At 62.0% G+C, this 461373-nt stretch carries 416 protein-coding genes, 6 tRNA genes and 1 pseudogene (1 of these 423 only partly in view); 218 read left to right on the top strand and 205 right to left on the bottom strand.

The window, feature by feature from the left end:
* Positions 1 to 310 carry the start of an ArgE/DapE family deacylase gene (locus RAS12_RS29015; RefSeq protein ID WP_306943877.1) on the bottom strand. Its footprint begins 1013 nt before the window's first position, so 310 of the gene's 1323 nt are visible here — the first part of the coding sequence; the start codon lies at positions 308 to 310; its stop codon lies off the left edge, out of view.
* Between the two features lie 230 nt (positions 311 to 540).
* Between RAS12_RS29015 and RAS12_RS29010 the strand changes: the two genes are divergently transcribed.
* The 4 genes from RAS12_RS29010 to RAS12_RS28995 all read left to right on the top strand — a co-directional run bounded on the left by RAS12_RS29010 (position 541) and on the right by RAS12_RS28995 (position 5202).
* Entirely contained in the window at positions 541 to 1314 is a 774-nt protein-coding gene (locus tag RAS12_RS29010) for an IclR family transcriptional regulator (RefSeq protein ID WP_306943876.1), read from the top strand.
* A 175-nt stretch (positions 1315 to 1489) separates the two neighbouring features.
* Entirely contained in the window at positions 1490 to 3097 is a 1608-nt protein-coding gene (locus RAS12_RS29005) for an ABC transporter substrate-binding protein (RefSeq protein ID WP_306943873.1), read from the top strand.
* Positions 3098 to 3350: 253 nt separating this feature from the next.
* Positions 3351 to 4658, top strand: coding sequence for a dicarboxylate/amino acid:cation symporter (locus tag RAS12_RS29000; protein ID WP_306943871.1), 1308 nt, complete (start codon positions 3351 to 3353; stop codon positions 4656 to 4658).
* Between the two features lie 169 nt (positions 4659 to 4827).
* Positions 4828 to 5202: a hypothetical protein gene (locus tag RAS12_RS28995; protein ID WP_306943869.1), complete on the top strand. Its 375-nt coding sequence runs from the start codon at positions 4828 to 4830 to the stop codon at positions 5200 to 5202.
* A gap of 38 nt (positions 5203 to 5240) precedes the next feature.
* On the opposite strand, the gene RAS12_RS28990 is transcribed toward RAS12_RS28995, so the two are convergent.
* The 8 genes from RAS12_RS28990 to phnG form a co-directional block, all read right to left on the bottom strand.
* On the bottom strand, positions 5241 to 5675 hold the full coding sequence (locus RAS12_RS28990; protein WP_306943868.1) for a hypothetical protein: 435 nt from the start codon (positions 5673 to 5675) through the stop codon (positions 5241 to 5243).
* A 157-nt stretch (positions 5676 to 5832) separates the two neighbouring features.
* A complete protein-coding gene (locus RAS12_RS28985; protein WP_306943866.1) occupies positions 5833 to 7032 on the bottom strand; it encodes an alpha-D-ribose 1-methylphosphonate 5-triphosphate diphosphatase in 1200 nt (399 codons plus the stop codon).
* Positions 7033 to 7034: 2 nt separating this feature from the next.
* A complete protein-coding gene (gene phnL / locus RAS12_RS28980) occupies positions 7035 to 7754 on the bottom strand; it encodes a phosphonate C-P lyase system protein PhnL (RefSeq protein WP_306943864.1) in 720 nt (239 codons plus the stop codon).
* A 2-nt stretch (positions 7755 to 7756) separates the two neighbouring features.
* Positions 7757 to 8533: a phosphonate C-P lyase system protein PhnK gene (gene phnK, locus RAS12_RS28975; RefSeq protein ID WP_306951677.1), complete on the bottom strand. Its 777-nt coding sequence runs from the start codon at positions 8531 to 8533 to the stop codon at positions 7757 to 7759.
* Between the two features lie 8 nt (positions 8534 to 8541).
* A complete protein-coding gene (locus tag RAS12_RS28970; RefSeq protein WP_306943862.1) occupies positions 8542 to 9423 on the bottom strand; it encodes an alpha-D-ribose 1-methylphosphonate 5-phosphate C-P-lyase PhnJ in 882 nt (293 codons plus the stop codon).
* On the bottom strand, positions 9420 to 10535 hold the full coding sequence (locus RAS12_RS28965; protein ID WP_306943859.1) for a carbon-phosphorus lyase complex subunit: 1116 nt from the start codon (positions 10533 to 10535) through the stop codon (positions 9420 to 9422). Before RAS12_RS28965 ends, RAS12_RS28970 begins: the two co-directional genes overlap by 4 nt.
* Before the next feature lies 1 nt (position 10536).
* Positions 10537 to 11154, bottom strand: coding sequence for a phosphonate C-P lyase system protein PhnH (phnH, locus tag RAS12_RS28960; protein WP_306943857.1), 618 nt, complete (start codon positions 11152 to 11154; stop codon positions 10537 to 10539).
* Between the two features lies 1 nt (position 11155).
* Positions 11156 to 11626: a phosphonate C-P lyase system protein PhnG gene (gene phnG, locus RAS12_RS28955; protein ID WP_306943855.1), complete on the bottom strand. Its 471-nt coding sequence runs from the start codon at positions 11624 to 11626 to the stop codon at positions 11156 to 11158.
* A 184-nt stretch (positions 11627 to 11810) separates the two neighbouring features.
* On the opposite strand from phnG, the gene phnF reads away from it, so the two are divergent.
* From phnF to phnN, 4 genes are all read left to right on the top strand, one after another.
* The gene (gene phnF / locus RAS12_RS28950; protein WP_306943854.1) at positions 11811 to 12533 is read left to right on the top strand and encodes a phosphonate metabolism transcriptional regulator PhnF; all 723 of its coding nucleotides are present in this window, start codon (positions 11811 to 11813) and stop codon (positions 12531 to 12533) included.
* A 117-nt stretch (positions 12534 to 12650) separates the two neighbouring features.
* Positions 12651 to 13844: an alpha-D-ribose 1-methylphosphonate 5-triphosphate diphosphatase gene (locus RAS12_RS28945; RefSeq protein WP_306943852.1), complete on the top strand. Its 1194-nt coding sequence runs from the start codon at positions 12651 to 12653 to the stop codon at positions 13842 to 13844.
* A gap of 2 nt (positions 13845 to 13846) precedes the next feature.
* Complete coding sequence (locus tag RAS12_RS28940) at positions 13847 to 14590, top strand: DUF1045 domain-containing protein (RefSeq protein WP_306943850.1); 744 nt, start codon at positions 13847 to 13849, stop codon at positions 14588 to 14590.
* Entirely contained in the window at positions 14587 to 15177 is a 591-nt protein-coding gene (phnN, locus tag RAS12_RS28935; protein ID WP_306943848.1) for a phosphonate metabolism protein/1,5-bisphosphokinase (PRPP-forming) PhnN, read from the top strand. Before RAS12_RS28940 ends, phnN begins: the two co-directional genes overlap by 4 nt.
* Before the next feature lie 49 nt (positions 15178 to 15226).
* Here the strand turns inward: phnN and RAS12_RS28930 are convergent, their stop codons facing one another.
* On the bottom strand, positions 15227 to 16204 hold the full coding sequence (locus RAS12_RS28930) for a LysR family transcriptional regulator (protein WP_306943846.1): 978 nt from the start codon (positions 16202 to 16204) through the stop codon (positions 15227 to 15229).
* A 107-nt stretch (positions 16205 to 16311) separates the two neighbouring features.
* Here RAS12_RS28930 and RAS12_RS28925 point away from each other — a divergent pair, with 107 nt between their 5' ends.
* The 3 genes from RAS12_RS28925 to RAS12_RS28915 are packed head-to-tail and all read left to right on the top strand — an operon-like array spanning position 16312 to position 19694.
* Positions 16312 to 18147 (top strand): gamma-glutamyltransferase family protein, encoded by a 1836-nt coding sequence (locus RAS12_RS28925; protein ID WP_306943844.1) that lies wholly within the window; start codon positions 16312 to 16314, stop codon positions 18145 to 18147.
* A 57-nt stretch (positions 18148 to 18204) separates the two neighbouring features.
* Positions 18205 to 19179, top strand: a complete 975-nt coding sequence (locus RAS12_RS28920) for a Bug family tripartite tricarboxylate transporter substrate binding protein (protein ID WP_306943843.1) — start codon at positions 18205 to 18207, stop codon at positions 19177 to 19179.
* Positions 19176 to 19694 (top strand): GAF domain-containing protein, encoded by a 519-nt coding sequence (locus RAS12_RS28915; RefSeq protein ID WP_306943841.1) that lies wholly within the window; start codon positions 19176 to 19178, stop codon positions 19692 to 19694. Before RAS12_RS28920 ends, RAS12_RS28915 begins: the two co-directional genes overlap by 4 nt.
* Positions 19695 to 19778: 84 nt before the next feature.
* Here the strand turns inward: RAS12_RS28915 and phnE are convergent, their stop codons facing one another.
* From phnE to phnC, 3 genes are all read right to left on the bottom strand, one after another.
* Positions 19779 to 20573 carry a phosphonate ABC transporter, permease protein PhnE gene (phnE, locus tag RAS12_RS28910; protein WP_306943839.1) on the bottom strand — a complete coding sequence of 265 codons (795 nt, stop codon included), beginning with the start codon at positions 20571 to 20573 and terminating at the stop codon, positions 19779 to 19781.
* A 79-nt stretch (positions 20574 to 20652) separates the two neighbouring features.
* Positions 20653 to 21636: a phosphonate ABC transporter substrate-binding protein gene (gene phnD, locus RAS12_RS28905; protein ID WP_306943838.1), complete on the bottom strand. Its 984-nt coding sequence runs from the start codon at positions 21634 to 21636 to the stop codon at positions 20653 to 20655.
* A gap of 42 nt (positions 21637 to 21678) precedes the next feature.
* Positions 21679 to 22521 (bottom strand): phosphonate ABC transporter ATP-binding protein, encoded by an 843-nt coding sequence (gene phnC, locus RAS12_RS28900; protein WP_306943836.1) that lies wholly within the window; start codon positions 22519 to 22521, stop codon positions 21679 to 21681.
* 196 nt (positions 22522 to 22717) lie between these two features.
* Between phnC and RAS12_RS28895 the strand changes: the two genes are divergently transcribed.
* The 3 genes from RAS12_RS28895 (at position 22718) to RAS12_RS28885 (ending at position 24412) form a co-directional block, all read left to right on the top strand.
* Positions 22718 to 23149, top strand: a complete 432-nt coding sequence (locus RAS12_RS28895; RefSeq protein WP_306943834.1) for a GFA family protein — start codon at positions 22718 to 22720, stop codon at positions 23147 to 23149.
* A gap of 545 nt (positions 23150 to 23694) precedes the next feature.
* A complete protein-coding gene (gene infA / locus RAS12_RS28890) occupies positions 23695 to 23958 on the top strand; it encodes a translation initiation factor IF-1 (protein ID WP_306943833.1) in 264 nt (87 codons plus the stop codon).
* Between the two features lie 166 nt (positions 23959 to 24124).
* Positions 24125 to 24412: a hypothetical protein gene (locus tag RAS12_RS28885; protein WP_306943831.1), complete on the top strand. Its 288-nt coding sequence runs from the start codon at positions 24125 to 24127 to the stop codon at positions 24410 to 24412.
* 31 nt (positions 24413 to 24443) lie between these two features.
* Here RAS12_RS28885 and RAS12_RS28880 read toward each other — a convergent pair whose 3' ends face one another.
* From RAS12_RS28880 to mog, 3 genes are all read right to left on the bottom strand, one after another.
* Positions 24444 to 25292 (bottom strand): peptidoglycan DD-metalloendopeptidase family protein, encoded by an 849-nt coding sequence (locus tag RAS12_RS28880; RefSeq protein WP_503366825.1) that lies wholly within the window; start codon positions 25290 to 25292, stop codon positions 24444 to 24446.
* Between the two features lie 26 nt (positions 25293 to 25318).
* A complete protein-coding gene (locus RAS12_RS28875) occupies positions 25319 to 25657 on the bottom strand; it encodes a hypothetical protein (RefSeq protein ID WP_306943829.1) in 339 nt (112 codons plus the stop codon).
* A 64-nt stretch (positions 25658 to 25721) separates the two neighbouring features.
* Positions 25722 to 26354: a molybdopterin adenylyltransferase gene (mog, locus tag RAS12_RS28870; RefSeq protein WP_306943827.1), complete on the bottom strand. Its 633-nt coding sequence runs from the start codon at positions 26352 to 26354 to the stop codon at positions 25722 to 25724.
* A gap of 300 nt (positions 26355 to 26654) precedes the next feature.
* On the opposite strand from mog, the gene RAS12_RS28865 reads away from it, so the two are divergent.
* From RAS12_RS28865 to RAS12_RS28850, 4 genes are all read left to right on the top strand, one after another.
* Positions 26655 to 27779: a D-alanyl-lipoteichoic acid biosynthesis protein DltD gene (locus RAS12_RS28865; RefSeq protein WP_306943826.1), complete on the top strand. Its 1125-nt coding sequence runs from the start codon at positions 26655 to 26657 to the stop codon at positions 27777 to 27779.
* Positions 27776 to 27901, top strand: a complete 126-nt coding sequence (locus RAS12_RS28860) for a hypothetical protein (protein WP_262422096.1) — start codon at positions 27776 to 27778, stop codon at positions 27899 to 27901. The genes RAS12_RS28865 and RAS12_RS28860 overlap by 4 nt, the downstream gene beginning before the upstream one ends.
* 99 nt (positions 27902 to 28000) lie before the next feature.
* A complete protein-coding gene (locus RAS12_RS28855) occupies positions 28001 to 29476 on the top strand; it encodes an inorganic phosphate transporter (RefSeq protein WP_306943822.1) in 1476 nt (491 codons plus the stop codon).
* Positions 29477 to 29573: 97 nt separating this feature from the next.
* Positions 29574 to 30224 (top strand): DsbA family protein, encoded by a 651-nt coding sequence (locus RAS12_RS28850; RefSeq protein ID WP_306943821.1) that lies wholly within the window; start codon positions 29574 to 29576, stop codon positions 30222 to 30224.
* A gap of 22 nt (positions 30225 to 30246) precedes the next feature.
* Here the strand turns inward: RAS12_RS28850 and RAS12_RS28845 are convergent, their stop codons facing one another.
* The 5 genes from RAS12_RS28845 to RAS12_RS28825 all read right to left on the bottom strand — a co-directional run bounded on the left by RAS12_RS28845 (position 30247) and on the right by RAS12_RS28825 (position 33298).
* Positions 30247 to 30861 (bottom strand): glutathione S-transferase family protein, encoded by a 615-nt coding sequence (locus tag RAS12_RS28845; RefSeq protein ID WP_306943819.1) that lies wholly within the window; start codon positions 30859 to 30861, stop codon positions 30247 to 30249.
* A gap of 42 nt (positions 30862 to 30903) precedes the next feature.
* Positions 30904 to 31251 carry an AzlD domain-containing protein gene (locus RAS12_RS28840; protein WP_306943818.1) on the bottom strand — a complete coding sequence of 116 codons (348 nt, stop codon included), beginning with the start codon at positions 31249 to 31251 and terminating at the stop codon, positions 30904 to 30906.
* A complete protein-coding gene (locus RAS12_RS28835) occupies positions 31248 to 31940 on the bottom strand; it encodes an AzlC family ABC transporter permease (RefSeq protein ID WP_306943815.1) in 693 nt (230 codons plus the stop codon). Before RAS12_RS28835 ends, RAS12_RS28840 begins: the two co-directional genes overlap by 4 nt.
* A 96-nt stretch (positions 31941 to 32036) precedes the next feature.
* The gene (locus RAS12_RS28830; RefSeq protein ID WP_306943813.1) at positions 32037 to 32354 is read right to left on the bottom strand and encodes a chaperone modulator CbpM; all 318 of its coding nucleotides are present in this window, start codon (positions 32352 to 32354) and stop codon (positions 32037 to 32039) included.
* Between the two features lie 2 nt (positions 32355 to 32356).
* Positions 32357 to 33298, bottom strand: coding sequence for a DnaJ C-terminal domain-containing protein (locus tag RAS12_RS28825; RefSeq protein ID WP_306951674.1), 942 nt, complete (start codon positions 33296 to 33298; stop codon positions 32357 to 32359).
* Between the two features lie 214 nt (positions 33299 to 33512).
* On the opposite strand from RAS12_RS28825, the gene RAS12_RS28820 reads away from it, so the two are divergent.
* The 6 genes from RAS12_RS28820 (at position 33513) to fabI (ending at position 40351) form a co-directional block, all read left to right on the top strand.
* Positions 33513 to 33842: a DHCW motif cupin fold protein gene (locus RAS12_RS28820; RefSeq protein WP_306943812.1), complete on the top strand. Its 330-nt coding sequence runs from the start codon at positions 33513 to 33515 to the stop codon at positions 33840 to 33842.
* Between the two features lie 116 nt (positions 33843 to 33958).
* Positions 33959 to 34594, top strand: a complete 636-nt coding sequence (gene yfcF / locus RAS12_RS28815) for a glutathione transferase (RefSeq protein ID WP_306943810.1) — start codon at positions 33959 to 33961, stop codon at positions 34592 to 34594.
* Between the two features lie 239 nt (positions 34595 to 34833).
* Positions 34834 to 37428, top strand: coding sequence for a DUF3141 domain-containing protein (locus RAS12_RS28810; protein ID WP_306943808.1), 2595 nt, complete (start codon positions 34834 to 34836; stop codon positions 37426 to 37428).
* Complete coding sequence (locus tag RAS12_RS28805; protein WP_306943807.1) at positions 37425 to 38369, top strand: phosphate acetyltransferase; 945 nt, start codon at positions 37425 to 37427, stop codon at positions 38367 to 38369. Before RAS12_RS28810 ends, RAS12_RS28805 begins: the two co-directional genes overlap by 4 nt.
* Positions 38370 to 38396: 27 nt before the next feature.
* Positions 38397 to 39581, top strand: a complete 1185-nt coding sequence (locus RAS12_RS28800) for an acetate/propionate family kinase (RefSeq protein WP_306943805.1) — start codon at positions 38397 to 38399, stop codon at positions 39579 to 39581.
* Positions 39578 to 40351 (top strand): enoyl-ACP reductase FabI, encoded by a 774-nt coding sequence (gene fabI, locus RAS12_RS28795; protein WP_306943804.1) that lies wholly within the window; start codon positions 39578 to 39580, stop codon positions 40349 to 40351. Before RAS12_RS28800 ends, fabI begins: the two co-directional genes overlap by 4 nt.
* A gap of 2 nt (positions 40352 to 40353) precedes the next feature.
* Here fabI and RAS12_RS28790 read toward each other — a convergent pair whose 3' ends face one another.
* The 4 genes from RAS12_RS28790 to tkt all read right to left on the bottom strand — a co-directional run bounded on the left by RAS12_RS28790 (position 40354) and on the right by tkt (position 46627).
* Positions 40354 to 42042 carry a SulP family inorganic anion transporter gene (locus RAS12_RS28790; RefSeq protein WP_306943801.1) on the bottom strand — a complete coding sequence of 563 codons (1689 nt, stop codon included), beginning with the start codon at positions 42040 to 42042 and terminating at the stop codon, positions 40354 to 40356.
* A gap of 231 nt (positions 42043 to 42273) precedes the next feature.
* Positions 42274 to 43470 carry a phosphoglycerate kinase gene (locus RAS12_RS28785; RefSeq protein WP_306943800.1) on the bottom strand — a complete coding sequence of 399 codons (1197 nt, stop codon included), beginning with the start codon at positions 43468 to 43470 and terminating at the stop codon, positions 42274 to 42276.
* 94 nt (positions 43471 to 43564) lie between these two features.
* The gene (gap, locus tag RAS12_RS28780) at positions 43565 to 44575 is read right to left on the bottom strand and encodes a type I glyceraldehyde-3-phosphate dehydrogenase (RefSeq protein ID WP_006222740.1); all 1011 of its coding nucleotides are present in this window, start codon (positions 44573 to 44575) and stop codon (positions 43565 to 43567) included.
* A gap of 15 nt (positions 44576 to 44590) precedes the next feature.
* Positions 44591 to 46627 (bottom strand): transketolase, encoded by a 2037-nt coding sequence (tkt, locus tag RAS12_RS28775; RefSeq protein WP_306943798.1) that lies wholly within the window; start codon positions 46625 to 46627, stop codon positions 44591 to 44593.
* A gap of 270 nt (positions 46628 to 46897) precedes the next feature.
* On the opposite strand from tkt, the gene RAS12_RS28770 reads away from it, so the two are divergent.
* Positions 46898 to 47278: a hypothetical protein gene (locus tag RAS12_RS28770; protein WP_306943797.1), complete on the top strand. Its 381-nt coding sequence runs from the start codon at positions 46898 to 46900 to the stop codon at positions 47276 to 47278.
* Between the two features lie 41 nt (positions 47279 to 47319).
* A complete protein-coding gene (locus RAS12_RS28765) occupies positions 47320 to 48051 on the top strand; it encodes a 16S rRNA (uracil(1498)-N(3))-methyltransferase (RefSeq protein ID WP_306943795.1) in 732 nt (243 codons plus the stop codon).
* Between the two features lie 64 nt (positions 48052 to 48115).
* Here the strand turns inward: RAS12_RS28765 and RAS12_RS28760 are convergent, their stop codons facing one another.
* From RAS12_RS28760 to RAS12_RS28745, 4 genes are all read right to left on the bottom strand, one after another.
* The gene (locus RAS12_RS28760) at positions 48116 to 48583 is read right to left on the bottom strand and encodes a barstar family protein (RefSeq protein ID WP_306943794.1); all 468 of its coding nucleotides are present in this window, start codon (positions 48581 to 48583) and stop codon (positions 48116 to 48118) included.
* Positions 48580 to 49809, bottom strand: a complete 1230-nt coding sequence (locus RAS12_RS28755; RefSeq protein WP_306943792.1) for a patatin-like phospholipase family protein — start codon at positions 49807 to 49809, stop codon at positions 48580 to 48582. Before RAS12_RS28755 ends, RAS12_RS28760 begins: the two co-directional genes overlap by 4 nt.
* Entirely contained in the window at positions 49790 to 52078 is a 2289-nt protein-coding gene (locus RAS12_RS28750; protein WP_306943790.1) for an NADP-dependent malic enzyme, read from the bottom strand. The genes RAS12_RS28755 and RAS12_RS28750 overlap by 20 nt, the downstream gene beginning before the upstream one ends.
* Positions 52079 to 52211: 133 nt before the next feature.
* Positions 52212 to 53099 carry an FAD-binding protein gene (locus tag RAS12_RS28745; RefSeq protein WP_306943789.1) on the bottom strand — a complete coding sequence of 296 codons (888 nt, stop codon included), beginning with the start codon at positions 53097 to 53099 and terminating at the stop codon, positions 52212 to 52214.
* Between the two features lie 44 nt (positions 53100 to 53143).
* On the opposite strand from RAS12_RS28745, the gene RAS12_RS28740 reads away from it, so the two are divergent.
* The gene (locus RAS12_RS28740; protein ID WP_306943787.1) at positions 53144 to 54304 is read left to right on the top strand and encodes a pyridoxal phosphate-dependent aminotransferase; all 1161 of its coding nucleotides are present in this window, start codon (positions 53144 to 53146) and stop codon (positions 54302 to 54304) included.
* Between the two features lie 59 nt (positions 54305 to 54363).
* On the opposite strand, the gene RAS12_RS28735 is transcribed toward RAS12_RS28740, so the two are convergent.
* Positions 54364 to 55182, bottom strand: coding sequence for a lytic transglycosylase domain-containing protein (locus tag RAS12_RS28735; protein ID WP_306943786.1), 819 nt, complete (start codon positions 55180 to 55182; stop codon positions 54364 to 54366).
* Between the two features lie 82 nt (positions 55183 to 55264).
* Here RAS12_RS28735 and ubiD point away from each other — a divergent pair, with 82 nt between their 5' ends.
* Positions 55265 to 56809, top strand: coding sequence for a 4-hydroxy-3-polyprenylbenzoate decarboxylase (gene ubiD / locus RAS12_RS28730; protein WP_306943784.1), 1545 nt, complete (start codon positions 55265 to 55267; stop codon positions 56807 to 56809).
* 87 nt (positions 56810 to 56896) lie between these two features.
* Here the strand turns inward: ubiD and RAS12_RS28725 are convergent, their stop codons facing one another.
* The 4 genes from RAS12_RS28725 to RAS12_RS28710 all read right to left on the bottom strand — a co-directional run bounded on the left by RAS12_RS28725 (position 56897) and on the right by RAS12_RS28710 (position 58874).
* Complete coding sequence (locus RAS12_RS28725) at positions 56897 to 57259, bottom strand: hypothetical protein (RefSeq protein ID WP_306943782.1); 363 nt, start codon at positions 57257 to 57259, stop codon at positions 56897 to 56899.
* Positions 57260 to 57262: 3 nt separating this feature from the next.
* A complete protein-coding gene (locus RAS12_RS28720) occupies positions 57263 to 57679 on the bottom strand; it encodes a phage holin family protein (RefSeq protein ID WP_306943781.1) in 417 nt (138 codons plus the stop codon).
* Between the two features lie 68 nt (positions 57680 to 57747).
* A complete protein-coding gene (locus RAS12_RS28715; protein WP_306943779.1) occupies positions 57748 to 58065 on the bottom strand; it encodes an ElaB/YgaM/YqjD family protein in 318 nt (105 codons plus the stop codon).
* 83 nt (positions 58066 to 58148) lie between these two features.
* Positions 58149 to 58874: a hypothetical protein gene (locus tag RAS12_RS28710; protein WP_306951672.1), complete on the bottom strand. Its 726-nt coding sequence runs from the start codon at positions 58872 to 58874 to the stop codon at positions 58149 to 58151.
* 305 nt (positions 58875 to 59179) lie between these two features.
* Here RAS12_RS28710 and cysG point away from each other — a divergent pair, with 305 nt between their 5' ends.
* Positions 59180 to 60595: a siroheme synthase CysG gene (gene cysG / locus RAS12_RS28705; RefSeq protein ID WP_306943778.1), complete on the top strand. Its 1416-nt coding sequence runs from the start codon at positions 59180 to 59182 to the stop codon at positions 60593 to 60595.
* A 111-nt stretch (positions 60596 to 60706) separates the two neighbouring features.
* Here cysG and upp read toward each other — a convergent pair whose 3' ends face one another.
* The 3 genes from upp to RAS12_RS28690 all read right to left on the bottom strand — a co-directional run bounded on the left by upp (position 60707) and on the right by RAS12_RS28690 (position 64169).
* Positions 60707 to 61345 carry a uracil phosphoribosyltransferase gene (gene upp / locus RAS12_RS28700; protein ID WP_306943776.1) on the bottom strand — a complete coding sequence of 213 codons (639 nt, stop codon included), beginning with the start codon at positions 61343 to 61345 and terminating at the stop codon, positions 60707 to 60709.
* Positions 61346 to 61474: 129 nt separating this feature from the next.
* Positions 61475 to 62923: a D-alanyl-D-alanine carboxypeptidase/D-alanyl-D-alanine endopeptidase gene (dacB, locus tag RAS12_RS28695; RefSeq protein ID WP_306943774.1), complete on the bottom strand. Its 1449-nt coding sequence runs from the start codon at positions 62921 to 62923 to the stop codon at positions 61475 to 61477.
* A gap of 91 nt (positions 62924 to 63014) precedes the next feature.
* Positions 63015 to 64169, bottom strand: coding sequence for an ABC transporter substrate-binding protein (locus RAS12_RS28690; RefSeq protein WP_306943772.1), 1155 nt, complete (start codon positions 64167 to 64169; stop codon positions 63015 to 63017).
* A 247-nt stretch (positions 64170 to 64416) separates the two neighbouring features.
* Here RAS12_RS28690 and queA point away from each other — a divergent pair, with 247 nt between their 5' ends.
* The 9 genes from queA to RAS12_RS28645 all read left to right on the top strand — a co-directional run bounded on the left by queA (position 64417) and on the right by RAS12_RS28645 (position 72712).
* The gene (gene queA, locus RAS12_RS28685; RefSeq protein ID WP_306943770.1) at positions 64417 to 65475 is read left to right on the top strand and encodes a tRNA preQ1(34) S-adenosylmethionine ribosyltransferase-isomerase QueA; all 1059 of its coding nucleotides are present in this window, start codon (positions 64417 to 64419) and stop codon (positions 65473 to 65475) included.
* Positions 65472 to 66608, top strand: a complete 1137-nt coding sequence (gene tgt / locus RAS12_RS28680; protein WP_306943767.1) for a tRNA guanosine(34) transglycosylase Tgt — start codon at positions 65472 to 65474, stop codon at positions 66606 to 66608. The genes queA and tgt overlap by 4 nt, the downstream gene beginning before the upstream one ends.
* Before the next feature lie 398 nt (positions 66609 to 67006).
* On the top strand, positions 67007 to 67351 hold the full coding sequence (yajC, locus tag RAS12_RS28675; protein WP_006221220.1) for a preprotein translocase subunit YajC: 345 nt from the start codon (positions 67007 to 67009) through the stop codon (positions 67349 to 67351).
* Positions 67352 to 67461: 110 nt separating this feature from the next.
* Positions 67462 to 69342 (top strand): protein translocase subunit SecD, encoded by a 1881-nt coding sequence (secD, locus tag RAS12_RS28670; RefSeq protein WP_306943754.1) that lies wholly within the window; start codon positions 67462 to 67464, stop codon positions 69340 to 69342.
* Positions 69343 to 69396: 54 nt separating this feature from the next.
* Positions 69397 to 70332, top strand: coding sequence for a protein translocase subunit SecF (gene secF, locus RAS12_RS28665; RefSeq protein ID WP_306943753.1), 936 nt, complete (start codon positions 69397 to 69399; stop codon positions 70330 to 70332).
* A 188-nt stretch (positions 70333 to 70520) separates the two neighbouring features.
* Entirely contained in the window at positions 70521 to 70889 is a 369-nt protein-coding gene (locus RAS12_RS28660; RefSeq protein ID WP_306951670.1) for a type II toxin-antitoxin system RelE/ParE family toxin, read from the top strand.
* Positions 70886 to 71200, top strand: coding sequence for a helix-turn-helix domain-containing protein (locus RAS12_RS28655; RefSeq protein ID WP_306943752.1), 315 nt, complete (start codon positions 70886 to 70888; stop codon positions 71198 to 71200). Before RAS12_RS28660 ends, RAS12_RS28655 begins: the two co-directional genes overlap by 4 nt.
* Before the next feature lie 76 nt (positions 71201 to 71276).
* The gene (locus RAS12_RS28650; protein ID WP_306943750.1) at positions 71277 to 71954 is read left to right on the top strand and encodes a VOC family protein; all 678 of its coding nucleotides are present in this window, start codon (positions 71277 to 71279) and stop codon (positions 71952 to 71954) included.
* A gap of 47 nt (positions 71955 to 72001) precedes the next feature.
* Positions 72002 to 72712 (top strand): alanyl-tRNA editing protein, encoded by a 711-nt coding sequence (locus RAS12_RS28645; RefSeq protein ID WP_306943748.1) that lies wholly within the window; start codon positions 72002 to 72004, stop codon positions 72710 to 72712.
* Positions 72713 to 72792: 80 nt separating this feature from the next.
* Here RAS12_RS28645 and RAS12_RS28640 read toward each other — a convergent pair whose 3' ends face one another.
* Entirely contained in the window at positions 72793 to 73560 is a 768-nt protein-coding gene (locus tag RAS12_RS28640) for a phosphatase PAP2 family protein (RefSeq protein ID WP_306943746.1), read from the bottom strand.
* Between the two features lie 169 nt (positions 73561 to 73729).
* Between RAS12_RS28640 and miaB the strand changes: the two genes are divergently transcribed.
* From miaB to lnt, 5 genes are all read left to right on the top strand, one after another.
* Positions 73730 to 75166 carry a tRNA (N6-isopentenyl adenosine(37)-C2)-methylthiotransferase MiaB gene (gene miaB / locus RAS12_RS28635; RefSeq protein WP_306943744.1) on the top strand — a complete coding sequence of 479 codons (1437 nt, stop codon included), beginning with the start codon at positions 73730 to 73732 and terminating at the stop codon, positions 75164 to 75166.
* Positions 75163 to 76188 (top strand): PhoH family protein, encoded by a 1026-nt coding sequence (locus tag RAS12_RS28630; RefSeq protein ID WP_306943742.1) that lies wholly within the window; start codon positions 75163 to 75165, stop codon positions 76186 to 76188. The genes miaB and RAS12_RS28630 overlap by 4 nt, the downstream gene beginning before the upstream one ends.
* Positions 76178 to 76651: an rRNA maturation RNase YbeY gene (ybeY, locus tag RAS12_RS28625; protein WP_306943741.1), complete on the top strand. Its 474-nt coding sequence runs from the start codon at positions 76178 to 76180 to the stop codon at positions 76649 to 76651. Before RAS12_RS28630 ends, ybeY begins: the two co-directional genes overlap by 11 nt.
* A 151-nt stretch (positions 76652 to 76802) precedes the next feature.
* Complete coding sequence (locus tag RAS12_RS28620) at positions 76803 to 77693, top strand: CorC family transporter (protein ID WP_306943740.1); 891 nt, start codon at positions 76803 to 76805, stop codon at positions 77691 to 77693.
* Positions 77690 to 79318, top strand: coding sequence for an apolipoprotein N-acyltransferase (lnt, locus tag RAS12_RS28615; RefSeq protein WP_306943738.1), 1629 nt, complete (start codon positions 77690 to 77692; stop codon positions 79316 to 79318). The genes RAS12_RS28620 and lnt overlap by 4 nt, the downstream gene beginning before the upstream one ends.
* Before the next feature lie 7 nt (positions 79319 to 79325).
* Here the strand turns inward: lnt and RAS12_RS28610 are convergent, their stop codons facing one another.
* Positions 79326 to 80381 carry an aldo/keto reductase gene (locus RAS12_RS28610; protein ID WP_306943736.1) on the bottom strand — a complete coding sequence of 352 codons (1056 nt, stop codon included), beginning with the start codon at positions 80379 to 80381 and terminating at the stop codon, positions 79326 to 79328.
* A 372-nt stretch (positions 80382 to 80753) separates the two neighbouring features.
* On the opposite strand from RAS12_RS28610, the gene RAS12_RS28605 reads away from it, so the two are divergent.
* The 9 genes from RAS12_RS28605 to RAS12_RS28565 all read left to right on the top strand — a co-directional run bounded on the left by RAS12_RS28605 (position 80754) and on the right by RAS12_RS28565 (position 85442).
* A tRNA-Ala gene (locus RAS12_RS28605) sits at positions 80754 to 80829 on the top strand.
* A gap of 54 nt (positions 80830 to 80883) precedes the next feature.
* A tRNA-Glu gene (locus RAS12_RS28600) sits at positions 80884 to 80959 on the top strand.
* Between the two features lie 87 nt (positions 80960 to 81046).
* Positions 81047 to 81123: transfer RNA gene (locus RAS12_RS28595), tRNA-Asp, on the top strand.
* A gap of 106 nt (positions 81124 to 81229) precedes the next feature.
* A tRNA-Ala gene (locus RAS12_RS28590) sits at positions 81230 to 81305 on the top strand.
* A gap of 43 nt (positions 81306 to 81348) precedes the next feature.
* Positions 81349 to 81424, top strand: a tRNA-Glu gene (locus tag RAS12_RS28585).
* Between the two features lie 70 nt (positions 81425 to 81494).
* Positions 81495 to 81571 (top strand) — tRNA-Asp (locus RAS12_RS28580).
* 225 nt (positions 81572 to 81796) lie between these two features.
* Complete coding sequence (locus tag RAS12_RS28575) at positions 81797 to 83311, top strand: helix-turn-helix transcriptional regulator (protein ID WP_306943734.1); 1515 nt, start codon at positions 81797 to 81799, stop codon at positions 83309 to 83311.
* A gap of 254 nt (positions 83312 to 83565) precedes the next feature.
* The gene (gene bioB / locus RAS12_RS28570) at positions 83566 to 84582 is read left to right on the top strand and encodes a biotin synthase BioB (protein ID WP_306943732.1); all 1017 of its coding nucleotides are present in this window, start codon (positions 83566 to 83568) and stop codon (positions 84580 to 84582) included.
* Positions 84579 to 85442 carry an EamA family transporter gene (locus tag RAS12_RS28565; protein ID WP_306951669.1) on the top strand — a complete coding sequence of 288 codons (864 nt, stop codon included), beginning with the start codon at positions 84579 to 84581 and terminating at the stop codon, positions 85440 to 85442. The genes bioB and RAS12_RS28565 overlap by 4 nt, the downstream gene beginning before the upstream one ends.
* A 5-nt stretch (positions 85443 to 85447) precedes the next feature.
* Here the strand turns inward: RAS12_RS28565 and RAS12_RS28560 are convergent, their stop codons facing one another.
* Both RAS12_RS28560 and RAS12_RS28555 read right to left on the bottom strand, forming a co-directional pair.
* Complete coding sequence (locus RAS12_RS28560) at positions 85448 to 86896, bottom strand: MFS transporter (protein ID WP_306943731.1); 1449 nt, start codon at positions 86894 to 86896, stop codon at positions 85448 to 85450.
* 85 nt (positions 86897 to 86981) lie between these two features.
* On the bottom strand, positions 86982 to 87485 hold the full coding sequence (locus RAS12_RS28555) for a peroxiredoxin (RefSeq protein WP_306943730.1): 504 nt from the start codon (positions 87483 to 87485) through the stop codon (positions 86982 to 86984).
* Between the two features lie 239 nt (positions 87486 to 87724).
* On the opposite strand from RAS12_RS28555, the gene RAS12_RS28550 reads away from it, so the two are divergent.
* Positions 87725 to 88150: a hypothetical protein gene (locus tag RAS12_RS28550; protein WP_306943728.1), complete on the top strand. Its 426-nt coding sequence runs from the start codon at positions 87725 to 87727 to the stop codon at positions 88148 to 88150.
* 75 nt (positions 88151 to 88225) lie between these two features.
* Here RAS12_RS28550 and RAS12_RS28545 read toward each other — a convergent pair whose 3' ends face one another.
* Both RAS12_RS28545 and RAS12_RS28540 read right to left on the bottom strand, forming a co-directional pair.
* A complete protein-coding gene (locus RAS12_RS28545; protein ID WP_306943726.1) occupies positions 88226 to 89104 on the bottom strand; it encodes a dienelactone hydrolase family protein in 879 nt (292 codons plus the stop codon).
* Positions 89105 to 89168: 64 nt separating this feature from the next.
* Positions 89169 to 92744, bottom strand: a complete 3576-nt coding sequence (locus tag RAS12_RS28540; RefSeq protein WP_306943723.1) for a DUF748 domain-containing protein — start codon at positions 92742 to 92744, stop codon at positions 89169 to 89171.
* 137 nt (positions 92745 to 92881) lie between these two features.
* On the opposite strand from RAS12_RS28540, the gene moaC reads away from it, so the two are divergent.
* Genes moaC through RAS12_RS28515 form a run of 5 tightly spaced genes read left to right on the top strand, consistent with a single transcriptional unit; the run spans position 92882 to position 95816 of the window.
* Positions 92882 to 93370 (top strand): cyclic pyranopterin monophosphate synthase MoaC, encoded by a 489-nt coding sequence (moaC, locus tag RAS12_RS28535; protein ID WP_306943722.1) that lies wholly within the window; start codon positions 92882 to 92884, stop codon positions 93368 to 93370.
* A complete protein-coding gene (locus tag RAS12_RS28530; RefSeq protein ID WP_306943721.1) occupies positions 93351 to 93602 on the top strand; it encodes a MoaD/ThiS family protein in 252 nt (83 codons plus the stop codon). Before moaC ends, RAS12_RS28530 begins: the two co-directional genes overlap by 20 nt.
* 5 nt (positions 93603 to 93607) lie before the next feature.
* Complete coding sequence (locus RAS12_RS28525) at positions 93608 to 94090, top strand: molybdenum cofactor biosynthesis protein MoaE (protein WP_306943719.1); 483 nt, start codon at positions 93608 to 93610, stop codon at positions 94088 to 94090.
* Positions 94087 to 94608: a molybdenum cofactor biosynthesis protein B gene (gene moaB, locus RAS12_RS28520; protein ID WP_306943718.1), complete on the top strand. Its 522-nt coding sequence runs from the start codon at positions 94087 to 94089 to the stop codon at positions 94606 to 94608. Before RAS12_RS28525 ends, moaB begins: the two co-directional genes overlap by 4 nt.
* A gap of 2 nt (positions 94609 to 94610) precedes the next feature.
* A complete protein-coding gene (locus tag RAS12_RS28515) occupies positions 94611 to 95816 on the top strand; it encodes a molybdopterin molybdotransferase MoeA (protein ID WP_306943716.1) in 1206 nt (401 codons plus the stop codon).
* Here RAS12_RS28515 and mobA read toward each other — a convergent pair.
* From mobA to RAS12_RS28500, 3 genes are all read right to left on the bottom strand, one after another.
* A complete protein-coding gene (gene mobA / locus RAS12_RS28510; RefSeq protein ID WP_306943714.1) occupies positions 95801 to 96409 on the bottom strand; it encodes a molybdenum cofactor guanylyltransferase MobA in 609 nt (202 codons plus the stop codon). The two genes, RAS12_RS28515 and mobA, sit on opposite strands and share 16 nt — an antisense overlap.
* On the bottom strand, positions 96402 to 97505 hold the full coding sequence (gene moaA / locus RAS12_RS28505) for a GTP 3',8-cyclase MoaA (RefSeq protein ID WP_306943712.1): 1104 nt from the start codon (positions 97503 to 97505) through the stop codon (positions 96402 to 96404). Before moaA ends, mobA begins: the two co-directional genes overlap by 8 nt.
* Positions 97506 to 97572: 67 nt before the next feature.
* Positions 97573 to 98652: a substrate-binding domain-containing protein gene (locus RAS12_RS28500; RefSeq protein ID WP_306943710.1), complete on the bottom strand. Its 1080-nt coding sequence runs from the start codon at positions 98650 to 98652 to the stop codon at positions 97573 to 97575.
* 159 nt (positions 98653 to 98811) lie between these two features.
* Here RAS12_RS28500 and RAS12_RS28495 point away from each other — a divergent pair, with 159 nt between their 5' ends.
* The 7 genes from RAS12_RS28495 (at position 98812) to RAS12_RS28465 (ending at position 108058) form a co-directional block, all read left to right on the top strand.
* Positions 98812 to 99369 (top strand): formate dehydrogenase subunit gamma, encoded by a 558-nt coding sequence (locus RAS12_RS28495; protein WP_306943708.1) that lies wholly within the window; start codon positions 98812 to 98814, stop codon positions 99367 to 99369.
* Positions 99366 to 100946 carry a formate dehydrogenase beta subunit gene (locus RAS12_RS28490; RefSeq protein WP_306943706.1) on the top strand — a complete coding sequence of 527 codons (1581 nt, stop codon included), beginning with the start codon at positions 99366 to 99368 and terminating at the stop codon, positions 100944 to 100946. The genes RAS12_RS28495 and RAS12_RS28490 overlap by 4 nt, the downstream gene beginning before the upstream one ends.
* Positions 100947 to 100959: 13 nt before the next feature.
* A complete protein-coding gene (gene fdhF, locus RAS12_RS28485; RefSeq protein ID WP_306943704.1) occupies positions 100960 to 103836 on the top strand; it encodes a formate dehydrogenase subunit alpha in 2877 nt (958 codons plus the stop codon).
* Positions 103837 to 103865: 29 nt separating this feature from the next.
* Positions 103866 to 104687, top strand: a complete 822-nt coding sequence (gene fdhD / locus RAS12_RS28480; RefSeq protein ID WP_306943702.1) for a formate dehydrogenase accessory sulfurtransferase FdhD — start codon at positions 103866 to 103868, stop codon at positions 104685 to 104687.
* A 13-nt stretch (positions 104688 to 104700) separates the two neighbouring features.
* A complete protein-coding gene (locus tag RAS12_RS28475; protein WP_306943700.1) occupies positions 104701 to 104955 on the top strand; it encodes a formate dehydrogenase subunit delta in 255 nt (84 codons plus the stop codon).
* A gap of 166 nt (positions 104956 to 105121) precedes the next feature.
* A complete protein-coding gene (locus RAS12_RS28470) occupies positions 105122 to 106789 on the top strand; it encodes an OFA family MFS transporter (RefSeq protein WP_306943697.1) in 1668 nt (555 codons plus the stop codon).
* A gap of 150 nt (positions 106790 to 106939) precedes the next feature.
* Positions 106940 to 108058 carry a methyltransferase gene (locus tag RAS12_RS28465; protein WP_306943694.1) on the top strand — a complete coding sequence of 373 codons (1119 nt, stop codon included), beginning with the start codon at positions 106940 to 106942 and terminating at the stop codon, positions 108056 to 108058.
* Between the two features lie 91 nt (positions 108059 to 108149).
* Here the strand turns inward: RAS12_RS28465 and RAS12_RS28460 are convergent, their stop codons facing one another.
* Genes RAS12_RS28460 through RAS12_RS28450 form a run of 3 tightly spaced genes read right to left on the bottom strand, consistent with a single transcriptional unit; the run spans position 108150 to position 109969 of the window.
* Positions 108150 to 108839 carry a DUF1345 domain-containing protein gene (locus RAS12_RS28460; RefSeq protein WP_306943692.1) on the bottom strand — a complete coding sequence of 230 codons (690 nt, stop codon included), beginning with the start codon at positions 108837 to 108839 and terminating at the stop codon, positions 108150 to 108152.
* A 33-nt stretch (positions 108840 to 108872) separates the two neighbouring features.
* Positions 108873 to 109397, bottom strand: coding sequence for a chromate transporter (locus RAS12_RS28455; RefSeq protein WP_306943691.1), 525 nt, complete (start codon positions 109395 to 109397; stop codon positions 108873 to 108875).
* A complete protein-coding gene (locus RAS12_RS28450) occupies positions 109394 to 109969 on the bottom strand; it encodes a chromate transporter (protein WP_306943689.1) in 576 nt (191 codons plus the stop codon). Before RAS12_RS28450 ends, RAS12_RS28455 begins: the two co-directional genes overlap by 4 nt.
* A 138-nt stretch (positions 109970 to 110107) precedes the next feature.
* Here RAS12_RS28450 and RAS12_RS28445 point away from each other — a divergent pair, with 138 nt between their 5' ends.
* From RAS12_RS28445 to RAS12_RS28430, 4 genes are all read left to right on the top strand, one after another.
* The gene (locus tag RAS12_RS28445; RefSeq protein ID WP_306943687.1) at positions 110108 to 111040 is read left to right on the top strand and encodes a LysR family transcriptional regulator; all 933 of its coding nucleotides are present in this window, start codon (positions 110108 to 110110) and stop codon (positions 111038 to 111040) included.
* A gap of 47 nt (positions 111041 to 111087) precedes the next feature.
* Entirely contained in the window at positions 111088 to 111891 is an 804-nt protein-coding gene (gene murI / locus RAS12_RS28440; protein WP_306943685.1) for a glutamate racemase, read from the top strand.
* A 105-nt stretch (positions 111892 to 111996) separates the two neighbouring features.
* Entirely contained in the window at positions 111997 to 112422 is a 426-nt protein-coding gene (locus tag RAS12_RS28435; protein ID WP_306943684.1) for a universal stress protein, read from the top strand.
* 16 nt (positions 112423 to 112438) lie between these two features.
* Complete coding sequence (locus RAS12_RS28430; protein WP_306943682.1) at positions 112439 to 112867, top strand: universal stress protein; 429 nt, start codon at positions 112439 to 112441, stop codon at positions 112865 to 112867.
* A 27-nt stretch (positions 112868 to 112894) separates the two neighbouring features.
* Here RAS12_RS28430 and RAS12_RS28425 read toward each other — a convergent pair whose 3' ends face one another.
* The 3 genes from RAS12_RS28425 to RAS12_RS28415 are packed head-to-tail and all read right to left on the bottom strand — an operon-like array spanning position 112895 to position 115295.
* Positions 112895 to 114289 (bottom strand): sensor histidine kinase, encoded by a 1395-nt coding sequence (locus RAS12_RS28425; RefSeq protein ID WP_306943679.1) that lies wholly within the window; start codon positions 114287 to 114289, stop codon positions 112895 to 112897.
* Positions 114286 to 114948, bottom strand: coding sequence for a response regulator transcription factor (locus RAS12_RS28420; RefSeq protein ID WP_306943677.1), 663 nt, complete (start codon positions 114946 to 114948; stop codon positions 114286 to 114288). Before RAS12_RS28420 ends, RAS12_RS28425 begins: the two co-directional genes overlap by 4 nt.
* A complete protein-coding gene (locus tag RAS12_RS28415; protein ID WP_306943675.1) occupies positions 114948 to 115295 on the bottom strand; it encodes a PepSY domain-containing protein in 348 nt (115 codons plus the stop codon). The genes RAS12_RS28420 and RAS12_RS28415 overlap by 1 nt, the downstream gene beginning before the upstream one ends.
* Before the next feature lie 192 nt (positions 115296 to 115487).
* Between RAS12_RS28415 and RAS12_RS28410 the strand changes: the two genes are divergently transcribed.
* The 6 genes from RAS12_RS28410 to RAS12_RS28385 all read left to right on the top strand — a co-directional run bounded on the left by RAS12_RS28410 (position 115488) and on the right by RAS12_RS28385 (position 121746).
* Complete coding sequence (locus RAS12_RS28410; protein ID WP_306943673.1) at positions 115488 to 115805, top strand: PepSY domain-containing protein; 318 nt, start codon at positions 115488 to 115490, stop codon at positions 115803 to 115805.
* Positions 115806 to 115871: 66 nt separating this feature from the next.
* Positions 115872 to 117188, top strand: a complete 1317-nt coding sequence (locus tag RAS12_RS28405) for a PQQ-dependent sugar dehydrogenase (RefSeq protein WP_306943672.1) — start codon at positions 115872 to 115874, stop codon at positions 117186 to 117188.
* 161 nt (positions 117189 to 117349) lie between these two features.
* Positions 117350 to 117802: an azurin gene (gene azu, locus RAS12_RS28400; protein WP_306943670.1), complete on the top strand. Its 453-nt coding sequence runs from the start codon at positions 117350 to 117352 to the stop codon at positions 117800 to 117802.
* Positions 117803 to 117999: 197 nt separating this feature from the next.
* Positions 118000 to 118704 (top strand): SDR family oxidoreductase, encoded by a 705-nt coding sequence (locus RAS12_RS28395; RefSeq protein WP_306943668.1) that lies wholly within the window; start codon positions 118000 to 118002, stop codon positions 118702 to 118704.
* Positions 118705 to 118804: 100 nt separating this feature from the next.
* The gene (locus RAS12_RS28390; protein ID WP_306943666.1) at positions 118805 to 120370 is read left to right on the top strand and encodes a DUF1800 domain-containing protein; all 1566 of its coding nucleotides are present in this window, start codon (positions 118805 to 118807) and stop codon (positions 120368 to 120370) included.
* Positions 120367 to 121746, top strand: coding sequence for a DUF1501 domain-containing protein (locus RAS12_RS28385; RefSeq protein ID WP_306943664.1), 1380 nt, complete (start codon positions 120367 to 120369; stop codon positions 121744 to 121746). The genes RAS12_RS28390 and RAS12_RS28385 overlap by 4 nt, the downstream gene beginning before the upstream one ends.
* 45 nt (positions 121747 to 121791) lie before the next feature.
* Here the strand turns inward: RAS12_RS28385 and RAS12_RS28380 are convergent, their stop codons facing one another.
* Both RAS12_RS28380 and RAS12_RS28375 read right to left on the bottom strand, forming a co-directional pair.
* On the bottom strand, positions 121792 to 122763 hold the full coding sequence (locus tag RAS12_RS28380; protein WP_306943662.1) for a Bug family tripartite tricarboxylate transporter substrate binding protein: 972 nt from the start codon (positions 122761 to 122763) through the stop codon (positions 121792 to 121794).
* Between the two features lie 144 nt (positions 122764 to 122907).
* On the bottom strand, positions 122908 to 124056 hold the full coding sequence (locus RAS12_RS28375) for a 4-oxalomesaconate tautomerase (protein ID WP_306943660.1): 1149 nt from the start codon (positions 124054 to 124056) through the stop codon (positions 122908 to 122910).
* Between the two features lie 61 nt (positions 124057 to 124117).
* Here RAS12_RS28375 and RAS12_RS28370 point away from each other — a divergent pair, with 61 nt between their 5' ends.
* From RAS12_RS28370 to RAS12_RS28350, 5 genes are all read left to right on the top strand, one after another.
* Entirely contained in the window at positions 124118 to 125056 is a 939-nt protein-coding gene (locus RAS12_RS28370; RefSeq protein WP_306943658.1) for a LysR family transcriptional regulator, read from the top strand.
* The gene (locus tag RAS12_RS28365; protein ID WP_306943655.1) at positions 125053 to 125517 is read left to right on the top strand and encodes a GNAT family N-acetyltransferase; all 465 of its coding nucleotides are present in this window, start codon (positions 125053 to 125055) and stop codon (positions 125515 to 125517) included. The genes RAS12_RS28370 and RAS12_RS28365 overlap by 4 nt, the downstream gene beginning before the upstream one ends.
* 95 nt (positions 125518 to 125612) lie before the next feature.
* A complete protein-coding gene (locus RAS12_RS28360) occupies positions 125613 to 125981 on the top strand; it encodes a COG4315 family predicted lipoprotein (protein ID WP_306943654.1) in 369 nt (122 codons plus the stop codon).
* A 31-nt stretch (positions 125982 to 126012) separates the two neighbouring features.
* A complete protein-coding gene (locus RAS12_RS28355; protein ID WP_306943652.1) occupies positions 126013 to 126525 on the top strand; it encodes an RNA polymerase sigma factor in 513 nt (170 codons plus the stop codon).
* A gap of 1 nt (position 126526) precedes the next feature.
* The gene (locus RAS12_RS28350; protein WP_306943651.1) at positions 126527 to 127342 is read left to right on the top strand and encodes an anti-sigma factor family protein; all 816 of its coding nucleotides are present in this window, start codon (positions 126527 to 126529) and stop codon (positions 127340 to 127342) included.
* A gap of 39 nt (positions 127343 to 127381) precedes the next feature.
* Here the strand turns inward: RAS12_RS28350 and RAS12_RS28345 are convergent, their stop codons facing one another.
* Genes RAS12_RS28345 through atzF form a run of 3 tightly spaced genes read right to left on the bottom strand, consistent with a single transcriptional unit; the run spans position 127382 to position 133610 of the window.
* A complete protein-coding gene (locus RAS12_RS28345; RefSeq protein WP_306943650.1) occupies positions 127382 to 128113 on the bottom strand; it encodes a GntR family transcriptional regulator in 732 nt (243 codons plus the stop codon).
* Complete coding sequence (uca, locus tag RAS12_RS28340) at positions 128113 to 131748, bottom strand: urea carboxylase (RefSeq protein ID WP_306943648.1); 3636 nt, start codon at positions 131746 to 131748, stop codon at positions 128113 to 128115. Before uca ends, RAS12_RS28345 begins: the two co-directional genes overlap by 1 nt.
* Before the next feature lie 26 nt (positions 131749 to 131774).
* Complete coding sequence (atzF, locus tag RAS12_RS28335; RefSeq protein ID WP_306943647.1) at positions 131775 to 133610, bottom strand: allophanate hydrolase; 1836 nt, start codon at positions 133608 to 133610, stop codon at positions 131775 to 131777.
* A 374-nt stretch (positions 133611 to 133984) separates the two neighbouring features.
* Between atzF and urtA the strand changes: the two genes are divergently transcribed.
* The 10 genes from urtA (at position 133985) to RAS12_RS28285 (ending at position 145168) form a co-directional block, all read left to right on the top strand.
* On the top strand, positions 133985 to 135238 hold the full coding sequence (urtA, locus tag RAS12_RS28330; RefSeq protein ID WP_306943646.1) for an urea ABC transporter substrate-binding protein: 1254 nt from the start codon (positions 133985 to 133987) through the stop codon (positions 135236 to 135238).
* A gap of 12 nt (positions 135239 to 135250) precedes the next feature.
* Positions 135251 to 136882, top strand: coding sequence for an urea ABC transporter permease subunit UrtB (urtB, locus tag RAS12_RS28325; protein WP_306943645.1), 1632 nt, complete (start codon positions 135251 to 135253; stop codon positions 136880 to 136882).
* Positions 136879 to 138006, top strand: coding sequence for an urea ABC transporter permease subunit UrtC (gene urtC / locus RAS12_RS28320; protein ID WP_306943643.1), 1128 nt, complete (start codon positions 136879 to 136881; stop codon positions 138004 to 138006). Before urtB ends, urtC begins: the two co-directional genes overlap by 4 nt.
* Complete coding sequence (gene urtD, locus RAS12_RS28315; RefSeq protein ID WP_306943641.1) at positions 138003 to 138842, top strand: urea ABC transporter ATP-binding protein UrtD; 840 nt, start codon at positions 138003 to 138005, stop codon at positions 138840 to 138842. Before urtC ends, urtD begins: the two co-directional genes overlap by 4 nt.
* 1 nt (position 138843) lies before the next feature.
* Positions 138844 to 139542 carry an urea ABC transporter ATP-binding subunit UrtE gene (gene urtE / locus RAS12_RS28310; protein WP_280019432.1) on the top strand — a complete coding sequence of 233 codons (699 nt, stop codon included), beginning with the start codon at positions 138844 to 138846 and terminating at the stop codon, positions 139540 to 139542.
* Positions 139543 to 139631: 89 nt separating this feature from the next.
* Complete coding sequence (locus tag RAS12_RS28305; RefSeq protein ID WP_306943638.1) at positions 139632 to 140039, top strand: DUF2946 domain-containing protein; 408 nt, start codon at positions 139632 to 139634, stop codon at positions 140037 to 140039.
* A 184-nt stretch (positions 140040 to 140223) separates the two neighbouring features.
* Complete coding sequence (locus RAS12_RS28300) at positions 140224 to 142425, top strand: TonB-dependent receptor (protein ID WP_306943636.1); 2202 nt, start codon at positions 140224 to 140226, stop codon at positions 142423 to 142425.
* Positions 142426 to 142445: 20 nt separating this feature from the next.
* A complete protein-coding gene (locus RAS12_RS28295; RefSeq protein WP_306943634.1) occupies positions 142446 to 143978 on the top strand; it encodes a PepSY domain-containing protein in 1533 nt (510 codons plus the stop codon).
* Positions 143979 to 144043: 65 nt separating this feature from the next.
* On the top strand, positions 144044 to 144472 hold the full coding sequence (arsC, locus tag RAS12_RS28290) for an arsenate reductase (glutaredoxin) (RefSeq protein WP_306943632.1): 429 nt from the start codon (positions 144044 to 144046) through the stop codon (positions 144470 to 144472).
* Positions 144473 to 144562: 90 nt separating this feature from the next.
* A complete protein-coding gene (locus RAS12_RS28285; RefSeq protein ID WP_306943630.1) occupies positions 144563 to 145168 on the top strand; it encodes a phosphatase PAP2 family protein in 606 nt (201 codons plus the stop codon).
* Positions 145169 to 145181: 13 nt separating this feature from the next.
* On the opposite strand, the gene RAS12_RS28280 is transcribed toward RAS12_RS28285, so the two are convergent.
* Both RAS12_RS28280 and RAS12_RS28275 read right to left on the bottom strand, forming a co-directional pair.
* Positions 145182 to 146174: a DUF3829 domain-containing protein gene (locus tag RAS12_RS28280; protein ID WP_306943629.1), complete on the bottom strand. Its 993-nt coding sequence runs from the start codon at positions 146172 to 146174 to the stop codon at positions 145182 to 145184.
* A 137-nt stretch (positions 146175 to 146311) separates the two neighbouring features.
* The gene (locus RAS12_RS28275; RefSeq protein WP_306943628.1) at positions 146312 to 146842 is read right to left on the bottom strand and encodes a methylated-DNA--[protein]-cysteine S-methyltransferase; all 531 of its coding nucleotides are present in this window, start codon (positions 146840 to 146842) and stop codon (positions 146312 to 146314) included.
* Positions 146843 to 146986: 144 nt separating this feature from the next.
* Between RAS12_RS28275 and RAS12_RS28270 the strand changes: the two genes are divergently transcribed.
* Entirely contained in the window at positions 146987 to 148432 is a 1446-nt protein-coding gene (locus RAS12_RS28270) for an AlkA N-terminal domain-containing protein (protein ID WP_306943627.1), read from the top strand.
* A gap of 43 nt (positions 148433 to 148475) precedes the next feature.
* Here RAS12_RS28270 and RAS12_RS28265 read toward each other — a convergent pair whose 3' ends face one another.
* From RAS12_RS28265 to RAS12_RS28230, 8 genes are all read right to left on the bottom strand, one after another.
* Positions 148476 to 148958, bottom strand: a complete 483-nt coding sequence (locus tag RAS12_RS28265) for a YajQ family cyclic di-GMP-binding protein (RefSeq protein ID WP_306943626.1) — start codon at positions 148956 to 148958, stop codon at positions 148476 to 148478.
* Positions 148959 to 149037: 79 nt separating this feature from the next.
* Positions 149038 to 149826, bottom strand: coding sequence for a heme ABC transporter ATP-binding protein (locus tag RAS12_RS28260; protein ID WP_306943624.1), 789 nt, complete (start codon positions 149824 to 149826; stop codon positions 149038 to 149040).
* The gene (locus tag RAS12_RS28255; RefSeq protein WP_371321322.1) at positions 149823 to 150785 is read right to left on the bottom strand and encodes a FecCD family ABC transporter permease; all 963 of its coding nucleotides are present in this window, start codon (positions 150783 to 150785) and stop codon (positions 149823 to 149825) included. The genes RAS12_RS28260 and RAS12_RS28255 overlap by 4 nt, the downstream gene beginning before the upstream one ends.
* Before the next feature lie 19 nt (positions 150786 to 150804).
* On the bottom strand, positions 150805 to 151638 hold the full coding sequence (locus RAS12_RS28250) for a heme/hemin ABC transporter substrate-binding protein (RefSeq protein WP_306943622.1): 834 nt from the start codon (positions 151636 to 151638) through the stop codon (positions 150805 to 150807).
* A gap of 18 nt (positions 151639 to 151656) precedes the next feature.
* Positions 151657 to 152703 carry a hemin-degrading factor gene (locus tag RAS12_RS28245; RefSeq protein ID WP_306943621.1) on the bottom strand — a complete coding sequence of 349 codons (1047 nt, stop codon included), beginning with the start codon at positions 152701 to 152703 and terminating at the stop codon, positions 151657 to 151659.
* Positions 152704 to 152782: 79 nt separating this feature from the next.
* Positions 152783 to 155350, bottom strand: coding sequence for a TonB-dependent receptor (locus RAS12_RS28240; RefSeq protein ID WP_371321228.1), 2568 nt, complete (start codon positions 155348 to 155350; stop codon positions 152783 to 152785).
* A 176-nt stretch (positions 155351 to 155526) separates the two neighbouring features.
* Positions 155527 to 156540: a FecR domain-containing protein gene (locus tag RAS12_RS28235; protein WP_306943620.1), complete on the bottom strand. Its 1014-nt coding sequence runs from the start codon at positions 156538 to 156540 to the stop codon at positions 155527 to 155529.
* Positions 156519 to 157028: a sigma-70 family RNA polymerase sigma factor gene (locus tag RAS12_RS28230; protein WP_306943618.1), complete on the bottom strand. Its 510-nt coding sequence runs from the start codon at positions 157026 to 157028 to the stop codon at positions 156519 to 156521. The genes RAS12_RS28235 and RAS12_RS28230 overlap by 22 nt, the downstream gene beginning before the upstream one ends.
* Before the next feature lie 134 nt (positions 157029 to 157162).
* On the opposite strand from RAS12_RS28230, the gene RAS12_RS28225 reads away from it, so the two are divergent.
* The 4 genes from RAS12_RS28225 (at position 157163) to RAS12_RS28210 (ending at position 159886) form a co-directional block, all read left to right on the top strand.
* Positions 157163 to 157630, top strand: coding sequence for a CopD family protein (locus tag RAS12_RS28225; RefSeq protein WP_306943616.1), 468 nt, complete (start codon positions 157163 to 157165; stop codon positions 157628 to 157630).
* A gap of 145 nt (positions 157631 to 157775) precedes the next feature.
* A complete protein-coding gene (locus RAS12_RS28220; RefSeq protein WP_306943615.1) occupies positions 157776 to 158636 on the top strand; it encodes a hypothetical protein in 861 nt (286 codons plus the stop codon).
* 71 nt (positions 158637 to 158707) lie between these two features.
* Positions 158708 to 159397: a helix-turn-helix transcriptional regulator gene (locus RAS12_RS28215; RefSeq protein ID WP_306943614.1), complete on the top strand. Its 690-nt coding sequence runs from the start codon at positions 158708 to 158710 to the stop codon at positions 159395 to 159397.
* A 69-nt stretch (positions 159398 to 159466) separates the two neighbouring features.
* Positions 159467 to 159886 (top strand): VOC family protein, encoded by a 420-nt coding sequence (locus RAS12_RS28210; RefSeq protein ID WP_306943612.1) that lies wholly within the window; start codon positions 159467 to 159469, stop codon positions 159884 to 159886.
* Positions 159887 to 159939: 53 nt separating this feature from the next.
* Here the strand turns inward: RAS12_RS28210 and RAS12_RS28205 are convergent, their stop codons facing one another.
* Entirely contained in the window at positions 159940 to 161349 is a 1410-nt protein-coding gene (locus RAS12_RS28205) for an amino acid permease (RefSeq protein WP_306943611.1), read from the bottom strand.
* Between the two features lie 86 nt (positions 161350 to 161435).
* Positions 161436 to 162686: a kynureninase gene (kynU, locus tag RAS12_RS28200; protein ID WP_306943610.1), complete on the bottom strand. Its 1251-nt coding sequence runs from the start codon at positions 162684 to 162686 to the stop codon at positions 161436 to 161438.
* Positions 162687 to 162824: 138 nt separating this feature from the next.
* Between kynU and RAS12_RS28195 the strand changes: the two genes are divergently transcribed.
* Positions 162825 to 163298: an Lrp/AsnC family transcriptional regulator gene (locus RAS12_RS28195; protein ID WP_306943608.1), complete on the top strand. Its 474-nt coding sequence runs from the start codon at positions 162825 to 162827 to the stop codon at positions 163296 to 163298.
* A 16-nt stretch (positions 163299 to 163314) separates the two neighbouring features.
* Here RAS12_RS28195 and trhA read toward each other — a convergent pair whose 3' ends face one another.
* Together trhA and RAS12_RS28185 are read right to left on the bottom strand one after the other, a co-directional pair.
* On the bottom strand, positions 163315 to 163944 hold the full coding sequence (trhA, locus tag RAS12_RS28190; protein WP_306943607.1) for a PAQR family membrane homeostasis protein TrhA: 630 nt from the start codon (positions 163942 to 163944) through the stop codon (positions 163315 to 163317).
* Positions 163945 to 164033: 89 nt separating this feature from the next.
* On the bottom strand, positions 164034 to 165122 hold the full coding sequence (locus tag RAS12_RS28185) for a P1 family peptidase (RefSeq protein ID WP_306951665.1): 1089 nt from the start codon (positions 165120 to 165122) through the stop codon (positions 164034 to 164036).
* A 193-nt stretch (positions 165123 to 165315) separates the two neighbouring features.
* Here RAS12_RS28185 and RAS12_RS28180 point away from each other — a divergent pair, with 193 nt between their 5' ends.
* The 3 genes from RAS12_RS28180 (at position 165316) to RAS12_RS28170 (ending at position 167627) form a co-directional block, all read left to right on the top strand.
* Positions 165316 to 166098, top strand: a complete 783-nt coding sequence (locus RAS12_RS28180; protein WP_306943604.1) for an amino acid ABC transporter substrate-binding protein — start codon at positions 165316 to 165318, stop codon at positions 166096 to 166098.
* A 105-nt stretch (positions 166099 to 166203) separates the two neighbouring features.
* Positions 166204 to 166863, top strand: coding sequence for an amino acid ABC transporter permease (locus RAS12_RS28175; RefSeq protein WP_306951663.1), 660 nt, complete (start codon positions 166204 to 166206; stop codon positions 166861 to 166863).
* Complete coding sequence (locus RAS12_RS28170; protein ID WP_306943601.1) at positions 166860 to 167627, top strand: amino acid ABC transporter ATP-binding protein; 768 nt, start codon at positions 166860 to 166862, stop codon at positions 167625 to 167627. Before RAS12_RS28175 ends, RAS12_RS28170 begins: the two co-directional genes overlap by 4 nt.
* A gap of 25 nt (positions 167628 to 167652) precedes the next feature.
* Here RAS12_RS28170 and RAS12_RS28165 read toward each other — a convergent pair whose 3' ends face one another.
* Positions 167653 to 168336, bottom strand: coding sequence for a peptidoglycan DD-metalloendopeptidase family protein (locus RAS12_RS28165; protein ID WP_306951661.1), 684 nt, complete (start codon positions 168334 to 168336; stop codon positions 167653 to 167655).
* A gap of 273 nt (positions 168337 to 168609) precedes the next feature.
* Here RAS12_RS28165 and RAS12_RS28160 point away from each other — a divergent pair, with 273 nt between their 5' ends.
* The 13 genes from RAS12_RS28160 to RAS12_RS28100 all read left to right on the top strand — a co-directional run bounded on the left by RAS12_RS28160 (position 168610) and on the right by RAS12_RS28100 (position 180448).
* The gene (locus RAS12_RS28160; RefSeq protein ID WP_306943600.1) at positions 168610 to 169902 is read left to right on the top strand and encodes an MASE1 domain-containing protein; all 1293 of its coding nucleotides are present in this window, start codon (positions 168610 to 168612) and stop codon (positions 169900 to 169902) included.
* Positions 169895 to 171442, top strand: coding sequence for an acyl-CoA-binding protein (locus RAS12_RS28155; RefSeq protein ID WP_306943598.1), 1548 nt, complete (start codon positions 169895 to 169897; stop codon positions 171440 to 171442). The genes RAS12_RS28160 and RAS12_RS28155 overlap by 8 nt, the downstream gene beginning before the upstream one ends.
* Before the next feature lie 26 nt (positions 171443 to 171468).
* Positions 171469 to 171906: a DUF2946 family protein gene (locus tag RAS12_RS28150; RefSeq protein ID WP_306943597.1), complete on the top strand. Its 438-nt coding sequence runs from the start codon at positions 171469 to 171471 to the stop codon at positions 171904 to 171906.
* Between the two features lie 61 nt (positions 171907 to 171967).
* Positions 171968 to 172591, top strand: coding sequence for an SCO family protein (locus tag RAS12_RS28145; RefSeq protein WP_306943595.1), 624 nt, complete (start codon positions 171968 to 171970; stop codon positions 172589 to 172591).
* A gap of 28 nt (positions 172592 to 172619) precedes the next feature.
* Positions 172620 to 173117, top strand: coding sequence for a copper chaperone PCu(A)C (locus tag RAS12_RS28140; protein WP_306943594.1), 498 nt, complete (start codon positions 172620 to 172622; stop codon positions 173115 to 173117).
* Positions 173118 to 173388: 271 nt separating this feature from the next.
* Positions 173389 to 173748, top strand: coding sequence for a DUF4148 domain-containing protein (locus tag RAS12_RS28135; protein ID WP_306943592.1), 360 nt, complete (start codon positions 173389 to 173391; stop codon positions 173746 to 173748).
* A gap of 245 nt (positions 173749 to 173993) precedes the next feature.
* Positions 173994 to 175196: an ATP-binding protein gene (locus tag RAS12_RS28130; RefSeq protein WP_306943591.1), complete on the top strand. Its 1203-nt coding sequence runs from the start codon at positions 173994 to 173996 to the stop codon at positions 175194 to 175196.
* Between the two features lie 5 nt (positions 175197 to 175201).
* The gene (locus RAS12_RS28125; RefSeq protein WP_006221322.1) at positions 175202 to 175753 is read left to right on the top strand and encodes a response regulator transcription factor; all 552 of its coding nucleotides are present in this window, start codon (positions 175202 to 175204) and stop codon (positions 175751 to 175753) included.
* A 258-nt stretch (positions 175754 to 176011) separates the two neighbouring features.
* Positions 176012 to 176920, top strand: a complete 909-nt coding sequence (gene cyoA / locus RAS12_RS28120) for a ubiquinol oxidase subunit II (RefSeq protein ID WP_306943584.1) — start codon at positions 176012 to 176014, stop codon at positions 176918 to 176920.
* A gap of 2 nt (positions 176921 to 176922) precedes the next feature.
* Positions 176923 to 178899, top strand: coding sequence for a cytochrome o ubiquinol oxidase subunit I (cyoB, locus tag RAS12_RS28115; protein WP_306943582.1), 1977 nt, complete (start codon positions 176923 to 176925; stop codon positions 178897 to 178899).
* A 3-nt stretch (positions 178900 to 178902) separates the two neighbouring features.
* Entirely contained in the window at positions 178903 to 179517 is a 615-nt protein-coding gene (gene cyoC, locus RAS12_RS28110; protein ID WP_006222595.1) for a cytochrome o ubiquinol oxidase subunit III, read from the top strand.
* Positions 179517 to 179867 (top strand): cytochrome o ubiquinol oxidase subunit IV, encoded by a 351-nt coding sequence (gene cyoD, locus RAS12_RS28105; protein ID WP_054422653.1) that lies wholly within the window; start codon positions 179517 to 179519, stop codon positions 179865 to 179867. Before cyoC (RAS12_RS28110) ends, cyoD (RAS12_RS28105) begins: the two co-directional genes overlap by 1 nt.
* Before the next feature lie 146 nt (positions 179868 to 180013).
* On the top strand, positions 180014 to 180448 hold the full coding sequence (locus RAS12_RS28100) for a DUF3995 domain-containing protein (RefSeq protein ID WP_306943575.1): 435 nt from the start codon (positions 180014 to 180016) through the stop codon (positions 180446 to 180448).
* Between the two features lie 60 nt (positions 180449 to 180508).
* Here RAS12_RS28100 and RAS12_RS28095 read toward each other — a convergent pair whose 3' ends face one another.
* Positions 180509 to 184003 (bottom strand): ankyrin repeat domain-containing protein, encoded by a 3495-nt coding sequence (locus RAS12_RS28095; RefSeq protein WP_306943574.1) that lies wholly within the window; start codon positions 184001 to 184003, stop codon positions 180509 to 180511.
* A gap of 124 nt (positions 184004 to 184127) precedes the next feature.
* Positions 184128 to 186629, bottom strand: coding sequence for an ankyrin repeat domain-containing protein (locus RAS12_RS28090; RefSeq protein WP_306943573.1), 2502 nt, complete (start codon positions 186627 to 186629; stop codon positions 184128 to 184130).
* Between the two features lie 213 nt (positions 186630 to 186842).
* Between RAS12_RS28090 and RAS12_RS28085 the strand changes: the two genes are divergently transcribed.
* Entirely contained in the window at positions 186843 to 187472 is a 630-nt protein-coding gene (locus RAS12_RS28085) for a nitrogen fixation protein NifQ (protein WP_306943572.1), read from the top strand.
* A gap of 7 nt (positions 187473 to 187479) precedes the next feature.
* Here RAS12_RS28085 and RAS12_RS28080 read toward each other — a convergent pair whose 3' ends face one another.
* Positions 187480 to 189531: a TonB-dependent receptor domain-containing protein gene (locus RAS12_RS28080; protein ID WP_306951660.1), complete on the bottom strand. Its 2052-nt coding sequence runs from the start codon at positions 189529 to 189531 to the stop codon at positions 187480 to 187482.
* A 221-nt stretch (positions 189532 to 189752) separates the two neighbouring features.
* On the opposite strand from RAS12_RS28080, the gene RAS12_RS28075 reads away from it, so the two are divergent.
* Positions 189753 to 189968, top strand: coding sequence for a SlyX family protein (locus RAS12_RS28075; RefSeq protein ID WP_306943571.1), 216 nt, complete (start codon positions 189753 to 189755; stop codon positions 189966 to 189968).
* Here the strand turns inward: RAS12_RS28075 and RAS12_RS28070 are convergent.
* Positions 189965 to 190783, bottom strand: coding sequence for a class I SAM-dependent methyltransferase (locus RAS12_RS28070; RefSeq protein WP_306943570.1), 819 nt, complete (start codon positions 190781 to 190783; stop codon positions 189965 to 189967). The two genes, RAS12_RS28075 and RAS12_RS28070, sit on opposite strands and share 4 nt — an antisense overlap.
* Before the next feature lie 221 nt (positions 190784 to 191004).
* Here RAS12_RS28070 and RAS12_RS28065 point away from each other — a divergent pair, with 221 nt between their 5' ends.
* From RAS12_RS28065 to RAS12_RS28055, 3 genes are all read left to right on the top strand, one after another.
* Positions 191005 to 191361, top strand: coding sequence for a DUF4148 domain-containing protein (locus RAS12_RS28065; RefSeq protein ID WP_306943569.1), 357 nt, complete (start codon positions 191005 to 191007; stop codon positions 191359 to 191361).
* A gap of 339 nt (positions 191362 to 191700) precedes the next feature.
* Positions 191701 to 191940: a DUF4148 domain-containing protein gene (locus tag RAS12_RS28060; protein ID WP_371321227.1), complete on the top strand. Its 240-nt coding sequence runs from the start codon at positions 191701 to 191703 to the stop codon at positions 191938 to 191940.
* Positions 191941 to 192102: 162 nt separating this feature from the next.
* A complete protein-coding gene (locus tag RAS12_RS28055) occupies positions 192103 to 192483 on the top strand; it encodes a hypothetical protein (RefSeq protein WP_306943568.1) in 381 nt (126 codons plus the stop codon).
* A 164-nt stretch (positions 192484 to 192647) separates the two neighbouring features.
* Here RAS12_RS28055 and RAS12_RS28050 read toward each other — a convergent pair whose 3' ends face one another.
* Positions 192648 to 194948: an NADP-dependent malic enzyme gene (locus tag RAS12_RS28050; RefSeq protein WP_306943566.1), complete on the bottom strand. Its 2301-nt coding sequence runs from the start codon at positions 194946 to 194948 to the stop codon at positions 192648 to 192650.
* Positions 194949 to 195054: 106 nt separating this feature from the next.
* Here RAS12_RS28050 and RAS12_RS28045 point away from each other — a divergent pair, with 106 nt between their 5' ends.
* The 4 genes from RAS12_RS28045 (at position 195055) to RAS12_RS28030 (ending at position 198093) form a co-directional block, all read left to right on the top strand.
* The gene (locus RAS12_RS28045) at positions 195055 to 196023 is read left to right on the top strand and encodes a LysR substrate-binding domain-containing protein (protein WP_306943564.1); all 969 of its coding nucleotides are present in this window, start codon (positions 195055 to 195057) and stop codon (positions 196021 to 196023) included.
* Between the two features lie 99 nt (positions 196024 to 196122).
* Complete coding sequence (locus tag RAS12_RS28040; protein ID WP_306943563.1) at positions 196123 to 196671, top strand: hypothetical protein; 549 nt, start codon at positions 196123 to 196125, stop codon at positions 196669 to 196671.
* On the top strand, positions 196671 to 197162 hold the full coding sequence (locus tag RAS12_RS28035) for a hypothetical protein (protein WP_306951659.1): 492 nt from the start codon (positions 196671 to 196673) through the stop codon (positions 197160 to 197162). The genes RAS12_RS28040 and RAS12_RS28035 overlap by 1 nt, the downstream gene beginning before the upstream one ends.
* 115 nt (positions 197163 to 197277) lie before the next feature.
* Complete coding sequence (locus tag RAS12_RS28030; protein WP_306943562.1) at positions 197278 to 198093, top strand: AraC family transcriptional regulator; 816 nt, start codon at positions 197278 to 197280, stop codon at positions 198091 to 198093.
* On the opposite strand, the gene RAS12_RS28025 is transcribed toward RAS12_RS28030, so the two are convergent.
* The 6 genes from RAS12_RS28025 to RAS12_RS28000 form a co-directional block, all read right to left on the bottom strand.
* Positions 198077 to 199273 (bottom strand): VWA domain-containing protein, encoded by a 1197-nt coding sequence (locus RAS12_RS28025; protein WP_306951657.1) that lies wholly within the window; start codon positions 199271 to 199273, stop codon positions 198077 to 198079. The two genes, RAS12_RS28030 and RAS12_RS28025, sit on opposite strands and share 17 nt — an antisense overlap.
* Before the next feature lie 27 nt (positions 199274 to 199300).
* A complete protein-coding gene (locus RAS12_RS28020) occupies positions 199301 to 201661 on the bottom strand; it encodes a DUF5682 family protein (protein ID WP_306943560.1) in 2361 nt (786 codons plus the stop codon).
* A gap of 5 nt (positions 201662 to 201666) precedes the next feature.
* Positions 201667 to 202749: an ATP-binding protein gene (locus RAS12_RS28015; protein ID WP_306943558.1), complete on the bottom strand. Its 1083-nt coding sequence runs from the start codon at positions 202747 to 202749 to the stop codon at positions 201667 to 201669.
* Positions 202750 to 202810: 61 nt separating this feature from the next.
* A complete protein-coding gene (locus RAS12_RS28010) occupies positions 202811 to 204601 on the bottom strand; it encodes a DUF5691 domain-containing protein (protein WP_306943556.1) in 1791 nt (596 codons plus the stop codon).
* Complete coding sequence (locus RAS12_RS28005) at positions 204598 to 206043, bottom strand: SWIM zinc finger family protein (protein WP_306943554.1); 1446 nt, start codon at positions 206041 to 206043, stop codon at positions 204598 to 204600. Before RAS12_RS28005 ends, RAS12_RS28010 begins: the two co-directional genes overlap by 4 nt.
* Positions 206044 to 206195: 152 nt before the next feature.
* On the bottom strand, positions 206196 to 206546 hold the full coding sequence (locus RAS12_RS28000; protein WP_306943552.1) for a hypothetical protein: 351 nt from the start codon (positions 206544 to 206546) through the stop codon (positions 206196 to 206198).
* Between the two features lie 233 nt (positions 206547 to 206779).
* On the opposite strand from RAS12_RS28000, the gene RAS12_RS27995 reads away from it, so the two are divergent.
* Positions 206780 to 207682, top strand: coding sequence for a DMT family transporter (locus tag RAS12_RS27995; protein ID WP_306943550.1), 903 nt, complete (start codon positions 206780 to 206782; stop codon positions 207680 to 207682).
* On the opposite strand, the gene RAS12_RS27990 is transcribed toward RAS12_RS27995, so the two are convergent.
* Positions 207679 to 208155, bottom strand: a complete 477-nt coding sequence (locus RAS12_RS27990; RefSeq protein ID WP_306951656.1) for a MarR family winged helix-turn-helix transcriptional regulator — start codon at positions 208153 to 208155, stop codon at positions 207679 to 207681. The genes RAS12_RS27995 and RAS12_RS27990 overlap by 4 nt on opposite strands.
* Positions 208156 to 208289: 134 nt before the next feature.
* On the opposite strand from RAS12_RS27990, the gene RAS12_RS27985 reads away from it, so the two are divergent.
* The gene (locus tag RAS12_RS27985; RefSeq protein ID WP_306943549.1) at positions 208290 to 209693 is read left to right on the top strand and encodes an MATE family efflux transporter; all 1404 of its coding nucleotides are present in this window, start codon (positions 208290 to 208292) and stop codon (positions 209691 to 209693) included.
* Here the strand turns inward: RAS12_RS27985 and RAS12_RS27980 are convergent.
* Entirely contained in the window at positions 209614 to 210576 is a 963-nt protein-coding gene (locus RAS12_RS27980) for a LysR family transcriptional regulator (protein WP_306943547.1), read from the bottom strand. The genes RAS12_RS27985 and RAS12_RS27980 overlap by 80 nt on opposite strands.
* A gap of 129 nt (positions 210577 to 210705) precedes the next feature.
* On the opposite strand from RAS12_RS27980, the gene RAS12_RS27975 reads away from it, so the two are divergent.
* On the top strand, positions 210706 to 211479 hold the full coding sequence (locus tag RAS12_RS27975) for a sulfite exporter TauE/SafE family protein (RefSeq protein WP_306943544.1): 774 nt from the start codon (positions 210706 to 210708) through the stop codon (positions 211477 to 211479).
* A 12-nt stretch (positions 211480 to 211491) separates the two neighbouring features.
* On the opposite strand, the gene RAS12_RS27970 is transcribed toward RAS12_RS27975, so the two are convergent.
* The 3 genes from RAS12_RS27970 to RAS12_RS27960 all read right to left on the bottom strand — a co-directional run bounded on the left by RAS12_RS27970 (position 211492) and on the right by RAS12_RS27960 (position 213778).
* Complete coding sequence (locus tag RAS12_RS27970) at positions 211492 to 212322, bottom strand: SDR family NAD(P)-dependent oxidoreductase (protein ID WP_306943542.1); 831 nt, start codon at positions 212320 to 212322, stop codon at positions 211492 to 211494.
* A 201-nt stretch (positions 212323 to 212523) separates the two neighbouring features.
* Positions 212524 to 212673, bottom strand: a complete 150-nt coding sequence (locus RAS12_RS27965; RefSeq protein WP_306943540.1) for a hypothetical protein — start codon at positions 212671 to 212673, stop codon at positions 212524 to 212526.
* Between the two features lie 217 nt (positions 212674 to 212890).
* A complete protein-coding gene (locus tag RAS12_RS27960; RefSeq protein WP_306943539.1) occupies positions 212891 to 213778 on the bottom strand; it encodes a LysR family transcriptional regulator in 888 nt (295 codons plus the stop codon).
* Positions 213779 to 213890: 112 nt separating this feature from the next.
* Here RAS12_RS27960 and RAS12_RS27955 point away from each other — a divergent pair, with 112 nt between their 5' ends.
* Entirely contained in the window at positions 213891 to 214790 is a 900-nt protein-coding gene (locus tag RAS12_RS27955; protein WP_306943537.1) for an alpha/beta fold hydrolase, read from the top strand.
* A gap of 155 nt (positions 214791 to 214945) precedes the next feature.
* Positions 214946 to 215278, top strand: coding sequence for a hypothetical protein (locus tag RAS12_RS27950; RefSeq protein ID WP_306943535.1), 333 nt, complete (start codon positions 214946 to 214948; stop codon positions 215276 to 215278).
* 6 nt (positions 215279 to 215284) lie between these two features.
* Here RAS12_RS27950 and RAS12_RS27945 read toward each other — a convergent pair whose 3' ends face one another.
* From RAS12_RS27945 to RAS12_RS27930, 4 genes are all read right to left on the bottom strand, one after another.
* Entirely contained in the window at positions 215285 to 215695 is a 411-nt protein-coding gene (locus tag RAS12_RS27945) for a PIN-like domain-containing protein (protein WP_306943533.1), read from the bottom strand.
* Positions 215692 to 216402 (bottom strand): DUF433 domain-containing protein, encoded by a 711-nt coding sequence (locus RAS12_RS27940; RefSeq protein WP_306943530.1) that lies wholly within the window; start codon positions 216400 to 216402, stop codon positions 215692 to 215694. The genes RAS12_RS27945 and RAS12_RS27940 overlap by 4 nt, the downstream gene beginning before the upstream one ends.
* 70 nt (positions 216403 to 216472) lie before the next feature.
* Complete coding sequence (locus RAS12_RS27935; protein ID WP_306943529.1) at positions 216473 to 217024, bottom strand: GNAT family N-acetyltransferase; 552 nt, start codon at positions 217022 to 217024, stop codon at positions 216473 to 216475.
* Positions 217025 to 217032: 8 nt separating this feature from the next.
* Entirely contained in the window at positions 217033 to 217602 is a 570-nt protein-coding gene (locus RAS12_RS27930) for a helix-turn-helix domain-containing protein (protein ID WP_306943527.1), read from the bottom strand.
* Positions 217603 to 217701: 99 nt separating this feature from the next.
* Here RAS12_RS27930 and RAS12_RS27925 point away from each other — a divergent pair, with 99 nt between their 5' ends.
* The 8 genes from RAS12_RS27925 to RAS12_RS27890 all read left to right on the top strand — a co-directional run bounded on the left by RAS12_RS27925 (position 217702) and on the right by RAS12_RS27890 (position 224384).
* Entirely contained in the window at positions 217702 to 219222 is a 1521-nt protein-coding gene (locus RAS12_RS27925; protein WP_371321226.1) for a phospholipase D family protein, read from the top strand.
* An 81-nt stretch (positions 219223 to 219303) separates the two neighbouring features.
* The gene (locus RAS12_RS27920; RefSeq protein ID WP_306943523.1) at positions 219304 to 220014 is read left to right on the top strand and encodes a 2OG-Fe(II) oxygenase; all 711 of its coding nucleotides are present in this window, start codon (positions 219304 to 219306) and stop codon (positions 220012 to 220014) included.
* 2 nt (positions 220015 to 220016) lie between these two features.
* Positions 220017 to 220673 carry a DNA oxidative demethylase AlkB gene (gene alkB, locus RAS12_RS27915; protein WP_306943522.1) on the top strand — a complete coding sequence of 219 codons (657 nt, stop codon included), beginning with the start codon at positions 220017 to 220019 and terminating at the stop codon, positions 220671 to 220673.
* A gap of 173 nt (positions 220674 to 220846) precedes the next feature.
* Positions 220847 to 221845, top strand: coding sequence for a formylglycine-generating enzyme family protein (locus RAS12_RS27910; RefSeq protein WP_306943520.1), 999 nt, complete (start codon positions 220847 to 220849; stop codon positions 221843 to 221845).
* 54 nt (positions 221846 to 221899) lie between these two features.
* Complete coding sequence (locus RAS12_RS27905) at positions 221900 to 222286, top strand: VOC family protein (protein ID WP_306943519.1); 387 nt, start codon at positions 221900 to 221902, stop codon at positions 222284 to 222286.
* 32 nt (positions 222287 to 222318) lie between these two features.
* On the top strand, positions 222319 to 223128 hold the full coding sequence (locus RAS12_RS27900; RefSeq protein WP_306943517.1) for an AraC family transcriptional regulator: 810 nt from the start codon (positions 222319 to 222321) through the stop codon (positions 223126 to 223128).
* Between the two features lie 95 nt (positions 223129 to 223223).
* Positions 223224 to 223592, top strand: coding sequence for a cupin domain-containing protein (locus RAS12_RS27895; RefSeq protein WP_306943515.1), 369 nt, complete (start codon positions 223224 to 223226; stop codon positions 223590 to 223592).
* Positions 223593 to 223637: 45 nt separating this feature from the next.
* Positions 223638 to 224384, top strand: coding sequence for an SDR family oxidoreductase (locus tag RAS12_RS27890; protein WP_306943513.1), 747 nt, complete (start codon positions 223638 to 223640; stop codon positions 224382 to 224384).
* A gap of 38 nt (positions 224385 to 224422) precedes the next feature.
* Here RAS12_RS27890 and RAS12_RS27885 read toward each other — a convergent pair whose 3' ends face one another.
* Together RAS12_RS27885 and rtcR are read right to left on the bottom strand one after the other, a co-directional pair.
* Positions 224423 to 224941 (bottom strand): MgtC/SapB family protein, encoded by a 519-nt coding sequence (locus tag RAS12_RS27885; protein WP_306943511.1) that lies wholly within the window; start codon positions 224939 to 224941, stop codon positions 224423 to 224425.
* 57 nt (positions 224942 to 224998) lie between these two features.
* Positions 224999 to 226612 (bottom strand): RNA repair transcriptional activator RtcR, encoded by a 1614-nt coding sequence (rtcR, locus tag RAS12_RS27880; protein WP_306943510.1) that lies wholly within the window; start codon positions 226610 to 226612, stop codon positions 224999 to 225001.
* A 214-nt stretch (positions 226613 to 226826) separates the two neighbouring features.
* Here rtcR and RAS12_RS27875 point away from each other — a divergent pair, with 214 nt between their 5' ends.
* From RAS12_RS27875 to RAS12_RS27865, 3 genes are all read left to right on the top strand, one after another.
* On the top strand, positions 226827 to 228044 hold the full coding sequence (locus RAS12_RS27875) for an RtcB family protein (protein ID WP_306943508.1): 1218 nt from the start codon (positions 226827 to 226829) through the stop codon (positions 228042 to 228044).
* 60 nt (positions 228045 to 228104) lie between these two features.
* On the top strand, positions 228105 to 229142 hold the full coding sequence (rtcA, locus tag RAS12_RS27870; RefSeq protein ID WP_306943507.1) for an RNA 3'-terminal phosphate cyclase: 1038 nt from the start codon (positions 228105 to 228107) through the stop codon (positions 229140 to 229142).
* 93 nt (positions 229143 to 229235) lie between these two features.
* A complete protein-coding gene (locus tag RAS12_RS27865; protein WP_306943506.1) occupies positions 229236 to 230018 on the top strand; it encodes an SDR family oxidoreductase in 783 nt (260 codons plus the stop codon).
* A gap of 26 nt (positions 230019 to 230044) precedes the next feature.
* Here the strand turns inward: RAS12_RS27865 and RAS12_RS27860 are convergent, their stop codons facing one another.
* Positions 230045 to 230734 (bottom strand): HAD family hydrolase, encoded by a 690-nt coding sequence (locus RAS12_RS27860; protein WP_306943505.1) that lies wholly within the window; start codon positions 230732 to 230734, stop codon positions 230045 to 230047.
* Between the two features lie 312 nt (positions 230735 to 231046).
* On the opposite strand from RAS12_RS27860, the gene RAS12_RS27855 reads away from it, so the two are divergent.
* Positions 231047 to 231553, top strand: coding sequence for a 2OG-Fe(II) oxygenase (locus RAS12_RS27855; RefSeq protein ID WP_306943503.1), 507 nt, complete (start codon positions 231047 to 231049; stop codon positions 231551 to 231553).
* Between the two features lie 10 nt (positions 231554 to 231563).
* On the opposite strand, the gene RAS12_RS27850 is transcribed toward RAS12_RS27855, so the two are convergent.
* Both RAS12_RS27850 and RAS12_RS27845 read right to left on the bottom strand, forming a co-directional pair.
* The gene (locus RAS12_RS27850) at positions 231564 to 232448 is read right to left on the bottom strand and encodes an alpha/beta fold hydrolase (protein WP_306943502.1); all 885 of its coding nucleotides are present in this window, start codon (positions 232446 to 232448) and stop codon (positions 231564 to 231566) included.
* Positions 232449 to 232479: 31 nt separating this feature from the next.
* Positions 232480 to 233535, bottom strand: coding sequence for a sugar phosphate isomerase/epimerase family protein (locus RAS12_RS27845; RefSeq protein ID WP_306943501.1), 1056 nt, complete (start codon positions 233533 to 233535; stop codon positions 232480 to 232482).
* Positions 233536 to 233645: 110 nt separating this feature from the next.
* On the opposite strand from RAS12_RS27845, the gene RAS12_RS27840 reads away from it, so the two are divergent.
* The gene (locus tag RAS12_RS27840; RefSeq protein WP_306943499.1) at positions 233646 to 234242 is read left to right on the top strand and encodes a TetR/AcrR family transcriptional regulator; all 597 of its coding nucleotides are present in this window, start codon (positions 233646 to 233648) and stop codon (positions 234240 to 234242) included.
* Positions 234243 to 234252: 10 nt separating this feature from the next.
* Here the strand turns inward: RAS12_RS27840 and RAS12_RS27835 are convergent, their stop codons facing one another.
* Entirely contained in the window at positions 234253 to 235230 is a 978-nt protein-coding gene (locus RAS12_RS27835) for a Bug family tripartite tricarboxylate transporter substrate binding protein (RefSeq protein ID WP_306943498.1), read from the bottom strand.
* 87 nt (positions 235231 to 235317) lie between these two features.
* Here RAS12_RS27835 and acnA point away from each other — a divergent pair, with 87 nt between their 5' ends.
* Genes acnA through RAS12_RS27820 form a run of 3 tightly spaced genes read left to right on the top strand, consistent with a single transcriptional unit; the run spans position 235318 to position 240018 of the window.
* The gene (gene acnA / locus RAS12_RS27830; protein WP_306951654.1) at positions 235318 to 237984 is read left to right on the top strand and encodes an aconitate hydratase AcnA; all 2667 of its coding nucleotides are present in this window, start codon (positions 235318 to 235320) and stop codon (positions 237982 to 237984) included.
* A gap of 22 nt (positions 237985 to 238006) precedes the next feature.
* Entirely contained in the window at positions 238007 to 238912 is a 906-nt protein-coding gene (locus RAS12_RS27825; RefSeq protein WP_306943496.1) for a GntR family transcriptional regulator, read from the top strand.
* A gap of 50 nt (positions 238913 to 238962) precedes the next feature.
* Positions 238963 to 240018 (top strand): lactonase family protein, encoded by a 1056-nt coding sequence (locus RAS12_RS27820; RefSeq protein WP_306943495.1) that lies wholly within the window; start codon positions 238963 to 238965, stop codon positions 240016 to 240018.
* Positions 240019 to 240042: 24 nt separating this feature from the next.
* Here RAS12_RS27820 and RAS12_RS27815 read toward each other — a convergent pair whose 3' ends face one another.
* From RAS12_RS27815 to RAS12_RS27790, 6 genes are all read right to left on the bottom strand, one after another.
* Positions 240043 to 242517, bottom strand: coding sequence for a TonB-dependent receptor (locus RAS12_RS27815; RefSeq protein ID WP_306943492.1), 2475 nt, complete (start codon positions 242515 to 242517; stop codon positions 240043 to 240045).
* 97 nt (positions 242518 to 242614) lie between these two features.
* The gene (locus RAS12_RS27810) at positions 242615 to 243586 is read right to left on the bottom strand and encodes a FecR domain-containing protein (protein WP_306943490.1); all 972 of its coding nucleotides are present in this window, start codon (positions 243584 to 243586) and stop codon (positions 242615 to 242617) included.
* A complete protein-coding gene (locus RAS12_RS27805) occupies positions 243583 to 244104 on the bottom strand; it encodes a sigma-70 family RNA polymerase sigma factor (protein WP_306943488.1) in 522 nt (173 codons plus the stop codon). Before RAS12_RS27805 ends, RAS12_RS27810 begins: the two co-directional genes overlap by 4 nt.
* Before the next feature lie 164 nt (positions 244105 to 244268).
* The gene (locus RAS12_RS27800; RefSeq protein ID WP_306943486.1) at positions 244269 to 246728 is read right to left on the bottom strand and encodes a TonB-dependent siderophore receptor; all 2460 of its coding nucleotides are present in this window, start codon (positions 246726 to 246728) and stop codon (positions 244269 to 244271) included.
* Between the two features lie 141 nt (positions 246729 to 246869).
* Positions 246870 to 247874, bottom strand: a complete 1005-nt coding sequence (locus RAS12_RS27795) for a FecR domain-containing protein (RefSeq protein WP_306943484.1) — start codon at positions 247872 to 247874, stop codon at positions 246870 to 246872.
* 11 nt (positions 247875 to 247885) lie between these two features.
* Positions 247886 to 248395, bottom strand: a complete 510-nt coding sequence (locus RAS12_RS27790; protein WP_306943483.1) for a sigma-70 family RNA polymerase sigma factor — start codon at positions 248393 to 248395, stop codon at positions 247886 to 247888.
* Positions 248396 to 248571: 176 nt separating this feature from the next.
* Here RAS12_RS27790 and RAS12_RS27785 point away from each other — a divergent pair, with 176 nt between their 5' ends.
* Positions 248572 to 248988, top strand: a complete 417-nt coding sequence (locus tag RAS12_RS27785) for an ankyrin repeat domain-containing protein (RefSeq protein WP_306943482.1) — start codon at positions 248572 to 248574, stop codon at positions 248986 to 248988.
* Positions 248989 to 249019: 31 nt separating this feature from the next.
* On the opposite strand, the gene RAS12_RS27780 is transcribed toward RAS12_RS27785, so the two are convergent.
* The gene (locus tag RAS12_RS27780; RefSeq protein ID WP_306943480.1) at positions 249020 to 249811 is read right to left on the bottom strand and encodes a LysR family transcriptional regulator; all 792 of its coding nucleotides are present in this window, start codon (positions 249809 to 249811) and stop codon (positions 249020 to 249022) included.
* A 103-nt stretch (positions 249812 to 249914) separates the two neighbouring features.
* Here RAS12_RS27780 and RAS12_RS27775 point away from each other — a divergent pair, with 103 nt between their 5' ends.
* Positions 249915 to 250649, top strand: a complete 735-nt coding sequence (locus tag RAS12_RS27775) for an SDR family oxidoreductase (protein ID WP_306943478.1) — start codon at positions 249915 to 249917, stop codon at positions 250647 to 250649.
* 66 nt (positions 250650 to 250715) lie between these two features.
* Here the strand turns inward: RAS12_RS27775 and fhuE are convergent, their stop codons facing one another.
* From fhuE to RAS12_RS27755, 4 genes are all read right to left on the bottom strand, one after another.
* Positions 250716 to 253067: a ferric-rhodotorulic acid/ferric-coprogen receptor FhuE gene (fhuE, locus tag RAS12_RS27770; RefSeq protein ID WP_306943476.1), complete on the bottom strand. Its 2352-nt coding sequence runs from the start codon at positions 253065 to 253067 to the stop codon at positions 250716 to 250718.
* Positions 253068 to 253290: 223 nt separating this feature from the next.
* A complete protein-coding gene (locus RAS12_RS27765) occupies positions 253291 to 254295 on the bottom strand; it encodes a FecR family protein (RefSeq protein ID WP_306943474.1) in 1005 nt (334 codons plus the stop codon).
* Positions 254292 to 254795, bottom strand: a complete 504-nt coding sequence (locus tag RAS12_RS27760; protein WP_306943472.1) for an RNA polymerase sigma factor — start codon at positions 254793 to 254795, stop codon at positions 254292 to 254294. Before RAS12_RS27760 ends, RAS12_RS27765 begins: the two co-directional genes overlap by 4 nt.
* A gap of 104 nt (positions 254796 to 254899) precedes the next feature.
* Positions 254900 to 255142 carry a hypothetical protein gene (locus RAS12_RS27755; protein WP_306943470.1) on the bottom strand — a complete coding sequence of 81 codons (243 nt, stop codon included), beginning with the start codon at positions 255140 to 255142 and terminating at the stop codon, positions 254900 to 254902.
* Positions 255143 to 255408: 266 nt separating this feature from the next.
* Between RAS12_RS27755 and RAS12_RS27750 the strand changes: the two genes are divergently transcribed.
* Complete coding sequence (locus tag RAS12_RS27750) at positions 255409 to 257496, top strand: PTS sugar transporter subunit IIC/EAL domain-containing protein (RefSeq protein ID WP_306943469.1); 2088 nt, start codon at positions 255409 to 255411, stop codon at positions 257494 to 257496.
* A 9-nt stretch (positions 257497 to 257505) separates the two neighbouring features.
* On the opposite strand, the gene RAS12_RS27745 is transcribed toward RAS12_RS27750, so the two are convergent.
* Entirely contained in the window at positions 257506 to 258408 is a 903-nt protein-coding gene (locus RAS12_RS27745) for a prohibitin family protein (protein WP_371321225.1), read from the bottom strand.
* Positions 258409 to 258654: 246 nt separating this feature from the next.
* Entirely contained in the window at positions 258655 to 259302 is a 648-nt protein-coding gene (locus RAS12_RS27740; protein ID WP_306943467.1) for a DMP19 family protein, read from the bottom strand.
* A 200-nt stretch (positions 259303 to 259502) separates the two neighbouring features.
* Between RAS12_RS27740 and RAS12_RS27735 the strand changes: the two genes are divergently transcribed.
* Positions 259503 to 260567 carry a M4 family metallopeptidase gene (locus RAS12_RS27735; protein WP_306943465.1) on the top strand — a complete coding sequence of 355 codons (1065 nt, stop codon included), beginning with the start codon at positions 259503 to 259505 and terminating at the stop codon, positions 260565 to 260567.
* The gene (locus tag RAS12_RS27730; RefSeq protein WP_306943464.1) at positions 260564 to 260890 is read left to right on the top strand and encodes a protealysin inhibitor emfourin; all 327 of its coding nucleotides are present in this window, start codon (positions 260564 to 260566) and stop codon (positions 260888 to 260890) included. Before RAS12_RS27735 ends, RAS12_RS27730 begins: the two co-directional genes overlap by 4 nt.
* Positions 260891 to 260929: 39 nt before the next feature.
* Here the strand turns inward: RAS12_RS27730 and RAS12_RS27725 are convergent, their stop codons facing one another.
* The gene (locus tag RAS12_RS27725) at positions 260930 to 262162 is read right to left on the bottom strand and encodes an MFS transporter (protein ID WP_306943462.1); all 1233 of its coding nucleotides are present in this window, start codon (positions 262160 to 262162) and stop codon (positions 260930 to 260932) included.
* 147 nt (positions 262163 to 262309) lie between these two features.
* Here RAS12_RS27725 and RAS12_RS27720 point away from each other — a divergent pair, with 147 nt between their 5' ends.
* Positions 262310 to 263113 (top strand): AraC family transcriptional regulator, encoded by an 804-nt coding sequence (locus RAS12_RS27720; protein ID WP_306943461.1) that lies wholly within the window; start codon positions 262310 to 262312, stop codon positions 263111 to 263113.
* Here RAS12_RS27720 and RAS12_RS27715 read toward each other — a convergent pair.
* Both RAS12_RS27715 and RAS12_RS27710 read right to left on the bottom strand, forming a co-directional pair.
* Positions 263110 to 264237, bottom strand: a complete 1128-nt coding sequence (locus tag RAS12_RS27715; protein WP_306943459.1) for a porin — start codon at positions 264235 to 264237, stop codon at positions 263110 to 263112. The genes RAS12_RS27720 and RAS12_RS27715 overlap by 4 nt on opposite strands.
* A 36-nt stretch (positions 264238 to 264273) precedes the next feature.
* Positions 264274 to 264651, bottom strand: a complete 378-nt coding sequence (locus tag RAS12_RS27710; protein WP_306943457.1) for a DUF4148 domain-containing protein — start codon at positions 264649 to 264651, stop codon at positions 264274 to 264276.
* Positions 264652 to 264886: 235 nt separating this feature from the next.
* On the opposite strand from RAS12_RS27710, the gene RAS12_RS27705 reads away from it, so the two are divergent.
* The 3 genes from RAS12_RS27705 to RAS12_RS27695 are packed head-to-tail and all read left to right on the top strand — an operon-like array spanning position 264887 to position 268960.
* Entirely contained in the window at positions 264887 to 266422 is a 1536-nt protein-coding gene (locus tag RAS12_RS27705) for an MFS transporter (RefSeq protein ID WP_306943455.1), read from the top strand.
* Positions 266423 to 266435: 13 nt separating this feature from the next.
* Positions 266436 to 267491 (top strand): HlyD family secretion protein, encoded by a 1056-nt coding sequence (locus tag RAS12_RS27700; RefSeq protein WP_306943453.1) that lies wholly within the window; start codon positions 266436 to 266438, stop codon positions 267489 to 267491.
* On the top strand, positions 267488 to 268960 hold the full coding sequence (locus RAS12_RS27695) for an efflux transporter outer membrane subunit (protein WP_306943451.1): 1473 nt from the start codon (positions 267488 to 267490) through the stop codon (positions 268958 to 268960). The genes RAS12_RS27700 and RAS12_RS27695 overlap by 4 nt, the downstream gene beginning before the upstream one ends.
* On the opposite strand, the gene RAS12_RS27690 is transcribed toward RAS12_RS27695, so the two are convergent.
* The 5 genes from RAS12_RS27690 to RAS12_RS27670 all read right to left on the bottom strand — a co-directional run bounded on the left by RAS12_RS27690 (position 268932) and on the right by RAS12_RS27670 (position 274894).
* Entirely contained in the window at positions 268932 to 271343 is a 2412-nt protein-coding gene (locus tag RAS12_RS27690) for a TonB-dependent siderophore receptor (protein WP_306943450.1), read from the bottom strand. The two genes, RAS12_RS27695 and RAS12_RS27690, sit on opposite strands and share 29 nt — an antisense overlap.
* Before the next feature lie 59 nt (positions 271344 to 271402).
* The gene (locus RAS12_RS27685; protein ID WP_306943448.1) at positions 271403 to 272392 is read right to left on the bottom strand and encodes a FecR family protein; all 990 of its coding nucleotides are present in this window, start codon (positions 272390 to 272392) and stop codon (positions 271403 to 271405) included.
* Positions 272385 to 272867 (bottom strand): sigma-70 family RNA polymerase sigma factor, encoded by a 483-nt coding sequence (locus RAS12_RS27680; RefSeq protein WP_306943447.1) that lies wholly within the window; start codon positions 272865 to 272867, stop codon positions 272385 to 272387. Before RAS12_RS27680 ends, RAS12_RS27685 begins: the two co-directional genes overlap by 8 nt.
* Positions 272868 to 272968: 101 nt before the next feature.
* Entirely contained in the window at positions 272969 to 273745 is a 777-nt protein-coding gene (gene tam, locus RAS12_RS27675) for a trans-aconitate 2-methyltransferase (protein WP_306943446.1), read from the bottom strand.
* Between the two features lie 162 nt (positions 273746 to 273907).
* Positions 273908 to 274894, bottom strand: coding sequence for a TerC family protein (locus tag RAS12_RS27670; RefSeq protein WP_306943444.1), 987 nt, complete (start codon positions 274892 to 274894; stop codon positions 273908 to 273910).
* A gap of 106 nt (positions 274895 to 275000) precedes the next feature.
* On the opposite strand from RAS12_RS27670, the gene RAS12_RS27665 reads away from it, so the two are divergent.
* From RAS12_RS27665 to RAS12_RS27655, 3 genes are all read left to right on the top strand, one after another.
* The gene (locus RAS12_RS27665; protein ID WP_306943443.1) at positions 275001 to 275894 is read left to right on the top strand and encodes a LysR family transcriptional regulator; all 894 of its coding nucleotides are present in this window, start codon (positions 275001 to 275003) and stop codon (positions 275892 to 275894) included.
* An 84-nt stretch (positions 275895 to 275978) separates the two neighbouring features.
* Complete coding sequence (locus RAS12_RS27660; protein WP_306943441.1) at positions 275979 to 276380, top strand: hypothetical protein; 402 nt, start codon at positions 275979 to 275981, stop codon at positions 276378 to 276380.
* 51 nt (positions 276381 to 276431) lie between these two features.
* Positions 276432 to 277052: a hypothetical protein gene (locus tag RAS12_RS27655; RefSeq protein WP_306943440.1), complete on the top strand. Its 621-nt coding sequence runs from the start codon at positions 276432 to 276434 to the stop codon at positions 277050 to 277052.
* Here the strand turns inward: RAS12_RS27655 and RAS12_RS27650 are convergent, their stop codons facing one another.
* Positions 277053 to 277454, bottom strand: a complete 402-nt coding sequence (locus tag RAS12_RS27650; RefSeq protein ID WP_306943438.1) for a hypothetical protein — start codon at positions 277452 to 277454, stop codon at positions 277053 to 277055. It abuts the gene before it with no gap.
* Positions 277455 to 277621: 167 nt separating this feature from the next.
* On the opposite strand from RAS12_RS27650, the gene RAS12_RS27645 reads away from it, so the two are divergent.
* Positions 277622 to 278911: an XAC2610-related protein gene (locus RAS12_RS27645; protein WP_306943436.1), complete on the top strand. Its 1290-nt coding sequence runs from the start codon at positions 277622 to 277624 to the stop codon at positions 278909 to 278911.
* An 18-nt stretch (positions 278912 to 278929) separates the two neighbouring features.
* Here the strand turns inward: RAS12_RS27645 and RAS12_RS27640 are convergent, their stop codons facing one another.
* The 3 genes from RAS12_RS27640 to RAS12_RS27630 form a co-directional block, all read right to left on the bottom strand.
* Complete coding sequence (locus tag RAS12_RS27640) at positions 278930 to 281299, bottom strand: TonB-dependent siderophore receptor (RefSeq protein ID WP_306943434.1); 2370 nt, start codon at positions 281297 to 281299, stop codon at positions 278930 to 278932.
* 188 nt (positions 281300 to 281487) lie between these two features.
* Positions 281488 to 282471 (bottom strand): FecR family protein, encoded by a 984-nt coding sequence (locus tag RAS12_RS27635; protein ID WP_306943433.1) that lies wholly within the window; start codon positions 282469 to 282471, stop codon positions 281488 to 281490.
* Positions 282458 to 282964 (bottom strand): RNA polymerase sigma factor, encoded by a 507-nt coding sequence (locus RAS12_RS27630; protein WP_306951651.1) that lies wholly within the window; start codon positions 282962 to 282964, stop codon positions 282458 to 282460. Before RAS12_RS27630 ends, RAS12_RS27635 begins: the two co-directional genes overlap by 14 nt.
* A 132-nt stretch (positions 282965 to 283096) precedes the next feature.
* Here RAS12_RS27630 and RAS12_RS27625 point away from each other — a divergent pair, with 132 nt between their 5' ends.
* Both RAS12_RS27625 and RAS12_RS27620 read left to right on the top strand, forming a co-directional pair.
* Positions 283097 to 283684: a YdcF family protein gene (locus RAS12_RS27625; RefSeq protein WP_306943431.1), complete on the top strand. Its 588-nt coding sequence runs from the start codon at positions 283097 to 283099 to the stop codon at positions 283682 to 283684.
* Between the two features lie 57 nt (positions 283685 to 283741).
* A complete protein-coding gene (locus tag RAS12_RS27620) occupies positions 283742 to 284785 on the top strand; it encodes a histone deacetylase family protein (RefSeq protein ID WP_306943429.1) in 1044 nt (347 codons plus the stop codon).
* Between the two features lie 24 nt (positions 284786 to 284809).
* On the opposite strand, the gene RAS12_RS27615 is transcribed toward RAS12_RS27620, so the two are convergent.
* Positions 284810 to 286144: an MFS transporter gene (locus RAS12_RS27615; protein ID WP_306943427.1), complete on the bottom strand. Its 1335-nt coding sequence runs from the start codon at positions 286142 to 286144 to the stop codon at positions 284810 to 284812.
* Between the two features lie 223 nt (positions 286145 to 286367).
* On the opposite strand from RAS12_RS27615, the gene cyoA (RAS12_RS27610) reads away from it, so the two are divergent.
* The 6 genes from cyoA (RAS12_RS27610) to RAS12_RS27585 all read left to right on the top strand — a co-directional run bounded on the left by cyoA (RAS12_RS27610) (position 286368) and on the right by RAS12_RS27585 (position 292629).
* Positions 286368 to 287411 carry a ubiquinol oxidase subunit II gene (gene cyoA / locus RAS12_RS27610; RefSeq protein WP_306943426.1) on the top strand — a complete coding sequence of 348 codons (1044 nt, stop codon included), beginning with the start codon at positions 286368 to 286370 and terminating at the stop codon, positions 287409 to 287411.
* Between the two features lie 80 nt (positions 287412 to 287491).
* Positions 287492 to 289495 carry a cytochrome o ubiquinol oxidase subunit I gene (gene cyoB, locus RAS12_RS27605; protein ID WP_306943424.1) on the top strand — a complete coding sequence of 668 codons (2004 nt, stop codon included), beginning with the start codon at positions 287492 to 287494 and terminating at the stop codon, positions 289493 to 289495.
* On the top strand, positions 289488 to 290129 hold the full coding sequence (cyoC, locus tag RAS12_RS27600) for a cytochrome o ubiquinol oxidase subunit III (protein ID WP_306943422.1): 642 nt from the start codon (positions 289488 to 289490) through the stop codon (positions 290127 to 290129). Before cyoB (RAS12_RS27605) ends, cyoC (RAS12_RS27600) begins: the two co-directional genes overlap by 8 nt.
* Positions 290126 to 290539, top strand: coding sequence for a cytochrome o ubiquinol oxidase subunit IV (cyoD, locus tag RAS12_RS27595; protein WP_306943421.1), 414 nt, complete (start codon positions 290126 to 290128; stop codon positions 290537 to 290539). Before cyoC (RAS12_RS27600) ends, cyoD (RAS12_RS27595) begins: the two co-directional genes overlap by 4 nt.
* Entirely contained in the window at positions 290539 to 291318 is a 780-nt protein-coding gene (locus tag RAS12_RS27590; protein WP_306943420.1) for an SURF1 family protein, read from the top strand. The genes cyoD (RAS12_RS27595) and RAS12_RS27590 overlap by 1 nt, the downstream gene beginning before the upstream one ends.
* 204 nt (positions 291319 to 291522) lie before the next feature.
* Positions 291523 to 292629: a porin gene (locus RAS12_RS27585; RefSeq protein WP_306943419.1), complete on the top strand. Its 1107-nt coding sequence runs from the start codon at positions 291523 to 291525 to the stop codon at positions 292627 to 292629.
* Positions 292630 to 292693: 64 nt separating this feature from the next.
* On the opposite strand, the gene RAS12_RS27580 is transcribed toward RAS12_RS27585, so the two are convergent.
* Positions 292694 to 293365: an ankyrin repeat domain-containing protein gene (locus RAS12_RS27580; RefSeq protein ID WP_306943417.1), complete on the bottom strand. Its 672-nt coding sequence runs from the start codon at positions 293363 to 293365 to the stop codon at positions 292694 to 292696.
* Between the two features lie 155 nt (positions 293366 to 293520).
* On the opposite strand from RAS12_RS27580, the gene RAS12_RS27575 reads away from it, so the two are divergent.
* Entirely contained in the window at positions 293521 to 294849 is a 1329-nt protein-coding gene (locus RAS12_RS27575; protein ID WP_306951649.1) for a ParB/Srx family N-terminal domain-containing protein, read from the top strand.
* 57 nt (positions 294850 to 294906) lie between these two features.
* On the opposite strand, the gene RAS12_RS27570 is transcribed toward RAS12_RS27575, so the two are convergent.
* Complete coding sequence (locus RAS12_RS27570) at positions 294907 to 295512, bottom strand: glutathione S-transferase family protein (RefSeq protein WP_306943415.1); 606 nt, start codon at positions 295510 to 295512, stop codon at positions 294907 to 294909.
* 117 nt (positions 295513 to 295629) lie between these two features.
* Between RAS12_RS27570 and RAS12_RS27565 the strand changes: the two genes are divergently transcribed.
* Positions 295630 to 296616 (top strand): helix-turn-helix transcriptional regulator, encoded by a 987-nt coding sequence (locus RAS12_RS27565; protein ID WP_306943413.1) that lies wholly within the window; start codon positions 295630 to 295632, stop codon positions 296614 to 296616.
* Positions 296617 to 296629: 13 nt separating this feature from the next.
* On the opposite strand, the gene RAS12_RS27560 is transcribed toward RAS12_RS27565, so the two are convergent.
* Positions 296630 to 297001 (bottom strand): hypothetical protein, encoded by a 372-nt coding sequence (locus RAS12_RS27560; protein ID WP_306943411.1) that lies wholly within the window; start codon positions 296999 to 297001, stop codon positions 296630 to 296632.
* 229 nt (positions 297002 to 297230) lie between these two features.
* Between RAS12_RS27560 and gvpU the strand changes: the two genes are divergently transcribed.
* A complete protein-coding gene (gvpU, locus tag RAS12_RS27555) occupies positions 297231 to 297677 on the top strand; it encodes a gas vesicle accessory protein GvpU (RefSeq protein ID WP_306943409.1) in 447 nt (148 codons plus the stop codon).
* Between the two features lie 44 nt (positions 297678 to 297721).
* Here gvpU and RAS12_RS27550 read toward each other — a convergent pair whose 3' ends face one another.
* Positions 297722 to 298531, bottom strand: a complete 810-nt coding sequence (locus tag RAS12_RS27550) for a hypothetical protein (RefSeq protein WP_306943408.1) — start codon at positions 298529 to 298531, stop codon at positions 297722 to 297724.
* 626 nt (positions 298532 to 299157) lie between these two features.
* Between RAS12_RS27550 and RAS12_RS27545 the strand changes: the two genes are divergently transcribed.
* From RAS12_RS27545 to RAS12_RS27525, 5 genes are all read left to right on the top strand, one after another.
* On the top strand, positions 299158 to 301818 hold the full coding sequence (locus tag RAS12_RS27545; protein ID WP_306943406.1) for an ATP-binding protein: 2661 nt from the start codon (positions 299158 to 299160) through the stop codon (positions 301816 to 301818).
* Complete coding sequence (locus RAS12_RS27540) at positions 301818 to 303035, top strand: EAL domain-containing response regulator (RefSeq protein ID WP_306951647.1); 1218 nt, start codon at positions 301818 to 301820, stop codon at positions 303033 to 303035. Before RAS12_RS27545 ends, RAS12_RS27540 begins: the two co-directional genes overlap by 1 nt.
* 15 nt (positions 303036 to 303050) lie before the next feature.
* Positions 303051 to 304241 carry an ATP-binding protein gene (locus RAS12_RS27535; protein ID WP_306943404.1) on the top strand — a complete coding sequence of 397 codons (1191 nt, stop codon included), beginning with the start codon at positions 303051 to 303053 and terminating at the stop codon, positions 304239 to 304241.
* 27 nt (positions 304242 to 304268) lie between these two features.
* Positions 304269 to 304919 (top strand): response regulator, encoded by a 651-nt coding sequence (locus RAS12_RS27530; protein ID WP_306943402.1) that lies wholly within the window; start codon positions 304269 to 304271, stop codon positions 304917 to 304919.
* An 87-nt stretch (positions 304920 to 305006) separates the two neighbouring features.
* Positions 305007 to 305702 (top strand): pentapeptide repeat-containing protein, encoded by a 696-nt coding sequence (locus tag RAS12_RS27525; protein ID WP_306943400.1) that lies wholly within the window; start codon positions 305007 to 305009, stop codon positions 305700 to 305702.
* 21 nt (positions 305703 to 305723) lie between these two features.
* On the opposite strand, the gene RAS12_RS27520 is transcribed toward RAS12_RS27525, so the two are convergent.
* From RAS12_RS27520 to RAS12_RS27490, 7 genes are all read right to left on the bottom strand, one after another.
* Positions 305724 to 306695: a bifunctional helix-turn-helix transcriptional regulator/GNAT family N-acetyltransferase gene (locus RAS12_RS27520; protein ID WP_306943399.1), complete on the bottom strand. Its 972-nt coding sequence runs from the start codon at positions 306693 to 306695 to the stop codon at positions 305724 to 305726.
* Positions 306696 to 306777: 82 nt separating this feature from the next.
* Positions 306778 to 307203: a nuclear transport factor 2 family protein gene (locus RAS12_RS27515; RefSeq protein ID WP_306943397.1), complete on the bottom strand. Its 426-nt coding sequence runs from the start codon at positions 307201 to 307203 to the stop codon at positions 306778 to 306780.
* Entirely contained in the window at positions 307200 to 307967 is a 768-nt protein-coding gene (locus tag RAS12_RS27510; RefSeq protein WP_306943395.1) for an SDR family NAD(P)-dependent oxidoreductase, read from the bottom strand. The genes RAS12_RS27515 and RAS12_RS27510 overlap by 4 nt, the downstream gene beginning before the upstream one ends.
* Before the next feature lie 25 nt (positions 307968 to 307992).
* Positions 307993 to 309210 (bottom strand): SAM-dependent methyltransferase, encoded by a 1218-nt coding sequence (locus tag RAS12_RS27505; RefSeq protein WP_306943393.1) that lies wholly within the window; start codon positions 309208 to 309210, stop codon positions 307993 to 307995.
* Positions 309197 to 310006, bottom strand: coding sequence for a DUF1365 domain-containing protein (locus RAS12_RS27500; protein ID WP_306943392.1), 810 nt, complete (start codon positions 310004 to 310006; stop codon positions 309197 to 309199). The genes RAS12_RS27505 and RAS12_RS27500 overlap by 14 nt, the downstream gene beginning before the upstream one ends.
* Positions 310003 to 311289: an NAD(P)/FAD-dependent oxidoreductase gene (locus RAS12_RS27495; protein ID WP_306943391.1), complete on the bottom strand. Its 1287-nt coding sequence runs from the start codon at positions 311287 to 311289 to the stop codon at positions 310003 to 310005. Before RAS12_RS27495 ends, RAS12_RS27500 begins: the two co-directional genes overlap by 4 nt.
* Before the next feature lie 14 nt (positions 311290 to 311303).
* Complete coding sequence (locus RAS12_RS27490; RefSeq protein WP_306943389.1) at positions 311304 to 311798, bottom strand: chalcone isomerase family protein; 495 nt, start codon at positions 311796 to 311798, stop codon at positions 311304 to 311306.
* Positions 311799 to 311932: 134 nt separating this feature from the next.
* Between RAS12_RS27490 and RAS12_RS27485 the strand changes: the two genes are divergently transcribed.
* On the top strand, positions 311933 to 312556 hold the full coding sequence (locus RAS12_RS27485) for a TetR/AcrR family transcriptional regulator (RefSeq protein ID WP_306943387.1): 624 nt from the start codon (positions 311933 to 311935) through the stop codon (positions 312554 to 312556).
* Between the two features lie 10 nt (positions 312557 to 312566).
* On the opposite strand, the gene RAS12_RS27480 is transcribed toward RAS12_RS27485, so the two are convergent.
* Entirely contained in the window at positions 312567 to 313223 is a 657-nt protein-coding gene (locus RAS12_RS27480) for a DNA-3-methyladenine glycosylase I (protein ID WP_306943385.1), read from the bottom strand.
* Positions 313220 to 313627: a lysozyme inhibitor LprI family protein gene (locus RAS12_RS27475; RefSeq protein WP_306943383.1), complete on the bottom strand. Its 408-nt coding sequence runs from the start codon at positions 313625 to 313627 to the stop codon at positions 313220 to 313222. Before RAS12_RS27475 ends, RAS12_RS27480 begins: the two co-directional genes overlap by 4 nt.
* A 142-nt stretch (positions 313628 to 313769) precedes the next feature.
* Between RAS12_RS27475 and RAS12_RS27470 the strand changes: the two genes are divergently transcribed.
* Positions 313770 to 314666: a metallophosphoesterase gene (locus tag RAS12_RS27470; protein ID WP_306943381.1), complete on the top strand. Its 897-nt coding sequence runs from the start codon at positions 313770 to 313772 to the stop codon at positions 314664 to 314666.
* Here RAS12_RS27470 and RAS12_RS27465 read toward each other — a convergent pair.
* Together RAS12_RS27465 and RAS12_RS27460 are read right to left on the bottom strand one after the other, a co-directional pair.
* On the bottom strand, positions 314581 to 315198 hold the full coding sequence (locus tag RAS12_RS27465; protein WP_306943380.1) for a hypothetical protein: 618 nt from the start codon (positions 315196 to 315198) through the stop codon (positions 314581 to 314583). The genes RAS12_RS27470 and RAS12_RS27465 overlap by 86 nt on opposite strands.
* 122 nt (positions 315199 to 315320) lie before the next feature.
* Positions 315321 to 316370 (bottom strand): NADP(H)-dependent aldo-keto reductase, encoded by a 1050-nt coding sequence (locus RAS12_RS27460; RefSeq protein ID WP_306943378.1) that lies wholly within the window; start codon positions 316368 to 316370, stop codon positions 315321 to 315323.
* Between the two features lie 197 nt (positions 316371 to 316567).
* Here RAS12_RS27460 and RAS12_RS27455 point away from each other — a divergent pair, with 197 nt between their 5' ends.
* A complete protein-coding gene (locus RAS12_RS27455) occupies positions 316568 to 317344 on the top strand; it encodes a bestrophin-like domain (RefSeq protein WP_306943376.1) in 777 nt (258 codons plus the stop codon).
* A gap of 16 nt (positions 317345 to 317360) precedes the next feature.
* Here RAS12_RS27455 and RAS12_RS27450 read toward each other — a convergent pair whose 3' ends face one another.
* A complete protein-coding gene (locus RAS12_RS27450; protein WP_306943374.1) occupies positions 317361 to 317810 on the bottom strand; it encodes a GNAT family N-acetyltransferase in 450 nt (149 codons plus the stop codon).
* Positions 317811 to 317875: 65 nt separating this feature from the next.
* Complete coding sequence (locus tag RAS12_RS27445; RefSeq protein WP_306943373.1) at positions 317876 to 319483, bottom strand: hypothetical protein; 1608 nt, start codon at positions 319481 to 319483, stop codon at positions 317876 to 317878.
* Positions 319484 to 319705: 222 nt separating this feature from the next.
* Here RAS12_RS27445 and RAS12_RS27440 point away from each other — a divergent pair, with 222 nt between their 5' ends.
* The 4 genes from RAS12_RS27440 (at position 319706) to RAS12_RS27425 (ending at position 323969) form a co-directional block, all read left to right on the top strand.
* Complete coding sequence (locus tag RAS12_RS27440; protein WP_306943372.1) at positions 319706 to 320620, top strand: LysR family transcriptional regulator; 915 nt, start codon at positions 319706 to 319708, stop codon at positions 320618 to 320620.
* Between the two features lie 186 nt (positions 320621 to 320806).
* Entirely contained in the window at positions 320807 to 321781 is a 975-nt protein-coding gene (locus tag RAS12_RS27435) for a tripartite tricarboxylate transporter substrate binding protein (protein WP_306943370.1), read from the top strand.
* A gap of 50 nt (positions 321782 to 321831) precedes the next feature.
* Positions 321832 to 322980, top strand: a complete 1149-nt coding sequence (locus RAS12_RS27430) for a mandelate racemase/muconate lactonizing enzyme family protein (protein ID WP_306943368.1) — start codon at positions 321832 to 321834, stop codon at positions 322978 to 322980.
* Positions 322977 to 323969, top strand: a complete 993-nt coding sequence (locus RAS12_RS27425) for an NAD(P)-dependent oxidoreductase (protein ID WP_306943366.1) — start codon at positions 322977 to 322979, stop codon at positions 323967 to 323969. The genes RAS12_RS27430 and RAS12_RS27425 overlap by 4 nt, the downstream gene beginning before the upstream one ends.
* On the opposite strand, the gene RAS12_RS27420 is transcribed toward RAS12_RS27425, so the two are convergent.
* The 3 genes from RAS12_RS27420 to RAS12_RS27410 all read right to left on the bottom strand — a co-directional run bounded on the left by RAS12_RS27420 (position 323954) and on the right by RAS12_RS27410 (position 328149).
* The gene (locus RAS12_RS27420; protein WP_306943365.1) at positions 323954 to 324763 is read right to left on the bottom strand and encodes an alpha/beta fold hydrolase; all 810 of its coding nucleotides are present in this window, start codon (positions 324761 to 324763) and stop codon (positions 323954 to 323956) included. The genes RAS12_RS27425 and RAS12_RS27420 overlap by 16 nt on opposite strands.
* Positions 324764 to 324938: 175 nt before the next feature.
* Positions 324939 to 326288, bottom strand: a complete 1350-nt coding sequence (locus tag RAS12_RS27415; RefSeq protein WP_306943363.1) for an HD-GYP domain-containing protein — start codon at positions 326286 to 326288, stop codon at positions 324939 to 324941.
* Position 326289: 1 nt separating this feature from the next.
* Positions 326290 to 328149, bottom strand: a complete 1860-nt coding sequence (locus RAS12_RS27410; RefSeq protein ID WP_306943362.1) for a methyl-accepting chemotaxis protein — start codon at positions 328147 to 328149, stop codon at positions 326290 to 326292.
* Between the two features lie 259 nt (positions 328150 to 328408).
* On the opposite strand from RAS12_RS27410, the gene RAS12_RS27405 reads away from it, so the two are divergent.
* The 4 genes from RAS12_RS27405 to RAS12_RS27390 all read left to right on the top strand — a co-directional run bounded on the left by RAS12_RS27405 (position 328409) and on the right by RAS12_RS27390 (position 333558).
* A complete protein-coding gene (locus tag RAS12_RS27405) occupies positions 328409 to 329092 on the top strand; it encodes a LuxR C-terminal-related transcriptional regulator (protein WP_306943360.1) in 684 nt (227 codons plus the stop codon).
* On the top strand, positions 329002 to 331023 hold the full coding sequence (locus RAS12_RS27400; protein ID WP_306943358.1) for a sensor histidine kinase: 2022 nt from the start codon (positions 329002 to 329004) through the stop codon (positions 331021 to 331023). Before RAS12_RS27405 ends, RAS12_RS27400 begins: the two co-directional genes overlap by 91 nt.
* Positions 331024 to 331090: 67 nt before the next feature.
* Positions 331091 to 332926, top strand: coding sequence for an ATP-binding response regulator (locus RAS12_RS27395; RefSeq protein WP_306943357.1), 1836 nt, complete (start codon positions 331091 to 331093; stop codon positions 332924 to 332926).
* On the top strand, positions 332923 to 333558 hold the full coding sequence (locus RAS12_RS27390) for a response regulator transcription factor (protein WP_306943356.1): 636 nt from the start codon (positions 332923 to 332925) through the stop codon (positions 333556 to 333558). The genes RAS12_RS27395 and RAS12_RS27390 overlap by 4 nt, the downstream gene beginning before the upstream one ends.
* On the opposite strand, the gene RAS12_RS27385 is transcribed toward RAS12_RS27390, so the two are convergent.
* From RAS12_RS27385 to RAS12_RS27360, 6 genes are all read right to left on the bottom strand, one after another.
* Positions 333555 to 335981, bottom strand: coding sequence for a TonB-dependent receptor (locus RAS12_RS27385; protein WP_306943355.1), 2427 nt, complete (start codon positions 335979 to 335981; stop codon positions 333555 to 333557). The two genes, RAS12_RS27390 and RAS12_RS27385, sit on opposite strands and share 4 nt — an antisense overlap.
* A 19-nt stretch (positions 335982 to 336000) precedes the next feature.
* The gene (locus RAS12_RS27380; protein ID WP_306943353.1) at positions 336001 to 337026 is read right to left on the bottom strand and encodes a FecR domain-containing protein; all 1026 of its coding nucleotides are present in this window, start codon (positions 337024 to 337026) and stop codon (positions 336001 to 336003) included.
* Positions 337027 to 337033: 7 nt separating this feature from the next.
* Entirely contained in the window at positions 337034 to 337555 is a 522-nt protein-coding gene (locus RAS12_RS27375) for a sigma-70 family RNA polymerase sigma factor (RefSeq protein ID WP_306943352.1), read from the bottom strand.
* A 148-nt stretch (positions 337556 to 337703) separates the two neighbouring features.
* Complete coding sequence (locus RAS12_RS27370) at positions 337704 to 340184, bottom strand: TonB-dependent siderophore receptor (RefSeq protein ID WP_306943350.1); 2481 nt, start codon at positions 340182 to 340184, stop codon at positions 337704 to 337706.
* A gap of 116 nt (positions 340185 to 340300) precedes the next feature.
* The gene (locus RAS12_RS27365; protein WP_306943349.1) at positions 340301 to 341290 is read right to left on the bottom strand and encodes a FecR domain-containing protein; all 990 of its coding nucleotides are present in this window, start codon (positions 341288 to 341290) and stop codon (positions 340301 to 340303) included.
* A gap of 6 nt (positions 341291 to 341296) precedes the next feature.
* A complete protein-coding gene (locus RAS12_RS27360) occupies positions 341297 to 341788 on the bottom strand; it encodes a sigma-70 family RNA polymerase sigma factor (protein ID WP_306943347.1) in 492 nt (163 codons plus the stop codon).
* 174 nt (positions 341789 to 341962) lie between these two features.
* Here RAS12_RS27360 and RAS12_RS27355 point away from each other — a divergent pair, with 174 nt between their 5' ends.
* Complete coding sequence (locus RAS12_RS27355) at positions 341963 to 343306, top strand: hypothetical protein (RefSeq protein WP_306943346.1); 1344 nt, start codon at positions 341963 to 341965, stop codon at positions 343304 to 343306.
* 61 nt (positions 343307 to 343367) lie between these two features.
* Positions 343368 to 344033: a GntR family transcriptional regulator gene (locus tag RAS12_RS27350; protein WP_306943345.1), complete on the top strand. Its 666-nt coding sequence runs from the start codon at positions 343368 to 343370 to the stop codon at positions 344031 to 344033.
* Between the two features lie 22 nt (positions 344034 to 344055).
* Here the strand turns inward: RAS12_RS27350 and RAS12_RS27345 are convergent, their stop codons facing one another.
* The 3 genes from RAS12_RS27345 to RAS12_RS27335 all read right to left on the bottom strand — a co-directional run bounded on the left by RAS12_RS27345 (position 344056) and on the right by RAS12_RS27335 (position 346688).
* Positions 344056 to 344724, bottom strand: a complete 669-nt coding sequence (locus tag RAS12_RS27345; RefSeq protein WP_306943343.1) for an RraA family protein — start codon at positions 344722 to 344724, stop codon at positions 344056 to 344058.
* 38 nt (positions 344725 to 344762) lie between these two features.
* Positions 344763 to 345728, bottom strand: coding sequence for a Bug family tripartite tricarboxylate transporter substrate binding protein (locus RAS12_RS27340; RefSeq protein ID WP_306943341.1), 966 nt, complete (start codon positions 345726 to 345728; stop codon positions 344763 to 344765).
* Between the two features lie 84 nt (positions 345729 to 345812).
* Entirely contained in the window at positions 345813 to 346688 is an 876-nt protein-coding gene (locus tag RAS12_RS27335; RefSeq protein WP_306943339.1) for an NAD(P)-dependent oxidoreductase, read from the bottom strand.
* A gap of 259 nt (positions 346689 to 346947) precedes the next feature.
* On the opposite strand from RAS12_RS27335, the gene RAS12_RS27330 reads away from it, so the two are divergent.
* From RAS12_RS27330 to RAS12_RS27320, 3 genes are all read left to right on the top strand, one after another.
* Positions 346948 to 347457, top strand: a complete 510-nt coding sequence (locus RAS12_RS27330; RefSeq protein WP_306951645.1) for a DUF1993 domain-containing protein — start codon at positions 346948 to 346950, stop codon at positions 347455 to 347457.
* Between the two features lie 245 nt (positions 347458 to 347702).
* The gene (locus tag RAS12_RS27325) at positions 347703 to 349289 is read left to right on the top strand and encodes an FAD-dependent monooxygenase (RefSeq protein WP_306943337.1); all 1587 of its coding nucleotides are present in this window, start codon (positions 347703 to 347705) and stop codon (positions 349287 to 349289) included.
* 104 nt (positions 349290 to 349393) lie between these two features.
* Positions 349394 to 349840, top strand: coding sequence for an SRPBCC family protein (locus RAS12_RS27320; RefSeq protein ID WP_306943335.1), 447 nt, complete (start codon positions 349394 to 349396; stop codon positions 349838 to 349840).
* Positions 349841 to 349857: 17 nt separating this feature from the next.
* On the opposite strand, the gene RAS12_RS27315 is transcribed toward RAS12_RS27320, so the two are convergent.
* Positions 349858 to 350442 (bottom strand): YceI family protein, encoded by a 585-nt coding sequence (locus tag RAS12_RS27315; protein ID WP_306943334.1) that lies wholly within the window; start codon positions 350440 to 350442, stop codon positions 349858 to 349860.
* 275 nt (positions 350443 to 350717) lie between these two features.
* Here RAS12_RS27315 and RAS12_RS27310 point away from each other — a divergent pair, with 275 nt between their 5' ends.
* Positions 350718 to 351512 carry a hypothetical protein gene (locus RAS12_RS27310; protein ID WP_306943333.1) on the top strand — a complete coding sequence of 265 codons (795 nt, stop codon included), beginning with the start codon at positions 350718 to 350720 and terminating at the stop codon, positions 351510 to 351512.
* 34 nt (positions 351513 to 351546) lie between these two features.
* Here the strand turns inward: RAS12_RS27310 and RAS12_RS27305 are convergent, their stop codons facing one another.
* Positions 351547 to 352314, bottom strand: coding sequence for a class II aldolase/adducin family protein (locus RAS12_RS27305; RefSeq protein WP_306943332.1), 768 nt, complete (start codon positions 352312 to 352314; stop codon positions 351547 to 351549).
* 170 nt (positions 352315 to 352484) lie between these two features.
* On the opposite strand from RAS12_RS27305, the gene RAS12_RS27300 reads away from it, so the two are divergent.
* The 6 genes from RAS12_RS27300 to RAS12_RS27275 all read left to right on the top strand — a co-directional run bounded on the left by RAS12_RS27300 (position 352485) and on the right by RAS12_RS27275 (position 359735).
* A complete protein-coding gene (locus RAS12_RS27300) occupies positions 352485 to 354212 on the top strand; it encodes an alpha/beta hydrolase (RefSeq protein ID WP_306943330.1) in 1728 nt (575 codons plus the stop codon).
* 51 nt (positions 354213 to 354263) lie between these two features.
* Positions 354264 to 355013 carry a hypothetical protein gene (locus RAS12_RS27295; RefSeq protein WP_306943329.1) on the top strand — a complete coding sequence of 250 codons (750 nt, stop codon included), beginning with the start codon at positions 354264 to 354266 and terminating at the stop codon, positions 355011 to 355013.
* Positions 355014 to 355126: 113 nt separating this feature from the next.
* The gene (gene fdx, locus RAS12_RS27290) at positions 355127 to 355465 is read left to right on the top strand and encodes an ISC system 2Fe-2S type ferredoxin (protein ID WP_306943328.1); all 339 of its coding nucleotides are present in this window, start codon (positions 355127 to 355129) and stop codon (positions 355463 to 355465) included.
* Positions 355466 to 355596: 131 nt separating this feature from the next.
* A complete protein-coding gene (locus tag RAS12_RS27285) occupies positions 355597 to 356169 on the top strand; it encodes a sigma-70 family RNA polymerase sigma factor (RefSeq protein ID WP_306943327.1) in 573 nt (190 codons plus the stop codon).
* The gene (locus RAS12_RS27280; RefSeq protein ID WP_306943326.1) at positions 356166 to 357152 is read left to right on the top strand and encodes a FecR domain-containing protein; all 987 of its coding nucleotides are present in this window, start codon (positions 356166 to 356168) and stop codon (positions 357150 to 357152) included. The genes RAS12_RS27285 and RAS12_RS27280 overlap by 4 nt, the downstream gene beginning before the upstream one ends.
* A 141-nt stretch (positions 357153 to 357293) precedes the next feature.
* A complete protein-coding gene (locus RAS12_RS27275; RefSeq protein ID WP_306943325.1) occupies positions 357294 to 359735 on the top strand; it encodes a TonB-dependent siderophore receptor in 2442 nt (813 codons plus the stop codon).
* A 61-nt stretch (positions 359736 to 359796) separates the two neighbouring features.
* On the opposite strand, the gene RAS12_RS27270 is transcribed toward RAS12_RS27275, so the two are convergent.
* The gene (locus RAS12_RS27270) at positions 359797 to 362157 is read right to left on the bottom strand and encodes a mechanosensitive ion channel domain-containing protein (protein ID WP_371321321.1); all 2361 of its coding nucleotides are present in this window, start codon (positions 362155 to 362157) and stop codon (positions 359797 to 359799) included.
* 668 nt (positions 362158 to 362825) lie between these two features.
* Between RAS12_RS27270 and RAS12_RS27265 the strand changes: the two genes are divergently transcribed.
* From RAS12_RS27265 to RAS12_RS27210, 12 genes are all read left to right on the top strand, one after another.
* The gene (locus tag RAS12_RS27265; RefSeq protein ID WP_306943323.1) at positions 362826 to 366536 is read left to right on the top strand and encodes an autotransporter outer membrane beta-barrel domain-containing protein; all 3711 of its coding nucleotides are present in this window, start codon (positions 362826 to 362828) and stop codon (positions 366534 to 366536) included.
* 384 nt (positions 366537 to 366920) lie between these two features.
* Positions 366921 to 367148, top strand: a complete 228-nt coding sequence (locus RAS12_RS27260; RefSeq protein WP_306943321.1) for a hypothetical protein — start codon at positions 366921 to 366923, stop codon at positions 367146 to 367148.
* A gap of 239 nt (positions 367149 to 367387) precedes the next feature.
* Positions 367388 to 367585, top strand: a complete 198-nt coding sequence (locus RAS12_RS27255) for a hypothetical protein (RefSeq protein ID WP_306943319.1) — start codon at positions 367388 to 367390, stop codon at positions 367583 to 367585.
* 32 nt (positions 367586 to 367617) lie between these two features.
* On the top strand, positions 367618 to 368046 hold the full coding sequence (locus tag RAS12_RS27250; protein ID WP_306943317.1) for a hypothetical protein: 429 nt from the start codon (positions 367618 to 367620) through the stop codon (positions 368044 to 368046).
* A 165-nt stretch (positions 368047 to 368211) separates the two neighbouring features.
* Positions 368212 to 369150 (top strand): TagK domain-containing protein, encoded by a 939-nt coding sequence (locus RAS12_RS27245; protein WP_306943316.1) that lies wholly within the window; start codon positions 368212 to 368214, stop codon positions 369148 to 369150.
* 13 nt (positions 369151 to 369163) lie between these two features.
* Positions 369164 to 370006 (top strand): type VI secretion system accessory protein TagJ, encoded by an 843-nt coding sequence (locus tag RAS12_RS27240; RefSeq protein ID WP_306943314.1) that lies wholly within the window; start codon positions 369164 to 369166, stop codon positions 370004 to 370006.
* Entirely contained in the window at positions 369993 to 370505 is a 513-nt protein-coding gene (gene tssE / locus RAS12_RS27235; protein WP_306943312.1) for a type VI secretion system baseplate subunit TssE, read from the top strand. Before RAS12_RS27240 ends, tssE begins: the two co-directional genes overlap by 14 nt.
* Before the next feature lies 1 nt (position 370506).
* A complete protein-coding gene (gene tssF, locus RAS12_RS27230) occupies positions 370507 to 372387 on the top strand; it encodes a type VI secretion system baseplate subunit TssF (protein WP_306943311.1) in 1881 nt (626 codons plus the stop codon).
* A gap of 2 nt (positions 372388 to 372389) precedes the next feature.
* Entirely contained in the window at positions 372390 to 373436 is a 1047-nt protein-coding gene (tssG, locus tag RAS12_RS27225) for a type VI secretion system baseplate subunit TssG (protein ID WP_306943310.1), read from the top strand.
* 11 nt (positions 373437 to 373447) lie between these two features.
* The gene (locus RAS12_RS27220; RefSeq protein ID WP_306943309.1) at positions 373448 to 374494 is read left to right on the top strand and encodes a type VI secretion system protein TssA; all 1047 of its coding nucleotides are present in this window, start codon (positions 373448 to 373450) and stop codon (positions 374492 to 374494) included.
* Positions 374495 to 374537: 43 nt separating this feature from the next.
* Entirely contained in the window at positions 374538 to 375563 is a 1026-nt protein-coding gene (locus RAS12_RS27215; protein WP_306943307.1) for a fimbrial protein, read from the top strand.
* Between the two features lie 16 nt (positions 375564 to 375579).
* Positions 375580 to 376953: a GlcNAc-transferase family protein gene (locus RAS12_RS27210; protein ID WP_306943305.1), complete on the top strand. Its 1374-nt coding sequence runs from the start codon at positions 375580 to 375582 to the stop codon at positions 376951 to 376953.
* Positions 376954 to 376963: 10 nt separating this feature from the next.
* Here RAS12_RS27210 and RAS12_RS27205 read toward each other — a convergent pair whose 3' ends face one another.
* The 19 genes from RAS12_RS27205 to tssH form a co-directional block, all read right to left on the bottom strand.
* Positions 376964 to 380296, bottom strand: a complete 3333-nt coding sequence (locus RAS12_RS27205; protein WP_306943303.1) for an RHS repeat-associated core domain-containing protein — start codon at positions 380294 to 380296, stop codon at positions 376964 to 376966.
* A 10-nt stretch (positions 380297 to 380306) separates the two neighbouring features.
* Positions 380307 to 380579 (bottom strand): PAAR domain-containing protein, encoded by a 273-nt coding sequence (locus RAS12_RS27200; RefSeq protein ID WP_306943302.1) that lies wholly within the window; start codon positions 380577 to 380579, stop codon positions 380307 to 380309.
* A gap of 60 nt (positions 380580 to 380639) precedes the next feature.
* A complete protein-coding gene (locus RAS12_RS27195; protein ID WP_306943301.1) occupies positions 380640 to 384239 on the bottom strand; it encodes a type VI secretion system Vgr family protein in 3600 nt (1199 codons plus the stop codon).
* Entirely contained in the window at positions 384236 to 384943 is a 708-nt protein-coding gene (gene tagF, locus RAS12_RS27190) for a type VI secretion system-associated protein TagF (protein ID WP_306943299.1), read from the bottom strand. The genes RAS12_RS27195 and tagF overlap by 4 nt, the downstream gene beginning before the upstream one ends.
* Positions 384940 to 388821 carry a type VI secretion system membrane subunit TssM gene (gene tssM / locus RAS12_RS27185; protein ID WP_306943297.1) on the bottom strand — a complete coding sequence of 1294 codons (3882 nt, stop codon included), beginning with the start codon at positions 388819 to 388821 and terminating at the stop codon, positions 384940 to 384942. The genes tagF and tssM overlap by 4 nt, the downstream gene beginning before the upstream one ends.
* 37 nt (positions 388822 to 388858) lie before the next feature.
* Complete coding sequence (tssL, locus tag RAS12_RS27180; protein WP_306943295.1) at positions 388859 to 390196, bottom strand: type VI secretion system protein TssL, long form; 1338 nt, start codon at positions 390194 to 390196, stop codon at positions 388859 to 388861.
* Positions 390193 to 391542 (bottom strand): type VI secretion system baseplate subunit TssK, encoded by a 1350-nt coding sequence (gene tssK, locus RAS12_RS27175; protein ID WP_306943293.1) that lies wholly within the window; start codon positions 391540 to 391542, stop codon positions 390193 to 390195. The genes tssL and tssK overlap by 4 nt, the downstream gene beginning before the upstream one ends.
* 5 nt (positions 391543 to 391547) lie before the next feature.
* On the bottom strand, positions 391548 to 392087 hold the full coding sequence (gene tssJ / locus RAS12_RS27170; protein ID WP_306943291.1) for a type VI secretion system lipoprotein TssJ: 540 nt from the start codon (positions 392085 to 392087) through the stop codon (positions 391548 to 391550).
* Between the two features lie 132 nt (positions 392088 to 392219).
* Entirely contained in the window at positions 392220 to 392702 is a 483-nt protein-coding gene (locus RAS12_RS27165; protein ID WP_306943289.1) for an Hcp family type VI secretion system effector, read from the bottom strand.
* Between the two features lie 118 nt (positions 392703 to 392820).
* Positions 392821 to 394323: a type VI secretion system contractile sheath large subunit gene (tssC, locus tag RAS12_RS27160; RefSeq protein WP_306943287.1), complete on the bottom strand. Its 1503-nt coding sequence runs from the start codon at positions 394321 to 394323 to the stop codon at positions 392821 to 392823.
* Positions 394324 to 394364: 41 nt separating this feature from the next.
* On the bottom strand, positions 394365 to 394898 hold the full coding sequence (tssB, locus tag RAS12_RS27155; RefSeq protein ID WP_306943284.1) for a type VI secretion system contractile sheath small subunit: 534 nt from the start codon (positions 394896 to 394898) through the stop codon (positions 394365 to 394367).
* A 229-nt stretch (positions 394899 to 395127) separates the two neighbouring features.
* Complete coding sequence (locus RAS12_RS27150) at positions 395128 to 396624, bottom strand: OmpA family protein (protein WP_306943283.1); 1497 nt, start codon at positions 396622 to 396624, stop codon at positions 395128 to 395130.
* 4 nt (positions 396625 to 396628) lie between these two features.
* Entirely contained in the window at positions 396629 to 397153 is a 525-nt protein-coding gene (locus tag RAS12_RS27145) for a DotU family type IV/VI secretion system protein (protein ID WP_306943281.1), read from the bottom strand.
* Positions 397150 to 397710: a fimbrial protein gene (locus tag RAS12_RS27140; protein ID WP_306943279.1), complete on the bottom strand. Its 561-nt coding sequence runs from the start codon at positions 397708 to 397710 to the stop codon at positions 397150 to 397152. The genes RAS12_RS27145 and RAS12_RS27140 overlap by 4 nt, the downstream gene beginning before the upstream one ends.
* Complete coding sequence (locus RAS12_RS27135; RefSeq protein ID WP_371321320.1) at positions 397700 to 400291, bottom strand: fimbria/pilus outer membrane usher protein; 2592 nt, start codon at positions 400289 to 400291, stop codon at positions 397700 to 397702. The genes RAS12_RS27140 and RAS12_RS27135 overlap by 11 nt, the downstream gene beginning before the upstream one ends.
* 126 nt (positions 400292 to 400417) lie before the next feature.
* Positions 400418 to 401083, bottom strand: a complete 666-nt coding sequence (locus RAS12_RS27130; RefSeq protein WP_306943277.1) for a fimbria/pilus periplasmic chaperone — start codon at positions 401081 to 401083, stop codon at positions 400418 to 400420.
* 159 nt (positions 401084 to 401242) lie between these two features.
* Complete coding sequence (locus RAS12_RS27125) at positions 401243 to 401776, bottom strand: fimbrial protein (protein ID WP_306943275.1); 534 nt, start codon at positions 401774 to 401776, stop codon at positions 401243 to 401245.
* Positions 401777 to 402044: 268 nt separating this feature from the next.
* On the bottom strand, positions 402045 to 402692 hold the full coding sequence (locus RAS12_RS27120; RefSeq protein WP_306943273.1) for a response regulator: 648 nt from the start codon (positions 402690 to 402692) through the stop codon (positions 402045 to 402047).
* Between the two features lie 11 nt (positions 402693 to 402703).
* Entirely contained in the window at positions 402704 to 405352 is a 2649-nt protein-coding gene (gene tssH / locus RAS12_RS27115) for a type VI secretion system ATPase TssH (protein ID WP_306943271.1), read from the bottom strand.
* Between the two features lie 358 nt (positions 405353 to 405710).
* Between tssH and RAS12_RS27110 the strand changes: the two genes are divergently transcribed.
* Positions 405711 to 406400 (top strand): response regulator transcription factor, encoded by a 690-nt coding sequence (locus RAS12_RS27110; RefSeq protein ID WP_306943269.1) that lies wholly within the window; start codon positions 405711 to 405713, stop codon positions 406398 to 406400.
* A gap of 142 nt (positions 406401 to 406542) precedes the next feature.
* On the opposite strand, the gene RAS12_RS27105 is transcribed toward RAS12_RS27110, so the two are convergent.
* The 3 genes from RAS12_RS27105 to RAS12_RS27095 all read right to left on the bottom strand — a co-directional run bounded on the left by RAS12_RS27105 (position 406543) and on the right by RAS12_RS27095 (position 416421).
* A complete protein-coding gene (locus tag RAS12_RS27105; RefSeq protein ID WP_306943267.1) occupies positions 406543 to 409893 on the bottom strand; it encodes an autotransporter family protein in 3351 nt (1116 codons plus the stop codon).
* Positions 409894 to 410205: 312 nt separating this feature from the next.
* Complete coding sequence (locus tag RAS12_RS27100) at positions 410206 to 413688, bottom strand: hybrid sensor histidine kinase/response regulator (RefSeq protein ID WP_306943265.1); 3483 nt, start codon at positions 413686 to 413688, stop codon at positions 410206 to 410208.
* Between the two features lie 69 nt (positions 413689 to 413757).
* Entirely contained in the window at positions 413758 to 416421 is a 2664-nt protein-coding gene (locus tag RAS12_RS27095) for a hybrid sensor histidine kinase/response regulator (RefSeq protein ID WP_306943263.1), read from the bottom strand.
* 342 nt (positions 416422 to 416763) lie between these two features.
* On the opposite strand from RAS12_RS27095, the gene RAS12_RS27090 reads away from it, so the two are divergent.
* Positions 416764 to 417432, top strand: a complete 669-nt coding sequence (locus RAS12_RS27090; protein WP_306943261.1) for a response regulator — start codon at positions 416764 to 416766, stop codon at positions 417430 to 417432.
* A gap of 40 nt (positions 417433 to 417472) precedes the next feature.
* On the opposite strand, the gene RAS12_RS27085 is transcribed toward RAS12_RS27090, so the two are convergent.
* The 10 genes from RAS12_RS27085 to RAS12_RS27040 form a co-directional block, all read right to left on the bottom strand.
* Positions 417473 to 417901, bottom strand: coding sequence for a DoxX family protein (locus RAS12_RS27085; protein WP_306943260.1), 429 nt, complete (start codon positions 417899 to 417901; stop codon positions 417473 to 417475).
* A 3-nt stretch (positions 417902 to 417904) separates the two neighbouring features.
* Positions 417905 to 419122, bottom strand: a complete 1218-nt coding sequence (locus tag RAS12_RS27080; RefSeq protein WP_306943258.1) for an EAL domain-containing protein — start codon at positions 419120 to 419122, stop codon at positions 417905 to 417907.
* 131 nt (positions 419123 to 419253) lie between these two features.
* Complete coding sequence (locus RAS12_RS27075; RefSeq protein WP_306943255.1) at positions 419254 to 419943, bottom strand: response regulator; 690 nt, start codon at positions 419941 to 419943, stop codon at positions 419254 to 419256.
* 159 nt (positions 419944 to 420102) lie between these two features.
* Positions 420103 to 421578: a metal-dependent hydrolase family protein gene (locus RAS12_RS27070; RefSeq protein ID WP_306943254.1), complete on the bottom strand. Its 1476-nt coding sequence runs from the start codon at positions 421576 to 421578 to the stop codon at positions 420103 to 420105.
* Between the two features lie 36 nt (positions 421579 to 421614).
* The gene (locus tag RAS12_RS27065; protein WP_306943252.1) at positions 421615 to 423060 is read right to left on the bottom strand and encodes a TolC family protein; all 1446 of its coding nucleotides are present in this window, start codon (positions 423058 to 423060) and stop codon (positions 421615 to 421617) included.
* A gap of 40 nt (positions 423061 to 423100) precedes the next feature.
* Positions 423101 to 424969, bottom strand: coding sequence for an FUSC family protein (locus tag RAS12_RS27060; RefSeq protein ID WP_306943250.1), 1869 nt, complete (start codon positions 424967 to 424969; stop codon positions 423101 to 423103).
* Complete coding sequence (gene mdtN / locus RAS12_RS27055) at positions 424953 to 426002, bottom strand: multidrug transporter subunit MdtN (protein WP_306943249.1); 1050 nt, start codon at positions 426000 to 426002, stop codon at positions 424953 to 424955. Before mdtN ends, RAS12_RS27060 begins: the two co-directional genes overlap by 17 nt.
* A 2-nt stretch (positions 426003 to 426004) precedes the next feature.
* Positions 426005 to 426277, bottom strand: a complete 273-nt coding sequence (locus tag RAS12_RS27050; protein WP_306943247.1) for a YtcA family lipoprotein — start codon at positions 426275 to 426277, stop codon at positions 426005 to 426007.
* A gap of 61 nt (positions 426278 to 426338) precedes the next feature.
* Complete coding sequence (locus tag RAS12_RS27045; protein ID WP_371321224.1) at positions 426339 to 427973, bottom strand: Na+/H+ antiporter; 1635 nt, start codon at positions 427971 to 427973, stop codon at positions 426339 to 426341.
* Positions 427974 to 428093: 120 nt separating this feature from the next.
* Positions 428094 to 428792 (bottom strand): response regulator, encoded by a 699-nt coding sequence (locus RAS12_RS27040; protein WP_306943245.1) that lies wholly within the window; start codon positions 428790 to 428792, stop codon positions 428094 to 428096.
* A 281-nt stretch (positions 428793 to 429073) separates the two neighbouring features.
* On the opposite strand from RAS12_RS27040, the gene RAS12_RS27035 reads away from it, so the two are divergent.
* Together RAS12_RS27035 and RAS12_RS27030 are read left to right on the top strand one after the other, a co-directional pair.
* Positions 429074 to 429550 carry a hypothetical protein gene (locus RAS12_RS27035; protein ID WP_306943243.1) on the top strand — a complete coding sequence of 159 codons (477 nt, stop codon included), beginning with the start codon at positions 429074 to 429076 and terminating at the stop codon, positions 429548 to 429550.
* 67 nt (positions 429551 to 429617) lie between these two features.
* Entirely contained in the window at positions 429618 to 429923 is a 306-nt protein-coding gene (locus tag RAS12_RS27030; RefSeq protein WP_306943242.1) for a hypothetical protein, read from the top strand.
* Positions 429924 to 430039: 116 nt separating this feature from the next.
* On the opposite strand, the gene RAS12_RS27025 is transcribed toward RAS12_RS27030, so the two are convergent.
* Positions 430040 to 431344 carry a pyridoxal phosphate-dependent aminotransferase gene (locus RAS12_RS27025; protein WP_306943240.1) on the bottom strand — a complete coding sequence of 435 codons (1305 nt, stop codon included), beginning with the start codon at positions 431342 to 431344 and terminating at the stop codon, positions 430040 to 430042.
* 401 nt (positions 431345 to 431745) lie between these two features.
* On the opposite strand from RAS12_RS27025, the gene RAS12_RS27020 reads away from it, so the two are divergent.
* The 4 genes from RAS12_RS27020 (at position 431746) to RAS12_RS27005 (ending at position 439280) form a co-directional block, all read left to right on the top strand.
* Positions 431746 to 434250, top strand: a complete 2505-nt coding sequence (locus tag RAS12_RS27020) for an isoleucine--tRNA ligase (protein ID WP_306943238.1) — start codon at positions 431746 to 431748, stop codon at positions 434248 to 434250.
* Positions 434251 to 434623: 373 nt separating this feature from the next.
* Entirely contained in the window at positions 434624 to 436495 is a 1872-nt protein-coding gene (locus RAS12_RS27015; RefSeq protein WP_306943237.1) for a methyl-accepting chemotaxis protein, read from the top strand.
* Positions 436496 to 436996: 501 nt separating this feature from the next.
* Positions 436997 to 438202, top strand: coding sequence for a GGDEF domain-containing protein (locus RAS12_RS27010; RefSeq protein ID WP_306943235.1), 1206 nt, complete (start codon positions 436997 to 436999; stop codon positions 438200 to 438202).
* A gap of 259 nt (positions 438203 to 438461) precedes the next feature.
* Positions 438462 to 439280 (top strand): class I SAM-dependent methyltransferase, encoded by an 819-nt coding sequence (locus RAS12_RS27005; protein ID WP_306943233.1) that lies wholly within the window; start codon positions 438462 to 438464, stop codon positions 439278 to 439280.
* Positions 439281 to 439893: 613 nt separating this feature from the next.
* Here the strand turns inward: RAS12_RS27005 and RAS12_RS27000 are convergent.
* The 5 genes from RAS12_RS27000 to RAS12_RS26980 all read right to left on the bottom strand — a co-directional run bounded on the left by RAS12_RS27000 (position 439894) and on the right by RAS12_RS26980 (position 444092).
* A complete protein-coding gene (locus RAS12_RS27000) occupies positions 439894 to 440790 on the bottom strand; it encodes an oxidoreductase (RefSeq protein ID WP_371321319.1) in 897 nt (298 codons plus the stop codon).
* A 207-nt stretch (positions 440791 to 440997) separates the two neighbouring features.
* Positions 440998 to 441126: a hypothetical protein gene (locus RAS12_RS26995; protein WP_306943231.1), complete on the bottom strand. Its 129-nt coding sequence runs from the start codon at positions 441124 to 441126 to the stop codon at positions 440998 to 441000.
* Positions 441127 to 441139: 13 nt separating this feature from the next.
* Complete coding sequence (gene blaOXA / locus RAS12_RS26990) at positions 441140 to 441967, bottom strand: class D beta-lactamase (protein ID WP_306943230.1); 828 nt, start codon at positions 441965 to 441967, stop codon at positions 441140 to 441142.
* 38 nt (positions 441968 to 442005) lie between these two features.
* Positions 442006 to 443706 carry a M56 family metallopeptidase gene (locus RAS12_RS26985; RefSeq protein ID WP_306943228.1) on the bottom strand — a complete coding sequence of 567 codons (1701 nt, stop codon included), beginning with the start codon at positions 443704 to 443706 and terminating at the stop codon, positions 442006 to 442008.
* A complete protein-coding gene (locus tag RAS12_RS26980; RefSeq protein WP_306943226.1) occupies positions 443703 to 444092 on the bottom strand; it encodes a BlaI/MecI/CopY family transcriptional regulator in 390 nt (129 codons plus the stop codon). The genes RAS12_RS26985 and RAS12_RS26980 overlap by 4 nt, the downstream gene beginning before the upstream one ends.
* 1429 nt (positions 444093 to 445521) lie before the next feature.
* On the opposite strand from RAS12_RS26980, the pseudogene RAS12_RS26975 reads away from it, so the two are divergent.
* Positions 445522 to 445785, top strand: a pseudogene (locus tag RAS12_RS26975) (ATP-binding protein); the annotation flags it as partial.
* Positions 445786 to 445898: 113 nt separating this feature from the next.
* Here the strand turns inward: RAS12_RS26975 and gspD are convergent.
* From gspD to RAS12_RS26920, 11 genes are all read right to left on the bottom strand, one after another.
* Complete coding sequence (gspD, locus tag RAS12_RS26970) at positions 445899 to 448118, bottom strand: type II secretion system secretin GspD (RefSeq protein ID WP_306943224.1); 2220 nt, start codon at positions 448116 to 448118, stop codon at positions 445899 to 445901.
* 9 nt (positions 448119 to 448127) lie between these two features.
* On the bottom strand, positions 448128 to 448631 hold the full coding sequence (locus tag RAS12_RS26965) for a hypothetical protein (protein WP_306943222.1): 504 nt from the start codon (positions 448629 to 448631) through the stop codon (positions 448128 to 448130).
* Positions 448624 to 449232, bottom strand: coding sequence for a type II secretion system protein GspM (gspM, locus tag RAS12_RS26960; RefSeq protein ID WP_306943220.1), 609 nt, complete (start codon positions 449230 to 449232; stop codon positions 448624 to 448626). The genes RAS12_RS26965 and gspM overlap by 8 nt, the downstream gene beginning before the upstream one ends.
* Positions 449229 to 450263 (bottom strand): PilN domain-containing protein, encoded by a 1035-nt coding sequence (locus RAS12_RS26955; protein WP_306943218.1) that lies wholly within the window; start codon positions 450261 to 450263, stop codon positions 449229 to 449231. The genes gspM and RAS12_RS26955 overlap by 4 nt, the downstream gene beginning before the upstream one ends.
* Entirely contained in the window at positions 450260 to 450838 is a 579-nt protein-coding gene (locus RAS12_RS26950) for a prepilin-type N-terminal cleavage/methylation domain-containing protein (RefSeq protein ID WP_306943217.1), read from the bottom strand. Before RAS12_RS26950 ends, RAS12_RS26955 begins: the two co-directional genes overlap by 4 nt.
* On the bottom strand, positions 450835 to 451212 hold the full coding sequence (locus tag RAS12_RS31165; protein WP_503366820.1) for a prepilin-type N-terminal cleavage/methylation domain-containing protein: 378 nt from the start codon (positions 451210 to 451212) through the stop codon (positions 450835 to 450837). The genes RAS12_RS26950 and RAS12_RS31165 overlap by 4 nt, the downstream gene beginning before the upstream one ends.
* On the bottom strand, positions 451209 to 451658 hold the full coding sequence (locus RAS12_RS26940) for a GspH/FimT family pseudopilin (RefSeq protein WP_306943213.1): 450 nt from the start codon (positions 451656 to 451658) through the stop codon (positions 451209 to 451211). The genes RAS12_RS31165 and RAS12_RS26940 overlap by 4 nt, the downstream gene beginning before the upstream one ends.
* Entirely contained in the window at positions 451649 to 452059 is a 411-nt protein-coding gene (gene gspG / locus RAS12_RS26935) for a type II secretion system major pseudopilin GspG (protein WP_306943212.1), read from the bottom strand. Before gspG ends, RAS12_RS26940 begins: the two co-directional genes overlap by 10 nt.
* Positions 452060 to 452081: 22 nt before the next feature.
* Positions 452082 to 453281 (bottom strand): type II secretion system F family protein, encoded by a 1200-nt coding sequence (locus tag RAS12_RS26930; protein WP_306943210.1) that lies wholly within the window; start codon positions 453279 to 453281, stop codon positions 452082 to 452084.
* A complete protein-coding gene (locus tag RAS12_RS26925; RefSeq protein ID WP_306943208.1) occupies positions 453278 to 454975 on the bottom strand; it encodes a GspE/PulE family protein in 1698 nt (565 codons plus the stop codon). The genes RAS12_RS26930 and RAS12_RS26925 overlap by 4 nt, the downstream gene beginning before the upstream one ends.
* Positions 454976 to 455070: 95 nt before the next feature.
* Positions 455071 to 455769 carry a hypothetical protein gene (locus RAS12_RS26920; RefSeq protein WP_306943206.1) on the bottom strand — a complete coding sequence of 233 codons (699 nt, stop codon included), beginning with the start codon at positions 455767 to 455769 and terminating at the stop codon, positions 455071 to 455073.
* Positions 455770 to 456139: 370 nt separating this feature from the next.
* On the opposite strand from RAS12_RS26920, the gene RAS12_RS26915 reads away from it, so the two are divergent.
* The 3 genes from RAS12_RS26915 (at position 456140) to RAS12_RS26905 (ending at position 460769) form a co-directional block, all read left to right on the top strand.
* Complete coding sequence (locus RAS12_RS26915) at positions 456140 to 457549, top strand: DUF6531 domain-containing protein (protein WP_306943205.1); 1410 nt, start codon at positions 456140 to 456142, stop codon at positions 457547 to 457549.
* A gap of 104 nt (positions 457550 to 457653) precedes the next feature.
* Positions 457654 to 460362, top strand: coding sequence for an RHS repeat-associated core domain-containing protein (locus RAS12_RS26910; protein ID WP_306943203.1), 2709 nt, complete (start codon positions 457654 to 457656; stop codon positions 460360 to 460362).
* Positions 460359 to 460769 carry a hypothetical protein gene (locus RAS12_RS26905; protein WP_306943201.1) on the top strand — a complete coding sequence of 137 codons (411 nt, stop codon included), beginning with the start codon at positions 460359 to 460361 and terminating at the stop codon, positions 460767 to 460769. Before RAS12_RS26910 ends, RAS12_RS26905 begins: the two co-directional genes overlap by 4 nt.
* Positions 460770 to 461373 lie beyond the last annotated feature (604 nt).

The raw sequence follows: 461373 nt of genomic DNA, 5'->3' as shown, positions 1-461373 counted from the left end.
AGACGGCGCGGCCCGCGGCGCTGCGCGGTTCGTGGCGTGCCAATACGTTGTAGCGGCCGCCGTCCGGGCAGCAGGCAGGCGAGTACAGCGGCAGATTCTGGATTTCTTCAGTACGCAACGCGATGCGCTCGGACGACAGGCCCAGATCGGCCAACGCATCTTCCAGGAACTCGGCGGCGGACATCTCTTGGCCGGGCAAGCTGCGGCATTGCACGAACCCCGTCAGCGTATCGGTCATGTATTGGCGAAGTTTGCCCACGGCTTCGGCGATTTGGCCCTGATCCAGGCTGGCTGCTGCGACGGTGCTCATTGCAATCCCTTTGTCGAGTTTGGACTCTTTATCAACACAAGTATCAATATTTGATACTTAGATATCTATATTTGGCATGATAGAGTTCACCAAAGTTCGGGGCAAGACGCTAGCCATGGGTGATTTCCCTAGCCCTGTCAGAAATCGCCAGCCGCTACAGTGCGTATCCCGCGTGCGCGATAGACGCGCCGATGCAACGCCGCAAACAAAAAAAATTGGAGTAGATCAACATGGCCACAACCGAGACCCGGTTCAACCAATCCTTGGCGAAAGGCTTCGGCATCCTGGAGGCTTTTTCCAACCACCCCGGCCCGCTCAGCCTGAACGAACTGACGGAACTCTCGGGGCTGGATCGCAGCTCAACGCAGCGCATGTTGCACACGCTGGTAGCGTTGGGTTATCTGGAACGCGGCATCAATCAGCGCGGGTATGTGCTGGGCAAAAAGATTCTGGACCGTACCTTCGATTACCTGCGCAGCCATCCCCTGCTTGAACGCGCAACGCCCATCCTTGAACAATTGCAGCAAGAGTGCGGAGAACGCGTTGATCTAAGCCTCTTCGACGATCTGACCATCGTCTATGCACTGCGCCGGCAGACCAAGCGCCAGACGTTCTACGCAACGCTGGTGGGCCGCCGCATGCCCACGTTTTCGTCGTCAGGCGGACGCGCGATCATGTCCCACCTGGGCGACGACGAAGTGGACGACATCCTTGCCCGCAGCGACATGCGGCCACTGACGCCCAAGACCATCACCGACCCCGACCTGATCCGCCAGCGCGTGCGTGACGCTCGCATCCAGGGTTATGCGATCTGTCTGGAAGAAAGCATGGTGGGCGAGATCGTTCTGGCCAGCGCTGTGGTCGATCACAGTGGCCGCCCACTGGCTGCCATTCACATTTCCGGCTTACTGGCTGAATGGACGCTGGACTCTTTTTCGCAGCGTTTCAGCTCGCTGGCCATCTCGGCCGCGCGCGCACTCAGCGGCCGTCCCAACCGCAACTGATGGCGCTGCCCCCTGGGTGATGGCCGGGAAATCCCTAGCGTGCCTGCCTTGCCTGACGCCTCATGCTGTTGCACCATAAGCCACTTGGATTCTTGAGTATCAATATTTGATACTCAAGATATAACGCCATTGCCGGGCCGCCGCCAATTGCGGCCGCCACCCAAGGAGGTTTGCCTTGAAGTGCAACATCGTCCGCCGCGCCTTGATGCAGGGGTTGCTGGTTATCTCTGCCATCGCTTCCGCCTCTGCCGCCCTGGCCGCCTCGCCTGAGTCTCCCCCGCAATATGGCGGCGTGCTGACCGCCATTTTGAACCCCGAGCCGCCCAATCTGAACGTCGCGATGCAGCAGGTCGGCACCACGCAGATGGTGGCCGGCAAAGTTTACGAAAGCCTGCTGACCTATTCCTTCGATCTGAAACCGCAACCCAGCCTGGCCAAGTCCTGGGACATATCGGCTGACCAGCTGACTTACACCTTTCATCTGCAGCCCAACGCGCAATGGCATGACGGCAAGCCCTTTACCTCGGCGGACGTGCTGTTCTCGTATAAGCAGATATTGGCCAACACGCCGCGCACGCGCGCTTTGATGCGCTACATCCAGGACATCACAGCCCCGGACGAGCACACCGTGGTGTTCCAGCTCAAGGAACGCTATTCCGCCTTGTTGTACGCGTTCGACATTGGCGGTGGAGTCATTCTGCCCAAGCATCTGTTCGATGTGGACACGCCACTGGCGCAAAATCCGCACAACAATGCGCCGATAGGCACCGGTCCGTTCAAATTCAAACGGTGGGAGCGTGGTTCGTACATTGAACTGGTCAAGAACGAGCACTACTGGAAGGAAGGCAGGCCGTACCTGGACGGCATTATTTACCGTGTCATTCCCGACGCCGCCTCACGCCGCCTGGCGCTGGAACAACGCACCGTGCAACAAGCGTGGCTGCAAGATATAGAACCCTTTGACATGGCGCGCGTGGCCAAGCTTGCGCACATCAACGTCACGCAAAAGGGTTATGAGTACTGGTCCACGCTGCACTGGATCGAAATGAATGAGGCCCGCAAGCCGATGGACGACAAACGCTTTCGGCAGGCCGTGATGTACGCCATCGATCGCGAATTCATTGCCAAGCGGATCATGTTTGGCATGGGCACCGTGTCCACGGGGCCGTTCCATCGCAATACGCGCTTCTACGACCCGGACATCAAGCAATATCCCTACGATCCCAAAAAGGCCATCGCCCTGCTCGATGAAATGGGCCTGAAACCGGACGCCAAGGGCGTACGCGTGAAACTGGGCCTGATCCCCAACCCATACGGCGAAATGCAGCGCCGCATTGCCGAATACACCAAGCAAAGCCTGGGCAAGGTGGGCATTGTCATCGACATCGAAAGCACAGATGTGGGCGGCTGGACAACGCGCATGGGCAACTGGGATTTCGACATGGCCTATAACGGCGTATTCCAATACGGCGACCCCGCCATCGGCGTATCGCGCACCTACGTCAGCAGCAACATCAAAAAGGGGCTGGCCTTCACCAACACCTCGCAATATCGGAATCCCAAAGTGGACGAACTGTTCGACCAGGCCGCCACCGCCCCCACCGACGAGGAACGTCAGCGCCTATACACCGAAGTGCAGAAGATTCTGGTGGAAGATGTGCCGCTGGCCTGGATCGACGACACCAATTACTCCACCTTTCTGGATAAGCGCGTGCACGGCGCCATCACGACGGGCCTGGGTGCAGTGGATACCTACGCTGACGCCTGGCTCGCTCCTAACTAAGCCCGCATACGCGCGGAAGTGATACGAATTGCACATCTGATTTCCGCCAGGAAATGCCAGGGAACGGATACCTGATCCGTCCCCAACCTGACAACTATCTGTCAGGTTGGCGGCGTTAACATCGCGCCCCAAGGGAAAACCCGTAGCACTGGGTGCCCTGGCATATCCATCAACGGACCCGTCTTGCCCTGCCCGATGCCGGCGGGCCCAGCCCAGCAGGGCTTTGCGGCGGGCCTTCGATTCCGTTTTGATCATGAATACTAAGAAGCTGACGCGTTACATCGGCATCGCCATGGTGCTGGGCGTTCTGGTGGGTTATATCTGCAATAAGTACGCGCAAGATGCCAACGAGGCCAAACAGATCGCCTCGTACTTCAGCCTGATTACCGATATTTTTCTGCGCATGATCAAGATGATCATTGCCCCGCTGGTGTTCGCCACCCTGGTATCCGGCCTGGCCAGCATGAGCGATGCCAACGCCGTAGGCCGCATTGGCCTGCGCGCGATGATCTGGTTTATCGCCGCATCCGCAATTTCGCTGCTGCTGGGCCTGGCGCTGGTCAATATCTTCCAGCCTGGCGCGCATATGAATCTGGCGATCCCGGACGCTGGGATCACCTCTGGCCTGAAGACCGGTGATTTCACGCTGAAGGCTTTCATCGCGCACGTGTTCCCCAAGAGCATTGCCGAAGCCATGGCCAACAACGAGATCCTCCAAATTCTGGTGTTCTCGCTGTTCTTTGGCGCAGCGCTGTCGTTCATTCGCAGCAAGGGCCACAACACGATCTACAACATGATCGAAGAGCTGGCCAAGATCATGTTCCGCGTGACGGATTACGTGATGCGCTTTGCGCCGCTGGGCGTGTTCGCCGCCATGGCCGCCGCCATCACGACCGAAGGGCTGGGCGTGCTGGTCAGCTACGGCAAGCTGATCGGCGAGTTCTATCTGGGCCTGGCATTGCTGTGGTGCATTCTGTTCGGCGTTGGCTACCTGTTCCTGGGTAAGTCCACGCGGCGCCTGGGCGGCCTGATCAAAGAGCCCACCTTGCTGGCGTTCTCCACGGCCAGCAGCGAGTCAGCCTACCCCAAGACGATTGAAGCGCTGGAGCGTTTTGGCGTGTCCAAGCGCATTTCGGGCTTTGTGCTGCCGCTGGGTTATTCGTTCAATCTGGACGGATCGATGATGTATCAGTCCTTCGCAGTGCTGTTCATTGCGCAGGCCTACAACATTGATATGAGCTTCTCGCAGCAGTTGACGCTGCTGCTGGTGCTGATGGTGACCAGCAAGGGCATGGCCGGCGTGGCGCGCGCCTCGCTCGTGGTGGTGGCCGCCACCCTGCCGATGTTCCACCTGCCAGAAGCCGGCCTGCTGCTCATCATGGGCATCGACCAGTTCTTCGACATGGGCCGCACCGCGACCAACGTGGTGGGCAACAGCCTGGCCACCGCTGTCATCGCCAAGCTTGAGGGCGACGAAGGCGATCAGCCCCAGGATGCCCCCGCCGCGGCAGGCACGGCTGACGATGCCTCTGCTGGCCACGCCACGACCCAAAACGTGTAAGGCTTCCCGCAAAAAAAACGGGCCACAGTGCAAACTGATGGCCCGTTTTTCTTAACACCTGCGAGCTTGACCTTGCCGCCCGCGCGGGAGCAACATAGAAGCCCTTTGCAAGACATCCAGCGCGGCGCTCTGGCGCCACGCGCTTGTTGTCATTGACGCGACGCCTGCCATGACTTCCCATCGCTTGCGCGGCATTCTGGCGCTTATTGCCCTTGCCGTAGCGCCTTCCGCCCACGCCTGGACGCGCATCTCCTGCGACCTGGCTGGCACAGTTTTGACGCCGCCCGTGCAGATGCGCCAATACCGCACGGATGGCACCGAGCTGTCGCAAACCCTGTTCAAGTTGAAGGTGCTGGCAGCGGATATCCCCGATGGCGCGCGTGCTGATACGGACTGCACGGAATTCGTGAACCGCGAGATAGACGTGGCGCTTGAAAACACCGCGTTGAACCAGATTCGCAAAGGCAAGCCCGTGACGCTGCGCTACCGCTACGACGAGTCGTTGGGGCAAAGCCTCGCAACGAAATACGAGCTGGCCCGCTAGGGCCAGCTCGTAGACAAAACAACAACAAAAATGCGGTCTTAGTCGTTGACGGAGCAGGAGACCGGCACGCCGTCTTCGAACTCGACATCGTACGTATGCACGGGGTCCCAGGGCAGCGTGAACCACAGCTCGTAGCCGTCGCCGTCTTCGTCGAACAGCCACAAGGCGCGCAGCACGGCCTTTTCAGCCATGGCTTCGGCGGTTTCTTCTTTCAGAAGCTGGTCATCTTCGATACCGAGCTTTTTGCAGTGCTCGTACGAGTAGTTATCCAGCAAGAACTCGGAAGCGGCAAGGATGTGATCATCAAGATCGTCAATGATGCCCTTGACCACCTTGGACGCACTGCCGTCGGGTTCTTCGCCGTCTGTCTGGACCATGACATGGATCGGGGGACGGTCATTGCCTGCGGCAACGTTCTCGGCTGCCCACAGATCGGGTTCTTCGGGGTCTTGGGTGAAATTGAATCGTGCCATCGCGCGCTCCGGAAAATTGGATAGCCAGCCGTGAAAGATACGGCGTCGCCTTAGGCCGTTACGCCCTTTCGCCATTTAACCAGATGCGCGCCAGCCCGTCTGTGCCACCTGACGATGTTTTTGCGTCAAAACAGGTTCCGGCGACGGCGGGTATCCATCAGGCCGCCACGCGCTGTCGTTCCAACACCCCGCCCGCATCCAAGCGTGACGGCTGATAGTGGGTAGAAAACACCAGACGGCCAGCCGACCACGTATGACTGATCAAGGGCAAGGCGCCCACTTGCGCCACCGCAACCAAGTCCGCCCGCTGCCCCACAGCGATCCGGCCCCGGTCGCTCAAGCCGCAAGCGTCCGCCGGATTCGCCGTCACCAGCGCAATCGCCTGCGACAGGTTCAAGTCAGTTTGCGCCACCACGGCGAACGCCGCAGCAATCAGCGTAGACGGCTGGTAGTCGGAACACAGGCAACTGGCTACCCCCGCACGAATCGCGTCGATGGCCCGCATCGACCCGCTCTGACTCTGGCCCCGCAAGACATTCGGCGCACCCAGAATCGTGGGCAAGCCGCAAGAAACCGCAGCTCTTGCCGTATCCAGCGTGATGGGAAATTCACTCATCGCCACGCCCAGACGCCGCATGGTGGCAATGCGCTGAATGGAATCGTCGTCATGGCTCGCGGTGGGTATGCCCAACGACTGCGCATGTGACAACAGCATTTCCACACGCGACACCGCCCCATCCTTGGCGCGATTCTTGGCCTGGGCCGCCTCTTCGGCCTGCTCGCGGCTCATGGCATGGTTGCCCATCATGTATTGCAGATAGGACTCCAGCGTCTTGAATTGACCCTGTCCCGGCGAATGGTCCATTACCGACAGCAGATCCACCGCGCCTTCGTCCATCAATTCGCGCAACACATCAACGGACGTTGCGTCAGTGACTTCGTAGCGGCAATGCACCCGGTTGTCGACCAGACTGTGCTGGCGGAAGGCGCGCACCGTCCGCACCACTTCCGCGGCCGTCTTGTTGTTGCGCACGCCCCATTCATTGTTGGCGAACGACAGCGCGTGATAAGGCGTGGTGATGCCCGCCGCCGCATTTCGGCGGTCCACCTGGGCCACGGCAAAGTCCAACGGAAACAACACCCGCGAGCGGGGTTCGGCTTCTTTTTCGATGGCATCGCAATGCAGGTCAATCAAGCCGGGCAATAAGGTCAAGCCTTGCAGATCGATCACGTGATCCGCCTCTGCGCCATTCGGTTCGATCGCGGCAATACGGCCGTCATCGATCAGCACGGCGCTGTCATGCAGCACGCGGTCAGGCAGCACCACGGTCGCGTGGGTCAGGTAAGTACTGTGCATGATTACTCCAGGTCCGCCGTGGCGGCTTGGGCGGGCCGCAAGGCCAGGGTCTGGGTAGCGACAGCGTCGCGCACCTCGGCGTCATGGAAGATGCCCAGCAGGCAGCGCCCGTCCGCCAGGGCTTCGTGAATCAGGTCTATCACGACACGGCGGTTGTCCGCGTCCAGCGATGCGGTGGGTTCGTCCAGCAGCAGGATGGGATGGCGCGCAATAAAACCGCGCGCGATATTCACCCGCTGCTGCTCGCCGCCCGAAAACGTCGCGGGCGCCAGCCCCCAAAGTCTTGCAGGCACATTCAAGCGTTGCAGCAAAGCGCCGGCGCGGCTGCGGGCCTCTTCCGTGTCGACCCCTGCCATGCGCAAGGGTTCGGCTACGACATCCAACGCCGACACGCGCGGGATGACACGCAAGAACTGGCTGACATAACCGATGACGTCGCGGCGCAGGGCCAAGATCCGCTGTTCCGGCGCGCCAACCAATTGCACCCATTGGTCATGCGCCCGCACGCGGATACTGCCTTCGGTCGCCAGGTAGTTGCCATAAAGACAGCGCAGCAAGGTGCTCTTGCCGGTGCCTGACGGACCCGCCAGCACCAGGCAATCGCCAGCCGCCGCGTCGAAATCCACGGCGTCCAGCACGGGCAGCCGGATGCCGCCCTGGTTATGCAGGGTGAACATCTTTCCGAGGCCCCGCACCTCGATCATGGGAGTGGTTGCGCACATGGTCAGCTCTGCAAAATGGAAGACACCAGCAATTGGGTGTAGGGGTGCTGCGGGTCGTCCAGAATCTGGTCGGTCAATCCGCTTTCCACCACGACGCCGCCGCGCATCACCAGTGTTCGGTGCGCGAGCAGGCGAGCCACGGCCAGATCATGGGTGACAACAATGGCAGCCAATCCCAGGTCCGTGACCAATTGGCGCAGCAGGTCCAGCAGACGCGCCTGCACCGATACGTCCAGCGACGCGGTCGGTTCGTCCATGAACACCAGACGCGGATGGGTCACCAGGTTGCGTGCGATCTGCAAGCGCTGCTGCATGCCGCCGGAAAAGGACACGGGCGTGTCGTCCAGCCGGCCCACGTCAATCTCCATCTTCTCCAGCCAGTTGCCCGCGACCTCGCGCAATTCGCCGTAGTGCCGGTCGCCAACCGCCATCAGCCGTTCGGCGATATTGGCGCCTGCGCTGACCTGCATGCGCAGGCCATCGCGCGCGTTCTGCCGCACGAAACCCCAGTCGGTACGCGACAACAGGCGCAGTCGCGCGCCTTGCAGCGCAGCCAGATCGATGAAACCCTGGTCCCGCGTGTCGTACCAAACGCTGCCGGAGTCAGGCTGAGTCTGATAGGACACCGCGGACAACAGCGTGCTCTTGCCCGAGCCGGACTCACCGACCACGCACAGCACCTCGCCCGGATACAGATCAAAGCTGACGTCGCGGCAACCGTGCACGCCGTCCCAGGTACGCGTCATGTTGCGCACGGAAAGCAGGGGTTGAGCGTTCAGTTGAGCGTTCATACCGTGGCCTCGTCTTCGCGTTGTTGCGTCTGGCGGTTATTGCAGTATTCCGTGTCAGAACAAACAAAGCGGCGCGTCCCGGCGTCATCCAGAATGATTTCATCCAGATAGCTGTCGTGTGACCCGCACAGATCGCAGCACTCGGTCCACTTTTCGACCGTGAACGGGTGATCGTCGAAATCCAGGCTCTTGACACTCGTGTACGGCGGGACGGCGTACACACGCTTTTCGCGCCCCGCGCCAAACAGCATCAGCGCGGGGCTGCGGTCCAGCTTGGGATTATCGAATTTGGGGATGGGCGACGGGCGCATCATGTAGCGGTCATTCACAATCACGGGATAGTCGTAGGTGGTGGCGATATGGCCGTGCTGCGCGATGTCTTCGTACAACTTGACGTGCATACCGCCGTACTCGGCCAGGGCGTGCATGGTGCGCGTCTCGGTTTCGCTGGGTTCCAGCCAACGCAGCGGCTCGGGGATCGGCACTTGATACACCATCACCTGCCCTTCGCGCAGCGGCGTTTCGGGGATGCGATGGCGCGTTTGCACGATGGTGGCTTCGGGCGTGGACTCCGTCGTAGCCACACCCGTCACTCGGCCGAAGAAGCGGCGGATATTGATGGCATTGGTCGTGTCATCCGATCCTTGATCAATGACCTTGAGCACATCGTCCTGGCCAATGATGGATGCCGTGACCTGGATGCCGCCCGTGCCCCAGCCATAAGGCAGCGGCATTTCACGGCTGCCGAACGGCACCTGGTAGCCAGGAATGGCCACGGCTTTGAGCAAGGCGCGGCGCAGCATGCGCTTGGTGGATTCGTCCAGATAGGCAAAGTTGTAGTGGTCGTCGCGTTCAACCGTTGCGTGGGATGTGGTCATGAAGACACCGCCTCGTCCATCAGATCGTTGTGTGCCGCCTGCGGCGCGTTGCGCTCCGCGCGCATGCGCCGCAACAGTTCCAGATTGGCTTGAAAGTCCACGTAGTGCGGCAGCTTCAAATGCTGAACAAATCCCGACGCCTCTACGTTGTCGCTGTGATACAGCACGAACTCGTGATCATTGGCCGGGGAATCAGCCCGCTCACCCAGCTCTTTGGCCTTCAGCGCACGGTCTACCAGCGCCATCGACATCGCCTTGCGTTCGCCATACCCGAACGTCAGGCCGTACCCTCGCGTGAACTTCGGGCCTTCTTCGGCATTTCCCGCAAACTGGCTGACCATCTGGCACTCGGTAATTTCGATTTCGCCAACCGTTACGGCAAAGCCCAATTCTTCAATGTGCATCTCCACTTCCAGCGTGCCGTAGCGGATTTCTGCTGCGAAGGGATGGGTGTTGCCGTAACCGCGTTGCGTGGAATACCCCATGGACAGCAGGAAGCCCTCGTCAGCACGCGCCAGATTCTGCAACCGGGCCGCCCGCGACGCGGGAAAGTCCATTGGCTGGCGCGTCAGGTCAAAGGGTTCGGGGTCGCCTTCGGGCACCGCTTCCGCATCGATCAGGTCATCGTGCGCCAACAGGTCGGTGACGCGTGGCATGTTGCTGTCCAGCGCCTCGCCGCCCGGCGGCAAGGCATCGGCCTCGCGTTGCGCTTCCAGCGAGAAGTCCAGCAAACGCTGCGTGTAGTCGTAGGTGGGGCCCAGGATCTGCCCGCCAGGAACGTCCTTGAATGTGGACGAAATGCGCCGCTGCAAACGCATTGCGCCGGTGTCGATCGCTTGCGTGTAGCCGTAGCGTGACAAGGTCGTGCGGTACGCACGCAACAGAAACACGGCTTCGATCACATCACCGGCCGCCTGCTTAAGCGACAGTGCGGCCAGTTGCGGATCGTAGAGCGAGCCTTCGGACATCACGCGTGACACCGCCAAGGGCATCTGTTCGCGGATCTGGGCCAGACTCAGTTCGGGAACCTCGCGGTCGCCGCGCCGGTAGTCGTCCAGCATGCGGTAGGAATTCAGGATGGCGCGTTCGCCCCCTTTTACGGCCACATACATGTCAGTTCTCCACCCGAGTGGTGCGCGGCAACGCGCAGATTTTCCGTCCTTGCGTCAAGAACACATCAACGCCCAGCGGAAACCGTTGATGATTCAGACGCCATTCGCGCCAGAAGCCTGCGGGCAAACCTGCTGCCGCCAGCGATTGCCGCGTCTGGATGCCAGGACCGGTCAACGTCACGGGGCCGCCCTCAGACAAGGACGCCACCTCGATCAGCAAGGTGGTCGACAAATCGGGATAGGCGGAATCGCCCTGATGGCAGGCCGATAGCGCTGGCGCGTCACAACCCGCAGGCACCGCAGCGAAACGTGCCAGCGCAGGCGACGGCACGATGGGACACGCGCAATGAAAGCGCAGAAAGGCAAGCACGCTGGCATCTACGGATTGCGGCAGCCACAGCGGGGTGTCCACATCCACCAGCGTCAGCAGCATGGCAGTCATAGCAGGCGACAAGCCTTTCGGCACGCCGCTATCCGCGGCAATTTCCTGTACGCGTCCCGGGTGCGCCAAGGCGTTCAGCGCAGCGCGAAAAGTCGTTTGCGCGTCATTGACCGGGTCTGGAAAACCCGGCAGCAATCTGCTGCTGGCCGCTGCGGCCGTAAGTGTCTGTTGTTGCATATCAGTCCTCGCCTCGCACCATCGTGAAGAACTCCACCTTGGTCTGCGCGGCCACTTGCGCCTGGCGCTCGACCCGGGCCGCATGCTGGCGCGCCAGGGGATGAATCAGCTGCGCGTGCACCGTTTCGTGCCAATCCGGCAATTGCAGCAAGGCGTCTGCCACGGCCGCCTGTTCGGCATGGCGCTGTGACCGGCCTTGCACATAAGCGATGCCGACCACGCCGCTGTCCATCGTTACCGCGCAACGAGTCACCGTCATTTCACCCAGATTGAAACGCGCGCCGGTGCCGCCGCTACGGGCGCGCACCATTGCCATGCCCGTCTGCGGCGGCCGCAACATCTGGTGGGCGGGCAATCCGTTCAAGGCGCTGAAGGCGCCATCCAGCGCTGCCGGATCGGCCAGCGACAACACGCGCATCCAGGCGGCGCGCTGGACATTGGTTGCGTCCTGTCCTGCTTGTGAGTGATCCATTATTTCCTCTACACGTCTAGACGACTGGATGGAGTATGATCGCTCCGAATTGGAAGTTCAACAGCCTGGCGTGAATTTTTGATGACAGTCCGGGCACGTGTGCACTGCCTATCCGGCGGCCCGCGCATAGTGCACAATCACAGCCATTCTTCATGAAGCTGATGTGACAGCACGAGCGCACCCTATGGTTGAAAGAGGTTCCGGCATCGCCGTCTGGCGGCAAATTGGCGAGTCCCTGGCGGATGACATCCGCAACAAGCTCTATACGGCAGGCGAACAGCTGCCGTCCGAGCCAGAGCTGGCCGCCAAGTTTTCCGTCAATCGCCACACCATCCGGCGCGCCATGGGCGAGCTTGAACAAAGCGGCCTGGTACGCATCGAACAGGGCCGCGGCACCTTCGTGCAAGAACACGCCATCGATTACGCAATCGGCAAGCGCACCCGCTTTTCCGAGAACCTGCGCAGCCAGGGCGTGCTGGGTCACCTTGAGGCGCTGGGCAGCCAGACCTTGCGCGCCGCCGACATTGCCAAGCATCTGGGCCTGGCCCGGACGGCGCCGCTGCTGCGCGTGCAGATCGTGGGCAAGGCGGAAAACCGGCCTATCAGCGCTTCTGAACATTACTTTGACGAAAAGCGTTTCCCCGATTTCGCAGACCGCCTGACTGCATTGCGTTCGGTATCCAAGGTCTACGCGCACTACGGCATTGGCGACTACACGCGTAAATGGTCTCGCATCACCGCAGCCCTGCCCACGCCCGAGATCGCCCGTTTGCTGGGCCAGCCCAAGACGCGGCCGATCCTTCAGGTAGAAGCGCTCAACGTGGACCAGGACGGCGCCCCCTTGCAATACAGCATTACCCGCTTCGTGGGCGATCTGGTGCAGTTGATGGTTGCCGACGACAGTTAAGCAGGTCATCGCCGCCCGTCCTGTGTAGATGCGGCGGCGACTCAACAAACGAATCTACAAACGCAACAACACTCATCTAGACATCTGGTTGTCATGCAATATCGATAACGTCACGACATGAACTCACACGCCCCCTCGCCCCTGGCCGGTGTCACAGGCCAACGCATCCTGACGCCGCGCGGCGTCGAGCAAGCCAGTCTGCGCTTTCACGGCGGACTGATCGACGACACCGGCACGGCATCCGCCCGTGGCGCTCCCTGGTTCGACGCGGGCCACCTGCTGGTGCTGCCCGGAATCGTCGATCTGCATGGCGACGCCTTCGAGCGCGCCATCATGCCCCGGCCCAGTGTGACTTTTCCGTATGACAGCGCGTTGTTCGACGTTGACCGCCAACTCCTGGCCAACGGCATCACGACGGAATTTCATGGCGTGACTCTGTCGTGGGAAGGCGGACTGCGCGGCGAGACCTACGCCGAACGCATGTTCGAGTCGCTGGAACGCATGAAGCACCTGATGGGCGCGCGCCACTACGTGCACCTGCGCTTCGAGACCCACCATGTGGGCGGCGTGGACCTGGCTCAACAATGGATTCGCGATGGCCGGGTCCGTTTCCTGGCGCTGAACGATCACCTGCCCAGCATGGCCCGCCGCTTGGGCGACGACCGCAAGCTGATGCAATACGCGCTTCGTGCCGAATGCGACCTGGATACCTTCCAGGGCCGTATCCGCGCCGCCATGTCCGCTGCGGACTCGGTGGCTGATGCCATGCGTGAACTGACACTGTGCGCGCAGGCAGCCGGATTGAAGGTCGCCTCGCACGACGACCCTGACGCCGCGACGCGACGTTACTACCACCAGCTGGGCTGCGGCGTGGCGGAATTTCCATTGACCCGCGATGCCGCCTGCGTGGCACGCGACTTGGGCAACTCGGTGGTCTTTGGCGCGCCGAACGTGGTACGCGGCGGCAGCCACACCGGCGCGCCGAGCGCGGCCGAGATGGTGCGCGAAGGCCTGTGCGACATTCTGACGTCCGACTATTACTACCCGGCCCCGCTGGCCGCCGTGATGCGACTGGTTCAAGACGGCGTGTTGCCGTTGGCGCAGGCCTGGAATCTGGTGTCCTTGAACCCCGCGCGCGCGGCTGGCCTGAAAGACCGCGGAGCCCTGACCCCCGGCCTGATTGCCGACGCGATCGTTGTGGATGATCAAGTGCCGGGACTGCCGCGCGTGTGCGCCGCCATCGTCGGCGGCGAACTGCGCTACGCCACCCGCGCATTCAGCGACGATCACAGCCAACGCATGGCAGCCTGACCATGCCGCTCGCCTATCGCTACGCGCTGTATCTGGCGCCCACTGGCCCCTGGGGTGCAACAGGCAGCCGGTGGCTGGGCCGCTGCGCCGACACCGGCGCCCGGCTCGCCCCGCTGCCCGGCCAGCCAGCCGAATCGCAGGAATGGACCCAGGCGCCGCGTCACTATGGCCTGCATGCCACGTTAAAGCCGCCCTTCCGTCTGCGCGCGGGCGTCACGCCCCAGGCGTTGGACGCGGCCGCGCGCGAGCTCGTCGACGGCGTCACCCCGTTCTCCATCGAATTGGAATGCGAGCAACTCCGCGGCTTCCTGGCTTGGCGCATCGCGCAAGCCGACGTTGACGGTCAAGCGCGCATCCAAGCGCTGGCGGACGCAGCTGTGCGCAATCTGGACGCCCTGCGCGCCCCGCTCACCCCCGAAGAAATGGCTCGCCGGCAGCCGCAATCTCTCAGTCCGGCGCAACAAGCCATGCTTGAGCGCTGGGGTTATCCGTATGTCTTCGACACCTATACCTTTCACATTACGCTGACCAACAAACTCGCGGGCAGCGAACTGGAGCAGGCGGAAGCGAGCATTGCAACATTTGCCGACCCGCTGCGCGGCCAGGCCATGCCGGTGCCCGGGGTCAGCATTTATGTGCAGCCTGAACCCGGCGCGGATTTTGTCGCCGCGCGCCACTACCACTTCGACGGCAGCCACGCCGACGCCGCGGGCGCGGCCTATCTGCACGGGTCCGCCGCATCATGACTTCCAAGCCGCCTGCCCCCGCACCCGCTGACGGCGCGCGCCTGATCTACCTGATGGGCGCGTCGGGCAGCGGCAAGGACACGTTGCTGCGACTGTTGCGCGGCCACTTGCGGGACGACGAGCCTGTTCTGGTGGCGCACCGCTACATCACCCGCGACAGCGGCGACACCGAGGACGCACTGCGCCTGACTTCCGAAGAATTCAGCCGCCGCGCGGCGCTCGGCTGCTTTGCGCTGAGTTGGACCAGTCATGGTTTGTCTTACGGTATCGGCATCGAAATCGACACCTGGCTGGCCTGCGGCGCCGCAGTCATCATCAACGGCTCGCGCGGCCACTTGGCGCAGGCGCATGCTCGTTATCCGGCCTTGACCGCAGTGGAAGTCACGGTAGACCCGGCCCTGCTGGCCCGCCGCCTGACCGGCCGCGGCCGCGAAAGCGCCGATCAGATCGAGCAACGGCTGGCGCGCGCGGCACAGACTTTTCCGGTGCCAGCGCAGTGCCGGTTGGTGCAGGTCAGCAACAACGCCGAGCCAGAGGCGGCGGCGGCGGCGTTGCTTGGCATTGCGCGGGAAAAGTTGGCCGGATAGCTTGGCTGGATAGGTCAGCTGAATAGTCCGCACGCCTTTTGAGCACGGCTCACAGCGAGGGCAGCGCCGGTATGCCCACGCCGTCCAACATCGCAGCATCACTGCACATTTCCAGCAGGATCTCGGAAAAGCGTTCTTCCGCCTCCAACACCTGCACGCGTTTGCGCCGGATCAAATTGATCGGCGGCAGTTCCCAACCAAAATCCCAAGGCACCATGCCCAGCTTTCCTCGCTGGCAGAGCTCGCGCGCAATGTCCTCGGGCACAACAGAGATCAGCGTTTCATTCGTGGTCAGCATGCCTTCAATCACATCGGTGGAATAGGCTTCCAATATGGGTTGCGGCGCGCGCAATCCGGCGCGGATGAAATGCTCCATGATGAGCTGCCGCGTAGGTGTGTTTGCCGCTGGCAGCACCCAGTCCATTTCTGCCACAGACGCCCAATCCGGCTTGCGGCGCGCCAGGCGCTGCGCTAGCCGGCTGTAGGCAATCAGGCGCGGGCGCTGGCGGTACAGCATGCGATGGCTAAGATCGTCCTCTGCCACGGTCGACGTCGCGCGGCTGATGATGCAGTCCAGTTCGTGGCGGCGCAGCATTGGCACCAGATGGTCGGTGGTAGCGCGATGCAGGGTCAGTGTCACCCCATGACGCTGATGCAGCCTGCTGATGGCGGCCGCCAGTAATACGCTGGACACGTATGGCACCACGCCCACATGCAGGTGCGCGGAGCGGCCTGCGTGCAAGGCCTCCACTTCGCGAGCCCAGACATCCAGATCGCTTTGCATGTGACGCGCACGCACCAACGCCAAGCTGCCCAGTGGCGTGGGTTGCAAGCCGCGGCCGCTCCGCACGAACAACGGCGCGCCAAAAATATCTTCCAGCTCGGCCAGCGCTTTGGTAACCGCGGGCTGGCTGATACCGGTGGCGGCTGCCACCCGGGTCAGGGACCCGTGTTTGGCAATATTGATCAGCAGCGCCAGATGGCGGTGTTTCAGGCGGTTAGCCAGTCGGGCAGCATCCCAGCTCACAATTTTTCTCTATAACCATTTGGTTATTCAATTATGCCAATAAAGATAAGACCAGTTATTTCACAACTCTATACTTCAGTCATCTTTTCCGCGCCCGGCCTGTCACCATGAACGCATCTTTCACCACCCGTCCTGAAATCCGCGGCACATTCGGCGTGGTGTCATCCACGCATTGGTTGGCGTCGCAAGTCGCCATGGGCGTGCTGGAGCGCGGCGGCAACGCCTACGATGCTGCGGTAGCGGGCGGCTTCACATTGCAAATCGTGGAACCGCACTTAAATGGCCCTGGCGGCGAAGTGCCGATTTTGCTCTGGAGCGAAAACGAACAGCGCATGCGGGCGCTATGCGGCCAGGGTCCGGCGCCAGCATTGGCAACCCCTGCGTACTTTCGAGGTCTGGGCGTAGATCTGGTGCCGGGCATCGGCTTGCTGCCTGCCACCGTACCCGGCGCGTTTGGCGCATGGCTGACCCTGCTGCGCGACTATGGCACCTGGGAACTGGCCGATGTATTGCGGCCGGCCATTGATTATGCGCGCAACGGATTCCCTCTGGTGCCACGCGTGTCGCAAGCCATTCTGGCGGTACAGGCGCTGTTCCGCGAAGAATGGACCAGCTCGCGCGATGTCTGGATGCCTGACGGCGGCGTGCCAGCGCCCGACGCCCTGTTCCGTACGCCCGCCATTGCGGCTACCTATACCCGGATACTCGACGAGGCGCACGCGGCCAGCAGCGACCGCTGCGGACGCATCGATGCCGCGCTGGGCATCTGGTATCGCGGCTTTGTCGCCGACGAGATCGACAGCTACTACACGAGAGTAGCGGTGCGCGACACCACCGGACAGCGCAATCGCGGGCTGCTGCGCAAGGCGGACATGGCCGACTGGCAAGCCACCTACGACGACCCAGTCACCGTTCAATACGGCCGTTACACGGTGGCCAAATGCGGTGTCTGGTCACAAGGGCCCGTGCACTTGCAGCAGTTGGCAATCCTGCGCCACCTCAAGATGGATGGCTTGGACCCGACGTCGCCGCAGTTCGTGCATCGCGTCGCCGAAGCCGCCAAGCTGGCGTTTGCCGATCGCGCCGCTTGGTATGGCGACCCCAATTTCGTCAAGGTGCCCCTGGCCGAACTGCTCAGCGACACCTATGCACAACAGCGCGCCGCCGGGATTACAGCGGCAGCGTCGGCCGTTCTGCAACCTGGAAGCCCGGCCGGTATGGCCCCGCTTCTACCCGATTGGTCTGCCGCGGAGCGCACCCTGGCTGCGTCCGACACGCGCTTCGGAGTCGGCGAACCCACGTTCGCGACTCTGCCACCCGTGGCCGAATGGGCGGCGAAGGAAATATTCGTGGGAGATACCTGCCAGATCGACGTCATCGATCGCGACGGCAACATGGTGGCTGCCACCCCGTCCGGCGGTTGGCTGTCGTCCAGCCCGGTCGTGCCCGCATTGGGCTTCCCGTTGACGACCCGGCTGCAAATGACCTGGCTGGATGATGGCGTTGCGGGCCAGTTGCAGCCCGGAAAGCGCCCCTGCACCACCTTGTCGCCCGGGCTGGTTTTACGCGACGGTCTGCCATACATGGCATTCGGCACACCGGGCGGCGATCAACAAGACCAATGGACGGTGGCGTTTTTCCTGCGCCATGCGATGGGCATGAACCTGCAAGAAGCCATCGACGCGCCTTCCTGGCACATCGATCACTTCCCCGGTTCGTTCTGGCCACGCACCCAAGTTTTGAACCGCTTGACCGTGGAGTCCCGCCTGCCGGAGTCCACGATAGAAGCGCTGCGGGCCGCGGGACATGACGTCAAGGTTGGCCCGCCCTGGTCTGAAGGCCGGGTCAGCGCCTGCACGCGCGAGCCCGCAGCCGGTGGCGGCCTGCTATTGCGCGCGGGCGCCAACCCGCGCGGCATGCAAGGGTATGCCGTCGGGCGATAAATCCATTTCAATTCAGCCGGCGCACAGACCGGCACTTACACAAGGGGTAAACACACTATGACACCGCACTTCAAACGACTGCTGCGCGCTTGCGCACTCGGCCTGGCAATGACCGCGCCCGCACTCTCTCAAGCCGCATGGCCAGAGAAACCCATCACCCTGATCGTGCCATGGGCTGCCGGCGGATCCACCGACATCCTGGCGCGTGTGCTGTCCGAGGGCCTGACGCAATCATTGGGCCAGCCGGTCATCGTCGAAAACCGTTCGGGCGCCTCCGGCAACATCGGCACCACCTTCGTTGCGCGGGCCAAGCCGGATGGCTACACGTTGCTGGTGGGCTCTATGAGCACCCACACGATGAACCAGGCTCTGTATTCCAATATGCCGTTTGATGGCGTGAAGGACTTCACGCCGATTGCAGAACTGGCGCTGGTCACCAACACGATGGTTGTGCACCCTTCGGTGCCGGTCAATAACGTGAAGGAATTCATCGCCTACGTCAAAGAACGGCCGGACACGGTAGCTTATGCCTCGGCTGGCCAAGGCTCGACCAACCACCTCAGCGCAGCGCTGTTCGAAAAGACGGCGGGTGTGAAGATGATGCACATCCCCTATCGTGGCGGTGCGCCCGCGGTGCTGGATACCGTGGCTGGCCGTACGCAGGTGTTGTTCAGCGCCGGCACTCAAACCCTGCCACATGTGCAAAGCGGCAAGCTAAAGCTTTTGGGCGTGACCGAGGAACAACGTTCTCCCCTGCTGCCTGAAGTACCCACGGTCGCAGAAACGTTGCCGGGCTACGAGTTGTCGGTCTGGTACGGCGCGTTCGGCCCGGCGGGCATGCCCCCCGAGCTGACCGCTCGTTTGAATCACGAGATCAATCTGATTTTGAAGCGCCCCGACGTAATCAAGAAGATGGGCGATATGGGCGTGCTGCTGACCGAAACCACGCCGGAACAGTTTGGCCAGATTTTGACGCGCGACGCGGATAAATACGGAAAGCTGATCAAGGAACTGGGAATCACCGCTGAATGACAGCTGCAACCACTAGCGCAATGCCGGCTGATGCCGGCGTGCAGACGGTCGCCCAAGCCTACGCCACTGCCGACATGGCGGCGGCGTTTCTGGCCATCGATATCTATGCCCGCGCCTCGCTTGAACACTCCTTATGCACGGTCAACCGCTACGACGCGGACGCTATGCGCGTCGTGCGCCTGCACAGTTCAAATCCGCAAGCCTATCCACCCGGCGGCAGCAAAGACAAGCGCGGCACGCCTTGGGGCCGCCACGTATTGCTTGAACAACGTATTTTCGTTGGCGAAGGAGTAGAGGCGATTCGCGAGTTCTTCGACGACCACGACGCGATCCGGGACCTGGGGCTGCAATCGGTCATCAACATTCCGGTGGTCTACAACAGAGAGTGCCTGGGCACCGTGAACTTCCTGATGACACGTCCCAAAATTTCGGAAGCCGATATCGACAGCGCCCGGCTGGCCGGCGTGCTGGCGCTGCCCGCGTTTCTGGCGCTGCGGCAAGCAGCCAAAAAATAGCCCCATTTGATGGGGCTGGATTTCAATGGCGGCAGAGTCATTTTCCGACTCGGACGAAGCAAATCGCGGCCGCCATTCCCCCTGCTAAATCAGCGCACGCCGGATTCGCGACGACAGCATGTCGATCACAATCACAAATGCCACGATGATGATCATCACCGCGCAGGTTTCCGCATAACGGAAGCTGCGGATGATTTCCCACAGCACGGTGCCGATGCCGCCCGCGCCTACGATGCCAACCACCGATGCCGACCGCACGTTGGATTCAAATCGGTACAGCGAATACGAAATCCACAGCGGCAGCACTTGCGGAATCACGCCGTAAACAATCTCTTCCAGAGCGTTTGCGCCGGTTGCACGCACGCCTTCGACGGGGCGCGGATCAATGGCTTCCACGGCTTCTGAGAACAGCTTGGCCAGCACGCCCGTGGTGTGCACCCACAAGGCCAGCACACCGGCAAACGGACCCAGCCCGACGGCCACGATGAACAGCATCGCAAACACCATTTCGTTGATGGCGCGGCACGCGTCCATCAGGCGGCGCATCGGCTGGTAGACCCAGGCGGGGACCATGTTGGATGAGCACAGCAGGCCCAACGGCACCGCCAGCACAACCGCCAGGAACGTACCCCACACCGCGATCTGCACCGTGACGATCATCTCGTCCAGGTACATGCGCCAGTCGCGGAAATTGGGCGGGAAAAAGTCGGCGGCGAATTGGGCCATGTTGCCCGAATCACGCAGCAGATCCATGGGCCGCATGTCGGCGCCCTGCCACGACATGACAAGCAGCGCTAACACAACGGCCCACACAAGCAGGACGGGCAACGACGAGCGCGGCGCAGCAGGCAGGCGAGATGAGTGCGTGGCTAGATTCATTGAGGGACAATCCGCTTAAGAAGATTCAGATGGGCAGGAGCTGGCGCGCCCTGCGGCGCGCCAGCTCCTGCGGCAAGACTTATTGCTTGGCGCTTGCGGGTTGCCCCAGGCTGGCCAACTTACCGTCCAGTTCAGCCAATTGCTTTTGCTTTTCGGCCTGGCCCAGCGTGGTGTCGGCTTCTACCTTGGCCTTTTCGCGCGCCAGTTCAATCTGACGGATCGGCACCAGTTGCTGGTTGTCCGACGCACGGAAGCCCTGATAGGTCAGCGCCTTCAGGTTGGCCATTTCACGTTCCGCATCCTTGCCCTTGCCGTAGTTCAGGAAGAAGTCGCGGATGCGCGCCTTCAGATCAGCAGGCAGATCGCTGCGCACGACCAGGGGGTCCGCCGGAATCAGCGGCGACTTCCACAACACGCGCACGCTGTCGTTGGCGTCCTTGCCAGTGTTCAGGCGATAGCGCTCCAGCGCTTCGGTGTTGTTGACGGCCACATCCACCTGCTTGTTGATGACCGACAGCAGGTTGGCTTCGTGGTTGCTGGCGCGGACCGTCTTGAAGAAGGTCTTGGGTTCAATCTTGTTGGCAGCCCACAGGTAATACCCCGGCACGGCGGTGCCGGACGTGGAGTTCGGATCACCCGCGCCGTAGCTCAGCTTGGCGCCGTTTTTCAACACGTCGTCCAAGGTCTTCAGGTTGCTGTCCTTGTTGACGATCAGGAGCGACCAATAGCCCGGGTTGCCGTCCTTGTCGATGACCGAGGCGAACACTTCACCCTTGGCCCGGTCCACCGCCTCGATGGCCGATTTGTTGCCAAACCAGCCCATTTGCACCTTGTTAAAGCGCATGCCTTCGATGATGCCAGCGTAGTCCGAGGCGAAGAACGGCTTGACCGGCACGCCGATAGCGCGGCTCAGGTCATCAATAACGGGTTGCCAGACGGACTTCAGATTGGTCGACGACTCGGTCGAGATGATGCCGAAGTTCAACGTCTTGGCGTCTTGCGCGTAGGCCTGCGCAGACAGCGCGGCGGCGGCGATCAGGGTGACGAAGGTTCTGCGTAGCATGGAAAACTCCGGGGTATGTAAGGGCAGAGACAGGGCCAGGAATCAGGCGGCTTGCGCCAGGCGGGACAACGGCGCCACGCCCGGCACAACGGGGACGTAAGGCGCGTATTCGGGTAGCAGTTCACTCAGTTCAGAGCCGTACAGGTCACGCAGCATTTCCGGGGTCAGGTCGGCGGACGGGCCGTCATAGACCACCTTGCCGTGACGCAACGCCACCACGCGGGGGCAGTAGCGCAGCGCAACTTCCACCTGGTGCAGCGAAACCACCACCGCGACCTTGCGGCTGCGGTTGATCTGGGCCAGCGTATCCATCACGCGGCGCGACGACTCGGGGTCCAGCGACGCAATGGGTTCATCGGCCAGAATCACACGCGCGTTCTGCACCAGGGTGCGGGCAATGGCGGCACGCTGTTGCTGGCCGCCTGACAGCGTGGATGCGCGCTGAAACGCGTAGTCGTCTATACCAACTTGGGCAAGCGCTTCCAGCCCTTGCTTGACTTCATGACGCAAAAACCAGCGGATCAGGCTGCGCCACAACGGCACGCGCGGCAGCATGCCGGTCAAGACATTGGTAATGACGGGCAAGCGGCCCACCAGATTGAATTGCTGAAATACAAAACCGATACCGGCGCGGGCGGCGCGCACATTCCGGCTTAGCCGGCCATGACGCTGGATCAACTGGCCGTTGACGGTGACACTGCCCTGCCCGGCGTCGCCCGCGACAAAACCCGCCAGGTGCCGCAACAGGGTGGACTTGCCCGAACCCGAGGCGCCCAGCAGGGCCACCATCTCACCATCGGCCACTTGCAGGCTGACGCCGTCCAGCGCGCGAGCGCCGCCATGGAAGGTTTTGCTCAGCCCTTGTACATCGATGGCGTAAGTCATCGTTTGATCCCCTTGGGTTTGGTCATTGCCGCATTCTGTTTTCGGCGCATGACAGCGACATGACCCAAGGATCGAATCATTTAAAGGAAAATAAGGGGTCCGCAACAGACTGAAAGACATCCGTCATAAAAGCCCGTTCCGACGCGCAGCCACGCGGGTATATTTAAGGCATTACCCCACCTGCCTGGCGGTCATCATGATCAAAGGTTCCTGCCTGTGTGGCCGCGTTGCGTACGAGATCAACGGTCCTCTCACCAACGCCTTGAATTGCCATTGCGTGATGTGCCGCAAGTCGCACGGCGCTGCCTTCCGCAGCCGGGCCACGGTTCAAGTCGCCGATTTCACCTGGACCCAAGGTGAAAACCACGTCACCTGGTACGTTTCATCGCCCGGCAACTACCGGGGTTTTTGCGAGGCCTGCGGCACGCCGTTACTTAGCCGTTTTGATCAGACCCCGGATGTTTACGGCCTGCCCTTGGGCGCACTGGACGACGATCCAGGCGTAAAACCCGCCGCGCACTGCCACGTGGCGCACAAGGCGCCCTGGTTTGACATTACGGACAACCTGCCCCAGCACCCCGAGGCTTACGAGGAAACACCTGAACCCGCCGCCCAGACGCTCACCTGAGCCGTCAAAGTCGTTCAGCAACAACTATCACGGGGTAGCGCCAGATAAAAACTGGCTAATCACTGCGCTTTGCAGTAACATTAGTCCGTGATTTTTCCGCAAAAACTGGGCTTCGGTCACTCTGCGTGCCAACCTGTATCCCCTTCGGGTACTACCCTGAGTTTGCTCCGGGTAAGTCCAAAGACACTCAGGATGCTTCCGGTTTTTTTGGGCGAACCCCGTCCCTGCTGTCACTACCAAGCGCGCCGCACCCGCAGTATTCGTGTGCGCCCGGCATTGCAGCAGACGCTCCACCCCGTTTCTTCCGGCGCTGTGCGCTTGCACGGTGCCGCGACTAAGCCGCGCACCGCGCGCATATTGCCCACGCTGCGCGAGTATCCGTCATTTCAGACATCCACCAGGGATGCCGTGACCCTTACCCGCGCTTGCCCGAACGTTTTACGTTCACACCGCTGGACCTGGTTATCTGTGTCCAACGCGCATGCCGCCTTGCGCGGCGCGTCATGCCGCCGGCCTGGCTGCGCGTATTGATCAAGGAGTAGAGAATGGCTAAAGAAGAACTCATCGAATTGGATGGCATTGTTGACGAAGTGCTGCCCGATAGCCGCTACCGCGTCAAACTGGACAACGGCTTCGAAGTTGGCGCCTACGCCTCCGGCCGCATCCGCAAGCACCGTATCCGCATTCTGGCGGGCGATCGCGTCACCCTGGAAATGTCGCCGTACGACCTGACCAAGGGCCGCATCAACTTCCGTCACAAAGACGAGCGCGCTCCGGCTCCGCATCGTCCCCAGCAGTACCGTCGTTAAGCCAGGGCTCCAGGGCCGGCCGGTGGCCGGCTCCCTGCCCTGCCCCTACGTCCGCACGAGCCTTAAGCTCGTACCGCGACATGCCGTAATGCGTGGAATGTCCGTTCGTGAAAGAATGGCGCTTACCAGCCAGGCGCAACGTCTGGCGGGATACGCATGAAGCAAGATGGATCTTAAAGAAGAGTTGCAAGTCGCCGCCGACCAGCTTTCCCTTGCGCGAAGAAGATTCGTCAGGGGTGAGGAAGGCCTGCGCCTGCTCAACCAGTCGCGCGAGGCGTTCATCAACAGCCTGCGCAACACTGGCCTGACTTATGCCGAGGCCAAGGTCAAATACGACAATTGCCTGGACGAGCAGGAAGCCGCCCAACAGCAAGTGCAGCAAAAAATGGAGTATGCCGAGCGCATGCACCAATTCGTGCTGCACAAGATCGCGCTACAGACCGCCACGGCCTGAAACGCGACCCGATTACGCCACAATGCCCTGATCAGGGCTTGAAGGCCCCGATAAAGATGGCCGGATCAACCCGGGCGTCGTTCAGGCTGACATTCCAGTGCAGATGCGGTCCGGTTGCCCGGCCGGTCGCCCCCACTTTCCCCACCACGCCACCGCGCGCGATCTCGTCGCCGACTTTCACGTCGATGGCCGACATGTGGCAGAACATGCTGACGAAACCCTGGCCATGATCCAGGAACACCGTTTTGCCATTGAAGAAATAATCCCCCACCAACACCACGATGCCCGCCGCCGGCGCCTTGATCGGCGTGCCTGCGGGCACGGCGAAGTCCAGGCCCGAATGCGGGTTGCGTTCCTGCCCGTTGAAGAACCGGCGCAGTCCGAACGGACTGGATAGACGGCCGCCGTTCACCGGGCGGTCCAGCAGCAGATTGCTGGGGGTCACGCCCGCCCGATACGTCCGGTTGGCCGCACTTTGTTCGGCCATCTCACGTTCGATCCGCTTCATGTCATCGGGGTTGGGGTCCACCTGACGCGGGTTTTTCAAGGTGATGTGCTGCGCCACGTATTCCTTGGCCCCAACCTTGAACGGCAGTTTGCGCTGGCCCTTCGCGTCGGTGACCACAGCCTGCTGCTCCCCGGGCTTTACGCTCAGCGGGATACCCACCACCGCGATCCACTGCTTGCCTTCCTCTCGCACGACCAGCACACGCCGGTCCAGGAAGGTCACTTCGGGCGCGCGCTCGGCCTCGCCCAGAGGCAAAATTGCTACGCCGCCCGGCACGGGCGCATTCAGCTTGCGTGAAATAAACCCTTGTTGCGCCTGCGCACGCACGGGCAACCCCAAACAGACGGCGGCGATCGCCACGCCCAGCCGCAATACGTCGCGGCGCGGATGCTTAGCGCTTACAGGCACAGGTTTGCCGGTTCAATAATGGATTGGTCGCGGCGGGCGATACGCGTGGACAGACGCGTTTCGGTCTTGCCCTTCCAGTGCGTGGTCGTCAGCACAGCCTCGACCCCCAAGCTGTCTTCCTGAATCAGCTCAAAGCCGTTACGTACCGCTTTTTGCTGGAATTTGATGCCCAGGTCCTTCCAGGCGCTGGCGACGCAGGCGGTGTAGTCCTCGGGCGTACGCTGCGTCGATGAATAGAAGACGGGGTCGCGATCGCGCACGTCTTTGACGTTGGCGCAGGCCGACAGCGCGGCCAGGACGGTAAGGGACAGAGCGATGCGAACCTTCATGACGGGCAGACTCTCAAGCAATAGGGATTAACAGGGACGGCCAAAACTATAACGCAGGCGTCGGTCAGGACTGGACCGCTCGGCGGGCCGATTTGGGACGGAAAGCGTCGATGATTTCCGCACGGGTTTGCGCATACGGGCCACCGATCAGGTCGATGCAATAGGGAATGGCGGCAAAAATACCCGGCACCAGCACGGTGCCGTCTTCACCCTTCAGCCCTTCCAGGGTCTCGCGTATGGACTTGGGCTGGCCCGGAAGGTTCACGATCAAGGCCGCATGCGAGGGCGTTTCGCGGATAACCGCCACCTGGCGGGACAGAATGGCAGTGGGCACAAAACGCAGGCTGATCTGGCGCATTTGTTCGCCAAAACCTGGCATTTCCTTGGTCCCGACCGCCAGCGTGGCTTCGGGGGTCACATCGCGCCGGGCCGGGCCGGTGCCCCCGGTGGTCAAAACCAGATCACAGCCATAGCCATCCACCAGTTCAATCAAGGCTTCAGAAATGCGAGCGGGCTCGTCAGGAATCAGACGATCCACCGCCTGCCACGGCGAAATCAGGGCGTTGCCCAGCCATTCGCGCAACGCGGGCAGGCCCTGGTCCTGATACGTCCCGGCGGAAGCGCGATCCGAGACGGACACCAGCCCGATGATCAAATCGTCGGGGTCGCAGCGGGTGATTCGTGTGATGGCGGTCATAGGGCAGCTTTATTCAGTAGAGGCGGCGTCACGGTACGGCCACGGATCGCGGCATACAGCGGACGGAGGATGGCGCGGTCAATCATGGAAATCCAGAATAAGCGCGCGACTTCGATGCTATCGCATTCTTTCCCAATGGGAATCCGCACGAAGTTGACCGCCGGCCATGCGCGCAATGTCGCAAAAAGGAGAATCCGCCGTGACCCCACTTTTCCGGACTTGTTGCGGTCATGCGCGCTGGATAACATTCGCTAACAACCTAATTCACTCTCCCCTGCGCAGCCCGCTTTCGCTCCCAATATGTTCTCTCGCACCCTAAGGCAGCACGCGCTGGCTGCGGCGCTGGCCCTGTCCGCCGCTGCGGCTGCGGGATGGGGCGCCTGGCACTCCCTGGCTTTGAAAACGGAAACCGTCCCTGCGGCAGCGCCCGGTATTTACATCCCCAATCTAGGCAATACGCTGGACGAGCAGACCCGTAACCTGTCTCGCATGAGCCAGGCGCTGCGCACGGGGGACAGGCTTGTCATCCTGGGGTCGTCCGAACTCACCAGCAACGATCTGCGTTTCGTGCCCTATCGATATCTGGCCGACGAGCTGCAAATGCCTGTGCTGGCGTATGGGCATTCCGGATTCCAGTCGCTGGGCATGCAACTGGTGCTGGCTGCGCTAGCCGAAGATCTGTCCCCGGCTTCGCGCGTAGTTGTCATGCTGTCGCCCGGCTGGTTCGATGGGGATGGCGGGCTGGGCGCGGATGAATTCAAGGAACACGCCAATCCGTTGCTGCCGCGTCTGCTCAAGCAACCCGAGGGCCGGGCGGAATTGACCCGCTGGCTGAATGACAAGGGCGACGCCAGCGTCATCTGGTCGATGATTGGCGAGCAAGCCTATGTGTTCCGGCAGCGCCTGGTTGACTTGTGGGCGCCCGCCTATGCCGCGACCGCCCCCGAACGCGAACGCGAGGGGCCAGCCGCCGCCGCGCGGGTTGTGGACTGGGATGAGCTGGCTAATCAGGCCCAATCCGCCGAACAAAGCCTGATGACGGGCAACCGTTACGCCGTGCGGGACGAATTTTTCAACAAATACCTGCGCGCCATTCCCGAAGGCGGCAAGACCGCCTATCTGCCGCAACCCCTGACCGGCCGTGATGAACTGCGCGAACTCACCGCCCTGATGGCCCTGCTGCACCAGCACCATGTGCAGGCGCTGTTCGTGATGCAGCCGCTGCACCCCATGGTGTTCAAGGACCTGGCCCGCTTCGAACCGGTGCAGCAGCAGGTCGCGGCGCTATGCCAGCGCTACGCCATGCAGTGCATGGACATGTATAGCGCGCCATTCGAGATCGGCATGCTGCGCGACGTTCAGCATTTGGGCGAACTGGGGTGGCTGCGCGTTAATCAAAGAATCGCCGAGGTATTCCGCCCATGAAGAGAACGCTGTGGTTATGCCTGCTGTACCTGGGCGTCCTGGCCGTGATGATGATCCAGGCCGACACGTCGGCCAATCTGGGCAAACCGATGGAGATCGAGTTCCAATATTCAAAGTTCTGAGCGGGCGGCAGGGGAAATTAGTTTCCCCACGCAACCAGTGACGGGTCACAAATCTGCAATAATCGGCTCCTCTCGCCGGAACCATGCCCCCCCGCCTCCATGTTCGACCTCTTCCACGGCCTAGATCTCTGGGTCGGCCTCAGTCTTGTTCTGGCCCTGACATTCGTCCTGGCCTTTGAATTCATCAACGGCTTTCATGACACGGCGAATGCCGTGGCGACGGTCATTTACACCAAGGCGATGCCGCCGCATCTGGCAGTGGTGCTGTCGGGCATTTTCAATTTCCTTGGCGTGCTGCTGGGCGGTGTGGGGGTGGCCTATGCCATCGTGCACCTGCTGCCGGTGGAGTTGCTGATCAATGTGGATACCGGCCGCGGGCTGGCCATGGTGTTCGCGATGCTGGCCGCAGCCATCACCTGGAACCTGGGAACCTGGTATTTCGGTATCCCCGCATCCAGCTCGCACACGTTGATCGGCTCGATCCTGGGCGTAGGTCTGGCCAACGCGCTGATCACCGATCTGCCGCTGGCGGACGGCGTCAACTGGGGTAAAGCCATCGATATCGGGCTGTCGCTCGTGGCCTCACCCGTGGCGGGTTTCTTTGTGGCGGGCGGCTTGCTGTTGCTGCTTAAGCGCTGGCTGCCATTGTCCAAAATGCACAAGACGCCTGATCAGCGCCGCGCAATCGACAACAAGAAACACCCGCCGTTCTGGAACCGCCTGGTGCTGGTGCTGTCCGCCATGGGCGTGAGTTTTGTGCACGGATCGAACGACGGCCAGAAGGGTATTGGCCTGATCATGCTGGTGCTGATCGGCATCGTGCCGGCGAACTTCGTGCTGGACACCACCAGCACCACGTATCAGATCGAACGTACCCGCGACGCCGCGAATCACCTGAACGTTTTCTATCAGCGCAACGAAGCGATGCTGGGCGACTTCCTGGCACTCAAGCGGGCCGACGCCCTGACCGAACTGCCCGCCAACTTCCGCTGCGACCCGGAACTGACAGTGCCGACCATTACGGCGCTGCAAACCGATCTGCATGGCGTCAGCAACTACGCCGACCTGTCCCCCCAAAAACGCATCGACGTGCGCCGCTACCTGTTGTGCCTGGACGATACGGCCAAGAAAGTGTCGCGCATTGAAGGGCTGCCCGCCCGCGAGCGCGCCGACCTGCAACGCTTGCGCGCCGACCTGACCGCCACCACCGAATACGCGCCCTTTTGGGTGATCGTGGCCGTGGCGCTGGCACTGGGCGCGGGCACCATGGTTGGCTGGCGCCGCGTGGTGCTGACCGTGGGAGAGAAGATCGGCAAGCAAGGCATGACCTATGCGCAAGGCATGTCTGCGCAGGTGACGGCCGTTGCTGCGATCGGCCTGGCCAACGTGTTCAGCCTGCCAGTGTCGACCACCCACGTACTGTCGTCGGGCGTGGCCGGCACGATGATCGCCAACAAGACCGGATTGCAGGGCAACACGGTGCGCAACATTCTGCTGGCCTGGGTGCTGACACTGCCCGCGTCGATGGGACTTGCGGCGGGTCTGTTCTGGGTTGGCGTGCAGATCGTCGGCTAGTGATACCGGGCCGTGCAGGCAATCTGCACGGCCTGTGCAACACTCTGGCAACCGCGCCAGGCTGTTTCCTCCCCCGGCCCGCGTCTACCATGACGCCATGGCTACCGAAACTTCCACCCTGCATTACATCTACGACCCGCTTTGCGGCTGGTGCTATGGCGCCGCGCCGCTGATCGAGGCCGCCCGCAGCATTGCTGGTTTGAACATCGTGCCCCATGGCGGCGGGATGATGGCGGGTTCCAATCGTCAACCCGTGACCGATGCGCTGCGCCGCTATGTCATGCCGCATGACGAGCGCATCGCCGGCCTGACCGGCCAGACCTTTGGCAAAGACTATTTTGACGGACTGCTACGCGATGCCGGAGCGGTCTTCGACTCGGAACCGCCGATCACCGCGATTCTGGCCGCCCAGACACTGGACGGGCGCGGACTAGCGCTTTTGCACCGTGTTCAGCGCGCCCATTATGTAGAGGGACTGCGTATTGCCGACCCGGCCGTCCTACACACGCTGGCCGCAGAAATCGGCCTGGACCCGGATGCCTTTGCCGCCGCGTATGCTGCCGCATCAGGTGCCGCCACGGCCGAGCATATCGCTGCCAGCCGCCAACTGCTGGCTCAAGTGGGCGGCACCGGTTTCCCCACGCTGGCCCTCGAACGCGGGGGCGCCTACACCCTGCTGGAACCCAGCCGCTTCCTGGGCCGCCCCGCGCAGTGGCAAGCGGACTTGCGCGCACGCATCAAGGGCTGAACCCCGCCACGGCGGGGGCGCGTCAAGATTCTTCGATATCTCCGTCCCGCTGCAAAGCCCGATGCATGGCCGGGCGGTTGCCCAGCCGTTCCACATAGGCGCTGAATACCGGCGACTCGGGGATGACCTTGACCTGCATCATGTATTGCAGCGATCCGCCCAGCACAATATCCACCGCGGAAAACGTGTCGCCCAGAAAGTAGGGACGCGCCTGTAAAACCCGGGTCAGCACCTGCTCGACCTCGTCGGCAGGTCCCCACCCTAACGCGCTGCTCGGATGCGGGGTCTTGAACGCCCGCTCGGCCATGGCCGGTTCGAATACCCCGGTTGAGTACGACAGCCAGGTCAGATAGGGGCCGCGTTTTGCGTCGCCCACGAGCGGCCCCAGGCCCGACTCGGGAAACAAATCCGTCAGGTACAGCACAATCGCGGGGGTTTCAAAGATGGGCACGCCGTCGTGTACCAAGGCCGGCACCTTGCGGTGCGGATGGATGTCAATGTAGTCCGAGGGCATATGGCCCGTGCTGTCGGTACCGCGAATGGCCACCATTTCGGTGTCATACGGCACGCCCAGTTCCTCAAGCAACCACAGGACCCTGAACGACCGCGATCGCGGCGCGTGGTAGAGCGTAAGCATGATCGGTCTCCTTGGGAGTCCGATCATTTTGCCTGCCAGCCCTTATGCAGCCAAGGCCAGCAACACCCCGTATCCAGCCATGCCCAGCAACACCGCGACACCCGTGTTGCTGACCAGCCTGGCCGCCACGCCAGTCACAACCAAACCGCCCACATATGGAGCAAGGTGCGCGGCCTGGTCACCGGCCGCCAGCAGATCCGGCACGATGACGGCCGCTGCAATACCCGCCAGCAGACTCGGCCCCAGGGCGGCCAGCGCCGACCCTTCACGCGACAGATGCCGTAACAGGCGGCTGCGCTCGGACAGCATGAATGGCAGCGCGCGTGTCAGGTAAGTAATGACGGCCATGGCGATCACCGCCCCCCAGAACTCCAACCCGCTGGCATTCATGGGTTTCTCCTCAGCCGATACGCAGCACAGCCGATGACAGCCCCTGTCAAAATCGCCAGACTGGTGTGACCCATTGCGGCCACCACACCTGCTCCGGCGACCGCCGCCACAATGGGCAAGCCCATGCCGCGTTTGGCGCTTTGGCAGACCAGCGCCATGAACAGCGCAGGCAGCGCAAAGCGCATGACTTGCGACAACATCGGATAGTGCCGTTCCAGCCCGTCGCCCGCATACACGCCAACGGCGGTGCCGGCAATCCAGGTCAGCCAGGCGCCCAGCCCCAGCGCAATCATCCAGCCCTGGCGGCGCGCCGGGTTCACATTTTGCAGACGGTTGAATGCCGTGGCGAAGACCTCGTCCGTCAATAGAAATGCGACCTTCAGGCGATCACGCAGCCCCGCGGGCAGAAAGCGCGACAGCAACGGGCCATAGAGCAGGTGCCGGGCATTGAGCAGCGAGCACAAGGCCACTACCCACAGCCAAGGCGTACCAGCCTTGATCGAGGCCAGCAGCAAGAACTGGCTGGCGCCGGCATAGACCAGCACCGAAATCAGGATCACTTGCACCGGCGTCAGACCGGCTGCAATACCTGCGATGCCAAACGTCACGGCTACTGGAAAGTAGCCGATCATGACGGGCAGACAGGATTTCAGGCCATCGATCCGCGCGCTGCCCAACGGGGCAGGCATGCGGGGGGAAGAAGTCTCCAAGATGCTATTCGCTTGTTCGTGGTTTACGGCAAGCATTCAGTTTACAGAAACCCTTCGAGCCCCCGCTGCGCCAAGTCAGTGGTCCGAACCGCCCAGCGCGCGCAATTGCGCTTTCAGGCGCCGCACTTCCTGACTCAGATCCAGAATCAACGCCACAGCATCCAGACCCGCGCCGAAATTGTGCTCCAGGCGTCTCGCGTCCAGCGCGCGTTGCAAATCCACGCTGTAAAACCGCCATTCGGCTGGCCTGCCGCCGCTGGCGTTGACGATACCGACTTCGACCAGTTGGGCTACCCATTCCACTTCCGCGCCGCAGGCGCGCGCCAGATCGTCCGCAGTAAGCGGTTGCGTTTTGCCCACGACGGTGGCGCTGGTGATGACAAGCTTCTTCATGGTCAGACCCCCAGGTGGCGCCGTGGGTTAAAGGGCAGGTCCTGCTGCATCTTGCGGTAAATATCCCGGGCGGCATCACTATCGGCAGGCGGCAACACCAGATCCAGCACCAGGTAGAGATCTCCGGGCGGATCACCCGGTATGCCTCGTCCGCGCAGCCGCAGCTTGCGGCCATTACCCGATCCTGGCGGGATCGAGACTTCGACGGTGCCGCCGGGCGTGGGCGCATTCACCTGTGCGCCCAGCGCAGCTTCCCAGGGAGCGACCGGCAGCGTCATGTACAGATCACGGCCTTCGGCGCGGTAGTGCGGATGCGGCTTGAAACGGACCTCAAGATAGAGGTCGCCGCTTTCGCCGCCGCCATAACCCGGCATACCTTGCCCCGCCAGCCGGATGAACTGCCCTTCCCGGACACCAGCAGGAATGCGCACGTTGAGCGTACGAGTCTGCATGTGAGGATGGCCCTGATCATCCATCTGCATCGCCCGCAGGCTGATGTCTCGCGTGGCGCCTTTGAGCGCATCTTCCAGATCGATTTCGATGGCCGCGTGATGGTCATCCCCCCGGGCGCGAAAATCCTGCTGCCGGGCGCCACCGCGTTGCCCGCGGCCGCCGAACAACGACGAGAAAAACTCGCTGAATTGCGCTTCGTCGCCAGGAGCCGCGCCGCGATGAAACTCGAAACCTTCGTCCCAGCCGGGTGGAGGCTGGAATCCGCCGTCAGGCGACACGCCGGCCGCCAGGTTGTCGTAGGCCAGGCGCTTTTCTGAATCGCGCAGGACGTCATAGGCTTCGTTCACGTCCCGCATGCGGACCTCGGCGTCGCTTTCCTTGCTGACGTCGGGATGGTATTTGCGGGCCAGTTTGCGATAGGCGCGCCGGATTTCGTCCTCAGACGCCCCCCGCTCTACCCCGAGAATGCTGTAGTAGTCCTTGAACTCCATATGCCAGCTCACCTTAAGGGTTTCGGCCGCACACGGCAGCGCCGCGTCCGGCCTTGGATATCAAGAAGATAGGGGTTGCGGACCGATTTATCAATGTGCAATGTCATGCAGCGGGCCAACTGCGGTCCGGGCGAAAGTAAGTTGTAGCCTGAGTGGCGTAGTATCTGATTTTTGCCGGACGTAAAACCGTTCGATTCACAACGCAGGATTCGCGATGAAGATAAGCAACATCCCCTTCGGCACCACGGATTGGACCGAGGTGGAACGTACAGAACACGCAGGCGACACGGGCATGGCCTATTGGCGCACCCGCCAGTTCGGCGACCTGCGCGTGCGCATGGTGGAATACACGGCGGGTTATCTGGCAGACCACTGGTGCAGCAAGGGCCACATTTTGTTCTGTCTGGAAGGCGAACTGCACACCGAGCTGGAAGACGGCCGGCAGTTCGTGCTGACCCCGGGCATGAGCTATCAGGTAGCGGATCAGGCCGAACCGCATCGCTCGTCCACCGCCACCGGCGCCAAGCTCTTCATTGTCGACTGATGCCTTGGCGGCGCGACACGCGACACCAGTTGCGTTACGCTTTGCAATTCGCGCGGCCCTGTGCCGCCCGCCGCTTACGCACGGTTTTTTACGACCCCGCCTGACCGGAGAATGATTTGGGCGCCCCGATTACGCTATATGTCGATTCCCAGTTCCTGAGCCCGTACGCCATGTCGGTTTACGTGGCGCTCACTGAAAAGCAACTACCGTTCGAGGTTCGCCCGATCGATCTGGAAGCGGGCGAGCAGCGTATGCAGCCGTACCAGTGCCGGGCACTGACCGCGCGCGTGCCGGCCCTGACGCACGATGGCTTCAACCTGACCGAATCCAGCGTCATCACAGAATATCTGGATGAAGTGTTTCCGGCGCCCGGACATGCCTTGCTGTATCCCCAAGGCACCCGCGAACGCGCCCGCGCCCGCCAATTGCAAGCCTGGCTGCGCAGCGACCTGGGTGCACTGCGCCAAGAGCGCCCCACTGAAACCGTGTTTTATGGTGCCGCCGGCCAACCGCTGTCCGACGCAGCCCATGCTGCGTCCGCCAAGCTCATTCAGGTAGCCAGCTACCTGATCGGTGTGGATCAGACCAACTTGTTCGACGACTGGTGTATTGCCGACACGGACCTGGCCGTGATGCTTAAGCGTTTGGCTTTTGACGATCTGCCAGACCCCTTGCGCGCCTATGCCGACGCGCAGTGGCAACGGCCTGCCGTCCAGAAATGGCTGGCGCACAACGCTGCTGCTCGGAACTGACTCCTCCGGGGCCAAGATGCCGTTGCGGGATCACGCAGCCTGACGCCAGGCTGCCGGCACCGGCATCCCGGCAGATTAAAGAAGGGACAGATAAACAACGGGATTTGACCTGCATCAACCCTCATTATGTTGCGGCGCAGCATTCAATGCGGTGTAATGGGGAGGTCAACTCGGCCGGTTCCACTCGGGAATCGGCTCGGCGGCCTTTTGCCGCCGGGAGCTTCTTACAGGAGATCGCTATGGCCGGATCCGGCAACGATCGCGTCCCCACCCCGTCCTTCAACCCCTGGACGGCCGCCTACGAATTCGCTGTGGATGCCTGGCAACGTGGCGTGTTGTTCGCCGACGTGATGCGTCAACGCGGCAACCAGTACCACGAACACATGGCCAAGCGCGCGCCCAACGTGCTGAGCATGGACTCCGAACTGGTGATGGACGGCCGCGAACTGCCGCGCCCGGTCAACTATGGCCTGTTGCGCATCAAGCCGCCGGCGGGCGTGGAAACGGACCCGATCAAGCGCCCCTTCCTGGTCGTCGATCCCCGCGCGGGCCACGGCCCTGGCATTGGCGGGTTCAAGCCGGAAAGCGAAATCGGCGTGGCAATCCGTGCGGGCCACCCCTGCTACTTCGCTACCTTCCTGCCCCGGCCCATGCCGGCCCAGACCGTCGAAGACGTGATGATGGCCGAAGCCCGCTTCCTGGAAGAGATCATTGCGCTGCACCCGGACGCCGAAGGCAAGCCGGTGGTGGTGGCCAATTGCCAGGCAGGCTGGCAGATCATGATGACCGCGGCGATTCGCCCGGAACTGTTCGGCCCCATCATCGTGGCCGGCGCTCCCCTGTCTTACTGGGCAGGCTGGCGCGGCATGAATCCCATGCGGTATTCCGGCGGTTTGCTGGGTGGCAGCTGGCTCACGGCAATGACGAGCGACCTGGGCAACGGCAAGTTCGATGGCGCCTGGCTGGTGCAGAACTTCGAAAACCTGAATCCCGCCAACACGCTGTGGTCCAAGCAGTACAACCTGTATTCCAAGGTGGACACCGAGGCCGAACGCTATCTGAGCTTTGAGAAATGGTGGGGCGGCCACGTCTTCCTGAATGGTCCGGAAATTCAATACATCGTCGATAACCTGTTCATCGGCAACCGGCTGTCCACGGCTGGCTTGGTGACGTCCGACGGCATACGCATCGACCTGCGCAATATCCAGTCGCCCATCGTGGTGTTTTGCTCCAAGGGCGACAACATCACGCCGCCCCCGCAGGCCCTGGGCTGGATTCCCGATCTGTACCAGAACGAAGCCGAAGTGCTGGCGCACGGCCAGACCATTGTCTATGCCGTGCACGAAAGCATCGGCCACCTGGGCATCTTTGTGTCGGGCAGCGTGGCCCGCAAAGAACACCAGGAATTCACGTCGAACATCGACATGATCGACGTGCTGCCCCCGGGCATCTACCAGGCAGAGATTGCCGACAAGACCCCGGACACGCTCAATGCCGACCTGGCAGCGGGCAACTACGTGCTGTCGTTCGAGCAGCGCACGCTGGACGACGTGCGAGCCATCGTGGACCGCAAGGAAGAGGATGACCGCCGCTTTGCCGCCGTGGCCCGCATTTCGGATATCAATCTGGGCATGTACCGCAGCTTCGTACAACCGTGGCTGCGCGCCATGGTCACGGAGCAATCAGCGGAATGGGCACAGCGCATGCATCCGCTGCGCCTGCCTTACGAGCTGATCTCTGACCGTAACCCGATCATTGCCCCCATCGCCAAAGTGGCTGAGCAAGTGCGCGAGCACCGCCAGCAGGCGTCGGCGGCCAACCCGTTCGTCATGGCCCAGGAGATGTTCTCGAACCTGGTCGAGACCAGCCTGAATATTTGGCAGGAACTGCGCGACTCCGCCGACGAACGCACGTTCATGTCCGTGTATGGCTCGCCCGTTGTGCAGGACCTGGCCGGCCTTGGCGCGCAGTCTGGACCGCCGCGCAGGCACCCCGGCGTGTCGCCCGAACATCGCCGATTCATGGAAGAACGCGCAGCCGAACTACGCTCATTGATGCACGAAGGCGGCTTGCGCGTCGCCGCCATTCGTATGCTGCTGTACGTGTCCGGCGCCGAGGGCGGCCTGGACGAACGCAGCTTTGCACTGATACGCAAAATGCGCGCCGAATCCGACAATGCGATGACCTTGCAAGAGTTCAAGGACGTCACGCGCGAACAGGCATTGATCTTGACGCTGGATTCGGACGCTGCCATCCAGACCATGCCGCACCTGCTGGAAACCTCATCGGCTGCGGCAATTCGCGGCACGCTGGCCGCCATGAAGCGGGTGCTGGAAGCCGCCGAACCGTTGAATCCGGCCGCACGCGAAAGCCTGGACGAGATGGAACGCATCTTCGAAGCCGCTGCACGGCGCGCGCAGAAGCATCAGGACCCGGCGCCAGCCGCTGCACTGCCTGCGCCCGATGCGGCTCCCGCGCGCTTGCGCGTGCCTGCGGTCAAACATGAGGCATCCGCCAGGGTCGTAAAGGATCTGGTCGACGCCGCAGCCGAAGTTGCCACCAAAACTGCGCACGCTCACCCTGCTGCCGCCAAGCAAGCGACCGAAGCCGCAACCAAAGCTCCGGCAAAGACGACGGCCCGCAAGGCGACGGCGACTAAAGCCGTAGCAACTAAGACCGTCGCAACCAAGGCCACAGCAACTAAGGCCGTAGCAGCCAAGACTGCAACCAAGAGCGCTTCCAAAAGCGCGTCCAAGACCGCTGCCAAGCCGGTCGCCCCGGCCGTCGCCAAGAAGCCCGCCGCCCGCCAATCCGCCAAGGCCAAAACAGCATGAGTCTGCCCACCTCCACCCATTACGACAAACTCATCGCGCGCGCGCAGACCCTGCAACCCGCGGTTTGCGCTATCGCCCACCCTTGCGACGAACCCTCGTTGTCGGCAGCTCTGGAAGCGCGCGACCTGGGCTTGCTGCAACCCATACTGGTGGGCCCGGAACAGAAAATTCGCGACACGGCAGCGCAGTTCAAGCTGAACCTGGGCAATGCCCGCATTGTGGATGTGCCGCACAGCCATGCTGCCGCGGAAACCGCCGTGGCGCTGGTGCGCAGCGGCGAAGCCACCTTGCTGATGAAAGGCAGTCTGCACACTGACGAATTGATGCACGAAGTGGTTGCTCGCGCGACAGGTTTGCGCAGCGGCCGGCGCATCAGCCATGTGTTCATCATGGAGGTGCCGACCTACGCCGAGCCGCTCTTCATCACCGACGCCGCCATCAATATTTTCCCCGACCTGGAAACCAAGGCGGACATCATCCGCAACGTGATCGACCTGCATCACGGCCTGGGTCTGGGTGAACCGCGCGTGGCGATCCTGTCGGCTGTCGAACAGGTCACGCCCAGCATACCCAGCACCATCGAAGCCGCCGCGCTCTGCAAGATGGCCGATCGCGGCCAGATCAGCGGCGGTCTGCTGGACGGCCCGCTGGCGCTGGACAACGCCATCAGCCCGGAAGCAGCGCGTATCAAGGGCATTCGCTCGCCGGTGGCGGGTGTGGCCCAGGTGCTGGTTGTGCCTGATCTGGAAGCCGGCAACATGCTGGCAAAGAACCTGACCTTTCTGGCCAACGCAGAAGCTGCCGGCATCGTGCTGGGCGCACGCGTGCCCATCATCCTGACCAGCCGCGCGGACAGCCCGCGATCACGCCTGGCCTCGTGCGCGGTGGCAGCAATCTACGCCCACCACCTGGACCAGCAGCAAGCCCGACCGCTGGCCTGACGCCCGCCCCTACCGGATACCAGAGACATGAGCGACACCATCCTCGTTATCAATGCCGGCAGTTCCAGCATCAAGTTCTACCTGTACGACATCAATGACAAGCATGAGCTCGCGCCCCGCCTGGGCGGCCAGCTCGAAGGCATCGGCACCACGCACCCGAAATTGCGGGTGCGCGATGCGTCGGGCCAGACGCTGGTAGAACGCGATATCGCGCCCAGCCATGCACCCGACGTGCCCAACGGTCAGGAAGTCGTCGGCACCTGGTTGAGCGGCCACCTGGGCGGCGCGCCGTTGGCGGTTGGACACCGTGTTGTGCATGGCGGCCCAGATATGTCAGAGCCGGTGCTGGTTGATGATGCCATCCTGGCCAAGCTGGACACCTTCACGCCGCTCGCGCCGCTACACCAGCCGAACAACCTCGCCCCCATCCGCGTGATCCGGGAACGCCGGCCGTGGATTCCGCAGGTGGCTTGCTTTGACACGGCGTTTCACCGCAGCCACTCCGACGTGGCCGACCGCTACGCGCTGCCTGAATCGCTCTATCAGGAAGGCGTGCGCCGTTACGGCTTCCACGGGCTGTCGTACGAATACATTGCGCAGCGTCTGCGGCAGGCGTTGCCGGATCTTGCGATGGGAAAAATCATCGCGGCGCATCTGGGATCAGGCGTGTCCGCCTGCGCCATGTATGAAGGCAAAAGCGTCGACAGCACCATGGGATTCACCGCCCTTGAAGGTCTGCCCATGGGCACGCGGCCGGGCCGGCTGGACCCCGGCGTGGTGCTGTGGATGATGGAACGCGGCATGAGCCACGACGAGATCGAGCACACGCTGTATCACGACTGCGGCATGAAGGGGCTGTCTGGCATCAGCAACGATATGCGCGAGCTGCTAGCCAGCGATGCGCCTTCAGCCAAGCTGGCGCTGAAGTACTTTGCGTGGCGCGTGGCCGAAGGCATGATCGGCCTGGGCTGCGCCATGAATGGCATTGACGGCATCGTATTTACCGCCGGCGTGGGTGAAAACTCCGCCGACATCCGCCAGGCGATCAGCGAACATTGGGGCTGGCTGGGCATCAAACTGGACCCCGAGCGCAACGCCCATCACGGCCCCCGCATTTCCAGCGACGACAGCCGCATCGGCGTATATGTGATCCGCACGAACGAAGAACTAATCATCGCCCAGCACACGCTCGCCCTGGTGCGTCAGCGATGAGCGCGCACCTTCCGCTGGCCGGCAAGCGCGGCTTGGTCACCGGTATCGCCAATGCCGATTCCATCGCCTGGGGTTGCGCCAAAGCGTTTCGTGCAATGGGCGCCGAACTGGCCGTGACCTATCTGAACGACAAGGCGCTGCCGCATGTCGAACCGCTGGCGCGGCAGGTCGACGCGTCGCTGCTGATGCCCATGAATCTGTTGAACGAAGGCGAGTTGGAAGCCGTCTTTGGCCGCATCACGGATGAATGGGGTGGGCTGGATTTTGTGCTGCACTCCATTGCGTTTGCGCCGCGCGACGATTTGCATGGCCGTGTGACGGACTGCTCACGTGAGGGCTTTTTGCAAGCGATGGACGTGTCGTGCTGGTCTTTCATCCGGATGGCCAAACTGGCTGAACCGCTGATGGCCAACGGCGGTGCGCTGTTCTGCATGAGCTATTACGGCTCGCAGATGGTGGTGGAACACTACAACATGATGGGACCGGTCAAGGCCGCCCTGGAATCCGCCACGCGTTATCTGGCCGCCGAACTTGGCCCGCAAGGCATACGCGTGCACGCGATATCGCCCGGGCCATTGAAAACACGCGCCGCGTCCGGCATTGCCGAGTTCGACGCGTTGTTGGACCGCGCGCAAGCCAAAGCGCCGGCGCGTAGTCTGGTCTCTATTGATGATGTGGGCGAAGCCACCGCCTGGCTGGCCACGGATGCCGCGCGCCTGATGACAGGGCAAACGCTGTACATCGACGGCGGCTATCACATCATCGATTAAGGTCAGGCCAAATTGGCAGGCGGGTCCTGGCGCCAGCGTTCGATCGCTTCCACCGCCTGTTCAGGACTGCCGAAGATCTTATCCTGACCGACCTTCTTGACCAGCCCGGAGCGCTCCAGCGCCATGCGGAACTGGCCGTGGCCACCCGCAATAAGCAGGGTCATATTCCGGGCGTCCAGTTCGCGCTTGAGTTCATACAAGGCTTCCACCGCATCGGCATCGGCTTGCGTCATGGCTTCGGCATCCAGCACGAACCATTGCGCATCGCCCGCGTGATTCATCACTTCACGCGCGCGGCGGCGGAAGGCGTCGGCGTTGAAGAACCAGACCGACGATTCGAACAGCCAGACCACGGTGCCCGGCACCGGCTGCGCATCAGGGTTCAGGTGCAGCTTGCCCAGCACGGACTCGCCCGGCACCCGGCCCAACAGCGCATCGCGCGGATTGCCCGATACATACATGGCGTAAAGCAACGTGGCGCCCACCGACACCGCCACGCCCTGCAAGACGCCAAAACCCACCACGCCGACCGCCGCAAGAATGCCAAAGGCCAATTCGATGCGCGAAATCCGGGCCAGACGCATGAATGCCTTGGCGTCGAAGAGACTGGACGCGGCCAGCAGCAATATGGCCGACAGCACGGCCTGCGGCAGCCAGTACAAGGGTTCGCTCAACAAACCCACCACGATGGCCAACGCCATCGCCGCGCTGACGCTGACCAGGGGCGACGAACCGCCCGCCACCAGCCCGACCGCAGTGCGCGAGTCCGCTCCCGTGACTACAAACCCCTGAAACAGTCCCGCCGCCACATTGGCCGCGCCAAATCCCACCAATTCGCGGTTAGGGTCCACGTGTTCGCCCGTTTTTGCAGCGAAGCTGCGCGCCGTCACAATGCCGCTGGAAAAACTGACCACCAGCACGCCAGCAGCTCCCAGAAGAACGCTATCCACGCCTTCCAGACGCACGGGCAGGCTCAGAGCCGGCAGGCCGGCAGGCACGTTGCCCACCACTGCGATCCCCAGGCCGGGAAAATCAAAAATCCAGGACAGCAGGCAACCGCCCACGACCAGCAAGATGGGTCCAGGCCACTTCGGCCGCCAACGCTTCACCGCGATCAGAAGCACGCATGACGTCAACCCCAGGCAAAGGGTTGGTATCTGGATTTCAGGCAAGCGGCGGGACAGTTCCAGGAACGGATGGATAAGACCGCTGTTGCGCAAGCCCACCCCAGTCAAACCGCTAAGCTGCGACAGCGCCAGCGTGATGGCCACGCCGGCCATATAGCCGATCAGCACCGGACGGGACAGCAGGTTGGCCAACACGCCCAGCCGCAGTACGCGCGCGATCAGGCAACCCACACCCACCGTCAATGCAATGCCGGTTGCCGCCACCAGCCTGTCTTCAGGGGAGGTCAGCGCCATGCCCGTCAAGGTGGCGGCGATCAGTGTGCAGGTAGCGGTATCGGGCCCCACGATCAGCGTGCGCGACGATCCGAACAGCGCATAACCCAGCATCCCGGCGATAGCGGCCCACAACCCGGCCACGGGCGGTACGCCCATCATGGCGGCGTACGCCAAGCCTACCGGAAGCGCCACCGCCGCCACGCTCAACCCGGCCATGACATCAAGGCGGGCAGAGTCGCGGGTGATGCCCCGGAAATTATTCAGGCCAGGAAGGAAGCGTAGATTCATGGTGCTGCGGCGATTTGAAAGTAAAAATCCCGCACGGCGCGGGGGACCGCCAAGCCTACACCAACGACGCGCCGCCGGCCGGGTGCCAAATCAATACCCGTCTACATTACCTGGAAATGCGTCGGCGTCGTGCATTTTGCACGCGTCTTTGAGCAATTCCAGGATGGGGTTCGCGCGTTCGGCGCCGGAGTCCTTAAGGGCGGACGTTCGCGCTAGACCCATCCTGCGCGCTTACTTCGCGGCGCGGGCTTCCAGCACGGCGACAGCGGGCAAGGTCTTGCCTTCCAGGAATTCCAGGAAAGCGCCGCCGCCCGTCGAGATATAACCGACCTGCTCGCCGATACCGTACTTGGCGATGGCGGCCAATGTGTCACCGCCGCCGGCGATCGAGAAACCATCCGATTCCGCGATGGCGCGTGCAACGACTTCAGTACCATTGGCGAACTGATCGATTTCGAACACGCCCACGGGGCCGTTCCACACAATGGTGCCGGCCTTCTTCAAGATCTCGGCCAATTGCGCCGCGGTCTTGGGGCCAATGTCCAGGATCAGGTCGTCGTCTGCCACGTCTTCAGCCGCCTTGACGGTAGCCTCTGCGTCCGCGCCAAACTTCTTGGCGCACACCACATCCACCGGAATCGGCACGGCGGCGCCTCGCTGCTTCATGATGTCGATCACGGCGCGCGCCTGGTCGACCTGGTCGGGCTCGGCCAGCGACTTGCCAATAGACAGGCCAGCGGCCAGCATGAAGGTGTTTGCAATACCGCCGCCCACCACCAGTTGGTCGACCTTGTCAGCCAGCGATTGCAGGATCGACAGCTTGGTGGACACCTTGGAGCCGCCAACAATGGCAACCAGCGGACGCTTCGGCTCGTGCAGAGCACGGCCCAGCGCTTCCAGCTCGGCTGCCAGCAAGGGGCCGGCGCAGGCCACGGGTGCGAAACGCGCAATACCGTGAGTGGTGGCTTCGGCGCGGTGCGCCGTACCAAAGGCATCGTTGACGTAGACATCGCACAACGCGGCCATCTTCTTGGCCAGCGCTTCGTCGTCCTTCTTCTCGCCCACGTTCACGCGGCAGTTTTCCAGCAGCACGACCTGGCCGTGATCGACTTGCACGCCGTCGACCCAATCGCGAACCAGCTGCACGGGCATGCCCAACAGTTCAGACAGGCGTTGGCCAACCTTGGCCAGCGAGTCGGCTTCGGTCAGCACGCCTTCTTTCGGGCGGCCCAGATGCGACGTCACCATGACGGCAGCACCAGCGTCCAGCGCCAGGCGGATACCCGGCACCGAGGCGCGGATACGGGTGTCCTCGGAAATGCGGCCGGCGTCATCGAACGGCACATTCAGATCGGCGCGGATGAACACACGCTTGCCGGAAAGCGCGCCGGACTTGGCCAGCGCAGACAGGGTATTAACGTTGGGCATATTTTTAATTCCTACGATGGGCGAACAAAGGGGACGAACCCGTTTTCCGCCATGGCAGAAAACAAATCCGTCCCCTCTGGACTGACCGTGTTGCTTACTTGGCCGACATCAGCGCGACGGTGGTGTCGAGCATGCGGTTCGAGAAGCCCCACTCGTTGTCGTACCAGGACGAGACCTTGACCAGACGGCCCGAGACCTTGGTCAGCGACGCGTCAACGGTGCTGGAGGCCGGGTTGTGGTTGTAGTCCACCGAGACGAGCGGTTCGGTGTTGTAGTCCAGAATGCCCTTGAGTTCGCCTTCCGAGGCGGCCTTCAGGATGCTGTTCACTTCTTCGGCGGTCGTGTCGCGGCTGGCCACGAACGACAGGTCAACCAGCGACACATTGATGGTCGGAACGCGGATGGCGTAGCCGTCCAGCTTGCCATTCAGTTCCGGCAGCACCAGACCCACGGCAGCGGCAGCGCCGGTCTTCGTGGGGATCATGCTCATCGTGGCCGAACGCGCGCGGCGCAGGTCTTCGTGGTAGACGTCGGTCAGGACCTGGTCGTTGGTGTAGGCGTGAACGGTCGTCATCAGGCCGTTTTCCAGACCCAGCTTGTCGTTCAGCGGCTTGACCAGCGGGGCCAGGCAGTTCGTGGTGCACGAAGCGTTCGAGATGACGGTGTCAGTAGCCTTCAACACACCGTGGTTCACGCCGAACACAATGGTGGCGTCCACATCCTTGCCGCCCGGGGCCGAGATGATGACTTTCTTGGCGCCGCCCTTGATGTGCGCGCCGGCCTTTTCCTTGGTCGTGAAGAAGCCCGTGCATTCCAGCACGACGTCAACCTTCAGTTCGCCCCAGGGCAGTTCTGCCGGGTTGCGGTTAGCCAGCACGCGGATCTTGTCGCCATTGACGACCATGAAGTCACCGTCGACTTCGACCGTGCCCGGGAACTTGCCGTGGGCGGTGTCGTAGCGCGTCAGGTGCGCGTTCGTCTTGGGATCGCCCAAGTCGTTGATGGCGACGATTTCGATATCGTGCTTCTTGCCACCTTCGTAGTGGGCACGCAGGATGTTGCGGCCAATGCGACCGTAACCGTTGATGGCGACGCGAATAGTCATGACTAAGCTCCTTTTTTACAAAACCTGTTTAACGGTCTCGGCCACCTTGTCGGCGGTCAGCCCGAAGAACTTGAACAGCGCGCCGGCCGGAGCGGACTCGCCGTAGCGGTCGATACCGACCACGGCGCCTTCCAGGCCCACGTACTTGTGCCAGAAGGCGGTAACACCTGCTTCCACCGCCACGCGCGGCAGACCCTTGGGCAATACGGATTGCTTCCAGGCAGCGTCTTGACGGTCGAACACGTCGGTGCTGGGCATGGAGACTACGCGCACGGCGACGCCTTCCTTGGCCAGTTGCGCCTGCGCGTCCAGCGCGATGGCAACTTCGGAGCCGGTGGCGATGATGACAGCGCGGGCGCCTTCAGCGTCGCGCAGCACATAACCGCCGCGGGCGATGGCGTCCACGGTAGCCGCGTCACGCGGAACAAACGGCAGGTTCTGACGCGACAGCAACAGGGCGGTCGGGCCGCCGTCATGCACGTCCATGCCGATGCTGGTCGGGCGCGTTACGGCAGCGTTCCAGGCCACGGCAGTTTCAGCCGTATCGCAAGGACGCCACAGCGACAGGTTGGGGATCAGACGCAGGCTGGCGGCGTGTTCGATGGATTGGTGGGTCGGGCCGTCTTCGCCCAGGCCGATCGAATCGTGGGTGAACACGTGGATGACACGCTGCTTCATCAGCGCGGCCATGCGGATGGCGTTGCGCGAGTAGTCCGAGAACGTCAGGAACGTGCCGCCAAACGGCAGATAGCCGCCGTGCAAGGCCACGCCGTTCATGATGGCGGCCATGCCGAACTCACGCACGCCGTAATTGATGTGGCGGCCGAACTGGATACCCTTTTCACCGGCGCGAACGGCGGCAACGCCCTTCCAGTCGGTGAAGTTGGAACCGGTCAGGTCGGCCGAGCCGCCCAGCATTTCCGGCAGCACCGGGGCCAGGGCGGTGATTGCGAACTGGGAGGCCTTGCGCGTGGCGACGGTTTCGGCCTTTTCCAGCGTGGCGTTCAAGTACGCCTGGAATTGGTCAGCGTAGCCTGCGGGCATGTCGCCCTTCATGCGGCGCGTGAATTCGGCGGCCTCTGCAGGAAATTCAGCGGCGTAGGCGTCAAACGCGGACTGCCATTCGGCCTGAGCTGCGGCGCCCGACTTGCGGCCATCCCAGCCGTCATAAACGTCTTGCGGAATCTGGAACGGTTCCGAAGACCAGCCCAGCGCGGCGCGCGTAGCGGCGATTTCGTCCTTGCCCAGCGGCGCGCCGTGCACGTTGTGCGTGCCGGCCATATTGGGCGAACCCTTGCCGATGACAGTGCGGCAGATGACCAGCGTGGGCTTTTCCGATTGCGAACGCGCTGCCTTGATGGCGGCGTCCACGGCAGCGACGTCATGGCCATCGACGCCACGGATCACGTTCCAGCCGTAGCCTTCGAAACGCTTGGCGGTGTCATCGGCGAACCAGTGTTCGACATGGCCGTCGATGGAGATGCCGTTGTCGTCATACAGCACGACCAGCTTGCCGAGCTTCAACGTGCCGGCCAGCGAACACACTTCGTGCGAAATGCCTTCCATCAGGCAGCCGTCGCCGGTGAAGGCGTAAGTGTGGTGGTCGACGAGCGTGTGGCCCGGCTTGTTGAATTCGGCAGCCAGCAGCGCTTCAGCCAGCGCCATGCCAACGGCGTTGCCCAGACCCTGGCCCAGCGGGCCGGTGGTCGTTTCCACGCCCGGGGTGATACCCACTTCGGGGTGACCCGGCGTCTTGGAATGCAGTTGGCGGAAATTCTTGAGTTCTTCGATCGGCAGATCGTAGCCCGTCAGGTGCAGCAGGGCGTAGATCAGCATCGAGCCGTGGCCGTTCGACAGCACGAAGCGGTCGCGGTTGGCCCAGGCGGGGTCTTTCGGGTTATGGCGCAGGTTGCCCGTCCACAAGGCTTGGGCGATTTCCGCCATGCCCATGGGAGCACCCGGATGCCCGGAGTTCGCTTGTTGCACGGCATCCATCGCGAGGGCGCGGATGGCATCCGCCAAGGCAAGTTTAGGGGCGGTCGGATTGCTCATTCGGAAGGCTCTTTTAAGCTGACACGCCTACAGGGAATATAGGGGCCAGTTGAGTGGGTTGCGAAGCAGAAGATTTTAGCATCTGGGGATTTCCCCGAGGCCATCGGCCGAAAGGCCTATGTAAACGTGCGTTTCCCTGAGGGAAATATCAGCGTATATCCCACAATTGCGGGAAAGGGGTCTGACATTCAGGATAGCTGACAGTTGCCACTCCCAGATTCTCATACCATGACCCCTATGCTGAACGTCACTATCCCAATCGAAGGTTTCATGGCGCTGCGCGAGGCTGTGGGCGAAGAACGCGCGCTTGGCATGGTGCGTGCCCTTGAACGCGCCCAAATCAAAGGAGAGGCCGAGCTAGTCGCCAAGCTGCGGCAAGAATGGCGCAACGATCTGAATGCGGCCGTTGCCCCACTTGCCCGGCGTGAAGAACTGGCCGAAATCCGCAAACAAATCGCCCAATTACCCAACCGCGAAGAGCTCAAACGTTTCGCCACGCATGAAGATCTATCCGACCTTCGCGCCCATGTCCTGCGGCTGGACAAAAAGATGACGGTCGGCTTCCTGACCCTGCTTGGTCTTAACCTGGCGTCCAGCGCGCCCACGTTCATTCATTGGGGAATCAAAGTGGTAGGCTACGCGCTCAAGTAAATACGCCTGCCGCCCTTCCCTCTTTTACACTCGCCCGACTCATGGCCGTTCCCCGTTTCTTCTGCGACGCCCCGCTAGCCGCCGGCGCCCGTATCGCCCTGCCGGAAGCCCTGGCACACCACGCCTTGCGCGTGCTTCGCCTGACAGCCGGTGAAACCATCGTGCTGTTCAATGGCCAAGGCGGCGAATACCCCGCCACTCTGGAAGCCGAAGGCAAGGCAGGTTATGCGCAACTCGGTGACTTCGACCCCCGAGAGGCCGAACTGGCCGGCCGGATCACCCTGGTGCAAGGGCTGCCGTCTGGCGACAAGATGGATTGGGTGGTGGAAAAAGCGGTGGAATTGGGCGCGGCGCGTGTCAGTCCGATTGCGGCCCAACGCAGCGTGCTGCAATTGTCCGGCCCCCGGCTGGAAAAACGCGTGGCGCATTGGCAGCGTATCGCGCAATCCGCCGCCGAGCAGTGCGGCCGCAACCGCCTGATGGCGGTGGACGCCCCGCAGACGCTGGCGGATTGGCTGGCGCAGCCCGCCGACGGCCTGCGCCTGTTGTGTCACCCTGATGCCTCTGAGGATCTCGCGGGCGCGTTGCAAAGCGCCGCGAACCCGCAGGCGCTGACGCTGCTGGTGGGTCCCGAAGGCGGTTGGTCAGACAAGGAATTGGCGCAGGCCCAGCAGGCGGGCGTAAAAGCCGTGCGCTTTGGCCCCCGGGTGCTGCGCACCGAAACGGCGGGGCTTGCGCTGCTGTCTGCAATCAGCGCGCTGATGGGTTGGTAGCAGCCAGCCAGCGCTGGCTTGTTACCTGCTGGCGGGCTGCCTCTGATCGGGCGCCTGTCAACAATCAGCCGTTTTCACCATAAGGCGCCGCGGCAACACCGGGTTCGGGGTCGGGGTGCTTGCCTGCATGTTCAATGACATACGCAAAAACGCGACCATTCTCGTGTGCGAATTCTGCCGCGTCCGAACAAACGCTTTCAATGCGAGCCGCGTCCTCTTCCAGTGCAGGGTCGCCGCTATGCAGCTTGTACAGCCACAGCACCACGCCGGTCTTGTGATCCAGGACGGTGTCGCACAGGCAATCGTAGAGGGCATCCAGATTGCCGCCGAAATACTCGGGAAAATCCACCGCCTTGACGATGGCTCGCAACACTGCGGAGCGGCTGCGGGCGGGGTCGCAATTGGCCACAAACAATGACAGGCCAAGCTCGTGTGCGGCATCCACCACGGCCTTCTTGTCCAGCCCGTCATGAGGCAGCGCTCCGCCGCGCAGCAGCTGGCGCTGCAAAGTAGATTGGGCATTGCGCGTCATGCCTGTGCCTCCTTGAAAAAGGCGATCACTTCGTCGTTACGCTGCATCGTATCGGCATAACCCAGTTCTATCAATCGCTTGGTGTAGCTGGATTCGAACAAGAGGTAGGACATCAACGCCCCGCCTCCCGGACGGCCTGGATCGGACGATACACCGAGTACGCGAAAAAGGGCACGGGCTTGTGCAGGCATGTCCTTCAAGTGCTCCAGCGCCATGGTGTCCAAAGACTGGCTGGGCGTGATGGTCAGCACCTGAATACGGCGCACATTGACCTGCGTGCCGTCTTGGGATGCGTGGTCCATCAGATAATTGATGCGTTCCAACCGCTCGACGTCCACCGACAAGCCATCCAGGAAAATGCTGGACAACGCGTGTCCGCCCACCTGCGCAAGCGAGGGATAAGGCGGCGAATCCTCGCGATGCTCGGGATGGGTATCGTCGCGAAAGCCCGTGCCGATCACCAGGACGCGGTGCGCGCCCAGGTGGATGGCCGGACTGATCGGAGCCAGTTGACGCATCGAGCCGTCGCCGCACCACTCGCCCTTGCCATGCACCTCGACGTGACGCGCCGGAAACACGAAGGGAATCGACGACGACGCCATCAAATGGTCGATCGTGATGGGCGTTGGGATCGCCAGGCGCAGATAACGGTGCCAGGGTTCGATCGGCGTATGCGCCTGGTAAAAGGTCAGATGTTCGCCGCTGGTATAGCCCGACGCGGTAATCGCCAGCGCCGACAGCGAGCCGCCCTCCAGATTGGCGCGCAGATTATGAAAATTCAGCACGCGCCCCAGCAAGGCTTCCATGGGGCTGTTGTCCAGCAAGGACTGAGGGCGCTTGCGCGTCAAACCCGAGTACATCCAGCCCAGGGCCAGCAGGCCCAGCCAGCGCACGCCTGTGCGGATCAGCCCGGGGGCATCCGCCCGGTAAATCATGTCGGTATTCAGTGACGACCACAGCCGGCGTATACGCCGCACCCCCAGGTGGGGCCGGTCGGCGCGGCAAGCCAGCGCGGCGGCATTGATCGCCCCGGCCGAGGTGCCGCAAATGATGTCAAACGGATTCTGGAAGCGGGAATGCCAGTCGGGGTCCAGCAGCTCCATGATGGCGCTGAGCACCCCTACCTGATAGGCGGCGCGCGCGCCGCCTCCGGTCAGGACCAGACCGGTCGGCGTGCGTCGGCACACCGGACCGGAGGGGCCTACTTCAACGTGGCGTGTTGACATCGACCACAGTCATCGCAGTCATATTGACGATGCGGCGCACGGTGGAGCTGGAGGTCAGGATGTGGACCGGCGCATTGCAGCCGAGCAGGAACGGACCCACGGCCACGTTGCCGCCCGCAGCTGTCTTGAGCAGGTTGTAGGCAATGTTGCCGGAATCCACGTTCGGGCACACCAGCAGATTAGCCTCGCCCTTGAGCGTGGAAGACGGCAGGATGCGCATGCGCAGCGCTTCGTCCAGCGCGCAGTCGCCGTGCATTTCACCGTCAATTTCCAGATCGGGCGCGCGTTCGCGCACGATCTCCAGGGCACGCCGCATTTTCAAACCCGATGCCGAACTGCCGGAACCGAAATTCGAACGCGACAGCAAAGCCACCTTCGGCGCCAGGTACATGCGGCGCATTTCGTTGGCAGCGGCAATCGTGAATTCCGCGATCTGTTCGGCGGACGGCTCATCGTTCACGTGGGTATCCACCAGCACGACCGTGCGCTCGTTGAGCAGCAGGATGTTCATGGCGGCATACACATTGTGGCCGGGGCGGCGGCCGATCACTTCATCCACAAACCGCAGGTGATCGTGATAGGCGCCCACCGATCCGCAGACCATGCCGTCGGCATCGCCCAGGTGCACCATCATCGCGCCAATCAAGGTCATCCGGCGGCGCATTTCCACGCGCGCCATTTCCTTGGTGATACCGCGGCGGCACATGCGTTCCCAATACGTCGTCCAGTACTGATGGAAACGCTCGTCGTATTCCGGGTTGGTGACTTCCACGTCTTCGCCCAGGCGCAGGCGCAGGCCCAGCTTTTCGATGCGGGTCAGCAGCACAGACGGGCGGCCCACCAGGATGGGACGCGCCAAGCCTTCGTCCACCACAACCTGCACTGCGCGCAGCACGCGCTCGTCTTCGCCTTCCGCGAACACGATGCGGGCCGGGCCGCCCTCGCGCACGATGCGCTTGGCCGCCGAGAACAGCGGCTTCATGAACGCGCCCGAGTGGTACACGAACTGCTGCAACTGTTCTTCGTAGGCTTCCAGATCCGCCAGCGGGCGTGTAGCTACGCCGCCTTCCATTGCAGCTTTAGCCACAGCCGGCGCAATGCGCACGATCAGACGCGGATCAAACGGCTTGGGAATCAGATATTCGGGACCAAACGAGATATCGAAGGTGCCATACGCGGCGGCCACGACTTCGTTCTGCTCTTCCTGCGCCAATTGGGCAATGGCATACACCGCCGCCTTTTCCATTTCACGCGTGATGGTGGTGGCGCCCACATCCAGCGCGCCTCGGAAGATGTAGGGAAAGCACAGCACATTGTTGACCTGGTTCGGGTAGTCCGAACGGCCCGTGGCCATGACCACATCATCGCGCACCGACTGCGCCAGCTCCGGCAGGATTTCCGGCGTGGGGTTGGCCAGCGCCAGGATCAGCGGACGCGGCCCCATAACCGCCACCATTTCCGGCTTCAGCACGCCGCCGGCCGACAAGCCCAGGAACACGTCGGCGTCATGGATCACTTCGGCCAGCTTGCGGGCGTCCGTCTTTTGCGCAAAGCGGGCTTTATCCGGGTCCATCAGCACGGTGCGGCCTTCGTAGACCACGCCTTCGATGTCGGTCACCCAGATGTTTTCCAGCGGCAGGCCCAGATCCACCATCAGGTCCAGGCACGCCAGCGCGGCGGCGCCTGCGCCCGAGGTCACGACCTTGACCGTCTTGATGTCCTTGCCCACGACTTTCAGGCCGTTGATGAACGCGGCGGACACGCAGATCGCGGTGCCGTGCTGGTCATCGTGAAAAACGGGAATCTTCATGCGTTCACGGAGCTTGCGCTCGACGGTGAAGCATTCCGGAGCCTTGATGTCTTCCAGATTGATGCCGCCAAAGGTGGCTTCCAGGCCAGCAATGATCTCGACCAGCTTGTCGGGGTCGGTTTCGTCGATCTCGATGTCAAACACATCCAGACCGGCGAATTTTTTGAACAACACCGCCTTGCCTTCCATCACCGGCTTGGAGGCGAGCGCGCCGATATTGCCCAGACCCAGCACGGCGGTGCCGTTGGTGATCACACCCACCAGGTTGCCGCGCGCGGTGTACCGGAACACGTTGGCCGGATCTGCAACGATTTCCTCACAGGCCGCCGCTACGCCGGGCGAATACGCCAGCGCAAGATCACGCTGGTTGGTGAGCTGCTTGGTCGGCGTGACCGAGATTTTTCCGGGGCGGCCGTGCTCGTGATATTCAAGAGCGGCTTTGCGAAGGTTGGCATCCATAGGGGCGGCTACTGGCTAGAGTGTGAAACATGAAGAGGGAGGAATTCTAGACCCATGACGGCCGGCGCGATACTTCCGCGACACATCCCTCTTAAGGACAAGCCGCGAAATCTTACAGCAAGCTGAATAACATTCAGTTTTCGTTGGACAGAAATAGGGGAAAACGACCATGAGGGTCAAAAGCCTCCTTGACTCGTCCGTCCAGCCGAAAGGTCGCCAGCCCGGGGGTACTGGGTGCGGGACCCGCTGCCCGCCAAGCGGGCGCGTCGGTCAGCATCACGCTTTGCACCCAAGCCAGGGTGCCGCCATGCCCTAACAACAAGTGGGCCAGATTGACGGTTGCAGGGGCTTCAGGTTTCAGCGCGTCCAGCCGGTAGCGGCCCAGCCAGTGATAGCCGTCATTCGTGGCAAAGGCATCACCACCTGACGCCAGCTGGAACAAGGCGGGCACCAGACTCTGCACCGTGGCCGAGCGCAGCGGCTGGACGTCCGCCTCGCCAAACGGCCCCAAGGTTTCCTCTATGCCGTCCGCCAGCATCACATCCACCGCCAGCACGCCCGATGCGGCGCAGCGTCCGGCTGGCCAAGGCGCGGGCGCCGCCAGCCACTCGGCCAGCGTCATGGCGCCAGGCAACCCGGAAAATTGCTGTAGCCCAGCTTGCGCCAACGCGGCCAGCGGCACGCCGGGCTGCGCACGCCAGCGCGGCGTATCGCCGCCCAGACGCGCCAGTCCGGCCATCAGGGAGGGATCTACCCGCAGGCACGGGCCGGCGATCGGGGCGTACGGCCCCTGCGCGCCTTCAAGTTGCAGCACGACGCGATATTCCGCGCACAAGCTGCGGGCATGCGCAACATCCGCATCACGAATCGGGGTCAGGATGGCCCGAGGACCATCTGCGCCCTCTTCGCCCAGGTCGCGCAACTGCCCCTGGCACAGCAGGGTCAGACGTTGAACAAAAGCCGCCCAAGGAGTCTGGGCTGGCCGCCGGCCAAGCAGGAAAGCGCGCCGGGATGGCTGCATGACTACAATTCCTTTTTTCGCTACAAGACGCTTTCGAGAATCCAATGCCACGCCTTGCCACGCGCACTCAAGATTTTCTGACTTTCCAGGTTGTAGAGCTATTCAAGCAGGCGCAAGCGTTGCAAGCGGCAGGCAAGGACATTATCAGCCTGGGAATCGGCGAACCGGACTTTACCGCGCCCCCCCAGGTCGTGGAAGCGCTGGATCGCGCGGCACGCGCCGGACTCAGCGGCTATAGCCCGCCTGCCGGCCTGATGCCACTGCGCGAAGCCATTGCCCAGTTCTATCACGATCAATTCGGCGCCAAGATCAATCCGTCTCGCGTCATTGTGACGGCCGGCGCATCGGGCGCCCTGACGCTGGCCTGCGCGGCGCTGGTCAATACGGGTGGCGAAGTGCTGATGCCGGACCCATCCTACCCCGCCAACAGCAACTTCGTGCTTGCGGCGGGCGGCGTGCCTCGCCTGATCCCCAGTTCGGCGGAAAAACGCTTCCAGCTGTCTGCCCTGGACGTCGCCCAGCACTGGACGCCCGCCACGCAAGGCGTGCTGGTCGCCTCGCCCAGCAATCCCACGGGCACCTCGATCGCGCACAGCGAGCTGGCCGAGTTACTGGCGCAGGTTCGCGCGCGCGACGGCTTTGCCATCGTCGATGAGATCTATCTGGGTCTGTCGTATGAAGGCCAGCCGCGTTCAGCGCTGACGCTTGATGATGACATCATCGTCATCAACAGCTTTTCGAAATACTTCCACATGACTGGCTGGCGCCTGGGCTGGATGATCGTCCCCGAGGACATGGTGGCCCCGGTCGAAAAGATTGCCGCCAGCCTGGCGATCTGCGCGCCAACGCTGGCACAACACGCCGCTCTGGCCTGCTTTTCGGAACAGGCCATGAAGACATTTGAGCATCGCCGCGAAGCCTTCAAACAGCGCCGCGACTATCTGCTGCCGGAATTCGAACGCCTGGGACTGCATGTGCCGGTCAAGCCCGACGGCGCGTTCTATATCTATGCCGACATCAGCAATTTGGGCATGGATAGCGCCACATTCTCGCAGCGCCTGCTGCTGGAAGCCGGCGTTGCGGCGGTGCCTGGCCTGGATTTTGGCCCCACCCATGGCAATCACACCATGCGCTTTTCCTACGCCACGGGGCTGGACCGGCTGGAAGAGGCCGTCGCCCGCATCGGCCGCCTGTTGCAAGGCTGACCGCAAAAAACAAAGCGCGCACTTGTCAGTGCGCGCTTTGAGGTTTCAGCAAGCCAGAATCAATCGCGGGCCAGGGCTATTCCCGACGCCAGCGCCAAGCGCCGGCGTTCAGCCTGAACCTTGGCGCCGTAGCCATTGTCGTCAGGCCCCGTAGAACCCACGTAACAGGCCAGACCGGTATCCACGGAACCGCGGCGGTTGATGCAGTCGCGCAGAATGGTGGCGCCAACGCTGATATTGGCGGTCGGGTCCAGCGCGTTCTTGCCGACGGCGTCGAACTTGTCCTGGTGGACGCTGGTCATGACCTGCATCAAGCCCTGCGCGCCAACATGGCTTTCAGCCAGAGGGTTGTAGCGGGACTCAATGGCGATCACCGCCAGCAACAGCAAAGGGTCCAGCTGCTTTTCGCGGCCCACCTTATACACGGTGTTCAACAGCGGGCCGGTAGCGTCATACGCCACCTTGTACTTGCGCGAGATATAGTTGCGCAATGCTTCCGCCTGCGGGCCAGTGGCCACCATGGCGGGTTTCTTGGGAACCGGAGGGGCAACACGGGCTGGCCCCAGCATGCCGGTGGCATTGCTGGCGGGTGCGGTTGGAACGGCCATGGCAATTGCCGACGCGGCGTCGGTTCCCAATTCGGCTCCGGCATCTGCTTCGGTGCCGGTTTGCATGGATGAAGGCGCTAGGGCGGTCAACAAGGCTTTGTGCACTTGCAATGCCTGGTCGCGCAAACCAGGCAGGGCAAATCCCATGCTTACCGTCACAATGACTGCAATGCCCAAATAAACGGAGCATATGCGCAGGGACTCGGCAAGATATTGGTGCACTCCTTGGGCCATGTTCCTGAAAAGGCTGGCCACTGACGCATCGGGCATAAAGACCTCCTGCGTAAAAAAGAGGGAGTCAATGTTAACCTCTCTTTCAACCCAACATGTAACCAAATCGCTGGGATCTGTAGTGAAATACCGCGACCTTAGAGACTTCCTCGCCCAACTTGAAAAGATGGGCGACCTGAAACGCATCACGGCGCCCGTGTCCACACACCTGGAAATGACTGAGATTTCCGACCGTGTGCTGCGCGCCGAGGGCCCTGCATTGCTGTTTGAAAATACCCAGCATGAGGGCAAGCCGGCGCAGATGCCGGTGCTTACCAATCTGTTTGGCACCCCGTCGCGCGTAGCGCGCGGAATGGGCGCTGACCACGTCAGCGCGCTGCGCGACATCGGCGAATTGCTGGCGTCCTTGCGGGAACCCGAAGCGCCCAAGGGTCTGCGCGACGCGCTGGCCAAAGTGTCCATGCTGAAGTCCGCCTTGTGGGACATGAGCCCCAAGAACGTCAAAAGCCCCGCTTGCCAGGAAATCGTCTGGGAAGGCAAGGACGTCGACCTGACTCGCCTGCCTATCCAGACCTGCTGGCCCGGTGATGTGGCCCCGCTTCTGACCTGGGGCCTGGTCATTACCCGCGGCCCGAATGCCAAGCGCCAGAACCTGGGTATTTACCGGCAACAACTGCTGGGGCCGAACAAGCTGATCATGCGCTGGCTATCGCACCGCGGCGGCGCACTGGACTTCCGCGATCACGCGCTGGCCAACCCCGGCACGCCCTTCCCGATCGCCGTGGCGCTGGGCGCCGACCCCGCTACGACCCTGGGCGCCGTTACCCCGGTGCCCGACAGCTTGTCTGAATACCAGTTTGCTGGCTTGTTGCGCGGCTCGCGCACCGAAGTCGCGCAGGCCCTGGGCAGCAATCTGTCTGTTCCCGCTTGGGCCGAAATCGTGCTGGAAGGCCATCTGCTGCCCTCTTCCGACCCGCGCGCCGTCAAGCCCGTAGTGCCTGAAGGCGTCAATCCGCCGCCCAACAGTGATTATGAAATGGCGCTGGAAGGCCCTTACGGCGACCACACCGGGTACTACAACGAGCAGGACTGGTTCCCCGTGTTTACGGTCGAGCGGATCACGATGCGGCGCAATCCCATCTATCACTCCACCTACACCGGCAAACCGCCCGACGAACCCGCCGTGCTGGGCGTGGCGCTGAACGAGGTATTTGTGCCGTTGCTGCGCCGCCAGTTGCCGGAAATCGTGGACTTCTATCTGCCGCCCGAGGGGTGCAGCTACCGCCTGGCCGTGGTGTCGATCCGCAAGCAGTATGCGGGCCACGCCAAGCGGGTCATGTTCGGGCTGTGGAGCATCCTGCGCCAGTTCATGTACACCAAGTTCATCGTGGTGGTAGACGAAGACATCAACCCCCGCGACTGGAAGGAAGTGGTCTGGGCGATGACCACCCGCATGGACCCGGTGCGCGACACCTTGCTGGTAGAAAACACCCCCATCGACTACCTGGACTTTGCATCGCCGGTGTCGGGGCTGGGCGGCAAGATGGGCCTGGACGCCACGAACAAGTGGCCCGGCGAGACCAACCGCGAATGGGGCACGCCCATCGCCATGGACGCCGCCATCAAGAAACGCGTGGACGACATGTGGGGTCAGTTAGGGCTGTAGCCTGAAGTGCCGTCATCCCAGCGCTAAAAAAACCCGCCAATTCAAAACTGGCGGGTTTTTTGTTGAACGAGAAATCAGCTGACGCCGTCAGTCAGCGTCCCGATTCCCGTCCTGGCGGGAACTCTGCCAAAGCTTGAACAGTTGCCAGCCGACCAGGGCGCCACCGGCAACCTTGAACAGCTTGGACCGTTTGCCGCCGCGCATGAACATGGCGGATAAGGACGAGCTGACGAGCGGATAGCGGCGCGCCAGCGTAATGGCCTGCAATGCCCAGCGCGATGCTCCGCCAGACGCCAAGCCAGGCAGCATGCTGCGGATCAGCGCAACGGGCTCCAGCTTACGGCCTGTCGTGACAATGCTCTGCGCCAACGATTCGCGTTCGATAGCGGCGCGGGCGCGCAGCAGTTCGATGCGCACCGCCCGATCAACGATAGGAGATCTTTTCGTCATGATTCAGCTCTCCCCGCGGCGGCGTGAAGGCGCCTCGTCTTCGTCCTGAGCGTCACGGATGCGTTCCAGCAATTCCGCATCCCGGCCCAGTTCTTCCAGCGTGGCCGAAAATGGCGTCGCGCCATGAACCAGCCCATGGCGCACCGCAAGCAGCAAACCGATGCCGATAATGCCGTAGAAGGCCGCCAACAGGCCCAAGGCCAGGTAACGATCTTCGGTGGGCCAGAACAGAACAGCAACCGTAACGGTGAACACCAGCACCGCCAGCGTCAGGAATAGCAACGCCGCGAACGCCATGCCCAGCAATTTGAGCAAGCGCGATTTTTCGTCGGCAGCTTCCAGCGCCAGAAGCTCCAGGCGCGTGCGCAACAGCCCGACCAGGCTGGACGCAACTCCGAATACAGATTTTCGTAGACCCATGGCGTAAAGGACACCGGGCGGGCGGCGCGGCAAAACGCCTGCTCCGCCCGCCCGGAGGTCCAAGCCTATTAGCGGCGGCTGATCAGCAAACCGAGCAGCAGGCCGGTCACGCCTGCAATGCCGATGGATTGCCAAGGATTGTCATGCACGTAGTCATCCGTTGCGCGGGCAGCCTTGCGGCCACGTTCGAGTACGGCGTCTTGTGCTTCATAGAGTGCTTCGCGGGTGCGCTTTAGCGAAACCATCGCGCGGTCGCGCAATTCATTTGCCTTGTCGCCGGTCGTGCCGGCCGCTTCGCGCAGCAGGCTTTCCGCGTCATTCAGACTGGTCTTGACACTGTCGATAAGTTTTTCTTTTGCGACTTCTTCGGATTTTCTCGTTGCCATTTTTTGAGCTCCTGTTGTGTGTCTATGACAAAACCATCATACCAGCCGCCATGCCCGCAGCATGGCGCGCTTGCTACCGTGTGCTACTTGATTTTCGTAATCTCAACGGCGGATTTAACGCCGCCTTGATCAATGTCTTGCTTCATCACCAGATTCACCGCCGGGCAATACCAATCCGTGACGGTCGTGTTCATACCCGGAATGGGAATGGTCAGACCTTGGAAGGTAGCCATCGTGGGATCAGAGTTGCGCGTATAGGTAATGGGCTGGCAAGACTGGTTGCCCAAAGCCGTGTTGATAGCCGTCTTTTGGCCCACGTTTTTTTCACCAATGCGCACCGTCGTGCTGGGCTGGCCGCCCACCGGCGCTTCTTTGCCGATTTTCAAGCGGAAGGACGAACCCGGCAGCTTCTGGCCAGCGTTGAGCTTGCCGTCGTAGGCAAAGAGGCCCAGCATGCGTAAATCAAACTGGCCTTCGGAAGGTTGCGGCGCCTCGCCAGCATTGGCGTAGCGCAGGAAAGTGGCTTGCCCGCCCTTGACCGTCATCAGGTAATCCAGCTTGGATTTTCCTGGCGGCAAACCGGCGTAGCTGAACGTGGCCACGCCTTGCACTCGCGCGCGGCAGTTGTCGCCATTGCTTTTTGTAACCTCGGCGAAAGTCAGATCGGCGCCCAAGGACAAATTACCTGAGCCGGTCAGCGTGACCGCGCCGCCATCGTGCATGAATTGCGCATCGCACACGCCCGCTTGCGCCGTGGCAGCCGCGCCCAGCGCGCCCGCCGCGATAATCAGGGATGCCAGTTTTTGCATCGTCACAAGCCACTCCAAAAATCAGAAATACCGCCCGAACTCCGGCGACGGCTGGCTTGATACTACACCGCGCCGCCACGCCGCGTATGTCGGAACGTGTCAATGCCGGCGCTCCGATCTGCGCATGGCTTCCAGGCGAAAGTGCGCACAACGTCGCCGATCGCCCTGATTGCCGCCATCGTCCGCGCGGCTTCACATAAATAATTTTTAGAAATAACGATTCAAGAAATCAAAAGTTGTGGGGATGTAGCCCGATCCCTATGATCGGGTGATATTTTGCCGGGGGTTCCCGAGGCGGCCATGCGATGAAGCTTTTCCCGATTTTTGCTGATTTGAAGCAACGCGTAGTACTGGTGGTTGGCGGCGGCGCGGTCGCCGAACGCAAAACGCTTGCCCTGCTGGAAGCCTCCGCAACCGTCGTTCTGGGCGCGCCGGACGTGACGCCCGCGCTCGCTGCCCTGGCCGCCGAAGGCCGCATCCGGCACGTGCCCGGCCGCTTTGACCCGGCTTGGCTGGACGACGTCTGGCTGGTGATCGCCGCCACGGATGATCGTGCCACCAATGCAGCCGTATCCCAGGCGGCCGACGCTCGCCGGATCTTCAGCAATGTGGTCGACGACCCCGAACTGTCGTCATTCCAGGTTCCTTCCATTGTGGACAGGTCGCCAATCATCGTGGCCATTTCGTCGTCGGGGGTGGCCCCTGTGCTGGCGCGGCGCATCCGCGAACGCATCGAATCGCTGTTCGATCACACGTTGGGCCAACTGGCCGGACTGGCTGCGGTTTACCGTAAGCGCATCCGGGCCAGCCACCCCGATCTGGGCGCGCGCCGCCGCTTCTATGACTGGCTGCTGGATGGCCCCGTTGCCGGTTTCCTGCGCCAGCAACAGCCCGCGCAAGCTGAGGCCGCCCTGGCCGATGCCGTGGCCGCGCCGCTTGCGCCCGCTGAGGGCAGCGTCGTGCTGGTGGGCGCAGGCCCCGGCGACCCCGGCCTATTGACACTGAAAGCCCTGCGCGCATTGAACGAAGCAGACGTCATTCTGTATGACCGGCTGGTCAGCGACGAAGTCATGTCCTTGGCGCGACGCGACGCCGACCGGGTGCCGGTTGGCAAACTGCCCGGTGAAAATCATCATGCCACCCAGGCCCGCATCCACGCCCTGCTGGTCGAGCACGCGCAAGCCGGCCGCCGCGTGGTCCGGTTAAAAGGCGGCGATGCCTTTATCTTTGGCCGCGGCGGAGAAGAGCTGGAATATATGCGCGCCCATGGAGTGCGCTACGAGGTCGTGCCCGGCATTACCGCGGCGCTGGCCTGTGCGGCCTATGCGGGTATCCCGCTGACCCATCGTGAACATGCGCAGTCCGTGCGCCTGATCACGGCGCATTGCCGTGAAGATGAAGACAACCTGGACTGGCCCGCCCTGGCCCGCGAAAAGCAGACGCTGGCGTTCTATATGGGAGTCGGCCAGCTGGACTTATTGACGCAGCGTTTGCTGAATCATGGCCGGTCGGCGCAAACGCCGTTCGCGCTGATTGAAAACGGCAGCCGGCCCGAACAGCGCGTTCTGTCCGGCACGCTGGAACAATTGCCCCAGTTGGCCAGCGAGCACGCGATCCGGTCCCCGGCCCTGCTGATCGTGGGCGAGGTCGCCGGACTGGCGCCGAAACTGCAATGGTTTGGCCAGCATATTGATGGCCGGATAGAGCGGATTGCGGCTTGACGGGTTATGTGCAGCGGGCGTTGGCGTGCTTGCGCCAATGGCATCCCGCCGCCCCATCCTACAGCTGGCTAGCGCTGCGCGATTACCGATCCCCGCGCAGGCCTGCCGCCATTACTCGGCCTTCTGAGTCGTACCAAAAATGCGGTCACCCGCGTCGCCCAGACCCGGCATGATGTAGCCGTGTTCATTCAGGCCGTCATCAATGGACGCGGTATAGATATGCACGTCCGGATGCTTGGCCAGCACGGCGTCAATGCCCACAGGCGCCGCCACCAGCACCAGGGCACGGATTTCTTTGCAGCCGGCGCGCTTGAGCAGGTCGATGGCGGCAACCATCGAACCGCCCGTCGCCAGCATCGGGTCCACAATCAGGGCCAGACGCTGATCAAGTTCGCCGACCAGGCGTTCCAGATAGGTATGGGCTTCCAGCGTTTCTTCATTGCGGGCGACGCCCACAACGCTGACCTTGGCGCCCGGGATCAAACTCAGCACGCCGTCCAGCATGCCGATCCCGGCACGCAGAATGGGCACCACCGTAACTTTCTTGCCAGCGATCTTTTCGACCTGAACCTGGCCACACCAGCCTTCGACCGTGGCGGGCGCCAGCGGCAGATCCTTGGATGCTTCGTAGGTGAGCAGCGCGCCCACTTCCTGCGACAACTCTCGGAAGCTCTTGGTGCTGAGGTCGGCGCGACGCATGATCCCGAGCTTATGGCGGATCAGCGGATGGCGGATTTCGTGCACGGGCATGTGCGTAACACTCCAAATTAGGTAAAAGCAGGGGTTTTCGCCTCAGGCAGAACCGGAACGGCGCAGCGCGTTAGCGCCGCCCGTTGGCGAGCCACACCTGGGAATCGTAATCGGTTTATTGAAGAATTGTTATTGCTCGGCCAACCATGCGATAAGAGCATCATCGAACGCGCGCACCGCGCCCGCCTGCTCATGGTTGACGATACTGACCACCACGTAGCGCTTGCCGCTGGCGCCCAGCACGTAGCCGGCAATCGAGCGCACATCACGCAACGAGCCGGTCTTCAGGTGAGCCATGCCCAATGTGCCTTCGCCTTTCAGGCGGCGGCGCACCGTGCCATCCACCCCGGCAATCGCAAAGGATGAAATGTACTCCGGCATGACGGGTGAATTCCAGGCGACGGTCAGCATGGATGCCAGGCTGTCGGCAGACACCCGTGCATCGCGCGACAGGCCGGCGCCGTTGTCGATGACAAGCTCCGGCATGTCCAGCCCTTGCTTGGCCAGCAGGCTCTTGGCGACGGCATCACTGCTGGACACCGTGGCCGGCCGGCGGCCGCGCTCCGCGCCCAGGGTCAGCAGCAGCGTGCGCGCCATGACGTTGTTGCTGCGCTTATTGATCTGGCGGATGGCCTCGGCCAGCGTGGGCGACTCATGGGACGCCAGCACCACGGCATCCGGCGGCACCATGCCGGAGCGAACCTGCCCCTTGAACGTGCCGCCCAGTTCCTTCCACAGCATGCGGAATACTTCGGTCGCGTAATCAGGCTGCGACAAGGCCAGGCGGTACAGGCTGAATTCGCCGCAAGACCCGGCCACCTTGCCGCTCACGCGGATGGTCACGCCCTGCTGGGTGATCACGGGGTCGGTTGTGACCACGGGCGGCCCGGGGCAGCGCACGTCGCTCCATTCCACATTGCCTTCAATCTTTACGCCCGGAAACGGCGGATCAATCAGCGGCACCCATTTATTGGCGGCGGGATCGGGCGCGAATAGCAGCCGCACCGCGCCAAAACCCACCATCAGCGCGTCCGGGCTGGCGTTATAGGCACGATCAGGCGCCCCATCAAAGGCGCCCGGATCGGTAGCCACCTGGCCGAAAATGCTGCGGTCAATGACCAGATCATTGATCTGCTTGACCCCGCGCAGCCGCAATTCGCGCAGCAGCGCCCACAAATCCTGCATCAGAAACTGGGGATCGCCCCCGGCTCGCAGATACAAGGGACCAGCCAACACTCCCTTGGCGTCAGGACGTGCGCCCGGAGCCGACATGAATTCCGTGCGCCAGACGTAGTTCGGCCCCAATTCAGACAGCGCAGCCCAGGTCGTGACCAGCTTCATCACCGACGCGGGGTTGCGGGATTCCTTGGCATTGACCGCCACCATGCGCTGGCCGCCCAGCTCTTGCACCACCAGCGACAGCGCGCTGTCGGGCAGCTTGCTGGCTTTCCAGGCGTTCACCACATTGGGCGGCAAGCCCTGGACCTGCGCGCAGGCAGCGCCGCCGGCCAGGGCCAGCAGTCCGCCGGCCAGCCAATGCTTCAGCCCGCCCACACGCTTTTTCGCTTGTCCCGTCATGCCACGCCCACCTGGTTGCTTGTCCTGCAAAACCGAGAGCATACAAAACCTGGGACAGTTACGGGCGGGAGCTACCCCGCCCTTTCCCGGATTACTGCAATTTCCACTTGCCCGACGCCACGGTCGCCATGACCAAAGCCCGCTCATCCAGCCCGTTGTGGTCGGTAGGGCTCATGGTGACCACTCCCGTCGCCGTCGGCAGGTTCTTGATGTTTTCCAGCGCGTCGCGCAGGGCAGCGCGGAACTCGGGGGTGCCGGGCTTGGCGGATTTCAACGCCACGGGAATTGCCTGTTGCAACAACAGACCCACATCCCAGGTGTAGGCGGCAAACAGAGACACGCTGCCCGCGCCATTGGCGGCCTCATACTTTTTGGCAAATCCCTGGGCGGTAGCCTTGACCGGGTTGGTGTCCGGCAGCAAGTCCGCCACCATCACTGGCCCCACCGGCACCCACGCGCCTTCGCAAGCGGGTCCGCACACGCGCAGGAAATCGCTATTGGCTACGCCGTGGTTGAAGTAAATCTTGCCCTTGAAGCCGCGTTCGCGCAGCGCACGGGCAGGCATGGCGGCTGGCGTGCCGGAGGCCCCCACCACAACGGCATCCGGCGCGGCGCCAATCAACTTCAGTGTCTGGGCGACTGCGGACGTGTCGGTAGGCGCAAAGCTCTCCCTGCCAACGACCTCGATGCCATGCTTTTTGGCGGCTTTTTCGATTTCTACCCAGAACGTCTCACCCAGCGCGTTGTTGAAACCGACAAAACCCAATTTCTTTACGCCATTGGCGGCGGCGTGGCGCGCAATGCCCTCGGCCATCAGGGAGTCAGAGTGCGGCGTTTTGAACACCCACCGCCGCTTGTCGTCCACCGGGTCGATCAGGCGGGCCGACGACGCCAGCGTGATCACCGGCGTGGCCCCGGTGGCCACCGTGTCCAGCATGGCCATCGTGTTGGGCGTGGTGGTGGACCCTACGATCAGGTCGACGTTGTTTTCGGAAATCAGCTTGTGGGAATTACTGACCGCGCGGGTCGTGTCCGACGCGTCATCCAACACGATGTACTCGACCTTCACTCCGCCGATTTCGGTGGGCAGCAGGCTGATGGTGTTGCGCTCGGGGATGCCCAGCGACGCCTGGGGGCCGGTGGTGGACAGGGTAGCGCCAATCTTTACTTGCGCCAGCGCCGGGGCGGCGCCCGCTGCCAGCAAGGCCGCCAGCGCGGCGGCCATCAGGGTACGGCGTGAAATCATGCGGAGTCTCCTTGGGTGCGCGGATATCGTTATGGATTGCGCCGATCCGCTACGGCGTAGAACGCAGTTATACGCCTGGAATCCCGGCTGTGGCTGGCAATATCGTCGTGCTCCACTGGCAGTCACTCCCCCCTGTTCCGCCCCTATTAACTGTCTTCATTACAATAGCCGGTTGCCTCAAGCCAGCCTGGCTGGCGCGGCGCGCGCTTTTGCCGCTTGGCGCCCCCTCTGACAGACAGATACCCGCGTGACCCAGCCTCTTACCGTTTCCGATTTCAACTACGAGTTGCCGCCCGAACTGATCGCGCAGTCGCCCGCCGCCCAACGCACGGGCAGCCGGCTGCTGCACCTGGACGGCGCCAGCCAACTGCACGACCGCCAGTTTTCCGACCTGATCGGCCTGCTGCGTCCGGACGACCTGCTGGTGTTTAACGACACGCGCGTCATCAAGGCCCGCTTGGGCGGCCACAAGATCACGGGCGGCAAGATTGAAGTGCTGGTCGAGCGCATCACCGAGCCCGACCGCGTCCTGGCCCATGTGCGCGCCAGCAAATCGCCCGGGCCGGGCATGGTGCTGCGCCTGGCCGATGCGTTTGACGCTACGGTCCTGGGCCGTGAAGGCGAGTTGTTCGACATTCGCTTTCCCGGCCCGGTGCTGGACCTGTTGGATGCTCACGGCGCGACCCCGCTGCCGCCCTACATCACGCACGAGGCCGATGCCGGGGACGATGACCGCTATCAGACGGTTTACGCCCGCGAACCAGGCGCCGTCGCGGCCCCCACCGCTGGGCTGCATTTTGATCAGCCCACGATGGACCGCCTGGCTGAACTGGGTGTCGCCCGCGCCTTTGTCACGCTGCACGTGGGCGCCGGCACGTTCCAGCCCGTGCGCGTGGACAATCTGGCCGATCACATCATGCACGCCGAATGGTTCACCGTGCCCCAGGCCACCGTGGACGCCATTGCCGCCACCCGTGCCAAGGGCGGCCGCGTGATCGCCGTTGGCACGACCAGCGTGCGCGCCCTGGAATCCGCTGCCGCGCAGACCGAAGGCCGCACCGCTCCCGGCCTGCCGCTGGCCGCCGCCCAGGGCGACACCCGCCTCTTCATCACCCCCGGCTACCAGTACCGCGTTGTGAACGCGCTGGTCACCAACTTCCACCTTCCCCAGTCGACCCTGCTGATGCTGGTGTCGGCGCTGGCCGGCGTCGAGCCGATCCGCCGCGCCTACGCCCACGCGGTGGCCCAGCGCTACCGCTTCTTCAGCTATGGCGACGCCATGTTTATCGAGTCTCCCGCCAAATGACCGGACTGAAATTCGAACTGCTTGCCACTGACGGCGGCGCCCGCCGTGGCCGCGTCACGCTGAACCACGGTGTGGTCGAGACCCCCATTTTCATGCCCGTCGGCACATATGGCAGCGTCAAAGCCATGATGCCGCACGAGCTGAAGGAAATTGGCTCCCAGATCGTGCTGGGCAATACGTTCCACCTGTGGCTGCGCCCGGGCACGGACATCATGGAAAAGCATGGCGGCCTGCACGGCTTCATGCAATGGGACAAACCCATCCTGACGGATTCCGGCGGTTTCCAGGTGTTCAGCCTGCAAGGCATGCGCAAAATTACCGAGGAAGGCGTGAAGTTCGCGTCGCCGATCGACGGCGCGCGCCTGTTCCTGACGCCCGAAGAATCCATGCGCATCCAGCGTTCGCTGAATTCCGACGTTGTGATGGTGTTCGACGAGTGCACGCCCTATGAAATCGACGGCCGGCCCGCCACCGTCGAAGAAGCCGCCCGCTCCATGCGTATGTCTTTACGCTGGGCGCGCCGCTCGCGCGAAGAATTTGACCGCCTGGAAAATCCCAACGCACTGTTCGGCATCGTCCAGGGCGGCATGTACGAGGCGTTGCGCGACGAATCCCTGGCGGGCCTGCAAGACATCGGCTTCCATGGTTATGCCATCGGCGGACTGTCGGTGGGCGAGCCCAAGGAAGACATGATGCGCATCCTGGCGCACGTCACCCCCAAGCTGCCGGCCGAGGCGCCGCGCTACCTGATGGGTGTGGGCACGCCGGAAGACCTGGTCGAAGGGGTGAGCCGCGGCGTCGACATGTTCGATTGCGTCATGCCCACCCGCAACGCCCGCAATGGCTGGCTGTTCACGCGGTTCGGCGACGTGAAGATCCGCAATGCCAAGTACCGCGACGACACCCGCCCGCTGGACCCCAGCTGCTCGTGCCACACCTGCGGCAATTTCTCGCGGGCTTACCTGCATCACCTGCAGCGGGCCAACGAGATCACCGGCGCACGCCTGAATACGCTGCACAACCTGCATTTCTACCTGACCATCATGAAGGAAATGCGCGAAGCCATTGCCGAGGGGCGTTTCGACCTCTGGCGCGCTCAATTCGCCGCCGACCGGGCGCGGGGAATCGAGTAGGCAGGGTTGCAAGTCACTTGGCGCGCTCAGAGGCGGAAAGCCCGATTTGCGAGCGCCGCAAGACGACATTTTTTTGTACGGGGGGCTTTTGCCTGACGGCTTTGCCCCCATTTAGCGGAAAGATCGCCCATTGAATATCGGTAGCCGCCCCAATCGCCTGGGTAGACCCCCTAGTGAAAGGGTGGCAATAACCTATATACAATAGTCGGCTTGCCCTATCCATGGCTCGCGCGGGGATGGGTGCATAAAAACACAGCTACGAAGAAGGCTATAAAGAGAGTTATGCCCGCATAACAATCATCCTGTCCGTGGTGCTGGTTCGCGCCGGCGCCCCATGGAAAGGGCCAAAAAGCCATAGCAACAAACAACCCAAACAGACTTAAACGCAGGAGAATTCAATGTCCGTTATCGATACCGCCAGCCTCGTCGTGGCCCAGGCTGCCGCCCCGGAAGGCAACGCGTTGATGGGCATGCTGCCCATCGTTCTGATGTTCGTGATCCTCTACTTCCTGATGATCCGTCCGCAGATGAAGCGTCAAAAGGAACACCGTAACCTGATCGCCGCTCTGGCCAAGGGCGACGAAGTGGTTACCGCTGGCGGCATGCTGGGCAAGGTCACCAAGGTCAACGACAGCTACGTGACCGTTGAAGTCTCCGAACTGGCCGACAAGCCTGTCGAAGTCATCATGCAGAAGTCGTCGGTTTCGACCGTGCTGCCCAAGGGAACCATCAAGGCCCTGTAAGCGTCTCATAAGAGCCCCATTGGGGCTCTTATCCCAGATGACGCCTACGCCGCCCGCCGCGCTCGCCGCTCGGGCGGCCCTTTTATCACTCTTACATGAAGTAGCCGGCAATGAACCGCTATCCCCTCTGGAAGTACATTACGGTCCTGATCGCGGTCATCATTGGCCTGCTGTACACGCTTCCGAATTTCTACGGCGAGTCCCCTGCCGTCCAGGTTTCCAGCGCCAAGGCCACCATCAAGGTTGACCCGGCCATGCTGAGCCGGGTCGAGCAAATCCTGACGGACGCCAAGATCCCGAACGAAGGGGTCTTCTTTGAACAGAACGGCACCCTGGGCACCGTGCGTGCCCGTTTCACGTCGACCGACCTGCAATTGCAAGCGCGCGACCTGATCGACAAAACACTCAACACGACTCCTGGCGACGCGCACTACACCGTGGCGCTGAACCTGCTGCCTGCCTCCCCCCCGTGGATGCGCTCGCTCGGCTGGTTCGCCCCCAAGCCCATGTACCTGGGCCTGGACCTGCGCGGCGGCGTGCACTTCCTTTTGCAAGTCGACATGCAGGGCGCTCTGACCGCCCGCTACGATTCGCTGTCCGCCGACGTGCGTTCGGTGCTGCGTGACCAGAAGATCAATGTGGCCGGCGTCGAACGCTCTGGCATGGGCATTGCCGCGACCTTCGCCAACACCGACGACCGCGACCGCGCCATTTCCACGCTGCGCACGCGTCTGCCTGACCTGGAGTTTGTCGAACGCGAAGAAAACGGCAAGCAAGTGCTGCTCGGCGCGCTGAACCCCGCCGCGGTCCAACGCGTGCAAGATTCGGCGCTCAAGCAGAACATCAACACTCTGCACAACCGGATCAACGAGCTGGGCGTGGCCGAACCGGTCATCCAGCAGCAAGGCGCCGACCGTATCGTGGTGCAGTTGCCCGGCGTGCAGGACGTGGCCAAGGCCAAGGAATTGCTGGGCCGTACCGCCACGCTGGAAATCCGCATGGTTGACGACTCCCCCACCGCGCAAGCCGCGCTGCTGGGCGGCTCCGTGCCCTTCGGTCTGGAACGCTACAACGATCGCGACGGCCGTCCGATTCTGGTGCGCCGCCAGGTTGTCCTGACGGGTGAAAACCTGCAAGACGCCCAACCCGGCCGCGATTCGCAAACCCAGCAGGCCGCTGTCCACCTGACGCTGGATTCCAAGGGCGCCCGCATTTTCCGCGACGTTACCCGCGACAACATCAACAAGCGCATGGCCATCCTGCTGTTTGAAAACGGCAAGGGCGAAGTGGTCACGGCACCGGTCATCCGCAGCGAAATCGCTGGCGGCCAGGTGCAGATTTCGGGCAGCATGAGCTCCGAAGAAGCCGCCGACACCGCGCTGCTGTTGCGCGCTGGTGCGCTGGCTGCACCGATGTCCATCATCGAAGAACGCACCATCGGCCCGAGCCTGGGCGCCGACAACATCTCGAAGGGCTTCCATTCGACGCTGTACGGCTTCCTGGCAATCGCCGCGTTCATCATCCTGTACTACCACTTGTTCGGTGTCTTCTCCACGGTCGGCCTGACGCTGAACGTGCTGTTGCTGCTGGCGCTCTTGTCCATGCTGCAAGCCACGCTCACCCTGCCTGGTATCGCCGCTATCGCGCTGACGCTGGGCATGGCCATTGACTCAAACGTGCTGATCAACGAGCGGATACGGGAAGAGCTGCGCGCGGGGGCCACTCCGCAACAGGCCATTCACCACGGTTTTGAACGCGCCTGGGGCACGATTCTTGACTCGAACCTCACGACTTTGATCGTCGGTCTGGCGCTGCTGGCCTTCGGCTCGGGTCCGATCCGGGGCTTCGCGGTGGTGCACTGCCTGGGCATCCTGACCTCGATGTTCTCATCGGTGGTGGGCGTGCGCGCCCTGGCCAACCTGTACTACGGCCGCAAGAAGAAGCTCACCACGATCTCCATCGGCGAAGTCTGGAAACCGAAGGCAAACTGAAAATAAAGCGGACGGCGCAAGCCGTCCGCCACAGAAAAGAACCGAAGGCGAAAAATGGAATTTTTCCGGATTCACCGCACCATCCCGTTCATGCGCCACGCATTGGTGCTGAACATCATCAGTCTCGTCACGTTTGTTCTGGCGGTCTTCTTCATTCTTACCCGCGGTTTCCACCTGTCGATCGAGTTCACCGGCGGCACGGTCATGGAAGTCAACTACGCCCAGACGGCGCAGCTTGAAAACGTGCGCGGCGTGGTGTCCAAACTGGGCTACACCGACTTCCAGGTGCAGAACTTCGGCACCTCGCACGACGTCATGATCCGTCTGCCGCTGCAAGAAGGCCAGACATCGGCAACCCAGAGCGAAACCGTCATGGCCGCGCTCAAGACCGCCGATTCGGGCGTTCAACTGCGCCGCGTGGAATTCGTGGGTCCGCAGGTTGGTCAGGAACTGCTGCACAACGGCCTGATGGCTTTGTTGGTGGTGGTGATCGGCATCATGGTGTACCTGGGCTTCCGGTTTGAATGGAAGTTCGCCGTCGCTGGCGTGATCGCCAACCTGCACGATGTGGTGATCATCCTGGGCTTCTTCGCCTTCTTCCAGTGGGAGTTCTCGCTGTCGGTGTTGGCGGGCGTGCTGGCGGTGCTGGGGTACTCCGTAAACGAATCCGTGGTCATCATGGATCGTATCCGCGAGAACTTCCGCAAGTACCGCAAAGCGGATGTGCAAGAAGTCATCAACAGCGCTATTACCCAAACCATCTCGCGAACCATCATCACTCACGGTTCGACGCAGATGATGGTGCTGGCCATGCTGTTCTTTGGCGGCCCCACCCTGCACTACTTCGCCATGGCGCTGACCATCGGCATCTGGTTCGGCATCTATTCGTCGGTGTTCGTCGCCGCCGCGCTGGCCATGTGGATGGGCGTCACGCGCGAAGACCTGATCAAGCCGGTCAAGAAAGATGGCGAGGAAGGCGAAGTCGCTTAAGGCCTCTTCGACAACTTCACGCTTCAAAGCAAAACCCGTCGCTTGCGACGGGTTTTTTGCTTTCTGGCGTGGCGGTGAACGTCGGCCGGCTTCGGTCTCTACGAATAGTCGTGTCGTCCTGGATGCGGCTACTTTGTCCGTTCTCGCCGCAAGGCTCATTGACTTATATATCCGAACAGGTATATTTCATGGTAACGGAAAACCCCAAGCCGCTTTTCTGGGAAGGCTCATCCAAGAAGGACTTCAAGACGTTCCCCATCCCTGTTCAAAAATGCATGGGAATGCGCTTGCATGTCGTTCAGTTGGGCCGCTGGCCTGACTCGGCCAAACCCTGGACGGGCCTGGGCTCCGGCATTTACGAACTTACCGAAGACGAAGCAGGCGACACGTATCGCGCGGTATATGCCTTGCAGATCGGCAATGCCGTTCATGTGTTGCACGCATTTCAAAAGAAATCCAAATCCGGAATCAGCACGCCCAGACCTGACATCGAAATGATCCGAAGGCGGTTGAAACAAGTACTGGCCCGTCACGGCCCAAACAGGAGCGTCCCTTGACCAAATCCAACACTGGCACCGACAACGTCCTCTATGACCTGGGCTTTGAAGATGCCGCTGACCTGACCGCGAAAGTCCAATTGGCCGTCAAGTTCAACGATCTCATCGATCAGCGCGGCTTGAATCAAACTGAAGTTGCCGCGCTGACTGGCATGACCCAGCCCAAGGTCTCGCAAATCCGGCGCTACAAGCTGCTGAACGTTTCTCTGGAACGGCTTATGCAGGCGTTGGTGTGCCTGGATCAGCATGTAGAGATCCGGGTTCGCAAAGCGCGCCAATCCGAGACCGCCGGCATCACCGTCACGGCGTGAAGCGGCCACTGTACTGCTTAGCCTGTTACCGGTGTACGGGTACGAATGTTCCAGCATTCGCTACCATAGGCACACCATGAAACTATCCATTGATCATCTCGTCATCGCCGCGGCTGACCTTGCCAGCGGCACAGAATATGTGGCCGAACTGCTGGGCATTGCGCCGCAGGCCGGCGGAGCGCATCCGCGCATGGGTACCCATAACCGGGTGCTGGGCCTGGCGGACGGCGTTTATCTGGAAGTGATTGCCATCGATCCCGATGCGCCTCCGCCCGAGCGGCCGCGCTGGTTTGGATTGGATCAGGGCGACATTCGTGCGCGGCTGGAGCAAGGGCCGTTTCTGGCCCACTGGGCAGCGCGAGTCGAAGCCCCGCTGGATCTGACCCGCATGCAGGCTGAACACCCTGATCGCATCGCGCCTGTCATTCCAATGACGCGCGGCGATTTGCGCTGGCGTCTGACCGTACCGGACGACGGCAGCCTGCCGGCATGGCACGAAGCCGGTCATACCGTTGGCGACGGACTCTTGCCCACCCTGATCCAATGGGACGTGGACGCCTACCCAGGCGTGAGCCTGCCGCGCCAGCCCTTGAAGCTTGCCCGCCTGACGGGCAGCCACCCTCAGGCCGGCCTGCTGCGCCAGGGCCTGACCTGGATGGGCGCAGAGACCCTGATAGACCTGGAACAATCCAACGGACCACCCCGCTTGCGCGCTCAAATCGACACGCCGCAAGGTTTGAAGACCCTTGCGTAAGCGCAAGACATAACAACAATTCAACAACCCAAACCGGAGACCTGCCCATGCCCGCCACCTACAAACGATTCGATGACGAGCCCTATCTGGGCCAGTGCGACGCCACCGTCATCGCCGTCAATCCCGAGGGCATCGAACTGGACGAAACCGTCTGCTATGCGCGCAGCGGCGGCCAGGCCGGCGACGCTGGCACCATCACCTTGGCCGACGGCCGCGTCCTGCCGCTGACTGACACCATCTATGCCGATGACCGCCAACGCATTCTGCATGTGCTGGACGGCGATATCACGCTGCAAGTGGGCGACCGCGTCACAGTGGCCATCGACTGGCCGCGGCGCCATCGGCTGATGCGCCTGCATACCTGTCTGCACTTGCTGGGGTCGCTGGTACCCGCTCCGGTGACCGGATGCAGCATCTCGCCCGATTCCGCGCGCATCGATTTTGATTTGCCCGAATCCACGCTGGAAAAAGCCGATCTGACTGACCGCCTCAACGCCCTGATCGACACCCGCATCGACATCGCTGTCAACGGCATTACCCCGGAAGAATTGGCCGCGCAACCCGACCTGGTGCGTACAGTGGGCGCCGCGCCGCCAGCCGGGACGAGCAAGATTCGAATCATCGAGATCCCTGGCGTCGACCGCCAGCCCTGTGGCGGCACGCACGTGGCCAACACGGGTGAGATCGGCCCGGTGGTCATCACGAAAATTGAGAAGAAAAGCCGCACGAACCGGCGCGTGGTCGTGACGTTCGCGTAAAGCCCCTGGGCGGTCAGCGGCCACCCAAGAACAAGGGCCGCGATTTGAACTGCGGCCCTTGTTTTATCCCTGGCACACCCTCACGCCTTTTTCCACCAGCGCCACGGCGCTCGCAGCGGCCACTGGTACTTGCTGCCCAGTACGCGGGGCGCCAGCACATGGCCCACCAGCAGGGCAATACCGGCCGCCACCATGACGTCAGACAAATAGTGATCCAGATTCACCAGCCGGCTTATCGCCACCAGTACGCCCAGCGACAAAAACAGCCAGCGCCACTTGGGCGCCAGAATACCCAGCACGACAGCCACGGCAAACGCGGCGTAAGTGTGGCTGGACGGAAAGGAATTGAACTGCTGTACGCGTGAAAAGGACTCACCCAGGCCGTAGATGCCCTTCTCAAAAAACAGCTCGGGGCGGGCGCGAGCCACCGACCGTTTCAGCACCAGCACAATCAGCCCGCCCACCGCCAACGTGGACAGCATGAACAAGCTGCCCCGGGCCATGCTTGCATAGCTCATGCGCAAGGGATTGCGCCAGCCGCGCGCCAGGCCAATCAGGCCGATGACATAAAAAGCCAGCGCCACACCGATATAGGGGCCGCTTTCACCCAGCTGCCCGACCCATTCGAACGACTCGTTCACACCATCAGACACCGATTGCTTGATCCATATCGCCAGGGGCAAATCCACCCAGCGCGCGCAGGCGCCTGCCACCAACGCCAACGCCAGACCCAGCAACAGCCAGGTCAAGCGAGAAAACGGGTTGCGGACTTCGTCCGGCACAGGCAGCCCGGGTGCGGCATCCACGGCGGGAGTCGCAACCGGAGGCGTGAGAGGGTTCAAATTCATCGGTAGCGCTCAAGAATAATGAGAAATATTACTGCCGTCCGCATGGCAGTTGGCGCGCTATCGTAACGGGCGTCCGCAGCCAAGCCAAGAAACAATTTCCCCGCAAGGGTTAAAATTCCCGCTTTCCATCCTTCAGCCCCCGGGATCTACACCCGTCACGGCGACCATCATGCAAGAAACTTCTATCAAGCGCGTGGACACTCCGCGCGACGGCGCTCCCGCCCCTGCTCCCGCCGATATCAGTACCGGCTCCCCCCGCAAACTGTACATCCGCACCTTTGGCTGCCAGATGAACGAATACGATTCGGACAAGATGGCCGACGTGCTGCGGGGCGACCAGGGACTGGAACTGACGGACAACCCGGAAGAGGCCGACGTCATTCTGTTCAACACCTGTTCGGTACGCGAGAAGGCGCAGGAAAAAGTCTTCTCGGATCTGGGCCGGGTTCAACACCTGAAGAAGACCAATCCGAACCTGGTGATCGGCGTAGGCGGCTGTGTGGCCAGTCAGGAAGGCGCGGCCATCGTCAAGCGCGCGCCTTATGTGGACGTGGTTTTCGGCCCCCAGACGCTACACCGTCTGCCTGACCTGATTGCCCGGCGCCGCGCCGAAGGACGCTCGCAGGTAGACATCAGCTTTCCAGAAATCGAAAAGTTCGACAACATGCCGCCCCCGAAAGTGGATGGCGCCACGGCGTTCGTTTCCATCATGGAAGGCTGTAGCAAATATTGCAGCTTCTGTGTCGTGCCGTACACGCGAGGCGAGGAAGTGTCCCGTCCGTTTGACGACGTGCTGATCGAAGTGGCCGACCTGGCCGACCAGGGCGTGAAAGAAGTGACGCTGCTGGGCCAGAACGTGAACGCCTACCGCGGCCGCATGGCAGACAGCGAAGAGATCGCCGATTTCGCCATGCTGCTGGAATACGTGCATGAGATTCCCGGCATCGAGCGCATCCGCTACACGACCTCGCACCCCAAGGAAATGACTCAGCGCATGGTGGACGCCTACGCCCGCCTGCCCAAACTGGTGTCGTTCCTGCACCTGCCCGTGCAGGCAGGCAGCGACCGCGTGCTGGCCGGCATGAAGCGCGGCTACACCACCCTGGAATTCAAGTCCGTCGTGCGCCGCCTGCGTGCCGCGCGCCCTGACCTGACGCTGTCCTCCGATTTCATCGTGGGTTTCCCCGGCGAAACGGAAGAAGATTTTGAAAAGACGATGAAGCTGATCGAAGACGTGGGTTTCGATACGTCTTTCTCGTTCGTGTATTCGCGCCGTCCGGGCACGCCCGCCGCCGATTTGTCGGACGACACGCCGCAAGACGTGAAGCTGCGCCGGCTGCAACGTCTGCAAGCGCTGATCAACGAGCAGGCCGCCATCATTGCCCGCAACATGGTGGGTACGCGCCAGCGCGTGCTGGTGGAAGGCCCCTCGCGCCGCGACCCGAACGAACTGATGGGCCGCACCGAAAACAACCGCATCGTGAACTTTGCCGCGCCCGCGCGCCTTATCGGACAAATGGTCGACGTCATCATCACCGAAGCGCATACCAATTCGTTGCGCGCCCAGGTGGCCGATGTGGACCGCGCTTCCCAAGAGACCGAATGACCACACCCCGTTCCCGCGTCCGCCGCTCCATGCCTGCCGTCGTCAATCTGGATGGCGACAACACCCACCTGGCCAATCTGTGCGGCCCGCTGGACGAAAATCTGAGGCAGCTGGCCGACGGCATGGGAGTCAAGCTCTCGCGCCGTGGCAGCCGCGTCACCATCGAGGGTGAACACGCCGAGCTGGCCGGCCGCGTACTGCGCCGCTTTCATGAGCAGGCTGTGCACCGCGCGCTGTCGGTCGACGACATTCAGCTGGGTCTCGTCGAGATCGGCGTGGGACGGCAGGAAGAAAAGCTGCAAGAAGAAGCGGCTCGCGAAGCCGAACCGCTGCCCTCGCTGGACGACGAAAGCGACAGTATTGCCTTGCGTACCAAGCGCAGCGATCTGCGCCCGCGCACGCCGCGCCAGCGCGACTACTTGAACAACATTCTCAAACACGACATCACCTTTGGCGTCGGCCCCGCAGGCACGGGCAAGACGTGGCTGGCGGTTGCCTGCGCCATCGACGCGATGGAACGGGAAACCGTGCAGCGCCTGGTGCTGACGCGCCCGGCGGTGGAGGCAGGCGAACGGCTGGGCTTTCTGCCCGGTGATCTGGCGCAGAAGGTAGATCCGTACCTGCGCCCGCTGTACGACGCGCTCTACGACTTGATGGGCTTTGAGAAGGTCCAGCGTCTGTTTGAAAAACAGACCATTGAGATCGCCCCGCTTGCCTATATGCGCGGCCGCACGCTGAACCACGCCTTCATCATCCTGGACGAGGCGCAGAACACCACGCCGGAACAAATGAAAATGTTCCTGACGCGGATCGGCTTCGGCAGCAAAGCCGTCATCACGGGCGACCCGTCGCAGGTCGATCTGCCGCGCGGCGCCGATAGCGGTCTGGCCCATGCAGTGAAGGTGCTGCATGACGTGCAGGGCATCGCCACCACCCGTTTCACCAGCCGCGATGTCGTGCGCCACCCGCTGGTCGCCCGCATCGTCGACGCCTATGACCGCGCCTCCGAAAATGAAGCCTGAGCTGTCCCTATCCGTCCAGTACGGTGTTGAAGAAGCCCGCCTGCCCCGCTGGCGCCTGCGCCGCTGGGCGGAACGTGCGCTGGCGGCTGCGGCGGAAGACGGTTTGGTCGATTTTTCGGCTGCGGAACTCAGCTTGCGCCTGGTAGGCGCGGCCGAAGGCCGGCGCCTGAACCGGGATTTCCGCGGCCGCGACTACGCCACCAATGTGCTGACATTCGAGTACGGCGTGGACCCGCTAGGCGTGGCGCGCGGCGATATCGTGATGTGCGTGCCGGTGCTGGTGCGCGAGGCCCGTGAACAGCGCAAAGCGCTCTTGGACCATGCAGCCCACCTGACCCTGCATGGCGTGCTGCATTCGCTGGGTTACGACCACATCAAAGCGCGCGACGCCCGGCGCATGGAAGCCCTGGAAACGGCAACGCTCGCGCAAATGGGTATCGACGATCCCTACGTTTCAGCGTAACGATCCCTTCGGGTCTACCCTGAGAATTTACCGAAGTTGAGGGCTTTCACGGCACAAATGCCGTGGATTGGACCCATTTTCGGCGGACCAGTTACAATTTGGCAGCCAGTTTCGGTTATGCTGGCCCCTCCCTAACTTGTCCTCCCGGACGATGTCTGACCCTTACCCTGCTCCCGAAGCGACCGCTGCTCGCTCATCCAAACCCGCCACTAAATCCCTTCTAGACCGTCTGCTTTCCCTTGTGCGCCGAGAGCCCGAGGACCGTGAAGGCATCAAGGCGATCCTGGAAGCCGCCCACGAACGCAATCTGCTGGACGCCGAGTCCTACAAGATGATCAAGGGCGCGCTCGCCGTGTCCGAGGGCACTGTTGGCGACATCATGGTTCCGCGTTCGCGCATGGACCTGCTGGACGTCACGCAGCCCATTCCCTACCTGGTGGCCACCGTGATCGAAACCGCGCATTCGCGGTTCCCGGTCTACGAAGGCGACCGCGACAACATCATCGGCATCCTGCTGGCCAAGGATCTGCTGCGCTGCATGCTCGAACCCGACATTGAACTGCGCAAGCTGGTCCGCCCGGCCGTGTTCATCCCGGAATCCAAGCGTCTGAACGTGCTGTTGCACGAATTCCGCGCCAGCCGAAACCATCAGGCCATCGTCATCGATGAGCACGGTGGCATTTCGGGCCTGGTCACCATGGAAGACGTGCTGGAACAGATCGTCGGCGACATCGAAGATGAATTCGACGAAACCGAGGAAGACTCGATCTTTCCTGAAGGCGAAAACCAGTGGCGCGTGCTTGCCGCCACCGATATCTCGCACTTCAACGAGGTCTTTGGCTGCCAATTGCCTGACGACGAATACGACAGCGTCGGCGGTTGGATGGGCGGCCAACTGGGCCGTATCCCCCGCCGTGGCGACATGGCCGAATTCGACGGCCTTCGTATGGAAGTTGCTCGCGGCGACGCACGCCGCGCCATCTGGTTGCGTGTCAAACGCAACGTAGCTTCTCAGCCCACCCGTACCTCCGACGACGAATGAGCCTGACCCCGCGCAGCCGATTCCTGCGCGGCGCCGCCGGCCTGATGCTGGCGGGCGCCGTGCACGCCCTGACTTTCGCGCCTGGCCCGCTGCCGGACTGGGCCTTGGCAATCACCCAGATCGTGGCGCTCGCCATCGCGGCGCGGGTCACGCTATATGCGCCATCCGCCAAGCTGGCATGGGCGCGTGGCTGGCTGTTCAGCTTTGTCAGCTATGCGCTTGGGCTGTACTGGATCTTCATCAGCCTGCATCGTTATGGCGATCTGGCCGCTCCGCTTGCGGTGGCCGGCGTCTTGGCGTTGTCCGCTTTCCTGGCGCTGTTTCCCGCCACAGCGGGCGCGCTGGCTCGCCGCTATGCGCCACTGGCGTCCGACTCGCCGCCATTGCGCATTCTGTCCGGCACCTTGGCCTGGGCGGCGATGTGGGCGGCGTTCGAATGGCTGCGCGCTGTGTTGTTTACGGGTTTCCCGTGGCTGAATATCGGCTACGCGCACGTCGATAGCCCCATCGCAGGCTGGGCGCCAATTCTGGGCGTGCATGGCATGGCCTTCGTCGCCGCGTTCGCCGCCGCTGCGATGGCCAGCCTTTGGCAACCATCCCGAAAAAAGGCCATGGACTCGCGTCAGGCGCTGGCAGCCGGCATCGCCGTTGCCCTGGCGGCCGCTGGCTGGCCGCTGTCGCGCATTGACTGGTCAGCTCCAACCGGCGACCCGCTCAACGTGCGGCTGGTTCAGGGCAACATCGAGCAATCGCAAAAATTCGACCCGGCATTGTTGGAACAAAGCCTGGTCCGTCATCTGGACCTTGCTGCCATGCTCCCCGCGGGAGGCGTGCCTGCGCCGCAACTGGTGATCCTGCCAGAGACAGTCTTGCCGGTGTTCCAGGATCAGCTGGACCCAAGGGTCTGGGACACATGGCGCCGCGTGGCCGCCCAGCGCAATATGGTCATTGCCATGGGGGTTCCGCTGCATGACCGGGTGAATGGCCGCGACCGCTATACCAACAGCGTAATGGGCTTTGACGGCAATACGCCGGTTGAACAACTGGTGGCGGGCAACCCTGCCATGCGTTACGACAAGCGCCATCTGGTGCCCTGGGGCGAATACGTGCCGCCGGGTTTCCATTGGTTCGTGGACATGCTGAATATTCCGCTGGGCGACTTCGATCGCGGCGGAGAACGTCAGACGCCGTTTGCCGTGGGCGGTCAGCACGTGGCATTCAACATCTGCTACGAAGATTTGTTCGGGCCCGATCTGTTGCCCGCCTTGCAACCGGGCGCCAATGGCGAACCGGGCGCGACCATCCTGGTCAACGTCAGCAATCTGGGCTGGTTCGGTGATTCATGGGCGTTGCGCCAGCATTTGCAGATTGGCCGTTTGCGCACCATGGAGACGGCGCGCCCGATGCTCACGGCCACCAACACCGGCATCACCGCGGCTATCGACGCCAAGGGCCATGTGGCGGCACAGCTGGCGCCGCATCAGGTGGGCGTGCTGCCGGTCGCCGTGCAAGGCATGACGGGGCTGACGCCTTACGCACGCTTTGGCGACAAGATCGCGCTGGCCTTGGCCGGCCTGGCGCTGATTGCCGCTTTCGGCAGCGGCCGCAAAACACGCCGAGCCTAGCCGCGCATCACGCGAAGAGATTCGCCGGCAACGCCCCACTTTCCTCGGGCGGCCGGCGAGGCCCGGCGCCTGCACCGGTTTCCTCGATCGCCTCTGCAATGGCATCCATGTCATCGCTGTCCAGCTCTAATTCCGCAGCGCCCAGCAGCCCGTTGACCTGAGCAGCGCTGCGCGCGCCCACAATGGCGCCAGTCACACCAGGCCAGGCAAGCGTCCATGCTGCCGCGACGGCTGCCACGGTTGTGCCGTGACGTTCGGCAATAGGCTTGAAGGCTTCCGCCAATGCCAGATTGCGTTGCAAATTGGGCGGCGTGAATTCCGCATTGCGCGAGCGCCAGTCATCCGCTGGCAAGGCCCGCGCGCGTTCCTCGGAAAACCCGCCCGTCAGCAGACCTGACTGCATCGGGCTGTAGACGATCACCCCTGTGTCATTTGCCGCACACCACGGAATCAGGTCGGCTGCCGCTTCGCGTCGGATCGCAGAAAAAGGCGGCTGCAAGGTATCCACATGGCCGAACGACTCGGCGTCCTGCACCTGCGCAAGATTGTGATTGGATAGTCCGATGGCGCCAACCTTTCCGGCTTGTTTCAAGTCCAGCAATTCACGCCAATACGACTCCAGCGGCGTGCCGTCTCCTGCCGGCCAATGCATCTGGTACAGATCGATGCGCTCCACCCCCAGCCGGCGCAATGAATCTTCGATTTCGCTGCGGATACTTGCGGGCGCTCCGTTACGCCGCGGCATGGCCTGGGGCTGCTCCGGCGACCACGTCAGCCCGCACTTGGTGAAGATGTAGGGCCGCTCGCTGCCTGGCATCTGCGCCAGCGCACGCCGCACAATCTCTTCCGAATGCCCCAGTCCGTAGACGGCGGCGGTATCGATCCAATTGATGCCACGGTCCACGGCCAGGCGGATCGCCGCAATGGAATCCAAATCGTCTTGCGCGCCCCAACCGACCGCCCAGCCATTGCCGCCGATCGCCCACGCGCCCAATCCGATGCGTGTGATCTCCAAACCACTGCGGCCCAACGGGCGAGTGGGAAACGACGTTTTAGTGGTCATAGTCATACTCATAGGCCGATTGCTGTGACGATGAGCGTTTTTTTACTCAAATTCGCCATCTCGAATAAAAAATTTTCTTGCCCACGATAGCATCCGCACAAGTCTTTGATTTTCTTGGAATCTGCACCAATCCACTGTCACATCACGACATGCAATTCCGCTCAGAAATTGCGCATTTTGGCCATCCAACCCCAATTTTTGTGCAAGTTTTTAACTTTTTCCCCTCCGCTGACTTGCACGCCTTATTTAGTTCGTGCATAATCTCGTTTCTTCGCCAACGGCACTAAACAAAACCGGCAACGAACTACGAAAAAGCGCACTATCAAACGTGTGTTTCGGTCGTAAAACGTAGCAGGAGTTGATTAGAGAAACGGGGGTATAGCTCAGCTGGGAGAGCGCTTGCATGGCATGCAAGAGGTCAGCGGTTCGATCCCGCTTACCTCCACCAGTCAACAGCGAAGAAAGCAGTACAAGTGAAAGCAGTACGAGTTTGCAAGTCCAAGTCCCCTTCGTCTAGAGGCCTAGGACATCACCCTTTCACGGTGAGTACAGGGGTTCGAATCCCCTAGGGGACGCCAGTTTATCTGGCAGCAGTATGCAGTAAATAGCAGTAAGCATTAGATAAGTGCAGTTGAAGTGACAAAAGTAGTTGAGTAAGCCGCTGCGGAGCGGTAGTTCAGTTGGTTAGAATACCGGCCTGTCACGCCGGGGGTCGCGGGTTCGAGCCCCGTCCGCTCCGCCAAAAGCTCTCTCGCTCTGAGTCTTTCAAGAGCTCCGTCTTCGGGGCTTTTTGCTTTTATAGAGTGTGAGACCTTGTTGTTTGAAGTTTGGAACATCAAGCACCCCTGGGGGGTATAGCTCAGCTGGGAGAGCGCTTGCATGGCATGCAAGAGGTCAGCGGTTCGATCCCGCTTACCTCCACCAGTAAGCAGTACGTAGTAAAGTTTTGGTTTATGTTTTAGTTCAGGTCCCCTTCGTCTAGAGGCCTAGGACATCACCCTTTCACGGTGAGTACAGGGGTTCGAATCCCCTAGGGGACGCCAGCTTTCTGGCATGTAGTACCAAGCTGCCTTGACACCGCAGTGTAGTAATGAAGTTTGAGTACACCGCTGCGGAGCGGTAGTTCAGTTGGTTAGAATACCGGCCTGTCACGCCGGGGGTCGCGGGTTCGAGCCCCGTCCGCTCCGCCAAAGCGCTTTGCGCTTTACTTGCATCAAGCGGGTGCAGATATCATCAAGCAGTGCCATCAAAAGCTCCGGATTCCGGAGCTTTTTGCTTTTGCGCGGCATCTATCCAGCCCACGCCATGCTGATGCCATGGACATGCGGCAGCTCTACTCTCCCCCATCCCTCTGACTCGTTCGTTTTGCCCTCTGGACAGCATGGCGGCGCGCCTTCATCCTGTGGTCTCTCGCCATGCGAATAGAAGAGGCCTACGTGACCACAAAAGCCGCCACACCCCAAGCCCATCGCCAACACTTGCAGAGCATCATCGCGGGTCTGAACGAAGGCATCATCGTGCTCGAACCCGACGGCGCGATTGCCTGGGCCAACAACAGCGCGCTTGCGCTGCACGGTGTGGACACATTGGAAGATCTGGGCGGCACGCCCGCTGGTTACCGCAAGCGCTACACGCTGACGTACCGCAATCATCATCGCGTACCAGCGCGACAGTATCCGCTGGACCGCTTGAACGCTGGCGAGCCGTTCGATGATTTGCTGCTGGACTTGAGCCGCAAGGATGACGAAGAATTCCTGCGCAACGTACGCGCTCGCGGCCTGAATCTGGATGGCGACAATGGCCCCGACTATCGCGTGCTGATCCTGCATGATCAGACCGAACACTTGAATGCCGAAGAACGCTTTGAACGCACCTTCGGCGCCAATCCCGCCCCCGCCCTGATTTGCCGCCTGACCGACCTGCGATATGTAAAGGTGAACAAGGGATTTCTGGAGATGACCGGCTACACCCGCGATGAGGTCGTCGGGAAGTCTGCTTACGAGCTGGATGTGCTGGACGGCGGGGATGACAAAGAATCGGCGGTCGCCAAACTGAACGAAGGGCAGACCATCACCCAACGCGAAGGCGTGGTGAAGCTTGCCGACGGCGGCTCAAAATTCGTGATGGTCGCGGGCCAGCCCATCGACATGCAGGATGAACCCTGCATGCTGTTCACCTTTATCGACCTGGAAGCACGCAAGCGTACGGAACTGGCGCTACGTGAAAGCGAAGAGCGCTTTTCCAAGGCTTTCCGGCTGGCGCCCGTGCCGATGGCAGTATGCGAAGGCGACACCCTGCACGTGCTCGAAATCAACGAAGCCTTTACCGCAGCCACTGGCACCTCAGCAGAAGATAGCGAAGGCCAGGCCCTGACAGAACTGGGTCTGGTGCCCTACGAGGGCATGAACGCCAGCCTGATGCGCGGTGAAAATGCACGCAATCGCGAAGCCATACTCACCACGCAGGATGGCGAACAGCTGGACTGCCTGGTGTCTGCCGAACCGGTCATGATCGGCGGCGAGCGGCGTTTGCTTGTCGTGATGCAGGACATCACGGAGCGCAAGCGGTCCGAAACCGAACTGCTGGCGGCCATAGAGGCGGTAATGCAGGACACGTCCTGGTTCAGCCGCGGCATCATCGAAAAACTGGCGCAGTTGCGTGAGCCCGCGCCTGCCACCCGGGATGTGGCCGAACTGGCTCAACTGACCACGCGGGAGCGCGAGGTGCTTGGCCTGCTATGCCAAGGGCACGATGACGACAGCATCGCCAAGAGCCTGAAGCTCTCGCGTAACACCGTACGCAATCATGTGGCCACGATCTACAGCAAGATCGGCGTCCACCGGCGCAGCGCTGCGATCGTGTGGGCGCGTGATCGCGGCATTACCGGGCATGAATCCAAACGGGCACGCGACAAACCGCCTAAAGACTAGGCATTAAAAGTCTCCGTTAACAATTGGAAGCAAATTATTCAGGGTAGCGGCGTCGCCGAAGATAGCGCCGAGTTAGACCGCCGCACCCTCCAAAACACTGCATTTTTATGTAACTTGCCGCCATTGCGCTGGCATTTTCACCCCTTCGGCCCACGTTGCGCAAACCCTGCGCAGGTTCTTACGATCCGCCGATCCGCCTTTGCCTGTTCTGAGGGAAGCGGCGCGATCCCCGTAAGACTGACTGGAGCCCGTTCATGCAGACCGCCTTTATCCCCGTCCCCACGACGTCCAAGCACTTGCCTGCACCCGCTTGGAGCACGGCCGACATTCTTGCGCTCTACGAGCTGCCATTCATGGACCTGGTGCATCGCGCGCAGCAGACGCATCGCGCTCATTTCGATCCCAACACCATCCAGTTATCCAGCCTGCTGTCGATCAAGACCGGCGGCTGTCCTGAAGATTGCGCCTACTGCCCGCAGTCTTCGCATTACGACACCGGACTGGACGCCGATAAGCTGATGCCCTTGGCCGACGTTGTGGCAGCCGCCAGCGCCGCGCAAGCAGGGGGCGCCCAGCGTTTCTGCATGGGCGCTGCTTGGCGCAGCCCCAAACCGCACCATCTGGAGGCGGTGGCCGAAATGATCACGGCGGTCAAAGCACTGGGGCTGGAAACCTGCGTGACGCTGGGCATGCTGCGCGAAGGCCAGGCGGAACAGTTGAAGGACGCCGGGCTGGATTACTACAACCACAACCTGGACACCTCGCCGGAGTTCTACGGCAAGATCATTTCCACCCGCACCTACCAGGACCGCCTGGACACGCTGGACCGCGTGCGCGACGCCGGCATCAATGTGTGCTGCGGCGGCATCGTAGGCATGGGCGAGTCGCGGCGAGAACGCGCGGGCCTGATCGCCCAGCTCGCCAGTATGGAGCCGTATCCCGAGTCGGTGCCAATCAACAATCTGGTGCAGGTCGAAGGCACGCCGCTCGCCAACGTCGAGGCGTTGGACCCCTTTGAATTCGTCCGCACAATCGCGGTGGCTCGCATCACCATGCCGCGCGCAGCGGTGCGCCTCTCGGCAGGCCGCGAAGCCATGGACGATGCGCTGCAAGCGTTGTGCTTCATGGCGGGCGCGAACTCCATGTTCTACGGCGACGCGCTGTTGACCACCGCCAATCCACAGATGCAGGCCGACCAGCTCCTGCTGCAACGCCTGGGAATGCGGGTAGACGCGGCACAGCACCACCATGAGAGCGTGGCGTGCCGCTGACATCAGGCATTCTGTACCTGCTGGCCAGCGTGGGATTCAGCGTCACTGTCGCCGTCTTGCTGAAACTGGCCCGCCGCTATCAGGTGGATGTGCGCCAGGCGATCGCGATGAACTACGCCGTCGCTGCCCTGCTCTGCTGGGCAGTATTGCGGCCGGATGCCGCCCGTTTGCTGACACCGGCCACGCCTTGGCTGGTGTTAGCGGCGTTGGGCGTGCTGCTGCCCAGCGTCTTCCTGGCCATGGCGGCCGCGGTGCGCCACGCCGGCATCGTCCGCAGCGACGCCGCGCAACGCTTGTCGCTTTTCATCCCGCTGCTGGCGGCATTCCTGCTCTTTGGCGAGCCGGTCAGCGGCCGGAAACTGGCTGCAATCCTGCTGGCATTCAGCGCACTGGCCTGCCTGCTGCGCCGTCCCGCAGCCGGGCATGATGGGCCCGCCGACGGGCGCAGTATCTGGGTATGGCCGCTGGTGGTCTGGGCGGGATATGGCGTGATCGACATTCTGTTCAAGCAGGTCGCGCGCGCCGGCACCGCTTTTGCGGGGGGCTTGCTGCTGGCTTTTGTGCTGGCGGGTGTGCTGATGCTGGTCTATCTGCTGTGGCGCCGCGTGCGCTGGGAGGGGCGTCATCTGCTGGCGGGCGTCGCGTTGGGACTGGCCAATTTCGGCAATATTCTGACCTACATCCGTGCCCATCAATCCTTGCCTGAACACCCCGCGCTGGTCTTTGCGTCCATGAACATGGGGGTGATCACGCTGGGCACTCTGGTCGGCGCCCTGGTGTTTCGCGAACCGCTGACTCGGATCAACGCGGCCGGTATTGCGCTGGCACTGGGCGCCATCGTACTGATGGCGCCCTGGTAAGAGTCCTAAGTGCCGGTGCGGGCCTGGCGTTCGGGTTCAGCTGGCGCTTCGGGCTCTGCTGCGGGATCGCCTGCCGCGGGTTCGCCTGCCGCAGGACCGCCTGCCGCAGGGTCGCCTGCCGCAGGTTCGCCTGCCGCATCCTCCACAGCGGGTTCCGGCGCGGGTGGCGCCGGGGCTGCGGAGGCGTCGGGCTGCACCATTTCCATTGCGATGTCGTTCTCGGGGTCCACGCGCGGATCGAGCACCGCCGATGCGGGCGAGCTTTGCAAGGTATCGGGCATGGCAACGAAGTGCGTGGGCGCCTCGTCCACCTGATGCGCGCCGGTGACACGCGTCGGGCGCACTTGCCAGACCAGAATCAGGGCGCAGGCTGAGATAAATACGTAATACATGCTGGGCCCCGCCACCGACATCAACAAACCGGCGACCATGGGGCCTATACAGGCGCCCACGCCGTATGTCATCAGCAGCACGGCAGACAGGCTGACTCGCCGTTCGGATTCGACGTGATCGTTCGCAAAGGCGGCGCCCAGGGGATACAGCGTGAACTGCAACACGCCAAACACGCAGGACAGCGCCACCATTGCCCAATACGGCAATGTGATCCAGCCCCACATTACGGTGGGCAACAACACCAGCAACAAGGCGTTGAAACGGATCAGGCCTGGCCGATTGATGCGGTCGGACAGCCAACCCATAGGCCATTGCGACAACAGCCCTGCGGTTACCGCAGCTGCCACGAACACAGCCGCTTGCGATGTGGACAAGCCATGTTTGGCGCCGTAGACCGCCGCCAGACCATAAAACGCCCCGGACAGATTGCCCGCCACAAACAACACCGTCATCGACAGCGGAACGCGCCGCATGAAGAAACGGATATCCAGCGGCGCTGGCAGCGGCGTGGGCGGGTGGGAGCGCGCCGTCACGGCAATCGGCACCAGGCAGAGCACCAGGCACATGGCCACCAGCGTCAGCGGCCGCAAATCCAGCGTGGCGTAGGCGGTCAGGGCCAATTGCCCCAGCACGGTGCCCAGCCCGGAAACCACCATATAGACCGAAAAGACCCGGCCGCGCTGGTGGTTTTCAGTTTGTTCGTTCAGCCAGCTTTCGATGACCATGAACTCGGTCACCATGACGACACCAGAGATGACGCGGAACACCAGCCACAAGGGCATGGAATCGACCAGCGTCTGGGCCAGGATCATGCTGGTGGCAATGGCCGCACAGGCGACAAACGCCCGGATATGGCCGACGCGGATGATGAGCTTGTGCCCAAGACGCGCGCCACACACAAGGCCCAGGTAGTAACCGGCGATCAGGGCGCCGATCCACACTTCGCTGACTGACTGCGCAGTCAGTCTGAGGCCCATGTAGGTGTTGAACAGACCTGTGCCGATAAGCATCAGCAAGGTCGCGAAGTAAAGCGACGAGAAGGATGAGATGGTGGCGAGCATGGCGTCAGCAACCGCTGCTGGCATTAGCGCGGCAGGCCGCAAGGCGACCCGCCGCGTTGAGCGGTAAAACAGGAACTACGTGGGATCAGGCTTGCGAAAGCATCGTGTTGGCGTCGCTGACTTCAAACTTGCCAGCGGCTTCCACATTCAGATGCTTGACGACACCGTCGACGATCAGGGCCGAGTAGCGTTGCGAACGCACGCCCATGCCGCGAGCGATCAGGTCCAGTTCCAGGCCGAGTTCCTTCGTCCACAGAGCAGAACCGTCGGCCAGCATGCGAACCTTGCCGTCGGTCTTTTGCTCGCGGCCCCAGGCGCCCATGACGAAAGCGTCGTTGACGGACACGCACCAGATTTCATCCACGCCCTTGGCCTTCAGCGCGGCGGCCTGTTCCACATAACCCGGCAGATGCTTGGCCGAGCAGGTGGGCGTAAAGGCGCCCGGCACGGCAAACAGCGCAATGGTCTTGCCACGGGTCAGGTCAGCGACCTGGAACGCGTTGGGACCCAGCGAGCAGCCGGCGGTTTCGGTTTCGATGAATTCGGTCAGGGTGCCATCCGGCACGCGGTCGCCGACTTTGATCGTCATGTAGAGCTCCAGAAGAATGGGGGCAATGCATTGAGGCAGGAGCGCCTCACAGCCCCCATCATAGTTCCTGCGCGGCCCGCTTGCAGGCTGATTGGGTGAAGGAAAAGAAGATGCACAGTCTGAAACGACTCCATACCCAAGCTTTACGAATGAGAAACGGCAAATTGACATAATGGCGGAGTAACCCCCAGCCCGCCCCGGCCTATTAAGGCCTGTGGGCAACATGCGGAGATTCACTGATGCGTAAGCTCTTGACCGGCCTGGCCTGGGTGCTGTCCACGGCCGCCGCCCCCGCCCTGGCGGCCCCGGACACCGCCGAACAGGCCCAGTACGACTTGTTCATCGCCGCCGCCGGCGCGTCCAATGGCGCGGCCCGCGCTTGCGGGGCATCCGAACCCGACCTGGCCCAACATGAAGCAACGGCGCGCAAGAACCTGATGCAGTACGCGAAGGAGTACGGGTTTGCGTCTGCCAGCTATGACACGCAGTTCCAAAAAGGGTTGGAAGACGGCAAGACGATGATGGACGAGATGAAGAAGTCCGGCGTGGACGGTTGCCGCGGCGTCCTCGCCAGTTTTCAGAATGAGCGCGCGATTGGATATGAAGACATGAAGAATGCGCTGGCCGAGGTCAGCGATGGGTTGCCGGGAGAGGAGGCGCCGTAGTTTGCGAGCGGATGCCGGGCCACGATTGATGCAGGTTGCCCCACAACGCGCGTGTCTGCGTGTCGCCCCTCCCCTTCAAAGCCCGTTTTGCTTGAACCAATCCAACATCCGATTCCAAGCCTGTTCTGCCTCAGGCTTCCGGTAAGACGGCCGATAGTCAGCATGAAAAGCATGCGGCGCATCGGGATACACATCGATCCGGGAGGCCTTGGCCGCCGCCGGACCCTGCGCCAGTTCTATCCGCATGCGATCCACATCCGTTAGCGGAATGCCGGCGTCTTTGCCGCCATAGGCGCCCAGCACCGGCGCCTTCAGGTCATTTACCAAACTGAGCACTGACTTGGGTTTCAGCTCGGTGGAATCCCCCGCGAGCTGACCGTACCAGGCAGCGCCGCACTTCAGTTTGGGGTTGCGGTCGGCATAGAGCCACACTTGGCGGCCGCCCCAGCAAAAGCCCATGATGCCCAGCTTTTCCGGATTACCGCCGTGGGCAGCGGCCCACGCTGCGGTCGTATCCAGATCGCTCTGCACTTGAGCATCCGGGACCTTGCTGATGATTGCGGCCTGCAATTTAGGGATCTCGGTGTACTGAGAAGGATCGCCCTGACGCGCAAAGAGTTCAGGCGCAATAGCCAGATATCCCTGATGAGCCAGCCGGCGGCAGACGTCCTGGATGTACTCGTGCACCCCGAAAATTTCCGAGATCACCATGACCGTGGACAGGTTCTTCTTACCCAGCGGCGCAGCCCGGTAGGCAGGCATCTTGCCGTCGGGCGTCGGGATATCGATCTTGCCTGCAAGCAAGCCGCTGGCGTCGGTGGTGATCGCGGTTTGCGCCACGGCCGGACCTGCTGCAAGGGAGAAGCCCGCTGCCACCGTGGTGGCAATGAAGCCTCGCCGGTCCAGCTTCAGCGGCGGTAGAAGGCTATCGAAGTGCGAGTCCTGATCTTTCATCGAAAAACTCCTGGCAAAAGACTGGCCGGGGGACGCATGGCGTACCCCCAATGGCCGGCTGGGTTTACTTCAGGGAGAAGTCCACGCGCGAGGGTTGCCCCTCGTCCTTGATGCCATCGGCGTCCAGTTGCGGGGCAACGATGAACACTCGATCCGCGAGTCCTTCATGGGCTTGCAACTTCTCATACACCGCCTGCGCGCGGGAATCGGCCAATTGGCGTAACTGATCATCGCCCACCGGCGCCACACTGCGCAGCATCGCTTCCATCTGGTCTGGCGGAACGGACTTGGACATGCCGATGAAATTGCGCGGCTTGTCTTTGATGTCCGTGTCGTCGTAGACCTCTTCCAGATATTTTGCGCGCTCGGCGGCGGATACCTGCACGCCCGCCACGCTGGGCTTCTTGCCGCGCGGGGCGGTGGCAGCGGCCTTGGCGGCGCGAATCTGGCCGTCGACCCAGGCTTGACGCAGACCTTCCAGGTCAGTCTTGGGATCGGCGCGGCCGCTGATGTCCATCTTCAGCGCCGGACGATCCACCAGCGCCGTGGTCAGCGTGTCGATGCGTTTCATGGTGTCTTCGGTCAGCACGGCGCTGCCCGGCGCGAACTCCACGTAGGACAGTTCTTCGCCGCCGCCAAACGCCGAGGCCAGCAGACTGAAGGGCGACGTCACAGCCTTGACCACCAGGTTCAGCAACACGCGCACCACAATGCCGCCCACTGAAAACTCAGGATCATCCAGCGATCCCGAAATCGGCAGATTGATATCGATATTGCCGCGCGAGTCCTTCAATAACGCAACCGCCAGCAGTACAGGCAGCTTGGTGGCGTCCGGGCTGTTGGTCTTGTCGCCAAAGGTCAGCTGGTTCAACACCACGTGGTTCGACGCTTGCAACGCGCGATCCTTGATTTTGTATTCAAGGTCCACCGACAGCTTGCCGCGCTTGATCGGGTAGCCGACGTATTTGGCGGAATACGTATTGAAGCGCGGCAGATCCACGCCCTTGGCCGATGCCTTCAGGTCTAGCGACAAGTATTTGGCGAACGGCTGCACAATTCCGCTGATGGACAGAGGCGCCGTCGTGTAGACGCGGCCCGTGACTTTGACTTTGGCAGGCTGCGGGTTGGTGGACGACACCGCCGTAATCGCGCCTTCAATGGCGGAAAGTTCGGCCACGTAGTTGGGTTTGACGAAACGATCGGTGAACGTCATGCGGCCACGCGACAACGTGACGCTATTGACCGAGATATCCGGCATGCCGGCGCCGCTCTTGGAAGCCGCGGGCGCGGGCGCGGCTGCGGGTGTTTCGACCTTGCGCCCCGGGGTTTGTGTGTCTTGCGTAATGGAGCCGCCAGCCTGGCCGGGGGCCGCCACCAAATCCATCACGTTCAGACGGCCCTGTGCATTGAGCAGAATGCGGCCGTAGAAATCTTCCAGCGCGATATCGCCCAGCTTGGCGCCGATTTTGTCGCCCGCCACCGAGATATCCATACCGCTAAAGCCCAACCGCTTCCAGTTCAGGAAGTCGTCGTTATTGACCCGGTCTTGCAAATCGACGCCGGTGACTTCCACCCCGCCCTTCCAATTCACCTTCATCGGCGCGTTGCCGGCGGCGGCCACAAAATCCACATTGCCGCGAGCACCCAGCGTAATCGCGCGCACCGTGGCGTTCAGACTGGATGCCGCATACGGGGCAAACGACGCCACATTCAATTCGGACAAGTCGACGGACGTCTTGAGCGTCAGCGGCTGCGGCGTGAACATGCCTTTCAGGTCCAGCTTGCCGTTGCCCTGTATACCGGCAGCAGCAAGCGTAAAGTTGCTTTGTCCCGGACCCATCGCCAGGCGGTCGGCTGTGATGCGCAGTGTTTGCAACGCAATATCCAGCGCGGGCTTGAGCGACTCATCCCGTGCCTTGAAGTGCGTCAGATCCGCCTGCACAGCGGTGGCGGATGCGTCGATCGCGCCTTTCTTCTCCAACACATGCACCTGTGCCGTGGCGCCCAGGCGGCCGTCCAGCAGCACAATGGGCGCCACGCTACGCACGGCAGGCGCCAGCGGCGCCAACGCCACGTTGCCTAGCCGCACGCCCAATTCCAGCGACAACGGCTTCAAGACCAGCGGCCCTTTGGCGCGAATCCATCCACCATCCGTGCTGTTATCCACAGTCAGCCACAAATTGACAGGCTGGTCCTTGACCTCGGGAACGCTCACGCCCTCGACGGTCACGCCCATGCCGGTCATCACGTAGTCCAGCTTGCTGATCGCGTCCGTGACATAGAGCTCGCCTTCATGCAGGTTGAAGGCGTCCAGCGTGACCTTCCAGTCCGCAGGTTCGGCCGGCGGTGCGGCGGCTGTGGTTTCAGCGGCAGCGCCTGGCGCTACTGCCGGGACGGCGCCCGGCGCTGCTGGCGGAACGGCGGCTGGCGGCGAGGTGGCGGCGGGGCCCGGCGCCGTGCCCGAAGCGGGTGCAGGCGGCGTCTGGGCCGCGCCGGGCTTGGGGGTCACGGTAAGGCCGCTGGCCTTCTTCAGCTTGTCGGCCACCGGGGTGTCGGTTGGCGCGACACCACCCAGCGCTTTCAGCTTGACCACCACGTCTTGCCAGTTCACATGTTCATTGGCATAGCGCCGCACGTGGATCTGCGGCGCCCAAAGACCCACTTCGCCGACATAGATCTGCTTGGCGATCGGCTCCAGTTCCAGACGAGTCACGGTCAGCGCGCTCCATGCTGCCAGCCGCTGCCCGGCCAGGTCGCGCAGATCGAAGCGCCGCAGGCCCAGATCACCCACCACCCGGATTTTTGGCACCGCATCTTTGGGTTGCTCAAACACGATCTGCAGATTGGAATCCAGCAGCGCGCTTTCCACCTTGAAGGGCAGCGGCATCGGCCAGACGTCCGCCCACTTCTCAAGTTGCAGCCCGTTGAAGGCCACGCGCAGGGTGGAAGACGGCACCACATCGAACGGACGGGCCACGCCAGTCAGATCAAACGGGCTGCCATTGATGCGCAGGTGCAGCCGGGGCTGCACATCGATATCCGTGGCATAACCGAAGTTCGAGATAAACGGCACGCCCACGGTCAGCTCGTCAACGACCTGCTTGCGCCCGGTGACTTTGTCATCCAGCGTGATGGAGCCGCCCTCGATCACCATGTTGTTCAGGGAAAACCGGGGTAGTCCTTCATCTGGTTTGGGCGGTTCGGCAGGCTGCGCGGCCGACATTTCGGCGACGCGTTGCTGTATATCAGAGAAGTTGAAACGAGTGACGTCTTCGCGGACGATCGCGATGTTAGGCTGCCGCAGTGTCAGACGATCAACGACCGGCGCAAACCAGAACAGGGAACTCCAGGCGGCGCTGACATCCAGCTCTGCCAGGGTCAACAGGGGCGTTTGCGAACCCGGCTGGGCAACCGCCAGATCACGCGCCCGCACCGTCAGATTGAAGGGATTGAAGGTGATCTTGCCAACGGAAACTTCGCGGCCGATCATCTTGGAAACATCCCCGGTCAGGACGTTGTGCAGCACTTTGGGGACTTGCCAGGCGGCAACTCCGCACAGGATCAGCGCAAACGCCAGGATGCCTAACAGGATTTTGCCAGCACGGCGGGTGAACCGAAGCTTGGGCATCCGCAAGGGCATCGCGAGTCTCCTGATACGAGTTGAAGGCGATTATCGCGCCCCGGTTAGCGCTCGTCTATCATAGGCGGAACAAGGGCCGTACCCGGCCAGCCGGGGCCGCTCTTTTCAAACATTAACAATTCTCGATCCCGATTCCCATGCCCACGTCCACCCCCACTTTGAGCCACCTGGATGAAGCCGGCCAGGTCCGCATGGTTGACGTCATCGCCAAGACGGATTCCGAACGCGTGGCCATTGCCACCGCCAGCGTACGCATGAATGCCGTGGCCTATGGCCTGCTGACGGCGCCTGGCCAAGGCAAGGGAGAAGTGCTCAACACTGCGCGCGTCGCCGCCATACTGGCCGCCAAGCGCTGCGCCGAGCTCATTCCCCTGTGCCACAGCCTGCCGCTGGCGTTCATTGGCGTGGACTTCGCTTTGGACGATGCCGCGCACCGCATCGACATCCTGGCAACCTGCCGCACCAGCTATAAGACCGGTGTCGAAATGGAAGCCATGATGGCCTGCAGCGTGGCCGCGCTGACAATCTACGATATGTGCAAAGCGGCAGACAAAGGCATTGTGATTGACCAAGTTCGCCTTAAGTACAAGGCGGGAGGAAAAAGCGGTGAATGGCGCAACGATTAATCTTCTGTACTTTGCGCGTGTGGCCGAACTGGTCGGCAAGCGCACCGAAGCTTGGCCTCTTGAAGGCGAATCCACCGGCGCGCAATTGCTCGCCGCGCTGGGCGAACGTTATCCGCAACTGGCGCCAGCCTCGCGTCTGAAACTGGCCATCAACCAGACCCATTCCAAACCGGCGGCCCCGATCCGCCCGGGCGACGAGGTTGCGGTGTTCGAACCCGTCACAGGAGGTTGAACGCCATGATCAGCGTCCAGGAAGCCGATTTCGACAGCGCAGCGCTGACTGCCGCGCTGCGCGACCGCGCCGGTTCGGGCGTGGGCGGTATCGTCACGTTCGTAGGCTACGTGCGCGACTACGCGCCCGATTCGCCCACCGACACGCTCTATCTTGAACACTACCCCGGCATGTGCGAGCGCGAGCTTGAGGAAATCGCCGCCACCGCCCGCGCCCGCTGGAACCTCGACGGCACGGTGATCGTGCACCGCGTGGGAGCCTTGTCCCGCAACGCCCAGATTGTGTTCGTGGCAGCCGCCAGCGCGCACCGCGGCGACGCTTTCCGCGGCTGCGAATACATCATCGACGCACTCAAAACGCGCGCCCCCTTCTGGAAGCGCGAGACACTCGCGGGCGGCAACAGCTTTTGGGTGGAACAGCGCCAATCCGACCAGGACCGCACGGATGCCTGGGATGACGACACCTCCACAACCAAGGAACGTCCATGAGCGAAGAAAGCCCTGTCTCGCTGGCCTGCGCCGTATTGACCGTCAGCGACACCCGCAGCGCGGGGGACGACACGTCCGGCAATCTGCTTGCCCACAGCCTGGCCCACGCCGGGCACCAGTGCGTGCGCCGCGACCTTGTTCGCGACAACATCTACCAGATCCGGCGCGTGATCAGCGATTGGATCGCCGACCCGGAAGTGCAGATCATCCTGACCACGGGCGGCACGGGTTTTTCGCACCTGGACCACACGCCGGCCGCGATCCTGCCGCTGCTGGATCGTGAGATACCCGGATTTGGTGAACTGTTCCGCCAGATTTCCTATACCGAGATCGGCAGTTCCACGATCCAATCACGCGCGTTTGCCGGTTCGGCCAACGGGACGCTGATCTTCTGCCTGCCCGGCTCCAACAATGCTTGCGAAACCGCCTGGACCAAAATCCTGCGCGAACAATTGGACAGTGGTCAACGGCCCTGCAATTTCGCCACGCATTTCAAGAATCACAAAGAAGAAACCTGACCATGCTGGATTTCGATCAAGCCCAGACCCTGCTGGCCAATGCCGCAGGTTCCCTTCAACGCCATGAAGATGTTGCCTTGACCCTTGCCGCGGGCCGCGTGCTGGCCACCGACCTGGAAGCCACGGTGGATATTCCCCCGGCCGACAACAGCGCCATGGACGGTTACGCCTTGCGGGTGGCCGACTGGCAGGCGGGCGGCCGTCTGCCGATTCAGCAGCGTTGTTATGCAGGCGACGTGCCAGAGCCGCTCAAGCCCGGTTTCGCCACACGCCTGTTCACCGGCAGCGTGATTCCCGATGGCGCCGACACTGTGGTCATGCAGGAAGACACAGTTGAAGCCGACGGGCATGTCGAGATCACGCGAGAGCCCGCCCCCAACCAGCATATCCGCCGCCGCGGCGAAGACACGATGACCGGTGCGTCGCTGCTGTCCGCTGGCACCCTGCTTGAAGCCGCGCACGTGGCGCTGCTGGCCTCGCAAGGGCTTGCCAGCGTGCCGGTTGTGGCGCAGTTGCGCGTAGGCATTCTGACGACCGGCGACGAACTGGTGCCGCCCGGCACGCCGCGCGCGCCGGAGCAGATCTACAACTCAAACGGACCGATGCTGGCAGCGCTGGTGCGCGGCCTGGGCGCTCTGCCCGTGCATGTGCTGCACGCGCGCGATACCGAGGCCGATTTGATCGCCGCCTTCACGACGCTGCTGGCCGACTGCGACCTGGTGTTGAGCGTGGGCGGCGTGTCGGTCGGCGAACGCGATCTGGTCAAACCCGCGCTTGCCACGCTGGGCGGTGAATTGTCGCTCTGGAAGGTACGCATGAAGCCGGGCAAGCCCGTGGCATTGGCCAAGATCGACGGCAAGCCTATCGTCAGCCTGCCGGGCAATCCGGTATCGGCTTACGCGGTGTTCGCAATGCTGGTGACGCCGCTCGCGCGCCGCATGCAGGGCCGCCAGGAAATCTTCCCGCCCGTCAGCCTGCTGCCCTTGCGCACGGAAAACCCGCGCAAGGATGGCCGTGAAGAATTCTTGCGCGTCCAGCGCCGCGTGGCCGATGACGGCAGCAACGAGCTGGTCGCTTATGGCCACCAGGGTTCAGGCGTGATCAGTTCCATGCCCTGGGCCACGGGCCTTGCCCGTCTGCCGGCCGACGTGCTGGTGCAAGACAAGGATCGCGTGGCCTACTACGACCTGCGTCACTGGCTGGCGTAACGTTCAGCGGCCGCCAGTTCTTCTGGCGTGTTGACGTTCATAAAAGCGTCGGGCGCGTCATCAAAGCGCGCCTCGACGCCCCCGCTCCTGGCCTGCCACAGCCCGACCTTACGGTCGCCGCCTTGCAGATAGGCCAACAAGCCGGGCAATAAACGGGTGCTTGCCGCCATGCAGGCGGAATGGCGTTGGCCGCCCGCCACCGCATAGGCCAGCGGCGCGTTCGCGGACGTGGCGGCAGCGATCAAGCGGACCGCCAGATCGCGCGGTAAAAATGGCGTGTCGCAGGGAACCACCACAAGCCAATCGTCTTGCTGGGCGGCAAGAAGACCCGCCGCAATACCCAGCAAGGGCCCCTGAAATGCGCCCAGCTCGCGTTCACCGTCTTCCACCACCTGGCCGTAGGGCGCGTAGCGGTCCTGATGCCGATTGGCGCTGATGATCAGCCGCGTGACTTGCGGGGCCAGCCGGCGCGCAACATGCGCCACCATGGGCTCGCCGCCGAGCGTCACCAGCCCCTTGTCCTGTTGATTCATGCGTGAACCTTGGCCGCCAGCCAGGATCAGGCCAGCCGCAGCAGACGTAGCGTCAACCACCGATGTAGCTCATTTCAACTTTGCGGGAAGGGTCCGGTATGCCACGGCCCCGCAGTTCGGAGTAGTGGTCATTGCGCGCCGCCCAAATACCGGACAGGATGCCCGCCATTTCGGCATCAGTCGCCCCGTCGCGCAGCGGAGCGCGCAGGTCGTGTCCTTCGTGCGCGAACAGGCATAGGAACAGCTTGCCTTCCGGCGACAGGCGCGCGCGCGTACAGCCGCCGCAAAACGCGTGGGTCACGCTGGAAATCACGCCGATCTCTCCAGAGCCATCCGCATAACGCCAACGTTCGGCCACCCGTCCCATCTCGCTGCTTTCAACAGGAACCAGCGGATGGACAGCGCCGATACGTTCCACGACCTCATGACTGGGCACGACTTCCGCCAGATTCCAGCCGTTGCTGTTGCCCACATCCATGTATTCAATAAAACGCAGAATGTGGCCGCTGTTGCGGAAGCGTTCGGCCATGGGCAGGATTTGCCCGTCGTTCAGGCCGCGCCGCACCACCATGTTCACCTTCACAGGCGTAAGGCCCGCTTCTGCCGCGGCATCAATGCCGCGCAACACATCATCCGGCGTGAAGCCGCTGTCGCTCATACCCTGGAACATCGCGGCGTCCAGCGCGTCCAGGCTGACAGTGACGCGCGTCAATCCCGCGCTTTTAAGCGCTGCGGCCTTGCGCGCCAGCACGCTGCCATTGGTCGTAAGCGTCAGGTCCAGCGGCCGGCCGGCAGGCGTTCGCAATTGCGCCAGCTGCTCCACCAGATTTTCGATATGTTTGCGCAGCAGCGGTTCGCCGCCAGTGAGCCGGATTTTTTCGACACCCAGCTGCGTGAAGATGCCAGCCAGCCGGCTGATCTCTTCAAAGGACAGCAGGGCCGAATGCGGCATGAACGTATAAGCGCTGTCGAAGACTTCACGCGGCATGCAATACGTGCAGCGGAAATTGCAGCGGTCGGTGACCGAGATACGCAGATCGCGCAACGGACGCGCGCGCAGGTCAAGCGCAGGCTGCCCATCCGCGGGAAGTTCTCCGGGCGGGGGCCAAGCCGAACGTGCCGTCCGGTGATCAGCAAGAAAAAACACTTTGCTCATAGCGGCATCATATCCCGGCCAGGAGTTGTCAAGGCGCGGAAAAACCACGGCTGGACACGCTGAATGTTCATGAAAACGCCTCTTCCAGCGTCTGTAACCGCCCCGTCTCGCTGGCGTCGTAGCCGACCAGCTGCCCCACATATCCCACATAGTCCGGGCTGCGCATGATGGATAGCAGGTCGCGCATGGCGGGGGTATCCAGTGAAGACTTTCGAATAGCGAAGAAATAGCGTTCCCGTACCAGCGGGATAAAGTCCAGCCCGAAGCGGCAGGCCGCCGTCTCGACGCCCACGCCCGTGTCCGCCATGCCGCTGGCAATGTGCGCCGCAATGGCCATATGCGTGAATTCGTTGGTTTCGTAACCCTGGACCTCGCTGATGGAGACCCCGGCGCGTTGCAGCATCAAACCCACCAAATACCGCGTGCTGGACCCGATCTGGCGGTTCACGAAGCGCACGTCGGCGCGCTCAAGATCAGCCATTCCCCGGATCTGCTTGGGGTTGCCCGCTGTGACAAACAGGCCGGTATTGCGCACGGCAAGGTGAATCAGCAGGTATTCGTCGGCATGCAGCCACTGCGCATAGCGTTCCATGATGGGCGCTTCAAAATCGCCCAGTGGCACCTGAAATCCCGCCAGATCACATTCGTGGCGTTCCAGCGAGGCCAGCGCTTCGATGGCGGTGCGATAGCGCAGTTCCAGCCCGGGCTTTTTGGCGCCCATGTGCTGCATCAGCGACTCCACCGCAAAACCGTGGCTGGCATGCAGCCGCAGATGCGGGCCGCCTTCGGGCAACAAGCGTTCCAGCTCTTCTTGCAATTCCGACGCCATGCTGTCGAGCGTAGGCATCAGGCGCGCCTCGATACGGCGATTGGCCCACAGCAAGCGCTGTGCAAAGGGAGCCAGTTGGGTGCCCTGGCGGCGGTTGGTAATCAGGAGCTGAGTGCCGAAGATGGCTTCGAACCGGCGCAGAACGCCCCAGGCGTGCCGGTACGACAAGCCGCAAGCCCTGCACGCGCCCGCGATATTGCCTGTGGCATCAATGGCAGACAAAAGGGCAAGCATGTCTTGCAAGGGCACGGGCGCCGACTCGCCGTCTCCGCCCAACGTCCATTGCGCTCCGAGGCCGATACGAAACTTATATGTCATTTATTTCATATTGAAGGCGATTGTTTACCCCGTTAGAGTACACAAATAATGCGGCGGCTGGCTTCTTTATATGTTTTAAAAAACATATTAAATGCAAGCGCAACCCGTCCGATACAACAACCCTTTGATGGGGCCCAGTTAACACTGGAGGAGACCACCGTGCATCAGCGCGAAGCAAAATCCGATCTGGCGTCCAGCGGCGGAGCCCGGGGCGGAAAAATGGCCCTGGATGCGGCCCAAGCATCCGCCACGCCTGCAATTGCGGCCACTGCCCGTATCCTTGCGCAACTCAAGGATCAGCCCGGCCCCCTGCTTCCGGTGCTGCATGCGGTCCAGCACGAACTGGGCTGTATTCCGGCCGAGGCGGTGCAAACCATCGCCGAGGCCCTGAACCTGTCCCGCGCCGAAGTTCACGGCGTCATCACCTTCTACCCCCATTTCCGCAGCGAACCCGCCGCGCGCCACACGCTGGAAGTGTGCCGGGCCGAATCCTGTCAATCCATGGGCGGCGAACACCTGGCTGCCCATGCACGCGCCAAGCTGGGATGCGACTTCCACGCCAGCGCACCGGATGGCAGCTTTACGCTGGAACCCGTGTATTGCCTGGGACTGTGCGCCCAATCCCCCGCCGTCATGATCGACGGCCAACCCCACGCCCGCGTCACCCCAGACAAACTAGACCGCCTGCTGGCCCGCGCGCAGGAGACCACGGCATGAGCGCCCCCATCGTTGTTTATGTGCCGCGCGACGCGGCCGCGCTGGCCGTGGAAGCCGACGCCGTTGCCCAAGCCATCGAACGCATTGCCGATGAGCGCGGTCTGTCCGTCCAGGTGGTGCGCAATGGTTCGCGCGGCCTGTTGTGGCTGGAACCCCTGGTGGAAGTCACCACGCCCGCCGGCCGTGTTGCCTATGGGCCCGTTGCGCCGGAAGACGTGGCCGGGCTGTTTGACGCCGGGTGGTTGACGGGCGCAGAGCACCCGCTACACCAGGGCCTGACCGAAGAAATTCCGTATTTGAAGCAGCAGGAACGGCTGACATTTGCCCGGGTCGGCGTGACAGACCCCTTGTCCTTGCATGACTATGCCGCGCACGGCGGACTGACCGGCTTGAAGCGGGCGCTGGCCATGGAACCGGGCCACATCATCGATGAAATGGTGACGTCGGGCCTGCGGGGCCGCGGCGGCGCGGCCTTTCCCACCGGCATCAAATGGAAGACCGTGGCGGGATCACCGTCTGACCAGAAGTACATCGTCTGCAACGCCGACGAAGGGGACTCCGGCACCTTTGCCGACCGCCTGCTGATGGAAGGCGACCCCTACGTGCTGATCGAAGGCATGACAATCGCCGGTCTGGCCGTGGGCGCAACCTACGGCTACATCTATGTCCGTTCCGAATACCCGCACGCCATCGAAACGTTGGAAGCCGCCATCACACGGGCGCGCACCGTGGGCTGGCTGGGCAACGATGTGCACGGCAGCGGCCGCCGTTTCGACCTGGAAGTGCGCAAAGGCGCCGGCGCCTATATCTGCGGCGAAGAAACGTCTTTGCTGGAAAGCCTGGAAGGCAAGCGCGGCGTCGTGCGCGCCAAGCCGCCGCTACCGGCAATCTCCGGTCTGTTCGGCAAGCCGACTGTCATCAATAACGTGATCTCGCTGGCGACGGTGCCGATCATCCTGGCCAAGGGCGCGGCCTACTACCGCGACTACGGCGTGGGCCGGTCACACGGCACGCTGCCCTTCCAATTGGCGGGCAATCTGAAACAAGGCGGGCTGGTGGAGAAGGCCTTTGGCCTGAGCCTGCGCGACCTGCTCTATGAATTTGGCGGCGGCAGCGCGTCCGGACGGCCGTTACGCGCCGTGCAGGTCGGCGGCCCGCTGGGCGCGTACCTGCCGGAATCGCAATGGGATGTGCCGCTCGACTACGAGGCCTACATCCAGATTTCAGCAATGATCGGCCACGGCGGGCTGGTGGCTTTTGACGACACCGTCGATATGGCGCGCATGGCGCGCTATGCGATGGAGTTCTGCGCGATCGAATCCTGTGGCAAGTGCACACCCTGCCGCATCGGCTCCACACGCGGGGTTGAAACGATCGACAAGATCGCAGCGGGCGGTGCAAACCCGCAGCAGCGCGCGCAGCAGGTGCATCTGTTGCGCGACCTGTGCGACACGATGATGGGCGGTTCGCTATGCGCGCTGGGGGGCATGGCGCCCTATCCGGTGTTGTCCGCGCTGAACCATTTTCCGCAGGACTTCGGCATCGAGTCCTCCCAGCCAGCCGCGCACGCGGCCTGAACCCGAGACCGTCATGCTAGAAACCGTCATCAAGCGCGACCGCGACATGGGCACGCCCGCCCGCGTGTCCGAAAAAACCATCTCCCTGACCATCGATGGCCAGGAAATCCAAGTGGCCGAGGGCACATCGCTGATGCGCGCCGCCGCTGAGGCCGGGATCAACATCCCGAAGCTGTGCGCCACCGACAGCCTGGAACCCTTTGGATCGTGCCGGCTTTGCCTGGTGCAGATCGAAGGCCGCCGAGGTTATCCGGCATCGTGCACGACGCCTGCCGAAAACGGCATGGTCGTGTTTACCGAAACGCCCAAGCTGCACGAGCTGCGCCGCGGCGTCATGGAGCTGTACATCTCGGATCACCCGCTGGACTGCCTGACCTGTCCGGCCAACGGCGATTGCGAATTGCAGGACATGGCCGGTGTCGTGGGCCTGCGCAATGTGCGCTACGGCTATGACGGCGCCAATCACCTGAAAAGTGAAAAGGACGAGTCCAATCCGTACTTCACGTACGACGCGTCCAAGTGCATAGTCTGCAACCGCTGTGTGCGCGCTTGCGAAGAAACCCAGGGTACGTTCGCGCTGACGATTTCGGGCAAGGGTTTCGAGTCGCGCGTGTCACCGGGGCAGGATCAGCCATTTCTGGATAGCGAATGCGTGTCGTGTGGCGCCTGTGTGCAGGCCTGTCCCACGTCAACCTTGCAGGAAAAAACCGTCATCATGATGGGCCAGGCCGAGCACTCGGTCGTAACCACCTGCGCGTATTGCGGCGTAGGCTGCGGGTTCAAGGCCGAAATGAAGGGTCAGGAAGTCGTGCGCATGGTGCCGTGGAAAGACGGCCAGGCCAACCGCGGGCACTCCTGCGTGAAGGGCCGGTTTGCGTGGGGCTACGCGACGCACAAAGAACGCGTGCTGAAACCCATGATCCGCAAGCACATCACGGATTCCTGGAAAGAAGTGTCCTGGGATGAGGCGATCAATTACGCGGCATCGGAGTTCCGCCGCATCCAGCGCGACTACGGCCGCGACGCCGTAGGCGGCATCACGTCGTCACGCTGCACCAATGAAGAAACCTGGCTGGTGCAGAAGTTGGTGCGCGCTGCGTTCGGCACGAATAACGTGGACACCTGCGCGCGCGTCTGCCACTCCCCCACCGGCTACGGCCTGAAGCAGACGCTGGGCGAATCCGCTGGCACGCAGACCTTTGACTCGGTCATGCATACGGACGTCGTGATCGTCATGGGCGCCAACCCCAGCAGCGGCCACCCGGTATTCGCGTCGCGCTTGAAGCGCCGCCTGCGCGAAGGCGCGCGGCTGATCGTGATCGATCCGCGCCGCATTGAATTGGTCAGCTCGCCCCACATCAAGGCCGACTTCCACCTGCAAGTCCGGCCCGGCACCAACACGGCGTTGCTATCGTCACTGGCGCATGTGATCGCCACCGAAGGCCTGATCGCCGAAGACTACGTGGCCGAACGCTGCGAAACCAAAGCGTTCAACGAATGGCGCGACTTTGTTTCGCAACCCGCCAATTCCCCGGAAGCGATGGAGGAAATCACGGGCGTGCCTGCGCAAGCCGTGCGCGGCGCGGCGCGCCTGTTTGCCACCGGCGGCAATGGTTCCATTTACTACGGCCTGGGTGTCACCGAACACAGCCAGGGCTCCACTACCGTCATGGCGATTGCCAACCTGGCGATGGCCACGGGCAACGTGGGCCGTGAAGGCGTAGGCGTGAACCCCTTGCGCGGCCAGAACAACGTGCAGGGCTCATGCGATATGGGTTCGTTCCCGCATGAACTGCCTGGCTATCGGCATATTTCAGACAACGTGGCGCGCGCGCAGTTTGAACAGGACTGGGGCGTGACTATCCAGCCGGAACCCGGCCTGCGCATTCCGAACATGTTCGAAGCCGCGCTGGGCGGCACCTTCAAGGGCTTGTACTGCCAGGGCGAAGACATCGTTCAATCCGACCCCAACACGCAGCACGTAGCCGCGTCGCTGGCGGCCATGGAGTGCATCGTGGTCCAGGATCTGTTCCTGAACGAGACCGCCAAGTACGCCCATGTATTCCTGCCGGGCTCGTCGTTCCTGGAAAAAGACGGCACCTTCACCAATGCAGAGCGCCGCATCTCGCGGGTGCGCAAGGTCATGGAACCCAAGAACGGCAAGTCGGACTGGGAAGTGACCGTAGCGCTGTCGAACGCGCTGGGTTACCCCATGAACTACAAGCACCCGCGCGAGATCATGGAAGAAATCGCCCGGTTGACGCCAACATTCAGCGGCGTCAGCTACGAAAAACTGGAGAAGCTGGGCAGCCTGCAATGGCCCTGCAATGACGACGCGCCGGAAGGCACGCCAATCATGCACATCGATGCCTTCGTGCGCGGCAAGGGCAAGTTCATGATTACCCAATATGTGCCCACCGACGAACGCAGCACGCGCCGCTTCCCGCTGCTGCTGACAACGGGCCGCATCCTGTCGCAGTACAACGTGGGCGCGCAGACGCGGCGCACGCCTAACGTGATGTGGCACGGCGAAGATGTGCTGGAACTGCACCCGCAGGATGCCGAAGACCGTGGCGTGGCCGAAGGCGATTGGGTGGGCATCCAGAGCCGGGCGGGCGAAACGGTGCTGCGAGCCACGCTGACCGACCGGGTGCAACCGGGCGTGGTATACACCACGTTCCACTTCCCTGAGTCCGGCGCCAACGTCGTCACGACAGACAGCTCTGACTGGGCGACCAACTGCCCCGAATACAAGGTCACGGCCGTGCAGATCACGCGTGTGTCCCAGCCTTCGGAATGGCAGCGCCAATGGTCGCGCTTTGCCGATATCCAGCAAAAGCTCTTGCGCGAGCGATCGCGTGAAAGCGAGGCGGCCCTGACCGGGAAATAACCCTGCTGGCCCCTACCGCCCTGGATGCCATGACCTCGCCAAACCCCTCCCGTCCCGACTGCGCCGTGACCCAGGTCACGCGCGTGCGGGCGGGCGCCATCGCCCCTGATGTTGAAGCAGACCATGTCGCCGAGGAAACACCGGTGGCGCTGGAATTCAACGGCATCAGCCACGCCACCATGCTGGCGACACCGGCTGACCTGGAAGATTTCGCGCTGGGATTCGCCTTGTCTGAAGGCATCATCGACAGCGTCAGCGACTTGCGCGGCATCGACGTACTGCCGCAATGCGATGGCATTGTCGTCCAGCTGGAAATATCCAGCGCCTGCGAAGCGCGGTTGAAGAACCGGCGGCGCGCCATGGCGGGACGTACCGGCTGTGGCCTGTGCGGAGTGGAAACCTTGCCTGAAGTCCTGCGCCCGGTCGAGCCTGTTGCCAACGGGCAGCCGGTACGCATCCAGGCACTGCTGGCAGCCATGCGCGATATGCGCGCCCGCCAGACGCTGCACGACATCACTGGCGCGACCCATGCCGCAGGCTGGGCGGACGCCGACGGCGCCGTGGCGCTGGTTCGCGAAGACGTGGGCCGTCACAACGCCTTGGACAAGCTGGTTGGCGCGCTGGCGCGCCAGGCGGTGCGGGCCGGCAACGGCATCGTGCTGGTATCCAGCCGCGCCAGTTTTGAAATGGTGCAGAAAACGGCGGCAGCCGGCGTCGGGGTACTGGCCGCGGTCTCGGCGCCGACAGCACTGGCTATCCGGCTGGCCCACGACGCCAACATCACCTTGGCAGGCTTCGTGCGCAACGACGACGCCACCCTGTATTCCCATCCCGAACGCATCATCACCTGAACCGGACGTACGCATGGAAATCGGCAATCTGATTCGCATGGCCAATCGCATTGGCCAGTTCTTCGAGGCATTGCCCGACCGGAAAGAAGGTCTGGAAGGCGTGGCCAACCATATTCATAAGTTCTGGGAACCGCGCATGCGCAACGAGCTGCTGGGTTTTCTGCAAGCCAGCCCCGATGGCGATGCCGGAGTCGAACAGTTGCATCCGCTGGTGTTGGAAGCAGTGACCCAGAACCGGGAGCGTTTGACGCCTGCGGCCCGCGTATAGCGGGTAACAGACGCCAAGGGTCTCAGGACCGAAGTCGCAATAAGCAAGACAACAAGCAAGGCAACAAGCAGTACCTGGCAAGCAGTGACGGATTCATAAAAGAGGCCGCGCGGCCGTTGTATTTCGGACCGCGCGAGCTATAAAGCCGCACCCCTGAGGAGACTATATGGAAAGTACCGCCGCCCTGGACTTGCCCGGCTCAAAGCCGGGCTTCTTCGACAAAGAACGCACAATTGCCGGTCCGGGTTTTTCCCGCTGGCTCGTGCCCCCGGCCGCACTGGCTATCCACCTATGCATCGGCATGGCCTACGGGTTCTCGGTGTTCTGGCTGCCGCTGTCCAAGGTGGTGGGCGGCGCCAAGCCGCTGGCCTGCCCCGCCGACATGAGTCTGGTGGCGGAGCTGTTCACTACCAGCTGCGACTGGAAGATTTCCACCATGGGGTGGATGTACACGCTGTTCTTTGTGCTGCTGGGCTGTTCCGCCGCGCTCTGGGGCGGCTGGCTGGAACGCGCCGGCCCCCGCAAGGCGGGCGTAGTGTCGGCCCTGTGCTGGTGCGGCGGGCTGGTTATCTCAGCCTTTGGCGTGTATTTGCACCAGATGTGGATGCTGTGGCTGGGGTCTGGGGTGATTGGCGGTATTGGCCTGGGGCTGGGGTATATCTCGCCCGTCAGCACGCTGATCAAATGGTTTCCCGACCGCCGCGGCATGGCGACCGGCATGGCCATCATGGGTTTTGGCGGCGGGGCAATGATCGGCGCGCCGCTGGCTGACGTGCTGATGCGGCATTTCGCCACGCCGACGTCACCGGGCGTGTGGCAAACCTTTTTGACCATGGCGGTGGTGTACTTCATCTTCATGATGTCCGGCGCGCTGGGCTACCGTGTGCCGCCCACCGGCTGGAAGCCCGAAGGCTGGACCGCACCCGCCAAGCACGCCAATAACGCGATGATCACCAAGGGCCATGTCCATGTGAAGCGTGTCTGGGGCGTGCCGCAGTTCTGGCTGGTCTGGCTGGTTCTCTGCCTGAACGTGACGGCCGGCATCGGCATTCTGGGGATGGCGTCTCCGCTGCTGCAAGAGGTCTTCGGCGGCGGCCTGATCAATAAACCCGAGCTGGGTTATGCCTTGCTGGACAAGGATCAGCTGGCTGCCATTGCCGCCATCGCCGCGGGCTTCACCGGGCTGCTCAGTCTGTTCAACATCGGCGGCCGCTTCTTCTGGGCCAGCCTGTCGGACAAGCTGGGCCGCAAGATGACCTACCTGATCTTCTTTGTGCTGGGTTTTGTGCTGTACGCCGCGATCCCGTGGACGGCTCACATCGGCGCGCTGGCGCTGTTCGTGGCGGCATTCTGCGTGATTCTGTCGATGTACGGCGGCGGCTTCGCAACCGTTCCGGCCTATCTGGCCGACTTGTTCGGCACACAGATGGTCGGCGCCATTCACGGCCGCCTGCTCACGGCCTGGTCGGCGGCCGGTATCTTCGGACCGGTGCTGGTTAACTATATCCGGGAGTATCAGCTGTCTATCGGCGTGCCGCGCGCGCAGGTGTACGACATCACCATGTACATCCTGGCGGGCATGCTGGTGCTGGGCTTTCTGTGCAATCTGGCCATCCGCCCGGTCAACCCCAAGTACTTCATGACGGATGCCGAACTGGCCCAGGAAAAGGCGCTGGCGCACGAACGCGCGGCGGCCGCTGAAACCCATGGCGTCGGCGCCTCCACCTTCCGCACGCCGGCAGCGCTCGTCGTATTCGCCTGGGCTTGCGTGGGCATCCCCATGGCCTGGGGCATCTGGATCACGCTGCAAAAAGCGGTGGTGCTGTTTCACTAGGCTTGCAGTGACCTGGCGGAAACGTGTGGCGCCCCGGGCGCTGCACGCCGCCTGCGGGGCGCGAAGCTGCTACATTGGCAGCCCGCGCCCTTTCTTTTGCGATTTGCCCATGATCCTTACTCATTCCCCCGTCCTTGCTGGAGCGACATCTTGACCGCCCCCGAGTTGCACTGGGAAGAAGACAACACGCCGCATTCCGCCCGCTGGCGCTCCGAAACCGGCGCTACGCCGCCCAAGCGCGTGGTGGTAGCGGACGACAAGACGACGGCCGACACGGCGTACCGTCTGGCATGCGAAGGCGTAGGCCTGTTGTGGCGCGGCGACTTCCAAAATGCGCGCCAACTGCTGCAAGCCATCACTCGCCGCGTCGACAAGCGTCCGCGCAAGCCGGTGGAAACCTTGCTGGAAGCCTTTAACCAGCATCGCCAGATTCAGTCCCAGCGCGCCCGCATCCTGGGCATGCTGCTGATTCCGTTCGACGCCGGCCACGGCATTTCGCTGCGCCGCGCGCCCGACGCGCGGCAAGCCTGCGAAGAGGCCCACGGCCCGGCCAACGAGCCCTACGTGGCGTCGATGCGCGAGCTGCTTGGCCTGATCGGCGCCTTTGAATGGCGCAAGAAGGGCGTAGAGATTCCCGTTCTGAACAATCGCATCCACCCGCACTACGGCGTGTTTTCGCCGTTGCGCGGCGAATATGTGGATCTGGTCGCACACACCCCCATGCCGCGCGGCAGCGTCGCCTTTGATATCGGCACCGGCACCGGCGTGCTGGCCGCCGTGCTGGCGCGCCGGGGCGGCAAGCGTGTGATTGCCACCGACCAAGATCCCCGCGCACTGGCTTGCGCCCGCGAAAACCTGGAACGGCTGGGCCTGTCCAAGCAGGTCGACGTCATCGAGGCAGACCTGTTTCCCGAAGGCCGGGTATCACTGATCGTCTGCAACCCGCCGTGGCTGCCCGCCCGCCCCAGCTCGCCCGTCGAGCAGGCCGTCTATGACCCCGACAGCCGCATGCTGCGCGGTTTCCTCAACGGCCTGAAAGAGCATCTGACGCCCAACGGCGAAGGCTGGCTGATCTTGTCGGATCTGGCGGAACACCTGGGCCTGCGCACGCGTGAACAGCTGCTTGAAATGATCCAGCAGGCTGGCCTTCGTGTAGAAGAGCGCATCGACACGCGCCCCATCCATGCACGCGCCAAAGACGCCAACGACCCGCTGTACGCGGCGCGTTCCAAAGAAGTCACGTCCTTGTGGCGTTTGATGGCCGCTTGATGGCGGTTTAGCCGCATGTAGTGAACACGGACATGCACCTTGCATGATCCAAAAACGCGGGCCGGGGATGATTCCCCGGCCCGCGTTGTTTTCAGGCCTTGCCCGCTGCCACGTTGACGCTGATGGCGATGATGAAGACATTGAAGAAAAAAGCGATGACGCTGTGCATCAGCGCCGTGCGCCGCAGCCGCCGATTGACGATCTGCACGTCTGACACCTGGAACGTCATACCCAGCACCAGCGCGAAATAGGCGAAATCCCAGTAGTCCGGCTCTTGGGTGCCAGGGAAGTCCAGGCCCTTGTGCATGCCCGTCCGGTTCCCGTAGTACCCGTGCGCGTAGTGCAGCGCAAAGATCATGTTCATGTAAAGCCAGGCCAACACGATGGTGGCGGCAGCCGCCAGCATATCCAGCACGCCACCCGTGCCGCTCTCGCCGCGCAGCTCCACCCATAGCGCAATCATCACCATGCCGGATAACGCCACGCTGCTCCACAGCACCCCCATGCGCCCCACATCCTGCTGCTTGGCCTGCACGCGCATGGATGACGGATTCGCTTTGCCGAATGCCCGCGCGGTGACCACCAGGAACACAATTGCAGCGACGTCAAAACCCAGCAATAACGCCCGGCTGGACGGGCTGCCCAAACCGTATGCGGCACCGCCGACCGCCAGAAACAGCAATCCGCACAACACCAGCCGGCGATGCGCATGAAAGAAAGGCAGTCTTTCGGCGGACTCGGCGGTATCTTCGATCTGCGAATCCGGAATCGGCTTCGTCATGGCTGGCTCCTACGCGGCACAAGATCCTTAACGCTAACCGATACCCACCAAACCGGCCACCGCGCCGCCAAACAACAGCCACAAGGGATGGATGCGCGTCGCGCTGCCCAACACTGCCACGACGGCCGTGATCGCCCCCAGCAGCCAGGTATGCACCGAGGCTTCAGTGATCAGCGCCGCGCTGGCAGCGACCAGCCCGACGGTCATCGGGAAAATTCCCGCTTGGATAACGCCGCGCCATGGCCGGTCCTTGAAGCGTTCCCACAAACCGAGCGCAAGAACGGTGATCAACGAAGACGGGCCAAATTTGGCGATGGTGGTAACCAGCATGCCCCACCATCCCGCGACGTGCCAGCCGACCAGCGTCACCACCATCAGATTGGGGCCGGGCGCCGCCTGCCCCAAGGCGAATAGCGCAGAGAAATCCGCAGCTGTCATCCAGCCATGCACTTCTACCACCTGCCGTTGCATTTCGGGCAGGATGGTGTTGCCGCCGCCAAACGCCAGCACCGACAACTGGGAAAAGATCAGGGCCAGCGCAATCAGTGTGTGGATCATCGACGCTGCCTCCAGACGGCCAGGATGCTCAAGGGGGTGAGCACAGCCATGGTCGGCAACAGCGGAATGCGCAGCACGGCAATTGCAACAAAACAGAGCGTCGCCACCACACCCGCCAGCCAGTCGCGGCGCTTGATGACTGGCACGCCAATCTTCACGGCCATCGAGATCAACAGCCCCGCCGCCGCAGCAGCCAAGCCCGCGAACAAGTGTTGGATATGCGGATCACTCTGAAACCGGTCATACACCATGCCCAGCATGATGACGATGGCGGACGGCGCCAGAATCAGGCCCATCAGCGCGGCGAACGCGCCTCGCGGGCCACGGAATTTCATGCCCAGCGCCACCGACAAATTGATGATGTTGCCGCCGGGCAGGAACTGGCACAGGCCAAGCAGGTCAGTGAACTCCGAACCGCTTAGCCACTTGTGCTTTTCGACCACCATGCGGCGCGCCAGCGGCAGAGCGCCACCGAACGCCGTCAAGCCCAGCATCAGAAATCCGTAGAACAACTGCCCACAGGTGGGTGGCGGCCGGAGTTCGGCCTGAAGGGTAGAAGGTGCTGCATTCATGTTGTTATTGCCGGCGAGGGCCGGTAGACAAGGACTGACGCGTTGCCGCGCTAAGGGATAAATGAACAGATTGCAGGCTACTCTTCGGTCTAGATAATGTCTAATATATGACTACCTCACTACTCATATCCATTGAATATGGCATCCGTTGACCTGCGCCTGCTGCGCTACTTCCTGGCGGTGGCCGAGGAATCTCATCTGACCAAGGCTGCGGCCCGGCTAGGCATCCGCCAGCCGCCGTTGAGCCAGCAGATCCGCGTGCTGGAAAAGGAATTGGGCGTGACCCTGTTTCACCGGCTGCCGCGCGGCATGGAATTGACGGAAAGCGGCCGCGCGCTGCTGGACGACGCGCGCAACATCATCGGGCTGGTCGATCAGGCAGTCGATGGCGTGCGCCGGGTATCGCAGGGCGAAGCGGGGCGGCTGATCGTCGGGTTCACCGGGTCCGCAGCATTCCATCCGTTTGTGCCGTCCGTCATCCGCCGATTTCGTGAAAGCGCGCCCAACGTGCGTCTGGTGCTTGAAGAAAGCAGCACCGGCGAGCTGCGCGAGGCGGTGAGCGAAGGCCGCGTCGATGTCGCGTTTATCCGGGGAGCGCCGAGCGCGGGGCTAGGCGTGATCCAGGAAACCGTGCTGGAAGAAACCATGCTGGCGGCCTTTCCGGCGGACCATCCTGCCGTCAAGGGCCGCACGCGTAAACGTATCGCGTTGTCCGAGCTGGCCGAAGAATCGCTGATCCTGTACCGGCGCCATAGCGGCCCCGGCCTGTACGACGCCATCATTTCGGCGTGCAGCGCAGCAGGCTTCAGCCCGCGCATTGCCCAGGAAGCGCCGCGCATGCTGTCCACCTTAAGTCTGGTTGCCGCCGGGCTGGGCGTGTCACTGGTGCCAGCATCGCTGCGCCGCGTAAACATCGAAGGCGTGGTGTACGTCAGCGTGACCGATCCCGTGGAACTGCGCGCGCCACTGAACCTGATCTGGCGCGACGCGCCACTGTCCGGCGCCACTCGCAAGCTGATCGAAGAAGTGCGCCGGCACCGCGAATCGCAGCCAGAGCAAACGCAGGCTTGATCGCACTGGCGCTACACTGCCCGACACCTGCATCCCGCCCTTCAGCTATGCATCCTGAATCTTTTATCGGCGTCTACGACTCTGGCGTCGGCGGCTTGAGCGTGTTGCGCGCCATCCGCGACGCCTTGCCCCATGAATCCCTGCTTTACGTGGCGGACTCCGCCCACGTCCCCTACGGCGAAAAGACGCAGGAGTTTGTTGAGCAGCGCGCCAACACGCTGGCCGACTATTTCGTGTCGCGCCAGGCCAAGGCTATGGTCGTGGCCTGCAACACCGCCACGGCCGCCGCCATCGCTCAATTGCGCCGCCGTCATCCCGGCCTGATCATCATCGGCGTTGAGCCGGCGATCAAGCCCGCCGCGCACCTCACGCATACCGGGGTGATCGGCGTGTTTGCCACGACCGGCACTTTGGCCAGCCCCAAGTTCGCCGCGCTGGTGCAACGGGAAGCGCCCGAAGTCCGCATCTTGCTCCGGCCCTGCCCCGAATGGGTGCGGCTGGTGGAGCAAGGCGTGCTGACCGGCCAGGATGCCGACGCCGCCGTGCGGGCGCCGGTGGAAGAACTACGCGCAGCGGGCGCCGACGTGCTGGTCCTGGGCTGCACCCATTTCCCCTTTCTGCGCGATGCCATTCAGGCGGCTGCCGGCCCGGGCGTTCCCTTGCTGGAAACAGGCGCCCCGGTTGCGCGCTGGCTGCGTCATCAGTTGCAGGAACGCGGCCTGCTGCGCCAGGAAGGTCAGGGCCAACTTCTGTTTGAAACCACCGGCGACCCCGCCGCGCTGACGGAACTGGCCAGCCGTCTCTTGGGCCAGCCGCTGACGGCGGACGCCACGCCAGCGCAATGGCGCTGAACGCAGGGTTTGATTCCGCTCATCTCGGGCAACACGAATCCGGCTGATAATTCGAATAAAGTAGAACGTACCGCCTCTTGCGGCTCGCACAAAAAGGAGACGCTCTTGAAACGCATCCTGATCCCTGTCGACGGTTCCGCCCCTTCCGTCCATGCTGTCCAAGCCTTGCTGGACGCTCGCGCCTACGATCCGATTGAACGCGTGGAACTGTTGTCCGTTCAGGTTCCTTTGAAATCCGGCAAGGTCAGCGCAGGCCTTTCCCAAGCCGATATCAATGCCTATTACCAGGATGAAGGCCAGGCTGCATTGGTACGCGCCAGCCGCCTGCTGTCTGATGCCGGCGTGCATTTTCAGACCCGGGTCGAAGTGGGCGCCGTAGCCGAAACCATTGTGCGCATCGCCGCCGAAACCGGCGCGGACGAAATCTACATGGGATCGCGCGGGCTGGGTTCAGTGTCGTCCCTGTTCCTGGGCTCTATCGCCACCCGTGTCCTGCACCTGACGGAACTGCCCGTCACGCTGGTCAAATAAGGCAAAGGAGCGAAGCATGCTGAACATCCTGGTTCCTGTCGACGGTTCCGACAATTCCAACCGTGCCGTGCTGTACGCCCGCCAACTGGCGCAAGGCGCTGCATCCGCACGCATTCACCTGCTAAACGTGCAGACGCCTACACAAGGACGCGCCGGTATTTCGCGCTTGATCACGCAAGACATGATCGACGAGTTCTACACCCGCGAAGGCCAAGAGGCCATGGACGAGGCGCGCAAGCTGCTGGACGTGACGGGCGCCGACTACGTCAGCCACATCGAGTTTGGCCATGCCGCCACCGAGATCGCAGGCTACGCGCGCGACCAAGGCTGCGCCCGCATTGTGATGGGCACACGCGGCAACGGTACGCTGGCGAGTATTTTGATCGGTTCTGTTGCCAATCAGGTCGTCCAGCTTGCCGACGTGCCGGTCACACTGGTGAAGTAGCAACCGGCAATGCCCGGCGCGCCGGGTTCAGGCAGCAGGCAGTTGCAAGGTCACGCGTAAACCACCCAACGGCGAGCGGCGGGCATGCACCTCGCCGCCATAGGTGCCCGCCAGATCGCGCACAATATCCAAGCCCAGCCCCGATCCCGGCAGTTGTTCATCCATCCGCACGCCCCGCAAGAAAATGCGTTCGCGTGCATGATCTTCAATACCTGGGCCATCGTCATCGATATGCATCAGCACGCTCGCGGGTGCAATCATTTCCGCGCTGATCAACACCTGGGTATTCGCCCATTTGCAGGCGTTATCCAGCAGGTTTCCCAGCATTTCCTGCAAGTCCTGCTGCTCGCCCCGGAACTGCTGCGCAGGCGTAAAGCCGGCGATGGCAATCTTCAGATCACGTTGCGCATATAGGCGCTGCATGACGCGCACCAAGCCCTGAATCGAATCCAGCAAGGGCGCTCGCCCATCGGCCGCGCCCGAAGACGCCGCGGCCCGGGCTCGCGCCAGGTGGTGATCAATCTGGCGGTTGGCCATGCCGACCTGCTCATTGACCAGCGCCGCCGGCACACTGTCGCCACGCGCCGCAGCGTTGGCCAGAATGGTAAGCGGCGTCTTGACCGCGTGGGCCAGATTGCCGGCTTGGGTGCGTGCCCGTTGCACGATGTCGGCGTTCATTGCCAGCACTTTGTTGAAGTCGTCGACGAGCGGCTGGATCTCGCTGGGAAAACGGCCGTCGATGCGTTTGACGTCACCCGCGTTCTGCGCCGCCAATTGTTCGCGCAGCCGGGCCAGCGGACGCAGCCCCACCACCACTTGCACCACCGCCGCCACGGTCAGCCCCAAGGCCAGGGTTCCCAACGCAATGGCCAGCATATGGTTGAAACGCCCGATGGGTTCGGCCAATACGCTGCGGTCGGCAGCGACGATCAGGCGCAATGGCGCAGCGTCGTCTTCCGCAGGTTTCAACACGCGCGCAAGCGCCGTCAGCCCCCGGCCCTCGGGACCCGACATGTCGTAGCTCTGGTCGCCCGCCGTGGAGCGCGCCGGGGTGGCCGGCGGCGGTGACGCCAGCGTCTGATCCCATAACGATCGCGAACGGGCTGCGCCGATGGCAATGGGCCGCGAGCCATCGGCCAGCCGGTCCACCTGCCAGTACAAACCGGATAAGGGCTGTTCCAATCGGGGGTCGCTCAACGGCGGGTCCACCACCGGGCGTCCGTCCGCGCCAGTATTCACGGCAGCTGTCAGCTGGTTCAGATGCAAGGTCAGCTCGGCCTGCAATTGTTGCGTGATGTGCTGGCGGAACAGACTGGCCATGCCCCACCCGGCCAACGCGACCGACGCAAGTATCCACGCCAGCGTACCGGCCAACAAGCGCAGCCGCAGCGAGCCCAGCATGCCTGGGCGCGCCGGTGTCATGCGGATGCCGCCAGCCGGTAGCCCAGCCCGCGCACGGTCTCGATCGTGTCGGGCGGAAGTTTCTTACGCAAGCGGCCGACAAATACTTCGATGGTATTGGAATCCCGATCGAAATCCTGCGCGTAGATGTGTTCGGTAAGCTCTGCCCGCGACACCACTTCGCCTGCGCGCTGCATCAGCACCGACAGCACCTTGAATTCGTGGCTGGTCAGCGTCAACGCCTGGCCGGCCAGCGTGGCTTTGGCCTGACGCGTGTCCAGCATGAGCGCGCCGCAGCGCCATTGCGCGCTGGCGTGCGCCGTATTGCGGCGCAACAGCGCCCGCATGCGTGCAAGCAGCTCTTCCATGTGAAACGGCTTGGTCAGGTAGTCGTCCGCGCCGGCATCAATGCCGGCCACTTTCTCGTGCCAATTGTCGCGTGCCGTCAAAATCAGCACGGGCATATTGCGCTGGGCGGCACGCCATTTCTTCAACACCGTCAGTCCGTCCATGACGGGCAAACCCAGATCCAGCACCACGGCATCGAACGCTTCCACATCGCCTAGAAAGCGCGCGGACTCCCCATCGCCCGACACGTCCACGGTATAACCCGCGCCGCGCAGCGCATCGGCAAGCTGGCTGGCCAGCGTGGGTTCGTCTTCGACCACCAGTATCCGCATCAGTCTTTGCTCTTGAATTTGATGTCGCGGCCTTTGACGGCCAGCAAGCTGCCGTCGCGCGCGTCGATCTTCAGCTTGAGTATGCCTCCGCCGCTTTGCAGCACGCGGATCTCGTAGATGAATTCGTCGTCATCCTCTTCGAATTCGACCTTGATCACCTGCCCGGGAAAATCGCGTTCGACGATGTCCAACACGGCTCCCAGCGGCAAGACCTTGCCTGCTTGCAGGGCTTGGCGCGCGCGTTCATGATCGCTTTCGCCCGCCAGCCCGCTGACCGGCCCGGCAATCAGCGCCAACGCCAGCGCGCAACCCGACAGCAGGATGCCGCCCTGCTTACGCCGGATCATGCTGTGCTCCGCTGTGCCGCAATGCCGTGCCTCTTTGTGTGGGGGATGGAAAGAGGCTCTTTTATACCGCGCCGGGGATGAACCTGACATGAACGGCAGCTTCAGAATAGGTTCATGCGCCAACTTGAATAATGGGCACCAGGGTCGCAACCACGGCCTTTTACCCCCCATCTATTTCAGGAGCTATTCACCATGACGCGCATTCAAAAAACCCTGGCCGCACTCGCAATTGGCGCAAGCGCCCTGGTCGCCGGCACCGCCGTTCATGCCCAGGCCGCCGCGCCCACGGCCCAAACCGCGCCCGCCGCAACCAGCGCCGCCGCGCCCATGCTGACGATCCGGCAGGTCTACGACAAGATGGAGGCCGCTGGCTATCGCAATATTTCCGAAATTGAGCGCTCCAGCAAGCACGGCTATGAAGTCAAAGCCTACGACCCCCAGGGCCAGCGCGTGAAATTGCGCGTGGACCCGCAGTCGGGCGCGGTCACGCGCAGCCGCTTCGACGACTGAACCCGCCACGCATGGCCGCTGCGGCGTGAGTATGATGGGACTCACAGAGAGCTCTGGAGTCGCATCATGCCCACCCTGCGTATCCTGATCGCAGCCAGTTTGACGCTGGCCGCACTCAGCGCCTGCGGCGAAGTCGCCACGCTGCCGGTTGAAGCCGGCATGGGCCCGCACCCGACGCTGCCCGCCCCCAACACCACGATGATTCCCACGGTAAACACGGCACGCGCCATCGGCTGGCCGCCCGGCGCCCAGCCTTTGGCCGCTGCGGGCTTGGTAGTCAACGCATTTGCCACTGGGCTGGACCATCCACGATGGCTGTACGTGCTGCCCAACGGCGACGTGCTGGTCGCCGAAACCAATGCGCCGCCCAAGCCCGAGGAAGCGTCTGGCGGCTTTAAGGACTGGGCCGCGGGCGTCGTCATGAAACGCGCGGGCGCCAAAACCGAAAGCGCCAACCGCATCACGCTGCTGCGCGACGCCGACCACGATGGCGTCGCCGAAACGCGTACCGTGTTGTTGCAGGGGCTGAACTCCCCGTTTGGCATGGCGCTCATCGGCAATCAGTTGTACGTGGCCAATGCCGACGCCGTCGTGCGCTTTCCGTACGAGACCGGCCAAACGCAAATCACCGCCGCAGCGGTAAAAGTCACCGATCTGCCTGCCGGCATCAACCACCACTGGACCAAGAACCTGATCGCCAGCCCCGACGGCAGCAAGCTGTACGTGTCCGTCGGATCCAATAGCAATGTTGCCGAAAATGGCATGGCTATCGAGGAAGGCCGCGCCGCCATCTGGGAGATTGACGTCGCAACCGGCAATAAGCGGCTGTATGCCACGGGCCTGCGCAATCCGGTCGGCATGGCTTGGGCGCCCGACGGCAAGACACTGTGGACGGCAGTGAACGAGCGCGATGAGCTGGGCAGTGACCTGGTGCCCGACTACATGACCTCGGTGCAGGACGGCGGATTCTACGGCTGGCCTTACAGCTATTTCGGGCAGCACGTGGATACCCGCGTAAAGCCGCCGCGGCCAGATCTCGTGGCGCGCGCCATCGTGCCTGACTATGCGCTGGGGCCGCACACCGCCTCGCTGGGCCTGGCATGGTCGGGCGGCGCCAAGCTGCCAGCCCCGTTTACCGATGGCATGTTCGTGGGCCAGCACGGCTCTTGGAACCGCGACCCGCGCAGCGGTTACAAGGTCATTTTTGTGCCGTTCAGCGGGGGCACGCCAAGCGGCCCGGCGCTAGACGTGCTGACCGGTTTCCTGACGGAGAACGGTCAGGCGCAAGGCCGGCCGGTGGGCGTTACCATTGATCGGCAGGGCAACTTGCTGCTGGCAGACGATGTGGGCAATGTGATCTGGCGTGTCAGCCCGAAACTGTGACGTTTTGGACAACTCAATGAGGCCGGCTTGCGATGGGTCAAACCCCTTGCGGGTCTCAATGCGCTTTCCGGGGCGCAAACGGACGAGAATGTCTTAACGCCGAACGACGCGCGCTGCGCGGCCCGGCATTTCGCTCCCCTCGAAACATTGGAGGCATGAATATGGTGCTCAAGAAACTCTGCGTTGCAGCGATCCTCGCTGTGGCCTCGGCCCCCGTGCTGGCTGCCGACTGCTCGATCGATATCGCTGGCAATGACCAGATGCAGTTCGACAAGAAGGAAATCACGGTCAGCAAGAGCTGCAAGCAGTTCACCGTGAACCTGAAGCACCCCGGCACCCTGGCCAAGAACGTTATGGGCCACAACTGGGTGCTGACCACCACTGCCGACATGCAAGGCGCAGTGAACGACGGCATGGCCGCCGGCCTGGACAATAACTACGTCAAGAAAGACGACGCCCGCGTCATCGCCCACACCAAGGTCATTGGCGGCGGTGAAACGGATTCGATCACGTTCGACGTCAGCAAGCTGGCAGCCGGCACCGATTACACCTACTTCTGCTCCTTCCCCGGCCACTTCGCGCTGATGAAGGGCACGCTCAAGCTGGTCGACTAAGCCTTTGGGCCGGGCGCGAGCGCTCCCGGCCTGATTGCTGGTCCGCACGGGCTTCTTGCCCCCGAGTTCGCCGGGGACAAGAAGCCCGTTTCCATTGGGGCGCGCAACGCCCCTGCCGCCAGCCCGGATACCCGCCCGGCGCATCCCACGCGCCCCTACAATGGCCGCTCCCAAGAGCACAAGACAGGAGCCAGGCAATGAGTACGGAAAAAGTAGCGATCGTCACGGCAGGCGGCAGTGGCATGGGTGCGGCGGCGGCGCGCAAATTGGCGGCCGACGGGTATCGCGTGGCCATTCTGTCGTCATCCGGCAAAGGCGCGTCCCTGGCCGAAGAATTGGGCGGGCTGGGCATCACCGGATCGAACCGTTCACCCGAAGACCTGGCAAAGCTGGTGGACGCCACGGTACAGAAATGGGGCCGTGTTGATGCGGTGGTCAACAGCGCTGGGCATGGCCCCAAAGGCCCCTTGCTGGAAATCAGCGATGACGACTGGCATCTGGGCATGGAGTTCTACCTGTTGAATGTCGTGCGCATCGCGCGCCTGGTCGCGCCCATCATGAAGCAACAGAAGTCAGGCGCCATCGTCAATATTTCGACGTACGCCACGTTTGAACCCGAAGCCCTGTTCCCCACCTCGGGCGTGTTCCGCGCTGGACTTGCCGCCTTCACCAAGGTGTTCTCCGACGAGTACGCCGAGCACAACGTGCGGATGAACAACGTGCTGCCGGGTTTCATCGACAGCCTGCCCGAAAAAGAAGACCGGCGCGTGCGCATTCCGATGGGCCGCTACGGCACCGCTGAAGAAGTGGCGGACCTGATCGCCTTCCTGGCCTCGGACGCGTCGGCCTACATCACCGGCCAGAACATCCGCATCGACGGCGGCATCACGCGCTCCGTTTAAGACTCATCCATTAGGATTAGTCCCTCGTCCGAATGAGGGTATTGAAGGCTGCTCGGGCCATGACGTACCGTAGGCATTCGCATTCGACGAGGTGCTGCGCATGTCCGCTACGCCGTCAGCGGCTGCGCCGCAGTCCGCGCCATCCCATTCCCCCGCGCCCACACCGGGCCAGGCCTCGCGCTTTCTGGCGCAAGCCACCTTCGGCGCCACCCCCGCACAAATCGATGCGGTGGTGGCCCAAGGTTATGCCGCGTGGCTGGACGCCCAATTGGCGCTGCCGCCTTCGCAGACGCATTTCGACTGGCTGCTGCAACAGAAAAAGAATACCGAGGCCTTCAAGGGCAATGGCATCAACGCGCCGCTGGAGTCCACGCTGTGGCGAAAATTCATCAGCGCGGAGGATCAGGTACGCACGCGGGTCGCCTTTGCCCTGTCCGAGATCTTTGTCGTGGGGGTGCAATCCATCACCGCGTCGTGGCCGCTGTTTGGCGCTGCGGGTTTCATGGATTTGCTGGCCGAACATGCCTTGGGCGACTACCAGAAATTGCTCACCGCCGTCACGATGAACCTGTCGATGGGCTGCATGCTGACCTATCGCGGCAACCGTAAAGAAGATCCCAAGACCGGCCGCCATCCGGACGAAAACTACGCCCGCGAGATCATGCAGTTGTTCAGCATCGGGCTGCTGGAGCTGAACGCCGATGGCACCGTCAAAAAGGTAAACGGCGCACCGGTAGAGACCTATACCAATGCCGACGTACAAGGATTGGCCAAGGTGTTCACCGGCTGGGACATCAATGGGCCTGAGACCGATGTGGAGTTCCACCGGCGGCCGATGGCGCTGAACAATGCGCTGCACTCAATGGCGGAAAAACGCTTTCTGGGAACGGTGGTTCCAGCTGGCACCGATGGCCATCTGTCGCTCAAGCGGGCAATGGATGCCATCTGCGCGCATCCCAATGTCGGTCCATTCATCGGCATCCAGCTTATCCAGCGGCTGGTGACCAGCAACCCCAGCCCCGCCTACGTCAGCCGCGTGTCCGCAGTATTCGACGACGACGGCGACGGCGTCCGCGGAAACATGAAGGCCGTTGTGCGCGCCATTCTGTTGGACCGCGAAGCCCGCAATCCGGATCTGAACGCGCCCAGCTGGGGCAAGATACGCGAGCCCATCTTGCGCTTTTCCGGATGGGCGCGAGCCTTCGGCGCAACGTCCACCAACGGCGCGTGGGCCATGCCCGACACCACGGACAACACCATCAGGCTCGCGCAAAGCCCTATGCGGTCGGCGACCGTATTCAATTTCTTCCGCCCTCGCTACACGCCGCCCGTCACTGAGTTGGCGAACCGGCATCTGGTGGCGCCTGAATTGCAGATTACCGACGAAACCAGCATTGCCGGATATCTGAATTTTCTGGCGATTTACGCGGATCGCGGCTGGGAAGACCTGCAAACCAGCTACGCGCCGGAAATCGCGTTGGCGCAGAATCCGCAAGCGCTGGTGGCACGTGTGGTTCTGTTGTTGGCAGGTGATGCGTTCAGCGCCCAGACCGCCGAGTCCATTGCGCAGGCTGTCGGCACCTTGCCCGCCAGCCGCCCGCGCGACCGCGTAAGGGCCGCCGTCATGCTGGTTGCCTCCACGCCTGAATACCTGGTGCAGAAATGACGAGATCCCATGACGCCGAACGCCGCGCCTTCTTGCAGCGCGCCTGCGCGCTGGGAGCCACCGGCCTGGCTGCGCCGCTTGCCGTCAACCTGGCGGCGCTGGGCGCAGCCGCCGCGCAGTCTGCGCCGCCTTCATACAAAGCGCTGGTCTGCGTGTTTCTGTACGGCGGCAACGACCCCTACAACACCTTGACGCCGTTTGACGCTCCGGCATACCGGGCGTACGCAGCGGCCCGCAGCGATATCGCCTTGCCTCGTGATGCCTTGCGCGCCACGGCGTTGCGCGGCCGGGCCGCAGCAGCAGACGGCGCGCAATTCGCACTGGCGCCCGCGCTGGCGCCGCTTGCGCCACTATACGAAAACGGCCAGATGGCTGTGCTGCTGAATGTGGGGCCATTGGTCGTGCCCACATCAAAGGCCGACTACATCAGCGCCCGCGTTCCGTTGCCGCCCAAGCTGTTTTCACACAACGACCAGCAGTCATATTGGCAGGCATTGGCGCCCGAAGGCGCGTCATCCGGTTGGGCTGGAAGGCTGACCGACCTGTTCGCCAGCGCCAACACCCAGCGCACGTTTTCCGGCATCACGGCAGGGGGCAGCACCGTGTTGCTGGCCGGGCGCAAGGTGGCGGGGTATCGGGTGGGAATCAGCGGGTCCACGCGGATCGATATGCTGTATCGCGACATGTACGGATCTAGCGCATGCACGGAACTGCTGCGCCAACTGATCACGCAGCCCAGAGAACATTTGATGGAACGAGAGATGTCGCGTATTGCCGCGCAGTCCATCGATGCCGACACGCGCCTGCGCGCCGCCTTGGCCAACGTGACCGTGCCGGGCAATTTTGAATCTCCTTTGGCGCAGCAGTTAAAGATCGTGGCGCGCATCATCGGCGCCCGCCAGGACCTGGGCGCGCGCCGTCAGGTGTTCTTTGTGTCGCAGAACGGCTATGACAACCATACGGGTCTGAACGATACGCACCCTGCTCTGTTGCGGGAACTGGGCCAGTCGTTGGCGGCGTTTCAGCAGGCGCTATCGGCAATGGGTGTTGCAGAACAAGTCACGACATTCACCGCATCCGAATTCGGACGCACGCTGGGGTCCAACGGCAACGGCTCGGACCACGGCTGGGGTTCGCACCAGTTTGTGCTGGGCGGTGCCGTCAAGGGCGGCCGGTATTACGGCACGCATCCCGAAATAGCACGGGACGGCCCAGGTTTCGTCGACAACGGCCGCCTGCTGCCAACGATGGCGGTAGACCAGCTGGGCGCATCGCTAGGCGCGTGGTTCGGAGCAGGCCGTGAGGAACTGAGGCTGGTCTTTCCTAATTTGAAGAATTTTGATGACACACCTCTAGGGGTGTTGCCGATGGGGTGAAGGGCTACGCGCCCCCCCCCGCGCAGCCCTTTCCACAAGCAACAACTACCGCACCGCCAACTTCCGGCTGGCTGCCAGTTGCTTCCAGCGTACGGCTTCACTTTCCACGAACGTGCCCAGTTCAGCCGGAGTGCTGGTGCGGACTTCAGCCCCTTGTTCGCCAATCTTCCTGGCGACAGCTGGGTCCGTCAGCGCCTGGTTCAACGCACGATTCAAGGTGCTGACTACCGCAGGGTCAGCCTTTGCGGGCGCGAAGATGGCGTACCACTGCGGCACGTCCACGCCGGTAACGCCGGCTTCGGTCAATGTCGGCAAGTCGGGCAGCACCGCCGACCGGGTGGAACCCGCCACCGCCAAGGCCTTGATCAAGCCGGACTTCAGATGCGGATACACGCTGAACAGGCTGGGAAACATGACTTGGGTCACGCCCCCCAACGTATCCGTCAGGGCGGGTGCAGACCCCTTATACGGCACGTCCAGCATACGCGCGCCGGTCGCCTGATTGAAGAGTTCGCCCGCGACCGCAGGCGCAGTGCCCGGACCGGCAGAGGCGAAACTGAGCGTGTCGGGATGGTCGCGGCTGTATTGCACCAAGCCCGCCACATCACGAACAGGGATGCGGGTCGACACGACCATGATGGTGGGCGAATCAGCCACCATGCCAATCGGCGTGAAGTCTTTGACGGGGTCGTAGTTCAGCTTTTGCAAAGCCGGATTGATGCCGTGCGTGCCGATGTACCCCAGCATCAGCGTGTACCCGTCAGCCGGTTGACGCGCAACATAGTCCGACGCGATGGCGCCTTGGGCGCCGGGTTTGTTCACGACGATGATGGTCTGCCCCAGCAATTCGCCCACCTTCTGCCCGACCACGCGCGCCAGCACATCGTTGCCGCCGCCTGCGGCGGTTGGCACGACCAGCGTGATGGCACGTTCGGGATAAGCGGCCTGCGCCCCGTTGGCGGCCAGGGCGAGCATCAGCGCGGTGGCGCAAGCCGTTGTGACAGGGTGGAATTTCATGATTTGTCTCCAGTAGTGATAGGACGCCGGGCCTCTTGATCTTTCGTTGCGGGCCGCTTTGACGGTAAAGCCAACACTGCCCGAATCCGTTGGGCATATGTACAAAACAGACCGATTCCGCGCATGCGCCGAATCGGCAGAACATCAAGCCACGGCCTGCACCGGCATCACGCCTGCCACGGCGTAGTGGCCCGGCACATACAACAGCCCCCGCATGATCTTGCGAGCCGTGCGAACCAAACCCGCCGCGCGCACCACACCGCTGGCGGCATCCAGGTCCACATCGATTTCCATGACGCCTGACGGATGCTCGATGCGCACGGTGCGATAGCCGGCCTGCAATGGAGGCCCCCCGCAGTCATGGGCCACTGTGCCGGGCATGAGAAAAGCGCTGGCGACGCCTACCGCGCCCGTGGCTGCATGGGCGCGGTGACAGGCGCGGGGCGTGAAATAGCGGGATTGCACCGACAGCGCGGGCATGGCCATGGCGGCGGATGGCGGTGCGTGCCGGGTTGCACTGCCGGGCGCCAACAGCACCGGTTTGGGGATGACGCTGTTGCGCACATCACCCAGGCCCATGCGGGCGCCCGCCACGACGCGGATGCGCTCCATCCGCTCCAGCAAACCAGCATTGCCATCCAGCTGCGCGGGCGTTTCCTGGCCGGTCAGGCCGAAGTCGGCGGCTCGCATCAGCACCATGGGCATGGCGGCATCGATCAGCGTGACCGCAATGCCATCCACCCATTCCTGCCGGTGGCCGGTCGGAAACACGCTGCCGGTCACGGCGCCCCAGGCGTCCAGAAAGTTCAGGCGCACAGGCGCCGCGGCGCCCGGCACGCCATCAATGCGGGTATCGCCCTCGTAAGTCAGGCGGCCGCCCGGCGTCTGCACCACGGCTTCAATGACCGCGCCGGTGTTCACGTTATGCACCCGCACCGAGGTGACGCCGTTACCGGCGGCGATCAGGCCTTCGTCAATGGCGAATGGCGCGGCGCCCGACAACATGTTGCCGCAGTTGGGGCGCGTGTCCACCGTGGCCCGGTCCACCGACACCTGCGCAAACAAGTAGTCGATATCGCAGTCAGGACGTGTCGGCCGCGAGACGATGGCCACCTTGCTGGTCAGCGAGTTGCCGCCGCCCAGGCCATCGACTTGCAGCGCATGGGGCGATCCCATCGCAAGCAATAGCAGCCGGTCTCGCTCGGCGGGGTCGGCCGGCAGCCAGTCGCCCAGAAAGAACGGGCCGCGCGACGTGCCGCCGCGCATCAGTACGCAAGGGATTACGGTTTCCATGCGCTGCATTCTGCGTTGCCCGGGCTATTATTTGAATTGCAACTTACGGATGGATTCATGCATGGCGCGCATCAATTTCGATTTGCAGGAATTGCAGGCTTTTGTGGCGGTGGCGGAACGCGCCAGCTTTCGCGCCGCCGCCGAAGATCTGCACCTGTCGCAGCCCGCACTCAGCCGCCGCATCGACAAGCTGGAAAACCTGCTGGGCGCCCGTCTGTTGGAACGCACCACGCGGCGCGTTGCCCTGACGCAAGTGGGGCGCGTGTTTCTGGAACGCGCCCGCAGCGCCATCGACGAGTTGGAACGCGCCGTCCTCAGCATCGGAGATCTGGCGGCCCATCGCGGCGGTCTGGTGACGGTGGCTTGCGTGCCGTCGGTGGCCTATTACTTTTTGCCGTCTGTGATCCGCGACTACAGCGAACGCTTCCCGCGCATCCGGGTGCGTATCATCGACGAAACCGCCAATACCGTTCTGAACAGCGTCGTCACCGGCCGCGCCGATTTTGGCGTGAGCTTTGTTGGCACGCAGGAACCAGATGTGGACTTCAAGGCGGTGCTGCGCGAGGACTTCGTGCTGGCCGTGCGCCGCGACCATCCCCTGGCCACCCGCCGCAGCGTGTCCTGGGAAGACCTGTCGCAAGAACGTTTCATGACGGTCGCCAAGGAAAGCGGCAACCGCCTGCTGATTGACGATGCACTGGCCAAAAGCGGCAAGCGCACCGTCAGCGCGTTTGAAGTCAGCCACGTCATGACGCTGCTGGGCCTGGTGGAAGCGGGCCTGGGCGTTGCGGCAGTGCCGCAATTAGCCATGCCGCTGGCGGGCCATGCCACCTTGACCAGCGTCAAACTCGAACACCCCCGGGTGACCCGGACACTGGGATTGATCGCGCGCCGCGGCCGGCCACTGGCGCCCGCGGCGCAACAGCTCTATAACCTGATTCATCAAGCCGGCAAGACGGCTAAACGCAAACCCGCCCGACTCCCTGATTCCGCCTCATGACGCTGACCCATACCCTGGCGCTGCAACCCGCCACCGATGACGATCTGCCTTTCCTCCTGGCGCTGCGCAAGTCCACCATGCAAGAGCACCTGCAACGCGCAGGCGCCCCGCTGGATGACAACCACCACCTGGACCGCATCCGCTACCACTTTGACGACGCCCATATCGTCTGGCTGGATGGCCGGCCCGCGGGTCTGTTCAAACACTATCGCGATCAGGCCGGCTGGCGCATCGTACAAATCCAGATCGACCCCGCCTTCCAGGGCCAGGGGCTGGGGCGCCGCCTGCTTGTTGACGTTCTGAGCCAGGCGGATGCGGAAGACACGCCGGTCACCCTGAGTGTGCTGAAAGGCAACCCCGCCCGCAGACTCTATGAGTCGCTGGGCTTCACCCCTGTCGAGGAGACCGACCTGGAGTTTGAGATGCGTTACGAACCCGGCGCTGTCCGGCCGGCCGGCTGACCTGTGCAGATTTATTTGCGCGGCCGGGAATAAACCCGTCCGGGCCAGCGTCTGTAGAGGGCAGTCCCCAAACTTTCCTACTTACGAGGCACAACATGCGCAATTACATCGCCACCGCCCTGGTACTTGGTTCCGCCGCATTGTTCTCGGCTGGCGCCCAGGCCCAGGCCGTCAAGACCCAGGATGGCGTCCTGGTCAATAGTGCTGGCATGACGCTCTACACCTTCGACAAGGATGCCGGAGGCAAAAGCGCCTGCAATGATCAGTGCGCCAAGATCTGGCCCCCTGTTACCGCCGCCGCTGACGCCAAGCCCATGGGCGACATGACCGTCATCACCCGTGACGACGGCTCCAAGCAATGGGCCTACAAGGGCAAACCTGTCTACACCTACGCCAAGGACACCAAGGCGGGCGACAAGACTGGCGACAACTTCAAGGACGTCTGGCACGTCATCAAGCCCTGAGACGGACCGTCAAGTTCATCCGTCTTAATCCATGCGCGCCGAAGACGAAACCCTGATCCTGGCCTGCATCCCCAGCCTGCGGCGCTATGCGCGCGGGCTGACGGGAGACCTGCACCGGGCCGATGACCTGGTGCAGGACACGCTGGAGCGCGCTTGGAGCCGCTTTTCCCGCTGGCAGCGTCGCGGCGAACTGCGAGCATGGATGTTCGGCATCATGCATAACCATTTCATCGATGGCATGCGCGCCACTCAGCGGCGGGCGGATCAGACCGCCCCGGGCGACCTGCCCGACGCGCCAGTGCGCGCCACGCAGACCGATCACCTGGAGGTACGCGATCTGGACCGTTGCCTGCAAGCCTTGCCGGCCGAGCAGCGGGAAGTGCTGTTGCTGATTTGCGTGGAAGACCTGTCCTATCAGGAAACCGCTCAAGTGCTTGCCGTGCCAATCGGCACGGTAATGTCGCGTCTGTCCCGCGCCCGTGAAAAACTGAGCGCGCTGATGCAGGGGCGCGACACCATCAGCCGGCTGCATCGCGTGAAATGATATGAACGACAAACACCTTCATCCGGTGCCCTCTGCGGGCACCCCGATTACCGAAGCCGATCTGCATGCGTATGCCGACGGGCAATTGCCGCCCGCGCGCCATGCTGAGGTTGACGCATTTCTTGCCGCGCATCCGCAGGATCAAACACGGGTAACCGATTGGCAGACCCAGCGCCGCGCGCTGCACGCCTTGCTGGACCCGGTGCTGGATGAGCCCTTGCCCCTGCGCTTGCCGCTTAAAGCTCCCGCGCGTCACTGGCCCTGGCGCGCGCTGGCCGCCAGCGTCGCCCTGGCCGCCGTCAGCGCCAGCGCTGCCTGGGTGGCGCGTGGCGCGATGGACGCCCAGCACTTGCAAACCGTGCTTGCCACTGCAAGCCCGGACCGCGCCGCAGGCGGCTATGCCCAGCGCGCAGCCATTGCACATGCGGTATACGCGCCCGACATGGGCCGCCCGGTGGAAGTCAGCGCCGATAACGAAAAGGGGCTGGTGACCTGGCTCACCAAGCGCATGGGCGCGCCAGTGCGCGCGCCATCGTTGTCGCAAGCCGGTTATGAATTGGTGGGCGGACGCCTGCTGCCTGGCGGCGCCGGGCCAGTGGCGCTATTCATGTATGGCGCGCCAGATGGGCAGCGCCTGACGCTGTACGTGACCCGCGAAGCCGCAGGCGGGCAGACCGCCTTCCAGTTCACGCAGGAAGGGCCGGTGCGGGTGTTTTATTGGGTCGAAGGACAATTTGGCTACGCGCTGTCTGGCGCGGTCAGCCGGGATGAATTGCAACGAGTGTCGCAAGAGGTGTACAGGCAATTGCAGGGATGACGGGAGGACGCGCGGCATTGCCCGATGACATAACGCGCATCACCCCACCCCGTTCTCCCGCGCTTCATGCAGCATATGAAGCGTGATCTTCCTGACTTCGGCCTTGCTCATCTCGATGTGGGACCGCAGCATGCGCTGCGCTTCGTCCGCGCGGCGCGCCAGCACCGCGCGCAGAATGGCCGCGTGCTCCTCGTAAGTCGCATCCACGCGAAAATCCTTGGTGAAATCCAGACGCCGCACGATCCGAATCTTTTCGGTGACGTCGCGATGGATCTGCGCCATTTCAGGGTTGCCTGCCGCCGCCACCAGCGAACAATGAAACGCTTCATCCAACTGCGCCACCAGCCGGCCATCCAGAATGCGTTGCGGCAAGGGCACCAGCCATACGTCTTTCAACGCGCCAAGAATCCCCGCTTCGTCCATATTTTCGAGCGAGCACAGCTTATCCACAGCGGCCTGTTCCAACACCACCCGCACGTCGTAGAGCGCTTCAAAGCGCTCAAAATCAAATGGCCGCACCTGCCAGCCGCTGCGCGGTCTGGCGAGTACGAAACCTTCACGCTCCAGACGGACCAAGCCTAGCCGCACCGGTGTGCGGCTGACGCCCAGTCGCACCACAAGATCCGCCTCGGTGAAACGCTCGCCCGGCAGCATGCGGAAATCGAACAGATCATCCTTGATCCGCTGATACACCTGGTCTGCCAGCGTGCCGGCCAGCGCGGGCGACTGCCGCATGGCCGGGCTGACCTGCACGGATTCCAGCCGCATCATCAGGTCACAGTGCAGGTGGCGTCTTCGGCCAGCACGATCAGCGGATCTCCTGCGTTCACCGGTTTGCCGGGCACGCAACGGATTGCCGTCACCGTGCCAGACGCCGGCGCAATGACGGACAGCGCCATCTTCATGGCCTCGACCACGACCAGCGTGTCGCCTGCCGATACGCTCTGCCCCACCTGGACCGGAATCTTCCAGATGTTGCCGCACATATCGGCGCTGACCATTCTTTCGCCCTCCCGCAAGACCGTCTCGGCCTCGGGCTCGGCCACGGCCTGCTCGGCCGCAACATCCTCGGTTTTCCACAGCGCCACTTCGGCATCGAACGCGGTTTTCTGACGTGCCTGGAACGCGGCGATGCTATCCGCCTGGTCCACCAAAAATCGTTGATGTGCCGCGAAGTCGAACGTCTCTTCTTCGATGCGCACGGTGGCCCGCCCCTCGCGGAAGTCTTCCCGCAACACATCCAATTCGGCTTCCGTTACCGGATAGAAACGCACCTGATCAAAGAAGCGCAGCAGCCAAGGTTTACCATCCTGGAATACGGGATTCTTCAGGAACTTGTTCCAGATGGGCAAGGTGCGGCCGACGAGCTGATATCCCCCCGGAGAGTCCATGCCATAAATGCACATGTATACGCCGCCGATGCCTACCGTGCCTTCCGCGGTGAAGGTGCGCGCCGGGTTGTACTTGGACGTCAGCAGGCGATGGCGCGGATCGATCGGAACGGCGCACGGCGCGCCCAGATACACGTCACCCAGGCCCATGATCAGATAGCTGGCATCGAAGACGATGCGGCTGACTTCGTCCCGCTCGTCCAGGCCGTTGATCCGCTGAATGAAGTCCACGTTATTCGGCAGCCACGGCGCGCTGACGCGCACGGTTTCCTGATAGCGCTGCACGGCGCCCAACGTGGCCGAATCTTCGAAGGCCATGGGCAGGTAGACCACACGCGTGGGCACCTTCAAAGTAGCAACATCCGCCAGACCCTTTTCGATTTCCAGCAGCAAGGCAATCAGCGCGCCTTGCAGGATGACGCGGCTGTCGTAGCGGATTTGCAGCGACCTCACTCCCGGCGACAACTCCAGCACGCCCTCAATGGGGTCCGCGTTCAATGCTTCCATCAGCAGGTGAATACGCATGCGCAACGCCAGGTCCAGGACGTTGTCGCCATATTCCAGCAACAGGTAGCCGTCACCCGCTTGGCGATAGGACACGGACGGGCGCGAGCCCTCGGCTGCCAACGCGGCGACGATGGTTTCAGACACGGTCGCGGGCACCGGAGATGGCGCCGTTGCCGCAGGACCCACGGACGATAGCGCCGCCACGCTGCTGTCCTGCGCGGCTTCCAATGCAACGGCCTGCGGGTAATCGATGCGCACAAAACGGATACGGTCGCCCGGCTTCACCTGCCCCACCTTCCACAGCTCGGCCCGCGCAATCGTGACCGGGCAGACGAAGCCGCCCAGGCTGGGACCGTCACGCGTCAGGATCACGGGGCTGTCGCCCGTGAAATTGATGCTGCCGATGGCGTATTCGCAATCGTGGATATTGGACGGATGCAGGCCGGCCTCGCCGCCGTTCTCACGCGCCCAGCTTGGCTTGGGTCCGATCAGGCGCACACCCAGACGGTTCGAGTTGTAGTGCACCTCCCAGTCCGCCGCGAAAAATGTTTCGATCGCTTCGGGCTGGAAAAAGTCTGGCGCGCCATGCGGGCCGTACAAGACGCCGATTTCCCATGTGTTGCCATACACCGGAATCATGTCGGCGGGCGCGCCTTGCGGTTCCGCGACGGGCGGCGTCGCCGACGTGCCCGCCAGTTCCGTGCGCACCAATGGCAACATGTCGCCCACACGCAGCGTCCGGCCGGCATGACCGCCAAACTGCCCCAGCGCGAAGGTCGAGCGGCTGCCCAGATAGACCGGCACATCGAAGCCGTTGCGTACCGCCAGGTAGCTGCGGCAGCCTGACAGCGCACGGCCCGTAACCAGAACCTGCCCCGAACGCACCGCTATCGGTTGCCACATGGGTACGGGTTCGCCGTCCAGCGTGGCGGCGCAAGTGGCCCCCGTCAACGCCACGATGGCGTCGCCATGAAAACGCAACGTGGGTCCCATCAACGTGGCCTCGATGCCCGCAGCATCAGGCGCGTTGCCGACGATGCGGTTCGCCACGCGGAAGGCGTAGTCATCCATCGGGCCAGACGGCGGCACGCCGATGTCCCAATAGCCGACGCGGCCAGGATAGTCCTGCACGCTGGTGTAGGTGCCGGCTTCCACGACCTCGATCGCGGCGGGCCGGTACACAAAGGTCTCTAGAAATCGCGTCGACAACAGGCCCGCGCGGAATCGCTCATCAGCCACGATCTGGCGCAGGTAATCCAGATTTGTGGCAATGCCATGCAGCCGCGTCTTCGCCAGGGCGTCGGCCAGTTTGTCCAGCGCGGCGTCACGCGTGGCGGCATGCACGATCAGCTTGGCCAGCATCGGGTCGTAGAACGCTGGCACTTCCGTGCCCGTCGCAACCCAGCCGTCTACCCGGACGCCGTCGGGAAACGACACCTCGGTCAACACGCCCGGCGACGGTTGGAATTGGCGCAACGGATCTTCTGCGTATAGGCGGACTTCAATCGATGCGCCTTGCGGGGCGCGCGACATGGCGTCGACATCCAGCGGTTCGCCCGCTGCCACGCGCAGCATACATTCCACCAAATCCAGCCCGGTGACGGCTTCCGTTACCGGATGCTCAACCTGTAGCCGCGTGTTGACTTCCAGAAAGTAAAAGCTGTCGCGCGCGGGGTCGTAGATGAATTCGACAGTGCCGGCCGACCGGTAGTTGACGGACTCGCCCAACTGCACGGCGGCATCGAGCAGCGCGGCGCGGGTCGCGGCAGGCAGCAAAGGCGCTGGCGTTTCTTCAATGACCTTCTGGTTGCGGCGTTGCACCGAACAATCGCGTTCGCCCAGCGCCAGCACGCGGCCTGCCCCGTCGCCAAATATCTGCACTTCCACGTGCCGCGCGTTGTCCACATAACGTTCGATGAACGCACCGCCATCGCGAAAGAAGTGCTCGCCCATGCGCTGCACGCTATCAAACGCCACGGTCAGTTCGGCCTCGCTCTCGCAGCGCGACAAACCGATGCCGCCGCCGCCCGCCGTGCTCTTCAACATCACGGGATAGCCAATGCGTTCCGCCTGAGACAGCGCTTCGCCCAGGCTGGCCAATAGACCCGTGCCCGGCGTCATAGGCACACCGGCCTCGGCGGCCAGTTCGCGTGAGCGATGCTTCAGCCCGAATTCGCGGATCTGCAAAGGCGTGGGGCCGACGAAGGCGATGCCTGCGGCTTCGCAGCTTTCCGCGAACTCCGCGCTTTCCGATAGAAAGCCGTAACCCGGGTAGATGGCTTGCGCGCCGTGCTCGCGCGCGGCGGCCAGCAGCAGGTCCATGCGCAGATAGCTGTCGGCGGCCTTCTCGCCGCCCAGCGCAACCGCGACATCGGCTTCGCGCACATGCGCCGCATTGCGGTCGGGATCGGAATACACCGCCACGCTGCGGATGCCCAAGCGCTTAAGGGTACGGATGGCACGGACGGCGATTTCGCCACGGTTGGCAATCAGAACGGTATCGAACACTTGCTGCTCCCTGGAATCTTAGAGAATTAGCGGGGGGTGGCGTTCAGGCTGGCCAGATAGGCGCGCCAGCCGCCAAAGGCGGTGATGTCGCGCGCGCCGTCCAGGCCACGCGGTTCGCAGATGAATCCCTTGACCTGACGGCCGTCTTCCAGCTCCAGCGTGCCTATGCCCAGGGGCGCGGGAATCTCGGCCACGAAGGCGCCAAACGCGGTCACCGGCACATCCCACAGCTCGACCTCGATCGGCGCGCCAGACTCGGACTTGACCAGACCGGGTTTGGGTGGCGTGGTGTTAGCCAACGCATACAGGCGGTAGTCGGCGGCCGTGCGCGTCTTTTCAGCCAGCACGGCATGGCGGGACGTCAGTTGATGGTTCAAGGGCATGCCGGTCAGATGCGCGCCCACCACGGCGACGCGCAACGTACCCACGGGCGCTTTGTTGAGCGCCACGCCAGCGGGCAGTGGCGCGCCGGTTGCGCCCAACGGCAATCCACGCTGGGTTTGCCACTGGCGGCCGAACTGCGCCAGCGCGTGGTCTTGCCAGGCCAGCCCGATCAGCGTGATGCCAGATGGCAGACCATCGCTGCGCATTCCTGCTGGCACAGCGAGCGCCGATAGATCGGCCAGGTTGGCAAAGTTGGTGTAGACGCCCAGGCGGGAATTCAGCGTGACGGGGTCATCGCGCAGCTGGGCGATGGTGTAGATGGATGGCGAAGTCGGCACCACCAGCGCGTCAAAACCCGCCAGGGATTGATGAATCAAGCGTGTCAGTTCAGCACGCCGGTACTCTGCCTTGAACGCGTCCAGCGCACTGTAGTTGGCGGCTTGTTCCACGATGCCGCGCACGATGGGGTCGATGACGTCCGGCGTGGTTTTCCACAGCGCTTCAACAGCGGCAAAGCGTTCTGCCACCCAGGGGCCTTGATACAGCAGCGCGGCCAATTCGTTGAACGGCGTGAAGTCGATCACCTCCACTTCCGCACCCGCAGCCTTCAACGCATGCACGGCGTCCTCGAACACCGCCGCCGCTTGCGCGTCACCGAAGAATTCCAAGGCGGCGGGCACCGCCAGCTTGGGCGTTTTCGGCCACGGCAAAGACGCGCCAGCAGGCACGGCACGCGAATAAGGATCGCGCTCGTCAAAGCCTCCCGCCACATCGGCAACCAGCTCGGCATCGTCCACCGTCAACGCAAAGATCGAGACACAATCCAGCGTGCGGCAGGCCGGCACCACGCCCGCGGTACTGAGCCAACCTTTGGTTGGCTTCAAGCCCACGATATTGTTGAAACCCGCCGGCACACGGCCCGACCCTGCCGTATCCGTGCCCAGCGAAAACGCCGCGATGCCGCGCGCGACGACCGACGCCGAGCCTGAGCTGGAGCCGCCGCTGACATATTCAGGATTGAACGTATTGGCAACGGCGCCATGCGGCGACCGAGTACCGACCAGGCCGGTGGCAAACTGATCCAGATTGGTCTTGCCAATCAGGATGGCGCCCGCAGCGCGCAGGCGCTGCACGACCGTGGCGTCCTCGGCCGGCGTGTACGCGAATTCGGGGCAGCCGGCGGTCGTCGGCCACCCTGCCGCATCGATGTTGTCCTTGATGGCAAACGGCACGCCATATAGCGGCAGACGCGACAGGTCGCCGCCTGCCGCCGCAAGCATCAGCTGCAAATCGTCCAGCTGTTCTTCCAGCAGCGCGCGATCAACGCGTTGTATCCAGGCATTGTCCGCCGGTGAGTCTGGCGTGACGGCATAGGCCGCCAACAGCGCTTCAGGTTGTGCCCCGCCATCGCGGTAGGCGGCCTGCCACTGGGCAATCGTCCAACCCACGGGGCGCATCGAAGTTGCTACGGCATTCATGCTGGAATCCTTTCTTGTATACAAGTACGGATACCCAAGCAATCGGCGTGCCATGTTGGCCGAGTTTCTGCGCTTCTCCTCTGGCTGCCCCGCTAAATCCCGGGAAAACCGCGATGTGCGTGCCTGCGCCAGCTGGCTGCCTTCGCACCGCGAGCGGGCGTTCTACGCACCTGTTTTGTGCACGCAGCACTGTTTTGAATCTAGGCACGCCGCCACGCAACCCTCACCGGCACTCGCGTAAACACCCCCTCCTCATACGGCGGCCCTGCCCTTTGCAGGCACTTGGCACGGCTTTTGCTTTGAAGTCCATGTTGTCGGGTGTTGTTCAGATCGTTCCTGCCGGCCAAGCCGGCACATTCCATCCAGGAGTCACCATGAAACGCAGACTAGCCCTTAAGCAACTGACCGTCGTGAGCCTGTTGGCCATGTCCGGGTGGATGCCGCAGGTATTCGCCGCCGAAGACACCATCAAGGTTGGCATCCTGCATTCCCTGTCGGGCACCATGGCCATCTCGGAAACGTCACTTAAGGACGTGGCCCTGATGACTATCGACGAAATCAACGCCAACGGCGGCGTGATGGGCAAGAAGCTTGAAGCCGTAATTGTGGACCCCGCATCGAACTGGCCGCTGTTTGCTGAAAAGTCGCGCCAGTTGCTGTCGCAGGACAAGGTGGCGGTGGTTTTCGGCTGCTGGACCTCGGTATCGCGCAAGTCGGTGTTGCCGGTGTTCAAGGAACTGAACGGCCTGCTCTTCTACCCCGTGCAATATGAAGGCGAAGAGCTAGAGAAGAACGTGTTCTACACGGGCGCAGCACCCAACCAGCAAGCGATCCCGGCCGTTGAGTATCTGATGAGCGAAGACGGCGGCGGCGCAAAACGTTTTGTACTGCTGGGCACGGACTATGTGTACCCGCGCACCACCAACAAGATCCTGCGCGCCTTCCTGCATTCCAAGGGCGTGAAAGACAGCGATATCGACGAGGTCTACACCCCGTTCGGCCATTCCGATTATCAAACCATCGTGGCCAACATCAAGAAGTTCGCCACGGGCGGCAAGACAGCGGTGATCTCCACCATCAACGGCGACTCCAACGTGCCCTTCTACAAAGAACTGGGCAATGCGGGTCTGAAGGCAACCGACGTGCCGGTCGTGGCGTTCTCGGTGGGAGAAGAAGAACTGCGCGGCGTGGATGCCAAGCCGCTGGTGGGCCACCTGGCCGCCTGGAACTACTTCGAGTCGATCAAGAATCCGGTGAATGAAGAGTTCATCAAGAAGTGGAAGGCCTATGCCAAGGCCAAAAACCTGCCCAACGCCAGCACGGTCGTGACCAACGATCCGATGGAAGCCACCTATATCGGCATCCATATGTGGAAGCAGGCCGTGGAACAGGCCAAGAGCACCGATGTGGACAAGGTGATTGCCAACATGGGCGGCCAGAAATTCAACGCGCCTGACGGCTACATGATCGAAATGGACAAGACCAACCACCACCTGCACAAGCCGGTCTACATCGGTGAAATCAAGGCGGATGGCCAGTTCAATGTCGTGTGGAAGAGCAAGGGTCCGATCCGCGCTCAACCGTGGAGCCCGTACATCCCGGGTAACGAAGGCAAGCAAGGTCTCTAACAGGTCCTCACCATGCACAGCGCGGCAATCGCACACTTCTTGCGTCGTTTTCTTCTTGCATGGCTGTTGGCCTTGCCGATGCTGGCCGCCCCTGCGGCGGCGGCCGGCGTGGACCCGGCCTTGCTGACGCCGCTGGCCGGCGACGACACCGACGCCAAGCTGCAAGCGATTGCCGCCCTGGGCCAACTGCCAGACCCTGGCGCCGCTGCGGTCTTGCAGGCGCTGGGCAGTGATCAACTCTATGCAACGGCAGACGGCCGCGTGCTGATCGGAACCGGGGGCACGCGCGGCATTGATCCCGCAACGGGGGCCGCCACCGATCTGCCTGCGGGCGCCTCCACCGTCATGATCAACAACCGCTTGCGCCGCGCCATCGAAGCCGCGCTGGCGGGTTCCCGCTTGTTTTCCGACAAGCCCAACGAACGCCTGGATGCTGCGCGCAGACTGCAACAGACGGGTGACCCCGCGCGCTTGCCCATGCTTGAGAAAGCGTTGGCGTCCGAAAAAAACGAGGCCGTGCGTGATGCGCTGATCATCGCGCAGGCCAATCTGGAATTGAAAAGCGCAGACTCCGCCGTCAGGCGTCATGCGGTGGAACTGCTGGGCCGCACCAGCAACGCCGCCTTCCGTCCCACGCTGGCGGCGCTGACGCAGGAACGCGATGGCGCCTACGCGGAACCCGACGCTGGCGTGCGCGAGGCCGCCGCCAATGCGCTCAAGCAGATCGACCGCCACCTGGCCACGATTGAATGGGCAGGCAATCTTTTCTACGGCATCAGTCTGGGCAGCGTGTTGTTGTTGGCTGCGCTGGGCCTGGCCATCACCTTTGGGCTGATGGGCGTCATCAACATGGCGCATGGTGAACTGCTGATGATCGGCGCCTATGTCACCTATGTGGTGCAGACGCTGTTCCGCTCTTGGCTGCCCGGCTGGCTGGATTGGTATGTGGTGGCGGCGCTGCCGCTGGCCTTCGTCGTCACGGCGCTGGTGGGCATGGCGCTGGAACGCACCGTCATCCGCTGGCTTTACGGCCGCCCCTTGGAAACCCTGCTGGCAACCTGGGGCATCAGCCTGATGCTGATGCAAGGGGTGCGCACGTTGTTTGGCGCGCAGAACGTGGAAGTCGGCAACCCAAGCTGGATGTCCGGCGGCATCACCGTGCTGGGCGGGCTGGTGCTGACCTACAACCGACTGGTCATCATCGGCTTTGCCTTCTTTGTGGTGTTTCTGGTGTGGGTGCTGTTGAACCACACACGGCTGGGCTTGTTTGTGCGGGCAATCACGCAGAACCGCCGCATGGCGGATTGCGTAGGGGTGCCCACGGGCCGCGTCGACATGCTGGCCTTCGGGCTGGGCTCAGGCATCGCGGGGCTGGCCGGCGTGGCCTTGTCTCAGTTGGGCAACGTTGGACCAGACCTGGGCCGCGGCTACATCGTCGATTCATTCATGGTGGTGGTACTGGGCGGCGTAGGCCAGTTGGCCGGCACCGTCATTGCCGCCCTGGGCCTGGGCGGCGTCAACAAATTCCTGGAGCCTTACGCGGGAGCGGTCATGGCCAAGATCACCATACTGGTGCTCATCGTGCTGTTTGTGCAAAAGCGGCCGCAAGGCTTGTTCGCCCCCCGTGGCCGGAGCGTGGAATGAAACAGAACGCCCTGACCGATCTGAACCTGCTGACGCGCCGCCCGCTATTCTCTGGGCGGGTCTGGACGGCGTTGGCCGCCGCTACCGCCCTGCTTGCGCTGCTGCCGCTACTGAACCTGATTTTTCCCGCAGGCCACGCACTGCATGTCTCGGCCTATGCCGTGGCGCTGATGGGAAAATTCATGTGTTATGCCATGGCCGCGCTCGCGCTGGACTTGGTATGGGGTTATGCCGGCATCCTGTCTTTGGGGCATGGCCTGTTCTTTGCGCTGGGCGGCTACGCGCACGGCATGTACCTGATGCGTGCGATTGGACACGACGGCGTGTACCAAAGCCATCTGCCCGACTTCATGGTGTTCCTGGACTGGAAGAGCTACCCCTGGTACTGGTCGTTCACCGACCACTTCTGGTACGCCATGCTGCTGGTGGTGCTGGTGCCGGGCGTGCTGGCGTTTGTGTTCGGCTACTTCGCGTTCCGCTCACGTATCAAGGGCGTGTACTTCTCGATCATCACGCAGGCCCTGACCTTTGCCGCGATGTTGCTGTTCTTCCGCAACGATACGGGTTTTGGCGGCAACAACGGCTTTACGGATTTCAAACGCATCCTGGGTTTTGATATCACCGCGCCCGGCACGCGCGCCACGCTGTACTGGATTACGCTGGCGGCGCTGGCAGGCGCCTTGGTCGTGGCGCGCATGGTCACGCAAAGCAAGCTGGGCCGCGTGCTGACCGCTGTGCGCGACGCCGAAAGCCGGCTGCGCTTTATCGGGTACGACCCGTTGGGCTTCAAGCTTTTCGTCTGGACGTTGTCCGCCGTATTGTGCGGCATTGCCGGCGCGCTGTATGTGCCGCAGGTCGGCATCATCAACCCCAGCGAAATGTCCACCGAGACCTCGATTGAAATGGTGATCTGGGTTGCCACCGGCGGTCGTGGCACGTTGATTGGCCCCATCATCGGCGCAGGCGCCGTCAATGGGTTGAAGACTTGGTTCACCAGTGTGCTGCCCGAATTCTGGCTGTATGCGCTGGGCCTGATCTTTGTGCTTGTGACCCTGTTCCTGCCCACTGGCATCGTCGGCCTGGCCCGCCGTATTGCGGCACGCCTGCAGGAGAAGAAGGCATGACGACCACGCATACCGAAACGGCCATGCTGGATGGCGGCCCCAGCGGCGACGCGGGTTATGGCCGCGTCAGCCCCAAGGGTCTGGACACCAGCCACGGCGCGATCCTGTACCTGGAAGGCATTACGGTCAGCTTCGATGGATTCAAGGCGCTGAACAACCTGACGCTGGACATCGGCGTGGGTGAATTGCGCTGCATCATCGGCCCGAACGGCGCGGGCAAGACCACGATGATGGACGTGATTACCGGCAAGACGCGGCCAACGGAAGGCACGGCCTATTTTGGCCAGAGCATAGACCTGACCACCCTGACCGAAGCGCAGATTGCGCACGCCGGTATCGGCCGCAAGTTCCAGCGTCCCACCGTGTTTGAACAACACACCGTGTTCGAAAACCTGGAACTGGCGATGAAGACCGACAAGCGCGTGCGGCCCACGCTGTTCTCGCGGCTGACCGGCGAGCAAGCCGACAAAATCGGCGAGACGCTGGACCTGATCCGCTTGCGGCCGGAAGTCTGGCGGCCAGCCGGGCTGTTGTCGCACGGCCAGAAGCAGTGGCTGGAAATCGGCATGCTGCTGATGCAAGAACCGCAGTTGCTGCTGCTGGACGAACCGGTGGCGGGCATGACAGACGCTGAAACCGAACGCACCGGCGAATTGCTGAACGAGCTGCGCGGGCGGCATTCGCTGATGGTGGTGGAACACGACATGGACTTCGTCAATCAGATCGCGGGCGATGGCAAAGTCACCGTACTGCATGAAGGCTCCGTCTTGGCCGAAGGGCCAATGAGCAAAGTGCAGGCGGACCCGCGTGTGATCGAAGTCTATCTGGGGCGCTGAGATGCTGGACGTAAGCACGATCGACCAATACTACGGCGGCAGCCATACCCTGCGCGGCGTGTCGCTATCGGTGCGGCAAGGCGAATGCCTGGCGCTGCTGGGCCGCAACGGCGTGGGAAAGACGACGCTGCTCAAATGCGTCATGGGCGTGCTGCCCGTGGCGCGCGGCGGCATCACCTTCGACGGCGCGGACATTACCCGCCTGGCGCCGCATCAGCGCGCCGCGCGCGGCATGGCGTATGTGCCGCAGGGCCGCGACATCTTCGCCCGCCTGACGGTGGAAGAGAATATTTTGATGGGCATGGCGACCAAGCCCGCGGCCCGCGCCCGGCGAATCAAAGAAGAAGTCTTCGAGCTCTTTCCCGTCTTGAAAAGCATGTTGTCGCGGCGCGGCGGCGATCTGTCTGGCGGTCAGCAGCAGCAGTTGGCGATTGCGCGCGCGCTGGTGGCTGAACCCAAACTGATCATCCTGGATGAACCCACCGAAGGCATCCAGCCATCCATCATCAAAGACATTGCACGTGTGATCCACATGCTGCGCCAGCGCGGCGACATCGCCATCCTGCTATGTGAACAGTATTTTGATTTCGCCCGCGAATTGGCGGACCAGTTCGTGGTGCTGTCGCGAGGCGAAGTGGTAGCCAGCGGTGGACGCGACGCGATTGATGGCGAGGACGTCCGGCGGCATCTGTCGGTGTGACGCCGCAGGTATCGGATATTGCCGCGTCGTTTGAGGGTTCCTTGATATTTCGGGCGCATTTGAGATCTGCTCCGATATAATCTGCGCCCATGTGCTTCGCTTCTTTCCTGACCCGCCCCTCCTTATGGATCGCGATTGCCGCGATCCTTTGGGCGTCGTTGGCGCCGTCGCTGGCCCATGCACTGAGCCTGTCGCCGCACGGCGGCACGCACGGTCAGCGCATCAGCGTGGACTATTGCGCCGCCGAAGGTGAATCGACCATCACACTGGATGTGCAATCCGGCACCGGCAACAGTCAGGCCGATACTCACGGCGACGATCATCATTGCCCGCTGTGCCGTAATCCCCAGGCCGACGTAGGCATCCTGCCCGCACCTGTGCCCGTACTGCCAGCCCCCGTGGGCCGCGCCATAACCTACCCGCCGCTGTTCTACGCGGCATCAAACTCCCTTCATGCCTGGAGCGCGGCCCAGCCGCGCGCACCGCCCGCGAACTGACCTGACGCTGGCCCGCGCCGCTTCCCGGCGCATCGCCCGCGTTCGTTCGCCTTTTTCTCGTCGTCACGATTGCCCCGTCTGTCGCACAGGCGGCGTCGTGCCGTCACGCAGACCCTGGTGCCCCCAACCCGCCCTGCCCCCAGGACGGGTGCCGGGCGCGTTGGCCGGCACCCCGGCTTCAGACATGAAAAACACGACTGCACGAACCCTGCTGCTTGGCCTGCTGGCCAGCGGCTCTGCCCACGCCCTGACAACCGACCCCGCCATCGAGACACTTGCGCCCGCCACCGTATATGGCGACGGCCACACCGAAGTCGCGCCCAATGGCCCCATCAATCTGGACGCCCGCGACAGCACCGGCAGCCGTCTGGGCTTGACCCTGCGCGAAACGCCCGCCACGGTCACGGTGATCTCGCGCGAACAGATCGAAGCGCGCGGCGCGCTGAATACGCAGGAAATCGCCCGCGGCATACCGGGCGTAGACAACGCATCCCCCCCCGGCAACGCCGGCGCCGTCAGCTATCGCGGGTTTAGCGGCGGCCAGGTGTCGCAGCTGTTCAACGGCATTTCGGTGCAATACGACTCCGTCGCCGGCCGGCCGGTAGACAGCTGGATCTATGACCGCGTCGAAGCAATCGGCGGCCCCGCCACCTTTCTGTTCGGCGCTGGCGCCGTGGGTGGCGCCATCAACTACGTCACCAAACTGCCCGAGCGCGATACCTTCTACGGCGGACAGATGCGCATTGGCTCATTCGACTCGCGTCAGGTTTCCGTGGGTCTGAACCAGCAGTTGGCGGGCGAACCCGGCGGACGCGGCCATTACCTGCGCATCGACGCCAACACCGGTTCCAGCCATGGCTGGGTGGACGGCAATCATTCCCGCGCCAGCCAGGTGGCCGCGTCGTTGCTGTCTGACCTAGGCAGCGACGTTACACAGACTTTTGCAGTGGAGTTCCAGCGCGAACAAGTGGATCGCCCGTACTGGGGCACGCCGCTCAAGACGGGCGCAAATGGCGTGGTGCAGGGCGAAGGCCACATCATGGATGGCACGCGCTTCAAGAACTACAACGTTAACGACGGGCTGTACGAGCAGTCTGTACTGTGGGCGCGTTCGCTGACCGAATGGCGCGCGGCGCCTAATCTGACGTTCAACAATACGCTGTACTACTACCGCGCCGAGCGCGACTTCCGCAACCTGGAAAGCTATCGCTTCAATGCGGCCAACACGCTGGTGCAGCGCTCGGGTGCGCTGTTGCAGCGGCACGAACAAAGCTTGATCGGCAATCGCGTAGAAGGCTTGTTCAAGTCCACGCTGGCCGGCCTGCGCAGCGACTGGTCGTTTGGCGCCGACTTCAGCGTCAACAAAATCACCCGCTATCCGACCAGCCTGCCCGCCCAGGTGGATGCCGTGGACCCGTACGACTTTTCACCAGGCGATTTCTACGACATTCCCGGTATGAAACGCGGCCACTCGGCCGACCGCGACAATCGCATCCAGACGCTGGCGCTGACGCTGGAAAACCGCACTGAAGTGCTGCCCGGTGTGGCCATTGTGTCGGCGTTGCGCAAAGACTTCATCGACCTGGACCTGACCAACCGCCGCGCCATCACTGCGGCGTCGCCCGCCACGGCCTCGCGCAGTTATACGCCGCTGACTGGACGGCTGGGCGTGAACTGGGAGATCACCCCGGAAGCCTCGCTGTATGCGCAGTACGCGACCGCCGCCGATCCTCCGTCTGGTCTGCTCGCCACTTCGTCGTTCGCCGACGTGCTGAACAACGACAAGCTCACTACCGGCAGGCAGACCGAAGTGGGCAGCAAGTTCAATTTCTGGGAAGGACGCGGGGCGGCGACCGTTTCGGTATACGAGATCAAGCGCAAGAACATGGCCACCGCCGACCCGGACAACCCCGGCGTCAGCGTGCCCGTGGGTGCCCAATCGGCGCGCGGCATCGAATTGGCGGGCGGTTTGCAGCTCACGCCCAAGCTGTCGATGCAAGCCAATATTGCATTCGTGGACCCAAAGTACGACGACTTTTCGCAAGCCGTCGGCGGCGTACCGGTATCGCGCAACGGCAATGTGCCGACCAATACGCCGCGCCGCATTGCCAACGTATGGCTGGACTACGCCTTCATACCGGACTGGAACGCCAGCGTGGCAGCGCGCCATGTAGGCCGCGTCTACGCCGATGCCGCCAACACGACGTGGGCGCCGGCCTACACCGTATTCGACGCGGCGTTGTCGCACCGGATCAACCGCAATGTCAGCGTTACGGGGCGGGTGCGCAACCTGGCGGACAAGGTCTACGCGGCCAATGCAACGCCCACCATGTACTACCTGGGCGCGCCGCGCTCGTTTGAACTGACCCTGCAAGCCCGGTTCTGAAAATACGCGAAAGAGATGCCATGAGCGCCACATCTTCCCGTTTGCCAACGCGCCCCGCCGGCCCCCCCTTGTCCACCCGGGCCAAGCGGTGGCTTTACCTGATCCACCGCTGGGCGGGCATTGTGTTGTGCCTGTTCTTTGCCATGTGGTTCATTTCCGGCGTGGTGATGATGTACGTGGGTTACCCCAAGCTCACCCCACATGAGCGGCTGACGCATCTGGCGCCGCTGGACCCTGCCGTGATTGCCGTAACGCCTGAGCAGGCACGGTCGGCGGCGGACGCGAGCGGCACCGCGGGACTGAGCCTGGCCGCCACAAGGAGCGGCGCGCCTGTGTATGTCGTCAGTGCAGGCAAGGGCCAGAAACCCAAGGTGGTGGATGCCGTTACCGGCGCTCTGCTGCCGCCCGCCAGCGCTGCCGTGGCAGAAGCCACCGCGTCCGTCTGGTTCGCAGGCCAGTACACAGCGCATTATCAGGGCGAGGTTGTCGAAGACGTCTACACCCATTCCGGCGCGCTGGACCCGGACAGGCCGCTGCATCGGGTAGACATGGATGATCCCGATCAAACCCGGCTGTACATCTCTTCTGCCACGGGGGCCGTAGTGTTGGATGCCACGCGCGCCGAGCGTGGTTGGAATTATGTCGGCGCGTGGATTCATTGGCTATATCCATTCCGGGGCAACGTCTTTGACGCGTGGTGGCATGACATTGTGGTGTGGCTATCGGTGGCGGGTGTGCTGGTTGCGCTGACCGGCACCATCGTCGGCATTCTGCGCTGGCGCTTTTCCCGGCCCTACGCCAGCGGCAGCCATTCGCCTTATCGCGAAAGCATGATGCGTTGGCATCACATCAGCGGCTTGCTGTTCGCCGTCATCACCATCACCTGGATTTTCAGCGGGCTGATGTCGATGAACCCGTGGAAGGTGTTCACCAGCAATGCGGCGCCGTTGGCAATGTCCGCCTACGCAGGAGAGGCGAGCGCCGAGCCGCTGGCCGCACCCCGGGAGCTGATTGCCGCGCTGCCGGCCCCGCCTCGCGAATTGAGCTGGACGCGCGTAATGGGCCACGAGCTGGCGCTTGCGCGCAGCCCTTTGGGTCCGCCGCAAGTGCTGTCGGCAAGCAGCGCCGCGCCATTCACATTGGCCGATGCCGATCTGCGCCGGGCGGCCGCCCAATTGCTGCCGGGCGCGGCGTTGCGCGACGTGCAGGTGCTGACCGAGTACGACATCTACTATTACGCACGTGACGAACACGCGATGCTGGGCCACATCGAAAAACCGCTGCCTGTCTGGCGGCTGGTGTACGACAATCCGCAAGCGACCTGGGTGTATCTGGACCCGCATACCGGCCAGATCCTGGGCCGGCAAGATCGTGGCGGACGCGTCAGCCGCTGGCTGTTCGCCTTCCTGCACAGCTGGGATTGGACCGGACTGCTGGCGCGGCGCCCCTTATGGGATGCCCTGCTGATTTTTCTGAGCCTGGGTGGCGTGGCGATGAGCCTGACGGGTGTCGTGATCGGCTGGCGGCGGCTGGGCAAGAAACTGCGTGCCTGAAGGACCGCCGCGTTTGCACTATGCTCACTGCCTTGCCTGACGAATCACCGCAAAGAGGAACCCCCATGTCCAACGTAACCATCTATCACAACCCCAAGTGCGGCACGTCCCGCAATACCCTGGCCATGATCCGCAACGCGGGCATCGAGCCGGAAGTTGTGCTGTATCTGGAAACGCCGCCGTCGCGCGCTACTTTGAAGGCGCTGTTCAAGCAGGCCGGCATCAGCGTGCGCGACGCGCTCCGCGAAAAAGGCACGCCCTATCTGGAACTGGGCTTGGATGACGTATCGCTTGCGGAAGATGCGCTGCTGGACGCCATTGAACAGCACCCGATTCTGCTGAACCGTCCCTTTGTATCTACTCCATTGGGCGCACGCCTGTGCCGTCCGTCCGAACTGGTGCTGGACATTCTGCCCGCAGCACAACAAGGCGAGTTCACCAAAGAAGACGGCGAAAAGGTAATCAGCGCCGACGGCAAACGCATCCAGAAGTAAAACCGCGCACTCCGGCGCATTTTGTAAGCGGACTGACGGGTAACCTCATTACCATCGCGGCTATTGAGTATTACGCTTCGATGACACGTCATGAGTTTCCTGGAAAGCTTTAATCAGTCCCTTTTTCTTCTGATCAACGCCGATCCGAACACACCCGTCTGGCGCATCCATGCCGCCATGCTGGTGGCCAACAAGCTGATCCTGCTGGTGCCGGGCGCGCTGGCCGCCATCTGGCTATGGGGCGGCCAGACGCAACGCAACCTGGCCCTGAAGGCGCTGGCCAGCATCGCCGCAGCGCTGTGCATCAGCTACCTGTGCGGCGCGCTGTGGCCGCACCCCCGCCCCTTCACGATCGGACTGGGCCAAGCCTTCTTTGCACACAAGGCCACGGCATCGTTCCCCAGCAACCACACCATCATCATTGCGGCGATGGCGTTTGCGCTGATCTTTGACCGGCGCTGGGCCGGCTGGGGCTGGGCAACCTTGGTGCTCGCCGCGATCGTCGGCACGTCTCGCGTTTATCTGGGCGTGCATTTTCCGCTGGACATCGCAGGCGGACTGATCTTGGCTCCCGTCGCTGCGGGTTTGATCTTGCCCGTGTGGAACCGCATCGGTGAACCGCTGACAGCCGTGGCTCAGAGCCTGTACCGCAAAGTACTGGCCCTGCCCATCGCAAGAGGCTGGATTCGCGCCTAGGCCCCTGTGGCCATCAGCAATGCCGCAACGCCTGGTTGTCGTAGGCGCTACGCCCCTGGGTCGCGTCCAGCGCGTTCGTCAGGTTGTTGAACGACTGGCGAAATTGGCTGGCATCGCGCAGCATGGGATTGATGCCGCCGCTTAAAACCGCTGCGGGGCCGTAGCGTCCGCTGCGGCTGCTTTCTTCTATCGTCCGGCCCGCGTTCAGATACGCGTTGATCACGTTCATCACGCTGGGGCATCCCTTGGGATTCGCCCTGCGCGTGCTTTTGTCGTATCCACGCGCCATCTCGTTCATCTTTTCCTGCGCCTGCGCGAAGGCGTCCGCTCGCGCGCCCAGACCCGTGCCATCGAAAACTCCCTGGGCCTCGTCAATGCTGATTTTTCCGTAATACACCAGCCCTGCGCGGTAATAGGCGGTAGAGTCTTTCTCGGCATTGTCGAATGCGGCCTGCGTATTGAAGCGGTCGCGTTTGGCAACGCCATTCAAGAAAGCGGCTTCCTGCTGGACCACGAGCGTCAGCGCGGCCTCGTAGGCATCGTTTTTCTGCCGCACCAACGCGCCGCCATCCGACACATAGGCCTTGGACTTTGCATACGCCTCCAGCTCCTGATTCAACGGCGCCAAGGCCGCCAAGGCGTCGGCAAATGCTTGGGCTGATGCGTCTACCTGCGGAAGAACGGCATCCACCTGCATGGCATTTTCCAGGGCCTCGCGCGTGCGTGCAATTTCCTGATTGCTATTGATGCTCAGACTACGCAGCGGCCGGTCGCCCTTAAGGTTCGGCACTACATAGGTCTGATAGCGCTCCAGTACGGTCTTGAACTGGGGAATGATGCCGCGCGCGGTGGCAAGGTACAAATTGAACTTGATGAATTCCGCTTGCGCGGCCGCAGACTGCTCGGCCTTGGCCGGCGGCGCGCTGGCCGGTTCTTCTTTGCAAGCTCCAAGCATCAAGGCGCTCGCAATCAAGATCGACGCACCCAATATGCGAGGTATGGACATGTGGACTCCCGTGGCAGAACTGAGCCGGGGGACCGCAAGCACGACGCCTGCCTGGCATCGTCAGCAAAGATACAACCCCCGAGACAAGCCAAGACTACCACTTGCCGGGCAGGTCCATATTTGACCTCGCTTCGAGCTTATTTGAGTGCCGTGCCGTGTTGGGCCTCGTGATCCAGTAACCAGCGCTTGCGGTGCAGCCCGCCGCCGTAACCAGTCAGCGACGCGTTGGCGCCAATCACCCGGTGGCAGGGGATCACGATGCCCACGGGGTTCGCGCCATTGGCCAGACCCACGGCGCGCACGGCGGTGGGCCGTTGAATGCGCATCGCCAGGACGCCGTAGCTGACGGTGCTGCCGCCGTCGATACCGCGCAGCGCTTGCCATACCTGCCGTTGAAACTCCGTGCCGCCCAGCGCAACCGGCAGCCCGGCAATAGCGGTGATGTCGCCGTCGAAATAGGCCTCCAGCGCGCGCCGTGCGGCAGAGGGGTGTTGGGCATCGTGGAGCTGCACGGCGTTCTTGCCGTACTGCCGGCGCAACAAGGTATGCATGCGCGGCTCGAAGTCTTGCCAATCCACCGCGCGCAGATGCTGCTGCGCGTCAGTCAGCACAAGCATCCGGCCGATGGGAGTGGCGACCCGTTCCAGGGCAAAAATTTGAACCGGCATAGCGCCTGCTCCTGACAAGAATGATGGTGAAAATATAGGGCGGCGAGCCACGTTGGGCTGGCGGTTTTCGGACACGAGTGTGACTTACACCACCGTGTCCGAAAACCGCTAGATCCTGCCCGGAAGCAGCATTAGTATCAGCACATGGACCTCAATCACGACGCCTGTTACAGCGCCATCCAAGTGCGCGATGCCCGTTACGACGGCCGCTTTTTCACGGCGGTTAAAACGACTCGTATCTATTGCCGCCCTGTCTGCCCGGCACGCACGCCGCTGTCGAAGAACGTAACCTTCTACACCACGGCCGCCGCCGCGCAAGAGGCCGGGTATCACCCGTGTCTGCGTTGCAGGCCCGAGACCGCGCCAGAGCTGGGGCCCGGACACGAAATGCCCGCCAGTGTGGCTCGCGCCTTGCAACTGATAGAACTGGGCGCGCTGGACGAGGACGGCGTGGAGACGCTTGCAGAACGGCTGGGCGTGGGCGACCGCCAATTGCGGCGTCAGTTTCGCCAGCATGTGGGCGCGTCACCCATTGCCGTAGCCCAGACGCGCCGCGTGCTGCTGGCCAAGCAACTGATCCACGAGACGCACCTGCCCATGGCGGAAATTGCCTTCGCTTCGGGCTTTGGCAGCATCCGCCGGTTCAACGAGATATTTCTGGATTTGTTCGGGCGCACGCCCGGCGAACTGCGGCGCTCAGAGAAACCCGAGGTGTCAGCCGGGCAGCAAGGTGAAATAAAACTGCTGCTGCGGTACCGCCCGCCCTACGACTGGGCGGCCATGCTGGATTTCCTGCGCTTGCGCGCCATTACCGGCATCGAACAGGTCGGCGAAGACAGCTATGCCCGCACCATCAGCCTGGAGGGGCATCAAGGCACGATGACGGTACGCCCTGGGACGGGCAATGCCCTGCAAGTCACGGTGCGTTTTCCCCGCCTTCAGGCGCTGCCTGCCATCATTGCGCGGGTCAGGCGCGTCTTCGACCTGGCCAGCGACCCCGTAGCCATTGCCGCGCAGTTTGCGCAGGACCCCGTTATGACCGCCCTTATTCAGGCGCGGCCCGGGCTGCGCGTGCCGGGCGCGTGGGATGGCTTTGAACTGGCGATGCGGGCCGTTCTGGGCCAACAAATCACCGTAGCCGCCGCCATTCGCCTGGCCGGTAAGCTCGTCGCGGCGCATGGCGTGCCCATGACGCAGGCCGAAGGCGCATTGACCCATGTCTTTCCCGAACCCGAGACGGTTGCGGCAGCAGAGCTGGCGTCACTGGGCATGCCACGCAGCCGGGCCGCGACGCTGTCGGCGGTAGCGGCCGCGGCCGTGGCCGACAAGCACCTGTTTGATGCGGCGAGCGGGCTGGACGAAGCCGTGGCGCGTCTGCGCAAGATTCGTGGCGTAGGAGAATGGACGGCGCAGTACATAGCCTTGCGCCAATTGCGGGAGCCGGACGCCTTTCCATCAGCCGACATCGGATTGATCCGCGCGCTGGAGCGGCTGGAATCACGCGACGTGTCCGCAGCGCAGCTACTGGCGCGGTCCGAACAATGGCGCCCCTGGCGCGCCTACGCCGCCCAGCATCTGTGGACGGCGTGAAGATTTCCTGCCGGCCGGGCTTGGCGCCGGGCCGGCCCCGCGTTTAGTCGCGGAAGTTCTCGAACTGCAAGGGCAGTTCAACATCGGTCTTTTTCAAGAGCGCGATGGCGGTTTGCAAGTCGTCGCGCTTCTTGCCGGTGATACGCAGCTTGTCGCCGTTGATCTGGCATTCGACCTTGAGCTTGGCGTTCTTGATGGCGGCGATCAGTTTCTTGGCCACGGGCTGTTCAATGCCCTGTTTGATGGTGACCTTCTGGCGCGCGCCGCCCAGATTTTCCAGCGGGTCGGCAACGTCCAGGCAACGCACGTCGATGCCGCGCGCAGACAAGCGGCCGCGCAGAATGTCCAGCATCTGCTTGAGCTGGAACGCGCTGGAGGCCACCTGATTCACGACAAAGCCGTCCAGTTCGAACTTGGCATCGGTGCCCTTGAAGTCAAACCGGGTGACCAGTTCGCGATTGGCTTGGTCGATAGCGTTGCTGAGTTCGTGTTTGTCGACTTCGGAGACGACGTCAAAAGTAGGCATGACACGGGGTCCTGTTGGGTGATGGGTAAAAGAGGCAAATAGAGATGTATTGCCTATTTTACCGGCCCGGCGACCCGCGTCACGCCGTCAGCACCAACAAGCGGTCCGATTGCAAAGGATGGGCGATGACTTGGGCGTCGATGCCATAGGCCAGATACAGATTGGCAGGGGTCAGCACCTGGGCGGGAGCCCCCAGAGCGATGCTGCGTCCACCGGCCAGCAACAGCAGCCGGTCACACCAACGCGCCGCCATATTCATATCGTGCAAGATCACCAGTACGCCCGTATTGCCCGCATGGGCCAACTCCCATGCCCGGCGCAGCAGATCGCTTTGATGCTTGGGGTCCAGACTGGCCGTGGGTTCGTCCAGCAACAAGTAACGGGCTTCGCCAGGCGCGCGCCCGGCATGGCACTGCACCAGCACCCGCGCAAACTGCACGCGCTGCTGTTCGCCACCAGACAACTCGGGGTAGCGGCGGCCGCCCAAATATCCTGCGTCGGCCCATTCCAAGGCCTGGGTCACCAGCCCATCCACCACAGCCGGTGACAACTCCGGAAACGGGTAGGCGCCCATGGCGACCACTTCGCGCACGTTCAGGTCGAACGTCAGGCCGGGTTTTTGCGGCAGCACGGCGCGTTTACGCGCCTGCCGGCCGTGCGAGATGCCAGCCAGCCCGGCGCCATCCAGAACCACCTGGCCCGCGTCGGGCGACAGCTCAAATGACAGCGCACTGAGCAAGGTGGATTTGCCTGCGCCATTGGCGCCCAGCAGTCCCACGACTTCACCCGGATGTATCGCCACCGACACATCATCCAGAATACGGACGCCGCCTCGGCTGAGGGTCAGATTGTGTGCGGCAAGCATCATCCGGTCCTCCGGCCGCGCGACAGCAGCCACAGAAAGAACGGGCCGCCCACCAGACCGGTTACCAAACCGATGGGCAGTTCTGCCGGTACGACGGCGGTGCGGGCCAGCCAATCTGCCAGAATCAGCGCCAGCGCGCCCGCGATCACCGTGGCGGGCAGCAGCAAGCGGTGATTGGCGCCCAAGGTCATGCGCACCAGGTGCGGTACCACCAGCCCGACAAAGACGATGGTGCCCGTTGCCGCCACCAGCGGCCCCACGATCAATGCGCTGGCCAGCACCAGCCGGGCGCGCACGCGCTTGAGCGAATAACCCAGATGCTGGGCCTCTCGTTCACCCAGCAGCAAGGCGTTCATGACGCGCCACTGGGTGATCAGCCAACCACTTATCAGCAGCACCCACGGGCCGAGAAACGCCAGCACCGTCCAATTGGCGCCCCCCAGACTGCCCATGTTCCAGAACGTCAGGTCGCGCAGTTGCGCGTCCGTGGCAACGAATGTGAACAGGCCGATCAGGCTGAATGACATCGCGGTGATCGCCACACCCGCCAGCAGCAGACCTGCCACGCCTGGAACGCGCCTGCCCACCGCATAAGCGCAGAAGGTGGCCGCGAGGCTGCCGGCAAACGCGGCTGGGGCGGTGACCCAGAAACCGCCCGAGGTCAGCACAATCGCCGCGACCGCGCCCACCGCGCCGCCGGCCGAAATGCCCATGAGTCCGGGTTCGGCCAAAGGGTTGCGAAACAGAGCCTGCATCGCCGCGCCTGAAATCGCCAGCCCGGCGCCCGTCACCAACGCAAAAAGCACCCGGGGCAGGCGGATGTCGATCAGTACATTGCGCCACAGCGCGTTTTCTGGCGTGGGCGCGCCCCAAAGCAAGGAGGGCAATTCACGAAGGGGAATCGCTACCGCGCCGCTTGCCGTCGCCGCGACGATTGCCAGCAGTAGCGCCGCGCCCAGCATGCTTAACGCCAAGGGCGCGCTAACGCGCCATGACATGGGCGATCTCTTGTTTAAGCTGGGTCAAAGCCAACGGCAAACGCGGCCCCATGCCCAATATCAGCAAGTCATCCATCACCACCACGCGGCGCTTGGCGGCCGCAGGCGTGGACGCGATTCCGGGCATGCGCAGCAAGGCATCCATGCCGCCACCGGCATCCAGCGATGCTTGCGTCACCACAATCACATCAGGCGCCAAAACACCCAAGGCTTCAGCCGACAAGGGCTTGTAGCCCTGCTGGTCATGCAGCACATTCGTCAGACCCGCCAGGTGCATGATTTCGTTGGCGGCGGTATCGCGGCCGGCAGCTTGCGGGGCGCCGGTACGATTGATCAGCATCAGCGCACGGGCGCGCGTTGGCGGGATGGCCTCGGCACGCGCCAGTTCCTGCGTGACCTCTTCCACCAGTTTTTCACCGGCGGGCGCGACATCCAGCGCGGCGGCTACGCTGCGGATGCGCGCTTTAAGTGAATCCACTGACGGCATATCTGGAACGCTGACGACCCGCACGCCAACACCAGCCAGACGCTTGAGCGCCTCGGGTGGCCCGGCTTGCTCGGACGCCAGCACCAGATCCGGCTTCAGCGACAACACGCCTTCAACCGGCACCGCGCGGTAATAGCCGACACGCGGCAGCTTGGTCGCGGCCTCCGGGTACAGGCTGGAAAGGTCGTCTCCCACCAGTTTTCCGCCCTGCCCCAGCTGATACACGATTTCAGTCACGCTGCCGCCCAACGTAACCACGCGAGCGGGCGGCGCCGCGTGCGCCGTTGCCGCCATTGCCCAAGCTGCTGCTACTGCCAACCATTTCTTCATCACTTCGTCCTTATGCGCTCAGACGGCCAGCGGTACGCTGCACAGACTGGCCATCAACTCGCGCCAGCCCGTCAGTTCCGGCTTGCCCGGCTTGCGTTCACCGAAGAATTGCACGATCAGATCGCCCGTATCAGCGTACACCTCAAGAGAGGTCACCCAGCCATCGGATGTAGGCTTGTTCACTACCCAGGCTGACGCGATGGCAGTTGTGTCCAGATGCAGATTGAACTTCGGGTCCAGCACGTTGTACCAGGGGCCGGTACGGCGCAACTGCTGCACCGGTCCGGTATGAATCTGGATCATGCCGCGGTTGCCCACAAAACACATGATGGACAGGCCGGACTCGGCAGCCGATTGCAGCATGCGTTCCACGGATTCCGCGGGCACCGGTTGCGCCAGATCTTCACCCGCTGCGGCCAGCGCAGCCAGACGCGACACCTTGAATTTGCGCAGCAAGGGGAAGAATTCGTGCGTGTCTTTCATGCCCAGCCACGCTTCGCGCCAGGCCGCGCTGTCTTCCACCTGATCGGCGTCGGTAGCGGCGGCATAGGGCTCGGTTTCAGGCCATTGCGATTCGCCCGCGAACTTGGCGACGAGCGCATCCCAGGCTGCGGCATTGGTGGCATCAGTGCGATAGACCTTGTGCACCGCCACGCCTGCGCCGTCAAAAAATTGCAGGCTGTGCCGGCCGTCTTGTTCGATTGCCCAGGCGGACTTCCACGCGCTGAAAAACACGCGCAAGTCGATGTCCGGTCCCAACACCAGACCCACCGGGCCATCAGCCTGGATGCCTTCGTAGACGCCATGGCGCTCGTGGACACACCAGTCATTGCGCGTCAACGCCATGACTTCGCCCAAGCTGCCCAATTCGCGAAAGATCTCTTGCGGCACGCCATGCAAGGCCGTTGCCTTCACGCCGGCACAGCCCGCAGCCACCCATTCTGCTTCGGATACGCCCAGCGTCTGGGCCAGATTGCGGGCGCGCAGCCCGGGTTGCGACGCGGCCAGAACCTCGTTGCGGGCGCGCAGTGCTTGAGCGCGGGTCGTGAAATCTGTGTTCGTCATCGTAGGCCCTCCGGCCGTTCCTCATCATTGCGAAAAGCCGCCGCCATCCCGGCTGACGCCGGACGGCGGCAGCGCGGAATCAATACTGGTAGGTCAATGAGACGCGCACGCTGCGTCCCGGTTCCGTGTACCAATCCACCGCGCGCGGAATCGTGATCGCGCCAGCGGTCGGCACGTTGATGGCCTCCCAGTACTTCTTGTCGAACAGGTTGAAAACGCCAGCCTGCACTTGCAGTCCCTTAACCGAAGCGGGACGCCAATAACCCATCAGGTCCACCACACCATAGCCCGGCGCCTTGAAATCAGGATTGGGCGTGCCCGCGGCCGCTTCGGGATACTCCACCTTGTTGCGTTGCAGGGCCGTGGTCAACAGCGCATCCACCCCCCACACGTCGCGGCCATACCCCACGCCCAACACTGCTTTCAGCGGGGCCACCGAATTCAGGTACTGGCCCGTGCCTTCGTCCTTGCCCACGGCCCAGGCCAGCGAACCCCAGGTGCGCCAGCCGGGCGCGAACTTCCAGTGAGCGCTGGCTTCTGCGCCATAGATGCGCACCTTGCCGCGATTCACATTGCCCGTCACCCCCAAGGGGTACTGCCCCGCCCACGACGGCTGCCACTGCGGCGAGCTGGCATTCAACGGCACATCGCCATCGATAAAGTTCTGATAACGATTATCAAACAACGATAACGCACCGCCCAGATCATCAGAGCCGATCTTGGCGCCCAGTTCCCAGCCCTTGCTGGTTTCGGGTTTCAAATAGGGGTTGCCCACGCGCAGATACGTGCCAGGGCCACCGTAATTGGTGTAGAGCTGGGTGGGGCTTGGCGCCTTGAAGCCATAGGCGTACTGAGCGTACAAGCTCAGTTCATCCATCGCCTTCCATGTCGCCAGCAGCTTGGGCGAGAAGCGGTTGCCGCCATTGGACGACGGCAGCGCGCCCGCATTCGGGTTGCTGGCGTAGCTATCCGTGGATTGCGGTTTTTGCTCGTAGTGGTCGTAACGCAAGGCCGGCATGACGGTGTAGCGGCCGTCGGCAAAGCTGAATTCGTCCTGCACCCACAACGCCCACTGGTTGCCCTTGGACTGCGGCACATCGGCCTGGTTGGTATGCAGCATGTCGCACGAACGCGGACCGAATGGCGCGGGCAGGCCCGGACGCAAGGTCGGGCAATTGTCGTAGCCGCTGGAATTCTGCTCGGTCTTGTTCCCATACCATTCGCCGCCGACCGTCCACAACTGCGATACGGACGCGCCGGCCAGGCGTTTGGTCAATTCGCCGTTCACGCCAAACATCGTTTGCTGGATCGAATTGCTGCGGCCATAGGGGCCGCTGGGAAAACCGTAGCGGAAAGGGTCGCCCGGGATGATGCGGGCGCGGGAATCGACGCTGCGGATGCCGTTCTGCGAGTTATCCAGACGCAGACGCTGCCAATACACCACGGCGGTCGCGGTATCGATCAGGCTGCCTTCGCCGGGCGCTCTGAACGAGTAGTCCATCGACACGCGTTCGCGTTCGGTTTCTTTCCTGGTGCTGTTTTCGCCGTACAGATAGCTGGTGCCCGCGCCCTGCTCGAACATGCTGTCCACGTCGGCATTGCGCTTGAAGTATTCACCGGTCAGGCCAAAGCGATGGCCACCTTCCACTCGCTGTTGCAGCTTCAGCAGAAAGCTGCGCTGGTCATAGTCTTCGGGGCTGGGCTGGCTGCGATTGGGGCCATAGCCGCCCACGTCGCCGCGGTTGTCCAGGTCATGGCCGTTGCGCATGCCCGCCTGCACCAGCCAGAAGGTGTTGCTGTGGATCTGTCCGGCCAGCGCAGCGTTGGCGCCCCAGCTGGCGTCCGCCGAATCGTAGTCCGTCTTGGCCAGCGCGCCGAAGGTCTTGCCATCGGTCAGCAGGTCTGACGGATTCAGCGTGTGCAGGTCAGCAATGCCCGAGATTGCGCCGGAGCCGCCGCTGCTGGCGTCGGCGCCGCGCACGATATCCAGCCGCGACAGGCTATTGAAATCCACGGCTTCCAGACCGCCCTTCACGCCGCGCGCGCCATCATCCAGCCACGGCAGCCGGATGCCATCCACGCGCGTCAGCACGCGGTCCTGGTCCAGGCCGCGGATGTTGATGCTGTTGTTCGAACGGTTAAAGCTCACGCCCGGCTCGGCGCGCTTGCCCAGATCGCTCCAGTTCTTGATCTGCAACTCGTCCATGCGCTTGCGGTCCGTGGTGGTTTCCCAGGCTGGCGTCACGACGGCGCCCTCGCCTTCCACCTTGACCGGCGCCAGTTGCGTCACGCCGCCCGGCTGCGCGGTGAGCAGAACGAACACCCCGTTGCTGCGCTGCTGAACTGCCAGGCCGCTGCCTTCCAGAAGGCGCGCGAAACCCTCGTTTACGGAGTACACGCCGTCCAGACCAGCCGTGCGGCGTTGCCCCACCAGCGTCGCGTCGAATACCACCGTGACGCCCGCGTTATCCGCGAAGCGCGATAAGGCGTCAGCCAGCATGCCAGCTGGAATGCGATAGCTGCGCGCCTGCGCTTGAGACTGTCCCTGAACCGAGGTCTGAGCCTGTGCACTGGCGATCGGCAACATGGCGGCAGACACGGCGGTCAGGGCCAATGCGGCATGTACCGCGCAAGTGAGCCGGGTCATCCGGTGCTGCGCGCCGCGGGCGGTTCGGGGGCTGCTTGCGCGGCCGGCGGGGAGATAAGCCATGGTCGTCCTTTCGATCCAACGGGTATCGGCATTCGTTTGCCTATACAGACCATGACCCTCGTGATTCTTGAATCGGACAGCTTGAGCGCCATTAATTTGTAACAGCGCAACCCTCACGCCGTGGACACGCGCGGCCCGATCGTGACCCAGTAAGGTGTGCGGTAGATCACCTGCACCGGCAAAGTGGCTGGCAAAGCGGCCAGCACCGCGTCGGTGTCGTTCAACTGAAACGCGCCCGATATCCGCAGATGCGCAATTTCCGGGTCGCAGCGCAGAACGCCCCGGCGATACCGGCCCAACTCGGCGGCAAAGCCATCCAGGCGCAATTGACTGGCATACAGGACGCCGCGCATCCAGTCGCCCGCATGCGGATCGGCAGCCATGGGCGGCGACAGCGCGGCTTCGCTCAGACTGCCCTGCTCACCCGCAGACAAGCTCAAGAAACGCCCCGGGTGCGCGCCGCTGCTGACCCGGACCTGCCCTTCCTGCACGCTGACCTGGCATCGCCCCCCGTCCTCGCGCACACAAAACCGCGAGGGCAGCGCTTCGATTTCACCCAGATGTGTGCGCACCACAAACGGACGCGCGGGCAAGGAGGCATCCGCCACGGCGTGCACGGCAATCTCGCCCGACCGCAGCCGCACCAGACGCGTCGCGGCATCGAACTCGACATCGACAGCACTGTCCGTGTTCAGTTGCAAGGTGGAACCGTCAGCCAGCGTCACATTGCGCCGTTCTCCCACCGCGCTGCGGTAATCGGCGGTCCAGTCCAGTGGATCGGCGCGCCAGGCGGCCCAGCCCACCGGCCCTGCCACCATCAGCGCCACGAATGCCTTCAGCGCGGCACGGCGTTGTTTCAGTTCAGGGCGGATCAGCGTCGCCATGCCCAGCGCCGACGGAATCAGCCCAAAGCGGGCATTCACCCGTTGCGCACGCTGCCAGGCATATTCGTTTTCCACCTTGCTGGCGCGCCATTGGTCACAGGCATGCACATCGGCGTCCGTGGCGCGGCCTGAACTCAGGCGCAGCAGCCAACGCGCGGCTTCGCGCGCCACATTGCGTTCCACGGCGGGCAGTTGTTCGCCCGCCTGTTCGGCCGGCGCGTTCAACTGATCGCCATGATGCATTGTTCGAATCCCCGCGCGATGTAGCGATGCACGGACCGCAAAGACACATTGAGCCTGGCTGCGATTTCACCGTGGCTCAGGCCTTCCAGCTGCGCCATCAGGAAAGCCTGGCGCGCCGGCAAGGAAAGACCCGCCAGCATCTCATCTATTTCCTGCAACGTTTCCAGAATGATCAGCCGCTGCTCGGCCGACGGCGCAATCGGTTCGGGCATCAGCGCCAATGCTTCCAGATACGCCTGTTCCACCGAGCGGCGGCGGTGATGATTCAACAGCAGACGCTTGGCGATCGTGGTCAGATAAGCACGGGGTTCGCGTAGCGCGTCCAGCTCATGGCGATGGCGCAACACCCGGACAAACGTGTCCTGAGCCAAATCGGCAGCATCAAAGGTATTGCCTAATTTCGCGCGCAACCAGCTATGCAGCCATCCATGATGGCTGCGATACAAAAGTTGAACGGCGTCGCCTGAGGCGAGCACGGGGTTGGTCACGTTGCGCTCCCTGAACTCACTACTACAAATAGAAATCAATCTCATTCTAAATGCAAAACCATGATTTAGGTCAAGTCCAAACGCATTCGATATGATGGGGACGGAATCCCCCCTCTTCTTTACAGGCTGCCCCCATGTTCTATAGCGTTCTGAAATTCGTGCATGTGCTCGCCGTGATCCTCTGGGTTGGGGGCATGCTGTTTGCGCACTGTTTCCTGCGGCCGGCGGCCGCGCAGTTGGAACCCCCGGTGCGCCTGAAGTTGATGGTTGCCGTGCTGGGCCCTTTTCTGAACGCCGTGCTGGCGTCCATCGTGCTGATTCTGGTGTCGGGCGCGTGGATGATCGGAAAAATGGCCAAAGAGGCCGCGCAAACCGGCGGCTCCTTCTTTATGCCGCTCAGCTGGACCCTGATGGCCTGTGGCGGCTTGGTCATGATGGCCATCTTTGGCCACATCCGGTTTGCGCTCTATAAGCGCCTGCGCGCCGCAGTGGCCGCGTCCGATTGGCCCCTGGGCGGACAGACCATGGCAGTCATCCGCTTGGCGGTCGGCGTCAACCTGATCCTGGGGATCGTGACGTTGGGCGTCGTCTTTTTGGTCTAACTGGATACCAGCCGCGCCGCCCAGCTATCGGGCAAGTGGCGACTGGTATCGGAATTCTTTTGCTTGGTGCAATACCCAGTACATCCGCGGTGGCCACACTGCGGATGACTCTCGCGGGTCATGTCAACAACGATAAGGGATTCCCATGATCAAACGTGCAATGCATCTGGCCGCTCTTGGCCTGTTCGCCACCTCGTTCACGGCTCAAGCCGCCGACGCCATCGACAACAGCGCCCTGGAAAAGCCGGAATTCCGCGCCCACAAGGCCACGTACGGCGTCGTGTACCGCCTGCCCCAAGACGTCAACGCCGTTCTGGACGCCAAGATCAACCCCACACTCAAGCAAGACCTGCTGGCCCTGGGCTTGAAGACCGAAGCAGAAACGCCCAACATGCCTCACGTCACGGTGGTTCACATCCACAACGCCGACGCCGGCACGCCTGCCCGCATGCTCAAAGCCCTGCCCAAGCCGCCGGCTCCGCTGCAAGTCACGCTGAAAACCTTTTATCCGACCGAAGCCGCCAAGGGTGCGGGCCATCCGTGGTGGCTGGACCTGGGCGTCGTGAAATCGGGCAAGGGCTTCGAAGACATGATGAGCTACAACACCGTGACCATGGCCGCCATGGCCCCCTTGCGCGACGGCCCGCTGCCGCGCGTCACGGGTCCCGTCTACGCCAAGATGGCCGACGCGGGCAAGCAGCTGGTCAAGACGGTGGGTGTGAGCGGCGTGAACGTCATGCAAGACGGCAAGGAAACGCGCTCGCACAATCCGCACACCACGCTCGTCTACAGCATGGCGATGTATGACACGCGCCTGCAAGATGCCATGAAGCAAGAGTCCGAGAAATTCAATGCAGTGCTGCCGGAAGGCATCAACACCACGTTCAAGGATGTCTCGATTGTTGAGATCGGCTTCGCCGGCAACGTGATTCGCGAGATCTACCGCGTCAGCCTGGAAGATGGCTCGGTAATCGACGTCGCAACAGGCAAGAAAGCCGGCTCCTGAGCCAGCGAAATCAATCCCCGAATGCTGCCATTTCGTGGCAGCATTCGGGGATTGCGTCTTTTTGCCCTGTCATGTCCCGTACTGAAAGACTTCTGGACCTGCTCCAGACCCTGCGCCGCCACCGCCTGCCCGTCAGCGGCCATCGCCTGGCGGCCGAGATGGGAATCAGCCTGCGCACGCTGTACCGGGATATCGCCACCCTGCAATGCCAGGGCGCCGAAATCGAAGGCGAACCGGGCGTGGGTTACGTGTTGCGACCCGGCTTCATGCTGCCGCCGCTGATGTTCAGCACGGAAGAAATCGAGGCGCTGGTGCTGGGCACGCGATGGGTCGCGGGCCGTTCCGACGAACACCTGGGTCTGGCCGCGCGCAACGCGCTGGCCAAAATCGGCGCGGTGCTGCCAAAAGAGCTGCGCGACGAGCTGGATGCGATTCCGTTGCTGGTCGCCCCCAGCGCCGCTGCCGTCGTCGACCGGGTCGATGTGGCATTGATCCGCCAAGCTATTCGCGCCGAACAGAAGCTGGAAATCTCGTATCGCGACGACAAAGGTCTGGACTCGGCCCGCGTGATCTGGCCGTTTGCACTGGGCTTTTTTGACAGCGTTCGTATCGTCATGGCGTGGTGCGAATTACGTGGCGACTTCCGCCACTTCCGCACCGACCGGATTGCCAGCCTGGCCGCTGGCGGGCGTTATCCCCGCCGCCGGCACGCTTTACTGAAAGAGTGGCAGGCGATCAATCAAGCGTCCAAAAAATGCTGATGCACACTACTGCCAAAAACTGACAGTAACCCTGCCTATCATGAGCGCATCAACCACCAGGAGCGCATCATGTCCGACACCAATTTCGTCATCTTCTACGTAGAAAAGCCCGAAGCCAGCGCCGCGTTCTACAGCGCGCTGCTGCAACGGCCCCCCGTTGAAGTTTCCGCCACGTTTGCTTTGTTTGCGCTGGACTCCGGGCTGATGCTTGGCCTGTGGTCGCGCTACACCGTGGAACCGGCCGCGGCTGGACGCGGCGGCGCGTCTGAACTCGCCTTCACGGTAGCCGATGCCGGTGCGCTTGATCAGCGCCACGTGGAGTGGAGCCTGCGCGGACTGCCCATTCTGCAAGCCCCGACCGACATGGATTTTGGACGCACCTTCGTTGCGCTGGACCCAGACGGCCACCGGCTGCGCGTATTTGCACCAGCGCCGGAACCCGCCAAGACGCAAGAACCGGTCAGGGTCGCAACAGCCCAAGCCAGCTGAACCACAGGCGGGCCAAGGGCGCCTGCCGGCGCCCTTGCTTGCCGCATACGTAATCAGGAACGTTGCGTACGCGTCTTCAACACGACTGCCTCGGCCCGCTTTTTGAACAGCAGGAAATACAACGCAGCCAAGATCAGCAAGAACGGCACGCCAAACACCAGCGTCAGCTTGAAGACGCCAGTGAAAGCCGTCGTGATCAGAATCGCCAGCATTGCAAATGCGCCCAACAACGTCAGCACCGGAAAGCCGGGCATCCTGAACGACAGCTGGGCGCCCCCTTCCCGCGCCCAGCGGCGGCGGAAGAAGTAGTGCGTCACAAAGATCATCATCCACGTGAACAGCGCACCGAACATCGAAATCGCCATCATTAGCGTGAATGCAGACTCGGGATACAGCACCTTCAGCACGACGGCGATGGCGATGCCGCTGGTGGACAGCAACAGCGCGTTCAATGGCGTTCCGCTACGCGTCAACCGGCCGAACAGCGACGGCGCATGCCCCGCGCGCGACAGGCTGAACATCATGCGGGTCGTGATGTAGAGCTGGCTGTTCATGGCGGACAAGGCCGCCACCAGAACGATGAAGTTGATGACACCCGCCGCGCCAGGAATATCCATCGCCTGCATGACCGTCACAAAAGGACTGCCTTCCTTGCCCGCTTTATCCCAGGGCACGATCGCCAAGATCAGCGCCAGCGTCAGCAGGTAAAAAACAACCAGGCGGACGATGGTGGCGCGAAATGCCTTTTTGACGGCCTGCTCCGGGTCCTCGGCCTCGCCTGCGGCCACGGCAATCATCTCGACGCTCAGGTAGCTGAAAATCGAGATCACCACCGCAATCCACATGCCCCACAGGCCATTGGGAAAGAAGCCGCCGTGCGCCGTGTACTGCGCCGTGCCGTATTGGGGGTTGCCCCAGACCACATAGGCGCCCAGGATGATGAAAGCGACGATGGCCGTGATCTTGATGGTAGAGAACCAGTATTCGATCGTGCCAAAGGCCTTCACGCTCATTGCGTTAATGACGATCAGCGCGGCCGAAAAGGTACATACCCACAGCCACCCAGGCACATCGGGGAACCAGAACTCCATGTATTCGGCCACCGCCGTCACTTCGGTGCCTACCGCCAGCACGACGCAAGACCAATACGCATAGCGCACCAGAAATCCGGCCAATGGCCCGATGTAGTGTTCTGCATAGGCGCCGAAGGAGCCCGAGGTGGAGTGCGCCACGGTCATTTCCGCCAGGCAGCCCATGAGCAGCAGCGTGATCAGCCCGCCAATGGCGTAGCTGATGATCACGCTGGGTCCGGCAAAACCGATGGCGAACTTGCTGCCAAGAAAGAGCCCCGTTCCGATGGCGCCCCCAATGGCGATCATGCTCATCTGACCCGACGTCAGGCGCCGCTTGAGCCCCTGTTCGCGTTCAGAAATCTCACTAAAGCTTTTTTGCTGCGGCTGCATTGTCCCCTCCTTGTACTGCGCTCTCTTTATAGATGTAGCGCCCGTTTCCGGGCGGCGCGATAAGGCAACTCAGGTACCTGAATTCGTCAGGTCACGGCGGCTCGTTCCTTGAATTCCGGCTTGTCCCAAGTGCGGTTGTCCAGCACGTCTTTCAGGATGTCCACAGCGTCCCAGACATCGGCATACCCGAAGTACAGGGGCGTAAGACCAAAGCGCAGGACCTCGGGCTCGCGGTAGTCACCGATCAGCCCGCGCGCGACCAATGCCTGCATCACTTCGTAGCCGTTCGGATGGCAAAAACTGACGTGGCTGCCACGGTCCGCGTGATTACGCGGTGTGACCAAGGTGAGCGGGTGGCCTTCGCAACGCTCTTCAACCAGAGAAATGAACAGATCGCCCAGCGCCAGCGACTTCTTGCGCACTTCCGTCATGTCGGCGGCGTGGGCCACATCCAGCCCGCATTCCACCATTGCCAGAGACACGATGGGCTGCGTGCCGCACAGATAGCGGCGGATGCCGCCCGCAGGCTCATAGGCCACGGTCATGTCGAACGGACGTGTATGGCCCCACCAGCCCGACAGCGGCTGCCAGAAATTCTTGATGTGGCGCGGCGCCACCCAGATGAAGGCGGGCGAACCCGGGCCGCCATTCAAGTACTTGTAGGTACAACCCACGGCAAAGTCGGCATTGGCGCCGTTCAGATCGATAGGCACCGCGCCTGCGGCATGCGCCAGATCCCAGATGGTCAGCACGCCGCGCTCGTGCGCCTGCGCCGTGACTGCGCGCATGTCGTGCATCTGGCCGCTGCGGTAATTCACATGCGACAGCAGCATCACGGCAACGGAGTCATCCAGCGCCTTTTCAAGCGGCAGATCCTTATCGATCAAGCGCATCTCGTAACCCTGCTGCAGCAGGTCGATCATGCCCTGGATCATGTAAAGATCGGTCGGGAAGTTATCGCGTTCAGACAGGATGACACGGCGCTGGGGGTGTTCAGTTTGCTGAATGCGCAGCGCGGCAGCCAATGCCTTGAAGATATTGAGCGACGTAGTGTCGGTAACAACAAGCTCGCCCTCGCGCGCCCCCAACAGAGCGCCCAGCTTGTCGCCCAGTCGGACGGGCATCTCGAACCAGCCGGCGGTGTTCCAGCTGCGGATCAGGTTGACGCCCCATTCGTGGTTGATGACGCCAGCGGCGCGGGCGGCGGCAGTCTTGGGCATGACACCCAGCGAATTGCCGTCCATATAGAGCACGCCGGCAGGCAATTCAAATCGCTCTTTCAACGAGGCCAGGGGATCGGACCGGTCTGCGGCGACGCAGTCTTCGCGAGTATTCATGACATGCTCCAATAGGCAATAAGCTGCGTACATACTAGCAGCGCCATATCGCCGAAAAATTGCAAATCCAGGCGTGGCTTACCCTAAGATTCCGCAGTAAATTGCACAGAAACCGGCTTTTTTGAATTGGATTGCATTATGCAAATTGACGCCATTGATCAGCGCATTCTGTACCGGCTGCAAGAGAACGGCCACTTGAGCAATCAGGACTTGGCCGAGCAAGTTTCGCTGTCTCCGTCAGCATGCCTGCGCCGCGTGCGGGCGCTGGAAGAAAGCGGACTAATCCGAAATTACCGGGCAGTACTGGATGCCGAAAAACTGGGTTTTGAGTTGGAAGCCATCGTCCACGTCACACTGGATCAATCGCGTCCGGGCTGGCACGAGGAATTCCTGGCAGGCATCGCTTTGCATGACGAAATCACCGAAGCCAGTATCGTCACGGGCGCCTCCAACTACATCCTGACCGTGCGCACACGCAATTTGGCGGCGTTCTCGCAGTTTGTGGAAGACAAACTCAGCAAGCTCACCGGCGTGCGCGATCAGTGCTCGCATATTGTCATGCGCAAGGTGAAGAACCGCGACGGCATGCTGCCGCTAGCCGCCTGGCGCTGAACAGACTACACGCGGTTTATGGCGGGGCGTAGCGCAGAAAACCAAATACCGTAACGAAATGGCAGGCCGATCCGCCCATCACGAACAGGTGCCAGACTCCGTGCGCGTGACGCCAGCGTTTGTCGTTGACATAGAACAGCGTCCCCACGGTGTAGGCCGCCGCCCCCGCCAGTAACCAGACCAAACCCGCCGTGGACAGGGCCCCTGCTATGGGCGCGGCAAACATTACGCCCAGCCACCCCATCGCCAGATACAAGGGCAAGGCGGGCGCCGCGCCGCGCGCCCACCAAAGTTCGCGGCTGATGCCAACCGCGGCGAGCAGCCAGATCGCCACGCCCATCGCCGCGCCCCAGGCATTTTCCACAGGTCCGAACGCCAACGGCGTGTAGGTACCGGCGATCAGCAGGTAGATGGCGCAGTGGTCCGCCTTGGCCCAGCGCGCCTTGTTCTGCCCGCGGCTGCAGTGATACAGCACAGATGAGGCGTAGACGGCAATCATCGACGCCGCGAACACCGCGCAACTGATGATCTGCTGCGTCGTGACTTGCAGTTGCGCCGCGCGCGAAATCAGCGCTCCCGACGCCACCACCGCCAGCCCCAGGCCGGCCAGATGCGTCGCGCCATTGAGTCGTTCGCCTTCGTACATCCTGCTCCCCTGCCGACGGTAGGCCGACTGTCCATGATGTGCCCGCCCTATGACAGCTTGAGGTCAAGGGCGGGAACGCCCGCCCGGTATCAGGCAGCAAAATCCAACGCAGCAGGGTAACCCTCGATCGCACGGGCAGCCAGAATGGCGCGCTGCACCGCAATCGCCATGACCTCGGCCGCCATCACGCCCAGCAGCATGACGTTGGCCGGCTTGTTCGAGGCGCCGGTGCCCAGCGCAAAAATCGTGTCGCCATCCAGCATGGTGTGGATAGGGTTGATGGTTCTGGCTAAACCGTCATGCGCCATACCGGCGATTTTCTGCGCCTGCGCCTTCGTCAGCCTGGCATCTGTAGCCACAACGCCAATCGTGGTGGCCGTGCCTTCGCGCATGGATTTGGGCAGGTCGCCTGCCAGGATCGCGGCGCGCGTATCCAGCAGCATCTTGCCGTCCGGCGTGCGTGCGCCAGCCAGAATCTGGCCGGTCGCCGGGTCCAGCACGTCGCCTACGGCATTGACTGCAACAATCGCGCCGACCGTCACGCCAGCCACCGTCAGCGACGCGCTGCCGATACCGCCCTTCATGGCGCGCTTGGGGCCATACAGCTTGCCCACCGTGGCGCCCGCGCCCGCGCCGACGTTGCCTTCTTGCGGCGCATCGGCCGTGGCCGATTTGCAGGCCTGATAACCCGCCGCGGCATCGGGGCGGATCGACGCATCGCCCACCCCCAGATCGAACAAAATGGCAGCGGGCACTATGGGCACATAGGCCACGCCCACGTCGAAGCCGATCTTCTTTTCTTCCAGGTAGCGCATGACGCCAGAGGCCGCATCCAGCCCGAAGGCGCTGCCCCCGGACAGCACAATGGCATGCACCTTTTCCACCATATTGACGGGGTTCAGCAAGTCGGTTTCACGAGTGCCCGGCGCCGCGCCGCGCACATCGACACCCGCAGTGGCGCCGGCCTCGGCGATGATGACCGTGCAGCCCGTCGGACGCCGGGTATCGGTGTAGTGGCCAACACGCAAGCCCGATACGTCTGTGATGCTGCCCCCGCCCGGCGTCAACCGCGATGCGCTGGCGCCTTGGGCAGGCATCACCCCGGCCAGCGCCGCCGCGCCTGCGGCCGTCATCATGAAAGCCCGTCTGTTCCATTGCTGTTCCACACCGATCTCCAACCACTTTCTGTTTGAATAATCCCCGGCGCGCTCACGCCGGGGCATGGGTCTCCGCATATCACTTCCAGCTATATTTTTACTATTCCTTATGCTTTGTGGAAAAATAGGCCCGTTGTTAGAGTGCGGCTACGCCGGAGGGCATTGCAGGCCCACATGCTCTCCACTGTGATCCGATCATCCGTGGAGCATTGCCATGAAACTCTTACGCTCGTTGTTCATTGCCGGCCTGGTCCAGGCCGCCGCCCTGTCAGCTGCCTACGCCCAGTCCGGGCTGGATCAGATCAAATCGGCTGGCACGCTCAAAATAGGCACCGAAGGCACCTATGCGCCCTTCACCTTCCACGATGCGTCGGGCCAGCTTACTGGTTTTGACGTAGACATTGGGCGCGCCATCGCAGAACGCCTGGGCGTAAAGCCGCAATTCGTTGAAGGCAAGTGGGACGGACTGATCGCGGGCCTGGATGCCAAGCGCTATGACGCAGTCATCAACCAAGTGGGCATCACCGATGCGCGCAAGGCCAAATACGATTTCTCTGATCCCTACATCTCATCGGCGGCAGTGTTGATCGTGCGCGACGACAACACCAGCATCAAGTCCTTTGCCGATCTGAAGGGCAAGAAGTCAGCCAATACTCTGACCAGCAATTTTGGCAAGCTGGCGCAAAGCCATGGCGCGGAAGTCGTCGCCGTGCAGGGCTTTAACGAAGCCATCGACCTGTTGACCTCTGGCCGCGTCGAAGCCACCGTGAACGACAACCTGTCTTTCCTGGACTTCAAGAAGCAAAAGCCAAACGCCAAGGTCAAGATCGCCGCCACCGATACCACCGCTGAATTCAGCAATTCCGGCGTGCTGATCCGCAAGGGCAACCCCGAACTGCAAGCCGCCATCAACAAGGCGCTGGCCGATATCAAGGCCGACGGCACGTACAAGACAATCTCGGTGAAATACTTCGGCACGGATCTGTCAGCCAAATAAACGACTGGAGCGCACATGACGCTGCCCCCATGGCTGCATTCCGTCCTGCCTGACTGGCTGTTGGCGCAGGTCAACACCTGGGCGGTTCCCGCCTGGGTTCAGTTGATGGCGGATTCGTTCTGGCCGCTGCTGCATGCGGGGCTGGTGTTCACTGTGCCGCTCACCCTGATGTCATTCGCGCTGGGACTGGCGCTGGCCTTTTTGGTGGCGCTGATCCGCCTGTTCGGACCCGCGCCCCTGGTGGCCGTGGTGCGCTTTTACGTATGGCTGATACGCGGAACGCCACTGCTCGTGCAGCTGTTCGTGATCTTCTATGGCCTGCCCAGCGTGGGCATTGTGCTGGACCCCTTGCCCGCCGCGCTGATCGGCTTCACGCTGAACGTCGGCGCCTACAACTCGGAAGTCATCCGCGGCGCGATCGAATCCATCACCAAAGGCCAATGGGAGGCCGCGTATTCATTAAGCATGACGCGCGCGCAGGCGCTGCGCCGCACGATCCTGCCGCAAGCCGCCCGCGTGGCGGTGCCGCCCTTGTCCAATTCTTTTATCGCCCTGGTCAAAGACACTTCGCTGGCGGCCGTGCTCACGGTGCCTGAAATCTTCCAGGCCGCGCAGCGCATCGCCGCCGTCACCTACGAGCCGCTGATTCTGTACACCGAAGCCGCGCTGATCTACCTGGTGTTCAGTTCCGTTCTGTCTGCCGCGCAGGTCCGTCTGGAAAAGCGTTTTGGCCAGCACGCGGTGTTTTCCGAGAAAAGCCGATGATCCGCCTAGAGAAAATCGAGAAAGCCTTTGGCGGCAATCCCGTGCTGAAGCAAGTGGATGTCAGCATCGCCGAAGGCAGCGTCACCGCACTGATTGGCCCTTCCGGCAGCGGCAAAAGCACCTTGCTGCGCTGCGTGAACCTGCTTGAGGTCCCGGACCGCGGGGCATTGATCATCGGCCCGGAAACCGTGCAATTCGAACCCGGCCGCAAGCTGGCCCGCGATCAAGTGCAGCGCGTGCGCAAACAGACAGGCATGGTGTTCCAGAACTTTCAATTGTTTCCGCACCAGACGGTCATCGGCAATGTCATGGAAGGATTGCTGACCGTGCAGAAGTGGCCGCTGGACCGCGCCCGCGCTCGTGCCGAGGAACTGCTGCGCAAAGTGGGCATGGCCGAGAAAGCGGACGTCTGGCCCGCTACGCTGTCGGGCGGCCAGCAACAACGCGTGGCTATTGCCCGCGCGCTGGCGCCTGCGCCACGCGTTCTGCTGTGCGACGAGCCTACGTCAGCGCTAGATCCGGGCCTGGCGGCGGAAGTGGTGGATGTGCTGCGTCAGCTGGCCACGGAAGGCATGACCATGCTGATGGCCACGCACGATCTGCGTCTGGCCGCCAGCGTTTCCCGCGAGGTGGTGTTCTTATTGGATGGCACGGTGGTGGAATCCGGCGAGTCCCGCACGATTTTTACCCGCCCCGCTGACCCGCGCACCGCTACGTTCATTTCGACCCTGACGCAAGATACGGGCGAGGCACTGCGGACCTGACTGGCAGGATAGGTAAAGCCGCGCCTTACTTCGGCGGCAGATTGCCTGCCGGGTCCACCGCCTGGCCGTCGTAACGCAACTCAAAATACAGCCCGACCTGCTTGCTGTCGCTATTGCCCATCTCGGCAATCTTCTGACCCTGCTTCACGCTCTGGCCTTCCTTGACCAGCAGCTTGCTGTTGTGCGCGTAGATGCTGAGAAAACTGGCGTTGTGCTTGACGATGACCAAATGACCATAGCCGCGCAGACCGCTGCCGGAATAAGCCACGGTGCCGCCTGCCGCCGCCACAACCGGCGTGCCCGCGCCATTCGAGATAACGATGCCGTTGGAGGCAGACCCGTCATAACTGCGCGTGACCTTGCCCTGGGCCGGCCATACCAGCGAGATCGCCCCGGGCGGGGCGGTGCGCCGCTTGGCCGTCGGGGCAGGCGTTGCACGCGAGGATGCTGCCGGTTTGGATTTGCTGGCGCTGGGGGTGGATTTGGTTGCCTGACCGGCGGGCGCTTCGACCCGCAACATCTGCCCGACCTCGATGGAATTGGAATTCGACAGACTGTTCCAGCGCACCAGGTTGCTGACCGAGGTGCCCTGTTTGCGTGCGATCTGCGTCAGCGTGTCGCCCGACTGAACCCGGTAGTAGCCGGGTTGCACCTTGGTCGTGCCGCAGGCAGCCAGCAAAACCAGCAGCGCCACGATGCAAACGCACATCCAGACGCGCCGCAACGGCCTGGCGCGTATCGGACCGCCGTAGTCTGCGTTAAGAGACAAGGGCGAAAGCTGAGGCTGGGTCGGAACGGGCAAGGAAAGCACTGAAACCTGAGGCACTGAAGTGGGCGGTTGGATGAAAGCGCACTCAAGGGTACCAAGATTTTCGCCAGCTGGTGTGGCGTGAACGCTTCGCAGCCGCGCACGGTCCGTGTATAAACCGCTGATCACGCCGAACAGAATTTGCCTCGGCACAATGCGTTTGCAAGGACCAATATGGCCACGACCGGCACGCCGAACAGAAATCCGCTTTGCCTGCTATGGGCCATTCCCTATCTGCTTTGCGGCGTGTTCTCCCATTTGCTGAACGACCCTGTCAGCCACGCCCTGTTCGTCTGGCTTCCGCCAGGCGTCGCGGTGGGCGCTTATCTGCTTTCGGCACGCCGTAATTGGCCCTTGATGTTGTTGGGGTTTTTCTGCGCCCAACTGATCCTGACCCTCTTGTGGCGCGGCCAGCCCCTGACGGCAATCTTCCTGGCCGTCACCGGCAGCCTGTCGTCACTGCTGGCGGCCTGGACGGTACAGCGGCTGTCGCCGCGCCCCGAAGGCCTGGGCTTTGTGGCGGCGTTGCTGGCCGGGGCGGTGGTGGGGGCCGCCAGCAGCGCGATTGTGGGCGGCGGCTGGCTGTGGCTGGCGCAAGAGCCCAACGCGGTATTCCGGCTGCGCACCTGGGTGTCGGCCTATCTGGCGGGCGTACTGATCCTGGCCCCAGCCCTGACCGGCTGGGCGCAATTCCGTCCGCGCCGCTCCGGCGGCCCCGGCATGCGGGACCTGCTGCTGGGCGCGGTCGCCTATGTGCTGATGATTGTGTCGACCTTTATGACCTTTGATGGCGACATGATCCAGAACCTGCCGTATGTCGTGTCCTTCGAGCTGACGTATCTTCCACTGGTGTTCGCGGTGCTGATCGCGCTGGTCTGGGGAACGCCTGGCGGCACGCTCGCCATGGTGACGCTGATGTTGATGGCCCTCTATCAAAGCGCGCAGGGCGAAGGACCCTTTGTCGAAGCCTCAGACCCCTGGCACGTGCTGCTGGCTACCCAGGTCTATCTGGTGGTGACGGCGCTGCTGCTGTTGCTGGTCAATACCTTGCGCGGCGCCCGCGCGCAGGCGCTAGAAACCGCCGATCAATGGCGCGGCCGTTTCGATCTGGCTTTGGCTGGCAGTCACCAGCTGATGTACCGCTACAACCCCTACGACGGGTCGCTGGAACTGGCGGGCGACCTGCAAGAAGCGTTCGGCATCGCCGCTGGCGCCATCACTGACCTGGACTCGCTGCTGGCGCATGCCCACCCCGACGACCGCGCCCGCCTGTCCCTGCATTGGGCGGCGCGCCGTGCGGGCGCGCAGGACCGCACGCCGTTGCTGTTCCGCGTGGCCCACTCGTCGGGCGGCTGGCGGCTGGTGAGCGACCGGGGTTCGCCGCTGGCCGATTTCGATGGCAGCGTTGCCGTTGTGGCCGGCATGTGGCGGCTGGGTGAAATCGAGCATGAGTCCGCCCATGCGTGACAGCCGCGCCGACCCTCCCAGCACCGGCGCGCTGCTTATTCACGGGCTGGGCGGCACCGAGTACGACCTGGGGTCCATGCACAAGATCCTGAAACGCGCAGGGATCGAGACGCACAGTCTGACCTTGCCGGGCCATGGCACGACGCCCGAGGACCTGCTGCCGGTACGCATGGAAGACTGGCTGGATGCCGTCACCCGGAAATATCACGAAGTGGCCGCCCGCCACGAGACCCTGCACGTCATGGGCATGTGCCTGGGCGCGCTGTTGGCGGTGGAGCTTTGCAAACGGGTCGGACATCGACAAGGCAAGCTGGTCTCGCTGGCCGCGCCTGTCTACATTGATGGCTGGAGCACGCCTTGGTATCGGGGCCTGCGCCAATTGGTCTACCGCATCCCCGGTCTGGCGGCGCGCATGCGCGTCGAAGAAGAAGAGCCCTACGGCATCAAGAACGAGCTGGTCCGGTCTATCGTCAAGGCCAAATTCGAACGGGGCGACAACTTTCACTACCGCTGGGTGCCGCTGGCCTGTGTGCGCGAGGTCGATCGTCTGCGCCGCGCCGTCAAACAGGGGCTGGACGGCATCACCTGCCCCACGCTGATCGTGCACGCCCACGAAGACGAACTCACGTCAGTGCGTTCGGCGCGCTTTCTGCATGCCGGCATCGCAGACAGCCAGATGGAGCTGCTGGACAACAGCTATCACATGATCTGCGTCGACAATGACCGTGACCGCGTCGCCGCCAATATCCTGCAATTCATGGACCGGGACCCGGCCTCCGCCCAGTCCCCGCGCGCCGCAGCTCGGGGCGCCCCAATGGGCGCGGCGGATATCGAACGCATCCTGGGCGCCTACCGGACCTCGCTGCTGGCCGGGGAATTCGAAACGCTGTTTCCCTTGTTCGCTGAAGATGTGGTCTGGCGTGAAGAAGGCGACAACCCGATTTGCGGCGTATACGAGGGGCGCGGCGCGCTGATTGAACTGTTCTCGCGCCTGATGGACTTTTCACGCAATACCTTTGCGGTCAACGCCGTGGGACAACCCGCGCTGGCGGGCCGCTCGATCGCGTTACCGTTGCGCTTCCAGGTGCAAGACGGACCCAGCCTGTATCAGGGTACGTCCACCCACACGCTGCGGCTGCGCAACAACGCCATCACCCAAGTCACCGCGACCTCTGACGAGCCACAACGGGAAGACGCATTGTGGCGCCGGTTGGCCGCCGCCAGCGGCCACGAGCCCGAGGGCGACGCCATAGATGCTGCCACCCTGGCTATCAATGCGGATGCGCTGCCTGACGCATTCGAGGCGGCCACCATCGAGCTACGTTCGCTGCCACAGCCGCCTTCCGCCGCATTGGCGATCCGCCTGACGGCCTACGAACGGCAGGCCCGCCACGGCGACGCCCCTCCTGCGCCTGCCGCTGGCGCCGAACCGGGCGAACAGGTGCGCCACGCGGCCTGGCGCCTCTTGGCGGGGCTGCCCGCCGACCAGGCGCAACGCCGCTACATTGCACTGGTGCGACGTCTGGACACAGGGGCCTGACGCACGCGCTGGTCTAGAATGCCGCCATGCTTTCCCTGAAACGCCTCCTGCACTCTGGAAGCGCCGCGCGCGCGCAGGGCGTGTTGTGGCTGGCGATTCTGGCGCTGACCTTACGCGCATTGGTGCCCGCGGGTTACATGCCCGATGCCCGTGCGCTGCAAAATGGCAGGCTGGAAGTCACGTTCTGTTCCGCGGCCGGCGGCCTGACCGCCTTGAGCGTGGCGCTGGCCCAGAACGGCGCAAGCGAAAGCACCGGTAAACCCATACATGGCGCGGCCGAAACGGGCGCGCAATGCCCGTTCGGGCTACTGGCGCATGTTGCGCCCGCCCCCACCGCCCCGTCCGCGCCCATCGTGTTGACGGCTGTCCGGTACACGCTGCCGCCACCGGCCTATCGCGCCCTGCCCGCATTGGCGGCCCAAGGCCCGCCACTCGGCTCACGCGCCCCGCCCCCTCAGGTCTGACTCCGCTCAACCGCGCGGCTTGACCGCGCGCCCAGCCGACTCGTCAACCTGCGAGGTTCACATGCACTCCCCCTTTCTGCACGCGCCTGCTGGCGCGGCGCACGACCATGCGCCGGACCCACGGCGCCGCCTGCTGCTGTCTTCTCTGGCCCTGCTAGCCCTGACCGGCTGCGGCCCCGATGCCCCAAAACTGCACGGCATGGACCTGTCCGGCATGCCCACGGGTGACTTCCAACTGCAAGATACCAGCGGCCAGGAACGCCGTCTGGCGGATTACCGCGGCCATCCCGTGATGCTGTTTTTTGGCTTTACACAATGCCCGGATATCTGCCCGACTGCGCTGACCCGCGCCATTGAAATCAAGGGCTTACTAGGCGCAGACGCCGACAAATTGCGAATTTTGTTCATCACTGTGGACCCCGAGCGCGATACGCCCGAGATCCTGCGCGCCTACACGCAAGCCTTCGACCCGGGTTTTATCGGCCTGCGCGGAACCGCAGAGCAAACCCGCGCCGCCGCGCAGTCCTTCAAGGTGTTCTATCAAAAGGTCCCCACCGGCTCGTCCTACACCATGGACCACACCGCGCTGACCTATCTGATCGATGCCAAAGGCACGTTGCGCGCGGCGCTCCGCCATCAACAGACTGCCGAAGAATGCGCACAAGACCTGCGCACGCTGCTTTGATTGCCCCATTCACGCATAGGACACCAAGATGAAAAAGATTTCGATCAAGCCCCTGGCCGCCGCTTTCGCGGTGTGCGCACTGGCGCTGTTCAACCAAGCTGCGGTGGCGCAGGACGCAACGCTGAAAATCGACGAACCCTGGGTGCGCGCCACCGTGCCCAACCAGCACGCCACCGGCGTTTTCATGCGCCTGACCTCGTCCGCAGCGGGCCGTCTGGTCGCCGTGGAATCGGACGCGGCCAAGCATGTGGAAGTTCACGAGATGGCGATGCAGGACAACGTCATGAAGATGCGGCAAGTTCCGGGCATTGACCTGCCCGCCGGCCAGGCGGTCGAACTCAAACCCGGCGGCTACCACGTCATGCTGATTGACCTGGCCCGTCAAATCACGCCGGGCGATCACATCGCGCTGACGCTGGTGGTCGAAGACGCCAAGCAGCAACAGCGCCGCGTGCCCGTCGACGCCATCGCGCGCCCGCTAAATGCCTCGGCGGCGCCCGCCGCAGACCATGCCCATAAGAAGTAGCCGGGAATCAGATCGGGCGGCCTTGAACAGAACGTGTCCCTTTGACAGCCGAATGACACCTCTGCTTCAAGCCTGAAATACCTTTATCGCTCCCAATCCAATTTCCCTGCAACACCACGGCACGTCTCCGGTCGAATTGAAAAGACCGGATGCGTGCCGTTTTGCGCTTCTGGCCATGTATACCCGCATCCAGGAAATCGTCCGCACGCCGCATCGCGAACGACGGCGCGGCCCCGTTTGGGCCGCAGGCTTTAATTGCCAGGAGCGTTTCATGAAGACCCTCACCACGACCTTACTGCTTTGCGCCGGCCTAGCCGCAACCGGGGCCGCTCAAGCCCAAACCACGCAATACAAGCGTGATCTGTATGGAGACTGGCGCGTCACCTACCCCGCGCCAACCTCGGAAACGTCCGCCCAGGTCGCCGCAGAATTGGCGCAGGCCAAAGCCAATGGCCAGTACACCTTCGGCCAGGAAGACTATCCGCCCCCCATCGCCTCCAACCAGTCCGAATCCCGCGCCCAGGTGCAGCAGGAGCTGCAACAAGCCGAAGCCCAAGGCCAGATGGCGTCTGATCAAGAAGACTACCCGCCCCCCGCCATGGCCCACAGCGGCATGTCTGATATCCATTGATTGCATGGACGCAGCGCAAAACCGGCCCGGTAAGTACCACCGGCGCCGGTAATTATTAGGGACGCACTCTTATCCCTTGTGTCAGCGGGTGGTCTGGAATCACCATACAATGACCGCACATTCGTAGTCAGCGCCTGACCGGGCCTGACGCAGCCGGCGTCTCCCGCCGCGCCTCGGATGCCTGCGTTCCGCGCCGCCGGGCGCTTGACCCGCCGGCGGGCCCGCCGGCAACTCTGTGTCTGGATATGCCCGGTAGTTCCGCCTTTTCATTCCTGCGTACCCTTTGCAGCCTGCGCTGGCTTGCCATAGCAGGCCAAGCCGCCACCATCCTGCTCGCCAGCAGCGTGCTGGGCCTTGCCTTGCCGCTTGAGCCATTGTGGATTGGCGTCGGCGTGCTGATCGGATTCAACACCTACGCCAGCCTGCGCCTGCGCCGCAGCCGCGACTTATCCCACGCGACCGCCTTCGGCCACTTGTTCGTGGATATGGCGGTGCTTGCCTGGATGGTGGGCTGGAGCGGCGGCATCAGCAATCCGTTCGGCATGATGTTCCTGATCCTGACCGCGCTGGCGGCGCTGGCGCTGCCGCGCAACTGGGCCCTGGCAGCAGCCGTGGCGGGCATTTCCGGCTATGCCGCGGCCGCCATTTTCGGGCATCCGCTGCAAGGCGACGTGGACACTCATTCCCTGCTGTTGTGGGGCCTGGGCGCCAACTTCCTGATTTCGGTCGTGGTCGTGCTGGTGTTTTCCACCCGCCTGGCCTCCGACTTGCGCGCCCGCGAACGCGAACTGGCCCGCCTGCGCGAACGCTTCACCCGCAACGAAGGCATCGTCGCCCTTGCGACCCACGCGGCGGCGATGGCCCATGAACTGAATACCCCGCTGGCCACCATGACCCTGCTCACCGACGAGATCGCCGCCGAGGTCAAGGACGACGACCTGCGCGAGGACGTCGCCACGCTGGTGCAATTGCTGGCGCTGTGCCGGGAACGCATCCGCAATCTGGCGGTCCCAACGGCAGTGGATCTGGTACGCGTGGTGGGGCAATGGCGCCTGATCCGGCCCACGATAGACCTGCAACGCTCGGGCACGCTGCCGACCAGCCTGCGGGTCGATCCAGCCATCGCCCATTTACTGCAAGCACTATTGAATAACGCGGCGGACGCCGGCGAAGCTGCCGAGGCCCCCCGCGTGGACCTGCATCTGGAATATGGCTATGGCGCCTTGCGCGGCGAAGTCCGGGACTACGGGCGGGGCTTTGACCCCGACCAGACCCTGCTCCCCGTGACCAGCCTGTTCAATAGTGGCAAACCGGGAGGACTGGGCGTAGGCCTGGCCCTGTCGCACGCCACGGTTGAACAACTAGGAGGCGAAATGACCATGACTGCCGCCGTTGGGGGAGGCACCCGCATCCGCTTCTACCTGCCCCTGGGCACCCCCGGAACTTGAATGTGATGAATCCTACCGACCTTGGCCTGTTGATCGACGACGACGAACTGTATGTGCGCACCTTGCAGCGCAGCCTGTCGCGCCGTGGCCTGGAAACCCGAACCGCCACGGGCATCGCCGAAGCCTTGCGTGTCGCCGAAGAAATCCGCCCTGCCTTTGCGCTGGTGGACCTGCGGCTGGGCGAGGACTCCGGGCTGACCTTGATCCGTCCCCTGCGCGCCCTGCGTGCTGACATGCGGATTCTGCTGGTGACCGGGTATGCCAGCGTGGCCACCGCCGTCGAGGCCATCAAGCGGGGCGCAGACGACTATCTGCCCAAACCCGCGACCGCGCCGATGATCCTGCGCACTCTCGGCTTGGTCAAGCCAGAATCCGTTACCATCGAAACGACCATGACGCCGTTGCACCGCCTAGAATGGGAGCACATTCACCAGGCTCTGCACGAGACTGGCGGCAATGTTTCCGCGGCGGCACGCCTGTTGGGCATGCACCGGCGCTCTTTGCAGCGCAAGCTGGCAAAAAAACCGGGGCCGGAACGCGAAGTGCTTGTCGATTGATTTGTGCGGGTGCGACACATCTTTACAACACCCCATGTGCGGGTGCGACATATCGTCGCACCCCTGATCTCTTCCCCGGGGCATCTGCTCCCCTAGGAAAACCCTGAATCTGCTCCACTGGGGGCTGATTCCTTCCAGGCAATGCGACCTTTCGTCGCATGCTTGACCAATATCAAGCCGATAGGATGGACGTTGCTGCCTAGCAGCATTCCAGTCTGCTGCTTTGCAGCATTTCCAACCATCCATCCAAGGCTGTACGTGAAACACCCCCTCCTTGCGACCCTAACGCGCATTTTTGGCGTCGGCGCGGTCATGCTGCTTGGCGGCTGCAACATGGAAATTCTCTCTCCCAAGGGAGATATTGGCGCCCAGGAAAAGACTTTGCTGTTCACGGCGACGGGGCTGATGCTCATCGTTGTGATTCCAGTACTGTTCATGATCGTGGCATTTGCGTGGAAATACCGCGCATCCAATACCAAAGCTGACTACCAGCCCAAGTGGGCCCACTCTACGGCAATCGAAGTCGTGGTCTGGACCGTTCCTTGTATCATCGTGGCGATTCTTGCCGTGATCACCTGGCGCTCCACGCACGCGCTGGACCCCTACAAGCCGCTCGTTTCCGAACACAAGCCGGTCACCATCGAGGTGGTTTCGCTGGATTGGAAGTGGCTGTTCATCTATCCCGAATACGACATCGCAACGGTCAACGAGATCGCGTTCCCCGTGGACGTTCCGGTCAACTTCCGGATCACGTCGGCATCGGTCATGAACTCGTTCTTCATTCCGCAATTGGGTAGCCAGATCTACTCGATGGCTGGCATGGAAACGAAGTTGCACCTGAATGCGACGGAAGCCGGCACCTATGCGGGCATCTCGGCCAACTACAGCGGCGCTGGCTTCTCCGGCATGCGCTTCAAGGCCATCGCAACGACGCAAGAAGGGTTCGACAACTGGATCAAGGAAGCCAAGGCTTCCCCCACGGCGCTGACCCCCGAGACCTACGCAGAGCTGACCAAGCGCAGCGAGCGCAACCCGGTCGCCAAGTACTCGTCGGCGCCTCCCGCCATGTTTGATTTCATCCTGGGCAGCACCATGTCCAAGATGGCCGGCGTGGACTCCTCCACGTGCACTCCCACGTCGAACAATCTGATCGCAGGAATTAACTAACAATGCTCGGGAAACTCACCCTCGAGGCCATTCCGTATCATGAACCTATCGTCATGATTACGCTGGCCGCCGTGTGCCTGGGAGGCCTAGCGGTCTTCGGCGCGGTCACTTACTTCGGTAAGTGGAAGTACCTTTGGACGGAATGGCTGACCTCGGTCGACCACAAGCGCATTGGCGTGATGTACATCATCGTCGCCCTGATCATGCTGCTGCGCGGCTTTGCCGACGCCATCATGATGCGTACCCAACTGGCTGTGGCGTCGGCGGACTCCGCCGGGTTCCTGCCACCGCACCACTACGACCAGATTTTCACCGCCCACGGCGTCATCATGATTTTCTTCATGGCGATGCCCTTCATTACCGGGCTGATGAACATCGTGGTGCCGCTGCAAATCGGCGCCCGCGACGTGGCCTACCCGTTCCTGAACTCGCTGAGCTTCTGGTTGTTCGGCGCTGGCGTCGTCCTGATGATGGTCTCGCTGTTCGTGGGCGAATTCGCCGCGACCGGCTGGCTGGCCTATCCGCCGCTGTCCGGGCTTGATTACAGCCCAAGCGTCGGGGTGGACTACTACATCTGGGCGCTGCAGATATCCGGGTTGGGAACAACACTTAGCGGTATCAACTTCATCGTGACCATCCTGCGCATGCGCGCACCGGGCATGAGCCTGATGAAGATGCCGATTTTCACGTGGACCTCGCTGGTCACCAACGTGCTGATCGTTGCCGCCTTCCCTGTTCTGGCCGCAACGCTTGCGCTGCTGACCATGGACCGCTACCTGGGCACGCACTTCTTCACGAACGACATGGGCGGCAACGTCATGATGTACGTGAACCTGATCTGGATCTGGGGCCACCCCGAGGTCTACATTCTGGTGCTGCCGGCGTTTGGCGTGTATTCCGAAGTGGTTGCCACTTTTGCCCGCAAGACCCTGTTTGGCTACAAGTCCATGGTTTACGCCACGGCCGCCATTGGCGTGCTGTCGTTCCTGGTCTGGCTGCATCACTTCTTCACCATGGGTGCGGGAGCCAACGTCAATGCCTTCTTCGGCATAGCGACAATGATTATCTCGATCCCGACCGGGGCCAAGATCTTCAACTGGCTGTTCACCATCTACCGCGGCCGCCTGCGCATCACGACGCCGGTGCTGTGGACGCTGGGCTTCATGATCGTCTTCGTTATCGGCGGCATGACCGGCGTGATGCTGGCCATCCCCGGCGTGTCCTTCGTGCTGCACAACAGCTTGTTCCTGATCGCCCACTTCCACAACACCATCATCGGTGGCGTGGTGTTCGGTTGTATCGCTGGCATGACGTACTGGTTCCCCAAGGCTTTCGGCTTCACGCTGAATGAGCGTCTGGGCCGCTACTCGTTCTACTGCTGGTTCGTTGGTTTCTTCATGGCCTTCATGCCCCTGTACATCCTGGGCTTCAAGGGCATGACGCGTCGTCTGAACCACTACGACAACCCCGAATGGCAACCGTACCTGCTGGTCGCACTGGCTGGCGCCGCGCTGATCATGCTGGGTATCTGGTTCCTGCTGCAACAAGTGTTCGTGTCGGTTCGCCAGCGCAAGCAAAACCAGGACGTCACTGGCGATCCTTGGGATGGCCGCACCCTGGAATGGTCGATTTCGTCGCCCGCTCCTTTCTACAACTTCGCCCACGTTCCTCACGTTGATGAACTGGACCAGTTCTGGGAAGACAAGCAAAGCGGCAAGGCCTACAAGCGCCCCGCCAAGTACGAAGACATCCACATGCCGCGTAACACCGGTGCGGGCGTGTATATCGGCGCCTTTGGCCTGGTCATGTGCTTTGCCTTGATCTGGCACATCTGGTGGCTGGCCATCGTCGGTTTCGTTGGCATGATCGGTTCGTTCATTGCTCGCGCCTATGACCGCGACGTCGACTACTGGGTCCCGGCCGCGGAAGTCGAACGTATCGAAAACGCTCACTTTGACAAAATGCAAAAGGCCGCCTGAGCCATGATTCAAGCCGTAGCCACTCACCCCCACGCGGGTCACGACGATCACGCGCATCACGACGATGGATCCAAAACCGTTTTCGGTTTCTGGGTCTATCTGATGAGCGACTTGCTGATCTTTTCGGTGCTGTTCGCCACGTTCGCGGTGTTGTCCAACGCCACCGCGGGCGGCCCGACGGGCAAAGAACTGTTCGATCTGAAGTTCGTGCTGGTCGAAACGCTGTTGCTGTTGTTCTCCAGCTTCACGTTCGGCATGGCCAACCTGAACGTCCACGCCAACAACAAGTCCCGCGCAATGGGCTGGTTGATGGTCACGTTCCTGTTCGGCGCGGGCTTTATCGCGATGGAAGTCTGGGAATTCCATCACCTGATCACTGAAGGCGCCGGTCCGGGCCGCAGTGCATACCTGTCCGCGTTCTTCACGCTGATCGGCACGCACGGCCTGCACGTCACCTTCGGCCTGATCTGGATCATCGTGCTGCTGGACATGATCCGCCGCCATGGCCTGGACTCGATCAACAAGCGTCGTCTGGCGTGCCTGAGCCTGTTCTGGCACTTCCTGGACATCGTCTGGATCTGCGTCTTTACCTTCGTCTATCTTATGGGAGCCATCTGATGTCGCACTCCGCTGCGGCCGCACACGGCCACGACGATCACGCCGCCGACCACGGCAGCCTGAAGTCCTACATCATCGGTTTCGTGCTCTCGCTGCTGCTCACCTTCGGCTCGTTCGGCCTGGTGATGCACGGTGCACTGTCCCACACCATCACCATCGTCGGCGTGGTCGCTTTGTGCGTGCTCCAGTTGCTGGTGCAACTGGTGTACTTCCTGCACATGGGCGCCTCGAAGTCGGCACGCGACAATCTGGCCGCGTTCGTCTTCACCGTGCTGATCATCGCCATCATCGTCGGCGGTTCGGCATGGGTGCTGTACAACATGAACGTCAACATGGGCCACGCCATGTAAGAACGGCTTGCCGTTGATGCTTCATCGCAGGCGCCCTCGGGCGCCTGTTTTTTTGTCAGCCCGCAGCCCCCCCTTCTATCCGGTCGACACAAACGGCCAATGACGGTTTCAGGCACAATCACTCCGCCCCCTTCTCCGGAGTCACCATGCAAGCCATCATTGCCGCATTGACGAGCGCTGTGTTTGTTGTGTTGTCGCTTTGGCATATGTATTGGGCGCTGGGAGGCAGGCTGGCCCATCAGGCGGCCCTGCCCATCAAGAACGGCAAGCCCCTGTTCCGGCCATCGGCAGTGGGTACGTTTGTCGTGGGCTTGGCATTGATGGCGTTCGCCGCCCTGGTGGCGGTCAACGCGGGTTTGCTCGGCACGGGCGGCGCAGCGCCAGCCTGGCTGCGCTGGGCAGGAGCCGCAGTGGCGCTCGCCCTGCTGGGCCGGGCGATTGGCGACTTCCGGTATGTGGGTTTCTTCAAGCGCCTGGGCGACGAACCTTTCGCCCGATTGGACACGCGGGTGTATTCGCCCCTGTGTGTGCTGCTGGCGGCGGGTGTAATGGCGGCCGGCTGGCCGGCATACATCAGCTGATCCGCCTGCCTATACGTATCAGTTTGCGGCTGGTCTCAACGCTTTCATGACCTGATGCGCCTACTTTGCCGTAGCGGGCGCCAGCCTCACATTGGCCTGCCGCGCCAACGCCTGGGCAGAGCTATGACGATGAGGCGACATGCGCGCCCATTGCTCCAGATCGCATGCCGGGGCAACAGCGGCTCGCTCCAGAACCTGGACCAACGCTCGCGCGCCGAGCGGACCAACGGGTCCGTCCTGTTCCAATAGCCAGGCCAGCATATCTGCTACCGCCATCCCGCAACGCTCTGGAGTGCGATAAAGGCCTGCATCATATTCAAGCAGCATACGAACCTTCTCTGTTTTCCCCTGCTGCAACATGATGGTCAAAGGCAAAGCGTCGCTTTGGTCGACATGATCGATACGAATTATGTTGAAGGAGCGATCGGATACGTCGGCGCCTTGTTGCAGCCACGACAGGTAAAGATCATCAGGCAGCCAGGGCAGACTCAACGGCGCAATCGAATATTGCGCACGAGCCGCGTCATCGTCCTTCCAGGTCAACGGCACCCCAAGCGATACCAGCTGCAATGCCATCTGCCTGTGCGCGGCACGCTGACCGTCCCAGGCCGAACCGTTCCCATCAACGGCGGATAACGTTTCCAGCCTGTTCCATCGTGCCAACAATGTGGACAAGGAGTCGGGGCGCAATGGCTCGTACGGTTTGACCGCAGCATTCACCAGCGCGCTCAACAATTCCGGCTGCATGAAGCCTACGGCTTGGCTCAGCGACTCGTTCAAACCGTCGCGTGCGGGTCCCTCGCCTAGCGGCTTGCCGTGCCCGATGTAGCCGCCGACCGCGGGATCGGCGCCATGCGTCAGCAGGAATGTCACCAGCTTTGGAATTTCGTAAACCGCCCTCGGCGTAAGTGCGGGCCTATTACCCTCACGCAAGGCCAACAGCAGCGGCGTGTCCCAGAACCGCTCACTCTTGTAGAGACCTGCTCTGTGTGCCGCGTTTGGGTCCGCCCCCTTGGTCAACAGTAACTCGGCAAGCCCGAATTTTTTTCTGCGGATGACGGCATGCAAAACGGGTTCGCCAAATCTCGCCTGTGCATTGGGGTCAGCGCCATTGGCAAGCAAATATCGCAGATTGTCGTCGGCCCCAATGTCATTAAACAGGAGCGATAGCAGCAGGGGATTTCCCCGTTTATCCACGGCATCCACCGACGCTCCTCCTGCGATCAAGGCATCGGCCATTGCATAGCGCCCCTTCGCACTGCCTGTACCTGCCGAAGCCAGTAAAGCCAGTTCCAATGGAGGTTCGCTGTTCTTCCCGCCGTTCGGATTTGCGCCCGCTGCCAGCAACGCCCGCACGCTATCGAGCTGATCCAGCCTTACCGCCAGATTAAGCGCAAGAACACCGTCTTCGTTGACTGCGTTGGGGTCCTGCCCCTTCGACAACTCCGCCCGTAACGCTTCCACATCGCCCGCCTGGATCGCGATGAAAATCTGCATCTGCCCCTTCGCGCCCACCGGCTTGGATTTGAGCGTTACGCTGGCTCGACGCAAAAGTTCGCTGGCGCTGATACCTCGGTATCCCCCCAGCACCGATGTGGCATTCAAATCGCAGTCGTCCGAGCGCTCAGCGCGATCCAGCACATGCTTTATCGCCCGGCCTGCCAAAGGACTGATCGGTTGCCGCACCATACTGAGTTGCCAAGCCAGACTATCGGCAACGGCGCGGCCGCAGGATGCCGGGTCACGAAACGCGCCCGTATTGTGATCCAGCAGCATCTCGATCTTGGCGTTCTGCTGCATCTGCAACATGCTCACCAAAGGGTATGCGTCCGCCGGATCTACCCACGAAAGCCGAAGGGATGACGCCGACCGCTCGTCTGGATGCGCGCCAGCCTTCAACAGCTTTCCGTAGAGTTCATCGGGCAACCAGGGCAGACTCAATGGCGCAACGAAGGGTTCTTTTGTCGCATTCTCGACGTAGGTCAGGCTGACCCCCAGCCGCAGCAAGTGCTCGGTCAGCGCGGCCAAGCGCGACATCTGGACGTTGCGCTTGCCGCCATCTTTATAGTCATACTCTCGCGCCTGCATCTTGTTCCAGAAGGACAACAAGCTGGATAGCGCGCGGTGGTTCAATGGCGCTTGGCGATTGCTCGCCGCCTTAACCAGCTGGTCCAGCAGTTGCGGCCTCAACGTACGAACGGCCAGGACCAATGCATCATCCAAACCGTTGTCGCCAGACCCGCCAATGGACGGATCGGCGCCGCGCATCAACAGGAAATCCACAACGCGTTTCATGGGGTAGGTGTTCCAGATGCCCCCATCGGATTCAATGTAGCTGGCCCTGGAAATCTCTGCGGATTTCGCCGCTGCGCGCAACGCTGCCAGCAACGGCGTTTCAAAAGATACGCCCTCGCCCTGCGAGTACGGGCGATAGGTCGCGTTGATATCCGCGCCCTTTTCCAACAGCACATCGGCCAACCACAATGTTTTGGGATGTTCGGTAGCCGCGTGCATCAAGGAGCGGCCTCGGCCCAGATCATCACGCAAGTTCAGATCCGTCACTTTGGAGAACAGATACTCCAAGGTCTGCCTATCGATAAAGCCATCCATATGCCGGAATATCAGCGGCGATGGAAAGCGCTTATCCCCGTGAGGGTTGGCGCCTGCCGCGATCAACGCATCGGCGATGGCATACCCGTCTTTGTAGGGTCGATTTTCACCAGTTCGAGGCATAGCGGCCTCCAGCAACGGAGTCCCCGGCGCAGAACTATCTGCCTTCGCGCCCGCAGCCAACAAGACATGCACCATGTCGAGCCGCCGCGCGTATACCGCCAGATTCAACGCAGAATTTCCGTTTGCGTCAATGGTGTCAGGGTCCAGCCCTTCTGCAAGCAGCGCGCGCACCTTGTCCAGATTGCCTGCGCCAACGGCCACAAGCAAAGGCAATCTGGGTTGGCAGGCGGCAGCGCTGAGTACCGGCTCATCCAGCACTACGCCGATGCGCCGTGCGGTACCGACGGGAATAGCTTGCTGCGAGGCCAAGCGCCGCGAACAATACAGGCGATAGTCCTCGCGCGCCAGAACGCTGTATCGCCGTATTAGCCCTACTTGGAAATCGTACCCCCCGCTGCCGAACCGGCTACGCTCCCGGAGCCGCCAGCGCGCATCGGCGCGGTTCAGATAGGCAACAGTGCGCTCAGGGTTGCGGCGCAGTACCTCGTTGAGCACCGATTCGGCTTCCAACAGCTCGCCCGTCTTGGCCAGCCAAAAGCCGTAATCGTTCAGTGCGGTCAGCACAGCGGGCGACACATTGCCGGGATCAATGGCGCGGTAATCGTGCTGCATGACGAAACCGCGCAGCGCGGTGAAAGCCGCATCGAACCTCGCCTTGCTGCCGCTGGGAATATTGCGCGCGGTCCGATGCAGCGCCAGAAACTCTGCTGTGAGGTTCTGCGCCCCCAGGCTCACCGCCTGGTTCGTCTCAACAGCAACGGCTGCACCGGGCAGAATACACAAGCAGATCAGGGCCAGCGCGGCCGCGCGGAACAATCGCACGACGGTCTCCTACACCCAAGTCCGGGCCCTTTGCGCTATCCGACGGCAGACAGCATCAAGGCCCGGCGAGCAACAATGAAACGCCTGCCGGCTATCTCACTGGGCGACCGCCGACCATATCACATCAGCCGCCTTGATTTCCTTGCGCCGGCGCAGTCACCGTCAAAGTCACATTCGCGCGCCGGGCAAGCTCACTGGCGGAAATACCGACAAAAGGCTGCACGCGAGAACGCTGGCTGAGATCGCAACTGGCCGCCCCCGCCGCGCCGTCCAGCACTTGTTTAATGGCGCGCGCACCCATCGGACTGATCGGCCCGCTGTTGCTCAATTGCCAGGCCAGCATATCGGCCACCGCCATACCGCAACGCCAGGGCGTGCGGTATAGGCCAGCATCGTGCTCCAGCAGCATCTTTGCCTTGCCTTCTTTGCCCAGACGCAACATGGTCACAAGCGGCAGGGCATCAGAGTCGTTCACACCGTCGATACGCACGCTTGGGTCCGTACGATCCGATGCATCTGCGCCCTTTTCCAGCCATTCCTGGTAAAGGTCATCTGGCAACCACGGCAAGCTAAGGGGCGCAATGTTGCTGTTGACCAGACCAGTGGCGTCATTTGCGCGGGTCAGCGGCACACCGGCAGCCAGCAATCGTCCGGCAGTCGCACGCAACTTGGCGCGCTGGCCATCCCATTCCGCGCTGTTCTGCTTGATGGTGGAACGGATCTCTACTTGATTCCACACGCCCAGCAAGCTGGACAAGGATTCCGGCGTCAACGGCAACTGCGGTGGTTTGGCAGCTTGCGCCAATTGGTCCACCAACTCGGGCTGCATCGTGCGGGCAGCGAGCGCCAGTGCTTCGTTCAAGCCATTGCGTTCGGGCGCGGTTCTGTTGGTGCTGTATCCGCCCACCGCGGCATCCGCGCCATGGGTCAACGCAAACGTTACGCGCTCAGGAATCGGATACGTGACCACTGGCGTCAGTTCGCCGCTGATGGATTCACGCATCGCTTCCAGCAGCGGCGTTTCCCACATGGCTTGGTTACCGTAATACATGCGGATGTATGCGGCATTGATATCCGCGCCCTTGGCCAGCAGCAACTCGGCGAACCAGAACTTCTTGGGCGTGCCCATGGCCGCATGCAAGGCTGTCCGGCCGTTCTTCTCGCGGGCGTTCGGATTGGCGCCTTTCGCCAGCAGATAACGCAAGCTTTCCTGATCTTCGGCGTAGTACGACGTGCGCCGCACCAGCAACGGCGTGCCGTTGTAGTCGACGGCGTCCAGCGGCGCGCCAGCGGCGATCAGCGCATCCGCCAGCGCATAGCGTTCGGCAGCCGGGCGCGTGTCTTTGGGGTCCGGCAATGCACTGGCCAGCAATACGTAGCCATTGTTGGGCCCGTCTGCGCGCGCGCCTGCCGCCAGCAGCGCCTGCACGATATCCAGCTGTTTGCCGGACACGGCCGCAGCCAATGCCGACGTGCCGTTTTCGTTGACGCCATTGGGGTCTTGTCCTGCGGCCAGCTCAGCGCGCACGGCGCTCAGGTCGGCTGCCTGGATCGCTTTAAAGATCGCCAGCCGCGGCCGGCATGCGTCCGCAGTCAGCGCTTTTTCGTTCAACGCAGCGCTGATCCGTTGGGAGATAGCGCCGGGGATCGCATCCTTTGCATTCAGGCGGCGTGTGCAATACAGCCGGTAGTCCTCGCGCGCCAAAGCTTCTTGTACACCGCGCTTTTCGCCGACCTTCCGGGCCTGCGCCCACCGAGCATCGGCCCGGTTCAGATAGGCCGCCGTGCGCGCGGGATCACGCCGCAGCACATCGGTAAGAATGCGGTCGGCCTGCACGGTGTCGCCAGACTCTGCCAGCCAGAAGCCGTAGTCGTTCAAGGCCGTCAGCATCTCGGGATCTTTGCCCGTAGGATCGATCTCGCGATAATCCTGCTCCATGACAAAGCGGCGCAGGTCGGCCAACGCACGAGCGAACTCAGCGGTTTTGGCCCGCGGAATGGCGCGCGCCACTTGGTGCAGCGTGCGGAAGGTGGACGTGACATCCAGCGGGCTCTGGTGCTCAAACCTCACCTCGGCGGGAAACGACTTCAGCCGGCCGGGGTAGTTCGTCAACGCCTGCCGCAACGTGGCCAAAGCTTGCGCCTTGCTGGCTTCGTCCCAAGGGCGGCTGGCGGTAACAACAGCTAGCTTGTCATCCGCATTGACGGCAGACGCTGCCCCGGCGGCATCCACCAGGAAGCCGTCGGCCCGCGTGTCGTCCGCATCGTTATAGGTGTAGCCCACCCAGTAGAAAACCTCGGTATCGCGCGGCGACCTGACGGACACGTTTTCTGCACGTGATGCTTTCCACTTTGCAGGGTCGATCACCAGCGGCTGCGAACGGAAATCCAGACGGAATTCCTTGCCCGTGCCTCGCACGTAGCGATACAGGTACAGCCGGTTCTCCATCTGGCCAACCAGCACGGCGTCCTTGACGTTCTCGGTGCCCCATGCGCGCCTTTCAGGCTCTCGAAGCGGATAACGCGACAGCCGCATGGATTCGATAACTTCGCCGATGTCGGACGCCACCGCCGCTTGCGGCGCGGCCGCCAGACTCGCTAGTGCCAACAAAATAGCGCCGGACATTCGGGACACTGCGGGGAAAAAGCTGCGCGGCATGCGAAAACTAAGGCCAGGTAAATCAGGGACGATGATCATAACCCCCGCCCGCCGCCCATACCGGGTATGTCCTGAGACGCTTTTGTCCACAATATCGAATTCACGGATGGCTTTCGTTATATATTTCGCGATATAACGATTTCATTAACAGCTTAATCACTTCCCGCCTGCCGCTACCCCATGGACGCCGTGCTTACCTCCTCCCCCGCCCTGGACGACGCTCCCCCGCCAGCCCAGCGGTTTGCTCGCGCCCTGCTGCATCACGCGCCGCCCAGCCATCCCGACGCCGGTTTTTTCGCGACCGTAATCGGCACCAGCCTGGCCCACCAAGACTTGGCGCGCACGGGTTTGTGCCCCGAAGAGCTCAACCAGATGCTGGACCATTTATTTCCTGGCGCGCTGACAGCAACGGAACCGCGCCTTGCCATGCTGCAAACGCAATATGCGGACTATGCCCAGCGCGGCAGAGGCGATCCTCAACCCGGCTTTACCTTGTTGCTGCGCGTGCTGCTGGACGCCTACCGCGCGCCTGAACCCGATACCACGCCCTGGGTTACGGGCGTACTGGTACACGCCTGTTTGCGGCCCGACCACCTGTGGCGCGACCTGGGCTTGTCCGGCCGCGAGGACGTCACCTTTCTGCTCGCTCGCCACTATCCGGGCTTGGTCATGCGCAACGTGCGCAACTTGCGGTGGAAGAAATTCCTGGCGTATTCCGCGTGCGAACATGCCGGACTGCCGCCCTCTGCCGCGCCCGGGTGTCCCAACTGCGAAGACTACGGCGTCTGCTATACGGATACGCCGGACTGACCCGGCGCTAGAACCGGTAGGTAGCGCCCAACCCCATCCCCAGGCTGCGGCCAGCGGCCGGCTCAAAGTAGCGGCCGTTGCTTTCATTGACGATCACCGATCCCGCATAGCGTTTGTCGAGCAGGTTATCCACTCGCGCGTACGCATTCAGTTCCCACGGGCCCAGCCTCTTTATGTAGCCTGCGCTCAACGCCGCCACGAAGTAGCCTGGCGCGTCCTGATCATTGGCGTCATTCACATAAATCTTGCTCAAGTAGCGGCCTTCCACCGAAGCCTGCCAACCTTCAGGCGGCGCCCACGCCAGGGACGCGAATACCGCCTGACGCGCAATGCCGGGGATCTTGTTGCCAGCGCGGATATCGCCCGTGCTGTCATCCGCGTAACGCGCGTTCAGCCAGGTATAGGCGAACTGCGTGCGCCAGTGCGGCGCGATCTCATTGGACCAGCCCAATTCAACGCCATCCCGCCGAGTGCGGCCCGCGTTCTGAAAACTGGCGCGCCCGCCCGTGCTGCCGGCTGAGACAATCTCGTCATCGGTGCCGGTGTGAAACACCGCCGCAGTCAGCAAGCCGCCCGCCATTGCCGCCTTTACACCCGCTTCAAGGTTGGTGCTCAGTGATGGAGACAGGCCGAAGTTCAAGCCTGGCAAGCCACCGGGCCGATACGAGATTTCGTTAAGTGTCGGCGTCTCGAATCCGCGGCCATACGAAGCGTAGAGACTGACGTCAGCATTCACGGCATAACGCAACGCCGCCACGGGCAGCAGCTTGCGATATCGGGCGTCGCCGCTGTCATCCCCATTGCCCGCCGCAACATAATGATCGCGGGAATCGAAGCTGACTGTGCTGTAGCGCAGGCCAGCATCTACCGTCCATCGCTCCGATGCATTCCACGACGCTTGCAGGTAGGGGTCGGCGTTATACACCGTGTTGGTCTCGTCTCGCCGCAGCGCGCCTTGCACACCCAATTGCTGGTTGGCGCCTGTACCAATGAAGTTCTGATAACCCTTGCGGTCTTCTCGCATCGAATCGTAGGCAAAACCGCCGATCAGCGTGAGCGGCCTGCCAGCCACATCCAACTCGGATGTCCAGCGCACATCGGCGCCGCCATATTGGCGCTTCAGATCGATGACGCCGCCTGCCTGCGTGGGCGCCAGTTGCGCCGCCGGGGGTATCGACTGGTATTGGGTCGTATCGCGCTGACCGTAGTACGCCATGACGCGCAAGGTATTGCGGCCGTCGATGTGGCGTTCGTAAACGACGCCCCCCTGTGTCTGCCGCACCGTCTTCCGGGTGTTGAACTGCTCGGCCAGCGGCGCGCTGCGCGGGTCGTCCTGAAACTGCTGATACGTCAGGCCCAAAGGGTCCTGCGCCTTCAGATCCACGCTATTGACCACGATGGTCAAGCGGCTGGCATCGTCCAGTTGCAAGCCCAGCTTGGCATTAGCCAGGTTTTTACGCGCCGCGCTATGGTCGCGATAACCGTCAGTGGTGAAGCGCGTGGCATCCACCACATAATCCAACTCGCCCACGCCCGTGCCGCTCGCACCGCTGGCCTTCATGCCATAACGCCAGGTCCCATAGCTGCCTGCCCACATACTGGCCGTCAACAATGGCGGCGCCGTGCCGTCTTCCGTAAAGACCTGGATCACGCCGCCCGATGAATTGCCGTACAGCGCCGAGAATGGGCCGCGCAAAACTTCCACGCGGTCAATCGAACCGATATCAATGTTGGATGTCTGGCCTTGTCCGTCTGGCATCGTGGCCGGAATGCCATCCACGTACAGGCGCACGCCCCGCACGCCGAACGTGGATCGCGCGCCAAATCCGCGGCTGGATATTTGCAGATCCTGGGCGTAGTTCTGACGGTTCTGAATTTGCAGACCCGGCACGCCCGCCAACCCTTCGGACAGATTGATTTGGGGCTGCCCCCGGCGCATGGCCACGCCATCGACCACATCCACCGACGCAGGAGTGTCGAGCACTGCCGTGCCCAGACGGGTGCCTGTCACCACAACGGGGGTCAATACCGGCGCCGCTTCTTGCGCCTGCGCGGTCATGGCGGGCAGCAGCCAGATCAGTAGAACAGCCAGCCCAAAGCGCCGCCTGAGCGCAGGCGCGCAATCATCAGCCGTTACGCCGGCGAAAGCGGCATGCTCCGTGCAGGTCTGCATGATGAACATTCTCGGACGCAGGGAATTCAGGCCCCATTATCATTGCTGCGCGGCGAAAGCGCGCGCTATCGTAGCTGCCAGTCCCGACATGGGTTCTAATAATGGCCATGGATAAATCGCAAGACATTGAACGCCGCCTGCTCGAACTGGAGGTCAAGTCCAGCTTCGCAGACGATCTGCTGGAGCAACTCAACCAGATCATCGTCCGCCAGCAACAGCAGATAGACCGGCTACAGCGCGAAGTCGCGGACCTGCGTCAGCAGACGCCTGAAGGCGCGGCTCCATTTCGCAGCTTGCGAGACGAGCTGCCGCCCCACTATTAATAGCGGTAACGCAGCAAACGGCCCAGCCGCCGCAACGGCGGCACCCGGCGCATCAGCCAAACCAGCATTCGTGAAGGCCATGTGAATCGGGCCCATTGTTTGCCATCGCCCTCTTCATATACCCATTGTTCGGCGCGCAACCTCAAACCCGGAACCTGTGATTCCAGGTCCTGCGGATTGCCCAGACTCCAATGAGTCAGGGCGCCAGTCTGCCGGATCATGCGGTTACGCCTGACCATCGCCAGTCCCCAGCGGCTGTAGGCATCGAAGGCAATCTCGCCGGACGGAAATTGCGTGGTGACGGCGCGCAGCAGCTGCAACACCTCATCTTCCTGCAAATATAGGAACAAGCCTTCGGCCACCACCAGCGTGGGCTTATCGGCCGGAATTTTGGCCAGCCACGCCAGATTGGCAATCGGCGAACCCAACAACTGATAACCCGGGCGCGACGGATACAGCTTTTTCCGCAGTTCGATCACGTCGGGATAGTCCACGTCGAACCAGCTGACATCAGGCGGCGGGTCGACCCGGAACACGCGGCTGTCCAGGCCGCACCCCAGATGCAGCACCGTGGCGCCGCGATGCGCCGCAATGAACTCACGGACCCAGGCGTCCAAGGTGTACGCACGCATGGACAGACCGATCATCTCGTCCCGATTCATGCCCAATTTGGAAAAATCGTGATCAATGCGCGCAACAGCATCAGCGGCGTAGTGATCCCGCAACAGCGAATCCGGCAGCCGGCTTTCTTCGGCCTTGGCGTAAAGCGTAATCAGCAGGGTGGCTTTTTCATGCGTGAGATGAACCTTTTCCATGCTGATTCCCCTGGCAAGGCCTAAAACGCTATCACTTCCATTTATGGATGCTATTGGTTGATTTTTAAACAACCATCCCATTAATGGAAATATCTTTTACCGATATACGGGTTTATCCCTACCCTCAAACGGCGCATCATTCAGTCATCGGGAAACAGCAACGAACCACGACGGATAGGCCGCCGGATTCGCCCCCAGGCTCTTGAAATCGGAGATTCACCATGAAAAAGACCCTCGCTACCGCTTTGATGTTGTCCTTGGCCGCGCTCAGCGCCGGCGCCTACGCATCGCAAAACATCGAACCCAACAACGTACCGTTCCAAGGCGTCTACGGCACCCAGTATGAAGGCCCGACCCGCGCCCAGGTTCAAGCCGAACTGGCCGCCGCCAAGGCCGCAGGCCTGGTCACCAACGTCGAACCGAACAACGTGCCGTTCCAAGGCGTTTATGGCGCCCCCCAATCTGGCAAGACCCGCGCTGACGTACAAGCCGAGCTAGCCACCGCCAAGGCTGCCGGACTGGTGTCCAACGTCGAACCCAACGACATGCCGTTCTCCGGCGTCTACCACGGCAACTAAGCCGTCGCGCAACGATTACTCCCTCCCCTTGTTGTACCTTGGCCGCCGTTGATATGGCGGCCTTTTTTTGGGCGAGACACCATCACTTGCCACATTTTTTTCGCGATAGCGCATCCAGAGCCCGACCTCGCCCGTATGTCTAGATAAGGCACAACGCCCCGTCGCTCCGAAGCCGGAGGACCACAGTGCTTGACCCTTCATCAGCAGCAACTGTCAGCGCTTGCCAAGGTTGGTTCCACCCTTTGCGTTGCGCATGTTTGAGCCTGCGGGAAACCGCAACGAAAGTCGACGGATAGGCCGCCGGATTCGCTCCCAGGCTATTGAAATCGGAGATTCATCATGAAGACCTTTGCCACCGCCGTCATTTTGTCCTTGGCCACGCTGGGCGCTGCCACTGCACACGCCTCGACGAATACCGAACCGAACAATGTGCCCTTCAAGGGCGTGTATGGCACCAAGTCAGAGGGTCCCACGCGTGCCCAGGTGCAGGCCGAATTGGCCGCCGCGAAGGCTGCCGGCCAGGTGTCTAACGTAGAGCCTAACGCCACCCCCTACACGGGTACGTCTCGCCCGATGTGATCTGGCGCAGACGCCAATGAACGCCGTGCTTGGGCCGCCTGATGCAGGGCGGCCTTTTTTTGGAGGTGACGCGGCCCCCGCTCGTGGCAAAAGAGGCTGTTTCGCGTACTATCGGCTCACTATCAGGCATGACAGCTTGACTCATCAGACAGGGAGCCCATCTTGAAATACACCCGCGTTCTCGCCGCTATGCTCGTCGCATGTGGCATGTCGGCAACAGCAGTTGCCGCGCCACCCGTAATGCTGAATAACTCGCTTATCACGCAGATCCCCAAGGGAGATCGCACTTCATTTCATGAAGCCGTGGCACAAGCGCTGAATAGTTCTGCCGATGGCCAGCGCACCGACTGGGCAAGCAAGACTCAGCCCAAGCGTGCCGCGCCTATCACCGTGCAGCTCACGCCCACGCAAACCACCAAGGTCAAGGACGATCGCGTCTGCCGATTCCTGGTCGCCGATTTTGCGCGCACAAGCACGACCGAGAACTGGAAGTTCTGGTTCTGCAAGCAGCCCGACGGCACCTGGAAGGCAAGCAGCAACTAAAGCCTCCTGCGATCAGGAAAGCCCTTCGGGGCTTTTTTTGTTGGATCGCGGCTTGGCGGATGGGGCAGAGTACTCACATAAGTCAGCCCGCGCTGCCCGGACCGCCCAAAGAAAAAGCCGCCAAGGTTTAGCTTAGCGGCTTTGCGTTCATCGACGTTTGGCGCTTACGCCCCGGTTTCGATCCGGTTGGCGTCCAGCACCGTCATGGCGGTCATGTTGATGATGCGGCGCACGGTCGAGCTCGATGTCAGGATGTGCACCGGGGCATTGGCGCCCAGCAGGAACGGGCCGACAGCCACGTTACCGCCTGCAGCTGTCTTGAGCAGGTTGTAGGCGATGTTGCCGGAATCCACATTCGGGCAGACCAGCAGATTGGCTTCGCCCTTGAGCGTGGACGACGGCAGGATACGCATGCGCAGCGCTTCATCCAGCGCGCAGTCGCCGTGCATTTCGCCATCGACTTCCAGGGCAGGAGCGCGTTCGCGCACCAGTTCCAGCGCGCGGCGCATCTTCGCGCCCGACGCCGAGCTGCCGGAACCAAAATTCGAACGCGACAACAATGCGACCTTGGGCGCCAGGTTCATGCGCGCCATTGCCTGGGCCGCCATCACCGTGAATTCAGCGATCTGTTCGGCCGAAGGTTCATCGTTCACGTGGGTATCCACCAGCACGACCGTGCGCTCGTTGAGCAGCAGGATGTTCATGGCAGCGTAGACATTGTCGCCAGGGCGGCGGCCGATCACTTCATCCACAAAACGCAGGTGATCGTGATAGGCGCCCACGGTGCCGCAGACCATGCCGTCGGCATCGCCCAGGTGCACCATCATCGCGCCGATCAAGGTCAGGCGGCGGCGCATTTCCACGCGCGCCATTTCCTTGGTAATGCCGCGGCGGCTCATCAATTCCCAGTACGTCGTCCAGTACTGATGGAAGCGTTCGTCGTATTCCGGGTTGGTGACTTCCACGTCTTCGCCCAGGCGCAGACGCAAACCGAACTTCTCGATGCGCGACAGCAGCACCGCAGGACGGCCCACCAGGATGGGGCGAGCCAGACCTTCATCGACGATCACCTGCACCGCGCGCAAGACGCGTTCGTCTTCGCCTTCGGTGAACACGATGCGCGATTTGCCACCGCCGCGCACGATGCGCTTGGCCGCCGAGAACAGCGGCTTCATGAACGCGCCCGAGTGGTACACGAACTGCTGCAACTGTTCTTCGTAGGCTTCCAGATCCGCCAGCGGACGTGTGGCCACGCCGCCGTCCATTGCAGCTTTAGCCACAGCCGGGGCAATACGCACAATCAGACGAGGATCAAACGGCTTGGGAATCAGGTATTCAGGGCCGAACGAAATGTCGTAGGTGCCGTAAGCGGCAGCCACGACTTCATTTTGTTCTTCTTCCGCCAACTGGGCGATGGCATACACCGCCGCCATTTCCATTTCACGGGTGATGGTGGTTGCGCCCACGTCCAGCGCGCCACGGAAGATGTAGGGAAAGCACAGCACGTTGTTGACCTGGTTCGGGTAATCCGAACGGCCAGTCGCCATGACCACATCGTCGCGCACGCCGTGCGCCACTTCTGGCAGGATTTCGGGCGTAGGGTTGGCCAGCGCCAGGATCAACGGACGCGGCCCCATCACGGCAACCATTTCCGGCTTCAGCACGCCACCGGCCGACAGGCCCAGGAACACGTCAGCGTCATGGATCACTTCGGCCAGCTTGCGGGCGTCCGTCTTTTGGGCAAAGCGCGCCTTGTCCGGGTCCATCAATACGGTACGGCCTTCGTACACCACGCCTTCGATGTCGGTGACCCAGATGTTTTCCAGCGGCAGACCCAGGTCCACCATCAGGTCCAGGCACGCCAGCGCGGCAGCGCCTGCGCCAGAGGTCACAACTTTGACCGTCTTGATGTCTTTGCCCACGACCTTCAGGCCGTTGATGAAAGCGGCCGAGACGGTAATGGCAGTGCCGTGCTGATCGTCATGGAAGACCGGGATCTTCATGCGTTCACGGAGCTTGCGCTCGACGGTGAAGCATTCCGGGGCCTTGATGTCTTCCAGGTTGATGCCGCCAAAGGTGGCTTCCAGGCCGGCAATGATCTCGACCAGCTTGTCCGGGTCGGTTTCGTTGATTTCGATGTCAAACACATCCAGGCCGGCGAACTTCTTGAACAAGACCGCCTTGCCTTCCATCACCGGCTTGGAAGCCAGCGCGCCAATATTGCCCAAGCCCAGCACAGCGGTGCCGTTGGTGATCACGCCCACCAGGTTGCCGCGCGCGGTGTATCGATACACATTGGCCGGGTCCGCCACGATTTCTTCGCAAGCAGCGGCCACGCCGGGCGAATACGCCAGGGCCAGGTCGCGCTGATTGACGAGCGGCTTGGACGCCACCACTGAAATCTTCCCCGGGGTGGGGAACTCGTGATAGTCCAATGCTGCCTGGCGGTCCGATTGCGTGTTCATGGGGCAAAGCCTCCTGTCTTGAATATGCAAAAATTCTAGGTCCGAAGACATAAGGTGTTTATTCGGATTTAATATTGTCCCATCACCATTAACTTATGCCTTGTCTATGACACCCTTTAATCCGGACGAGGTCATTCGCAAACTGACGACTCGTCTGAAAATGCGCCATCTGGTGCTGCTGTTGCAAATTGAGCAGCATGGGTCGCTCACGCGGGTGGCGGAACATATGGCCACCAGCCAGCCTGCCGTGACCAATGCGCTGGCCGAATTGGAAAGCATGTTTGACGTGCCGCTGTTTGAACGCTCGGTCCGCGGAATGACGCCCACCCCCCTGGGCGCGGTCGTGCTGGCCCGCGCGCGCGGTCTGATCCACGACCTGGGCCATCTGGTCCAGGAAATGGAGGCTGTCGCCGCAGGCCACGCCGCGCATCTGCATATTGGCGTCATTCCCTTTGTGTCGGGCCAGATGCTGTCGGGCGCCATCAGCCGCACCTTGCCGCAGGGGCGGCAGATCACTGCCACCATCCACGAAGGCCAGGGGCCTGCCCTGTTGCGCCAGCTGCGCGACCACACGCTGGACATCGTGGTGGGCTGGGCGACCCCGTCGGTGGAGCTGAGCAATATCGATTTCGAGGTGCTGTACCACCAGCAACCCCGCCTGATTGCCAGCCGGCGGCTGGCTGCCCGTCTGGGCAGATCGCGCCTGGAATGGAACCGGCTGGCCGACCTGGACTGGATTCTGGGCACGCCGGGCAGCCCGATCCGAGAGCAGGTGGCCGACATTTTTCTGCGTGCGGGCCTGGCGCCTCCCACACCATCGGTGCAAAGCGATTCGTCCAAGCTGATTGGCGAAATGATTGTCGCCAGTGACCGCGCCGTGTCGATCCTGCCTGCCGATATCGCCGACGAGCTTGTGCGCATCGCGGGCGCGGCCATCGTGCCCTATTCCTTTGACTGGACTTTGCCGCCGATCTCGCTGTTTACCCGATCGGATGGACTGCGCCGCAACGTTGACGCGCTCTTTGCCGCCGCACTGCGCGAGGCGTATACCAAAGGGGCGCGCCCTGCTTTCTAAGGCGCGCTGAATTGCTAAGAAATGCAAACGCCGCGTCCACGCGGCGGCGCGCCCTCCTATACTTGCCGCGCCAGATTTCATGCCAGGAGGGCACGCAGCTTGTTCACCTTTACGCACGCCGCCGCAGGCCGCGGCGCGATTGCCCTGCTCAGCCTTGCCGCGCTGACCCTGCTGTCGGGCTGCAACTCATTGCTTAGTGAAGGCACTGGCGCAGGCGCCGGTATCGCCGGTACCGCCATTGCCAACAAAGTCACCGACAACGCCACCGTAGCCACCGGCATCGGCCTGGGCGTGCAGGCAGGCGCCAAAGCCGCCCTGGCCTATGCGCAACGCAAAACCCGTGGTGAAGAACAGGACGCAATTGCCAGCGCTGCCGGACCGCTGTCTGTCGGCAGCGTGGCGTCCTGGAACGTCAAGCACCAGATTCCTATTGAAAACGATGCGCGGGGCCAGGTGTCCGTCAGCCGTCTGATTGGCGGCGTGGGCCTGGAATGCAAGGAAGTCGTTTTTTCGATCGACACGCCTGCGGAGAAGGCTGGCGCCGAACCGCTGCGCGAGTTCTACGTCACGACTGTCTGCCGTGACGGCGAGCACTGGCGCTGGGCCAGCGCCGAGCCGGCCACGGCGCGCTGGGGGTCCTTGCAGTGATGCGCCGGGTTTGCCTGTTGGCCCTGGCCGCCAGCGTCACGTTAAGCGGTTGCCAGAGTTCATCCATCGGCGGCGCGACCGGCGCAATCGTCGGTACGGTCAGCGGCGCCGCGACCGCCAATCCGGTGGCGGGTTATGCCATTGGCGTCACCGTGCAAGCGGTTGTCGACGCGACAGTGAAGTACGTGCTGCGCGAATGGAAAAACGATCAGCAAAATGTCATGGCCAACGCGGCGGGGGAATTGCCCATCGGTCAGATCCGCCAATGGCAGATCCGTCATGCGCTGCCTGTCGGCAATGAACGCGGAGGCATTCAAGTAGTGCGGGAAATCGACTCGCCGCTCACGCGCTGCCGCGAAGTGCTTTTCACTATCGAAGAAGAGAACGCGCCCGCCCCCGCCTACACCAGCCTGATCTGCCGCCAGCAGAACGGACAGTGGAAATGGGCCGCCGCCGAACCTTCCGTGGCACGCTGGAACGGCCTGCAATAAGCTTGATCGCGTAGGCCTGCGCAAGCGATACTGGTCTAACCCTGGCCGGATTGCCCCTGGCATCCGGCCTGAAATTGCCCCTGTTTTTCCCGCCACGCCCGCGTTTTCAACGCCTATGAACTCTGGCCAATTCATCATGCAACGCAGCGCGCTTGCCGGCGTAGAAGCCGTGGCCGCGCACAGCGGGCGCGCGTTCGCGCGGCATACGCATGATCAGTTTGGAATAGGCGTGATGCGCTTGGGCGCGCAGGTCTCGCACAGCGGGCGCGGCCAGGTAGAGGCCGGTCCCGGTCACGTCATCACGGTCAACCCTGGCGAAGTCCACGATGGCGCACCCATCGGTGGCGGCATGCGCGCCTGGCAGATGCTGTACCTGGATAGGGATATCGTGGCGCACGCCGCGGCAGATCTGATCGCGAACGGCCACCAATACGAATTCGAGCACCCCGCCCGGGATCAGCCAGACCTGGCAAGCGATGTGATGGCGCTGTACGCCCACGCCACAACGGGCGCTGCGCCACTCGCCTGCGATGCCTTGCTGCTTCGCGTTCTGGCGCAGGCGCACAGCCCTTATGCCCAACACGCCCGCCAAGACTCGCCAGCCAATCAAGGTGCGCCCGCCGCCATCCGCCACGCGCGCGCGCTGATCGATGATGATCCGGCCGCCGCCCTGACGCTTGCCGATCTGGCAAGCGCAAGCGGCTTGAGCCGCTATCAGACGCTGCGCGCGTTTGCCCGCGCCACTGGACTGACGCCGCATGCGTATCAGGTGCAACGCCGGCTATTGCTGACACGCAGCCTTATCCGCCTGGGCATGCCGCTGGCGGACGCAGCCGCCGCCAGCGGCTTTGCCGACCAAAGCCACATGACCCGCCTGTTTGTGCGGACGTATGGCGTGTCACCGGGACGTTACGCTATTTGCTGGTCTTGAAACCCTGCCCGGCCGCCCACGCCGCGACATCATCCCGGCGAATGGCGGCCGCCATCAACTGTGGAAACGCATCCGGCGTGCAAGCAAACGATGGCACGCCCAAAGCGGCCAGCTTTGCCGCAAGCTGGCCATCATAGGCAGGCGCGCCTTCGTCGCTGAGCGCCAGCAGCGTAATGAACTGCACACCAGACTCCACAAGTTCAGCGGCTCGCCTCAGCAGCCCGTTTTCCACGCCGCCTTCGTACAGGTCGGAGATGAGCACGACAATGGTGTTGCGCGGCTCGCTGATCAAACCCTGGCAATACCCGACGGCGCCATTGATATCGGTTCCACCGCCAAGTTGCACGCCGAACAATACATCCACGGGGTCGGCGAGCTCGTCAGTCAGATCGACGACTGCGGTATCGAAGACCACCAGTCGAGTTTGGACGGCAGGCAGGCTGGCCATTACAGCGGCAAAAATGCTGGAATACACCACAGAGCTGGCCATGGACCCGCTTTGATCTACGCAAAGTATGACTTCGCGCTGGGGACGCCTGGCCTTGCGCCCATAGCCGATCAGCGTCTCGGGCACGATAGTGCGGTAGTCGGGCTGCCAGTGACGCAGGTTGGCGCGTATGGTGCGGTTCCAATCAATTTCGGCATGGCGCGGACGACGGTTGCGCTGACTCCTGTCCAGCGCGCCCGATACGGCGCTGCGCATGGGGTCTTCCAGGCGCCGCATCAGATCGTCGACGACCTTGCGCACCACCATGCGCGCCGTCTCCTTGGTGTTCTGCGGAATGACCGACCCCAGGGAAATCAGGTCAGCGACCAGATGGACATCAGGCTGCACATGTTCAAGCATTTCAGGTTGCAGCATCAGCTCGCGCAAGTTCAGGCGTTCCATCGCGTCGCGCTGCATGACCTGCACCACCTGACTGGGAAAGTACTTGCGGATATCGCCCAGCCAGCGCGCCACGCTGGGTGACGAGTCGCCGCGTCCCCCACGGCGTCCCAATCCTGCGTCGGGTTCGTAGAGCGCGCTCAGCGCTTTGTCCATCTCGGCAATTTCTCCCGCCACGCCGCCGCAACTGGCCTCGGCGGGTTGGCCCAAAACCAGACGCCAACGTTGCGCGCGCGTGGTGGGCGGCGAATCGGTCTCGCCGCTTGCGGCCAGCGGAGCATCGGTATCGCCAATTGGTGAAGAAGCAATGTGATTCACGGCTCAGGCCTCCTGCGGACTGGACAGCAGTTCTGCGGGTAGATTCAGACCCAGCAGCTCATTCAAGACGGCAATAGCGCTTGCGGCCCGCTTTTCGTCCCATGCCGCGGCGGCGCCCGCCGCAGAGACAGCAACAGCAGCCGTGACGCCAGTCTGCGACAGCGAGCGTTTGGCTTTTTCGCCCAGACTCTGGCGATCATGGTTGGAGAAAGCCGAAAAGCTTCGCCGCACCAGAGGCAGAATCTGGACGAACTGCGTCTCGCCCAGTTGCGAAAGCCAGGCGTCAACGGCTCCCCAGATCGCTTCGTCATGCAGCAGCACCAGCGCCTGGCGGTTAAGAAATCCATCCAACCACGCCGCAGCGTCAGACGGAGGCACGCCCAAAGACAAGTTGCGGGCCAACTGAACTGACACGTCTTCGCTGTCCAACTCGCGAGCATCCAGCAGCAAGCGGCTGGCCATGCCGCGCAGCAAGGCTGCGGCCGCGTCGCCCAGGGCCAGACTGCGTAACGCGGCGTGCCACGCGTCGCGCAAGGTTTGCGCATCACGCAGATGCAAAGCTTCGTGGGCGCTAAGCACCACGGCTTGCATACGGCTGGCGGCGTCTTCGTCAAGCGCCATGCAGGCGACAGACAAGCCAATCGCGGCGCGCAACGCAAGACTGTCGATGACCTTGGCCAGCGCCGCGGTATCGGTCTGACGCACGCTGCCATAGCGATAGACATTGGCTAGAGGAGGCAACGATCGCAGCAGCTCCGCCACATCTGCGGTGCTGGCCGAACGGTCAGTCAAATCGCGCATCAAGGCGTCGACCAGATACGGCAAATCAGCAAGCAAGGCATCATCCACGGCTTGGGCCACCAAGGGCAGCGGCGTATCCGCGTCCAGACTTTGCCGCACCTTGGCCGTGGCTGCCTGCTCTAGCGTGGAGCCGTAGCGGCTGGCCTCGATGATGCGAACAACAAGTTCGGGGTCCCATTGCAGTTGCCAAGTCTCGCGGAAGGTACCGCGGTTGCGCTGCTGGTCCGTGGCAATGTCGCCCCACGCAATCCCGAGCAGACGCAGACGGTGCAGGAACTGGCTACGTTCGCGGTCGAGGTCTTTGCGCAAATCCAAGGCCAACACTTTAGTTGCCGCCTCGGGCTTGAGACGCAGGCTCTTTTGCTGCTGCTCGATATCGCGTTGCAGTGGCACATGCGGTACATCGGCGGGTACGCCGCCGAGCCGGTCGCCCACGCTGAGTTCTTGCTCTATCAGGCGCAGCGGCGCGGAGTCGCCCATGCAGATGACAGTGACAATGGCCTCGTTCAGCTCGGACAGGCTGGGGTGCGCGTGGCCACGCAGCGCTGCCAGGCTTTCCGCCAGGCGCGTGGCCTCGATGATATGGGCGCTGGAACAATCCAGGTCGCGGGAGCGCAGCAGACGCGCAACGCGGGTCAGCCACCCGACCGTGCGCAAGGTGCCGGAGGGCGCTGCCGACGACTGCCACAGATGCTCGTACCAGCCTGGCGAATCCACGCCAGCGCCGTAACCGCTGGCGCTACTGAGATTGCGATAGGTCCAGGGCGCCCACGTGGCCTGGACCTTGACCTTGGGCAATCCCTTGATCAAAGCGTTGTCGGCCTTGGCTGTCACTTGCGCCTGCAGCGCAGGCACATGCCAGGCGCCGCAGACCACGGCGATGCGCTGGTGTCCAGCCTTGACGGCTTCGCGCATGCATTGGCGCATCCATGCTTCGCGCAGCGCCTCGCGCCCGGCATACCGTTCGCCACGCGTCTCATTGGGCAGCTCGGCGCGCACAACGTCCATCGCCTCGGCGATACCCTCGAAGAGCGTGGCCCCATCGCCCCGTTCTTCAACCATACGGTTCCACCAGCTTTCGCCTTCGGGGTACCCCGCCGCTTCGGCAAGCAGGTCAAGAGGATCGTACGGAGGCGGCTCCTGCGGCAAAGCGGACATATCACTGGGATCGGACGCATCATCGCCAGCATCCGGCGAATCGGCCTCTTTGATGCGTGCCCGCTCTTCGATGTCCAACGCCATGCGGTGGGTCTGCGGCAGATCGATGTAGCGGGTGGCCACGCCCTGCCGCGCCGCCCATTGCAGGGCTTGCCACTCCGGCGAAAACTCCGCGTAGGGATAGAACGCCGCGTGGGAAGGCTGATCCTGTACGTAGACCAGTAAAGCCACGGGCGGGCGTAAATCAGCATGCTGCAGGATGGGTAGCAGAGGCTCGCCTTCCGGCGGGCCTTCAACCAGCAGGCAATCGGGCTGCAGTTGTTCTAGCGCCTGCAGCAGGCTGCGCGCGCAGCCCGGGCCGTGGTGCCGTATGCCAAAGAAATGGAACGGTGTGGCGATGGTCATGGGTATTACAGTTGCTCGCGGCAGGCGCGGTACAGGTCTTTCCAGTCGCTGCGTTCTTTGACGACGGTCTCCAGGTATTCCTTCCAGACCACTGTGTCCTGCACGGGGTCTTTGATCACAGCGCCCAACAGACCCGATGCGACATCACCCGCACGCAACACGCCATCGCCAAAATGGCCGGCCAACGCCATGCCGCTGTTGATCACGGAGATAGCCTCGGCCGTGGACAAGGTGCTGCTGGGGGACTTGACCCGCACGCTCTTGCCGTCCTCGGTTTGGCCGCTGCGCAATTCGCGGAAGATCTGCACCACACGGCGCACTTCCTGCAAAGCCGGCGGCTCGGTCGGAAGCGCCAGGGCGCGCCCCTGTTCGGCCACGCGTTTGGTGACGATCTGCACCTCTTCGTCCTGCGAGGCAGGCACAGGCAAAACCACCGTATTGAAGCGGCGCTTAAGCGCGCTGGACAGTTCATTCACGCCCTTGTCCCGGTTGTTAGCCGTGGCGATGACCGAAAAGCCTTGCACTGCCTGCACTTCCGATCCCAGCTCCGGCACCGGCAGCGTCTTTTCGGAGAGCACGGTGATCAAGGTGTCTTGCACATCGGCGGGAATGCGCGTGAGTTCTTCGATCCGCGCAATCTTGCCGAGCTTCATGGCATTGACCAGAGGACTGGGAATCAACGCCTTCTCGGAAGGGCCGTGGGCCAGCAATTGGGCGTAGTTCCAGCCATAGCGCAGCTGTTCCTCACTGGTGCCGGCAGTACCTTGAACCAGCATGGTGGAATCGCCGCTGACAGCGGCCGCCAGGTGTTCAGACACCCAAGACTTGGCCGTTCCCGGCACCCCGTACAACAGCAGCGCGCGGTCGGTTGCCAGTGTAGAGACGGCGATCTCCATCAGGCGTGGATTTCCGATGTACTTGGGACTGACTTCGAAACCGTTGTTGAGCTTGCCACCCATCAGGTACTGCAATACGGCCCAGGGCGAGAGTTTCCAGTTAGGCGGACGCAGGCGGTCGTCAAGCTGGCGCAGGACTTCAAGCTCCTCGGCGAATTGCTGCTCGGCATGCTGGCGTAGGACTTGGCTCATGGAAGTGCTTCCCGGATGAATTGAAGGTTGAATTCGGTATAGAACGGATTGGGGCGCCGGTTCAGGCTTTAGCCTGCAGGGCGGGATACGCATGGTGCAGGCTTAGACGCAAATTGACGAAGCGCTCTAGCTGGGCAAGCACATTCTCGTCGTCCCAGGGGCGCATGCGGCTGCGTTCCAGCTTGTCCTGTTGTTCCGGCGTAAGGGGGATTGCGGGCTCACTGGATGCATCGGCTTGCGCGGGTTTTCCAAGAAAACCCGTAAGACGCGCGAGAGTACGCGCCACGATGGATGGGCTGCTGCCTTCCGACACGGCAGCCGCTGCATCCTGAGGCGATTCGGCCGCAGGCGCACGCCATAGCGCGGCGAATCCTGGAAGTTCGTTCACATCAATAATTTTTGCGCAGGCGAGTAGTGCGTGAACAGCCTGATAGCCATTCCAAGAGCCTGTAACCTGCTTACCGCCCAACGCGTTATGCAACGCATTGACTAGCCGCACTGATAGATCGCGCGACAGTTGCTGCGTACGCGGGACGGACTGCGCCATGCTTTCGATGGCCTCGATCAGCTTCCCTTTGTCGCGCTCGAACTGCGTGAGCCAGCGCTGCTCGCGCTCGGGCCCCGACAGCTTCGCCATCAGCGCTGGCATCAGCGTATCCATGCGCATATCACGTCCCATCAGCTCTGCGGCGTCGATCCACTGCGCATCGAGTTGGTAGCGCAGCGCTTGCAGCCAACCCTGACGCAGCGCGGTTTTCCAGTCGCTGCGCTTGCTCCACTCCATCAGCTCCATGGGAGTTTTTCCCAAAGTGCGAGTCCAGAAACACAGTGGCGTAAGTTCAACGATCTGCTGTAGCAGCCAAGCCTTCGTGCCGCCTCGGTGGAACTGCGAGGGCTGTAGCGCGATGCCATCGCGCTCCCATTCCTTGGCGCCTTCCTCTGGCGGCTCAACGATCCACTCGCCTTTCCCATCCTGCTGGAGCATGGCGCGCATCCAGCCCGTCACGCGCAGGCTGTGCGCGCTGTCAGACAGGCATGAAAGCAGTTGCGCGGCGTTTTCGCGAACGTCTTTGCTTCGGTCCGTCAGCAGCTTTTCCAGCAAAGGTTCGTCATCGTGGCTGAGTTGTACCTCCAACGCCTGCACCAGGGGCAGACGCTCCTTGGCGTTGAGTTCCTTCAAACTGGCCTCAAGCCGCGAGCGTGCACGCGCGGGGTCGTCTTGACGCTCGCCGCGAAGGAGGGCCACGCGTTGATCAACTGAGCCCTCCTGCCAGATCAACTCAGGATCAGCAGTTTCCTCAACTCCGGCGGCATAGGCCCATTGCGGATTGAGTGAACCCAGCCACCGGCCGCGCTCGCCCAGCACGGGGGCCAGCCAATGGCGCAGTTCCACAGACTGGCGGCCCTGCTCCAGCGCCACCACCACCATGTCATGGGACAGGCGCTGCCCTGCCTGGCCCAAGGTACGCAGCATGGATGCCTGCAGATCGAGAGGACCGTGCTCAAGCGCATCGCGCATCAATGCCTGCAACCCCGCATCATCTGGCGCAGGGCGGGCTTCTTCAGGCGCCGCCGCGGGCAAGATGAATGCCCCCGCCAACGCGACGTGCGCGCCAGGCTGCCAGCCCGCGCGTTCGAACACCGCCGCCAAGGCGCTGGCGCGCAGCAACTGCGCGGCGGGCGAATCTGGCAAGGAAGAATCGGCGGAGGGAAACAAGGCCGCCTGCAGGGCCTGACGCGAGGCTGGCGCCGTCGCATCCACGCCAGCGCCAAGGGCCTGAGCCACGGGCAGCCTGTCAGCCCCCACCATGGCCGATTGCTGCAATGCAGCCCAAAGTTGCGCATTGCTCATACGGTTTCACCCTGGTTGTGCCAAATGCACTGCTGTGCGGACTGCCCCAGATCTCCCTGGCGCGTTTGCCAGGCGCTCAGGAGGCGCCAGCGGCCCAGTTGCGGCCCCGATTCCCACTCGCCGAATAGTTGCATGGGTGCGCCCCCGGTCAGCGCCAGCAACTGCCACGCGTCGGCATCGGGTATAGCGGCTGGCACAGGCAGAGACGCTGTCGATGCGGCCAAGGTGGTGGATTCCTCTTGGTATTCAGGCCAGGCGGCAAACCATTCGCCTTCCACGGCAGTAAGCCGGACATTGGCGCGCCATAAGGGTTGAATGGCTTGCAATGGGTTGGCGGCAATACGCTGGCTCAGCTGCAGCAAGCCGCTGCTTGTTGCGGAATCCGTCAGCGGCTGTGCATCCTGGGCATTCATGGCCGCGCCATTGCCGCTGGCAGCAATGGCACGCAGCGGTGCATTGCCCGGGTAAAAATGCAATGCGCACCGGTAGTGGCGGCCCATCATCCAGGCAGACTCAAAGCCGCGTCCGCCCTGTGCATAGTCCAATACCAGAGCCATTCGTCCGCTATGCAGGCCTTGCAACCACACACGGCGCTCCATCAAGCGGCCTTCACGCTCTGTGGTGTACAGCCCCGCCACCACCCACTCGTCATCGACCTCAAGGCCCGCGGCCTGCACTTCGGCTTTGTCCATCGGCCAGCCCAGCGCAGCCATGACATCGGTTTTGACTTGAGGCCCAAGTGTGTCGCGGCGGCGCACAGCGTCCACAATCAATTGCCAGTGGCCCATTTGAGCCAGGACATCACGCGGCCAGCCCGGATGGCTATCCACCCAATCCCAGCACTCTTTGATGCGCGCTGCCAAGCCCGGCGCCTGCGCATCGACCATGCGTGCAGCCATGGTGTTCCAGCGCTGGCGCGCCTGAGCATTGCTGGCCTGATTGGCCAAGCCGCTTCGCACCATGTCCTGCATCCACAACGACAATTCCTGCAGACCTGCGTCTGCCTTCTCCCAGCGCTTGTTCTCACGCCTTGCCTGCTGCTGCGCCGCTGCTTGCGGATCAGCCGGCGCAGCCGCCTGGACGGCTTTGGCCTCTTTTTTCTCGGCCTTTTCCTGGCGGCTGTCCAGCCAGGTTTGCACCCACACAGGCGGCTCGCTTCCTTCGGGCACCTGGCCGCCAGCGCGCAGCAGCATCAACGCCAGCCCATGCTTGCAGGGAAATTTGCGGCTGGGGCAGGAGCACTTGAAAGACGGCCCGGACAGGTCCACCTGCGTCTGGTAGGGTTTGCTGCCGCTACCCTGGCACTCGCCCCAGACCGCCACATCATTGCTGCCGGTGGAAGGCCATTTTCCCGGCAACCGCAAACCTTGCGCAGCCTTGCTTGACGAAGCGTCAGGCGACAGCGCCAGCACTTCGCTTTCTGTTCCTAATACTCGTGACACCCAACTCCCCCGCCCGGTAATAATCAACATGCCACGGATAGCAGCGCGGCCTTTTTACGCCCGGGAGCCTACCATTGCTTTCCAAATCATGCCCCGAAATCGGGCATAAATCTGTAGGAAACGTCCGGTGTTTCGCCCATTAGGGCTGATTTTCACGCGTCCTTTTCGTCGTAGTGAAACTTGTGCAGCAATCGATGCGCCACAGGCGACAGAATCACGCCCAAGCAAGCGGCGAACACCAGATTGTTGTATAGCCCATAGCCAGCAAAGAACAGCTTGCCGCCAGACGTTTGCGGCATGTGGATGGGTCCCAGCCCGCCCAGGATCATCGCGGAGTCAAACAGCGCATCGTGAAACGATAATTTCTGTTCGAAATACAGCAGGCCGCTTACACCCAGAAAAACCGAAAAGACAATCAGCGCCAAAACCAGCAGACCATGCCAACACAAACGGCGAATGAACAACAGCCGCGACAACACCGGCTGGTCTTTTGACTCATACATACCAAGCTCCTTCGTCGCTCGACAGGCATCGAGCTGGGTGACTAATGCGGTAGGCGAAAGAACGACGGTCCGCCAGGACCTGGAGACCAGCATAGCCGCACCGCTGCAACGTGACGCCGTACGTGCACGGGTTTCGTACTAATACGAAGCGTGCTCCCGCTGCAATTTCGTTCAAGACGCCTGCGCCGCACCGCTCTACGCTGCGCCTTTCCAATGACGGCGCACAGATGCATATGAACAGACAGACACGGGGGTATTGCTACCTGGCGGCAGCGATGGCGCTGGTAGGCAGCACGGTTGTCGCCAGCAAGATCATTGGCGCGGGGCTGCCGCCGTTTACGGCGACCGCCCTGCGCTTTGCCATCGCGTTACCGTGCTTCGCGCTGCTGATGTGGGCTTGCCGCGCCCGCCTGCCGAAGCTGGGCCGCCGCGATTGGCTGCTGCTGGCAGCGCAGGCCATCGCCGGCAGTGTCGGGTACACAACCTTGTTGATTGCGGGACTGCAACGCGCATCGGCCGTGGACGGCGGCATCATTCTGGGTACGCTGCCGCTGGTGACTGCGGCGATCGCCATCTTGCTGCTGGGGGAACGGCCGAACAAAGCCACGCTGGGCGCCATCGCTGGCGCTGGTTTTGGTGTGTGGCTGATGACGCGCCATACGGCTGGCGCGGGCGGTTCGTCCTCGTTGATTGGCAACGCGCTGATTCTGGGCGCGGTTGTCTGCGAAGGGTTATTCATTCTGCTGAACAAACGCTTGCGCGTGCCGGTGCCGCCGCTGGCGCTGTCCGCCATCATGAGCGGTTTTGGATTCGTCTTCTCGGCGCTGGCTTGCCTGACGGAATCACCCTGGACGCACTCCGTATCCCGTGATGCCTTGATGGCCGTCGCGTACTACGCGGTAGTGCCGACGGTGGGCGGTTTCTTGCTTTGGTATGCCGGCGCGGCACGCGTGAAGGGTTCGGAGGCCGCGCTCTTCACGGCATTGGCACCGGTCACGGCCGTCGGGTTGGCGGCGGGTTTGCTGGATGAGCCGCTGGCCCCGGCGCAACTCGCGGGCATGGCTTGCGTGTTGGGAGCTGTCGTCCTGCTCGGCTGGCCGGCTCGCAAAGGACGGCGCGAATTCCGGTCGCGCTAGCCGCGGCTGAACGCCAAGGCGAACTCGTCGGAAAAAATATCGGCAAGCGAGCGCCGCAAGGCGGCGGCGCGTTCCTGGCCATAGGCTGCTTCAAAGCGGTTCTGAGCGTCTTTCCACAAGCGTTTGGATTCGGCCAGCTTGGCGCGGCCCGCGTCTGTCAGCGCCACCCGGCGGCTTCGGCCATCGATCTCGTCGCGCGCCATTTGCACGTAGCCATCGCGCTCCAACGGTTTCAGGTTATGCGCCAACGCAGAACGGTCCAACACCATGGCGCGTGCAAGGTCTGTCATGGACGGCGTGCCGGCCCGCGCGATATGCACCAGGATCGAATGTTGCGACACTTTTAATCCGCAGGGCGCCAGCACCGTGTCATACAACTGCGACACGCGGCGGGTTGCTTTGCGCAGCGCAGCGCCGTTGCAGACCATGGGGTCGGGAACGATGGCGGGGACGGAAGGATCAGCGGCGGACATGGCGATGAGTACAGACAAAGAAAGATCGGCAAGGACACTACGCTACTGCCATGGCAGGCGCGAGTCCAGCCGATTCTTGACAGATATTGGCATATGCACGTAAATTTTACCGCAATCCATCGCGGCCACTTTCCATGTCATCCAATCCCCCGCCACGTCTTGCCAATGCGCGCCTGCAAGCCATGCTTGAAGCGCCTATCGCCCCCACATTGGCGCGGCTGTCCTGGCCCAATATTCTGATGATGTCCGCGCAGTCCGCTACCGGTCTGATCGAAACCTGGTTTCTGGCGCGATTGGGTACTTCGGTATTGGCAGGGGTGGCGCTGGTTGTGCCTGTGCTGTTTCTGATGGGCAATATGTCACAAGGCGCAATGGGCGGCGGCATATCCGCAGCGGTCGCACGCGCACTGGGCGGAGGCAGGCAACAGGAAGCGGATCAATTGGTGCTGCATGCGGTAGTACTGAATGCGCTGCTGGGCCTGATTTTCTGTGTGTTGCTGCTGGCCTTCGGTCCGCAGTTGTATCGCGCCCTGGGCGCCCAAGGCGAGGCGTTGGACGCTGCTCTGGCGTATTCCAATGTCATTTTTGGCGGCATCGTCCTGATGTGGCTGATGAATGCATTTGCCAGCGTCATCCGCGGCACCGGCAATATGCTGGTGCCGGGCGCGGTGATCTGCGGCGGCGCCTTGCTGCTGATTCCCTTGTCGCCGTGCCTGATCTTCGGGTGGGGGCCATTTCCTGCGCTGGGCGTGGCGGGCGGCGGCTGGGCGCTGCTTGTCTACTACGGCGCGGGCGCGTTGATTCTTGGCCTGTACTGCGCCAGCGGACGCAACCCGGCACGGCTGGTCGCCAGCCGGCTTTATCCGAGCTTGATGCGCAGCATTCTCAGCGTGGGCGCGTTGGCCACCTTGAACCCTTTGTTGACGAATGCATTGGTGGCCTTGACGACGGCGCTGGTAGGCGCCTACGCGGGAACGGCGGCGATGGCGGGCTACGGCATCGCCGTACGGCTGGAATATTTGTTGATGCCTATCGCCTTCGGACTGGGCGCCCCCATGGTCGCCATGGTGGGCTCCAACATCGGCGCTGGCAAACCGGAACGCGCCATGCGGATCGCGTTGACTGGCGGCGCGATCGCCTTCGTGCTGGCCGAAGCGATAGGCCTGACCGCAGCATTTTTCCCTGAAGCGTGGCTGCGATTGTTCGGCGCCGAAGACCACATGCTGGAAGCCGGGTCCGTGTACCTGCGCACCGTCGGCCCCGTGTATGGTTTCTTCGCGCTGGGGTTCTCGATGTACTTCGCGTCGCAAGGCGCGGGACGGCTGAAGTGGCCACTGGTGGCAGGCTGCTTGCGTCTGCTGATCGGAGTAGGTATTGGCGGCATTGCGCTGCATCTGACCGGATCACTGACCGTCTTGTTCCTGATTGCAGCGGCCGCAATGTGCGTGTACGGCTTGATCATCCTTGGCGCGGTCGCTTCGGGTTCCTGGTTTGAACGGGGCCATCTGAGAAAACCGGGGAAACTGGCTCGCCTGTAGCGGGCGCGCCGCGCAGGGCGTATGCCACCAGCTCGGCGGCATACGCGGGCAAGGCACTGCGCACGCACAACACCAGATCCCGCACGGCCCAGTCATCGGCCAGAGCCACGCGCTGCACACCGGCGGCACGGCCATACCGCAGCGCCGCCACGCGCGGCACGATGCCTATGCCCACACCTTGCCCCACCATCCGGCAGACCGCATCAAAACTGCGCAGGCGCACGCGATAAGACAGCACCTTGCCGATGCGCCGCGCATGGTGCGCGATGTGCTCCTGCAACGCACTGCCTTCTACCAGCCCCACGAACGCTTCGTCCGCCACTTCGGCCAGCGTGATGGCAGCGCGTTCAGCCAAGGCATGCCCACGCGGCACGATCAGCGTCAGCGGGTCATGCCGAAAAGTGCGCGTCTGTAAGCCGTGCAGATCCGCCGAGTCGGCCAGCACGCCGATATCGCAAGTGCCTGCGCGCAGCGCATCCGCGATTTCGTGACTGAGCCGCTCTTCCAGGTCCACCGAGACACGCGGGTGATCCTTCAGGAACTCGCCCAGGACTGATGGCAAATACTCACTTAACGCGGTGGTGTTGCACAACACGCGCACGTGTCCTTTCAGGCCAAGTCCATAGTGGTCCAGTTCCCCACGCATGCGATCCATCTGTGCCAGCACCACTCGCGCGTGATGTGCCAAAGTGCGGCCGGCGGGCGTGGGTTCAACGCCGCGATGTTCGCGCAGCAGCAGAGGAACGCCCAGCGTGTCTTCCATGCCGCGGATGCGTTCGCTGGCGGAGGCCAGCGTCATGTGTGACCGCTTGGCGCCCGCTGTAATAGAGCCCGTCTCCTGCACATTCAGGAAGAGCCGTAGATCGGTCAGGTCGAATCGCATTCGGGCAGCGTAGCACGCAGACTCAGGCTGAACCATAGGCTGGATATGCAAGATCCCGATACCCCCCAGCGCGCCGCCGACGGCAGAATAAAGCCTCCTTCGGCAAAACCAGAGACAAAGCGAGTCCGCATGAATTCATTTGATTGGCTGCCCGGCGGCACACCAGCGCTACTTGCCGCCACCGTGGCCGTGTTCATTTTGGCCGGTGTAGTAAAAGGCGTGGTCGGCCTGGGTCTGCCCACCATTTCCATGGCGATGTTGGCGCTGATCATGGCGCCGGCGCAAGCTGCCGCCCTGCTGATCGTGCCCTCACTGATCACCAACCTGTGGCAGGCCCGTCCCTGGCCCACGCTGCTTGGCATTTTTCGCCGCATTGCACCCATGCAGGCAGGCGTTTGCGCAGGCACGCTTGCTGGCGCGCTATGGCTGGGCGCGCCGTCCGGCGACTGGGCCAGCGTCTGTTTGGGCTTGGCGCTGGTGGCTTACGCCGCCTGGGGCCTGTTCGGATCATCGCCGCCAAGCGTGCCGCGCCAGCACGAAGGCGCACTAGGCGCCGTCGTAGGCGTGATCACCGGCGTGATCACAGCAGCGACTGGCGTGTTCGTCATTCCTGCCGTGCCCTATTTGCAGGCCTTGAACCTGGGCAAAGATGGCCTGATCCAAGCCATGGGAATTTCGTTCACGGTATCCACCGTGGCGCTGGCGGCTGGCTTGTGGCTCAACGGCGGCTACAGCCCCAGCGCCGCCCGCGCGTCTGTACTGATGCTGCTACCGGCGCTTGCCGGGATGGCGCTGGGGCAGTGGCTGCGAGCCAAACTGTCGGCGCGAGCTTTCAAGCTGTGTTTTATGGTCAGCCTGGCATTGCTGGGTGGCTATCAAGTCGTTCAAGGCTGGCCGCGCTGACCCGATGCGCCGTCAGGCAGCCAGGCGGCGCTCGTCCACAACACCAATCGACACCGACATCTCGCGCCAACGCGCCAATTCCTGCTGAACCGATTGGATCTTGTTGCGCGCCTGATCGAAGGCGTCGCGGCCCAGGAACAGATGCAGGGGCGCGTATTGCGCGTCTGCCGCGTTGATGAGCGCTTGTGCGGCCTTGACCGGGTCCCCGCCCAACTCCTGCCGCTGCGGATCACGCGCGGCCAGTTCAGGCGTGTTGTATTGCGCGCCACGCCAGGCGGGCGATGCACGCATGGCGCCCGGATACACCAGCGACACGCGCACGCCCCACGCCGCGGCTTCAGCCGCCAGCGATTCCGTCAGGCCGCTGACTGCAAACTTGGTGGCGCTGTAAGCCCCCCATTGCGCATGTCCGCCGTCAAAGCCCAGAATCGACGAGATGTTGAACACGTGCCCGCTGCGTTGTGCACGCATGCGTGGCAGCACGGCGCGGATCACGTTCAGCATGCCAAACACATTGCTATCAAAACTGCCGCGCAGCTCTGCATCCGACAGACTATCCAGCGCCCCCTGCAACCCGACACCCGCGTTATTCACCACCACATCCACGCCGCCGAACGCAGCGATAGTGGAGTCCACGGCACGGCGCACATTGCGCTCGTCGGCCAGATCCACCGTCAAGGGCAGGAACTGGCCCTCAAGCTTGGCGCCCACGGCATCCAGCAACGCATCGCCGTCCTCGGACGTCGCGGCCACTTTGTGGCCAGAATCCAGCAACATCTTTACCAGCACCAGACCCAAGCCCGCCGACACGCCAGTCACCAACCAGATTTTTTCGGATTTCATGCGATTCCCTCTCCTTGCCAGCTTGCAGCCGCCGGCAAGACGCCTGGCGGCCCGGCTGAAAAGCCGGTGTATGCATCTCGCATCCATCAGCCCTTAGCCTGGTAGGGATATTAAGAATCACACGCTAGGGCGTACAGGCTCGTTCTTGCGTGAAACCTGCCTATTTCTCCATTCCTTCCCGTCAGGACGGCGTGGCCGGCCTTAACCCAGGGCGCTGCGATAGTGCTCGCTGTCGAACGCTGTCGTGGAGCCGGGCGTCTCAGCGGCGGAGGCCGTGACGGGGTCGTTTGCCGTCGCAACACCGAAAAGAGAAAGTTCTGCGTTAACCAATGCCAAGATGAAATTTGCCATGCTGATTCCTTGATTGGGGTCTGACCCATGAAACCTGACCGTTGAAGCCTGACCGGCCGGCTGATCGCCAGCCGTGCCCGGGACATAAGCGCCATGGTGCGAGCCTCGGGGCGATGCGTCCATTTGCTTTACTCAATGGTGGCGATAAACGGAGTTCAACACGGGGCGGCCCCATCAGACCTGCCTGCGGGGCCGCGCCACAACGATCCCCCGATAGTCATTGCGCAAAGCGCCGCCGCTGCCCCGTCTGCCGGACGGCGGCAACCAACGCCTGCGCCGCTGGATCGGCTGAACGTAAATAAGCGTAGAAGCGCGCCAGCGGCAGCTCGGGCATCCCGTCATCAGGGGACAGCGCGCGCAACCCATCGCGCAATTGGCTGCGCGCCACGGGCGCCACGGCAAAACCCGCTTGCGCCGCGGCAAGGCAGCCCGCCATGCTGCCGCTTTCAAACACGGGGAGCCAGCCTTGCTGCGCCTGCCCCAGCGCGGTGATGGCCGCTTCGCGATACACGCAGGGTTCGGGAAAGACCGCCAGCGGCACCAGTGGCCCGGGTTTCCAGGATTTATCGGCTGCCCAGGCCCACACCAATTCCTCTTCCCACAACAATTCGCCGTCGTCCTGCACGCGTGCGCATTGCTTGCCAAACACGACATCCAGCTTGCCCCGAGATTGCTCGCGCAGCAGATTGGCGGTGATGCCCACTTTCAGTTCTATCGAGGCCTCAGGATGCCCACGATGAAAGGTTTGCAACACCTGGGCCAGCCATGCTGCCGCAAAATCTTCCGACGAGCCTATACGCAAACGCCCCTTTAGCCGCGTGCCGTGCAATCGCGCGCGCGCTTCGCGTTCCAGATCGACAATATTTCGCGCGTAGGCATAGAGCGTCTCTCCCGAGGCCGTCAGTTCAAAGCTGCGTGTGGTTCGGTCCAGCAAAACGGCGCCAGCCAGTACCTCAAGCCGTTTGATGTGGCCGCTGACGGCCGAGGGCGTCAAGGCCAGCGTATCGGCGGCCAGCGCAAATCCGCCGCTATCCACCACTTCCAGAAACGTGCGTAAAAGTGTCAGGTCCAGCACGGCGCCGGTCGACTCGTTCAAGGTTTCCATCGATCGCCCCCAACTATTAATGATTTCTTGATAATAAATGCTTATTCATCAAGAATCATGACAAGCCCAAGAGCTATCGTGACAAGACCAACACGCGCTACAAGGAGTTCCTATGCTGCCCCCCTATGCCACCGTCCAAACCCCTATGCTGGACATCGCCTATCTGGAATGGAACCCCGCCGGGACGCGCACCGCCGTGCTGGTCCATGGCTGGCCCGACAGCCCCGAAAGCTGGCGCACGGTGGCCGGCCGGCTGGCCGCTGAAGGCTACCGGGTGTTGTGCCCCGCCTTGCGCGGCTTCGGACTTACGCGCTTTCGCCATGCGGAAACCCCACGTAGCGGCGAATTGGCCGCACTGGGGCGCGATCTACTCGACTTTATCGACGCGCTCCATCTGAACAAACCGCTGCTGGTGGGGCATGACTGGGGCGCCCGCGCCACCGCCAATGCCTGCGGCCTGCGGCCGGGGGTAGCCAGCGAACTGGTGCTGCTGTCGGTGGGATATGGCACCAACGATCCGTCCCAGCCGCTGTCGCTGGCCCAGACCCGCAACTATTGGTACCACTGGTTCATGGCTACACCACGCGGCGCGGACACCGTGCGCGGCAATGGCCGCGAATTCGCCCGGTACATGTGGGACACCTGGTCACCTGCCTTCTGGTACACCCAGGCGGACTTCGACGAAGCGGCGCACGCTTTCGACAACCCGGATTGGGCCGACGTAGTGCTGCATTCCTACCGGCACCGCTGGGGCCATGCAGAAGGCGACCTCGCCTACGCCCAGGACAGCGCGCGCCTGAGCCCAGCCCCCGTCTTGACCGTGCCCACGCTGGTGCTGCACGGCCGCGCCGACACGTGCAATCAGCCCGTCACGTCCGAAGGCAAAGAACAATACTTCAGCGGCCGTTACGAACGCCGGGTGCTGGACGGCGTCGGCCATTTTCCCCAACGCGAAGCCCCGCAAGCGGTGGCCGAGGCCATCCTGACCTTCTGCGGTCGGCCCCAAGTTTAGGAGGGCAATCGCCAGGCGCAGGGCATCCTCGCGGAGCCCTGCGCCCCCTGCCTGGGCAGCCAAGTCCGGAATGGCGGATAATTCGTCTGTTTCCCGCCGCCATATGCGGCGGCTTTTCGTGGGCGCGCGGCGCCCGACAGCATTCGGAGTCAGCTATGTCCAGCGGTATTCAGGCGATTGAACAATTCATGGAGTCCATCGGCCTGACGTGGCGCCCCGGCTCGACCCAAAGCGCCGAACTGCGCGTCAGCTACCGCATTGGCAATACCCGCCCGCTGGGCATCGACCGCACAACGGTTGAGTTCCACTGTGATGCCAAGCGCCCCAAGGTCTGGGTGCCGGAGTTCTCCCGCACCAGCTTCCACCAGTGGTTTGAAGTCCCCTACCAGGACTTTGAATTCACTCCCGGCGGCTCGATGCTGAAGATCAAAGCCGCCGCGCGCGGCAACGCGCCTCCGTACAGCGTGGGGATCAAGCCGCTGGCTTGAAGACCATTAGCGCGTTCTGAACCCACTAGAAAGACGCCAAGGAACCTCAACGGTATTTCCTTTGACCGTTCCGGCCAGCTCCACGATTCTTGGCCACCACAAACTGAACTGCGCAAGCTTTGCCCAATAAGGCATTGCTGCCCATGACGCCTGCAGAACGAACACCGACAACCCGTAAGCTCGGATTGCTCGGCGTTCGGCCCCTTGCCCTTTTCGAAATGAATCACCCGAAATGATGGTCCAGGGCATTTCTCGCTCCAGGGCTTCCATCCAGAACACATCGGGTGTGCCTGCCGGAAATTTCTCGCGCAGATGGTGTACGTCCGCTAGCCACGCGGCAGGAAACTTGCGCTGACTGGCCGCAACAAAAGTGGCCGCCCAACTCGGCGGCAAATTGTTGTCGAATAAAAAGTTCAATGGTTTAGCGCGCTCAGGTGCGACTCGAACTTGATTGCCGATCTCACATACCGCAGCGGCACGTCGTAGATTCGCGCGGTGTGGCATGCAGCCCGGGGGGTAGCCCCTTCTGCAACGTACGACGCATACAACACGTCAGTGGGTGTACCCGTGTCTTCGACGATTGCGCGCCCGGATTCACGAGCAGGGTCCAGCACAATGCCCTCGCGTCGCAGCGCTGGATACCATTTCAGTGCATTGCCCCCCCGGTACTCAATGCCGGCATATAGCGATGGACGAATGATTTCCCGGAAGACGTTCTGAAGACTATTCAGGTCAACCAAGGACGCATTGGCACTGGCTTCGCGCACAGCCTCGGCAAATATTGTCTTGCCGTCCGTTTTGAACCGCAACGTGGTGAACGGATATTTCACCCTGTAGAGGCTTTGCGCGCTGGCCAAACAGTGACGAATGACTCGCAGAGGAACGCCGTAAGAGGCAAAAGCGCTCACAAATCGGGCCTCGAGCAGATCTGCAAAGCCGATCAGGCGATTTGGCGCGGTAACCGCCACTGGCTGCGGTGTCCATAAAGCAGACGAAGAAAGCCGGGCGCCAGTGGTCTTGCTGAAATAGTTGTGACCAAACATCCAGCGCCCCAGTTTCCTGGGGGGCACCTGGATCAGGCGTGCGGCTTCGCGAATGGAATAAATACCGGTACCGGAGAACATGACCTATCCCAGAAAGTGATGGGACAGTCTATATCTGCCTGGCGCTCAAGCACCGATGATTAAGACCGATTCACACATTTGCGCTGCGCATCTGCTTATACATAATCGTCGTCCCATCCACCTTCGACGGATCATGCGGATCGCGGCTGAAGCCGGGGATCTGGCCCACCGTCACATACCCCATGGATGTGTATAGCGGTTCAGCGCTATCTCCCGAACGCGTGTCCAGCGTGATCAGCGTGCGGCCGCATTGCTGGGCATAGGCTTCGGCTTCGCGCAGCAACAGGCGGGCGATGCCGCGGCGGCGGAAGTCGGGGTGCACCAGCAGCTTGCGCACCTCTGCGCGATGCGGTTGATTGGGCGGGGTGTCGATGTCCAGCTGCACCGAGCCGGCGATCCGTCCGTCCTGGCGCGCCACCCACAGCGCCAGCTTGCCGCCTGCAACGGCAGGCAGCACCTTGGCTTGCCAGAAAACCTGCGCGTCGTCTGACGAATAAGGCAGGACAAAACTGACGCTGGCGCCGCCCAGCACGCAGGCGTGCAGCAGCTCGGTCAAACCGGTCAGATGGGCGGCGGCGGAGTCCGCCGTCAATTGGGTCACTTCTAGATTTGCTGAGGACATGGCTGGGCTTAGACGATAAACAGCAGATAACGGGCGCCGCTATGCGGCGGGGTGATAAATTCGCTGGCGTTAAATAGCTGGTAGCGCAGGCAATCGCCGCGCGCCAATTGATGCGTTTGACCATCGACGGTCAGGGACAGCTCGCCGTCCAGCATCAGCAGATGGTGTTCCAAGCCGGGGCGCGGCGATCGCTCATAGGCGATGCGCGCGCCTGCGTCCAGTTCGCAGGCCAGCACTTCGCCCGCAAGCTGCTGCGCAGGCGGCGATACCGAGCGCCGCCTGAAACCCGTGCTCTCGTCGACCCACACGGCTTGCGCGCGTTCCGGAACCAGCGGCGCGAAATTGTCTTCCACCATCATCATCAGGCGAGACATGGTCATGCCATACGCCGTGCACAGCTTGCCCAGTACGCTGGCGGTGGGGCTGACCTCGGCATTTTCCAGCCGGGACAGCGTGGCGCGGCTGACACCGGCCCGGCTGGCCAGTTCATCCAGCGGCCAGCCGCGCTCTTGCCGCAGCGCTTTCAAGCGGTGGGCAATGCGCTGGTCCAGATCTGCATCGATAGACGTATTTTCCATATAAGGGAATTTATCTCAAATACGGAAATCTTTCAAGGACGGGTTTTTGGCAGCGCCTTTCGGCACAATACGGGCATGCTTCTGGCCAAACCCCTACTCATGACTACTCTTTGCCTCTCGATTCTGAGCGGTTGCAGCCTTCCTCCCCTGGGCAAGCGCAGCGAATCACAGGCGTTGACACCCGAACAGGCCGCCTCCACTCCGCTGGGCCGCAGCATCGCGCCACTGGCGGCGGCGCACCCCGGCAAGTCGGGCATTTACCCGCTGGCTGACCCCTACGACGCTTTCGCGGCACGCGTGATGCTGGCGCGCGCCGCCGAGCGCAGCCTGGATGTGCAGTACTACATCTGGCACGGCGACATGACGGGCACGATGTTGCTGGAGGCGCTGCACGCCGCCGCCGACCGGGGCGTACGCATACGCTTGCTGCTGGACGACAACGGCACCTCGGGTCTGGACCCGGTGCTGTCCGCGCTGAACGAGCATCCCAACATGGAAGTCCGGCTGTACAACCCGTTTGTGCTGCGCTGGCCCAAACCGCTGGGATATGTCACGGACTTCAGCCGCCTGAACCGGCGCATGCACAACAAGTCCTTCACCGCCGACAACAGCGCCACCATCATCGGCGGCCGCAACATCGGCGACGAATACTTCGGCGCCACCAAAGACGTGGTGTTCACGGATCTGGACGTACTGACTATAGGCGCCGCCGTCCATGACGTATCGGTGGACTTCGACCGGTACTGGGCCAGCGAGTCCGCCTATCCCGTGGACCTTCTGCTGAAAAAAACAGAGTCCGGCGCATTGAAGGAGTTGGAAGAGCACGCAAGCACCGTGGAACGTTCGCCCGAAGCCGCCGCCTACGCGCAAGCGTTGCGGGAGCTGCCGTTTATCCAGCAACTGCTGCAAGGCAATCTGAACCTGGAATGGGCGACGACCCGCATGGTCAGCGACGATCCGCGCAAGACCTTGGGCACGGCGCCGCCCGAAGCGATGCTGCCGCATCAGCTACACGAAATGCTGGGCGCCCCCAAAACCGATCTTGAGCTGGTGTCGCCCTACTTTGTGCCGACCGCTGCGGGCACCCAGGCGTTTGCAGACATGGCGAAAAACGGCGTCAAGATTCGCGTGCTGACCAACGCACTGGAAGCCACCGATGTGGCGGTGGTGCACTCCGGCTACGCAAAACGCCGCAAAGATCTATTGACCAGCGGCGTCGAGTTGTTCGAAATGAAGCGCAGACCCGGCGGGATCGAGCGCAACAAAAGCATGGGTCCTTTTGGCAGTTCAGGGTCCAGCCTGCACGCCAAGACCTTCGCCGTGGACGGACAGCGCGTCTTTGTAGGGTCATTCAACTTTGATCCGCGTTCGGCCAAGCTAAACACCGAACTGGGATTCGTGATCGACAGCCACACGCTTGCGCGCGGCATCGCCAATGCGTTTGATCATGAACTTGGCCCAGTGGCCTATCGCGTGTGCCTGGACGACCACGGCGATCTCTATTGGCTGGAACAACGCAACGGTGAAACGATCCGCCACAACACCGAACCGGGCACAACGGCGTGGCAGCGCATCTCCGTCTGGTTCTTGTCGATACTCCCGCTGGAACCCTTGCTGTGATGCATCGCAAAAAACGGAGTTCGAATCAGAAGGCGCCGGCGTAGACTGATTCTTCCGCTACGCGCTTTGTCTGCCTGCCCCATGGATGCCCCGCTCGCCACCGCCCTGCCCGCTCTGGATTGGACTCGTATCACCGAGTCCCTGGATGCGCACGGCAACGCCGTCATCAACGCATTGCTGACACCCGCGCAATGCACAGAGCTGGCCGATGGCTATGTAGCGGCCGGCCGTTACCGCAGCCGCATCGTGATGGAACGCCATGGGTTTGGCCGTGGCGAGTACAAGTATTTTTCATACCCGCTGCCGCCGCTGTTGCAGCAACTGCGCGGCGCGCTGTATCCGTATCTGGCGCTTGTCGCCAACCGCTGGAACCGGCAAATGGGAATTGCCGTGCAGTATCCGCCAGACCACGCCACGTTTCTGCAACGCTGCCACGATGCCGGACAGCGCCGGCCCACGCCGCTCATCCTGCAATACGGGCCGGGCGACTACAACTGCCTGCATCAAGACCTTTACGGCGAACACGTATTTCCATTGCAGGTGGCGATTCTGTTGTCGCGCCCTGGCACGGATTTCACGGGCGGCGAATTCGTCATGACGGAAACCAGCAGCCGCGAACAGCGCGCGGACGTGCTGCCCTTGCAACAAGGCGATGCACTGATTTTCACCGTCAACCAGCGTCCCGTGCCCGGCGTGCGCGGATGGCGCAAGACAGCCATGCGGCACGGCGTCAGCGCATTGCATAGCGGACGGCGCCACACGCTGGGCCTGATTTTTCACGACGCGCAATAATCATGGTCATGACTTTGGATCTGTTCGGCGACGACACCGCGCAAAGCGGCCGTGACATCATCGGCCCGCAATCTGTTGTGCTGCGAGGCTTTGCGCTGCCTGCGGTTGAAGCCTTGCTGCAAGGCGTGGACGCAGTCACCACGCAGTCTCCGTTCCGGCACATGGAGACGCCGGGCGGCTACACCATGTCGGTAGCGCTGACCAACTGCGGCACGCTGGGCTGGGCGACGGATGCCCACGGATACCGCTACACACGTATCGATCCGCTATCCGGCCAGCCTTGGCCGGACTTGCCCGAAGCCTTTCTACGGCTGGCGCAACAAGCCGCCGCAGAAGCGGGTTTCGCCAATTTTCTACCAGACGCCTGCCTGGTCAACCGCTACGAGCCGGGTTCGCGCTTGTCGCTGCATCAGGACAAGAATGAACGCGACTACGCCGCCCCCATCGTGTCGGTATCGCTAGGCATGCCCGCCGTGTTTCTCTTCGGCGGCAACGAACGGACCGGCAAGACGCAGCGCGTGCCGCTGTTTCATGGCGACGTCGTGGTCTGGGGCGGCGTGGACCGGCTGCGTTATCACGGAGTCATGCCGATGCAGGACCGGCCCCATCCCAGGCTGGGCAGCCACCGGATCAACTTCACGCTGCGCAAAGCGGGTTGAGCCAAAGCGGGCGGCGCAGCCATCCGAATACGACTGGCCTGCGCAGGCCTCATCAGCAACGCGGAATGAGGGTTCCCCCCGTGTGGCAGTGCGGGCGTGGCGGCCCTAATATTGCGCACGTTGCTGCATACCGCCTTTGGCATGCGCCCTTTGCTCTCCGCCCCCGGACCTCCATGCGTACCCGCTCCTGTCTGCTTATTGCCTGCTCACTGCTGTCCGCCTCGGCCTGGGCGAAGGAACCGCCCGCCTTGCTAGAAAACTCGCTGGGCATGACGTTCGTCCACGTACCCGCCGGCACATTTCAGATGGGTAGCGATGAAGCGGCCGAGACCCTGGCGCGCGACTACCCGCAATATCCCAAGGACCGTTACGCCCAGCTGTTTGATGAAGCGCCGGTACATACCGTGCGCATCACGCGCCCCTTCTACCTGGAACGCACAGAGGTCACGGTAGGCCAGTTCCGGCGCTTTATCGAGGCATCCGGGTATGTGCCGGAATCCGAAGCCGACGGCACGGGCGGCTACGGTTACAACGCAGCCTACGATCCCGATAAATCAGAACGCGGCGACGCCTTTGAGGGACGGGACCGCCGTTACTCCTGGCGCAATCCGGGGTTTGTGCAAAGCGATGATCATCCCGTGGTGAACATCAGCTGGAACGATGCCATGGCGCTGGCCCGGTGGCTGACGCAGAAGGAAGGCAAGGTGTACCGCCTGCCCACCGAGGCCGAATGGGAGTACGCCTGCCGCGCTGGCACCCGCACCCGCTATCAGAACGGCGATGATCCGCAAGGCATGCCAGATGTGGGCAACGGTTTTGATCCCGACGCCGCGCAGCTCTGGCCCAAATGGCAAGCGTTCGCCTCGGTGCGCCGCGACGGTTACACGTTTACGGCCCCAGTCGCCAGTTTTCAGCCAAACGCTTTCGGCCTGTATGACATGCACGGCAATGCCTGGGAGTGGGTGTCAGATTGGTATGGCGAGGACTACTACGCGCACTCCCCCACCGACGATCCGCAAGGCCCGGCCACCGGCAATGTCCGGGTCAGGCGCGGCGGCTCCTGGCATACGTGGGCGCTGTATACGCGCTCGTCCTACCGCAACTGGAACACGCAGGAAACCCGCTATCCCCTTGTGGGATTGCGCCTGTTGCGGGAGGCCGAAAGCCAGTAAAGCCGCCTGCCGGGTTAGCATAGCCGCACGCTTAACCTCTAAGAGAGTCCTGACATGCATTCGCTGGGCCGTCTCGTCCTTCTCGTGAACGACTACGACACTGCCATTTCCTTCTATCAAGACAAGTTGGGCATGGAGGTGTTCGTAGATATGCCTGTAGGCCCTCAACGGTATGTCCATCTGCGCCTGCCGGAACAACCCGCAGTGGGCGTATGGCTGCTGCAAGCCCTGACGCAGGCGCAGCGCGATCGCGTCGGCGACCAAACTGGCGGACAGCCGGTGGGCGTGTTCTATACCGACGATGTCATTCGCGACCACAGCAATTTCGCCGCGCGCGGCGTGCGCTTCACCAAGGAGCCTGTCCATGACGAAACCACTGTTTATGCGCACTTCATCGACCTGTACGGCAACGAATTCGTGCTGGTTCAGGTAAAGCAGTAATCGCGCAAACCCACGCATCCGCAGGTTGCGAAATGGCCATTGCCACACCGAAGCAGGACTGGATGCTACGCGCCGCGCCCTCTGGGCACGTAGAACGCATCGAAGCCTATTTCGGCGGGCATGGCTACAACATGCACCGCCACGACACCTACGCCATCGGGCGTACGCTGTCGGGGGTGCAGAGCTTTCACTACCGCCGGTCCTTCCGGCATAGCCTGCCTGGCGGCACTATTGTGCTGCACCCCGACGAGGCCCACGACGGCCAGGCGGGCACCGAGGCCGGATTCCACTACCGCATGATCTATGTCGAGCCCGCGCTGATCCAGCAGATTCTGGGCGGCAGGCCGCTGCCATTCATTCGCGATGGCATTTCGCAAGATCACCGTCTGTATGCCGCCAGCGAAACGTTGCTGCAGAGCACCAATGCACGCATCGACCCCTTGCAGGAAGACGATGCGCTCTACGATTTGGCGCACGCGTTGTGCGCTGCCGCAGGCCGCCAGCCAGGGCGCCGTCGCGCCAACTACGCGGGCGCCGAACGCGCGCGGCAGTACATCCACGCATCCCTGAACGGCCCGATTACGCTGGACGAACTGGCGCGAGCGGCGGGTATGGATCGCTGGAGTTTGTCGCGGGACTTTCGCGCATTGTTCGGCACCAGCCCCTATCGCTATGTGATGCTGCGCCGCCTGGATCAAGCGCGCCGGCTGATTGCCGCGGGCCGGCCCTTGGCGGACGCCGCCGCAGAAGCCGGATTTACCGACCAAAGCCATCTGACGCACCGCCACGTCCAGACCTACGGCATGACGCCGGACCGTTGGCGCCGGATGCTGCACGGCTGACGCATCCAGCCGGTAAAACCTGCACGATCGTACAAGACGCAGAGGGTGCGCTCGCCCTATTCTGAGGACATCTCCTATTTCATACAGGGCCGACCATGTCTTCTATCCCCGCCATCAATGTTGCTGGCAAGTTAGCGCTGTTCTCTGAGCACTGGCGCCCCAAGGTCATCGCCCAGATGAACGACTACCAATTCAAGGTGGTTAAGGTGCAGGGCGAATTTGTCTGGCATTCCCATGCAGATACCGACGAGACATTCTTCGTGGTCAGCGGCCAATTACGCATCGAACTGCGTGATGGGCATATAGACCTGGGTCCGGGTGAAATGACGGTGATTCCCAAAGGGGTCGAACACAAGCCCTGCGCAACGGAAGAAACCCATTTGATGCTGATTGAACCCTGTGGTGTGGTGAACACCGGCGATCAAGGCGGCGATCGCAGCGCGCCCAACGACGTCTGGATCTGACTGGCCCGCCGTTCTGCTACCGTGCAGAATATGCAGGAGAAAACCATGTCAAAAGTCATACTGATTACCGGCGGCAGCCGCGGCATCGGCGCCGCCGCCGCCAAGCTTGCCGCGCGCCGCGGTTACGCCGTCGGCGTCAACTACCGCACCCATTCCGACGCCGCTGATGCCGTTGTGGCCGAGATCCAGCGTGGCGGCGGCACCGCCATCGCGATCCAGGCGGATGTGTCGCAGGAAGATCAAGTGCTGCGTATGTTCCGGATTCTGGACGAACGTCTGGGTCCCATCAACGCGCTGGTCAACAACGCCGGCATCCTGGAAAAACAGATGCGCGTGGACGACATGGATGCAGAACGCCTGCTGCGCGTACTGTCCACCAACGTGATCGGCGCTTTTCTGTGCGCCCGCGAGGCCGTGCGCCGAATGTCGCCGCGGCACGGCGGCCAGGGCGGCGCTATCGTCAATGTGTCGTCCGCCGCAGCGCGCCTGGGTTCGCCCAATGAATACGTGGACTATGCAGCGTCCAAGGGCGCGCTGGACACCTTCACTATCGGTTTGTCCAAAGAAGTCGCACCGGAAGGCATCCGGGTCAACGGCGTGCGGCCAGGCACGATCTACACCGATATGCACGCCAGCGGCGGCGAGCCAGGCCGCGTGGATCGCGTCAAAAGCGCCATCCCGCTACGCCGTGGCGGCACCGTCGACGAAGTGGCGGGTGCGATCATGTGGCTGTTTTCAGAAGAAGCCGGCTACACCAGCGGTTCATTTATTGATGTGTCCGGCGGCAGCTGATACGCAGCGTTAGCGAACGGACGGCGGCGTTGCCGCCTCTACTTGCCGTCAGAAGCAATTACGCTTTTTTCCTGCCTGGCGGAGATCCTTGCCTCGACGCGGCGCAATACCGCCAGCACAAACAAGGCCATCACGGTACTGACGAGTGCCGTGGCCTCACGGCCCATGCCTGCGGCCACGCCAATGGCCGCTGTCATCCAGATACTGGCCGAAGTGGTCAGCCCATGAATTTCACGCTCGTTACTGAGCTTGATTATGGCGCCTGCCCCCAGAAAACCAATGCCTGCGATCACACCTTGCAACACGCGGCTGATATCGCCGACCTGCATGCCGCCTTGCAAGGGCACCAGCACGAAGATAGCCGCGCCCAGCGCCACCAGCATATGGGTGCGCAAGCCTGCGGCTTTGCCGCTGCGCTCGCGCTCATAACCCAGCAAGCCGCCCAATATCACTGCCATGCCCAAGCGCAACACGATGCGCGTGGCCTCGCCCACATCGGGGATATCGGCAAATTCGCTACGCACAGTGGACCAAATTTCCAGCCAGATTTCCGACATCGCGGCATCCTTGGAGGCACAGGAAAAAGCAGCATAGCAGGCGGCGCGGCGGCGCCGCTAGGACGGAATTTCTCGTAGCTGGTCCCAACTCAGCCCATGCTTGACCAGGTACTTGCGCAGACGGTCTGCATCATTCACCACACTGCGTTCGGCACGAGATGCCTGAAACAGTTGCCGTCCGGCGTCGGACAGGCTGCGCGAAGTTGCACAGACCCGCAGCACGGCTTCAAGCTGCAGCCGGTCAAACAGATCCATCGCCGCGACGCGACCCGCGCCCAGCAGCGTGGCTAGCGCGGGCGCGCCCTGCGTGCCCTCAGTGGCTGGCTCATCGCGTCGCCACAGCCAGCGCAAACGTTCGATTTCAGCCTGAACCAGATCCAGCCCGATGCGTCCGCCATCGGCCAGGGTCGCCAAGCGCTGAATGCTGGAGGACAGGTCCCGGAAGTTGCCGCGCCACAGCGCATCGCGGCTTTGCGCAAAGGTCATATAGGCCTTACGCGCTTCAACGTTGAACCGCACCATCTGATGATTCTCGCTGGCATGCAGCGCCAACAGATGATCCACGTTCGGCTCAATGTCTTCACTGCGTTCAGCCAGACCGGGCAAATCGTAGGTCCACATATTGATGCGGGCGTACAGATCTTCCCGGAACGTGCCCGCAGCCACTTCCCTGCGCAAATCCCGATTCGTGCCTGCGATCAGCTGAAAATCGCTTTCAACCTCGCGGTCGGCGCCCACCGGATAGAAGCGCTTTTCCTCAATGGCCTTGAGCAGCATCGCCTGTTCATCCACGCCCAGCTCGCCGATTTCATCTAAGAACAGCACGCCTTCGTGCGCGGTGCGCAGCAAACCGGGGCGATCGGCCACCGCGCCGGTGTAAGCCCCTTTCCGATGCCCGAACAGCGCCGCAGCCGCCGTGTCACCGCGCAACGTGGCGCAGTTCACTTCGACAAATGGCCCCGTGATGTGATGGCGCGCCTTTTTCAAATCGAACATGCGGCGCGCCAGAAACGACTTCCCTGCCCCCGTGGGCCCGGCCAGCAGAATGGCTGCGCGCGAGCGCACTGCCACCCGTTCGATTTCGGCAATCAACGCATTGAAGCGGGCGTTGCGCGTGGCAATGCCGCGCTTCAAGAACTCCACCGCATCACGTTGTTCCGCCGCGAAACGCTGGGCAATCACGTCATAGCGCGACAGGTCCAGGTCTATCAGCGTGATCTCGCCCGGCGTGCCGGACCGCTGCCGCCGTGGCGGCGCCGTCTGCACCAGCACGCCAGGCAATACCCGCGACTCCACCAGCAGAAACTGGCAGATCTGCGCCACGTGGGTGCCCGTGGTGATGTGCGCCCAGTACTGCTCGCGCTCAACGTCAAAGGGATAGGCCCGCGCCCACCCGTGCAGGCAGTTATAGACCTCGCCGAAGTCCCAGGGGTCATCCAGTTGCACTTCGACCAGATTCACGACGGTTTCCGGCGACACGGCGGCAATGTCGGCCTGGATCAACTCGGCCAGCTTGCGATGGCGCACGGTATAGAGCAGTTCCATCCGCGCCACCACGCGATCTTCGTGCTGTGTCAGCGCAACCGTGGGCCGCCACTTTTCCCAACGGGCGCTACCCACCCCTGCATCGAGTTGCGTGCCGATGAACCCGATGACGACGACTGGTTTCATTAGATAAATTACTAGCAAAATTTATAAGACCTGCGGATTCTAAATAGAGCCGGCTGAATTCGCAATGGCGCAGCGCCTACAATGCACGCCTTATAAATCAAGGCGTTGCAGATTTTTTTCATCGTGCGACGCAAACCTGGCACGGCATTTGCGTAGGTAATGACGGCGGCACTGCAAGACTAGCCGCTCTCATTACAAGCAATGGAGAAGAACAATGACGTATCAACTGCACCAAGTGGCTGGCGGCGTACCCGTAAAAATGTGGACGCGCGGCGTGCCCATCGAGGACGAAGCCCGTCAGCAATTGGAAAACGCAGCCCGCCTGCCCATCATCTATAAGCACATCGCCGCCATGCCCGATGTGCACTACGGCATCGGCGCCACCGTGGGTTCCGTGATCCCCACCGTCAAGGCCGTGATTCCCGCCGCTGTCGGCGTGGACATCGGTTGCGGCATGATGGCCTGCAAGACGACTCTGCACGCCAATGACCTGCCCGACAACCTGGGCCCGGTGCGCGCCGCGATTGAAAAGGCCGTACCCCACGGCCTGACTCCCCGCCATCACGGGCGCGATCGCGGCTCCTGGGATACGCCGCCTGACGAAGCCGATGTCGCCTGGCGCGCGCTGGCGCCGGAATTCGAAGCGCTGTGCCAAGACTATCCGCGCCTGGCCAAGACCAACAACTACCGTCACCTGGGCACGCTGGGCACCGGCAACCACTTTATTGAGGTCTGCCTGGACGAACACGGTTCGGTGTGGTTCATGTTGCACTCGGGTTCGCGCGGCGTAGGTAACGCGATCGGAACGATGTTCATCCAACTGGCCAAGCAGGATGCCGAGCAGCACCAGCGCAACCTGCCCGACCAGGACCTGGCGTACTTCGAAGAAGGCTCCAAGTACTTTGGCGACTATGTGCGCGCCGTGGGCTGGGCCCAGAAGTTCGCACGCGCCAACCGCGAAGTCATGATGCACCGCGTGGTGAACGCTGTGCGCCAGGTCATTACCAAGCCTTTCGAGGCGCACATGGAAGCGGTGAATTGCCACCACAACTATGTCAGCCGTGAAACGCACTTCGGCCAGGACGTGCTGCTGACCCGCAAGGGCGCAGTCAGCGCAAAAGCAGGCGAACTGGGCATCATCCCCGGCAGCATGGGGGCCAAGAGCTACATCGTGCGCGGCAAAGGCAACCCGGAGAGCTTCATGAGTTGCAGCCACGGCGCGGGCCGCGCCATGAGCCGCACCAAGGCCAAGAAGTTGTTCACGGTCGCTGACCAGATTGCCGCCACCGAAGGCGTGGAGTGCCGCAAGGACGCCAATGTCATCGATGAAATTCCCATGGCCTACAAGGACATTGACGCGGTGATGCTGGCCCAGCAAGACCTGGTGGAAGTGGTCTACACCTTGAAGCAAGTGGTGTGCGTGAAAGGCTGAAGCCGCTTGCGCCCGGCCATGACGGTCCGGCGCAAGACAAGAATAATCAGGAGTAAAGCAGTGATAGAACTGGATGGTTCGGAAGGCGAAGGCGGCGGACAGATTCTGCGTACCGGCTTGGCGCTTTCCATGATTACCGGCCGCCCCTTGCGCATCCATCGCATACGCGCCAAGCGGTCTAAACCCGGCCTGATGCGCCAACACCTGGCGTGCGTCAATGCCGCCATCGACATCAGCCACGCACAATGCGCCGGCGCCGCATTGGGGTCGCAGGAACTGCATTTTGTGCCCGGCGTGATCCGCGCAGGCGATTACCGCTTTGCCATCGCCAGCGCTGGCAGTTGCATGCTGGTGCTGCAAACCGTGCTGCCTGCGCTGCTGCTGGCCGATGGGCCCAGCCGCGTGGAACTGCAAGGCGGCACGCACAATCCGCTGGCGCCGTCGTTCGACTTTGTCGCGCGTGCCTATGCGCCATTGGCCCGCAAGCTGGGCGCGGGCCTTGACCTGGAACTGTCACGCCGGGGTTTCTACCCTGCTGGCGGCGGCGCGGCCACGGCCTGCATCACGCCAGCGGCGGGCGGTTTGATTCCGTTGGATCTGGCGCAACGCGGGCAAGCCGGAACGCATGGCGCGGAATGCGTCGTTGCCGGCGTTCCGCGCAGTGTGGCGCGTCGTGAACTGGAAGCGTTGGGCGCGGCGCTGGATTGGTCTGCGGATCAACTGCTCATCGTGGACGGACGCCAAAACGAAGGCCCAGGCAACGCCCTGACGGTGACTCTGGAGCACTCCGAAGTAACCGAAGTGTTCGCGGCCTTTGGCGCCAAGGGGATCATTGCGGAAACCGTCGCGAAAACGCTTGCGGCAGAGGTTCGCGCCTACCTCGATAGCGATGCAGCAATGGGGCCGCATCTGGCGGATCAATGGCTCTTGTTGTTGGCGTTGGCGGTGTGGAAAAGCGGCGCGCCCGCGTACTTCACCTGCAATGAGCTGACCGCGCACACGCTGACCAACGCGTCAGTGATCCAGCGCTTTCTGCCCGTGGTCATTCGCAACGCGCCGTGCTCACGCGGATACCGCATCGACGTGGCGCCTGCCTGACTCCATGCAAGCGGTACTGGCACACACAGGGCTATCTGGTTTACAACCACTGAGTGCCCTGCGCTTGCGGGCGTGTATCGACAGGAGCTTTTCATGGATTTGCAGCTTGCCGGAAAACGCGTGCTCATCACGGGCGCATCCAAGGGCATCGGCTTGGCGTGTGCCGTCGCGTTCGCACGCGAAGGCGCCCAACCCATATTGGTTGCCCGCGATGATGCCGCGCTGCATGCCGCTACCGCCGCGATCCGCGAGCAGACCGGGCGCGACGCGCAGGCGTATACACAAGATCTGGCGCAACCCGGCGCCGCCGAACGTCTTAGCAAAGAGACTGGCCCGATCGACATACTGGTCAACAACGCAGGCGCCGTGCCGGGCGGCGCGTTGGACCAGGTGCAAGACGAGCGCTGGCGCGCAGGTTGGGACCTGAAGGTGCATGGTTATATCAACCTGGCGCGCCACTACTACCCCGCCATGCGCGAAGCCGGCACGGGAGTCATCGCGAATATTATTGGCATGGCAGGCGCAGCGCCCCGCGCGGACTACATCTGCGGCGCGGCGGCCAACGCCTCGCTGATCGCGTTCACCCGCGCTCTGGGCGGCGACGCACCGCGGCATGGTGTGCGCGTTTTTGGCGTGAATCCTTCACGCACACGCACCGATCGCGTACTGACCCTGGCACGCCAGCGTGCGCAAGCCCGCTGGGGCGACGAATCGCGCTGGCAGGAAACTTTGTCCGACCTGCCCTTTGGACGTCTGATGGAGCCCGAGGAAGTCGCCGACATGATTGTGTTCGGCGCATCGCCACGCGCTGGTTATCTAAGCGGCACGGTGATCGATCTGGACGGCGGTGAACAATACGGCAGCCACGCGCGCTGAAATGGCGAACGTGGCTGCGCCGCGTTCTAGCGTGCCAACTGCCAGCCCGCCAACAGCGCGGGCAGTTGCTTCATGTCGGTAAACACGTGGGCCACGCCCACGGCGCGCAAGGCTTCCGCGCCGCTGTGGCCGTTGGCGTCCGGGCTGTAGCCAAACACCGTGGCGCCCGCGGCCACGCCTGCCGTCGCGCCGGTCACCGTGTCTTCGACAATCGCGCAGCGGGCGGGGTCCACGCCCAGCGACTTTGCGGCGGCCAGATACACATCAGGAAAGGGTTTGCTGCGTGGCATTTCGTGACCGCTGAACACGCGGCCATCAAAACACTCCGCAATGCCTACTTTTTCCAGTTGCAATTCCACCTTGATCCGGTCCGCGCCCGAGGCGACTGCAATCCGGCCGTCCAGCACTTGGTGCAAGGCGCGCACGGCATCCGGCGCGCCGGGAATCTCAAGCAGATCACGATCCAGCGCAACATTGCGGCGCTGGCGGAATTCATCAAACCAAGCCGGGGTGATCGTGACGCCGGTGCGCGACTGAATCAGCGGCAGCTCGTCCTTGACGGCTTTTCCGGTAAAAATGCGCATGGTCTCTTCATGCGTGATCGCCCAGCCGAGTTCATTCAGCATCTGGGTCAGCACGTGGCTGGTAATCGGTTCAGAATCAACCAGCACGCCGTCGCAATCGAACAGCACGGCGTCAAAAGGAAAATCAGTCATCACGGGCGGCATTGAAAGTGGTCATGAAGCCGACAAGCATACTTCAAGCCCTAAACCCTATCGGTCAAAGCAGGGCCAGAACAGCAAGGGGCGGAGTGCCGCGAACGCAGCCCGCAGTTACTCTCGAAGACTCCCCCACCCCATGCGCTCGCTTGCCCCATGACTGACCACACGCCGCTTGACCACTACAACTGGCGCGACATAGCCCTACAGCTGGACGCTGAAGGATGGGCATTGCTTCCCGCGTTCAATCCTGGCGAGGCCCTTGTTCAGGCGGAGCAAGACGCGGCGAATTTCAGGCATGGGGCGCGAATGCCTCTCTCCTCGTCGCCCGCCCTATCCGCCCTGCGATCCGAGCTCTACCAGCGCCTGCTGCCCATCGCTCGAACCTGGGCCGCCGCGCTGCAAACCGATACGCACTATCCGGACGACTTGGCCTTGTGGACGGAATGCAGCCGCGACGCGGGCCAGACAAGCCGCCTGTCCAGCCTGAACCGGCTACGCACCGATGACTATCAGCCGCTGATGCAGCACGCGGACGGCCAGCACATCTTTCCGCTGCAACTCGTGGCGCTGCTGTCTGAGCCGCGCACCGATTTCACGGGCGGCGAGTTTGTCATGACAGAGCAACGCCCGCGGATGCAATCACGACCTATGGTGGTGCCCCTGCAACGGGGCGATGCGGCCGTGATTGCGGTGTCGCATCGCCCGGTGCAGGGCGCGCGCGACATCTACCGCGTCACCGCGCGGCAGGCGATCAGCCGAGTCCGCAGCGGCGAACGGATCGGGCTGGAAATCCTGCTGCACGATGGGCCGTAACCGGTCCGCCTTAACCTTCGCGCGACAGAAATGACAGCAGGTGTTCGGAAAACTCTTCGTGGCACTCTTCTGTCACAAAGTGGCCGCAGTCAGGAATGATCACGCCTATGAGGTCAACGGCGTTGTTCTGCATCGTGATCAGCGGCGCGTCGCGGGTTGCGTGCTCGGCGCCGATTGCCAGCGTGGGCATGCGCAGCTTGGTGTTCGCCCGCTTCGCATTCTGACGGATGGTTTCAGGAATGGCGCGATAGTAGGCAAAACCGCTGCGCAGTCCACCCGGCGCGGCGTAGGCGTCTATATAGACATCGGACGCCACGCGATCCCGGCGATGCGCCCACTTGTCGAACATGAATGTCAGGTAGGCGCGTTCCCGTCCGGTAATCAGGGCTTCCGGCAGATCGTGCAGCTGATTGAACATGAAGTGCCACAGAAAGATGTTCTGTTCGGGCGGCGCGAAGATCGTCGGCGCGGGCGCCAGGCCCGGAATGACCGCTTCGGTCAGGACCAGCCGGCGCACCGCATCAGGATAGTCGCTGGCCAACGCATAGGCCACCCACATGCCGATATCGTGTCCCACAACCTGATAGGCCGCGTGGCCCAACTGCTCCATCAACCGATGCAAGGTTGTTGCGATGGCACCCGTGTCATAACCCTGGACCGGACGGCTGGAGTCCCCCGTGCCCGGCGGATCGACGGCAATCGCCGTATAGCCCGCCTGCGCCAGCGCCTTCATGACGTGACGCCAGGTGAACCAGGTTTGCGGCCAGCCTGGGATCAGCAGAACGGGCGGGCCCTCGCCCGCCACCGCGCAATGGATGCGGCAGCCGTCCACAAGCACGTATTGATGCGCAACGCCGTCGGCTGCGGTGAAAAAGGTAGCGCTTTGATTGGTCATGAATGCGAGTTCCTGATTGAGCCTGGGCCGCTCAAGCGATGCCCAGCAAGGCGTTGATCTGTTGTTGGTTGATGGCGGCGCCCGCAAAGTCGTCGAAGACCTTTGCCGTGACAGGAATGATGTGGCGGTTGATGAATTCCACGCCTTCGCGCGCGCCCGTTTCCTGGTCCTTCAGGCAGCACTCCCATTCCAGCGTGGCCCAGCCCGAATAGTCGTAGTGCGCAAGCTTGGAAAAGATCGCCTTGAAGTCCACCTGCCCATCGCCCAGCGAACGGAAGCGCCCGGCGCGGTTGATCCAGGATTGATAGCCGCCATAGATGCCCTGGCGTCCGGTGGGATTGAATTCCGCATCCTTCACATGGAACATGCGGATGTGATCTTTGTAGATGTCCAGGTATTCCAGATAGTTCAGCTGCTGCAAAATAAAGTGGCTCGGGTCGAACAATATGGCGCAGCGGGCATGGCCGCCGACACGCTCATGGAACATCTCGAACGTGATGCCATCGTGCAGATCTTCGGCGGGGTGGATCTCGTAGCAAAGGTTCACGCCTTGCTCATCACATTCGTCCAGCACCGGCAGCCAGCGCCGGGCCAGTTCATCGAAGGCGGTTTCGATCAGACCTTCGGGCCGCTGGGGAAACGGGAACAGATAAGGCCACGCCAGTGAACCCGAAAATGTGCCCATTTCCGTCAGGCCCAGCCTGCGGGATGCCCGTGCGGTATTCAGCAGCCCCTGCTTTGCCCACGCCGCTCTTGCTTGCGCATTGCCGCGCGCCTCGGGCGGCGCGAAGTTGTCGGCCATCGCGTCGTAGGCGGGGTGAACGGCCAGCAACTGGCCAAAGATGTGCGTGGTCAGTTCGCTGATTTCCAGGCCGTGCGCGGCCAGCGTTCCGGCCACTTCATCGCAGTAGTCCTGACTGACCGCAGCCGTGTCCGCATCAAAGAATCGCTTGTCCCACGCCGGAATCTGCAAAGCCTTGAAGCCCACGCCTGATGCCCACTCGGCGATGGCCGGCAGACTATTGAAGGGCGCTGCCGCATCGCTGAATTGCGCCAGGTGCAGGCTGGGTCCTTTGATTGTTTTCATATCGCTTCCTTAATTGTTTGTCGATCGACAAAGAATAGGCGATAAATGGCTGCAATGCAAATGCGCCGGCCAGCGTTACACTGCGGGCAGTTCATTAAACCGAGACCGTCATGGCAGGCAGACCCAGAGAATTCGACCGCGATCTAGCGCTTCAGCAAGCGATGCTGGCGTTCTGGAAGCAGGGATACGAAGGCACGTCGATGGCCGATCTGGTTGCGGCAACAGGCCTGGCGTCAGCGCGTCTTTACGCGGCTTTCGGGTCCAAGCAGGATCTGTTTCGCGAAGCGGTGGCGCGCTATGAAGCGGGTGATGGCTCGTTCGCCGAGAAAGCGCTGGAGACCGGTGAAGGCGTACGCGCCGCCATCGAACAGCTGTTGACCGACGCGGTGCTGACCTACACCAAACGCGGCCGTCCGCAGGGCTGCATGGTGGTCACCGCGGCAACCAATTACGCCGCTGAAAACGAAGGCGTCATGGCCTGGCTCACCACGCACCGCAAGGCGCGCACGCAAGGCATCATTGACCGGCTGGAAACCGCCTTGCAGACTGGTGAGCTCAAACCGGGAACGGACGTGCAGGCACTGGGCGACTACTACGCCGTCGTGCTGCACGGCTTGTCGGTGCAAGCGCGCGACGGGGTAGGCAAGGCGCGTCTGCTGGCCATGATTCCCCCAGCGCTGGGCGCACTGGACGCCGTCACCCGCTGAACCGCGCCGCTTAGTTGTCGGCGGTGATATTGCCGTCGGCCACGACTTTGGCAAACACCGCCGTCTGCGCCTTGATGAACGCGCGGAATTCTTCCTGGCTCATCGGCTGCACCTCTCCGCCCAGCTCGCGGATGCTGGCCACAAACTTCTCGTCTTTCAGACTACGGCCGATAGCATCGGCCAACTTCTTTTGCACATCGGCAGGCGTCCCCGCCGCAACAAACACGCCAAACCAATTCTCCAGCGCATAGTCCTTTAACGGCGCGTACTCGGCCACGGCGGGAATGTCCGGCGCAAATGACGCGCGCTTGGCTGAAGTCACCGCCAGCGGCTTGACCTTGCCGCTCTTGATGAAGGGCAAGGCGCCCGCCAGGCTGACAAAGGTCAGGTCCACACTGCCCGCGGCCACATCCACCAACTGCGCGGACGCTCCCTTGTACGGCACGTGCACCATCTTGATCCCCGCCAGCGACTGCAACAACTCGCCGTTCAAATGCTGCGGATTGCCCACGCCGCTTGTCGCGTAGGTCAGCTTGTCAGGATGGGCGCGTCCATAGGCCACCAACTGTTCCACATTGGCCACCGGCAACTTGGGGTTGGCGACCAGCACATTGGGCACACGGGCAATCAGTGCAATCGGCACCAGATCTTTTTCCGGCTGGTATTGCATCTTGGCCTTGAAAACCAGCGGGTTGATTGCCGTTTCCCCGGCGGACCCGAGCAGCAGCGTATTGCCGTCAGGCGCAGACCGCAGCACCGTTTGCACGCCAAGCATGCCGCTGGCGCCGGGCTTGTTTTCTACCACCACTCCCTGCGGCATTTCGCTGCGCAACCGCTCGGCCAGCAAACGGCCCATGCCGTCCACGCCGCCTCCGGCGGCAAAAGGCACAATCAAGCTGATCGGCCGGCCCGTGTCGGCGGCATGCAAGGGCGTTGAGGCGGCAAGCGCCAGGGCCGCGGCGGCGGCGAGAGTGCGTAAAGCGGGCATGGTTTGTCTCCTGGGGGGCCTGTTCCGATGACGGCCGGGTTTTTACTTAATTGCATTTTATAGATGCAATATGCAAAACTGGCAGCTATGGAAAACACCAATGCCGGGTTGCGCCGGTCCATCACCTTGGACGGCGCCACCTATACCTGCCCTGACCTTCCCGCCCAATTCGGCGCGGATTATTTCCGCCTGCCGGTCGTGCTGCGCCTGTTGCTGGAAAACGCGCTGCGCAACATGCAAGGCGCAGAGCGCGAGGCCGCCGTGGCGGCGCTATTCGGCTGGCTGGAGCACGGCACCAGCGAAGCGGAAATTGCGTTCCAGCCCGGCCGCGTACTGATGCACGACACGACCAGCACCCCGGCGCTGGTCGACATTGCCGCCATGCGCGACGCACTGGCCGAGGCTGGCGTGGACCCCGCCGTACTGAACCCGGTGCTGCCGGTAGACGTGTCGGTAGACCATTCGCTGGCGGTGGAAGCCTATGCGCAACCGGATGCCGCAGCGCTGAATCTGGATCTGGAATTGCGGCGCAACGCGGAGCGCTACCGCTTCCTGCGCTGGGCGTCGAAAGCCTTGTCCAACGTGCGTATCCACCCGCCCGGCACGGGCATCATGCACACCATCAATCTCGAACAGCTGGCCACGGTGGTCTGTCAAAGCGACACGCCGGATGGCGCGGCGCTATACCCCGACATGATGATCGGCACCGACAGCCATACGCCCATGATCAATGGCATTGGCGTGCTGGGCTGGGGCGTGGGTGGACTGGAAGCGCAGACCGTCATGTTCGGCATGCCCACGCTGTTACGCATCCCCGATGTCATAGGCGTGCGTTTGACCGGCGCCTTGGCCCCAGGCGTTACCGCCACGGACCTGGCGCTGACCGTCACGCACCGATTGCGCGCCATCGAGGTATCGGGCGAATTCGTAGAGTTCTTTGGCCCCGGCGTCAGTACCCTGTCTGCCGGCAGCCGTTGCGTAGTGGCCAACATGGCGCCCGAATACGGCGCGACAACGGGGTACTTCCCCATCGACGGAGAAACGCTGGCTTACCTGCGCCAGACCGGCAGGCCAGAGCGCCATATCGCGCTCGTGGCGGCCTATGCCGAACACACCGGCATCGCGTTGGACCCCGCCGCATCGCCCCGCTATACCCGAGTCATCGACATCGCGCTGGACGGCGTGCAGATGCATGTGGCCGGCCCCAAGCGGCCGCAAGACCTGCACCCGTACAGCCAGACGAAAAACATTCTGTCGTCGCTCAACTTCACGCCCTCCGCATCTGCCTGCGGCCTGCCCCGATACCCGGTTGCCATCGCCGCCATCACCAGTTGCACGAACACGTCGGACCCGCGCCTGCTGATGGCAGCGGGTCTGCTCGCCCGCAAAGCGCGGCAAGCTGGGCTGCGGGTGCCAGCCTGGGTCAAAACTTCGCTTGGCCCAGGCTCGCCAGCAGCAGCGGATTATCTGGCGCGCGCCGGTCTGCTGGACGATTTGGCCGCAGTGGGCTTTGACATCGTGGGCTATGGCTGCACCACGTGTATTGGCAACTCGGGCCCTCTGCCCGCCCCCATTCGCGATGCAATGGCAGCAGGCGCGATTCATCCGGTTGCGGCCCTGTCCGGCAACCGCAACTTCACCGGACGCATCCATCCCGATCTGGATCTGGGCTTTCTGATGTCGCCTCCGCTCGTCATCGCCTTTGCGCTGGCGGGCGACGCCGAACGCGACTTGAGTCAGGAAGCCGTGCAAGTGACTGCCGATGGCCGCCACGTGCACCTGCGGGATTTGTGGCCGGACGATGCCGAGATTGATGCCTCGCTGGCAGCCGGACTGCGTTCCAGCGACTACCGGACCGCCTTCAAGATTGCCAGCGCCAACCCTGCGTGGCAGGCGCTCCAATCCCCGGACTCGCCACGCTTTCCTTGGGACCCTGCTTCCACCGCATTGCGCCGCCCGCCTTTTGCGTCCACAGGGCAAGCCAGCCAGTTGGGGCGCTACACCGCGCATCCGCTGCTGGTGCTGGGCGACGATGTCACGACCGATCACTTGTCCCCCGCCAGCGCCATTCCGCCTGATAGCCTGATCGCGGACTATCTGGTGGCGCGCGGCGACGACCGCAATGACCTGAATGTGTTCGCGTCGCGGCGTGGCAATTGGGAAGTCATGATGCGCGCGGCGTTCTACAGCAAGAGTCTGAAGAACCTGCTTTGCCACGAAGCGCCTGTGGGGCATACCCGTCATGCGCCCAGCGGCCATGTGGAACCGATTTGGGAGGCCGCGGAACACTACCGGCAAGCCGGACTCCCTGTGGTGCTGGTAGCAGGCGCCCGCTACGGTACGGGATCGTCTCGCGATTGGGCCGCCAAGGGTCAACGCTTGCTTGGCATACGCGCCGTGCTGGCCATCAGTTTTGAACGTATCCATCGTTCCAATCTGATCGGCATGGGCGTACTGCCGTTGCGGCTGCCAGCGGGCGTCACGCCTCAGACCTTGGACTTGCACAGTGGCGACCGGATAGAGATCGATGCTCCGGACCACGCATTGGGTCCGCGTGTGCCGGTGCCAGTACGGATATTGCGCAAAGACGGCCGGGTGGATGCGCTGTCCGCCACGGCGGCCGTCGAAACCCAGCTGGAAGTGCGGCTGTTGCGTATGGGCGGCGTCATTCCCGCTATCCTATCGGATACCCTCGGCGCCCATGAACAGGCGCTGCCCGCAGCGGGCGTCCCTAACGGGAGCCCGCAAGCATAGTCAGCCGGCCGGCCACGATCCCATGAGCGCGCAAACCAACACCGTCACCAAAATTCTTGAGCTGATCCGGCAGGACCGCCTGCCGGGCGGCGCCCACCTGACGGCGCAAAAGCTGGCCGACCGGTTGCGGCTGTCGCGCTCGCCCGTCAATGACGCGTTGGGTGTGCTGGAACAGCACGGCATTGTGGCCCGCAAGCCCAACCGCGGGTATTTCCTGCAACAGGACTTTGACGCATTGCCTGAGGCGCCTGCCGCCCTGGCTGAACTGGCGCCGCCATCCGCCGACGATATCGTGACGCAAACCTATTTCAAGCTGGCTGACGAACTGCTGCGCGGCGCATTGCCCATGCAGTGCAGCGAGGCCCAGTTGCGGGTGCGTTATGCGCTGACCAACGCACAGACTCAGGCCCTGCTTGCCCGCGTTTCTCAAGAGGGCTGGGCGCAACGGCGCCCCGGCTACGGCTGGGAGTTTTCATCCATGATGACGACGCCGGACAGTCTGTTGCAGTCGTACCGGCTGCGGCTGGCACTGGAGCCGGCGGCTCTGCTGGAACCCTCGTTCCGCCTTGAAAAACAGGTAATTGCACGCTGCCGCGCCGCCGAAAAACATCTGTTGGATGGCGGCATTGCGACAGATACCGCAGACCAATTGCACGAACGCGGCGTGCGGTTTCATGAGTCGCTGGTGGAAGCGTCGGGCAACCCGTTTTTCATCGACACGATCAAGCGCGTCAATCGCGTGCGCCGGCTGCTCTCGTACCGCTCCATGCAGGACCGCAGCCGCTACCAACAGCATTGCGATCAGCACCTGGCCATCCTGGACCTGCTGGAACGCGAGCGCAACGAAGACGCTGCTGCGGCGCTATCGGCCCATCTGCGCAGCACATTGGACAACCTGGCCCGCATCAGCGGCATCCTGACTTCCTAAGCCAGCGCCGCGCGCGCATGGCTGCATTCTTTGCAAGAGAGGCTAGCGCCATGCACGTTTATATCGGCTCCCGCACTACGCGGGAACGCAATGCCCGCGGCGTAGGCATCAGCGTTTTCAACTACGCCCAGGACACCGGCGCGCTGACACTGACACAAGTTGTCGGCGGACTGCTCAACCCCTCGTATTTGCTGCCCCATCCCGCTTTACCCGTGCTGTACACGGTGCATGGCGACAGCCAGGAGGTCAGCGCCTTGCACCGCGATACTCGCAGCGGCGCGCTCACCCCGTGGCGGCAGCAAACCTGTGAAGGCCGCAACCCGGTACATCTGGCGCTGGGCCCGTCGGGCAAATATTTGATGGTGTCCAATCATTTGAGCGGAACCTTGGCCGTGCTGCCGCTGGCTGCCGACGGCGCTCCCGCACCCGTCACCCAGAAGGTGGCGCTGACAGGCGATCCTGGCCCGCACCGTAAGGAACAGCCATTTGCCAAACCGCACTACAACCTGATGGACCCGTCAGGACGCTACGTGGTGGTGCCGGACAAGGGGTTGGACCGCGTGTTTCTCTTTACGCTTGACGACACGGGCGTCAGCGCGGAACCGGCAAGCGTGGCGGCCGCCCGTGAAGGCTCGGGCCCGCGCCATGCCGTATTCCACCCCACCGGCCGCTGGCTTTATGTCGCCAACGAATTGGACAACACCGTAGCCGCCTACGCGCTGGAAGCAAACGCCCTGCGCCCCTTTCAAGTGCTGCCCACTTTGCCGGACACTTACACCGGCAACAGCCGCGCCGCCGGAATCGGCATGGACGCGCATGGCCGCCATCTGTACGTGTCAAACCGGGGTGACGACAGCATTGCGGTATATGGCGTCAACGGTGAAAACGGCAGGCTCACGCCCTTGCAACATGCGGCCACAGGCGGCAAGACACCGCGCTTTTTCACGTTGTCGCCCGACGGCCGTTATCTGTTTGCGTTGAACGAAGAGAGCGACACCTTGGTGCGCTTTCACGTCAACGCGCAAGACGGCACGCTGGTCCGCGACGGGTACGAGGTGCAGATCGGCAGCCCGGTCTGCATGGTGTTCGCGCGCCGCCGCGCCTGATTGCGCGGACGGCGCGCTTTGCCATCAGAAGTCCATCGACGCCGACAGCATCAGCGTGCGCGGCACGCCTTGCGAAATCGTGCCGTAGGACGCCACGCCTGACCAATACGCCCGGTTGGTGACGTTGACGACGTTGGCGCGTAGCGTGACATCCTTGCCGTAGACCTTGGTGGCGTAACGCGCGCCCAGATCGAAGGTGGTCCACGAAGGCACCGATTGCGTGTTGGCCTGATTGATGTACTCGCGGCCGGTATAGATCATGCCGCCGGTCAAGGTCAGGCCCGCCACCCACGGCGTGTCCCATTCCGCGCTCAGGTTGGCGGAAAACTTCGGCACGCCCACAGGCTGGTTGCCCACGGTGGCCGGGTTATTGGTGCGCGTCAGCTCGGCATCCAGGAACGTCACGCCACCCAGCAAGCGCAAGCCACGCATCGGCTCACCGGACAAGTTCAACTCCAGGCCACGGTTGCGTTGTTCGCTGTCGGCGCCGTAGACGCCGTTGGTCAGTTGCCCGCTGGGCTTGGTGATCTCGAATGCGCTCAAGGACAGCATGGCGCTATCCAGATCGACCTTCACGCCCACTTCCTTTTGCTTTGCCCGGTAGGGTTTGAACACCTGGCCCGCGTTGGACGCCGTGGCTGGCGCAACGTCGCCCTTGCTCAAGCCTTCGATGTAATTGGCGTACAGCGACACATTGCTCCACGGTTTAACAACCAGGCCCGCCAGCGGCGTAGCGGCGCTTTCGTCATAGCTGACCGTGCGCACACCCGTCGTCGCATTGAAGTTGCGCGACTGGATGCGCTGCTGGCGCACCCCCAGCGTAAGTTGCGCGCGTTCATCCAGGATGCTGAGTGTGTCAGCCAGCGCCAGGCCGGACAGGTCGGATGACGAGATCTTGGGCACGTTGCGCGGGGCGGGAATGTTCTGCTCGGGGCGCGTGATCGGGTGGTAGATGTTGGACGTCAGCGGCGTGCCCAGCACGCTGGCTTGCAGATTGCGATCACTGTACAGACTGCCCATGAAGCTGATGGCGTGGCTCACTGGCCCCGTCTCCACCTTGGCTCGCAGCCCGGCGTTGTACGTGCTGCGATTGACCTCGAAGCGGAAGTTGTTGGGCGTCACCAGCGTGTCGCCTGCCGCGTTGACGATGGTGGGTGTCTGGTCTGACAGCCGCGACACGATCGTGTCGGAACCGCCCGCGTCGGCAAATACAGTCAAGCGGTCGCTGATGTCGTATTCCACCCGCAGCAATGCGGATTGCCCGTCGGACTTCCACCAGCCCCACGGTTGCGTCGCGTTGCGGCGGCCATCCGCCGCGTGCGGAACATCAATACCCGAGGCAACCAGGAATGGCCGCGTCGGCGCATCCACTTTTTCGTTTTGCGTCAGCAGGTCCAATGATGCACGCAGACGCTCGCCCTGATAGTCCAGCGACAAGGCGCCGATGTCGGTGCGCGATTGCAGGTTGTCCAGCGGCGTGTCGCCCTGGCGGTGCATGCCGTTGATGCGCACGCCCCATTCGCCATCGTTGCCAAAACGGCGGCTTAAATCCACGCGGCCGCCAAATTGCGAGTCGCCCACATAGTCGGCTGACAGGCGCGTCAGATCTTGCGGCAACGCTCGCTTGGGCACCATATTGATGACACCGCCCACGCCGCTATTGGGCGACATGCCGTACAGCAGTGCCGCCGGCCCTTTCAAGACTTCGACGCGTTCGATGTAATCCGTGAAGACGTGATAGTTGGGCGCCACGCCATAGACGCCGTCAAATGCGATTTCACCCAGATTGCCTTCACCGATGGGAAAACCGCGAATGTAGAACGAGTCCGTCACGCCGCCGATCTGGCCGGTAAAACGCACCGACGGCTCGGCATTCAAGGCGTCTGCCAGCGTCACTGCCTGGCGGTTGGTGAGCAGTTCCGACGTGTAGCTGGTGATATTGAATGGCGTGTCCATCACATCGCGATTGCCCAGCAGGCCCAGACGCCCGCCGCGAGCCACCTGGCCGCCTGCAAACTCCGCTGGCAACGCCGACGCATTCACGCCAGCCGCGGCCACCGTGATGGTGGGCAGCACGGTGGCCGCATCGCCCTCGCCCGCAGGCAGCTTACGCAGCGAATACGCGCCCGCGCCCTGCTCGGCCAAGCCGTATCCCGATCCGGTCAGTAGACGGGTGAAACCTTCGCGTACCGTGTAGGCGCCATTCAACCCATCGCTGCGCTGTCCGGCGACCAGCGCTGGATCAAACGACAGCGGCACGCCCGCCGCTGCGGCGAATTGGGCCAGCACGTCGCCCAGCGGCCCGCCCCCGATGGCATACGACTTGCGCGCCGCCGGAGCGCTCGCGCTCGCGGCATCTGCGGCTGAAGCGGGCGCGGGCGTTCCGGCCACGGCCAACAGCATCAATCCCAAGCCAGCAGCGTGGATCATCGACGCCAGCGGCGGCAAAACGGCCTTGCCCCGGGGCAGGCGTGACGAGCGGGAATTTCGGGAAACCATGCAACGATCCTTCGTAGGGACTGGGTGGCGCGCGCATCTCGCGACGATTCACCTGGTACACCGGACGAAGCGAAAAAAAGTATCAAGCTATTCGCGATTAATTTGTAACGCCGGAGCGCGGCCCCACCGTCGTCCAGAAAGGCGTCACCCGGCTCAACCGCACCGGCAGCGTCTTTTCCAGCAGCCGCAGGCTGGCTTCGGTGTCCGCCAGCGGGAACGCCCCCGAGACCCGCAAGTCGGCCACCACCGGATCGCAACGCAGAACGCCACGGCGATAGCGCGACAATTCATCAACCAGATCCGTCAACCGCCAGTTGCGCACGGCCAGCATGCCCTGCTCCCAGGACGCCGACGCCGCATCCGCTTCTGCCGGCGCATCGACCTCATGCGCGTCGAAGACCGCCTGTTGCCCGGCCGGCAGCACAACCGCCGCCGAGCCTGCGTCCCCAGGCTGGATTTCAACCGCGCCTTCAAACACCGCGACACGAATACTGGCGCTTTCATCGCGCACCATGAAGCGCGTGCCCAGCGCGCGTATCGTGCCCTGCGACGTCCGCACAATGAAAGGCCGATGAACCGGCGAAGGATCGCGGCCGGTAGTCAACAGAATCTCTCCCGCGCGCAACCACAGCACACGCTGCTGCGGCGTGTACAAAATATCGACGGCGCTGGCCGTGTTCAGCACCAGACGCGTGCCATCGGCAAGTTCCATATGGCGTTGCTCGCCCGTGGCCGTGCGTACATCCGCGCTCCATTCACGCCAGGGCAGCACGCGCCATCCGGCCCAGGCTGCGGGTCCCAGCAGCAGCAACGCGCCCAATGCGCGCATGGCTTGCCGCCGGCCCGGGCGGTCCAGCTGGCGCAAGGTGGCCCCGCCGATGCCGGGCGGCACCTGGCCAAACCCGCGCAACATGTCCTCTGCCCGCTGCCACGCCGCGCGATGCGCGGCACTACGGCTGCGCCAACGTTCAAAGGCTGCATGATCGGACGCAGCAAGCGTTTCGGATTGGAAGCGAACCAGCCAGCCGGCGGCCTCTTCCAGAATGGCCGGGTCGATGACCCCGCTCACAAGGCATGACCCTGATAAGCCAACAAGCAGGCCGTCAGGGCCTTTTGCATGTGCCGTTTGACGGTTGCCAGCGACACGCGCTGGCCGCTGGCGATTTCGGCATAAGCCATGCCATCGAACTGCGACAACAGAAAGATCTCCCGCGTTTTTGCGGGCAGGCTTCGCAGCGTCGTATCGATGGCGTGCAGGGTTTCCAGGATCAGAGCCCGCACCTCCGGCGAGGGAGTCTCTGGCTCGGGCAACTGCGCAATCGCCGCCAGATAGGCGTCTTCCAACGCGCGGCGGCGCCAATGGTCCACCACCAGACCCTTGGCAATATGCGTCAATAGCGCGCGCGGCTCGGCGCCTGCGCCGTCCTTTCTGCGCCCGGCCATCAACCGCACGAAGGTGTCATGCGCCAGGTCGGCGGCATCAAAGGAATTGCCCAGCTTCTTGCGTAACCACACCGACAGCCAGCTGTGGTGATCACGATAGAGCTTCGTGACGGTCTCGATAGGCAGGGTGTCGGGCGCAGGCAAAGCGCACCTCGCGGCAAGTAGTAAATGGGAACGATTTCTATTTTATATTATCTCTGCGGCGTTAGCCCCAGCCCACTCAAAGCCATCGATCTCAATTCACGGGTAACGGATGGAGGACCTGGCGCGCCAGGTCCTCGCATTGATGAACGCCTAAGCCACAGACATCACAGCTTGGGTGCGTAGCGCACCGTCAACATCACGTTGCGCGGCTGGCCATAATAGTTATTGCTGTACAGCGTGTTGTAGGACGGCACGTAGTACTTCTTGTCGAAGACGTTGTTGACGTTCAGCGCAACACTCAGCTCCGGCGTAGCCTGGTAACCCACGCGCGCATTCCAGATCGTGAAACCCGCCAGCTTGAACTCGCGGTCCGAACTGATCGTGTCGGTCTGCGTGTTGACCCCAGCGCCCACGCTCAGGCGGTTCATCATGCCCGGCAGCTTGTAGTTGGCCCACAGGCGCAGCATGTGCTTGGGCGTCCACGTGTTGAAGACCTTGCCCTTGTTGTCCGGGTCGTCCAGATACTTGGTCGTGTTGTAGGTGTAGCCCGCGTACAGCTCCAGCCCCTGGATCACTTCGCCCGAGATCTCGGCTTCGACACCCTGGCTGCGCACCTTGCCTGACGCGCGCGAGCAATACCAGCCGTCGCACGCAAAGCCCGCGTCGTAGTCGTTCACGGCGCGGTTTTTTTGGTCGTAGCGGAAGACCGCCAGCGACGTATTGATGCGGCCATCCGCCAGCTCGCCCTTGACGCCGACCTCGTAGTTATTGCCTTCAATCGGCTTGAGCAGGCTGCCCCCAAGACTGCGCTCGGTCTGCGGCTCGAATACGGTGGTGTAGCTGGTGTAGGCGGACCAATTGTCCGTCAGCGAATACACGATGCCGGCGTAAGGGATGAACTTGCCCGACGTGCTGGACGTGGTTGAGCTGCCGCCGCCCGTATAGGTGTAGTCGAACCAGCCGACACGGCCGCCGCCGATCAGCGCCAGCGACTCGGTGGGTTTGATGCGCCACGTGCCGTAAACGCCTTTCTGACGGATGTCGTAGTTGCTGCGCGAGTCATAGCCGCTGGCTGCGGCAATGGTGTCGATGTCTTGCCAAGGGCGATGATGGTCAAGATCAAATATGTTGCCGCCCTCTTCCCACGCGCGCGTGAAGCGATCATTCGTGGTCAGCTTGGAGTAGTTGGCGCCCACCACGACTTCTTGCTGCATGCCCAGCGCGGTGAAGTTGCCACTGACCGACATGTCCAGCCCACGCTGCTTGCTGTTGAAGTCCACGCCAAAGTCGCCGTAAGACAGGCCGCTGCCGTCCCGCTGCACGGCATTGGCGACGCGCTGGTGTACCGTGGTGTTCTTCTCGTTCATCGCAACGCCGGCCAGCTTGAAGCGCCATGCTTCGTTGAAGCGGTGCGTCACGTCGGCGTTCAGTATGGTCTGATCATTCTTGGCGCGGTTCCAGGTGGAACCGGTAAACGTCGAACGCGGCAGATCGATATCGCCGCCGTCCGCAAAGCGCGGATAGCCCACGATCATCGGGCGCGAACGGCTGTACCGGTTGCTGACGCCCAAGCCTACCGTGGTGTTTTCGGTAATGTCGTAGTCCAGCGCGGCATACAGGTTGCGCGTCTTGTCCCAGACGTAATCGATGTACGAATGGCTCTGGTCTTCGTCCACGACAACACGGCCGCGCAAAGTACCCGCCGCATTCAACGGGCCGCCCGCATCCAGCTGCAAACCGTAATGGTCCCAGGAACCCGCTTTGCCAGTGATGACCACCGACGGCTCCGCCCCGCCGCGCTTGCGCACCAGGTTCACCGCGCCCCCAGGGCTGCCCGCGCCTTGCAGCAGGCCCGCCGCGCCGCGCAGAATTTCCACGCGGTCGTAGAACACCAGGGAATCCTGTTCCCAGTTGCCCAGACTGTAGCTGTTGCGCAGCAGCGCCACGCCGTCGTATTGCAGCAGATCCACGGGGAAACCGCGGGCATTGATCGCCACACCGGCGCCCACGCCCTGCACACCCACCATGCCAGCCGTGTTGTTGATAGCGTCCGGCAGGCTCGTCATGTTCTGATCATCCATGCGCTGGCGCGTGAGCACCGTGATGGATTGCGGAATGTCCTTCAGCGCCTGAGTGGTCTTGCCGATGGTGACAGCGGGCGAAGTATAGGAACCCGTCCCGTCGGTCGTCGGGTTGTAGGTGCCCGTCACGGTCACCGGCGCCAGCGTCGCGGCTTGGCCCGGAGCCGCACCCTGCCGCAGGCGATAACCCCCTTCTGCGCGTGCCACTGCCTGCAAGCCGGTTCCGGCCAGCAGACGCTCAAGCGCGGCATCCACCGCATACGTGCCCGACACGCCATCCGTTCGCGCGCTGGCCGTCAACGCGGGATCAGACGCGACCATGACGCCCGCCTGCACGCCAAAGGCGCCCAGGGCCGCGCTAAGCGGACCCGCCGGGATGCTGAAGGCAACAGTGCGCGCGGTAGCCGCTGCCTGCGCATGGACGGCGGACGGCCATGGCGCGGCCATCAGGGCAAGCGGCAAAAGGCGCAGCGCGGCGGACAGGCGCGTACGAGGCAATGACAGACGGGCAAAGGCCGCGGCGCGGACGGGACGAGAGGACATGAAGGGGTTCCCTGGCTTATGAAGGATCGGCGCAGCCTTGGGTTTTGGGGATAACCCCGGCTGCTTTCCTTACATGAAGCGCAGGATCGGCATTTCCGCCGTTCCAGTTACAAATTAACAATGGCGACGCGAAACGCGCGCTCAGGCAAGCCCTACCGAGACCCAGTACCGGGTGTACCGCCGTACGCTTACCGGCAATACCTCTTGCAGCATGGCCAGCACCTTGTCGCTGTCGGCGAGCGGAAACGCGCCCACCACGCGCAGCTTGCCCGCCGCGCTGGAACAGCCGATCCGTCCGGGACGATACCGGCCCAGTTCGTACAGGAATTCCGACAGAGGCATTTCGTTGGCGATCAGCATGCCGTTCAGCCAGGCGGACGTAGCGGGTTCCAACGGCCCGGCAATGAAACCCCCGCCCGCCGAAAACTCCGCCTGTCCACCCGCGGGCACGCGCCGGGGCGCATCGGCCGGGTCCAGACCGCGCACATCCACGGCCCCCTCCAGCACCGCCACCCGCATCCTGCGCCCTTCGTCCAGGTCACGCACCAGAAAACGCGTGCCCACCGGCGTCACCACGCCGCTACGCGTGCGCACTGTGAAAGGCCGGCCCTGCCGGTCCTGCCCCGTCGTGACCAGAATTTCGCCTTCCAGAAGAACCAGTTCACGCTGATGGCCGGTGTAGCGCAGATCCACCGCGCTGCCCGTATTCAATTCCAGCAAGGTGCCATCCGGCAAGGTCAACGCCCGCCGTTCACCCGTCGCCGTGCGCAGGTCGGCGGTCAGGCGGCGTATCGCACCGCGTTCTCCCACCGCCCAAGCGCCCAGGCCCAGTCCTGCTGCCGCCACCATCCACCGCATGGCGTTGCGGCGCGACTGGATCAGCGGGGCCTGGCGCAGCGTATGGCCAGCCACGCTGCTGCCCGCCTCGGCGACACCCAGCGCAACATCGCGCGTCAACGCGCCCAGACGCTGCCACGCCAGATCGTGTTCGGGCCGCGCCAGGCGCCAGGTTTCAAATCGGCGTCGATCTGCATCGGTCGAGTCTTCGCGCAGCCGCGCCCACCAATCCGCAGCCTGACGAATGACCTTCGGGTCTATACGTCCCGCTTCGGGCGAATGCGGCCGCAGTAATTTCGCGCCTTCCATGCCCGCGCCGCTCACCCGTACACCGCCGTGTAGCAGTGCACCAGTGCCCGGGCCAGCGACTTCTGCACGGCATTAGGCGTCAAATTCAGTTGCTGGCCGATTTCTGCATAGGACAGGCCATCAACCTGTGCCAACAGAAAGATCCGGCGGCTGTTCATCGGCAGGCTATCCAACAACTCGCACACCTGTTCCAGCGCTTCCAGAATCAGCGCACGCGACTCCACCGATGGCTCCGTTGCCACCGGCTGCAACGCCAGCGATTCGGCATACGCCGCTTCCAAGGCCGCGCGGCGCGCCCGGCCAATCAAGAGCCGCGTGGCGATCGTGCGCAGATAGGCGCGCGGCTCGTTCAGCGGCTCTCGCACATTGGCACGGATCAGCCGTTCAAACGTGTCATGCGCCACATCGGCTGCATCGGACGCATTACCCAGCTTGCGTTGCAAAACGCCCCGCAACCATTGATGATGGGCCAGATACACGGACTGCACCTCGGCGCGAGGAGCGAAGGAAGAAGAGGACATGACAGCGGTCCGGCGTTGCCGCCGTTATCCGTACGCAATGAAAATGATTCGCAATTATAATTACCTTCGGTCTGTTTACAAGAACCATGGCATCGCGCTGGGAAGCTGCATGCAAAGCGACGGCGCGGCAGCGAATTAGGGGACGGATTCAGACCCGCAGCGCATTGGACTAAACCATGCCCATAGATGAAAACTGGTTTGAAAATGAGCGGCTGCATCGTGCTGCCGCCGACGGCGACATTCCTGAAATGCGCCTCTTGCTGGCAGCTGCGTTCAAGCTCAACGACTTTGACTATCTCAGCTTCACGCCGCTGCACTACGCCATCAAGGGCGAGCACTACAAAGCAGCAGAATGGCTGCTCGATCAAGGTGCTGACGTCAACGCGAACGACCAGAACAAGATTGGCGAAACGCCGCTCAGTGTGGCGTCGCAAGGCGACTACCCAGAGATCGCAGAACTGCTGCTGAAGCGAGGCGCAGATCCGGACGTGCCTGGATGGATGGCACAGACCGCACGCTCGCGCGCGCTACGCCGCAAAGACGAAGACGGAAAAAAAATCGCCGCACTCATCCAGGCGTTTCGCCCGCGGTGATCTCGCAGGGTATGGGCCGAGGGCCGGCCAGTCAGGTCGCGCGCAATTGCTCGGCCAGCGCCGCCAGCACCGGCTTATCCAACGCCTGCACGGCGTAGCAAAGCCCCACGCGGCGAGACATCTGCAACCCGTCAATCACACGCACGCCGACACCTGCATGGCCACGCGCCAGAGACTCGGGCGCGACACAGGCGCCTAGTCCTGCGGCCACCAGTTCCAGCGCCAATCGCAATGATCCGGCTTGCGCGGCTGGCGCGCTGGCCGCCGCGCCGTAGTACGGCAGCAAGCGCTGGTGGCTTGGATGCGTGGGGCAAACGATCCAGGGAAATACGGCGTCTTCCGCGCTGCCATCGGGCACTGCCAGCACGTAGGGATCTTCCGACAACGGCAGGAACAGTTCGTCTTCGCAGCGCTCGTCTTCGGTAGACAGGCGCGCATCACCCACGCAGCCCTCAAGCAGATGGACGAATAGCGTCGGCACCGCTTGCCGCGCCAGCCGCAAGAAAGCCGCCACGTCCCCGCTGGCAATGTCTGCTTCGACGCCGATTTCAATTTCAGCTGCGTTTGCGCCTTGGCGGAATTGGCGCGTCATGGAGTCCGTCTGCGACAGGATGCGGCGCGCCTGCGGATACAAAATGCGCGCATCTTCGGTCACCGAAACGCCGCGCGCCTGGCGCTCAAACAACTGCGTGCCCAGCAGGTCTTCCAAACTCTTTATGGTGCCGGACAAGGCGGGTTGGCTAAGATGCAAACGGCGAGCGGCGCCCGTGATGTTGCGCTCTTCAAACACCGCGACAAAGGCTTTAAGTTGACGGCTATCCATAAGTTTTTCCGATTGATGCGAAAAGAATAAACCATTTTTCAACGGTGAAACGGGCGCATAGAATGCTTTCACCATACAGAAAACCGATACCTGGAGCCCTACCATGAGCATTTCGCAAAAGCCCTTGATCATCATTACCGGCGCCAGTTCCGGCATTGGCCTGGCCACGGCGCGCCTGTTTTCGGCGCAGGGGCACCCGCTGCTGCTGCTGGCACGCCGGCTGGAACCGATGCAGGCGCTGAACTTGCCCAATACGCTGACAGTATCGGTGGATGTCACTGATCGCCAGGCGCTGGCCGCCGCCGTGCAGGCAGCCGAAACGCGCTTCGGCCCCGCCGACGCCATCATCAACAATGCCGGCGTCATGCTGCTGGGCGACATCACGCGCCAAGACCCGTCGGAATGGGACCGCATGCTGGACGTGAACATCAAGGGCGTGCTGAACGGCGTGCATGCCGTGGCGGCAGGCATGACCGCACGCAAGCGCGGCACCATCATCAACATCAGTTCGGTCGCGGGCCGCAAGACCTTTCCGAACCACGTGGCCTACGTCGGCACCAAGTTCGCGGTGCACGGTCTGTCCGAAAACCTGCGCGAAGAATTGTCGGCGCACAACGTGCGCGTCGTCACGATTGCGCCGGGCGCCGTTGAAACCGAATTGCTTGGCCACACCACCGACGAAGCCATCAAGACGGGCTACGAAGCCTGGAAGACCGATATGGGCGGCAAGGTGCTGGCAGCTGAGGATGTCGCCAACGCTGTGCATTACGCCTATGCACAACCCGAAGGCGTGTGCATCCGGGAAATTGTGCTGGCGGCGACGCGCCAGCAAGCCTGATCCAAAAGCGTAAAAGCAACGGGGCGCGAAAGCGCCCCGTTGCTTTTGCAGACAAGAACCCCGTAATCAGAACTTTGCGGTCAAGTTCACGAATACGCTTCTGGGTTCGCCGTAATAGACCTGGTTGCCCACACCGCCCAGGTAGTACTTCTTGTCGAACAGGTTGTTCAGGTTGACCTGCGCGGACAGACGCGAATTGAAGTCGTAGCGCGCCATCAGGTTGTAGATGGCATAGGCCTTTTGCTTGGCGGTAATGGTGTCGTCGCCCGCGCTGACCTCGCTATAGGTCGAAATCTGCCAATTGACGCCGCCGCCCACCGTCAGCTTGTCCCACGCGCCCGGCAGCCGGTATGTCGTGAACAGTTTGGCCATCGCGCGCGGGCGTTCGGGATTGACGGACACGCCTTGCACATCGCGGCTGGTGTAGTAGGTGCCGCCCGCGTAGGCGTTCCAGCCCGGCGCCAATTGACCGCTGACTTCCATCTCCACGCCCTTCGTGGTGACGCCATCTGCCGTCTTGTAGGCCTGATCCATCGTGCCAGGCACCAGCTCGTCGCCGTCCAGCACGGCCACCTTGCTTTGCTTGACCTTGAACAGCGCAATAGAGGTATTCAGCCTGCCATCCAGGTACTCGCCCTTGATGCCGACTTCATAGTTCTTGCCTTGCACCGGGTCCAGGTAGTTGCCGTTGCGATCGCGGTTGTCTTGCGGCTGGAAGATGTCGGTATAGCTCGCGTAGGCCGAATACGTGTCGTTGATATCGAACACCAGCCCGGCATACGGGATGAACTTTGAATCCTTCTGATCGCGGGTATCCGACTTGGATTTCCAAGAGGAATACCGGCCGCCCGTAATAGCGGTCAAGCCGTCCGCGAGCGACCAGCGCACCGCGCCGTATGCGCCTTCCTGATGTGTCACGGTTGAGCGCAGGCTGGCATCGGTCCAAGTGGGCTGCGCAAACGAGCCATCCCATTGATAGAAATTGCCGGTGCTGGCAAGCGATGCGGTCTCAAATCCGTAGCGGTAGAAATCTTCGCCATAGCGGCTGCGCATCGCACCCATCACGACTTCATGCTTGCGGCCCAACAGCGTAAACGGCCCCTTCACCTGCAAGTCCAACGAGGTCTGCTGGGCGTAGGAATTCCAATAACCCGGCAGCGCGCGCAAGCCCGTGCCCGTTTCCCGGTCCAGATCACCATACAGATACAACAGCTTGGCGTCGTACTTGCTCTTGCGCTGCGACCAGTCGGCCCGCACTTCCCAATCGTTGTCAAAGCGATGTTCCAGCGTGGCGAACATCGTCTGATTCGTCGTGTGCCAATACGTCCAGTCTGCCGCCGTGGTCTTGGACCGGCGCCAGTCTGTCGGCGTACCGTCGCTGAACACCACGGGCAGGCTGCCCCAGGTGGAGCCGCGCGGGCGTTTGTCTTGGTAATCCATGCCCACGCTCAGGCGCGTGGAAGGCGTCAGGTCGGCATCGATCACGCCGTAGAACACCTGCTTGTTGGCGTGATACAGATCAATGTAGGAATCGCGACCCTGATACAACGCCACCATGCGGGCGCGTACCGTGCCTGCATCGTTTAGCGGCGTAGACATATCCAACGTGCCGCGATACTGATTCCACGAGCCAACGCCCGCGCTGACCGAGCCGGTAAACGTCTTGCTGTTGGCATGCTTGCGCACCAGATTGATCGATGCGCCCGGATTGCCCGCGCCGGTCATCAGCCCCGTCGCGCCGCGCACCACTTCAATGCGGTCATAGATGAAGGAATCGTTATCGGACTCCCCGTACATCGACAGGCCGATCGTCGTGGGCACGCCGTCGTATTGCAGGCTGTCGATGTAGAAACCGCGAGACCAGAAGTCGGTGCGGTCGGTGTCTTCACTGACCACCTGCACCCCCACCACGTTGCCCATCACCTCATCCAGTGACCGCAGATTCTGGTCGTCGATACGCTGGCGCGTTACGACGCTGACGGATTGCGGGGTTTCACGCAGCGACAGGTTCAAACCGGTCGCGGCAGACGTGGACGGCGTGGTGTAGGAACCCGTGCCTTCGGTGACAGCGGGGTCTGAGTTGCCCATCACCGTCACTGGCGCCAGGCTGGTCACGCCGCCATCGCGCGACAAGATAATGCTGTCGCCCTGCCACCGGTACGCCACGCCCGTGCCTTGCAGCAGACCGCGCAACGCCTCTTCCGGCGCCAGGCTGCCGCGCAGGCCACGCGTGCTCAGACCCGCCACCACATCAGGGGCATAGAAGACGCGGACCTTGGTTTGCGCGGCCCATTGCAGCAAGGCATCGCTGAGCGGTTGCGCGGCAATATCGATGGACACGGCGGACGATTGCGCGCGTAACGCCGCTGGCGCCCCCGCAATCGCCAGCCCCACGGCCAGCACGAGAGAAGAAAGCATGAAGCGCGGCGCCGCGCCTGCGGGGCGCTTGCCCGCAGTGAAATGCCTGACTGCTGAGATAGTCACAAGTACCTGCTGTTTCGGTTCGACGGATCGGGGTTGCCCCAGAAGCGGGAGGGTGGCGAAATGCGCCTTCCTTCGTAGAACGAACCAGTTGGCGAAATACCTGAATGTCTGCCCGGATTATTTTGTAACAGCGGCCGAGCTGCCTGACTGGGTGGCCTTAGTTGGCGCTGATGTCGATGAAACCGCTGGGGCTGGCAGTCAGCCGCACAGGCACGACTGCCGGCAGCGCATCAATCAGCGCATCAGGCCGGTCCAGCGTGAACGACGCCGACACCCGCAAACGCCCCGCCTTGCTGTCCGCCAGCCGCAACGGCGTCGCCAGATAACGGTTCATTTCGCGCACGACTTCCGTTAACGGTGTGTTCTTGAACACCACGCGCCCCTCGCGCCACGCAATTGCCGTGGAGACATCGGCGGGCGCAGGCACGCCAATCGCGCCGCTGCCCGGCACCCGTATGCCCTGCCCGGCCCGCAGCACGGCATGCCCAAGGTTCCACCAGTGTCCGCCCGACACCTGTACCGAACCCGACTCCACCAGCACGGCCACCTGATCGGGGTCGCGGCGCACATCGAACACGGTGCCTGTCACGCGCACGTCACCGCTGCCTGCGCGCACGGTAAATGGCCGCGTGGCGTCGTGCGTGACAGTGAAAAGGACTTCTCCGGCGTCCAGCTCCACAACGCGCCGATCGGCGTAGAGTTTCACATGGGCTTGAGTGCCGCTATTGACGTCCAGTACCGAACCATCGGGCAGCGTGACCTGACGGCGTTCGCCGCGTTCGGTGCTGACAAGCGTGGCATAGGATGGCGCGTCGGCCGGCAAGCTCCACCATACGGCCACGGCCACCGCAACCACGGCGGCACAGGCGGCAGCCAGGCGCAGGGTTTGCCCGCGCTCCACGCGCAGTTGCGGCCGCGGACGCACCGGCACCGTGCCGCCAAGCAAGGACTTGACCTGATCCCGGGGCAACTTCGCTGCCGTTGCGCCCAACTGCTGCATACGATCGAAATCCGCCGCGGCATCAGGATGGGCGAGCCGCCACCGGGCGAACTCGCGCCGGTCGCGGCGCGTCAATTCACCCGAATGCCAGCGCGCAAACCACCATGCGGCGGTGGCCGGCTCGCTTGAAGCGTCGCGGTTGGAAAAAGAAAACATCATCATGGATTGTGTTCACGCATGCGGTCGCGCACAAATTCAATGGCGCGCATGACGTGGCGCTCAATCATATTCTTGGACAAGCCCATATGTTCCGCTATTTCGGCCTGCGTCCAGCCTTCAATGCGGTTCAGCACGAACGCCTCGCGGCATTTGGGCGGTAATTCTGCCAGGACTTTGGCCAGGTCGTCTGCCAATCGCGCCGCGCGCACGGGCGCTTCGGGATCATCAAGAACCAACTGGTCCGCATCAGCCAGGTCTTCGAGCGGGATATGTTCCGCCCGGTCCTGCCGCCGCCAGCGATCAATCAGACGGTGTCCGGCGGCCTGGAACAAATAACCGCGCGCCTTCAGTGCGACACTAGCGTCCGCCTTCAGCAGGCATTCGATGGCATCGTGCGCAGCATCCTCGGCATCGTGACGATTGCCCGTGCGCCGGCTCCATACGCCCACCAGCTCGTCATAGTAGGCGAGCCAGCCGGTGCGAGGCGTAGAGGAACGGGACATGGGCCAATCGGATTGCGTAGAGGGCAAGGCTGCGAATTTTACAAATAATTCTCATTATCGCAACTCTTGTCTGACATCCGTGCCTGGCCAACCCGTTCCTGATCCTAGTAATCCATGGGGATATGGCTCTGCGCCGCGCGTATTTCCTGAATATGCCGTTCGGCTTCCTGCTTCTCGGCGTCTGGCGGCAGCGGCCTCCAGCCCACCATGGTGCCGGGCGTCTTCACCGGCATCCATCCCAACACGCTGTACAGCGTAATTGCAGTACGTCCCGTGTCGAACTGCGTTTCGTAGTAGCCCTGCCGCTCCGGCGCGGTATCGCCGGACGTCCAATCCAACTGAGACATCCATGTCTCCTTCTGGTGAAGCTTATTGGCCAGCGCGCCACTTCCGCGAACCCGATGGTCTTTCGGCCTATCGTATGGCGCGCACTTCTTACTTGTACTGCCAGCTTGCGCCCCGTTTGCAATTCTTGACTCAGGGGATTCCCTAGGATGATCCGCCCTTCAGATTGCACCAACCGGAACACAGGCGCTAGGATGCGGAAAAGTATGCTTACAAAAACCGGGGGACAGCCCTTTCCTCGTTTGCAGGAATCACGTGGCGGACCGTCATGCCGAAGTCGAAGTTCTTGCGGTATCCAAAAGATCGGCTAGCCGCGCTCGCAGGCGCCAACGCCCTGCGGGCGATACGCGAAGGATTGCTGTGGACGATGCCGTGCCTGTTGGTCTCGGCGCTGTTCCTGGTGCTCTCCGTGGTGGCCCGCCAACTTGGGCTGCCCGCCGCCTTCGCCGATCTGCTTCTGGGCGTACACGACAAGCTGGCCGGGATCATGCCCCTTCTGGTCGGCGCGTCCATCGGCTACATGCTGTCGATCCGGCATCGCCTGCCCCATCTGCCCACGGCGTTTCTTTGCCTGTCGTACGTCGTGATCGCCCAAAGCGTGCTGGCGCCTTATCCACAGCTAGCCGCAACCCTGGTGCTGTTCATTGCCATCGTTTCGCCGCTGGGAAACGTCCCCTTGATGGCCCGCTTATATCGCCGCCGCTGGACACGCCTGGCGCCGGACGGCCTGATCAGCGAAAACGTGCGCGACACGCTGAATATGGTGGTGCCCGGGTTGCTGACGGCCGGTCTTGTGGTGCTGGTCCTGTCCGCCGCGCTGCGCATTCCGGGCGTGACGCAATTCAACATCCCGATGGACATGGCGTCACTGGACAGCCCCTTCATTACAGGCCCCTTGATCGCGGCGTTGAACTCAGTACTGTGGTTCTTCGGCATCCACGGCTTTCACGCGCTGGCGCCCATCATGAATGTGATGGATCAGGCCACCATGCTGAACGCGGCCAGCGCCAACGCCGGTTACGAAGGCATGTATGCGCTGAACAGCACTCTGCTGGGCGCCTTTGTGTTTATCGGAGGGTCTGGCGCAACCTTGTCGCTGGTTGCAGCTATTTTGCTGTTCTCGCGCAGCAACTCGTTGCGGGTGCTGGCGCTGGCCAGCCTGCCCGTGTCGTTATTGAACGTTAACGAAATCCTGCTGTTCGGCCTGCCTCTGATCCTGAACCCGCGGCTGCTGGCGCCCTTCGTGCTGGTGCCGGTCACCAACACCCTCATCGCATTGGGAACGGTGCAGCTGGGCTGGTTGACGCCCGCCACATTGACCCTGCCCTTGACGTCGCCCGTACTGTTCAACGCCTACGTTGGCGCGGGCGGCCACTGGAGCGGCGCCGCCTTGCAAGTGGCATTGCTGGCCCTGGGGGCCTGCATCTATGCGCCCTACGTCATTGCCCTGGAACGCCAGCGCACAGATAGCGCGACGGTCTACTTCAAATCGCTGGACACGACTTTCCCTAGGCTGCGAGAGGAATCGCTCTTGTACGCGAACGACCCCGTTGTCTCAACCTATACCAACCGCGCCCGCCGTCAGGCCGAAATTTCGCGCATCCGCACCATCAGCGAATACGACTTCTATCTGGAATTCCAACCGCAGATCTCGCTGCGCAGCGGCCTGTGTACTGGCTGCGAAGCGCTGCTGCGAGCCACAGGACCTGAAGGCACGCAGCAAGCGCCGCTGGAATTCCTGCGATGGCTGGCGCAGGCGGACCTGATGCGTGAAGTGGATCTATGGGTGGCCAGGCAGGCGGTGCTGCAATGTCAGCAATGGCACGCTCAGGGTTTCACCCTGCCGATGACGATCAACGTCACGGCAGGCACACTGACGTCCAGCGTTTATCTGGACAAGTTGATCAGAATACTGGCGCAGACTCACGGACAGGTCTCCGTGGAATTGACTGAAGATGCGCTGGTGGAAGATGCCCAAGCGCTGCACACGGCCTTTGGCCATCTGCACGACATAGGCGCGCGCATCTATATCGACGACTTCGGCACGGGCTATTCCGCCCTGAGCTACCTGCATCAATTTCAGATCGACGCGGTCAAGATCGACCGCAGCTTCGTCGTGGCGCAAAGCAGCGATCGGGGCGCCCTGGTGATGAGCGGGCTGCTGCGCTTTTGCGAAGCGCTCAACCTGCAGATCATTGTGGAAGGTGTAGAAACAGATCAGCAGTTAAGAGCGCTGACCTCTAGCGCCGAGATCATCGTGCAAGGCTGGTACTACAGCAAGGCGCTGACGGGCGAGCACATCATGGACTACACCCGCCAGCGGCAGCAGGCGTCTCCGATGGAGGCGCCCGCTTGATCCTCAGCCTTACTTGATGCCGATAAACGGCATGGCCGAACCTGGGACTTGCGTCGACGGCAGCACGCCGTCCCATTTCTCAACGGCATTCAAGCTCACCAGATTGGTGTTGGCAGCGAGCGCCTCGGCCTTGGCGCGGATCGATGCTGCTTCAGCGTCGCCACGCATACGGATGCCATCAGCTTCAGCCGTAAATTGCTGACGGCGCGCGTCTGCCTCGGCCTTGGCTTTGACCACCTGGATTTCGGCGTTGATCATCGCCGTTTCTTTTTGCTGGCGCGTCGTTTCAATCTGCACCTGAGCCAACATGCGTTGCTCGATGGAGTGTTCATAGGCTTGCGAGAAGCCAACTTCTTCGATCTGCACGCCCACCACTTGAACCGGCGCGCCTTCCATCGTCTTCAACACCGCGTTGTTCACATCCAGGCCCAGCTTCTGGCGTTCCTGAATGGCGCGCACTGCGGTGTATTGGCCAAACACATTCTTCACTGCATCAGGCGTCTTGCGTTCCAGCACGCGCATTTGCAGATTGCCGATGGTGCCGTATTCGGAATACAGCTCTGCCACGTGCTCGGGCGGAACGCGATAGGTCACGGACACGCGCAAATGCGCCGGCTGCTGGTCATAGCTATAGGCTTCCAGCTTCTCGAACACAAACGTGTGGTCACGCACGGACACCGTCATCACGTTGTCGATGAAGGGCGTCTTGAAATCCAGGCCTGGCTCGGACACGCGCACCAGCTTGCCGTTACGCAGCACCACACCGCGCTCGCCCTGATCAACCTGGAACCACGAACCAAACGCCAGGGACAGGATCAGCAAAAGCAAAATAATCGTGCCGATAGCGATCTTGGCACTGCCCGCCTTGGGCCCGCCGATATTCTTGATCATCTGAATGTCTGTCGGCTTCACTTGGAATCCCTTTCTGATTTTGAGCGTTTACGGTCCGAGAGCACGGCGGCAATGCCGCGAGCAAGCAAATAGGCGACCACAGCCGCCCCAACCAAGATCAGGAAATACCTCATCGAGCGTCCCCCCCGGGAATGAAGCACCGGATTCTATCCCGAGCAGGGGGCAGATGGTCCTTTAAATGGGCTTGAATGTAGCCATGCATTGCAGAACGTTCCCGAATACGTCAATAGCGGGACAAAAGCCGGTTCAAGCCCGCGCCGGCGCTCCGTAACAACGCAGGCCCAAACGTGAGAGCTGGTCGGGATAATCCCAGAACTTGTGATCCAGGTCTTCCATTTCCTGCTGCTCTGCTTCCGTCATCGCGCCGTAAATGTCATTGAGCGCGATGACCTCTGGCGCGTCTTCAAAACGGTCGATCAAACCGCGCATGCGTGTCAGCACCGCCAGCATGTGCAACGCCCCAACCTTGCGCAGCGCCTGCAACGCCAGTTGGCAAGTTGGGTCCCCCCAATTGCACAGGAACTGCATGAAGCCGCCGTTGTTGATGTCGGCCTCCATGCGCCACAACGCCACCAGCTCCTGATCGGTGGGTGACAACTCGTCCAGCTTCCACTGCGCGGCGCTGAGTTTGGCCATCGCCTGTTCGTAATGCTGATCCCAGAGCAGATCATGCACATTCAACATGCCATCGGCAGACGGCTCCCACAGCGCAGGCCACACCACGCCGTGGCCATCGTCCACCAACTGCCATTGCTCGCGTTCGGCGGGCGTGGCTTTTTCAAGCCGGATGTAGCGCTTGATGGGCTCGGCAAGCACCTGCCCATCTGCCAGCGTCAGCAGCAGATGGGTGTCGTTCAGGGTGATGCTCTGGATGCGGTAATTGGAAGATGGCATAAATAGGGCGCGTCGTTTGGATTCGAAAAACGCAATGAAAGTACCGGAAGCGCGCCACACTGTCGAGACACATGGCGCACGGCCGCACGCTTGCTCGCATCAAGCCGCAGACTGTTACCGCATGCCCGCCACACGATCTGCTACCGTGAAATCTGGCCTGCGCCGGCACGTCCGCCCGGCGCTAAACACGGAGACCGTTTATGCCCCGTCCTTCCGAGTCTGCGCCCTTGATCGGCGTGATACCGCCGTATGTGCTGGATCGCTTATCCCAGCACTCGGACGCCCGCGTCAGCATGCCCGCGGTCAAGACGCTGATCATCGACCAGCAGCAACGCGGCCTGCGCGAAATGACGCAAGCGCCCCCCCGCGCAACGCTGGCGCCGGGCACGCCCGCCACGCCTCCTGGCGCACTCCAGCGCGCGGTGCATGATGCCGCCAACACCACCACGCTACCGGGAAAACTTGCGCGTGCAGAAGGACGGCCACCCAGCGGCGATGTTGCTGTCGATGAGGCCTATGACCATCTGGGCGCCACCTACAAGTTGTTCTGGAACATCTACAAACGCCATTCGATCGATGGCCATGGGCTGCCGCTGACCGGCACCGTGCACTACGGCGAAGACTATGACAACGCTTTCTGGAACGGCGCGCAGATGGTGTTTGGCGATGGCGACGGCGAAACCTTCAATCGCTTCACCGTCGCGGTAGACATCATTGGCCACGAGCTCACGCATGGCGTGATTGATACCGAGGCCGCGTTGCTGTACCAAGGCCAGTCCGGCGCGCTGAACGAATCCCTTTGCGACGTATTCGGCGCGCTGGTCAAGCAATACACCTTGGGCCAGACAGCGTTGCAAGCCGATTGGCTGGTGGGCGCGGGCCTGTTCACAGAGCGCGTCAGCGCGCGCGCGTTGCGCTCCATGGCCGAGCCCGGCAGCGCTTACGATGATCCGGTGCTGGGCAAAGACCCGCAACCCGCGCACATGCGCGATTACGTGGACACGCCGCGCGATAACGGCGGCGTACACATCAATTCCGGCATACCCAACCGCGCGTTCTTCCTGGCTGCGACCACGTTGAATGGACCTGCCTGGAATGGCGCCGGCCGCGTTTGGTACGACACCTTGTGCGACAAACGTTTGCGCCACGATGCGGACTTCAAGGCCTTTGCCGCACTGACGCTGACGATCGCCCGTGAACACCACAACGCCGCCGTGCAAAAGGCCATCGCCCAGGCCTGGACGGCGGTAGGAGTAGAGCCATGACCACCCCGCCCGCATGGGATCTGGCCCAGCTGGTACGACTCAGCCGCGAAGGCGGTCTCGCCTATCTGCCAGGTCTGGCGAAAACTCGCAGCATTGACTTGGTGAGCTGCCCCCCGGGTGTGCGCAAAGAAGTGTGCGACGCGCTGCAACGCGCGGCGCTGGCGGTGCCGGAATGCGGAGCCTCTGGCGGCGACCAGCGTTATTTTCACGTAGAGGTCGAGTTTGAAGGCAGTGATACGGGTGCGGCATTCAGCTTCGACGTACCGGAAGCCGACACGCCCGACATGCTGGTGCGTCTGTGGAAAAGCGGCACGCCTGACTAAGAGCACGTCATGTAAAGCCTCAGTCGAGGCATGCGCCAATCACCGCACGCCAGATGCCACATATGCGGGATGCTGCCGGAATCCGCCGATTTGAATGGCGCGCCCTGCATACAAACCGATCACCGCCATCGCCGCGCACAAGACGGCGCACACACTCAGCGCCACGCTCCACCCGCCCAGGCTGTCATGCAGCGCACCCACCAAGGCGGGTCCGCTTGCCGCGAACAGATAGCCGACGCATTGCGCCATGCCGGACAGCGCGGCGGCCTGCTGCGCATGGCTGGCGCGCAAGCCCACAAACGCCAGGCCCAGAATGATGCCGCCGCCCGTACCCAGGCCCAATAATGCTATCCACAGCGTGGCCAAACCCGGCGCCAGAATCAGACCAGCCAATGCCACGAACGATGCGACCGCCGAGCAAAACGCGGCGGCCCGCTGGTCTTTCATGCGGCGCACCAAAGGCGCCAGGAACAAGGCGGGCGCCGCGGACATGAGTTGCAGCAAGCCATGCAGCGTGCCTGCACGCTCGGCCGAATAACCGGCATCGCGCAGGATGGCAGGCAACCAGCTCACGGCCACATAAAACACAAAGGAATTGATGCCCAGGTACAGCGTGACTTGCCAGGCCAGTGGCGAATGCCACAGACGGGCGCCATGCGGCGCGTGCGCGGTCGTGGCAGCCGGCGCGCTGTGGTTGGCCAACTGCGGCAGCCACAGCAGCAGGCTGATCAGCGGCACCACCAAAAGGCATACGGTCGAAAAACGCCATCCCAAATCAGACAGATTGGCCAGTGGAATGGCGATGGCAGACGCTACGCCGGCGGCGATGCTCATGGTCAGCACATAGGCCGAGGTCAACCCTGCCACACGCTGCGGAAAGTCCCGCTTCACCAGACTGGGCAACAGCACATTGCCCACGGCGATACCCGCTCCAATGATTGCCGTGCCCGCATACAGGCCCCATGCCGCGCCCTGGGTGCGCAAGACGATGCCCGCGGCGATCAGCAGCATCGCGGCAAATAGCGTTCGTTCCAGGCCGAAGCGGCGCGCCAGCCCCGCCGAGAACAGCGACACAACCGCGAACGCCAGCAGCGGCAAGGTAATCAACATGCCCGCCGCCGTAGACGACAAGCCCAGGTCTGGACGGATCATGCCTATCAGTGGCGCGACGCCGGTAATCGGGGCGCGCAAGGCCATGGCAATGCACAGAATGCCCAATATCAGCAGCACCGGGCGGCTATTGGATCGGGTGTGGGTAGGGATGTGATTCATGATGGAAACCTGCGAAATCGGGAAAGGACAGCGCTTTCCAAACCGTCAAGATTACGCAGACAGCGCTTTACCGAATTTCGAGATAATGACAAACTATCCTTGTATTCGGCCAATCCCGCCGCGCATACGGCAGCCGCCTGGCATCCCATGCATTCCTCCACCAGTTTGCCCCCCGATTTCGATCCCGACTCCACCACGCAATGGACCTTTGCCATGCCGGTGCACGCAGCGGATCAGGACAGCGAGTCTCCTACGCATCGTCATCACATGGGTCAACTGGTGCTGGCGCTGCGCGGCGGCGTCACGTGCTCGGTGCCCCAAGGCCTGTGGATGGTGCCGCCACATTGCGGCGTCTGGATTCCTGGTGGCGTGCCGCATAGCAATCGCGTCACGGCCAATGGGCGTGTCTGCTTCCTGTTCGTGGCGGCCGACGCGCCGGGCTTGCCGCAGGAATGCTGCACGCTGGCGATCACGCCGCTGGTGCGCGAGCTGGTAGCGCATCTGGCCGAGCTGCCGCCTGCCGCTGCCAGCGCGCCCGCCAACCGAAAGTTGGCAGACGTGCTGGTCGAACAACTGACGCACATGCCTACCGAGCATCTGCACTTGCCCATTTCGGATCATCCTCGTCTACGCGAGATTGCCGCTGCGCTGAAAGCGGACCCCGCCGACCGCAGCACCATTGCCCAATGGGGCAAGCGCGTCGCCATGAGCGAACGCACGCTGGCGCGGCTGGTGCAGCATGAAACCGGCATGAGCTTCGGGCGCTGGCGCCAGCAGCTGCATATCATCCTGGCCTTGCAGCGTCTGTCCGCGGGCGTGTCCGTGCAGCGCACCGCGGAAGACCTGGGTTATGAATCGGTCAGTGCCTTCATCACCATGTTCAAGAAAACGCTGGGCAAGACGCCAGCGCGTTATTTTGCAGACAAATCGGACAATCCTCCCATCGTTTAGAAGCGATGCCGGATGCCCGCAGCCAGCGCCGTATCGCTGACTCCGCGATGGAAGGCGAAGTTGTCGGCGTAGGCGACATAGGCGTACAGGTTCGTGCGCTTGGTGAAGTCGTAGGTGTAGGCCGCGCTGTAAATATTGATCGAGGCATCATCCCCAGTCAGCTTGTCACCGTTGGGATCAGCGCGCTGCCAAGACGCCATCAGCTTGCTCTTGCCCAAGGGCACCGTTGCATTGAGCTGATAGGAATTGGCTCGAAAGCCTTGTGCCAGCGCGAAAGTCGATGCGTTACGGTACTGAGTGTCCGGCGACACGCCCATTGACGCTCCCTGCAACCATCCGCCGCGCGTCTGGCCAAATGCCGCGCCCACCTTGAGCACCTCAAAATCATAGGCGCCGCCCACGATCCATTCTTGAATGCGCGCGCTGGATTTTCCGCCTTGGGCGTCGTTGGTGGGATTGAACCGGTCGTAACTGGCCACTAGCGTGACAGGACCATTCAGATACCGCGCGCCGGCCGTTATCGCGCGGTTATTGTTGCCCGTGGCAAAACCCGTTTTCTGCCCATTGGTATCGGTACGGGTGTCGTCCGCATTGAACGAATAACCCAGACCAAACTGAAAGCCCGACCACACGGGCGACTGATACAGCGCCAGATTGTCATAGCGCAGTGTATTGGTGGCGCTGAAGGTCGTGCCCATGTTGGCCAGATTGAAAGAGCCGCTAAAGGGATCGACCGGTCCGCTGAAGTATTTGGATGCCAGGTTGGCCTGCCGGCCAAACTCCAATTGCCCCCACGCATCATCGGCCAACCCCAAGGTCGCTTGCCGCCCAAAGAGCCGGCCGCTTTGCGCGGACTTGCCGTTCAACGGTGTAATCCCGCCTTCCAGCGTGAACAACGCCTGCAGCCCGTCGCCCAGGTCTTCGACCCCGCGCAAGCCGAAACGCGATCCGCTATTCACCCCTTGCACAGTGCCGATGCGCGTCTGCTTGAAATCCGGCGCACGTACGCGTTCATACCCTAGCCCCATATCCAACAGGCCGTAGAGCGTCACGCTGGTTTCAGCGGCGCAGGCCGGGCCTGCAGCGCCGAGTGCCAACGCAGCCAAAGCAATTTTCTTTTTCATGTTCATCCCTGCCCTGTCGGTTCCGCCCTGAGCGTCTTATTGCGCGGCGGGCGGGTAGTCGAGTTCGCCCGAGGTAATCAGTCCACGGGCACGCGCCTCACGCATCTCGGCGATGACCTGCTCGCGTGTCTTGCCGGCAGGCGGCTGCACGGCAGGCGGATAGTCCAGCTCACCGTGTGTCATCAAGCCAGCGGCCCGCGCGGCGTCCAACTCCTCGCGCACCTGGGCGCTGGTCTTGACTTGGCTGGCAGGCAGATCGACGGGATATTGCTGTTCGCCATAGGTCACCAGGCCAGCGGCCTTGGCCTCCATCAATTCGGCGCGAACTTGCTCACGCGTCTTGCCATCGGCATGCGCAATCCCGCCAAGCAGGGAAAGGCCCAGTGCAAGCATGGAGAGTCGTAGCGTATTCATAAAAATTCCTTTGCGGTGATCGAGTGCCGTATGGTCGTTCGATATCCGCTCGCGATAAATCCCGTAGGGCGCAATCCACCGTTGCGCTGCACGCAATTGCATGCAGCACAAGCCTGCGTTCCGCCTTGCGTAGTTTTTCCGGCAGCCGCATCTACCTAGACTGAATAGCTCCTTCTTTCCACGGCGCTATAACCATGCAGTCTTCTTCATTCCAGGCCGGATACGGAATCCGGCCATGACAGCAACCGCTCTTGCCCCGCCTGTTGCGCCAGCGCCATCCCCGGCTGCGGCAGCGGCTTTCGGCCCGCGAATTCTGATGGGCCTGTCAGGCGTGCTGCTGGCGGTGATCCTGGCCGGGCTCAATGAGAACGTCACGAAGATGGCGTTGCCCGATATCCGCGGCGCCCTGGGCCTCAGCATCGATCAAGGCTCTTGGTTCGTCGCCGTCTACGCTGCCGCTTCGGTATGCGCGATGGCGTTCGCGCCCTGGTGCTCGGTCACTTTCTCGCTGAGGCGCTTTACCGTGACGTCGCTGGCGGCGTTTGCTGTGTTTGGCGCGCTGTGCCCGTTCGCACCTAATCTTCCCGTGCTGCTTCTGCTGCGCACATTGCAAGGGCTAGCGGGCGGGGCTTTGCCGCCGATGCTGATGACGGTGGCGCTGCGCTTCTTGCCCGCCAACATCAAACTCTATGGCCTGGGCGGCTATGCGCTGACGGCAACCTTTGCGCCCAGTCTTGGCATTCCGCTGGCGGCCTTGTGCACTGAGACGCTGGGTTGGCGCTGGACCTTCTGGCTCGTCGTCGGCCCCACGGCAATCGCCATGGCCGCGGTGTGGCGGGGGTTGCCCCAAGATCCGCTCAAACTGGAACGCTTTCAGTTATTCGATTGGCGCGGACTGCTGCTGGGCGCGCCTGCGCTGGCCATGCTGGTGATCGGACTGCTGCAAGGCGATCGCCTGGATTGGCTGAATTCGCCGCTGATCTCGCTGCTGCTGGGCGGCGGCGGTTTATTGCTGGGGCTCTTTCTGGTCAATGAATGGTCGCACCCACTGCCCTTCTTCAAGATCCAGCTGCTGCGCAACCGCAACTTGAGCCATGCCTTGCTGACATTGGGCGGCGTGCTGATCGTGTTGCTGGGCGTCATCTTGATACCTTCAAGTTTTCTTGCGCAATGGCGCGGCTACCGGCCTCTGGAAACTGCGCCTGTTCTGCTGACTATGGGCCTGCCCCAGCTGATCGCGCTGCCGCTGGTCGCCGCGCTGTGCAACCTGCGCCGGGTGGATTGCCGCTGGGTACTGGCGGCAGGCTTGGGACTGCTCGCGGTGTCTTGCCTATTGGGCGCGCAACTGACGCCAGCGTGGTCGCGTGAACAGTTCTATCTGCTGGAAGCCGTGCAGATCTTTGCCCAGCCCATGGCGGTCATCCCGCTGCTGATGCTGGCCACCACCGGGCTGACGCCGCAAGACGGCCCCTACGCCTCAGCCTGGTTCAACACCATCAAGGGTTTCTCCGCCACCGCCGCCACCGGCGCGCTGGAAGCCCTGACGACACTACGCCGCAACACGCATTTCAACCAGCTGGCCGATCAGCTGGGCAACCATCCTTTGAGCGCCAACGGCGACAACGCTGCGGCGCTGGCCCGTCAGGTTCAGGAGCAGGCCGCCATTCTTACCTCGGCCGATCTCTATCTGTGCATGGCCGTCATGGCCCTGCTGCTGATTCCCCTTATCCCCTTGATTGCGACCCGCGTGTCTCCGCCGCGCGCCGCCTGACTGTGAGTTCATCATGACCACTCCCCTTCTGCATTCCCCCTACTCCCGCGCCGCCGCAATCGGCGCGCTAGGCCTGCTCGTCTACGCGGGCTGGTCCTGGTCGGCCACGACCGCCACTGAATCCACCGACGACGCCACCATCGTGGCCGACCACACTGTTGTCGCGCCACAGGTCTCGGGTTTTATCAACGCGGTGCTGGTTGAAGACAATCAAACCGTTAAGAAGGGCCAGCCGCTGGCCCGCATCGACGACCGCGAGTATCAAGCCGCGCTGGCGGCGGCTACGGCGGAACTTGCTGTCACCGCCGCACAGTTATCGAACGCCGACGCCACGTTAGAACGCCAGCAAGCCGTGATCAATCAGGCGCTGGCTGTGACGCGCGCGGATCTGGCTGACATCCGGTTCGCCACAAGTGAAGTCCAGCGCCATCGGCGCCTGGCTGGCGAAGGCGCCGGAACGCAGCAGGTATACGAACAGGCGAAGAGCCGACTGGAAATGGCCGAGGCGCGCCAGGCCGAGCACCAGGCAACCTTGCAAGCCGCACACAAACAGCAAGAGGTGCTGGTGGCGCAGCGCGACGCGGCCCAAGCCGGGCTCCATCGCGCTCAGGCCTTGAAGGAACGCGCCGAATTGAACTTGTCTTACACGCAGATCACCTCGCCGATAGACGGTGTGATCGGCCGCCGCGCATTACGTGTGGGCGCCTATGTCAGCCCCGGCACGCCGATCCTGGCCGTGGTGCCCTTGCAGCAAGCGTATGTGGTGGCGAACTTTCGCGAGCGGCAACTCACGCACATGCGTCCAGGTCAGCGGGTGACACTGACCGTCGATGCGTATCCCGACATCCGCCTGCTGGGCCATGTCCAGAGCATTGCGCCCGCGACCGGGCTGAGTTTCTCGCCCGTCGCCCCCAGCAATGCCACGGGCAACTTCACCAAAGTGGCGCAGCGCCTGCCCGTGAAGATCATCCTGGACACGCAGGCGCAAGACGCGCCCGCGCTTCGCGCCGGCATGTCGGTCGAAGCCGTCGTCGATACCTCGACGGCCGTGGCAGGAGGCAAGCAATGATCCCTCTGTCTCTCTCTCGCCTGCTGGCTATTGCCGTTGCGCTGACGTTGTCCGGTTGCGCGGTCGGGCCAGATTTCCAGGCGCCGCAAGCGCAACTGCCCGCGCAATGGCGTGACCGGGATACCGGCCACGCGCCCAGCCTCCCGGTGGACCAGGAGATCAACATCGCATGGTGGGAGTCTTTTGGTGACCCCTTGCTGTCCACCTTGATTGCCGAGGCCACGGATGCGAACCTGGACGTACAGATCGCCCATCAACATCTGCTGCAGAGCCGCGCGGCGCTGGGCATCGTGGAGGCCAACGCCCTGCCGTCCGTGGACGCCCGCGCAGGCTACACACTGAGCCAGAACAGCCAGGCGGGTCTGGCCGATCCGTCCGGACGCAATGGCAAGTCGTCATTCAACCTGTGGCAAGCGGGTGTGGACGCAAGCTGGGAACTGGATTTGTGGGGCCGGGTGCGCCGCGAAGTGGAACAGTCGGGAGCACTGTCGCAAGCAGCGCAAGAGGCACAGCACGGCGTGGTGCTGTCCATTCGCGCAGAGACCGCACGCAACTATATTTTGCTGCGCGGCACACAGAACCAGCTCGCGGTGCTGCGCCTGACACTGGACAACGCCAACCACAATCTGGAATTGACGCGCATGCGCCGGCGCGAAGGCGTGGCCACGGAATTGGACGTATCGCAAGCCGACGCCCAGGCCGCCGCCATCGAGGCCGCGGTGCCCCCGTTGGCGCTGCGGGTGGACCAGCTGATGAATGCGCTGGCCATGCTGCTGGAGCAGCCGCCCCATGCGCTGCATGAACGCTTGTCGGCCATCGGGCCTATTCCTGGCGGGCCCGTGCGGGTGCCGGTCGGTCTGCCGAGTGAACTGGCGCAGCGCCGGCCAGACATCCGCCAAGCCGAGGCCCGCCTGCACGCCGCAGTAGCCGGCATCGGGGTTGCCGAAGGCGACTTCTATCCTCGCATTACCCTGTCCGGAAATCTGGGTTTGCAGGCTTTGCAATTGAACAACCTGGACTCCGATCGCGCCGGCATGTTTGGCGTGGGCCCGGCCTTGCGCATACCGTTATTCGAAGGCGGCCGTTTGCGTGGACGGCTGCGCTTGCGGAAATCCCAAGCGCAAGAAGCGGCGCTGATCTTTCAAAAGACCGTGCTTCGCGCCTGGCACGAAGTCGATAACGCCATGACCGCGTATCAAGCGCAGCAAACCGCCAGCGCCAGCTTGCAGCGGGCCTCCGACAGCGCGCGCCGTGCGCTGCGCAATGCGCAACGCCAGTACGCGGCGGGGGCTTCCGACTTCGTCAACGTGCTCAGTGCGCAGAATGCCGTGCTGGCCAGCGACCAGGCCCGTGTGTCGACGCAAGCCGCCGTGTCGCTGGCCTTGGTGGACCTGTACCGGTCACTTGGCGGCGGCTGGCAATCCGCCAGCCGCCCCGCTGTCACCAGCGATACGTCAGCGTCGCCATGACGGTGCGCGGCGCGCCAAAGTAGCAACGCGTGTTGCTCAGACATACGCCCACATAGTCCTTGTCGAACAGGTTATTCACATTCAACGCGACGGATGCGTTGCGCCATTGACCGCCCAGCGTCCGCAGGTCATAGCGCAACGCGGCGTCCACCAAGGTGTAGGACGCAAGTTCGATCGTGTTGGACGAGTTCCCGTAGCGCTTGCCCACATAGCGCACGCCAGCGCCTGCCGACAAGCCAGCCAGCGCATCCGTAAAGGCATAGTCCACCCACGCAGACGCCTGCGAACGCGGGGTGATACTGACTTGGTTGCCCTGGTAGCCGTCATTGCTGCGCGTGTATTCGGCATCGGTATAGGTATAGGAAGCCAGCACGCTCAACTGCCGGCTCAGTTCCAGCTTGCCTTCAAGTTCGACGCCGCGCACCCGCGTTTCGGCGGACTGCACAATGAAGCCGGGGTTCACCGGGTCCGTCGTGGCCATATTGCGTTGCGCCACATCGAACAAGGCCACGCCGACAAAACTGTTGTGGCCCGCCGGTTCGTACTTCACGCCCACTTCATACTGCCTGCCCGTCGTAGGCTTCGCGGGCGAGCTGGGGTAGATCAGGCCCGAGGTCGGCTGGAACGACTCGGTATAGCTGGCGTACGGCGTCACGCCGCTGTCAAACAGATACGCCGCCCCTACGCGCGCCGTAAAAGCGTGATCGGAGCTGCGCGTGTTCGAGTCCGACAGGCGATCCATCATGTTCTGGCGCACGCGGTCCCAACGGCCGCCCAGCGTGTAGGCCCAGCGGCCCAGGCGAATCTGGTCCTGTGCGTAGATACCTAAGCGTTCCTGATGCTGCAACGCGTCCGTGACTGGCAAATCAGGGCGCTGAATCGTCTGCCCGTACACCGGGTTGAACAGGTCGATAGGCGGCGCGCACTCAGCGGTGCCGCAGATCCAGTTCAGGCTGTCGTAGCGCTGGCGCGCGTATTCCACGCCGGTCAACAAGGTGTGCGTCAACGGGCCGGTCGAAAAGCGCGACGTCAGCATCGTATCGACATTGATGTCGTAGGACGTCTGGTCCGCGTCGAACAGCCGGCGACGCAACGTGCGGCGATCGGCCAGCAATCCATTGCCGGTCACCGTATCGAATTCCTGATGAACACGCGCATAGCGCGCGTTTTGCTGCAACGAGATCGTGTCGTTGAACTTGTGCTCCAGGCTGTAGCCCACGGCGGTCTGATCACGCAGGTAGTGTTCGCGGTCCGGCTCGCCCACGTAGCGGTTGCGCGGCACATGGCCATTGGGGTTATCGCGCAACGTGCCATCGGCGGGCAGATACTGCGGCAAGAAGCCGATCTTGTCGCGCTGGTATTGCGTCAGCAGCGTCAATCGCGTGGCGGCGCTGGGCTGCCATGTCAGCGACGGCGCGATGAACACGCGGTCGTTTTTTACGTAGTCCACTGCCGTATTGCTGTCGCGCTGCAATGCCACCACGCGATACAGCCATTCGTCCGTCTCGCCGATGGGGCCTGTCAAATCCACCGCGCCCTGGAAACGATCCTGATTGCCGGCCTGCAATTGCACCTCGCCCGAACGCTCCGATGACGGCCGTTTGCTGACCATGCCGGTCAGGCCGCCCGGTCCGCTCTCGCCATACAGCACGGATGCCGGACCCCGCAGCACCTCCACCCGCTCCAGGCCGAAAGGTTCGCTTTGCCAAATAGCGCCCAGGCGCAGGCCATCCAGATAGGACGACGGCGAGCTGAAGCCCCGCAGCGAAATCCATTCAATCTGGTTGTCCATCCCCAGCTGATCCACCGATACGCCGGGCGTGTACTGAATGGCTTCAGTCACCGTCTGCACGTTGCGGGCGTCCATCTCTTTACGTGTGATGACGCTGACCGATTGGGGGTTCTCAAGAATGGACGTGTCGGTTTTCGTGCCCGTGGCGCTGCGCGCCGCCACCAGCCCTGGGACGGGTCCCCACGCGTTTTCGGCCAAACCATTTCCCGTGACCGTCACTGCGTCCAGCGTCGCGGCATCGTCATGGCCTGGACGCACCACAATCGCCCCATTCTGCTCCTGCGCGTTCAGACGCGTACCCGTCAGCAATGCCTGCACCGCTTGCATGACCGTCATGCGGCCCGAGACCGGCGCGGCCGTTCTGCCCGCTACCGCGCTGGATTCCACGAGAATGGGCGTGCCGCTCTGCCGGGCCAGCGTATTCAATGACTGAGACAAGGAGCCGCCAGGCAAGCTGACGTCAACCACTGCGGCGGCGCCTTGAGCGGCGGCCGTCACGCATGCGGCGCTGATCGCGGCGGCAAACAGGCTGCGGACAGGGAAGTGACGCGCGGCGCGCCGTTGCGCACCGCGAGGTTGGTGTTCGTTCATGGTCAATCCTAGGGAAGGTTCTGACAATGAAAACGAACGAGCGGCGCTTTACCGGACAATTATTTTCGGCCGATGCGAGCAATGTGCGTGCCGCCGTCGGCCCGAGGGATCACCGCGACAGGCAAGACGCTGGGCAGCACGGCCAGGAAACGCTCCGGTTCGCGCGCCGGAAAGCTGCCCGTCACACGCATCGCCTGCAACGCAGGCTCTGGGTCCAACACAATCGGCTCATCGCGCCAAGCGTTCCATTGGGCCACGGCTTCGGCCAAAGGCGTGGCATCGAACACCAGCCAGCCTTGCCGCCAGGCTTCGTGCATTCCTGCCGGCACGTCACGCACAGCTTCCAGCCCGCCCACGGCCGTGCGCACCATTTGCCCCGGCTGCAACAGCACGCCGTCGCCACGAGCGTCCAGCCCCCATACCCGAACCAGCCCGCGCTCCACCTGCACGCGCATCACCCCTGCGCGCGCGCTGACCGAGAAGGCGGTTCCTACTACCTTTACCGTGCCCCACGGCGTGCGCGCAACAAAAGGACGGCCGGCTTCAGCGCGCACGTCCACATAGACCTGGCCCTGCGTCAGATATAGCTCCCGCGTATCGCGGAAGTAGGCGACGCGCGCGCGTGTGCCCGCATCCACGTCCAGCGCCGTGCCATCGGGCAGGCCCAAAGACCGGACCTCACGCGTGGCCGTCAGGATGTTCAGGCGGTACAGCGCCTGCGGCTCCTGCCAGCGCAGCACCGCGCCCAAACCCAAGGCCAGGCCAGCGCCCGAGAAGGCGCGCAGCAAAGCGCGCCGGTCAGGCGCCACGGCCTGCGGCTTGGGCAGATACGATTGCAATGCGGCGGTCACCGCGCCGTCTGCGGCCCAAAGCCGCTCGGCGCGCAGCCAGGCCGCCTGATGGCGAGCGTCCCGTTGCATCCAGGCGTCCAGCTGCCGTCTGGCGCGATCCGCCGTCGCGGCATCGCCGCCTGTCATCCGGCTCAGATATGTCAGCGCCCGCTCGACCATCACGGGCGTAGGTTCGGTCAGCAGGTCAGTGCTATGCACGGCTGGCTCCGTCTTGCCATGCCGCGCAATCCAGCACCGCGCGTACCACGTGTTTTTCCACGGCGGCAATGCTCAGGTCCAGATGCTGCGCGGTTTCCGCATGGGTGTGACCATAAACGCGCACCATCAGGAATACCTCCCGGCGCTTCCTGGGCATTACGGCCAAACGCGCCAACAGGCGCTCGGCTTCCTGGCGCGCACTGGCCAATCGGTCAGACCCGGGCGCAAGCGCAGGAGAAACCACTGACAACGTGTCCAGCATCGATTGTTCAGCGCGTTTGCGCCGCGCCTCGTCGATGACGAGGTTCTTGCCGACCCGGTAAAGCAGCGCGCGCGGTTCCGCCAACAGCCCCGACCGCAGCTCCATCCCCAAAACGCGGGCGTAGCTTTCATGAACAACGTCGGACGCATTGTCGCGGCAGCGCAGGGCGCGCGTGAAAAAGCCGATCAGTTCTTGGTAATAGCGTTCAAGCACAGGACGGCTCAGTCGGGCGTGCGCAGGGCACAGGCTAATTATGAATGGTTCGCATTATCACACAAGCAAACCACCCCGCCCAAGTGCCCCGCCCGAAGGCGTTATGCCTGCTTCGGCCCCGCCACGATAAACAAGCGCGGGAACGGCAGCAGTACCGTGCCATCAGCCAGCGCGGGATAAGCCTGTTCAATCAGCGACAGATAACGCGCCAGGAAACTGCTTTGCTCCGATGCATCCAGCTTGTCCAGATACGGACGCAATGCGGTGCCCTTGAACCATTCAACGACCGCCGCCGCGCCAGCCAGCGGATGGTGATAGGTCGTGCGCCACACATCGAGCACGCCGCAATGCGGCTTGAGCAATTCGAAGTACCAGGCCGCACTGTGACGCGGCGGATGCTTCACGCCGCCGGTCTTGGCGGCCCACGGCGCTTCGCCCGCCACCTGGCGCGCCAGGCGATGAGCGGGCTCTTCCATGTTGTCAGGCGTCTGCACCGCCAGAATGCCGCCCGGGGTCAATTTGCTGACCAGCCGGGGGTACAGCGTGGCGTGGTCAGGCACCCATTGCAGCGCCGCATTGGCCAGGATCACGTCGTATTGCTGCGGCGGATTCCAAGCCGCGATGTCGGACACCTCGAATTGCAGCGCAGGCAGGCGCTTGCGGGCAGCCTGAACCATGTCGTCCGAGCTGTCCATGCCAGTCACTTCGGCGTCGGGATAGCGGCTGGCCAGCACTTCCGTCGAATTGCCCGGGCCGCAGCCCAGGTCCACGGCTCGGCTGATCGTCTGGTTCGGTATGGCGGCGACCAGGTCACGCACGGGACGCGTGCGCTCGTTTTCAAAGGCGGAATACTGCTTGGCGGACCAACTATTGCTCATGACGGCTCCTGGCCTGATGTCTGTAGTTCTGGACTCTACGCCTAGGAAATCCATATTACAAATATTGAAATTAGCCTTCATTCATATCTAGTAGATATGTCGCACGCATAAAAAAAGCCCGCCGATCAAGATCGGCGGGCTTTGCGCGACGGCTAGCGGCGCTTACTGCGTCTTCAGTTCCGACTCCCGCGTTTTCCACAACGAGAACAGCACGCCGCCCAGAATCAAGCTGAACGTCACGCCCAACGAAATCACCGCGGGCACCTTGCCGATAAAGCCGACCAGAAAGATCTTCGTGCCGATAAAGATCAGAACCAGAGCCAACGCGTACTTCAAGTAATGGAAACGATGGATCATCGCGGCCAACGCAAAATACAGAGCGCGCAGACCCAGGATGGCGAAGATGTTGCTGGTGTAGACAATGAACGGGTCGGTCGTGATGGCGAAAATAGCCGGCACCGAATCCACCGCGAACACCAGATCAACAAACTCGATCAACACCAGCGCCAACAGCAAAGGCGTAGCCCAGCGTACCTTCTTGGACGTGGCGGGGTCCGTTTCCGTCACCACGAACGCATTGCCGCGCAAGCCTTCCGTGACACGCATATGACGCTTTAAGAACTTCAGAATCGGGTTCGTGGCGATGTCCGGCGTCTGGTCGGCAATCATCCACATCTTGATGCCCGTGAACACCAGGAATGCGCCAAAGAAATACAACAACCAGCCAAAATTGCTGACCAGCGCAGCGCCCAGACCAATCATGATGGCGCGCAGCACAATCACACCCAGGATGCCCCAGAACAGCACGCGATGCTGATACTGGCGCGGAATTGCGAAGAAGCTGAAGATCAGCGCGATCACAAAGACGTTGTCCATCGACAGCGACTTTTCAATCATGAAGCCTGTGTAATACGCCATACCGCTGGTGGCGCCCAACTGCCACCAGACCCAGCCGCCAAACAACAAGGCAGCGCTGATGTAGCCAGCGGACAGCAACAGGCTCTCACGCACGCCGATCTCGCGGTCTTCCTTGTGCAGCACCCCCAGGTCAAAGACCAGCAAGGTGATGACGATGCCGATAAATAACAGCCAGCTCCAGGTCGGTGTCCCCAGAAAATCGGCGTTGAAGAAAGTGATCAAAGTGTCCATGAATGCCCCGCTGTGTTCGAAGGCACTCATCATCCGGATCTCGCCCTGATGGAGAAATCAGCCTGAAAGTGAGTTAAGGTTCGGAAAAACCGAAGTGAAACCCATCATGCTCAACTACCGACACTTGTATTACTTCTGGATGGTCGCCAAGGAAGGCGGCTTTTCGCGGGCCGCCGAACGGCTGGATATGGCCATCCAGACCATCAGCGCCCAAGTGCGCGAACTGGAAAAAAACCTGGGCCACCAGTTGCTCAAACCTGCTGGCCGGGGCGTGGCGCTGACCGACGCAGGCGAAGCCGCCTTTGCCCGCGCCGAAGAGATCTTCCAGATTGGTCAGGTGCTGCCCCAGGAAGTGCGTGCGGCCGCCACCAAACCCGTCATCCGGCTGTCTGTCGGACTGTCGGACGGTATTTCCAAACTGGCTGCCCACGCGCTGTTGGGGCCGGTGCTGGACACCCCAGACCTGCGACTGACCTGCCACGAGGGCGAGGTAGAAGAGCTGCTGGGCGAACTCGCCCGCCACCACCTGGATCTGGTGCTGGCCGGGCAGGGCGCGCCCGCCAACCCCAACCTGCGGTTGACGAGCGACCGCCTGGTGTCCTCTCCCGTCGATTGGTATGGCCCTGCCAAGCTGGTGCGCAAGGCCGACACGCAGGATTTCCCGCGCTGCCTGGAACGCCTGCCCGTGCTGCTGCCCACGGGCCACTCCGTGCTGCGTCAAACACTGGACCGGTGGTTCAACGAGCAAGGCGTGTTCCCCAACGTGGTCGGGGAGTTCGAAGACAGCGCCCTGATGTCTGTTTTTGCGGCCCGCGGGCTGGGCGTTTTCCCGCTCAGCCGGCTGGGCGGCGACGACATCGGACTGCTGCGGGGTTTGCGGCCGCTGGCGCGGTGCGACGGCGTGCACGAAGAAATACACGCCATCCGCAACCGCCGCGGCCAGCACCATCCGCTGGTCCAGGCCGTGCTGACGCACGCTAAGACTTCGGTTTTTTCTTAATGTTTGTCACAACCACGCTGGTTTTTCAGAAATAGAATCCCGTCTATCGTGGACCCTCTTTTGAATTATCGGAGTACCACTGCAATGAAAAAAATCATCTGGCTCGCTTTCGCCGTGCTTGCCGCACTCTGGACCGGGCTGGTGGCGCTGACCTTGCAACTGACCGATTGGGTCCTGGCGACCATCGCCACGTCGCAAGTGCCGGGTGCCGCGCTGGACACGTCCCAGTGGGCGGCGCCCGCCTGGGCCGCGGGCTGGCTCGATCCGGCGTGGCTGCAATCGCTGCAAGGCGGTCTGGTCTGGGCCGCACAGGGCCTTAACCAAGTCCTGCCCTTTGCCGGCAGCTTGGGCACCCTGATCTCTGTCGTGGGCTGGATTTTCTGGGGTTTCATCATGGTTGGCCTGCTGGTGCTGGCAATGATCCTGCATTGGCTGGCAGGCAAACGCGAGCAAGCCGCCGCGTCCCCGGGCCGTCAAGTGGTGTAATAAGGCAGGCAACGCGCCGCCCGGCACGCTGCCTCCTACCAGGAGCGTGCCGTGCCCACCCGATCTGTTCCAGCCCTGACCTTGTCTTTGGCAGCCTTGCTGGCCGTTGCTGCCCAGACAACCGCGCAAGCCTCGCCCAGCCCCTATGGCGTCGAGGTCTGCACCGTAACGGGCACATCGGGGCAATACAGCGTCCGCGTGCGCAACACGAGCAGCGCGCCGCTCGCTCGAGTGGACGTCAATGGCGTACAACTGGACGCCGGTGGCCAGCCCACCGGCCCCATCGCCGTGACCTTGACCGACATTCCCCCCGGCAAATACAAAACAGCCATCCTGGCGCGCCACGAAGAATCCGCCGCGTTGGACAGCATTGCCACGTATACCGTCGTCAACGGGAAAGAGGCGCCGCAAGAGGACTTGTTCGCAGGCAAGGTTGCGCATGTCTCACCCGGCTCCGGCTTGCAATACACGCTAGCGCCGCTCGCCGTGCGCGGCTGGACTGTTGCCTATGGCGCGGCAAACTCCCCCAAGCTGGAAGCGGGTAGCGCCGTATTGCTGATTTACCCCGCCCGCCCGGGAAAAAAGCAGGCGACCCGCCCGGAAGCGGGCCGTACGCCATCCGCCGTCGTGCCGCTGGCCCCATGCCCGGGCACCGGCGGCAAAAAGTCCTGATCAGGTGCCACTCAACAGGTCGCGCTCGTTCAGCAGCGCGTAGACGATCTCGGGTTTGTTGTCGAAGCCTCGGCGTATCGCCGCAGGCAGCGCGGTGCGCGTCTTGCGGCACAAGCCCGGCGCGTCTTCCAGCTGGATCGAAATACCTCGCGACGTGCGGACTTCGTTGTCGCTGGGCGTGATCTGGATCACGATGCCCAACTGCGCGTGTATGCGTTGCTGCATGAGCCGCAGGTCTTCAAGGCTGGCAATATTTTCCAGCCGCGCGACCAAACGTTTCTCTTCTTCTTTCGTCAGTTTCAAGATGCGCGGATCTGCTGCGGGATCGGCCAACAGGGCATCGCGGTCGCACACACAGGCGCCCGGCGGACATTCTTGGCGAATCGGAAATGGAAAGTTCATGGCGGAAAGATGCAAAAAACGCAAGCCAGGGCCGCGCAACGGCGCGAGCAAAACCCATCGTTGAATTCTACTCAGGATGACGGGCGGTCTGCCGTTATGAACTGATCGTTTACCCGCAAGCGGCTGCGGTATATTGCCCCACAAATTCTGATTCAAGGAAGCGGACGGTGAAAGGAATTCTGCTTGCGGCCACGCTGGCCATCGTGGGACTGGGCGCAACCGCGACCGGCATCGCGGCCGAAGCGCCGCGCAATGTCCCCTATCAGATCAAGCCTGGCGTATCCGCCACCGTGCAAATCAGCGGCGGCGCCGAGCAGCGCGTCAGCGTGCGAGTGGGCAACGGACCCGACCAGCTGCTGGGTACCTTCGACGACGAAACCATAGACCAGGTGGGATCGGTGGACATCAATCACGATGGCTACAGCGACCTGGTTCTGGGCCAGAGCGGCGGCAGCACGCAGATCATCGCGCGTCTGTTTCTCTACCGCCCCCAAAACGGCACGTTCCAGGAAATCCAGCATCCCGACAACACCAGTCCGTGCCGCGGTTTCGTGAACCCGGTCATCGATCCGAAAAATCCGGTTATCAGCGTCGCCTGCCGGTACGGCGCCGCCAGCAATGGCACCGAGGAATACGTGTTGCGGGCCGACGGCACCGTGCACGCGACCTCGTGGTCCACGCAAGCCCTGTTCGGACTCGATAATGAGCAGTCCGAACTGACTTACCATTTCCGTGAAGATGGCTCCATCGCCAGCATCGATATCGACGGCGATGGCTCACCGCTTGAAGGCGGCATCGTGCCTGTCAGCAAGCTGGATCTGTACGACACGCCAGACGTCAACACTCACCCCGCCCTCGCCGCCAGCCAGGACGAGCCTCTGACGGTCGTGGCGTTGAAACCGCGCGATTGGCTGCAAGTACGCTACACCGGGAAATCCGGCCAAGAGGTCACGAAGTGGGTGCGCTACGGCGACCTGCGCGTGGACAAGCACCAGTACCTGCCGCCAACGCCCGTAATGGAGGGGTTGGAACTGACCTTGTTCAACTACCTGGGCGACTGGGACGACGAATCGGGCGGCCGTTTCACGCTGCGGCTGGACAATCGCGGCACAGCCCCGGTCGAGCTGGCTGCGCCCCGCATCTGGCTATTGCTGATCAACGCCCAGGGCGACCGCATCGTGCATCCGCTGTATCAGCGCAATGCCGACACGCTCGCAGCAGGCGCGAATACCGGCTTGGCGGACGACCCGATCGTATGGCGCAAGGATGAGGACGGCACGTTCACCTACATGGTCAACAACGAGGGCTACAGCTACGTGCCGCTCGTGCCCGATCTGGCGCCCGGCAAATACCGCGCCGCCGTCATCATGACGGACCCCGGTAATCTTGCCGAACCGCTGTACTCAAACGAAGTCAGCTTCGAATTCCCGTTCCCAAAACAGCCGCCAAGGAACTGACGGCTGAGCCCGCCAGCTTCACCAGTAATAGTTCAAGCTGAGCATGGTCTCGCGCTCCATGCCGCGGAACGTATAGGTGTAGTAGCGCTTGTCGAACACGTTGTTGATGTTCAGCGCGATGCGGTAGCGCGGGGTTTCATAGGCCACCGCCAGGTCCGCCAGCGTGAACGCGGGGTTATAGGGCGTCGTGCCATCAGCCGCCGTATTCAAGGGCGACTTGCCGCGATAGCGCACACCCCCGCCCAGCATCAGACCCTGGATCTGATGCGGACGATAGTCCACCCACAAGCTGGCCGTCTGGCGTGCCGTCTGCGAAGTCTGCCGGCCGACCTCGGCCGGGCGGTTGCTTTGGGTCGTACGCGGATTCAGATATGTGTAGCCAGCCATCAAGCGCAACTCACGCGTCAGCGGGAACTTGGCCTCAAGCTCCAGGCCCGTTGACCGGACCTCGCCCGTTTGCACGCTAAAGCGCGGATGATCCGGATCTTGCGTCGTGACGTTCTTCTGACGGATATCGAAGACAGCGGCGGTGAACAGCGCGTCCGTGCCGGGAGGCTGGTACTTCACACCGGCCTCGTACTGTTTGCCTTCCCGCGGCTTGAAAGAGCTGCCGTCAAACTGCTGGCCAGTGATGGGATCAAAGGCCGTGGAATAGCTGATGTATGGCGCGATGCCATTGTCGAACAGATACAGCAGGCCAGCGCTGCCCGTGGTGGCGGCGTCCTTGCTCTTGGGCTGCGTTACGCTGCTGCGCGTTGTGGTCACGAAGTCGCGGCGCAGGCTGACGTTACCCACCCAGCGGCCAAACTTCAACTGATTCAACGTGTAGATGCCCGTCTGCTTCAAGTCGGTTTGCGACTTGTCCAGCTCGGGATAATCCACGTGTTGGCCGTACACCGGCGCGTAGATGTCCAGATTGGGCACGTCCCAGCCGTAACCCAGCGCATCGTGCTCTTGATAGCGCAGGTAGTCCACGCCCATGGCAAACGTATGCTGCACATCGCCCCACACAAAGTCCTTCGAGGCGCGGTTGTCGACGGCCAGCGTTTGGCCATGCGTGCGCTGGGCCAGGCTGCCGCGCGTGACGGTGCGCTTGTCGGCCAGCAGATCCATTGCGTAGATGTGGCGGTAATCAATATCGATTTCCGAATAACGCAGGTTCTGACGCAGCCGCCAGCCGTTGTCCGTATCGTGCTCGAAGGCATAACCGATGGACTTGGTATCGCGGTCAAAGCGGTCAAAATCGGGATCACCCGCTGTGCGATGCATCGGAAGATCCGCGATCTCGGGATACGTGTACAGATTCGGCCACCAGCTTTTAGGTGTTCCGCGTTCTTTCGAGTAGGTGCCCAATACGGTCACGCGCGTCTGGTTGGTGATGTTCCACAACACCGTTGGCGCAACCGAAATGCGGTCGTCACGCGAGCCATCGGTGCGCCCATCGCTCTTGCGGCCCGTCACGTTCAGGCGGTACAGCACCTTATCGTTTTCGTCGAACGCGCCGCCCAGATCCGCCGTCACCTGACGGCGGTTGTAGGTACCGTAGCTGATACCCACGCTGTTGACCTGATCGGGCGCCGGGCGTTTGGACACGACGTTGATCACGCCGCCAGGACGCCCCTGGCCGAACAATACCGACGCCGGTCCTTTCAGCACTTCGATGCTGTCCAGATCTTCCAGGTTGTCGTTCCACGACCCATAAGTACCCGCCGACAGCATTTTCAAACCATCTTTGTAATAGGCGCTGCCATCGCTGAAACCACGAATCACGGCGCCCACCATACGCACATCGCTCGACCCCGACACTTCGGTCTGCACGCCCGGCGTGTAGGCCAGCGCAGCCTCCAGACTACGGGGCGCCTGCGCCTTGATCTGTTCCTGCGTCACGATCGACACCGAGCGCGGCGTTTCGATCAGCGGCACATTCAACTTGCCGCTGGCGCTGGAAAGCGCCACATAGCTGTCTGCGGTACCCACCGCAACGCCGCGCACCGTCACGGGTTCCAATACCGACGCACCTGCGGACTGCGTGCTCAGGGACACGTTGCGCCCATCACGCTGAAACACGATGCCCGTGCCCGCCAGCAAATTGCGCAATGCTTCGTCGGGAGTCAGACGGCCCATCACCGCCGGGGCATTGCGCCCTCGTACCGTCTCGGGCAGATAAAAGATAACAAGCGACGCCTGCTCGCCCAGCTGAATCAGTGCGTCGCCCAAGGGCTGGGCGGTAATGCTGATCTGCACTGGCGCGGTCTGCGCGCCCGCCGCGCCCGGCACAGAACCCAACGCCAGAGCCACGGCAATGGCCAGTGCGTGGCAACTGGCGCCCAAGGCATTTCTAGCGGTCTTGCGCGCAACCGCGCGCTGCTTTACTTGCTTGTCCATCATGAGAAAAATTCCAGTACAACTGCCCGCGCGGTTTGCGCCCGACACCCTTGGCCAAAGGTTGCTTCCAGGGTCGAGATCGACTTGCGTGAACACACCCCTTCAAGGGATAGACGCCGCGATCGGAAAAATACCGGAATGATTCTCGCTAAGAAGTTTGAAACAAAATAATTCTGCGACCAGAGCACACCCTAGCGCGGCGCCAGCACGATCCCGCCATCAGCCGGATACAGCACGATCACGGGTGCGATCTGCGGCAACACCTGCAACACGGACTCGGGTTCATCAATAGGCAATGTCCCCGCCACCCGCAACAGCGCCAACTTCTTGTCGTCGATCCGCAGCGGATTACGCAGATAGCGGTTCAGCTCGGCCACCACCTGCGACAACGGCGTATCGCGAAACACCAGCCTGCCGCGCTGCCATGCCGTGATGGCCGACACATTTTCCTGATGCGGCACGGCAAGCGGCTCGCCTTGCGCGTGGCGCAGCACAAACCCCGCGGTCAGATGGCGAGTGATCCTGTTCCACCACGAACCGGCCGAGAACGCCACGCTGCCCTCTTCCACAGCCAGCGCCACCTCGCTTCCATCACGGCGCACGTTGAACCGCGTGCCCGTTACCCGCACTTGTGATGAGCCCGCCTGCACGATGAAGGGCCGGCCGGCGTCCGGGCTGACCGTGAACAGGATCTCTCCGGACAACAATTCGACCTCGCGCCGGTCCGGATACAAGGCCACCCGCGCCTGCGTGCTGGTGTTCAGCTCCAGCAGCGAACCGTCCGGCAAGGCATAGCGATTGCGTTCGCCCTTTTCAGTGCTGACCACAAGGGTGAATTGGGCCTCCGGCGCCCACAGTCTGGGGCCGAACACCCCTGCCGTCAGCATCAACGCACAGGCGGCCGTCAACCCGACGGCAAACTTGCGCCTTCCCAACCGGGCGGGTTGCGCTTCGCTCTGCGTCAAGATGGCGCGCAATTCGTCTTCCGGCACGCTGTCCGCCACGCGCCATGACGCTTGAACGGACCGGTATTGGCGCTCGTTTTCCGGGTCTGCCGCCAGCCAGGAATCGCGTTGCATGCGTGTCTGTTCATCCAGCGTGCCCAGGCACTCACGTGAAAACCAGTACACCGCCTGGTCGCGGGGCGAGTCAGACGGATGATTAGTGCGGGGCATGGTCCTGCAACCGGTCATGGATGTGCGACAGTGCGCGCTTCATGTATTTTTCCACTGTGCTTTGCGTCAAACCGAGCTTTTGCGCGATCTCGGCCTGGGTATAGCCTTCCAGCTTGTTCCACAAGAAGACTTGCTGGCATTTCAATGGCAATTCGGCCAGCGCACGCTTCAAGGCGTCCGCCAACTGCGCCGCGCGAATCGCCGATTCGGGATCGGACTGTACCGGATGTTCAGCATCCGTCAATTCATCCAGACTGAGCTGCTCGCGCCGCGACTGGCGGCGCATCTCGCCCTTGAGCCGGTTTTGGCTGGCGCCATAGAGATAGGCTTTGGGGTCGAGGACGGCGGCGTCGCCATTGCGCAGCATATTGGCGACGACATCATGCGCCGCATCCTCCGCGTCCTGCCGGCTGCCGGAACGGCGCGTCCACGTCCCGATCAGCTCGCGATAATGAGCGAGCCAGCCTTTGTCTGACGGCGGACGGCGGGACATGGATGAAGACGGAATGAGCGCAACGGGAAGGCCCGCATTATCGATCATGATTCTCATTACCACAAACACATCTTCCGTCTGGTGCAGAATACCTGCCGGACACTTACCCAATTTCTAACCCGTCACCCTTTCATGCCGCCCTACCCGCGCACCTATAAAAACACGTTGTCCCGATGCGCCGCCACCCTGATCGGGCTGGTCTTGCTGGCCGCCGTTGCGCTGATTGCCACGGCGCTCCTTACCCCGGCCCGCGACGCCGATGTTGCGGTCGTGCTGGGGAATACCGTGCAGGCGGACGGCAAACCGTCCGCACGGCTTAGCGCCAGACTGGACCGCGCCTATGCCTGTTACGCGGCATCCCAATGCCGCATCCTGTTCGTCAGCGGAGGCGTGGACCCCAATGGCGCGGACGAAGCTTCGGTGATGCGTGACTACCTACTTGCGCGCGGCGTTCCCGCTGACCACATCGTGACCGACAGCGCGGGCGTGGACACGTGGGCCACGGCCCAACATGCCGCTGCCTATATGCGCGCCAATGGCTATACCCGCGCGCTCGCCGTCACGCAGTATTTCCACCTGCCGCGCACGATGCTGGCCTTGAAACGCATGGGCGTCGCCGAGGTCAGCGGCGGCTACCCACGCTATGCGGAACTGCGCGATGTCTATTCCGTATTCCGTGAACTTCCCGCCGTAGCGCTGTATGCATTCCGGCCGCTATAGTGGCGCTTTCGCAGCCCCCAAACTCCATTCCAGAACCTGCCGCAAGGACACCTTTCCGTGCTGATCTTTCACAATCCCGTCCACGAAAAACATCAAGGCCGCCAGGAAATGTTCCGCGGCAAACTGGTGCCCTGTCACGAGACCGCCGCACGTCTGGAATTTGTGTTGGATGCGCTGCGCCAGCGCAGCATCGGAGAACTGCGCACGCCATCCGCCGCCGATATCGCTTTGATCAAGCGCGTGCACAGCCCGCGTTACGTGGACTTCCTGGCCAGCGCCTGGCAGGAGTGGATTGCGCTGGACCCCGCCAATGCCCAGCTCGATGTACTGCCTTCGGTGTGGCCGGTGCGCGGTTTTCGCCATGACATAGAACCGACCAATTTCGCCGCCCGGGTCGGCCTGTTCTCGTTCGACAGCGGCTGCCCGCTGACAGCCGGCACCTGGGAAGCCGCGACCGCCGGCGCCGCCTGCGCCATCGACGCCGCGCGCGCCGTCTCCGCAACAGGCGGCCCGCGCACCGCCATGGCGTTGACTCGTCCGCCAGGCCATCACGCCGGGGCCGATTTTTTCGGCGGCTACTGCTTTCTGAACAACGCCGCGCTGGCAGCGCAAGCCTTGCGCGACGCAGGCGCCGCGCGCGTCGCCATTCTGGATGTGGACTACCACCACGGCAACGGCACGCAGAGCATCTTCTACGAACGCGGAGACGTGCTGACGGTGTCGGTGCACGGCGACCCGGCTACGGAATATCCGTTCTTTCTGGGTTATGCAGATGAACTCGGCCAAGGCGCGGGCGAAGGCCGCAACCTGAACTTGCCGCTACCCGCCGGCACCGACTTCGGCACGTGGACGCAAGCCCTGCAACAGGGCTTGGCCGCCATCCGCACCTTCAAGGCCGATGCGGTCGTGATCGCGCTGGGGGTGGACACCTACGAGGGTGATCCGATCTCCAAGTTCAAATTGAAGAGCGGCGATTACTTCGAGGTGGGCCGCATGGTGGCCAGTCTGGGCCTGCCCACGGTGTTCACGATGGAAGGCGGCTACGCCGTCGCCGACGTCGGCATCAATGTCGCCAACGTGCTGGAAGGTTTCGGCAACTGACGCGGCAACGCTGGAACGCGCGGATCAATCCCGCGTTTCCAGCACCTTGTTGATGCGCAGCGCTATCAAGGTGCACGCGGCGCCAGACAGCAGATACACGCTGACCGCCACAAGACCGAACCGCGCCGATAGCCCCAACGCCACCAACGGCGCGAACGCCGCGCCAATCAGCCACGCCATATCTGACGTCAGCGCCGCGCCCGTGTAGCGGAAACGCCGCGTGAAGTTTGCCGTGACCGTGCCGGACGCCTGGCCATAGGACAAACCCAACAGCGCGAAACCAATCAAGATGAAGGCATCTTGCGCCACCGGACTGCCACCCAGCAGCCACGGCGCAAACAACGCGAACACGCCTATCATCGCCGCCAGCAGGCCCAAGGTAGTGCGCCGCCCGATGCGATCGGCCAGCCAGCCTGATGCCACTGTGCCCAAAATGCCCAGCACCGCGCCAATGATCTGCACGATCAACACATCCGTGATTTGTTGCGTGGCGCTGACGGCGATCCACGACAACGGGAACACCGTGACCAAGTGGAACAGCGCATAGCTGGCCAACGCCGCAAACGCGCCGATGAACAGGTTGTAGCCTTGCTGGCGCACCATTTCCGACACGCTGATGGGTTCCAGCTCGCCCTCTTCAAGCAGTTGCGTGTATTCCTCGGTGACCACCAAGCGCAGCCGTGCGAACAGCGCCACGACGTTGATCGCGAATGCGACAAAGAAGGGGTAGCGCCAGCCCCAGTCCAGAAAATCGGCCTGCGTCAGCGTGACATGCAAGTACAGGAACAAGGCGCTCGCAATCATGAACCCAACGGGCGCGCCCAGCTGGCCCATCATTGAATACCAGCCGCGGCGGTTGGGCGGCGCGTTCAATGCCAGCAGCGACGGCAGGCCATCCCACGAGCCGCCGAATGCCAAGCCCTGCACGCAACGAAACACGGCAAGCAAGGTAATGGCGTGCGCGCCGATCACGTTGTAGCCGGGCAAAAACGCCATGCCTACCGTGGCCGTTCCCAGCATGAATAGCGCGACAGTCAGCTTGGTGGCGCGCCCCCAGCGGCGTTGTATCGCCATCGACAATGCCGTGCCGATGGGCCGCATGATGAAGGCAAAAGAGAAGATGACGAAGGCCCAGAGCGTGCCTTCCAGCGGGGCTTCAAAGGGAAAAAACACCTTTGGAAAAACCAGTACGCAAGCGATGCCGAATACGAAAAAATCGAAGTATTCAGAGGCGCGCCCGACAACCACGCCGACCGCGATTTCACCCGGGGCAACCTTGGCATGGCTGACGCCGCCGGATGCCGCCCCTCCGCCAGGAATGGGAGAGGGATGAGCGGAATATTGCGTGGTGGTCGACATGGGTTTGCTCACTGTAGGAAGTTCGAAAAGTCGCCTTGTCTACGATCTTGCAAAACGCCGGTGCACGGCTGGCCCATGACGTGCAGAGCCGCAGCCGCAATGGGATACCGTCCTGCCTCGCGTGCCTGGTCCTGCACACTTTTGTTCTTTTTACCCTAGATTTTTCGCGGCTTCCAGCGTAGTGTTGCGTTTACCTCCCACGGTTACGTTTCGGGGTATGGCTATGCCGTCCTTCCCAAGGCTCCGCGGATTGATCCTGATTGCCGCCCTGCCATTGCTCGCCGGATGCAACGCAGTTCTGCTTTCGCCATCGGGCGATGTCGCAGTTCAGCAGCGCAATCTGATCATCATCTCAACCGGCTTGATGCTGCTGATCATCGTGCCGGTGATCTTCCTGACCTTCCTGTTTGCTTGGCGCTACCGCGCCAGCAACAAAGAAGCTCACTACGATCCAGACTGGAACCACTCCACCATGCTGGAGCTTTTGATCTGGGCCGCTCCGCTGTTGATTATCATCGCGCTGGGCGCCTTGACCTGGGTCAGCACGCACCAGTTGGACCCTTACCGGCCCCTTGCGCGCCTGTCCGAAGGGCGCGAGGTGCCAGCCGGCACCAAACCGCTCGTCGTTGAAGTCGTGGCGCTGGACTGGAAATGGCTCTTCCTGTATCCCGAGCAAGGCATCGCCACCGTGAACGAGCTGGCCGCACCTGTCGACCGCCCCATCCAGTTCAAGATCACGTCTTCGACCGTGATGAATTCCTTCTTCGTGCCAGCGCTGGCGGGGCAGATCTACGCCATGCCCGGCATGCAGACCACCCTGCACGCGGTGATCAACCACCCCGGTGAATACGAAGGGCTGTCCGCCAATTACAGCGGGTCAGGCTTCTCTGGCATGCGGTTCAAGTTCCATGGTCTGGACCAGCAAGGCTTTGACAAGTGGGTCGCCGACGCGCGCACTTCCACCGCCAAACTCAGCCGTGACGTGTATCTGAAGCTGGAACAACCTAGCGAGCGCAATCCGGTCCAGCACTACGCCACCGTTGCACCGGGCCTGTTCGACGCCATCGTGAACCGCTGCGTTGAGGGCAACCGCATGTGCATGAAAGATGCCATGGCCATCGACGCCACGGGCGGCATGGGCATACCGGGTGCACTCAATGTCACCACACTGGACCCGGCAACGCGCGAGCGGCTGGGCCTGAGCGACACGCCGCCACGCAAATACGTTGGCGCCATGTGCACGTCCACCGAAGGGCTGGTGTTGTAGCGGCTTGCGCGCAGCCGCCGCGATCCGGACCGGATGATGCAGGGGCTTCATGAAATTGTGGTCTTTACGCTGGAATCGAGATGCCTGATCAACCAGACCTCATCAAGCTGTTCTTCGGTCGCCTGACCTGGGATGCCATCCCCTTTCACGAACCTATCCTGCTCATCACCTTTTTCATGGTGGCGGCCGGTGGCATCGTGGTGCTGGGCTCCATTACGTATTACAAAAAATGGGGTTATCTGTGGCATGAATGGTTCACCAGCATCGACCACAAGAAGATCGGAATCATGTACATGATTCTGGGCATTGTGATGCTGTTGCGCGGCTTTGCCGACGCCATCATGATGCGCTTGCAGCAAGCGGTGGCCTTTGGCGACTCGACCGGCTACCTGCCGCCGCACCACTATGACCAGATCTTCACCGCGCATGGCGTGATCATGATTTTCTTCGTGGCCATGCCGCTGGTCACGGGGCTGATGAACTACATCGTGCCGTTGCAGATCGGCGCGCGCGACGTGGCCTTTCCCTTTCTGAATAATTTCAGCTTCTGGATGACGACGGGCGGCGTGGTGCTGGTGATGATGTCGCTGTTTGTCGGCGAATTCGCGCGCACCGGCTGGCTCGCTTATCCACCCCTGTCCGGCATCATGCAGAGTCCGGACGTAGGGGTGGATTACTACATATGGGCCTTGCAGATAGCAGGGGTGGGAACCCTGCTATCCGGCGTCAACCTGCTGGTCACCATTGTGAAGATGCGCGCCCCCGGCATGACCATGATGCGCATGCCCGTTTTCACCTGGACCGCGTTGTGCACCAACGTGCTGATCGTTGCGGCCTTTCCGGTGCTGACCGCCGTGCTGGCGCTGCTGTCCATGGACCGCTACGTCGGCACCAACTTCTTCACGGCGGACTTCGGCGGCAACGCCATGATGTACGTGAATCTGATCTGGATCTGGGGCCACCCCGAGGTCTACATCCTGATCCTGCCCGCCTTCGGCATCTTCTCTGAAGTGGTGTCCACGTTCTGCAGCAAGCGCCTGTTCGGTTATGCGTCCATGGTGTATGCCACCGTCGTGATTACCGTGCTGTCGTATCTGGTCTGGCTGCATCACTTCTTCACGATGGGGTCGGGCGCCAGCGTGAACTCGTTCTTCGGGATCACGACGATGATCATATCGATCCCAACCGGCGCCAAGATTTTCAACTGGCTGTTCACCATGTATCGCGGCCGCATCCGCTTTGAAGTGCCGATGCTGTGGACGATGGGTTTCATGGTGACGTTCGTGATCGGCGGCATGACGGGCGTGTTGCTGGCGGTGCCGCCTGCCGACTTCGCCCTGCACAACAGCCTGTTCCTGATCGCTCACTTTCACAACGTCATCATCGGCGGCGTGCTGTTCGGCCTGATGGCCGGCATCACCTACTGGTTCCCCAAGGCATTCGGCTACAAGCTGGATGCGTTCTGGGGCAAGTGCTCGTTCTGGTTCTGGCTCGTGGGCTTCTACGTCGCATTCATGCCGCTGTATGTGCTGGGCCTGATGGGCGTCACGCGCCGCGTGAACCATTTTGAAGATATGTCCTTGCAGATCTGGTTCCAGGTGGCGGCCTTCGGCGCGCTGCTGATCGCCTGCGGTATCGCCTGCTTTCTCATCCAGCTGGTGGTCAGCTACCGCAATCGCGAAGCCCTGCGCGACGACTCGGGCGACCCGTGGAACGGCCGCACGCTGGAATGGTCCACATCGTCGCCCCCGCCCGTTTACAACTTCGCCTTCACGCCCCGCGTGCATGACCTGGACGCCTGGTGGCAAATGAAGCAGCACGGCTACCAACGCCCCGAGCAAGGCTTTATCCCCATCCACATGCCCAAGAACACCTGGGCCGGCATTGTGCTGGCGGGCATCAGCGTGGTGATGGGATTTTCGCTGATCTGGCACATGTGGCCGCTGGCCGTGCTGTCGTTTGCGGCGCTGATCCTGGTATCCATCGTTCATACCTTCAACTACAAGCGCGACTACTACGTGACAGCCGATGAGGTCGTGCACGCGGAAGACGCCCGTACAAGGTTGCTCGCGAAACATGTCTGATACCCTGGCCCCCACCCTGCCCGGCGGCGCGCCGGCGCCCGCGGAACCCGTGTTCTACGTCCCGGGCGAACATCACCCCAAGAACGGCACCCTGCTGGGGTTCTGGGTCTATCTGATGAGCGACTGCCTCATCTTTGCGTGCCTGTTTGCAACGTACGGCGTGCTGGGGCGCAACTATGCGGCGGGCCCCTCCGGCGCCGACCTGTTCGACCTGCCGCTGGTGGCAGTCAACACATCCTTGCTGCTGCTGTCTTCCATCACCTATGGCTTTGCCATGCTGGAAATGCGGCGCAACCGTGTCGGCGCCACGCAGGCCTGGCTGGCGGTGACCGGCATCCTGGGCCTGGGCTTCCTGTCGCTGGAACTGTATGAATTCGCGCACCTGATTCATCAGGGCGCGGGCCCCCAGCGCAGCGCCTTCCTGTCGTCCTTCTTCACGCTGGTGGGCACGCACGGGCTGCACGTCACGTTCGGCATCGTCTGGCTGGTGACGATGATGATCCAGGTCCAGATGCATGGGCTCATCCCCGAGAACCGCCGCCGCCTGATGTGCCTGTCGATGTTCTGGCACTTCCTGGATCTGATCTGGGTCGGCGTGTTCACCTTTGTGTATCTGATGGGAGTGCTGCCATGACCGCGCATATGGATCATCTGGCCGATCACGGGGGCAATCACGGGCATGGCCATGACCATCACGACGATGACGACGGCGCCGGTCATGGCACGCTAAAGAGCTATGTGACGGGCTTTGTACTGGCGGCAATCCTGACGGCCATTCCTTTCTGGCTGGTCATGGACGGCGTGTTCGCCACTTCGCGCACCACTGCGCTGGTCATCCTGGCCTTTGCAGTCGTGCAGATCGTGGTCCACATCGTCTACTTCCTGCACATGGATACCAAGTCCGAAAGCGGCTGGAACATGTTGGCGTTAATATTCACGCTGGTGCTGGTCGTAATCACGCTCAGCGGGTCAATCTGGATCATGTATCACTTGAACTCCAATATGATGCCCATGTCCACACACGACATGCGGAATATGCCCTGATGGCTGCAGTAAAAGACACTTCTTCAAGCGACACCCCCCGCAATCCGCGCAGCAAAACCACCCTGGTCATCCTGGGCGTGGTTGCTGCCGCCCTGTTCGCAGGCCTGTGCGCGCTCGGCACCTGGCAGGTGCATCGTCTGGCCTGGAAGCGTGACCTGATTTCGCAAGTGAATCAGCGCGCCCATGCGCCAACCACGCCTGCGCCGGACAAAAGCGAATGGCGAGGGCTGACGTTCAACAACGCCGAATACCGCCACGTGTCCGCCACCGGCACGTATCAGTACGACCGCCAGACGCTGGTGCAGGCTGCCACCGAACTGGGCAGCGGCTACTGGGTCATGACGCCGCTGCAATTGGCCAGCGGCGGCACGGTGCTGGTCAACCGCGGGTTTGTGTTGCCCGCATGGCGCAAGAGTCAGGCCGACACGCCCCAGCCGCCCGCAGAAGCCCGCGTCACGGGGCTGTTGCGCATGGGCGAACCGGGCAGCGGTTTCCTGCGCAACAATGATCCCGCGTCCAACCTTTGGTATTCGCGTGATCTGCCGGCAATAGCCGCCGCCCGCGGGCTGACGGACGTCGCGCCGTATTTCATCGACGCCGACGCCGCCTCCAGCCCCGGACGCGATCCCGCGAAGGAGCCAGTTGGCGGCTTGACTGTGCTGAGTTTCCCGAACAATCACCTGGTCTATGCCATCACCTGGTATGCCCTGGCGCTGATGATCATCGTCGGCGTGGTGATCTTCGCCCGCGAGGAAAAGCGCGCCCGCGGCAAAGCCTGATCCTGACGTAAACAAAAGGCCGAGTCGCCCTTCTGGGCGCCTCGGCCTTTTTTTACTTTAGAACAAAGTTGCCAGAACATCACAGACAATAAACAGAAAATAACGCAATTGTTTTACACTTCGGTCTGGGAACACCGTTCGGCGCTATGCCGAACGTGCTGTTCCTTTTGTTTTTTCCACACCCCAATCCTAGGAGTCCCCCGGATGAAAAAGACGCTACTCGCCGCTGCAATGCTGACCTCTTTTGCAGGCATTGCTCAGGCAGAACCGTCAGTCACTCTCTATGGTGTCATCGACACTGGCATCGGCTACAACAAGATCAAAGGCGACGGCTACAGCGGTAGCAAGCTCGGCATGATCAACGGCATCCAGGCCGGCTCGCGCTGGGGCCTGCGCGGTTCCGAAGACCTGGGCGACGGCTTGCGCGCCGTCTTCAAGCTGGAAAGCGGTTTTGACTCCGCCAACGGCCAACGTGGGCAATCGGGACGCCTGTTTGGCCGCCAAGCCACGATCGGCCTGGCCAATGACGCGTGGGGCACGCTGGAATTCGGCCGCCAAACCACGATCGGCTCAAACTACCTGGCCGACATCGACCCCTTCTACACCAGCTATACCCAATCCAATATGGGCCTGGGTTTCAGCGCGGCCAACACCATGCGCTGGGACAACATGGTCATGTACCGCACCCCCTCGGTGAACGGTTTTGAATTCGGCGTGGGCTACTCGTTCAACGCGGACGACACAACTGCCGACCAGACGAATTTCCGCACCGCCGACAACACGCGCGGCATCACTGCCGGCCTGCGCTACGTGCAAGGTCCGCTGAATGTGGCCCTGACGTATGACCAGTTGAACGGCGCGAACCGCAGCTCGATCGACAACGGCGCCACGCCGCGCCAGTATGCGCTGGGCGTGTCGTATGACCTGGAAGTCGTGAAGCTGGCCGCAGCCTATGGCCGCACCACCGACGGCTGGTTCGTTGGTCAGGACCAGCCCGCCGGTACGCCGTTCAGCGATGAGTTCGGCACCAACCGCTTCGTGGACGGCTTCAAGGCCAACTCGTACATGCTGGGCGCAACGATGCCTGTCGGCGGCGCCAGCAGCGTGTTCGCCTCGTGGCAACACGTGGCGCCGTCCAACGACAAGCTGACGGGCGGCGACTCCAACATGAACGTCTATAGCGTGGGCTACACCTACGACCTGTCCAAGCGCACCAACCTGTACGCCTACGGTTCGTACGGCACGGACTATGCGTTCATCGACGGCCTGAAGAGCACCGCCGCTGGCGTGGGCATCCGCCACCAGTTCTAAGGCAGTGACGGGCAGGCCGTGGACCGTGATGGTCCCTGCCTGCCCGGCCAGCGTGCCGCTCGCGTCAGCGGGCCCCTGCGCCCTGCAACATGGCGCTGATTGCGGCCTGCCCACGCTGGCGGGCATGTTGCAGAGGGCTGACCCCATCGCGATCAGCCAGATTCACATCTGCGCCGCCCTTGATCAGCAACTCCACAATCTGCTGATGCCGTGGCCCGCCATCGCTCAGAATGATGGCTTCAAGCAGGCCAGTCCAACCCAGGCGATTCACGTGATCGGGGTCGACTCCGGCTTCCAGCAAGGTCTTCACGACCTCGACATGGCCGCGTTCGCAAGCCGGAATCAAGGCGGTGCCGCCATAGCGGTTGGTGCTTTTAAGATCTGCGCCATGGCGCAAAGCCAGATTCAGAATGTCAAGATAACCTTGGGCGCCAGCCAGCAGATAGGCGCTGTCCTGCATCTGATTCTGAGCGTTCACGTTCGCGCCCGCCTCGATCAACACACGCGCCGCATCGGCATGATTTCCCTGGGTGGCGCGCAACAACGGGGTATTGCCTTGAGCGTCTCGCGCCTCGATCGGCGCACCCTGCGCCAATAAACCGCTTACCCGGGCGGTCTCGCCCTTTGCCGATGCCTCCAGCAATGCAATGGCCTTGTCGTCCGCCGCCAGCGCGCCCGAGCCGATTGCGCTCAGGGCTAATACCAGGCAGGTACGCCAGAAATTAAAAATCGTCATTGTCTCGATGCTCCTGTCATGGCTGAAGATCCATTATGAGCAAGCCCGCGGCCGAAGGAAAATGCAACGCAGATCGAATCATCCCTGGTGCAATACGCAGGAAACACGCATCTGACATGATTGGATACCTGCTGATAGCCACTCTCTCCGGTCCAATGCCCTTAAACAGCCCCTCCCGTCTGCCCGCCGTTCCAAACGCCCGCCCCCGTATCTTGCTGCGCCTGCTGGCCAGCGCGTTGTTGCCGCTGGCGCTTGCCGCCTGCAACAGCGACAGCGATGACAACAACGACGCCCCGGTCGTCACGCCCCCGCCACCGGCGGTCGTCGAACCTCCGCCTGTCGTTGATACGCGCAATCCCGCCTACCTGAGCTCCAAGGCCGGCGACGTCATCAAAGTGCGCATTGAAGAACTGAACCCTACGCAGGCTGCGATCGGCTACGACCAGATCTACTACAAGCTCGGCCGCTGGCAAGGCGACTTCAATCGACCCACCTGGGCCGCCAATCCGGTGGAGCAGCTCAAATACCTGAACCGCACCGTCAAGAAGAAGTTCGACGATTACTGTGAAGATTCGGGTGCGGCCAAACTGAAGCAAGACTTCCAGAGCATCGCCGAAGCCCGCGCCGCGCGCCTGGATGACCCCACCACCTTCGCCTGCCTGGAAGCTCCAGGCAAGAACACCGCGAATCTCAAAACCGTGGTGGTCGGCTGGGATGGCAATTTGTACCTGACGGACGGCCACCACACGTTCTCGTCCTTGCGCGAGATCCCGGACGGCGGCGCGAAGCTGCCCGTGTGGGTCAAGGTGGATGCCAACTATAGCGATTTGCCCACCGCCACGGCGTTCTGGCAACGCATGGTGGATGAACGCCGCGCGTGGCTGCGAGACGGCCAGAACCAGCCCATCACGGTAGACCAGTTACCCGCCCGTTTGGGTCTGATCAGCGCCACTGAACCCGGCGGCATGCAAGAAGACCGCTACCGCTCGCTGGTGTATTTCACGCGTGACGTCGCCTATAGCAATGGCAACTTGCCCGAGTTCGCGGAATTCCTGTGGGGCGACTGGTTGCGCCGTCAGGCAGCCAGCGGGCAGATTGCCAAGCTGGACCAGTACAAGATGCAAGCGCCTGCCACGGCCGCGCAGATTCTTGCAGCAAGCACGCTCAACGCCAGCGCGGTTCCCGGTGGTTCCAACGACAGCTATGCAGCCGCCGTGCGCGATGCGTCCTTGAAAATGGGTTCGCTGGCCGCTGGCGACATTGTGTTCGAAGACCGCACCGCTGCCAGCCTGGGCGGCATTCCGCTGACGGCAAACGTTGCCAACGGCGTGACGATCAAGGGGGCGCGCGACACTTTGGACGAACTGCCACGCGACGACGTGAAGCTGCCCGATAACGTATCGCGCGGCGCTGGCAAGCTGTGGTTCGCCGTCAACTACCGCGCTTGCGGCAAGCCGGCGGCGGGTACTTGCTGGGGCTGGTAACAGGCTTGGCTGCCATAGGCCTGCGCCAGATCGCGATACGCGATTCAGGCGCGGAAGTTATGGCAGCAGTTGCATGGACGGCCGGGCGCTTACCCGGTCGCACCATGCCTGCACATGCGGATGCGCGGCCACGGCTCCCATGAAAGCGCTATAGGCAATCCCTGCACCCACCACCAGATCCGCCAGCGAATACCCGTCACCCAGTATCCAAGGCCGCTTGGCCAGATGGCCGTCCAGCACGGCCAGCAACTCATGCATGTCGTCCAATGCCATCTTGGCCTGCACGGCATCGCGGCGGGAAGCTACGCCGTGGGCGCTGTGATACAGGCGCCAAACCACGGCGGAGTAGGACACGTAAATCCACGCGGACCAAGACATGGCCTGCAAGCGTTCCGGCGTGTCGGCCGCAGGCCACAACCCCCGTTCAACGCCATAGCGCTCCCCCAACCACAACTGAATCGCAAGCGACTCAAACATTGGCGCGCCATTCACCGTTAATGTCGGCACTTTGCCATTGGGATTGAGCGCCAGAAACTCTGGGTTCCGCTGCTCCCCGGCCTCGATATCGATTTCGACAAGTTCATGAGGCACCGCAAGCTCCTTAAGGCTCGACACGATGGGGGTTGCGCACGACCTGGGGTGCCAATACAGAACGATAGACATGGGCAGATTTCCTTTTTTTGAGATAGGCGCGTCGCGGCACAGTGCCGCGAACATCTGCGCCCACTGTAGACACCATTGAGGACGGAAACGGCCCTGGATACGCGGTATCGTGTCTCTATGCTTACTGCCAGCAACCGCCTCCTACGCCTGCTTTCGCTACTGCAAACACGACGCCACTGGGCCGGCGCCGACCTGGCTGCCGCGCTGGATATCCACCCGCGCACCGTACGCCGCGACATTGACCGCTTACGTCAACTGGGCTACCCCATCCACGCCAGCAGCGGCGTGGCGGGCGGTTATGCCTTTCGGGCCGGACACGCCCTGCCCCCCTTGATGCTGGACGACGACGAAGCCCTGGCCGTGGCTATCACGCTGCAGGTGGCCGCCGCGGGATCAGTAGGGGGAATTGAGGAATCCGCGCTGCGGGCGCTGGTGAAACTTGAACAGGTGATGCCGCCGCGTCTGCGCCGGCGGGTGGATGCCTTGCGCTCAGAGATTGTGCCAATAGACCGCGGCGGCCCTGCAGTGGATGCAAGCCGGTTGGCCACCCTGGCCACCGCTTGCCGCGATCAGCTACAGATTGAGTTTGACTATGCCGACATACGCGGCAGAATCAGCCGCCGCTGCGTTGACCCACAAGGCCTGGCTCATACGGCGCAACGCTGGTATCTCGTGGCCTGGGATCGTGGCCGTGACGACTGGCGCACGTTCCGCATTGACCGCATCACGAGCGAGCCGCTGGTCGGCGGTCACTTCGCGCCGCGCCCCTCGCCCGCAGGGGGAGATCTGCGCGCCTATGTGTCGCGATCAGTCAATATTGCGCCCTATGCCGAGCAGGCGCAGATCATTCTGCACGCCCCGCTTGATGTCATGGTGACCAAGCTGCCGTACGCCGCCAGCTTGCTCACCGCAATGGACGATGCGCGTTGCCTTTTGAAATGCGGCGCCGATTCATCTCAATCGCTGGTGTCTTGGCTGATGGCGCTGGACGTGGATTTCGACGTGCTGACTCCCGGGCCGTTGTCCGATCATCTGCAAACGGCATCGGATCGCCTTGGGCGCAGCTTGCAAAGGGCAGCGCATCACCCGAAGCAACCGTCATAAGCGCGGCCCGTTCTTACAACACGTGTTCGGTATTGTCAGCCTTGGTCAGCTGCTGCATCACCAGCGATACTTTGGCGGCAATCTCCAGCCGTTCGGCGGCCGACATCGCGTCATAGTCTTTCTTGGAAATTCCCAACGAGGCCAGGGCAGCGTAGAACATCTTTTCCTCAAGCGACATGGCCGCGTAGTCCATGAACTCCTGCTCTGCGCTGGAGGGCGCTGACACCGAGCTCCCAGCCACACCGCCGGCCATTGCCGAATTATTGCGCTCGGTGGCGTTCTGGAATGCGGTTCGAAACGCCCCATCCACGGCAGTTGACTCCGTGCCAGCGCTTGCCCGCTTCCCCGGGTTTGAAGTGTTGTCCAAAGCGTTGATGATGCTCATCACGATATTCCTGAAAGTTCAGCGCACGGAAGGTCGCGCCCCGCAGTGCGACAGGCAGACCGGCCTCAGGCGGGACCACCCCGCAGCCTGACACATTACCCTTTGCATAACGCCTGAGATATGGCGGTTTGACACCCGATTCAACCGCTTATCGCGCTATTGCATTGTGTGTATTTTTCATGCCAATCGAGTATCTTGTGGCTCTTCTTTCCTTTCCGAGACTTCACCCATGAGCACCGATTCCCCCATCGTCCAGAACCCGAACCACGCCCCCGGCGCGGACGCTTTCTTGCAGTTCCTGGTCAACCTGGTGAACAGCGGCAGCCAGATTGAAAGCATTGGCGTGACTTTGCAAATGGGTGGCCTGCTGGTGTCGGGTTCGATCGTGTCCGGCGCTGAATACTTCGACAGCTTCGCCTCCAAGTTTGCAAGCTCGCTGAACACGCTGGACGCCGACACGCAGAAATCGGTGCGGTCGTCACTGGCCGAATTGGGCGATGTGTTCCGCGTGCCGCAACCCGTGGACCCCCTGCCCAATTACATCCATCTTGCCGATGCTTTGTTCTTCTCGGCCGATGGCTCCCCCATCGCCGGGCAACCCACGCTGTGGCGCGGCCGCACGAGTTCCGTTGACGGCTTCATCCTTGGCCGCCTGCAATCGGAAGCGGCCGGCTGAACAAGCAAGATTGACCGCCCGGAATCCCCGCCGGGCAAGCCTTTCTACTCTTCGACCATTCCCTCAAAACGCGTGGTGCACGCGCTGAAAGACCGCCACTCTGCGCTATCGGCTTGCAACCACGTGTCCAGGCATTCAGGACTGAGCGCGGCCGACAATACCGTGCCACGAAATAATAGATCGCTGTGCAAGCGCATCCAGGCGAAGTCGCGGATGTCGTCAACGCCGTCTGCCACCACCTGTAGATTGGCGCTCCAAGCGCGCTCCATCAGCGCGAAAAAGCGGCCTTGCAAGGAACGGTTCTGGGACAAGCCCAACGGAACCTGAACGTGCAGACCTTGCGCACGCAGCACGCCAGACGAAGACGGTTGACCGCCCTTAACGCAGGGCAACAGTTGCACCCGCAGCCGAGGCTGGAATTCCGAACATCGGTTCAACGCCGAAGTACGATCAGAGATTTTCTCGCTAAGCGGCACCGTGAACGTGACGCGTTTGGTGGGAATGGTGAGACGCGCGCTGCTCTCGTCAAGCGGATGCTTGTTGACCCACAGTGCATCACCTACCAGGCATATGCCCAGTTCCAAACATAGGCGTTCAGCCGGGTCACCAGATCCGGTCACGTCAAGCGGGTGTTCGAAAGACAGATCGATGGCGGTTTTGAATTTCTTGAAGAATGCCACGCCAGCTTCCAAACCCGCCCCGAGCCCTTTGGGATTCAGGCCGCTCCATGGAGATGGACGGCAACGCCCCAACACCGCGTATTCGTGCACCTGTCCGCGCGCAGTGAATACCGGCTGGAATCGTAGCAAGACAGATTCTTGTTGCGTGGGCCAGAATCTGGTGTCGTCACGCATGGCACTTCCTTGCACGCGATACACACAGCGGATTGAGCGGAGCATGGGCCGATGCCACGGCACCGATGATACAAGGCACGAGGCCGACGCAGGCGTGGGTCACGTCAACAATCAATGCTCTGCGCCGATAGTCGGTGCGAACGGCCGGAATGGGACAGATCCGGGTCAATATCATTCTGTTCTCGATTAACGTCTGACCGCCGTAGTGGAAGAAGCCTCGGGGCTTACACGCAGCGTTGTGGCATCGTGGCGGAGTCCGATCTAGAACAAGTATTGCTTAGGCCCGGCTCGCGAATGAATAAGAAATTTCTTAAATTGGCCGCGATTTCCCGGCACAAGTGACGTATAGCAAGGCTATGCCCGGCGGCATCGATTCATGCAATTCGTAAGACCTCGAGTTCATTTTGAGATTCTTCTTATTCTCTTGGTAAGCAGGTGTTTCTATCATCTTTCGGATGCTTTCCGAAGATCGTGGCGCACTAGCGCTTGAACCTCGAGCTGCGCCTCGCGCAGCGTCTCTGCTACTGCATTTTCTTGCAGTGGCGCTGATCGTTTGCATCGCCGCGGGCGCCGCACTTTACTTGTATTGGGCCTTCAGTAACGCCGTTTCCGTCTACCGGCGCCAAATGAACGCGGCCGCTTACGACGCACAAATATTCTTCGAGCAGCGTGAAGAACTGCTGCGTTCGGTCTCGGCATCGGTGGCACGAAATGCGGAAAGCACCCATCTGGGAAATCAGGCCAACCACTTCGGCCCGCCTCACCAAATTGAAGTCATGCCACTGGAAGAGGCATCTAACACCTACGATTGGGCTCTGGTGTTGACCCCACGGGATCTGCGCCGCATTGCGCTGGCCAATGCACGGGTTATCTACAGCTCGCCGAGCCGCGGCACCACGGTGCGCGTACAGGCGCACGAACGGCTCGATACGTCAGGCATAGACGCGCACATACAACAATGGATTGCGTTAGCACTGAGCGGTTTGCAAACGCGGCCTTCCTCGCACGAGCAACCTCCCATCACTTGGTTGCATCCGCCCCAGGACACCCCGACCCGGTTGCTGCTCTACACCCCGTTGGACGCGATCCATCCCGAAGCGGGCTGGATCGGCCTTGAGGTTTATGGCGTGGAATCCGCCATCAACACCCCGCGCATGACGGCCGGCCACTATGTTTTGTTTGACAACGAGGACCAGCCCGTCACCAGCAGCCTGCCCAACGACGTCACCGTTGACCCCATGCTGGCGAACGACACCAAAGCAGATTCCTTCCGTTTGCTGGGCCAGGGCTGGTTTCCTGAATACGTGGTCTTGAGCAAATCGGTGGGGGAAGACGGCTGGCGGCTGGTGTACTACACGCCAGTGCAGCAGGTACTGTGGGACAACGTTCTTTCCCTGCAAACTGCGGCCCTTGCATCCGTGCTGCTGATCATCATTGTTCTGCTGCAAATTCGGTATATCCGGCAGCGGCTGGTCGTGCCCGCGCTGCGGCAATACGAAGCGTTGGCCGACAGCGTATCGCTGAATCGCACGCTGATCGAAGAGGCGCCCGTGGGCCTTTGCCTGCTGCGGTGCTCCGACGCCGCCGTGGTGCTGTCCAACGACATGGCGAGGCGGTGGTTTAGCGGCACGCCTGGATGGCCAGCAGAAATCTTGTGCCATCACGGCTCCGGGCCTGACCGCGAATATGCGCTTGATGATGGCCGCAGCGCTTATTTGACCTTTACCCCGACGACCTATCGCGGCGATGCGGTCGTGCTGTGCGGCATAAGCGATATATCGGCATTGAAGAATGTCGAGCGCTCGCTGTTGCGAGCCAAGCGTGAGGCTGAATCCGCCAACCAGGCGAAAACCGTGTTCCTCACAACAATGAGCCACGAAATCCGCACACCGCTCTACGGCATCCTGGGAACGCTTGAACTGTTCGCCCTGACCCGGGTCAACGCCCAACAGTCACAGTACCTGGAGACAGTTCAACATTCATCCGCCACCTTGTTGCGCACCATCAACGATACGCTGGACCTCTCTCGCATCGAGGCCGGATACGCCGTGTTGGAAAACGCCCCCTTCTCGCCGGTGGACCTGTTGAACAACGTGGCCGCCAGCTTCGCCGCTCGCGCACAAGGAAAGGGGTTGCGCAGCTACACGGTCGCCGACCCGGACACGCCTGACGCAGTGATCGGCGACGCGACCCGAATCCGCCAGATTCTGGACAACCTTGTCAGCAACGCGATCAAGTTCACGGATTCTGGACAGATCGTTCTGCGCCTGAAGGTGCTGGACCGCAGCCCGGACAGCGTCGCCCTTGTGTTTCAAATCGCTGACACGGGCGCCGGCATTGCACCCAGCGATCAAGACCAACTGTTTGAACCCTACTACCAGATCGATGCCGACAAAGCCGAGCCCCAGACTGGTACGGGTTTGGGCCTTTCAATCTGCCGGCGTCTGTCTGAAATGATGGACGGCAAGCTGCTCGCGGTCAGCGAACCCGGACTGGGCACAAGCATCACATTCGAGTTGCGCCTGCCACTGGCCCCTGGCCTTGAATCGCCTGGTACGCCGCCGCTGGACGCCACCATGGTGTTCGTCCAGGGCGCAGTGCCCGAGGTTGTGGCCAACCTGTGCGATTGGCTGCGCCGCTGGGGCGCCATTGCGGAGCCCTACCTTCCAGATGGCGTGTCCGGACAAGAACCTGCGGTGCTGCTGCAAGCGTGGCCGCACGCGCACAAGATCAGCAACTGGACCGGCGCGCAAGTCATCGTGCATCCGCCCGGCAGGCGCCCGCGCGTGCAGGACAGCCATCGAAACTGGTTCGCCAACACCTACAAACTCGGCACGATCTGCCACGCGGTCCGCTTGGCACAAGGCGGCGTTGACCGTAGCCCAGTGTCTGGGAAGAAAAGCAATCTTGCACGCGTGAATTTGCGAGTCGTGGTCGCTGAAGACAATCCCATCAGCCAGTTGATCCTGCGTGAACAGCTTGAATACCTGGGCTGCACCGTCGCATTGGCCAATAACGGCCAAGAAGCACTGAGCATGCCTGAGCTGCTGGCATTCGATGCAGTACTGACCGACTTGAACATGCCGCTGGTCGATGGCTACGAGTTGACACGCATCCTGCGGGAACGCGGCTACCAAGGCCCCATTCTTGGGGTAACGGCAAACGCATTTCCTGACGAGCAACGACGCGGCCTTAATGCAGGGATGACCACCCTGCTGGTCAAACCCTTAGCGCTATCCGTTCTGCGCCAAACATTGCAGACAGCCAAAGAATCCCGGAGTTCATGATGTTGTCCCATTACTCGGTGCTGATTCTGGATTACCACCTGGTTCAATGCGCGCAGATAAGCGCTATGTTTCTAGAGGCGGGCTTTGACCATGTTGATATTGCGCACACCGCGCAAGATGCGCTTGAAAGGATGGAGGCCCACTCGTACCACCTGCTCCTGATGGACTTGAATCCACCGGGGATGGACGGCGAGCAGTTCATCACTGAACTGGCCCGGCAGCAGCGCTGCCCAATGGTGGCGATAGCCACTGGCGGTTCACGCCGCATCATGAATAGCGCCAGCCTCATCGCCAAAGAAAAAGGCCTTGCGGTGGTCGGCGCGTTCACCAGACCAATCACGCGTGGCCATGTGCAGGCTCTGGCGATTCACTTGTTCCAAAGCGCTGCGCCGGCGGCCCACCCCAACGTGCTGATATCCGAACCGGAATCCATGTTTGATCGCCGCACTTTGGAAAAGGCGCTTGAAAGCGGTCAGATTCAGGCGTGGTTTCAACCCAAGAAGGCGTTGAACACAGGCAATATTGTGGGCGCCGAAGCGCTAGCGCGCTGGCACCATCAGGAATACGGGTTCATGCTGCCCGCCTCGTTCCTAAGCGCCGTCCGGCACCACGGCTTGGATCGTGCGCTGCTGGACAAGATGCTGGCTGATGCGTTGTCGGCACACCGAGGCTGGCGCCAGCTGGGCTTTCGGATGCCAGTATCGATCAACCTGCCCTCGCGGCTGCTGGAAGATCCCATGTTGCCCGACGAGCTCTACCGCCAAGTCACGATGCAAGGCGTTCCCATTGAGGATGTCACCTTTGAATTGCTCGAAGATGAAAACTGTCTGACGGCGGGCCAGTACTACATGAGTGCAAGCCGATTGCGTTTAAAGGGTTTTGGCCTGGCGCATGACGATTTCGGCAAAGGCTGCCGTTCCATGTTTATGTTGATCTGCACGCCGTTCACCGAGTTGAAAATTGACCGGGCGTTGGTTAGCGGCGCCGCCGACGATAACGTCCGTGCCGCCGCTCTGCTCTCATCGGTGCATCTAGGACGCCAATTGGGGCTGCAAGTCACTGCCGAAGGCGTCGAGACCGCACGAGATCTGGAATTTCTTCGTCATATTGGCTGTGATTGCGTTCAGGGCTATCTGATTTCGGCGGCCGTCAATGCCCACGACTTCACCGATCTATTGGCAGACGAGCCTCAGCCGTACGCCGTTCACTCACTCTAGGACCACTGGCCGTCTATGCAGGAAACGCCCTATACGCGGATTGCGGACGCCTCACCCGGCGGCATCTCCGATCCTAAGCCCCAAGTATTCAGCCCGCACGAGGTTGTGGAAAGCGGTACGGGTTCGTACGCTTCCATGGCCAGTCAAAAAGGTCTGCTGCTGTTTTCCTGTGTTGATGTCTCGGTTGCGCAGCAGGTCACTGGCTACCCCGCGTACATACAACAGATTTTGAACCAACTGCTTGGCAATGCGATCAAGTTCACGGATTCCGGCCACGTGATCGTGCGGCTGCGCTCGTTGGGCAAGACCGATGAACTCGAACGTCTGACGCTGCAAGTGGTGGACACCGGCAGCGGCATCGCCAAGGAAGATCAAACCCGGCTGTTTCTCCCTGCCCGCGACGCCCATAACAGCACGAACAGGGCACCCGGAGCAGATAGCGGGTTGGCCAACTGCGCACGGCTGGCCAGGTTGATGAACTCTGAGATCCGCGTAACCAGTCAACTGGGGCTGGGCAGCAGTTTTTCACTGGACCTCGCGCTTACACCAGCCAAAGGCATGGCAAGTGAAGGCCCTGACCTGCGCGGCGCCCGCATCTACGTACGCAGCCCGCATCGCGAACTGACCAACAACGTCTGCCTGTGGCTGACCCGCTGGGGCGCTACCGCCACGCCCGCCGGCCCCGCAATGCCCCGCGGCAGCGCCAGCGATATCCTGATTGATCTCCTAAGCGATCCCTACGCTGAACCTTCAGCCTGGACCGGCCGCTACCTGTCCACCGGCGGCCTGGCGGCGCCAAAGGCTAGCAGGCACGAACAAATCCACGGGTGGGACCTGAATAGTATCGGCCTGGGCGTGCAACGTCTGATGCGAGCACGCGCCAGGCGTTCACCCACTGCCGCCTCTATTATTCCGGCCCACTACCGCGACCTGTTCCTGAGCACCATGGAAAGCGACCTTGCCACGCTGGAGCTCGCCATTGCCGAACGCGACGTTATTCGATTGCGGCAAACCCTGCATCGCATGCGGGGAGCGCTGGTAATGGTAAAACTAAACATGTTATCGATCCGTTTTGAATCCGTCGAAAACAAACTGAAGCGCAACAGCCGTGACGAGCAGGCGTTTCAGCACGCCGCCGGGCTGGCGCTTGAACTCAGAAAATTCCTGATTCAAATCTCAGCCTTGGTGAAAAGCAATCACGATTAGCCAAACCTGAACTCATAACGCGCTTGAATGGAAAGACTCCGGATAGTCCTGGCCGACGATCACCCTCTGGTGCTGATGGCCGTGCGCGACCTTCTCGACAAGGACCTAGGCTTTGAGGTGACCGGGATGTTGCCCGGCCCGACGGCGCTGGTCGAACACTTGGTGCGCGACGTGCCTCATGTGGTCATCACTGACTATTCCATGCCCGGTGACGAGACCTATGGTGATGGCATCCGCCTGGTCAAGTATCTGATGCGGCATTTTCCGAGCGCTCGGGTTGTGGTGTTGACCATGGTGTCCAACCCGATGATTATCTCGGCGCTATACGACGCAGGGGTTGCAGCGGTGGTGCTCAAGCGCGATAACCTGGCTGAAATTGTCATCGCCTTACGCACGTTGCAAGGGGGACGCAATTATCATCCTCCGGGATTCCAAGGCCATGGCACGATCGATTCCCGCAGAACATTCATTGGCGAGCGCATCAACAGCCTGTCGCCCAAGGAATTCGAGGTCCTGCGGCACTTCATCCGTGGTGAATCCATGATGCAAGTCGCTCAGACGCTTCAACGAAGCGTCAAGACGGTCAGCGGCCAAAAGATTGCCGCCATGCGAAAACTGAACGTGCAGACCGATCAGGAACTGGTGGCTTTTTGCGTCGAGATCGAGATCTTCCAATGATGGCCACTTGGTATGCTATCGGCTACCCCGGCGGCTCCAGTATGTCTGGCACCGCGGCTTCGGGTGATTCAGACAGAGAAATTTGGCATGACAGAAGCAGCGATTGAAACCGTGACCGGCCAGGATGTGGATCGCAAAACCATGCAGGCACTGATCGAAGCCGCAGCGGGCAACCCGTTATCCTTCCAGGACTGCGACTTTCAGGACGCCGATTTTTCCCGTCTGGACCTGCGTGGCGCGCAGTTCACTGCCTGCGCAATTGCGGATACCTCGTTCCAGGGCGCCACGCTGGCGGACACCACCTGGCTGCGCTGCCGCGGTGGCCAGGCCAACTTCGCATCGGCGGACGCCAGCGACGCCGTATTCCAGAACTGCGATCTGAACAATGCCAACTGGCGCCGGGCCCGCCTTGCCGCCGCCCGCTTTCAGGGATGCAAGCTGACGGGTTCCGATTTTGACAGTATTGCCTGCCTGGGCTGGACCCTGGAAGAATGCCTGCTGGTTGGCGCCCTTCTACGCGGCGTGTCGTTTCGCAAATCGAACGTGATGCAGCTGGACTTTTCAGATGCTGACCTGACCGGCAGCGATTTCCGCGACACCGTCTTTCATGGCGGCAGCCTGCGCAACGCCAACCTGAAGAACGTGCGCTTTGAAGGCGCAGACTTGCGCGAAGTCGACCTGAACGGCATCGATCTGACCGCCGCTGCGCGCCTGGCTGGCGCCACCATTTCCAAGACCCAGGCGGCAGCGCTGCTGGCCGAGCTGCGCATCAGCGTCATCTGAACGGCAACGGGTCAGCCTGGTTCAACGATGACGCAGAAAGCGCTGCTCGACGACCACGTTGCCCCACTGCCTGCCCTCTGATTCCTTGGTCAACGAAAAGCCCGCCGCCTCGTACAAATGGCGGGCGGCATCCAATCCCTTGAAGGTCCACAAGTAGGTCTCGCGGTAATGCGTGTCGGCAAACGACAGCGCGCGGTCAAGCAAGGCGCGGCCCACGCCCATGCCGCGCAGGGAGTCATCCACGATGAACCAACGCAAATGCGCCTGGCTGGCAGCCAAATCGCCATCGATCACAATGGACGCCAGCGTTTTCCCCCCCTCGATATAGAGCCAGATATTTTTGCCTTCGGCAGGCAGCCCCTCGGCAAACGCAGCCAGCTCGGTCGCCACCTTGCGTTCGAAATACACGCCAAAGCCCGAGGCTTGCGCGTAGTAGCGCGCATGCAGGCTGGCCACATCGCCGATACAGCCGGGCACATAACCCTCGTGGATGGGATCATTGACACCCGTGGCGTCGCGCGCAGGGGCAAGGTTGGGGTTCTCGCGGGACAGGGCGTCGGCATACAAGGACATGGAACGGATCAGCAGTTGCTGATCGTCCGGCGCCAGCCGGCGCAGCGCGCGCGACACCTGATCTGTGGCGAACTGATCGATCTGCCCGCGCAACGCGAGTCCGGCATCGGTTAGGGTCAGCGTGGCTGACCGCGCGTCCTCCGGCGACGCTTCGCGGGTCAACAATCCCGCCGACTCCAGCTTGGCGACCTGCCGGCTGGTATTGGACTTGTCCAGCCTGAGAATGACCGCCAGGTCGCGGGCCTGAATGCCCGGCTGCAAACCGATTTCGATGATGGCGTGTACAGCCGATGGCGCAAGTTCGCTGCCCGCCAAAGACGTGCGCATGAAGCCGAGTTCGCGCACCAGCTTGCGGGAAAACTCCCGCAGGTCTTGGATGGTCTGCTCGCGGGACTGGGTGGGGAAATCGATCAGATCCATGGCGGTCGCCTTAAGTTGCGGGTCGCAACCAATATACTTGCGACCCGCAACCAATTCAAGCCCTAATTTGTCTCTTTCCTGACTAGCTATCCGGCGTCGCCAGCTTGCGCCGCAAACGGCGCAACACGGCTCCGAGCAACGGAATACGTTCATAGACCTGCGACGCCGGGTCCCAATAGTCCTGGTGATCGGCAATCAGGCCTTGCGCGTCCAGGGTCAATGCGCTTGCACCGTCGATCGCGAACGGGCGGCCGCGCAACGTGCCAGTAAAGCGCCAGACCAAGAACGCATCCGCGCCCTGCACCACCTGGCGCGCGATGTGAAACCGGGGCTGATCCAAGTTCTGGAACATATGCGCATAGATGCGAACGATCGCCGGCAGACCGTGCACATCGTTGAACGGATCTGCAAAGTGCGCACTGTCCGCATAGATCAAACCAGCGCTGTTCAATGTTTGCGGCGTCAGCGCTTCAAACCATGCAGCAATGTCGTGGAAGCGTTCGATCACAGGCCGGTCCCCCAGTGCAAAAGCCGAAAGCGGATGGCGTGCGGCAGGCGGCTCAGAAATCGCAACGCGCCCGCTACGCCACGCGGAAAGCGAATCTCAAAACGGCCCTTTTCCATACCGCGCAAAATTGCCTTCGCTGCATCTTCAGGCGTCATCAGACCAGGCATTGGAAAGTCATTCTTGGCCGTCATCGGCGTCGCCACAAAACCAGGGTTGATCAAGTAGACCGACACTTTGCGCGGCGCCAGATCAAAATACAGTGATTCGGCAAGGTGGATCAGCGCGGCCTTGGTGGCTCCGTAGATCATGGCCTTGGGCAAGCCGGTATAGCCCGAAATGCTGCCTACCAGTGCAACACCGCCATGCTGCTGGCGCACCAGCCGCGGCACCACTTCAGCCAGACAGCGGTAGATGGCCACCACATTCAGGTCAAAACTCTTTTGCGCCAAGGCCGGATCGAAATCCGCGCTTTGCGCGGGGTCGTAACGGGCGGCGGCAAAGATCACCAGGTCCAGACCGCCAAACGCCTGCTCGGCCGCCAGCGTGGCCTGGGACCACACGTCTGCGCTGGCGGCATCCACCGGCACAACAGCCGCCCGCGGATGCCCGCCTGCCACTTGATTCAGCGCGGATACCCGCCGCGCCGACAAGACAACGCGTGCGCCACGATCCAGCAGCGCCCGGGCAAGCGCCTCGCCGATACCGCTGGAGGCGCCGATCAGCCACACACGCCGATCGGTCCAGTTGGCAACCGGAGGATTCATTTTCCAGATCATGGCGCTTCCGGGTTCACTCCAACACCCAATGCCTGACGTCAGTGCGGCCTTCCCTGAAACCCGCCTCGCAATAGGTCAGGTACATACGCCACAACCGGACAAAGGCTTCATCGAAACCCTGGGCGCGCACAGCGCCAAGGTTCTCTTCAAACGCGAGGCGCCAGCGCAGCAGCGTGTCGGCATAGTCCAGGCCGAAGGGGTATTGATTGACCACCGAGAGGCCCGCCAGCCCTGCCTGCGCTTGAATCACGCGCGGACACGGCAGCATGCCGCCCGGAAAGATGTATTGCTGTATGAAATCCGTGCCACGCCGATAGGCGTCGAAGTGCGCGTCGGCAATGTCGATGGATTGCAGTCCGATACGACCGCCAGGCCGCAAGCAGCGAGCCAGTGTTTCGAAGTACAAGGGCCAGCGGCGCTCGCCCACCGCCTCTACCATTTCGATCGATACGATGTGGTCGTATTGGGCATGCCCCAGGTCGCGATAGTCGCGCAGTTCGAGTTTGACGCGGTCCCCCAGGCCTTGCCGCTGCATGCGTGCGCGAGCCCATTCCAGCTGCGCATCAGACAGCGTAATGCCATGCACATGCAGGCCTCGTTGTGCCGCGCGTTCTGCAAAGCCGCCCCAGCCGCAGCCAATTTCCAGCACATGCTGCCCCGGCACCGCCCCCAACGCATCCAACAAACGGTCGTACTTGCGGTGTTGCGCGGCTTCCAGCGGTTCCGAGCGGTCTTCGCCGAACAGCGCCGCTGAATAGCTCATCGACGGATCAAGCCAGAGCCGGTAGAACTCATTGCCCAAGTCGTAATGCTGCAAGATATTGCGGCGGCTGCCCTTGCGGGAGTTGTCGCGCAACAGCAGATGCGACAACCGCCGCGCAAGCAAGGCCCACCATTTGCCATCGACCGCGTGCGAGAGTGCGGCTTCGTTTCGTAATGCCAACGTGAACAAGGCCAGTAAATCGGGGCTATCGACCCAGCCGCGGCGCAAGCTGTCGGCAAACCCGATGTCGCCTTGCCGCAGGATGGCGCCCGCAGCTCGCCAATCGCGCATGACCAACTCGGCATGCGGGCCGCCGCCAGCCGCCCCATACAGCACCTGCCCGCCCAGGGGGTCAGTCAGGGCGAGCGTACCCACCTGCAAGCGGCTCAACGCGCCGATGAACCAGCGAGCTGCCCAAGTGGGTTGGGCGCATGCGCGATCGGCGCTTAATTCGTCATAACTCATCATGGCCCTTGCGGTGGTAGGACACCTCAGACAGGGGAGGGGCAGGTTTGCGATGAAATGGCACGCGCCGCAAGAACAGACGCATGGCTTGCAGATGGATGCGCACCATGACGCCTATCGTCATGAAGGGCATGGCGGCCAGAGCCCGCAGCAATCCGCCTGTGGTCAGCGGCGCACTGGTACAACTGATCGACGTATGCAGCACCGCTTGCTCCAACGTGGGATCGTCGTAGTAGTCAATGGCGACGCGATGCGCATTGCCGCGTTCTTCCACGCGGTAGCGGTATTCGCCCACCGTGCGGCAGAACGGAGACACATGGAACACTTTGGCGCTTTGCAGCACCTGGCCGGCATGGATCTCGCCACCGTCGGCGGCGCGCAATACGTATTGGTGGCGTTCGCCGAACGTGTTGTTGACTTCGGCCACCAACACACGCAACACGCCGTCCGTGTCGTACACATACCAAAAGCTGACGGGGTTAAAAACGTAGCCGAACACGCGCGGAAAACATTGCAGCCACACCGCGCCCACCTTCATGCTGATCCCGGCGGTTTGCAGGCGAGACTGGAGCCAATCCATCAGATCGCCACCCGTGCGAGCGCCATGATCCGCAAAATGAAAGGCAACGGGGCGGCGGCGATTCACGCCGAACAGCCAGGACGCCTTGCCATCGAACTGCGCACACTGATCGATACGCAGACGCAGGCAGAACACCGGGTACGCGAAACGGCGCGCCACCGGCCGAGTGCGGGCGTGCACGACCTGGGCGCGGGCCAACTGAATCAGCGCGGCGCTCATGACGGCAGACTCCACGGCGGCGTCACCCCGAAATCGGCCGCGATGCGTATCGCAGACGCCAGTCCGTCCTCGTGAAAGCCATAGCCCGTCCAGGCGCCGCAAAACCACGCACGCGCCCGGCCTTGAATGCCGCCCAAGCGGCGTTGCGCTTCTACGGCCTCAGCATCCAGGATGGGATGTTCGTATTCATAGCGGCCCAACACCAGACCTTCCGCCGGATCGGTTTGCGGGTTCAGCGTGACGATGACAGGCCGCTTGAACGGCAGCGGTTGCAGCACGTTGAGCAGGTAGCTGACCGACATGGGCGCGTCCGCCGTTGGGCCAGCCAGATAGTTCCAGGCTGACCACACGGCGCGGCGGCGCGGCAGCAAGGCGGTATCGGTATGCAGCACCGCCACATTGGGCTGGTAGCGCACCCGGGACAACACCTCGCGCTCGTCTTCGGATGCGTCCAGGATCGCTAAGGAGGTAGGTGCGTGGCAGGCCAGCACCACGGCATCAAACTGATCGACGCGGCCGGAACTGCGCACTTCTACGCCATCGGCCAGGCGTTTGACGGTGTGGACGGGACTGGCGACACGCACATCTGCAATGCGCGGCAACATCGCGTCAACATACTGCCGTGCACCGCCGCTGACCGTCTTCCATTGCGGACGGCCCGCTACCTGTAGCAGGCGATGATTCAAGCAAAACGACAAGAACGTGCGAGCAGGTTGGGCCAGCACCATACTTGGCGGCGTGGACCAGATCGCGCCAGCCATGGGCAGCAGATACCAATCACGCATGGCCTGGCCATAACCTTCATCGTCCAGCAAGTCGCCCAGTAGCGCATACGGGCCGGACCGCGCCAGATAAGCTGCCGCGCTGCGGTTGAATCGAAGAATGTCGCGAAGCATGCCCAGGAACGCCGGCCGCAGCAGATTACGGCGTTGCGCGAAGACCGTGCCGAGGTTGGCGCCCGCCCACTCCAGATCGGGCTGCGTCAGCGACACGCTAAACGTCATGTCGCTGGCATGCACCGGAATATCCAGGTGCTCAAGCAGCTTCACCAGGTGAGGATAAGTCAGGTCGTTATGCACCAGAAAACCGGTGTCGACCGGGTGGCTGATGCCATCCACGACGGCATCGACCGTGTTGGTGTGGCCGCCAACGTAGTTGCCCGCTTCGAACAGGGTGACGGCGTACTTTTGCGACAGCAGCCAGGCAGCGCTTAATCCGGCCACCCCGCCGCCAACGACCGCAATGCGGCTGCCCGGAGCTGCTTGGAAGGATGTGGAGGTCATGGCGGGTCCGGCTGTCAAAGACCCAGCAAGCCAGCGCGCAACGCGGGGCTGCGCGTGCGCGGGTCCAGCCAGATGGCGGCGAAGGCGCGCGCAAAGGCTGGGCTATCGATCTCGCCTGCCAGCGTGTCGCCGCTGTAGAAGCCCACGCCTTGTCCGCGTAGAAACAAGCCGGTCAGACGATCTCCCGACGCCACATCGGGAAAGATGCGCGTCATGGATTCTGTCCACTCGGCCAAGCTGGCAGTAGAGGTGTCGGTCAGGCGCGCAATTTCCTGCGTGGAGGTGGTCACGATTTGTTCGCCCGGGATATTGCGCAGGTACCGCAGCATCAGCGCGAAGTCGCCATCCAGATTGAATGGCGTACTGGCGGACGCCGCCGGGGCGTACAGATAGGCGTGATACAGCCGAAACACGCTCCACGTGAATAAGCCTTTGCCCACCAGCCGCCATTGCGCCGGATGGGCATCCAGCAGCGCTGCGGGCAAAGCGGCTTCTGAAGAATTCGACATGAGGGTGGTCATCGTGCCGCCTGAGTGTGAACCGACTAGTCACGATTAAACCACCAAGTTTAAAAAAATACTACTCAGTTTAGATTTAGACTATGCAGGTAAATTCGTGTCTACTTGGTCTGTCCCCTACTCCGATGCCCGCTGCCGCCCCCGCTAAAAAACTGTCGTTCAAACAACAGCAACTGCTGCTGCGCGAAGACGCCATCCTGGATTCAGTCAACCGGCTGTTGGCCGTGAAAGGCTATGACCTGATGACGATGGACGAAGTCGCGGCCGACGTAGGGATCTCCAAAGCCAGCCTGTACAAGCACTTCGCGTCCAAAGACGCCCTGGCCGCCGCGTCCATGACGCGTCTGCTGGACAGCACGCTTGCGGTGATCGCCGCGCTGCCTGACGGCTTGGGACCCGTAGACCGCCTGAAAGAAGTGGTGCGCTGGGCCGTCAGGACGCATCTGCAAGACGAAATGCCGCTGCTGCCGTCCACGCGATCCACCATCCAGCAGGCGCTGATCACCCACACGCCCTATCTGGAGCGCCTGAGCCAGGTCACAGAAACGCTGGGCGGATGGATCATGGCGGCGCAAGAAGCCGGCGAACTGTCAGCCGCATTGCCGGGTGAAGTGATCCTCTACACCATCTACGCGCGGTCCTGCGACCCGGTCGGCAACTTTCTGAAGATGGGCGGCGCGTTTCAGGATGACGAGATCGTCGAATACCTGATTGCCACCACGTTTGACGGGCTGGCCACGCGCCGTTGATGCGCCAGACCTAGACCGGACGTTTGAATGCCGCACGCGCGGCATCGATGGCGGCGTGACAGACGCAGCCGCTCATGTGGTCATTGACCATGCCTACCGCCTGCATGAACGCGTACATGGTCGTCGGACCCACAAACGTCCAGCCGCGTTTTTTCAACGCTTTTGACAGGCTGGCCGACGCCGCTGAGGTCGGGTTGTTGTTCCAGTAATCCAGATCCACCACTGCGGGCCGTTCGTTGGGCGCGGGCTCGTGCTTCCATAGCCATCCGGCCAAGGAACCTGTTTCCTCGGCTAGCGCAATGGCGCGCCGCGCGTTATTGATCGTGGACAGGATCTTGGCGCGGTTGCGCACAATACCGGGATTGCCCATCAGCCGTTCCACGTCCTGATCCGTGTAGCGCGCCACCCGTTCAACATCAAAATCGTCAAAGGCCTCGCGGAAAGCCTCGCGCTTGCGCAGGATGGTGATCCACGCCATCCCCGCCTGGAAGCCTTCGAGGCAGATCTTTTCGTACAGGCGGCGGTCATCCGGCACCGGACGCCCCCACTCGTGATCGTGATAGGCGGGCATGGATGGCTGCCAGAAGCAGCGCGCTACCCCGTGATCATCGTGGACCAGACCCGAGCGGATGATGTTCGCGCCCGGCGCGTCTTGAATTGCCGTCATTGCTTGCCGGGGACCGGGCAGCTCATGTCGCCTTCTTCGCACTTCAGATAGGCGCGCAGTTCCTTGGTGCGGGCTTGCGTCAGTTTGTCTAGGCATTGACTCAATACCATGGGGTAGACGCTGCCCCCCGTTGTGCCGCTGGACGAAAAAGCGCATTCCGCATCGCGAAAAAACAGCCATGCCTTTTGAGCGGCCGCCAGTTGGGTCGACGCGGCCTTGTCGCTCTTCAGACGCTCGGTGACGTCTTTGTACGCGGCATTCAAGTCGGCGTCGGACTTTCTGTAAGCCTGGTCGGCGCACAGGTTCATGTCGGTTTGCGTCGTGGCATTGGTGCAATTCAAGGGTTGCGCCTGCACGCCAGCCGTCAGGACCAGGGCTGCAACCGTGGCGATCGCAATACGCATAAGCGTTCCTCCGGGGTGTCAGTGAATGGGACTCGATGGGAAAGTGTCGCATGAATGCGCATGGCGGCGCAGCGGCCCGAGGGCTGATTCAGTCCACCCAGTGAACCTATGGGCGCCCGCAACCTCGCCTAAGATACGGCTTATGAAGATCCAATTGCTCTCTGACCTGCACCTGGAAACCGATCCGTCGTTTCTGGCTCAACCCACGCCTGGCGCCGATCTGCTGGTGCTGGCGGGGGACATCGGTTCATACCGCCAGGGTTCCAGGTTGACGGGAACCGACTTCGGCCTGAGCCACTATTCGCCGCGCCACGGCTGGCCCACGCCGGTCGTGTTCGTCCCCGGCAACCACGAATACGACAACCTGGATTTCGACGAGGCGCACGCGCGGCTTTATGACTTGTGCCAAGCGCTGGATATCCAATGGCTGGAACGCGAGACCTGTGTCATGGACGGCGTGCGCTTGATTGGCACCACGCTTTGGACAGACTTCGATGCGCTGGCTGCCGACGGCGATACGCTCGGCGTAGCCCTGAAAAAACGCGCCAAGGCGTTTCGCGCGGCTGATTTCTATTTGGAAAAGGCCGAGATGCGCCGCCACGGCGCGCCCTTCATGGCCGAACAGATGCGCGAACAAGGCCTGCTCTGCCAGCAATGGCTGGACGCCGCCCTGCGCGTGCCGTTTGATGGCCCCACCGTCGCCATCACCCACTTCGCCCCGACGCTGGCCAGCGCCGATCCGCGCTACGGTGTCACACCGGGCACCGCAGGGTTCTGCAGCAACCTGGATGCGCTGCTGCCCTTGGCCGATGTGTGGATGCACGGCCACTTGCATTGCGCGCAGGACTACATGAAGGACGGCTGCCGCGTTGTGGCCAACCCTCTGGGGTATGCCAAAAAAGGCGAACAGCAGGACTATGCGCCCGACCGGCTCTGGGACGTTTCCGCTACGGCTAAGGCTTCAACCCTGCCACGGGCAATGCAAACAACACCACCGCCGGATTGGCCACCACAAAACCCGTTCCAGCCAGGAAAGTAACGGGCGACAGCAGCCTCATGACGTCGGCGCTGCTTTGCGAATCAAGCACCGGCACACGATAGGCCTGGTCCAGCGTGGTCTGCCTGCCCTGCCCTGTCTGTTGCACCTGGGCCGGGCTGGGCGTGCCGGGACGCGCCAGATAGCGTTTTCCTTTCAGATGATGCGTGTAGTAGACGAGCCCTTCTTTCGTCGTCTGAAAATGCAGGGCGTGAGCCTGCGCGCGATCCTGGTCCGTTGCATCGTCCGTCAGTTGCAGACGCACATATCCCCATGTGAATCCGTCCGCGCCCACGTGAAATTCGCGCAAGATCACTGCCGTCAGCCGCATCCTGAAATCCGACGTCAACGACTGCGCCATCGCCGGCGGCATGTCGAACAGGTAGTGGTACTGCGGCCCCAGCACGGCAAAGGTCTTGCTGTCCGACGACACCATCAGCGTGGACACGTCTTCGGTGTAGGTCTTGGTGGACGCGCAGCCTGACAGCAGGACGGCCAGTGCAGACAGAAACAGGAATGCCAGCATTTTGCGCATGAAGGCCAGGGCGGAGTGGGAATCAGGCCCCTAATGGTATACGCATCGCAAACAGGAAAAAGCCCGTGAGGCATTGCTGCGCATCACGGGCTTGGGTTGGCTTGCCGCCGCAGACGGCGGGGTCAGGGTGCCGGGTTGGGGTGACGCACGTGGATCTCGTCAATCGCTTTCAGCACATCGGGCGACAGGGTCACGTCCACGCTATCGATGTTCTCTTTCAGCTGGTCCAGCGTCGTCGCGCCGATCAGGTTGCTGGTCACGAACGGACGCTGATTCACCCACGCCAACGCCAGATGCGTGGGCGAGATGCCATGCGCGCGGGCCAGCGCCACGTACTCGATGGTCGCGGCTTCAGCTTGCGGATTGCTGTAGCGCGTGAAGCGCGTGTAGCGGGTCAGCCGTGCGCCTTCGGGGCGGGCGCCGTCCAGGTACTTGCCGCAAAGCATGCCCATGCCCAAGGGCGAGTAAGCCAGCAGGCCCACGCCTTCGTGATGGGTGAATTCCGACAGGCCGATTTCGAACACACGGTTCAACAGGCTATAGGCGTTCTGGATCGAAGCAATGCGCGGCAGGTTCTGGTTTTCGGCGTGGCGCAGGAACTGGCTGACGCCCCACGGCGTTTCATTCGAAACGCCCACGTGGCGCACCTTGCCCGCCTTCACGAAATCCTGCAATACCGACAGGGTCTCTTCGATCGGCACGGTGTGCTCGTCTTCAACCCAGGGATAGTTCAACTGGCCGAAAGTGGCTGTGGTCCGGTCCGGCCAGTGCAGTTGGTACAGGTCCAGATAGTCCGTTTGCAGGCGCTTCAGGCTGGCGTCCAGAGCCTGCGTCAGATTCTTGCGATCCAGGAAGGTCTTGCCGTCGCGGATGTGGCCAGGACGTTTGGGGTCACGCACCGGGCCGGCGACCTTGCTGGCCAGCACGATGTCCTGGCGGCGCTTGCTGCGCGCGAGCCACGTGCCGATATAGGTTTCGGTCAGGCCTTGCGTTTCGGGCTTGGGCGGCACCGGGTACATCTCGGCCACATCGACCAGATTGACGCCGCGCGACAGCGCGTAGTCCAGTTGTTGGTGAGCGTCGGCCTCGGTGTTCTGTTCGCCCCAGGTCATGGTGCCCAATCCAATCAGGCTGACTTCCAGGTCGGTACGGCCGAGTTTGCGGGTTTTCAAGTTCTGCTCCGTGCGGGGTCTTAGAGAGGATTCGACACCTTACTCCAAGATGTTGGCGTTTTGCTGACAGGAATCGCTCGTTTGGCCCTGCGGTGCAGGCTGCGGGCACACAAGGTCTAGGGAGAATTCCCGATATCCGGCCGCTTGCCGCCGCCCCGCTATCGGCATACGCTGATTGATCCGCCAATGGAGACGCCATGCTTAGGAATCTGGACGAGTCCTTGCTTTTCGTCGTCGGTGTCATCGTCTTTCTGGTGATCATCGAGCTGTGTTTCCGGCTGGGCCGCAAGCAGCGCAAGCCTGCCGATGAAGCGCACAAGACGCATATCACGGCATTGCAGACCGCTCTGCTCGGGCTGCTCGCGTTGCTGTTGGGCTTTACCTTCGCCATGTCGGTTACCCGGTTCGAGACACGCAAGAATCTGGTGCTGGAAGAGGCCAATGCCATTGGCAATGCCTACTGGCGCTCGCAACTGATTGCGCCGGCCGTCCGCGACGAAATCGCGCGACTGTTGCTGGACTACACGGCGGCGGCGCTGGAATTTCACCATGCCGATAACGACACGCCTCGATTCGACGCCGCCAACGCCACCGCAAGGCGCATCGAACGTCAGATCCGCGCCCTGGCGGCTTCCACCGCCGACAATCCGCCGTCGATCTCGACCATCATGTTCATCCAGGCGATCAACGAGATGGCGCAGGTCAACGAAAAACGGCGCGTCGCGTTGGAAAACCATGTTCCCGAGCCAGTCTTTTATCTGCTGTTCATCGTCAGCATGGGGTCCGTCGCGTTCATCGCCTATGGCACGGGTCTGTACGGGCGCAGGCGGCTGGTCTCAACGGGATTGTTTGCGGCGCTGATCTCGCTGGTGCTGACGTTTATTGTCGACATCGATCAGCCAGCCAGCGGCTTGATCCAGGTCAGCCAGGAAAGCATGGTGCGCATGAAAGCGACGTTGGAGCAAAAGCTGTAGCGCCTGATGCCCTGCTCTAGAAAATATATTCAAGCACCTCGTCACCCGCCGCGTCGAACGTACCCGTTGAGCGCCAGCCCAGATGCCGGTAGAACCCGTAGGACCGCACGGCGGGGTCCGTCGCGCAGCCCAGAAACAGCCGCGAGTGGCCGAGAGTGCGGAGTGTGTCAGCCGCCATGTTTAAAACCGTCTTGCCGACGCCCTGCCCTTCGTATTCGGGCAACAGGGCCAGCACAACGATTTCTCCGGTGTCCCGGTGTCCAAAGCAATAGCCCGCCAGTTTTCCATCAGCCATCGCGACAAAACCCGGGTACAGCCCTTCTTCGATCCCCGCGCCCCACGTCTGGGCCGTGATGCCGGCATCCGCCAGTTCCGTTTCCGTAACCGCGTTTTCGCGAGTCCTGGTTCTTAGGGCGATACACGCCTGCGCGTCGCCGGGTAGTGCCGATCGGTAGAGAATATTCATGTCTTCAGAAGAAAAAAAAGCCGCGACCGGAGCGGTGGCGGCCTCTCTTATAACGCCAATCCGGTTCAGCGATTACGCAAATCCGCCACCGAGCTTGCCAGTTCTTCGAGCCTGCGGCGCAGGATTTCGTTGACCTGATCCCGCGGCTCAACGATGTCCTTGGTGGATTCATCCAACCGGGCGGCGCGCACCAGCGACAGCATATCGCGAGTGCTCGTGTCAGACGAGGGCATGAACGTCTTCTCGACCTCTTTGCCCAGCAGGAACTTCGTGACCTGTGTGGACAGATTGGAGGACTGGCTGAAGGTTGCCTTGGCCAGTTCGCCGCGTTCGTAGCGTATATCGGTCTGGCTGCTGGTGGTGTCGTTGATCTGGAAGTACTGGTAGTTCTGCGATTCTTTTTCCTTGGTCAGATCCAGCGCCACATTGGGCACCAGCGACTTATGGAAGCTGGCCGCAAGCGCCGACTTCTGGACCTGCGTCACAGACATATCCCATCGGGTGCTGCCGCTCACACTGCTGTCCTGCGACACCTGGTACGAGAAGCCGTCGATTTCATCCTGCCGGAGGGGATTGATCTTCTGAGCCGTCTGGCTCACCGACGCCGAAAAATCCGCCAATCCAGACAACATGCTGCGGCTCAAGTCCGTAGCCGATGCGCGCACGGTCTGGCCAATGCCTTCCGACACCGGTGCGGCAGCCGGCCCGTAACTGCTGTGCAACGCCGAGAACGCACCCTTGAACAGGTCGACCAGCGCTTCGTCGCCATTGCCCCGGCGGCGCGCGCTATCGAATTGCTGCAAGTACTTGCTGACCGCCGCTGCCTGCTGCGCGGCCGAACCGAATGTGTTGGGCTGGGTGACGTCGACATCCACCTTCGCGACGCCTGAGGGCCCCGTGATCGTGATGGATCTTTGCTTGCTGTCGGATTGAAACTCGATTGTCTGGGAAGCCACGCCGTTGGTCTGGCTGGTCGCACGCAGGTTCACTGACGACAGCACCGACGGGTCCACCTTGGACAAACCGGCAATAGCCAGACGCGGCGGCACCTCGGCCAACCCGTCCAGCGCATCCTGGAACGCTCCGGAGAGCGAAGCGATTGCGTTGCGTTCGGTCTCGGTCAGCGTGCCGTCTTCAACGTTGATCTGCGCTGCCATGCCTTCGGCGCTGCGCCCCAGCGTGATGTCAACCTTGACTCCGCTGGCCGTGGTGATGCGCAACGATACGGCGTTGTCCGCCTGCATGTGCAATTGCGTTTGCAGCGCAAGATTGGACACACCCTGCGTTTGCGCTTCCGTTCGGGGAAACAGCACCGACTGGCTGAAATTACTGCCACTCGCCGCAAAACGGTTGAGCAGCGCGGCGCCCACATCGTCGAAAGCGCCTCCCCAGGTGCGGGACAGCGTGTTGCGGGACATCACCTCGGAAATGGCGTCCGTTGCATCCCGTTCCCAGACCGCGACGCCTGAGGGCGTGACTGTGCCCTCTGGGGTATAGACCAAGACGTTGGACGCCGAAGCCGCCTGGTTCAACGAAACCGACGTCGAGGCAGGCGGGTTGGCGGAAATGATGGTGACCGGGGCGCGGGCCGTAGTGTTGGCCACGCTAAGGGTATTGGCCGATCCCAGCGTAGAGATGCTGGGCAACGCTCCCGTGGCAGCGATGACAGTCATGGTGACAGTGTTCTCCAGGCGCTTGAGGCAGTGTCTGCCCGTTTTTATTGGAATTCTTCTTTACCCTAACGGCAGGCCGGCGCCAAAATTAACCCCCAGGAACTGTCCAGCCGTTCATGCTGCGGCGCCCAGTAGCAACCCGGCCCCTGAATAGGACTTCGTTAAGATAGCCCTCGGCACGGCGCTGGCTTTCCCAGGGCCGGTGCTGCGGGGTAAATCGCCATGAACCTTTCGCTGCGCCACATGAAGGCCTTCACGGCTCTGGCGGGCTTGCGCAGTTTCACGCGGGCGGCCGAGCATTGCTGCCTGACGCAAAGCGCTTTTAGCGCTCTGATCTCCAATCTGGAAAGCGATCTGGGCGTAAAGCTCTTTTCGCGCAATACGCGCAATGTTGATCTGACCGCCGAAGGCGAGGCCTTTCAGAATATCGTGGCCCATCTTTTGCCTGAGACCGAACGCGCCCTGGCCGAGATGCAAGACCATGTGGAACGGCGCAAAGGCCGCGTAGCGCTCGCGGCATTGCCATCAATCTCGTCAGGCATCCTGCCGGGTCTGATCGCCCGGTTCGGGGCCATCTATCCCGGCATCACTGTGCAGGTGCAAGACGTGGCCAGCACCGTCTGCATCGACATGGTGCGCAACCGGCAAGTGGATTTCGCGTTATGCGCGGCGGTGTCGCCCAGCGCGGATCTGGACATCGATGTCCTGGCGCGCGACAGCTTCTATTTCATCTGCCCCGCCAACCATCCTCTGGCCACGCGGCGGCGCTTGACCGTGCCAGACGTGATCACCTACCCGGTCATCGGCTTTGAAAGTAACAGCAGCATCCGCCAGCATCTGGACGCGGCAATCTACCCGCGCCAGTGGCTACGATCGCATCAGGTCAACAGCCTGTCGACGGCGGCGGGCTTCATCGCCGCCGGATTGGGCGTGACCATTGCCCCGACCTTGGCCCTGTTCCAATTCCGTCTGGCTGGCTTGAAAGCCGTACCCCTGTCGTTGCCAATCAACGAACGCGACATCTGCTTGGCACGCCGGCGCGACGCCACTGACTCTTTGGCCGCCCAGGCCTTCATCGCGCTGCTGCGTGAACACCTTCAACCTTCGGTACAGGCTCTGGCGCACACGCTGGACTGATCCCTACGGCTTCACCACGCCGCAAGCGGACCGGCAGCTAGCCGTGGCCGCTATCGCGCTCGGACAGCCATCAATCATTTATCGATTTTCTCGATTTTCTTATTCAAATTATCCATTCATCGACTAAGACGGTCTGTCTATCATGGGTTCACAACAGCAGAAAAAACCCCCAAGGAGACAACCCTCATGAAGCGCCTTGCCCGTGCCCTAGCCGGTGGCTGCCTGACCGCCGCTCTTGCCACCGCCGCCCCCTTGGCGTCGGCGGACTCCTATCCCAGCAAACCCGTGCGCCTGATGGTGGGCATGGCGCCTGGCGGCTCTAACGACACGGTAGCCCGGCTGGTTGCCGCCGAACTGTCCAAATCATGGCCGCAACCCATGATTGTGGAAAACAAACCCGGCGCAAACAGCACCATCGCCACTGGCGAGTTGAAACGTTCCGCCGCGGACGGCTACACGCTGATGCTGGTCATCTCCTCGCACGTGACCAACACGCTGCTCTACCCCAACCTGACCTACACGCTAAAAGACTTTTCGCCGGTCTCGCTGATCGCCGATACGCCCTTCGTGCTGGTGGCCAATCCCAAGTTCGGTCCCAACAACCCTCAAGACCTGATTGCGTTGGCCAAAACGAAGGAGCGCGGCATTGACTTCGGCACGCCTGGGCAAGGATCGACTCAGCACATATCGCTGGAACTGCTGGACCAGATGGCCGGCATCAAGATGAATCACATTCCCTACAAGGGCGGAGCGCCGGCACAGACCGATGTGATTGGCGGGCTGATTCCGCTGATATTCGCCACACCTACGCAAAGCCTGCCTTTCATCAAACAAAACAAGCTTAAAGCGCTGGCCGTGACATCCAAGGAACGCCTGCCGCAACTGCCTGATGTCCCGACGTTGGCCGAAGCGGGCGTGCCGGGATACGAGGCCAACGTGTGGTTCGGCATCATCGCCCCCGCAGGCACGCCACCGCAGGTGGTGGAGTACTTGCATAAAGAAATTTCCCGTGTCGTGAAAAGCCCGGACATGCAGGCCCGCCTGACTGAACTGGGTCTGACACCGCTGGATGAATCGCCCGCCCAATTCCAGCAGTTGATCGACAGCGAAAAGACCAAATGGGCAACGGTGATTCAACAAAGCCACATCAAGTTCGATTAACGCCCCTGTCACGCGATTGCCCTCTATCCACGTAAAGAAACAGACCCCATATGCCTACCATCGAATCCGTCTCCGTTTGCATCGCCCGTGTGCCGCTTGCGCATCCGGTGACGTTCTCCACACGCCAAGTCAAAGCGCGGGAATACTGCCTGATCCGTATCCGTTCCACCGATGGCCAGGAAGGCCTGGGCTACTGCTACGCGGTCAACAGCGCCGGCCGATTGCTGTCGGTCGCGGTCACCGACTTGCTGGCGCCTCGGCTGATCGGCCAGGAATCGTTGCGGATAGAAGGGCTGTGGTCCGAGCTGTATCAAGAAGCCCTGCTGCTGGGCCGCGCAGGTGGCGTCATGCGCGCACTGTCGGCCATTGACACCGCGCTATGGGATCTGAACGCGCGCAGCGCGGGTTTGCCGCTGTACCAATATCTGGGCGCCACCGTGCATGACCGGGTGCCTGCCTACGCCAGCGGCGGCTACTACCAGCCGGGCAAGACACCGGACAAACTTGCGGCCGAAATGGCGCAACACGTCAAAGAGGGTTTTCGCGCAGTAAAGATGAAGGTCGGCCTGGAAAGCGTGGCTGGTGAACGCAAACGCATTGCCGCTGTGCGCGAGGCCATCGGCGACGATGTCCGACTGATGCTGGATGCCAACAACGCCTGGCGCGACCTGCCCACCGCCCTTGAATACATGCGCGCCTTCGAACCCTATCAACCATTCTGGATCGAAGAGCCGTTTTCGCCCGACGATATCGACAATCATGTCCGGCTGGCTCGCGCCACACCCATCACCGTGGCGACCGGAGAGGTTGAAGCGGGGCGCTGGCGCTTCAAGGATCTGATCCAAAGCGGCGCCACCACCATTCTGCAAACCGACGCCACCGTGTGCGGCGGCATCACCGAATGGCGGCGCATTGCGGCCACCGCCGACAGCCACGGCGTCACCGTCGCCCCGCACGCCTGGCACGATGTGCATATTCATCTGGCCGCCAGCGCCCCGAACGCGACGTACGTGGAATGGATGCCGGATGATCACATTGTCAATTTCCGCCGCCTGATCGACCGTCAGCTGGTTGCCGAGGACGGCTGCCTGCTGCTACCGCGCGAGCCAGGGCTGGCATTCCGCTTTGACGAAGCCGCCATTGCCCAATACGGCGTGGTCTATCCCGGCGAAACCGACCGCTGGCAAGTCATTCGATGAGCGGCGCAGCATCTGCTCTGCCCGAGCTAGGCCTGTTGCTGTCGGACAAGGTGGATGCCGAACATGGACAGCGCCTGGATGCCCTGGCGCTGGCAGCAGGCCGCCGCTTGCGGCGCTGCCGCGTGAGCAGCGCCGAGCCGGCATCGATCGACATCGCGTTCTTTTCACGAGACCTGTACGAAGGCAGTTCCCTGCGCAAACCCGGCCCGGAGTCAGACGCTTTCTTTCGGTTGGCCGACGCTGCGCCACGCCTGCGTTGGCTGCACGTCTGCTCATCCGGCCTGGACTTGCCGCAGTACGCGTCATCCTTGGCGCGCGGTGTGCCGGTGACCAGCTCCACGGGGGTCACGGCCGGGCCCATTGCGCAAACCGCTGTTGCTGCCATCCTGGCGCAATCACGCGGTTTTGACCGGTGGCTGCCGTCACAAGCGCGCAGGGAATGGGCGCCGCTAACGGCTGCGGCGCGCCCGGCCGATCTGGACACCCTGCACGTGCTGGTATTGGGCGCAGGCGCCATCGGCTTGGAAATCGGGCGCTTGTGCAAGGCGGTTGGCCTGCGCGCCACCGCTGTCCGGCGCGAGGCCAAACCCACGCCTGGGTTTCACAACGCCATCGCTTTCGATCAGTTGGATGAAGCCTTGCCCCACTGCGACTGGCTCGTGCTTGCCCTGCCGCTTACCCAGTCCACCGCCGGCTTAATGGATGCACGCCGGCTGGCATTACTGCCGCGGCGCGCGCGCATTGCCAACGTAGCGCGCGGAGAATTGATCGATGAAACTGCGCTGGCCGAAGCGCTGGCGGCAGGACATCTGGCCGGCGCCTACCTGGATACCTTCATTGACGAGCCGTTGCCCGCAGACTCACCCTTATGGGCACTGCCTTCGGTCTGGATCAGCCCGCACAACAGCGCCGCGTCGCTAGGCCATGAAGGCAGGGTTGTGGACTGTTTTACAGAACACTTCCAACGCTGGCTTCAAATACCCGGCTGATTCAGGAACTCGCGCACAGCGTCCAGCACGACGTCCTCGCGCTCACGGTGCGGCACATGGCCGCATCCGGCCAGCGGCTTCATCGCCGAAGGTCCGCCTGCAAGCGCAACCAGTTTTTCTGGGTGCCGCATGGAACCGTACTCATCGTTCTCGCCGTGAATCGCCAGCAGTGGCGCGGTGACTCGGGGCAAGGTGTCATCCAGATTCCAGAGGGCAAATGCTGCCGACTGCCAGGTCAAGACCCAGGCGTCCAGCACCCATTGCGCCTTATCGCCGTGATAGCGTTTCAGCCTGTCGAGTTGCGCCGGGTCCTTGAACTGTTCTCCAGCCACGCGGATACCTTCCAGCGTGCGGTCTTCCACGAATTCCTGAGCCGACTCGGTGATGATTGCAGCGCAGCGGCCAGGAAAAGCGGCCGCGATCGACACGGACATCCCGCCGCCAACACTGTGGCCAAAGAGGATAAAGCGTGGCAGCTGGAAGTGGTTTGCCAGTGCGGTAAACGCATCGTGCGCCTCGGCGCCGACAAAGTCCGCCTCTAAGCGGCCTGGATGGGGGTCCGACTTGCCGAACCCCAGCCGGTCGTAGGCAATCACGTCACGGCCCGTTGCCGCGGCCAGCTTGGCGGGAAAATCGCGCCAAAGGTCTACGCTTCCCAGCGAGTCATGCAACAGAATGATCGGTGCGGCGTGATCCGGCTGGCTGGCGCCCGGCCATTGCTTGGCGTAAATCCGGCCCGACGCGGTCGGGATCAGAATTTCCTGCGGCACGGGGGCTACGGTATCGGCCTTCATTCATCCATCCTTTGTTCAACCCTGACTCTCGGTGGAGTGGCGCCCCGAAAACGGTTGCGCCAAGTGAAGTTGGGATTCTGCTTTGATCCGCGCCGGCGGGCAAGCGCCCGGCGGCAAACGGCCCCGTCTGTTGCGGGGCCGCTTTAACGATAGGCTTACGCGGTCAATGCGAGTATCAGTGCGCCGCGAACTGTTCCTGGGGTACACGCCCCAGTGCGGTTTTCAGCGCCTGGAAGCAGTCGGCATCAATCGCGGAACCCACGTTTTCACTCATGATCTGTAGCGTTTTTTCAACCGGCGTCGCACCGCGATAGGGCCGTTCCGCTGTGATCGCATCGAAAATATCGGCACAAGTGATGATGCGCGTTTCCAGACCGATCTCGTCTGCCACTAAGCCCCGGGGGTAACCCTTGCCATCCAGACGCTCGTGATGCGCACCGGACACATCGGCCAACTCGCGGAATGCGGCAATGCGCGACAAGATGGATTCGGTATAGGCCGCGTGCGCACGCACTGCCGTCCATTCGTCTTCGTCCAGCTTGCCAGGTTTGTCCAAAATGCTGTTACTGACGCCAAGCTTTCCTACGTCGTGCAAGAGCGCCCCGCGCTTGAGCCAGCGCCGCCGCCCGGCATCCACGCCCAGCCCTTCTGCGATCAGATCGACGTACAGCGCAACGCGCACGCTATGTCCGCTGGTGTAGGGGCTTTTGGAATCCACAATCTGGCCAAACGCTGCCGCGATGTCGTCCAGGTAGTCGTCATCCAGCGTGACCACGTGGGACGCGGGCTCCAATGCCAGCACCGCTGCATCAATGTCCGAAGACGCCAGCACTTCCCAAAATTCGGCATCGGCGCAAGCGGAAAATGCCTTGACCAGTTGGGGGTCGAACCATTGGCCCGCGCGCAGGCGGATTTCGTCCAGCGCCGCCTGGGCGCCGCCTGACGTATGAAAGACGTCGATTACCTGAGCCAGCAACGCAATGCGTGAATACAGCGGAATGCGGTTGCCGGCCAGGCCCTGCGGCCGGCCCTTGCCGTTGTAGTGCTCGTCCAGGCTGTAGATGCCTTCCGACACGGATGCGGGAAAACGCAGCAGCTTGGCGATTTCCGCGCCGCGCTGGCAGCGGGTCTGGATCAGTTCCTGCGCAAACTCGCCGCCATTGCGCATGATGTTCAAGATGCTGCGGAAGCGTTCAGCCAGCGGCGTCTTGATACCCGTGTGTGAAAACACAAAACTCAGAACTTTTGGCAGGCTGTCGCCTACCAGTTTGAAGTCCCGTTTGAACGACAGGTCGTCGGTCAGATACAGCTCGCAGATCCGCGCTGCATTACTGCTGCAGCCCAGATCTTTGAGCAGCAGCGTGTAATACAGGCCCCACAGCTCATCGTCCGACAGGCCCAACTCGCGGCCGACGTGCATCCCTATCCAGCAACAACGGATGCAGTGCCCTTCTGGTTGCCCCTCGGTGATGTCCAAGGCATGACTCAAGGCGCCTATCAGTTCGGACAGCTGCAGGCGGTTCACATCAATACGCGGCCGCGGAATGGGACAGGGCCAGCGCTTTGGAAGCCGCGCCCTGCGTGTCGGCGCGCAGTTTGAACAGCGACACCGTCTGGGCCAGCCCGCGCGCCTGATCGTTCAGCATCGCGGATGCCGCGGCGGACTCTTCCACCAGCGCAGCGTTTTGCTGCGTTGCCTGATCCATGTCGGACACGCTGCGGTCGATCTGGCTGATGCCCACGCTTTGCTCGGCCATGGCGCCATGAATCTCGGTAACCAGGCGCTGGACACGCGTGATGCCTTCCACAATCTCGGTCATGGTGGAACCCGCTGCCTGCACGCGCTCGGTGCCGCTCTTCACGTTCTCAACCGATGCCTGGATCAGCGTGCGGATTTCCTGCGCCGACGCGGCGCTGCGTTGCGCCAAGGTCCGCACCTCGCCTGCCACCACCGCGAAGCCACGTCCCTGTTCGCCGGCACGCGCTGCTTCGACAGCCGCGTTCAGCGCCAGAATGTTGGTCTGGAAGGCAATGCCGTCAATCACGCTGATGATTTCGGTAATGCGTTGCGACGACTGCGAAATCGCGCTCATTGTCGTGACAGCGTCCGTCACCACCTGGCCGCCGCGCTCGGCAGCCGAGCTGGCTTGCGTGGCCAGGCGGGTGGCGTGTTCGGCGGTTTCTTCCGTCTGCCTGACGCTGGAAGTCAATTGCGTCAGGGCCGACGAGGTTTCCTGCAAGGAACCTGCGGACGTTTCCGTACGCTGCGACAAGTCGCGGTTGCCCATTTCGATTTCGCTCGTGGCAGCCGACATCGATTGCACGCCCGTGCGCACGTCCAGCATCACGTGGCTGATTTTGTCGACAAACGCGTTGAATGACGACGAAATCTGCGCGACTTCGTCATGGCCAACAACCGCCAAACGGTGCGTCATGTCACCGTCGCCAGACCCGATAGTGTCCATCGCGTCTCGCACCGCCGACAAGCGCTTGAATGCGCGAGACGTCACCACGCTGGCGATCCCAACGGCCAACAGGGTCAGCACAACCACGGAAATCAGCGTGGCATTCAAGACCTGCGTCAATCCGGCAGTGGCTTCGGCGCGGTCAAGCGCGATCACCAGCGACCAGTCTGTGCCCGGGATGTGGCGGGCTTTCAGCAATTTTTCTTCGCCGCCAAGGCTGACCGTGATGGGTTGCGCACCGTCACGCGCCATGGCCGCCAGGGCGGCAGGCGTCAGTTCAGCCGCGACGTCCGTCGACGGCTTGAGCGCCAGCTTTTCGTCCACGTGCGAAATCACCTGCCCATCGTTGGCAACCACGAAGGCGATGCTGGAAGGCGTGGGGCGGATGGCCTTGATGATGCTCTGGATGCCATCCAGCGGCACAGCGCCACTCAGTACGCCGACCGTCTGTCCGCTACGGATCAGCGGTGCGGTAAAGGCCACATAGAGCTTGCCCGTGCCCGAATCGCCATACGGCTTGGTCACCGTCAGCTTGCCGGCGGCGACGGCGCTCTTGTACCAGGGGCGTGCCGTGGGGTCGTAGTCAGCTGCTACCTGGGTGGTAGAAAAGAAAGTCTTATCGGACCAGCCGATTGTGGAAATCGGGAAACCGTTGGTCTCGCCCATCAGCTTGGTCAGGCCGCGCGGATCACCCTTTTCCACCACATTCGCGGTGGCGGACACCGCTTGGGCCTTATCGGCCGACCAGCGCTCAATTGCGCTGGCGTTGCCGGCGGCAATCGCATCCAGATTGCCCGAGATGGTGTCCATCATGTTGCTGCGCACGATCTGGTAGGTGGTTACCCCGGAAAGAACCAGGGCGCCTACAACGGTAAAGCACGTGATCAATAAGATCCGATTGCGCAACGAGGTGATTTTCATGCTTGTCTTCTTACAGCAACTGCCCATGTCGGAGGACACGAGTATCCTGGTCCGCCGGGAATCCCGACTGCTACGTTGAAATTACGGCATAGGACCGGGGGACTTTAGGGATGACCCTGATAAAAAACCGGGCAGCGCCTTGCATCGGCGGCGTCAAAGCCATTGCCTGACCGCAAAATACCTATAACCAGGGATGGTCAACCTCATCCGTCCCCGTCACAATTAGCGTCGGCCAATCCCCTCCGCTCTTCCCGCCCCCATGTCCGCCAATCTACTTGCTCCCGAGTTCTCTTTGCCTGCCCCGGTGTTGCTGGTGGAAGACGAGCCCATGGTCTGCCGCAGACTGGAAGGCTTGCTGGCGCAGCTTGGTTACCAGCCGGACGCACTGATCTTCGCCGCTTCCCTGGCCGAAGCGCGGGCCTGTCTGGAAAGCCAACCCGTTGCGCTGGCGCTCGTTGACCTGGGTCTGCCCGATGGCAGCGGCATCGAACTGATCGCTGAGATGCATGCCGCCGACCCGGCCCTGGCCATCCTGGTTATTTCCGCCTGGTGCACGGAAGATGCGATTCTTGCCGCATTGCGGGCGGGGGCTACCGGATACGTGCTGAAAGAACGCGACGACATAGAAGTCTCACTGTCTTTGCGCAGTGTGCTGCGCGGCGGGGCGCCCATCGATCCCTTTGTTGCCCGTCGTATCATCGACGAACTGCGGCCACGGCCCGCAGAACAGAGCGAGACATCCAGCGATGAGATACTAAGCCCCCGCGAAAACCAGATTCTTCGTCTGGTGGCCGAAGGCTTGGCCAACCGCGAAATCGCCGAACAGCTGTTCCTGTCCCGCTACACCGTTGAATGCCACATCAAGCACATCTACCGCAAACTCGCTGTCTCCTCGCGCACGCGAGCAGTTCACGCGGCGCGCTCGCGGGGCTTGCTGGACTGAATCCACCGGCCTGCGCCCGTGGGCGGCTTGTCCAATGGTGGCTTGCCCCCTGGCTACTCGCCTTCGCGCTGGCGCTCTATGCCGGCGCGGCACTGGCGCAGCAATCTCCCCCATCAGCCTCCGCCTGCACAGTAGAAATCCTGTCCACCACGGCGGCCCAAGAAGGGGCTGACGGCAGCAAACCCGGCCCGGCGTCGTGGCTGCCCGTCACGCTACCCGACAACTGGGCCCGCCGCTGGCCGGAATACAACGGCGCCGTCTGGTACCGGATTGACTGGCGGCCGGTCTGCCCGGGCAGCGCAGGCGGCCCCGTCCACATTGGGCTAACGCTGCAATCCATCGTCATGGCGGGCGAAGTCTTCGTCAATGACGAACTGATCTGGCGCGATCAGAACTTGACCGAACCCTTGTCGCGCAGTTGGAACATGCCGCGCCATTGGCGCATACCCGCCTCTATCGTGCGCGATGGCGTGAACACCCTATGGGTGCGAGTGGTGGGCGTTGCGCAGCAGACCCCTGGACTGGGCCCTGTCCATCTCGGCGGCCAACAGGAAATGCAAAAGTTGTACGACGATCTTTGGTGGAGCAACCGCACGCTATTCAGCCTGAACCTGATCATCACCAGCGTCCTGGGCGGCCTGTTCTTCTGTATCTGGATCGTCCGGCGCGAACAGACCACGTATGGCTGGTACGCGCTCATGTCCCTGTTCTGGGTACTGTTCGCTGCCAATGTGCTGGTCACGAGCCCCTGGCCGTTTTCGACCACGCTGATGGCCGGCCGCGCCAACATCATCGCTCTGGTGCTGTACACGGTTTGCTTCTGCCTGTTTACGTGGCGCTTCGGCGGGCAAACCCTGCCGCGCCTCGAACGGGCGCTATGGATACTGTCCGCCGCGCTGATTGCAACGGCCGCCTTCGCGCCCGAGGCCAGCCTGACCTCGTCGCTGGCCGGGGTCACATTGATCGCTGCTGGGATTTTTCTCGTCAACTGTCTGCAATTTCCCGTGCACGCGCTGCGTACCCGCCAGACACAACACATCATGCTGGCGGCCTGCCTGCTGATCTTTTTTATGGTCAGCGTCCACGACCTGCTGCTGATCTTCCAGTTCATCGGCCCGGGCACGGCATACACCCCCTTCTCCAGCATCGTGGTCTCCATTTGCATGTCGGCCATTCTGGGACTGCGCCACGCGCGCAACGTGCGGCGCATCGAGAGCTTTAACCACGAGCTTGCCGAAGGCATCGAGCGCGCACGCACCGATCTGGCCACCACGCTAGAGCGCGAACATGCGCTGGCAATGGCCAATACGCGGCTGCAAGAACGGTTGCAGATCGCGCATGATCTGCACGACGGTCTGGGCGGATCATTGGTGCGCATGATGGCCATGGTCGAACAGACCAGCACGCCGCTGAAGGGGCAGCAGTTCCTGTCCATGCTGAAACTGCTGCGCGATGACTTGCGCCAGACCATCGACAATGGCTCCAGCCCGGGCGTCAAAGTCCCCGCCACGCCGCAGGAATGGATTGCGCCTTTACGCCACCGCTTTGTTCAGTTGTTCGACGAGCTGGATCTGGATTCCACGTGGAAGTTTCCGCCGAAATGGCATGCCCCGCCCAGCGCCCTGCAATGCCTGGCGCTGACCCGGCTGGTGGAAGAGGCGCTGACGAACGTGGTCAAGCACAGCCGCGCGCGCCGCGTGCAGGTGCAATTGGTGCAAGCCGATACCACTCAGCTGGAATTGCATATTGAAGACAATGGCGCGGGCTTCGATGTGGCGGCAGTGCGGCTGGCCGGCATCAGCGTCGGGATGCGCAGCATGCACGCCCGCATTGCTCGCGTGCAAGGCACACTTCATATCTCGTCCGAACCTGGCCGCACCACCTTGACCGCCCTATTGAAGCTGCGCCCCGCGACGCAACAATCAGTCTAGAATTCGCGTACGTTTCGAACTGACCGCCTCGGCGCCGAGGCCTACTTCTACGAAGCACACCCGCCTAGTGCAGCCCACCATCGGCCAGTCCTCTTCCGTTACGCCACCCGGTTCGTCCTATTCCGCTCGCATCCGGCAGGTGCAAGTCGAAGCCCTGCGCCGAAGCTTTCCGTTTGCGCTGGCCGGCTCTCTGATCTCTGCCTGCGTCTCGGCTTACGCCCTGCACGATGTCCTGCCCCTGCGTGAAGTGCTGTTGTGGATAGTCGCAACGCTGATCGTCGGCGCCCTGCGGTTCGGCGCCATGATCGTGTATGACCACCGGCGCGCCGACCCTGAAGCTGCCCGGCGGTGGGTCCGCCATATGCTGGCGGGCAATCTATGTTCGGGAATTCTGTGGGGGCTGCCCTTCGCCTACTGGACGTTCTTTGTCCCGCTGGAATACCAGCTGTTCTTCATCGTCATTTTGTTCGGGCTGGGCACGGGCGCCATTTACTCGAACTACATGATGCTGCCGGTGATGTACGCATTCGAGATACCGGCTTTTGCCCCCATGTTCATTGCGCTGGCGGCGCAACCATCTGCGATCCATCTGGCGCTGGTGAGCGCCGGGCTGGCGTATCTGGTCGCGACGCTGGCCTTTATTCACCGCATGAACCGCACCCACCTGGACGCCTTGCGGCTAGGGTATGAAAACCTGGCGCTGCTGGATCAGGTCCGTCAGGAAAAAACCGCCGCCGAACGCAGCGATCTGGAAAAGTCCCGCTTTCTGGCTGCCGCCAGCCATGACCTGCGCCAACCCGTCCATGCCGTGAACCTGTTCCTGGGACTGCTGACGAACGAACCTTTGTCCAAGCACGGCCGCTACCTTGTCGACAATATCGCCAGCGCCCTTTCTGCAATGGGACATCTGTTTGATGCCTTGCTGAACCTGTCCCGTCTGGACGCGGGAGTCATCGATCCCCGCTGGGAGGCCTTCCCGCTGAATCCTCTGCTGGATCAATTGCGCGCCGAATACACGCCGCAAGCGCGTGAAAAAGGGCTTGCGTTAAGGGTGCGCGCCTGCTCGGCTAGCGTGTGGTCGGACCCGATGCTGCTGGAGCGCATTCTTCGAAACCTGATCAGCAATGCCATTGTGCATAGCGCTGGCGGCCGGGTACTCGTCGGTTGCCGCGGCCTTGGCGATCAATTGCGTATCGAGGTATGGGACAACGGGCGAGGGATACCGGCACCCGAACAGGAACGGATTTTTTGGGAATTCCATCAATTGGGCAATCCGGAACGGGATCGCAGCAAAGGATTGGGATTGGGCTTGGCTATCGTGCGGCGCACCGCCAAGTTGTTGGGACACGCGCTGGGCCTGAGATCCCAGGAAGACCGGGGCACTGTGTTCATGCTGACTGTGCCCGCTGCCGATAATGCCGCGGGCATCCAAACTGCGGCTCGGCCGGATGCCAGCCTTCCAGCAAGGCGCAACGCCGGCGACGCCTTGCGAGGGCAACTGACGTTGCTGGTGGATGACGATGCGCAGAACCTGGCGGGGCTGTCCATGCTGTTTGAAAGCTGGGGCTGCCGCGTGATCGCTGCCACCAGTGGCGACGCCTTGCTTGAACGCGTGCTGCCGCTGGCCGAACGCCCTGCTCTGATCGTCAGCGACTATCGTCTGCGCGATCACGAAACCGGCATCCACGTCATTGAACGGCTGCGCGAGGAATACAACGACCCGCTTCTGCCTGCCTTGCTTATCAGCGGCGATACTGATCCAGCGCGGCTGGCAGAAGCCGCCGCGCGCGCCATCCCTCTTTTGCACAAGCCCGTACAGGTACAGGCCTTGCAGGAGCAGGTGACGCATCTGCTGCAAACAGCGGGCGCCCAGCGCGCAGCCGGAGCCGGAGCCGCCGAATGACGGCCGTTCTGTTGATCGACGATCACGAAATGTTCCGCGAGGCGCTGGTCATGGCGCTGGGCAACGCCGTGCCTGCCCTGACGCTGCACCCGGCGGCCAGCGGCAAGGAAGCCCTGGAGGTATTGGATCGGAACCCGTCTATCGTCCACGTCATCATGGATTTTTACCTGCCGGATGTGACCGGGCCCGAACTGCTCATGCGATTGCGCCAGCAACGGGCAGCGTTGCGCATCCTGGTGGTATCCGCCTCGCAAGATCCAGAGGATCAACGCAGGGCAATGGATGCTGGCGCGCAAGGTTTCCTGAGCAAAGCCGCCAGTTGCCAGGAACTGGCCGCCGCCCTGGACACCATGAATGCAACGGCCTCGGGCACTGCTCACGATGCGCCAGCCTTCTCGTCGCCCCCGGGTTTGCAGGACGAGACCGCTTTGCTACGCGCGCTGACCCCGCGCCAGAACGAGGTGCTGCGGCTGATGTGCGATGGCCTGCGCAATAAAGAAATTTCCGAGCGGCTGAACATGAGCGAGAAGACCGTCAAGACTCACGTCACCGCCATCCTGAGCACTTTGGGCGCGCTGAATCGTACTCAAGCAACGCTTGTAGCGCGGCGTGGCGGCCTCGCCTGCCCTTAAAAGTCGATCTGCGCCGACAGCAAAACCGTACGCGGCGCGGCCACGGTGGCGTAATTGCCGCTGAGTAGCCAATAGTCCTTATTGAACAGGTTTTCGACGTTGGCTCGGAGCACCACCGTGTGGCCCAGGATGCCGGTGGAATAACGCGCGCCGATGTCGTAGCGGGTCCAGGCTGGCAGCGTCAGCGTGTTGGACGCATTGAAGTACGCCGACGCGGTATGGATAACGCGGGCGCTCAAGCTCAGGCCGCGCACCCAGGGCATATCCCAATCCAGGCCCAGATTGAACGTATTCTTTGGCACGCCGCTCGCCGCATTGCCGTCATTCACGCCGCCCGCAGTTCGGGTCAGCGTGGCGTCATAGAAGGTAGCGCTTGCCATCATGCGCAGGCTGCGCGTGGCCTCGCCATACACGGCCAGTTCCAGCCCGCGATTGCGCTGTTCGTCATCCACGCTGTAGCGGTTGGTAGCCGGGTCCGTCACGGCGTTCGGTTGTTTGATCTGGAATACAGACGCGCTCGTCAGGATCTGGCCCCAGTCCACTTTGACGCCCGCCTCGTACTGCTTGGCTTTGTAGGGCGCGAACACCTGGCCGGCGTTGGCGGCGGTGCTGGGAGCCATGCCGCCACGGGTCAGTCCGGAGGTGAAATTGCCATACACCGACACATTGGACACAGGCTTGAAAACTATGCCCGCCAGCGGTGACGTGGCGCTGTCCTCATAGGACGAGGCCAAGCCGCCTGTGGCCGCAGAATAGTTGTTCGCAACGACGCTTTGCTTGCGCAGCCCGCCAATAACGATCAACCGGTCATCGGCAAACGATAACGTGTCGGTCAGCGTGTAGCTGGACAGCTCCGTGTTGGATGCTTTGACCGGCGACGGGCGCTGGGCCGAAATCTCAGGCAAGCGCGCAGGACGATAAATATTGGAAGATAGGGTCGTGCCTGATGTGACGTAGCCGTTGCCAGTTTCCTGATCCAGGCGAGTGGCTCCGAGGCTTACGGTGTGCTTGACGCCCCAGGTGAAAAAGCGCGCTCTTATTCCAACGTCGCCCGTCTTGGTGCGCGAATAAGCGTCGTAATACGCATTCAACGCCGTGAAGTTTCCCTGCTGATCGACTGGCCCCGACGGCAAGGTCTGCTCCGCCCTGCCGTAGCGATAACCTGCGGCGCCGAATACGGTGATGGCGTCGCTAATGTCGTACTCAAGCCGGGTAGCGACGGCGGAGTCATCCAGTTTTAGCTGGGTGCCGGGGAAAAAATTCCGGTGTCCCGACGGCGGTGATGGCAATGATGTCAGCGACGATAGGAAGCCGACCTGCGGGCGTACGTTCTGATCGGTCTCGTGCTGCGTGTAGGCGTCCAGCGACCAGCGCAATTTCTGTCCGCCGTAGTCCAGGGCCAATACGCCCACGCCCTGCTGTTGCCTGCCATCATCGATAGCAGTCGCCCCATTGCGATACACGCCATTGAAGCGTATGCCCCACGCGTTGTTCCCGCCAAAGCGCCGGCCCATATCGAGCTGGCTGCCGAGCTGCGATGGGTCCTGATAAGTCGCGGTCAGCCGGGTCAGCGGTTCATCGCTCGCGCGTTTCGTGACGATATTGATACCACCGCCCACACTGCCATCGGGACCGATGCCGTTCATCAAGGTGCCCGGCCCTTTCAGCACTTCAACCCGTTCCATCATGGCGGCGGGCATGCGGCTGGACGAGGCCAGCCCGTACAGGCCGTTCAAGCCGACGTCGCCGCTGGACACGGCATAACCGCGAATCTGGAAGTCTTCGCTGAACCCGCCGCTTGCCGTCAGCGTGCGCACTGACGAATCATTGATCACCACATCGGCCAGCGTTCGCGCCTGCTGGTTTTCCAGCGTTTGGGCGGTGTAGTTGATGGTGCTGAAAGGGGTATCCATGACGTCAGACGCGTCCAACACGCCCAAGCTGCCCCCACGAGCGATTTGTCCGCCTGCGTAGGCCAAAGACAAACCGTAATCCGAACCCGTGACGGTCACTGCCGGCAATTGCGTCGTGCCGATCTCCATGACTCGCGGGCGTTCCAGCACGTAGCTGTCAGAGGATTGCGGCAACACGCGGATGCCCGACCCTTCCAGCAACGCATCCAGCCCGCCGCGAACGGTATGGCTGCCCCGCAACCCATCGCTGTGCAAGTCTGCCGTCACGTCGGGCCTGAAGGACAGAACAATGCCTGCCTCGCGCCCAAAGCGGCCCAGCGCGTCTTCCAGCGTTCCGGCAGGGATGTCGTAGTCGCGGGCCTGCGTAGCCTGCGCGTGCGCGGCCTGCGGCCACATCAGGCTGGGCGCCCCAGCAGTAACGCCAACGGCAAGATGCACCGCCAACCGCGCTGATACCACGGCCCGCAGGCAACCATGGCGCTGGCTTGCGGACGGCCGAGCGTCACTCATGCCTTGTCAGCCGCTTGCGCTAGCTGCGCACCGGCGCGGGCACCAGACGCCAGAGTTTGCCGCGCCACAATCGCGTCTCGGTTTCGACTCGCAGGTTCAGCGTGACCGCAACTGCCGCCAGCCCCCGGCCAATGTCGTTGACGGGGAACGACCCGGACAGCCGCAGGCCCGCCAACGCCGGATCGCAAGACAAGGTATCGCCGCTATAGCGGCCCAGCTCGGCCAGGAAGTCGTCCAGGCGCATGCCGCGAGCCACGATGTAGCCCTCTTTCCAGGCCACGCTGGATTCCTCGGCAGCACCCGCGGGCTGGATGATCCGGTCCGAATAGTCCGCCCGCATGCCGGCCCGCAACACCAGCGCCTGGGCCGCATTCAGCCGGGGTTCGATCTGAACAGATCCCTCGAAGACGCTGACCTGCGTCGTCCCGTCGTGGTGCCTGACAGCGAATTCCGTGCCCAGCGCGCGCGCCGTTCCCTGCGTGGTCTCAACCAGGAACGGACGGTACACAGCGAATGACTCGTGGGCGGTCGTCACCAGGATTTCACCTGCTATGAGCTTGACCCGGCGTTCGGCTTCGGTAAACGCGATATCAATTGCACTGTTCGTATTGAGCTGCAAGCGTGTGCCGTCCGGCAACGAGAGCTCGCGGCGCTCGCCCACCTTCGTGTGATGATCGGCGGACCATTCCCGCCATGGCGTGTATTGTCCGGCGCGCCACACCACTCCCGCCGTCACTGCCAGGCCCAGCACCGCCTTGAGCGCGCGGCGGCGATGTTCGGATGCCGGCTGCACTAGCGTGGCTTGCGCGATCGCCGAGGTGTGCGGGGCCGAAAGCGGTTGCAGCTTGCCCTTGACGGACTCGATGCGCAGCCACGCCTGCTCGTGCTCTGGATGCGCGGCGCGCCAGCGCGTCCACGCTTGCACGACGTCGGGCGTCACAGAGTCTGACTGCAATTCCACCAGCCATTCCAGCGCGCGTTGCGCCACCTCCGGGCGAATGGGGGTGGCGCCGCGCGTGTTCCGGTACCAGGGGAAAGAAGACAAGGATCGGCTATCCCGTAAACGAAAGATCGGCGAAATAGCAGCGCTGCATGGCCTTGACGATGTAACGCTTGACGGTGGGAATGGAAATAGCCAGCGCCTCGGCCACCTGCCCATGCGTCTTTCCGTCCAGTTGCGACAACAGAAAGGCGCGCCGCACAATAGACGGCAGACCGTCCAGCAGCCGGTCCAGTTCCACCAGCGTTTCCAGTACGATCACACGGTCTTCGGGCGACCAGCTCATCGGCTGTGGCGCCTGCGCCAAGGCTTCCAGATAAGCGCGTTCCAGCTTTTCGCGCCGCCAATGGTTGGACAGCAGGTTTTGCGCGACGGTTGTCAAAAAAGCGCGCGGCTCGCTCAGAACCGAAGGAACCCGATCGCTGCTGAGCAGGCGGATGAAAGTGTCATGCGCCAGATCTTCAGCGTGATCCGCGTTGCCCAGGCGCCTGCGCAACCACCCCTTGAGCCAGGAGTGGTGGTCGCAATACAGCGTTTCGACGGTCGTAGGAAAGACGCATCCCGGCGTACTCAAAATCGAGCCTTTTGATCAAGCCATTGCCGCCTGACAGGCTGACGCAGGACAACTGCACACACACGATATTGGAAATAGTAATTGTTATTATTGCCGAATCTGGGTGCAGTCTGTCAAATTGCCCTTGCCAGCGCCGAAACACGATGGCTTAGAACCGGCCTCTGATCGTCAGGGCAGCGTTGCGGGGCGCGCCATAGAAATTGCCATAGTCCAGATAGCCCACGGTGCTGTAGTAGGTCTTGTCGAATAGATTGTTCACGTTAAGCTGCGCTGCCCAGTTGTCGCTGATCTGATATTCGGCAAACGCATTCCAGATGGCGTAACCCGGCTGCGTGAACTTGTACGGCGTGCTTTGTTTGCTCAGGCTGCCATCCGCGTTGCGCAAAAAGGCGCTGCCACTGACATAGGTGGCGCTTTGGATGCTGACGCCCCCGCCCAGCTTCCAGCGGTGCAGATCGCCCGGCAACTGGTAGGTAGCAAAGATCTTCGCCATATGCTTGGGCGTCAACGGCTGATAGCTGCCGCCTGTAGCATTTCGGTCGCGGTTCTGGTTGTAGTTGTAGCTGGCCGTCAATTGCACACCGGGCGCCAGTTCGCCGCTCAGTTCCGCGTCAAAGCCTTTGCTGACGATGTTCCCGTTCGGCAAGAAGCAGCACGTGTTGCCATTGCCTGCGTTACTGGCCGGATAGGCGGTATCGCGCACGGCGGCGTTCTTGCGCTCGATCTGGTAGATGGCGAATGCGCTGTGCAACTTGCCATCCAGGTGTTCGCCCTTCAAGCCGATCTCGTAATTGCGGCCCGTCACGGGATCAAGCGGACTGCCGGGTGCGGGGCCTTGCAAGCTGTTTGCCTGCGACTTGAACGTCTCGGCAACACTCGCGTAGGTGGTCCACGTTTCATTCAGATCGAACGTGGCGGCCACATAAGGCGTTACGACATTGTTGTCCTGATATTTGGTCACGGAGCTCGTCTGGACGGCGCCAGCGGCATTCAAGTTCTGGTTCGTGAACGTGTAGTCGTACCGGCTCAAGCGGCCGCCCACGATGACGTGAACGGGGTCCGCCAGATGCATCCTGAGCGATCCGTACAAGCCGCTTTGCCGGATGTCGGTGGCTTGATACCACATCGGGATGAAATCAGTGGACCGTGGATAATCGTCTGGATCAAACGTGAAGATGTCGTCAACCGCCTGACCGCGATTGGAGGGTTTGGCGCCATAGGAGTTGGGCCGAAATCGCTCCCAGCTGGCACCCACCACTACCTGATGGCGCCGCCCCCACAAACCAAAGGAACCGTTGGCCGATAGATCGATCGAGGTGTTCTTGAACCGTTCGTTCTGATCGCTGGCGGCGTCAAACAGCCCGCCCCCCGTCAACGGGTCGATCGCACCCGAAAAATAATGATCGAAGCGATCCTGGCGGGAGTTCTCCTGATTGATGTCCAGGTTGGCGCTCCAATCGCCCCAAAGGCGCTGCGTCACATGGCCGAACACGTTGACGATGGTCTTGACCGCCTTATCGTCGGCGCCGCTCAAATAGGTGTCGCGGGGCAGTTTCAGATCTTCCCCCGTCGCGTAGCGCGGCAGTCCATAGCCTTGGTATGACGAGTCCCGCTTTTGATAAGACGCCCCGATATAGGCCGTGGTGTCGCTCGTCAGATCGGCTTCCAGAATCCCGTAACCCAGCGTGCGTCGGCTATGAGCCACTTGGTAGAAAAAGTCTTTGTCTTCATAGGCCAGCACGCCGCGCGCGCGCAGCTTGCCGTTTTCAGTCAACGGTCCGCTGACATCCAGATCGGTGCGCTTGTAGTTCCAGCTACCCACCTGCGCCTGGGCAATGATCTGTAGTTCGGGCGTCGGTTTCTTGCGCACCAGATTGATCGTGCCGCCCGCCTCATTGGCGCCTCCAAACAGTCCGTCAGCGCCGCGCAGCACTTCAACATGGTCATAGAAGGCCATGTCGTCATCCGCCCCGAAAGAACGATAGACCGACGCGCCGCCGTCCACGCGCATATTGCCGATCGCGAATCCCCGCGACAAATAATTGCTGCTGAGCATGGCTCCCTGGAAGATGGCAATGCCTGGCGTAGCGCTCATGACGTCGTTCAGGCTGACCAGATGCCGGTCTTCGATCTCTTGCCGTGTAATGACCGACACGCTTTGCGGCACCTCGCGCAAAGCCTGTGCCGTCTTGCCCCCGACCGTGGCCGAACTGGTCGTGAAGGAACCCGTGTTTTCAGTGGCACCGGCCCGGCCCACTACGGTGACGGCATTTAGCTGCGTCACGGCAGGCGCTGGCACCCGGACCAGGCGAAACCCGTCACGCTCGGGCAAGGCTTCCAGGCCCGTGCCGCGAAGCAACGCTGCCAGACCGTCCTTGACCGTCATCACCCCATCCACGCCGGGGCTTTGCACCCCGGAGGTAACCGCAGGATCGCTGGCAATCAGCACTCCGGCCTGGGCGCCAAAACTCAGCAGAGCGGCGTTCAGGCCGCCGGCGTCGATGCGGTAGGCGCGGCGCTGCTCGCCGGGTGCCGCTTGCGCCCTTGCTGATGTTGATAAGGTGGGGATGATTGCGCCAAGCAATACCGAAGCAAGCAGAGTGTGAGTGGCGGCTCGGGTAAAGGCCATAGTTCAGAGTTCCTGGTCTGGGATCGAAAGCACTTGCACCGAGATTGCGGCGCGGTTCTCTCTCTTTCGCTTGAGACCTGAATTTCCGCCTTTCCTGTAACAACTTTCCTGCGCCGTCAGTCCGCAGCGCCTAGCGTGACCCAGTACCGCGTGCGGTAATGCACCTGTATGGGCAAGACTCGCGGCAGCATATTGAGAATGCTCTGGGTATCGGTCAGCGGATAAGTGCCCACCACTTCAAGGTTTGCGATGGCAGGGTCGCAACGCAAGACGCCCGTCCGGTAACGGGCGACGCGCGCAACGAATTCGCCCAAGGGCATGCGATCCGCCAACAGCATGCCCTGCGTCCAGGCGTCCTCGCCGCGCGCCAACGGCAAAACCGGGCCCGCGCCAGACGGTTGCAACGCGGTCCGCTGGCCGGCCAGCACATGGGTCACCCGGCCATCAGCACGCGCCAGCACATCGACGGCGCCTTCGAAAACGGCAATGTCATAACCCCGGTCATCGCCGTTGTCGCGCACGGAATAGCGCGTGCCGGCTGGGGTCAGCACGCCGTCACGGGTCATCACCGAAATCGGACCCGAAGCGCTGGGGCGGCCGCTAGTGACCATAATTTCCCCCGCACGCAGCACGATGGATCGCGGCAACGTATTCACTCGCAGATCCAGCGCCGTGCCTGGCCCCATGACAATGCTGGTGCCGTCATTCAGCGATATCGTGCGCAGCTCGCCCGTTCCGGTGTGAATATCCGCCAGAAAAACAGGCCACGGCACCATCGGTTCGGCCGCCCACGCCAGCCCCGTCACTGCCCCCCCGGTCACCATCCACTTGAGCGCATTGCGCCGTGCGCGCTGCACTGCGGCCCGCTCAATAAGTTCGACGGCGACTGCCGGAGGCGCCACGCCACAGGTGGCAGCCAGATCGCCACGCATTGCGCACAAACGCTGCCAAATGGTTTCGTTGTCTGCATGGTCCTGACGCCATCGCAGACAGGCGGCCGCCGTGTGCTCATCGGTCGCGCCCTGCAGGCGCGCCATCCAGTCCGCCGCCTGCGCCAGACGCTTGCGATCAACCGGCAGATCCTCCTTAGCGCGGGTCAGCAGCATCGCGGCTTAGCCATAGATCGCCAGATAACAATGCTGCAAGGCCTTGGACAGCGCCTTCTGCACGGCATTGGTCGAGATGCCCAATTCCCGGGCGATCTCCGGCTGCGACAGACCCTGTACCTGCGACAGCATGAACACCCGGTGCACGTGTACCGACAGGCCATCCAGCACGGCGCATACCGCCATCACCGCCTCGACCACCAAAGCCTGCTCTTCCGGCGACGGCGCAACCTCTATAGGTTGGCGCGCCAGTACATCGCAATAGGCGGCCTCGACAGCCGCGCGGCGAAAATAACCGATGGTCAGTGTGCGTGCAATATTGGTCAGGCACGCCCTGGGCGCAGCCATGATCGCAAGAATATCGTCGCGCAGCACCCGTTCAAACGTGTCATGCGCAAGATCCGCCGCCTGATCTACGTTGCCCGTCTTGCGCCGCAAAAGGCTGACGAGCCAGCCATGATGGACGCGATACAGGTCCTCGACGGCTTGGCCTTTCATAGCATTGGATGCGGGAGACACGTCTAGGACTGCGCTGCAAGGTAACAATAACGATTCGCATTATAGACACAGCCCGTCGAGTCAGGCGCCAAGCGGTTACAGGCAAGCGGCCCAGCACCCTCGCCTGGCCTGCTACCCTGATCGCCCGATTCTTATCGCCTTGCCGATACTCCGATGACACTGCGCTCTTTCCACCTGGCGGCTTGGCCCCTGCTGGCCCTGGCCATCGCGCCTGCATACGGGGCGCCCGCCGCGCTTGCCACTGAATGCGTGACTGACCCGGCAGCCTTGAATTCGACTGCTGCCGAGCCTTATTCGGGATATGAGCCCACCGGGTACAAAGGTAGCCTGGAGCGCAATGAACCCTGGTTCCAGGCCGTGCAGCCCCTGACTCAAGCGGAGGGGTCGCAGCGTTTCGTGTTTAAACGCCTGCCCAAGGCGGACCGGACCGAGTACGAATCCATTGAGCCCGTCAGCTTGGGCGGCAAGTCCACCGGGTTCGCCGCTTACCGGCAAGGCTGCGGGGTGCTGATGGACGGCAACGGCCGCTCGTTGGGCGTGGCGCCATTCACGTCCGTAGAAGAGGACTACTCGGACGCCAACGCCCCCAAAGGCACCTCACGCCTCGTACTGCGCCGATCAAGCGCAAGCGCCGCTGATAGCGTCGGGTATGTGATGTTCAAGCACGGCAAGAAAATCGCGGCATCGCGCAGGCTTTACGCCACCCAGTTTTCGGCGCACGAAGTGAAACCTGCCGGTTCACTGCCCGCGTACCTGCGGGTGGTAGCGGCATCGGACAATGCGATTGGATTGCTCAACCTGCACACGCTGCAAGAAACGATACCGCCCACATGGCTGGGCATAGGCGCCTTGGCTGATACGTCCGCGGTCAAGAACGGAAAACCCAGGCAGACTTTTCTGACCGCTCTAGGCCCCGACGGCCTGCACCTTTTTACCGAAGACGGCACGCCCGCGACCCTGCCGCGCTTTGATCGGGTGAGCATGATCTACGACTGGATTCCCGCCGCGCCCGGGCAGAAAGAACCCAGCCCCGCCATATTGGAAATCGTCGATGCCCAGGCAAGGGAATGCCGCCTGTATTCGACCCGGATGGAGCCGCTGCTTCCGCAAGCGCAAACGATGCAGACCTCGGGCTACTGCGTGACGAAAAATTCGGACCAAAGCGCCTTTTTCGCCTATTCCAGAGACGGCATGACGCAGATCTACCGCAAGTCCGTGCAAAAAGGCGCGCCCGTCATGACCCGCACGGCCAGCGATATCAGCGGTGACCTGGTCTTTGCCTTCAAAACGGGGGTATCGATTTTGAAGGATACGCACGCCGCAAGCGCCCCCTATCGGATCGTAAATGCACAGGGCCAAGAGCTGCCTGGCGGACCCTACACGCAATTCACCAACTTGGGCTGCGGCATGGTCCGGCTCAAGCAGGACAGCGAGTGGAAATCGGTTAGCGAACGCGGCGAATTATCATCGAAACTGACCTACCCGTTCAGCTGCTGAATTGGCGCGGCGTTCGGGTATAGTCTGAAACTCTTCGCGTCATCAGGAACCCTGCGCCACCATGACCAGCGCCCGCGACCTTGTCTACGGGGAACTCCGCCGCCGGCTGATGTCCGGCGTATTCCTGCCCGGCGAACGCTTGCGCGAAGAACACATTGCCGCAGAGCTTTCTGTCAGCCGCACGCCGGTGCGCAGCGCCATTGAACGGCTTGTCACTGATGGCCTCGTCAAACGCGAAGGCGGCCGTGGCGCGGTGGTATTGGGGTGGGTGGATCGCGACATCAACGAGGCGTTCGAACTGCGCATGCTGCTCGAACCTTATGCCGCCAGAACGGCCGCCGAACGCGCAACCCCCGAACAGATTGATCATCTTGAACAGATCAACCAAAGCATGCTGGATGCCATCCGCTCGGACGACACGGACAAGGTCGCCCGCGTGCAGCACTGCAACAACCTTTTTCACCACGCCCTGCTGGACGCGGCGCAATCCGCGCGCGTGCGGACCATGGTGGAAAACCTGCTGGACATGCCGATCATCATCGGCTCGTTCTACTTCTACACGCAAGACGACATGCTGCGCAGTGTGGAACACCACCGGCAGATCATTGCAGCTTTGCGCGCACGTGATCCCGCCTGCGCCGACATCGCCATGCGCTTTCACCTGACGGCAACCCATCTGCTGTTTCGCAGTCAGCGCAAACCGCCGGCGCCTGCGCCAGCGGTTTGATTCAGCGGTTTGGTTCAGCGGTTTATGGCTTCCAACCCTGAGCCTTGAGACGCGCATCAATCCACGACGTATCCAGCGTGCCGGCGGCAATCTGCGCCAGCATCTGCTCTTCGATCACATGCTTGGCCGCTGCGGCTTCATACAGCGTGGCGACCTGATCGTAGGGCAACGACAGCAGACCGTCTTCGTCGCCCAGAATCAGATCACCCGGCTCGATCGTCATGCCATCCAGCGAAATGACGCCGTTGATCTCGCCCGGGCCATCCTTATAAGGCCCGCGGTGCGTGACGCCAGCGGCGTACACCGGGAATGCGCTGCGGCGTATCGTTGCGCAATCGCGGATCGCGCCGTTGATCACGATGCCGGCCAGGCCGCGTGTTTGCGCATACGTCGTCATGATCTCGCCGATGATGGCATTGGTCAGATCGCCGCCCGCATCCACCACCACCACGTCGCCGGGCTGGGCCAGTTCCAGCGCCTTGTGCACCAGCAGGTTGTCGCCTGGACGCGTGCGCACCGTCAGTGCCGGCCCAGCCAGCGGACTGCCATTGTGCATGGGACGCAGCCGCGCGCCGCCCGCCGTCATCCGCGACATGCAATCGCTGATATTCGCTACCGGAACGCTGCGGAACTTTTCAACAAACTCGCTGCTGACCGCACGTTTGCGCGGGTGAATCTCAAAACCAATCATTAGGGTTCTCCTGCAAAGCCTGTTTGAATTCAGTCTGTCTATTGCTTAGGAATACCGGCTTCCTGCACGACCTTGCCGAAGATGTCGTGGTCGGCGCGATGACGCTTGCCCAGGTCGGCCGGGGTGCCCGTCATGACGCTGTAACCCGAGTCTTCAAGCTTCTTCACCAGCTCCGGGTTGGCCTGCGATTTATTCAACGCCTGGTTCAGCGTGGCGACCACGTCATCCGGCGTCTTGCCCGGCGCCATCAGGCCCCACCAGATGGTCTGGTTGATGGTCTTGAAGCCGCTTTCCACAAAGGTGGGCACGTCCGGCAAAGCGGGAGAACGCTCATCCGCCACCACCGCCAGCGCTCGGACCTTGCCGCCGCGGATCTGCGGCAGCAGGGACGCCACCGATCCCGTGTACAGATCAATGCGGCCGCTGGCCAGATCAGGGAATGCCTGCGACCAGCCGCGATACGGCACATGCATCAGTTCCATGCCCGCCGCCTTGCGCCACAGATGACCGATCAGATCACCGCTGCCGCCGATGCCCGGGATACCCAGAGACACCTGACCCGGACGCGCCTTCGCGGCCTTCACCACATCGTCCAGCGTTTTGTACGGAGACTCGGGCACCACCACGAACACGCTGGGCGAAGAGGCGACCAGACCAACAGGCTTGAAATCCTTGAACGTGTCGTAGCTGAGTTTCTGGTACAGCCAAGGGTTCAGCACGATGTTGTCGGTTTGCGCCATGACCAGCGTGTGGCCGTCGGGCTTGGCGCGGGCCGTCGCGTCCAACGCCAGGTTGCCGCCCGCTCCGGGCTTGTTTTCCACCACGATGTTCCAGCCCGTGTCCTGGCCGATCGCCGACCCGATCATGCGGGTCAAGGTATCGGTTCCGCCACCTGGCGGGAATGGCGAAATCAAGGTGATCGGGGCCGAGCCCATGTCGGCCGCGCCAGCCGACGCGCAAGCGGCCATCAGGGTGGCCGCCAGCAGATTCTTCAGGGGTTTCATAGTCTTCCTCGCTCGTGCTTTATTAGATGGATCGGCCCTCTGCGGGGCCTGTGTTGTTGAGTGCCGGGTGATCTGTCTGACCGTTCAGGTCTGACGCGCCAGGGGCGTCAGCCACGCCAGCTTGGCCGACACGGAATCGGCCACATCGAAAGTACCGGCTTCGCGCGCAGCGGCAATGCCTTGCGCCGTGCGGGCAAAGAGACGTTCCACGCCGTCAAGCACCAATGGCTGCAAGCCGGCTTGAACCAGTTGTTCGCGCGCCTCGCGGACTTCGGCCAGGCGGCGCGGCGCGTGCAACACATGCGAGCGCACAAACGAATCGATAAACGTGGTGAGCGGCGTGCGGTCCATATCGGACAGCACTTCATAAAGCGATGCGCGCAAGCCCATGCTTTCGGCAGCCACCATACATTCCACCGCCAGGCTTTCCATGCCCTTGGTCATAATGCTGCGCAGCAGCTTCAGGCGGACGGCATCGCCAGCCTCGCCGTCAATCGCCTGCGCGGGCGCGCCGCAAGTGCGCGTGAATTCGGCCACGGATTCCGCGCCCACGCCGGCGCACAGCAGCGGCGTGCGCGCACCCAGCAACGCAATCGCCCCCATGATGGCGACGTCGATAAACGGCACGCCAAGCCGCGCGGCGTCTTCAGCCCCCGCACGCATGTCGGCCGAACTTGCCGTCGTGAAATCCGCATAAGACCCGCCTTGCCGTACGTGCGGCAGGGCCTGCCTGGCAACCGCCAGCGCTGAATGGCCAAACACTGCCGACACCACGATGTCCGCCTGCGCCAGCCACGGGCCGGGTTCGCTGTGCAGCGTGCTGCCGTGCGCACGCACGCGCGCCTGCATCTCCGCGTCTTGACGCAACTCGCAAATGCCAACAATCGAATGACCGCCCTCAAGCCAGGCTTGCGCGTAGCAGTCACCCACTTCCCCACATCCAATCAGCGCTATTTTCATGACCTTAAATACAAAAAAAATACATAAAGGTTTATAGCTTGCGGAAATGAGGGGGCAAAACCCGAGTAAACCCTAGGATTCAGAAGTTTTCGGAAACATTAAAAATACAAAATGAGAACTCTGACCCCGTATTCGCAGCAGGCAACCGTTTGAGATTCCGGCTGGCACGCGGGGGCTGACCAGCGGTTCTTATCAAGGTGGTAGTCTTGCCCCACCCGCGCGGTATCTCCCGCGCCCGCCTAACCCTGCGAGACTTATGATGACCAGTCCCCTGTACACCGCATCCGTCCCCGTTCTGAAGCAAATGCTGTCGGCGTTGTCCGACGTGCTGAAGAAGGCCGAGGCCCATGCCACCGAAAAGAATATTGATCCGAACGCCTATCTGGGCGCGCGTCTGTTTCCCGACATGTTCCCGCTGTCGCGTCAGGTGCAGATCGCCGCGGATTTCGCCAAAGGCATCTCGTCCCGCCTGGCCGGCGCCGAGGTTCCGTCCTGGCCCGACACCGACGCCACCTTTGCCGACCTGCAAGCGCTGATCGCCAAGACCCTGGCACACGTCGGCTCGTTCACGCCGGAACAATTCGAGAAAAGCGAAGCGCTTGAAATCGTGCTGCGCCCGGGCACGCCCAAGGAAAAGAAGCTGTCGGCCAGCGCTTATCTGTTGCACTATGGCTTGCCGCAGTTTTTCTTCCACGTGACCACGTCCTACGCGATCCTGCGTCACAACGGCATTGAAGTCGGCAAGCGCGACTACATGGGCGCTTACTGATTCCAAAGGCCGCGCGCGTCACGCGCGACGGCAACATGGCAAGGGCCGCGAATAGCGGCCCTTGCCGTTTCTGGCCGCGGGACATTCATACCGGGGCAACCATACCGTCATGCAAAATTTCAGCCCTGACTCCATCCTTTGGCCATTCCAGAAGCGTTGACGATGGCATCTGCCTGATTTATTTTTTTGGGCAGGCCGCCTTTGGACACGGCGGCGCACCACGATCCCGCGACTGAGGACACGACATGGCAATTGCGACGACGACTGTCTTGGTGGTTGGTGCAGGCCCCGCAGGCCTGCTCACAGCAGCTGAACTGCAACGGCGCGGCGTTGAGTGCCTATTGATTGATGCGCATGAGCGCCCCTTGGATTGGGACCGCGCAACCGTCGTGCATCCCCGGTCGCTGGAAATACTGGACACGCTGGGCTTGTCCGAGCCGCTGCTTTCAGCGGGCGTCAAACAGCGGCGGGCCTGCATCCATTCAGACGGCGCCGTGTTGGGTGAAATCGATCTGGCCCAATGCGGAAGCCGGTATCCGTTCAATATCGGTATTTCGGAAGAAGTCACCGAAGCGCTGCTCACAAGCTACCTCGTCCAGCATGGCGGCACTGTCACACGCGCAACCAAGCTGGTCGGATTGCAAGCGCAGGACGATGGCGTGCTTGCCACGATTGAGCATGCAGGCGTTTCATCGCAGGTGTTTGCGCTGTGGGTGGTTGGATGTGACGGCCATCACAGCACGGTGCGCACACTTGCCGGCATCGAACAAGAGGGCCACGACATCAATCAGCCTTGGGCAGTATTCGATGCGGGTATCAGCGATTGGCCGGCGTCTTTCGAAGCGAACTACGCCTATCTAGACCCGATTCCCGTCATTCTGACCGCCCTGCCAGACCAACGCTGGCGGGTCTATCTACGACCCAGCGCGCCCGAGTCCGACCTGGTCGCCGACGCCTTATCCACACTGCACCGCTATCTGCCCGAGTCTCGCTTCATCGATGTCTCGCATCCCACCCGCTTCGATTGCCAAACCAAAGTCGCACAGCGTTTCCGCGCGGGCCGCGTGCTGTTGGCAGGCGATGCCGCCCACACGTGCAGCCCGGCGCAAGGCCATGGCATGAACAGCGGTCTTCAAGACGCCTACAACCTGGGCTGGAAGCTGGCGTTGGTATGCCACGGGCATTGTTCAGACAAGCTGCTGGACAGCTATCACGCGGAGCGGCGCCCGGTGGCGGATCAGGTGATGGCGTCGGGCGATGCTGCCGAAAGCGCGCAGCTGGTCTCCGGTGACAAAGAGCGCAAGGACCGCGACAAGGCGATCCGAACCGCATTCGCCGATCCGGCCACCCGGCACCACGAAGCCGTTGCAGAGGCCGAGCTGGATATCGATTACGCCGGATCTCCCATAGTCATGGGCGATCCGCACCCGGCCGTTTGGCCCGGCCAGCGGCTGTCGGATCAGATTGCCATCCGGGACGTGGTTGGCGGACCCGGCCGCCTGCACCACTACACCCGCCGCCGTGGTCACACGGCCTTGCTCATCGGCGGCGCCTCCACGCCCCCGGCCGAGCTGGCGCAAACCCGCCGCGATATGGCTGAGCTTGCGGACCGGTCCATCATCGACATCGTGATCTCCATCACAGCAAACGCCGTCGAACCCGGTGCGTCAGATCCGCATGTGGACGCCTACCTTGATCCCGCAACAGCGGAAAAACTGGGCATTACCAACATGGTGCTGCTTGTGGTCCGCTCAGATGGCCATATTGGCTTGCGCGCAGAGCGTGGCCACGCGCAGGCCTTGGCGGACTATCTCGCGCAATTGCGGGCCTGAAAACCCAGCACCTCGGGTTTCCCCTAGCCGCAGACCTTGTCGATTTTCGTGCCGCCGGTTCGTCGTGTCAGTACGATCCACTCATACTGAAAGGCGATCACACCATGACCACCGGAACCATCAATCTTCACCGCGTTCTGCGCGCACCGCCGGAACGCGTCTATCGCGCTTTTCTTGAAGCCGATGCCGTAGCGAAATGGCTGCCTCCGTACGGCTACACCTGTCAGATCCATCACCTGGACCCTAAAACCGGCGGCTCCCACAAGATGTCCTTTCGCAACTTCAGCACCGGCATCAGCCAGAGTTTTGGCGGCGTATACCTGGAACTAGTTCCGTTTGAAAAGATCCGCTATTCGGATCAGTTCGACGACCCGAACCTGCCCGGCCAGATGCAGACCACCATTACCTTGCGGCAAGTGGCCTGCGGCACGGACATCACCATCGTGCAGGAAGGGGTGCCGGCCGTTATCCCTGTGGAGATGTGCTACCTGGGCTGGCAGGATTCACTGATGCAGCTGGCGCGTCTTGTAGAAGCCGATACCCCGGACTGATTGCGCTTGCCTGCCCATCAAGGGCGCCGGCCGGCTTCTACTTGAATCTTCAATTCAACTTCGGGCTTGAATCCCATATCCAGGCCAAAATTCAGCCCGAAGTCCTTGCGGCTGAACTTTGTGGACACGTCAGCGCCGCACACTTCGCGCTTCTCCATCGGGTGCTGAATGCACTTGAAATCGTCAATGTCCATCTTGACCTGCCGCGTGACGCCACGCAGGGTCAGATCGCCCGTGGCTTCTTCGGGGCGGTCTCCATCAAACTTGGTGAATGTGCCCTTGAAAGTAGCGGTGGGGTAGCGAGCCGCGTCAAAGATATCGGGAGCGATTGCGTGCTGGTTCATCTCGTCGTGGCCAAAGTCCACCGACTTGATGTCGACGGTGACGTCCACCGTGCCAGTGCGGGCCTCGCGATCCAACACCACTACTCCGCGGGACTGATTGAATTTCCCGCGCCATGTCGACAGCCCGCCAAAGTGATCGGCTTCAAAGCTGGGATAGGTATGCGAGGGGTCCAAGTCGTAGGTCACTGGCGCGGCAGCGGCAGGCAGACTCGCGAGCAGCGCGCTTGCGCCCAGCAGCAGGGTCGGGATCAGCTTCATTGAGGCTCCTAGTTATGGGATGGGGACGCGTGCCGCCAGCAAGTGGCGACCGCAAGGGATAAGAGCCCAAACACTATAATTCAGTTCCCAGTCAGACTAGGCGCCCAGCTACGAGCGGCTTGCGCCCTGCGCATGACAACACGTCAAACAGACAGCCACGGCACGCGCATACGCAGCCTGAAAAGTTCTGTCCGAAATACTCACTAAAACAAAATTTACAGGGTGTCCGGCAAGCAATAATGCGCCTGGGCATTATTCGCAACCCCAGGATGACCATGAAAAAAGTATTTGCTTTGCTGATCTCTGCCGCGTTGCCAGTTGCTGCCGTAGCGCATGCCGCCGAGCCCTTGAAGCTGAACGCAGACAACAAGCTCTACTGCAATGCGCAAACCGATTGGTGCGTGGGCATTAAAACGGACGGCACTTTTGAAGAAAATGGCCCCTTCGCCACCAGCCGCACCTTGCGCGCTGACCGCCGCTTCTGGGACGCGCCGGATGTGCCCGATTTCACGCACTTCACGGTATGGCCTGAACTGATCCGGCTGGATGAAGAACGCGCCCTGGTCGGCGTGATTGGTCCGGCTGAGCCCGATTACAAGCTGGAAACGCCGATTTCTGGCGGCAGCTTCACGCGCAAGGATCTTTACCTGTACGAAGTCAGCCTGGGCGAACAACCGGGTTCCAATCTGGTGTTCGTCACGCCGTATTCCACGAATGCGTCGATTCGCGGCTGCTCCAATCAAACCGAAGAGCAAAAGCGTGACGGCCACTGCTCAGACACTTATCACTTCCAGGCGTTGCTGAAAGCGATACCGGGCAAGAAAGCGGACGCCGGCAAGAACTATCCCGATCTGCAAGTCACCACCCAGGCGACTCGCGTGCCCGTAGGCGTCAGCCGAGAGGCCGATGCAACGGCCAAGCCCACTATTAGTGCATCGCAGCTTACGCCGGTAACCGACAGGCAATGCAGCTATACCGCGACCTACCAGTGGCAGGCAGCAGCTTCGGTGTATGAACCCACGGCCAAACTGCCCGACTGCGCCAAGTTCTTGCGCGTCAACCTGAAATAAAAGCCGTAGGGGCCCAACCAGGGCCCCAAACCGCTTATTCCGCGTAGCCCGGATTGCGCCGGTCCAGACGGCGCAGCAAGCCCGGCCAGGCCAGCGCTGCTTTATGCGCCCGGTCGGCCGGCGATTCCACTGCCGCCCGCGCCAGCACCTCCGGCGGGATGTAGATCAGTTCACCGCCGCCGGCCTGAGCGCGCACCTGCGCCATGCAGGCGGCTTCCAGCCGGTGCATGGCCTGAAACGCCTCGGCCATCGTTTGCCCCACGGTCAACAGGCCGTGATTGCGCAGAATCAGATAATTGTTGGCGCCCAGATCGCGCACCAGACGCGGCTGCTCTTCCGGATTGAGCGCCAAACCTTCGTAGTCGTGATAGCTCAGCGAACGCAGCGCAATGAACGCAAACTGCGACAAGGGCAGCAAACCCGCCTTCTGCGCCGACACCGCCACGCCATTGATGGAGTGCGTGTGCAACACACACATGGCATCCTTGCGCGCTGCGTGAATACAGCTGTGTATGGTGAACCCGGCCGGGTTGATGTCGTATTCGGACTCCATGACCTTGTTCCCGTTGAGATCGATCTTGACCAGGCTGGACGCCGTAATCTCGTCGAACATCATGCCGTAGGGATTGATCAGAAAGTGCTCGGTGCCCGGCACCTTGGCCGTGATGTGCGTAAAGATCAGATCGTCCCAGCCAAACAGCGCTACCAGCCGGTACAAGGCCGCCAGGTCCGTGCGGATCTGCCACTCTGTTGCGCTGACCTGTTCGCGCACGCTGGCGCCCTGCTTGCTTACCGTGTCCATCCCGTCTCCAGTTTTAATATGCGCCCGCAGCGAATGCGTCAGCGGGTCTGAGGTGAACTTTATTCGTTTTGCGCGAACCTGACACGACGGCAAGCGCAGCTGTCCGTCTGGTGAAACGCGCCATGCCTATGCGAGAATCAGCGAAACGCCCCTGGACCAGGACAACGCCTTTGCCGCCCTCTCTGCAACGACACCTGCCCGCCTTTCTTCGGCCGCATCTGGAATCGCTGTCTGGCGTTGGCCTGATCCTGGGCACGCTATTCTTCGCCGCGTCCTTGACTCCCACGCTGGTACCCCGTACCTATCTCACCCAAGGCGTTCTGGCTGGCACGTGTTTTGCCGCCGGATATGGGCTGGGTGTGCTGTGGCACTGGGTCTGGACCTATCTGGAACTGCCCGAACCCAAAGCGCGCGCCGCCCGCGTGATCAATGCCGTGATCACCCTGCTGTGCCTGACGGTCGTCATCCTGTTCTTGTGGCGCGCAGCCGAATGGCAAAACACGATCCGGGCCCTGATGCAGATGGCGCCTGTCACCAGCGCCCATCCCTTCAAAGTCAGCGCTACGGCGCTGATCACTTTCCTCGTATTGCTGGCGTTGGCCCGGCTATTCCAACGGGTCGCCCGATTCGTATCCAGACAGGTGCGCCGCGTTGTGCCCCGGCGCGTCGCCAACGTGGTGGGCGCAGCGATTGCGATTTTGCTCTTCTGGTCGTTGGCCAATAATGTGTTCTTCCGTGCGGCGCTGCATATGCTGGACGCGTCTTTCCGGGAATACGATGCACTGCTTGAGCCCGAGCGCCCTCAGCCTACTGCGGCCTTCAAGACCGGAGGTCCGGATTCCCTGGTCAAGTGGACTCAACTCGGCCGCGCTGGCCGTGAGTACATTGCATCCGGCCCAAGCGCCGCCGAGATCAAGGCGCAGACGGGGCAAGACGCTAAAGAGCCTGTCCGTGTCTACGTGGGCCTGCGCGCCGCCGACACCCCGCAGGACCGTGCCAAGATTGCACTGGCCGAGATGAAGCGCGTCGGCGCTTTCAACCGGTCGGTGTTGGTCCTGGTTACCCCCACCGGCACGGGCTGGATCGATCCCGCAGCCATGGATTCCATCGAATACCTGCATCACGGCGACGTGGCCAGTGTCGCCATGCAGTACTCCTACCTGTCCAGCCCGCTGTCGCTGCTGGCGCAGCCGGAATATGGCGCGGAGGCGGCACGTGCCTTGTTCGTGGAGGTCTACAACTACTGGACCGCTTTGCCGCAAAGCCAGCGGCCCAAGCTGTACCTGCATGGATTGAGCCTGGGCGCGATGAACTCCGCCGGTTCCGCCGAACTCTTTGAAATGATCGGCGACCCGATCCAGGGCGCGCTGTGGAGCGGCCCGCCGTTCGAAAGCCGAGTCTGGCGCGCCATCACCAATGCACGAAACCCCGGGTCACCAGCCTGGCTGCCCGAATTACGTGATGGCGCCTTCGTGCGCTTCATGAATCAGAACGGTTCGCCCGTGCCCGCCGATGCCCCATGGGGCCCGATGCGTATTGTCTACCTGCAATATGCCAGCGACGCCGTCACCTTTTTTGACTATCGCGATTTGTACCGCCGTCCGGCCTGGATGGACCCGCCCTATGGCCCAGACGTATCACCCGACCTGCGCTGGTATCCCGTAGTGACCATGCTGCAACTTGCGCTGGACATGTCTGTCAGCACGCATACGCCCATCGGCTATGGCCATGTGTATGCCCCGCAGCACTATGTAGACGCCTGGGTGGCCGTAACGGATGTGCGCGATTGGCCAGCCGATGCGTTGACGAAATTGAAGCAGCATCTGATGGAGCGGGCCCGCGCCGCGATGGACGATGGCGAAGGCAAGGAAGCGGCTTACGACAACCGGGGGGGCTAGCCCCCCCGCACGAATGCGCGCGTCATGCTTGAACCCGCGCGCACAACCCAAATGATTCAACGTATCTCCACGGCCCAGCCCTCTCGCATGCACGATCGTCTTACCTCTTTTTTCTGGAGCGGCGACGCCATCCGCAGCCGCAGCGTGGGCAACATTATTCTGACCGGCACGGTCGATGTGCCAGACGTGCCTGCGCGCCTGATTGCCGATTGGCAAAGAGAAATCACAACGCGCTTGTGCCTGGAACCCGGAGACGTCGAACAAATGCCATTGGCGCGAACGCAAGCGCGCTGGCCAGAATTCAATCGCTGTCTTCAAGCCATGCAGGCTTGGACGCATACGCTGGGATTGCCTGACGTGCTGGCCGACAGCGACATCGCGCTCATGGCATGCCGCGGCGCGCGGTACCACCACGACGGCGGGCAATATGGCAGCGCGGCCTTTTGCAATCTTTTCCTGAGTGAAGACAAGGGGCTGGACGTGTTCTTCCCCGCCTCGGGGCATCGCATCCCGCTACAACGCGGCACCGCTATGATCTTCGATACGTGTCAGCCCCATGGCGTCATTGCACGGCAGAAGAATGATTTTGACGAAGGCGACTTTGCCAGCGCGGAAGACTGGTCGCAGCTGTTCTTGACCTGGGAATTGCCAATTGAAGCGGCTTGCGTCGCGACGGCGCTTGGAGTCGCCTTTGACGTCGAACCCCAGACCGCAGCGCAGCTGGATCAGGAACAGGTTTGGGTAAACGGGGCGCGCGCGACGCTGCGGCCAGACTCTGGGCAATGGGAACACGCCGGCTAGAAGCGACAGCTCAGGCTTGACCTTGCAACGATGGGCACGTTTAGCCTTGGTTCGATGCAAGCTCACGGGCGGGGAAACCCGGGTGAGCAGATCGACAAGGATAGCGAGCCTACATGCCAAAAATTACCGTTCTGCCCCATGCCACTCTTGCGCCAGAAGGCGCTGTTGTGGATGCGCCAACAGGGACATCCATTTGCGAAGCCCTGCTCGATCACGGCATTGAAATAGAACATGCGTGTGATCAAAGCGCTGCATGCACCACTTGCCACTGCATCGTGCGCAAAGGCTTGGACACGCTGAATGAGGCTGGCGAGAACGAAGAAGATTTGTTGGACCGGGCATGGGGCCTGGAGGCGCAGTCGCGCCTGAGTTGCCAAGCCATCGTGGGGGAACAAGACCTTACTGTCGATATTCCCAAGTACACGATCAATCATGCAAAAGAAAATCACTAGTGCGCGCCCGGCCGGCTGATCGGGCGCCGTTGAAGTCTCCGGTGCGTATTGCAGATTTGTAAAGATGCTAATAATATCCATTCCTATTTGCGGCTTGGAGTTCCAGGACCCGCGCCCTACTGGAATGCACCGTGCCCAATCAGGCTTCCCAAGCGGAATTCGTATCTTTGTACTGCGACCACCACCGCTGGCTGCAAAGCTGGCTGCACCGGAGATTGGGAAGCGCGGCCGACGCGGCCGACCTTGCGCATGATGCTTTTCTGAAGCTGATCCAGGTTCCCCGGCGTTTCGGCAGCGCCCCCGAAGCGCGCAGCTATCTGCGCAGCATGGCCAACGGCATGTGCGTGGACCTCTGGCGCCGCCGCAACATCGAGCAGGCCTGGCTTGAAACGCTGGCCGCGCAGCCTGAAGCGGTAGCGCCTTCCGCAGAACACCAGGCCATCGTGCTTGAGGCATTGAGCGAGATCGACACCATGTTGCGCACCTTGCCCGTCAAGGTCGCACGCGCGTTCGTTATGGCCGTCGCTGGCGATATGACGCACAAAGAGGTGGCGCGTGAGTTGAATGTGTCCACGCGCAGTGTCACCACCTATGTGGCGCAGGCCATGCTGCATTGCCTGCAACTGGAAGCACGTCTGGCCGTGGCGGATACGCCAGGAGGTGGATGGTTTCCGCCGCATCCTGGGCCCAGAGTCGCGTTGTGAGCACTGGCACGGGTTCAATGCCTGCCGCAGTGCCACACCAGGCGTTGAACCAGGCAGCGCACTGGTTTGCCGTTCTGAGTTCGGGCGAGGCGAATGCTGATGACAAGCGGCGTTGGGAAAGCTGGCTGGCCGCGGCACCCGAACATCGCGAAGCCTGGCGATACGTCGAGCGCATCAGTCATCGGTTTGAACCCATTAAGTCCAGTCCCGAGCGGGGCAATGCAATTGCGGCGTATGAACAGTCGCACACGATACGGCGGCGGCAGGTCTTGCGTAGCCTGGGATTGCTCACCGGAACGGCCTTGCTGGGCTGGGGCGCCACACGCTACACACCCTTGCCTGATCTGTTCTACGCCTGGACGGCGGATGCTCATACTGGCACCGGCGAGCTGCGCACAATGGTGTTATCCGACGGCACGCGTGTGTGGTTGAACGCGCTAAGCGCGTTCAACAACGGCTATAGCGACGGCCAGCGCAGCCTGCGTCTACTGCGTGGCGAGATCCTGATCGACACGGCCAGCGATCCGCGGCCCTTCTATGTCCAGACCCCCCAGGGCCAGCTACAGGCGCTAGGCACCCGCTTTTCCGTGCGCCTGGAAGAAGACCAGACATTCCTGGCCGTCTACGAAGGCGCGGTCGAAGTCAGTCCGGCAGCGACCAAAAACCGGGCCGTCATCGCTGCGGGACGCCAGGTGCGATTCTCACGCGATGCCATCGCCAATACCGCCGACGCCGATCCCGCCCGCGAAGCGTGGTCCCGCGGCCTGCTGGTCGCCCGCCACATCCCGCTGTCCGAGGTCGTGGCCGAGCTGCGTCCGTACTTTCGGGGCCACTTGGGCGCCGCGCCGGAAATCGCCAACCTGCCCGTTTTTGGCGGGTTTCCGCTGGCCGAACCTGAGCGGGCCCTGCACATGCTGGAACAAGTGCTGCCCATACGGGTGCAGCGCCGCTGGTCGTGGTGGATAAGTATCGAACCCGCTTGAATTCTGCGCGCCACAAAAAAAATATCTCGTTTCCGCTTCTACTTTTTTCGCTCTCATTCGATTAAGCGTATGAGAGATCACCAAGCCTGTGGCGAAGGTGGTCGTTATATCAACCACCCTGCTTCAGGAAGCCAGTTCCTCATGTCTTGCCCCTCGTCACCCCCAGCGGCTCGTGCGTCTCGCCAGGCCGCCAGTCCCGTATTGCTCACCACGCTGATCCATTTGACGCTGGCAGGCGCGTTGGCCAGCGTCTGGACGCCGGCAGCGCATGCGCAGACAGAGGTTCGCGGAGCAGGAATGCGCGGCTACGCCATTCCCGCCGGACCTCTGGATGCCGCCCTGGCCAGGTTCGTCACAGAATCCGGCGTGCCACTGGCTGCGCCGCCCGCCTTGGTCGAAGGCCGGCACAGCCCGGGCGTGCAAGGCGATTTCAACGCTGACACGGCCTTGAGCCGCCTGCTGGAGGGCTCGGGTCTGGCCGCTACTCGCAGTGCCGATGGCAGCTATATCGTGCGCCAGCTTCCCGGCAGCGGCGCGGGCATCACCACCTTGTCTCCGGTCGCCGTTACAGGATTCGCCAGCGATGGCACTACCGAAGGGTCAGGCTCCTATACAACCGGCGCAACCGCCACCGCCACCCGCCTGCCCCTGACGTTGCGTGAAACGCCGCAGAGCGTCACTGTCGTCACTCGGCAGAAGATGGATGACTTTGCGCTGACCGACGTCAATGACGTGCTGCAAAGCACCAGCAGCGTGGTCGTGAGTTCGCAGGGCGCGGACGGCACAAACTTCTACAGCCGCGGGTTTGCGCTTCAGATGCAGTACGACGGGATGATGAACCCGATCGGTATTGGCGAAAACAACATCAGCCCGGCGCCCGACAGCGCCTTCCTGGATCGGGTTGAGGTGCTGCAAGGCGCGGCGGGTCTCCTGGCTGGCGCCGGGGAACCCGGAGGCACCATCAATCTGGTCCGCAAACGCCCCACCGAGCAATTCCAAGCCCAATTCGAAGCGCAGGTGGGATCATGGGACAAACGGCGGCTGGTAGGCGATGTGTCCGGGCCACTGATCGAATCTGGAAAGATCCGTGGACGCGCGGTGGTGCTTTGGGACGACAGCAATTCGTTCATCGACCACGTCCATGACGACAAGAAAGGCTTTTACGGCGTGATCGATACCGACATCACGCCATCGACCACGATCGGTGCCAGTTTCCAATGGCAACGCAACAAGGGCAACAATCACCTGGGCATACCGACCTCGCCCGAGGGCGGTGACCTGCACTTGCGCCGGTCGGCATTCTTTGCCGGAGCCAACGATGGCATCGACAAGGAATATCAGATGTACACGCTCAATCTGACGCAACGTCTGCCAGCCGGCTGGCAACTGCGCGCCAGCTACAGTCACAACGAGGCGGACGCGGACAACGCCTCAAGCTACCTGTACGGAACATTGAACCCGGATACCGGCAACGGCCTGCGGCTTTATCAACAATTGCTTAAGCGTGATTTCTCGTCGAACAGCTACGACGTCTATGCCAACGGCCCTGTGCCGCTTTTTGGCCGCGAGCATGAGTTGGTGTTTGGCTTCAATGCCTCCACACTGAAGGCCCGATCAAGAGGCTATTACGGCGCTGGCATACCGATGAATGTCTACCGGTTCAACGCCGACATACCGCGCCCTGACGAGCCTCTGGACCCCTGGACCGAACCCAACGAGACCATACAGCGTGGCGTCTATGGCGTGGCGCGCCTGAACCTGGCCGACCCGCTGAAACTCATTCTTGGAACTCGGGTGAGTTGGTATGAATACCGCAATGCAGGGGTCCGTGCGCAGAAGGAAAATGGCATCGTCAGCCCCTATGCCGGCCTGGTCTATGACATCGACAGCGCGCACTCGGCCTATGCCAGCTACTCTGACATCTTCAAACCACAGGACAGTCTCAACGCCAATGGCAGCACGGTCGACCCGGTTGTGGGGAAGAACTATGAAATCGGCATCAAGGGCGAATACCTGGGCGGCAAACTAAACACGAGCGCAGCTCTGTTTCGCTTGGAACAAACCAATCTTGCGCAGGTCGACCAGAGCATCCCCTACGACGAAAGCAATATCTGCAAGGGTTATTGCTACTCGGCTTCGGGCCTGGTCGTCAGTAAAGGGGTGGACCTGACCATCAACGGCGAACTCACGCCGGGTTGGCAGCTTGGCGCGGGCTACACCTACGTGCACAGCGCCTATGCCAAGGGCGCGGACAAGGGCAAGCCTTACGCGGCCAACACACCCGACCACCTCTTCCGGCTGTACACCACCTACCGATTGCCCAACACAAGCTGGACTCTCGGCGGCAACCTGAAGGCACAAAGCGGCATCTCCAATTCTGGCGACGGCTACACCGTGCGCCAAGGCAGCTACGCGCTGGTCGGCCTGCTGGCGAAATACCAGATCAACCGCCAGGCCGAAGTCAGCCTGACCGTGGACAATCTGTTTGACCGGCGCTATTACAGCGCAGTCGGCGACCCATGGTTCTACAGCTTCTATGGCACGCCGCGCCGCTTCGCATTGAATTTCCGATACAGCCTGTAGTCCGCGCGGTGGTCATGCTGGAATTTCCAAATCCAGCATGACCCCTCCGCCCGGTTACTCGCTACGCGCGCCGCGTATCTTTATCTGCTTGCGCCTCCGCCTCCGCATCAGATTCCTCGCGCGCTTCAAGCTCGTTGCCCAGCACCTCGGCCGAGTCATCGCCGCTGGCTTCCGGTTTCAAGCGGCGGCGGGTGTGTCCTGCGGCGCGGGCATCTTCGCCCTCGTCGGGCCGCTCGGTCTGCACGGCCACATTGGCAGCAGGCGCGTACCCCCGCTTGTCCTGCCCGAAATAGACCACCGTATGCGGGTACGGCAGCTCGATACCCGCTGCATCGAAGTGCTTTTTAAGGAGGCGGTTGTAGCCGCGCTGAACAGCCCACTGCATGCCCGGTGTGGTCTTGATCAGAATCCGGATGGTCACGCCACGGTCGTTGACCGCCGTGACACCAGCAACCGTGATCTCTTCCAGGATCTCGGGCCCCAGCACCGTATCGGTCATCAGCTCCGCGAAGGCGGCACGCATATGGTCGATGGCATCGTCGACGCTTTCGCGGTGCGCAATGGTGTACTCGCCCAGGTGATAAGAGAAGTCACGCATGTGGTTGGCCACCACGTCCACCGATGAGAACGGCACCAGGTGATAGCCGCCGTCCAGGGTGCGTATACCCACAGACCGTATCGTCATTCGCTCTACCGTGCCGAACACGCCCGCGACTTGCACCACGTCGTTTTCATTCATGCCGTTCTCAAGCTGGATGAAGACGCCAGTGATGATGTCCTGGACCAGCTTCTGCGCGCCAAAGCCGATGGCCAAGCCCACCACGCCAGCGCCAGCGATCAGCGGCCCCACATCGATGCCTATCTGCGACAGCAGCACCATCAATGTCATCGTCACGATGACAATCAGCGCGGCATTGCGAAACAGCGCGAGCAGCGTGCGTTCACGCGCACTGGGCATGCCCCGCCCTTCGCTCTGGCTCAGGCGGTGTTCGATGATGCTGGCAATCACGGTCCAGGCCAGCGCGGCGATCAGCAACACGATGCCAATATTCAACGCCACCTTGATGGCCGCGCCGCCCGCATCCGAAGCGAGCCAGCGCGACAGGTCAAAGGCATGCCAGGCATCCAGAATCAGCAGCACGACAACAATACGAACGACCCAGCCAACCACTTTCAAGATGGCTGGCACGTAAGCGTTCACGCGCGCCTCCAGCAGCGGCAGACGGCGCCGCAGGTCATCCGGCAATTGGATGGGCTTGGCCAACACGGTGTTGAGCAACAGGATCAGCAGGCTGCCCACGCCGATGACAGCCAAGGTTTGGGCGGTGGCGCGCGCCATGAAGGGCAATGCGTTGGTCGGGTCGATCTGGCTGACCACCAGCAGGATGGTGAAGTACCCGATGCCCAGAACATGCCACACACGCGATAGAAAATGCAGCCGCGAGCCCATGAACGTCGCCGCATCAGCGGCGCGGCGGTTCAGGTGTTCGCGCACCGAGTGGCGGTTCTGCCAGATGACGCGCACCGCGTACACATACACCGCCAGCATGATGACCATGCTGGCCAGCCGCCCCAGCGCGGGCGACAGCGACGCCGACATCACCGGATCGACCAGCAGCGTACCGTAGCCCAACGCCGCGACAATGCGCACCAGCCAGGCGTTCCAATATTTGGCCAGATCGTCAGACATGGGCAAAAGACGCAGGTGGGGATGCCGTACAGCGAACACCGTGCGAACCAGCACCTTCACGATCTCAACGGCAACGAAAGCCTGCAAGAACACGGCAGCCAGCGTATCCAGGGCGCCACGGCCGGGCGTACTCCACAGCGCTGCCGCGCCGCCCGCCATGGCGGCAAGCAGCACCACGCCCACATCAATGGCCAGCGCCCCCACGATGGCCCCTGCGCGGCGGTACAACACGCGTATCGAGGCTGGTGCGCCGCGTGTCGGCGGCGCTTTGAACTCAGAGCCGTGCTCGGCCACCCAGCGGTCGATTCGGGTGTAGATGCGCATGGCGATCATCCGCAGCACGAGGAAGGCGATGATCGTCGCCACAGCAGCCAGCATCAGGGGCAGCAAGGCATTGCCTGCGGCGCTGCTATCCATCCGCAGGCTGCGTCCCGCGGCCAGCGCGCGCATGTCGTCCACGCCCTGGCCCATGTCGGCGGCCACGCCGGTCAGAAAACGCTGAACGCCATCAGCCATGCGTTCCTGCAAGCCGGGAGCCGCCGGTTGCACGGTCGCATCCACAGCGCCCGGCGAGCGCGACGGGGCCGGTTTGGTTCCAGACGCCTGCGCACGCAGCTCATCCACCAGCGCCTGACGCGCCTCGGGGTTGTCCAGCAGGTCGGCCAGCGCAGCCGGGGTCAGCGCGGAAGCCGAAGCGGCTGGTTGCTGCGCTTGGAAGGGCGCAGCCGCCATGGCCTGGGCTTGCCAGACGAAAGACAAGCAACTCAGCATCACTGCCAGCAACAGGGCCGCCAGCCAAGGTCTCTCCCGTCGGCGCCGCCAGTGGGTAGCGGCATGAGTGCGGGGCAGGAAAGAAAGGGATGCTGTCGTTGCGAATCTAACCACTAATAAATCTCCTTACGATCAAGGCAAAAAAATGCAGCGCGCGATCGCGGTCGCAACGCCGCTACTGCCTAAATGATAAAGCCCTGCGGTTTCAGAGCAACCCAGGCATGGGTCCGCACCATGCCCGTGCGCTACGCGAAACCCTTACACAGAGCGGGCCGCACAGATTTCCGGATGAGTTAGGTCAAAGCGGTTGCGCTTTCGTACTCGTCCAATTGAACGCTCTTGGCGCCCCGGCAAGAATTCAACCCACATCCGCATGATCGTCCGCGTCTTTCCCACGAACAGTCGGAACTGCGGCTCGGGGTTTGTTGGCGCGACTTAAGAATTGACATCGCATTCTTGAATGCGATGAATTAGAGCGGTACGTAATCTTCCGCACGTACCCGCTGATCGAAAGACGTCAAAAAACTTTTTAAAGCCTAGCCCGCTCGGTGAAACACCCGAGCGGGCCTCTTTACATGTCTACGCAATGCATCGCGAGATGCCTAGAGTTGAAACAAATTCATCAAATAATGAGCTTCATACCCAAACGCAGCACCGTCCACATTGCAGCGGCACTCAGTAAATCAGACCGCCAGTCACATGGCATGTCGGTATCCGCTTCAAGCCGGTCGATTGGATATCTACTTGCGGCCGGCATCTCATGCCTTGCCCCGAACCTGGCGGCTTCCGCCCAATTACGTATCAATGGAACAACCGGAGTCGTAGCGGCGCAATCGATTATTGAAACGGGCACGACAGCAGGAACCAACGGCCACGCCGTTCTCGCTACCAATAGCGGCACGGTGACGAACTCGGGTCCGATCACGATCACGACAGGCGGATCGACGGCATACGGCGTCTTTGTCCAAACGGGCGCTTCTGCTTTTTTCGATAATGCCACTGTCACAACCACCGGCGCGACCGCTTATGGCCTGGACGCCTACAACGCGGGCAGCGAGATCAGGCTGACAGACTCCACGGTGTCAACCTCGGGCCGTGGATCGAACGGCGTCAGAGCTGTGGGCGCCGGCACCATCAACCTGACCGACGTTACAGTTTCGACCACGGGCAACGGGTCGTATGGAATACAGTCCTCTGGCGCCAACTCTCGCGTCAATGCAGAAGGGGTCGCCGTTCAAACGACGGGAACGACTGAAGGCGCAAATTCGTCGGTAGGCGCTATTGCAGAGGGGGGAGGAACCCTGGTCCTTGCCCACTCATCAAGCAACGCAACATCCATCACGACCACCGGCGCACAAGCAAGCGGTTTGTGGGCGCAAACAGCAGGCGCGCTTATTGCGACGGGCGACGACAGGTTATTAGAGGTTCGGACTGCGGGTGCGAACGCTCATGGGGCATTCGCCCATGGCGCCGGCTCGTCAATGTCGTTGACCAACGTGGATATCGTGACCCAAGGCGATGGCTCCCAAGGCGTCCATGCCGATATTGGCGCAAGCATCACGCTGAGTGGCGATATGCAAGCCAGCCGGGTCACTACGACCGGCACGGATTCGGCGGGTGTTTGGGCAGAGAACACGAACGCGTCCTTGTACCTGGGCAACACCGATGTGGCGACAAGCGGCATGCGCGCGATCGGCGCTGGCGTGGCCAATGGCGCTCGGCTGGAAATCAATGGCGGCTCCGTCTTGACCACGGGCGAAGGCGCTATTGGCGCTATGAACAACGGCGGCACTGCTGTTATTGCGCGATCCGCCAATGGGTCGGGAACCGTCATCGGGACGCGCGGTGAGTCGTCACACGGCATCAATGTCATCGCCAACGGCGATACGCGTGCGGACGGAGCAACCATCAGTACGCTCGGTGACCTTGCTGCTGGCGCAAGAGCCGCTGCCGGCGGGTCTCTCACGCTTACAAACTCGACCATAGTCACCGAAGGGTCTCGCGGTTATGGAATGACCGCGATAGATCCTGGCTCGGTCATCCAAGCGAACAATGTGCAGGTCACGACAACCGGCGACCACCTCGGCGCTATCGCAGCGGCCGGAGTGGTCTCTGAATTTGGAGCCAACGTTGCAATCGGCGGCGACAGTAGCGTGACGACCAAAGGCACCCGCGCCATTGGTTTGCTCTCTCAGGTCGGCGGCGATAACAATCAGCCCGATACCGTCCTGACGTTCAACGGCGGCAGCGCTGCAAATAGCGTTACCACCTTGGGAGAAATGGCGCACGGCGCCATGGTGTGTTCGCGCACCGCGGGTTCCCCAGACTGTACGGCTCCGCTCGGCAATGACATCGCTGGCGCAGGCGCTCGCGCGTCGATGGATATCAACGGCGTCAGCCTGTCCACCCAGGGTTCATCGGCCTATGGACTGGTCGCGTTTGGGCAGTCAGCCACTCTCTCGGCCCAACATGTCCGCGTCGACACTGCTGGCCTGGATGCTCACGCAAGCGTCGTTCGGAATGGCGGCCAAGTCAGCATATCGGACAGCACCCTGACTGCAACCGGTGCAAACGCCGCTGCGGTCTTCATGACCGGCCCTGCCGATGTCAATGGAACGGCCACGCTAAGTAACGTCATTCTCAGTGCGGCGCAAGGCGCGTCAGTGGCGGTAGATGGCGGTACGGCAGACCTCAGTCTGCTCAATTCCAAGGCCCAGGTAAATGACGGACGGTGGCTCACGGTTGGAAACGGCCAAGTCGCTGATGCGTCGGTGCTGACCGCGACTCTGGACGCGTCTATCGTCAAAGGCGCCGCAACGACGGCCGTGGGCTCCACATCCAACGTGATACTGAGCAACGGCACGGATTGGGAGATGACGGCAAACTCCAACGTCAGCAACCTGACCAATAACGACAGTCAGATCCGCTTTTCCGCTCCTAGCGGCGTGCCTGCACTCGCATCGAGCTACAAGACGCTTACCGTTGCCAACTACGCCGGCAACGGCGGTGACATAGGCTTGAACACCTACCTGGGCGCAGATGGCGCCCCCTCTGACCGTCTGGTCGTCGACGGCGGCGCCGCCTCTGGCGACACGGGGTTGCGAATCGCCAATACTGGCGGCCCAGGTGCTCACACCCTTGTTAATGGAATTCAGGTCGTCGAAGCCGCGAACGGCGGCATCACGGCTGCGGGTGCGTTTACGCTGCGCAATCGGGTTGTTGCCGGGCCCTACGAATACCGCTTGATCCGCGGCAGCCGAGATGACTCGGATGAGCAAGGTTGGTACTTGCGATCGGAGCAAGAAGTGAAGCCGCCCGTCGAATCAACACCCGAGGCGTCCCCGGACAAGCCTGACGTATCGGTGACGCGACCGCTATACCGTCCCGAAACCGCCGCCTACCTGGCGAACCAGCAGCAGGCCATCGGCATGTTTGTTCACAGCCTGCACGATCGGCTCGGAGAGCCGCAATGGTTGCAAGCCGGCAAGCAGAACGGTCAAGAGGAGCGGCGCGGATCGGCCTGGATGCGCGTCGTTGCAAAGACTGCCGACGCAACCAGCCGCCACAAAGACTTCGGCGCAAAGAGCGACAGCTCGCTCATTCAAGGCGGCGGAGATATTGCACGCTGGAATATCGGTGGCGAGCATGCCCGATTGCACCTTGGCGGAATGCTCGGTTATGGCGAGGCCCGCAGCGACGCAAGCGCAACGGGAAATAGCGCGAAGGCGCGCGGCAAGACCGAAGGCTGGAACGTGGGTGCGTACGGCACGTGGTATCAAAACGACGAGAATAAGTTGGGCTGGTATGCAGACGCCTGGGCGACGTATGGCCGATTTAAAAATACGGTCCATGGCGACTCCATGCCACAAGTGCGCTACGACTCCGATGTGCTGACCTTGTCGGCCGAAACCGGCTATGCCTTGAAAGTCAGGCAGGATTCGGACTGGATTGTCGAGCCGCAGGCACAGATGATCTTCGTTCGCTACGGCCAGGACGATGTTGCCGAATCGAACGGCACCCGTATCACGGACGGCAACGATCGCAACGGTTGGATGTCCCGGCTGGGCGTGCGCACCCATCGCACTTGGGAGACCAGCTCCGGCAAACTCATACAGCCATACCTGACGTTGAATTGGTGGCACGACAACACAAGCAACGCCCTTGCATTCAACGGCGTGACGGTTGGAGATCTGCTTCCCAAGAACCGCTACGAAGCGAAAGCAGGGGTCAATGCCAAGTTGAGCAGCGGTTGGTCCGTTTGGGGCAACGTGGGGCACCAGTTGGGCAGTCAGAGCTATTCCGAGACGACCGTGCGAGTGGGCGCCAAGTACACCTGGTAGTGACTCGCCGCCATTGCCTGGCCCCATGGCGCCAGGCAATGGCACTGACAACCACAAAGGCGTGGGCCGTATACAGACATACGGCCCATTTTTTTGCAGTAAATAGGCCCAGTCTCATGCAGACGTTTATTTCTAAAAATGATGTGCCGTGGCCGCAAATTGACTCGTGCAACAACCAGAGGCTGTTTAAAGGGCTGACCACGAAGTAAATTCATATTACCGATAGCCGCAACTGCGGATGCAGTATCGATACGCCGCCTGATGCGCGGCGATGCGTTTCCAGCCAACACGGACGTCATGTCCAACTCTGGCCAAGTCTGAGCCCAGACTCAGGCGCCAGATCGGCCGTCTGTTTCCGTCCCTTCGATAAGGCCTGAAGAATCCATGCCAGAACGATCTCTTAATCGCCTCCGTGGAAAAATCCTTGCAGTCGCCTATGCCCTGAATCTCACGCTAAGGCAGCAGGCCAACGGCGCGGAGACGCGGGCGGAGATTGCGGCCTTTCTCGATGCGATGGAAGCGTCCATGAGACGTAGCGATTCGGTGGACGCGGCAATCGGCGTCGCGCGAATTCGAAAAGCATTGCTGGGCAAGCCGCCGGCCGCGGATTGATCTGCGCATGTTTCAAGATATGGCTTGAATCTCGAACCAGTCCTATTGTCGGTGCGTTGCTCCAAGCCTACAGTCCCAACAAGACTATCGCTCATCGAATGGCGCGCCACGAGCGTCGCCAAAATTCATGACCCCCATACAACTACATGAATATGCCCTCCCCGACATCGACAACTGTGCGTTGGAGCTGCCCCGCTGCCTCGGCTCTGCTTGCCCTCCTCCCGCGCAGGCGCCGTGCGGTGCTGATTGCCACCAGGAACCTGGGGGCACTGCACGCGTCGCTCAAATCCTCTCAAGTCAGTGGCGCGCTGCCGCAAGTTCTGAAAGTAATGGGATCGCTAGAGGTTCACTATTTGAAGGACGAGGCCGGAGTGCTGATCGAACACATTCAGCAATCATCGACCTCTTCAGCGCGCAATCGCAGCCACCCGCATTGACGGCCATCAGCCACAACCAAGAGGACTATGTCTTGTTGCGCAGAGACGAATATCTGACGTTGCTACAGGGATCGACGCAAGCCATCGGCGCCGTATCGCAAGCCACTGCACCTGCCCCCTCACGCCCGTCGACTTCAGCATTGCTGGCCAAGCCCTTGTTGACTGACGCGGCGCGCCGCACTGCGGCGCTTGCCGAGTTGGAGTTAATGACGCCACGCACGGTACCTGCCGACGGCAGCATTCCCCAAGAAGTGCTGGAAGAGGCTACCAATAATCATTGGCATCTGCCGCGGGCATGGCGCGAATACCTGAGCATCTCTGTGCAGGAGGCCGCAGCACGGGCAGCCATTTCCGACCGTAGCTATGGCGAACTGGAAAGCGGCTTTCCCAGGCTTAACAAAGCACGCAAGCAAGTGGTCGCTTGCGGATTGTCGCTACGGGATCAGCAACTGCTCATCTGAGCGGCTTTCGGCTGTCAGCGGCTCTTCATAAGCGGGCCAATGCCAATGTTGCGCTGCATATCAGACAGCGCCGATGGCAAGCACGCCCCCCCCTTCATACGATGGCCCCATCGCATTCTGGAAACCCCTCCCGCCAGGGAAGGGGCTTTGTTTCGCGCCTATACCATGACTCATTCCACCGTAGAAAGAACTACGCCCATCGCTTGGGGAATATGGCTGTCCGCACATGCCGGCCAGCCGTATGAAGGCATGCACGTGCACTCCCTGCAAGAGCAGCCCCTGTGCCTGCATGCGGTGACTGGAAAGCTGGTTCCCTATGACGCATTGGGCGTCACTGGCACCGAGCATTCATTGTTCGGCGTGGGTGACGATCAGCGCGCCTGGGTCCAGAATTCCTGCGCAACGCTTTCGTGCCGCGTCAACGGCGCTGAGATGCGTCCGGGCGAACGCTGGGCGCTGGCGGACCGCGACGAAATAACGGTTGGCCTGGCTCGCCTGTCGGTCTTGGAGGCCGACTCGCCTCAGCAGTGGGACGCCTGGGGCGGTAGCCGTCCGGGTCACGTGCTGGATGACGAGGCTGCTGCGCTAGAGGCTTTGCGCGCGCTGAACAACATCGAAATGCACACCGGCGCCTTTTCGCCCGAAGACCGCCGGCACAGCCGCGGCGGGGCGGCAGCGGACGTGACTCCAAACGAGACACAGGACCCGCTGCTGTCGCTGGCAACCGAGTTCGATCAAGCCATTCTGGGTACGCATCAAGGGCTGCGCCCTATGCACGCGGCCGCGCCCGGCTTGCCCAGCAGCACCCTGCCCCCGCCGCCTGATCCGTTCGAAGATGCTTCGGACCGGCCCACCACGCGCATGCTGCTGGAAGGACTGCTCCCCGAAGCGACCGATATCGACAGCATTTTGGGGGACATGAACGAATTCAACGAATCGCAATTGTTTGCTCCGACCCCGAACCAAGATGTGCTGCGTCTGCTTGCCGAGCAATCCGCCGCCCACTTGCCAGAAAAGAATATCGCTTCGCTGGCGCGCCGCGAACACCACGATTTGTCTATCGACAGTCACTTCGAGCAAGACCTTTCCGAATCCACGCACTGAACAGTAGAAAACTATGTTGAAAACCCAAGCCCCCCTCTCTGAATCGCGTGACTCGCTGCGCCAGTTGCTGCATGGCCGATCGCTCGCTAGCGCCATTGAGGAGGCCACGGGGAAAATTCAGCATCAGCCCGGGTCCATTGATCTGCGCTGGCTTCTGTTCCAACTGCTGTGCATCAGGGGCGACTGGGTCCGTGCGTTGAAACAGCTGCAAATCTGGGCAAGCCTGAACTCCGAACACTTGCGCACGGCTCAAATGCTGCGCGAATTGCTTCGTGCCGAGGCCTATCGCGGCGAAGTCATGAAGGGCCTGAAGGAACCCGGCTGGCTGGACGAGCCCGCCCCTTGGTCCAAGCAGTTGGCGCAAGCCATAGGCGCCATGGCAATCGGCGACGTTGAGCGTTCCGATGAGCTCAGAGGCCAGGCGCTGGACCTGGCCCCGGATGCAGCGGGCCACGCCAATCCCGGCAACGAATTCGCATGGATCAGCGATAGCGACTCGCGTTTGGGCCCCCATTGCGAACTGATGTTCTCTGGCGGCTATCGCTGGGTGCCCTTTTCCCGGATTGCCAAGCTGTCGTTTCCTCCGGTGGAAGGCGCGTTGGATCTGATCTGGCGCCAGTGCAAGGTGACGCTGCGTGATCAGAGTGAACTGAGCGCCTACATGCCTACGCGTTATCCGTTCGTACGCGAAGAGACAGATGCGCAAAGCCTTGCCGCCGTCACGACATGGTCTGACCAAAGCCAAACGGCCGTCATCGGCACTGGCCAACGGACCTGGATTACCGATTCCGGAGATATCGCGATGCTGAGCGTGCTCAGCATGCATTTCGAGGGGCAATCCATTGAATGCGCGTGAGGCGTTCCCGAAAGTCCGCTACCTACCTTCGCTATTCGACCGCCTTCGCGATAACGAACCGCGCTCCAAGCATGAACGCCCGGACGCGTATTCGCCCAATGCTGCGGGCATGCAACGGCTGATCCAGCGCGATCTGGCCTTGCTGCTCAATACCTGCAATCTGGGTGCGGCGCTGGACACGGCACGATATCCCCAGGCAGCGCGTTCGGCCGTGAACTATGGGCTGCCGCCGCTGTCTGGCACGCTGCGCGCCAGTCACAGTCCGGCCACCATCGAAAAGCTGGTGCGCGACACCATCGTGACATTCGAGCCCCGCTTGATCCCCGAGACCTTGTCGGTGCGCGTGCTGCCTCAGTCGCGGCGCGGCACCTACAACGTCATTCAACTCGAGATCAAGGCGCTTATGCACTGGTCGCCTTATCCGCTGGAGTTTCTGGTGCAAAGCAGGTACGACCTGGAATCCTCGCACGCCTCGATAGACGGCCGGGACGGCTTCTGACATGGATCCAAAACTACTTGACTACTACAACAGCGAGCTGACGTATTTGCGGGATCTGGCCGGCGAATTCGCCGAGGCCCATCCCAAGGTCGCTCGCAGGCTCGGCATGCAGGGCGTTGAAGTCGCCGACCCGTATGTGGAACGCATGATCGAGGCGTTCTGCTTCATGGCCGCGCGAGTGCAGCTGAAGCTGGACGCGGAGTTTCCCCGGTTCACGCAGCGCCTGCTGGAAGTGGTCTACCCCAACTACGTCGCACCCACGCCATCGATGAGCGTTGCCCGCTTGTATCCGGCCACGCGCGAAGGCGACTTCAGCAATGGCGTGCAGGTACCGCGGCACAGCGTGTTCCGATCGGCGATCACCCCGGGCGAACAGACGGCCTGCGAATTCCGCAGCAGCCAGGATGTGATGCTGTGGCCTATCGAGATTTCGAATGCCTCGCTAACGATCGTACCGCCCGACCTCCCCGACATGCGCAGACACCTGGCGGCCGGCCAGCGCCTTCAGGGTGCGCTGCGCTTACGTCTTCGCACCACCGGCGACATCAAGTTTTCGCAATTGCGCGGACTTGATGAGCTGTGCTTCTACATCACCGGTGACGAGCGCATTACCTCGCATCTGTTTGAACTGATACATGTGGGCTGCGTAGCCGCAGTCGTGCGCGGCACAAACGCGGACGAGCATACGGGCCACGTCATCACCAAACAAGCGGTCACCCATGCCGGGTTGAGCGCTGGCGAAGCGCAACTGCCTACAGGATGGAACGGATTTCACGGCAATAACCTGATCCAGGAATACTTTGCCTTCCGCCAGCGCTTCTACTTCTTCAATGCGACTCAGCTGGCGCGCGGACTGGCCTCGGCCGACTGTCAAGAAGCCGAGATCATTCTGTTGCTGGACCGGCTGCCCCAGTCGCTGTCTACGCACGTCAACGCATCGCGCTTCGCGCTGTTCTGCACCCCAATCGTCAACCTGTTCGAGAAGCGCGCCGATCGCGTCGAGATCGACCGAGCCAAGACTGAATTCCACTTGGTTCCCGACCGCAGCCGCCCCTTGGACTACGAAGTATTTTCCGTGCAGCGCGTGGTTGGCCAGCAAGCCAAGACGGCGAGCGAAGTGGTATTCAATCCGCTGTATCACACGTTGCACAGCGATCTGGGCAACAACGGGCGTTACTTTTCCGTGAATCGGGAACGACGCATGCTGTCCGACAATGCCCGCAAGTACGGAACGCGCACGCAGTATGTCGGCACCGAGGTCTATTTGTCTTTAGTGGACCAATACGAAGCCCCTTATGGCGGAGACATCCGCTATTTGTCAGTCGACGCGCTGGTGACCAACCGCGATCTGCCCAGGCTGATTCCCCATGACGGATACAACGATCTGACCATGCGCGAGTCTGTTCCGATCGAACGAGTCACCCTGCTGCATCCGCCCAGTGTCCCGCGCGAACCTTACGCGCACGGCGAGGCGGCCTGGCGCTTGATCCGCCAATTGAGCTTTAACTACATCCCGCTGGCCGACCTGGACGAAAGCGATGGAGGCCAGGCGCTGCGCAACATGCTCAGGCTGTTCCTGCACGCCGGTGAAACCGACCTTTCCAATCAGATCGACGCTCTGGTCGGTTCCCGCATCACGCGAGTGGTGCGCCGGCTGCCGCGTCACGCCTTGATGGTCTATGGACGTGGCGTCAATTGCAGCCTGACAGTGGATGAAACCGGATTCTCTGGTGTCAGCCCCTACCTGTTCGGCCTGATTCTGGAGCAATACATCGCTCGCCACGTCTCCATCAACGTATTCACCGAGACGTCATTGCGCTCCATTCAGCGCGGAGATGTGGCTAAGTGGTCGCCAAGGCCAGGTGGCCGCAGCGTCGTCTGACCATGCACAAGTTTCCCAGCCCCGCCAAACCCGCAGGACCGGCGCCCGCCCTGGAAGAATGGTTCGACCAGGAACAGCCGTGGAAGAGCAGCTTTCTTAGCCTGATGCGGGCGCTGGCCGCGCAGACGGCTCATGCGCCGGTGCCTGGCGCCGCCGCCTTGCCCAGCGAAGAAGCGCACCGGATCGGCCAACGCGCAAGCCTGGTGTTTGCTCCCAGCGAGATCGCGTCCGTCGACCATGACGGCAAGCACGTCAATGTGCAGTTGTACAGCCTGGGGATGTGGGGGCCGCAGGGGCCAATGCCGCTGCACATGACCGAGCAAGCGTATACGCGTGTCGAAAGCCATCACGACAGCACGCTGACCGATTTCGCTGACCTGTTCCACCACAGAGCCTTGTCGCTGTTCTACCGCGCCTGGGCCGCCGGACAATCGACCGCGTCACTCGACCGGCCAGCCGATGAGCGCTTTACGTTCTACATCGGCAGTCTGATCGGCGACGATCCCCGCGACAGCGCCAGCCTGCACCCCGCCGTCCACGCGCGTTACGCAGCGGCATCGCATCTGGTGCGGGAAGCGCGCAACCCTGAAGGTTTGGCGCGCGCCCTGTCGTTCTACTTTGGCGTGGATGTCGATGTGGAAGAGTTCGTGCCGAACTGGATTCCGCTGGACATTTCCGGCCGGGGCGTTCTTGGCGTTCCGTCGCCTGCTGCGATATTGGGCGATCAAGCCACGCTCGGACAGTCCATTCCCGACTGCCAGCACCGCTTTCGCCTGGTGATGGGACCGTTGAGTCTGGAGCAATACCTGCGGCTGACGCCGCATGGCGATGACCTGCCCACCCTGGTGGACTGGGTTCGCACCTTTGTCGGATACGAATTCGACTGGGAACTCAAGCTGCTGATCAAACCGCGCGCCGCCCCTTGCGCCCGCGCGCGCACCGACCATCGTCTGGGGTACTCCACCTGGCTCGGCCAGGCGTCGACCGAGGCGCCGGTGGTCGGCATGGTGTTCGAACCCGAGCACTACCGCGACCCCAAATCAAACTAAGGATTGCCTGAATGAGCACTCACCTGGACACCGATGTGGGCCCGGAAGCGGGCCTGCTGACACCGCTGGATGGCGACCTGGCCTGCGGCCCGGATCTGGAGTACGACCCGGACTTTGTCGTGCTGCAAGCCAACGTCGCCACACGCGGCGATGCGCAATACGGTGACTTCGTCGACGCCGCCACGCCCATCAACTGGAGCGAAGCGGAACGCGATTGCCGCGCGTTGCTTGCGCGCAGCAAGGATCTGCGCCTGCTGGTGATACTGGCTCGCTGCCGAGCTCGTCAGGCCGGCGCTGCCGGCCTGCGCGCAGCCCTGGCATTGATTGACGCCATGCTGCGCACGTACCCCGATGCGCTCAACCCCGTGCCATTGCTGGACGGCGAGCACGATCCGCTGATTGTCGCCAATGTGCTTAGCGCGCTGGCAGACCCCGATGGCTTGGTCGCCGACGTGCGCGACATTGCCTTGCCCAAGAGCATGGGTACGGCGTTGCAGATTCGCGATATTGAACGCGCGCTGGCGAAGACCCGCGGCAAAGACACGATCGCCCCTGAGTCAGCGTTGCGCCTGGTCTCCGACCTGCACGACCGGCGCGATCCAGCCGCGATGGCGCTGGCCGCAGCTGCGGCCGCGCTCGCGCGCATCAATGCCTGGGCCGCGGAACAACTGGGCTCGACGGCGCCCGATCTGAATTTGCTTGGGCGCTTGCTGGAACCGTTTGACGCTCCTGCGTCGATGCACGCCGTGCCCGTGGAGGTCGTCGAACCCGTAGCGGTCGATAGCGGTGAAACGCCGCCTCCCGCAACCGGTGCGCCGGCGCCCGTAACGTCCGCCCCTGCACGCGTGGCGGCCGCCGCCAGCGCGCCAGTCACCACGCGCTGGGACATGTTGGAAAACATGCGAATCGCCCGGCTCTGGTTTGAAACCCACGAACCCAGCAGCCCTGTCAGCGTCTTGATCAAGCAGGCCGAGCGCATGGTCGGCCGGCGCTTTTCCGAACTGCACCGGATGGTGCCGCCGGATCTTCTAGAGCAATGGGATGCGCCCCAGGAATAACCGCTGCAACGCTTACGCCAAGACGAATACAGGAGTTAGTCGTATGAAGAAAATCCTATACGCGGCGCTGCTTGCAGCGTCGCTTTTTCAAGCGCAAACGGCGATGGCCGAATGCCGGAAGATCAACCTCGATACCGACACAACTGAATGGGTTGATCAGAACCTGTCTGCCGGCCCGCTTGTGCCCTATTCTGAACGTCAGGTCTCTTTTGGCCAGGCCATCATCGACGTCGATCCTGGCCTGGCTGTCGGGGAGACCATTGTCACCGGGATGACTCCCACTGAAGCAGGCTCCTATATCGTTGCCTGCGAGGACATGGCCGGCACGATCCGATACGACTTGGCATCAGGAGATGCGGGGGAACCCTCCGGCGTTTATCCCACGGGCATTCAGGGTGTCGGGTATCGCTTTATCTACACGCGGGCCAGTGGTTCTCAGGTGGTGTTTCCTAGCATCAACCCGTATACCCAAGTAGGTGGCCGAACGCCCGCTTTTATTTCACTGGTGGCAGGCGCTTCGTTTTCGGTCGATTTGGTCAAGACAGGTGACATGCTCAGTCAGTCGACCGTGGCCCTTGGCCCCGTCGCAAAGATTGTCGCGGGGGGTGACGGTCAGACGACCGTATTGTTTAACGCAGACCCGGTCACCTTGCGAGTCCTGCCCCACTGCTGGGTTGCTAGCGACTCGGCGATGTTTGTGGACTTTGGTCCCTTTGGTCCTAAGGATGTATCTCCACTTAGGGGTCCCACCAAGCCTGTCACGATTAGTGTTGCGTGCGACGGCCCCACTGCGCCCAACACCATTTCCGCCTCGCTTACCGCAACACCAGATACAGATCAACCTAGCTACATCAAGAATAGCGGCGCCACCAATCTGGCGATCCGGTTGCGCGACATCGGCAGTCAGAATGTTTTAAGGCCCCAGGACAGCACCAGCACGCTGACCCAGACCTCGCCTGGGTTTAACGCAACCTTCAACCTGGAAGCTACTGTCCTACGCGTTAATAGTTTGACGCCAATGCCAGGTCTCATTGATGCCCAGGCAGTCGTCACGCTGTCTTTTCTCTAATTCCGCTCTTATCGACATGACTCAAAGCATCTTTGTTCAGATCGCAAGCTATCGCGACCCCGAACTCATACCGACCTTGCACGATCTTATCGAGCGCGCGCAGCGTCCGGAAAACCTGCGTGTCGTCGTGTGCTGGCAACATGCCCCGGATGAACAAATCGGTATGTTTTTTTCTAACCGTTTTGAACAATGGCAATTGCAGCCGCAAGCGCCATTTACCCGGCACACGTTCCACTATCTGGGGGCTCGCATCGATTTGATCGACGTTCCGTATGAACAGTCGAAAGGGGCCTGCTGGGCCCGCAACCTGATTCAGCAGGATTATCAGGACGAAGCCTACACCCTGCAATTGGATTCACATCACCGTTTCGTTCAGCACTGGGATACCCAACTGATAGGCATGACGGAACAACTTCGGGCCCACAGCCCGAAGCCGCTGTTGACCGCGTATTTGCCTAGCTACACGCCGTCCGAACCTGGCGTGGACCGCTCTACGCCGGTTCGACCGCACGGCATGCGTTTTCTTCGCTTCATTCCCGAAGGCGCTATTCTCTTCACCGGGTTTCCACTTCCGGACTGGGAGACGCTGCAAGCCCCCGTGCGTGCGCGCTTCTACAGCGGACACTTCACCTTCGCCGACGGCTCGTTTGCCCGCGAGGTCCGCCACGATCCAGATTACTTTTTTCATGGCGAAGAGATATCGCTGGCGGTGCGCGCCTTCACCCACGGCTATGACTTGTACCACCCGCACCGCTGCTTGGCCTGGCATGAATACGCACGTAAAGGACGCGTCAAGATCTGGGACGATCACAACGGGGCTGCTCGCGACGCGGGAATTGTCAGCGAAGTCTGGTGGGCTCGAAACGAGCGCTCGCTGGCGCGCAATCGCGCCTTGTTTGGCATGGATCAAGGCGAGAGCCACGTCCCATCCCCGCAAGACAGTGAGTACGGTTTTGGCAATGTTCGCAGCTTGGAAGACTACGAGGCCTATGCGGGCATCTGCTTCCGCGAACGTGCCATCCAACCCGAAGCATCGGCGCATATTGAGCCTGTGGCCGGCGCGCAGAAATCCGATCTCGCAGTATGGAACAGCACGCTAAGGCGTCCTCATTTTCTACACATCGTCGTCCCTAAAGATTCTCTGGACATCGTGCATTGTGAAAGCGTTGTCCAGTGCCGCGTGCGGGCCTTGCGCGCGGATGGCTCTGTGCTGCATGAAGAAATAGAAGACATCCAAGCCGCGCGAGCACGTTGCCGCGACGACATGTATGAACTGCGTGTGGAATTCCTGAGTGATTTGGGCGAAGCCGCCGCCAGCATGTACCAAGTCAGCTTGCTGGATGCAGATGCGCAAGTCGTGACTCAGTTCGAAAAAGGCGTCGGGGCTTAAGCCTGGGCGCTTAGACTCCCGGCAGACAAGGGGCGGGGCGCTCTGCCCCCGCCCACTCCACCGGCGGCAGCATCCGGATATTCACTCCGGCCCGCGCGGCGACTCCCTCCCCCATCACAGCCTGTCCCAACGGATTCGCTTGGGACGCCGGTGCCATTACATAGCGGTAGGGACTGACTCCGGGTGGCGCATCCCTGTTCGGACTCAAATAGCGTCCGGTAAAGGGATCATAGAAACGCAAACCGTTCCAGCAGAGCCGGGTATCGGGGTCCATCCATTGCCCGGCGAACCCGGGCAACGCCGAAGACTCTTCCGCTGCAATGCCTTGACGCTCTCCCCATGGCCGAGCCGGCACCTGCCATATCTTCTGGCCATCCTCCGATACAACAGCCCGTACCCGCCCCGCAGCATTAGTAAACAGATGCTGCGGCTCAGGCGCCGACCAGTCGGATTGCACGTTGGCGCGCTTTTGAATCAAGCATGCGACTGGCGCGAACGATTGCCACCCAGGCAGGGCGGGCCCGTAAATATACGTAACTCGCCGGAAAGGCGTGGTCTCTTGAAGCAGCCGCAGCCCTTCCCACAAGAAGGTGTGCGGAAACCCCTCTTCTTCCGTCCCGACCCTTCGGCCCGCGAGACGGCCGGCGGCGTCGTAAAGGTAGCTGACTCGCACCCCATTGGTCTGCGCCACAGCCAGACGGCCGGCAGCGTCCCAAGTGTATTGGGCTTTTACCAATGGACCGTCGCGTCGCACCACTCGGCCCCATTTGTCGTATGACAATTGAATATTGCCGACCTGAGCGATTCGATGATCCGGGGTCGAGCGCGGCGGAGCCCATCCCGCGCTATCCAGCGCGATGATGTTTCCGCCTGAGTCCCATGTTGTATAGAGCATGCCGGCCCCGCCAATGCTGCGTACCAGTTGCCCGCGCCGGTCGTAGTCGTGCAGACGATGGCCCTGAGCATCTTCTTCTTCGACCAGACGGCCAGCAACGTCCCAGCGTTCACGCCGGGCCAGGCTCTCAATGGCGGTCCCGGGATCAGACAAACGCGTCACGTGTTCGATCCGCAGCCCGTGGTCCTCATCGCGATTGATCACTCGTTGCAATCCCGCTCCGACCCGTTGGGTCTCCCGGCCAGAGGCGTCATGACGAAGAGAGACAAGTACAACGGATTCCCCACCATAGGAGTAACCCAGATGAGTCAGACTTTGGCTGGCATCGCGAGCCATCATCAATACCAGCCCGCAAGGTAAGTGAAACCTTATCGGAAAACCCGTGTCGTCACGCGTCACGATCCACGTACCCTGCGCGCTCGTCTCGGCGTCGACCAGTCCGGCCTCGCCATAAGCAAAGGCCAACGCACCTGGTGCCAAAGACTCCGCCGCTCCATCAGCGCACAAGCTTGTCAGCCTGCCTTGCGCATCGTGTTCGTAGCTCCAGAGGATGCCGGCTCGCTTGCGCTCCGCCAGACGGCCAGCGCCGTCATAGCTCAGAACCGTCGTCACACGGCTGTCGCCAGCGGCTTCTACGATATCTGTGACACGTCCATTTCGATCAAAGCGATGCTCCGTTACGACACCGTCGGCATCCTGCCGCGCTAATGCGCGGCCGCCTGCGTCCCTGACCCAACGCTGGATGCCGCCGCCCGGACCTTGCACAGTCACATCCTGCGCTTGCCGCTCGCGGGAGTAGCGTGTCATGACGCCCTCTTCGTCAATCAACATTTCCAGCCGTCCCAGCGCGTCATAGTGCCAATAGCGCTTATGGTTGGCCGCGTTGGCCAGGGACAGGAGGTCACCCTGATCGTTGTAAGCCGCGAGACGCATCCGGGAACCACTGCCTCGCGTGATACGCAGGCCGCCTGCTTCATCCTGTTCTCGCATCTCCAGCGGCATGCCCGTGCCGCCACTAGCGCGCAATTGCCCGGTCGCAGTCCATGCGTAACGCGCGATGCCGCCATCGGGCATTTCCCGAAGGCTGAGTCGGCCTAGTGCATCGTAGGTGTGGCGGATTTCGCCCGCGGGGGTCTGACTGCGCATTTGAGGCGCAGTCGCGGGGTCATGGGCATAGTCGGTGACATCGCCGTCCGGCGCACGCCGCTGCACAGGGCGCAAACAGGCGTCGCGCAGCCAGAACCAATGGCGCCCGCTCTCACGTACCAGCATCATGGGCCGCCGGGTGGCGTAGGCATAGCTCACCCGGCGCAACGTGCCCCCAGGCCCCGTCTCTTGCGCGATACGGCCAAAATCATCGTATTCAAAGGCGTAGCGCCCAAGCGGCGTCTCTACGCCTGCCGGACGTCCCAATGCGCTGTATTCCACGCCGTAGACCGCACCCGTCGTATCCTGATATTCGGTCACTCGGCCGTTCGTGTCGAACCGCCATCGAAGTTCACTACCATCCGAACCTTCGAGACGCACGGCTCCCGCGCTCTCGTCGCGGTGTAGCAGCCACATCTGACCGTCCGGGCTGCGCAGCCCCGCAATCTGGCTTGCCGAACCCGCGCCGCGCCACCGGATGGAACTTGTTCCGTGGCGATCGGTGATTTCGGACAGCTTGCCATCCTGGTATCCATAACGCCGGACTACCTTGCCCCGCCCTTGTTCGACGCGGGCAAGTCTGCCATCAGCGCCGTAAACAAAGGTGGCGCTGGGACTCGACTGCGGCCCGCGCGCGACGGCCTGGATGCGATCTTGCGCGTCCAGGCTAAACCACACTCCCGCTTCCGTCCGGCTCACCAGCGCAAGCAATTTTCCTGCTTGGTTGCGCCGCACCGTTGTACGGCTGCCATCCAAATATTCAATCTCGGCCAGACTGGCAGTGCCGGTCTCGTCGAACGGCCCGAAGTGGCGATAGGCTGGTTGCAAATCCGCCACTATAAAACTGCCGTCTTCCAAACACGCCAGCGTCAGTGATTCCGCCACAAGAATGACCTGGTGCCCCGGTTGCGGGCGCGGCAACACCAACACGCGGCCCCACTCGTCGTGATAGGCCAGCGTATCGCCACGCGCTTGCAGGCATATCTCCCAAAGCGCACGCCAGCCCGGGCCAAAGTTTCCCGACCGCGTTATGCGGCTGTCGTAGAAGCGCGCGACCCCGGGCGCCATGGGCCCGGCGGGTAACACGTCGCGCTGCTTCTCAGCATCGCGCAGCAAATGGCCGCTACGGATGTCGATGCCACCCGGTCCCAAGCCTGCAAGCGCGGCCGCAGGCAAGCGCCGCAGCAGCACGCCGGCCTCGCTTCTCCGCCACCAGCCATGCGGCGGAGCCAGGTTCAACTTTTCAATCCGTTCACCGGGAAACGCGGTCAAGCGTCCCGCAAGTCCGCCAATCGCCGTCATTCTTTATCGCTCATTCGCCAATAAACACATCAGGGGATGCCGTCGCTGCCGGCGATCCACAAGACGAACAACACGCCATATGTGCTGCGTTCAAGCCGTTGATATAGACCAGCGGCGCTCCCACCGCGACCACTTGCGCAGAGATATGAAGTCCACAGCAGACTGCGGAAGCGCCTTTGAAGGCAGCCGGTAAATCGTTGATGAATACGTCCGGTGACCCGGTCAAGATGCTGCCGCCGTGAGCGATCTTGTCGCCCATGCGCACTGCAGGAAAAATTGCCATTGTTCTCTCCTGGAAACAGCCGGACGGCATAAGCCGTCCGGCGGGTTACTTAAGCAACACTCAGAGTTCCGACTCAGTTGGAGTCGGTGGCTCAGGCGTTGGCGCCGGTGGCGTCGGCGCTGGCGGCGTCGGTTCAGGCGGCGTCGGCTCCGGCGGCGTCGGCTCCGGCGGCGTCGGCTCCGGCGGCGTCGGCTCCGGCGGCGTCGGCTCCGGCGGCGTCGGCTCAGGCGGCGTCGGCTCCGGCGGCGTCGGCTCAGGCGGCGTCGGTTCAGGCGGCGTCGGTTCTGGCGGCGTCGGCTCCGGCGGCGTCGGTTCTGGCGGCGTCGGCTCCGGCGGCGTCGGCTCTGGCGGCGTCGGCTCCGGCGGCGTCGGTTCAGGCGGCGTCGGCTCTGGCGGCGTCGGCTCCGGCGGCGTCGGCTCCGGCGGCGTCGGTTCCGGCGGCGTCGGTTCCGGCGGCGTCGGTTCTGGCGGCGTCGGTTCTGGCGGCGTCGGTTCCGGCGGCGTCGGCTCAGGCGGCGTCGGTTCAGGCGGCGTCGGTTCTGGCGGCGTCGGTTCTGGCGGCGTCGGTTCCGGCGGCGTCGGTTCCGGCGGCGTCGGTTCCGGCGGCGTCGGTTCTGGCGGCGTCGGTTCCGGCGGCGTCGGTTCCGGCGGCGTCGGTTCAGGCGGCGTCGGTTCAGGCGGCGTCGGTTCTGGCGGCGTCGGTTCCGGCGGCGTCGGCTCCGGCGGCGTCGGTTCTGGCGGCGTCGGTTCTGGCGGCGTCGGCTCCGGCGGCGTCGGTTCAGGCGGCGTCGGTTCAGGCGGCGTCGGTTCAGGCGGCGTCGGTTCAGGCGGCGTCGGTTCAGGCGGCGTCGGTTCCGGCGGCGTCGGTTCTGGCGGCGTCGGTTCCGGCGGCGTCGGCTCCGGCGGCGTCGGTTCTGGCGGCGTCGGCTCCGGCGGCGTCGGTTCAGGCGGCGTCGGCTCTGGCGGCGTCGGTTCAGGCGGCGTCGGTTCAGGCGGCGTCGGCTCTGGCGGCGTCGGTTCAGGCGGCGTCGGCTCCGGCGGCGTCGGCTCCGGCGGCGTCGGTTCAGGCGGCGTCGGCTCTGGCGGCGTCGGCTCTGGCGGCGTCGGTTCCGGCGGCGTCGGTTCTGGCGGCGTCGGTTCTGGCGGCGTCGGTTCTGGCGGCGTCGGTTCTGGCGGCGTCGGTTCCGGCGGCGTCGGTTCCGGCGGCGTCGGTTCAGGCGGCGTCGGTTCAGGCGGCGTCGGTTCAGGCGGCGTCGGTTCCGGCGGCGTCGGTTCAGGCGGCGTCGGGATCGGCGGCGTCGGCTCAGGCGGCGTCGGTTCTGGCGGCGTCGGCTCAGGCGGCGTCGGCTCAGGCGGCGTCGGCTCCGGCGGCGTCGGTTCTGGCGGCGTCGGTTCTGGCGGCGTCGGTTCTGGCGGTGTCGGTTCCGGCGGCGTCGGTTCCGGCGGCGTCGGTTCCGGCGGCGTCGGCTCAGGCGGCGTCGGTTCAGGCGGCGTCGGTTCAGGCGGCGTCGGCTCCGGCGGCGTCGGTCCTGGCGGCGGCGGATCAGTAGGCCGTACGCCCCCATCTCCGCCACCGCCGTCCGGAATACCAATCGTCGGTACGAACAGCGGCGGCACGACGGCGGCAAGACCAAAACCGAAGCCCTTCGCCTGGACTCCAGGGTTCAGCAGCAAAGGCGTACCTTGCACGATGACCTCTTGCGTACCCGTCATTTTGATCGACGTGCCAGCAATCGTGATCGAGCCATCCGCCATCATATTGATAGAGGCTTTGCCGCAGGTAATCGCAATAGCGGCTCCTGCATTCAGCGCGTACGCTGCGCCCACGTTGAGGTTGGCCATGGCGCCCACGTTGACGGCATAAGCGCCGCCCACATTCAGCCCGCAAATCCCCCCAACCTGGGTCGACATCGCGCCGCCCACGTTGTAGGACGCGGCGCCGCCAACCATGCTGCTCAGCATGCCGCCGACGGCCGTCGAGTGAGTCAAGCCCACCACTTGGCCGTAGGTCAGCGAAACGTTGTGCAGCTCGGCGCCCTTGGTCAGGCGCACCATGTTGCGTTCGGCCTGCACGTAGAATTCTTCGGCGCCCCGCTTATCTTCAAAGCGGATGCCGTTGTAGTTTTCCCTGCCGCCTTCCAAGCTGCGCGTCTTGATGCCGCTCTTGGTGGCTTCGGCAGGCAGATCCCAAGGCGGACGGGTGACACTGTTGTACAAGCCACCCAGAATGATCGGACGATCGGGATCGCCGTTCATGAAACTGATAACCACTTCCTGGCCGATACGGGGGATATACATCCCCCCGAAATTCGCGCCGGCCCAGGCCTGGTTCACACGCACCCAACACGAGTCGGAAGCATCGTTACGCGCGTAGCGGTCCCACAGAAAGCGTACCTTTACCCGGCCGAACTCGTCCGTCCAGACCTCTTTGCCTTTCGGGCCGACCACAAGCCCGGACTGCGGGCCGCTGACCACGGGCTTGGGCGTCTGGCGCGGCATACGGAACACTTCGTCCGTAGGCTGCACTTCCATTTCGTTGACGCATTCATAGATCACACCGCTGCCGGATTCTTCAGGAATCTCGGCCAGCGACAGATGCGAGGCCAACACCAGGTACTCGCGATTGGCCCGGTCGTACAGGTGCCCGGTCAGCTCAAACGTCTGTCCGGCTGCCAGCCCGCGCACATTACCAAAACCGCGCGAACGCACGCCGCGCGCGCGGCGTTCTTCCATCCGCACCCGGCTGATCAAGGCGCCATGTTTGGAGTCAGTGTAGTCACCGGGCCATTCAAAGATTTCGCCTTCGCTCCAGCTCGTATCGCGGGGTTGATGGCTGGATGTCGCCAACAACATGCGGGGACGCGTGAAGTCAAAGTCATCGACCACGACCCGGCCCGGAAACAGCCGCTCGTCAACGCCAAACTGGCGGAACACATCAACGTCAAAATGCCCGCCCTGGGCGTGCATTGCGACTTGCTGATAGGCCGGGCTGTCCGGCGGACGGTGAGCGCCCACGTGATCACACAGCACCAGACGGTGCGCGCCTTCCGTGTGTTCGAAAAACCAGTAAATACCCCATTCTTCCATCAAGCGTTGAATGAAGTCGAAGTCCGTTTCGCCGTATTGCACCTGGAAATTGCGCGGCTCGTTGGTATCGCTTTCCGGCTGAATCGCGTATTTCTCGATGTCCAGCCGCTTTTCCACAGGGTACGGATAGTCCTTCAATACGTGGTCGATGATTTCGACAACGCTTTGATCCTGGAAGATCTTGAAGTCAGTCGTTTGCGTTGCCAGCCACAACCACGGGCGCATCAACACGCGATACAGGTTGTAGTCACCCTCTTGGCGCACAAACCCAGCCTTGACCACCAAACCGGTGATTTCCCGCGGGCTGTTATCAGAGAGCTGCACTGACACCGTCAGCTCTTTGCCGATCATCTCTTTCAGATCGATGTTTGCAGACACCGGCAATGGCACCTGCGTGTCATTCGGCGTACGCAGGAATACTTCATAGGTGAAGAGCTCACCCATACGCTCCTGGCCATCCAGCGACTGCAAGCGCAGCATGGGCTGCTGCCCCATCCCGGCCGGCAGGCCCGCGCCGCGGATTTGCACCGTGCGGGCTTGATTCAAAACAGGAGTACTCTCGTTGGCCATCATTGACTTCCTCTGGCGAGATCGGCCGGATCAGCGGCCGTTACCGATAAAAAACTTACATACCCTGCTTGCACATCCTGCTGCCAATACCACGCCTGGCCCGGGTCCCCGAACACGATAGAAGGCCAGTTCCGCCATGGCGCATAGGGCACGCCCGCCAAGCCGTCTGCTTTGGTATCGGAAGGCCAGCCATCAGCCCAAGTTCGCGCTACGGTGAAGTCCTGCGCTTCTTTGCGCCGCCGCAGCGCGCCCCACACTCCGGCGCCGCCTGCGCGCCAAAGCCGGTTGATCTGGTCGACCAACCCCGATCCCCGCGCGGCCGGGGAGGCCGGCGCCGAAAGGTGGCCACGCACCAGCCGCGACAAGCAGAACAAGGCGTTGTCGTGCGTACTCAACAGTGCCGACACGGTGGCCGCAGGCAGTTGGAACCACATCAAGAAAGGATGCTCGCGGCCAAACTTGTCATGCGATGGCGCATACACGCCCGCCACATAACGGTCGCGCGAAAACCCCAGGCAGCCCGGCGTCAGAATGAAACTCCACGGCATGGCATAACCGCCCTTCAACCGCGAAGCCTGTCTGGCATCTTGAAATGGGCCCTGCAACCAGTGCCGCCATGCTTGCTGCACGTCGCTGGATGCGCCATGGCGCACAAAGTCGCCATAGGCAGGAAGCTTGCCCCAGTAGCACGGGTGTGGAAGGTTCACGACGAACCTCCCGGACAGCGAAAGCCTCGCAACAGGGACCCGGTCAGGAAGTTCCCTTTACGTCCGCCGCCAATCTCCAGCACGGCATGGCGGCCATCGAAATCAAAGTCCACCAGCGCCCTGCCGGACGAGGCCGTGGCCGTGACATGGCCCTGCTGCAATAAGCGCATAGGCGCCCACGGACCAGACAGATGTATCGACGACGACTCAGCCGTCACTCGGGGCCGGGCAGCAAGCTCAAGATAGCTGCCGCTGCGCGGTCCCGGCCAAGCGAACGAGAAGGGTGAAATCGGACCGTGCATATAGCGCAGGCTGTCACCGTCCACATCCAGCAACAGCTCGGTAATGGACGGGTCGACGGAAACAATACGGCCCGTCAAGCGGTAGCTCAAACCCTTGGCATTGGTGCCGTCAAAGAACGCCCTGCGTATTTCCGCGGCCCGCTCAAACGGCTGCAAATCCGGACCCTGAATGGGGCGCATGCCCGGGCTCGCCGGCTTGTAGCGCCACGGGCTTGCTCCGGTGTCGACGTAGCTCGCAAGCGATCGCTCGAAGGTTGAATCGAACAGGCCGCCTGCAGCAAACAGCTGCACGAAGTCGTCCGGGTCCACTTCCTGATCCGAATCGGCAAACGGGAACTTTCCGGAAATCGCCGTGCGGCAAATACCGCCCACGGCGGAGTTGACCTGTTCAGACAACAGAATCCCTGTCTCGCGGCCCAGCTGATTGGCGGCGCGTTGCGACAGACCGGCAAGAATGCGCTTGAATGGCGCGGGCAGCGTCTCGGCCGTCAGGAACAGCATCGGGCTGGACTCTTGCGCAGGCGGCATGCTGGACGAAGCCAGCGCACTGCTCGCCACGGCCAGCTGCGTGTACTGGTCGTTGACCATTTGCTGCACCTGTTGCATCTGCGCGCCAGGCTTGACCGGATCAATACGGCCAGGAGTCGGCGACCCCGTGACCACCTCACGCAAAGCCGAGAAACGCTTGTCCACGAGTTCTTCGGTCAGCTTGTCCTGGTCAAAATCCACCTCGATCTTGCCCAGCGCATCGGCTGCACGCATCACCGTCGACGATCGGCGTTGAGCCGATTCCAGCGCCAGCTTTGCCGCTGCGGCAGCTGCCGGGCTGTCGGCATCAGGGTCGTAAGACAGCGTCGTCTGCCGCGCCAGCGCAAAACCCAGCCGCGCCAAAGGCGAATCCGCTGCCGCCAACGCGCGTAGCGTCGCAACATTCACCGCCAAAGGCCCTTCACCCGATTCCGACGCCGACACAAGCCGGATCTGGTTGATGTAGCGCTCCCAGTTCGCAGCATAGTTGCGCAGGTAGAGCGTATAGACTTCGCGTTCGATCCGTTCCTTGTCGACCCAATCACGCCTGGAATCTTGAACACTGGCCAGCGCCGTTGCGTCCTCGGACTTGCGTCCCAACATCCAGTTTTCACGGGCCCATACGGAATTGATGAACCCGCCAATCCGCTTGCGGAATACGTCGCGGTATCCGTTGTAGGTGAAAATTCCCGGCACGCCTGCATCGACGCCTGCTGCGTGGTCGGTAAACAGTGCAGCATCGCCCGAGCCCAGCGCCTGTTGCAGCGTAAACCGCTGCGGCGCGGTGGCTTCCATCGAACGGATCGCACGGTCGTACATGCGCGTGGCGTCCGGGCGTTCTTGCAGCAACGCCCGAGCTTGCTCGACCAAGCCCGCATTCAACTCGGTTTCTGGTCCCGCTTCGTATGCCGTCGCGAACAACGAGCGCAGATGCACAGCCAATTGCGATTTCTCGCGTTCGCTGTCACGACGGCTGCGCGCCCATTGCTGCTCGACCCAAGGGACCAGAACGTCTGGCTCGAAATACCGGGTGTCGAACAACGACAGATACAAGCCCAGCGTGACGTACAGGCCTTCGGCATCCTTGCTCGCTATCTGCTTGGTCAGCACCCCCTCTAGCGTTTGCTCGACCGCAGGCAGCAGATGCTTACGCAACATCCGCGCATAGGTCGCCTGGGCAGCGGAATCCACGGGCGGCGCTGCGTACAAGCCATACCGATAGTCCATCGGCGGCTCGTCCAGATCCAGCCCGTCAACCTGCGCAAGCGTGGCCGACTCCGTCAGCAGACGCACCCCATCGGAATCCAACACACCTACCGAAACCTGCTGAGCACGCTGCGTAAGCCCGGCGGTCTTCTCGCCGACCGCCGCCAGATAGTGATCGTTGTTGGCGCGGCTGGTCATCATCCCGCTCACCAGCCAAACCACCAATGCCGCCGACGCCAGATGCACGCCCCAGCGCACCGCGCCCCGCGTCAGAATCCATTTGCGATTGGGCTGCACCAAGTGCGATTCGGGAATCATCACCTGCTTGAACAGATTGCGCAGGAAATAGCTGCGATGCGCCAACAGCGCCGCTTCGCGTCCGCCCGACGATATCGCGACATCTTCCCCGCCATAAAGCCTGCGCAGTGTGCGGCGCAGGCGTTCGAACAGCGAGTTCTGATCCGCGTGCACCACCGTCTCGGCCTGTTGCGCGCTGGTCAGATAGACGCCGCGCAGCATGCGCTGGATCTGCACGTCGTCATAACGCGAATCCAGAAATACCTTCGACAGCAGATCGGTCAGCTGGACTGCCAAACTGCGAAACTCTTGCGGCAAGGGGTACAAGCGCTTACGGCGCGCCAAGCCGTATTCCTCTACCAGGCGCGCATTCAGACCATCTTCCAGGCGCCGCGCCAGCAGAGCGAATTCATCATTGAAGCGAGCACGCAGGTCAATCGGCTGCGCATTGGATTCCTTGCGAGCGTAGTCAAGCGTAAAGCCCCACACCTGCGAACGGCCTTCGGCCGTCATCGCTTGGAAATACTCGTCAAAGCCGGGCAGCAGATCCAGCTTGGTCACAAGCACATAGACCGGGAAACGGATGCCCAAGGCATGGCGCAGATCTGCCAAGCGAGCACGCAGAATCGAGGCGAGCACACCGGTATCGCCCGGATGCTCCAGCAATTCCGCCACGCTCACGGCCAGAATGACGCCGTTGATCGGCGCTTGCGTGCGGTGCTTGCGCAAGGCGCCAAGAAACCCGTGCCATTCGGCCGCATTTACCTGCGCGGCGTCGTTATTGCCTTGCTCGTTCTGGTCGCTATACCGGCCAGCCGTGTCGATCATCACCGCTTCGTTGGTGAACCACCAATCGCAGTTCGCCGTGCCGCCCGCCCCAGGCAGACTGGCCACGCCCATCTGTTCGGCCAAGGGAAAATCCAGGCCTGAATTCAGAATGGCAGTGGTCTTACCTGCGCCCGGCGTACCGATGATCATGTACCAGGGAAGGTCATACAAGTACCGCTTGCTCTCCAGCAGGCGGCGCCAGCCTTGCGGCGCTCCGCGCAGACGCTTGAGCTGACCGACCGCTTTCGACACCACCAGCCCCACGGCGCGCACTTCGGACGACGCATCCGCGTCTACCGTCTCGCTCTTGGGCGTAAGGATGCGGCGCAACAAGGCCTCGTCAGTGCGCAACAGCTGGAAGAGCCGGTAGACGCCATATATGGCCGTCAACAGAACGATGACCGAAATCACGCCAACGCGAACACCCACTTCTGCCAAAGGCCGCAGGTCGCCGATGGCGGCCATGGGGCCGCCAAACCAGACCAGCGCGCAAATAGCGGCAACCGACACGATCCACAGCGGCCAGCCCATCAGCCAGAAGCCAAGCGCGGCAAGCAGCAGGCAGATCACCACCACGCGAACCAGGACGGCATCCATCGGCCGCAGGCCGCCCAGGTCGACCATCGGCCCGACCATCCAGACCATCGCCGCAAGCAGGACCAGGACCACGACGGCAATAAAGCGCCAAGAAAATAGAAAGCCCAGCAATCGTTTCATTGTTTGATCATCCATTGCGCGCCAGGCGGCGCACACGTCAATACGACGTTACGTACAGTTCAACGCGGCGGTTCTGCGCACGGCCTTCCGGCGTAGCGTTGTCGCCCAGCGGACTGAATTCACCACGGCCCGCGGCGACGGCCTGCTCAGGCGTCAGACCACGCTTGAGGAACACATCGCGAACGAACTCCGCACGCTTTTGCGACAGCGCCTGGTTGTCCGGAAACTGCCGGGTACGGATCGGTTGGTTGTCGGTGTAGCCCACCACTTCCACCTTGCCGTCCACGCGCTTGACCTCGTCCGCCACGCGCTCCAACACAGCAACCATCGGGGCGTACACGTCAGCGCGCCCTGAAACGAACATCGTGTCGCCCGGGAAGGTCACCAAGGTCCGCTTGGGTTCTTCACGCAACTTCACCAAACCGCGCGCGATTTCTTCTTTCAGCAGTTCGGTCAAACGCAACCGGGATACTTGCGGCGCTTGCCCTGCCACGCCTGCCACCAAGGCAGCGGCGGCCGGCTCAGGCTGCGCTTCCAGGCCAACCTGCAAAATTCGGTACGCCAGCGTGTCGCGTTGCGAACCCACGTTATCCAGCAAGTAGGCAAATACACTTGCGCACACCAATAGCGCTATGGCCGCGCTCAACCAACCCGGAACAATGCGCCGAGCGTTGTTTACGACGGGACCTTCGCCACGCCAATTCACGGAAAGCTCGTTCGTGGCAGCATCACGCGCACGCGCCACAAGCGCCGACAGGCGCTGACGAATCTGTTCCAGATGGCGGTGGCCATCGGCCACCACGCTATAGCGGCCTTCAAAGCCCAAACCCAGAATGTGATAAAGCACTTCGAGCGTCCCGGCGTACTCCTCGGGATCACTGGCCATCCGGCCAATCAGCAGGAAGAACTTCTCGCCGCCGTCGACTTCACCTTCAAAAGCGATCAGCAGACCTTGCGCCGCCCACACGCCGCCCGCGCCCCAGACACTGCGGTTGGCAGCTTCGTCCAGCGCGGTACACAAGCAGTACCGCGCCACGGCGACTTGCTTCCACGCCACGCCCGCCTTGTCGCAGAGATTCTGAAATTGCCCGATCTCACGCATCAGCAATTGGCGCAAAGCCATAATTGCAGTTTGATCTGGCAGGTTTTCGGGCATCGACGCCAGCAAACGCAGCAAAGGCCCAGCGGCCTCCAGCAGCGGGTTGTGCGCCACGCGCACTTCTTCAAGACGAATCGCCAGATCCGCAGCCGTGCCTTCGTCGTCCAGTGCAATCTCCACCGCCCTCGGCGGCTCGGATAGCGAACGTGCAGGCAGGCCGGGGGCCGTGGCCGTCAACAGGTCGAACGTTCTTGCATCAAAACCGGGCGCATTCATCGGCTTCGAACTCCCCACAGTTCAAGTTTCAGTTCGGGAAAATGCCCAGCGATATGCAGGGCCAGTCCGCCCTGACGCGCAATCTGGTCCCACAGCGGCCCGGTTCGGTTCAGCTCGAAATACACATTGCCTGCCGCAAAAGGAATCTGACGCGGCGGCACGGGCAGCGGGGAAAGCGTCACGCCAGGCAAGTGCGAACGGATCAACTCAGGCAAGCGGTGCGGATGCGAGATCTTTGTCTGCGACACGAACTGTTGAAGCAACTGATCCGGTGTCATCTGGGCACTGACCGCCAACACCAGGTTGGCGTAGCCTTGCAGCTCGGACGGCATCAACGTGGCGGTCCGAATACCGTGGGCCTGTTCCACCAGCGCGATCGGCTGGGCACTGCGCACCAACACTTGGTTCAACAGGCTGTGGACCTCAGCAACCAGGGGCTGAATACTGCGGTACAGCTGCGCGTGGTCATAGCCAGGCGCGGGCGGCGGACGCCGCGATTGCGGCCTGACATACGTGGCCAGATCGCCCGCCAGCATCGCCAGCGTCGTGTACAAAGTTTCAGGCGGGGTTTCACCGACCCTACAGATATGGTCAAGCAGCGGGTCATATCGATTCAGAATCTGCAACAGCAGATAATCCGACACTTCCGCAGCTGACGTCACATTGCCCTGTCCGCTAGACAAACGGCCGGCCAGCGCATCGGCGCGTAGCTTGACCAGGCCTTGCAACTGCTGCCCCCACTGCACCAACAGCGGATTGGCCGCGCAGGCGCTGACCGGCGGAATGAAGTCGCCATCATGCAATGTCACGGAACCATCCGAGAGAATCGACTTCACACGGCCCAGCGCCACGCCGATCCACGACTGCGTCAACTCTTTCTCGGGCAGCAGGCGCAATTGCAAATGCGCGAGTTGCACCGCCTTGGGGCCTTGGCCGATTGCGTTGCTATCGGCCATTTCCTTGTCAAACGCCACATAGCGCGCCATCGAGCCGGAATCATGCTCGAACACGGTCTCGTCCACGTCCGGCAGGCGCAACGGCACCGCCAGATAGATCAACTGGTTCAAGTGTTCCGGCAACACCGTCAGCGGCGCTGGCGGAAGATTATGCGCAGGAATGTCAAAGGGCGTGCCATCGGGAAACACGCCCGACCCTTTTTGCAAGGCAACCTTTCCGAACGATAGCGACTCGTGGTCGATCTCGTACCGCGAATACCCCCAGAAAAAGGGACCCGCAGGCGCCGCGCGCTTGTGCGCAAAAAATTCTAGATATCGTTCTTGCTGCTGGAACAACTGCGGAATGAGGAATAGCCCCTCGCTCCATACAACTTTGCTGTATAGACTCATTTTCTTCAATCCGCCTCGGTAACAGACACGGTGTCGGCGCCGACTTTTATTCGTACGCGCACAGTCTGGTTGGATGAGCTGAACCAGCCCTGGGCCTGCTTGGCAGGCATCACATAGGTGGCACGCCACACGCTGCGCCCAAGATCGCGATAACCCGCGATCACGCCTATCGCCACCGTCTTGTCGTCGGCGCGGCGCTTGATGTTCTTGACATCAGAAGGCCGCAGCAACAAGTCATCAGCATCAGCGAGATCAGCGCCCAGCACTTGGCGCGGCTTGCCCTGAAGCGAAAAGAAATCAGCGTCTTCAAACACCGATCTGGACTTCAATTCAAAGACTCGGACTTGAATGGGCGCCGGACGCCCTTGAGCGTCAGCGTTCACGCTCGCGTCGGCCTCGATCACGATGTCCAGATTCACCGTCTTCTCCGGCGACTCTTTCTTACTGGCGCAAGCAGACAGCATCATCGCAAACAGCAAAAATGCCAGCATGCACGATGACCGCATACGGCCTAGCAGAAAACGGTAAATGTCGGTTTTATTCATAGGATCAACGCACGCCGCCACCTGCTCTGCGACAGGCAGAGCGTCTCGCAACGCGCAATACAGTACGAAGAGGACAGATGGCGCTGCACTGTCGCAGCGCCATCTGTCCTGATTTCAGGAAACCCGCTAGGCTTAGGCCGCGTTTTTCTTGATGTCGAACGTGGCCGTCACGGCACCGCCGCTGCCGCCCTGGGCGTTCTGGATGATGTATTCCTGCTTCATGCTGGTGAACGACAGGCTGACGCGTTCACGGGGACGCGATTCGTCGGTCGACACGCCTTCGGGGCTGACGCGGGTAACCAGAACGTCGTTCATCGTCAGCTTCAGGTATTCCAGCGGGCTGCCGCCGGACTTGCGCACGACCAGTTGCGCTTGCTTGATGTGCTTGCCCAACAGGCAGTACTGAACCAGGTTGGGGGTTGCGCGATCGATGAAGTGTTCAAACGACAGATCATCAACGGTAGCCTTGCCGGTGCCGCCGCCCGAGCCCATATGCATGTTGGACTGTTGCGACACGCTCCACGACCAGCTCAGCACTTCGATTTCATTCTTGTGAGTCGAGTCTTCTGCCTCGCCTTCGATGCCGTCGATCTTGAGGAAAATATCGTGTGCCATTAGAAATCCTTTACACCATGTATTGTTTCGAAAATGGCCGGATTAGATTCAAGAGCATTCCAGCCAACTGCTCCGGCGGAAAATCCGCCACACTCAACTTGCTATAACGACCGGCTGCTTAAGCCGCCGCCTTGACGGACGGCAGCTTGGCGACCAGGCGCAGCGACACCGTCAGGCCTTCCAGCTGGAAGTGCGGGCGCAGGAAGAACTTGGCTTGGTAGTAACCGGGGTTGCCTTCAACATCCTCAACCACGACTTCAGCCGCAGCCAAGGGACGACGCGCCTTGGTTTCTTGCGAGCTGTTGGCGGGATCGGCATCGACGTAATTCATCACCCATTCGTTCAACCACGACTGCATTTCGTCGCGTTCCTTGAACGAACCGATTTTGTCGCGCACGATGCACTTCAGGTAGTGCGCGAAACGCGAGCAGGCGAACAGGTAGGGCAAACGTGCCGACAGATTGGCGTTGGCCGTTGCGTCGGCGTCGTAGTACTCAGCAGGCTTTTGCAGCGACTGGGCGCCGATGAAGGCCGCGTAGTTGGTGCTCTTGCGGTGGATCAGCGGAATGAACCCAGCCTTCGACAACTCGGCCTCGCGGCGATCGGAAATCGCGATCTCGGTCGGGCACTTCATGTCCACGCCGCCGTCGTCCGTCGGGAACGTATGGCAAGGCAGGTTTTCAACCACACCGCCGCTTTCCACACCGCGGATCAGCGTGCACCAGCCGTATTCCTTGAAGGAGCGGTTGATGTTGACTGCCATCGCATACGCGGCGTTGGACCACACGTACTTGCGGTGATCGGAACCGTCAGTCGACTCTTCGAAATCGAATTCATCGACCGGGTTGGTCTTGGCGCCGTAAGGCAGACGCGACAAGAAGCGCGGCATCGCCAGACCGATGTAGCGGGCATCTTCCGAATTGCGCAGCGCATTCCACGGAGCGTATTCAAGGTTCTGCGTGAAGATCTTGGTCAGATCGCGCGGATTGGCGAGTTCTTGCCACGAATCCATTTGCAGTACCGAAGGCGCCGCGCCACCGATGAAGGGTGCGTGCGAAGCCGCGGCCACCTTGGCGATCGAAGCCAGCAGATCCACATCGTGCGGTGTGTGGTCGAAGTAATAGTCCGCCACCAGGCAACCGTAAGGCTCGCCGCCCAGCTGACCGTATTCTTCTTCATAGACTTGCTTGAAGACCGGGCTTTGATCCCATGCCAGGCCCTTGTGCCGCTTCATCGTGCGGCGCAGTTCCTCTTTGGACAGATCCATGAAACGGATCTTCAGCTTTTCGTCGGTCTCAGTGTTGTTGACGAGGTGATGCAAACCACGCCAGGCGCTTTCCAGTTGCTGGAATTCCGGATGATGCAAGATCAGGTTGATCTGCTCGGACAGCTTTCTGTCGATTTCACCAATGATCGCCGCGATGCTCTTGTAAGCGTCGTCCGACACGCGCGCGACATTCGTCAGCGCCTGCTCGGCCAGCGTTTGCACGGCACGTTCGACGGCCGCACGCGCCTGATCGGTCTTGGGCTTGAACTCGCGCGCCAGTAGGTTGTTGAAATCTGACTGCAACTCCTCTGGTTGCGCGACGATATTCTGTACGGACTTTTCCTTGACAGCCATTTCTCTCTCTTTCAGTATCTGATTTGCGTCGCAGCGGCGTCTTACTCAGCCGCCGTCTCTTCTGCCTTCACGGCAGGCTTGGGCTTGGGTTCTTTAGCCAGGGTCTGAAGCAGAGTGGGGTCGCTCAACACCTGATTGATCAGGGTTTCGGCGCCAGCTTTGCCGTCCATGTAGGTCTGCAGGTTGGCCAATTGCGTTCTGGCTTCCAGCAGCTTGGACAGCGGCTCAACCTTGCGAGCGATCGCGGCCGGGGAAAAGTCATCCATGCTTTCAAACGTGATATCGACCATGATCTGGCCATCACCCGTCAGGGTGTTCGGCGCGGCGAATGCCACGCGCGGCTGAATCGCTTTCATGCGCTCGTCGAAGTTGTCGATATCGATGCTCAGGAACTTGCGCTCGCCTACAGCCGGCAATGCCTCAATCGGTTTGCCAGACAGATCTGCAAGCACACCCATGACAAAGGGAAGCTCGACTTTGCGCTCGGACCCGTAGATCTCAACGTCATACTCAATCTGAACTCGGGGCGCGCGATTACGCGCGATGAACTTCTGTGAACTATTGGAAATCGCCATGTTTACTCCGACGCTATCTGAGGTGTGTACGAAAGTCGGAACCAGGCGCTCGTTGACGTGCGCCCTGCCCGCCTTCGGGACGTCGCGCTCATGTGGCAAGCACGAACAATCCCAATACGCTCGAAGCTTAGGCAAGCCGCGCGCCGGCTGGAATCAGCGCTGTCCTAGTTCCGAAGAGTTGTGTGTGGAAATCACAATTTTTTTCGAAATAGGTGCTGCTGACACAAATTCACTCGGCAGGCACGGCGTCCGGAGTGAAAGCGCCACATGCAAAGCCGCTCGAAGGAGGCGCCGTCAAGGTGATCTCCACACGACGATTCAGCGCCCGTCCAGCCGCTGTGGCGTTGTCTTCGCTGGGTTGTGCCGAGCCTCGGCCCACCACATAGAAGCGGCCCGGTTGCGCGCCGCTCATGGCAATCAGTTCATCGCGTACGGCTTGCGCACGAGCCAGTGACAGTGCATCGTTTTGCTCCGCCGTGCCCGTTGCATCGGTGTGGCCAACCACCTGCACAAGCAGGTCCGGGTTGGCGCGCAACAACTGCGCAACGGGCTCAAGCAACCGAATAGCCGTCGCACGCACCAAGCTCGCGTTGCCGCTTTCAAATACCGCCATGCTGTCCAGGCGCAAAGCCGTCTGCGGCGGCCGGTATGCCGAGATCGCCTCCGACAAGCTCTTCCAGGTGCTTTCTCCGCCCGCCTGGTGGTGTAACCATGACTTGGGGCCGCCTTGACCCAAGCGGGTCCCCAGATCATCGTGATCATTGCGCACCTGAATCAGCGCGGCGCACTTGTCGAACATGCGATCTTGAGGAACAGATTCGTAGACGCGCAGATCTTCCGTGAACCGATCGATATCCTGCTTGACCCGCAAATAGGGAACGCCAAGCAGGAATACGGTTGCCAGCACAAGCGTCAACACGCTTGCCGCTACGCCGGCGCCGCGCCATCGCGGCGTACGCGGTTTCTCTGCCGCGCGTTCCGTCCAGGCAGCGTGCGGACGCTTGGCGTCAAAACTCAATGGCGGCAGCGGCAGCGCGCCGCCTACCGGTCGCGGCAGCATTGGATTCAGCCCAGTCCGGGCCGCAAGCCAACGCAACCATGCGGACATATTGGGCAGCGTTGTGCCCGCATCCACCAGAAACACGCCGCCCAGGAACAAGGGCGGTGTGCTGGCGATTTCTTCCATCGAAGCCAGCAACGCCGCCTCGGCCGACCAATCCAGCACTGACAGCGCCAGGCGCTCACGCAACATGTCCGGCCCGGGCAAGCGCCGCGCCGCGCTCATGCGCAGTGTCTGCATGGCGTGCCGCAAGTTGATGCGGCTCTCTGGATGATTACCGGTAGAAATCCGGCTTCTAAGCTTGACGGGATGCTCGCCGGCCGGACCCAGGCACGCGTACACGGCCAGATAGGCCGGCACCGGCGCATTGCCCTGCACCGAACAGCGTGCAATAGCTTTGCGCCACTCGCGCCATTCGCGGCGCATTGCCATGTCGTCACCGCCCGTCGGAACCAGCGGCAATACCACCGCGCACGGCGCGCCATCGTGCGAAGCTTCGCGAAGCATGCGCACCAAGTCTTCGGGCTCTGCGGCAAGCACCCAAGCCGCACTTCCGCCCCAACGCTTTTGCAGCAGGTCTTGCGTGGCGGATTCATCGGGCCTGCCGAACAGATGGGCGCCCGCGGGGCCCGCCACGATGACCGTGGCGACGCCTCGTTTTTGCATCAGTTCACTCACTGTCAATCACCTCATCTGCCGCCGGCCACATCAGGCGCAATCGATCGCTCAACCGGCGGCAACGCCACGCCGTATCGGAGCGGCGGCGCAGCAAACCCGCTGCAAACAGTCGCACATACCAGTGCAGCCAGCCCGCCCCAACCCGGGATTCCGAAGCAACAACGTCAATGTCAGCCAGCACTTCCTGCACCGCGCCCGGCTCACCCAATTCGACCTGGCACAGGGACGCGTCTTCCCACTCTTTACGCATCTGCGCCGAACACGAGGCCAACGTGGCCTCGTCCAGCAGCACAGCGTGGGAAAGGCGCAGGCTTCTCGCTTGCGCGGGCGTCACCGCCAAACTCAGCAGATCATCGTCAAACCCTGCCAGCAACGCCACGCAACGTGCGCGCCACGCGTGCATTGGCCCCATGTCGGCGTTCTGTTCAAGCACAGCCAGATGAAGCAACGTGTCGTCCAGCAAGGGCGTGTAGGTGAACAGATCCGGATCAGCGCCGGACCCCATGAATTCCGTCATGGGATATCAAGCACATAGTTGACGTAGGTGTTCACCACGCCCGCCGTGGCGCCGCCCGTGCCGTAATAACGGGCGAAGTACACCAATTGCAGGATGCCCTCGCTGCCATCGGCACTGATGGGGGTTACGCTGGTCTTGTCGCCCACCCGGATCACGCTGCCTGATTCATTCAGCAACTCGACCCGCACTCCCTGAGCCGCAACGCCAGGCGAGGCATCCTGTGGAATCAGGCGTCCATTTGCGTCAACAGTGACTCCGGCCTGGAAGTAGGCTCGCACGGTCCCGATTGTGCCCTCGCACTCGATCGGAATCTCAAAGCGAGTGGCTCCAGCCACATCGCCGGGCGAAGCCAGGGACCGGGCCGCAACGGTCGGCAACTCCACCGTAATGGCTTCGCTGCCGGCTTGCACGTTGCAGCTCAACGGAACGTAGCGTCCCGCGAACGTGATATGAACATCCGCTGTCGAGGCAAATGCGCCACCTGGCACCAGCGTCGCGGCCGCCAGCAAAGCGACGGTGGACGACCTCGAGAACAGCCTAAGCGCTTTACATTTCATGGTCACTCGCCTTCTCTGGAACGGCTTGGGCTATCGGCTCGAGAGGCCGGCACTCTACCTGTAGCCGGACGATTCCTGACCTGTCTGCCGGCCGTTTTTCGGCTGTTTCAGTCGGAAGTCGATAAGCAGCCCGGCACTGCTGGTCTGCCCCTTCGCCCCAGCGGACTCGCACAGCCCCCTGTTCCGCCATCCCGCGCAGCAGCGCGGTTCCGGCCTGACCCACCGTGCCCAGCGCCTTTTGGCCCTCTTCCTGAAATACGTTTGCCCCCAAAGGCACCGCCTCGGCGCCGTCACGGCGCAGACGCAACAGCACGGGCCTGCCTTGGGTCGTGCGCAATTCCACGAGCACGATGGAATCCAGCGTAGGTACAACTTCCTCGGACGTACTGCCCAATTCCACATCCATACCGAGCTTGGCGGGGTCCAGCATCACACTGTTGACCCGGTACGGCGTCAAAGCCGGCACCAGCGCGTAGCCATTGCCATCAATCTCGGCCCCCTGGCCGTTGATCAATCGCGCACCCGTGGCGCCCTTGGCTTGCACCAACGCTGCCGCGCGTCCGAGCGATGGCCCGGCCGTCACGCCACCAGCGTGTGCCACCAACGCACCGCGAACCCCTACCGAAGCCTGCTGCATCTGATTACCCACTGACGCGTTCGCCGTATAGGTACCAAAAGGCGCGCGATAGGAGCCGTAGCCGCCCAACGTGTTGGTACTGGAACTCGAGCCACCGGTCTGCGCCGTCGACGCAGTCAGCCCGAACGAAACCGGCACGTCGGTACCGCCGGTGCCACTAGCCGATGCCTGCACGACGTGGTCACCATTGGACGAGCGGGTAATCGTGCTGCTAAGACTGTTGAAGCGTGGCCCCGTATCCGTAGAACTTCGTCCCAGCGGAATCGACAGCGTCAACATCACCTGATTACTCAGCGTTGCCGATTCGCCGCTGCGTATGCGCTGCGCGTAGATGGAGTAGCCCACAGTGCGGAAGCTGCTGCTGTAACCAACCTGAAATTGCAGATCGCTACCGGAGTCGGCGCGCCAATAGTTTTGGCGGCTGCCGGTGATGAACACATTACCCCGATCACCGACGGGCTGCGATACGTTGATCTGGAATCGTTCCCTGACCCTATAGTCGTACCAAGTTCGAGAAGATTCGTCGCTTCCCGCGCGCGCAAAGAGCGCGTCACGCAGCGAGTAGAAGTTGGAGGTGGAGTAGCGATACCCCGCCATGGAAAACCGGGTGCCCGTGTCAGACAGCATGTTGGCGTAGTTCACCCGCGTGCTTAAGCCCGTGCTGGTTGAGCCCGAGACCTGGGTGCGTGCGCCTGTCACGTCCAGCGAGAACGCGCCCACGGGTGTGTTGATAGCAGAGCCGAGCATCAGCGAGGTATACCCTTCCGAGGCCTGACTGCCCGCGTACGCCGTCACCGCATCGGTCAAGCCGTACTGATAGGTGCCTTCGAACATCAAAGGTTCACTATCGAACTCTGAATTGCGATATTTGCCTATGCCTAAGCTATAGCGCTGCAAGCCTTCCCGCAACAGCAGCGGCACCGACGCAAACGGTACGCTGAAAGTGCTTTGACGCCCATCTGCCTCTTGGACGGTGACTTCCAGGTCGCCGCCATAACCCGAAGCCGGCAAGTCCGAGAGTTCGAACGGTCCAGCAGAGACGTTTTCCTCATGCAGCACACGTCCGCCTTGCCGCACTGTGACGACAGCGTTTGTGTCGGCGATGCCGCGCACAACAGGCGCGTAGCTGCGCATTGAGTCCGGCAGCATCCGGTCATCGCTGAACACTCGGACGCCGCGCAAGCTGGTCGTGTCAAAGAGCTCACCGCTGGTATAGCTATCGCCCAGCACAAGCTGGCTGCGCCACGGTTCGATGCCGCGTTGCGCATACGTTTCCAAGCTGTTCCAGCTGGAATTCCCACGGTTTGACCAGCTCTTGGTGGACCGCTGGCGCAAACGCCATGGGCCTAGATTCACCCCTGACGTCAACCCGAGATACATATTACTGAAATCGCTGGCACCGTGGTTAGGACGGCTGGAATACGCGTTCAGGCTGTAGTCCAGCAAGCCCACCGTAGCGCCGTTATCCCAACGCGCGGGATCGACCCAGCCGCGGGCGCGCGCATACATGAATGCCTGCGGCACGCTCAGGTCCAGCACCAGGTCACCCAGGTCCATATAGGCCCGTGAACCGGGCACGGCCACACTGAGCGCCAGGCATTCGCCCGATTCGCCAGTTGACTCGGCGGGCGTCTGGGGCAGACCTCCCACGCTAGCAGCTTGTGCGCGCGCAGAGTCTATGCCTAAAGTCTCCAACTCACGGCGGGTGAAGCAAGGCTCGGTTCTGCCCGTTGCATCCACCGTTTGAAATTGCACATCAAACCGGCCTACACGCTGGCCGTTAACTCTGATATCGGCGGCGTAAACGCCAGGCAGTACCGCGTTGCCTTGGCTGAACCGCGACAGGTCCATAGGGGCTCCAAACAGGAACCTGGAGTCGAAATTTACTTCGGCGTACATCGGGGCTGCGGCAGGTTCCGCTGCATTTGCAGCGTAAGGCAACATCAGCACTGTGATCGCCGCCTTGCACCACTTTCCACTCCCCGCCTGGCCAGCTTTGGCCGAGGCTCTTGTCGCCCGTGTTCTTTGCAACTTCACGCCACCTCGCAACATCATTTTTTCCTTTGAACCCTAGGGGCGCGGCAGGACTTCCGCGATCGTCTGCACTTCCGCGCCATAGTCGTTAATGGCTCCGAATCGGATCTTTCCCGCTTCCACAGGCGGCGTGGTTCCTGCCCTGTTCACGGAGCGCGTCAGTTCCAAAGAGCCGAACGGCGGGACCATGGATTGGTCAAAGACGACTTGGGCGCCAGCAACATTCGCCTGAATGCGGCTGAAGGTGACGTGATAGGGGGTCGGATTCTGCACCCGGATGACGCCCTTTTCGGCGACCGTCCAGGTCAGGGCATTCGGCGCATCTTCGACCTGCATGGGAAGGTTGTCCGGACGCAGAAACAGCTTGAGCCGCGTACGCATAGCCAACTGCATAAAGTTGGCATCAGCCTTGTTTTCGGCCTTGGGCGGCACTTCGAGAACGTTCAAGAAATAGAGTGACTCGCGATCTTTCGGGAGGTCCGCGCCCGTGTATACGATACGCAGCGTCTGTCCCTTTTGAGGCTCGACCCGCGATAAGGGCGGCGTCACAATAAACGGCACATCCAGCTTGCTAGGCGACTCATTGAGTGAGCCGTCATCTATCCAAGACTGGACTAACAACGGTTTTGTGTCTGCATTGCGCAAGCGCACGCTGACCTCACGGCTGCCTTCCGGGTAAACAATGCGGGTGCCGGTGATCACCACACCTGCGTCTACGCTAACGGCCACGCAAGCCAAAAGCACGGCCACCGCCGCGCGCAAAGAAACGAGGAACACGACAGTCCTTGGATATAAAAGGCAAAAAAATGCCGCAGAGGGCGGGACGCCCCCCGCGGCCATTCAACTCAGACGCGCAAAGCCTTACGGATAGGCCAGCGTGAACTCAGCGAAGGATTGGACGATGCCGGGGGTGGTAGCAGCCGTTGCATAGTATTGGCCGCCATAGGTCATGGTCGCCTTGTGCGTGGTGGCATTGACATCAAAGAGGGCGCCTGCGCTGCCAGCTTCGATTACCGTACGATCGGCGTTCACCAGCTGCACGGTCACATTGCCAGCAGCGCCGGTGGTGGCGTTGTTCTGCAGGGTGCGGGTGGCCGCATCCATGTTGGTCATTTCAAAGTGGGCACGGACTTGCGTCAGAGCTGCCGGGCATTCTTCCACCAAGATATCGAAGGGCGTCGAACCTGCGGTTTCAGTTGCTTGGGTCAGCGATTTCGTCGACAACGTGGGCAGCGTGACCAGCTGATCTTCATAACCGGTCGTGATCGTGCAAGTCTGGTCAGTCAGCAGACCGTTGAAATTCACCTTGCCGGTGCCGACGGATTGAGCGCTTACGGGCATTGCTGCGCTGACCAGCATAGCGGCCAGGGTCAAACCAAAAATCTTGGATTTCATCTTACTTTCCTAATCTTGAATATCGAGGTAAAAAAACAGTGGTCAAAATTCAAAACACGACAACTCGATTCACCTAACCGCTGCGGCGGGCAAGCTTCGTTTGTCCATCATCTGACAGGACCTCGATCAGTCTAGGCAGCGCCAGGCAACGCGCACATCAGCGCTGTCTGACGCGCATCGAAATAACAACGGCTTAAGCGTCTGGCAACGCAACAATCGGACGGCATTGCGCACGTTCGATCACTTTGTTTCATGGCGGCGCTGCGGATCACGCAGTGAGTCCATTTCGCATGCCGTAGCGAACAAGCTCGATATCCGTTTGCACGTCGAGCTTGCGCATCGCAGCGCGCTTCTGCGCGCTCACGGTTTGCTTGCTGCGCCCGAACTTCGCCGCGATTTCACCGACTGACAGGCCCGACAGAAACAAGCGCACTACCTCGACTTCGCTGCGCGTCAGCGTGCCAGCGCGATCGGTGGCAGGCGTGGCTCCTTCCGGCTTGAGCACACTGTTGATGCGTGGCGAGCGATAGCGTTCGCCACGCCAGACTGCTTGCAGGGCATTGCGCAAGTGCTCGGACATATCCCCTTTGCTGACAATGCCCCGCACGCCCTGATTATCAAGAGCCTGCAATACCAGCGGGCTGTCGATTGACGTCAGCACGATGAGCTTGAGCGCGGGGTACCGTTGCTGGATCAACGACAGCATGCCCAAACCGTCGCCGAAATCGGCGCCCGACATGACGTAGTCACTGATCAGCACATCACAAGCCTGACACTGAAGAATGTTGAACAACTGAGTGGAATTCGTAGCGCAAGCCACTACCCTTGCGTGGTCAACGGCGGCGATCTCGACTTGAACGCCTTTGATGCAAACGGGATGGCCGTCCGCCACCACAACACGGATAGGATTGAGCATATTCAGTCGCCTCAGTTTCCATCAACCAGATGGGGTTCGAACGCAAACGCGCTGTCGGGGCCAGCGTCCTTATCCAACAGCTTGATGTCCACGCGCTCCAGCGCCTTGCGGTCGGCCATTGCATCCATCCAAACTGCCGCCAGACGCGGCAGAATGTGTTGTTCCAGGAAACCAATCAACGCGCGCGCACCAGTCTGGTCGACTCGGCAGGCGGCCACGACGTAGTCAATAACGTCTTGCTCGTAGCAGAGCTGCGCCTTCAACGTGTCTGCCATACGGCGCACGACGCGATCCAGATGCAGGCGCACGATGCTGGCCAGCGCATCCGCGCGCAGCGGCGCGTAGGGCACGATCGTCATGCGTCCAAGCAACGCCGCCGGGAAGCGGGCCAACAGCTCCGAGTCAATGGCGTGACGCAAGCCGTCAAACGTCGGCGGCGATTCCTCATCCGCGCACAACGTCGATATCAGTTCGCTGGCAACGTTGGTCGTAAGCAGAATGATCGTGTTCCGGAAGTCGATATAGCGCCCGTCGCCGTCTTCCATGTAGCCCTTGTCAAAGACCTGGAAGAACAGCTCGTGCACGTCGCTATGCGCCTTTTCAACTTCGTCTAGCAAGATCACCGAGTAAGGCCGGCGGCGCACGGCTTCGGTCAGCACGCCCCCTTCCCCGTACCCGACGTATCCAGGAGGCGCGCCACGCAAACCGGACACCGTATGCGACTCTTGATACTCGCTCAGGTTGATGGAGATCAGGTTCTGTTCACCGCCGTAAAGCGATTCGGCCAAGGCCAGCGCAGTTTCGGTTTTACCCACGCCCGAAGGACCCGCAAGCAGGAACACGCCTTGGGGCTTCTGCGGATCGGACAATCCGGCGCGAGCCGTGCGCACGCGTTGCACGATGCGTTCGATGGGCTGCGATTGGCCGATCACGCGCGCATGCAGTGCGCCTTGAAGATTGCGCACCGCCGTGATCTCGTCGGTCAACATGCGTCCCACGGGGATGCCCGTCCAGTCGGCAACGATTTCCGCGACCGCGCTATCGCCCACCTCGGGATGCACCAGAGGCGCCTCGCCCTGCATTGCGCGCAAGGCTTGCGCGGCCTCAGCCAAGGCGGCGGCCGATTCGGTTTCTGCGCCGTCTTCCCCGCCCTTTAACGCAGCAACTCGCCGCTCCAACAGGGACTGCACCTGCGCCGTCTGTTCTTGCCAGCGCTGTTCAATGGCGGCCTTCTCCTCACGCAGCGCAGCCATACGCTCGTCCAGCTCCGCCAGATCGGCCGCATCGCGCAAGCCGATGGTAGCCTCGGCGCTTAACAGGTCGCGCTCGGATTCGCAGGCCAGCATGCGCTGCTCAACATGCTCCAATGCCTTGGGAGGCGCGTGTTGCGATAGCGCCACTCGCGCACACGCCGTGTCGAGCAGGCTGATGGCTTTGTCAGGCAGTTGCCGAGTGGGCAGGTAGCGTTGCGACAAGGTCACCGCAGCGCGCACGGCGTCATCACGCACCAGCACGCCGTGGTGGCGCGCAAAGCTAGGCACCAGGCCGCGCACCATGGCTACAGCCTGCTCCAGCTGCGGCTCCGCCACTTGCAGCATGTGGAAGCGACGGGTCAGCGCGGGATCTTTTTCGATGTAGCGCTTGTATTCCGCCCACGTGGTCGCGCCGATCACGCGCAGATCACCGCGCGCCAGCATCGGCTTGAGCAGGTTCGCGGCGTCTCCCGTGCCAGCCTGACCGCCTGCGCCAATCAAGGTGTGCATTTCGTCGATGAAGAGGATGGTCATGGCTGTGGAACGCTTAGCCGCGTCCAGCAGGCCCTTCAGGCGTGACTCGAACTCACCCTTCACGCTGGCGCCCGCCAGCATGGCGCCGATATCCACGTTCAACACGCGCGCACCGGCCAGCATGGGCGGCACGGAGCCGCGTGCGATCGCCAGCGCCAGCCCCTCGACGACAGCCGTCTTGCCCACGCCGGCCTCACCGGTCAGCATCGGGTTGTTTTGGCGGCGGCGCATCAACACGTCCACCATGGCGCGTATCTCAATCTCGCGGCTCAGAACCGGGTCCAAGCCGCCTTCGCGGGCGCGGGCAGTCAAGTCGGTGCAGAACTTGCTCAACACGTCGCCTTCGCCACCCATGCCAACGGCTTCTTCTGGCGCCTTTGCATCCTCGGTGCCCGAGGTTTCCGGAGAGCCTTCGATCCAGGCGCGCAATGGCCCGGCCAGTTCGTCCATGGGGATCTTGCGGAATTCAGGAGAAATTCCAAGCAGCACACGACGCAACTCAGGATCTGTTGCCAAGGCATGCACCAGCCAGGCGCCGCGGATGCGCGTATCGGTAAATTGCAGCGTGGTGCTGATCCATGCGCGCTCAACCGCGATCTCAACTTGATGAGAGAAGTCGCTGACCGATCCCGCGCCGCCCGGCAACGATGCCAGAGCTTCGCGAACATGCAGGTCTATGACCTCAGTGTCCGCTCCGACGTGACGCAGGATGCGCTGCAAATCGCCGTCGGATTGATTCAACAACTGATGCAGCCAATGCACCACTTCCACATACGGATTTCCGCGTAATTTGCAGAACGCCGTTGCCGATTCCAGGCTCTGGAACATGCGTTGGTTGAGTTTTCCGAACAGGACGCGCCGAAGAATTGTCATTCGCTTTTTAAATGTGGGCCAAAGAAACCTTATGAGGCTATCCAGCATTTATCGTGAAAACAATCGGACTGGACAGAACCTTGCCCGCACTGAGTAAGACTTTGGGCGTTACCCAAAAATCAAAATCGCGTGCGGATTCAGTGGGTCGAAGTACCCGTACTAAGACCAAGGTCCACTTTTCGGGATAGTCCTATTCCCCGAAAGCCTCCGTGCGATAAGAATGCTCCTATGCACGCACCATGGTGTTTTTTACGCGCGTGCCCGACTGAAATTCCCACTTTCAGCATCCCACAACGTGCCGCCCACAAGACGGTGCGTATCTTCATATTTGGCAGATAGGGAAACCCTACTGATTTATATGCACCCGACCCGTGTAAAGCTCGCCATCCTAGACAGCCATCCCCTCGTAATTCAAGGGCTTACCGCGATATTCGCGGACTACATCGACTTCGATGTACTTGGCACATTCGATGACAGCGTTGGATTGTTAGACATGATGCTGGCAACGCCTGCCAATGTGGTGTTGATGGAGTATTTTCTAGACAACACCAACCAGGATGGCGCCCAACTCATCCCCATCTTGCGGCAACGTCATCCTGGCGCCAGGATCGTGATCTTTTCCGCAACACAAGACCCCAGCATCGCCGCATTGGCGTTGCGCCAGGGCGCTCATGGCTATATCAATAAAACCGCTTCAGAAAACACCATCATCGAAGCGCTGCGCCGCGTTCACGGCGGTGGACGTTTTGTCGATCCGGCGATTCGGCATCTGCTGCCCGATAGCCTGTTTCCCATTCGCCGATCAGGCGCCAGTGAAGGTCCTGTGGGCCGTATGCAAGCTTTGCTGGATAGCGCCGAGCTTTCCCCTAGCGAAAGCATGGTCGTTAAGAAGTTCGTCGCAGGCGAGAATGTGATGGAAATCGCGGCACGCTTGCGGAAAAGCCCCAAGACCGTCAGCACACAAAAGGCAGCGGCATTCCGCAAGCTCGGCGTGTCTTCGGACAGCGGCTTGTATCGCCTGATCAGCAGCGCAGGCGAGCTGCACTAACGGCACGCCAAGCGTCGCGCTGTGCGCGACGCTTACCCAAATACGTTTTCGTCTCTTCAAAAACAGTCTGGCCGGTTCAGGTTTCAACACCTGAACCGGCCAGTTTTTTATTGCACCCTAAGTCTAGGTGCAATAGCAGGCATTACCAGCGGTAGTTGATATTCAACATGCCGCCATACCCGCGCTGATCGCCACTGCCCATTTGGCCCGACACCTGACCCGACAAGTACAGAGACTTGCCAATCCGGCCTTCAGCGCCCAGCTTGAGTTCGGCCGCATTGCGCATTGGCGCGGCGCTCAACGAGTTGCCGCCCATATTGACGCTCGGATTGCCAGAGTTGTGCAGCCAGTTCGTTTCCAGGAAGGGGCGAACAAGCGATGCGGCGTCCGCCTTACCCTGCGGATACACACGCACGCCAACACGGGTACTCACGGCGTTGGGGCTGTCGCTCGTCATCTCCATGCCTTGCAGCGTAGCGCGCGCGGCGTCGTAGTGCGTGTAGGCCACTTGAGCCTGAGGCACAAGCACCACCGCGCCCAGCGCCGACGACGAAGAGAAAGGCTGCACGGCATAACCCGCTTCCAGCGATGCTGTCCAGACGTTGGAGTGGTAGCGCGCCGAACCCAATTCGCTGTTGATCTGGTTGGAATAGCGGCCATACTGCAACCACGAATCCGCGTACGGGCCCAAGCCGGTTGCCACGTTGCCGTAGACAGTTGCATACAAGCCCACGGAATAACCTGACACCTTGCCGCGCGCCTTGGCATCCACGCTCTGGTTCGTGCCGGGCACCATAAGGCGCGACGTGGACGTCACACGCGCATCGCCATAACCCGCCATCACGCCAGCCACCGCAAGGCCTTCATTGGGCAGCAGGCCATACAGGACGTCGCCGCCCAGATGGATGATGCTGCGGTCCGTGTCCACGCTGACCTTACCTTCGGACATGCGCAGCTTGCCATCATGACTACCCTCTACACGAGCCCAGCCGCCGAACGGCAACGAGGCGGTGTTGTCGCCAGCAAGGGGCGCGCGCGCAATCACGCGATCGTGCAAGCCGTGCATGAACATACGCGAGGCGGCCAATTGGTTGCCGACGTATGCGCCGCTTTCGGGCGAGACGTTCTTGACCACGGGCGCGTCCGGCGGCAACACCAAGTCTGGCGGCGTAAATGGGCCACCGGGATAGACAGGATCGTTCTGCGGCGGATTCTGCGTGTAAGGCTTCTCGGTTTCGGTTTCAGGATCGACGTAAGTCGGATCAAAGACAGATGTCAGATACCAATCCGCCGCAACGCCTTGATTGCCGCCACGCACCAGGCTGTAGTCATAACCCTTGATCGCAACGGTGCCCGAGCTGGCGCGGAAGCCTGTCGAGCCGGTATCAAGATGGAAGGCATCCGTCGTCGTCGTGCCGCCGTTAATGGTTTCGACCAGACGAATACCCTGATCTGTTTGTGCACCCACGCCGCCGCTATTGATCACGCGCATCGACGTGACGCCCGACGTGGTGCCGCCATCAATCACCAGCTTGTCGGTCGGCGACGCATCGTCACCCAGCTGCGTATTCATGACCAAGGTACCGCCGCCCACATAGTTATTCACGGTCAGCGTCTTGAAGCCCGCGTTCGCATTGGGCGAAACAAAGCTGACCGTTCCAGCGTTATTCAGCGTGCCCAGGTTGGAATTTCCGCGCACGTTCCAAACACTGGAATTGTCCAGCGACAGGCTATTTACGCGCCCGCCCAGACTAACGACAGCACCCGTCAAGGTGCTGCCGCCATTGAGCGTCATATCCAGCACGCCGCTGTTCGCCAGCACACTGCCGGTCAGCGTGGAGCCCGTAGCATCGACGTTGACTTGGCCAGTCTGGTAAGTCGCGGTGGAGGTAGTTAACACGTCGGTTTGAATCGCAATGCCGTCATCCACGACACCCCCCGTGCGCGCCAACACCCGGGAATTTTCGAGCACGATATTGTGGTTTGAACCCGTTGCCACCAAACCAATGCCGTCAGTGGTCTCGATTACGGACCCATTCGTCACTCGCGAGACATTGGTAAACGCGCCGCTGCCCAAGATATAGGACCACAACCCGTGCGCATCTTTCCCTTGCGTCAGAATCTTCGAATTATCCAACTGGAGAGACGCCAGATTGTTCTGCTCGACGCCAGCCGAATTCTGACCGCTGGTGGTTATCGTGGTCCCCGTTGCGATCATCGAGGCAGTGCTGCCTGACGTGTACAGACCAGACGCACCGACGCCTCCCGTTTCTACGGTGGAATCGGTCAGAGAGATATTGGCGCCCGCTCCGCGGGACATTGCCCCCACTGCACCGGCGCCAGCAGTCTTGATCTTGATATTTGTCGCAATAGTGCTCGGCACAGCCCCAGTGGTTGAGGCATAGAGGCCAAACGCATTGGCGCCAGCCGTGGTGATGGAGCCGTCATTCAACGTCACCCTCCCAGCCCGGTTGTCGATGCCGACGCTGCCAGAAACAATGCTGAAATTGCGAGCGTCAAAAGCCGCGTTCGGTAAGGGCATCCAAACCCCTACAGCAGACGCTCCCAACGCATTGATTGCTACGTTCTCAACGGTGGCCGATGAGCCGTCCATATTGAGATTGATGCCGTAACCAAAATCGGCAGTCGATGTCAGCGTCGCGTCCTTGATATTGGCCGTTCCGGCTTTGACGCCACTTAGCGCTCGTACCATAACCGCGGAAGTGACGGCCGACACCGACCCGCCCTGCATCGTCAGCGTGCCGCTGTCCACATTAATGCCGTTGGCGCTGCCGCTGTTCACGTTCGTATCCGTCAACACGAGCGTCGAAGTGAGACCCTGTACCTGGAGTTGACCTCCCGTTGTGTTGACGTCCTGAAGTTCAATCCGCCCGCCATTGACTGCATTGGCGGCATAGCTGATGACACCGGTAGCGTTTGTGCTGATGTCCAGCGACTTGGCAGTGATCAGCGAGTTGACGCCGTCCGCGAGCAGACCAGTGGCGGTATTGGAAACCACGGAAACTGAACCGCCTTCCAACTTAATCTTGCCACCGCCCAGCGCATAGGCCCCGTGGGAATACTGGCCCAGGGTGCTGATCGCCGTATTGGTAGCCGTGATCACACTGCCTGCATTTTCCGCATACAGCCCGTGTGCCTGTTGCCCCACGCCCAGCGTATTGACACTGCTGTTCGACAAGTTCACTACGCCGCCTGTCGTGGCGCTGACACCCTTGGTAGCGGCGGAGTTCGGGCCGCCAGCCTTGATCGAAAGATTGTCTGCGGTGACGCTGTTTCCGGCGACAGAAACCGACAGAGCGGAGCCGCTTGCGTCAAACGTAATACTGCTGCCCGGGTCCAGGGTACGCTGCGTGAGACCGGTCGAGTCTGACACAGTCACCTGGCCGATTTCGGCTGCCATGCTGATTGCGGGAAATACCGGAACACTGGCAGCTAGCAACGCTGCCATCAAGGGGGTCAAATGGAATTTCATGAGAAAAGGAGTCCTTACCCCTTTTCCGCATTCTGGCCACGGTATACATCCGTAACGCAGAGACGATCACGATGAGTTCGAGCTAACGGAAAAGGGGCATCAATTCGTGATGCCCCGAATTCTCCGCAGCGCGTCGAAGCGCGAGTATTGGACCGGTACGAAATTCGCCCTATTCCGGCCCTACCAATTATCAAGGATTGTCAAGAACGCAATACTTGGCTGCAATGCGCGTCAATAGCGGGTTTCGCCGACCCTGCGCAGGCCAGTTTTGACGCCATGTTTGGACGTCAGCAGAAGCGACTCAGGCGGCCGTCAGCGTCCATTTACCGGCCGGCCGGATTCTTGAAGGCCGGCACGCAACGTCTTCGCCAATTCGGCGATAGCGTTGATTTGGCCCCGTCCGCCGCTCGTTTGCAGCAGCGCGAGAATCTGATCGGCTATGCCGGCCAGATGCGACGGCTCGTGCAAAACCACTGCTAGCAGCGCATCGTTCAACGCATGAATATCGCCGGCGCAGGCGCGCACGCCGTGCGCTGATATCGATTGCGCCAGCGCCGCACCGCGTGCCGCAATGTCGTTCAAGCCAAACACCGCGCACGCGCCGCCCAAGGAATGCAACTCTGCCAGCAATCGGGGGGCATCCTCGTCGTCCAGGCCTTCGCGCAAGATCTGCACCGCATCGCGGCATGACTGAACGAACACGCGCCAAGTATCGTCGGCAACGGCGCGGCCGCCCAACAAGCCATTGCCGACGGACGCATCGCGTTGTAGCGGCGGCAGGCCAGCAATTTCCGACAGCGCAAATCCTAAGTCTGCCAATGACAGCGGCTTGCCCAGCACCCTCGCCATGCCCGCGCGTTCACCCTCTTCGCGTTGTTGCGGCGTGACGTTAGCCGTGGCGGCCATCACCGGCATCCGGGGCCAACGTTGCCGAGTCTGCCGCGCCAACGCAAAGCCGTCCTGACCCGGCATGGACAGATCGGTCAGCAGCAAATCAAACGCTTCCCGTTCCAGGCAGGCCAGGGCCTGTTCCGCATCCGCCACAGAGGTGGCGTCGCATCCCAACAACGCAAGTTGCTCTTCAAACAGCTTGCGGTTCACAACGTTGTCTTCCGCCACCAGCACGCGCAGGCGCTTTCCCAGCACCATGCCGTCCGGGTGCTGCGCGGACAGAGCCCGGCCTTGCAGCGCATACCGCAAGCCATTCGCCAGCCCCTGCAAGCCATACACCGACGCACTCACGATCCGCCCGGACGCCACCGGTTGCGCCGGCCCTTCCTCGCCGCAATCCACCACCCACGAAGCGTCTTCCACCAGCGTGTTCTCGTCGTTGGGATGCCAGGTTTGGCGATCCCCCCAGAAAACCAGCGCGGCGGCGTCTTCCACCTCTTGCTGCACTATCAGGGCCGGATGCCGGTAGCTGGCCACCTGCAAGCCCCAAGCCTGCAAGATACGGCCCAGCCGTGTTCGCTCGTCTTGCGACGCGGCAACCAGCAACACAGGTTCTCCGTCGAAATGAGGCGTGTCACCGGTTTGCGCGTCGGCGGCGGGCAACGTGCCGAGCAACGGCACGCTCAAGGTGAAGCAACTGCCCACGCCTGGCTGGCTTTGTACCGTCAGCGCGCCGCCCATGGCCTGCGCCAAACGCTGGCATAAGGCCAGCCCCAAGCCCGAACCACCGAAACGCCGGGTGATCGTTGCATCCGCCTGACTGAAATCCTGGAATAGATTCGACAGCTGATCGTCGCTGATACCGATGCCGGTATCGATGACCTCGATCCGCATCTGCGACGCGGAATCGTCTCGGGACAAACGCAATGTCACCTGACCGGCCTCCGTGAACTTGATGGCATTGGAGAGCAAATTATTCATGACCTGCCCCAATCGCGCAGGATCGCCGCGCAAAGGCCAGGTAATGGTGTCGCCCAATTCGCCCAGCAGCGTCAGGCCCTTGGCCCGCGCTACGGGCGCAAACACCATCAGCGTCTGGGAGGCCAGCTCCAGCACATCGAACTCAAGGTCTTCCAGCAAGAGTTCGCCGGCCTCAATCTTCGAAAAATCCAGAACGTCGCTCACCACATTCAGCAAACCGTCAGAGGCTGTGCGGATGGTGTTCAGCCGGTCGCGTTGCAGTTCGTCCAACGGCGAATACGCCAGCAGTTCCAGGTTGCCAAGCACGGCATTCAACGGCGTGCGGATCTCGTGGCTCATGGCAGACAGGAAGGCGGACTTGGCTGCATTGGCGGAGTCGGCCGCCTGCCTCGCGTTGCGCAGCTCGTGCTCCAGCTGCTTATCGGCCGTCACATCAGTGAATGCCGTCACCAGCACATCCTCATCCTGATAGCGGGCGCGAACCATGCTCACCGACAAATCCAGCCGCTGCCCGTCGCGCGTGGAGAAAGTCAGGTCCTCTTCAAAGACCGCCGGTTTTGTTGAGCGGCTGGCAGGCGATTCCAGCTCCCGTTTCAGATAATGCCGGGACAATGCGTAGGATAGGCTCGGCCCTTCAACCACCACCCGATTCGCCGTGTCGATCATCGAGGGGCTGCGCAGCAGCGGTTTCCCGGTATTTGCGGTGATCAGGCCCAGCCCGACCGGCGCTGTCTCCACCAGCGTCCGGCTCAATTGCTCGCTGTCGAACACCCGTTGCGACTGCCGTATCGCCGGCACGAACACTCGCCACTTCACCAGCAACAGCAGCGCCCATGTCAACGCGATGATGATGGCCGACGTCAGGGTGGCCAGCACGATCTGCGGCCCCACCCCGGCCAATATCTCGCGCCATGACTGCGCGTGCACCAGCGTCCACCCCGTCGGCAGCAAAGACCAGCCCGATAAGACGTGTCCATCCATAAACACGCTGCGGGACGGCTTATCCAACCCCGCCGCAAGCGCTTTACGGGCCAAAGGCAACAGCTCTGTTCCGGATGAATCCGGGCACGCGACGATCAAGGAACCATCAGGCGCCAGCAACATGCACGCCCCCGAATAGCTGGTTGCGGGCAGGTTCGCGGCAAGCGCGCTAAGCGGCATTTCATACACCAGCGTGCCAAACGGCGTGCCGTCCCAGCCGGTCAGTTCCGTCGCAATGCGCACGGCCTGCTTGCCAGTCAGCGGACTCTCATAAGGCGGCAGCCATCGAAACTGCGGCGAACCTGTGGCCGGATTTCGCCAGCCGCCTTCGGGTGGCGAAATGGGTACGCCGCCCGACGACGTCAGCGCAGCAAAAAGGCCGGCCCGGTCAAGCGCCACCCGGTCCTGCCACGCATACCCCCCCCAGGGAAGCACCGATAGGATCAGGTTGTTTTGGTCGGGGCTGTACAGGTAGACGGTAAGATCGCCAGCATTGCGCGCCGCGATAACTGCGGTCGCCGCGGCCATTCTGCCCGCCAGCTGCACGTAGCGCGATGCATCGGCGGCGTTGGCCGCATTGGTGTTGCGCAACACCAGCAACGGCGGCCCGTCCGGGTCCGGCTGCACCCGCAACAGCCCCTCTTGCCCAAAATACGCCTCGCGCGCTTGTCTATCGGCATTCGCGCTGCTCCAGGCCAGTTCCATGTTCTGCACATTGTTACGCAGCGTCGCCACAGCTCGCGTGCTGAAATCCATGGATCTGCGCATGTCGATCGAGATTTCTTCCTTCATGCGCGTCAGATAGGCGTTGACCGACGCCGCGACCTCCATCAGGCCGGCCACCAGCACCACCACCGTGATGGCGGCGCCGCCGCCCATGACCAGTATCTGCTGATAACGGCGTAAGCGGGCCAATACACTGCTTTGCTCGGAAATCGTCATGAGTCCAGGTGCCAAAAGGGCGCAGTTGCCATGAGGCGCGTACACGCCGATTATGACTTGACGCCGCCCTTATGGGGAAGAGGCGCGTTTCAGGCCTGCCTCTAGTGCATCCAGCAAGCCCTCCACATCGTCCAGCCCGCGGCCCGACTTCAGACTCGTCTCAGCGTCTGCCGCCAGCCGGCTCAGGACGTACTCGCCAAAAACATCCAGCATGCCGCGCAGCTTATGCAGCTCGGCCAAGAGCTGCGGGATGTCTCCCGCCACTCTGCCACGGCCGATTTCGGCCAGCGCGGATTCGCAGGCTAGGCGGTAAGTGCGCTTCAGGTCCTCGCTCATCGCGCGGCCGCCCAGCAAACCGCCTCCCTTATCCCCTTCCAGGCTTCTGATCCGCACAGCCGTTACCGTCGACAGCGCTTGCGCAAGATCGCCCAGCGACAAGGGTTTGCCCAGCACCAGGGCAATGCCTGCCTGCTCGCATAACGCCCGCTCCTGCGGCGTCATGTGCGCGCTGGCAGCCACAACCGGCATGGATGGCCAGCGTTCGCGCGCGGACTCCGCCAGCGCATATCCGTCCATTTCCGGCATCGCAAGGTCAGTCAGCAATACATCAAACCTCGACCGTTCCAGGCATTCCAGCGCCTGCACCCCGTTATCCACCGACACGGGATCGCAACCCAACATGCGCAACTGTTCTTCGAACAATCGCTGATTCACGGGATTGTCTTCGGCGATCAAGACACTAAGACGCCGCGCCAATATCGGCCGGCACAACTCCGGCGCGCTCAATGGCGTACCACGAAGAACATGGTCCAAGCCGCTTGCCAACCCCTTCAGACCGATCATCGACACGCTCAACAGCCGGCCCATCAACACCGGGTCTGCCGGCCCATCTTCCCCGCAATCTATCACCCAAGGCGCCTCTTCAACCAGACGATTTTCGTCCTCGACCCCCCACCCCTGCCGATCGCCCCACAGCACCACCGCCGAAAACTCGCCCAGCAAGTCCGGTTTCAGCGCCGCCGGATGCGCATAAGACTGCACGTTCAGGCCCCATGCCTGAAGGCTGCGCCCGACATAGGCCCGCCATGACGCCGATCCGGCCAGCAACGCCACCCGTTCGCCATCAAAGCGCGGCATCTGCCTGGCCTGCCCGCAGTTGCCCAGCGGCAGACGCAGCGTAAAGCGGCTGCCCCGTCCCGGTTCGCTCTGCACCAACAAGGTGCCACCCATCGCCTGAGCCAAGCGCGAACACAGCGCCAGCCCCAAGCCCGTGCCGCCAAAGCGCCGGTTGATCGTCGGGTCTGCCTGGCTGAAGGCGCGGAACAACCTGGCTAATTGCTCTTGCGACATGCCGATGCCCGTGTCGTCGACCTCAATAACAAGCGACCCCTGCTCCTCATCAACGGACAATGCCAGCGCCACGCTCCCCTGTTCGGTGAACTTGACCGCGTTGGACAACAGATTGTTGATGACCTGCCCCAACCGCGTCGGATCACCCAACATGGGAAGCGCCACGACCTCGCCCAGCTGGCCGGCCAAAGTCAGGCCCTTGGCGCGCGCGGTGGCCGTGAACATCCGCAATGCCTGCGAGGCCACATCCAGGACGTCGAACTCGATAGACTCAAGCCGCAATTCACCGGCCTCGATCTTCGAGAAATCCAGCACGTCGCTGACGATCGCCAACAGGCCGTTGGACGAAGTGCTGATCGTGCGCAGCCGGTCACGCTGTGCGGCATCCAGGCGCGAATGCGACAACAGCTCCAGATTGCCCAGAATGGCGTTCAACGGGGTGCGGATCTCATGGCTCATCGCGGCCAGAAAGGCCGACTTCGCGGCATTGGCCCGATCCGATGCCTGCCGCGCCTTGCGCAACTGCTGTTCGACACGGCTCTGGGCCGTGACGTCCGTGAACGCGGTTACCAGCACGTTCTTTCCCTGATAACGCGCGCGTACCATGCTGACCGACAGGTCCAGACCGATCCGGTTCAGGGTGTCGAATCGAAGGTCATCGTTAAATGAGCCTTGGCGCCAGCTCACATCGCCGCGCGCAACGTACGCCTTATACAGTTGAATGCACGCCTCGGGCAGCGCATCCTCGCCGGATGTGATGCGCGCAGCGATCTGCGCCATGGCCGGACTGCGCAACAGCGCCTTGCCCGTATCCAACGAGATCAGGCCAAGCCCCACGGGCGCAGTGTCGATCAGGGTGCGGCTGAGTTTTTCGCCTTCATATACGCGCCGAGACCATTCCAGCAGCGGACGGAACACTCGCAACTTGAGCGAAATGAGCAGCAGCCACATCATCCCGAGCGTCGGTATCGTCAACATGAAGTCAACCAAGACATCCTCGCTGGCCGCCGCCGCAATATTGCTGCCGGCGTATGCGAATACCATCACGTTCTCATCGCCCAGGCCTTGGGACACGATGAACAGGCCTTGTTCATGCCAGTCCTGCGGCTGCTCGTCGCCGACTGATGCCACGCGCTGCAACGTTTCGCGCAATGGCGGATGCCCGCCGTCGCAGCATTCGCCCACCCAGTCGACCACATTGCCATCGGGGTTGACGATCAACGCCATTCCCCGCATGCCCGTGATCTTGACCGGGTCGACCAGCGCGCGGTATCCGTGTTCCGTGACCAGGCCGTGGCCCAGCACAAACGCGCGGCGCTGCGCGTCGACGTGCGTATTGATCGCCATGCGCACGCCCATGGCGAGAATCAGCAAAGCGATCAATGTGCTTACCAAGCCACCACCGAACAACAAACGTCGTTGATAGCGGCGAAGATTCAACAGGGTATTAAGATTGCTGTCCGGCGACACGCTCGCTGCCCGGGCCCCTCTCGGTCCCGTCCTATGTAAAGTCGAAGATTATGTGACACCGGGTCCGATTACCGCGCCATACCGCGTAAATTCCGTACCCGTCCTAGATGAAAAATAGTCAGGTTCGTACCGGACCCAGCTGCAAGCCGTGACACACGCGCGCTGAAATAATCAGCCCGGCGCTACCGGATTACGCTACATTTGATTTCGTTACTGCTTGCCTTTGCAGCCCTTGTCAGATCACCACGCCGCGCCATGAAGATTCATCTCCTGTTAGCCGACGATCATCCCGCCCTGCTGTCCGGCATCAAGCACGAACTGGATTCTGTGCCGTCGATCGCCATTCAAGGCGTGGCGCGCGACTCCGGCCAGCTCGTCCATCTGTTGAACAGCGTGCCCTGCGATGTCCTGGTGACTGACTACGCCATGCCGGGCGGCACCTTTGGCGACGGCATCACATTCATTTCCTATCTGCGGCGCAATTTCCCTGAACTGAAAATCGTGGTGTTCACGACGTTGGACAACCCTGCCATCGTGCAAGAGTTGTCTAAATTGGGCGTGCATTCCGTACTTGGCAAAGCGCGCGAAACCAGCCAGCTCATCTCGGCGATCCATGCCGTATACGCGGGAGCGCGCTACTTTCCTTCCGAACAGGGAATAGGCGCGCCCACGTCTACGACGATGCGTGCCGGGCCGGACCTGACAAAGCGTGAACTCGAAGTCGTCCGGCTGTATGTGACGGGCATGTCGGTCAACGAAATCGCTTCGCACCTGAACCGGTCCAAACAAACCATCAGTTCTCAGAAGAGCAGCGCCATGCGTAAGCTGGGGATAGAGCGCGACGCAGATCTGTTCCGCTTTGCATTTGAAACCGGCATTGTGGTGGTGTCGGAAGCCGGCGAAGGCGAGCCGCAAAACTCCTGACTCCCCCTTTTCTTGACTCGGATTGCAGTCAAAAGATCCGCTATCTTTCCGCGCGGCGTAAGGCGTCAAAAGACAATGCCCCCGGGCCCCACGCGATCAAGAAAAGCAGGCACGCCGACGAATACAGCCGGAACAGCAGCGGGTCCGGCCGCGACAAATCCCAGATCGAGGATTGAAAGATCAGTGCCGCCAGGTTCAGCATCAACAAGCCCGCACATGCGCTGCTCATGAATGCGCCCAGAACCAACAGCATTGAAAAGACGAAATCTGCCACCACGAACGTCCCGGCGGACCACACCGGCGACATCAGCGGCAACGAGAAATCCAGGGTGAATTGCACAACCGCTGCGTGCCAATCGGCAGCTTTGGCCACGCCACGTTGCAAAAACTCAGCGGCGATATAGATGCGTAAACAGAACACGCAAAGGGAAAAGATCCCCATGCGCCAGACAGCGGCGACGCCTTGCATAAGTCACGCAACAACCTTTTCGCACCAGAGCGGCGGGCAGCTGTCCAAAGTTGCTGGCAAGACTTTCCCGATGAAAGCGCCCACCTCCATCGGCCGTCCCAAACCAAACCCCTGACCGATGCGGCAGCCCAGCGTGTGCAACTGGCGCGCCTGCTCTTCAGTCTCGACCCCTTCGGCCACCACCGCCAGACCCAGCGCGCGTCCCAACCCCATCGCAGCGGTAACCACGGCATGTGAGGCTGGGTCGCTTTGCAGCCGTTTCACGAACGACTGGTCAATCTTGAGTTCGCTGAACGGTAACCGGGTCAAACGCTCCAGCGTGGAGGCGCCGGTGCCGAAGTCGTCCATGCTGACGCCAAACCCTGCTGCGCGCAGGCGCTTCAGACCTTGTTCCAGCGCGGTCTTTTCCTTGATCGTTTCGTCTTCGGTAATCTCGACCGTGATCAGGTTGGGCGAAATGCCGCGGCGCAACGTGCGCTCTTCCAGACTGAGCGCGACGCCAGGAATGGACAACGTGGACACCGATGCGTTGACCGATATGCGCAAAGAGACGCCTTGGGCAGCCAATACCGCTTGCACATCAAGCACGCGTTCCGTCACGAAGTGGAACAGCATCGGGTCCATGGACAAGCGGCTGATCGCCTGCACGAATTCGGAAGGCGGCACGTCGCCTACCTTCGGATGCCGCCAGCGCGTGAGCGCTTCGGCGCCCAGGATCTTGCCTGTGCCGAGGTCCACTTGCGGCTGCAACACGACGCGAATGCCATCCTTGCCGGCTAGCGCCAGAATCAGGTCTTCGTCACTGAAACGGGGCGTCAGCGCATCTTGCTTGGCCGGTTCGCGCCACTGGGAAATGCGGCTCAACGACGCCGGAATGAAAGCCGCGCTACGCACAATGTCGATCACCGCGCCAGCCGCTCGCAAACCGCTGGCATAAGCGTCCAGCACACATGACGGCAGATCGCTGATCCACAACACTGCCGGCATATGCGACAGACGTCCGGCATTCACTTCTTTTTGCAGTCGCGCAGGCACCAGCAGCCCTTCAGAGGCGCTGGCCGGAACTTCGCATACGACTAGATCGGCTTCCTGCTCGCACAGCGCCAAGATCAAGGCTTCGAGCCCGTTGGCATTGCGCAGCGTGCGCAACATACCGCCATCCAGCAGCGCATTCAACGCGCTAGCGCAATGCGGGGTGGGGCCAAATGTCAGCGCGGTCAAACCGCTCGCGTGGCGGGAAAAATTAGGGGGGATTTGATGAACCATATTGACGACTCGCATAGTGGATTCAGTATGATTCGACGCCCCTGGCTAAACAATCGGACCAGTACCAAAACGCCTGCGCGTCAAGCCTATTCCGCGGCCAGGCCGCCCATGCTGTCCAGCTCGCCGGGCGCGCCACCTTCCGTCAGCAACCCGGTTTCGTACGCAAAGCGAAAGAGCTCGACATCTCTTTCGATGCGCAGCTTGCGCATGGCGCTGGTTTTCTGCGAACTGATGGTTTGTTTGCTGCGATTGAACTGGCTTGCGATCTCGTTAATAGAGACGCCCGACACATACAGGCGAACCACCTCCGTCTCGCGGCGCGTAAGCTTTTGCGAGGGGTCGACCTGCGCCACGCGCCCCACTGCCGATGGCGAGCGGAACTTTGGCGAGAAATACGTTGCACCGGCATAGACCGCATGAATGGCGGATATCAGGTGGCCAATCACATCCACCTTGCTCAACACCGCGTGCGCGCCGATTTTGACCATCTCGGCCACCATGGCGCGGTTGTCGATCGTCGTGAAGACGATGATCTTCAGATCGGGGTAGCGGCGGCGCAGAAATGACAGCATGGTCATGCCGTCACCGAATTCGCCTCCGGGCATTACATAGTCGGTGACCAGCACGTCGCAATGCGACTTGGCCAGCAATTCGAACGTTTCGGTTGAATTACTGGCCGTACCAACGATGGAAATGGTGTGAAAGTCCGCCAGTTCGTGCTTGACGCCGGTGATCAAGGCGGGATGATCATCGGCAATGATGAGGGAAATTTGCATGGCGCATCCAGCCTCTCGGCTTTGTCTGATGGGAATGCTGCCAATGTAGTATCGCCCCCCCCAGTCATATCTCGTACTTGTCCCTCACTGCCCTCATACCAATGGGACTAGTACGAAAGTTACGAAAAGGCGGACTTTCCCCTGTTTTCTGCCCTTTACTTAACCCTGAAGCTGCTTGCAAATCTTTCCGTCTTTCATGATTACGCGCAGGCTTTGTTCGGGCTGGGCAATCAATTGAAGGTCTTCCAGCGGATTGCCATCCACCAGCAGCAAGTCAGCCATAGCGCCTGCTTGCACAACCCCAAGTTTTCCCGGATACGGATTGCGCGGGCCGGCCATGGCGCACAGCTCGCCATTGACGCTTGTTGCCATCCGCAAAACTTCGGCAGCGCCGTACCAGCGGCTCATCTTCGCCAACTGAGCGCCCTGGCGGGTAGCAAGACGCGCGTCAAACAGCGTGTCTGTCCCCCACGCCGTCTTGATACCCAGGCGGCGCGCCATCTCGTAGGCGCGGTCGGTGCCCGCCACCATGGTCAACTGCTTTTGGCGCGACGACGGCGATTGGGTGGGTACCGCGTCCTCGTCATCCAGAAAAGGCTGCAAACTCCACCAGACGCCCATGTCCGCAATGCGGCGGGCGGTGTCTTCGTCGATGAGCTGGCCGTGTTCGATGCAACGCACGCCAGCATCCAGCGCCATGCCAACCGCGCGCGACGTGTATGCGTGTACCGTCACATACGTGCCCCAGTTTTCGGCCGCGGTCACTGCCGCCTTCAGCTCTTGCAGCGATCCCTCGGTAACGTCCAGCCCGTCATACGAGGACATCACACCGCCGCCCGCCATGTATTTCAGTTGCGACGCGCCGCGCATCAGTTGCTCGCGGGCGCGCAGCAGCACTTGATCCGCCCCGTCGCAGATAGCGGTTACGCCCATCTTCTCCACGTAGGTCAGCCCGCCATCGGGCGACCTGGGCAGATCGGATAGCAGCCTGAAATCGCCATGGCCGGATGTCTGGCTCAGAAAGGCCCCAGACGGATAGATGCGCGGCCCCGCGGTCAGGCCTTCGTCGATAGCCCGCTTCAAGCCGAAGGCCGGACCGCCCATGTCCCGCACCGTAGTGAACCCGCGCATCAGCGTGGCGCCTGCTTCTACCACGGCCATCGTATGCACATAGTTGAAGTCTGCGGTCATCGCCATCAGGATGCTGGGGCGGGCAAGAATCGAGTGCCAGTGCGCATCGATCAGCCCGGGCATCAGCACCCCGCCCTTGCCATCGATCTGTTGGCAGCCTTCCGGCAGCGGCAACGATTGAGGTTCCACCGCCTTGATCTGCCGCCCCTCCACAACCACGCGCATCCCGGTTAGCAGATCGTCCGACACGCCATCGAAGATACGCACATTCACAAAGGCCAGCGGCGCATGGGCTACGCCCGGATGCTGAATTGCAGCGGCGTGCGGCGTGGCTGAGGGCGGGGTGGCTGCGGCAGCTGCGGTTCCTCCGGCGGAACCCGTGGGACCGCCTGCCGCCGCTTCATGTACCGCATACAAAGCATTGATACGAGCGGCCGCCGGATTATGGCAGCCGCAGTTGACAGCGCTCAGGCGGTTGATAGACGTGGCATCCACATCGAACATATTGGTTTCTCCCGTGTTGGACTCATATCTGAAGACTCATTGCCCGCTCTCGGCGTTGATACGCCCTAGCGAAAACGCAAGCGTAGCCGCGCCCGTCATCGCGGCTGAATAGGCGTCGGCGCGCGCGCTGCGGGCGGCCAGTAGTCCATTGGCGGCCTCGGTCGCTGCGGTGACGGTGCCAACCCCATGCTGGTAGGCATCCAGCGCCGCGTCATAGGTGAGCGACGCCGCCGATTCCAGGCTGATCGCGGCCTCGTTCGCTTGCAAAGCGGATTCCAGCGTGGTGGACGCCACGACAATCTGGCGCATGGCCTCCATGCGCAGCTTGGACAGCGCGGCTTGGGACGCCTGGACGCGCTCGTTGGCATCTTGCAATCGTGCGCTGCGCAGGCCGCCATCGAATATCGGCACGCTGATCCCCACGATCACGCCGTTGGCGTTGGACTGGCCTGCCAAAATAGGCAAGTTGCCCACATCCAGATTGCGGTTTCCAGCTGCGGCGAAACCCGCTAGATATACCTTGGGCAGGAAGTCCGCCTTTGCGGCGTCCACCGAATGCTCCGCCGCCTTCAACGCGGCCACGCTGGCCATCACGTCCGGGCGGTCGGCCAATGCCTGGTGCAGGATCTCCTGGCTTGCGACATCCGCGGCAGGCGGCAGCGGCCTCCGCGCCAAAGGGGCAATGCGCAACGTGGCCGTGGGATCGACGCCGGCCGCGGCCGCCAGCGCCTGGTAGGTATTGCGCTCGGCGCCTTGTGCCGTGACCACCCGCAAGCGCGCCTGCGCGACCAGTTGACGGACTTGCGCCAGTTCGATCGTGGTGGCCATGCCATTGCGGCGCCGGGCCTCCACCGCCGCCAGCACGGATTCGCTATTGCGCAACGACGCCTTCGCGATTTCGCTGCGCTGGCGCGCTGCATCATGTTCGTAGTAGGTGCTCATCACGCTGTAAATCAGCTTTTGGTGCGCGCCGTTGTAAAGAAAATTGGCGCCCAGCGACAGGCTGCGCGCGCTGTCGCGCAACGCGCTGCGCTGGCCGAAGTCGAACAGCAGCCATTGCAGCGTCGCCAACGGGACCACGCCGCTGGAGCTCGTGTCCACGTGTGGGCGCTGCCCCAGAATCTCGGGCAACTGATTGCGTGTCGACACATAGCCGCCCACGACATGCGCCGACAGCATCGGCAGGAACGTGGCGTCGGCGATGCCGACAGCCGACGCCGCCTGCCGAGCCTGGCTCCACGCCAAGCGGGTGTCCGGACTGTTGCGCTGGGCCAGGTCGATCAGCGCGGGCAAATCGTACTCGCGGCTGTGATCCAAATTGGCAGCGCCAGCGTCAGACGGGCCAGACACGGCCAGCGCGCGCCACTCGGCAGGCGCGTCCGACGACTGCCACTGCCGTTGCGCCGATTCGGGTGCGCCATGATTTCCGGTCGCCACGCAAGCCGTCAACGCCATCACAAATGGGAGGGTGGACAATGCCATTCCCACCGCACGCCAGGCCGAGGCTTTCCGTCCTTCCATCTCATCGTCCTTCAATCAATTGGCTCAGGTGTTCGATGCTGCCCGCCGGCGCGAGCGGCGCTGCCGAGTGCCGGGCGGCAGCAACGGGGCTTCCTTCATCTGCCACCGTTCGCGCCAAGGCCTCCAAGCGGGCCGCCAGTTCGGCGTTCGGGCCGGGCGGATCAATCAGCAAGCGCATACACAGCGCCTGCACGGATTGCGTGACGGCGATCAGCCCTCGCAACCGCGCACTGTCCAGCCGCAGGCCGCGCGGCTCCAGCGTAGCGAGCCCCAGCGCGCGCCGTATGCCCGCCAATCGGCCAGCAACGGCGCTAGCCTGCGCCACCGCCTCATCCCGCCCGCCCTCGCCCAGACGCGCCATGCGCGCCAGGCCTTCCAATGCACGGCCGAGCTCCTCGCGCACCCGATGGCCCACGCTAACGGGCCATAGTTGCGAGAACACCAGATACAGCACGACATTGCCAAGCAAGATGCCGATCACGCGATCCAGCGCAATCGACATGTCGATGCTGGGCCCGAAACCCTGCAACACCGTCATCATGAAAGCCAGCGCGATCTGCACACCTGCGTAGGCCACGCGCTCCGAACCAACCGCGACCCAGGCGGCCACGAAGGCGCCCACGAACACCAGCGCCATCAGGCTGCCTACGCTGCTCATGTGCGGAATCAGGAACAGAATGGCGCCGACCCCCATTGCAGCGCCGATCAGGCAACCTATGATGCGCAGCATGAGCTTTTGCGTGGTTTCGGCCACGGAGCCCAGTGCGGCAACGTAGCAGGTGATCATGGCCGTGTGGATGTCTTGCCAGTCCAGTGCGGAATAAATCAGGTAGCAGATCAACGCCGCCGCCGTTGTCTTGGCGGCGTAGCGTATATGGTCCGGATTGCGGAATGCGTCGGGCGACAGAAAGGGTTCGGCGGGCTGCGGCGCGGGCATCGCCGACGCGTCTGCCGTCATCGCCGACAACGCCCGCCACGCTTGCGTCGCGGCGGGGTTGCCCGGCGGGGGTTCGATCACGGGTGGCACAAGGTGTCCGGCTGCCAAGGCCTGCCCGACCTCGCGCGTGCGGGCAGCCAACGCCGCCCTGGGTTCCGGTTGATCGCCCTGCGCGCTATCGCGCAATGCCAGCGCCGCAAACAGCATGCGGTAGGACTCTTGCAACGCCAAGCCCAGCCGGCGGGTTTCGTCGCGGCGCGCCAAGGCCAGTCCGCGCATCAGCCCCCAGCGCTTCATGGATTCCTCTTGGCCTTCCCCCAGCAATTCCCGCAGACGCACACGGCCCGCGCGGCCTCCGCTTTCCAGGTAGCTTGCAATCGCGTCCAGGCGCTCCGTGACCGTGCTACGCAGCAGGTCCAGCGGGCGGCGTCCGACCGTCACGCTGACGATCAACACCAGCGCCATCGGCATCGTCGCCATCAGCCAAGCGTAGAGAATTCCGCGCGTGGCAGCTTCGCCGAAAGGCACGTAGCTCAACAGCGTCAATCCAAACGCCAGCACCAGCGCGATGATGCCGCCCAAGGGCCCCAGCTTGCTTGCCGAGGCCAGGAACAACAGCAGCAGCGACGACAACGCCAGCGCGACGATGCGCATGGCGGGCAGCGTCAAGGTCAGATTGGTCAGCAGCAACAGCACCACGACGACAATCGCCACCAGCACCGACAGCGCCACCGCCAACAGGGAACTTTCAGCGGCATCCGGCTTCATCACGAAGAACACCAGGTAGCAACTGATCGCTGACTCAGGAATGCCATAAGTCATGGCGACCATTGCCGTCAACGCGCAGACCAGCGCGATCCGCCACGCCATGGCCGCCCGGCCCGGAAACGGCGCCAGCAGGCTCAGCCAGCCAATGTCAGCACCGCTTTTCATGATCAACCATCACGACTGCCGACGCGCCGACGCGCATCAACTCCGCAGGCGGATTGTCGAGCTTCACGCGGACGGGAAAGCGCTGCCCTACCCGCACCCAGTTCAAGGACTTGGGCACATAGGGCAGGCGGCGCGGCAGATTGATCAAATCTTCTGCGCTGACTCCCCAGCCCGTCGATTCCACCACGCCCTTTAGCGCCCGCCGGCGATCGGCAGCCACATACACCGTGGCGCAGTCACCCGGCTGGATGGCGGGCAACTCGGTTTCCAGGAATGTCGCCGTGGCAAACCAGCGGGTGGTATCAATCAGTGAGAACGCTGACTGCGCGGGGACCATGTAGTCGCCCTCGGTGATCGACAAACCGGCAACCCGGCCATCAAACGGCGCCTTGACCTCGGTTTCACGCAACTGGCGTTCAGCAATGGCCAGCGCTGCGCGCCGTTCAGCCACCAGGGCTTCTGCGCCTTCAGCGTTGCCAACCAGCGCCTGCGCGGCCGCCAACTGCGCCTGAGCCTCCTTCAGGCTCGTCTCGGCATTGCGTTTAAGCGTGGCGGCTTCATCAACCTGCTGCCGGGTCACATAACCCTTGGGCAGCAGCGCATTCAGCCGCTCCCAGGTCTGCGCCGCCAGCGCCGCATTGGCACGCGCCCGTGCGATCTGCTCTGCCGCAATAGAAGCATTGGACTGCTCGGCCTGAACCGAACGGTCGCGCGAACTCAGCGCCGCTTCCGCCATGCGTAAACCGGCGGCGGCCTGTTCGACCTGCAAGCGGTAAAACTCTGGATCAAGCGCAAACAGCACCTGGCCGCGGCTGACCTGACTGTTTTCGCGCACATTCAACGCCACGACGCGGCCAGGGACGGCCGCAGCGACGCGCGCCACGTCTGTCGTCAGCACCGCATCTTCGGACAGGGGCTTGGCGTCGATTCGGCTGACATACGCCAGCCCCGCCCCGACGGCCAGTACCACGATCAGCACGGCCAACACGAGGGCAATTCGCCGTTTATGGGAAGAAGGCTGGGATGTCGTCATGGTCAGCGGGTAAAAAACAGAAGCGAACTCAGGAACATCAGCGCGGCGGCCAGGCACAGATACACCGGCGTGCGCAATGGCAATTCTTCGTCAAGCCCCCAGCGCACCAGCAACACGCGTACGAGCGATGCGCCCACGATGCCAATCACGGCACACAGTATCCAGGCAGGAAAATACGAGTCGAACACGGTCACATAGGGTGCGCTACGCGAAGTGCAACCTGCCAGCAGGACGGCTGCGGCCGCGGCGGCCCAATGCACTGGAACTCTAGCCATGCTCTATCTTCCCCCTTCAAAGACCTTGGACCAATGAGAAGCGCCCGTGCAAGTCACCGCGCTAACGCAGATGCGCTTCGTGCAAATCCAGCAGCCGCACCTGCTCGCGCGCCAGTGAATCGGAAATACGATGCGTACGGGCCAGATGAAATACGGCCTCGCGCGAGGCGGCGATTGCCTCTAGCCGCAATTGCCGTTCGATGGCGGCCTGTTTGGCCAGTTTTTCCGCGGAGACGCCGTCTGGCGATTCGCCCGCCTGGCGCCGCAAGGTGGCCGTCAAGCTGTCAGCCACCTCCAGATACACGGCGGCTTGATCGGGTTGCTCGGCCGCACGGCGCTTGGCGCCTGCGGCCACGCTTTCCAAAGCGGCCTGAAGCATGGCCTCTTGCGCCAGCGACGCTTCGCGCTGCACGCGGCTGTTGGCGGGAAAATGCAGGCCACGCATCAAGCTGGGCAGCGTCAGACTCGCCAGCAGTAGCGAAAAAACGATCACCATGGCCGCTAACGACACGGCCAGGTCACGCGCGGGAAAGGGCGCGCCGCTGTCCAGTGCGAAGGGCAGCGTCATGACGCCAGCCAAGGTCACGGCGCCGCGCACGCCTGCCACTGAAACCGCCAAAATCACGCGCAGGCCCACCTCGGGGGGCTGCGCCCCGCGCCGGCGAGCCTTCATTGCACTGAGCTTGAGCGACACCGTCACCCACAGCAGCCGGCACAGGACCAGGCCGAGACACACCGCCAATCCGTATACCGGCAGCCAATACAGCGGCTGACCGCCAGCCTCGCCCGCAGCGCGCGACAAACCGGCCAAAATGGTGGGAAATTGTTCGCCCAGCAACACGAATATCATGCCGTTCAACGTGAACTGCACCATGTCCCAAACCGCGCGGCGTTCCACGCGCGTGGCGGCAAGCGCCCGCCCAGACAGCTCGGAATAGCTCATCATGACCCCGGCCGCGACGGCAGCCAGAATGCCGGACGCGTTGGCGTGCTCGGCCACGAAGTACACGAAAAACGGCGTCAGCAAACTCAGCAGCACTTCCGAACCGGGTTCTTCGCCCAGCCGGCGGGTGACAAATGTGCGCACCTGCATGATCAGCCACGTCAGCCCGGCGCCGATCCCCAGGCCAGCAATGGACACCCAGAAGAATGACAGAGTCGCCTGTGGCAGGGAAAACGAGCCCGTCGCCGCAGCCGCCACCGCGAAGCGGAAAGCAACCAGGCCGCTTGCGTCGTTAAACAGCGCCTCGCCTTCCAGGATCGCCATCATGCGGCGGGGAATGTAAACCCTGCGCGAAATCGCCTCGACGGCCACGGGATCTGTGGGTGAGACGATGGCGGCGATGGCGAACGCCACCGGCAGCGGCACGGCGGGAATCATCCAGTGGATCAGGTAGCCCACCCCGATCACCGTCAGGAACACGAGGCCAAACGCCAACTGCAAGATGGAGGATGCCTCGCGCAGCACCGCCAGCTTCGACACCCGCCAGCCGTCCAGAAACAGCAGGGGCGGCAGGAACAGCAGGAAGAAGATCTCGGGTTCTATCAACACGCCGCGCTGAAAGACGGCGGCGATCAGGAAGCCCAGTGCTATCTGCACAAACGGCAAGGGGATGGCAAGAGGAATCAGCCGGACGATAACGCCGCTGAGTAAGACGGCGACCAGCATCGCCACGACAACCGTGAAAGTCCCCAACGATTACCCCTGCATGTCGAACACCGAATTAAACCTACGATGCGACGTTACCCTTGCGCAGGAGGACGCGCAATCCCAATTGTTGTCGCAACAGGAAGAACAGGGCTGGCGCCCTGCCCCTCAAGCCGCCAGACCGCTTCTGACTCCATAGCGGACGAGATCAATGTCATTGTGGACGTCCAGCTTGCGCATGGCCGCACGCTTTTGCGCGCTGACCGTCTGCTTGCTGCGGCTGAACTTCTCGGCAATTTCGCCCAACGAGAACCCCGACAGGAACAAACGCACCACCTCCACTTCGCAACGGGTCAGGTGGGAGACGCCTTCAGAACTGGATTCCGTCATCGTAGATGTCATCGCGGCCTGGATACGCGGCGACCGGTAGGGCTCGCCCCGGCAGGCGGCGCACAAGGCCCTGCGCAGATGTTCAGGCAGGTCGCCCTTGCTGACGATAGCCCGTACCCCCAAGTCTTCCAGCGCTCGCAGCACGATGCGATTGTCGATAGAAGTCAGCACCACCAGCTTCAGGCTGGGATACCGTTCCTGGATACGCGCAAACATGCTCAAGCCGTCGCCAAAGTCTGCGCCCGACATGACGTAGTCGCTGACGAGCACATCGCATTCATGGGAGTCGAGGGTGTTGAACAGCTCGGTCGAATTAAAGGCGCAAGCGACGACCTGAGCGACATCCTCCACGGATAGCTCGATTTGCACGCCTTTGACGCATATTGGGTGCCCATCCGCCAGGACAACCCGGATAACCTCACGTGCGGCGTTCGTCACCCTACCGCGCCGTCTGGCAGACGGCCTCCAGCACAGCATTCAACGGAGTTCCAACGGGTGCAAGCGCAATGACACAAACTACGATCGAGCCTGATAAACGGGGTGCGCGGGAAGTGCTTCATCTGTTTCCTTTTAGTTCTGCCCAACGAATGACAGTGAGGCTATCCAGGATCGTGGGGCGGAGCAATCGGACCTGACCGAAGCCTGCGCTCAGCCAATGGGACTGATCAATACTCGCAGGCGGTCGAGCAATCATCCCTGTGCAAGCCGGCGGAGATATACTTTCGCGACGTGTCCTTCACACCGCCGGACGCTGACTCATGTCGTTTCGGGAGATCGTGAATATGGCTCGCAGGTTCAAGGCGCTGGCGCGTTGGCAATTAAAGGGCAGGCTGGCCGTCACACTGACCGCCGCCGGTCTATTAAGCGGATGTTCAGTGTCTTCAGGGATGTGCGACGCTTTCGGCCCAAGCAAGCGCGCATCAATGGCCATTCCACAGAGCGCCTCGGTCGAGAAAGTTTTTGCATGTATCGATCAAGAAACCGTCGGAAACGCCGATCGCGGCTACGTTTCTGAAAAAAAATACGCCATCCGGGATGTTCAATCGGGCGTGCTTGAGACCGAGCACTACAGCACCCCGAACGTGGCCGGCTTTCGTCTGAGAGCCGAGGTTTCCAAGCAGGCTTCCCGCCTGGATCTGTCACTGCGAGGCGCGGGAGCCTACTGCACGGATCTTGGCGTCGATAAGGAAATGGCCCGCCTGACATCAGACGTGGCTAGTTGCCTACAGCGTTGAAGGGGCGTTTCTGGCGGCGGAACCGATAGGAATAGCAGGCCAATCCGGGTACGGCGATTCATCTAAAATGCCAGGCTTGATTGCACCGATGATAAATCCGCACGCCAACGCCGCGCCGAATGAAAGGGTAGTGAAAATGCTGAAGATCGAAAAACTGATAGACGGCCGGCATGAAAAGACGATCAAAGCGCCTGCCTTTTTCATCAGTCTTGCCAACAGAATATTGCCGCAGTCGGGGCACGCCAAACTGCTGGCTCACGGCATCAATTTGCGCGAAATGGCCCTTGCGAACCAACGCGGGGCGTCGTACTCCACGTCCTTTTCGGTTCGTGAACGCGGAGTCGATAAGAAAATAGTGATCTCGCTTACCTGATCACGACGTCTGTTGATGCGTATCCGGTCTTGATGCCGGCTTGCACTTGAACGTGGAGCTCGCAGGAGAACGGCAAGTGCCGTCTCTGCCTTGATCAAGCCAGAGACGGACTTCGCCTAATCGACGTTGGCCGCAAGCTCCACCGATGACGCGGCAGCGCTGTCTCTCGATTCCGATTCCGAAGCAACCGGCACATTCTTGCCATGCTTGTTGCGGTAGTCTTCGAGGAATTTGGCGATGCGGCCAATGGCTATCCGCAGATCCGGTTCGTGCGGCAAGAACACGATACGGAAGTGGTCAGGACGCGACCAGTTAAAGCCCGTGCCTTGAACCAGCATGACGCGCGTCGCTTCCAGCAGTTGCAGGAAGAACTGGCGGTCGTCCTCAATCGGATAGACCTCGGGGTCCAGCCTGGGGAACATGTACAGCGCGGCCTGGGGCTTTACGCAAGTGACGCCCGGAATAGCGGTAATCAGCTCATAGGCCAGGTCACGCTGACGGCGCAGCCGGCCGCCCTCGCACACCAGATCATTGATGCTCTGATAGCCGCCCAGTGCGGTTTGGATTGCCCACTGGCCCGGCACATTTGCGCAGAGCCTCATGTTGGCAAGCATGTTCAAGCCTTCGATGTAATCGCGTGCGCTGTTCTTGTCGCCCGAGACCACCAACCAACCCGCGCGATAACCGCAAGCGCGGTAGCTTTTGGACAGCGAGTTGAAGGTCAGCGTCAACACATCGGTGGACAGGCTGCCAAGTGCGGTGTGCTGCACATCGTCATACAGCACCTTGTCGTAGACCTCGTCAGCCAGAATGACCAGCCCGTGTTCGCGCGCAATGGTGATAATTTCCCGCAGCACGTGGTCGGGGTAGAGCACGCCAGTCGGGTTGTTCGGATTGATCACCACGATGCCCTTGGTACGCGGCGTGATCTTGGCGCGTATATCTTCCAGGTCGGGAATCCAGCCGTTGGCCTCGTCGCACAGGTAATGCACGGGTTTTCCGCCCGACAGGCTCGTCACCGCCGTCCATAGCGGGTAATCGGGCGTGGGCAGAAGCAATTCGTCCCCGTCGTCGAGCAGCGCGTTGGTCGCCATCGCAATCAGGTCGGATGCACCGTTGCCCAAGTAGATGTCTTCCAGCGTCACACCCTGCACGCCCTGCGCCTGGGTGTAGTGCATGACCGCCTTGCGCGCGGCAAAGATGCCCTTGCTATCCGAATAGCCCGCCGAGTTGGGCAGGTTTCGGATCATGTCCTGCTGGACCTCTTCAGGGGCATCGAAGCCAAACACAGCCAGATTGCCGATGTTGAGCTTGATCAACTGCTGGCCTTCGTCTTCCATCTGCTTTGCCCGATCCATGATGGGGCCGCGAATGTCATAGAGGACGTGAGCCAATTTGCTCGATTTCTTAATGGGTTTCATAGACGGTTTTCAGTGGGATGCGCGGCTATCCAGGTCGGGCGCATTGATCAATCAGGTGTTTGGCCGACGGATGGAGACAAATAATAGCCGTCTTGCGGGCGCCTCGCAGCGACATGCGGCAGGCGGCGTCGCGCACCCCGCTTTTTGCTTGGTTTTCGCACGGCAGCGCGGGCACGCCCACAAATAGCGTCCTGATCCTGTGGTAGAGTTTATTTACAACGTCAACACGCCTATCAGGCAAAAACCGTGTCCAGATTCCTGTCGATCGTGATTATTCGCTCCTCCGCTGCCATTGGGCGCCGGGGGCGAATTACGTTGGGCAGCTAAGCCCCACCTTCGCACCTCGCCTTCCAAGGGCAGCGCATACCGCGCTGCCCTTTTTGCATTTCTGGACTCGAAAAATGTACAAGCTGAATCTTTTCAAGCATGAATTCCCCTTGGCCACCACCCACGCCGACAAATCAGAAGCCCTAAAGCGATGGTCGAGCGCGCCCGTTGTTGACCGCCTGCATCGCTCCCAAGGCGCCCGCCCCCTCTTCTTGCTGCATGACGGGCCGCCCTATGCCAATGGCTCCCTGCATCTGGGCCACGCCGTCAACAAGGGATTGAAAGACTCGGTGGTCAAGTTCAAGCGGCTGCAAGGCTATTTCGCGCCGTATGTGCCGGGCTTTGACTGCCACGGCCTGCCCGTCGAACTGGAGGTCGAGCGGCTGGGCCATGGCAAGGAAGATCCGCCGGCTTTCGTGGCGGCCTGCCGGTCCTACGCCCGCTCGCAGGTGGAACTGCAAACCGCACAGTTCCGCGACCTGGGCGTGGCAGCCGATTGGGACCAGCCATATCTGACCATGGCGCCCGGCTTCGAGGCTGGCGCGGCCCTCGTGTTCCAAACGCTACCCGGCGCTGTGACGCGGTTGCGGCCAGTGCATTGGTGTCCGGCGTGCGCTTCGTCATTGGCAGAAGCCGAGGTCGAGTACAAAACCAAAGCTGGCGATAGCCTGGTCGTGCTGTTTGCCGTCCTGGGCCAGGAAAATCTGTTTCTGGACGTCTGGACCACAACGCCGTACACGCTGCCTGCGAACAAGGCCGTCGCCTACAACCCCGCCCTGAGCTATGTCGCAGTGGCCGACGGACTGCGCTCGCGGGTGCGCTTGCGCCAGCCCGGCGACGAGCGATTGCCCGACTTCGAACTGGCCGGGTTGATGGCGGTCAGTCCGTACACCCAGCAGACGGTGCCCGTCCTGCCAGCGGACTTCGTCAGCCGGGCAGGCACCGGATTGGTGCACATGGCGCCGGCGTTTGGCACGGACGATTTCCGCGTGTGCGAGCAGTACGGTCTGCCGGTTGAACAGTACCTGGATGCGCATGGACGCTTTGTCCTCCCAGGCATGGAAGGCATGGATCTGGATAAAGCCCGAGCCCACGTGCTGGAACGCGTTGCCCCCCTGACCGTGTCGCTAAGCACCTTGGAACACGAATATCCCCATTGCTGGCGTCACAAGGCGCCTGTGTTCTTCCGCGCTTCGCAAGAGTGGTTCCTGGACTTGGCCGAGACCCGGCAGCGCGCACTGCGCGCACTGGAAGACGTGACATTCGTTCCCGCCTCCGGCCGCGAACGGCTCACCAGCATGCTGGCGGGCCGAGGGGCCTGGTGCGTGTCGCGCAACCGGTTGTGGGGCACGCCCCTGGTTGATCCCGCCAACCCCGACGATCTGCGCCTGGCCGCGCGGGTCGCCACCGAAGGCGTTGAGGCCTGGCAAAGTGAAGGTCCGCGCCGCACGCTGGACGTATGGTTCGACAGCGGCGTAACTCATCAGCTTGTGCTGATGCAGCGCTACGGCCGCACCGCCGACGTGTATCTTGAGGGCTCAGACCAGCACCGAGGCTGGTTTCAGTCGTCGCTGCTGACTTGCGCAGCGGCTGGCGGCGGGGCGCCGTATAAGCAAGTCGTCACCCACGGTTTTGTGGTGGACGGTACGGGCCAGAAGTTCTCAAAATCCAGCAAAAACTACCAGCCGCTAGATCAGATGCTGAAGGCCTTGAGCCCCGACGTGCTGCGCCTATGGACGCTGCAACAGGACTTCACGCGCGAGCTGAAGTTTTCGGTTGAGGCTTTAGCGCTGACCAAAGAGCGCTTCCGCAAGCTGCGCAACACCATGCGGTTCTGCTTGCAGAACCTTCAGGATTTCGATTGGCAGGAGCAGCCGCTGACGCATCCGCTGGACAGGGTTCAGGTGGCCCTGCTGCGTCAGTTGGGCGCCGACGTATGTCTCGCCGCCGACCAATACGATTTCGCCGCTGCCGTATCCCATTTGCTGCGATACGCGGAAAACGCTTCCAGCGATTATTTCCCGGCGGTGAAAGACAGCCTCTACTGCGAACGTCCTGACGCGCCGCGCCGGCGTCAGGTCCAGCATGTGCTGGGCTTGCTGGTGCGCACGCTCGTGCGCCTGCTGACGCCGGTACTGCCGTTTTCTTGCGAAGAAGTCTTTCAGTACCTGAAGACAACAGGCGCGGAACAGATGGATAGCGTGCTACTGGCCACGCTTGCCGATGTGCCCTTGCCCGCCTTGGCGGACGAGACCGAGAACCTTGCTTGCTACGAAGCAGCGGTTGAGGTCAAGGGCGCGCTGAACCGGTGGGTGGAAGCCAACCGGACTGACTGGGTCAAAGGCGCAGCCCAAGTGGAAGTGGCGCTTCCGCCTGCGCTTGCCGACCAGCTCGGCGCGTTCACGGACGTTCTTGGAGCGGCAGATGTGCGCCAGGATGGCTCGCTGGCCAACAGCGCGGAAGTGTCTTTCAAGCCGACAGCCTGGCGCGCCTGCCCATGCTGCCGCCGGCACGAACCGTCAATGCCGGAAACTGATGGCTTGTGCTTGCGCTGCTTGGGGGTGCAAGAAGCGCGATAGCGGTTCACCCGGCACATCAACGTCCGAGGTAGAGGGCCAGCCAAACGCTGGCCCCGCCGTAATCGAGAGTTTTTTCCGCTGCGCCACCATCCCACCGCATAAATGCTGCATCACAACATTTAAAGCAAATCCACCGGCCATATGACCAGGCAATCCTGCCCGCCGCCTATTCGATCAGCCTTGATGAATCCCGCCTGCGTCATTTGGATTTCACTTCGAATTTTCTCGGGTTTTCCCGCATTCCGGGACTACCCTGGCGTCAGGCGACCTGAACCGCCCTTTTCACCCCGTTTTTTCCCATATTGCACCGCATCATTCCATGTTGTAGTGACCGCAGTCTGAAGGCATCCCGCCTTCACCCGCGTGCGCCATCATGTCCAAACTCAAAAACCTTTCCCTTCGAAGCAGCCTGATCGCTCTCGTGCTGTTTTTCATTGTGACGCTGCTCGCCGTTGGCATCATCGCCGTGCAGCAGTTGTGGAGCGTCAGCCAGAAGCAGCGCGCGATGTACACCGAAACGGTGGTGCCGCTGCGCGTGGTGGTCGATGCCGCGCGCCAGGGCGCGACACACTTCCGCCGTATGTACGTTTACGTCTGGAATACCGATCCGCAGGCGCGGCAGAATGAGCTGCGGCTGAATGAGGAATCCGAGAAGTCCGTGCTGCAGGCACGCGACCGGCTGCTTCAAGAGCAGGACACCGGGTTGCGCGACCTCGGCCGCAAACTGTCGGACACATGGACCCGCTACAAGGCGGCCATCAATGACGTGAAGACGCTGGCGGACCGCGCCGACCCGAGCGCAATGGCCGTGCTGCACAAGGACTCCGCGCAGTTGCACGTGGAGGCGCGCAATATTCTCATGGAAGCGGCGAAGCGCCAGGAAGAACTCGCCCGCCTCGATACTGAATACTCCGCCGCCGCCGTCGAGCGCACGTTCTGGATCATCTCGCTCCTCATTGCGCTGTGCGCAGTCTTCGGCATCATCCTTGGCCTGTCGCTCGTGCGCGCCGTGATGCGCAAGCTCGGCGGCGAGCCCGCCTACGCCGCGGCCATCGCGCAGGAAGTCGCAAAAGGCAACCTCGCCGTGCACGTGGAACTGCGCGACGGCGACGACAGCAGCGTGCTGGCCAACATGAACACCATGCGCGCCAATCTGGCTCAGTTGGTGAGCCAGGTGCGCCAGACCAGCGACTCCATCGCCACGGGTTCCACGCAGATCGCCACAGGTAATGCCGACCTGAGCCAGCGCACCGAAGAGCAGGCGGCCAACGTCGAGGAGACCGCGGCCTCGATGGAGCAGATGAACGCCACCATCAAGCAGAACCTGGACTCGGTGCAGACGGCCTCGCAACTGGCGGGCTCGGCGAGCCAGGCGGCCGCGCGCGGCGGCGAAGTTGTGGGCAACGTGGTCAACACCATGGACCAGATCTCGGCCAGCTCACGCAAGATCGTTGACATTATCGCGGTGATCGATTCGATCGCCTTCCAGACCAACATCCTGGCGCTGAACGCCGCCGTCGAAGCCGCCCGTGCGGGCGAACAGGGCCGCGGCTTCGCGGTCGTGGCGAGCGAAGTGCGCGCTCTGGCGCAACGCAGCGCAAGCGCCGCCAAGGAAATCAAGCTGCTGATCGGCGAAAGCGTGGGCAAGGTCGAAACCGGCTCGCAACTCGTGACGGAGGCCGGTTCCACGATGAACGACATCGTGTCCCAGGTGCGCCGCGTGGCCGACCTGATCGCCGAGATCGGCGCCGCAGCGCGGGAGCAAGGCCAAGGCATCTCGCAGGTCAGTGACGCCATTAACCAGCTCGACCTGACCACCCAGCAGAACGCCGCGCTCGTGGAAGAGTCCGCCGCTGCGGCCACCAGCCTGAACGAACAGGCCGCCACGCTGGTGAAGCTGGTGAGCGTTTTTCAGCTCGGCCACGAAGCCACAAGCGTGCCAGCACGCACGATGACGCGGGCCGTTCCCGCGCCTGCGCAGGCCGACGCCAAACCCGCGGTCAGGGCATCGGCACAAGCTGACGCTGACAACACTGCCAACGCACCGGCGACGCCGCCGCCCGCACCTGCCGCGCGCCCCGCCACTGCCACGCCGCGCCCGACCACGCCCCGCACCGCCGCCGCCCGCGCGGCCAGCGCTACCGACGCCCGCACCCCGCGCCGCCCGCGCCTGCCGGCCACGCCTTTGACGCCCCAATCCGCGACGCGCGGCAAGCCGGCGGACGATGATTGGGAAAGTTTCTAAGGTAGCGCAGCGGCAGCGGCGAGCCGGCGCCAGATCCGCGACCGCTCCGATTGCGCGCCCGCCCATTTATTACCGTTCAAGTTGAATGAACTTCGGTAGCCGCATTGATCTGCCGGCCGGCGAAAAAACCCCGTGCCGTTCAGCGCCTTCCCGTCGATAAATTATTAGAACGCACGGTGCGGGACCGTGGCGCTGAGGTCGATGATGCACTGGAGGTCTCGGAGCGAACGAAGGTATAGTTCGATTCGCTGGCGCCTGCCATAGTGCTGGGCGCTGAGTGGCCCGGAGCAGTCCCTTGCAGATAGCGCCACGTGAGAATGCGCCCCATGAAAACTTATCAAGGGCCATCTCACTGTGCGCGTGCCGCTTTGAGGTTGAGTTGATCTCGACCAATTCAGAGCTTGCAATTGACCTGGCGCGAGTTTCCCCAATTGATGCCTCGCTGACTCTCTTCCGTTGGCGGCAGCTCAGAAATTCCGTACCCCTCTCAATGTCCATATTATGGTTGCCACCACTCTCGTCGCCATGCTGTGTGCACACCTGCTGTGCTTTTCAGGCATGTTTTTACTTATCAGCCGACGCCTGCCTGGCAACAGAATGGGCATGGATTATTTTGCCGTAGGCAACCTCTTGCTGGCGTCGGCCTATATCCTGCAACTGGTCGAAGGGGGGCAGACCTGGAGCACGATGAGCGTAGTCAACCACACTCTCACGCTCGCTGCCCCGATCGCCTACTGGCTCGGCGCCATGCGTTTTTTTGGACGTCAGGTTCGATTGTGGCGTTCGTTGATTGTGTTTTCCGCAATCTACGTCACTGCGCAACTATTGGTTCAGTGGAACGCGGGATCTACCGCACGTTACGCAATGCTCGCGGCAGTGGCGACCATGCTCTTCTTTGCAATGATAGTTACCGTGATCTATGGGGTACGCACGTTTGCAAAGGACTTGCATGGCGAGATGATATTTTTTGCGCTTCTGATCGCTGGCATCTGCGTTCTCAACGCGCTGAAGTTCTTGAAAATTGTAGATGGAGGTTTGGATGCGCTGCACATGGATAGCCGCTTTCAAATGATCTTCTACATCTACATGTCCAGCTTGGCCACCATATTGCCGCCCTCCATTGTCTGGCTGGTACTGCGCCGGCTGACAGATAATCTGCGCAATATGGCGGCGCGTGATCCCATGACAGACCTGCTCAATCGCAGAGGGCTTATGGAGGCGCTGCAACTGTATTTCAATGCTCGAAACGCGGCGCCTGCTTACTTGCTGCTGATGGATGTAGACCATTTCAAACGCATCAACGATACCTATGGCCACCAAGCCGGGGATGAAGTCATCCGTCAAATTGCAGATCTGCTTCGCGCCACAGTGCGACGTGGCGATTTGACAGGCCGTATCGGTGGAGAAGAGTTTGTCGCCATTTGCTTGGAAACAGACCGTGAGGGTGTCATGCTCCTGGCAGAGCGCCTGCGCGCCAGCGTTGAAAGCCACGCGATTAGAGATTCCGGCTCTGGCCACCTGCTGCGCTGCACGGTCACCATCGGGGTTTCACCCCATTTCTGCGGTGCGCATGGCCTGGAGGATGCTCTTCGACACGCCGATTCCGCTCTCTATAGAGGTAAAGCGGCTGGGCGAAATCGGATCGAACTAGCCAGCGTCTCTAACCGTATTGCAGCGGAAAATACTGAATCGGCACTAGTGAACTAATAAAGGCTGCAAGCCGGGCGGCAATCACGCCGGGGGCAGAACTGCTGCACTTGGTGACGGCCAGAGCCTCGGCACTTCGTCTCGTCGCCGCACGCCTTCAGGCGTACTATCTTTGGAAGGCGTCCTCGCGCACAGCTTGGCATGCTCTTTTCGAAAGCATGCTTCGAGACGAGCCGCATGATCTCGCCGCGTAAGCCGGCAACTGGGCCATCTGCGCCCCGTCAGACGGCGTCATCGACGTATTGTGGAGTCGATCATCATGAACACGTCCAGTAGCGATCGCGCCTTCGCCGGAGCCATTCCCCAGTTGTATGAGCAGTATTTGGTTCCGATGATCTTTGACCCGTACGCGAGAGTTATGACTCGCCGGGTAGCTTCTATTACCCCGTTGACTGTCCTGGAAATCGCTGCAGGGACTGGAGTGGTCACGCGCCATCTGGCGGCCGAGTTGCCCGCTGCGGTATCAATCGTATCGACCGATATCAGTCAGGAAATGCTCAATCATGCGATGAGCCTTGGCACGAGCCGCGCAGTGACATGGCAGCAGGCCGACGCGATGCACCTTCCCTTTCCCGATGGCGCCTTCGATGCAGTGGTGTGCCAATTCGGCGCCATGTTCTTTCCGGACAAGGCAGCAGCCTTCGCCGAGACGCGCCGGGTACTACGGCCAGGCGGGACGTTCTTGTTCAACGTCTGGGATCGAATAGAAGAAAACGAATTCGCTGATTGCATCACCCACGCAATGGCGAGCCTGTTCCCGGATGACCCGCCCCGGTTCATGGTCAGGCTGCCGCATGGCTACTACGACCAGGCAGTGATAGGCAACGCGCTCGCGCAGGCCGGATTCGCGAACGCCATAGCATTCGACACCATCGCTATGCAAAGCCGAGGCGAGTCGCCGCGATTTGTCGCGATCGCCTATTGCCAGGGAACACCATTGCGCCACGAACTCGAGGAACGCAACGCCTCAATTCTGGGCGAGGCAACGGACCTTGCTGCTGCCGCGATCGAAAAACGCTTTGGTGCGGGTCACGTCACCGGCAAGATTCAGGCACACATCATCTCGGCAAGAAAGTAGGAATACGGCGATTTGCGGTCTCAGTGCGATCACATCGCGAACCCTACGCTCAAGTGGGGGCCATGGGCAGAGCGCTACCCCGCCGTCACTTTGGCCTCCTGGCCGTTGGCCAAACGCTTGATATCGAAGCCGCGCCTTTTCCGACGCACTCTGCACCTGCGCTGAGTTCCTGCGTTGAAATTCGCTGGAGAGGCGGGTTTTGACCCGGCACGGGTGAGGCTGCGCCAGAACCTGCTCTCTAGCGCGATCCAAACACCTGTTGCTTGCCAACTTTGGGGATCAAAATCTTCAGTTGAATGAACTGTCAAAGTTCATTGAACTTGGGTGCTGATTGGGTCCATTACATCGCGAGGTTTCCCATGCCAGTCGGCCTGGCCTGCCATACAACGGTAGTGAGCTAGACGCGGTTGACGAACGACTGCCATCGGCCAAAAGCTGTCGTAGAAATCTTGAAAACGCGATTGGAAATTCTGAACTGGAGCCCCTATGGCCACCGGCAACCACATTGAGGGCCAAATTTCGTCGCCTAATGAATAAAGCGCATCCCAACGACGTTCCGCCCAGCCGAGATGCGGAGATAAGCAATGCGGAGTCTCGTCGTATAGACCGCGAATCAGCCCGGCCCGTCGCTCGCGGCGGCCAGCAGGGGCACGACGACGTCGCTGATCGGCGTCGGTATGCCGTGAACCCGAGCGCGACGCGATACGACGCCGTTCCGAATATCCCATTCGAGCGGCCGACCGGCTTCGCGGTCTGTCAGGATGGACGTGCTCAAGTCAGACGAAGACGCTTGAAACCTGGCGAGAATTTCTTGCGGCACGTCGTCGTCCAGATTGGCTCCCTCGGCACGTGCCACGGCCAGGCATTCTCGCAAATATGCCAACGAGAGCTTGGCGATGTCGTGCCGGACAAACATGCCTGCACGGCGATGTGTGAGCGCCATGAGGCCAGCCACCGCATTCTGCAACAGCTTGCGCCAAGCCACGGACAGAGAATCGGCGGTGATATCTACACTGCACTGAGTACCCAGAAGCCCGTCCGCCACTACGCGGGATGCCGGCGTGTCCGGCAGGCTCAGACGCGCATCGCCCCGCAATCGTACCGAGCCGTCGGCTTGAGCCTGCGCGGGGAACCACACGACAGCCGGGACGATCCTCGCACGCGGAGCGTGCAGCGCGACCCTTTCCAACTGCTCGACGCCATTCTGTAGCACGCACACGACGGTATCTGGGCGGCACAACGCCGCGAGCCATCCTGCTGCAGTCTCGGTCTGCGTCGCCTTGACCGCGAGAAAAACGAGATCCGTCTTGCGATCGATTTGGTCCGGATCTGTCTGCACGGGCCCCAGAACGACGACGCGGCGCTCGCCATCCAGCAACGTCAGCTGGTCGCGGGGCGTGCGGCCGCACAACAGGTGCGGGCGGCCAATCTGGTGCAGCGCGGCGGCGTTGGTGCTCCAGAGCGGCACCGCGGTGCCCGCGCGGTTGCCGAACAGCGGCAAGCCGGCCAGCGCCAGCGCGCCTACGGCCGCCAGTGCCAGTGCCAGTGCCAGCGTGGGCACGATCCGCGCCAGACGCAGCAGCCAGAACGATGCCGGCCGGATGGCGTCGAGGCGGCCCCAGCGCCCGAGCGCGTTGCGGGTGATCAGAAACCTCGAGAAGACGAAGAAGATCGTCACGCCATAGTTGCCGTTGCGCGCGATGGCGTGCAGCAGTGGTCAGCCCGCAAAGCCGGCGAGCGCCGTATCGCGCAGCGGATAGGCGATATTGAAGTGATGCAGCAACACCAGCAGGATCGACAGTCCACGCAGCATGTTGATGCCGTCATCGCGCGTCGCGGCATTCATGGCCGACGCCGGCTCACTTGCGGGGCGCGTCTGCCATGGCGGGCCAGTCGCGCATCAGATCGTCGCGGGCGCGCAGGCCGGCGTTGGGCTTGGTGGCCCGCTCGTCCTGCACCAGGCGGACGAACACCAGTTGGCGGTCGTCCTTGCGCGCCCAGCCGACGAACCAGCCGTAGGCGTTGGCCGGCGTGTAGACGCCGTTGCTGCCGGGCGAACCGGTGCCGGTTTTGCCATACAGGCTCCAGCCACCGGCTTCGCCGACCTCGAACAGGTTCTCGGCCAGGTCGTAGGCCGCGGTCTTGATCGGCAATTGCCGGTTGACCACCTTGCGCAGGAAGGTCAGTTGTTCCAGCGGCGAGATGCGTAGCGACGAGATGATCCACGCGCCGTCGGTGCCATTGTGCTTACCGGGTTCGCCTGAGACGTCCTCGTTGCCGTAGTGGAACACGGAGGTATAGCGCTGGAAGCGTTCCTGCCCCAGCGCCTTGGCGGTCAGCTGCGAGTACCAGACCACCGAATACTTGATCCAGCGCGCCGGATCCGTGGGCTGGCGCCAGGCATCGCCGCCCCAGTCGGGATAACCGGACTGGTAGTTCCAGACCGGCTCGTGCGGACCTTTCAGGACGCCGGCGTCCGCGCCCATCAGGGCGATGGGCAGCTTGAAGGTCGAGGCCGGCGTGTAGCGCGCGGCGCAGGCCTGTTGCGTACCCTGCTGAAACACGATGCGGCCGTCGGCGGCGTCAGCCACCACGGTGCACAGGACGGCCGCCTGGGCAGGGGTGCCGGCCAGCGCGGACAGGGAAAGGGCTGCGCCGAGGGCGCACGAAGAGAGTCGAAAGGTCATGATCGATGAACCGTAGTGGAAAAAACAGGGAAGAACGCTCAGCCGCGGTCGGGGTGGCCGTTGAGCAGGACCAGCGTCAGATCGCGGTCGTCGATATGGATGCGCATGGCCAGGCAGCGCCCCGCTTCGGTCGAGGTGCCGGTCTTGGACAGGCGGATGTCCCAGCCCTGCGCGCCGACCAGCGGATTGGTGTTGTGATACCGGAGCCGGTTGCCGGCCGTGTCGACTGTCTCGACGAGCGCGGTAGTGTCGCGTGCGATCTGCGGATAGGCCGCGGCCGCGCTGACGATCCGGCCGATGTCGGCGGCACTGGCGCGATTGGCGGTAGACAGCCCGGTTGGCTCTTCCAACGTAGTGTGCTTCAGATGCAGCGCGGCGGTCTTGCGCTGCACGGCCTGGACAAAAGCCGGCTCGCCGCCCGGATAGGTGCGAGCCAGAGCGTGGGCGGCGCGGTTGTCCGACGCCATCAGCGCCAGCTTGAGCAGCGTGTCCAGCGTCACGCTCGCGCCTACCGGCAGCTGCGACGCGGCGCCGGAGGCGGTGGCGCGCGCGTCGCGCTCGTCGATGCGGACGGGGCGCGATAGATCCGGAGCCGCATCCAGCACCACCATGGCGGTCATCAGCTTGGTCAGCGACGCGATCGGCACGGCGTCGTTCTCGGCGCGGCCGAGCAGCGTGGCGCCCGAACGGGTATCCAGCACCAGCACATGGGAGGCGCCGCTGGCCTCGATCATGGCCTTGACCCCGGGCAACCGCGCCATCAGGCGTTGCGCTTCCTGCACGGACAGCGGCTGCGCCGGCCCGGCCATAAGCGTCGTCCAGGCGCCGAAGCCGGCCAACGCGCAAGACATCGCCAGCACGGGCAGGGCCACCACGCGGCGGGCGTCGAGCGTGTCGGGACGCACCAAGCGGCGGATGCGGTCGAGCAGGTCGCCGTCTCGCGCAGCGGGCGCCACCGACGCCGGCGCATCGGCGGCGGCGCGCTCCAGGGAGTGCAGGGCGCGCGCCAGCGGCATGGGGCTGCCGATCAGGGCCGCGGCCATCTGGTCGGCGATGCGTTCGCGCTCGATCCGCAAGTGGCGCGACAGCCACCAGATGGACGGGTGGAAGAACAGCAGTACCTCGGCGGCGTGCTGCAGCAGGTTGACCAGGTAATCGTGGCGCCGCACGTGGGCCAGTTCATGCGCCAGCAGCGCCGCCAGCAGATCCGCCGGCATGCCGGTGACGAGCGAGGCCGGCACCAGGATCACCGGCTTGAGCCAACCAGCGGTGACCGGCGAGGACAGGTTGCGCACCACGCGCAGGCCGACCGTGCGCGACAGCCGCAGGCGGCGGGCCATGTCCGCCACGCGCGCCTGCCAGGCGGGATCGTTCCAGGGTTGGCTGGCGCGCAGCACGCCGCGTAGCCAGCCCAGTCCCAGCAGCACCCGCAGCGCCGCGATCGCGCTGCCGGCCAACCAGGCCAGCGCCAGCCACAGCGGCCAGGCCGTGGCGGACGTTCCCGGCGGCGACGCGGCCGCGGCGGGCAGGCCGCGCCAGGCGAGCGCCACGTCGGTCACGGCGATGGCCACGCCGGCAAACAACGCCGCGCCCAGCAGTGTGTAGCGCAGCCGGGCATCGTCGGGGCGCGTCAGCGACAGCACCGCCAGCGTGGCGGCATGGAGGCACAGGATTTTCCAGGCCACCACCGGCAGGCTGCCGCCGAGGGTCCAGGCAGTGGAGAGCAGGAAGTCGGTCACAGTTTGTCGTCGCGCAGCAGGGCTTCGATTTCGTCGCGATCCTTCTTGCTGACGTGGCCTTCGCGCAGAGCGGCCAGCACCAGCGCCTTGCCGGAACCGGCAAAGGCCTTGCCAATCAGGTGCTTGACCAGCCCGCCCTGCGTCGCCTTCTGGCTCTGGGCGGCGGCATAGACGTGCGAGCGCTCGCTTTCATCGCGCGTCAGCAGGCCCTTGCCGTGCATGATCTGCATCAGCCGCAGCACGTTGGCGTAGGTGAGACTGTCGCGTGCGGGCGCCATGGCGGCGTGGACCTGCTTGACGGTGGCGGGGCCGGTCTCCCAGAGCGCCTGCAACACATCGAGTTCGGCGCTGGTCGGCTTGGCGGCGGCGGAGTTATTGGTGGTCATGAAAAATGGAAGTCGGCAACAGATCGATCTAGAATAACTGTTCTAGACAAATTTGTCTACATCAGGCTCTTTAGCAAGACTACGCCGGACCGGCGCGGCGTCAGCACAATAGCCAGGGGTTGAATGCGTCATTCAGTACATCAGCCAGCAGGTTCAGCGACAGCGCCGTCAGACTAATGGGGATGCTCGGCACTAGATATCGGGGGTGCGCAGCATCAGACGGTGCCCCATGACACGCGTTGGGACCACCCGCTCGACGCAGATACAAATCGGACCTGCAGAGGCAAAATCAGAACGGGTCCGGCCGACCGGCACTACCTGTCGGCGCGGGCGGCGCTCAAGCGACGCTCCAGATTGGCTGCTAGTCGCGGTGGCCGACGCAGCCAACGGTGGCCTGTGGGCAACCATGCCGGGATGTGGCAGGGGCGTCATCAATGGTAGCGAGCGCCAGAAGGCAGGACGCCAAGGCTTGCAGACGAGCGAGGGTTGAGAACGGGTTGTACATTAGGCAACTCCTTGATGAGGATGTTGCCCGTGTAAAGCCGTCGTTTATACGCCCCGGCCTTGTCGACCAGGCGCCACGCTGGCGGCATTGAGCAGCGCCGCGTGCGCTGCCCGCTGGCCGGCGGCCAGGCCGTCATGCTGTGGTTGCAGCGTCACCAGCTCGGCAGCATCGGGCCAGGCATTTTCTCAGGTCGACGTGCAATGCGAACAAGAAGACGCCTGCCCACACCGAGCCAGCGCGGCTTGCCCGGCCAGGCACCTCGGGTAGCCAGCACCTGGCGCCGGCCGTGTCCCGGAGAGAAGGGCGGCTCACCCGGCAATCGACACGCGAAATTGGACCTTCACAAGGAAAACCTGGCTGCAGGCCGCGCCAGTGCTTGTATATCGAGAATTCTCGACTCCCAAACTCGATGACGCAAATCCCAAGTTGGATGACTTTCGACAGCAGGCACCTGTCGAAGTTCATTGAAGTTGAAAATTCCATCCTATAAGAATCAATGACTTAGAAATTTTTTATTCATGGGACTTGGTGCGTTTGGTTCCCTCAAGTTGAGAGTTTCACCGGAATGGTTCACTTAACTTGAAAAAGCGGTAACCAAGAGGCTTCGAACGGTTGAAGCTACGCTCCCGCTCGTGCCCGCCGGGAGCTGCGTCCCGCGGCCGCAGCAGCCCCAGCCCTCGCTCGGGGCGGATGTCGAAATTCATCCAACTTGGGATTTACGTCATCAATACCAAACATTCGGTATTAGTAATTCGCAGAACGGCCTTTACTCTAGCATCACCCCCAGAGACTCATGCCCGCAAGTCCACGCCACTTGCTCAACGAAGATCTGGCAACCGCGCGCGATTGTCGCCAATGAACTTTTCACGCCGGCAAAATTTGACAAGACCGGCCACCGGCAAATCGCTTCGAAACGCTAACCGCAAGCTCTACGAGCACACAAGCCTCATCATCACCACCAATCTCAGCTTCGATGAATGGGCAAACATATTTGGGGACGCAAAAATGACGACTGCCTTGCTCGATCGACTCACCCACAACTGCCACATCGTCGAGACCGGCAACGACAGCTACCGATTCAAAAGCAGCAGTAAACAGCCCAGCGTAAAACAGCCAAACCTGTGGCAACCCAGACCCAATCAAATTAGGGCTGGGTCAGTTTTCAGTGCAAACCAACAGATTGACTAACAACTTGTCTAAGGCAGCAAGATTTCTCACTCAAGGAGCATCACGAAACGGTGGCGCCTGTTCCACTGCCCCCCACAAAAACCGATCTCGCTGCCCCCTTGGCCCCGAAGCACTCACTCTGCTGGCCGAATCAGTTGAAGTTGCTGCCGGTACTCATCGGTGACTTGCCTAGCCGTGCTTGCATCACTAACCACCTTGGGCGTGATCAACACAATCAACTCAGTCCGCGCTTTGCTGCGCTGCGAGTTGCTAAAAAGCCAACCAAATCCCGGGATACGGCCAAGCCACGGCACGCCGGAGCGAGAGTCAGACTCATTCTGCTTGATGAGTCCCCCCAGCAGTACAGTTTGCCCACTCTGCACAGCCACTTGAGTGGAAACGGACCGGGTGGAAATGCTAGGGTTGCCATTGCTATCGACCGCATTGCTGGCGTCACTCACCTGCTGCTGGATATCCAAGTACACAAGCCCACCTGGGTTGATACGCGGCACTACGTCTAGGATCACGCCGGTCTGCACGTATTGCACGCTGCTAGTGGTGACCGATGTGTTGTCCAGATTGATGCTGGTCTGATTGATGGGGATGTTGTCGCCCACTTGAATCTGCGCTTGCTGATTGTTCAACACCACCAACGAGGGCGCCGAGAGTACCCGCGTATTGCCGCTGCTTTCAAGAGCATGCAGGGCCACCTGCAAATTACTGCTGACGAAGGAATAGAACAGTGAATCGGACGCCCGGCGAGCAGCACCACCGCCTCCCATAGCGGCTTGGCTGCCGGGAACGTTCTGGATACCTTCGGTGGAAGAATTGCCGGCCAGGCGGCCAAGGTACCACTGCACACCTAGATCCAAGCCATCCTCGAGGCTGACTTCAAGAATGCGCGTCTCAATTTGAACCTGCAACGGCGGTGTATCGAGCCGGCGAATGGCAGCGTGGATCTCTTGCCATTGAGTTGGCCTGCTTCGGACTAATAACTGATTGCTGCCGCGCTGCGCGGTGATACGGACCTGACTGTCGAAGTTTCCGTTCGCTCTGTGGCCAGCGCCGTACGACTGGCCATCCTCTTCCGCAGCCTGGCTTTCGTCACCATCCAAATGTTGCCTCGGTTTTGCCGTAATCTCTTGCGGACTGGACATAGGTACGCCACCAGTCGCAACCCCGACTCCGCGACCCGACAAACTAAGCGTCCGCAAACCCGGCGCCACTTTTCCTGGGTCGCCTTCGCCGTGTCCTTCATTGCCATAGATTTGCCTTAGATACCGTGCCAAATCGCTGGCCTTCATATTCCTCACGTCGTACACATACATCTGGGGCTCGTGCCCACCACCCTGGTCGATGGTATCGATCCAGCGACCGACCTCTGTCAGGTATTCAGGTTGGGAGGAGATTGCAACAATGGCGTTGGTTCGTTCGATCGGCATGAACCGGAGCATGCCGGCCACGGGTGTCGCTCCCCGAGGTCCAAACATTTGGTTGAGTTCAGGCATCAGCTCCCCGACGTTAGCCCGCTGCAAGCCAAAAACACCAATAGACATACCCTTCAACCAATTGAGATCGAACGTGGCTATAGTGTCCTGATAGTTGGCGAGTTCATCCGGCGTACCGCTGAGCACCAGTACGTTGCGTGACGGGTCAACCAGCAGAAAAGCGCTCTCTCGGGCGAATGGCTTGAGCAGCTTGCGCATTTCCGTGGCAGAAACGTATTCCAGCGCGAACATGCGCGCGCTCAAGCCGCTCTCCGGTGCCGGAATGCGTGACTGCGGCGTCATCTGCCCCGCAATCGCCTGACTGGCAGGGACGGCAAGATAACGACCGTCCTGCAAAACAAGAGCGTTGTTCGTCCATGACAACATCGTCTGCAGGATCGACAGAGCTTGCCCTCTGTCCACTGGCTTGGCCGTCGAGAACGAGACCTCGCCTCTCACACCTTGCGCAATACTGTAATCAGCCTGTAGCACGTCGCCCAGCACGGTATTGATCACAGCCGCGATCGGCTGATTCACGAAGTTAAAAGTGATAGTCCCCTCTTCCGTCGTACGAATCGAAGTCCTCCGTGCAGGCACCTCGGCAACGAACTGGCCAGTACCGCGCAAAATCTGCTGTCGCGCGGGTCCGGAAGAGGACTTCCCTGCGGTGGTCGCCGCAGGCTCAATCAGTAGTGGCTGGTTCTGCTGAAACCGATCACTGCCCGTGCCAGCAAGCCCCTCGTGTATCAGGTCAGTCGCCAGCCGGGGCTGGTGGGCAAAGTTGGAGCAACCTTGCAGCGCTATCGCGCCAAGGCAAGTCAACAAAAAACGAATGGCCACGAAATCAAGATCCTTGAGAAAAGGCACTTAAAAAAATTACTGGCTCGACGTCGGCAGCCTCAGGCTGCTGATGGTCAAAATATGGCGGTGGGCGCCGTACGAGATCTCAATCTTCCGATCTTCAATTCGGATCAGCGACCAACCGTTGGGCAGCAGATCACCTTCCTTGAGAGATAGAATCTGCCCGCCCCTTTGCTTCAGCCATGCCCGCCTCATCGGTGGTGCCAGGATCACGCCCGTTAGCGTTAGGTCGTCCACCCCAGGCGGAGGAACATCGGTTGGAGCGGCACTTTGAAAATCAGGCTTTCGCTGCTCCGAAAACAGCGGGCGTTCCCATATGGCCGAATAGGTCTGCAAATCGGCGAACGTACGTACAGCCGCAGGCGGTTGCACCCACTGACCTTCGACGCCCGGAGAATCCGCCTCAGGCCATCGCACGTCTTCCTCGCTAACCAGAAGATGGAGCCACAGCCCCCCCATTCCCAGCACCAACACCAAGAACGGTAAGCCGCCTACGAAGAGACGCCGGTAATCAGTCATGCTGCCGCCCAGCGTCGCGAGCCTGATATCCCACAACTCGAAAGCTGCCTCCCCAGCGCTGAAACTCAGATCCGTTTGCCACCGCAGCGCCCAACCTTTGAATGCTCAAGCCATCCACACGCAGAGTCGGTGACTCGGTCTCTAGCCGATGCAAGGTCTCCGCCAACGCTCGTGGACCACACTCAATTTCAACGTCAAGCGAGATCCGGCTAAGATTTCCCTGTATCGCCACTGGCGCTGGGACGCGATTTTGCACAGTGCATGACAAACCGCTCTGAGAGTGATGTGCCGAGCGCTCAAGCACAAGTTGCATCAATTGACCCTTGGCAATCTCAGGATCGAAGCTGGTCAACAGGCTACCCTCCGCCATCGGCATCTCGCTGATTGCGGCAAGACGAGCGCTGACCGCCTCCACCTGCGCGGCAAGACGGCTGAAGCGCTGGTGGGACATCTCCAACAACGCTATCTCTTCGCTCTGGCGCATCAACGGCGCGACGAACCAGGCATGAACGGTCATCCAATACCCCAGCACCAACACAAGACATGCCAAGGCAACAGCAAAAGCCCGGCACGCATTCCGGCTTAGTTTCAAGGCTTTCATTGCATACCTTCAGGCAATTGAGCCCGAAGCGTAAAGCGCTCGCGTTGAGTCTGAGGCTCCAGTTGAATCTCGCCCTCAAGACTAGCCTGACGCAAACTGGCGCAAGTACTCAACTGCGCGGGCAAGTCGCTCGCTCGGTCACTACTCCCAGAAATGCGGACGCCGCCATCGGGATCTATCCGCATCGCATCTAACCAGGTCAGTTCTGGTATGCAACGCGTCATCATGTCTAAAAAGGCCACGCTGGTGATCCGCTGGGACTCGCGCAGGCTCAAGGCTCGCTCCATCTCATCGCGTGCTCGCAGCTTCTGGCGCATGCCTTCGACTTTTTTGGCAACCACGCGCAGCTCCGCCAGCTGCGTACGACGAATTTCAAGTGCACGCTCGCCCCGCTCCACCCAGGCACTAAGGCACGCCAGCGCAAGAGCGAAAATGCTCGCGATCAGGCCGATTCGCATCCGCTTCACGCATCTGTCCCGCCGCATTCGCGGACTTATGGGCAGAAGATCAATGCCTTGCGGCCGACCGTCAGCCCTTTGCACGTCAACACCAGCAACCGCCACACCCTTCGCCTGAATCAGCTCAATGATGCTGTCAAGCTGACTCCGTCCAATCACAAACAGCTCTACGCGAATCAGATCCGGCTTCAAACGCTCCTTTACACGTACAGCGAAATAAGCTTGCTCGACGACAAATGGCGAATACTTGTCAATTTCATAAGCCATCACCTTGCCCAACGAGTTTCGTGGCAAATAAGGAAGACAAAGGTCGCAGGCGAGTACCTGCGCGGGCTCGAGGAGCAAGAGCACCGGCCGCCCCGAAGTCCCCTCCACGTCATCCGATAGGGGCCAACGCACCACCCGCCGTTCTTGACCCTCAAGAAATTTGCGTTTGAGAGACGCTGGCATGGATCCAACCAGCTCGCGCCACCACCACGCGAGAAACTGGCCCATCATGGACTTTCGCCCATACGCAAATAACCGATCGCACACTTGGCGCCAGCCCGACAATGACCATTCCGAAGTTTTCATTGTCCAATTCTCAATTGTTGCGTCGTCCTCAGCACCACACTCAGCGTCGACCATCGCGTACTGCCAACCGCTTCCGCCTTGACTTGTACAACCTTCGGTAGCCGCGGAGTCCAGGGCCAATGTTCTAACCAGCCCGTGTCTCGTTGCATGTCATCAAAACCACGATATGCAAGACGCACGTCACGCAAATGGTCGACGAGTATCTGGTCATCACCCCAGGTCTTCCTTTCGGGATCGAAGAAGGCAACGCGCAGCAACCAGCCTCCGGCCATGTCCGAGACAAATTCCAAACGATGTAGTCGCAACGCGCCGCCTAATACCAACGGCGCCGCAGCGACATATTCAAGAGTTCTCGGCTCACCGAGGAACTGCGATGACTCCATCATTCCGGCCAGCGACTGGCGCAAGAACCGCTGGGCGGCCAACACCTGTTCCGTTCGCGCCGCGTTTCGGGCGAGTGGCTCCACCAGCTTGCTGCTACCACTGAAACTGGAAACTGCTAGCAGCATCAGGACAGCGATAAGGCTCAATGCCGCGAGCATCTCCAAAAGAGAGAATCCCCGTGTGCGCTTCATCGTGTTTCCACTTGAGCCGAGCGCCGCAGACGTAGACTGGTGAACCGCTCCTCGCGGTTTCCCTGGCGCAGTGTCAAGGTCAAATGGTAGAGGCCAATGCCCTGCCGCTGATCGTGCAGACTGCTCTCCATACTCCATTGCACCCCGTCATATACGCCCTCCTGCCGGCCAAGCTGAACGCCTTGCAGCCACTGCTCCGCCATCAAGGTGCGAGCGATCTGAGCCATGTGACTTCTCACTTCACTATGCCCACGTCCGCGGACAGCGTCGCCCATGCTGCCCAACATAACCGTTAGGCCGAGCGCTAGCAGAACGGTCGCAGCTAGCAACTCAATCAAGGTGAAGCCCGTCTCTCGGCGCCTGCAAAGGCTCATGGGCGCACCGATTGCAGGGTGGCCAAACCCGTAAGCCAACTGATGTTGATCCTGCTCTCCTGCCGCCCGACATGCAGCTGGATATTGCCGCCAGTTGAGCTGCCATCCGGGTAAAAATGCACGGCCGCTGGAGAACCGTCTGTCGAAGCGGCCACCTGTAGACGCCACTGGGAATTCGCAGGTAGGCAACGGCGGGGATGCCCCTCGCGCCAAAAACACAGGCTCTCGACATCAAAGTTCACCGCGATCCTCGTCTGGTCTCGGTACGCTTGCAGTCGCGCCACCTGGAGTTCCTGCAGCAGGTCTCCAGGAACTTGACGTTCACGCGCGCCGGCCAGTCCGCGTGACGCCGCCGCAGCTAGGAGCGTGCAGGCCACAGCCAGAAGCGCGAGCACAGCCAACATTTCCAGAAGGGTGAAGCCATTCTGGCGCGGTGTTACTGCCAATTCCCGACGTCCGCATCATTGCCTTCACCGCCCGGCTTTCCGTCGCGGCCGAGGAACACCAGGTCAAAGCTACCGTGCTTGCCGGGACTCAGATAGACAAACGCATGCCCGAAAGGATCTCGCAATTCACTCTGCTTGGCATAGGGCCCCTGCCACCGTGGCGCGCTGTCAGGCTTAAACAACAGGTCTGCAAGATCCGCCGGAGGTGTGCCCACATCCATCGCGTAATTCTCGATTTTCATACTCAAGCTGGCCAACTGCGCCTTCCCAGCTCCCACTTTTCCTTTGTCTAGGCTGCTACCGACCTGACGAACCACGATGGTTGCCACGACGCCTAGCAGAACAATGACCGCCAACATTTCGAGCAGGGTGAACCCCTCCACGCGACGACGAATTTTCAAGATTGTTCCTTGTACATAGGGTTCATATATTGCTCGTCAAGCTCATGAGCGGAAGCAATATGGCCAACATGATCAGCGCTACCATCGCAGTCATCAGTAGCGTGAGGGTGGGCACGAGCGCTGCCATGAATCGCTTGATGCTCGTCTGGTTTTGTTTGTCGTAAATGCGCGCAAGCTTCAGTAGCATCTCGCCGAGTTGCCCCGATTGCTCACCCACGCCGATCATCTGGACGGCCAATTCGGGGAAAACGCGGGTCCTTGCGAGCGCGTCCGCCAAACTTGCCCCCTCTCTGGTCTCTTGCGCCGCCTTGCTGACCGCGGCTCGCATGGCGTAGTTGGTGACAACTCGCCGTGCGATATCGAGACTGGTGAGCAGTGCCACGCGCTTCTCCAGGAGCGTGCCAAGCACCTGCGCCAGCCGTGCGACGTCTACGGCAAGCCAAAATGATCCAAGGGCGCCACAGCGCAGCAATGAAGCATCGAATCGCTCGCGCCGACGCCTATCACGCAGGCTGACAAGTACGCAGCCGGCAGAAAACGCGGCGACCAGCGCCATGACGACGCCCCAACGCTCCATCAACTCCCCTAGCCACAAAACTGCCTTTGTGAGTAACGGCAAAACAATGCCTAAATCGGCAAAGATCGGAACAAATTGTGGAACGACATAGGCCAGCAACAGCCCCAAAGACCCCAAAACGCCCGCCACAAGAAACGCTGGATAAATCAGAGCGCTGATCAGTTCGGTACGTTGGGCGTGGGCGCGTTCCAAATGTTCGGCCAGATGGGCCAAGGACTCACTTAACGTCCCGCTGGCCTCGCCTGCGCGCACGAGGCTGATGTAAAACGATGAGAAGACACGGTCTTCGCGCGCCAAGGCCGTTGAAAGCAGATCACCTGCCTTGACCTGCTCCAGCAGCCGCTCGACCACATCGCGTTGCGGCCCCCGTGCAGCTTGGCGGACAAGCAACTCGAGCACGCTCTCGATAGGCTGGCCCGCGTCAAGCAACGTGGCCAGTTGTTCGGTAAGGCGCACCAGTTGACGCTGTGAAATTCGAGGGCTGCTAAATAGCGTTTCCCACCGCCCCTGAGACACGTGCAGTTCGATTATGAGCATGCGCTGCGCTTGCAGTCGGGCCACCGCCTCGGCCTTGCTCTCAGCCAACAATTGCCCCGTCTGACGCTTGCCTTGACCATCGATGGCCAGGTAACGAAAAGGGATCATGCAGACTCCTTCCCTTCATCCCGGGTTACCCGCAACACCTCTTCCAGGCTCGTCACGCCCTCTAGAGCCAAACGAAGCCCGTCCTCGTACAGCGTGCGTAGGCCTTCTTGCCTGGCAACCTGCTCCAGCGCGTTGCTGTCCGCACGCTCCATCACCAATGCTCGAATACGCTCGGACATAAGCAACAACTCGCTGACGACCACTCGCCCCTGATAGCCATCACCGGCTGCGTCTGGCCTCGGGCGGTACAAGCGAATCGGCCGCTCCGAGGTGTAGCGGTCAAGGCGATGTTCACCCACCAACGCCTCAGGGACTTCAAACGCTTCGCGCGTCGCCGGATCCAAACGACGCAAAAGGCGTTGCGCCAGGACACCATTCACGGTGGACGCGAGCAGATAACTTTCCGCGCCCATGTCGAGCAGCCGGGTAATGCTGGCGCACGCGCTGTTTGTATGCAGAGTGGAGAGCACCAGATGTCCCGTGAGGGCAGATTGGATCGCGATACGACACGTTTCCAAATCTCGAATCTCACCAATCATGATCACGTCTGGGTCCTGGCGCACGATTGACCGCAACGCCGACGCAAAATCCAGCCCGATTGCAGGTTTAACCTGCAATTGATTGATTCCTTCGAGCTGGTATTCGACCGGATCCTCCACCGTAATGATCTTGCGCTGGGGAATATTGAGCCTGGCCAACGCTGTGTAGAGTGTGGTGGTTTTTCCCGAACCCGTCGGGCCGGTCACAAGAAAAATTCCATCTGGCTGTTCGAGTGCGGACAGTAGTCTTTCCAGGTAGGCTCCTGAAAACCCCAGCTGCACGAAGTCCAGGTTTACGCTTTCGCGATCGAGAATCCGAAGTACCACTGACTCACCAAAACTCGTCGGCAATGTTGAAACCCGCAAATCGACCTGGCGGCCGACCAGGCGCAACGCAATGCGCCCATCCTGAGGAAGACGGCGTTCGGCAATATCTAGCCTTGCCATGATTTTGATCCGAGAGACCACCGCCGCCGCAGAGCGAACCGGTGGCGACTCTGCCTCTCGCAAAAGTCCGTCGACTCGGTAACGGACATTGAGCCGGTTCTCGAATGGCTCGATATGGACATCTGACGCCCGCAACTCCATAGCGCGCTGCAGGATCAGATTGACCAGCCGAATGACCGGCGCCTCGGACGCAAGGTCTTTCAAGTGATCGACACTCTCCGGCCCGTCGAGGCTTTCGAACTGCTCCACCAGCGCGCCCATCGCCGAACGGCCTTGACCGTAAAGGGTCTCGATCGCTCGCTCCACCTCACTGCGGGTGCCGATTAACGAAACAAGTTTCCGACCGGTGGCATATTCCACCGCCTGCAAAGGGTAGCCCGCTTCCGGACGAGCCACTACGACCTGCAGGCGGCCATCCAACGATGTCCCTACTGGAACAATGCAGTGATGGTTTAGAAACCGCAGAGGGAGCGGCGGCAAAGGGGTTTCTGGCGGGGAAAAACTAGTGAAGTCAAAGCGCTGCCAGCCAAGCGCTGCCGCCCAAGAAAGTGCCAGGTGGCTTTCGGAAACCAGGCCCAAACGCACCAGCCAATCAGATACGCTGTGCTGCGGTTGTTCAGCGCGTAAGGTCGCAATCTGCGAGAGGGCATCTCGTGTAAGGCTGCCACTCTCGAGCAGATGCTCCACAAGAGTGTCAGAGATGTCCATGACGCCAGCTTCAAGGAGCGTTCCACAGAACGCAAATAGAAACAAAGGGGCAAATGATAACAAATATTAATACGTTTGGATACTTTTGACCTCGTTTAATTCTCCTGCCAACGCAAGACACGAAAGACACCAGCCTCGCTTTCCACGGGGATTATCAAGACTGTCGCCAGTAGCCCAGCGCTGAAACCGTTGGCGAGTGTTGCCACGATCTCAACAGCCACAACCGAGCCAGGATTGTCTCCCGACGTGTGCGGCTTCGGCAGATCAAGCGCCTGCACAAGCACTGTGTCCGCATATGCCGCGTCGGGCACACTCCCTCCTCCCCATATTGTGATGTACGGCAGAATGCGTTGATAAAAAAGGGCATCCATGGATGTGCGGGCGAGTACGTCCTCAAGGTGCTGCAAAGGGATTCCTCGCTCTCGCCCCTCGCGCATCTGCTGACTCAACTTGTTCGCTTCATCAGCGCTCGCGCCCATCATTCGAAAAAAGCGGGCAAAGTAATCCAGACTCCCGGTATTAAGATCGAGTTTTCCGCGCTCGCTACGTATCACCATCGCCAATTTGACATCGCCAATAACGGTCGAGTGCCGCTGGACATTAGCGCCGAATCGCTCCGGAGCTAACAGCAACTGGTGCACTGCAAACGCGATGCCCCCCTCGGCAGCAATCAACGCTTGACTACGCTGCAACTCAACGTAGGTTTGCCGAACGACAGCACGTTGCGTCGCCACCAGACGCGTAGCGACAAGACTCAGCGCCACCAACAACCAAAGCACAACGATCAATGCCATTCCACGCTGGTGATACCTCGGTTTATCCCGCTTACGAGGCCCGGCATTGCTTGACGACACGAACTGGGCCACGTCGGACTCCATTTGAAGGATGGACATTCTAGTCAACTACTGCTTTGTCATCATCGGAGTTGTGTTCACGCCCAACAACCGAGACCCGGCACGAGAAATCAACGCAGTTTCGCGACTCTTGCGTACCCCGCCGCAGATGCCGCCCTAAAGGACCAAGTGCTTACGCGAGGCGTCTTCACTCAATCGGCGATGAAACGATCAAGGTTTCAAACCACGTTTTTATTGCTAATCGTTTCGAGAATTATTATTATCCGCATTCGTTACATGCTTATGTTCCACAGCAGCAGCAAGGACTTGAATGAAGGCTCGCACATTTTTACTGACCGCCTCTCTGTGCTTGGCGTCTCTTCAAAGCGTCGCAGACGACGCTCCTCCTCCCCCCACTACACCACCGCCCACTTCGCCGCCTGCCGGCACCGTCATGGACAGTTCCGGACCGTTTGTGGCAACGGAGCCCGTCAACGACTTACCCAGCCCTGAAGAGCCTATTCCGTTAACCGAGGAGATGATAAGCCTTGAAGATTGGCAAGCCATCCATCCAACGACGGGACTGTATCCAGAAGACGTCGAAGACCCCGAGCAAAACTTGGGCGAGCCCGACAGCCAAAGTTGCGCGGGAAATCCGATCAATATAGCCACGGGCAACAAATTCCAAGAAGAGACGGATATCGCAATTGGCAATAGAAATACGCTGGAGTTAGTGCGCTACTACAACAGCCAACGCGCTGTTCACTGGAGCCACACGTACTCGGTCTACATCAAGAAGGAAGGTGCGTACGCCGGCCTGAAAACGGCAGAGGGGTCGACGCTGAAGTTCATCGATCAAGGCGGGAGCTATACCCCGCTCAATAATTTTCAAAGTGGCACTCTGCGAAAAATCGGCACTGGATGGGAGCACAAGAATGTCGATCAGGATATCTCACGATTCGACGACAAAGGCCGTTTGATTCAGTGGATGGGACACACCGGATATGGGTACAGCATCGCGTACTCCGGAAACTCGACCACCGTAACCGACATTTATCAGAAGACCCTCCATCTGAATCACGATGCGTTTGGCCGACTAAGCGGCGCAAGCAATGCTTGGATTAATGCCACTTATCGATACGACAAGGGGGGGCGACTGATTGGCGTCACGTACAACTACAGCGGAAAAATAAAAGGCCGCTCGTATGGCTACGAGGATTCCAGGCTGCCGTTCCATCTCACATCTATCACCGACGAACGCGGGATAGTGTCGTCCACATGGACCTATGACGCTAGGGGGCGGGCCATTTCAAGCACTCATGCAAATGGCGCCGACAAGACCACCCTCGCCTATGACGACTTAGGTACGACCGTCGTCACCAATCCTCTGGGCAAACAGTCGACTCACGTCTTCCAAACCATAAACAACGTGAAACGCGTCGTTCGCGTTGACGGACATCCCTCTCTCAATTGCGGCATGAGCAACGCTCAGTTCAAGTACGACACGCAAGGAAGGCTCACGGAAAAGATCGCTGACAACGGAGCAAAGACCACATATTCCTACAACGCTCAGGGATTCGAAATCTCTCGCACAGAAGCTGCGGGCACGCCACTCGCTCGCACCACCACGACTCAGCGTGACACCGATGGAGTGAAGCCCATCACGATTACGCAGCCGGGCAAGAAAACGGAATATCGCTACAACGCAAAAGGACAGGTGACGGAAGTCTCGGTGCAGTAAGTGTGCGGGCACATTAAGCGCTGAGCACAGACCCAACCAGCGTACGCCCCTCCCTTGAATCTGCCCTTTCTTCAGAAAAAAATAAGATCCATATGGATGTTTCTATGAAAGCAACAATCAGCGCTCTCGCGTTGTCCGTCTTATCTGCCTTCTCTAGCCCTGCAAGCGCCGCTTCGACGACGAAGTACAACTACACCGCAGGCGGCTTGCTCGCGAGTGTTGATGGTCCCAGGTTGGACGTCACCGACGTAACAACCTTCGAATACGACGCGTCCGGCAATATTTCGAGCGTCACCGACGCCATTGGACAACGTACGCAGTACTCCAATTACAACAAATTTGGATTACCCGAACTGGTCACAGAGCCCCACGGCCGAACAGCAACTCTCAGCTACACCGAGGAAGGATGGCTGGCCACTGTCAATTGGGCAGGCAAGATCAGACGCCACGAGTACAACGCATCGGGCGACCTCACCAAAACCACATATCCTGGCGGCAGTTGGGTCCAGTATCTTTATGATCCTGCTCGGCGATTGGTGGGCCAAGACGACAGCAGCGGCAAGCGAATACGCTTTGCGTTGGACAGCATGGGGAACCGCGTCCAATCCACTATCCTCAACGTTGCCGGCACCGCTGCTGAAGCGTCCACGACCACCAAATTCGACGAACTGGGTCGAGCTATCTCTGAAATGGATCGCAATGGCCGAGTGACAAAGTTCGAGTACGACGTGGTAGGCAACTTAGTTAGCACCACGTCGCCAAAGGGCCATAAAACTCAATTTACCTACGACGCCCTCAATCGACGAATTACGTCAACAGACGCCCTCGGCGGACTGACGCGCTATGAATACAATGCGGCAGATCAAATCACTAAAGTGGTAGATGCCAAAGGCTCCCAAACCACTTACGTTTACGATTACAACGCCAACCTCACAAAGCTGGTAAGTGCCGATACTGGCACGACGACGCGCACCTTCGACGAGGCAGCTAATCTGATCAAATCGGTAGATGCCCGCGGGGTTACCACCGAATTTGTGTACGACGAGCTGAATCGACTTTTTCAGAAAAAGTACCCAGCATCGCCTTCTGAAAACATGATGTTCGGATACTACACTCAATCCGGATCGAATATAGGTCAACTGGCGGTAACTTCAGGAAATTATGGTACTACAGGCTATGAATATGACCATTACAGCGATCTACGAGTGGAATGGTACAAACCCGAAAACCAAGCCACCACGTACTCCAAACAGTACACCTACAACGGCAACAACCAGCTTTTGTCTGAGCAGACGTCCGATCTCAAAATTTCGTATGAAAGGAATGCCGCTGGTGACGTTACTGCTATTAAAGTCGATATCAACGGCACATCCCAATACATCGCCCAAGGGATAACCTACCGAGGTGCTGGTCGAGTTGATTCGATGCAGCTTGGCAACGGCACGTCGACTCAGAATTACTACGACAAAAATCTGCGCCTCGAGGGACAACGAACAGGAACCGCAACGGTCGCCAGCAGCGTTGATGCCAATGGAAACGTCGTTTCCATTACAGGATCGTCCCTCGGAATCGGCAACACCTCCTACAAATACGATGCCTTGGATAGGTTGATTGAAGAACGCACCGGGAACATTCTTAAGTCCTACGCCTGGGACTCTGTTGGAAACCGGACACAGCGGCTGACCAAAAACGCGTCCACGGGCAACCTGATCGACACCCAGACGCTCGGATACTCTCCTAACAGTAATTTACTCACCTCGATTAACGGCGCTCCCGTTGCAAGCGATACGGCCGGGAACCTGCTCCAAGGAAAAGGGCAGCGTTACACCTATGACAGTGCAGGCAGGCTGAACGCAGTCTACAGCGCAGCGAATGTAAAAATTGCTGAATTCAAATACAACCATTTGGGCCAGCGGATTGAGAAACGAGTCCTGACCAATAGCATCCCGGAAATCACATACTACGAGTACGGACAACAAGGCCAACTAACAACACTCAGGAAGGTCGACACCACGGGAAAAAAACTCGGCCATTCAACCTGGGTATGGTTTGACGGACGGCCATTGGCGCAGATTAACTTTAAATATGACGCCAGCGGCACAGCCAAGACCCACATCCTGTACCTACAAAATGACCACCTGGACACGCCGAGGCGAGCGCTGGGGGACAATGGGTCTGCCATGTGGAGATGGACGAGTGATGCCTTCGGTATCGGTGATCCGGACAACGCCATCGGCATAGACTCCGCCGGCAACATCGTGACCGATGTCCCACTACGCTTTCCCGGACAAATCGCAGATCAGCAAACCGCTCTTCATTACAACTACTTCCGCGATTACGATCCAGATACCGGACGCTATATTCAAAGTGATCCCGTTGGGCTCGTTGGAGGCATAAACACATACGGGTATGCCTATGGCAACCCACTTAAGTACGTTGATCCCGACGGCCGGTATGCATTCTTAATTCCATTATTTGCTGCTACGATCAGGATCACCGCAACCGATCTGTTGATCGGCGGCTCGATCGGCACCGGTGCATACGGCGCCAATGTCATTTACAACAATGCGAAGAATCCGCCGACAGGCTCCATCCCTATCAATGAATCCCCTTGGTCAGGTGATCACGGAAGAATTAAGAATGATCTCCACTTAGGCGGAACCGACAAAGTCTACATTGACCCAGATGGTAATGTCTGGCCCCAGCACCCCGATGGTTCTTGGTCGAATGAAGGACCGGCCTCGAGCTACACAGGTAGCGGCAAGCCGAGTGGTCGCCGCGGCAAAGATCGAGATAAGAGAGGTTGCGATTGAGTACCGACTACACCATCAATGTCATTGTTTTCGTCAGTCACCCGTCTCGACGGGCAGAGGAGATCATTTCAGCGTTAGGTTGGACGCCTGGAAATTCGTGGTCTGCCGGGGATGAGCGCATCACGCCAACGGGCCTTAAACTAGGAGGCATCCGCGAAGATACGAAGTGTTCCTTTTCCTTCTGCCTCAACGAAGAGGATGGCACGTCCACTGCTGAGGACAAGGTAAAGCACTTACTCACTAAGCAACCCTACGTGAAGGACCTGATCGAGTCAGGAGGTAAATTCCGTTTGAAGATTCATTTAAACGGCCAGTTTCATTGCCATTTGGGCCTCTCGACCGAGATCATGGCAGACCTCAGCAAACTTGGCATACCCTTCGAGGTAGAGTGCTTCCCGGACGGCTAAGAAGCACCCCGACGCCCTAGAATATCTTGCGACTTGGTGGGCTACCGATGTTCGGTAGCCCACCGAGCAGTCAGAAATTCCGTGTGGGTCGGGTGGCCCGCCCAAAATAGATATGCACCAACATCACAGCTGCATCACGCTGATTTTTTATCGTGTGACAGGCGGCATGCGTCCGAGTTGCTTACGCTCTCAACGCACTGGTCCGGGAGGAAGCAACGATGCCACGCGCCGGCGGCTCAGTGCGGGGTTGTGGATTCGGCGGCGCTGCTGAATGCCAGCGCCGCCGTTCAGATACCATAACGGCACGTCGAGCCCAGAACTTCAGGGCCGTTCAACCTGGCTGGGAGATCTGGACACCTGGCTGACCCTGAGGCTCTTTATGGTCTGCTCCCTGCTAGGCACCACAAACTCAATCTGTTGGCCTTCTCTAGGAAATTTCCTGTGACATCGCTACGTTGCTGTTCCGCTAACTGGCCGACCTGCGCGGGGTTATCGCCCGGCGGTCCGTTATCTGGTTCTTTTTAGACGCTTGTACGCTAGGCTTCTTTGGTGCCATGTCCAGATCAGGCGGACAGCCGCTGTTCATTGCGTGCTGGGTGGCATG

The sequence above is a fragment of the Achromobacter seleniivolatilans genome (assembly GCF_030864005.1).
GTDB lineage: Bacteria > Pseudomonadota > Gammaproteobacteria > Burkholderiales > Burkholderiaceae_B > Achromobacter > Achromobacter seleniivolatilans.
The sequence above is the reverse complement of the archived record's forward strand: the minus strand, read 5'-3'. Positions and strand labels throughout refer to the sequence as shown.

What these genes read in the sequence shown, in the direction of transcription:
- RAS12_RS28370 (WP_306943658.1), top strand. Translation starts at nt 124,118, where the DNA reads ATGGCGCGCATCAATTTCGATTTGCAGGAATTGCAGGCTTTTGTGGCG.
- RAS12_RS28260 (WP_306943624.1), bottom strand. Translation starts at nt 149,826, where the DNA reads ATGATGCTTGCCGCACACAATCTGACCCTCAGCCGAGGCGGCGTCCGT.
- RAS12_RS28065 (WP_306943569.1), top strand. Translation starts at nt 191,005, where the DNA reads ATGAAAAAGACCCTCGCTACCGCTTTGATGTTGTCCTTGGCCGCGCTC.
- RAS12_RS27885 (WP_306943511.1), bottom strand. Translation starts at nt 224,941, where the DNA reads ATGTCGGAAATCTGGCTGGAAATTTGGTCCACTGTGCGTAGCGAATTT.
- moaB (WP_306943718.1), top strand. Translation starts at nt 94,087, where the DNA reads ATGAGCGAAGAAAGCCCTGTCTCGCTGGCCTGCGCCGTATTGACCGTC.
- RAS12_RS27755 (WP_306943470.1), bottom strand. Translation starts at nt 255,142, where the DNA reads ATGTCTCAGTTGGATTGGACGTCCGGCGATACCGCGCCGGAGCGGCAG.
- RAS12_RS27275 (WP_306943325.1), top strand. Translation starts at nt 357,294, where the DNA reads ATGTCTTGCCCCTCGTCACCCCCAGCGGCTCGTGCGTCTCGCCAGGCC.
- RAS12_RS28800 (WP_306943805.1), top strand. Translation starts at nt 38,397, where the DNA reads ATGAGCGACACCATCCTCGTTATCAATGCCGGCAGTTCCAGCATCAAG.
- RAS12_RS27575 (WP_306951649.1), top strand. Translation starts at nt 293,521, where the DNA reads ATGCCCTTAAACAGCCCCTCCCGTCTGCCCGCCGTTCCAAACGCCCGC.
- RAS12_RS27500 (WP_306943392.1), bottom strand. Translation starts at nt 310,006, where the DNA reads ATGAGCGCCGCGCTGATTCAGTTGGCCCGCGCCCAGGTCGTGCACGCC.
- RAS12_RS27735 (WP_306943465.1), top strand. Translation starts at nt 259,503, where the DNA reads ATGCCCCGTCCTTCCGAGTCTGCGCCCTTGATCGGCGTGATACCGCCG.
- RAS12_RS28765 (WP_306943795.1), top strand. Translation starts at nt 47,320, where the DNA reads ATGGCCGTTCCCCGTTTCTTCTGCGACGCCCCGCTAGCCGCCGGCGCC.
- RAS12_RS27960 (WP_306943539.1), bottom strand. Translation starts at nt 213,778, where the DNA reads ATGGAAACCTTGAACGAGTCGACCGGCGCCGTGCTGGACCTGACACTT.
- RAS12_RS28895 (WP_306943834.1), top strand. Translation starts at nt 22,718, where the DNA reads ATGATCAAAGGTTCCTGCCTGTGTGGCCGCGTTGCGTACGAGATCAAC.
- RAS12_RS28305 (WP_306943638.1), top strand. Translation starts at nt 139,632, where the DNA reads ATGTGCTTCGCTTCTTTCCTGACCCGCCCCTCCTTATGGATCGCGATT.
- RAS12_RS28205 (WP_306943611.1), bottom strand. Translation starts at nt 161,349, where the DNA reads ATGCAGCCGCAGCAAAAAAGCTTTAGTGAGATTTCTGAACGCGAACAG.
- RAS12_RS28180 (WP_306943604.1), top strand. Translation starts at nt 165,316, where the DNA reads ATGAAACTCTTACGCTCGTTGTTCATTGCCGGCCTGGTCCAGGCCGCC.
- RAS12_RS28640 (WP_306943746.1), bottom strand. Translation starts at nt 73,560, where the DNA reads ATGAATTTGAACCCTCTCACGCCTCCGGTTGCGACTCCCGCCGTGGAT.
- urtA (WP_306943646.1), top strand. Translation starts at nt 133,985, where the DNA reads ATGAAACGCAGACTAGCCCTTAAGCAACTGACCGTCGTGAGCCTGTTG.
- trhA (WP_306943607.1), bottom strand. Translation starts at nt 163,944, where the DNA reads ATGTACGAAGGCGAACGACTCAATGGCGCGACGCATCTGGCCGGCCTG.
- RAS12_RS27850 (WP_306943502.1), bottom strand. Translation starts at nt 232,448, where the DNA reads ATGACCAATCAAAGCGCTACCTTTTTCACCGCAGCCGACGGCGTTGCG.
- RAS12_RS28470 (WP_306943697.1), top strand. Translation starts at nt 105,122, where the DNA reads ATGGAAAGTACCGCCGCCCTGGACTTGCCCGGCTCAAAGCCGGGCTTC.
- RAS12_RS28030 (WP_306943562.1), top strand. Translation starts at nt 197,278, where the DNA reads ATGAACTCTGGCCAATTCATCATGCAACGCAGCGCGCTTGCCGGCGTA.
- RAS12_RS28355 (WP_306943652.1), top strand. Translation starts at nt 126,013, where the DNA reads ATGCGCGCCGAAGACGAAACCCTGATCCTGGCCTGCATCCCCAGCCTG.
- RAS12_RS27495 (WP_306943391.1), bottom strand. Translation starts at nt 311,289, where the DNA reads ATGACCTCCACATCCTTCCAAGCAGCTCCGGGCAGCCGCATTGCGGTC.
- RAS12_RS28720 (WP_306943781.1), bottom strand. Translation starts at nt 57,679, where the DNA reads ATGGGTCTACGAAAATCTGTATTCGGAGTTGCGTCCAGCCTGGTCGGG.
- RAS12_RS27035 (WP_306943243.1), top strand. Translation starts at nt 429,074, where the DNA reads ATGTCGTTTCGGGAGATCGTGAATATGGCTCGCAGGTTCAAGGCGCTG.
- RAS12_RS27920 (WP_306943523.1), top strand. Translation starts at nt 219,304, where the DNA reads ATGGATGCCCCGCTCGCCACCGCCCTGCCCGCTCTGGATTGGACTCGT.
- RAS12_RS27020 (WP_306943238.1), top strand. Translation starts at nt 431,746, where the DNA reads ATGTACAAGCTGAATCTTTTCAAGCATGAATTCCCCTTGGCCACCACC.
- RAS12_RS28885 (WP_306943831.1), top strand. Translation starts at nt 24,125, where the DNA reads ATGGATCTTAAAGAAGAGTTGCAAGTCGCCGCCGACCAGCTTTCCCTT.
- RAS12_RS27955 (WP_306943537.1), top strand. Translation starts at nt 213,891, where the DNA reads ATGCTGCCCCCCTATGCCACCGTCCAAACCCCTATGCTGGACATCGCC.
- RAS12_RS27635 (WP_306943433.1), bottom strand. Translation starts at nt 282,471, where the DNA reads ATGCCCCGCACTAATCATCCGTCTGACTCGCCCCGCGACCAGGCGGTG.
- murI (WP_306943685.1), top strand. Translation starts at nt 111,088, where the DNA reads ATGCATCCTGAATCTTTTATCGGCGTCTACGACTCTGGCGTCGGCGGC.
- RAS12_RS28725 (WP_306943782.1), bottom strand. Translation starts at nt 57,259, where the DNA reads ATGACGAAAAGATCTCCTATCGTTGATCGGGCGGTGCGCATCGAACTG.
- RAS12_RS27125 (WP_306943275.1), bottom strand. Translation starts at nt 401,776, where the DNA reads ATGAAATCCAAGATTTTTGGTTTGACCCTGGCCGCTATGCTGGTCAGC.
- RAS12_RS28445 (WP_306943687.1), top strand. Translation starts at nt 110,108, where the DNA reads ATGGCATCCGTTGACCTGCGCCTGCTGCGCTACTTCCTGGCGGTGGCC.
- RAS12_RS26920 (WP_306943206.1), bottom strand. Translation starts at nt 455,769, where the DNA reads ATGGCATTGATCGTTGTGCTTTGGTTGTTGGTGGCGCTGAGTCTTGTC.
- RAS12_RS27165 (WP_306943289.1), bottom strand. Translation starts at nt 392,702, where the DNA reads ATGGCACACGATATTTTCCTCAAGATCGACGGCATCGAAGGCGAGGCA.
- RAS12_RS29000 (WP_306943871.1), top strand. Translation starts at nt 3,351, where the DNA reads ATGAATACTAAGAAGCTGACGCGTTACATCGGCATCGCCATGGTGCTG.
- phnL (WP_306943864.1), bottom strand. Translation starts at nt 7,754, where the DNA reads ATGTGCGCAACCACTCCCATGATCGAGGTGCGGGGCCTCGGAAAGATG.
- RAS12_RS27950 (WP_306943535.1), top strand. Translation starts at nt 214,946, where the DNA reads ATGTCCAGCGGTATTCAGGCGATTGAACAATTCATGGAGTCCATCGGC.
- RAS12_RS28300 (WP_306943636.1), top strand. Translation starts at nt 140,224, where the DNA reads ATGAAAAACACGACTGCACGAACCCTGCTGCTTGGCCTGCTGGCCAGC.
- RAS12_RS28770 (WP_306943797.1), top strand. Translation starts at nt 46,898, where the DNA reads ATGGCGCTGCGCGAGGCTGTGGGCGAAGAACGCGCGCTTGGCATGGTG.
- tssK (WP_306943293.1), bottom strand. Translation starts at nt 391,542, where the DNA reads ATGAGTCTATACAGCAAAGTTGTATGGAGCGAGGGGCTATTCCTCATT.
- RAS12_RS27470 (WP_306943381.1), top strand. Translation starts at nt 313,770, where the DNA reads ATGAAGATCCAATTGCTCTCTGACCTGCACCTGGAAACCGATCCGTCG.
- atzF (WP_306943647.1), bottom strand. Translation starts at nt 133,610, where the DNA reads ATGAATGCCGTAGCAACTTCGATGCGCCCCGTGGGTTGGACGATTGCC.
- RAS12_RS27120 (WP_306943273.1), bottom strand. Translation starts at nt 402,692, where the DNA reads ATGCTCAATCCTATCCGTGTTGTGGTGGCGGACGGCCATCCCGTTTGC.
- acnA (WP_306951654.1), top strand. Translation starts at nt 235,318, where the DNA reads ATGGAAAACACCAATGCCGGGTTGCGCCGGTCCATCACCTTGGACGGC.
- phnN (WP_306943848.1), top strand. Translation starts at nt 14,587, where the DNA reads ATGACTTCCAAGCCGCCTGCCCCCGCACCCGCTGACGGCGCGCGCCTG.
- RAS12_RS28295 (WP_306943634.1), top strand. Translation starts at nt 142,446, where the DNA reads ATGAGCGCCACATCTTCCCGTTTGCCAACGCGCCCCGCCGGCCCCCCC.
- RAS12_RS27030 (WP_306943242.1), top strand. Translation starts at nt 429,618, where the DNA reads ATGCCAGGCTTGATTGCACCGATGATAAATCCGCACGCCAACGCCGCG.
- RAS12_RS28135 (WP_306943592.1), top strand. Translation starts at nt 173,389, where the DNA reads ATGAAGACCCTCACCACGACCTTACTGCTTTGCGCCGGCCTAGCCGCA.
- RAS12_RS27800 (WP_306943486.1), bottom strand. Translation starts at nt 246,728, where the DNA reads ATGTCCTCTCGTCCCGTCCGCGCCGCGGCCTTTGCCCGTCTGTCATTG.
- RAS12_RS28785 (WP_306943800.1), bottom strand. Translation starts at nt 43,470, where the DNA reads ATGCCCAACGTTAATACCCTGTCTGCGCTGGCCAAGTCCGGCGCGCTT.
- RAS12_RS28945 (WP_306943852.1), top strand. Translation starts at nt 12,651, where the DNA reads ATGAACTCACACGCCCCCTCGCCCCTGGCCGGTGTCACAGGCCAACGC.
- gvpU (WP_306943409.1), top strand. Translation starts at nt 297,231, where the DNA reads ATGAGCACCGATTCCCCCATCGTCCAGAACCCGAACCACGCCCCCGGC.
- RAS12_RS28220 (WP_306943615.1), top strand. Translation starts at nt 157,776, where the DNA reads ATGATCAAACGTGCAATGCATCTGGCCGCTCTTGGCCTGTTCGCCACC.
- RAS12_RS28940 (WP_306943850.1), top strand. Translation starts at nt 13,847, where the DNA reads ATGCCGCTCGCCTATCGCTACGCGCTGTATCTGGCGCCCACTGGCCCC.
- RAS12_RS27970 (WP_306943542.1), bottom strand. Translation starts at nt 212,322, where the DNA reads ATGAAATCCGAAAAAATCTGGTTGGTGACTGGCGTGTCGGCGGGCTTG.
- RAS12_RS28650 (WP_306943750.1), top strand. Translation starts at nt 71,277, where the DNA reads ATGAAACTATCCATTGATCATCTCGTCATCGCCGCGGCTGACCTTGCC.
- RAS12_RS27760 (WP_306943472.1), bottom strand. Translation starts at nt 254,795, where the DNA reads ATGTCCCGTTCCTCTACGCCTCGCACCGGCTGGCTCGCCTACTATGAC.
- RAS12_RS26955 (WP_306943218.1), bottom strand. Translation starts at nt 450,263, where the DNA reads ATGAAAACTTCGGAATGGTCATTGTCGGGCTGGCGCCAAGTGTGCGAT.
- RAS12_RS27790 (WP_306943483.1), bottom strand. Translation starts at nt 248,395, where the DNA reads ATGTCCTCTTCTTCCTTCGCTCCTCGCGCCGAGGTGCAGTCCGTGTAT.
- RAS12_RS27100 (WP_306943265.1), bottom strand. Translation starts at nt 413,688, where the DNA reads ATGACGATTTCCGAGCAAAGCAGTGTATTGGCCCGCTTACGCCGTTAT.
- RAS12_RS28265 (WP_306943626.1), bottom strand. Translation starts at nt 148,958, where the DNA reads ATGCCTACTTTTGACGTCGTCTCCGAAGTCGACAAACACGAACTCAGC.
- RAS12_RS28550 (WP_306943728.1), top strand. Translation starts at nt 87,725, where the DNA reads ATGCGTAAGCTCTTGACCGGCCTGGCCTGGGTGCTGTCCACGGCCGCC.
- RAS12_RS27740 (WP_306943467.1), bottom strand. Translation starts at nt 259,302, where the DNA reads ATGCCATCTTCCAATTACCGCATCCAGAGCATCACCCTGAACGACACC.
- RAS12_RS28255 (WP_371321322.1), bottom strand. Translation starts at nt 150,785, where the DNA reads ATGCTGGGCGCGGCGCTACTGCTGGCAATCGTCGCGGCGACGGCAAGC.
- tssH (WP_306943271.1), bottom strand. Translation starts at nt 405,352, where the DNA reads ATGACAATTCTTCGGCGCGTCCTGTTCGGAAAACTCAACCAACGCATG.
- RAS12_RS27320 (WP_306943335.1), top strand. Translation starts at nt 349,394, where the DNA reads ATGACCACCGGAACCATCAATCTTCACCGCGTTCTGCGCGCACCGCCG.
- cyoB (WP_306943424.1), top strand. Translation starts at nt 287,492, where the DNA reads ATGCCTGATCAACCAGACCTCATCAAGCTGTTCTTCGGTCGCCTGACC.
- RAS12_RS27350 (WP_306943345.1), top strand. Translation starts at nt 343,368, where the DNA reads ATGACCAGCGCCCGCGACCTTGTCTACGGGGAACTCCGCCGCCGGCTG.
- RAS12_RS28080 (WP_306951660.1), bottom strand. Translation starts at nt 189,531, where the DNA reads ATGACCGCGCAGGCGCAAGAAGCGGCGCCGGTATTGACCCCCGTTGTG.
- RAS12_RS27570 (WP_306943415.1), bottom strand. Translation starts at nt 295,512, where the DNA reads ATGTCTATCGTTCTGTATTGGCACCCCAGGTCGTGCGCAACCCCCATC.
- RAS12_RS28050 (WP_306943566.1), bottom strand. Translation starts at nt 194,948, where the DNA reads ATGAACACGCAATCGGACCGCCAGGCAGCATTGGACTATCACGAGTTC.
- RAS12_RS27695 (WP_306943451.1), top strand. Translation starts at nt 267,488, where the DNA reads ATGATCCCTCTGTCTCTCTCTCGCCTGCTGGCTATTGCCGTTGCGCTG.
- tssG (WP_306943310.1), top strand. Translation starts at nt 372,390, where the DNA reads ATGCACAAGTTTCCCAGCCCCGCCAAACCCGCAGGACCGGCGCCCGCC.
- RAS12_RS28270 (WP_306943627.1), top strand. Translation starts at nt 146,987, where the DNA reads ATGGACCTCAATCACGACGCCTGTTACAGCGCCATCCAAGTGCGCGAT.
- RAS12_RS28555 (WP_306943730.1), bottom strand. Translation starts at nt 87,485, where the DNA reads ATGACGATCAAAGTCGGCGACCGCGTGCCGGATGGCACCCTGACCGAA.
- RAS12_RS27340 (WP_306943341.1), bottom strand. Translation starts at nt 345,728, where the DNA reads ATGAAACCCCTGAAGAATCTGCTGGCGGCCACCCTGATGGCCGCTTGC.
- RAS12_RS27820 (WP_306943495.1), top strand. Translation starts at nt 238,963, where the DNA reads ATGCACGTTTATATCGGCTCCCGCACTACGCGGGAACGCAATGCCCGC.
- RAS12_RS27690 (WP_306943450.1), bottom strand. Translation starts at nt 271,343, where the DNA reads ATGAACGAACACCAACCTCGCGGTGCGCAACGGCGCGCCGCGCGTCAC.
- mog (WP_306943827.1), bottom strand. Translation starts at nt 26,354, where the DNA reads ATGACCGCCATCACACGAATCACCCGCTGCGACCCCGACGATTTGATC.
- RAS12_RS27400 (WP_306943358.1), top strand. Translation starts at nt 329,002, where the DNA reads ATGCCACATCAAGCACATCTACCGCAAACTCGCTGTCTCCTCGCGCAC.
- RAS12_RS29010 (WP_306943876.1), top strand. Translation starts at nt 541, where the DNA reads ATGGCCACAACCGAGACCCGGTTCAACCAATCCTTGGCGAAAGGCTTC.
- RAS12_RS28835 (WP_306943815.1), bottom strand. Translation starts at nt 31,940, where the DNA reads ATGCCTGCCCCGTTGGGCAGCGCGCGGATCGATGGCCTGAAATCCTGT.
- RAS12_RS28460 (WP_306943692.1), bottom strand. Translation starts at nt 108,839, where the DNA reads ATGACGAAGCCGATTCCGGATTCGCAGATCGAAGATACCGCCGAGTCC.
- RAS12_RS28755 (WP_306943792.1), bottom strand. Translation starts at nt 49,809, where the DNA reads ATGTCAACACGCCACGTTGAAGTAGGCCCCTCCGGTCCGGTGTGCCGA.
- RAS12_RS28630 (WP_306943742.1), top strand. Translation starts at nt 75,163, where the DNA reads ATGACCACACCCCGTTCCCGCGTCCGCCGCTCCATGCCTGCCGTCGTC.
- RAS12_RS27215 (WP_306943307.1), top strand. Translation starts at nt 374,538, where the DNA reads ATGAAGAAAATCCTATACGCGGCGCTGCTTGCAGCGTCGCTTTTTCAA.
- RAS12_RS28210 (WP_306943612.1), top strand. Translation starts at nt 159,467, where the DNA reads ATGTCCGACACCAATTTCGTCATCTTCTACGTAGAAAAGCCCGAAGCC.
- RAS12_RS28850 (WP_306943821.1), top strand. Translation starts at nt 29,574, where the DNA reads ATGGCTACCGAAACTTCCACCCTGCATTACATCTACGACCCGCTTTGC.
- RAS12_RS27480 (WP_306943385.1), bottom strand. Translation starts at nt 313,223, where the DNA reads ATGACGGCAATTCAAGACGCGCCGGGCGCGAACATCATCCGCTCGGGT.
- RAS12_RS28100 (WP_306943575.1), top strand. Translation starts at nt 180,014, where the DNA reads ATGCAAGCCATCATTGCCGCATTGACGAGCGCTGTGTTTGTTGTGTTG.
- RAS12_RS27545 (WP_306943406.1), top strand. Translation starts at nt 299,158, where the DNA reads ATGAACGCGGCCGCTTACGACGCACAAATATTCTTCGAGCAGCGTGAA.
- cyoC (WP_006222595.1), top strand. Translation starts at nt 178,903, where the DNA reads ATGATTCAAGCCGTAGCCACTCACCCCCACGCGGGTCACGACGATCAC.
- RAS12_RS27245 (WP_306943316.1), top strand. Translation starts at nt 368,212, where the DNA reads ATGACTCATTCCACCGTAGAAAGAACTACGCCCATCGCTTGGGGAATA.
- RAS12_RS28225 (WP_306943616.1), top strand. Translation starts at nt 157,163, where the DNA reads ATGTTCTATAGCGTTCTGAAATTCGTGCATGTGCTCGCCGTGATCCTC.
- RAS12_RS28865 (WP_306943826.1), top strand. Translation starts at nt 26,655, where the DNA reads ATGTTCTCTCGCACCCTAAGGCAGCACGCGCTGGCTGCGGCGCTGGCC.
- RAS12_RS28385 (WP_306943664.1), top strand. Translation starts at nt 120,367, where the DNA reads ATGACGAGATCCCATGACGCCGAACGCCGCGCCTTCTTGCAGCGCGCC.
- RAS12_RS27425 (WP_306943366.1), top strand. Translation starts at nt 322,977, where the DNA reads ATGAGCGGCGCAGCATCTGCTCTGCCCGAGCTAGGCCTGTTGCTGTCG.
- RAS12_RS27720 (WP_306943461.1), top strand. Translation starts at nt 262,310, where the DNA reads ATGCATTCCTCCACCAGTTTGCCCCCCGATTTCGATCCCGACTCCACC.
- RAS12_RS27365 (WP_306943349.1), bottom strand. Translation starts at nt 341,290, where the DNA reads ATGCTGCTGACCCGCGCTAAGGAGGATCTGCCGGTTGATCGCAAGCGT.
- RAS12_RS28160 (WP_306943600.1), top strand. Translation starts at nt 168,610, where the DNA reads ATGGCCACGACCGGCACGCCGAACAGAAATCCGCTTTGCCTGCTATGG.
- RAS12_RS27325 (WP_306943337.1), top strand. Translation starts at nt 347,703, where the DNA reads ATGGCAATTGCGACGACGACTGTCTTGGTGGTTGGTGCAGGCCCCGCA.
- RAS12_RS28045 (WP_306943564.1), top strand. Translation starts at nt 195,055, where the DNA reads ATGACACCCTTTAATCCGGACGAGGTCATTCGCAAACTGACGACTCGT.
- RAS12_RS28645 (WP_306943748.1), top strand. Translation starts at nt 72,002, where the DNA reads ATGCCCGCCACCTACAAACGATTCGATGACGAGCCCTATCTGGGCCAG.
- RAS12_RS27980 (WP_306943547.1), bottom strand. Translation starts at nt 210,576, where the DNA reads ATGCGATTCGACCTGACCGATCTACGGCTCTTCCTGAATGTGCAGGAG.
- RAS12_RS28010 (WP_306943556.1), bottom strand. Translation starts at nt 204,601, where the DNA reads ATGAGCAATGCGCAACTTTGGGCTGCATTGCAGCAATCGGCCATGGTG.
- RAS12_RS28860 (WP_262422096.1), top strand. Translation starts at nt 27,776, where the DNA reads ATGAAGAGAACGCTGTGGTTATGCCTGCTGTACCTGGGCGTCCTGGCC.
- RAS12_RS28395 (WP_306943668.1), top strand. Translation starts at nt 118,000, where the DNA reads ATGAGTACGGAAAAAGTAGCGATCGTCACGGCAGGCGGCAGTGGCATG.
- fdhF (WP_306943704.1), top strand. Translation starts at nt 100,960, where the DNA reads ATGCTAGAAACCGTCATCAAGCGCGACCGCGACATGGGCACGCCCGCC.
- infA (WP_306943833.1), top strand. Translation starts at nt 23,695, where the DNA reads ATGGCTAAAGAAGAACTCATCGAATTGGATGGCATTGTTGACGAAGTG.
- arsC (WP_306943632.1), top strand. Translation starts at nt 144,044, where the DNA reads ATGTCCAACGTAACCATCTATCACAACCCCAAGTGCGGCACGTCCCGC.
- cyoC (WP_306943422.1), top strand. Translation starts at nt 289,488, where the DNA reads ATGTCTGATACCCTGGCCCCCACCCTGCCCGGCGGCGCGCCGGCGCCC.
- RAS12_RS27715 (WP_306943459.1), bottom strand. Translation starts at nt 264,237, where the DNA reads ATGAAAAAGAAAATTGCTTTGGCTGCGTTGGCACTCGGCGCTGCAGGC.
- phnH (WP_306943857.1), bottom strand. Translation starts at nt 11,154, where the DNA reads ATGCAACAACAGACACTTACGGCCGCAGCGGCCAGCAGCAGATTGCTG.
- RAS12_RS27490 (WP_306943389.1), bottom strand. Translation starts at nt 311,798, where the DNA reads ATGTCGAATTCTTCAGAAGCCGCTTTGCCCGCAGCGCTGCTGGATGCC.
- RAS12_RS28825 (WP_306951674.1), bottom strand. Translation starts at nt 33,298, where the DNA reads ATGGAGTTCAAGGACTACTACAGCATTCTCGGGGTAGAGCGGGGGGCG.
- RAS12_RS27220 (WP_306943309.1), top strand. Translation starts at nt 373,448, where the DNA reads ATGAGCACTCACCTGGACACCGATGTGGGCCCGGAAGCGGGCCTGCTG.
- RAS12_RS26995 (WP_306943231.1), bottom strand. Translation starts at nt 441,126, where the DNA reads ATGAATGCCGCGACGCGCGATGACGGCATCAACATGCTGCGTGGACTG.
- RAS12_RS27590 (WP_306943420.1), top strand. Translation starts at nt 290,539, where the DNA reads ATGGCTGCAGTAAAAGACACTTCTTCAAGCGACACCCCCCGCAATCCG.
- RAS12_RS27135 (WP_371321320.1), bottom strand. Translation starts at nt 400,291, where the DNA reads ATGTTGCCTTACGCTGCAAATGCAGCGGAACCTGCCGCAGCCCCGATG.
- RAS12_RS28150 (WP_306943597.1), top strand. Translation starts at nt 171,469, where the DNA reads ATGCTTTCCCTGAAACGCCTCCTGCACTCTGGAAGCGCCGCGCGCGCG.
- RAS12_RS27540 (WP_306951647.1), top strand. Translation starts at nt 301,818, where the DNA reads ATGTTGTCCCATTACTCGGTGCTGATTCTGGATTACCACCTGGTTCAA.
- RAS12_RS27705 (WP_306943455.1), top strand. Translation starts at nt 264,887, where the DNA reads ATGACAGCAACCGCTCTTGCCCCGCCTGTTGCGCCAGCGCCATCCCCG.
- RAS12_RS27385 (WP_306943355.1), bottom strand. Translation starts at nt 335,981, where the DNA reads ATGAGTGACGCTCGGCCGTCCGCAAGCCAGCGCCATGGTTGCCTGCGG.
- RAS12_RS27295 (WP_306943329.1), top strand. Translation starts at nt 354,264, where the DNA reads ATGATTCAACGTATCTCCACGGCCCAGCCCTCTCGCATGCACGATCGT.
- RAS12_RS28740 (WP_306943787.1), top strand. Translation starts at nt 53,144, where the DNA reads ATGCCACGCCTTGCCACGCGCACTCAAGATTTTCTGACTTTCCAGGTT.
- RAS12_RS27150 (WP_306943283.1), bottom strand. Translation starts at nt 396,624, where the DNA reads ATGCAAAAACGAGGCGTCGCCACGGTCATCGTGGCGGGCCCCGCGGGC.
- RAS12_RS27075 (WP_306943255.1), bottom strand. Translation starts at nt 419,943, where the DNA reads ATGCAAATTTCCCTCATCATTGCCGATGATCATCCCGCCTTGATCACC.
- RAS12_RS28965 (WP_306943859.1), bottom strand. Translation starts at nt 10,535, where the DNA reads ATGTATGTGGCCGTAAAAGGGGGCGAACGCGCCATCCTGAATTCCTAC.
- moaC (WP_306943722.1), top strand. Translation starts at nt 92,882, where the DNA reads ATGCCCACGTCCACCCCCACTTTGAGCCACCTGGATGAAGCCGGCCAG.
- RAS12_RS28450 (WP_306943689.1), bottom strand. Translation starts at nt 109,969, where the DNA reads ATGAATGCAGCACCTTCTACCCTTCAGGCCGAACTCCGGCCGCCACCC.
- RAS12_RS27640 (WP_306943434.1), bottom strand. Translation starts at nt 281,299, where the DNA reads ATGATGGACAAGCAAGTAAAGCAGCGCGCGGTTGCGCGCAAGACCGCT.
- RAS12_RS28130 (WP_306943591.1), top strand. Translation starts at nt 173,994, where the DNA reads ATGCCCGGTAGTTCCGCCTTTTCATTCCTGCGTACCCTTTGCAGCCTG.
- RAS12_RS27940 (WP_306943530.1), bottom strand. Translation starts at nt 216,402, where the DNA reads ATGTTCTCCGGTACCGGTATTTATTCCATTCGCGAAGCCGCACGCCTG.
- mdtN (WP_306943249.1), bottom strand. Translation starts at nt 426,002, where the DNA reads ATGACGACATCCCAGCCTTCTTCCCATAAACGGCGAATTGCCCTCGTG.
- urtB (WP_306943645.1), top strand. Translation starts at nt 135,251, where the DNA reads ATGCACAGCGCGGCAATCGCACACTTCTTGCGTCGTTTTCTTCTTGCA.
- RAS12_RS28820 (WP_306943812.1), top strand. Translation starts at nt 33,513, where the DNA reads ATGAAGATAAGCAACATCCCCTTCGGCACCACGGATTGGACCGAGGTG.
- RAS12_RS27450 (WP_306943374.1), bottom strand. Translation starts at nt 317,810, where the DNA reads ATGAATATTCTCTACCGATCGGCACTACCCGGCGACGCGCAGGCGTGT.
- gspM (WP_306943220.1), bottom strand. Translation starts at nt 449,232, where the DNA reads ATGAAAGCCTTGAAACTAAGCCGGAATGCGTGCCGGGCTTTTGCTGTT.
- RAS12_RS27580 (WP_306943417.1), bottom strand. Translation starts at nt 293,365, where the DNA reads ATGACGATTTTTAATTTCTGGCGTACCTGCCTGGTATTAGCCCTGAGC.
- RAS12_RS28240 (WP_371321228.1), bottom strand. Translation starts at nt 155,350, where the DNA reads ATGACCCGGCTCACTTGCGCGGTACATGCCGCATTGGCCCTGACCGCC.
- RAS12_RS28985 (WP_306943866.1), bottom strand. Translation starts at nt 7,032, where the DNA reads ATGCACAGTACTTACCTGACCCACGCGACCGTGGTGCTGCCTGACCGC.
- RAS12_RS27855 (WP_306943503.1), top strand. Translation starts at nt 231,047, where the DNA reads ATGCCTCTCTCCTCGTCGCCCGCCCTATCCGCCCTGCGATCCGAGCTC.
- RAS12_RS27420 (WP_306943365.1), bottom strand. Translation starts at nt 324,763, where the DNA reads ATGAAGGCCGATACCGTAGCCCCCGTGCCGCAGGAAATTCTGATCCCG.
- RAS12_RS28345 (WP_306943650.1), bottom strand. Translation starts at nt 128,113, where the DNA reads ATGATGCGGCTGGAATCCGTGCAGGTCAGCCCGGCCATGCGGCAGTCG.
- RAS12_RS27335 (WP_306943339.1), bottom strand. Translation starts at nt 346,688, where the DNA reads ATGAAAATAGCGCTGATTGGATGTGGGGAAGTGGGTGACTGCTACGCG.
- RAS12_RS27905 (WP_306943519.1), top strand. Translation starts at nt 221,900, where the DNA reads ATGCATTCGCTGGGCCGTCTCGTCCTTCTCGTGAACGACTACGACACT.
- RAS12_RS28995 (WP_306943869.1), top strand. Translation starts at nt 4,828, where the DNA reads ATGACTTCCCATCGCTTGCGCGGCATTCTGGCGCTTATTGCCCTTGCC.
- phnF (WP_306943854.1), top strand. Translation starts at nt 11,811, where the DNA reads ATGGTTGAAAGAGGTTCCGGCATCGCCGTCTGGCGGCAAATTGGCGAG.
- RAS12_RS26915 (WP_306943205.1), top strand. Translation starts at nt 456,140, where the DNA reads ATGAAGGCTCGCACATTTTTACTGACCGCCTCTCTGTGCTTGGCGTCT.
- fdx (WP_306943328.1), top strand. Translation starts at nt 355,127, where the DNA reads ATGCCAAAAATTACCGTTCTGCCCCATGCCACTCTTGCGCCAGAAGGC.
- RAS12_RS27040 (WP_306943245.1), bottom strand. Translation starts at nt 428,792, where the DNA reads ATGCTGTGCTGGAGGCCGTCTGCCAGACGGCGCGGTAGGGTGACGAAC.
- RAS12_RS28475 (WP_306943700.1), top strand. Translation starts at nt 104,701, where the DNA reads ATGGAAATCGGCAATCTGATTCGCATGGCCAATCGCATTGGCCAGTTC.
- RAS12_RS28490 (WP_306943706.1), top strand. Translation starts at nt 99,366, where the DNA reads ATGAGCGCCCCCATCGTTGTTTATGTGCCGCGCGACGCGGCCGCGCTG.
- phnG (WP_306943855.1), bottom strand. Translation starts at nt 11,626, where the DNA reads ATGGATCACTCACAAGCAGGACAGGACGCAACCAATGTCCAGCGCGCC.
- tgt (WP_306943767.1), top strand. Translation starts at nt 65,472, where the DNA reads ATGACCGGACTGAAATTCGAACTGCTTGCCACTGACGGCGGCGCCCGC.
- rtcR (WP_306943510.1), bottom strand. Translation starts at nt 226,612, where the DNA reads ATGAAACCAGTCGTCGTCATCGGGTTCATCGGCACGCAACTCGATGCA.
- RAS12_RS27200 (WP_306943302.1), bottom strand. Translation starts at nt 380,579, where the DNA reads ATGGCAATTTTTCCTGCAGTGCGCATGGGCGACAAGATCGCTCACGGC.
- RAS12_RS27845 (WP_306943501.1), bottom strand. Translation starts at nt 233,535, where the DNA reads ATGAAAACAATCAAAGGACCCAGCCTGCACCTGGCGCAATTCAGCGAT.
- RAS12_RS28085 (WP_306943572.1), top strand. Translation starts at nt 186,843, where the DNA reads ATGGACGCCGTGCTTACCTCCTCCCCCGCCCTGGACGACGCTCCCCCG.
- RAS12_RS28515 (WP_306943716.1), top strand. Translation starts at nt 94,611, where the DNA reads ATGCTGGATTTCGATCAAGCCCAGACCCTGCTGGCCAATGCCGCAGGT.
- RAS12_RS27445 (WP_306943373.1), bottom strand. Translation starts at nt 319,483, where the DNA reads ATGACTGTCATCGCTGCCACGGGAGCGTTGCCCAGCATCTCTACGCTG.
- RAS12_RS28915 (WP_306943841.1), top strand. Translation starts at nt 19,176, where the DNA reads ATGACAGCTGCAACCACTAGCGCAATGCCGGCTGATGCCGGCGTGCAG.
- RAS12_RS27010 (WP_306943235.1), top strand. Translation starts at nt 436,997, where the DNA reads ATGGTTGCCACCACTCTCGTCGCCATGCTGTGTGCACACCTGCTGTGC.
- RAS12_RS27630 (WP_306951651.1), bottom strand. Translation starts at nt 282,964, where the DNA reads ATGTCCCGCCGTCCGCCGTCAGACAAAGGCTGGCTCGCTCATTATCGC.
- RAS12_RS27975 (WP_306943544.1), top strand. Translation starts at nt 210,706, where the DNA reads ATGAATTCATTTGATTGGCTGCCCGGCGGCACACCAGCGCTACTTGCC.
- RAS12_RS27105 (WP_306943267.1), bottom strand. Translation starts at nt 409,893, where the DNA reads ATGAAATTCCATTTGACCCCCTTGATGGCAGCGTTGCTAGCTGCCAGT.
- RAS12_RS28140 (WP_306943594.1), top strand. Translation starts at nt 172,620, where the DNA reads ATGAAAAAGATTTCGATCAAGCCCCTGGCCGCCGCTTTCGCGGTGTGC.
- RAS12_RS28540 (WP_306943723.1), bottom strand. Translation starts at nt 92,744, where the DNA reads ATGCCCTTGCGGATGCCCAAGCTTCGGTTCACCCGCCGTGCTGGCAAA.
- tam (WP_306943446.1), bottom strand. Translation starts at nt 273,745, where the DNA reads ATGAGCAATAGTTGGTCCGCCAAGCAGTATTCCGCCTTTGAAAACGAG.
- RAS12_RS28745 (WP_306943789.1), bottom strand. Translation starts at nt 53,099, where the DNA reads ATGCAGCCATCCCGGCGCGCTTTCCTGCTTGGCCGGCGGCCAGCCCAG.
- RAS12_RS27015 (WP_306943237.1), top strand. Translation starts at nt 434,624, where the DNA reads ATGTCCAAACTCAAAAACCTTTCCCTTCGAAGCAGCCTGATCGCTCTC.
- RAS12_RS27560 (WP_306943411.1), bottom strand. Translation starts at nt 297,001, where the DNA reads ATGAGCATCATCAACGCTTTGGACAACACTTCAAACCCGGGGAAGCGG.
- RAS12_RS27315 (WP_306943334.1), bottom strand. Translation starts at nt 350,442, where the DNA reads ATGAAGCTGATCCCGACCCTGCTGCTGGGCGCAAGCGCGCTGCTCGCG.
- RAS12_RS27930 (WP_306943527.1), bottom strand. Translation starts at nt 217,602, where the DNA reads ATGGAAAATACGTCTATCGATGCAGATCTGGACCAGCGCATTGCCCAC.
- RAS12_RS28790 (WP_306943801.1), bottom strand. Translation starts at nt 42,042, where the DNA reads ATGAATCTACGCTTCCTTCCTGGCCTGAATAATTTCCGGGGCATCACC.
- RAS12_RS28990 (WP_306943868.1), bottom strand. Translation starts at nt 5,675, where the DNA reads ATGGCACGATTCAATTTCACCCAAGACCCCGAAGAACCCGATCTGTGG.
- RAS12_RS27565 (WP_306943413.1), top strand. Translation starts at nt 295,630, where the DNA reads ATGCTTACTGCCAGCAACCGCCTCCTACGCCTGCTTTCGCTACTGCAA.
- RAS12_RS28170 (WP_306943601.1), top strand. Translation starts at nt 166,860, where the DNA reads ATGATCCGCCTAGAGAAAATCGAGAAAGCCTTTGGCGGCAATCCCGTG.
- RAS12_RS28525 (WP_306943719.1), top strand. Translation starts at nt 93,608, where the DNA reads ATGATCAGCGTCCAGGAAGCCGATTTCGACAGCGCAGCGCTGACTGCC.
- RAS12_RS27410 (WP_306943362.1), bottom strand. Translation starts at nt 328,149, where the DNA reads ATGAAAATCACCTCGTTGCGCAATCGGATCTTATTGATCACGTGCTTT.
- fdhD (WP_306943702.1), top strand. Translation starts at nt 103,866, where the DNA reads ATGACCTCGCCAAACCCCTCCCGTCCCGACTGCGCCGTGACCCAGGTC.
- RAS12_RS27725 (WP_306943462.1), bottom strand. Translation starts at nt 262,162, where the DNA reads ATGAATCACATCCCTACCCACACCCGATCCAATAGCCGCCCGGTGCTG.
- RAS12_RS28125 (WP_006221322.1), top strand. Translation starts at nt 175,202, where the DNA reads ATGAATCCTACCGACCTTGGCCTGTTGATCGACGACGACGAACTGTAT.
- RAS12_RS27840 (WP_306943499.1), top strand. Translation starts at nt 233,646, where the DNA reads ATGGCAGGCAGACCCAGAGAATTCGACCGCGATCTAGCGCTTCAGCAA.
- RAS12_RS28075 (WP_306943571.1), top strand. Translation starts at nt 189,753, where the DNA reads ATGGATAAATCGCAAGACATTGAACGCCGCCTGCTCGAACTGGAGGTC.
- gap (WP_006222740.1), bottom strand. Translation starts at nt 44,575, where the DNA reads ATGACTATTCGCGTCGCCATCAACGGTTACGGTCGCATTGGCCGCAAC.
- RAS12_RS27665 (WP_306943443.1), top strand. Translation starts at nt 275,001, where the DNA reads ATGCTCAACTACCGACACTTGTATTACTTCTGGATGGTCGCCAAGGAA.
- RAS12_RS27660 (WP_306943441.1), top strand. Translation starts at nt 275,979, where the DNA reads ATGAAAAAAATCATCTGGCTCGCTTTCGCCGTGCTTGCCGCACTCTGG.
- RAS12_RS27210 (WP_306943305.1), top strand. Translation starts at nt 375,580, where the DNA reads ATGACTCAAAGCATCTTTGTTCAGATCGCAAGCTATCGCGACCCCGAA.
- RAS12_RS27615 (WP_306943427.1), bottom strand. Translation starts at nt 286,144, where the DNA reads ATGTCGACCACCACGCAATATTCCGCTCATCCCTCTCCCATTCCTGGC.
- RAS12_RS28545 (WP_306943726.1), bottom strand. Translation starts at nt 89,104, where the DNA reads ATGAAAGATCAGGACTCGCACTTCGATAGCCTTCTACCGCCGCTGAAG.
- RAS12_RS28430 (WP_306943682.1), top strand. Translation starts at nt 112,439, where the DNA reads ATGCTGAACATCCTGGTTCCTGTCGACGGTTCCGACAATTCCAACCGT.
- RAS12_RS28350 (WP_306943651.1), top strand. Translation starts at nt 126,527, where the DNA reads ATGAACGACAAACACCTTCATCCGGTGCCCTCTGCGGGCACCCCGATT.
- RAS12_RS27995 (WP_306943550.1), top strand. Translation starts at nt 206,780, where the DNA reads ATGAACAGACAGACACGGGGGTATTGCTACCTGGCGGCAGCGATGGCG.
- RAS12_RS31165 (WP_503366820.1), bottom strand. Translation starts at nt 451,212, where the DNA reads ATGAGCCTTTGCAGGCGCCGAGAGACGGGCTTCACCTTGATTGAGTTG.
- RAS12_RS27765 (WP_306943474.1), bottom strand. Translation starts at nt 254,295, where the DNA reads ATGATGATGTTTTCTTTTTCCAACCGCGACGCTTCAAGCGAGCCGGCC.
- RAS12_RS28375 (WP_306943660.1), bottom strand. Translation starts at nt 124,056, where the DNA reads ATGGAAACCGTAATCCCTTGCGTACTGATGCGCGGCGGCACGTCGCGC.
- RAS12_RS27140 (WP_306943279.1), bottom strand. Translation starts at nt 397,710, where the DNA reads ATGAAATGTAAAGCGCTTAGGCTGTTCTCGAGGTCGTCCACCGTCGCT.
- RAS12_RS27520 (WP_306943399.1), bottom strand. Translation starts at nt 306,695, where the DNA reads ATGGATCTGATCGATTTCCCCACCCAGTCCCGCGAGCAGACCATCCAA.
- RAS12_RS27535 (WP_306943404.1), top strand. Translation starts at nt 303,051, where the DNA reads ATGCAGGAAACGCCCTATACGCGGATTGCGGACGCCTCACCCGGCGGC.
- secD (WP_306943754.1), top strand. Translation starts at nt 67,462, where the DNA reads ATGAACCGCTATCCCCTCTGGAAGTACATTACGGTCCTGATCGCGGTC.
- tssM (WP_306943297.1), bottom strand. Translation starts at nt 388,821, where the DNA reads ATGAAACGATTGCTGGGCTTTCTATTTTCTTGGCGCTTTATTGCCGTC.
- RAS12_RS28690 (WP_306943772.1), bottom strand. Translation starts at nt 64,169, where the DNA reads ATGATTTCACGCCGTACCCTGATGGCCGCCGCGCTGGCGGCCTTGCTG.
- ybeY (WP_306943741.1), top strand. Translation starts at nt 76,178, where the DNA reads ATGAAGCCTGAGCTGTCCCTATCCGTCCAGTACGGTGTTGAAGAAGCC.
- RAS12_RS28840 (WP_306943818.1), bottom strand. Translation starts at nt 31,251, where the DNA reads ATGAATGCCAGCGGGTTGGAGTTCTGGGGGGCGGTGATCGCCATGGCC.
- RAS12_RS26950 (WP_306943217.1), bottom strand. Translation starts at nt 450,838, where the DNA reads ATGAAGCGCACACGGGGATTCTCTCTTTTGGAGATGCTCGCGGCATTG.
- RAS12_RS26980 (WP_306943226.1), bottom strand. Translation starts at nt 444,092, where the DNA reads ATGACCACCAATAACTCCGCCGCCGCCAAGCCGACCAGCGCCGAACTC.
- RAS12_RS27265 (WP_306943323.1), top strand. Translation starts at nt 362,826, where the DNA reads ATGAGCTTCATACCCAAACGCAGCACCGTCCACATTGCAGCGGCACTC.
- RAS12_RS27965 (WP_306943540.1), bottom strand. Translation starts at nt 212,673, where the DNA reads ATGGCAAATTTCATCTTGGCATTGGTTAACGCAGAACTTTCTCTTTTC.
- RAS12_RS28920 (WP_306943843.1), top strand. Translation starts at nt 18,205, where the DNA reads ATGACACCGCACTTCAAACGACTGCTGCGCGCTTGCGCACTCGGCCTG.
- RAS12_RS28425 (WP_306943679.1), bottom strand. Translation starts at nt 114,289, where the DNA reads ATGACACCGGCGCGCCCAGGCATGCTGGGCTCGCTGCGGCTGCGCTTG.
- RAS12_RS28845 (WP_306943819.1), bottom strand. Translation starts at nt 30,861, where the DNA reads ATGCTTACGCTCTACCACGCGCCGCGATCGCGGTCGTTCAGGGTCCTG.
- RAS12_RS27670 (WP_306943444.1), bottom strand. Translation starts at nt 274,894, where the DNA reads ATGGACACTTTGATCACTTTCTTCAACGCCGATTTTCTGGGGACACCG.
- RAS12_RS28420 (WP_306943677.1), bottom strand. Translation starts at nt 114,948, where the DNA reads ATGCGGATACTGGTGGTCGAAGACGAACCCACGCTGGCCAGCCAGCTT.
- RAS12_RS27110 (WP_306943269.1), top strand. Translation starts at nt 405,711, where the DNA reads ATGCACCCGACCCGTGTAAAGCTCGCCATCCTAGACAGCCATCCCCTC.
- RAS12_RS27860 (WP_306943505.1), bottom strand. Translation starts at nt 230,734, where the DNA reads ATGACTGATTTTCCTTTTGACGCCGTGCTGTTCGATTGCGACGGCGTG.
- RAS12_RS27345 (WP_306943343.1), bottom strand. Translation starts at nt 344,724, where the DNA reads ATGATTGGTTTTGAGATTCACCCGCGCAAACGTGCGGTCAGCAGCGAG.
- RAS12_RS28575 (WP_306943734.1), top strand. Translation starts at nt 81,797, where the DNA reads ATGCGAATAGAAGAGGCCTACGTGACCACAAAAGCCGCCACACCCCAA.
- RAS12_RS27505 (WP_306943393.1), bottom strand. Translation starts at nt 309,210, where the DNA reads ATGATGAGTTATGACGAATTAAGCGCCGATCGCGCATGCGCCCAACCC.
- RAS12_RS27875 (WP_306943508.1), top strand. Translation starts at nt 226,827, where the DNA reads ATGACGTATCAACTGCACCAAGTGGCTGGCGGCGTACCCGTAAAAATG.
- upp (WP_306943776.1), bottom strand. Translation starts at nt 61,345, where the DNA reads ATGCCCGTGCACGAAATCCGCCATCCGCTGATCCGCCATAAGCTCGGG.
- RAS12_RS26910 (WP_306943203.1), top strand. Translation starts at nt 457,654, where the DNA reads ATGAAAGCAACAATCAGCGCTCTCGCGTTGTCCGTCTTATCTGCCTTC.
- RAS12_RS27550 (WP_306943408.1), bottom strand. Translation starts at nt 298,531, where the DNA reads ATGCGTGACGACACCAGATTCTGGCCCACGCAACAAGAATCTGTCTTG.
- RAS12_RS28390 (WP_306943666.1), top strand. Translation starts at nt 118,805, where the DNA reads ATGTCCGCTACGCCGTCAGCGGCTGCGCCGCAGTCCGCGCCATCCCAT.
- RAS12_RS27310 (WP_306943333.1), top strand. Translation starts at nt 350,718, where the DNA reads ATGAAAAAAGTATTTGCTTTGCTGATCTCTGCCGCGTTGCCAGTTGCT.
- RAS12_RS27050 (WP_306943247.1), bottom strand. Translation starts at nt 426,277, where the DNA reads ATGGCTAGAGTTCCAGTGCATTGGGCCGCCGCGGCCGCAGCCGTCCTG.
- RAS12_RS27240 (WP_306943314.1), top strand. Translation starts at nt 369,164, where the DNA reads ATGTTGAAAACCCAAGCCCCCCTCTCTGAATCGCGTGACTCGCTGCGC.
- RAS12_RS28090 (WP_306943573.1), bottom strand. Translation starts at nt 186,629, where the DNA reads ATGTCCGGCGCTATTTTGTTGGCACTAGCGAGTCTGGCGGCCGCGCCG.
- RAS12_RS28015 (WP_306943558.1), bottom strand. Translation starts at nt 202,749, where the DNA reads ATGAGCCAAGTCCTACGCCAGCATGCCGAGCAGCAATTCGCCGAGGAG.
- RAS12_RS27795 (WP_306943484.1), bottom strand. Translation starts at nt 247,874, where the DNA reads ATGGAAGGCGCGAAATTACTGCGGCCGCATTCGCCCGAAGCGGGACGT.
- RAS12_RS27865 (WP_306943506.1), top strand. Translation starts at nt 229,236, where the DNA reads ATGGATTTGCAGCTTGCCGGAAAACGCGTGCTCATCACGGGCGCATCC.
- RAS12_RS27260 (WP_306943321.1), top strand. Translation starts at nt 366,921, where the DNA reads ATGCCAGAACGATCTCTTAATCGCCTCCGTGGAAAAATCCTTGCAGTC.
- RAS12_RS28410 (WP_306943673.1), top strand. Translation starts at nt 115,488, where the DNA reads ATGACGCGCATTCAAAAAACCCTGGCCGCACTCGCAATTGGCGCAAGC.
- tssC (WP_306943287.1), bottom strand. Translation starts at nt 394,323, where the DNA reads ATGGCTGTCAAGGAAAAGTCCGTACAGAATATCGTCGCGCAACCAGAG.
- RAS12_RS28735 (WP_306943786.1), bottom strand. Translation starts at nt 55,182, where the DNA reads ATGCCCGATGCGTCAGTGGCCAGCCTTTTCAGGAACATGGCCCAAGGA.
- RAS12_RS28610 (WP_306943736.1), bottom strand. Translation starts at nt 80,381, where the DNA reads ATGACCACTAAAACGTCGTTTCCCACTCGCCCGTTGGGCCGCAGTGGT.
- blaOXA (WP_306943230.1), bottom strand. Translation starts at nt 441,967, where the DNA reads ATGACCTTTCGACTCTCTTCGTGCGCCCTCGGCGCAGCCCTTTCCCTG.
- RAS12_RS27890 (WP_306943513.1), top strand. Translation starts at nt 223,638, where the DNA reads ATGTCAAAAGTCATACTGATTACCGGCGGCAGCCGCGGCATCGGCGCC.
- RAS12_RS27785 (WP_306943482.1), top strand. Translation starts at nt 248,572, where the DNA reads ATGCCCATAGATGAAAACTGGTTTGAAAATGAGCGGCTGCATCGTGCT.
- RAS12_RS28250 (WP_306943622.1), bottom strand. Translation starts at nt 151,638, where the DNA reads ATGAAGAAATGGTTGGCAGTAGCAGCAGCTTGGGCAATGGCGGCAACG.
- RAS12_RS27730 (WP_306943464.1), top strand. Translation starts at nt 260,564, where the DNA reads ATGACCACCCCGCCCGCATGGGATCTGGCCCAGCTGGTACGACTCAGC.
- moaA (WP_306943712.1), bottom strand. Translation starts at nt 97,505, where the DNA reads ATGAGCAAAGTGTTTTTTCTTGCTGATCACCGGACGGCACGTTCGGCT.
- RAS12_RS28405 (WP_306943672.1), top strand. Translation starts at nt 115,872, where the DNA reads ATGCCCACCCTGCGTATCCTGATCGCAGCCAGTTTGACGCTGGCCGCA.
- RAS12_RS28500 (WP_306943710.1), bottom strand. Translation starts at nt 98,652, where the DNA reads ATGACATATAAGTTTCGTATCGGCCTCGGAGCGCAATGGACGTTGGGC.
- RAS12_RS28855 (WP_306943822.1), top strand. Translation starts at nt 28,001, where the DNA reads ATGTTCGACCTCTTCCACGGCCTAGATCTCTGGGTCGGCCTCAGTCTT.
- fhuE (WP_306943476.1), bottom strand. Translation starts at nt 253,067, where the DNA reads ATGCTTTCTTCTCTCGTGCTGGCCGTGGGGCTGGCGATTGCGGGGGCG.
- RAS12_RS28235 (WP_306943620.1), bottom strand. Translation starts at nt 156,540, where the DNA reads ATGCATCATGGCGATCAGTTGAACGCGCCGGCCGAACAGGCGGGCGAA.
- RAS12_RS27510 (WP_306943395.1), bottom strand. Translation starts at nt 307,967, where the DNA reads ATGAATCCTCCGGTTGCCAACTGGACCGATCGGCGTGTGTGGCTGATC.
- RAS12_RS27405 (WP_306943360.1), top strand. Translation starts at nt 328,409, where the DNA reads ATGTCCGCCAATCTACTTGCTCCCGAGTTCTCTTTGCCTGCCCCGGTG.
- RAS12_RS27710 (WP_306943457.1), bottom strand. Translation starts at nt 264,651, where the DNA reads ATGAATACGCTACGACTCTCCATGCTTGCACTGGGCCTTTCCCTGCTT.
- RAS12_RS27005 (WP_306943233.1), top strand. Translation starts at nt 438,462, where the DNA reads ATGAACACGTCCAGTAGCGATCGCGCCTTCGCCGGAGCCATTCCCCAG.
- RAS12_RS27475 (WP_306943383.1), bottom strand. Translation starts at nt 313,627, where the DNA reads ATGCGTATTGCGATCGCCACGGTTGCAGCCCTGGTCCTGACGGCTGGC.
- phnE (WP_306943839.1), bottom strand. Translation starts at nt 20,573, where the DNA reads ATGAATCTAGCCACGCACTCATCTCGCCTGCCTGCTGCGCCGCGCTCG.
- urtE (WP_280019432.1), top strand. Translation starts at nt 138,844, where the DNA reads ATGCTGGACGTAAGCACGATCGACCAATACTACGGCGGCAGCCATACC.
- RAS12_RS28925 (WP_306943844.1), top strand. Translation starts at nt 16,312, where the DNA reads ATGAACGCATCTTTCACCACCCGTCCTGAAATCCGCGGCACATTCGGC.
- RAS12_RS28380 (WP_306943662.1), bottom strand. Translation starts at nt 122,763, where the DNA reads ATGAAATTCCACCCTGTCACAACGGCTTGCGCCACCGCGCTGATGCTC.
- RAS12_RS28070 (WP_306943570.1), bottom strand. Translation starts at nt 190,783, where the DNA reads ATGGAAAAGGTTCATCTCACGCATGAAAAAGCCACCCTGCTGATTACG.
- RAS12_RS27270 (WP_371321321.1), bottom strand. Translation starts at nt 362,157, where the DNA reads ATGGCGGCTGCGCCCTTCCAAGCGCAGCAACCAGCCGCTTCGGCTTCC.
- cyoD (WP_306943421.1), top strand. Translation starts at nt 290,126, where the DNA reads ATGACCGCGCATATGGATCATCTGGCCGATCACGGGGGCAATCACGGG.
- fabI (WP_306943804.1), top strand. Translation starts at nt 39,578, where the DNA reads ATGAGCGCGCACCTTCCGCTGGCCGGCAAGCGCGGCTTGGTCACCGGT.
- RAS12_RS28365 (WP_306943655.1), top strand. Translation starts at nt 125,053, where the DNA reads ATGACGCTGACCCATACCCTGGCGCTGCAACCCGCCACCGATGACGAT.
- cyoA (WP_306943426.1), top strand. Translation starts at nt 286,368, where the DNA reads ATGCCGTCCTTCCCAAGGCTCCGCGGATTGATCCTGATTGCCGCCCTG.
- RAS12_RS27530 (WP_306943402.1), top strand. Translation starts at nt 304,269, where the DNA reads ATGGAAAGACTCCGGATAGTCCTGGCCGACGATCACCCTCTGGTGCTG.
- RAS12_RS27070 (WP_306943254.1), bottom strand. Translation starts at nt 421,578, where the DNA reads ATGTTCGATGTGGATGCCACGTCTATCAACCGCCTGAGCGCTGTCAAC.
- RAS12_RS28660 (WP_306951670.1), top strand. Translation starts at nt 70,521, where the DNA reads ATGGTAACGGAAAACCCCAAGCCGCTTTTCTGGGAAGGCTCATCCAAG.
- RAS12_RS27910 (WP_306943520.1), top strand. Translation starts at nt 220,847, where the DNA reads ATGCGTACCCGCTCCTGTCTGCTTATTGCCTGCTCACTGCTGTCCGCC.
- RAS12_RS28750 (WP_306943790.1), bottom strand. Translation starts at nt 52,078, where the DNA reads ATGGATGCCAACCTTCGCAAAGCCGCTCTTGAATATCACGAGCACGGC.
- RAS12_RS28275 (WP_306943628.1), bottom strand. Translation starts at nt 146,842, where the DNA reads ATGCCGGTTCAAATTTTTGCCCTGGAACGGGTCGCCACTCCCATCGGC.
- RAS12_RS28760 (WP_306943794.1), bottom strand. Translation starts at nt 48,583, where the DNA reads ATGACGCGCAATGCCCAATCTACTTTGCAGCGCCAGCTGCTGCGCGGC.
- urtD (WP_306943641.1), top strand. Translation starts at nt 138,003, where the DNA reads ATGACGACCACGCATACCGAAACGGCCATGCTGGATGGCGGCCCCAGC.
- RAS12_RS28280 (WP_306943629.1), bottom strand. Translation starts at nt 146,174, where the DNA reads ATGTCCATACCTCGCATATTGGGTGCGTCGATCTTGATTGCGAGCGCC.
- RAS12_RS27775 (WP_306943478.1), top strand. Translation starts at nt 249,915, where the DNA reads ATGAGCATTTCGCAAAAGCCCTTGATCATCATTACCGGCGCCAGTTCC.
- RAS12_RS27145 (WP_306943281.1), bottom strand. Translation starts at nt 397,153, where the DNA reads ATGACGGAATTCATGGGGTCCGGCGCTGATCCGGATCTGTTCACCTAC.
- phnD (WP_306943838.1), bottom strand. Translation starts at nt 21,636, where the DNA reads ATGCTACGCAGAACCTTCGTCACCCTGATCGCCGCCGCCGCGCTGTCT.
- RAS12_RS27990 (WP_306951656.1), bottom strand. Translation starts at nt 208,155, where the DNA reads ATGTCCGCCGCTGATCCTTCCGTCCCCGCCATCGTTCCCGACCCCATG.
- RAS12_RS28875 (WP_306943829.1), bottom strand. Translation starts at nt 25,657, where the DNA reads ATGAAGGTTCGCATCGCTCTGTCCCTTACCGTCCTGGCCGCGCTGTCG.
- RAS12_RS27430 (WP_306943368.1), top strand. Translation starts at nt 321,832, where the DNA reads ATGCCTACCATCGAATCCGTCTCCGTTTGCATCGCCCGTGTGCCGCTT.
- tssB (WP_306943284.1), bottom strand. Translation starts at nt 394,898, where the DNA reads ATGGCGATTTCCAATAGTTCACAGAAGTTCATCGCGCGTAATCGCGCG.
- RAS12_RS27895 (WP_306943515.1), top strand. Translation starts at nt 223,224, where the DNA reads ATGTCTTCTATCCCCGCCATCAATGTTGCTGGCAAGTTAGCGCTGTTC.
- lnt (WP_306943738.1), top strand. Translation starts at nt 77,690, where the DNA reads ATGAGCCTGACCCCGCGCAGCCGATTCCTGCGCGGCGCCGCCGGCCTG.
- RAS12_RS28710 (WP_306951672.1), bottom strand. Translation starts at nt 58,874, where the DNA reads ATGCAAAAACTGGCATCCCTGATTATCGCGGCGGGCGCGCTGGGCGCG.
- RAS12_RS28360 (WP_306943654.1), top strand. Translation starts at nt 125,613, where the DNA reads ATGCGCAATTACATCGCCACCGCCCTGGTACTTGGTTCCGCCGCATTG.
- RAS12_RS28195 (WP_306943608.1), top strand. Translation starts at nt 162,825, where the DNA reads ATGCAAATTGACGCCATTGATCAGCGCATTCTGTACCGGCTGCAAGAG.
- RAS12_RS27390 (WP_306943356.1), top strand. Translation starts at nt 332,923, where the DNA reads ATGACGGCCGTTCTGTTGATCGACGATCACGAAATGTTCCGCGAGGCG.
- RAS12_RS27205 (WP_306943303.1), bottom strand. Translation starts at nt 380,296, where the DNA reads ATGACGGCGATTGGCGGACTTGCGGGACGCTTGACCGCGTTTCCCGGT.
- RAS12_RS27360 (WP_306943347.1), bottom strand. Translation starts at nt 341,788, where the DNA reads ATGAAAGGCCAAGCCGTCGAGGACCTGTATCGCGTCCATCATGGCTGG.
- cyoB (WP_306943582.1), top strand. Translation starts at nt 176,923, where the DNA reads ATGCTCGGGAAACTCACCCTCGAGGCCATTCCGTATCATGAACCTATC.
- RAS12_RS27835 (WP_306943498.1), bottom strand. Translation starts at nt 235,230, where the DNA reads ATGCCCGCTTTACGCACTCTCGCCGCCGCCGCGGCCCTGGCGCTTGCC.
- RAS12_RS27935 (WP_306943529.1), bottom strand. Translation starts at nt 217,024, where the DNA reads ATGTCCTCAGCAAATCTAGAAGTGACCCAATTGACGGCGGACTCCGCC.
- RAS12_RS27440 (WP_306943372.1), top strand. Translation starts at nt 319,706, where the DNA reads ATGAACCTTTCGCTGCGCCACATGAAGGCCTTCACGGCTCTGGCGGGC.
- tkt (WP_306943798.1), bottom strand. Translation starts at nt 46,627, where the DNA reads ATGAGCAATCCGACCGCCCCTAAACTTGCCTTGGCGGATGCCATCCGC.
- RAS12_RS28165 (WP_306951661.1), bottom strand. Translation starts at nt 168,336, where the DNA reads ATGTGCGTTTGCATCGTGGCGCTGCTGGTTTTGCTGGCTGCCTGCGGC.
- RAS12_RS27780 (WP_306943480.1), bottom strand. Translation starts at nt 249,811, where the DNA reads ATGGATAGCCGTCAACTTAAAGCCTTTGTCGCGGTGTTTGAAGAGCGC.
- RAS12_RS28715 (WP_306943779.1), bottom strand. Translation starts at nt 58,065, where the DNA reads ATGGCAACGAGAAAATCCGAAGAAGTCGCAAAAGAAAAACTTATCGAC.
- RAS12_RS28175 (WP_306951663.1), top strand. Translation starts at nt 166,204, where the DNA reads ATGGCGGATTCGTTCTGGCCGCTGCTGCATGCGGGGCTGGTGTTCACT.
- RAS12_RS27750 (WP_306943469.1), top strand. Translation starts at nt 255,409, where the DNA reads ATGCCGAAGTCGAAGTTCTTGCGGTATCCAAAAGATCGGCTAGCCGCG.
- RAS12_RS27825 (WP_306943496.1), top strand. Translation starts at nt 238,007, where the DNA reads ATGAGCGCGCAAACCAACACCGTCACCAAAATTCTTGAGCTGATCCGG.
- urtC (WP_306943643.1), top strand. Translation starts at nt 136,879, where the DNA reads ATGAAACAGAACGCCCTGACCGATCTGAACCTGCTGACGCGCCGCCCG.
- RAS12_RS27625 (WP_306943431.1), top strand. Translation starts at nt 283,097, where the DNA reads ATGCCGCCCTACCCGCGCACCTATAAAAACACGTTGTCCCGATGCGCC.
- RAS12_RS27985 (WP_306943549.1), top strand. Translation starts at nt 208,290, where the DNA reads ATGTCATCCAATCCCCCGCCACGTCTTGCCAATGCGCGCCTGCAAGCC.
- yajC (WP_006221220.1), top strand. Translation starts at nt 67,007, where the DNA reads ATGTCCGTTATCGATACCGCCAGCCTCGTCGTGGCCCAGGCTGCCGCC.
- RAS12_RS27465 (WP_306943380.1), bottom strand. Translation starts at nt 315,198, where the DNA reads ATGCGCAAAATGCTGGCATTCCTGTTTCTGTCTGCACTGGCCGTCCTG.
- RAS12_RS28155 (WP_306943598.1), top strand. Translation starts at nt 169,895, where the DNA reads ATGCGTGACAGCCGCGCCGACCCTCCCAGCACCGGCGCGCTGCTTATT.
- RAS12_RS28245 (WP_306943621.1), bottom strand. Translation starts at nt 152,703, where the DNA reads ATGACGAACACAGATTTCACGACCCGCGCTCAAGCACTGCGCGCCCGC.
- RAS12_RS28560 (WP_306943731.1), bottom strand. Translation starts at nt 86,896, where the DNA reads ATGCTCGCCACCATCTCATCCTTCTCGTCGCTTTACTTCGCGACCTTG.
- RAS12_RS27585 (WP_306943419.1), top strand. Translation starts at nt 291,523, where the DNA reads ATGAAAAAGACGCTACTCGCCGCTGCAATGCTGACCTCTTTTGCAGGC.
- RAS12_RS26965 (WP_306943222.1), bottom strand. Translation starts at nt 448,631, where the DNA reads ATGACTGATTACCGGCGTCTCTTCGTAGGCGGCTTACCGTTCTTGGTG.
- RAS12_RS27085 (WP_306943260.1), bottom strand. Translation starts at nt 417,901, where the DNA reads ATGCAAGGCGTCGCCGCTGTCTGGCGCATGGGGATCTTTTCCCTTTGC.
- RAS12_RS27305 (WP_306943332.1), bottom strand. Translation starts at nt 352,314, where the DNA reads ATGGACACGGTAAGCAAGCAGGGCGCCAGCGTGCGCGAACAGGTCAGC.
- RAS12_RS28145 (WP_306943595.1), top strand. Translation starts at nt 171,968, where the DNA reads ATGCACTCCCCCTTTCTGCACGCGCCTGCTGGCGCGGCGCACGACCAT.
- RAS12_RS28000 (WP_306943552.1), bottom strand. Translation starts at nt 206,546, where the DNA reads ATGTATGAGTCAAAAGACCAGCCGGTGTTGTCGCGGCTGTTGTTCATT.
- RAS12_RS27370 (WP_306943350.1), bottom strand. Translation starts at nt 340,184, where the DNA reads ATGGCCTTTACCCGAGCCGCCACTCACACTCTGCTTGCTTCGGTATTG.
- RAS12_RS26925 (WP_306943208.1), bottom strand. Translation starts at nt 454,975, where the DNA reads ATGGACATCTCTGACACTCTTGTGGAGCATCTGCTCGAGAGTGGCAGC.
- azu (WP_306943670.1), top strand. Translation starts at nt 117,350, where the DNA reads ATGGTGCTCAAGAAACTCTGCGTTGCAGCGATCCTCGCTGTGGCCTCG.
- RAS12_RS27090 (WP_306943261.1), top strand. Translation starts at nt 416,764, where the DNA reads ATGAAGATTCATCTCCTGTTAGCCGACGATCATCCCGCCCTGCTGTCC.
- tssF (WP_306943311.1), top strand. Translation starts at nt 370,507, where the DNA reads ATGGATCCAAAACTACTTGACTACTACAACAGCGAGCTGACGTATTTG.
- RAS12_RS27025 (WP_306943240.1), bottom strand. Translation starts at nt 431,344, where the DNA reads ATGAAACCCATTAAGAAATCGAGCAAATTGGCTCACGTCCTCTATGAC.
- RAS12_RS28830 (WP_306943813.1), bottom strand. Translation starts at nt 32,354, where the DNA reads ATGAAGAAGCTTGTCATCACCAGCGCCACCGTCGTGGGCAAAACGCAA.
- RAS12_RS27485 (WP_306943387.1), top strand. Translation starts at nt 311,933, where the DNA reads ATGCCCGCTGCCGCCCCCGCTAAAAAACTGTCGTTCAAACAACAGCAA.
- RAS12_RS27065 (WP_306943252.1), bottom strand. Translation starts at nt 423,060, where the DNA reads ATGGCATTGTCCACCCTCCCATTTGTGATGGCGTTGACGGCTTGCGTG.
- RAS12_RS26930 (WP_306943210.1), bottom strand. Translation starts at nt 453,281, where the DNA reads ATGATCCCTTTTCGTTACCTGGCCATCGATGGTCAAGGCAAGCGTCAG.
- bioB (WP_306943732.1), top strand. Translation starts at nt 83,566, where the DNA reads ATGCAGACCGCCTTTATCCCCGTCCCCACGACGTCCAAGCACTTGCCT.
- RAS12_RS27435 (WP_306943370.1), top strand. Translation starts at nt 320,807, where the DNA reads ATGAAGCGCCTTGCCCGTGCCCTAGCCGGTGGCTGCCTGACCGCCGCT.
- alkB (WP_306943522.1), top strand. Translation starts at nt 220,017, where the DNA reads ATGGTCATGACTTTGGATCTGTTCGGCGACGACACCGCGCAAAGCGGC.
- RAS12_RS27355 (WP_306943346.1), top strand. Translation starts at nt 341,963, where the DNA reads ATGACACTGCGCTCTTTCCACCTGGCGGCTTGGCCCCTGCTGGCCCTG.
- RAS12_RS27060 (WP_306943250.1), bottom strand. Translation starts at nt 424,969, where the DNA reads ATGAAAAGCGGTGCTGACATTGGCTGGCTGAGCCTGCTGGCGCCGTTT.
- tssJ (WP_306943291.1), bottom strand. Translation starts at nt 392,087, where the DNA reads ATGAATAAAACCGACATTTACCGTTTTCTGCTAGGCCGTATGCGGTCA.
- cyoD (WP_054422653.1), top strand. Translation starts at nt 179,517, where the DNA reads ATGTCGCACTCCGCTGCGGCCGCACACGGCCACGACGATCACGCCGCC.
- RAS12_RS28805 (WP_306943807.1), top strand. Translation starts at nt 37,425, where the DNA reads ATGAGTCTGCCCACCTCCACCCATTACGACAAACTCATCGCGCGCGCG.
- RAS12_RS27195 (WP_306943301.1), bottom strand. Translation starts at nt 384,239, where the DNA reads ATGATGGCCAACGAGAGTACTCCTGTTTTGAATCAAGCCCGCACGGTG.
- RAS12_RS28215 (WP_306943614.1), top strand. Translation starts at nt 158,708, where the DNA reads ATGTCCCGTACTGAAAGACTTCTGGACCTGCTCCAGACCCTGCGCCGC.
- RAS12_RS27925 (WP_371321226.1), top strand. Translation starts at nt 217,702, where the DNA reads ATGACTACTCTTTGCCTCTCGATTCTGAGCGGTTGCAGCCTTCCTCCC.
- RAS12_RS27815 (WP_306943492.1), bottom strand. Translation starts at nt 242,517, where the DNA reads ATGGTTTCCCGAAATTCCCGCTCGTCACGCCTGCCCCGGGGCAAGGCC.
- RAS12_RS28455 (WP_306943691.1), bottom strand. Translation starts at nt 109,397, where the DNA reads ATGATCCACACACTGATTGCGCTGGCCCTGATCTTTTCCCAGTTGTCG.
- RAS12_RS28285 (WP_306943630.1), top strand. Translation starts at nt 144,563, where the DNA reads ATGAGTTTCCTGGAAAGCTTTAATCAGTCCCTTTTTCTTCTGATCAAC.
- RAS12_RS27455 (WP_306943376.1), top strand. Translation starts at nt 316,568, where the DNA reads ATGCTTAGGAATCTGGACGAGTCCTTGCTTTTCGTCGTCGGTGTCATC.
- RAS12_RS28035 (WP_306951659.1), top strand. Translation starts at nt 196,671, where the DNA reads ATGCGCCGGGTTTGCCTGTTGGCCCTGGCCGCCAGCGTCACGTTAAGC.
- RAS12_RS28020 (WP_306943560.1), bottom strand. Translation starts at nt 201,661, where the DNA reads ATGACCATCGCCACACCGTTCCATTTCTTTGGCATACGGCACCACGGC.
- RAS12_RS27650 (WP_306943438.1), bottom strand. Translation starts at nt 277,454, where the DNA reads ATGAACTTTCCATTTCCGATTCGCCAAGAATGTCCGCCGGGCGCCTGT.
- secF (WP_306943753.1), top strand. Translation starts at nt 69,397, where the DNA reads ATGGAATTTTTCCGGATTCACCGCACCATCCCGTTCATGCGCCACGCA.
- RAS12_RS28970 (WP_306943862.1), bottom strand. Translation starts at nt 9,423, where the DNA reads ATGACCACATCCCACGCAACGGTTGAACGCGACGACCACTACAACTTT.
- RAS12_RS28060 (WP_371321227.1), top strand. Translation starts at nt 191,701, where the DNA reads ATGAAGACCTTTGCCACCGCCGTCATTTTGTCCTTGGCCACGCTGGGC.
- RAS12_RS27900 (WP_306943517.1), top strand. Translation starts at nt 222,319, where the DNA reads ATGGCCATTGCCACACCGAAGCAGGACTGGATGCTACGCGCCGCGCCC.
- RAS12_RS28620 (WP_306943740.1), top strand. Translation starts at nt 76,803, where the DNA reads ATGTCTGACCCTTACCCTGCTCCCGAAGCGACCGCTGCTCGCTCATCC.
- RAS12_RS28415 (WP_306943675.1), bottom strand. Translation starts at nt 115,295, where the DNA reads ATGATCCGGCGTAAGCAGGGCGGCATCCTGCTGTCGGGTTGCGCGCTG.
- phnC (WP_306943836.1), bottom strand. Translation starts at nt 22,521, where the DNA reads ATGACTTACGCCATCGATGTACAAGGGCTGAGCAAAACCTTCCATGGC.
- miaB (WP_306943744.1), top strand. Translation starts at nt 73,730, where the DNA reads ATGCAAGAAACTTCTATCAAGCGCGTGGACACTCCGCGCGACGGCGCT.
- dacB (WP_306943774.1), bottom strand. Translation starts at nt 62,923, where the DNA reads ATGACGGGACAAGCGAAAAAGCGTGTGGGCGGGCTGAAGCATTGGCTG.
- kynU (WP_306943610.1), bottom strand. Translation starts at nt 162,686, where the DNA reads ATGAATACTCGCGAAGACTGCGTCGCCGCAGACCGGTCCGATCCCCTG.
- RAS12_RS27525 (WP_306943400.1), top strand. Translation starts at nt 305,007, where the DNA reads ATGACAGAAGCAGCGATTGAAACCGTGACCGGCCAGGATGTGGATCGC.
- RAS12_RS27330 (WP_306951645.1), top strand. Translation starts at nt 346,948, where the DNA reads ATGACCAGTCCCCTGTACACCGCATCCGTCCCCGTTCTGAAGCAAATG.
- RAS12_RS27700 (WP_306943453.1), top strand. Translation starts at nt 266,436, where the DNA reads ATGACCACTCCCCTTCTGCATTCCCCCTACTCCCGCGCCGCCGCAATC.
- tssL (WP_306943295.1), bottom strand. Translation starts at nt 390,196, where the DNA reads ATGAATGCGCCCGGTTTTGATGCAAGAACGTTCGACCTGTTGACGGCC.
- RAS12_RS28810 (WP_306943808.1), top strand. Translation starts at nt 34,834, where the DNA reads ATGGCCGGATCCGGCAACGATCGCGTCCCCACCCCGTCCTTCAACCCC.
- cysG (WP_306943778.1), top strand. Translation starts at nt 59,180, where the DNA reads ATGAAGCTTTTCCCGATTTTTGCTGATTTGAAGCAACGCGTAGTACTG.